Genomic DNA, 461,373 nt, shown 5'->3' with positions numbered 1-461,373 from the left:
ACCAATCAATCGTCCATATGCGGTATATATTCCATCCAAGTCCTTTTAATACACCAGGAATTAATAATTCTCTATCATTGGTTGTTTTTGCGTTGTAGTAATTTAATCCATCTACTAGGATTCCCATTACATACTCATTCGGATTATTCTTATCAACGACACCTATATCTAATCGATAACTAGAAGTACCAATATTCGTTTTAACATCAAATCCATTCTCTTTAAGATAAGTAGCAATGGATTGAATCAATTTATCACTTTGTTTAACAGATTCACTCTCAGCAATATTTACATATCCTTTTTCTGCAAAGTCTAAGAAATTCTTCAATCCCTTCACTCCTTCTGCATTAGTACGTCTAAGATCTATCTGATCCCCTCTAAGCGAAGAGAATATCTTCATCTCATACCTCGCTCTAGTCACAGCTACATTAAGACGTCTCCATCCTCCATCTCTATTTAACGGTCCGAAATTCATTGATACCTTACCTTCTTCATCAGGCCCATACCCTATAGAAAACAATATAATATCACGCTCATCTCCTTGTACATTCTCTAAGTTTTTGATAAAAAGCGATTCTGAAGCTCCTAGCATTTTCTCCTCTACAGCAGGGTTCTTGATCAGCATATCTGACAACATATCTTCTATCAAAGTCTGTTGAGTTTGACTAAAAGTCACTACACCTAGAGACTTAGGTTTTATTTGACTATAGTGCTGTTTTATATATTCTACGATAGCTATAGCTTCTTTTTTATTTGTACGAGACTTTCCTTTCTCATACATACCGCCTTCTATAAATTCAAAAGTTACTTTCTTATCCAAGTCATCCTTAGACGGGAAAGTCAATAACTTATTGTCATAGAAATTAGCATTACTAAATGATATCAAACTCTCGTGCTTACTTCTATAGTGTCTTAACAAATACTTAGACGGCAATGACAGAGCCAAACAATCATCTAGAATACTTTCTAAATCTTCTAATTCTAAATTATCTTCATCTACCTTATTAGAAGCAAAGAAACTAGTCGGAGGCATCTGCTTAGGATCTCCTACGATAATAGCCTGCTTAGCTCTAGCTAAGGCACTAATAGCCTCGGCTGTAGGTAACTGAGAAGCCTCATCAAAAATAACCAAGTCGAAATGCTCTGTACTAACATCAAAGTACTGTGCTACCGAAATAGGACTCATCAGCATACACGGCTTTAAGCGAGAAAGTAAATTAGGCATCTGATCGAATAGTTTTCTCAAACTCAACCCTCGTCCTCTACTGCGAATAGCACGTTTTAGCATTCCTAATTCTGAACTCTGAATAGAGTCAAAGAATGATCTCGGAATACGACTACTTAATTTTAATACTAATTGACTCTTATTTAATTCGGTATACTCATTGTGAATATCGTGATACTGTTTGATTAGAGTCTCATATATCTTAGCGTCAAATCCACTAAGTGCAAAAGAGTTACTTACTGTTTTAATAAATAAATTGATGTGCAATATTCGCTCTAGCTCTACTTCTAGATTGTCCTTTTCTATTCTACCTTGTTCTAATAAGTCAATAAACCAATCTAGTCCAAGTTTAGTACCTTCTTCTTTATATACATTATAGTTAATCCAGTCACTTAACTTATCAAGATTCGCTAAGATACCATCTACTTCATCGCTTAAAGGTGCTGTAGAAGAGAATGCCTGAACATCGTGATATTTCACCATAAATGTTTTTAAGAATGTTGTAATCTCTGAGATTCCTCTTCTTACATTTTGGTTTCTATAAAAATCTAATAACCATTTATCTATACCATAATAACCATGCTGTTGAGCCAATTTAGAAAGTCCACTTAGATTCTCTATTTCTGTATAAATAGCTTCAAAATCTAATCTATCATTAGTATAGTAGATTTTAGACAGTCTATTAATATCCCTGTAATTAGAGTCCTCACTACTTAACTTTAATCTCTTGAAATCTTCTAATTGATTAAACAGAAGATTAACATCATGCTCCGATTTAATCTTTGCTTTAGAATATCCATTCAAGAAAGACTTTACTTTTCTCTGCTTAAACCATTTAGGCAAGAACCAAAGATGTTTAGATTTATTCCACTCTTGTTCTTGAAGTGATAGATCTACTTCAAGTATTTTCTTATTAAATTGTTGAGTAATTGAATCCTCTATGCGTATGCATTTCTGATGTAACTCCATCCACTTGTGTAACAGAGAGAACTGATTAGCATCAAAGTATAAGTCAATTAATTCATAAGATAAATTGCTTTTCGCTAACAATTCAAACATCGTCTGTAAACTATTAGCATTTATCCTTTTATCAGATAAAAGTTTAAAGTTAAACTCTGCACTGATTTGCTCATATTCACGAGCTGTATATTTATAATCAGACAGTACAGTCTTAACCGTACTTTGGATATCGTATTTATGTTCTTTTATCGTCAAAGAACGCAAAGGATGTGACAAAGGGCTCTCTATGCGCTGACATATAGAGGCAAACTGTACTATCCAATCCTTCCAACTTGTATAAGTAGACTGTGTAATCTCATTAAAATCAATATCTACAAGTAAATCGCTATTAACAGCCACATGGTTAAGCTCTAAATAGGCTATGGTATCATATAAACTCCATCCAATACTAAAACGTTGATGTAGCTGAGTTATATACTTTCTCAACTCTGCTTTGCGTTGATCTATCCTATTGGAAGCTTCCTTGAAGTCATAGTTACCCTTATATTTTGGCACTTCTAATGTAGCTTCGAACTGCGCTAATACATCAGATTTACGTGTTTTATTAGAATGCAATTCCAAACAGAATGGTCCTAGTCCTATCTTTTCTAATCGATGGTGTACTACATCTAGTGCAGCTTTTTTAGCAGCTACAAATAAGACCTTTTTACCATTTGCTAATGCATCTGCAATGATATTAGTGATCGTCTGAGACTTACCAGTACCTGGAGGCCCGTGTAAAACAAAACTTTTATTAGCATGTGCATTTCTAACTGCTTCTAATTGAGAATTATCAGTAGAGATAGGTAATGTCAATTCTGATGATGTCAATTGTTCTAACTCATCATCATTACTATCGAGTACTTCTATTGATTCTGACAAGCTACCATTCAATAAACTATTAACAATAGAGCTCTTTTGAATCTCATCTGCATACTTAGAAATATCTTGCCATAAAATCAATTTATTAAACGAAAAAGTCCCTAAGATAATCTGATCTAATACATCCCAACCTTTTAAATCTATTATCGTCTTTCTAACTAAGGCAAGAACCTTAGGTACATCGACACCTAAATCATCCATCGGCAAATCTTCTAGGGCAGTCATATCAAGTTTAAACTCTTGACGTAAATACTCTAACAACGTGATATTAATCATCGTCTCCTCGTCTCTCCCTCTTAGTACAAACTTAGAGTTAATAGACCTCCTATTAAGCTCCACAGGCACTAATAATATAGGGGCATATCTTACTGTTTTCTCAGATTTGGGTTCATACCACTTAAGCAATCCTATCCCTAGATATAGGGTACTCTTACCATTTTCTTCTTCAGCTAATTTAGAATTTCGGTATAGATTAACTAAGATATTATCTAAGTCATGTTCATTGTAGTAACTATATAGTCTATTATTCTTAAACTCTGAATTTACTACTTCGAATAGCTCTTCTGATGAATGTAATGGTGGATAATATAGATTGTACTTATTTAATATCTCTTGCTGGCTACTTCCTTGTATAGTATACGCTTTACCTTCCGCTAAAGAATCTTCTAAATCACTTACATTTACATCGATTAACTGTAGAATACTCTTAGTAAATCGAGTATTTAAAAGATTGTTTCTAAGGGATAAATCTAATAGCTTCCTCTCCCAAATACGTTGTTTAGATAAAACAGTTCCTTCTCCTAGTTCTAAATCACTAAAAGCATTAGACTGAGCAAATCGCTTATCTATACTATCTTTTTTTCTACTAATTTCAAAATCGTGGTTCTCAATAAACTCTCCACTACTCTTTCTATATACTGGTAAAGGTAATACATTATTGATGCGAGAAGTCTTAACGTCAATAGACAAGATAAAATCAGAAGCTTGTAACAGCTGAGTTTCTGCAGATGCCATTGCATCTTTAAGTGTAAAAGTAGCCCCCTTACAGACCATGGTAGATTCTATAACGATAAGTTCGCTGATACTCGTTGCTGCACGTTTAGTAATCGCTGTCTGGTCATAATTAACCATAGAATCAAATCTATCATCTACTAACCAAACACCGACAAATATATGCCCTCGTGTCAGAATAAGAATAGGATTTAAGTCTATCGCTTCTAAACATGCTGCAAAGAGCAATGTTATATCCATACAGTTACCAAACTTGGTCTCTATCACTTGATCTAATAATCGAATACGCTGACCTGTTCGCTCATAACTTGGTGGCAAAGCACTATATACTAAATCCATACTTTGTATAGATCGATAAATAGCAGATACCATCTGTAATACGCGTTCACGACTACCTGACTGATATCCTTCGAAGGAAGGAACTAGTTTATTCTTCTCTAATATTCTAACAACATTAGACTTAATAGGGTAAATAGCATCATGATTAGGTAAGATATACGACGCTAGTAATTGTGGAAAAAGCTCCACTCCCCCAAAGTAGTCTATAGGTAATACCTCTATTTGGAAGAAAGTCTCTGCTAATACTTCGTCATCTAACTTTAAAGCTATCTGAACCGTATCAATATCTTTCTCTACTACATTACGTATAAAATGTAGATTATATTTAAAATCAAACTTCGTTATGGTATAAGCCGTATTAGACTCTAAGCGTTCAATAGGCACAACATTATCCTCAAAAAAACCTAGCTGCGATGAGATGTGAACTTTAACCCCTTCATAACTTTCTTCTAGATTATCTATTAGGATACGTTGTATAAAGTGATATTTCTGAATACAAAAAGTATAATTGAAGTAACTATACTTCTGTACTGATAATTTTATTGATGTATTTTGTTCCATAGTGTCACAATTATGTCTTCCAAAATAGAGCATTCCTACTCTACTTTTTCACAACAACTGTCAATTTCGTAATTCTTAAGAATTTTCTAAAGTAATATATTTTTACATACTAATTAACAAAATAAATAAAATATACTTTAATCACGAAAAATACAATAAACACCATCCTCAAATAGCGGTAATACTATACATAATACCATAAAACTCTTTATATATACCAACAAAAAGACGACTTAGCTAAGAAGCATAAGTCGTCTTTTTTTCAATTTATCACTATTTTTAGTTCGTAAATAACAATTCTCTGTACTTCGTTAATGTCCAAAGCTCATTATCTACCATTAATTCTAATTTATCACTGTGGTAACGGATAATATCAAAATAAGGTTTTACAACATCACAGTATGCATGAGCTTGTTGTTCAACATCCTCTATTAGATTCGCTTTTTTACGCTCATTTGTCATCTCAGTAACCTTAGCATTAATTTGCTCTATATGATGAGATATCTTTTTAATCATTTGTAATTGCTCTGCTGCAATCGTTCCGAAATCTTCAGCACCGAATATCTCTTTAAGACCTTTCACATTATCAATTACTAAGTTTTGATACTTGATAGCCGTTGGTATTACATGATTTCTTGCGATATCTCCTAACACACGTCCTTCTATCTGAAGACGTTTTACATATTCTTCTAGCTCAATCTCGTATCTAGCGTGCATCTCTATACTAGTCATCACTCCCATCTCTTCAAAGATTGAAATCACTTTAGGGTCTTTCTTAATTCTTAAAGCAGAAGGAGTTGTCTTATTATTACTCAATCCTCTTTTGATAGCTTCTTTTTCCCACTCATCACCGTATCCATCACCTTCAAAAAGAATTCTTTCACTATCTTTAATATACTCTCTTAATACATTGAAGATTGCCTCGTCTCTTTTTAATCCGTCTTTTTCTACTAGTGCATCCACTTCATTTTTAAAGTCTCTAAGCTGTTTAGCTACTATTGTATTTAATACAGTCATCGGTCCAGCACAGTTAGCTGTAGATCCTACTGCTCTAAATTCCCATTTATTACCTGTAAAAGCGAATGGAGAAGTTCTATTTCTATCTGTATTATCTAATAATACATCTGGAATTTTTCCAACTACATTTAATTTAAGATCTGTTTTTTCTTCTGGAGAAAGTTTACCATCCGTCACCTCTTTCAATTCATTAAGAACCTTAGTCAATTGTTGTCCAATAAATACAGACATAATTGCTGGTGGTGCTTCATTCGCTCCAAGACGGTGATCATTACTTGCAGAAGCAATAGCTGATCTTAAAAGCTCTTCATTATCGTTTACAGCTTTAATCGTATTGATAAAGAAGGTTAAGAACTGTAAGTTGCTCTTAGGTGTTTTACTAGGACTCAACAAGTTCACACCAGTATCAGTAGCCAATGACCAGTTATTGTGTTTACCAGAACCATTAACTCCTTTAAATGGTTTCTCATGGAATAATACTTTAAAGTGATGCTTCTCAGCTACCTTTTTCATTACATCCATTAATAAAGAGTTGTGATCCACTGCTAAATTAGCTTCCTCAAATATAGGTGCTAATTCAAACTGATTAGGAGCTACTTCATTATGTCTAGTCTTAACAGGAATACCTAATAAGATACAGTGATTCTCTAAATCATGCATATAATTCAGTACTCTAGTTGGAATAGAACCGAAATAGTGGTCATCTAATTGTTGTCCTTTAGCAGCTGTATGCCCTAATAATGTTCTTCCTGTAGTAAGAATATCAGGTCTAGAAGCAGCTAAAGCACTATCTACTAAAAAGTACTCTTGCTCCCACCCTAAAGTAGTCGTTACTTTCTTTACATTTTTATCAAAGAATTTAGCTACTTCAGTTGCAGCATCATCTATTGCATTAAGCGCTTTTAATAAAGGAGTTTTATTATCTAAAGCCTCACCAGTATAAGAGATAAATACAGTAGGAATACATAATGTAGAACCAAAGATAAAGGCAGGAGATGTAGGATCCCAAGCTGTGTACCCTCTTGCTTCAAATGTATTTCTAATTCCTCCGTTAGGAAAACTAGATGCATCTGACTCTTGTTGTACTAATTGACTACCATTAAATTTTTCAACAGGATCACCATCAAAAGACGTCTCAAAGAAAGCATCATGCTTCTCTGCTGTCGTTCCTGTCAGTGGTTGAAACCAGTGCGTATAGTGACTTACTCCTTTCGATAGAGCCCACTCTTTCATTCCCAATGCAATGTACTCAGCTAATCGACGGTCTATTTTAATTCCTAGTTGTGCATTCTTAACTGCCTGATAAGCTTCTGGAGTTAAAAATTGTCGCATTGACTTGTCATTAAATACGTGATCACCAAAGATCAATGATTTTCTACCCAGTTCTTCTACCTTTACAGCTTCTCTAGATGCTGCTTTTTCAATTGCTCGAAAACGAAATGTTGACATAATTAATAGTTTTTGAAGGGACACCCCCTGTTTTATGAGTACAAATTTAAATAAAAGTCATTAAAAACAACACACCCCCCCCTATATTTTTGTAATATTTTTTTAAAAAAGTATACTCAAGAGCACTCCCTCCCCCTTATATTTTTACCTATAGAAACAAAAAAAGGTAGAAACTTAGCGCCTCTACCTTTTAAATATTATTTTCTAGTACTTCTTAACTACTTTTACATCTTCTAAATTATACTTGCGTACAGCTTCTTCGTATGATAAGGTAGTAGCACCTTTAGTTGATACATTTAAGCTATTATTTCTTATTTTTGGGTCAGCCCCTGGAATATACATAATTCTAAATACTTGATTTCTCAAAACACTAGGAGTAGTATTATTTCCATTAAAATTAATTAATGGTGCATTAGCTTCTGCTATAATATCCACTTGGTCTGGGCTAAAAGCATAACTGTATTCTAAATCTTTCTCTACCCCATCTACTTTAGTATAGAATTTTTTAGGTAGTGCATACCATCTTGGTTCTTTACTACTAGAATCTACATCCTTAATGAATACTAAAATAACATCTCCTTTAAACAATTCCACAGGATGTTTAACAGGGAGTGTTAAATAACTATCATTTAAATTTTTATCAAAACTTAGGGTTGTCTCCATTACATAAGGAAATTCCCCAACTCCTGGAGGTCCTGGAGGTCCTTGTGGTCCAGTAGACCCTTCACACCCAACTAATAGTGATGTAGCTACAAAGGCAAATAGCATTGCAATTTTTTTCATAATCTCTTTTATTTATTACTTGCAAAATATGGATTTTTTACAACACCCAATAAACTTTATCAAATAATTATACTTATTTATCGTGTAATCTCTTGCGAACTTCTTCTTGAATCCTTTCATATTGCTCTAATAGCTCTTGATCAACCTTTCCTGAATATTTTTTTATCCTTCTCAAGAAGAAACCAAACAATAAACTGTAAACCCCTAATAATATAAATGAGAATGCTGTCCAATATACAATGGTAAATGCACCAAATTCAAGGTTCCACAACATACAGAATGAAAACACTAACCCAAGTAAGGCAAAAACAAATAAGCTTGTCCATGATTTTACACCGTAGTTTTTAAGGTCAAAGGCTGTTCCCATTCCTCTAATAGATCTAAACATTAATCCAAAACCAACATAAATAGGAAGAACTACTGCCGATAACGTAGGCGTTCCAATCAAAATAACACCTAATACCACATCTATAATTCCTGAAAAAAGCAACCATCCCCAACCATCAAGTTGATCATGATTAGAAAAAGCAAATATAATCTCAGATATACCAGCAATTAAAAACATACAACTAAAGATAATAGTTAGTGAAGCATATGCTGTAATAGGAGTACTAAACATATATATTCCTCCTATTATAAAAAGTATACCAATGATTACAGGTATATACCAGTTCTTAATTCGATCTTTTACAGTTTTTACAAATGAATTAGCCATATCTCTTTTTTTAAAGTTTACATCTAATTTATACATTTTTAACGGCATTCAAAAATTTAAAAGTGTAACTTTGATTTGAATCGTGTAAATATTTAACTAAATAACACTAGTAAAGTCCTTTTCTATGATAAAAAGAATTTATCTCCTTTTACTTTGTTCTACTTCTATCAGTTTTGCACAAAACTTAAAGCCTATAGCTGATAAACAAGAAATATACAATAGCTTACAACTAGCTACTGATATACACAAAGCTTTCCCCACAGATTCACTTTATAATCTTACTGGTTATAAGAATACGTATAGATCACCAGAAATGGGGTTAACCAATATGTGGGCATTATACCACAATGATAAAACAAATACTGTAGAAATAGTTATTAGAGGATCTGTAAACAAGGGAGCTAGTTGGTTAGCTAATTACTATGCAGCTATGATTCCTTCATCAGGAGAAATACAATTAGATAATACTAAAAAAGTTAGTTACAAACTATCTCAAGATGAACGAGCAACTGTTCATGCAGGATGGACTATAGCATCTCTATATTTAATGGAAGATATTAAACCTAAGTTAGATAGTCTAGTCCAGAAAAATCATAAAGATTTTATTATCTCTGGACATAGTCAAGGTGCTGCTATAGCTTATCTAATAACAGCTAATCTAATGAATCAACAACTAGAAGGAAAATTATCTAAAGATTTACAGTTTAAGACTTATGCAATTGCTCCTCCTAAACCTGGAAATCTTTACTTTAGTTATCAATATGAGAAACTAGCTAAAAGTTGGAGTTACTCTGTTATTAATACCCAAGACTGGGTTCCTGAACTTCCACCAACAACACAGACTTTTAGAGACTTTAACGAAATTAGCCCTTTAGCAGATCACGAGGTAAAAAAAGCATTAAAAAAAGTAACTTGGCCTAAGAGAATGGTTGCTACTAGTATTTTTAATGGTATAAAAAAGCCTACCGAAAAAAGTGTCAAGAAATATAACAAATATCTAGGTTCCTTTGTCTTTAACCTAATTCAAAAACAATTACCAGAATTAGTAGAGCCTAAATATGTTCTAAATAGTAACTATGCGAGATGTAGTAACCCAATTATATTAGATGGACTCAAGGATACAGAATATCAAATCAAGTTTCATAAACCTGAAAATATAATGTCACACCACTTACCTCCTGCTTACTTATACTTATTAGATAAAGAATAAAAAAAGAGACTCTTAATTAAGAGTCTCTTTTTGAAATAAAACAATTTTTCAATTGCTATAGTTATAGTTTGGTTAGGGTTCTAAATCAATACTTACTAGTAAAAAGACATAACTATTACTTATTTTGTAAGTGCATTACAATATACATAAGATTTTTATTAGCACAAATACTCCTATCATTAAAATGGATTATTTTTTTATTCTGTTAATTTCCATTATTAAACACAAGCTAATAAATTATTCATTAAGAACATACTTAATTTTTAACCTTCAATTAAGTATAAATTATGATATCAAACCTAAATATACTAAACAGAAGATCTCTTATAAAAGCGATATTCTAAAAAATCAGATGACTAGTCCAAAATATGAAAAATATAACAAAAGGACTTTAATCAAAAAAGCCTACACATAGTAATGTGTAGGCCTTTTTTATTTTCTTTTTAGAAATAAGAATTATCCTAAAACTTCTTTTACTTTTTTACCGATCTCAGCAGGAGAATCAACAACATGGATTCCACACTCGCTCATGATACGTTTTTTAGCAGCAGCTGTATCATCAGCTCCACCTACGATAGCACCAGCGTGTCCCATTGTTCTTCCTTTAGGAGCAGTTTCTCCAGCGATGAATCCGATAACTGGTTTTTTATTACCATTTTCTTTAATCCAACGAGCAGCATCAGCTTCTAATTGACCACCAATCTCACCAATCATAATGATTGCTTCAGTTTCTGGATCAGCCATTAATAATTGTACAGCTTCTTTAGTAGTTGTTCCAATGATTGGGTCTCCACCAATTCCGATAGCTGTTGTAATACCTAAACCTTGCTTTACAACTTGATCAGCAGCTTCATAAGTTAAAGTTCCTGATTTAGAAACGATTCCAACTGTTCCTTTTTTGAAAACGAAACCTGGCATAATACCAACTTTAGCTTCACCTGGAGTGATTACTCCTGGACAGTTAGGTCCAACTAATCTACAATCTCTACCTTTGATGTAGTCGTAAGCTTTGATCATTTCAGCTACTGGAATACCTTCTGTAATACAAATAATAACTTTGATACCTGCATCAGCAGCTTCCATTATAGCGTCAGCAGCAAATGCTGGTGGTACGAAAATAATAGATGTATCAGCACCTGCTTTTTCTACAGCTTCTGAAACTGTGTTGAATACTGGACGATCTAAGTGAGTAGTTCCCCCTTTTCCTGGAGTTACACCACCTACTACGTTTGTTCCGTACTCAATCATTTGTGAAGCGTGGAATGTACCTTCACTTCCAGTAAACCCCTGAACGATTATTTTTGAATCTTTATTTACTAAAACACTCATGATCTTGTTTTTATTTATTTAAACTTACTTACACAAAAATAAACAATTCTAATTACTATTAAAACTTTTTACCCCCTTATAAGTAAGATTAATTGATTAATTAATAACATTCTTTGTTTTCAATCTCAAGAAACCTGATTTATGTCAGACACTAATGTCAAATACTATAAATGCTTAGTTTTCTCTACTAATTCTGGTATTCTCTTAATACTAGCTAATTGCTTTAATTTATCTCTTGATTCCTCTGCAGGATACCCAAAATAAACTTTACCTCCAACTAACGATTTAGATACTCCAGATTGAGCTAAAACAACAGCTTTAGTTCCAATAGTAATACCACTTGTAGTACCTACTTGTCCCCATAGCGTTACTTCATCTTCTATGACCACACAACCAGCTATACCACATTGAGCCGCAATTAAAGAACGTACACCTACCACAGTATCATGTCCGATATGAACTTGATTATCTATTTTAGCTCCCTCTTTAATAGTAGTATCTCCTGTCACACCTCTATCTATAGTACATGCAGCACCGATACCTACGTTATCTTCGATAACTACTCTACCACAAGATACTAATGGATCAAATCCTTCTGGTCTCTTTTTATAGTAGAACGCATCAGCACCTAGTATAGCTCCAGCATGAATAACTACATTATCCCCTATAATAGTTCCATCATATAAAACTACATTAGGGTGAATAACACAATTTTTACCAATCACTACATTATGACCAATGAATACATTAGGTTGAATGATTGTTCCTTCCCCGATAATAGCATCTTTAGCTTGTACCTCAGTTGCTGGTTTAAACGGGTTAAAGAACTTAGATAATTTATTAAAATCTCTAAACGGATCATCAGATATTAATAAAGCCTTACCCTCTGGGCACTCTACATCTTTATTAATTAAAATGATTGTCGCATTAGAGTTTAACGCTTTATCATAATATTTAGGATGATCCACAAAAACGATTTCACCTTCTTGTACAACGTGAATTTCGTTCATTCCATAAACTGGAAAATTAGCATCACCTACAAACTTACATCCAATAATCTCTGCTATAGTCTGTAAATCTTGAACTTTTGCAAAACGCATCTCTCTTCTTCTAAAAAGTGATTACTCCTTGATACGCTCCATATAAGCGCTGTTTGATGTATCAATCTTGATTTTATCACCTTCGTTGATGAATAAAGGTACATTGACAATAGCACCTGTTTCAACAGTAGCAGGTTTTGTAGCATTTGTAGCTGTATTTCCTTTTACTCCTGGCTCAGTATAAGTTACTTCTAGAATTACAGAAGCAGGCATATCTACTGCTAACGGTAATTCAGTCTCTGAATTAATTTGAACCATTACAGTTTCTCCTTCTTTTAATAAGCCTGGAGCATCTAATACGTCTTTTAAAAGCGTAATTTGCTCATAAGTCTCAACATTCATAAAGTGGAACTGATCTCCCTCTGGGTATAAATATTGGAATTTATGTGTTTCTACTCTTACAGTATCGATTTTGTGACCAGCAGAAAAAGTATTCTCTAATACTCTTCCATTAGTAACGCTTCTCATTTTAGTTCTAACAAATGCAGGCCCTTTTCCAGGTTTAACGTGTAAAAACTCAACAATTTTATAAATATCATTGTTGTATTGGATACATAAACCATTTCTAATATCAGCTGTTGTTGCCATTCTTTTATTTTATTTAGTATTACTAATATATTCCTGAATATCCTCTCATAATTCCTCTTGATGAATTACGGATAAACATTAAAACTTCATCTCTTTCTGGAGTTGCTTCCATATCTGCCTCTATAATTTCAAGTGCTTGACTTGTATTATAGTTCTTTTGATATAAAATACGATAGATCTCTTGAATCTCTCTGATTTTTTCTGGAGAATATCCTCTTCTTCTCAATCCTACTGAGTTAATACCAGCATAAGAAATAGGTTCACGTGCTGCCTTAATATAAGGAGGAACGTCTTTACGTACTAATGTACCTCCAGTCACAAATGAATGTGATCCGATAGTACAGAATTGATGTACAGCAACTAATCCTGCTAATACAACATAATCTCCTATAGTAACGTGTCCAGCTAAAGTACTAGAGTTAGAAAAAATACAGTTATTACCAACGATACAATCGTGTGCAATATGACTATACGCCTGAATTAAACAGTTATCACCGATAACAGTTTTATATCTATCTTTTGTTCCTCTATTGATTGTTACACATTCTCTAATAGTTGTATTATCCCCTATCTCTACTGTTGTAACTTCTCCTTCGAATTTTAAATCTTGTGGTTCTGCTGAAATAACTGCTCCAGGAAAAATCTTACAATTCTTTCCGATGCGAGCTCCTTCCATGATAGTAACATTTGATCCTATCCATGTTCCTTCCCCTATTTCAACATTATTATGAATGGTTGTAAAAGGTTCTATAACAACATTTCTAGCTATTTTAGCTCCAGGATGTACATATGCTAAAGGCTGATTCATATTCTTAGTTATTTGTTATTTTTGAAATCTGAGCCATTAATTCAGCCTCAGCTACTAATTTTCCATTGGCATACGCATACCCTTGCATATGGCATATCCCTCTTCTTATCGGTGTAATAAGCTCTAATTTAAACACTAAAGTATCACCAGGGTGTACTTTGTTTTTAAACTTCACATTATCCATTTTCATAAAATAAGTAAGATAGTTCTCTGGATCTGGTACAGTACTCAGAATCAAGATACCTCCTGACTGAGCCATTGCTTCACAGATAAGAACTCCAGGCATAACTGGTGCTCCAGGGAAATGCCCTACGAAGAACGGTTCATTCATCGTTACATTCTTAAGTCCTACTACATGCTTATCAGACATTTCCAGAATCTTATCAACTAATAAAAACGGAGGTCTGTGAGGTAATAAAGCCATAATTTTATTTACATCCATTAATGGTTCTGCATGTAAATCATAAGATGGAACTTGGTTACGCTTTTCATTGCGAATAATCTTAGACATTTTTTTAGCAAAATTAGTATTCACTGAATGTCCTGGTTTATTTGCAATAACTTTACCTCTTATTCTTGTTCCTATTAAAGCTAAATCTCCGATCACATCAAGTAATTTGTGACGTGCAGCTTCATTAGGATAATGTAATGTTAAGTTATCTAAAACCCCATTTGGCTTAACAGCAATCTCTTCTTTGCCAAATGCTTTTTTAAGGTGTTCCATTGTTTCTGGAGATATATCCTTATCTACATAAACAATAGCATTATTTAAATCTCCTCCTTTAATCAATCCGTTAGCAAGTAATGCTTCTAGCTCGTGTAAGAAACTAAAAGTACGTGCTTCAGAAATCTCTTCTTTAAAGTCAGACATTGATTTCAATGTAGCATTCTGTGTACCCAATACTTTAGTACCAAAATCAACCATTGCAGTCACTTGGTAACTATCAGAAGGCATAACGATTATCTCACTTCCCGTTTGTTCATCTACAAAAGAAATAACTTCTTTTACGATGTACTCCTCACGTTCAGCATCTTGTTCTACAATACCTGCTTTTTCAACTGCTTCAACAAAGTATTTAGAAGACCCATCCATAATAGGAGGCTCAGATGCGTTTAACTCAATGATAACATTATCTAAATCACATCCTACAAAAGCTGCTAATACATGCTCTGTTGTTTGTATTTTTACTCCCTTTTTTTCAAGGTTTGTACCACGTTGTGTATTTACAACATAATTAGCATCCGCTTCTATAATTGGATGTCCCTCTAAATCCATACGTACAAAAGTAAAACCATTATTGATTGGAGCAGGTTTTAAAGTCATTGTCACCAATTGACCTGTATGTAAACCTACACCACTAAGTGTTACTTCGCTTTGGATGGTTTTTTGTTTAACCATAATTAAATCTCTTTAAATATTTTGAAAGGCTCTTATTTTATATTCTTTTTAATTGACTCTATGTCACTAACAATCTTAGAAAAGTTTTTAAAGTAACTATATGACTTTAAAAAATCACTATGAGGTAATGCTGGACTACCTTGTACTGCCGCACCATTCTCTAAATTCTTAGTTACTCCTGACTGAGCCTGAATACGAACATTATCACCTATTGTCAAATGTCCTACTATACCTACTTGCCCTCCTATCATACAGTTTTTTCCAATCTTTGTAGATCCCGCCACTCCTGTTTGAGAAGCGATTACTGTATTCTCTCCTATCTCCACATTGTGAGCTATCTGAATTTGATTATCTAACTTTACTCCTTTGCGAATAATTGTAGATCCTAAGGTAGCTCTATCTATAGTAGACGCTGCACCTATTTCTACATTATCCTCAATGATAACATTACCTATCTGAGGAACTTTATTAAATGTCCCATCAGGATTAGGTGCAAAACCAAATCCATCAGATCCAATAATTACTCCTGCATGAAAAGTACAATTAGCTCCTATTACAGATTCTGAGTAAATACGAACTCCTGCAAATAAAACTGTATTATCCCCAATACGTACATTGTCTCCTACGAATGTATTAGGGTATATTTTTACGTTATTTCCTATTTTAACATTTTTACCAATATAGGCAAAACTACCTAAATATAAATCATCTCCGTACTCTACTCCTTCTGATATAACTGAAGGCTGTTCGATTCCAGATTTCATTAATTTCACTTGATTGTAATACTCTAATAATTTAGAGAATGCTTTATACGCATCATCTACTTTAATTAAAGTTGCTGTTATTGGATGCTCTGGTTCGAAAGTTTTATTTACGATAACCACAGAGGCATTTGTTGTATATATATGGTGTACGTATTTAGGATTCGCTAAAAAAGAAATCGAACCTGCTGTTCCTTCCTCTATCTTAGCCAATGTACTTACTTCTATCATAGGATTCCCTACAATTTCTCCTTCTAATACTGACGCTATTTGTTCTGCTGCTATTTTCATCGAGGCAAAAATATAAAATATAATTGAAATTTAACTTTCAAAAACGTTTTTTGGATAACAAACAAAATACTTTGTCACCACTTTCGTCAATGATTTAAGGTTTAGTTCATCTGATACCGATAACACATCTTTTGTTGTCCCATCTTTTTTAAGTATCATAATAGGCTCTTTATCTTTACTATACGCTTGATTCTCCATTTTACCTTTAAATACAAAGTATTTTGAAGCCTCATTAGAAATAGAATATTTCTTAGATACTTTATCAAGCATATTATTTAACTTTAACTTAGTTTCCTCTTTATCTGAGACAAATTCAATGCGTAATAGCTCGCGATTAATAATCATTTTACTCAATTCTGACAAAATAAAATCATTATGGAATTGCCATGATTTAAGAGCTCCTAGAATATCTGAATCGTCTAATAAAGCGAATTTCTCTAACCCTACTTGATCGAAATCTCCTTCTTCTATCTGATTCTTTAGAAAGAATTGTAAAGACTCACTACACCATAACTCTACTCCTTTATGAGTTAATTCTTTTGCTCGTTTTAATACACGCACTAAAATTAATTCTGCACATACACTTGTCTTGTGTAGATATGCTTGCCAATACATTAATCTACGTGCGATCAAAAACATCTCTACAGAGTAAATTCCCTTCTTTTCCACGACTAACTCATCATTCACTACATTCAACATCTGAATTAATCGCTCTGAGTTAATATTACCTTCTGCTACTCCACTATAGAAACTATCTCTCTTTAGATAATCCATACGATCCATGTCTAACTGACCTGAGATCAATTGTAACATAAACTTACGGTGATATTCACCTTTAAATATCTTGATTGCTAAGTCTAACTTCCCTTCAAACTCTTTATTTAAACGATTCATAAACAAGATTGAAATCTCTTCGTGATGAACTCCCTCTACGATACTTTCTTCCATCGCATGAGAGAAAGGTCCATGCCCTATATCATGAAGTAAAATAGCTACATACAAAGCATTTTCTTCTTCTTCAGAAATCTCTACATTCTTAAAGCGCAAAACTTGTACCGCTTTTTGCATTAAATGCATACAGCCTAAAGCATGATGAAAACGAGTGTGATGAGCACCAGGGTATACTAGATAAGACACTCCCATTTGAGAGATTCTTCTCAATCGTTGAAAATAAGGGTGTTCAATTAAGTCATATACCAAAGAATTTGGTATAGAAATGAATCCATAAATAGGATCATTTAGGATTTTAAGTTTATTAATGTTGGCCAATGAGAATCATTTTTATAAACGTATACAAATATAGCATATATATTAAAAAAACCGCACCCCTTTTAGAAAGAAAGATGCGGTTAATCCTAATATTTCTATAATTTTATAAGTCTTAAGCTTCTAAATCTATTTGAAATGAATTTAAGAATGCTATTGACTTTTCTATATCATAATGTAAAATGCGATCAACATCTACAAAAGAAACCTCTTCTCTATAAATTTTCAAGAAAGATTCAATGAACTCACTTGATTTCGCAGGTCTTCTGAACTCTAATGCTTGTGCTGCATTCATCAATTCTATAGCTAGAATGCGCTCTAAATTATCTACTATGCGTAGCGTCTTCGTAGCCCCATTAGCCCCCATACTTACGTGGTCTTCTTGTCCATTACTTGACACGATACTATCCACACTCGCAGGAGTTGCTAATTGTTTGTTCTGACTTACAATACTCGCAGCTGTATATTGAGGAATCATAAACCCTGAGTTTAAACCTGGATTAGAAACCAAGAATGCTGGTAGACCTCTAAGTCCTGATATCAATTGATAAGTTCTACGTTCTGATATACTTCCCAATTCAGCTAAAGCAATTCCTAAGAAATCTAACGCTAATGCCAATGGTTGTCCATGGAAATTACCTCCAGAAACGATAATATCGTCTTTATAAAACACATTTGGGTTATCTGTTACAGAGTTAATCTCTGTTTTAAACACGCGATTCACATAATCGATAGCGTCTTTTGATGCTCCATGTACCTGTGGAATACATCTGAATGAGTATGGATCTTGAACGTGCTCTTTTGGACGACTAATCAATTCAGACCCTTCTAAAACTTCATTAAAGAACTGTGCTGTCTCTATCTGCCCTTTATGAGGTCTTACATAATGAATTAATTCATTAAACGGTTCAATTCTACCATCAAAACCTTCTAAAGAAATAGCCCCTATAACATCAGCTAAATAAGATAATTTCTTTGATTTCAAAAGAATATAGCACCCATAAGCACTCATAAACTGAGTTCCATTCAACAAGGCTAATCCTTCTTTTGATTTTAATTTTATAGGCTGCCAATTGTGATTAGCTAGCACTTTATTGGCCGGTTGTCTAAATCCATCACAGAACACTTCTCCTTCACCGATTAATGGCAATGTCAAGTGTGCTAGTGGAGATAAATCCCCTGAAGCCCCTAAAGACCCTTGGTTATAAACTACAGGAAGAATATCATTATTAAAGAAATCAATTAATCTCTCTACTGTTTCTAACTGAACCCCTGAGTTACCGTAACTAAGAGACTTCACTTTTAACAACAACATAATCTTAACGATCTCTTCAGGAACAATCTCTCCTGTTCCACAAGCGTGAGACATCATTAAGTTTTCTTGCAATTGAGATAAGTTATCACTGTCTATTTTGACGTTACACAATGAACCAAACCCTGTATTAATCCCATAAATAGGATCTGCTTGTTTAGCCATTTTATCGTCTAAATACATACGACAATTCACAATATTCGCTCTTGCCTCTTCAGAAAGCTGTATTTTTTGACCTTGAGTTAAAATCTCATTTAACTTCTCGATTGTAAATACATCTGAAGTAATATAATGTACTAATTCCATATTTGTATATTGGTGGTATATAAAATTTTATCTTGTAAACACTAAATTATTCCCCTTAGAATCAGCTTCACTCCATGCATACCCATCTACATTAAACTTTTTTAAACCCTCTATATCATTGACATTATTATCTATGATATAACGCACCATCATTCCTCTTGCTTTTTTAGCATAGAAACTGATTGTCTTCAGTTTTCCCTCTCTCAATTCTTTAAAATCTGGAGTAACAAGAGTTCCTTTAATCGCTTTTTTATCAATAGCACTAAAATACTCATTACTAGCTAAGTTAATTAGTAACTCACCTTGTTTCATTTCTTTATTTAAAGCTTCTGCTAAAATTGGTTTCCAAAACTCATATAAGTTTGCATTTGCTCCTACAGCCATTTTAGTTCCCATTTCTAAGCGATACGGTTCTATTTCATCTAAAGGTTTTAACAAGCCATAAAGACCTGATAATATTCTTAATTTATCTTGTAATATCTCTATTTTCTCTGCTGTTAGACTATAAGGGTCTAAACCAGCGTATACGTCTCCATTAAAAGCAAAAACTGCTTGTCTAAAGTCCTTTTCCTTTCCTGCTTTCTTTACAAAAGCTCTCTCTTGATTTCTCTTCCAGTTTAGTTCTGCTAGATTGTTAGATATCTTCATTAGAGCCTCTAAGTCCATCGGAGTTTTAGATTGTAAAACTTCATTGATTACTTTTGATTCTTTGATGAATGAAGCTTTTGTAGCTTTTTCTACAGGTACCGCTGTTGTATAATCTAAACTCTTAGCAGGTGATATTAAAATTTTCATGATTTCTTTTTTTAGCATCCCAAATATAGGATAACTATTTAGATTTTCATATTTGCTACCCTTGTGTTTTTAGGTTTTATCCTTGTTTTAACACTTTTTCTGACTGCTTTACCAACTACATAAATCTCAATATCCGGACTAACTATTCTCATTACTAAATAGATAATAACTAAAATGTTTTAAATAAAAATTAAAACTATCACCTAAATCATATTATATTCACTAGCCATTATTAATCGCTCTTGTATATACTTCTAAACCCATCCAATATTTATCTCTATAAATAGTATAGTCAATATCAAAGCGATCTGTAAATAAGCCGATTGTTTTGAATACATCTCTAGATGCGCTTCTATAATCTTTTGTTGCAAAGAATAAAGTGCGTTCTCCAGAACCTGTCTCTCTGGCCACACTATGCAAGATTCCTGATTCGAGAATTAGATCTTCTATCTCATCCATTGTCGTGACATCTTGTTTATTTGGTAGCCCATCCTCACGTCCTTTATACTTTATAGATACCTTCACTACCCATGGGTAAGACATCTTCTGGTCCCAGTTTAAAAAACTAGTATTCACTACCACTATTAAGGGCTCATGATCAGTATTACTTTCTAATATAGAATAAGTATCCTCCTCACTATTGCGAATCACACTATCATACTTCTCCACAAACTCCGTTTCCCTATAACTTAAATAATCGCTTAACTTAGACACCGGAATCAACTCTCCTTCAACACCTTCTTCTCCTTTTACCTCTAAGTAATCTATCATGGTCATTGTCTTAATCTCACCTAGGTAATTATCTAAAAACATATAAAGAGCATTCCCTATTTCTTCTTCATTCTCAGGAGTACATTCTTTAATTATAAAACGTAAATGGATATAATCAGGGTACTCATCATCATGAATAGGTACAAATGAAACTGTCTCTTCATCTAGTAAAAAACCATTCATATTTAACCCTATCCCTTTTACACTCGGTTTACAACTGATAAAACGCCATCTTTCATGCTCTGGAGCTGCTTCAATAAAATCATCTACAAAAGGCAATGACTTTAGTCTACCATCAGGAGAAATAATTAGTTCTCCTATCCCATCTTTTCCCATCCCTGTTAGCATATTAAAGTCTGGATTAATATCCTTTAACTTAGGACTGACAATGTCAATAAAATCCTCCACTACACGTTCATGATTTTCTATTGTCTTATAGAATTTTGACTCATTAGCAATAAACCAATCCCAAAATTGTTGATATTGTGTCTCTAATTCAACAGTATTTGCCTCCTTAACGCCTTTTCCAAATAATTTATCAAAAAAACCCATAACATTTCTTTTAAACTTGAGTGCTAAAAGTACTCTTTTTTCAATAAATCACAAGAAACTCTTCTACTCTACTTCTATAACTAAAAAAGCTCACAATGTATTGTTCTACACCATGAGCTTTAAAACGAATTTAACTTTTATTATTGGTCACTTAATGCCTTCATAAATAATACTATATCAGAAATTTCACTCTCTGTTAACTGTAAAGGGTCTTCTGGTAAGGTTTGGCTTTCTACTTCTAGTCCCATACCTAATCCTCCTCCTTTATTGTAAAAATCCATTACTTCTTCTAAGGTCTCATACACACCATTATGCATATAAGGACCGCTTTCTCCTATATTCCTAACAGTAGGTGTCTTAAACGAATGTTTTAATTGTGGTAGATCTGTATTAAATACATATCTCCCTAAATCACCATCTAAGACCTTACCTTGTTTATCTGCTGGTACTCCTAATACTTCTTGTTCCGAATTCACAAAAAACGGAGGAACTGTCCCATTAAACACCGGCATAAAATGACAAGTTGCACATTGTGCTTTACCTACAAATAAATTGAACCCTTTCTTTTCACGAGAAGTTAAAGCTTGTTTATTACCTCTCATATACTGATCAAAACGAGAGTTAAAAACAGAAAGAGAACGAATATAAGAAGCTAACACATTTTCTAATTGCCATACTTCTATTTCCTTTTCCGTTTGGTATACTGTTTTAAACTGTTTTTTGTATTTTTCTTCTTCGTTAAGATGAGCTACTATTTGTTTTAAATCTCCATGCATCTCATCTTTATTTGTGATTACATCAGAAGACTGACTCTCTAAAGTAACACTTCGCATATCCCAAAACTGCCCGTGATAATATGCTGAGTAATTCAGAGAAGGCGTATTGCGCAGAAGTGGTTGACCTTTTAGGTCTAATGCTGTTTTAAAAGGCTCACTAAACGCTTTATCTGGATGATGACAATCAGCACAACTTCTAAAACTATCTTTAGAAAGCTTTTTATCAAAAAACAATTCTTTACCTAGAGCAACCTTTGCTGGCGTTAAATAGTAAGTAGAATCTGGTAAAAAAGCATTTAAATTAATCAAATCCTTATCAAAAAGTGAGTTCACACTACCTTTTACCACTTGATTACCATCCTTAAAAGGAATCTCTAAGTCCCTTTGTATCCCTACAATTCCTTTTGCTATGGGATCTAAATACGAAGTAATAAAATCTAGATAATCAAAACTGTCCTTGTTAGGATTTTTTTGACAGATAGTTATAGCTTTATCTAATAATAATTTCACTTCTGGATAAGAAGCTGTATTCTGCCAATTCTTCGATAACTCCAATACTTGTTTAACTCCTGATAGACTAACGGCAGCTTCCACAAATAACAATTTACTTGCTGGAGTATCAAAACCTGTAATCCCTAAAGCTGTAATCTGAAACAACTCCATCTTTAATGCCTCTAAAACTACATCTTCCGAAATGGTAATTACTTCAAAATTCTTGCGTATACTCAGTACAAAGTTTTTTAACCTCTTTGTATCAATAAGTAGTTCGCCATAATTTTCTAGATCATAGACAGGATATAGATATTCTTCTACAACCTGATACCCTTCTGCAGGTACATATTTATTCTCATCTAAATCTAGTTGATCTAGTGCAGGTCCATTAATTGATTTACTTGTATGAGGTAAAAAATAGGCAACTGCCCACTCTATTTTTTTATAAGCCTTTCTACTCTCTACGAACGCATTTCTAACAACAGTACTATCTCTACCTTGTTCTACTGCATCTACTAAATTATTTATTGTCGTTTCTAAACTATCTACTTGAGTCAATAAATAGTTATTATAAGTAATATTTTCATATATTTTGGTTTTGTTAGAACAACTAAATAAACAACAAACCAAAACAATCAAAAAAGTGTATTTAATTGTTTTCATAAAATCTAAAAAAAGACCTCTAGTAGTAAATAAGATACTACTAGAGGTTACAAAACATTAGAACTTAAACTATTTTTCTACGTTGCGAATAATCACTACCTGACCTCCTTCTTTATTCTTGTTCACACCCGCTTTATCTGCATCAACAAATTCATTTTTTTGCCAAGTATGCGAGTGAATATTAACAGAAAAAGTATTTGGAACACCTATCAACTCAGAGATATCTTCCATTGCTCCAAACTCCCAAGAACCAAATTTCTGAAGATTTCCAGATTGATTATAATTCTTTTGCCACTCCGCATCTTCTCTATTGTGCTTCATATTCAACCATGGTTTATAAGAACCATCAGCTATTTTATATTGCCAGATATAAGAATCATGTTTTGCATCGGCATAATAAGAATCTCCATCTTCTTGGATATATACATAATTTTCAGTCACACATAGGTTATCAGGATTGATTAGGTTCTTACCAGGATCACTATCTCCTTCTGCAGCAACAGATAATTTACCTGTCATCATACCGTTTTTATCTAATACTAGTTTATATACTCTTCCCCACATCGTAAAACCATTTACAGGATTACCTCCGCTTGCTTGCCCTGTTGCAGTAAAGTAAATTTCATTTCCTTTTCCTGTACCTTTTCTATAATCAACATCTTCTACTCGAGAAAAGCGAATAACTCCTAGCTCCATATTCTTTTGATTAATCTGAGCTCCAGTCATATCTTTAGCGCCTGGTATCTCTACAAACTCTACATCATACTCCATTCCTTTTTTCATATCCATCTCAGTATATCCTCCTGACTTACGTTTTAATGCATATAATTTTCCTCCTTGAAGATCACCTTTATTTCCAACATACATGATTAATTGCCCTGCACTTTGATGATTAGAAGAATACCCTTGATCTTCCCCAATTAAAACAATCGTTTTCCCATTAGAAACATCCAAAGGAAGCGGAACTGCATTCTCCATACTTGCTTTACCCAACGCTGGCAATACTCTATCTCGATTAGATTTAAGATCAGTAGATCCCATAGGATCAATAGCGTGTACCATACTTTCTTCTCCCGACTCTCCAGCTGTCAAGAATACAGGTCCAAAACCATGTATCTCTGGTTTTGCTAAAGTAGCAGAACAAAGCCTTGTAATCCCTCCTATTCCATCTACAATATACTCTCCTTTAACAGGTTTAAATGTTTTATCTAAATAAACACGAGAAACAGATTTCATAATCTCATGATTTGTAATCATCAAATATCCATCTCCTTTAGGATCTTTCATAAAACCAGCCCCATCAGGTTGTCCTCCAAACACGAAATCAGGAGATTCACTTAATTTATCTTCACTCGAAATAAGAGAAAAAATCTCTAATTTTTCAAAACCAGGCATCGCGTAAACAAAAGCTGGTGTTTTTGAATGATTCTTTAAAACAATTTTGTCGCCATTGTTTTCCCCTTCGCCACTACCTGAATTATCATCATCATGGCACCCTACTACAGACGCAGTCATAACTAGACCTAAAATCCAAGTTGGTAATTTGTAGTTAATTTTCATTAGTTTATCATTTTTTGTTGAGGCAAAGCTACCTTCACTAGTTAACCTTAACATTACGCATCAATTACTAAAATGTTAATAATTAATTAAAAAATCAAACAAAAAATAAGCTATGACTAACAATCTGTTTTGTTTATTAACTTTTCACAATGATAGAACCTAATCCTTTTGGATAAATATAGATTAACAACAAAAAACCCTTCAAGGTATATACCTTGAAGGGTGTGTATTAATTTACATAATTCAACTCCTCTACAAACAAAAAGCACTATCTGCTCCACCAATATGCTCTACCTTATGGTCATAAGTCATGAATCCTAATGCATGTTCTCTATCCCATGAACAATCAAAGAGATATCCTATATGAGGAGGTTCTGTCCATGATTCTGGTATAATATAGATAGTCATCGGTGTAATCAACATTCCGAACTGATTCTTATCTACAATATCAGGCATAAAAGTTTCTTTATCCTCTCCTTCATATCCATACTGCACTTGCCACTTCTCGTATTTAGAAACTAGCTTACTCAATAACTCTTCTAGAATAGTCTGTTCATTCTCTTGAACGTCCTTTACTATTCGATTCATTAATTCTGTTGCTTCCTTCTCATCTACCTCATCTTCTATATAATCTAGTAGTACTTCACATCGGATAGCTTCTTCCATCTTAAAAAAGGCTTTCCACAAAGGCAATTCTAGCTCCATTTCTATTTCTACCTCATCCCCTTCTATAGGCTCTGACAACTGTACAGGATTTTCTAAATGTTGATTAAAAAACTCATAGCAGAAAGGAGCTCTTGTGAAGATATACTCTGGCTCTACAGCATAACACAAATTTAAATAATGCAGAGCAGCTTCTTCATTTCCACACTCTAAACAACACTCTCCTTTATAATAATTGCGTACATACTCAGGATTTCTATCTTTATTACTATGCTTATCACCTTCATCAAGCCAAAACATCATCTTCTCAAACTCTCTTAATCTTATATATTCAGTAGTCATACGTCCTATAATGATAGAGGCATCATATATACAATACTTACTTTCATCAGCTAAGCTCCATTGCGCCTCTATAAAAGCAATCAAATCCTCTACAGTATCTGTATTCGTTTTTAAACCATACCTGTCTAGATAACTATATATACGATCTATTACCACTTGTGCCTCTTCCATACTATTTTTATTTTTCAAGGCTAAAATTAGGAAATTTATATTTTATTGAGTCTATAAAACATGTTGTTGAACACAAGTAATTGACCTCTCTTAAAAATTATTTGATTTATATAACAATAACCTAACGCATTATACTCAATCAAAACACAAATAGTACTTTTTACCGTTCTCATAATGCACCTACACTTATTCTCAAAATGTTAGTTCTGAAGTTATCGAACTACGCCCAATCCCAATAACACCAAGGGTTTCATAGCTAAAAAAAGTACTTTGTTCGGGAGTGGTTTGGAAGTTGTTCGGAAAAGTATTGCAAAATGGGGGCCTTTTCCGAAGAAGCACCGACGAACACCGCATAAACACTCGAAAAAAGGGACAAGTGTTTTTTAGTAATTTTAAACCGATAGTACTAAATGAGAGTTTTTAGCCTTAAAAAATATAGTACTTTTTAAAGCTAAACGAAGAAGTATTTTTGCTTTGATTTATATACTTTCAAGTTAAAAAGTATTCAGACAAGGTTCTGATTTAAAGCAAAATACTCTGCAAATATACAAAAAAAACTTTAACTCCTTTTGAGATTACATATCAAATCCCTTCTAGCTAATAAGGAAATGACTTAAAGAGCTTATTTTATTCATAGTGAACCAAGGAAAGATGCGTGGAGACAACTAATGATAATCTATTTAGTGCACAGTAAGTCTAAAGTTTTAGCTAAATTAGCTCCCTATAAACGAAACTCCCTACAACTAAAGGGACTGTACAGACTTTTAAAATAAAAATATGAATACTTCTAATCAGCCTATCAAAATAGGTATTGTAGGTTATGGTAACTTAGGAAAAGGTGTAGAACTTGCTATTCGTCAAAATACTGATTTAGAATTAGTAGCTGTCTTCACTAGAAGAGATCCTCAAAGCATTCCTACTGAAGCCAAAGCGATACATATCGATCAAATCACAGAATATAGAGATATCATCGATGTAATGATTATCTGTGGTGGGTCTTCTACTGACCTACCTGAACAAGTGCCTTATATCGCACAGTGGTTTAATACAGTTGATAGCTTTGACACCCATGCTAAGATTCCTGAATTCTTTAATACGGTAAACAAAGCAGCTAAAGATCACAATAAGTTGAGCCTTATCTCTACAGGATGGGATCCAGGACTGTTCTCTATGCTTAGATTATTAGGAGAAAGTATCTTACCTCAAGGAGAAACATATACATTCTGGGGGAAAGGATTAAGCCAAGGACACTCTGATGCGATTAGACGTATCTCTGGGGTTAAAGGTGGAGTACAATATACTATCCCTATAGAAAGTGCTTTAGATAGAGTTCGCCAAGGAGAGAACCCTGTTTTAACTACAGCTGAGAAGCATGAGCGCATCTGTTATGTAGTAGCAGAAGATGGAGCTGATACTTCTGTCATAGAGCACACAATCAAAACAATGCCTAACTACTTCGCTGATTATAATACAACTGTTCACTTTATCTCTGAGGAAGAACTTAAAGCAAATCACTCTGCTATGCCTCACGGTGGTAAAGTGTTTAGATCTGGTATCACAGGTACAGACACTAAACAAAATATAGAATTTGGACTAACACTTGAGAGTAACCCTGAGTTCACTGCTAGTGTATTAGTAGCCTTCTCGCGTGCTGTATATAAATTAGCTCAAAAGGGAGAAACTGGTGCTGTGACTGTATATGATATTCCTCTAGGTGCACTATCTCCTAAGTCTGCAGAAGATCTGAGAAGAGAAATACTATAATTTAATTAGGAATTTAGAATTGTTGTCTTTCAGGCATTAGGGGATAATTATGTGATAAGTCTTTGCTAAGAACACAACGATGTATGTATGTATGTATGTATGTATGTATGTATGTATGTATGTATGTATGTATGTATGTATGTATGTATGTATGTATGTATTGTGTGACACGCATAATAATGCGTCTCTACATTGATCCTCTGTGTGTACATATTGTCGCAGGGCAGGTAATTCCTAATTAAAATAGGGCGTATAGTAATCGCTTGTATTGTTGCGGATGCGACTTGTGGCTACTGTGTGGAGACGCAAAATATTGACGTCCCTACATTGACATTATATATAAGGTAGAGGCGCAATATCTTGCGTGTCACCCAATATTTTATACCCTGCATGTTGGAAAACATCATTTGATGTTTTATGTGGATGTATGTGATACTCTCTACGATTGTGGTATGTATGTACTGTGTGACACGCATAATAATGCGTCTCTACATTGATACTCTGTGTGCACCTATTGCCCGCAGGTATGTATATATAGTATGTATTGTGTGACACGCATAATAATGCGTCTCTACATTGATACTCTGTATGCACCTATTACCCACAGGGCGGATAATTCCTAATTCTTAACTCCTAATTAAAAAAAGAGGCTCTCGCCTCTTTTTTGTTACATTTTTATAATGATAAATTCACTTCTTCTGTTTAGCTGATGATCCGCTTCACTACATGGTACTCCATTAGAACATCTGTTCTGTAGTTGACTTTCTCCATATCCTCTACCTGTTAGACGACTTGGTTCTATACCTTGCGAAATCATCCATTTAATAGTTGCTTTCACACGTCTATCTGATAAGGCTAAATTATAATTGTCATTTCCTCTACTATCTGTATGTGAACGTACATCTATGATCATAGCTGGGTACTCTCTCATTACCTCAACAACTTTCATCAACTCTATCGATGCATCTCTACGGATAAATGATTGATCAAAGTCAAAATAGATAGGTTGTAATTTTAGCTTCTTAAATAAATCATCGTTTATACCTACTGTCTCATATGCCTTATCTAAACCGATATTCACTTCTTTATCACCTGCCACATCAGCTGCAGCAAATACTAACTCTACTGTACTATACTCTGGTGCTTCTGCCTTAATACGATACTTCTCACTACAATCTAATGTCTCAGAACTATACTTACCTTGCTCATCTGTCTGAATGGTTTTAGACTTTTCATATAATCCATCTGATATCACAACAGTTGCATTAGGAATACCTTTCTTTGTTTTAATATCATATACAGTACCTATTATATGCTGTAGACATGCTTTCTGAATAAAAGAATAGATATCATCTCCTCCTAACCCTTCTGGTCGGTTTGAACTCACATATCCTGCATTTGTGTCTCTATTGATATAAATAGAAAAATCATCAAACGGACTATTAATAGGCGCTCCTAAATTAACTACTTCTCCTATCACTCCATTTTTCTCTAACTTAGCCGAAAAGATATCTAATCCTCCTAAACCTGGATGACCATCAGAGGCAAAGAATAAATAATTATCAGAAGAAATAAATGGGAATGTCTCACGCCCTGCTGTATTTACTTTCTTCCCGATATTCTCTACACCTCCATACACATCATTAGGATATAAAGCTACTCTAAAAATATCTGACTGCCCTTCGCTTCCCTCTCTATCAGAAGAGAAATATAACCATTCATTATCTGGTGTCAACGCTGGGTGCGCAGTATTAAAGTTATCTGAGTTGATTGGTAATTCTTTTATATCTCCCCAAGTACCATTAGCTTGTTTAGTAGCACTAAATATCTTTAATAGAGACGAGTTTTTCTTATTGTTTTTACGCTTTCCTTTTAAATTAGAATTATTACGAGTAAAGAACATGGTCTTTCCATCCTTCGTAAATACAGCAGTAGCATCATTAACCTTAGAACTCAACTCAGGAGCGTAAACAACAGGCTCTCCTAACTTACCATCTGCTAAGATCGTACTACTGTATAGTGTAGTAAAACTCTCATTCGTCCACTCGTGTAATTTCTTACTTGATAATTCACTAGAAGGACGTGCAGAAGTAAAAATAAGTTGATCTCCTATCACTGCTGCTCCATAATCAGAATAAGGAGTATTAATAGATGTATGTGTCAATTCATAACGAGCTGTACCTTCCTCTATTGTTTTTAAATAGTCCTTATTCGCTAGGTATAATTTTGCCCTAGAGTCTTCCTTTTCTAATACAACGAACTGCTCCATTACCTTCTTAGAAGCATCATATTGTTCAGCAGCTTTTAAGGTTTGTGCATAGCGATAGTAGTACTCTGAAGGAATCTTCACTGTATCCTTATCATCATACTCTCCATTAAACAGCTCTGTATACCATTTATTAGCATCAAGTAGCTTCCCATTAAAATAATATGAATCAGCTAATTTCATTAATATATCTCCATTAATATACCCTTTTTTAGCCATGCGTTCATAGATTTTTATAGCATCTATATAAGCTAGTTTTTCATACTCTTTGTCGGCTTTCTTCTCAGCTACACGCTGAGCTTGTACACTAGTACTTAGCGCAAATAAAGCAATACTTAATAAACCTGTTTTTAGTAATTGTTTTCTCATACGTTAGATTGGGAATGTGGGGTTAATCACCTAATACAAAACTACATTAAGTATTGTCAAAAACACAACAAAACAGAGGTTACGCCTACAATAATACCACATAACAACTACTTTACAACTATTTATATATTAAAATTATTTTAAAAACAACAAAAATAAACAAACCATAACTATTTAGTATATTTTAATAAAATATAAGCAACCATATACCCCATACTTTCTAATTTCGCCTTATTTACTTGGACTAGGAAGCTTTTGATTATTCTGGACTATCCCCTTCATTATCTAGGCATTTACCTTTGTTGCTAATCAAACAATAGATATAATGCATATACATTTTGTAATTCACGAGGAGTATGAAGGGCCTGGTGCCTTTTTAGATTGGGTAAAAGATCATAATTATAGTGTAAGTATGACTAAACTATATGAAAACAATATTTTGCCTACCTCAGCAGAACACATTGATTTACTAATCGTATTAGGAGGACCTCAAGATCCTATTACGACAACAGATGAATGCCCTTATTTTGATGCACAAAAAGAAAAAGAATTGATACTAAAGTGTATACTTGCTCATAAAGCGGTTATTGGTGTTTGTCTAGGGGCACAACTTATAGGAGAAGCTCTGTGTAACGCTTATAGTCACAGCCCAGAAAAAGAGTTTGGTGTATGGCCTATTCACCTTACTGATGAAGGAAAGACCCATCCAAAGTTTAAACATATAGAAAATGAACTTCCAGTAGGCCACTGGCACAATGATATGCCAGGACTTACACCAGATGCTATAGTACTAGCTACTAGCGAAGGATGTCCTAGACAAATAATAGAATATTCTAATCTAGTGTATGGATTGCAGTGTCATATGGAATTTACACCAGAAGTAATAGAATTAATTATTGCTAATGACCAAGAAAGCTTAGTGAGATATGCTAATCATCGCTTTGTACAGTCTGCTCAACAACTAATGAAATACGACTATACTACAATGAATCAAGCCTTATATACATTCTTAGATAAGTTAGTAGAAGAATATAAACAACTATCTGACGTTAGACCACTTCATCATCTATAAACAAGAAGCCTGTATTTATTAGAACACACTTCTAACTCATACAGGCTTCATATACATAGAAAGAGTCAAGATATTCTATTATCCATCTATACTCATTTCAATACATTCTTTATTAGAAATTTCTATATCTATAATATGATCAGCTATAAGCTCATCCCCTATTGCAATAGACGCTGTAATATGTGCTAAATTATGTAAACAGATTGTAACACTATATACATCTAAGGTATCATACCAATCATCATCTGCTTTTCCGTCTAAGAAAGGAAGGAAAGCGTTATTCTCACTATTATAGAATCCTATTAGCTCTTCACGCAAGTCTGTAAGCCAATATAGATAATCTACCACCTTAGACTGTGCTCTGCTATCAAAAGGAATATAGCTAATAATCAAAAACCGATCAAGTGGACAGTACTTATTAAAAATAACTACTCTCTTCTCTTTTATACCATATTGATTATTAGTCCCCTCTACAAGGGTGATATCTTCTGGAAACAGAAGGTCTATTGTCTTTCTTTCTCTTAATTTTCGAAGATCTTTTACACCAAAAATATCTTTATGAGTCTTTGCTTTCTCTGAAAAAACAAAAAGCTTATCTTGGATTTTATGAGTTTTACTACTTTCTACTTCAAGTAACAATCTATATGCAGTCTCCCAATACTCTAATAATGCATAAATATGACTCTGCAACAATAAATTCTCACTCGTTTGTTCATCTGCTTGCAATGCATACAATAAATCAAATAAATCAGACGCTAAGTCCTTAATGCTATAACTCTCTCTAAACATTTTAGAAAGTTCATTGTACTTTTTTTTATATAAACTTATACTCATCACCTTTTTAATTACGTCTATCCTCTTTTATATATTATATACTTTTATATATGCTCCACAAGAACATTCTCTTAGGACACCTCTTTCACGATTAAGTCACTAAAGTTCTCTATTTGTACTACTTGATAAAACTTAGATACTAAAACTATTCTTATTCATCGTAGAGAATTAAAAACACTATAAACAAGTAATATAGTAGATACTATATACAGTAAATATCTAACTAATAAAGTTAATTATTTTAGTACTCACTAGCTAAAGATAAAGAAAAGAATAATGACTTATATTTGCATTTCACTCTTTTCAATTTATTTAGATGTAAATTAAAGAGATATCTCTATATATTACTATGACACAGACGCTAGATCAAAAGTTTACCAAATACGAGAAATTCGTTATTTTCATATTAGCCATCACACAATTCACTGTTATCTTAGACTTTATGGTTATGGCTCCACTAGGAGATCTCTTACTAAAAAGCTTGTCTATGTCTACACAGGATTTTGGCATAGCTGTATCTGCTTATGCATTTAGCGCAGGAGCTGCAGGATTACTCACAGCAGGCTTTGCGGATAAGTTTGATAGAAAGAAACTATTATTGTTCTTCTACATCGGTTTTATTGTTGGTACCTTATTCTGTGGTTTAGCAAACTCTTATGAGACACTCGTATTTGCTCGCATCTTTACAGGACTATTTGGAGGAGTAATAGGCTCTATCTCTATGGCTATTATCACAGATATCTTTTCACTAAAACAACGAGGAAGAGTAATGGGGTTTATACAAATGGGATTTGGAGCAAGCCAGGTACTTGGTATTCCTATAGGGTTATATATTGCTAACAAATGGTTTTGGGAAGCTCCTTTCTTTATGATTGTAGGGTTGTCAATACTTATTGCTATCGCTATTGGGTTCTATTTAAAACCTGTCAGGGATCACTTAAGTCTACAACCTCAAAAAAAGGTACTTACGCATCTGTGGAATACTGTGAAAAACAAGGATTATAGAATAGGATTTATGTCTATCACCATGCTATCTGTAGGAGGATTTATGATGATGCCATTCGGAACTATATTTGCTGTGAATAACTTAGGTGTTCATCCAGATCAGTTACCTATCCTATTTATGATATCTGGAGTTACCTCATTAACATTAATGCCTTTTATAGGTCGTTTAAGTGATAGAGTGAGTAAATACAAATTATTTACCATTGCATCTATTTGGTTAATGATAGTTAGTGTGGTCTATACTAATTTTTCTCAAATCCCTTTTGCTCTAGTAGTTGGAACAAATATCTTAATGATGATCGGTATCATGAGTCGTATGGTTCCTTCAGCAGCCTTAAACAGTGCTGTGCCTGATACAGCTGACAGAGGAGCTTATATGAGTATTACTTCTTCACTTCAACAGATATCAGGAGGTATTGCAGCTGCTATCGCGGGACTAATTGTCTACCAAGAGCATGATAACAGCCCACTTGTTAATTACAATATCGTAGCTTATGTACTTGTTGTTGTATCTACTATTAGTATTATCTTAATGAGTAGAGTTAATAAGTTAGTACGCAAACGAACTTTATAAAACTAAACAAGGGAAGTAAGTTACTTCCCTTGTTTAGTTTTATACTTCCATACTGCGAGTACGCTCTTCTTGTAACAAGCTTTCTTCTTCCTCTTCATCGGCATCTATTTCAGTAACCAATGTCCATAGCTCAGGTGTTACTTTTAAATACTGTGATAGTAGATTCTCTCTTTCTATCCTTACCATTACTCTTCTCAAACTAGTCAAAAAGCCATTAGTAAAATCATCGAACTTATACTGATCTTCTAAATCCTTTACAATGCTGTGATATGCATCTTCTATAGGCTCATAAAGAAGAGTGCCAAGATCTCTAAGCTCTAAAACATAATCTTCTACAACTTCATAAGTCCAATCTGGCGGATAATACTTTCTCTCTCTATTCAGCATATCAGTATCTAAACTCAGTAACACATATCCATTATATGCACTACAGTTAAAAGCAAAAGAACAAAACACTTCTTCTTTTAAAGTAGATTGGCTGATTAGTTCAAGTGATTTTCTTACATAATTATATACAGACTCTTCGAAGTTATACTGTTTTTCGAAAGTTTTCCAATTAGCTATTTCTATCATTCCAATTGTTTTATTTTAATATCTCCATTTACGAACTAGGTCTTCTCCTATCAGCTCATCAACTATTTGTTCTATCCATTGATCAACTTGATCCTGGCCTACCTCTCCAAACAAATCTGCTTGTGCAAAAACCAAACACCCTTTTAAATAATCATCAAAATGACTAAACATCTTCGTCAAATAAGGCTGACTATCATGATCAAAATAATAGATTTCTTTAGTCTCTTTATGAAAACAGAACATATTACCATTACCTAGATAATCACTAAAAGTAATTAAGTAAGGTAACACTGATAAGTCCTCTTGTGTGAAGCTAGGACCGTATTCTGGGTGAGGTTCCCATATTTTACCAATATAGTCTATTTCGTCAAAGCTGAGTAACTGTTCGCCTATATCTGCTAACCCAAATACCTTATAGAATTCCTTTAAAGAATTTGGTAAACTTGTTTCTATTCTTGCTTCTAATAGTCGTATTTCCTCTTCTGATTTAGGATCAACTAAATCATTTGACCAATTATCAGCTAAAGACTCTATAATAAGTCTAGTATTCTCCTCCCATAAAGGATCACCTATTCTAATAAAAGGAATGATGATATCTTCCTTCTTCTCTATACATAATGTTGTCATTCGTTCTAAAAAAAAGTGTTGTCAAATAGAGTAATATCCCTTCTTCATCTCTAAACTGTGTAATCCAGCGTACCCAAGTCTCTTGTCCTATCTCTAATTTATTACCAAAACTATCTGTATACTTCCATTTATCAAAGATATCTTTCTTTAAACTAGCGCTTTCTCTACCAGACTTATAGTTATAGTCACCCATTAAATCTTTTCCAATAGAATACTTAATCCCTCTTTTCTTGTCTTCAAAAATTTTATTCCCAAACAAATCTGTACCATACTCAATCCAGTTTCCTTGGTTATCTTTTATCGTCACTTTTCCAAACATATCCACCTCATAAGTTGCTGTATAACGATTAGTATACTTATACTTCTTAACTAAATCCATTAAGAACAACTGCTGTAACTCGTCATCCTCCAGAATTCCGCTATATTCTAAGTTTAGGTACTCTTTTGAAAATTCTAATTTATTTCTATTATTATCTGAGAAATCTAAACCTCCAAAAAAGGACTTTTCTAACTGAGCATCATATCTATTATGTGAGTAAGTCCAATCTTCTCTATAATTTTTCTCTATTTTTTGAGCTTGTGCTTCTGTAGCTACAAATAACAAACCTGCTATCAACAAACTCCTAAACAATGTCTTTCCTTTCATATTTACCTTTTAGTATTTAAGCCCAGGTTATGCATTAACCAAATACTACAAAATAATTCTACTTCATAACTCTTTCATTAGCTCTAAAACCACACAATAATATGCTTAGCTCACTAATTCATATCTATTTTTATAACTACTTGATTTATTTGCCTATTACATAACTTGGGTTAAAAAAAGAAGTATAAAACATATATGCTTTATACTTCTTTTATTTTATTCTTCTACGTCAGAACGTACATCACATATTTCTTCTACCAATTCTGGGTAAGTCTTTTGTAATGCTGTTCCTCCTTTTACCTCTCTATTCATCTTCACATCTACATCATCATAGTTCACTACGTCTGGAAAAGATTCATAAATAGCATCTCTTATTTCTTCTGACTCTTCTACCCCCGTCATCTCTTCATTAGCTAAGTCTGCTACATAAAGTAACTCTTCTGCATCACACTCTCCAATGTCAAAACTATATTCTCCATTTACAAAGTTCTGAATATCACTACTAATTTCTTCTACGAAATCTTTACCTTTAAGTAATAACCAACATCTAAAATAGATAAATGCATCATCTGAAATCGTATCATCAAAGTCTATTACATCATCTTCTACCTCAAAATCATTATTCAATACGATGTACAGCTCTGCTATTTCGGCAGTGTACAATCTATGTAATTGTTGTTGCATTACTTTTTCAAAAACGATTAAATGATCTTTGTCTGTTTTACTTAATAAATCAATCATTTGATCGATGTGTTGATCTTGATCATATTCCTCCCAATCAAAATCTTTTACATCATTAGATTCATCTATAATCTTCCAAAAGAAGTTATCTTGTTCTTGTTGTGTTGCTTTTAGAATACTCATTTCTGTATATTTTTAAGGTTCTTGTTCTCTTTATAAATTTAGATAATATTATCTATTGGATTTTATTTTACTCAATATTTATTTGCCTTCCAGTTTTTATCAAATTTTCTTTTCTCAAAAAAGATATTTCCTATACTTAGTTTTATTTTATCTCTTATGAAATGCCTTCTATATTCTGCTGGTTCAAAATGATAATCATCATACGCTAGACAAAAAGCAATAAGTAATTCTTGATTAACATCATTATTGGCAATCATAAAATAATTATCAGCATAACTAATACTTATTCTTTCCTTATCCCACCAAGCGATTTGTTTCCTGTTTTCAAAAATAGAGCACTTTAGTCCACGATGAGCATAAATATCATATACCTTATAGTTATAATGACATTGATAGTGAGTTTTCCAATAAGAGAGCATTTCTAACCTCGCTGTATTCCCATGCTGATCTGTTAGAATATATTTTGCAGGCTTAAATAGACCTGTACCTTCTCCTCTTCTAATATTAAAAACAGGAATATCACTACTCGTCAAAAACAAATTAATATCTACAAAATCGCTATCTGCATTCTGTTCTGCATAAAACCTTTTCTCTTTATTGATAAACCCTTTGTACTTAATCAAATGGTAATCTATCAATTGATCTACTTCTATAACCATTATTCATCTATGTGTTTGACTCTATAAATCTAAAGATAAAAAGGCTCTCCACACTAGTGTTAGAGAGCCTTTTTATCCTAAAATGCTTTATTTATTTTTATTGTTAGGTTGCCACTGTTTATCAAAACTTCTGTTTTGAAAGACCAAGTTTCCTAAATCATAATTAAATATCCCTTTATCTTGAGACTTATAGGTATAATTATCATAAGCTAAACAACAAGCAATCAGCACTTCTGCATTCACATCATCATCCGCTATAATTTGATAATTATCTCCATCAAACCAAGACACTGCCTGCTTATCCCACCATGCTACTTGCTTTCCATTTATAAAAACAGAACACTTGCGCCCTCGATGTGCATAGATATCATATACTTTATGTTGGTAAGTACATTGATAATGAGTCTTCCAATAGGACTTCATCTCTAATATAGCTTCTCTTCCTTGACTATCAGTTAGTACATAGGTAGGGTACAACAGAAAGAACTTCTTTTTGACCTTAAAGGCTTGTTCATTGGTTGTTTCTGCAAACAAATTCACTTCTGCAAACAACTTAAAAAGCTTTTGCTTTCCATAATACTTCTTTTCTCCATCAATAAATATGTCATAGTGACTCCCAATAGAGATTTTATGTTGATTAATATCAATAATCATTCAGTAAACAATTTCTAATTCTATTGTAAAAGTAAAAAGAAAAGACGCTCCAAATACTATTGAAACGTCTTTCTTTATATTAAATTAAATAACTATTGCTCTTTGATTGCTAAAATTATTCCATTGCTGTTCTTGACCAATTACTTCTAATACTTCGATTAACTTATAGACTTCCTGATAAGAATTATACAATGCTATAGGAGCAAGACGAATAACATTAGGCTCTCTATAATCAGGAATAATATTATGATGTTTTAAGGCTAAACAAATTCTATAAGCTTCCTCATGGACTAATGCTATATGTCCTCCACGCTTATAATCCTCTGTTTCATTGTTATACGAATATCCATACAGTCTTAGTCGGGTATCGATGAGATACATCATATAAGCTGTCAAATTTAATGACTTTGCTCTAATATGCTCCATTCCCGCTTCTTCATATATATTTAATACTCCTTCCAGAGGAGCCATCGAGAAGATATTCGGTGTACCTGTCTGAAAGGCTGTTATATCAGAAGCTTGTTCGAACTCATGCTTTAGTTGGAATTGTGTTTCGTCTTTATTTCCAAACCAACCTGCAAGTCCCACTGATTTATTAAAATGTTTTTTATTGATATAAAGACCTGCTGTAGAACCAGGACCTGCTGATAGATACTTATAATTGCACCAGATAGCAAAATCTGGATTAATTAAGTCAAAATCATGTGCTACTGCTCCAATAGAGTGACATAAGTCAAAACCAATGTATATACCGCGTTTATGCGCTTCATTCGTTAGGCGTTGCATATCTAGGAGTTGAGCACTTCTGTACAATACAGAAGGCAATAAAATCACTGCTACATCTGGGGTCATCGCCTCTATCACCGCGTCCTCATCAATGAACACTCCATCTCTACTCTCTACTACTTTTAAAACTTCTTCCACCTTCATCCCCTTTAATGCTATCTGACTATCTACAGCATATCTATCTGTCGGGAAGTTTAAATCATCTACGAGTATCTTATAACGTTCTTTAGTAGGTTTCCAGAATGTCGCTATAACCTGGTGTATATTAAGCGTTGTATTAGCTGTAATCATTACCTCATTCTCCTGTGCATTAATCAAACGACCTACTCTATTTCCTAGATTCTTACCATAGTTAAAATAATGTCCATTCTCAACGTTCCAAATTAGAATACCTTCGTTCTTCCAGACCTCCATCACTTGTAACAAAGCTTGCTCTGCATCCTTAGACGCTAACCCTAGAGAATTACCATCCATATAGATCTTATTATCTGCTAAAGGGAAGAATCTTTCTCTAAATCTATATAATACATCTGCCTTATCAAGTGCTTTCGCTTGCTCTATGCCTGGTTTAAAATCTTTATTTGCCATTGATCCATCATTTTTATTAGCTGCAAATAACAACTATAAAAGAAAAAGAGCTTTTCAATCTGTGTCTAATAGCGAAACAAAGAATAACATCTATGTCTATTCCCACAAAAAAAGAGCAATTACTTGCTCTTTATATTTTTTAAAACCTCTCTCTGCTTGTTTAGATAAGCTACTTTCTCGGGTTCTCCTGACAAACTAATCAAAGTAGAAGTCCGTTTTATCATGTTAATGCGATGTTCTTGTGCGTTATTAAATGCAGGATCAAATGATAAAATACTATTTGGACTACTTAGATGTACTACACTTGCTTCTAATCCATCAGATTTTAAATAGTTATGAGAAATATCTAAGCCTAAATAAGACAGATAAAGCTCTATATCTTTATTTTTATACTTCCCTGTGCTTCCTATCAAGCTAAGTAGATCTATTACATCATTAAGCTCACTTTGTATTAGCGTTTTATCCTCTTCTGTTAATGTATTGATCTTATAAAAATACAAGATATCGTATACCAACGTATTTAATATATCAGGGCCTAAGTACACAGTGAGTTTAAAGTCCTGTAAAGCTTGCCAATATCGTTGTTGAATTCTTTTGATAGCTGAGGTTATCTCAATTTTTTTAAACGCTGTCGGTATTAAAACCCCTTGGTTTAATTCTATTTTCATTAAACGCAACTTCATCAGGTTATCTGAAGCTAAATACAAAAGCTCTGGAAGCTCTTTACACACCATGTGAAGTGTATGTCTACTTTTTTGTTCAAACCCCTCTAAAACGTTTAATTCAGCCTCTATCATCCTGATGTAAACTTGTTCTAAAGAATCTTCCTTTAATACTCTTAAGTTACAAGTAATCTTATCTCCTCCTTCTCTAATAATTAAAGAAGTAAGATTAATGTTCATTGCTTTTGCTATCGTAACTACCTCTGTCAAGGTAAACTCCACTTCTCCTCTGATTCTTCTATAACAAGCTTCCTTACCTAAATGAATTAGCTCAGAGATAAAATCAACTAGCTTTACTCCCTCCGGCAGTTGTTCTGAAATAATATGAATAAAATGTTTTTGATAAGCTGACATAGGTAAAAGAATAATAAGTTTTTATCATTTAGCTATACTCCTTGGAGTCTAAACCATAGCTTTTTCAATAATTTAAAACCATCTTTTCTCTCTTTTTTCACTTCTTCTACTTGTAGCTCTCCTTTATCATCTAAGTAGAATCTATAACTAAAAGCAAACTGCACTTCTTCTCCTTCATTTTTCAACAGACCAAAGCGCAAATCATTGAAATAGACTTCATCTTTCTTTTCAGAGAAAGTATAATATCCTTCACTAATCTTTACTAAGCGTACAATTAGTGGGTGACTCTCTAAAGACTTTATAAGAGTGTGGTTTTTAGGAAACTCCTGAAAGGTAATAGGAGACTTATCAAAGAAAGAGTACTCTCCTATTAAAAAAGAATCTTTTGTTTCTACAATAGCATTCCAAAGGATAGTATTCATCACTGTAGGTTTTACAGACATTTCTGTGTACTTAATTCCTTGGCGATCTAATGCGTCGGTAAAACTGTAAAAAGCGAATGCCTTAAGCATTAATGTAATAAATAGATAGAATGAACTTACATAGAACCCCATTCTATTATAAAACATTCTTTTGTCTAAATTTGACTTCTCTCGCATTGAACGCACCAAAAAGTATGCAAACGGTAAAGTGTATAAAGGATCTATCACAAAGATAGACTTGAATGCAAAAGAGTAATCAAGAGGCCAAAACAGCCTAGTGCCCCATGTGGTAAACATATCTAAGAGAGCATGTGTAAAGAACCCCCAAAAGAAAAGCCAAAACCCCTCTTCGTAAGTTACTTTATTCTTTTTCTCTATAAAATAGAGTAAATAACCGAACAAAATAGCTCCCAAAAAAGCAAATAGAATAGAATGTGTGAACCCACGATGTACTTCTACAGCTGTGATAGGATCAGTAAAAAAAACAGACAAAATATCTAAATCAGGTATAGTACCTGCTATTGCTCCATAAAGAATTGCCCTATTGCCTATCTTACGACCTACAATAGCATTTCCAACCGCACCACCTAGTATGATTTGTGTTAATGAGTCCATGGTTTTTTTTCAAAAATACAAATAAAAAGAAAAGATACCCTATAAACCTAATCACAGCTTGACATTTTTATACTCTCTATCCCATATAAATACAAAAAAAGAGAGTATCTAGTAGATACTCTCTTTTATATGTGATATACATTCTAATCTTAAAGTTCTTTAAAGATTGTATGCATTAAACGTTTTTTATCATTGATGCTTTCTTCTAGAGAAATCATTGATTCAGTTCTGTAAACTCCTTCGATATCATCAATCATGTAAATAACTTCTTTTGCATGACGTGTGTTTTTCGCTCTAATTTTGCAGAACACGTTAAACTTACCTGTAGTTACGTGCGCTACAGTTACGAAAGGAATTTCATTAATACGCTCTAATACAAACTTAGTTTGTGACGTGTTATGTAAGAAGATTCCAATATACGCGATGAAAGCATATCCTAATTTTTCATAATCTAATGTTAAAGAAGAACCTTGGATAATTCCTGCATCTTCCATTTTCTTAACACGAACGTGAACAGTACCTGCAGAGATTAATAGTTTTTTTGCTATATCTGTAAAAGGAACTCTCGTATTGTCAATCAACATATCTAGGATTTGGTGATCGATTTCATCTAAACGAAATTTACTCATAAATCAATTATTTATCTTATTATAATCTATAATTCTGTACAATAATACTAAATAAAATTTGGATTTTCTGAAAAAAAAATAAATTTTATTATTTTTTTAATAAATAATTAACCTCTTCAGCCTTTAAATCAATAACCTCAGTTAATCTTTTATCTAGTACTTCATCAATATTTTCAATACTTTCTTTAAAAAAGAGATTTTCTTTTATACGATGATGGACAAATTTACTCTCTTTTTTAATAATATCAACAATTATAGGATAAAGTTTAACATTATCTTCTTCTAATTGCTCTAAATATTGGATTTTCACAATATAATCCTCGTCAGTTTCTTTAAGTTTGACAAATTCAATAGCTATATCATTGAAGTTTTTACTGTTTTCTGGAATACTAAAATAGGAATCTACTGTATTATTCTCATAATTTGAAGAAAATATCTCAGAAACTACCACTAGTAAGCTTCTAAATATAATCTTTCTGCTTTCTTCTCTTATATAATCCTCAGGATAATGTCCTGCTTCAAATAATATGGTTGGTATACCTAGTGATTGACAATAATCTCCAATACAATTTATATTAAACCCATCATCAAACCTTCCTACTTGTCCTGGAATTACCTTTTGAAGTTCTTTGTTCATTGACACGATTAATTTAATTGCTTTTAAGCGATTATCGTTAATCTCTCTTTCCATATTATAAGAAGGAGCTAAAAAAGAAACTGTAGCAGGTTTCCCAGTCTCTCCTACCCCAAATATTGTTCGCTGATCATGTAGGTTAAATGCATAGTCTGGTTTATACTCTTCTAATAAAGTTCTAAGCAATTTACTTTCTGGTTGACTAAGGTCAATAGAGTCTCTATTAAGGTCTACCTGATTTGCATTTACTCGAGTATAATAATGTGCTCCATCAGGGTTCAGAATAGGCACTATATAAAAGGTAAATTTAGCATACCATTCTTTAATGAAACTCTCTTTTTCTTGATGGAGTAAAAGAAGAAAATCTAATACTGCTTTTGTTGTTGTAGATTCATTTCCGTGCATCTGAGACCACATAAAAATACGCGTGCTACCAACACCCCATGTTATCGTTTTTATCGATCTTCCTTCTACTGATTTTCCTTTCTCCTCAACCTTGAAGTTTAGGTTTAAGTCATTTAAAAAATCAACAATCATGTCAGCTGTCACATATCTACCTGACACACATTTATTGGTATAGTTATCTACTAAAAAGTTATAGTTCATCCCTCTATTATTATATGATGTTACAAATGTAAATAACTTATCTTTTACATCTGTAAACAATTTAAAGTAACTCTTTGTTTACAAAAGTAACATACTTAAACCATAACTACCATCAGCAACACTTTAGAAGTTTACAAAATTAAACAACGATACCCAACCTTCTTTTTATCAGCTCATTAGGCACTATCACTTAAACACAAACTTTAGTATTGTTTACAATTCTAAATATGTATACATTTGTAATATCATAAACGATATTACATTTGTAAACACTATAACTATTTACTTCTATAAACAAAATGCTATGGATAACTTTGTAAACAGACTTGAATTTATACTTCACAACTATGACTACTCTGCCTCTTCTTTTGCAGACAAAGTTGGTGTTCAAAGGTCAAGTTTATCTCACCTTTTGTCAGGTAGAAATAAACCTAGTTTAGACTTTATTTTAAAAATAAATGAAGCTTTTCCTGAGCTAAGTTTGGAATGGTTAATCAAAGGAACGGGTAACTATTTAGAGAAAGACAATACCACTACTATCACTAAAATTATCCAAACTCCTCCTTCTACTCCAATGACCACTCCTTACTCAACTGATCTTTTTTCGGCTGAAAAAGAAGAAGAATTAGCTCCAAGTTTTGTAGAGAAAAAAGAAGAAATAACAACGGAAAAAACCACCTCTATTCACGACCAAAAAGAAGAAAATAGTACTGAAAATATTCTCCCTCATTTTGCTTTAGGATCTAATAAAGGAGAGATTGAACAGGTGATTATTTTTTATAAAGATGGAACATTTAGTCAATTTAAACCGCGATAATTCTAATCCATATCACCTAGTAAAAATTGCCGTTTTAGGTATCTAATATTTGATTTATCTTTGAAGGAAAGTTGAGCTAGAAAAAAAATGATAAAGAGAATCTTAAGTTATTTTACCCCAGTTATAGAAAAGAGAATTCCCTCAAAAGTTAGTCAGCAATTAGAAGTGACTTGGATAGACGGACACTTAGTAGTAGACACCAAACACACCAACTACTCTTACGGCAATCTAGAAAAGGTACTAAAGAATGGGCTTAGTTTTATAGGTTTTGAGAAAATCAAAAAAATGAACAAGGTGCTTATCCTTGGTCTTGGAGCAGGTGGAGTTCTAAAGACATTAAGAGATGAAGTAAAATACCAGAGTGCTATTGATAGTGTTGAGCTAGATGAAGCTATTCTATTTATTGGTAAAAAGTACTTTGATATCGAAAAGTACAACACTAACCACGTTATTCACAACATAGATGCTTTTGAATTTGTCTTGCGTTCTAAAGAACAGTATGATCTAATCATCATAGATATCTTCCAAGATGCGAGAATGCCCGACTTCTTATTTGAACGTTATTTTGTTGAGAGGCTACAAGAATTATTAACCCCAAAAGGTTTCATATTATTCAATACCATAGTACTGACAAAAGAAGATGAGACTCGTAATGAACATTTTTACACTTTATTTCCTAAAGAAAACTATTCTATTCGGTCTTATCCTAAACAACAAAAGTATAACGAACTCCTTACTATCAAGAAACTACTATAACAACTGTACTTTTAATTAGACAAACCTTGTTTTTCTAATATTACAAATAAGTATCTTTGTAATCCTGAGTTTAAAAAACGAAACAAAATGATTGAAATTAGAGAAGCTAAAACGAATCAAGAAATTAAAGAATTCGTTAAGTTCCCTTTTAAACTATATAAAGACAATAAGTACTGGGTTCCTTCTATGATTAAAGAAGAGATCAAAAGTTTTGATAGAAACAACGATATCTTCAAAACTGTAGATGTTCACTTTTACCTAGCTTATAAAAACAATGAAATTGTAGGACGAGTTGCTTGCTGTATCAATTGGACAGAAGTAAAAGATTTACACAAGCCTAAAGTGCGCTTCGGATGGTTAGAAATGATTGATGATATTGAAGTGACAAAAGCTTTAATAGACACTGTTATCGCATTCGGTAAAAGCCAAAATATGGAATATATAGAAGGCCCTATGGGATTCTCTAATATGGATAAGGCAGGAATGCTTACTAAAGGGTTTGATTATATAGCAACCATGATAGGACTATACAACTTCGAGTATTATCCACAACATATGCAACAACTTGGTTTTAAACCTGAGGCTGAATGGATTGAATACAAACTCGATATCTCTAAATTTGATAAACCGAAAATAGACAAAATGTCTTCTCTTATAAAAACGAGATACAATGTAAAAGTACTAGAGTTCAAAACGATTAAAGAACTAATGCCTTATGTTGATGAGATGTTTGCTCTATTAAACAAGACTTATGCAGACTTACAAAGCTTTGTACCTATAGAGCCTTTTCAAGTAGAGCACTATAAAAAGAAATACCTACAGTTTATTCATCCAGACTACATCTCTTGTATTATGGATGAAAATAATAAAATGATTGCTTTTGCCATTACAATGCCCTCATTCTCAAGAGCATTCCAAAAGGCTAATGGAAAACTCTTCCCTTTTGGTTTTTGGCATTTACTACAAGCAATTAAGAAAAACAGTCATGCAGAGTTCTATTTAATTGGTGTAGATCCTGAATATAGAAATAAAGGAGTAACTGCAATAATTTTTGAAGAGATATACAAGTGTTTTTCAAAACACAATATCACATTTGTCGAGACTAATCCTCTATTGGTTGAAAACAATAAAATTCAACAACTCTGGAAACAACTAGATCCAGAGATTCACAAAGAACGCAAAACATATCGACTAGATATTCAATAAATATACAAGGTTAATAGAACTCACTATTAGCCTTTTTTTAATCCGTATTTTGGGTTAAACCCGGATTAAAAGGCTTTACACTTTATTTTGAGATGATCCTTATTTGGTAAATCAAAAATAGAAGTATGAGTACACAATGCTGTAATTTCGGTATTAATGAATAAGATAATAGCGTTTTGCTTGCACTTCTTAGGGGATTCCTAGGAGTTTTCTTGGGCTTTCCTTGCCCAGAAGGTGCTTTTCTCGAAGAAAGGTGCAAGAAACCCTCAAGCAATCCTCTAATAAGTCAGAACAAAACCACCTTTAGTTTATCACTAAATACGAATAAAAAATAGAATTTTTAAATCCGATATTTGAATATTTTATCATACCATTATTTATATTGTTGTTTATTTTACTTCTTAGGTAATTGTAGTAAAATTACTTATTAATCACATTTTGGTTAATAGTAAGTATACTTTGGTTTTGTCTTTTTATCTCTCTTATCACATCATTACTAAACCCTTTATAATAAAGGTATTGCCCCTACTTTTACTTATAAAAACAAAGTGCAATTACAATCAAAAAAAATTACTTTTTCTCAATAAATATCATTTAAACTTGTCAAAATATCATATTTTTTGTATTTTTACAAAAATCAAATTTATTTAATCAAGCTTATTTAGCTATTTTATTAAAAGAGATATTCCATAGAAACACAATATTCGTTTCTATTTTTTTACTTTCAAATCAAAGGTTTTTACCTTTTCTATTTTGTCTTCATCTTTTCTGTAAAGCCTAAATAAGCATATAAACATTTTTTTATGCTTTCAATTCATAAAATAGACAAACACACCTCTACAAACGAATCACAAATCAAAGAATATGTTGATTTTCTATACCTTCATTTAGAACAATATGGAGACGAGAAACAAGATATAGAAAAAGCAATTCACTACGCTCTTTCTTATGACAACAAACCAGGTGGATTTGTATTAGTTGCCAAAAATCCAAAACAAGAGATTGTTGGTATTACAGTCTTACTAGACACCTTAATGGGAGGATTTATCCCTGAACATATTCTTGTTTATATCGCGATAGACTCTAGTGTACGTGGTCAAGGTCTAGGAGGACAATTAATAGATAGATTAAAACAAGAGGCCCACGGTTCTATTGCACTACATGTAGATAAAGATAATCCTGCTCAAAACTTATATGAACGAAAAGGCTTTGAGAAAAAATACATAGAAATGAGATTAACAAAATAGGAAGATGGCTTATATAACATTAAATCAAAGTAAATTAAAACATAATTACAACAAGCTAGATGCTCTATTTCAGGAGAAAGGAATACACTGGGCTGTTGTAGGAAAATTACTTTGTGGTGATGAGACCTTCCTCAGAGAGGTTTTAGCATTAAACCCTCAACAAATATGTGATTCTAGAGTTTCTAACTTAAGAATGATCAAACAAATTGATCCTACAGTTGAAACCATTTATATTAAACCTGCCCCTAATGGTAGTATTGAAGAAATTATTGAGTACGCAGATATCAGTTTTAATACAGAACTAGAGACGATCAAACTTCTTTCTGAAGAAGCTAAACGTCAGAATACTGTACATAAAATTGTTATTATGGTAGAACTTGGCGAACTAAGAGAAGGTGTTCTAAGAGAAGAACTGATAGACTTCTACAGCCAAGTCTTTGAACTACCTAACATTGATATTATTGGACTAGGCACTAATCTTACCTGCATGTATGGCGTATTACCTAATAATGATAAACTAATACAGCTAACGCTATTTAGAGACCTACTGGAACTCAAATTTAAAAAGACAATCCCCTATCTATCTGGTGGTGCATCTGTAACGCTTCCTTTAATATTAAATGACACTATCCCTACAGCTATTAATCACTTTAGAATTGGAGAAACCTTATTTATGGGAACCAATGCCTATGACAATGTAGCTTATCCTGATTTTGAACAGAATATCTTTATGCTTCATGCAGAAATTATTGAGCTATATGAAAAGCCGATGATGCCTGAGGGAGAAATCGGATTGAAAATGACAGGAGAGAAAGTAGAGTTAGCACCAGAATGGGAAAATAGTGTGAATTATAGAGCGATTATAGACTTAGGGTTATTAGATATAGAAGAAGACCACATTACCCCTATCAATGCTAAGCAGCAATTCGTAGGATCTAGTTCTGATATGATGGTTATGGATCTAGGAGATAACCCAGAAAACTTAAAAGTGGGTGACACGATCTCATTTCATATGAGCTATATGGGGATTCTTAGAATTATGAATTCTAATTATGTTGATAAAAGAGTAATTGGTAGAGAGTAATTCCTTTATTCGCAAATTAAAATCATGTTAAAAAAAATTGATTAAGATTTCTCTTAATTACATTTGTTTTCCTCAATCAAAACATCTTTACAATATGGTTTCAACAATTATCCCATTAGGCGGAGTAGCTCCTTCTGAATTAATAGTTGTTGTTGCAATAGCTTTATTACTTTTTGGTGGAAAGAAAATTCCAGAATTAATGAAGGGACTTGGAACAGGAATTAAAGAATTCAAACAAGCTACAAGAGAAACAAATACAACTAATGCTATTGCAAATGAAAATATTCAAGAGCAAAAAAGCAATGTTGAATCGACAAATGAACCTATTAAATAAAGGTTTTAAGCAGAAAGAGGGATATTATAATAATATCCCTCTTTTATTTTCTCTTATTTTAAAAACTCTTTTTCTAAATCTAATGGAGCAATGTAGACATTGTCCTTATACACTCTCATATTACCACCAGAAATCTCGTCTATTAAGATAATATCATTAGTAGCTTTATCTCTTCCAAACTCTAATTTGATATCATATAACTCTAAATTCTTAGTAGCTAACTCATCCTTTATAATTTGACAAATCTCTTTAGTACGAGATTTTAAAATTGCATATTCTTCTTTTGATAATATACCTAACATTTCTAATGCATCGTCAGAAATAGTTGGATCAGCTCTTTCGTCATCTTTAATGGTTACCTCTACGAAGCTATCTAGCTGTTGTCCTTCTGTACAATAAGCGCCATATCTTCTAAAGAAACTTCCTACTGCTCTGTAACGACAGATTACTTCTAATCCTTTACCAAATGGTATCGCTTCTTTTACAATCATCGATACATCTTCTATATCAGCCGAAACATAATGTGTAGGAACGCTCTTTTGTGCTAAAACTTCGAAGAAGTGTTTTGTCATTTTCAATCCACTCTTACCTGCTCCATCGATAGTTAATCCCACTGTATTTGCACCTGGATCGAATACACCATCTTCTCCTGTTACATCGTCTTTAAACTTTAAAAGAACTTGATTGTTTGATAGACTATATACATCTTTAGTCTTTCCTTGATACTTTAATGTCATTGTGTGTTAGTGTTGTTATTAAAGCTCAAAAATAAGACAAATGTCCCAACTCCAACGATTTTTCAGAAACTTTATTTATAGTAGCTATGTCTAAAACTAAACAACATAAAAAAAGCTGGAAGTAATGAATACTTCCAGCTTTTATATTTATACTTATCCCTTAAATAAGGTCGAAATCACATCTTCTACTTTCTGATCCTCCACTTCTATAACTACCTTCTTTAGGAGGCACATTCTGATACACAGTTTCAACTAATTTTAATAATCTAGACGGAGAAATTCCTTTCATGACCATATAATTAATAACTCTATCTGCTCGTCTATCAGCTAACCACTCATCATATTTAGCATTACCTCTCGTATCAAAATAAACGTGAACTCTCACTCTAGCTTCTGGATTATTATACATATAAGCTACTATCTCATCCACTGATGCTTTATTATCTGTATTTAAATAAGAACTATTAAAATCGTAATAAAAAGATGGCAATGTAGAGCTATCATAGTTTACATTAGAAGTTCTAGTTGTATTATAATCGCCACTTGCTATTGTATTACCTCTATTTTGAGATTCACTTACTACACTTGTTAATCCAAAATTAGCAACTACACCATTATCCATTTGATTCAAAAGAACCTCTGCTTTACTATAATTCTTTGCAGCTGTAGATACCTTATGAATATCTGTCATCCTTTTAGGTTCGAAAACATAAGCTCCATCTGCAGAAGTATATACTGTAGCTATTCTATCTCCTGATGAATTAAAGAATGTTACTTCTCCTTCTCCTATCGGATTATTTGTTTTTTTATCAAATACCTTACCCTCTATTTTCTGAGCAGATACAGAAATAAAACTAAATAAAGAAAGTCCTAAAGTTATTAATTGTAATTTTTTCATATCATTCTAGTATAGACTAATAAACATTATTATTCTCCTTACACAAAACTACACTTTATTTTATAATTTTTAACATTATAGTTGTTTTATTTAGAGCAATATGTTTTGTTTTTGCTTTTTACCTAACAATAAATAAATATACAAAATACAATTTCATTATTTATTCTAATTTAGATTAAAAAACTCAAATATTACACCATAGTTGTCACTTATTGTTAATTTACAAAGTCATTGTTATCGATTTCGCTTTCAAAAAAGAAACATTATTAGTAGTTATACTTCTAAATAATGAATTCAATAAAAAATCCCTTACAATCAATGAAAATAATATAAAAAAAACACCTTTTGCGAATTATTTTAATCATTTGTATAATTTTACAGCGATACAATATATTTAATTAAGAATCTAATGACAGCGGAAGAACTAAATATTATTGCAGAAAATGCTCTTAATGATCAATACAAAAAAATAATAAATCAACTAAAAGAATCTGCTATAAAAGGAAAGAACTCATGTATTATAAAGAATTTACCGACTTCTATATCGAAAAAACTAAAAGAAAAAGGCTTTGTCATCATTCCTATATATAAATATAGGTACAATTACTTCCTCTTTAAAAAGAGGAGAATAAAATATTTTTTAATCCAGTTTTAACTTGTTTTATAGATAACAGATTTTCACACCTTACTAACCTTTTACACATACCTTATCTTAAAACTGGAATAGTGTTTGTGCATTCATTATTAAACACATACAATTTTTAATAATGAGACTTTTACTTATTTTTTTTCTATATTCTTTTTACTGTTTGGGTCAGAATAAAAAGACTACAATCACTGCCTATCAAAAGAAAACTCTACAAGAAAAAAATATTGTTAGAATTATTAAAGATTCTTTAGGTAATGAATCTTATCAATTCCTAATCAAACCTAAAGCTCTTAAAGCTGAAATAGAAGAGTACTTTACTCCTCATTTTTCAAAGATTACTTCTCCTATACTAACTATCTTGAAGCATAATAATCTATACTATTTTATTTCTAATAGTAAGGATTATACTCTTATTTCTCTTGCTCATTTAGTTTCTATACCACGTGTAGAAGGCGATTACCTTATCTATGGAAGTAACCATTGTATTACACCTAAAGACAATACTAACTGCTACCCTTCCTCAGACGGATCTTCTTGTCTAGAAAAACAACCCTCATGTATAAAATTAATAAACAAGAAAAATTAAAAGCTTAGATTAAAGGACTACATTCTCTTTTATAAATAAAGAAACAAAATTCTCTTTTTCATTGTACCTTTGATTTGATTTTATATCTAATCTCTATTTTGTATTAAATAGCCTTAGATTGATTTAAATTCATTTACTTATTTCATACACTTTATTAATATGCTTAGACCTTGGCCCTTACAAATTCAAATTATTAATACTGAAAAAAAAGCTATCTATCTCCAAATAGCTGACGCTATTATAGAAGCTATAAAAACAGGTCAACTAAAAGAGGAAGAAGCCCTACCAGGAAGTAGAAAGTTAGCAGAAATCTTAGGAGTAAATAGAAATACAGTTATAGAAGCCTATGATGTCTTATTAAGTGAAGGTTGGATTATGTCCAAATCGCGTAGTGGAACTTACGTCTCTAAACTTGCTGACATAAATATAACTCCTCTCAATAAAATTCCTATAAAAAAAGAAAGTAAATCAACTATTCAATACAATATCACCGTTGATGATGGAAACCCTGATACTTCTATTGCTCCTGTTGAAGAATTAGCAAGAGCTTATCGCCAAATATTTAAGCGAAAAGGAAAGTGGCAGATGATGGGATACTCATCTCCTCTAGGATTATTTGAGTTTAGAGAACATATTAGTAAAATGCTAAATCATTGGCGAGGTATGCAAGTAACTGCCGAAGAAATATGTATTTCTAGAGGAAGTCAAATGGCAATGTACCTTATCGCTCAAGTACTACTAAAGAAAGATGACTATATTATAGTAGAACATCCTGGATATAGAAAAGCATGGCACACATTTGAGCATGCTGGAGCAAAATTGTTATATGCTAATGTAGATGAACAAGGAATTGATATCAATCAAGTCGAAAGTCTTTTAAAAGAAAACAAAAGAATTAAAGCTATTTATATTACTCCTCACCACCAATATCCAACTACAGCAACCCTTAGTTTACAGAGAAGATATAAGCTGATAGAGCTCTCTAACTTGTATAACTTTACTATTATAGAAGATGATTACGACTATGAATTTCATTACGGACATAGACCCGTTATGCCGATTAGTAGTCTTCCGAATGTACTAAACTACGTATATATAGGAACATTAAGTAAAGTCGTAGCTCCTTCTCTACGTATCGGTTATATAGCGACTAACAATGATCTGATTCAAAAAATAGGTGAACTAAGAAGTATCATCGATGTACAAGGTGATAATATCATGGAACAAGCTATCTTACAATTAATGGATGACGGGACCATAAGAAAACATTTAAAAAAAGCACATAACTACTATAAAAGCAAGAGAGATATAACTGCCGATTTACTAGATAAAAACCTTAAAGAACAAGTAAATTATACAATCGCTGATGGAGGGTTAGCAATATGGTTAGTTCCTAAAAAAGAAACAGATTGGGACAAACTCAAAAAGAAACTAGACCTAGATAAAATTGCTTTTATGGGACCTGAAAGGTTCTCCTATAGTGATAAATTACAAGGGATACGGTTTAGTTTTGGATCATTGTCAGAACGACAAATAGAAGAAGCTATACTATGCTTAAAAAGACATTTATAACAAAAATAAATTCCTTTAGTAAAGACTTTACTAAAGGAATTTATTTTTGTTATAATCATTGGTATTATTTACGCAATGCTTTTTTAACTGCAGGAGCAATTTTAGTACCTAATAGCTCTATATTTTTCATCTGTGTTAAGTGATCAGGCGCTCCTAAATCACTGTGCATTAACCAACGTGTTAACCCAAACATCTCTTGATGATATAAAATCTTATCTACTACTTGATCCACATCTCCTATGAATAAAGCACCGTCTCTACTTCTTCCTCCTTCATACTGCTCATAAGTGTAAGGTTGCCATCCACGTGATGCCCCAATTCTATCCATCTGTTCTTTATATACAGGGAAATAATCTTTAGCTAAAGCATTTCCGTCTACTCCTACTAATCCATGTGAGTGCGTAGCGATCTGCATTTTACTAATATCATGACCTGCATTAATATACTCTTGTTTATAGTAGTCAAAGAATGGTTTATACTGTTCTGGCATTCCACCAATAATAGCGAACACAAGAGGCAATCCTAATTTAGCCGCTCTTAATACAGACTCTGGTGTTCCTCCTGCTGCAATCCATACATCCATTGGCTGTTCACTTCTTGGGAAAACCTGCTGTTCTTTTAGAGAAGCTCTGTGTTTTCCTGTCCAGGTCAATGGACCATCTATTGCATTGATATTCAACAATAAATTAAGTTTTTCTGTAAACAACTCATTGTAATCATTAAGATCATATCCAAACAAAGGGAATGACTCTATAAAACTTCCACGTCCTACTGTAATCTCTGCTCTACCATTAGACATAGCGTTTATAGTAGAGAACGATTGATATACACGTACAGGATCATTAGAGCTCAATACAGTAACAGCACTCGTCAACTTGATATTCTTAGTTACTGTAGCTGCACCAGCTAATATAATATCTGGAGTAGAGACTGCGTAATCTTTACGGTGATGTTCTCCTATACCGAAAACATCCAATCCTACTTCATCCATTAACTTAACTTCTTCTATAATCTCATTTATACGTTGTGTACTTGACTGATAACTATTGTTTTGTTTGTCGAATTTTAAATCCCCAAACATGCTAATTCCTATTTCCATCTTTATCATTTTTTATTATACTATAAAATTACTCCTATTAATATGGATTATACTTAATCTATATTAAGATATGCACAGCCAGATATTGTCAATAATGCTCTAGCCCTGTATAAAAGCTTAATATTATTCAAAGAAAATGACCAAAAAGGCATTTTAAGTTAAAAAAACAGCTTATTCAAACATAAAAGTATTACAGTTTTCTACATTTAATTAAAGAACTTAATCTCTTTTAGTATAATTTGAAGTTGTAAGAGATATAGATTAACAATCAAAAAGTTTTATTCGCAAAAAGGACACTTTTAGTAAGTTTTAGCGTCAAATTAGGAAATTATACTGTGCTTTTTTTATACTTTTGTCCTACAAGATTGATAATAATAAGTTTTAGAAGTATAAATACTAGATTCTTTAATACTCCTTACTTATTACAAGTAAATCTTACGTCTTATCTGATTAAGACACTATCATTCAGTATTTTATTATTTTTCAATAAAGCTGAATGCTAAATAAGAACTATCATAGAACATAACGTTCTATTTAAGTTATAATGTTGTTTCCTATTATGAAAGCTCTATTGTTGTTGATAGAGCTTTTTTTTATTGTATCCTATAGTAATTTTTAAACGTTACTAAAACAGCAAAATTACTTTGATTATCAATAAGTAATATATCCTTAAAGATCATTAAAAATTAGAAAACTAAGTGCATGTTCTTCGGGAGTTTATTGGGCAGTCTTTGGATGCTCTTCGGAAAACTGCCCCTCAGTCCGAACAAATACTGAACTCTTCCGAAGAGCTTCCGAATAAATGGGTGTATCAAAAACTCATAAATACTGGTAATGAGGTATTTATGATTTAATAAATGGAAATAAATAGACTTTTTTGGAAATATTGAGAAATATTTGGAAAAGAATGGAAGAAAATGGAAAAAAGTGGAAGTAAGCACTTTTTCTTCGAAAGAAATAGCTAAACAACTATTTCTTTCTTCAACTCTTAAAATATTGAAAGCTCTACCAAATACTCTATCAAGATTAGTTTAATATTTCTTTGCTATCCATCATAAAACAAAGATATTGTTTTAAACCCAGATTAAGCGATAAACATAGAAACGAAAAGTAATTATACAAAATAGCTCTGAATTTAAGAAAAAAGCATACTGTAGTATGGTTTTAGAAGAAATGAAAGAGATATGAAGTAGAATTGCTTTGCAGTCTTTGGCTAATGCTTAATCTGGGTTAAACTTTCCTTCTCGACTTTTACAGTCAATCTAATATAACAAGAAGTTTATTAGAACCATTTTCTCCATTTAAAATAACTTATCATGAGAACAACCAAGCCTAACATTACCCATAAAGTATAGAAATAACCATTCTCTGTTTTTAATTCTGGCATATTCTCAAAGTTCATTCCATACACCCCAACAATAAATGTTAGCGGAATAAAGACTACAGATACAATAGTCAATACCTTCATGATTTCATTCATTCGATTGCTCTGAGAAGAGAAATAATAGTTGGTAGCACTATCTAGTTTGTTTAGATTATAATCTATCTGATCGAGCATTTCATAGCTTTTATACTGTAATCGGTCAAAGAAAACAATACTATTTCTACTGATTTGACTCTCTACATTCTTTTTATCATGCTGTGTTTTTAGGTTGTATAGCACTTCTCTTAACGGTATAATAGCTCGTTTTACCTCTTGTAGTTGTTGAGTATATTCTTCTATACTTACCAGAATTTGCTTGTGATATTTAGTTCTAGCCTCTAAAAGAATCTGTTCTACATTATCTTCTATCAAGTCTAAGGTTACAAAATAACTCTCCATTAAAGAATCTAGTAATCCATATAATAGATATCCTGAATCTTTTCTTCTTATTTGTCCTGTTTTGGTTCTAATACGCTCTCTGATCAAATTAAAGAAGGCTCCTCTTTTCTCTTGAAATGACAACAGTACATTCTCTTGGAGGATAAAGCTTATCTGTTCTATCCCTACTAGAATATCTTCATTAGAAGACGGCAAAATGGCCTTAACGCTAAAGAACAGTGTATTATCTAACTCCTCTACTCTTGTTCTTCTAGAGAAATTTAGAATCTCTGCCATGATATAAGATTCTATATGAAAAAAACTTCCAACTTCTTTTAATAAATCTATATCATGTAGTCCATGTAGATTAAACCACTTTATAGCATTAGGAGATGCTGCTAATAATATCTCTTCTATTTCCTTCAAACTTAAATCATTGTACTCCTCGAATGTATTCTCATCGTAGATAAACAATTGCATAGAAATAGGTACCTCTGGAAAAGAACCTGCATATTCTAGAGAATTTGGTTGAAGTTTTCTAGTTTTCTTATATTTAACTCGTCTCACATTTTGTAAATTTGCTTAAAGATAAAAGTTTTTAGACTTTTATCTCATTTATAAGCCTAAAAAAACAACTCAAACAAATATGAAAACACTAATTAAGAATATAAAAGAAATACTACAAGTTAGAAATGAAGCTATAGAGAAAGTATCTGGTGCAGATATGGCAACTTTACCTAAGCTAGACAATGCATATCTAATTATAGAACACGACTTGATAGCGGATTATGGTACGATGGATACTTGTCCTAATGAAAGTGAAATGGATCAAGTAATAGATGCTACTGGGAAAACCATCTTACCTACATGGGTAGATAGTCACACACACTTAGTCTATGCTGGTAATAGAGAATTAGAGTTCGTAGACCGCATCAATGGGCTTAGTTATGAAGAAATCTTCAACAGAGGAGGTGGAATCTTAAACTCTGCAAAAAAACTACAAGAAACTTCAGAAGAAGATTTATATGAACAATCGCGCAAACGTTTAGAAGAAGTAATCAGTCAAGGTACTGGAGCTGTTGAAATAAAATCAGGATACGGATTAACAGTAGAAGCTGAGCTTAAGATGCTACGCGTGATTAAAAAACTAAAAGAAAACTACCCTATAGCCATTAAAGCTACTTTCTTAGGTGCTCACGCCTTCCCTACTGAATATAAAGATAACCACCAGGGATATATCGACCTTATAGTCAATGAAATGATTCCAGCTATTGCTAAAGAAAACTTAGCTGAGTATGTAGACGCTTTCTTAGAGACAGGTTATTTCTCTTGTGAAGAGACAGAGCGTATCATTAAAGCAGGACAAGAACACGGGCTTATTGCTAAAGTACATGTTAACCAGTTTACTGCTATTGGAGGAATCGAAACTTGTGTAAAAAACGGTGCTCTATCAGTAGATCATCTAGAAATAGTAACAGACGAAGATATCGAAATTCTAAAAGGAAGCAAAACAATGCCTGTAGCCTTACCTACATGTTCTTTCTTTATTTCTATTCCTTATACTCCTGCTAGAAAGATGTTAGAAGCAGGTCTACCACTAGCTTTAGCTTCTGATTCTAATCCTGGTACTACACCGTCTGGAAATATGAACTTTGTCGTAGCTACAGCATGTATCAAAATGAAAATGACTCCTGAAGAAGCGATTAATGCAGCTACAATAAATGGAGCTTATGCAATGGGACTACAACAAGAGTACGGTAGTATAACAAAAGGTAAAAAAGCTAGTTTAATTATCACAAAACCACTAAATTCATTTTATGAATTACCTTATGCTTTTGGTTCTAACCTTATAGATCAGGTAATTCTAAATGGACAAATACAAAAATAAAAGATACCCTAGTATCAATTGCATCACAACAACATCGCTATGAACAAACAAAAACTAGTGTTATTTAAGAAAACTGATTTGGTTGCCTTGACCAAATTCAGAAGTGGGGAAATCAAATTTGGTGAAAGAGTTCACACTTTAGAATCAGAAGAGAATTGGCATAATGAATTAACCGCTACAGACGCTAAATATGCTATTATTGGTATTCCTGAAGATATAGGTGTAAAAGCTAATCTAGGCCGTACAGGTACTTCTTCTGCTTGGCAAAATTTCTTAAACAGCCTTTTAAATATTCAACACAACAGATTCTGTAAAGGAAGTTGGACTACGTTAATTGGCCATTTAGATTTCAGTGAAGAACAAAAAGAAGCAGAACAACTAGACCCCAATAATAGAGAAGATCGCAAAAGACTCTTCGAATTAGTGTCTCGTATAGATAAAGAAGTATCACATACCATCGCTAAAATTGTAAAGGCAGGCAAAATACCTATTGTTATAGGTGGTGGACATAATAATGCTTATGGTAATATTAAAGGACTTGCCTTAGCCAAGGGCAAAGCCATTAATGTAATCAACTTTGATGCGCATACAGATTTTAGACCACTAGAAGGAAGACATAGTGGTAACGGGTTTTCTTATGCATTCGAAGAAGGTTTTTTAAAGAACTATTTTATCTTCGGTCTTCATGAGAACTATACTTCTAAGACTGTTTTTGGGGATATAAAACTTCATGCAGACCGCGTTAAGTATAATACTTATGAGCAAATACGCATTCGCAAAGAGAAATCTTTTGACACCGAATTACTAACTGCTCAACGACATATCGAAAACAATACTTATGGTATCGAAATAGATTTAGATGCTGTACCACTAGTAGCTAGTAGTGCTATCACGCCTACAGGGTTCTCTGCTGAGAGGTTGAGACAGTTCATACACTACTTTGCTAAATCTAAGAATGTTGGATATCTTCACATCTGTGAAGGGGCTCCTTCTTTAGATTTCGAGCAGAACAGTCATCTTGTAGGGAAGTTAATCACTTATTTAGTAACAGATTTTATCAAATCAAATACAGAAAAAATTTAGTCTTGAATATATTACTTGTAGAAGACGATTCTCGCATCAGTGACTTTATCGTCAAAGGTTTAAAGGAAAATGGTATGCAAGTACAACTTGCTGCTTCTGGAGAAGAAGCTAGAGATCTTATTCTCAGTGCTGATTGGGATCTTATCTTAATGGATATAATGCTTCCAGGTATAGATGGTATTCAGTTAACCAAAATGATTCGTTTTAAAAAGAACTATACCCCTATACTGATGTTAAGCGCTCTAAGCGAAACCACTGATAAGATATCTGCTCTAGACAGTGGTGCTGATGACTACTTAACAAAGCCTTTTCACTTTAGCGAATTACTATCGAGAATTAATGCCTTAACAAGACGAACTAAATTTAATTACGAAAAAAAAGACCATATCTATATCTGTGGTGATTTAAAACTAGACCCTGAAAAACATCTAGTCACACAAGGAGATAAAACAATAGATCTGTCACCTAGAGAATACAAATTATTACTTTTCTTATTAGAAAATAAAGATCGCGTAGTCTCTAGGATGCAGATTCTAGAACGAGTATGGGGAATACAATTTGATACCAATACCAATGTAGTAGATGTCTATATTTCTTATCTAAGAAGTAAAATAGATGATTCTAAAGGAAAAATAATACACACCATAAAAGGAACTGGCTATATGCTACAAGAATGATATGAATTTACGCACTCGTCTTACCACCTACAGTACTATAGTATTTGGCATAGTATTTTTTATTGCATCACTTATTATATTCTTAGCTTACTTCTCTAAGACACAAGAGTCTGTGTTTAGTAATCTGAAGAATACTACCCTCCTATCTGCAATATATTACTTAGAACAAGACGAACTATCTCATACAGAACATTCTGTTGTAAAAGAGGAGTTTAGAGCTACCATTCAATCTAAAAATGTAGCTGTATATAACTTTAGTAATCAGTTATCCTATGGAGCTCTAGTTAATGATCCTGTACTGACAAACGCTATTTTAAGCAAAACTAGAACAGATAAATCACATCGATTTAAAGCAAATGATTTTTTTTATTACGGAATATATTACCCTGATAACCAAGGGGATTTCGTAGTATATACGAGAGAGTCTACAGCTGACTTTCTGAATCAGATGAAAAGTCTTATTTTTATTCTATGCATTGTACTTGTGGGAGGTTTACTAGCTATTTATTTTTTAAGTAAATACATCTCTAATATCGCCTATAAACCCCTTAAGAATATTGTGCAACAGGTAAATGAGGTAAACTACTCTAATCTAGAAAACGGTATAGAAGTACCGAAAACAAATGATGAATTAGAAGAATTAATCTCTACTTATAACAACCTACTAATCAGACTATCTGAAACATTCTTGATTCAAAAGAACTTTATTAACTATGTCTCTCATGAGTTTAAAACTCCCCTTACTGCTATCAGTGGTAACCTAGAAGTTTTTGCTCAGAAAGAACGTTCTCCTGAAGAATATAATCAAGTAGTCAAGGAGGCTTTAAAAAATGTGTACAAGATAGAGAATATCTTAAGTAATCTTCTTTTATTATCAGGTCTAAAGAATACGGATAAAGACGCTAGTCTATTCAGAATAGATGAGATAATCTGGAATATATATGAAGCATTACAGGATAAGCTAACAGAACTACAGACTACCTTAGAGATAAATATCAATGTAGATGATTTCACTAAACTAGAGTATAAAGGTAACGAAACTCTAATCCATCTAGCATTATACAATATTGTCGAAAATGCTGTAAAATACTCTAATAGCAAACCTGTTTCAGTAGAGCTGTCTCTACATAACAATAGGCTACAACTAGAGGTAAAAGACCATGGAAAAGGTATCTCAGAAGAAGAACTTACTTTTATAAAACAAACATTCTACAGAGGTAAAAATGTCGGAGATATTAAAGGAAGTGGTATAGGACTGTCCCTTGCTACTATCATCTTTGAACAACATCACATTAAATTCGACATTATTTCTCAGTTAGAACAAGGGACAATTATTACTTTAACATTTTAAAGTTTATTTTCTTTTGAAACCAAACTGTTCGATATAAAAATCTAGAAGCGTGATTGCGGTCATAGCTTCCACAATAGGCACTGCACGTGGTAATACACAAGCATCGTGTCTACCTTTCCCTTGTACAGTCACCACCTCATGTGCGGTATTGATAGACTGCTGGTCTTTCATTAAGGTAGCAGTTGGTTTAAAAGCAACTTTAAAGTAAATATCCATTCCATTACTTATACCGCCTACTATTCCTCCTGCATTATTGGTTGTTGTAGAGCCATCAGGAAGGATAGAATCATTATGCTGACTACCTCTCATCTTTGTCCCTTCAAAACCACGACCAAACTCTACTCCTTTAACAGCATTGATCCCAAGCATAGCTTTAGCCAAATCAGCATCAAGTCGATCAAATACAGGTTCTCCTAATCCTACAGGCACGTTCTGTACTACGCATATAATAGTTCCTCCTATAGAATCCCCATCTTTTTTTACTTCCTTAATTAAAGTCTCCATTTCTACTGCTTTAATAGGATCAGCACAACGAACAGGATTGTTCTCTATCTCGTTAAAATCTAATTCACTGTATTTTTTCTCAACAGCAATATCTCCTACTGAAGATACATAAGCTGTTATTTTTATTTCTTTTAATACTTGTTTTGCTATTGCTCCCGCTACTACTCTACTGGCAGTCTCACGAGCAGAACTACGCCCACCTCCTCTGTGGTCACGATGTCCATATTTTTCATCATATACATAATCTGCATGGCTTGGACGATAAATATCTTTGATATGATCATAATCCTTTGATTTTGAATTTGTATTTTCAATTACAAAACCAATAGGAGTACCTGTTGTCTTCCCTTCAAATATTCCTGAAAGAAACTTTACTTCATCCGCTTCTTTTCGCTGTGTAACTATCTTAGATTGACCTGGTTTACGTCTGTCTAATTCCAACTGAATTTGTTCTAAATCTAACTCTATCCCTGCTGGACAACCGTCTATAATACCACCGATCGCTACTCCATGAGATTCACCGAAAGTAGTTACTCTAAATCTATTGCCATAAGTATTACCTGCCATATTAATGTATTTTATACAAGTTTACCACTTTTCTAAGTTTTGCACCTTGTTATTCTAGATATTTTTTGACAAAGTTACTTTCTAGACCTTACCTTATTTACTCCCAAAGTCCTTCTATATTCCCTAACCACTTCCTTTTTTAAGCAGATATCGATATATTTGTAATTCAAAATAAAACAAATGATTATACTAAAACCATTTACCAAAACGGATGCCCAAATAATTATAGATTGGAATTTTACGGAAGAAGAACTACTTCAATTTGGAGGAACTGCATTTACTTACCCTCTAACAGAGGATCAAGTCGAACAATTCTTAAAAGTCGAGAATTCTTTATTCTTTAAAGCAATTGATAGTGATAATGAGACTACAATTGGAGTAGGTGAAATTATTTTAATGGAGGATAATGCTACTAAACTAGCTCGTATAGTAGTAGGTGATCGAAACAATAGAGGAAAAGGATATGGACAAAAGATGATGCAAGCCTTTGTAGATTATTGTCTAAATGACATTCAAAGTGATTCTGTTATCCTTAATGTATTTGATTGGAATATTGGAGCTATTAAATGTTATGAAAAAATAGGCTTTACCTTTGCTGATGTTCCTATGAGAAGTTTTGATCTACCAAATGGAGAACAATGGTTTAGTAAACAAATGGACTATACTAAAAAGTAACCACTTACTATAGCTATTATACATATTTCTATTTTCTAGTGACAAAGTTGCTAGTCGATCTAAATTTTCAACAGATTATTTCCTTAGTGACTCCGTTATAATGTTTGTTTTAACGGACTCACTAAGGATTCGAATGTCTAGCCCTTCTATAGCTATACAACTATAGTTCACAATCCTACTTAGTACTGTACAGTCTTATAATATTGCTTCTATTCTTTTACAATTACTCTCCTATAAGTAATCATACCTACAGTCAGAATTGAGTTTATAGATAACATAGATCAGCTCGATTCTAATTTTCATCTTTACTACTGCAGACAAAGGTTATTTTCTGTACAAAAATCACATTTTATTAAACCTAAAGGACATCTTTAAGCAAGATGAATACATTCATAGTAGTACAAAACACTGTTTTTATAAAAAATTATAGTTTTCAAAGGGAGAAAAAACAGTTCTTTTTAGGTCATTCAAGTATTTAAAGTCAATTTATAAAGATTCCTCATAACCTGTTTTTCTTACTTTATATTTCCATACTAAAATCTTCTAAACACCACGGTTATACAGACATTAAGCGATATCACACTATTAACTATAATGCAATAGTATACCATAAACATTTAGCTATTTATAATTTTAACACAAGAATAAACGCTTAAATTAAAATATTCTTGTTTGTTTTTATAGAAAAATTATATAAATTGTCCTTAACAAAACCTAACTAATCAAACAACTTATTATGACACTTGAATTATTTGAAGAACTCTCAGATGTTCTGGGGGTATTCGTAGAGAAATTTACTAACCTCAACATTAAAGCAAACAAGCATTCTCTAGCTTGGCAACGATTCCACTACAACTATTTTGATTCAATGACAACTACGCTGTATAAGTCATTAGTTCACTTAAACTATGCGACTATACAACAAGAGAAAGACAATGTTCAATATGCAGAAGCTTTCTCATTAGTATTGGATAAAAATTTTAAACCACTAAGAGATATTAACTTTGACAAGTTTGAACCTAAAGTTCAACAGCAGATTTTAAAAGTAGTACTAGGTGATCTTCCTTTTTTAAATAAAGGGTTAAGCGAAGACACTTATCACTACATTAGATTTAACTGTCTAAATAGAGAAAATAGATTATGTGGCTTAGGAGGAACTTTATTTAAAGATTCTAAGACAGGAGAATTTATACTAAACTTATTCTACTTAAACATTCGTAATGAACGTATTGATTCTTTATTAGAAGTAGATTTCTATATGAAAGACAAGGCTAAATATATAAAGCTGTATAGAGAATTAGCATTAAGTAAAGTAACCACACCACAGGCTCTAAAAGAAGTACTAGATAAAAAGAATATCTCTAGTGTAGACTTTAATAATGATTTTATCTATTTCTTTGGAGAAGGGTACCTTACCTTTTATGATAAGAGAAAGTACCTACAGAGTTTAGAACTTGTATTCTTTACAAAGAATTCATTCGAAGAGATTGCTGATGTATGTGGCTTTAACTCTACTGAGTCATTGATCACAAAGTACAAAAAATTTGAAAGTAACGGATATAATCCTATTATTCGCTACTCAAACATATTACAAGCGTAATAAAAGTAAAAAAGGTTGATTCAAATGAATCAACCTTTTTATATGTAACTTAAATTGCTTTTGTCTTTTCTTTTAACCAAGCAGCTTCTTCTGCTGATAATTTTGATTCTAAAGATTCATACACCCATTGATTATAGTTATTTAACCAATCAATATGTACTTGATCTAATAGTGACTTCTCTACTAAATCTGTTGCGATATAACAGATGGTGATTGTTTCGAAATCCATAAAATCACCGAATTGATTAGAAGCTAAATCCTTAGATACTACTAAGTTTTCGATACGAATACCGTGCTTACCTTCTCTGTATAATCCTGGTTCTATAGAACTGATCATTCCTGGCTCTATCGCAATATCTACTGCAGCACCATTAAAAGTATGAGGCCCCTCGTGTACGTTCAAGAAGAATCCTACTCCATGACCTGTACCATGTCCATAGTTACGCATAGTAGCCCAGATAGGACGACGTGTTATAGCATCGATTTGATATCCTCTAGTACCTTTAGTGAAGATAGCCATAGATCCTTCTATCGTTCCTTTTAAAACAATAGTGTAATCTTCTTTTTCTTCTTGAGTCAACTGTCCTAAAGATACCACACGTGTAATATCTGTAGTTCCTGTCTCGTATTGTCCACCAGAATCTACTAATAGCAATCCTTTAGCCTCTAATTTATAGTTGCTATCCAATTCTGCCTTATAGTGTGGTAAAGCTCCGTGATCTTTATATCCAGCAATAGTGTCAAAACTAATATCTTTAAAACCTGGCTGTTCTGCGCGTAATCCTCTTAAATGATCTGCAATACTCATCTCAGATAATTCGCCTGAAGCTACATTTTCTTCTATCCATTTAAAGAATTTGGTCAGTGCTACACCATCATTAATCATGGCATGTCGCTCATGATTTAACTCTACTTCATTCTTCACTGCTTTTAGCATAGTAGACGGATTCATATCCTCTAAGATAGTTACCCCCTCAGGAACAGAATCATAAGTAGCAAAACAAGTACGCTTAGGATCTAATAAGATAGTTTCGCTTGTTCCTAGTGATTTTAAGTAATTTCTTACTTCCTCATAAGGTTTGATTAAGATACCATATCCTTGTAACTCCTCAGCTGTACCTTTATCTAATTTCTTAGAATCAATGAATAAGATAGATTTATCCTGGCTGATAAATACAAAACCAAGTGTAACAGGATTACATTTTACATCTGTACCTCTTATATTCAATATCCAAGCTAAATCATCTAAAGATGAAATTAGGTGACATGTCGCTCTTTTTTGTTTTAAAACTTTGCGTACAGCTGCTATCTTATCTGGAGTAGATTGCCCTGTAATAGAAATAGGTAATGTATAAGCTGGCTCTGTAGGTAAAGCTGGTCTATCATTCCATATTACATCTAATAAGTCTACATGACCATCTACCTTAATGTTTAAAGGACCTAATATAGTATTTACAGCATTCGCTACTGCTAATGAAGCTAAATTACCATCAAAGGCAACTGTATTACCTGCTTGTAATTTATCTCCTAACCATGACACATACTCAGGTGCATGTTGAACTTTTAATTTTACTAACTCAAAACCAGATCCTTTTAACTGTGCTGGTCCTTGTACAAAATAACGAGAGTCAGTCCATAATCCAGCAAAATCTTGTGTAATCACTAATGTTCCTGCTGAACCACTAAAACCAGATGTCCAAACTATACACTTATAATAATCTGGTAAATATTCACTGATATGTGGATCTGAAGAAGGGATAATGTATCCATCAATTCCTCTCTCCTTCATCAGTGAACGTATCTTCGATAATTTTTCTAAATATGTCATTACGATAATAAATTTTTCAAGCTAAAGGTACAAAATGACGAGTACTACAAAAAGATAAATCTGTTAAATTAGAATAGTTTTTACTTCTGTAGATAGTAGCTTAATTTTTAAACTATTAAACACAAAAAAAGCCAACATTTAGTTGGCTTCTTTTATGTTATTTCTGTTCGTCTAAAATGTGAGTCGGCTTAATAGAAGAATCTAATCTTAGAATTTGTTTGCTTAATACATCTTCAAAAGAAAAGTCTTTTAATTGAACATCCCTTCTAAACAACTCTGGGTTATTAGCGACTGCAATTACGAAATCTGAAAACACTTTATTAACTATAACTGTTTTATCTAATATCACACGAGCGCGTACAAGCTTCTTATCAGATCTTCTATAATAATCAAAAACATACTGATTAGGCTTTTTCCAATCGCGTTTACCAAAGTTTTCAAAGTAAACATCTGAGATAGATTCCTTATTATTAGTCCTAGCAGTTACCCTTTTTTTGTCAAAACCAACGTTTATCATTGAGGCAACATTTAGATACACCTCTTCTCCTTCTACTATAGGACAAGCTTGTTCATAGATTAGAATCATATTTCCCTCCCTTTGTAAAAATATATAATGTAAGACCTCCTGTTCATCCTTTATTTTCCATAACATGCGCTCTTTTTTATTGTCTAATGAAGTAAATAAGGTAACAGGTGTAGATAAGCCATTTATCACTACTTCTTGCTGTTCTAAGTCTTTCTGCCATGTTGTTACCCATTGTCCATCTACATACTCTTGCTTTAAAGGTAATAGGCTCCCTTCATGTAAGTCATAGAACTGCCCACGTATAGAATCATTCTTATCTAACTCACTAGATAATAGTGTATAGTAATGATAATCATGATCTGTAGTATAACGATATCTCGGAATAGCATCTTCATAATAAACGATATCAAGATCATTAGATACATTCTCTTCTACTAATAGTCCTTTATATATCTCCCCTTCTTGATATATAGCCTTTACCTGTATTGTATCTTGTTTATTCTCTACCTCTATATATGCCTTAGCTTGCTGATCATAAAGTGAAATAAACTTTAATCGATCCGTTAACATAGATAATGTATTAGGATATGATGCTGTCTTCTCTACAACTTTCAAACTATCATTAACAGTAGAAGTCTCTACTAGATAACTAATATCCTTCAACTTAAGAGTATCTCTATGTATAGAATCTGTCACTGTAGTATGATCTTGCGCATATAGTACTCCTCCTATACTTAGTGCCAATAATACAATACCCTTTTTCATATTTTTCTTTTTAAATAACATAGTATGCATAATCCTAAACTCCTTGTCTAAAACCATGAATATCAAATTTACAAATTTCAAATGACAAAAAAATAAAATTACGTTTCCAAAAACAATTAAATAGATAGTTATAAACCACTATATAGATATAGACACCATTATATATCAACACCTTACAAAAGGAAACAAGTAAATCACATCATTATAATGATAGCAAAAAAATTAGTACCCTACTAATATTCAAACGTTTACAAGACATTTATTATATTTTTCGATACGTTTTAAAAAGTTTGTCCCATAATAAAGTGTAAAAACCATAATTACAGTTCGGATCTTGATGATGAATATTGTGAAACAAGGTAAGACACAGTATATCTCGTGTCCAACGTTCAAAGTAAGTATTCTTAAACACATCCTTGTCTATATGACCTATAGTTCCCCAAATAAGATTAATAAATAAATAAAGTCCTATCGAAAAAGTGTCAAAAGGATATATACACAACAACAAGATAAACAGTAGCCCAAAACCAATAGCCTCTAGTGGATGTAATACAAATAAACTTATCGCATTAACACTGTTGTGCTCATGATGTCTTAGATGCGCTAATGGATAAAAAATCGGGATATGAGCTAATCTGTGAAATACATACATCAGAAAGTCCATACCGATCACTAGTCCTAATGTTTGTAGAGCTATAACAGTGATAGAGCTCCCTTCTAATACATGAATATATCCATAATTATACAACCCTACTCCTAATACAAAAACGCCTGCATTACACAGTAAAACAACAAATGATAATATTAAATCTCTTCTAGTAATCTCTTGTTTTATTTCTTGGATATACTCTCCCTTCTTACATCTGTTTAGAGTCAAATACAAACCAATAGATACACCATAGAACAGTATATTCAATACTATACTAAAAAGGACTAGTTGTGTAATAGACATTCCGATCACTAGATCTAACATGGTTCTCCATTTATATTATTAATAATCAAACTTACAAAAAACATATAATAAAAAGGATGACTGCTTGAGTCATCCTTCTACATCTTATATCTATATTTATTTAGAGTATTCTTAATTACTGTTCTTCATTTTGAGCTTGTCTCTTTAGTAGATCTAAAGCAAATGTAAGTTCAGGGTCTTCTTCGTTTAAGATACTTCTATAAAAACCTTTTTCATCTACAGTATAGTCTGGTAGTACTCCTCTACACCCCTTATCTGTACTAATTGAATTATTAAAAAACACTTCTGATCGAGGCAAATCTACCACTGTCTGCGTATTAGGCAGTTTATAATTAATAAACCAAGATGCAGTAGTGAAGTTACTACAGGTGCGTGTCTCTTGTCCTATGATAATCCCTCTTTTATTCTCTTTAAATAAAGAAGCAAAATACGCTGCTGCTGATACTGTGTTATTATCTATTAATAACATCGTATTCCCTTCAAAGAAATATCGATCACGAGGATAGTTCTCTACATAAGACTCGTCTAATCGATTATTACCATAATAGTACTCATCTCCTTCTACCTCACTCTTATCATATCTCTGGAACATAAAGTTATTCATATTCTTAATATCCATATCAGAATACTGTCTACCACTAGCATCTATAAGATTCTCACGTACATTGATGTCTATTACCTTAGTTGCATATCGATAATTATTCTTAAACACTTTTTCTTGTGATATAAAAGAGTAAAACAAAGGAATATTACTTAGATACCCTCCTCCATTACCTCTGATATCAATAATTAAATTCTTCACTCCTTCTTCATTAATCTTCTCAAAGAAAGAACTTAACTTCTGGTAGGCGAACTCTTCTGAAAAAGCAAAAGTCTTAATCGTTAGGCAGTATGTATCGTCATTGACCTTCTGTCCATAAATTCCATAAGAATAACTAATGATATCTACTGGCAATATAGCTTTCTGTACATTGTAATAGTTTCGTGCATAGTTAACTGCCTTTAATGTAGCTTCTTTACTCTCTACAGCATTTAGACTATCAAGATAAGTGATTTTATACTCTTGCTCAGGACTCATTAAAGACACATAGAACGAAAAGTCTTTAGCATCATCAGCCTCTATACTTCCATCCGTTGTTACATTAATACGCTTTAAGTAATCTTCTGATTTTACATCATTTACTTTTGTAATAATACTTCCTACAGGTATAGTAGGGTTGTGTTGATTCACAAACACCTTTCCATCATAAACAATGGTATTAATTGGGAAAAAAGAAGTTTCCTTTGTAAAATCCTCAAAAACGGTACTATCTGTACTCAAAGAGGAATGAGCATCGTGAATTAGAGGAATCGGATTAGATAACAAGAAATTAGCATAAGAAGGATTCTCTTCTAGTTTTTTTCTTATTTCTGCAACTTTTGCATCCAAGTCCTTTTCACTAATAGTTCGAAATGGATTAGGGTGTTGCTTTTTTATAATATTAATAAGTATATCAAAATCATTTAAATAATCTTCTTTCGTCAACTCCGAATATTTCTTCTGTCCTAATACAAAAGAACTACTCAATAATAAGGCAATTAATAATAAACCTTTTTTTATCATTCCTGTTCTCAATTAAATTATCTAAAATAAAGAATTTATAGCATTTTAAAACATTATTCCAAAAGCAATTTATGCAAATCTCTTTATTTCCTAAGCATACAAAGATAAAGTTAAGCATATACCTACGCAACTTTTACTAGTATGTATATTATAACAGCTAATTCTCATTTTTATTATTTTATAAAAGTTAAAAAAACAATCTTTTTTAAAATAACCTACTTTGTGCTTTTAAATAGAGTTCAAAAAAGAAAGGTGACCTCGCCAGGCCACCTTCCAATACAAACACTACTAATCTAAAAAGTTGAAACAACAACTTCTTACAACAAAACTATTTTGGGGTCCACAAGACACGGTTCTCCACATGATTAAGACCGTATCTAGGATCAATAGCTTTTACTTTAATTAACTGAGGGCCTTCTTTTAATCCCTTAGGTATTGGCATACGCCATAAATGTTTACTCTTCCTTTTAGCGTCTACTAAAGGAGAGGTTTTCATATTTTTATATCGCCCTTGATTCTGTAGCTCTATTAAACGGGTATAATGAGGGTCTACTCCTTCATAGTACTCCATCTTTTGCCAACTTACACCATCGAAGCTTATTTCAACATCTGTATTTAGATCTGCCGCAAATACATTTGCATAAACATATCCATCGTTTAAGTGTTCTAAACTCTTATCCCACTCTTGTACTTCTGGAGTCCAAATCTGAATCTGTTTATCCTCAGCTCTACCAGATACTTTATAGGATAAGTTATAATCTCCTTTTTGTGTTTCTAGTGTCCAGTATCCCTTCCAAGTACCATCATACATCATAGCAAAAGGAATACCTTCGATATCATGAGGCCCTTGCCACCACGCACCACAAACAGCTCCAGCTACTAATTGATGTACAGGTTTTTTATTATCTCTTTCAAAGTACTGATGATACTGTGTATGTGTATGTCCTACAGCTACAAAGACTTCTTTATAGTCCTTAAACAAGTCTAGAAACTCCTGCTTATCTTCCATAAACTCAATAGGAATATGCATCATCACTTTTACTTTATCATACTTTAGAGCATAACGAGCTAGTACATTTTGTATAAAAGCTTTTTGTACCTCATCTATTGTTCCTATATATTCTTTGTCATTTACAGGAAGTACATTATTAAGTACTAAAATAAGCTCCTCTCCATATTCTAATGCATAATAAGATGGGCCAAAAGCTTTCTTATAACTACTATCTCTATCTTGAAGTGTTAGACCAGGTCCAAAGTTTAAATCATGATTTCCAACTACATAATATATAGGACTACCGATTACACCTAATGCCTGTGATAAAGGTTCAAATACTTCTAAACGATCAAAAGCTAAATCTCCAAGCGGAAAGATTAAATCTGGAGGTGTGGTAGCTAATTCGCTTACCACGAGTTTTTCTACGTGATGAATATCATCCATTACATCCGACTGCAAATCTCCCAATAAAACAGCCTTTAGAGGTTTATCTTCCTCTTGCTTATACACAGGAAAATCATAACCCTTATGTTCTTCTCCAAAGGGAATATAAAACTCAACTTTATTTGACTTTGACAAAGGAGACTGATATCCTGAAGGCTTGATTAAAAAGATTTGACCTTGCTCTAAACTGTTGATCTTATATTCACCTTTAGCATTAGTCACAACTAAATCCTTGCCATTACTGATCAAAACATCTTTCAACAGAGGTTCTCCTTTATCGTATTGCCTATTTTGATTGGTATCTTCAAATACTCTACCTGTTACTTGTGCCCCTTGAGCCCAAGCTCCACTCGTTATAATAAGACTTATACCTACTAATAAGCGCTTCATTAGTTATCTAGATTTAAGAGTTTTATAATCTTATGGTATACTTCATTATTCTCATAAGTTCCTCTAAACTCACCCGATTTAGGTCCGTAAGCAAAAATAGGTACCATAGCTCCTGTATGATCATGAGAAATGAAATCTCCTTCAATAATACCTTGTTTTACGTCTCCTTGTGGAATTGCAAAACCACCTGTCTCGTGATCTGCTGTTATAATAACTAACGTTTGCCCGTCTTTATCTGCAAATTTTAAAGCTTCTGTTATCGCTTTATCGAAGTCAATTCCCTCTGTTACAATCCCCCCTGTATTATTAAAATGACCATAAGAATCTATTTTAGCTCCTTCTACCATTAAAAAGAAAGGTTGATTTCCTTTTGACAAAAAGTCTAAACTGTGTTTAGTAGATTGGGCTAAAACGTCTGTTCTTCCTTCTATCACACCTTTTAATCCTCCTTCTCCTAAGAAATAACCAACACGAGCATCCTTACTGGTGCTAAGCTGTTCTACTTGCTCTAGTAAAGTAAACTCTTGCTTTAGATTCACATTGTTAAAAGACTTCTTTCCTCCACCTACAAAGAGAGAAAGTTGACTTTTTAATAAATCTTGAGCTATTAGTGAGCTATCATCTCTATCTTTTTGATGTGCATAAAAAGCAGAAGGCGTAGCTCCTGTTAACTCATCTGTGGTAATTACTCCTGTTTTATAATTAAACGGCGCTAAGTACTCTGTCATATTCTTTAAAGGCATTCTATCCATTCCCATCCCAATAGAGCGGTTATAGGTTTTCTGACCTGTTGCTAAAGCAGTTCCTGCTGCAGCAGAGTCCGTTGTAAAATCATCTCCTGCTTGCGTTTTGATCAAGCCTACACTCTTCAGCTGAAGTAAACTTAAGTCACCTCCATTTGCTAAAGCTGCAGAAGATATCTGCGTCAGCCCATTTCCATCCCCTATAAGAAGAATAACATTCTTAATTGGTAAATCCTTATCATCATTTGCAAATGTTGGCTTATAGACCTCAGATACTGTTTTATTATGATATACAGCACGATCTAAGTTTTTTAAGTATGTCTGTGCTAGATAAGGATTATCAGTATTGATAACATCAATGCCCATATCATAAAACGCCTTAAATGCTGTTTTCCCATCAGGAGTTCCCCAAAAGCGGACTTGTTTACCTTGCTTGTGAACTAAGTCTATTACTTCTTGAAGTTTTTGTCTTTCTTCTTCTACCATGCGCCCCTTACCATTCCAGACAGAGTAGTCTTTAAAATTAAGACTTACCATGGCTACTCGTTCCCATAGCATTGCATTTTTTAAAGGAGTTAAACTCTGGTGATCTAATTTTACATAGGTTGGATATTGTTCAAAAACTTTTGTATCTGGCTTATTTCCAGAAATAACAAAAGTGATATCTTGTTCTTTAATTAATCGTTCATACTTCTTCAGTACTGGTAATAATAGCTCCATAGACTGATTTGCATTTGATTTTAAATCAATTAAAAAACTAAGTCCCTTTGCCTTACCGATACCTAATTGAATAGCTTTTTCTAATGATTCCAAATACAAGCTTTCTATCGTTCTATTCACTTGTACAGAACTTACTTCGTGTGCTACATATAACTTGCCTTGTTCTATGACTAAATCAATCTCTATGGACTCTGCTCCATTAGAGTAAGCCGTCCAGAAAGGAGTAGATTGATGATAATCATTATGAGAGTGTATTTTATAATTTTTTGATTGAGCATTAGCCATTAAAACACTCGAAATAAAGGCTATAGATAAAAAAAGTCGTTTCATTGTGTTGCATAAAAAAGAGGGCTAGCCCCAAAAAGGTAGCCCTCAATTGGTTTTGAAATTAAATTACCATCCTACGTTTTGTTGTATTCCTGATGATTGTACAGCCCTATTTGGTATTGGCCATACGTGCATATAACTTGAATCAAAGTTTCTAGCTTTCCATACCTCTGATACCTTATAAGGAGAATCAGGGTTAGAACGATCTTCGTGAATTCTTCCATAAAGAGGTTTTCCATAAGCCTCTTTTGCATCTCCCCATCTTACTAAGTCAAAATGTCTATTTGCAAATTCTCCAGCTAACTCTACTCTTCTCTCATGTTTTAAGTCAGTCATTGTCGCCCCATTCTTAGGTGCTAATCCAGCGCGCTTACGTACCTGATTTAATGCCTGATCACCATTCTGCCCTAACATAATTTGAGCTTCTGCCTTCATTAGTAAAATCTCAGCATAGCGCATTAGAGGAACATTGTAATTCGTTGTAGGTTTATCTCCATTCATATTGATAAACTTCCCTAAAGCATCTTCTGTACTATACTCATACATATACTTGTTAAACTGAAGTCCAGACATCGAGTTCTCTGAAGAGTATCTTTTGGTCTGTCCAAAGTAGCTGAAATCATCTCCAAAGACTAATAGCGTTACTGCTCTACGTGCATCCCCTTTTTCGAACTCTTGGTATAACCCCTCAGTAGGTGTAAAATACCCCCATCCGTTATAAGCTCCCCATCCTTTGTTCTCTAACATACAGCCCGGAAGAATACTTCCTCCTTCTATTCCAGAGTTTACAGACCAGATATACTCACTCTTCCAGTTGTTTAAAGCACTGTGTAATTCTCTGTAATCTTTAGAAGGATTACCTGTATTGACAAGTGCTCTTCCTGATCCAGAATTTGTAACTGCGTCTGCATACTTAATTACTTCATTAAACTTAGAAGAGTCATATTGTGCCCAATATAAATAAGTCTTTGCGATATAGGCTAAAGCAGCATCTTTATGTGCTCTACCATAATTATCAGCTGAATAAGAAGTAAAAAGAGGTAATAACTCTGATGCTTTTGTCAAATCCTGAACGATATGGTCATAGTTCTCAATCACGCTTTTTGGCCTTGTATAGCTTCCTGCTGGCTGAGACATATTAGCCTCTGTAATAATAGGCACACCACCGTTATTTCCATTATCTCCATACGTATGCGCTAGCCAGAAATAAAAGAAACCACGCATAAAATAAGCCTCACCTAGTACTCTCTTCTTTAATGATTCGCTAATTTTCATTCCAGGAACATTAACAATGATATCATTAGCTCTTCGGATTACTTTATAAGCATTTTGATAAATACCATTGATATAGCCCTCATCCCCGTTTAGGTTAAAGTTTTTAATGTTATCTGCTGTTGCATTAAGACGTCCTGTTACCATATCGTCAGAAGCATTAATATACCAAAAGAACCCTCTCCCGAACATTTCATCTTCCATCATCATCTGATACAAGCTATTAGCCGCCTCTGTAGCATCCTGTTCTGTTTTCCAGAAGTTTTCATAAGATGTATTCCCTTTTGGATCTAACTCTGTAAAATCAGAACTACAAGCTCCTAGTGATAAGATTGCTGATAAACCTAATACTAAGCTATATTTAGATAAACTATATTTTTTCATAATTATAAGTGATTAAAAAGTAAATAAGAAACCTCCTGATATTGTTCTTGACACAGGATATCTTGCTACGTCCATTCCTACACCTCCTACTTCTGGATCTATACCATCATATCCAGTAATCGTAAATAAATTATCTCCAGACATGAATATTCTTAAACTAGATTTAGGAGATAGACTATTCATTACACTCTTAGGCATAGTGTATCCGATTGTTAAGTTCTTTAATCGTAAATAAGAAGCATCTTCTAAGTACCAACTAGAAGTCGTTCCATAGTTCTGATTATCATCTTTAGTAGATAATCTAGGAAGACTAGCATTCGGATTATCAGGAGTCCATGCTCCCATCACACGACTATCTAAATTATATCCTTGTAAAGAAGCATTGTAAGCTGTGAACTTATATCCGTTGAATACTTTCACATCACCTACTCCTTGGAAGAACATACTTAGATCAAAGTTTTTATATTCTAAGTTTAAACCAAAACTATAAGTAATCTTAGGTAAGTAAGCGTTCATAAACTGCTTATCATTATTATCTATCTTACCATCTCCATTGCTATCTTCAAACTTAAAGTCACCAGGTTTAGCATTAGGTTGTATTAATTTACCCTCATTAGAACGGTGCGCATCAATCTCTGATTGCGACTGGAAGATTCCTAAATAAGGAACTAAATAAGTAGAGTAAAGCGGTCTACCTACTACAGATCTATATGGAGAAAGTACCCCACGAACATTATCTCCATGAGCGATATAATCTATTCCGCTTTGGTTATATCCATTTAAGTTTACTAATTCATTTTCTAAGAAACTTGCATTCCCAAAGATCTTATAGTTTAAGTCTCCTATATGATCATTATAACTCAATGACAATTCGATACCTTTATTCAGTACTTCACCACCATTTACATCTGCTGCCGCTGTACCATGATGAGCATCTTCTAATCCTGGAATGATCATCCCTTTAGTACGCTTACTAAAGTAATCAGCCACTACGTTTAAACGTCCATTAAAGAAAGCAGCATCTAATCCAATATCAAAAGATTCTGATGTTTCCCATTTTAAATTAGGGTTAGACTGACGGTTTACATAAGTTCCTTTACCTGTAAGCATACCATCTTCTCCCATAATAATATCACTATTGCTAAGTGGTACATCAAAAGAATAATAGCCTACAGAATTAATATTTCCGATTTGTCCCCAAGAAGCTCTTAATTTTAATTCACTTATTGCATTTACATTAAAGAAGTTCTCTTGTGATATTCTCCATCCCACAGACGCAGAAGGGAATACTTCTGATTGGTTATTCTTAGCTAGACGTGAAGTAGTGTCCTTACGCAAACTTCCCGATACGAAATATCGATCATCGAAGTTATACATCACACGTCCTATCAAAGAAGTTAAGGCATCTTCATACACCTCTGTAACTGGCTTTCTGATGATAGAAGCATTACCCATATATTGGTTAAATGATTCTTCACTTCCAAAACCTTCTCCTTGTACAGAAATATAGTCGTAATTTGTTTTTTGCGCTGAATGAATAGCTGTTAAATTAACATCATGCTTACCAAATGTCTTGTGATAAGTCAACTGGTTATCCCATATCCAATGGGTTTTTTCGTAGTTATTTTCTAATAGGTAGTTATTTAAGTTTGTTCTTCCTAACTCTGGTGCCTTAGGCGTAAATTTCTTATACTTATTACTTGTATAATCATAACTATAAGAAGTCTTGAAGGATAACCCATCAACGATATCATAGTTTAAATACACATTGGCATTTAAGAAATTCGTTGGATTAGATGTTGTAGGTCTTAGCAGTAATGCTACTGGGTTATATACATCTCCATACGCTCCAGCAAACTGTGCTAAATCATGAGGGACTACTCCTCCAAATTTACCATCAGCATCGTATACAGGCGCTGCAGAAGGCATATATAAAGCACTGATAACACTTCCTGAATAAGAACTTGTAGTATTAGTACCAATAGCATTTGTATTTGAGTAGTATACATTCTCTCCAATAGTAACTTTATCAGTCAGCTTAGTATCTGCCTTTAATCTAAAGTTATAACGTTCAGAAAATGTTCCTATTAAAGTTCCTTCTTTTTTATTATACCCAAGAGAAGCAAAATAATTCGTATGGTCAGAAGCTCCAGAGATACTAGCATCTACATTGTGCATAGCTGCTGTTCTAAAGATTTCATCCATCCAATTTGTTCTATTCACTTGTCCCCACGGATTAAGTAGAGCATCATGCGCAGACTGTCTAGGAACTCCTGCATTATCTGCTGCCATATTATATACAGAAGCTTGCCCTTGTGCATCTAATGGTGTTGGTAGATTTGTAGATTTTGAAAAACCTGTATACACATTTAAAGAAACACTAGGATCTCCCTTTACTCCTTTTTTAGTTGTAATTACAATTACTCCTGAAGCAGCTTGAGCTCCGTAGATTGCAGCTGCAGCCGCATCTTTTAAGATAGATACAGATTCAATATCATTTGGGCTAATTGCTGGTCCGTAATAAGGCACACCGTCTACTACAGTAAGTGGAGCCTCATTAGCTAATGAACCTGAACCACGAATAACCATCTTACTGCTCTCAGAAGGATCTCCTCCTTGCTGCGTTACAGTTACCCCAGCAACTTGTCCTTGTAAGAAATCACTTAAATTAGACACTGGTCTAGAAGCAACTTGTTTAATATTGTCCACTGTTGCAATCGAAGTGGTAATATCTTTTTTCTTTGAAGCTCCATATCCAATTAGAACAACCTCATCTAAGATATTGCTGTCTTGTTCTAAAAGGATACTTACTAATTGAGCGCCTTGATAGTTGATCGTTTTCGTTTTGTATCCTAAATACTCCACAGAAAGAGTACCCGCTTCTTTGGCTAATTCTAGCGTAAAATTCCCATCGGCATCCGTAGTTACCCAAGTAGAATTATCCTTATTAGCGATTACTGTAGCAAAAGAAACAGGTAGGCCATCACTTTTGCCTGCTACCTTTCCTTTTACTATCACTTGTGCATGTAAGAAAGTACTACCTCCTATACATAACAGCCATACTAAGAAATGTCTTTTCATAAGATTGATTACATTGATATTTCACTTTCGAAAGTACTTCTGCTTTGTATAATACAGGGGTAATTTTCTTTCAGTCAAGTGTAATAATCTTTCAGTAAAAGGCTAATTCTATATCAGAGTAGTGTACTATTTGGACAATAACCTTTAGTTAACACTAGGATAATCTATTCTACACGTTCTTCTAGTCATTTTTAAAGTGTGAAGGACTGTGTTCAAAGCGTTTTTTAAAAGATTTACTGAAGTACTTTGGATCGTTAAAACCACATTCAAAACAGACTTCTGAAATCGTTAGGTCACCTTTCTCGATCAATACTTTTGCTTTTTGTAAGCGCATTTCAATTAATATTTCTAAAGGAGATTGCTCTACAAACTCTTTAAATAAACGATAGCACTTCATCTTAGAAATACCTAATTCTACTGTCAATTGATCTACACCAAAAGAGGCATCACTAAATCTTGCATTCATCATTTCCATTCCCTTTCTAAACAAGCGCTCATTAGGTGAGAGATTCACTATAACATCCTCTGTTAGATTCGTCTTCCAAAGGAGTGTATTGCTTTCCTTGTTTTCTTTATCATAGCGAATACGCTTAAAAACCATATTATCTAATGTAGTTTTACCAACTGGTAAGTGAATAAAATCACTAACCCCCAATTGACTCAATTGCTCTTGTACAAAATAATCTACTGTCTCTGCGATATAAAAGATAAGTAACCTTTGTTTCTGAGCCAGTTTTTTAATCTGTGCAAATAGAGATAAGGTGCGATCAGACATCTCAATATTATAAAGTACTAAAGCATCATACTTATAATGCTCTATATTCCCTACCACTCTACTCACACTGTGATTATAGACCAAATTAGTATCTTCTTGTCCTGCTAATAACTGTTTGACAATTGCTTTATCCTCTTCTTTAGCATACACTAGAATATTGGTTTTATCCTTTGGGAGCACTTGTAGCTCTTCTAAGAATTCATCCCAATTCCCCTTCTCTACTCTCCTATTTTCTTCTAATGGGACTAGAGGAATAGATATGCCAAGAGAGAACACTGACTCACTATTAATGATCAGTATACCATTTAGATTCTGTAATAAAGTCTCAAAAGCTCTGTAGTAAGGACTAAAATTTCTGTTGTCATTCCAAAACGCAAATAAAGTATGACTCTCTGAGTCTAAATCAATATGTAAAACATTGTTCTTCATATAGAAGCGAACCGTTATCTGCTGATTATCTTCTAAGTATTTATAACATTCGTATAGCAGATAACGCAAACACAGTTTAAAACGCAATAAATCTACTTCTACCCACTGAGCATCTACTTCATTACACACTACTATCTCTACGCCATACTTCTCTTTTATCGCTCCCCACTCCTCTTTTAGGTGCTCTATAAAAGAAGTCATCTCTACACTTACTAATTCTATAGTGTCAAAATCCTTAACTTGCTCTATATAGTTCCACTCCCGAACCATATCATAAACTTTAATTAGTTCCTCTTTTTGTGCTGCTTCAACATTTAATTCTTCTAGTATTCCCAATGTATTAACAATAGGTTTCTTAATTCGAGATAACAAGAAGATTCTGAAATTCTCCATCTCTATATCGTCATTCTTTAATTTGCTATGTAGATTCAGTAATTCTCCTTTCTGTTGTTCTATTTCTTGATTTAAAATACTAAGTTGTTCATTTTTATTAGCGAGATGTCTCTTTTGTGCTTCCACTTCCTTTGTTCGATCTCTTACCTGTTTTTTAAGCTCGATCTCTCTCTTTCTCATCTTTCTTTGCTTGATACGTACACGCCATAAAACAATTACCCCTCCAGCGATGACAAATAAAATAACAAAGTAAGGCTGTAAGAAAAAAGGCTTTTCGATTTCAAAAGCAATCATATATACTATACGCTTGTCTTTTTGTACTGTATCACGTATCTCTATCTGATAGCGTTTATGGTCTAAATCATCTAAATTAACTTCTTTTTGAGGAAGAACCCTCCAGTCATCAAAAAGACCTACTATTCTATATTCAAATTGATTAATCGGATATTGATTAAAACCTATAGGATATAAAGTAAGACGCAATTTATTCTCATCTGGTTCAAAAAAACTAACCTTTCCCTCTTCTGCTATACGTTCATTGAGTAAGACTCTAAATTCTGGGGCTTTTTGATCATTTCTGAGATGTCCTGGATCTATGATATTTAAGCCTTTATTTCCTCCATAAAGCAAAAAGCCTTTTTTACTCTGACTATATGCTCCTTCAGAAAATTCTAGTCCTTGCCAACCAATATAATTACTAAAGTTTAAGACGTTATAAGTATGTTTATCTATTGAAGCTATTCCTTTAGTAGTACTAATCCAAACATCATCCTGAGAAGGAGTAAGACTATACACCAAATGACTAGGAAGACCATCTTCTTCTCTAATTTGCTTCTTAAGTTCATAGTCAGTATCAAATACTGATATCCCTCCTAAAGTAGCCACCCATAGATCACCTGTAAAAGCATCTGCATAAGTAGAGAATACACTATTGCCTAGCAATCCTTTTTCTTGATTAATGATATTAATCTCCCCAGATCGACAATCGTAGAATACCACCCCATGTTCTTCAGTAGCTAAAATCAATAAATTATCTTGAATAGAAATATGACGAATATGGTATTGCTTTAATTTATCTTGATTGATAAAAGGTTCAAACTTTTTAGTCAGTGCATTATACTTGCTCACACCTCCCCAGCTACCCATCCATAGATAATGATTGATATCTTCTGCAAAGGCATACGTTCTATTACTGATAAAATGCTTGGTAATTCCCTCTTGAAAAAACTCTTGTTTACCCTCTTCTATCTTTACTACTCCTGCATAGGTTCCTATCCAGATATTACCATGAGAGTCCGAGTATAAACTGCGTATTCTGTTCCAATCCTTATTCTCTTTGTATTTTTCTATAACAACTGGTACAAAAGGTTCATTACGCTTCTTTTGATAAAAAACCCCTTGTGTATAATATCCTATCCATCTACCTCCTAGCTTATCTACCGCAATAGCGCGAATGGTCTCATGTGGTAGATGAGGTTGTCTCTCTGAATGAGAAAACACATAATCAAGACTTGCCTTATTCGTCGGTAGAATAGAGACTCCACCATCTTTAGTCCCTACCCATATATTGTCAAACTTATCTATATGCAGTACCATCACCTCATTACTGAGTAAGCTATAAGGATGCTGTGGATCTACTTTATGGTTTTCGATAATCTTATATTCCCCCTCTATTGCTCTTAATAGAAAAACACCTTGGCTTTTAGTACCGATCCATGTATTCCCATTAGTCTCTGTTGCAATAGCATTGATAATGAACTCCGGAAATTGCTCTCGTATATTCTCTAGTAAACTAGCTTGCACATAATACTGAGGAGACTTCTTTCTAGCATCCTCTACTAAGTGGTCTGCCATATCACCAATATAACGAGCATCTACAGATACAAACTGACCTCCTCTAAAAGTGAACCACTTTTTTGATTCTAGCTGTACGAGAATATTGCCTTGTTCATCTAAACTCAGTACACGAGGTTCACTAGAAAAACTATAATTCTGAAAAACATCATCCTTTATCCATAAACTTATCTGTTTCCCATCAGATAAGATCCACAAGCGATCTTCTCTATCCCTTAGTAATGCATAAATATCATTACCTCCAATAGAATTAGGATTCTTAGGGTCGTGTTTATAGACCTTTACTTGTTTGCCATCGAATAGGTTTAGCCCATCCCATGTTCCTATCCAGACTGCCCCATCAGGGTGATTTGCTATACAATTAATAGAATTATTAGAAAGTCCTTCTTTTGTAGTGATTGTTTTAAAGTGGACACTTTGCCCCCAAGAAAGGCAAGAAAACAGAAAAAATATAAAAAACCAACGCATCGGCACTATTATAGCTTATAAAATGCGTAAAAATAAAGGTATTGAAATATTTAGTCTATAAGCCCAAGTTAAATTATAGTTACCTATATGTTAGAAAAAATGTTTTAATACTATACAGATAACACATCTCTTGACAATATATCCTTACTGGGATTACCAAACAACTGTATCTTATTCATTCTTTTATAATTTCATTTCTTCTTATATCATCACATAGATTAAAAATCTCTTTCCATATATCACTTTCTCTTATACCTTTAATACTCCATAAGTCCGTCCCCTCGATACTCAAATATAGATTTCTAACTCTCTCTGCTTTTTCATACATTTCTATTGATATTCTTTTATTAGTAAGTAACTTTATAAGCGTATCACAATAAAAAAATGTACGAACATTAATATCGAATACTTCAAAAATCAAATACTCTATTTCATCATCATTACGATTTAGAAGAAAAGTACCACAACAATTAAGGGTTTCTAAAAAATAGCTATACGATTGCTCTTCACTAATCTCTTTCATCTTATTTCTCACTATTAATCTTCCTTTTATCACAAATATTCTCCGTTATTCCCCATACATCTTGTCTCATAAAAATAACATCTATTAAGTATTGCTTTCCTCAAGCATTATTTAAACCATAACTAATAAGCCTTTTAGCAATATCTAGATCGCTTACATTCTTATAGGTCTCTTGATTTGATTCTTCGATCATGTCAAGAAACACATAGAAATCAAATAAACTTGACAACACTATATTATTAGCTTCAAACTCTAACACTCCTTCTGTCTGTTCTATTTCAAAAAAAGAGAGCTCGTTATCTATTTGAAAAGGTTTTTCCATATATATTTCGATAACCTCTGAATCAACATTTAGGAAGTACAACTTACAAAAGTCCTGATAAGTCCCTCCTTTTCTGAAATATTTCACTAAGTCCACTAACTTCATTGTATCATCTAATTATAACATCTACATTACTGCTATACAACTACAGTATCATTCTAGATAAAGCAGTGTTTTTTAATTTAAGGTAAATCATTTGCTATTATTAGAGTATTAATACATGAATAGCATTTCCTCACACTTTGAATAAAATTAATCAAAATAACAAAACCAAAATACAACAATTCAAATAGCTATATAAAACAATTCCCATTGCTTAATTCTCTTAGACACACCACCTATTTCTCCCCTTACCTCCTACACCCTCTTTTCTCCTATCTATTTTTTTACTACCTTTGCCTGCAGTAAAGGCTTTGACTCAATGGTTATTATTGAGAATATTCTTCTATTCAAAGTCTGGTACATCTTACCAAAAAGAAAGCACAAACCACAGCTTTCAAAATCTCAATTTCAAAATTTTAACAAGTTTTTTAACATCGTAAATTCACTGCGAACCGAGTATTCATGCGGTCTCCGTTGTGGTTTGTTCGGAAAGTGTTCGGAAAACACCCCCTTTTTCCGAACACTTTGCAAAGAACTTCCGAACAACGCTCAAACAATCTTCCCGAAAGCCTTGATATCACTGACTTTGTCGCGTGCTGTAAATTCCTGAAAAACGCCTATATGTTAATTTTTTTAACAGCTGTGATTTGTCCTGTTTTTAGATTTTAGATTGGTTAAAATATTCTCATATTTAGAATTTTAATAGGCTTTAGTATCTATTGAACAGTCTAATAATCAATTAATAATACCATAGAAAAACTTTGATTACACCATTCTTTCATTTCATTCCTAAGAAAAGGAACGTTGCTTTTAGTCCTTTATTCTAAGACAAAAAAAAGAGCCCGAAGGCTCTTTTTTCACTAATTACCACGATTATTTTAACTATAATATTCTTCTTCACTCTATTATTTTTCCTGTGTCTAGGTTAAATTATAATTCTCTAAATATTAAAAAATAGATTCTTAAAATAGGAGCTAAAAAAAGATAAACATAATCCACCACCCACATATACTCATCGTTTACTCAATTATATCACTAATCTTATATAAATGGTATAAACCAATATAACAATCAAATTCTACTAAGTAATTATTTATAAAACAATAGTAAGCAATAGTATCTATTGTTTTAGGATCTACATCCTGCTTTAAAATATATTGATCAGATAAAGATTTTGAAAAATACAAATCAATAAATTCATCAAAACTCAATCTCTCATATTCTCCTGTTACACTATTTACTAAATCAAAACAAGAAGTTTCTTTTGAATTATCCAATACTCTCTGTTGATTTAGTGTTTTTTCAATAAACTCATAGAATGTAACCGATTTACTAGACTGATCATAAAGCCTCATTAAACTAGTCAAACGAATTACAGTAACTTGTTTTTCAGAGCATCTAGCGTATAGATTTATAAAATTATAATTTGATGGTAGAGTATCTCTATCATCAGTTACTTGTAGCGGATAATCAAATGCTAATTTTTCCAAAAAATGCTTGTCTAAATTAATACCGCTTTTATCTGTACATCCATACAAAACAAGCAGAACAAACAATAGTATTAATCTTTTCATCACTTAAATCTAAACTTTATTTAGATCTAAATTAATGTAATAATTTAAATATCTACATTTGTAAACATAAAAAAAGAGGTTCTAAAACTAGTCATGGTCGGAAGATTAATCTTCCGACCATGACTACCCGAAGGCTCTTTCTAATTTATTGTTTCAATACCCATGAGAAAATCAATGGGGCTACAATAGTAGCATCTGATTCGATTACATAACTTGGTGTATCTACGTCTAGTTTACCCCAAGTAATCTTCTCGTTTGGAATACATCCTGAGTAAGATCCAAAAGAAGTGGTAGAATCTGTAATCTGACAGTAGTATCTCCATCTCAATACTGAATCATCCTCTAAATCCTGTGCCCACATAGGAGCTACACACATAGCGAAATCTCCAGCAATACCTCCTCCTATCTGGAAGAAACCAACTCCCTGATCTACAGCATTCTTTTTATACCAATCTGCTAACCACACCATATAGTCTATTCCACTGTTCACTGTTCTAGACTTCAATTCCCCCTTGATTACATAAGAAGCGAAGATATTCCCCATCGTAGAGTCTTCCCATCCTGGTACTACGATTGGTAAGTTTTTTTCTGCAGCAGCTAGCATCCATGAGTTTTTAGGATCTATCTCATAATGCTCTTCTAACACACCGCTTAATAGTAACTTATACATATACTCATGTGGAAAATAACTCTCACCTGCTGCTTCGCTATCTTTCCATATTTTCTCGATATGCCCTTGTATTCTTCTAAATGCTTCTTCTTCAGGGATACACGTATCCGTAACACGGTTATATTTATTCTCTAACAGCGCTAACTCATCCTCAGGAGTTAAGTCTCTATAGTTAGGAATTCTTTTATAATGAGAATGCGCTACTAAGTTCATAATATCCTCCTCTAAGTTAGCCCCTGTACATGAAATAATAGCTACTTTGTCCTGTCTAATCATCTCTGCTAATGAGATTCCTAGCTCAGCAGTACTCATCGCACCTGCAAGAGAAATAAGCATCTTCCCTCCTTCATCTAAAAACTTTTCATACCCTTGAGCAGCATCTACTACAGTTGCTGAGTTAAAGTGGCGATAATTATGCGCCATAAATTGAGAAATAGGTCCTCTATTTTCCATTTTACTTGTATTGATTAAATTATTATTTAATAATGATATAGCCTTATCACGCTATTTTTGGGATACAAAGATTAGGATATAGAAAAAGGTTTTTTTTATCAAATGATAAAAAATTTTTTACATTTTTAGCAGTTATAATCCATACTCTAATCAGGTTAAATTTTTGTACTTCAATAAAAATAACTTTATTTGTAATAGAGGGATTCCTCTATCGAATAACAACCAAAACAAATATTATGACACAAGCAATCCAAGATCTATATCCTGAGAGCTTAGCGCACTGCTATGGCTGTGGAAAAAACAATCCTAATGGACATCAACTAAAAACATATCTTGACGGAGAAGAAACAATCGCTCGTTTTACTCCAGATACTAAATACACTGCTATACCAGGAAGCGTATATGGTGGTTTAATCGCTTCTCTACTAGACTGTCATGGTACAGGATCAGCAGCGGCATTTTTGTGTAAGCACAATAATATCCCACTAGAAGACACTATACCTGTGAGATGTGTAACAGCTTCTCTTAAAGTTGATTTTAAAGCCTCTACTCCTATGGGAGAAGAACTAGTGCTAAAGGGTAAACTAAGAAGCATAGAGGGCAGAAAGGTATGGGTAGATCTAACCCTAGAGGCTAATGGAATAATCTGTGCTACGGGTGAAATCTTAGCTATCCAATTAAAAGAGTAAGGGTTTGTATTTTTGTGATGTCGTTTTTTTATAAAATCGCGATGGTGTGAAATCGATTGGTCTATGCTGTCCATGTATAGTATATCACACCCTCTAAGTACATTATAGAGGTGCATACACACCACGAATTAAATATCTGCGACAGCACAAGTAGTAAAGCCTTATTAGCAATACAGCTAAAAGAGTAATCATATATGTTAAAAAAGGGAACCTCAATATAAGGTTCCCTTTTTTTAACTTACACTATATCAACAACTAGTAAAATCATTTAGTCTATAATATTAGAGTAAACTGTATTAAGCCCGTAGGGCAAGACTGTAAACTAATTACTGTGAACCGTTAACCTCCTAAGGACTATGTGTCAAGCCATTGCTTTATCGCTCGTGTTCTTTCTCTACTTAGATCTACCTCTACATCACCCTGTAATACTACACTTACCTTACTGTTTAGATTATTCTGAATAGCAGTGATGCTCTCGTAGCTTATTAGATATTGTCTAGATATTCTAAAGAATCGATTAGGATCTAATTCTGATTCTAGTTCTTCCATAGTGAATGGTAATACGTGAACAGATTTATCAAACATAACTGCTTTAGACAAACGAAATTCCGTATAGATATAGGCAATATCACTTGTCTGTACAACTTTATACCTATCGTTATTACTCAGTAAAAAACGTGTTCTATAACTCTGTTTCTTTCCGTGTATAACTTCGGTTAGATTACTTAAGATTTCTTTATCTAAGACCTGTAATTGATGCAGTTTTTTATACTTCGCTATGCTTTGTTCTAAGGCAGATTTTTTGATTGGTTTTAATAAATAATCTATACTGTTAACCTGAAATACTTGTAAGGCATACTGATCATAAGCTGTCGTAAAAACAATCGGTACATTTACTTCTATAGCATCAAATATTTCGAAGCATACTCCATCTCCTAATCTTATATCCATAAAGATTAGGTCAATATCATCATGCTGTTCTAGCCATTCTATACAGTCCTCTACACCTTCTATAACCTGTACGACCTGAATATCTTCTTTTATATCCTGAAGTAAGGTAGTCAGATGCTGTGCATTATACTGTTCGTCTTCTACTATCAATACTTTTATCATAGCTTATAACAATGGGATTTTAACTCTAAAAACGGATACGGTCTGTTCTATCACGACCTCTCTGTCTTCGATCAGTAAGTATCTCTTCTTTATATTCGTCAGTCCTAACTTAGAAGAATGAGGAAGAGTGTTCAATAATTGGAGGTTATTCTCAATAATTAAATATTCTTCTTCCCCATAAATATTCACAAAGAGGGGACTTTTTTTGGTTGCTTTATTGTGTTTTATTGCGTTTTCTAATAACAATTGTAAAGTCATGGGTGGAATCTTCATTCCTAACAGCTCTGGTCTGACATTGATCTCTACTTGTATACTTTCGCCAAAGCGAATCTTAATCAAGTATAAATAATCAATCAAGAACTGTATCTCCTTGGCTAGACTGACTAAGTCATGCTCTAGGTTTACCAATAGATAGCGTTGCACATCAGACAATCGCTCTAAGAATTCACTTGCTTTCTCTTTATCTTCTTGGATTAGGCTTCTTAGTACACTGTAATTATTAAACATAAAGTGTGGGTCTAATTGAGCTTTTAAAGATGCTAGTTGGCTCTGTAATACTATTTCTTTCATCTGTGCATTTTCATAAACAGACTCTTTCCACATCTTTACTAGCTTTCTTCCATTGTGTACAACAATAACAAAGACAGTAAGGCATAAGCCTATAAAAAACATCTGTCTAGCGCCTAACCAGTCTTCTCGTGCTGTATGATCTTGATCTATTAAATAGTAATCTGTCACAATAACTAAAAATAAGAAGACTACAACACAAATAATCACATGCAATACTCCAAACCGAATTACTTCTTTTATAGAATACGTCTTTATCGGCAATCGGTCTGACAGATAAATACCTAGGGTAGTCACAATCCAACTGATAGCTATAAACCAAATCACATCTGCCGTAAAGGTATATCCACTCTCAAAAGAAACTATCTGATACTGATCTGCAGTACTAATAATGTACAACGAAAAAATAAAAAACAACGCTACTAAGAGCGTTAAAGCTACTCTATACCTCCATTCTTTCTTACTCCTCTTTTGCTTTTGTGTTTTCATTACAGATTAAAATTATGCTATTCTTTCCTGATTTTTTCGATTATATACCTAAAGTAACAAAAAACAAAGCTCGTTTTACATTTTTTATAACTGAACTTGTCTTCCTTAGTCTTAAGTTAAGAAATAGCTCTCAATTACAATACCAGAATAGCATTTAACCTATTACTTTCATCATATAATAATACCCTGAAAAGCCAAGTTTATCACTTGTTCGTTCGTCTAATTCGTTGTATTTCACTTCTACAAAACCTATTTGCTCATATAGTTTTTTTGCACGAGGGTTCTCTTTAATTACATCTAAACTTACATATCTTGCATGATGTTCTAAAGCTAACTTTTCTACTTCTTCTAATAGCATTTTTCCGACTCCTAATCCTCTAAAATTCTCATCTACCGCAATAGCATCTACATAGACCACATCCTTATCTCTCTTAGAAGGAAAGTACATAATGAGCTGCATCATCTTATAAAGTCCTCTTATCAGCCCATATACCTTAATCATAATACTCAGAGAAATATTCAAAGTACATTGACCATTGTGTTGATAAGCTGCTACACCTATTAATTCTCCTTCACTAGAACGTGCCACGATAATATGCTTAGCATCTAGAGATGCTAAAATAACTTGATGTATTTCTTCCTCTGTCCCTAGTATTCCTTTTAGTTTTTCATTAAAAGCCTGTTGCAAAACATGAGCCGCAGTACTGCGATATCCCCTGCCCAAATATCTATTTATTCTCATCTTCTCTTATTATTCTTACACAAAAATACAGGAGTATTCAGCTCTTATAGGGTATAGATACATCAATTGACATTTTTTGCTCTTGAATAACCTATTCACTTCTATTTAACCCAGATTATGCAATAGACATATAAACGAAAAGTAATTATACAAAATAGGTCTGAATTAGTGATTAAAGCATACTATAGTATGGTTTTAGAGCTAATGAAAGAACTATGAAGTAGAATTGCTTTGTAGTATTTGGCTAATGCGTAATGTGGGTTTAAGCTTAATTGCACTATAATCATCGTTTCGGTGGCTTTAGTATAGAAATGAGTTAGTTAATGTAAAAGTTCCAATAAGCCATAAAACATCCTAATACATTTGCCTCAGAAATAAATGCTAATGCTATTTTAATTATGAAGCAACTATTATTAATTCTATTAGGGGTAATGACTTTACCTTCTTGGGCTCAATCTCAATTACAAGGGGTGATAAAAGACACACAAGCCAATCCTATCGGATGGGCAACTGTAATCTTGCAAGCAACGGACAATCCTAAAGAGGAATACTTTATCACAAGTGAGGAAGATGGAACTTTTGTTTTCACAGATATAAAATCAAAAGGAAGTTTTAAACTAACTGCTAGCTTTATAGGGTATAAAGATACAGTCTCTACTATCACTATAAATGATCATACAACACCGATCAATCTAATCATACAAAGTGACGAAAACATCTTAGATGAGGTAATGATCACCAGCCATAGAAAGGCTCTTAAAGTAACTCCTGGCAAAGCTACATTAAATATAGAGCAGAGTAACTTAGCACAAACACAGTCTGCCTATGATGTACTAAAAACACTCCCTGGGGTTACTATTAGTCAAAATGGAGAGTTAAAAATAAAAGGCAAATCAGGTGTCACGGTATTAATGGACGGGCAGCCTACTCAGCTATCTGCAGAACAATTAAAGACCATACTTAAAGGGACTCCTGGCTCTACTTTAGAGTCTATAGAAATTATGAATATACCACCTGCTAATATAGATGCTTCTGGTACAGGTGGAGTAATTAATATTATCTCTAAGAAAAAGCTAGTTCAGGGCTTTTATGGAACAGTTAATTCAACAGTCGGTATTAGTAATAAAGTAAGCACAGATCACTCCTTAAACTTAGGGTATGGCAATGACAACTGGAACTATAACTTCTTGTATTCATTTAGCTATTCTCCTGATAGATTAAGAGAGAGATATGATAAAAAAGATCTGGCTTCATTAGATCATACATGGTCAAATCAGTATCAGTTCTCGGTTCTTAATAGTAAATCTCACTTAGTCAAACTAGATATAGATAGAACATTCCAGAATGGTCATGTACTAAGCTTAAAAACGTCTATGGATTATAACGATACTCCTAGTACAGTACATACCAACACAGCGTTAGGAAACAATAACGATCTCTATCACAGTGTACAGAAGAATGAAAGCAAGAGTAAATTGACTAGTTTTAAAGCTGATGTAATCTATAAAATGAAAATAGCAGAAAAGGAAAGTTGGACTACTTCCATTGGTACCATGTATGTCAAATCAGATATCAATGATGTAATCTATGGTAATAATGGACAACTATTACTACCACACGCCTTACTGACCAAACAGCAGAATAAATATCCTACAGATAGAAAAGAGTTCAATTTTAAATCTGATTATCAGAAACAACTGTGGGATGAAGAAAATACAACTGCAAAAGTAGAGTTTGGCGTAAAGAGTAATTATTCTATTCTGAAAACAGATGAACGTTTATATACATTCATCTCCAATGGAAACGACATTAATGCTTTGCACAAAAGTCAATTTGAATATAAAACAGGTGTACATGCTTTCTATGGATCAGTAGATATGACATTCGATAAATGGGCTATAACAGCAGGTTTAAGAGGAGAATACACACATATCAATGGAGATACCTTAGCTCATAAAAAGTTAATAAAACAAGATTACTTCTCGCTATTCCCTACTGTACAACTAACGTATACAGCTAGTGATTACTATTCTGTAATGGCTTCTTACTCTAGAAGAATAGAAAGACCTGAGTTCGATAAATTAAACCCTGCTATTCGTTATCTAAATAGTACAACAACATCAATGGGTAATCCTAATCTACAGCCTGAATATTCTAATAATATAGAATTAGATCAGCAGTTCTTAGGTTTCATAGATTTATCTATCGGATATAGTCGCATTACAGACCCTATGCTATACAGCTATTTCAACGAAGGAATAAACAAGTCATATTTCACAAGTATTAATGGCAAAAGTAGAAGTGAATGGTATGCTTCGTTATCTGCTCCTATACCAGGTATCAACTGGTGGGAAAACTACCATGGGGTTTACTTTTTTAATACTCGATTTGACAATAACTTAATCAATGAGAATAAAAATAGTGTTGGGGTATTTACCTATAACAACTTTAAGTTGCCTTATAATATGAATATCGAGCTTACTGCTTGGTACCAAAACGGAGGAATAGAGTCTAACTTTAGATATCGTTCATTAGGAGAAGTAAACTTGGGAGTCAGTAAGAAATTCTTAAATGAGAAATTTACAACTACACTTGCAGTAAGTGATCTGTTCAAAACAGGAGGTATTAGAACAACAATTTTAGAACATCCTGATCAACTGACCAACTTCACTGTAAAGAATGATATGAGAGTATTCAAACTAGGAATAACTTATAATTTCGGTGGAAAGAACAAAAAAGGAGATGTTCCACAAGAGGAAACAACGATAAACAAAGGACATTCTCCTGTCAAAATTATTAAATAGACCATCAAATAATTATGTTTCAATAGGTCAATGAAGTATGTATTATTTTCAACTTCTTCACTATTCTTATATAATGCATATCGTAGTTGACCTCGGAGAGGCTGTCTTATTAGGCAGCCTCTTATCGTTTATACACTTCCTATTATTCTAACTTTAATGCCAAATACTCTTTCACGATAGGAATATCAGCTTCAGCCCAATCGTAGTTTAATAAATCCTGATAATCAACCCATAAGACTTGAGCGTGTTCTTTTAATTCAAACTCTTGTGAAGTTGTACTACAAATAAAAGGAAATAATTCTAGAGAAAATGTATCATAGTGATGACTTACAGGTGTTAGCCTTGATTGTACTACAATATTTAGATTGAGTTCTTCTTTTACCTCCCTTACAATACATACTTCATCTTTCTCCCCTCTTTCAACCTTACCCCCAGGGAACTCCCATTTATAAGGTAATAGCATATTCTGATTTCGCTGAGCTATCAAAACCTTCTGATTAAACTCAATGATGGCACAAGTAACCCTTAACATAATAATAAATTTTAACATTTATAAAAAACACAATCCAATATACGATTTACACAACAATAAGCTTATATCATCTCTTTAAAACAACTATCTAATTAAATACAAGACACTTATATCCTCTAAAATGCAATATTACATCTTTATTATTGTTAGTATCCTGACTTTCACTAGTATACTAAAGGTATACTTTATGTTAATACCACTCCTGTTGGATTGCATATATTATGAGATACACATACATTTGCACTGCTTTTAACGATAAAAAAGCTTTATTTTCTTTGTTCGAAACACAAGTTGGTAATAAAGATCTATCCTAAATTGAATATATATTGCCCCACAATTGAAAATAAATTAAATTGCTATGAGAAAAAAGCCTCAAAAGACAAATGTCTAATGAGGCTTTTTTTTATTTTATCTCTTTAATTCTAGTTCCTTTACCTCTCCTGTCAACATATCTAAGGTATGATAAGTATATAATAGTACTTCATTACCAAAGAGCGCATCTTGTATTCTACCTCTATATTGATATCCTTCTATGGTATTTACCAGTACTCCTGTTTTTACATTCAAGACAAACTCTGCTCCCCAATTATTGGTCTCAGTAGAGGATGCTTCTAACATTAGATATTGATTATCTTCTGACAGTAACATACTTGACGAATTAATACGTACAGGTGATTCTAGTAACGTATTAAAATCAACAGACCAAATCACCTTATATGATAAATCAAGGCAATAAACAATACTACTTTCTGTCAACGCAATTAAATGTTGACTATCATTAGTATACTCTACCTTACCTATCTTTTCTTTTAGGCTAGTTTTTATCTTCTCTGTTTCGCCTGAGACAAAGTCAAATAAATAAAGTGTATCCTTAAAAGTCTCTGAAGGAGCAATGAATTGATTCTTCTCTTTATTAAAACTTCCTTGATAAGTACGGATATTTTTAGGCATTTCTGCTATAATCTCTTTGGTCGCTAAGTCTAAACAAAAAGGTTTTTTATTATGAGCAACGATTAGTACTTTATCAGAGTCTAAACTGAACTCTGCATCATATATAAAATAAGTATTCGTAAAAAACACTTGTTCTTGTGTATCTACACGTAGGATAGCAAAATCTGTTTTAAACGCTCTAGTCGTCTCTGATATTTTATTTATAGCGATATACTTTCCGTCTGGAGAAATGGCATTAATACGCCATTCTTTATAATCTGCAAAGCGAATAACTCGCTCTTCTAGAAAGTCATATAACATTAACCCTTCTTCGTTGCGGTCTTTTTGATATTCAAATAATCCTCTTTTTGCTATTCTATTTATTTTCATCTATGCTTATCTTGTTACTTTGATTCCCTCAAAGCCTTATTGAGCCTGCAAGATAGAAAATCGAGTAAGAAAATCAGCAATTAGTACAGAAGATATTCACAGTGGTATTACCAAGGCATTTTATCTGTTTTTACCTCGTTAGACAGGTCAAAAGAAGCACTGAAATAGCCTGTACTATCTACTCTCTTTAGATTATAAGTATATGTATTATCCTTAATCGTCACCCACCATACATTCCCTGCTATTGTACTCATCATATCTACTGTCTCTTGATCTGATGGGAAAAATTGCATATCAGCAAATCCTGTATTGGTAGCAGTACCTCCATACATCGTGATATCATCTGGTGTTCCGTCCTGGTGTCTATGATCGTGCTTTAGCTTTACTAGTCCATTCTCTAGTGTAAATACCCAAGTACGAGATAAATCTTCACCTACAAAGAATGAGATCTTCACCTCCTCCTCTTTACAAGAGATTACCTTCATCAATAACTCTTTATCTTTAAAATCAGCAGGTACATTAGGAGACACGATTTGACCTGCATATGCTTTTCCACAGTGAGCAGCGAGAGACGCTAAGAATTTCTTAGGATTATCTATGGTCTTCTGTGCAAAAGAAGTAATAGTCATTAAGCAAATCACAAGGGTAAATAAAACACGCTTCATAAATATAAATTAATTAGTTTGCTCCAAACATAGACATTTTAAATTCAATTAACTATCAAGCATATAAAAAAACAAGGCTACTTAGTATACTAAATAGCCTTGTTCTTGTTTGGATCTGACACGCTTTATATTACGGTAATAAAATAAATAGCAATAGTGTCTAGATCTAAGCGATTATATATTCTTGAAAAATCTTCTTTGCTTTCTTTACTCCTACTTCTTTTTTGTACTTGTCATGAGAGGAGATATACACTACAGGAGCGCTCTTACACATTCCTTGACATTTCATCTTACACAAAGAGTAATCGTTAGAAAGCCCACTCTCTTCTAATAAAGCTTTAAAACAACTTTTAGTCTCTTCATTATATCTACAGCATTTTTTTCCATCACAAACGAAGATAGTTCTCTCACCTTTCTTAACTTTACTCATAGTTTTAGAATTTGATACAAATATATTTATTTTTATCTATTCTAAATTAACTAAATAAAATTTAGCACACTTTTATGAAATTAAGATATTGGTTGATATTATTTGTTTGTTCTATTCTTACTTTTAATATTATTACACGTTTTCCTGATGCTATTGAAGCCTTTTATACAAATGGTTTTTATTTCTATTTATGTAATGTTTTCAATACGATTACCAGTCTATTCCCTTTTTCTGTAGGAGATATACTATATACCATTATAGGGTTATTTCTTATCCATAAGTTTTATCAAGTTTTTAAAAAATACAAAGGATGGAAGAAAATCACAATGGCTTGTGCGGCATTAACTTTTAAATGTATTGTTATATTCTATATTCTATTTAATATAGGTTGGGGATTAAACAACTTTAGGCCAACTCTAGAAAGCCAATTAGGAATAGAACGTGGCTATGATCAGGAGAAGTTATTAAATCTAACAACCAAATTAATACAAAGAGCTAATCTATTACAACTAGCTATTACAAATGACAGTACGATAGCTGTAAAGCTAAAACAAGATATCAATACAATATTAGCTGATTCAAAAAAAGGTATTGAACAAATAACCTTCTTGCATCAAATTGATAATACCAACTCATTAGCAATCAAAGAGTCTTTATTTAGCCTTCCTTTAACTTATATGGGGTTCTCTGGATATATCAATCCTTTTACATTAGAAGCGCAGGTAAACAATAAAATACCTACCCTTACCATGATTGTCACAGCATCTCATGAGATGTCTCATCAGTTAGGGTTTGCAAAAGAAAGTGACGCTAACTTTATAGGCTTTATGGCGGCATATAATCAAAAAGATACTGCTTATCAATATGCAGCTATTATCTATGCCCTTAGATACTGTGTGTCCAATATCAATGATAGAGATTCAGTAGAAGTTAAAGCTTTATTTGAAACAATACACCAAGGAGTGAAAGATAACCTAAACGAGAATATTATATTCTGGAGTGAATATAAGAATATCACGGATTCTTTCTTTAAGGTATTTTACAATGGCTTCTTAAAACTTAATAATCAAAAAGAAGGCCTACAATCTTATAATAAGTTTGTAGACCTTCTGATAAATTATGATTTAAAAAATCCTATTCTATAAGACTTTATTCTCTTTCATCCACTTTGTTTTTAAATGGTCGAATGATTAAACGAGCTTGTCTGTCAAACATCATATAGTTATACATCCAGTTCCAGAATACAACTAATTTGTTTCTAAATCCAATTAAAGACATCAAATGAACAAACATCCATACAAACCAAGCAAAGAAACCGCTAAATTGGAACTTAGGTAAGTCCACCACAGCTTTATTACGTCCAATGGTTGCCATAGATCCTTTATCATTATATACAAATGATTTTAAAGGTTGACCATCTCTTAATCTAATCAAGTTATTCGCTAATAATTCTCCTTGCTGTATAGCAGGCTGAGCCATCATAGGGTGTCCCATAGGAGTCTTATCTGTCATCATAGTAGCGACATCACCGATAGCAAAGATATCTGTAAAGCCTTCCACTTGATTGTATTCATTTACTTTTATTCTATTTCCTCTTTGAATAACAGTGGCATCAAAACCATCTACAGTAGCTCCCATTACTCCTGCTGTCCAAATCACCGTTTCTGCTGTGAACTCTTTACCTGATTTTGTATATACTTTCTTACCTTTATAATCTGTTACTATTTCACCTAAGTATACTTTCACACCTAGGTTCTCTAAGAATTCCTGTGCTTTTCTAGATGATTTCTCACTCATTGCATCAAGTACTTTATTAGCACCTTGAATCACGTTGATTTCCATCTTATTAAAGTCTAAGTCCGGGTAATCCTTAGGCAATACATGCTTCTTCATTTCTGCTAAAGCACCTGCAAGTTCAACCCCAGTAGGTCCTGCTCCAACGATCACAAAATTCATTAATGCTTTCTGCTCTTGATCATCTGTAGTCTGTAAAGCCTCTTCAAAGTTCTCTAATACTAAACTACGGATATCTAATGATTCAGGGATAGTCTTCATTGCCATACTATTCTTAGTAATGTTTTCATTACCAAAGAAATTTGTCTTAGATCCTGTAGCAATTACAACATAGTCATAAAAAATCGTACCAATATCAGCAACTACCTTCTTATTTTCAGTATCTATACGTTGAACATTAGCTAATCTAAAGTAAATCTCTTCATAATTTTGTACAACTTTACGAATAGGATATGCAATAGATCCTGACTCCAATCCTCCTGTTGCTACTTGATACAACAGTGGTTGAAACGTATGATAATTATGCTTATCTAAAAGCACAACTTGAAAATTTTTGTTCTTTAGTTTTTTAGCAAGTGCTAAACCCCCAAAACCTCCACCAATAATAACAACACGTGGGCGCTTTGAAGTAGGAATATTCATCATAATCACTCGATTTTTACAATGCAAATTTACAATAATTAATTCGCATTGATAAAAATTTCAGTTTTCTAAATTTCGCTTAATCTATGTTCTAATTTAAGACAAAAGAAGATTTAAAGCCCTATTTTTATTGATTTGATAATTTGAGTTACGCTAATTATAGAACTTTTACTTCTAATGCTAAAAAACTAACAATTACATTATTTTAATAATTTTCATACGTTTTTGACAAATACCTGAACTTTATAATTTTACTTAGTATACGATTATGAAAAAAGGCAAGCTGTTATTCACAACTTGCCTTTTCTCTATGTAATAATCAATGATTATTTAAAATTATTTCTAATATTTCGTATTAAGGGTTCTAATCCATTTAATTTTAACTCATAGATTAGACCTAATTGTTCTCCTAGTTTACCCTTTGGGAAGCCTTTATTATGATACCAAACGATATAATGTTCTGGTAAATCAATCAAATACCTTCCTTCATATTTGCCATAAGGCATTTTAGTATGAGCGAGTTCTACTAAGTACTTTTCATTATCTATCATTAGTTAAGCACCTTTACATTTAAGTCTGTATCATACTGTAGTAAGTATACTCCACTATTTCTAAGTGTTCCTTCTGGATTTCTACTATAACTAAATCTATTCTCTATTTCTTGAGATTTTTTACCAATAGTTGGTATAAACCCTTCTTTCTGGAACATTCTGAAAATCACATCTAATGTCACATCAAATCCTCTTGTAGCAAAACGATTAGGATACACATTATATCTGTTTTTATACTCTTGTCCAAATAAAGATTCAGATCTAGACTCTCTTGAATCTCTCGTTACTGAAGGGAAAGTATATTTTAAATCAACTAAAGTCTCTATTCTAATCTCACTGTAATCAAAGACATCTGACTTGTCAAAAGAGGCAATCTGAATATCATAATCCTTTGTTTTATTCTTTAACTTATCTGTGAATAATAATGCCGATGCTATACTATTAGAATCTAGTACAAAGACATTTTTCTTATCTTTTACTAGCGTTTTATCTATCTCTCCTATTTGACTAGTACTAATCATTTTTATCTCAGGAAAGTACTGATTCATAAACTGCTTTGTCGATTGTTTTTTATCATCAACAATTACGGTAATCTTAGCGCCTGTCTTCTTAAAGTACTCTAGTAACTGATTTTTAAGCACATTACTATAAGGCATAGTCTGTACAAGTCTATTAGACGCAGTAGCTTTCTCATTTGACAATGGAGACACTAGTATTACTTTGTCATTAGGCAAAGCCTTTACAGCAGCATCTACATTACTCTGATAAAATGGCCCAATAATCACATCTGTATTACTAAAGTCTTTAGAGTTAAATAAGCTCTTCACACCACTACTATTCTTGCTTTCACTAGAATCATAGACATTTACGGTTAAAGGTAGATTAAGACTCTCTGCATACTCTACAGCCATCTTAGCTCCTGAGTAGAAGTCTAAAGTCATATTCAAGAACCCATCAGAACTCAATTTCGCATCTATATTATCTCCTAACTTATCGATATTAAAAGGCAACAATAACGCTAACTCCTTATGATCTAATCGACTAATAGAATTACTCAAATCAACATAACCTCCTGTTGTATCAACTGTCAAATAACCTTCATTCTCCTCTTTAGGCATATTTTCTTCTACAGCAATATCTAGACCTTCTTTATAAGGCAATATTAACTCCATACCGCTCTTTAATCCTTGTTGAAGATCTGGGTTAAGCTTAATAATCTCCTTAATAGGCACATCATACTTACGACTTATACTATATAGCGTTTGTTGTGGTTCTACTATTAAGCGAATAAACTTATTCTCTTTAGGAGTCTCTGGAGTTACCTCCACTACCTTAGCCTTTGCCTGAAAACCATAAGCAGGCACTTTTATCGTTTGCCCACTTTTAAGACCATCTTTTAGCTCTGGATTCAGCTCTAGTAATCTCTGTACAGAAGTATTGTACGTTACAGCTAGACTATAAAGCGTTGCCTTAGGTTCTACATCTATATTTCTGTAATAGATATTATTAATATCCTTAATTGTATCTGCTGTAGACGATGGTAATGTAGCTGGTATCTTCTTTGGCTTATCCTGTTCATACTGAGTCACATCCATTGAAGATGATTTCTTAGTATTAGGAGCAACAATAATCTCACTATCTGCTAATAACCCCGTTTCTTTTAAAGAAGGATTCCATGTATGTAGATCATTGATAGATACATTGTATTTTTTACTAATACTATACATTGTCTCCTTAGGTTGCACAGTATGCGTTCCTTTAGAAGTAGAAGTATTTTTTGTCTTCTCATCATTTTTCAATAAAGGATTAGCCCCTTTATTCTTTTCTTTCTCTACAAAGTCCTTCGTAGGAATTAATAAAAAACTATTCTCATTGATTCCATTCTTTGCATCAGGATTATACTTCAGTATTTCACTCACAGGTATATCATAATCTCTAGAGATCTTACTTACAGTATCTCCTTTATTCACTCTATACTGAATAAACGAACCCGACTGAGCTAGAACAGACGATGTAAAAACAAATGCCGTTAAGGCTATAAATATCTTCTTTTTCATTAGCAATACAATTTATAAAAAACGATAAGTCGCTATAACAAAGTTACAGCGACTTATTGAATTATTTAAATTATTCCCACTCAATTGTTGCAGGCGGTTTAGAACTAATATCGTAAACCACTCTGTTTACACCTTTTACGCGGTTAATTATTTTATTTGAAATCTCCATTAAGAACTCATAAGGTAAGTGTACCCAGTCTGCAGTCATACCATCTGTAGAAGCAACTGCTCTTAGTGCTACTACTTTTTCGTAAGTACGCTCATCCCCCATTACACCTACACTATTTACAGGTAGAAGGATTGCTCCTGCTTGCCATACAGAGTTATAAAGACCATGTTCTCTAAGTCCTTCTATAAAGATAGCATCTACTTCTTGTAATAATCTTACTTTCTCTTGAGTGATATCTCCTAAGATTCTAATTGCAAGACCTGGTCCTGGGAAAGGATGTCTTCCTAATAACTCAGGGTCTATACCTAAAGAAGCTCCTACTCTACGTACCTCATCTTTAAACAACATACGCAAAGGCTCTACTACTTTTAATTTCATAAAGTCAGGTAAACCTCCTACGTTATGGTGAGATTTAATAGTAGCTGATGGCCCTTTTACAGAGATAGACTCGATTACGTCAGGATATATAGTACCTTGACCTAAGAAAGTAGCATCTTCGATTAATTTAGATTCATCATCAAATACATCGATAAAAGACTTACCAATAGCTTTACGTTTTTGCTCTGGATCTTCTAGACCTGCTAGAGCTTCCATAAAACGATCAGTAGCATCTACTCCTTTTACGTTTAACCCCATTCCATTGTATTGATTTAATACATTTTGGAACTCGTTTTTACGTAATAATCCATTATTTACAAAGATACAGTGTAAATTCTCTCCAATTGCTTTGTGTAATAACACAGCAGCTACTGTAGAATCTACCCCTCCAGATAAAGCCAAAACAACTTTCTCTGATCCAATTTTATTTCTTAAATCTGTTATTGTCTCTTCAACAAAAGCATTTGGAGTAAAATCTTGACTAACACCAGCGATATCTACTAAGAAGTTTTTCAACAGCTGTGCTCCATCTGTAGAATGGTAAACCTCTGGGTGAAACTGGATAGCATAAGTTTGTTCTCCTTCTACTTTATAAGCAGCGTTTTTCACATCTTTAGTACTAGCTAACAACACCCCATTAGTAGGTAATTGTTTAATAGTATCACTGTGACTCATCCATACTTGACTATTATGAGGAATATCTTTAAAGAAAGCATCCTCTGCTATAAAGTCTAAATTCGCTCTACCATACTCACGTGTATCAGATGGTGCTACTTCTCCTCCGAAGAAATGAGCTAAGTACTGAGCACCGTAGCATACTGCTAATAGAGGCATTTTTCCTTTGATATTCGACAAATCTGGGTGTAACGCTTCTTCTGAGCGAACTGAATAAGGACTACCTGATAAAATAACAGCTTTATATTCTGTCAAATCCTTAGGCATATCATTATAAGGTAAGATTTCGCAGAATATATTTAACTCGCGAACCCTTCTCGCAATCAACTGTGTGTATTGCGATCCAAAATCTAAAATAAGTACATTGTGTTGCATGCGCAAAAATAGTTATATTCTACGTATCTCAAAAAAGTTTTTAGAATTTCTTTCTATTTCTTATTTACCTCTACACCCAAGCCTAGTAACCAGTACAAAACAAACTAGTTAACAATTAAAAACATCATTTAAACAAGAATAAAAAGAAGTTTTTTAGGTTACTCCACCCTAGTTTATTTATATTTGCGAACGAAGGTCTGCCTTTAGACCATTATTTTTTCACCTTTAATAGAACAAACTTATATGGATTTTGGAATTTATGAAACGTTAATGCTTGCCTGCTTTGTGTTATTATTAGGACACTTCGTAGTTCAAAAAGTAAACTTTTTTCAAAAATTTAATATCCCCGAACCTGTTGTAGGTGGTTTTATTGTTGCTATGTTTTCTTGGATTGCCTATTCCGTTACTGGCAAAGAATTTACTATTGACGAAAATATCCAACAAGGAATGATGTTTATCTTCTTTTCCTCTATCGGTCTTAATGCTGATTTTAGATCACTTATTAAAGGAGGAAAAGGATTAATCATATTCCTAGTTATAGCAACAGTATTTATTATCTGTCAGAACTTCTTAGGAGTGACTTTAGCTTACTTATTAGAACTAGACCCTAGATTTGGACTAATCGCAGGATCTATCTCACTAACGGGTGGGCATGGAACAGCAGGTGGGTGGGCAGATACCTTTATGGCTAGTGCAACCCCACTTATAGGAGCTAAAGATATCGGTATGGCATGTGCTACTTTTGGACTAATCTTAGGAGGTACAATCGGTGGACCATTAGCATACAAATTATTGCGCAAAAACAACTTTAAAGAACTATCTCCTGAACAAATACAACAGAACGATGAGACTCATGAAATCTCTGTTCCTTCTGTAGTAACAGATAAGAAAGTAAACTATAAAAGCATTATGCTTACAATTACTTTTCTTTCAATCTGTTTAGTTGTAGGACAATATCTAGCTGAGTGGAATACCCAATACGCTTTTAAACTACCTACATTTGTATGGTGTTTATTCATCGGAGTCGTAATTAGAAATGTATTACCTCACCTTTTTAAAGTAAAAATGCATGACGAATCAATAGAAATTTTAGGAAATGCCGGACTATCTATTTTCTTAGCTTGTGCCTTAATGTCTTTAAAAATATGGACTGTAACAGACTTAGCATTACCTATCCTACTAATTCTATTAATACAAGTTACGATGATGTTATTCTTTGCTTACTTTATTACCTACAGAGCTATGGGCAAAGAGTACGATGCTATCGTATTAAGTGCAGGGCACTGTGGATTTGGATTAGGAGCAACAGCAACAGCTGTAGCAAATATCCAAGCTGTAACAAGCCGTTTTGGCCCATCACCTAAAGCATTCCTTATTATTCCTATGGTAGGAGCATTCTTCATAGACATCCTGAATGCATTAATCTTAAATGTATTTGTTACATTTTTATAGAAAACGAGACACAAAATTACATATAAAAAAAGGCTACTTAAACTAGATTTAAGTAGCCTTTTCTGTTGATATTATTTGGTAATCAAACCTTTCACACGAATTTGTAATCGTGGGCATATGGTAATACGTCCCTAAAGTTGTCGCGGATTTATAAACTGTAAACTAACAATACCTCTTGATTAATCGATCTAATTTTTCCTCTATCCCCTCTTCAACCACACCACCGTGATAGCAAATTACACGATTAGGTTTTAGGTTCTTAATCTTCTCAACAGAAGCTAAAGCAGCCTCCATATCCAGAGTAAACTGAGGATTAGCGATATTAAACTCACCCTCCTCTACCACTATCGCATCTGCCGCAATTAATGTCTTACTCTCTGTATCAAAGAATGAAATATGTCCTTTCGTATGCCCTGGCGTAGCTATAACCTGTAATGTATCTTTAAAGAACTGTCCATCCTCTAAAGTTTGAGTAACCTCAAAACGTTTGATACCCTCAAGCTGTTTAATGAAGTCATTTACCCCTCCTTTCATCTCCTCAGGGATATGAGTAAGACTCTCTTTAACTTGTATAAGACGTTCAGACTCTACTCGACCAGAAACAGAGTCAGACTCTATAGCACTACTGATAACCTCTAAAGAAACATATTCCTCTTTAAATTTATGCAATCCTTCTAAATGATCAATATCATCATGAGAAATAATAATTCCTTTCAAGTCAGCTACCATTAGTCCTAGATGCATTAACTCTTGTTTAAACTCTTGAAAATTATAAGTAAAACCACAATCTATTAAATAAGAGGTTCCGTCTGCAAATCCAACTACTACAGGATTAAAAACAGTTGGCTGTCCCTCTGCAGATTGAGCATTTATATGTAATATCTCTATATTCATTGTTTTTATTTTTTGTTTTTTTGTGAAATCGTCTTTTGTGAAACCGTGAAACTGTTTTTTTTGTAAAATCGTGAAAACATGATGTCTCACCTGTTCCCTAGCGCAGCGCCTCCGTAGTAAGCGAAGTGAAACGGAGCGCACGACTCCCTAGCGTAGCGACCCTACGGTTGGCGCGGATTTGCAATCCGTGACATGTAACCTCGCTGCGCAAAGTCTCCCGACTTTGAGTAACCCTGTTCCCTATTTCCTAGCGCAGCGCCTCCCTAGTAAACGAAGTGAAGCGGAGTGCACGCCTCCCTAGCGCAGCGCCTCCGTAGTAAGCGAAGTGAAACGGAGCGCACGACATCACAAAAAAAGCCTAACTAGAAAACTAATTAGGCCTTTACTATTTTAATTAGCGAACTAATTTTTTATATTTCAAACGAGTTGGAGCTACATCCCCTAAACGTTTCTTACGATTCTCTTCATAGTCTGAGAAAGAACCCTCAAAGAAATAAACTTGAGAATCACCTTCAAAAGCCAAGATATGCGTACAGATACGGTCTAGGAACCAACGGTCATGGGAAATAACCACTGCACATCCAGCAAAGTTCTCAAGACCTTCCTCTAATGCACGTAGTGTATTTACATCCAAGTCATTCGTAGGCTCATCCAGTAGCAATACGTTTCCTTCTTCTCTTAATGTCATTGCTAGGTGAAGACGGTTACGCTCACCTCCAGAAAGCGTTGATACCTTTTTATTTTGTTCAGAACCACCGAAGTTAAATCTACTCAAATAAGCACGAGAATTCACTTGACGACCACCCATCATGATCAACTCTTGACCATCACAGAAGTTTTCCCAAATTGATTTCTCTGGGTCTATATTAGAGTGTGCTTGATCCACATAAGCAATCTTAACCGTATCTCCGATAGCAAATGTACCCGCATCAGGCTGTTGTTCTCCCATGATCATGCGGAAGATAGTAGACTTACCAGCACCATTAGGCCCGATAATACCTACAATACCAGCTTGTGGCAAAGTAAAGTTTAAATCATCATATAACAATTTATCTCCGAAAGCCTTCGCTACACCTTTTGCTTCAATCACATTTGTTCCAAGACGTGGTCCATTAGGGATATAAATCTCTAATTTTTCTTCTAGAACTTTTTGATCCTCGTTTAATAATTTATCGTAGTTCTGTAACCTTGCTTTTTGTTTTGTTTGACGACCTTTAGCACCTTGACGTACCCAATCTAACTCACGCTCTAAGTTCTTACGACGTTTAGAAGCTACCTTCTCCTCTTGAGCTAATCTTGTAGACTTTTGATCTAACCAAGAAGAATAGTTCCCTTTCCATGGAATACCTTCTCCTCTGTCTAGCTCTAAGATCCATCCTGCTACGTTATCTAAGAAATAACGGTCGTGCGTTACAGCAATTACTGTTCCTGAATATTGTTGTAAGTGTTGCTCTAACCAGTGTACAGATTCTGCATCTAAGTGGTTAGTAGGCTCATCTAATAATAATACATCTGGATTTTGTAATAATAGACGACATAAAGCAACTCTACGACGCTCTCCTCCAGAAAGAATATTGATAGGAGTATCAGGCTCTGGCGTACGCAAAGCATCCATAGCGATAGCTAGTTTTGTATCTAGCTCCCATCCTCCTACAGCATCTATTTTATCTTGTAGCTCAGCTTGTCTATCCATCAGTTTCTGCATTTTATCTGCATCTTCATACACTTCTGGCAAACCAAACATATCATTTATCTGATTGAATTCATCTAAGATTGCTACCGTTTCAGCAGCTCCTTCTTTAACGATTTCGATAACAGTCTTTGTTTCATCTAATTGAGGTTCTTGTTCTAAATACCCTACAGTGTATCCTGGTGCAAACACCACATCACCTTGATAGTTTTTATCAACCCCAGCAATAATCTTTAATAAAGAAGATTTACCAGAACCATTTAGACCTAAAATACCAATTTTAGCCCCGTAAAAAAAGCTTAAATAAATATCTTTTAATACAGTCTTATTTGTCGATGAGTAAGTTTTACTCACTTTTGACATCGAAAAAATTACCTTTTTATCGTCTGACATAAAGTAAAATATATTGAATTTATTGATTACTAAGCTATAAGCGTTCTATAGCATATTAGCCAAAAATAGTATTAATTAAGGAGATTAGGAAATGTGTTCTACATTTTTTTGATTTTGTCTTGATAGGCTATTTGATCTTATATCATTATGGTCTCTACCTGAATTTCTATTTACCTCATAAGACCTTTTTAGACTACTGAATCTTATAGAAAAATATTTCTATAAAACCTCTTATCTCTAAAAAATTCATCATTTCACATCGATTAAACCTAAACTGCACACAAAAATACAATGTTTAGAAAATATTAACAATAAAAACAAACATTTAAGCCTATAATTATTTGTTTTCTATACTTTTAAATACTATCTTAGAGACAACTTTAAAAAACTCACATATATGACAGAAAATTTACTTTTTGCAAAAAGTGAAACTTGTGAAAACAATCACGAAAATCACTATTACGACCCATCAATAGATGCTTACGTTTGCTCAACATGCAACGCAATTTCACCAGCAAATTCTATTTATGATTTCGAAGAGAAAGCAGACGATGAATACGAATTGCATATTGGAATCTAAGGTCGACAGAATCTTGTAATTAACTCTAATGTGAGAGATTTAATTACAAGATTTTTTTATTCCCTTACTTTGGAGGGGTGTCCGAAGGACGAGATGCTTTATCTCTACTTTAAAGTGATTGCTATATTTAAAACCACATAGCCTACTTCTTCCTTCTTAAGATATGGTAAACTTTATAGTCCTTAGTCACTACTTTCTTACTCCAGTCCACTATCTGTTTTCCTTCCTCTAATACCCTCATCATTTTAACTACTAAATAGTCATAAACGGTAGTAAATAGAATAACTACTACACCAATGTATAAGGTACGCAAATGAAGGTACTCAAAGCAAAATGCTGCGGTAATCCCTCCTACCCCAAACGAAAAGACAATGGCAAGTTTAAGTCCTATATGAGAAAGCAAAAGATTGCGAAGGTTGACTCTTGTTAGATTAAACAATAACCTCGCTGTCTCTATCCCTAGATCGGTAACTATCCCCGTAATATGCGTAGTTCTCACTACCGCCTTAGAAATAAAAGTAACAAGAGAATTCTGTAATCCCATCGCAAATAACAGTACGTAGGCTATCTTCATCGGATATTGAAACAATATATCTCCTTCGAGATAAGCCACTCCTCCTAATAAGATAGCCTCTAGTATCAAGGGCACTGTAAAATACACCTTATTCCAAATCAACTTCTGCAACTGTAAGATCACGTGAGAAGTAAAAGATCCTAAAAAGAACGAAACCAATAACAACACTGACTTCAAAATAGCTTGTTTATTAAAGGTAAGTACCTCCTGAGCAAAATTAGATAAATACCCAGTCACATTGGTTGTCATCAGCTTTAAAGCCAAAAAACCACTTACATTCACCACGCCTCCTACAAATGATAACAACACTGCTAAACGCAGGTTCTGCATAAAACTTCTCTCCTTACCTCTGTGTGATAACATAAACTTATAAATTACTCCTCCTCAAACTATAATATAACAAATTTAAAGAGAATTACAAATATATGGGTGTGTGGTAAGAGGATTTATTGAGTTGTCTCGGATTTCTGAATCTGTGATTGCAAACAGCTACGCAATAGTCTCCCGACTTTGCGTTTTATAGTTGTTGAGGGTTTCCGAATCCGTAATTGTAAATCGGAATTTAACACCTTAAAGAAGATAGATAATTAAAAGTGCATGATAATAAGTTTCCTACTTTATTCATCATTATCCTTCTTCTTATTTAACATCTTAGTTTGTTGTTTCTCTATTTTCTTCACACTCTCTACAGTAGGCAAATCTTCTGGCATCATACCTCCTAATTCTTCAATTGTCTTTCTCACCTTGGCTCCTACCTCATAATGTGTTTCATTCGCTTTTGCTTTACCTTGAATATCCTCTCTGCGCAGTTTATCCTCAGTCTGTGTTGCACGGAACAAATTAGCCGCTAACTCCGTACTGCCCATATGATCTAATATCTGTTGACTCTTACTTAATCCTTTTTTTTTATGGATAGCTTTAGCATCTAAACCTCCGTATAAACCTTTATATCCGTGGTTTTGAAAAATAGCATAATCTATTGGCTTAATCACTCCTGCATCTTTTGCTGCAGCAGCAAGTTGGGTATTGTGTTTTGCTAACTCATTTCTCAAGAACAAACGTCGTTCATCCTCAGTGGACAAATTAGCATATTCATCCATCTGGCGTATTTCTTGTATACGCGTCTGAACTGCAAAATACGTCTGTCCTTGTGCAACAATTTCTTTGGAAGGATCTGCATTTTGAACCACAAGATAACAAGCGTAACGAGATAACTTATAACTTGGCATTTCTCTTACTGCTCCTGATCCTATAGAAACCATCTCGTTGAAGTCAACGATATGGTCTGCTACAGCGTATCCACTATTCTCACAAGCTTGTTTTGCTTTATTTAATACACGTTCAAAGTTTCTGAAATCAACATATTCAATAACTTTAGCAAACTGCCGTGCACTCCAATATTCATTGCCAGCTTCGTCAATCTGCCTAATTTGCTCAAACAAGCTCTCGTTTATATTTTGCATATCACTCCCCATAATTGTATTTTTATTTTTAGTGGATTAACCTTAATTCTCTGTTATAACACACTAGTTAGACAGTCCTTAAATAAAGAGCATCACTCTCAATTAATCATCTATTAATCTGCAATATAACAACCGTAAGTTACATTTTTTTTAATATAATGCGGATACTTTTTATACAATTATTTAAGCTCGTTATCACAGAATTCTGTTATCGTGGATTTCCGAATCCGTGATCATAAATAGCTACGCACTAGTCTCCTGACTTTGCCTTATTTTATTATTAATTAAGAATTTCAAACATACACACCTATAAAAGTGTATTAATTCATTATCTTAGAAGACAAACTAATACTTCAATTTAATATGTTTATTATACTTTTTATCAAGTTCATAAAGCACTCGATCTGAATCTTCAAAAACAATAGACAACTCATTACACACCTCTTTTAATTTAACTAAATAATCAAGATATACCTTTACTTGATCTTTCTCTCTTCTTAATTCTTCTTGTAGGCTAATTCCATAAATAAAACGAAATACACGCTGATCTAGAATCTGATATACATGTGGATTTTTAAAACGTAAAATAGTGGATGCCATAGCTAACTGAATACCTGTACAAGCTAATAAAGATTCTAAAACCTCTCTTGTCAAATCCACATCTAGTTCCAAACTATTTTTATCAATCTGATTAAGCACCTTCATCCTAGAATCATCAACCTCAGCATATCGATTTACTTTCCAAAGTACAATTTGGTCTATTGTATTTTGATTAAAATCTCCTTCTAACTGATCTAAAATAGGAGTTAATTTACCTTGATAATTATATGCTTTATCAGCTTCTTTAATTATTTCAAAAGAGATTTCTTCGGTTTTATACGTTTTCAAGTTATTATCATTCATATTCTATAGTATATAGGCTAATATTATTAAAAGAAGTGGTGCATAGATTAAACAATAGTCTTTTAATCTAATAATGAATAAGCAAATCAGATCTCTTCTTTTTCTCAAGTTCAATCTTCATAAGATAACCCCTATAGTCAGAATAATTTAATACAAACATTCTTATCTTGACCTACTCAAAAAAGCAGTCAACTGATTACTTTCCTTCATATCTTTTTCTATTTAACTCGCTCTAAAAAGCAGAATGTATATCTCGTTTTATAAGGTTTACGAACCTCTACTACTATCATATCGTGCATCTGCCCATTCTCAACACACTCAAACTGTTCCTCTAAAGATTTAAACTTTGCCTTACTCTTTAAGAATATTTGCTTTTCACGTGCGTTTGCTCCTAATTGATACCTTAACAGATTGGTATCTATTCCCCATGTTTGATCATAAGCCACTTTTGCCTCTACATCTAAGAACTCCTGAACAATAATCATCAACAAATCACATTCTTTTTTTATGAAGTTTTTTTCTACAGAACTATCACGACCATTCTTAATATCTTTAGTAAAGAAGAACTTGAGTTCTATCTTATATGCACCATCTAATTCCCCAGCTTTATTAAAAGACAAGTCCACTCGGCCTATCTTCTTTTTAGCTTTAGTCTCATAGCTTAACTCCCACCTACGGGGATGCTCTGAGAAAGCTCTATAACTAGGAGTATTCTGTTGATTATACATAGATAAGATCACATCTCTTATCAAATGTTCTTGCTTCAGATTAGGAAAGTTATCATTTACTTGTTCTAATCTATCTCTAAACTCATTAGAGGTAAGTATCGATTCTAGTTGTTTAAAATATGTATTCATAGCTAAGATATTTCAAAGTGATTACTATATATTATTTCCATCTTACAATTTGTGTTTTTTTCAATATAATACTCTCCATCAAAGAGAAAAACAAAAGACTTTTCTACTTTTCGATCATCATATTCTTTTTGTTTTAGATCACTTGTTATTCTCTCTATTTCTTGTTGAGTTAACTTAGCTATATCAAAGGAATAGTCTCTTGGGGTATAAAATATAAAATACAAGTCTTGAGTTAACTTCTCTTCTTTGATATCAAACTGCCACTTCATATTTGTAAACTTAGCATAGGAGCAGTTTTTACTATTAATAGCTAAATGTCTCACTGCCTCTAATATTGCATTCTTAACCAACTGTGTCTTATGTTCACTAATATCTTTATTCAATAACAAAGGTGTTATACTATCATTTTCAGCTATCTCCACCACCTCATAATCACCACCAAAGCTTTTTCCCTTATAAGGTAAATCGTAGGCAACATGATGCTGACGACACAGCATAATCAAATTACTATCAAGCTCACCCATTCTGTGTTCATCCTCAAAAACAGACACAAACTTATCTAAGTCTATTTCATATAAATCATCATCTATCTTAAAATTAGAGTCTAATAGAACCTTAATAATACTTTTTCGATCTCTTCCCTTACTAGAGAAATGAGCCGCATCTAACCTTTTCCATACTCCACAGTACTCTCCTCCTAACTGATGATTTTGACAACTCTTTTGTGTCTTTTTAAGTTCCTTTCCTAATCTTGTGATAATCTTATTAGTAGTAGGACCTACATATTTTTCAAACTCTATAAAACTCCCTTTAAATATAGCCATTTTCTTTGCTTTTTACTTCTTTACCTTCTTTCTATAAGCTGCTATTTTCTCCCTTTCTTTCGAGATCTGATAATCTAATGTCTTAATTCTTTCTCTCGCATGATCGTGATAATGCTTTTGTTTCTTATTTTTCACATTAGCTCTTACTGTCCTTTTAATAGACTCAAAATTCTCTATTCTTTTTTTACACTCTTCTATTTCCTTCTTTGGATCTGTACTAAACAAAAAGGATAAAACTGACAATATCCCCATACTATACAAACAATTTTAAAATCAACAATATATAATTCCCATTAGGGATAATCAACAGAATAGGTTCTGCGGTCTCGACCATATCTTTAAACGTAACTGATTTTAGTAGAGAGGATAAGTCATGACTTAACTCTTCATTAACTTCTACGAACCCCATCTCTTTTTTCATTCCTTCTTTAGAACGCTCTAACAAGATTAACAAGCCAATTACAGCAGATAACGCTATAAATTCCTTACTCCCTTTGCGTTGTTTTTCAACTAGTAACTGTAAGCTACTTATAACTAATACTAAGTCCATCGTATTAATCAACGAATAGAACTTTGGGCTTATCTCTATCTCATCATATCTACGCCCTACCTCTTTTGTGAAGTGCACTAATGAGTCAGCTGTAGAAGAAGAGAACTCTATTGTCGCTTGCTTAGCTACACCTAACTTTTCTGTAGTAAAGTCCCACGATTCAGATGCTGTATTAACTACCGTAGAGACTGCAATACTTACCGTATCACGCACTGCGCCCACAGTTACACTTGCAGTATCAGAGAGCTTGTCTAAAAGTCCTTTCTCTTCTAAATTCTCTACTGTACCAGTACTTTTTAATTCGATCAGTTTTCCCTCAGTATTTATTGATCTTTCGGTAATGATAATTTCCATATCAGAAGCTACTACCTCAAAAGCTTCAATGTCTATTATCTCTTCTTTTTTCTCACCAAAAAATATATTTTTAATACCTTCGAAAATTCCTTCTTTATCTACTTTTGCTTCAAATACTTCTTCTTTTTTTTCTTTATTCCCAAAGAAACCACTGACTTTACTAAATACTGATTCATCTTTATCTCTTGACATTCTCTTCTAATTTAATTTTCTAAATTAATCATTCTCTCACAATACTCTTTATGGAATTCCGTAAATAATCCAATTAATTGAGTAAACTACAGTATCTCATAAATATCTACACACCAATGGAATGAAATCCCTCCTATCGTCAGCATGATATGTATTGTGGATTCAGTGGACGGCTTTAAACACAGAACACAGCATATTATACATTGTATGGCAAGTTTAAGCATTAACTCCTTGAATAAGGACTTTCTATCCATTGGGGTCTAGCTGTGTGTTAGACGGAAGTATTCCGTCTCTACTGATGTGACGAACGTGGTATACATGACGCATTGATCTATACATTCTAATATCAACTCTATTGACTCTTCACATAACAATATAAATGAACTCTGTATAATATTGAAGGGTGTATATCTAAACTCATTTCTAATTTATTAGTCTTAATTGGGTTATTTATTAACTGTTGTAGCATCAGCACTTTATCCTTAATTACAAAGGCATCTTTTACAACTCTTATGATATGTTCTTTTGGGAACAACAATTCATCAGAAGCTCCCTCCCTATATCCTTATTTTGATAGCTATATTCACCACCACCCCACCTTCACACTACATACAAGAAGAATACCCAGAGTACAAAAGGAGCATCCTTCGACAAAAGCCTCATTTAGCCCACTAAAGTCCTAGTATTGTCCTACAACTGTCCAAGGATCTCAGAAGAAGCCCCGATTTTACTAGGGTTAAGAGCTATATACTACTGAGTACAACAACACCTCATTTCAAAACAAGCATCTAATTATCAATTAGTTAAGTAAAAACAGGTTTAAAAAAAAGTATACACTTTTTTGCTTTTCAAGCCTTAATTCACTGAAATTGGAAGAAAATGCGGTAAAAAGAAGGGGATTTTAGGGGATAAATAAGATTTTTTGATGATAAATAGATGCTTTTTTGAAAAAAAGAAAGTGTTTTTTTTGATAAGAGTTGATAGATTTTTTAATTGGAGTTAAATGGATATACTGAACGGTGATATATCACGGATTAAAAATCCGCGAGAACGAGAACGTAGTGATTGCCTGATATACGTACCTAAAGCCTGAAAGGCTAAGATTCGTAATTATTAATTTGAAATTCGTAATTCCCTAAGGAGGATGGGATCTTTCGTTGCACTCAAGAAGACATACTGAACATATATATCACGAATTAAAAATCCACGATAACGCGAACGTAGTGATTGCGTGATATACGTACCTAAAGTCCGAAGGACTAAAATTCGTAATTATTAATTTGAAATTCGTAATTCACTAAGGGAGATGGGATCTTTCGTTACACTCAAGAAGACATATTAAATCGTTATATCTCACGGATTAAAACTTTAAATCCGCGATAACACGAACGTAGCGATTGCATGATATGTATACCGATAGGACGTATATACATACCTCATGGCGAAGCCAAACATTCTTAATTTTTAATTCCTAATTCTTAATTGTTTAAAAAAGAAGAGGAGAGCAATGCTCTCCTCTTCTTTTTTAAACTTATACTCTTCCTTTTAAAGCGTTAAAAACCCATGCTATTGCAAAGAAACCGATTCCTACAGCTGTGAATCCCCACCCTGCGATTTCGGAATATTTAAATGCTCCTAGACAGATTAATAAGATACCCATCATAATCATAATCAACGTAGCATATCCTAGAATCTTATTCTTGTTTAAATTGTTCGGCATTATTTATTTATTTTAATTAAATATTTTGATTAACATCTCCTTAAGCAGTTCTCCTTGTGGCATCGCCTGAGCTCCTACTCCCTTACTTTTAAGGTCTACATCCTTTAGATGTGCAATGATACTACTAACTTGCTTCATCTTATAAATTCTAAAACCCGTTTCGTAGTCTTTTATTGCGTATTGACTCACTTTTAATTGTTTCATCACGTTAGATGGTGATTTATCTTTCAACCCGTGGTATAACAAAAGTTTAGAAAAATAAGAATAAACAAGCCCCATTGTCAATACGATTGGGTTATTCTTTGGATTCTGTGCAAAGTAATTTGCAATTTTATACGCTTTGAGCTGATTGCGGTCTACAATAGCTTTAATCAATTCAAAATTATTAAAATCTTTACTTATTCCGATGTTCTTTTCTACTACTTCTGCTGTGATTTGTACTCCTTTTGGTACAATTAAAGCCAATTTATCTATCTCATTTGCTATTTTAGACAAATCTGTTCCTAAGAACTCTACTAACATTGCAGAAGCTTTAGGATCTATACTATACCCTTTTGCAGTAAGTAATTTCTTAAGCCAAGCTTCTATCTGATACTCTTTTAACTTCTTACTTTCAAATATGATACCAGACTTCTCTATCGCCTTGTAAATCTTCTTTCTTTTGTCTAATGTTTTGTACTTATAGCAGAATACTAATACGGTAGAAGGTTGTACTTGTGCAGCATAAGATTCTAATTGGTCTATAGAACGTGCTAACTCTTGAGCTTCTTTAACTATGACAACTTGCTTTTCTGCCATTAAAGGGAATCGCTTTGCATTAGAAACAATGTCTTGAACAGTGACATCTCGCCCATATAATACCATTTGATTAAATCCCTTCTCTTCTTCTGTCAATAGATTATCTTCAATATACTCAGAGATTTTATCAATATAATACGGTTCTTCCCCCATCAAAAAATATATAGGAGCAGCATTCCCTGCCTTTATATTCTTTATTATGTCCTTTACTTGATCCAAAATATTAGTTTTAAATATTGCTCAATACCAGTAGAAAAAAAATATCTTTGCTTTATGCAAAGACTGAATTTCCCACCGTTTGATTTTCGTTTCAAAAATAGTGAAAATAAGCTATCTATTTTTGATGTTATCCGTAAAAAGTTTATTCAGCTTACTCCTGAGGAATGGGTAAGACAGCATGTAGTACATGATTTGATCTATACTAAAGGTTATCCTCTTTCCCTCATCAGTGTAGAGAAAGTAGTGAGAATTAATGGAATGACCAAACGATATGATGTGGTAATTTTTAGACCTAATGGTGAAATCTTTATGCTCATAGAGTGTAAAGCGCCTGAGATAAAAATTACTCAAACAACATTTGATCAGATTGCTCGTTATAATTTTCAATTAAGATCAACCTATCTGTATGTCACCAATGGGCTAAATCATTACTACTGTCAAATGGATTATGAGAATAGTAAATATGTGTTCTTAAGAGAATTGCCGAATTATAATGAGGAATTAGGAATGAAGGATTAGTTAATAGAACAGTGTTGCAAAACTATAACGGCTCAAAGTCGGGAGACTTTGCGCAGCGAGAGGAATTAGGAAGGAAGAATTAGTTAACAGTGAACGGTTGACAGTTTACAGTCTTACAAAACTATAATAGCTCAAAGTCGGGAGACTTTGCGCAGCGAGGCACAGATTAATCAAATCCGCGCTAACAGATAACATATACTAAACGACATCACAAAAAAACGATTTCACACAAAAGAAAAACAAAACAAAATGAATAAAAAGTTTGCCGTAGCTATTTTAAATTGGAATGGAGAACAGCTGTTAAGACAGTTTCTTCCTTCTGTACTGAAGTATTCGGACAAAGCTAATATATACGTTATCGATAATGCTTCTACTGATCAGTCTATAACTGTTCTAGAACAAGAGTTCCCTTCTGTTCATATTATACAGAATAAGCAAAACTATGGTTTTGCTCAAGGATATAATGAAGGGTTAAAAGATATAAAAGAGCCTTACTTAGTACTGTTGAATTCAGATATCGAAGTAACCGAAAATTGGTTAGACTCGGTAGAAGAAATATTTGATAAACAACCTCGAGTGGCTATTGTACAGCCTAAAATTCTTGACTATAAACGAAAAACGCACTTTGAGTATGCAGGTGCTGCAGGTGGCTTTATAGATTCGTACGGATTCCCATTCTGTAGAGGGCGCATCTTCGATACCATAGAAGAAGATAAAGGACAATACAACGATATTATAGATATATTCTGGGCATCAGGTGCTTGCTTTTTTATTCGTAATGAAGTTTACCAAAAACTAGGTGGGCTCGATGAAGACTACTTTGCTCATCAAGAAGAAATAGACTTATGCTGGCGAGCACATCATCTAGGACATAAGATTAAATACACGGGGTATTCTACTGTGTATCACGTTGGTGGAGCAACTTTAAAGTATCAGAGTCCAAAGAAGACTTATCTTAACTTTAGGAACTCTCTACTTACTTTGTATAAAAATCTACCTTCTAAAGGCAAGTTTTCTACTATCTTTTTGAGATTGTGCTTAGATGGCATCGCAGGGGTAAGGTATATGCTTATGTTACAACCTAAACATTGTTTTGCAATTGTTCGTTCTCACTTTGCATTTTACAAACGTATTCCTATCTTCAAAAAAAAGGTATCAAAATCTCCTGTAAAAGAGTATTATCGAACTAAATCAATTGTTAAATTATATTATATTCAAAAACGTAAGACTTATATTAGAATATTCTAATTAAAATAGTTTAGGCTTTTCTTTCTATATTGCCATCTATTTGCTATATTTGACAAAACAATTCAATCATTTTTTAATTATGAAAAAAGTAGTTTTAGGATTATCTGTTTTAGCCTTGACATTAGGTTCTTGTGGTACAAAACAGAAAATTGCAGACTTAGAAGCTAAAAACAAAGAAGTACAAGATTTATTAAATACATGTACTATAAAACTAAACTCTGCTTTAGCTGAGAGAAATGCTTTCTCTAACGAGATCGAGCATTTGAAAAAGAACAACTCTGACTTATTAAGCAATATGGGTAACATGACTATGTTAACTTCTAAAGGTGCTGAAAACTTAGAGAAAACTTTGGAGAGCATGAAAGAGAAAGATCTTAAGATCACTCGTCTTCAAGATGCAATCACGAAGAAAGACTCTGTTACTTTAGCTTTAGTAAGAAGTGTGAAGAAAGAAGTTGGTTTCGATGATCCAGATATCCAAGTTAACGTAGAAAAAGGTGTAGTATACATCTCTATCGCTGACAAATTATTATTCAAAACAGCTGGTTATGAAGTAAGTTCTGAGGCTAAACGTGTATTAGCTAAAGTAGCTGCTATCGCTAAGAGCAAACCAGACTTTGAAGTAATGGTAGAAGGACATACAGATAACGTATCTATCAAAAACGCAATGATGAGAGACAACTGGGATCTAAGTGTTAAACGTGCGGTATCTATCGTTCAAGTTTTACAAAATGACTTCCAATTAAACCCTTCTCAATTAGTTGCTTCAGGACGTGGAGAGTATGTGCCATTAGTAGAAAACGATACTCCTGAGAACAAAGCTAGAAACAGAAGAACTAGAATCGTTTTACTTCCTAAGATTGATCAATTCTACGATATGATCGAGAAAGAAATGAAAAATATGACTAAATAATTTTAGCTATTAAAATAAAGAAAAAGGGCTGTCTTTTAAATAAGACAGCCCTTTTTTAATTACGAATTTAAATTGGTTTTCGGTTTACAGTAATCAGTTTACGACATTGCCCTGCGGGCATAATGTACTTAGATGATATGATACACTATGTATTGATATAATCATCTAAAACGATTTCACACTTTCACAAAAAACAAAAAACCTATTTAAGATAGTCTCTCAATACATATTGTAGAATACCATCATTTTTATAATACTCTATTTCAATTAAAGAATCAAAACGAGCTTTGGCCTGGAAAGAAAGAGTTTCTCCATTCTCTTTTACAGCCTTTACCTCTAGTATTTTGTGTGGTACTAAATCTTGTTCGATTCCTGTGATAGTGAATGTCTCTTTTCCAGTTAAACCTAAAGATTCAGCTGTTTGGCCTTCTAAGAATTGTAATGGAGCTATTCCCATACCAATTAAGTTACTTCTATGAATACGCTCAAAGCTTTCTGCAATAACAGCTTTTACTCCTAATAGATAAGTTCCTTTTGCTGCCCAGTCACGAGAAGATCCACTTCCGTATTCTTTACCAGCTAAGATTATTAAAGGAGTCTTGTCTTCTTGATACTTCATCGCTGTATCAAATACAGAAAGAGATTCATTCGTAGGTAAATAAGTACTATATCCTCCTTCGCGTTGTGCTACTTTATTCTTAATACGCACATTGGCAAAGGTACCTCTCATCATCACTTCATGGTTACCACGTCTAGATCCATATGAGTTAAAATCTTTTGGCTCTACTCCTTGTGACAGTAAATATTTACCTGCTGCAGAACTCTCATTAAAAGCTCCTGCAGGCGAAATATGGTCTGTAGTCACTGAATCTCCTAAATACAACAATACCCTAGCATTGTGTACATCTACAATTGGCTTAGGTTGAGCTGGTAAGTTCTCGAAGAATGGCGCTTGTCTGATATAAGTAGAGGGTTGATCCCACTCAAACTTCTGACCTGTTGGCGCTTGTAAGTTCTTCCAATCTTGCTCACCTTCAAAAATCACACTGTATACTTGTTCAAAATCTTCTTGTTTCAATGATTCATTAATTACTGCTCTAATCTCTTCATGCGTAGGCCATATATCTTTTAGATACACTGGCTGTCCATTAGGATCATAGTCTAAAGGATCATTAATTAAATCAATATCTACTCTACCTACAAGTGCATAAGCAACAACTAACATCGGAGACATTAGGAAGTTCATTTTTACTTGTGGGTGTACCCTAGCCTCGAAGTTTCTATTCCCTGATAATACAGATGCTACAACTAAATCGCCTTTAGTCACTGCCTCTGCTACAGGTAATGGAAGAGGTCCACTGTTACCAATACATGAAGTACATCCGTATCCTACTGTATGGAAGCGAAGTGCCTCTAGGTCTTCTAATAAACCTGAACGCTGTAAATACTGAGTCACAACCTTAGACCCTGGTGCTAAACTTGTTTTAACCCATGACTTCGTTCTCAGACCTTTCTCGATAGCTTTACGAGCTACTAGTCCTGCTCCAATCATCACTTCTGGATTAGACGTATTCGTACAACTCGTAATAGCAGCGATAACGATACTTCCGTCTCCTATTACATACTCTTTGTTCTTCTGTTTAATACGAACTGTACGCAGACTATCTTTAACAACTTCTGTAGTAGGATTAGTGACTTTATTCTCTTCGTAAGCAAACTCAGTACCAGAACCACCTTCTGATAGCCAAGCGTGCTCTCTACGCTCTTTAGTCTCTGTATAAGTACGATTATACTCTTGCTCTAATAAAGTAGAGAATGATGTCGCTAAATCTTTTACTAATATTTTGTCTTGTGGACGTTTAGGTCCAGATACTGTAGGTTCTAATGTATTTAGATCTAACTCAATCACAGTAGTATACTCAATGCTCTCTTTCCCTGTTCTCCATAGCATATTGTTTTTACAATAGTCTTCTACCAGCTTGATCTGCTCTTCGCTTCTATTCGTAGCACGCATATAATCTAAAGTACGGTTATCAATAGGGAAATAAGTAACTGTACATCCAAACTCTGGTGACATATTAGATATAGTCGCTCTATCAGTCACAGATAGATTATCTAAGCCATCGCCAAATACTTCTACGAATTTACCTACTACTCCTACTTGACGCAATATCTTCGTAATAGATAATACCATATCAGTAGCGGTAGCACCTTGTGGTATTTTACCCGTTAATTTTAATCCGATGACCTCTGGACAGGTAAAGTAAATTGGTTGTCCAAGCATAGCTGCTTCAGCTTCAATACCTCCTACTCCCCAAGCAATAACTCCAATCCCGTTTACCATCGGTGTATGTGAATCTGTACCTACTAGAGTATCTGGGAAAGCCCAACCATCTCTTTCGATAACACCTTTAGCTAAGTACTCTAAATTTACCTGGTGACAAATACCCATTCCTGGAGGAACTACTGTGAAGTTATTTAGCTCCTGCTGAGCCCATTTTAACAACTCATAGCGTTCAGAATTACGCTCATACTCTTTTTCTACATTTCCCTTATAAGAGTAGTCTGTTCCGTAATAATCTACCTGAACAGAGTGGTCAATAACCAAATCTACAGGAATTGCTGGGTTAATCTTATTTCCGTCCTTTCCCTGTCTGATGAACTCATCCCTCAAAGACGCAATATCTACAACAGCTGGCACTCCTGTGAAATCTTGCATTAAAACACGTGCTGGTTTAAAGGGGATATCTTTATCGGTACCCTTTGGATCCCAGTTAACTAGAGTGTCTAAATGTTCGTCAGTCACTACATAACCATCGTGGTTACGCAAAACATTCTCCAATAAAATTCGTATCGAAAACGGCAATCTTTCGATATTGTTACCCTTGTCTTGTAACTCTTTTAATGATGCAATTCTATACTTTGTCATAATTGTTAGTTTATAAAGGTTAAGTTACTGAAAACAAACTAGATTAGCTATTAAAAATTTATTAAAAATCCGCTAACATTATAACATATCCAACTTATAAACAGCAAAATAGGACTTCTTTAAAAATTATTATATTGGCAATTTGACTCTTATTTTTTTAGAAAACATAGACTTTTTTAATAGACTCCTATTACCTACAAATGAACAATACTATGTTTTTAATCAACAAGGTATCGCTATATCCTAATAACAGTTAATATTTCCCAAAAAAACTCCAGTAAACTGCTACAATTCATTCATTCAGTATTTTGCTAAATATCAAAACTAACTCCTAAAACATTACTCTATTCTCATCATCATGCTCTTTTCATTTTTATTTCATATAATACTTTTATCATAAACTAATTTTATTGTATATATCCTATATTCTCATTTTAATTTTATTTTTTTGATAATTTATTCGCAAATTATCGTACATTTAATAACACCAACAACTTGTATAATGAAAGCAATTGACAAAAATTTTGTAGACTTTGATATAATAGGAGATATTCATGGACATAGTAATGATTTAAAGCATTTATTATCTGCTTTAGGTTATTCTAACAAGAAAGGTTATTACCAACATCCTGAACGAAAAGTACTATTCGTAGGAGATTATATAGACAGAGGAATTAATATTATAGAAGTATTAGATATCGTAAAAAAGATGGTGGACAATGGAGAAGCTATTGCGTTGATGGGAAATCATGAGTATAACGCAATCTGCTATAACACACTTTCTACTAACGGAGAATACCTTAGAGAGCATACACCTAAAAACTTTAATCAACATGCTGTGACCATGGCTGCGTTTATGCAAGTGCCTAATATGTACAAAATGTATATAGAGTGGTTTAAATCTCTGCCTTTATTTTATGAGAATGATTCGTTTAGAGCTGTTCACGCATGTTGGGATGATCAACATATCAATTATTTAAGAAACAGATTAGTCAACGACTGTATTACGAATGATCTGTTAGAAGAAGCGAATACAGAAGGAACAGAATTATATAATGCTGTAGAAACTACATTAAAAGGAAAAGAAGCTAAGATGCCTTCAGGCATAACTTTCATTGATAAAGATCGTATACTGCGCACTGAGTTTAGAACTAAATGGTGGGAAGACCCTAAAGAAATGACTTATAACTCTATCAGTGTACATCCTATACAAGAGCTTCCTAATACTCCATTCGAATTTGAAAGTGAAAACTTTTATCAAATTATAGAGAAACCAGTGTTCTTTGGTCATTACTGGATGAAGCACAAAGTAGGCACTAGACCTAGTATCATAAAAGACAATGTATGTTGTGTTGATTTTAGCGTTGCTAAGGGGGATGGAATACTTGTATGCTACAGATATAGTGGGGAAGACAAGTTGGACTCTAAGCAACTCGTCTTTGTAAAATAACGTCAAACTCTCTCTCCAAATCTATGATTAACTATTTAAAACTTTTTCTAAAAAGAAAAAACAACAAAGAAATAGACAATACGTCATTAGATTTTTTGACTTTACAAAATTGTGATAACGCTGTTTTTATACTTGATAATCACTTAATAAGCAAAAACAAAATATCTTATTACAATTGTAACCAGAATATCGATGACATACAGGTATTATATTTTACTTGCATCAACAATAAACCTTTGCTGTTTATAGCAGGAAAGCACAATAGTCATATCCCTACATCATCAGTAAACTTTCTTCCTACTTTTCTACATCTTGCAGAAAAACTAGGTTTTAACCCTGTTCTACTAACAATATTTGAGGAAACTTTTAGCTGTGACAGAAATATGTTTGTATGGGCAAGAAAGAACCCTAGTAACTGTAAAGTACTAGAACAAGGTAAATATGCTGATACAATACTACAAGGATATGAATTACAGAATCAAGCAAAAACCTTTGTGTCATGGGAAACTCCTTATGAAGATGTAATTGCTTTAGACGAAGTTTTAGTCACGCAACCTTCTAATGAAGATGATTTAATTAAATATATATTCAAGGTTCCTGTAAGAATAGGTAATCTTGTTTTAAATGATTTTAGCTTCTATGATTGTCATCGAAAAAATATTCCAGTAAGTAACTACTTTTCTTACTGTGAATACAAACAGGTTATTAATAAGCCTTATGCTTTCTTAAAAAATGCTTTATTAGAAAACAAGAGTCTAACTAATGCTTCTATTGATACAGAAGAAGATAAAACTGTAATATTTAGCACAAAAGTAAAAACAGAGCAACTAGAGTTTTATTTCTCTAATGCTTATCCTGTGGAGCTAGATGCCGCTAATAACAAAGTGTTTTTCTTAATTACTAATTTAAAAGAATACTTAAATACTGTAATTTATCCAGAGTATATCCTTAAACTATCTATAGTCAATTGTACAACACTATCAGGCGATATAACACTGGATATACAAACCTATAAAGAAACAGCACACATCTATAGAGTACCAACTTTTATACAAGAAATCTCTCAAAATAAACCCTTTATTTGGATAGATGATAATAATGATGAAATAGGCTTCTCTGATGATCGCTATGCTCATATAATACCTCTAGCAGAGGTCAAATATATGTGTATAGAAACCATAGAGCATAGTGATGGTTCTATAGATTCTAAACTTAGTATTCGCCCTAATGGAAGTAATATGGAAATTATAAACATCTTTACTTCTAAAAGTGTAGATTTGAGCAAATTTAAAGAACAAATAAAAAGAGATATCCCTGTACCTATACAGTGTCCTCTAGATGATTATTTATAATAAAGAATTATGTGGAAATACTATGCTTTACTATCTGCTGTATTTGCAGCTTTAACTGCAATATTGTCTAAAGTAGGGGTAAAAGGAATTAATGGCAATCTAGCGACAGCTATACGCACCAGTGTAGTCTTAGTATTAGCTTGGGGAATAGTGATTGCAAATAGCGATTTTAAAGGAATGAAAGAATTGAGCAAATCTAATCTTATCTTCTTAATCGCTTCAGGAATTGCAACTGGACTATCATGGATATTTTATTTCAAAGCTCTAGAGTCGGGTCCTGTATCTAAAGTAGCTCCGATAGATAAGCTGAGTATTGTATTTGTGATGATTATCTCTTTTATCTTCTTAAAAGAGCCTATGGATCTAAAAACTATTATTGGTGGATGTCTTATTGTAGGAGGTACACTAGTCTTAATCTTATAAAGACTTTCTTTGGGTTCTAAAATTAACTCAAAGAAAGTTCTTCTATAGCTTCAATACCTGTTCGTTTACACACAATTCTAAATCGCTTATAATCTACTATATTTTCATACTTTATTTGTGCTATGAAGTTAAGATAATAGATCTTATCTGCTAATATTCTTTCTGGCTCCCCTATTAAATCATTTTGATCTAAAGTATACACTGTCACATAAGGGTTATTCATTCTTTGGGTAAGTCGAGTTAGATTAAAATGAATGATGTCGTTAATTCCGTCAAAAGCATATGTACTTTCTTTAATCACTTTTTTATTATCTAAGTGTACTTTCTTTCTGTACAACATAATCTTCTCGTTGTGAATCTTATTCTCTATTTCTAATAAGGCTGAACGATCACGCAAATTAAGCACTTCTTCAGGCACTTTTTCTTCTGCTATAAAGTCTACAGATTCCTTTATCCATCCTATCTTCTGATCCTTTACACTAATATTCGTTTTATTATCAAAATACTTCCCTCCTAACTTTCCAATAAAGTAATAACGCATTAGCTCCTTAATTCTATCTTTCAACATATAACTAATAACTAATGCTACAAATAAAGGCATCGTAAAGTTGCCATATTTCTGTTGAAAAGAGAAAGCAATAATAGTAGCAAAAATCATAGATAAACCTGCTGCTAAACTATAATAAATCTGTTGTGCAATCACGCCATCTTCGTCTTTTCGTTTATTCGAAATTAGAGCTAAATCAGATTCTATATACTTATCTAACATCGTATGTCTATACACCACCTTCTGGTTATTCTCTCTATCCCCTTTCTTAATATCTAGATAGTTGTGTATTTTCATATACTCTTTTTCTCGTGTTATCAATCCGATTAGATGTTGACGCACTTTCTCTGACAAATTGTACTGTTCTCCCTCTAATAGCTCTAAAAAACCGAAAACTTGATGTACTATAGCATAAGATAAATATTCATCTGCAAAATCATAATAGTTTCTTGTCTCACTTCCTTCTTCTACTCCTACCAACAATTCTCTCAAACCTCTAAATTGAATAGAGATATTCTCTACTGCAGAAGCAAACTCAAGGCATCTTACTTCTAAATCATCAGTTTGATAGCATTTTTTAATCTCTGTCAAATGATTTCGGATGGCACTTCTAAAGATAGCCATAAACATCTTCAACTGAAACTCATACTCCATTAATAACTCAGATGAATCTTCTTCTGATTGCAACACATCATTTAAGGCTGAACGCAAATTATTCAATGGAACTGCTCCGTTATCAACAATCTCTTTTAGAAGGTAAATAGGGGTAATAAATCTAACTTTAGACTTAACATCTGAATAAAACTGATCTTTAGTATATGTAGATGCATTAATGTCTAGGCTATTAGGAATAAAAAACCAGGTATTAATATCAAACTCAGCTGTCTGACCTATCTTTTTTGTTTTAAAACCAACCTTTACCTCTATCGAGTAAGCATCATGAATACTTGTTTCTATGTCTATCATACCTTAAACCTGGAATATCTATGTGAAGATATTAAATAATTCTGAGGTTAATCACATATTTCAAAGCAAACAACAATACAATGCTATCCGATAATCTCTATATTCTAAACAAAAAACTGCTCCCTGGACAGAGAGCAGTACCACAAATTAATATAAAACACACAACAATTACTACAGTTGAATTAACAACATAGATGGTGCACTGTTTAGCCATGTTTTTCGTTCTTCCACTAATGTTTTCCAGCTTTCTAAACTAATCAACATTAGATTAAAATCTTTGACAAACTCATTATTAACTTCTTTTGCGTTTACAATGCGGATATGGTTAGGTTTAAATTGTTCAATCAATCTAATCTGTTCTTTAAACTCGGGATAACTTTCTAATTGCCCTGTTGCGTCTAACACCGTAATCTGTGCTTCACTATTGCGAATCCACTTCTGTGCATAACTTAACAACTTCAAATCTTGTTTAGAGAACACAGGTAAAAAGATTTGTTCTACCTTATCGAAGTCTTTATTGATAAAAATTCCCACAGGTACTTTAGATCTATTAAGTATTTGTTGAGTTCTAGCATTAAACCACGAGTTTTCAAAGAATTTTTCTTTTCCTGTTACCTTGTTTAATAGCACATCTGGATTGATAATACGAGTGGTAAAGCCTAAAATATTCCCTAATAAAGACCCTCTATAGATAGAATATCCTACCTCAATTAACAATAAATCACTGATTTGCTCATTAACTACATTGACCACATCACTTTCGATATCATTGGATACCTTATAATAGGTCTGTACCTCTTGATCTAAGGCTGTTGCCTCTTCTTGTACTGCTTCAAATATTTCATTCTCATACTCTGTAGAGGTAAAAGCATTTACTTCAATACTATCTACTAAGTGCATCGCTGTAATCCCTGTATCTGCATTATTTTTACCTACAAAGCTACTAGCCAGTCTCATCAGAGGAGCCAAGCTTGTTTTGTCTTCAAAGAAAAGAGATACTTGATATTTTCCTAAATTCGGAGTTACTGTTTTTACTTCATCATCTCCTAATGGGCCGAATATTTTTGCAATTAAATCTAATACTGGGCCTGTCATAAAGGTCGTTGCTAAGGCCATAATCACCATCATAGCAAACACTTCTCCTGTCAATACACCTAGATCAAAACCAATATTCAATACAATCAGTTCCATTAGCCCTCTAGTGTTCATCAGTGCTCCTATCGTTAAGCTATCTTTCCAAGATATACCAACTATCTTGGCCGTTAAAGCACTACCGACAAACTTTCCTATCGTTGCTACTAAGATAATTACTCCTGTCACCTTCCATAGATAAGGTTCATTTAAAAGACCTATTTCTGTACGTAACCCTGTATAAACAAAGAATAGAGGTAAGAATAAAACTACTGCTACATCTTCCACCTTCTCAATAAAGATATTTCTGATCTTCATATTATCAGGCATTACAGCTCCTGTCATAAAAGCTCCAAATAAAGCATGGATACCAATTACCTCTGTACAATAAGAAGAAATAATTAATGTCAATAAAAATATAGCTACTGTTCCTTTAGAGAACATATTACTCGTTGGCTGATACTTAGCAATACGCGCCAAGAATGGCTTGACTAATTTTAGCATCACGATTACATAAATAATAGCTAGAGCCATGATGTAAAGTGAACTAGCAAAACTTCCTGCTTGTACAATCGCAATTACAGCTGCTAATAGACACCAAGCCGTGATATCATCTGCCGCTGCACAGGTAATCACAATGGTTCCTAAACGTGTCTTTTGTAAACCTCTCTCCTGAACAATACGTGCCAATACAGGAAAGGCTGTAATACTCATGGAAATCCCTAAGAATAGCCCAAAAGATAAGAACTCGACTCCCTCAGGTGCAAAAGATGTAAATATATAATAAGCAAGTGTCATCCCTAAAGCAAAGGGAATGATAATACTAGCGTGGCTAATCAGAACAGCATCATGTGCTTTATTCTTCAACACTTTTAAATCTAGTTCCATTCCGATGACAAACATGAATAGGATTAATCCTATCTGACTTAAGAAGCTTAAGTTTCCTAATGAATGTACAGGAAATAACGCTTCTGAGAATTCTGGAAAATAAGCTCCTACAAAAGAAGGACCTAAGGCAATACCTGCAATGATTTCTCCAATTACAGAAGGCTGTCCTATCTTCTTACAAATCCATCCGAATACTCTAGCCACTAAAACAATAGTAACAATCTGAGCTAATAATAAAGCCAATGGGAAATTTAGGTTATCTTGTATAGTATCTAAGAAGTTTTCAAAAATACTTTTATCAGACACTACTTTAACGACATTCGATTCTAATTTAACTCCTTTAGAAACTACCCAATACATTAAGGCGGAACACCCTCCTATAATAAAGAAATATAAAAGAGAATTTTTAAACTTTGACATACTACTTACTTTTTAACGATACAAACATCTCTATAATAATATTTGTAAATAGCAAGAATGAATCCAAAGACCACCAAGTTGTAATGAAAGTATGTTTTTCTGTAATGAATTTTATATCTTTTCTAAGAAGTCAGTTTTATAAGTCATCCCAAGTGTTAATTCTAGGGGTTTCCCGTCTACTCCTTTAAGTGTAGTCGTTATCTCATCATGACTAAAAAAACGAACTATTCTCAGAGCAATTAATTCCCCTTTATTGATACGACAAAACTTAGAACTAGGCAAAGCTGAAACGAACTTATCTAAAGACATATTCTTAGCTATCACTACTTGGTTGTTTTCTAAATATACATCTTTATCTCTACTGTCCATTTCATTAGTTGTGATATAAAGAATATCAGAGAAGTATAGCAGTGCTTTTCCTTTGTTAGAATTAATAGTAATAAAAGTAGCTTCATCGACTGGTTTATACTGTCGCATTGCTTTTAGTACTGCTTTGTGAAGTCTTTCTTTTTTAATTGGTTTGGCAATATAGTCTATCGCTTCTATTTCAAAAGCCTCTAAAGCATATTCTTTATAAGCTGTCACAAAGATAACGCCTTTATTAGGGAGCAGTTGCGCTACACTTAGACCATCTAATCCAGGCATATTGATATCTAATATGACCACATCAAAGTCTTGATGTGGTGCTTCTTCTAAAAAGACTGCTGGATCGTTATATGCTTTTACGATTTCTATTTCCTCTATTTGCTCACATAGCATCTTTAAATACTTTAACCCTAAAAGTTCATCATCTAGTAGTATGCATTTTAGTTTTGAAATCATGTAAATTAATTTTTAAGTGCGTAGAGTAAATATGATCATCCTCGTTCTTTTCTAATTTATAAGCATTCCCATATATCAGTTCGAGTCGCTTATTCAAAGCTGTAAGGCCATAACCTCCTTTTTCTTTATGTAGGGTCTTCATACGGGATTTTTTATTAGAAACTAACAAATCGAAATGCCCATTTTTCAGTTTAAACAAAATAGAGATAAAAGCATCTGTACTTGCCAGGTCTGCATGCTTAAAAGCATTTTCAATCAATTCTACGCATATAAGAGGAGCGATTAACTCTTCTGTATAAAACACCTCCCCTTCACCTATATTAGATCGTATATCAAGCCTAAAAAGAGGATTAAGCTTAATCTTATTGATATCGATAAGTCGCAAAGCAAATTCGTGTTCTTCTTTTAGAGAGACCATTTTTCTCTGGCTATCATATAAAATATAATCTAACACACCTGCCATCTTATCTAATGCATAGTAGGTCTGATAAGCATGAGACTGAATAGAATTTAGAATATTCTTAAACAAGTGAGGATCTAATCTTGACTCAAGGTTTTCTAATTGTAAATAACGCATCTTAGAATCAAAGAGATATTTTTCCTTTTCTAATTCTAAACGCTTTTTATTATTCTGTACAATTAAGTACACTAAACATACAATAGCTACTATCAATAAAAAAATTACTATGACTAAAAAAGCTTTCATCTACCTTTATTTTAAAACAAAACTAAAGAAATAAATCGATTTCATAATATCATAATTTATAGATACAATTTAGCTATTTCAATACTAATACAGATAAATAAACATTTTTTTAATACTTAAGAAACACTAAAACAGCGTACTGACTAAAAGTTGCAATATATAATTATTACATAAAACTAAACTTTTATTTAAAAAACACAAAAAACACGCATATCAAACTATTATTAATCAATTTAAACGCATTATACTATTGAATTCTAAAAACAAACGAAATATATAAAAATAAACCATTATTTTAACAATAATAATTATCTTAGCATATATAATAAATCAAATAAAAACACCATAAATATGATAGTATTCAAATCTGATTTACAAAATCACTTGTCAAATCTAAATGCTAAAAAGGAAAGTAAAAACACCACCAATTACATACTTTCTTATTTGACACAAAACACCATTACGCCAATTGGTTTTTATGGCATGCTGGAGAATAACCAAATAGAAAATATCTTAAGCATTAAAAAGGCTTTAATCAATTTATTCATAGATATTAAACTAGAAATACTAGATGCTATAGGATACCTAACAGAAGACCATTTACAGGATCTAAACAAACTAAAAATCCTATTCCAAATCAACGAACAAGAGCTTCTAAGCTATAAAACGTATGAAATTCAAGACATTATAACACAACAGATTTCTACTCTAGAAAACAAATGTAAAAACAACGGATTAGATATCATGAAGAACCTAAATAGCCTAAAGAGATTATTAGGAATACCTACTCCAGAGCTAAATATGACTTTAGATACTAATCTATATACTAACTCAATGACGGAAGTAGTAATCTAGCAGTAATAGCCAAACTCACAAACAACAACAAAAACAACAAATACTTTTTACTATATTCAGATTATTTAATATACTATTCAAAGTATACAACATTATAATGTTTCTATTGAAACATTTACTTGATCTTGGTATAGTCTTAGCGGTCTTCTAGATAAACATCTATTATTATGAAACCGTCAATTTTTATCATTCAGATAATCACTCTATCTGTCTCCATCTACTTTAATAGTCTAGCAATAGATTACTTGATTCAATATATACATACAGATCTAGATCACATCTTTGGTATAGCACTTGGTATCACTGTAATTTCTTCTATTATTACATTACTGACATTCACTTACTTTATTTGGGGTATAGTACAGCATATCACTAAACGAATTACCTAGTGCATTTTCAAGCAATTTTAAACTTATCGTATTGATATTTATTCAAATACACTTATCAGATATCTTTGACTAATAGAAACAAAAAAACCTCCCTTCTAATTGAAAAGAGGCTTATATATTATATAGTTTATTTCTTAACTATTAAGCATTACAGGCATTACTAACATCGTAACTGTTTCACCATCTTCTAACCCATCTACAGGTGTTAAGATTCCAGCTCTATTAGGTAATGACATCTCTAATAAAATATCATCAGACTGTAAGTTATTTAACATCTCTAATAAGAATCTAGAGTTAAATCCGATTTGCATATCATCTCCTTGATAATCACAAGTAAGACGCTCATCTGCTTTATTAGAATAATCAATATCTTCAGCAGATATATTTAATTCTGTACCAGCAACTTTTAATCTTATCTGATGTGTTGTTTTATTAGCATAAATAGAAACACGTCTTACAGAACTCAAAAACTGTGTTCTATTGATTAAAAGCTTATTAGGATTCTCTTTAGGAATAACTGCCTCATAATTTGGATATTTTCCATCAATCAAACGACAAGTCAAAGTATAGTTCTCAAAAGAGAATTGTGCATTAGATTCATTAAACTCAATAACAACATCTGCTCCTAAAGCCATTAAAATACTCTTAAGAATATTAAGTGGTTTTTTAGGCATAATAAAACTAGCCTCGTTCGAAGAAACGATATCTGTACGAGAATACTTTACTAACTTATGTGCGTCTGTTGCCACAAAGATTAATCCTGAAGGAGAGAATTGGAAGAATACTCCTGACATCACAGGACGTAAGTCATCATTTCCAGCAGCAAATATAGTTTTGCTAATAGCTGTTGCTAGAACTCCTGCAGGAACTTCTGTTCTAGAAGGATCCTCTAATGATTCTGCTTTAGGAAACTCATCTCCTTGCGCATATGCTAAAACGTATTTACCTACGTCTGAACTAATTTCAATTGTATTGTTTTCCTTAACTGAAAAAGTCAATGGCTGCTCAGGAAATGTCTTTAATGTCTCCAACAATAACTTTGCAGGAACAGCTATACTTCCTTGACTTGTAGATTCAATTTCTAAAGTAGCAGACATTGTAGTTTCTAAATCTGAAGCAGATACCTTTAATACATTATTATCTAACTCAAATAAGAAGTTATCTAAGATATGTAAGGTATTACTACTGTTTATTACACTACCTAGAACTTGTAATTGCTTTAACAAGTAGGAACTCGATACTATAAACTTCATACTATAATTGTTTTATATGTAAAAATACTTTTACAGTTACAAATATATCCGATTATTACCAATAATAAAAGGATTATTGCGTTACTTTTTATTGAATTTGCGTTTTCTTATAAGAATAAATATAGTTCCGAAAACTACAACTAGCGCTATAGGTATCACTAATACTTTCATTTGGATAGAAGTATATTCACGTTCTACACTAACTTTATCTAGCATCGGAATCTTAACCTCTTTGGTTCTCAAATTAATAAGTCCCGTATCGTCTAAAAGATAATTTACAGAATTTACTAATAACTCCTTATTTCCATAAAGCATATTAGTCCATTTATCATAACCTAACTCTAAAGGCATTCCTTTATCGTCTAGCTGATTTCTAATAATATCTCCATCAGAAATTACAATCATTTGTGTTTGTTTACTTTCTGAAAGTGGTTTATCTATTGTAAAAGGCAATACTCTATTCTTAAAAACAGAAGGAAATTCCCCCTCTAATAGAACGCCTAAAATATAACTTCCTTTACCTTCATAAAACTCAGGAGTAACTTCTTCCTTTAAAACATTAAAACTAATTTCACCTGGAACTCCTACTAAACTAGAGTACTTTGAGGATTTAGCTAAAATAGTCTTTTTAACTCCATTTTTTAGAGTGTCGATAGGAGAAGCAAAATCATACTTCACTCCTTCTATATTCTTTACAATAGGATGGTCTATATCTGGATAAACAAATGGTGCAAACTTCCACAAGAAGTCTGTATACACAGTTTCACTCCCTTGTCTACCTGATGCTAATTTTATTTTTGTACTGATTTCATCCTTTACAAGCACAGGATTGATGCGTATACCATATCTAAAAAGCAATTCTCCTAAGCTTTGGTCTTTATTATACGCTAACATAGTCCCATTCGAGCGCAAGCTATCAAAATCTGCTTGAACTTGATCTAACAACCACATCGTTTTACCTCCATTCATTACAAACTGATCCAACACTCCTACCTGCTCTTCAGAAAAAGCTTTTGTTGGTTTTGCAATAATCGCTAAGTCAAATTCTTTTAACTGATCTAAGGTTTTTTGAGGCTCATTAGACACACTTTCTAATGTAAATGGTGCTAAGTGATAAGTCTCACGTAAAGTCATCAGAAAATCTGCTATATAAGCATCATCTAACTCTCCATTTCCTTTAAGAATAGCTATTTTTTTACTTTTCTCTATTGTTACTTTACTGATAGCCTCAGCTAATGCATATTCTAAATGCTGTACAGACGAAATCACTTTTTCTTCTGTATTCGCCCCCATCATATTCTTCAGTAATTGTACTCTAGCAACCTTCTCTCCTTGACTTACTAATGCCCAAGGAAAAACTAGCTGTTGACTTTGAGCCCCTTTATCCGTTACTGTAATGGTTACAGGTTTTAATCCATACTCGTATAATTGTTCTAAAGTTTCTGCCTTATTAGCTCCTTCTTCATTTGGGTCTATAAATCTAAACTTAATATTTTCATTTCTAGATTGTATTTCCTCTAGTAATTGCTTTGTCTCGTTCTGTAACCTTCTAAACTCTAATGGGAAGCTCCCTTTTAAAAACACATCTACGATTAACAGATCCTGAACATTATCTACTATCCCAACTGTGCTTTTAGACAAAGTATATCTCTGATCTTGCGTAAAGTCAATACGTGTATAAGTTAGAGCACTGATAACGTTAATAATAACCAAAACAACTAATAATCGAACCAGTAGTTTTACATCTCTTTTTTGAAACTTTTTCATTATTTGCGCAGTGTTTTAATTTTAAAGACAGTTACCCCTAGACATAAAACAGTCATAGATCCGAAATAAATCAAATCTCTAGTGTCTAACACTCCTTTCGAAATACTTCTAAAGTGATATAGAATCCCTATTTTTTCAAACCACTCTCCAAATAGCCCTGCTAACATATCGATTCCCAATGAAAAAAACAGGCACAAAACAACACCTACTATAAAGGCTACGATCTGGCTCTCTGTCAATGAAGAAGCTAATACCCCCATCGAAACATAACAGCTCACTAAAAATAACAATCCTATAAATGAACCTATTATACTGCTATAATCAATTACCTGTCCTTCTAATACAATATTATTCAGCACAAAAACGTAAACTACAGTAGGCACAATAGCCATAAATATCAATGTGAATACTCCTAGATATTTTCCTAGTACAATCTGCCAAACAGATAAAGGCTTAGTCAACAGCAACTCTATCGTTCCATTTTTAATCTCTTCTGAAAAGCTCTTCATACTAACAGCGGGAATCAAAAATATCAACACCCAAGGCGCTAAATAAAAGAATGGAGATAAATCAGCAAAACCACTTTGCAACACATTATATTCTCCATCTATAAACCATAGCAGAGCTCCATTTATCACTAAAAATAGGACGATAACAAGATAACCTGTCAATGAGCTAAAGAAAGCTCTAATTTCTCTAAGACTAATTGCCTTCATAAAAACATCTATTTAAGAGTAACGACTTTATCCACACTCCACGCCTCTGCTTTCTCTTTGAATAAAGTCTTTGTGTAAGGCCATATCTCCCCGAAAAGTTCTGATTTTTTATATGCTTCTAGATTACTTTCATCTTCCCAATAACTATAAGTAAAGAAAATATTAGATTGATCCTTATCACGATATACTTCTAAGAATTGACAACCAGGATAATGTCTTACCTTATCCTTAATCGTATCAAAATGCTCTAAAAAATCATGTACCTTATTTTCAAGCAAGGTTAGCTTTACAATTCTTATAAACATACTTTTTATTTTAATATTGTGTTTCAGAATCAAATTCAATGACAATAGTATCATTTAACTGAAGATTCATTAATTTTCGCGGAGTTCCTCCTGGTGTGTCAGGTTTAGAATAGAACAATGCAATAGTCAACAAATCTATATCATTAAATATAGCAACTAGTTCGCCTGCCCTTTCTTTTAAGGTAGCTCTATCATTAAGCTTGAAGTCTGCAAAATAGTCATTTATTCGATTGATTCTATAATTCTTAACTCTGATAGCGAATTCTCTCCCCTCTGAGACTACTTCGTAGTCACTTCTATGGATATTAGTCACAAGGTTACCATAAGAATCCTCATAGATCACCTTACCTGTTATTTTATTTCTATTTAAAACGACATTTGTAGCCAGTCTACTAGGACTATAGATAGATTCTAACATCACTCCTATTTCTTCTAATTGACGACCTTCATTTAGTTGATATGCACAATAGACAAATATATCATTTGATTTCATCATACCATCATGATTAATCTCTATTGCTTTATCGAAATCCTCATCTCCTAAAATAATACTAACTATTCCATTATCTGCTGTAATAAAATAATGCCCATCAAATTCTACACAAATTGCCTTTGTATAGTCGGTCACAGAAGCATCAACTGCTATAATGTGAATAGTACCTTTCGGAAATTGGCTATATGCTGCCCCGATAACGAATCCAGCGTCTTCGGTATTATATTTACTTATTTCGTGTGAGATATCAACTAAATTACAGCCAATGATATTCGAATAGATCTTCCCTTTCAAAGCTCCTACATAGTGGTCCCGATATCCAAAATCTGTTGTTAGTGTAATTATTCTCTGCATTATTATTTTTCAATATATTTTTAAGAAAAATGATTTTTTTATAGTAGATTTGAATATACAAAATTAGATTATTTTTTTTAATTAACTCTACAGGTATTGAACGAAAGGATAATAGAATTAACAGATTTTAGCCCTAAAGATTTTTGGGGCCCACAAGACACTCATTTAGATATACTTAAAAAATTATATCCAAAAGTTAAAATTGTGACAAGAGGATCAGTCCTAAAGATTTATGGAGATCCAGAAATTTTAGATGAATTTGAGAAGAGTTTTGACCGACTAGTCAAATATTTTATCAGATATAATCGCATCGATGAAAACATTATCGAAAGATTAGTCCTTGATAGTGCACCTCCTTCTCTTCCTACAGACGACATTCTCGTACATGGAGTATCTGGAAAACTTATCAAAGCAATCACCCCTAATCAACAAAAACTAGTCAAGTTCGTTGAAAAGAACGATATGGTTTTTGCAATAGGACCTGCTGGTACTGGTAAAACTTATACAGGGGTAGCACTAGCTGTAAGAGCTTTAAAGAACAAGGAGGTAAAGAGAATCATACTTACTAGACCTGCTGTTGAAGCTGGAGAGAACCTTGGCTTCCTTCCTGGAGATATGAAGGAGAAGCTAGATCCTTATATGCAACCATTATATGATGCACTTAGAGATATGCTCCCTCCACAGACATTAGATGACTATATCCTTAAAGGGGTTATACAGATAGCGCCATTAGCTTTTATGCGTGGACGTACATTAGATAATGCCTTTGTTATCCTAGATGAAGCTCAGAATACGACCCATTCTCAAATGAAGATGTTTCTGACACGTATGGGTAAAAATGCTAAATTCATCATCACAGGAGACCCTGGTCAGATAGACTTACCTCGTAAAGTATCTTCTGGATTAAAAGAAGCTCTTTATATCCTAAGAGACGTAGATGGAATAGGAATGCTATATTTAGATGATAAAGATATCGTACGACACAGATTAGTAAAGAAAATCGTAGATGCTTATAAGACTATTGAAGAAAGACCTGATAAGATGTCTATAGAAGAACTAAAAAAAATGGAAGGTTAACTAGTTAACCTTCCATTTTTTATTATTTATTTCAATACAATTATTCTACATATTGTATGTATCTCTTAAGAACATAAGCTTTTGCTTTCCTTCTTCATACAGATACAAGTAATCATCTTTAAGCTCAAAGCGATCACAACTATCTAATACTGCTAGTAGCTCCTTCTCTTTCTGATACATCTCAGTCACATATTCTGGAGAAAGTACTACTTTAAAGAAGATGGAATCCCCTTCACATCTAACATCTCCATAAATCATGTGATTCCCTCCACTTCCAGAGAAACTACGTGTATTAATATCAATACAAATCATAGGAATCTGATTAATACCTAATTCTTCTACTCTCTTATCTTCATAAGACTGAAAAATCCAGTTACCAGATAATTTATCTGTATATAAATAGTGTCCAAAACAAGCAAAATCAATTACATCATCTTCCACACCATCGTGTTTCTTAATTAAACGCACTGCAACAGAGTGATCAAATCTACCATCTGCAAAGTCCTTCGCAGTCTCATCTTCATAAATCACGATCTCTATCTCCTCATGCTTCGTATAAGACTTATATATTCTAGATTCTCCATCCACTAATGGTTCTACAAATGGAAAAATTATCTTCTGATTAGGTTTTGTACTTGAATAAACAATTCCTTTTTTCCCAATTGATACAACCTGTGGTAAATCTTGAGCTACTGCTTTAAAAAAAGTACCATCTAAATCATTCTTGCTCAATAGGTCAATTTGTTTATTACTAGCTTCTTTAAAGCTTTTTTCTTTAGATTGATCTACCCCACAAGAAGGAAACAACGAAACAGTTAACGCCAATATCATATTTTCAATTTTACAGTATGCAAAGATAAATCCTACTATCTTCTAAAAAGAATTATTCACTCTCTTTTAGTATTAATTTAACTCTGAATGACTACATTCTTTAAACTTTCATCTTATTTGTCCTTGCAAAGATACAACAACAATAATTAAACTGCATTTCCTTTTGACACCTATTGTCATAATTATAACAAAACATTAATAAATACATGCATATTAAATCATTTGTTTTGTACTAATCACGCAATTTATACACACATTTCATTTTAGGATTACTCTTTTTTAACAATATCACCGAACTTACCATTCACAATATTCGCTAAATCCCCAGGACTAATACCAATGCTCAGTCCTTTACGTCCACCACTTACATAGATAGTCTCTAAATCTTTTACTTCTATATCTATAAATGTAGGATATAACTTCTTCATCCCTATAGGAGAACATCCTCCTCTAATATATCCTGTTATTCCTAACAAATCCTTTACAGCTAACATTTCTATCTTTTTTTCTCCACAGATATTAGCTGCCTTTTTTAAATCTAACTCACTATTAATAGAAACCACAAAAACATATATCGCATTCCCCTTACCATGAGCCACCAAAGTCTTTAACGACTCTAGTTCAGATATTCCTAACTTTTCACAGACAGATTTACCATCTATTAGTTCGTCAGAAATATCATACTCATACATCTCATAACTTGTCTTCTTACTATCTAATATACGTAAAGCATTAGTCTTTGCTACCTTTTTACTCATTCTACTATCTTAATTTTATCAGGAGCAAAATTACTATTTTTTACAATAAAGTCGTCTTATACCCTGTTTGTCTTAGACAAAACATAAAATCGTCTTGATTATTACATACGCAATATATATTCATATTCGACCCTACTACTTTCTTAAAAATTGGCTTAAAGCTCTTTGGTAATGTATTATAAAACTCATCAGCGTTAGACACCTTGTATTTAGGATCAATGTCCACCGCTACTAATACAACAAATTCATTCGATTTTAATTCAATAGGTAATTTCATAGTTTTTTTATTTTAATGGTTATTACGGCAATTTATAAAAAAATTCATTAATTTTTTACATTCATTAAAAAAATCACAATCCTATAAACATACTATTCTTTCGAAATTCTCAACACACACAATCACATATCTTGAATAATTCAGACCTAAAAAAAATATAAATTGTAGTTATCAACACTATTTTGTGGAAAAATAATATACATTTGTGTCAAATAACTCAAGTAAGCATATATAACAACTTAGAAAATGCAAAACATTCCTAGTGTTGACTTACGTGATTTCCTATCGGATGACCCGGTACGTAAACAAAAGTTTGTAAATGAAATCGGCCAAGCCTACGAAGAAATTGGATTCGTAGCATTAAAAGGACACTTTTTAGATGATCAATTAGTTGATAATCTATATAAAGAAGTTCGTAATTTCTTTAATCTTCCATTAGAGACTAAAAATTCTTATGAAGTACCAGGTATTGGTGGTCAGAGAGGATATGTTTCTTTTGGTAAAGAGCATGCTAAAGGAAGAACAGAAGGTGATCTAAAAGAGTTCTGGCATTTTGGACAGTACGTTGAAAATGATCCTGCTTTAGAAGCATCTTATCCTGCTAACGTAGAAGTAAAAGAATTACCTCAATTTAACGCTGTTGGAAAAGAAACTTACCAAATGTTAGAAAAAACAGGTGTATACGTATTGCGTGCGCTTGCTTTATTCTTAGGTTTAGACGAGTTCTACTTTGACAAATTCGTTAAAAACGGAAACAGTATCTTACGTCCTATCCACTACCCTCCTATCCAGAACGAACCTAAAAATGCTGTGAGAGCAGCTGCACATGGTGACATTAACTTAATCACTCTGTTAATGGGAGCTCAAGGTAAAGGACTACAAGTACAAAACCACGACGGACAGTGGATCGATGCTATCGCAGCTGATGATGAATTAGTAATCAATGTTGGTGACATGTTATCTCGTCACTCTAACAATAGATTAAAATCAACTATCCACCAAGTAGTTAACCCTCCTCGTGAACTATGGGGAACTTCTAGATACTCTATTCCATTCTTCATGCACCCAGTGAGCACAATGCCACTAAACTGTTTAGAGAATTGTATCGATGAGAATAATCCTAAATTATATGAAGATATTACTTCAGGAGAGTTCTTACACCAAAGACTAGTTGAATTAGGCTTGATTAAATAATCTATCCTAATAAAAACATATTCTTAAAAGAGGGAGCCCATTACTCCCTCTTTTTTATTTCATGCGATATACTTCGTAAAAGGTCATTTTTTTTACCCTATTTATATTGATTGATTTTAACATATTTCGTATCTTTACTTATATACATAGCATTCTAATCATTCTCTTGTAGAAAGACTAGAATACGCTTTTAGATTAATCATTTTTATAAGCACCATATTACATAACTAAATGAGTAAAAAGTTAAATAGCTTAGATGCCTTAGGAGGCTTTGTTTTTTCTACTAATAAAGATTTTGAATTCGAACAAGAAGAATCCACAGAAACTCTTGCCCCTAATCTTCAAAGATTAGAAGCACATATAGACAAAAAGAATAGAGGTGGTAAAGTAGCTACCCTTATTAAAGGTTTTGAAGGAAATGAAGACGACCTTAAAGATTTAGCTAAAAAACTAAAAACACTATGTGGTGTTGGCGGAAGTACAAAAGATGGCGAAATAATTATACAAGGTAATTTTCGCGATAAAATAATGGATTATTTAATAAAAGAGGGCTACAAAGTAAAACGTGTAGGCGGCTAATTAAAAATTTAATATTATGAAGATTAAATCATCTGAATTAATTCTAAACCCTGATGGTAGTGTATACCATCTAAACTTAAGACCTGAACATGTTGCTAAAGACATCATATTCGTAGGTGACCAAAACCGTGTAGACAGAATCACTAAGCACTTCGATGCTATTGAATTTTCAACACAAAAAAGAGAGTTTAAAACAACTACAGGTACGTATAAAGGAAAACGTCTAACTGTAATCTCTACAGGTATCGGACCTGATAATATCGATATCGCTGTTAATGAAATCGATGCTCTATTTAATATTGATTTAGAAACTAGAGAAATTAAAAAAGATCTTACTTCTGTAAATATTGTAAGAATAGGGACATCAGGTTCTTTACAAGCAGATATCCCTGTGAATAGCTTTGTACTATCTCAGTATGGATTAGGACTTGATAATTTAATGCGTTCTTACCTTATTGACGGAGTTACAGATGTTGCTTTAGAAGACGCTTTTATTGAACATACAAATTGGGATCTTAAAAAAGGACGCCCATACTTCATTAAAAACAGTGCAGAGTTAGAAGCTAAATTAGAAAGCGACTTAACATTCAAAGGAATTACAGGTACAGCAGGTGGATTCTACGGTCCACAAGGACGTGTACTTCGTCTACAAATCCAAGATCCAGAACTAAACCATAAAATCGACAACTTTAAATTCGGTGAATACCGTATTACAAACTTCGAAATGGAAACGTCTGCAATCTATGGTTTATGTAGCTTATTAGGTCACCATGCAGTATCTCTTAATACAATTATTGCAAATAGAGCTAACGGAACATTCTCAGAAGATCCTTATGCAGCTGTTGACAAACTAATTGTATATACATTAGACAAACTTAGCGCAATATAATAAGATTACTTTTTCTAAAAAGCTACCTTATAGAGGTAGCTTTTTTTATATCTACTCCTCACTGCTCACTACCTCTTATATTACTAAAGAAGCACACTAAAAGTGATTATATTACAGTTGATTTAACTTTAAGTACAATACACCAGTGTTATGACACCGTTATTTTACCCAAAATAACGGACTCACTACGGACTCATTCAAAACAAAATACATCTCGACCTGCAATCGCTGTGCAACTATTCCTCTCTTCGTTATATTGAATATTTATTGTCCTATCCCTTCCTCTAGAAAAACAAATCTCGATAGTTCAAAAAAAACTCTTCTAAAGAACTTCTCCTAATTCAAAATACAAGATCAATAAATCACAAAAACTAAAGAAGTATTACTACTAAAAAACCCTCTTTCATTGTCTTTCTCAAGATTAATTCAATAAACTAAGTTACAAAAAGCCTTATTACCAAGTTTAGTACTTATAAAATAATAGCAAAAAATTAACAAAAAAGCCCTCACATAACAGTATCATTTTTATATCTTAAATTTTTAAACATTATCGTATTTTTTTAATAAATAAATTATATTAATCAATATAATTAATATATACGTTTATTTTATTTGACTCTTTCAAATAAATGCACTTAATTTAAGGTGCTTAAAATTTTTATTTGAAATGACGAAAGAAGACTCGAAACTAGAGAGGATAAAATACGCACCGTATAGAGAGCGTATTGTATCAGCAGAAGATGCTGCTCTCTTAATACATGACCAGGCAGTAGTAGGAGCTAGTGGCTTCACTAAAGCTGGAGATAGTAAATCTGTATTACCTGCATTTGCACTACGTGCAGCACAAGAAAATGTTGCAATTACCTTAATAACTGGTGCCTCATTAGGACAAACTACTGACGCTGACTTAGCAACTAACAATGCCTTAATCCGAAGAATGCCTTTCCAAGCAGATTCAGTATTAAGAAAGTCTATAAACAGTGGGCAAGTAAAATATATCGATCAACACTTAAGTGAAACAATCGAACAACTTCAAGAGAAACATATTCCTCAAGTAGATATCGCTATCATTGAGGCTACTTATATTAACGAAGAAGGATTTATCATTCCTACCACATCTATTGGTAACTCTGCTTACTTCGCTAGTGTAGCTAGAAAAATAATCATTGAAGTAAATACAGCTATTCCTTTAGAAATAGAAGGAGTACACGATAATAGTGTACCTATCAAACAACCACGTAGAGAAATCATCCCTATTCATACAGTAAAAGATAGAATAGGAGAAAACTTTATTCGTCTAAATCCAGATGACGTGATTGCAGTTGTTTACTCTAGTATAGAAGACACTCCTGCTCAATTACCAGAACCAGACGTTAAAACTTCTGCTATCTCTGGTCACTTACTTAAATTCTTCGAAGAAGAAGTTAGAAAAGGCAAATTAACTCACTCTCTTTTACCATTACAAGCAGGAATCGGAAAAGTAGCTAACGCTGTATTAACTGGTTTTATTGATGGCCCATTCCACGACTTAACGATGTATTCTGAAGTATTACAAGACAGTACTTTTGATTTAATTGACTCTGGAAAAATGACTTTTGCATCAGGATCTTCTATTACTGTTACTGAAGAGTGCTATGGAAAAATCATTAACAACTTCGGACAATATAAAGATAAACTAGTACTACGCCCGCAGAACATTAGTAATGCTCCTGAGGTTATTCGTAGATTAGGTATTATCGCTATCAATACTGCTATCGAATTTGACATCTACGGAAACGTTAACTCTACTCATATCGGAGGTAGTAAAATGATGAATGGTATCGGTGGATCTGGAGACTTCGCTAGAAATGCTTATTTAAGTATTTTCGTTACACAGGCAGCATCTAAAGAAAACAATATTTCTCACGTACTTCCTATGGTATCTCACGTAGACCATACTGAGCATGATGTAGACATCCTAGTTACAGACCAAGGTCTAGCAGACTTAAGAGGTCTATCCCCTAGAGAGCGTGCAGAAGTCATCATAGAGAACTGTGTACATCCAGAATATAAAGCAGAATTAAGAGATTACTTTGAAAGAGCGAAAGAAAGAGGAGGACACACTCCACATGTATTAGAAGAAGCTTTCAAATTCCACATTCGCTTCCAAGAAAAAGGTTCAATGAAACCTTAATAATAAATAAAAACTCTACTCTCTTTTTAGTAGAGTTTTTTTTGTTTTACTCTTAAAATATTATCTAAAAAATGCCCTATTTTACTATCTTAGCATAAAAATGTAGTACGATTTAAAATGGCAAATGTAAATATTATCGGAGTGCCTGAGCACTTCAACCTACCGTGGCAATTATGTATAGAAAATGGTGAATTCGAAGAACTTGGCATAAATTTAAAATGGACAGACATACCTGAAGGTACAGGTAAAATGTGTCAGATGCTAAGAGATAAAGAAACAGATCTCGCTGTTATACTTACTGAAGGAATTATAAAAGATATATCTGAAGGAAATCCAACAACTATCATACAAGAATATGTAGCCTCTCCTCTACAATGGGGAATACATGTAGCACATAATTCTCCATATCAAAAAATAGAAGACTTAGAAGGCAAACGAATTGCTATCAGTAGATATGGATCTGGTTCACACCTTATGGCAATTGTTCATGCAAAAAAGATGAGTTGGGATATTGATAATCTTGAGTTCGTTATCGTCAACACTTTAGATAATGCAGTAGAAGCGCTAACTAAGGGTGAAGCAGACTATTTTATGTGGGAGCATTTTATGACTAAACCAATAGTTGACCAAGGAATATTCAGAAGACTAGGTGACTGTCCTACTCCTTGGCCTTCGTTCGTATTAGTTGCGAATAATGAATTCCTAAATAAAAACAAAGGATTAATTGACAATCTACTGGAATGTATTAATGCTACTACAGAAGAGTTCAAAATGATTCCTTCTATTGACCGTACATTATCTAGTAAATATAATATCAATATAGATGATGTTAAAGAATGGCTAAGTATGACTAAATGGTCTCAAAGACAACTGTCAGAAAAACACTTTAATAAAACACAAGAACAATTAGTAGATTTAAATATAATCACTAATACTATTAAATACAGCGAAACCGTTTTATAATATAGTTTTGACCTTAGACTACGATGAGTAATAATACAGAATTACCGGATAAAGTTTCTGAAAAAAGTTGGCTTAAGTACTTGAGAGTCCCAAAACCTTGGGACAATATCATCATACTTATACTTAACGTACTGATCACTATTCCTATTTTTATTATTATTCATCAAAATATAGATGACCCGAACTGGCCATACCAACTAGATCGTATCATTCTATTTTTATCTATTGTAGGTATACTGCAGTTCTTACTTCAAAAGATGAAATTAGTCTTGAATATGCTGATTATCATTTATTTGATTGTTCTTATTGTAAATTCTTTCTTTGGAGGTTATGGTTATAATGCTGTTTTTGAAGACTATAAAGTTATGATCTATGCGATGGCAGAAGATCCTAAACCGCAAGATCTTATCATTTCTAAGCTACTCCCTTTTCCTAATAAAAGTAAAATAATCCCAGCGATAGAATATGATAAACCTATAGTAAGGAATTATGCTTTAGCAACTACACGTAAACACTTTAGCAATATTCCAAATACTCAACATTACAGACAAATAGTACAATCTTTAGCTATTTTTAAAGAGGTACGTACGAAGTGGAATTATGTAAATGACCCTAAGGGTAGAGAATATATCGCTACGGCATCAGAATCATTACAGCATTTCTCAGGAGATTGTGATGACTATTCTGTATTAATGGCAGGACTTCTCAGAGCTATAGGCGCAACCCCAAGATTGATACATACTAAAGAACATATGTATCCTGAACTACTAATCCCAAATAAAGGAGATCTAGAACAGGTAATCTACCTTATTAAAGAAGTTCTTTTTAAAGAAGAAAGTAAAGGTAAAGAGATACATTATCACATAGACGAACGTGGTCAAATATGGTTAAACATGGATTACACCGCTAGATACCCTGGCGGACCGTTTATGTCAGAAGAAATATTAGGACAACTCACTTTTAATTAAATAAATATATGGAATTAGTTAATACAACACCCCTCATAGCAGGCTCAATATATGGCGCACTAGCTATTATATTTGGTGCCTTTGGAGCACACGCTCTAAAAAAACATATGACTGCCGAGCGCTTAGAGAGCTTTGAAGTAGGCGTAAAATATCAAATGTACCACGCTATCCTATTACTAATCTTAGGATTAATGCCTGCACATATTCATATCACAAGAGCAGTTAATATCATCATCATTGGTGTATTCTTATTCTCTTTCAGTATTTATGGATTAACCTTAAGTGCTACATTTAAGAAGAAAATAAAAATACTTGGCCCTATAACTCCTTTAGGAGGAGTGTGTTTAGTAATTGGTTGGATAATGCTGTTAATTCAATTCATAAAACTTTTATAGACTTTTTTAGGCTGATTTTAGCTTAATCTAGTTTTTTAAGTATATTTGTTCATATAATGCAATTATAACTTGTATTTCTAATACTAAAAAACAAAATCGATGAAAAAAATTTTAACAGTACTTGGAGCTGTAGCTGTACTAGCTTCATGTAACAAAGAAGCTACTGGTTATACAATCAATGGTGAAACTAAAGGTCTAACAGATGGAACTAAAGTATATATTGAGAAAATTGATATTGCAACTGGTAGTACAGTAGCTATTGACTCTACTGAAATTAAAGACAATGCATTCACCTTCAAAGGAGCTGCTGAAAGTCTAGACCAAAACTTCTTTTCATTTGGTAAAGAACCAGGAAAATTACCTTTCGTTTTAGAAAATGGTAAAATCGTTGTTCAATACGATAATGAAAAAGCAGAAAACAGTAGCGTAACAGGTACTAAAAACAATGATGAATATACAGCATTCACTAAAAAAGTTGACGAATTAGAGCGAGCTTTAGTCCAATACCAAGGTGATAACCAAGAGGCTTTTAAACAAGCTAACGAAGCTCAAGACCAAGCTAAAAAAGATGCTATTATCAATGGTTATATGGCATTAGCAGAAAAGTATGATGAGTATGTAGAAGATTACATTGATAATAACGCTAATTCATTAACTACTTTAGTCTATTTATCAAAAACAGTTGGTTCAGGACAATACATCAAAGAAGAATTAGTTGAAAAATTCAATAAATTTGATGAAACATTAAAGAACACTACTGTAGCAAAAGCTTTTAAAACAGCATTAGACGCTATTCCTGATGCTAAAGTAAAAATTGGTGACAAAGCTCCTGATTTCAGTGCTCCATCTCCAGAAGGAAAAGAAATTTCTTTAAAAGAAAGTTTAGGTAAATTAACTATTATTGATTTCTGGGCATCATGGTGTGGTCCTTGTAGAACAGAGAATCCTAATGTAGTAGCTCTATATGAAGAATACCACCCTAAAGGATTAAACATCATTGGTGTTTCTTTAGATAAGGATAAAGCAAAATGGATCGAAGCAATTGCTAAAGATAAATTAACTTGGAATCAAATCTCTAACTTAAAGTTCTGGGAAGAGCCAATCGCTCAAAATTATGAGGTACGTGCTATTCCAGCGACATACCTTTTAGATGAAAATGGTGTAGTAATCGCTAAAAACTTAAGAGGTAAAAAACTTAGAGCTAAAGTTCAAGAAATCTTAGACAAATAAATATCTACTTAAGATATAGAAAATAAAAGGGTTATAGAAGTTTCTATAACCCTTTTTTAATACTCTAATATCTCCGTTATAATCAGTAATATTTTATTATATTTAATCTTTACAAATTATATTAAAAATACATCCAATGAGAACACTACCTTTAGTAATTATAGCCTTTCTATTAATGAGTTTTACTATAAAAGATAAAGGTTTTCTAATAAAGGGAATAACAAAAAACATTTCTGAGGGAGAAATGATCTATTTAAAAGTTTTAAATCCTGAAACTAATAATTTTGACGCAATAGATTCTGTTCGTTTAAAAAACAACTCATTCGAATTTAAAGGTAACACAACTTACCCTACTTATGCACTATTAGAGTTATCTGAAAACGTTACGGAATTAGTAGTTTTAGAAAATGGTATTATTAATTTTCAATATGACTATAATGATGATCTAAGCACCTCTGCTATTGGTACAAAAAACAATAATGAATTAAATGCTTTTCACAATAATATAAAAAGAGTACAGAAAGAAGCTAATGCGTATAGAGATACGAATCAAGATATCTTAACACAAGCTATAAAAGATAATAACAGAGAAGTTCTTGAAAGGTTATCAAATGAATTTAAAGTCTATGTAAAAGACATTAATGACATTATCACAAATCAACTAACTCAACATAGCAATTCATTCACGTCTTCTGTAATTTTATTTCAGCGAATAGACAATAAAAATATAGATACTAATGAGGCTAAATTATATTATAATCAACTAGCTGATAATATTAAGCAATCTAATATAGGTATAGCTATTAAAAACCTATTAGACAATTCTGCTGCCAATACTTTAGTAAAAATTGGAGATAAAGCGTTAGACATCTCAGGTAAAGATCCTAATGGAGAAGTGATTTCACTATACGATAATCTTGGTAAAGTGACCATTATTCACTTCTGGGCTCCGTGGTGTCCTGCATGTCACGAAACACTGCCTACCATAAAATCTATTTATGAAAAGTATCACGATAAAGGCTTGAACATCTTTAGTATTGCCTTAGATGATAATAAAGAGGAATGGATAGAAAGTATACAAAAGGAAGGTCTTAATTGGCTTCATATCTATAATCTTTATGAAATTCAACTACAATATGGAGTTAAAAATATTCCAACAGTATTTGTTTTAGACGAGAATGGAACTGTAATAGATATTAACCACTTAGAAGTAGACTTTGACCAATTACTTACTAAATATTTAGGAAAATAATATCTTCGCTCATGTTCTAATAATTATCCTAAACTGATTACTCTATAACTAAAAATATATTTTTTAAAAATATTGTAACAAATCGTAACATTAGACTACTTATAGGCATGAACAAACATTTGGAACAAGAATTCGTTGCTCTTTTGGATAAGAATCAAAACCTTATCCACAAAGTCTGTCGACTATATACAGTCGATGAAGCAGCTCATAAAGACTTGTTCCAAGAAATCTCTATTCAACTATGGCACGCTTACCCAAAGTTTAGAGGAGATTCTAAGTTCTCTACATGGGCTTATAGAGTAGCATTAAATACAGCCATCTCGTTATATCGTAAAAAAACAAGAGAACTAAGCACCATACCTTACGATAGTACATTTTGCAAATTTGAATATTCCGAATACAATTATCAAGAAGAAGAGCAATTAAAACTAATGTATAAAGCTCTTCAACAGCTAAACGATATTGAAAAAGCATTAGTATTCATGTATTTAGAAGATAAGAATTATGAAGAAATAGCAGAGACATTAGGTATTAGTGAAGTCAATGCTAGGGTAAAAATGAATAGAATAAAAAGCAAACTTAAAAAGATATTAAATCCCTAGAGGCAATAGAATATGAAGGAGTTAGATTTATTAAAAAAACACTGGAATAGCGACCAAAAATTCCCTAAGATCTCTACTGAAGAGATACAAAAGATGATACATAAGAAATCGTCTTCTATCGTCATGTGGATATTTATCATTAGTATAATCGAATTTATTGTATTAAATGGTTTTAGTTATTTATTCGGATCAGACGTAAATAGAAATGATATTGGCCCTATCTATGCTTTTATGATCAATAACTTAGATTGGTTATCATTAGGAATATCAGTGATATTTATTACTATTTTCTATTTAAATTATAAAAAAATATCTGTAGCTGATTCCACTAAATTATTAATGGAATCTATTCTAAAGACAAAAAAGACAGTTAACTATTATATCTATACTAACCTAATTATCTTCTTTATAGCTTTCATTATTATATTGATTGATATTCTGACACATGATGATAAGTTGACCTTACCTACGGCTTTAATTAGCGCAGTGATTGTTATTATTATATGTGGTGTATTTTTAGGATTACTATGGTTATACTACCGTCTAATCTATGGTTTATTAATCAAACGATTAATGAAAAACTATACGGAACTAGAGAAAATAGATTATGAATAAAAACATTTTCCTTTATTTTGCATAACTTAGACAAAATATTGGTTTTAAAGAATGACGATAACACAATTAATATATGTATTAGCAGTAGCAGAACATAAAAATTTCACGCTTGCTGCAGAAAAAACTTTTGTTACACAGCCTACATTAAGTATGCAAATCCAAAAGTTAGAGGAAGAACTCGAGGTACAAATATTTGACCGAAGCACAAAACCTATTCAGCCTACGGCTATCGGTCAAGTTATTATTCAACAGGCAAAGAAAATTGTCAATGAATCAGATCGAATTAAAGATCTTATTGATCTAGAAAAAGGATTTATTGGGGGAGAGTTTAAACTAGGAATGATACCTACTATAGCCCCTACTCTACTTCCTATGTTCCTAAAAACATTTCTAAATAAGTACAATAAGGTCAACCTAATTATAGAAGAATATACAACTGAAGAGATTATTCAGAAACTTCGCAATGGATATCTGGATGCTGCTATAGTTGCTACTCCCTTAGAAGAGTCTGACATTAAAGAAAGAGTTCTATTCTACGAACCATTTGTAGGATATGTTCCTGCAAATTTTAGACAAGAAATGGGAGCAGAACTTCATCAAGGAGACCTAGATCTAAGAAAGTTACTTTTACTACAAGATGGACATTGTTTTAGAGATGGTATAATCAATATCTGTAACAGCAAATCTACTGCAGAAAGCAAAAACTTTAAATTACAAAGCGGAAGTTTTGAAACTTTAATAAATCTATCTAAAGAAGGTCTAGGTTACACACTATTACCATACCTACACACACTTTCATTAAATCAAGATGACAAAAATAACTTAATACAGTTTGCTGATCCAAAGCCTGCTAGAGAGATTAGTTTAATCTATACAGACAACGAATTAAAGCTTCAAATTATTAATGCTTTATATGAGGTTATTTTAAGTATTATAAGAGGAGCAATAGCATTTCAAGACGTTAAAATTATTAGTCCGAAAAAGAATCAATAACTTTGACTTATATAAAATAAAAAAGGGAAGCAAATGCTTCCCTTTTTTGTGGCTTAATTAATTATTTTCTTCTTTTTCTTTCACTACAAGTCTAAATCCTTCTCCGTGAATGTTTAAGATTTCTACTGTTTCGTCTAATTTAAGATACTTTCTTAATTTAGCGATGTATACGTCCATACTACGAGAAGTGAAATAGTTGTCATCTCTCCAAATCTTAGTTAACGCTACTTCACGTGGCATTAAATCATTTTCATAAATTGCTAACATCTTTAACAATTCATTCTCTTTTGGAGATAATTTAATTGGCTCATCATTTTCAAAAGTTAAGAATCTCAACTTAGAATTTAAATGGAATTTACCAATTTGGAATTCGAACTTCGTATTATCTGTTTTAACTTCAGACGATTTTCTATGAATAATCGCTTTGATTTTCATTAATAATACTTCAGAATCGAATGGCTTGTTTAGGTAGTCATCAGCTCCTACTTTATAACCTTTCAATACATCTTCTTTCATTGACTTCGCTGTAAGGAAAATGATAGGCACCTCTTTATTTTTATCACGGATCTCCTTGGCTAGAGTAAATCCATCTTTATAAGGCATCATAACATCTAGGATACATAAATCAAAAGTATCTCTTTTGAATTTTTCGAATCCTTCCATTCCATTCTTAGCTAAAGTAACTTCGAAATCATTGATGGCTAAATAATCTTTTAAGATTGCACCGAAATTCGGATCATCTTCTACTAATAAAATCTTTTTGTTGTTTGTTGTTTCCATGTTATATTTAATTTATTAATGGCATTTTTATAATAAAGGTACTTCCTTTTCCTTTTTCACTCTCAACATAAACTTGAGAATTGTGTACCTCTACAATTTGTTGAACATATGCTAGTCCTAGACCATGACCTTTTACGTTGTGTAAATCACCTGTGTGCTCTCTGTAAAACTTGTCGAAGATTCTCTTCTGAGCCTGTTTACTCATTCCTACACCGTGATCCTGAATTTTGATTAAGATAAAATCTTTTACATTTTCAGTATACACATCTATAATTGGCACATCCTTAGAGTACTTGATAGCATTATCTAAAATATTTACTATCACACTAGTAAAGTGAAAATCATTTCCTAACACATCACTTCTACGAGCATCTAAGTTCAAGTTTATTTCTCCTCCTCTATCTTGAATAATTAATCCTACGTGATCTACAGCATTTTCTATCACTTCATGGACATCCATTGCTTCTTTGTCTACATTAAACTCACGTCGTTCTAATTTTGAGATTTGAAGAACATTTTCAACTTGCGCATGCATTCTTTTATTCTCGTCTCGAATCATTTTCAAATAACGATCAACTTTTTCTGGATCATTTATAACCTTTGGGTTTTTAATTGCATCTAAAGCTAAATTAATTGTTGCTATAGGCGTTTTAAACTCGTGAGTCATATTGTTGATGAAATCTGTCTTAATCTCAGATATTTGCTTTTGTTTAATCAATTGATTAATCGCATTCAAATATGCTGCGATAATAACCATCGTAAACAAAATTGACAATAGTGTTATCCCTATTAACGAAGAGAATAAATACTTACTCTTTTCTGGGAAAGTAATATACAGTTGGTATTTACTTCTATTCTCATTATCTGTGAAGATTGGCACTCCATAAGTAGAACCTTCCTCATAAATAAAATCTTCTGACTTAATCTTGGTTGATAATCCTTTGTTATAAATACCAAATTCAAACTTAGCATTAACACCATATTGTTTAAGCTCTTTCTCTAAGATCTCTCTCAATTTAGCTTTAGAAATCCTTTCATCTATACTTCTTAGAGCTACAATATCCTTAAAATAAATATCAAATTGTGCTTTATCTAAAATATCTAGATTACCAGATTGCTCTATAACCTCGTCAGGATAATTTTGCTTAAGACTACTTCTATCTAAATCATCTCCTTTATAAATCTCTGTTTTTCGTTTTGAAACGAAATTCTTGACTTTTAAACTATCTGCTTTCTTATCAAAGAACGAACTCTTTATATTATAATCTTCTAAAACTAAAATATTCGAGTATACTATTTGTTCATTAGTAGTAGGATTTCGTTCTACTATGTAATATTGTTTCAACTCACTTTGTTTAGGTGGCGTTCCTATACTATCTTTAAGTTGATTATACATTCTATAAAACTCCGTAGCTTCATTTTGTTGTAGTCCACTACCTACATTTCCTAATACTTGTTGTACATGATACTTAAACTGCTCTTCATTATTTCTATAAGAGCTAACTATCCAATACATTTGAACAATGATTATTCCTATAAGAGAAAAACTCATTATCCCTACTAAAAGTCGAAATTTGACCTTACTCATTATTTTTTCAAAATTAACATTAAAAAAAATACTCTACACGGCGATTAACATAAAATTAACAATGGTAATTGTTTAAATTTTGATTATTATATCATTAATTATCATTTCCACCTCTTTTTTTACCAAATCTTTATTAATATTAGTAATAACATAATCACTAAACGGTATTTTGTCAGAATCTTTCAATTGGTTCCTCATAATACTTTCTACGTTATCTAAAGATACTCCATCCCTTGCCATTACACGGGCTAAGCGTACTTCCTCAGGAGCTGTAACTAAGATAACTAAATCACATTGTTTATTCAAATTATTTTCAAAAAGAACTGCACTCTCCTTAATTACAAACGGAAAAGCGTCATTTTCCTCCTTCCAACGCTCAAAATCCTTCTTAACCTCTGGGTGTACAATTCGATTTAATTGATTTAGTAATTCTTTATTATCAAAAACAATTTCTCTTATTTTTTTGCGATCTAACACTTCTCCTATCTTAACGTTTTCTTTAAAGATAGATTGTACTGCTTCCACTACATCAGCCCGATCCATAATCTGTTTAGCTCTTTCATCTGCTATATAAATAGGAATCCCCTCTTCTGCAAACATATTAGCTACAGTGGTCTTTCCACTGCCTATTCCTCCAGTTAGTCCAACTATAAGTGCCATACCTTATATATTATTTAAAAAACATTTCTGGCATTCCGACTTCTGCTTCTTGTCTTTTTACAAATAAAATATAACTAGATTTCACAAAGCCTATACCGTAGCCGTAAAATTGTATAAAAATTGCCACAAGTGCTAATAAACTTATCTTAAAATTCTTCTCTTTTATTAAACAACCTAAAAAAACAAGCAAAAAATAAAAGATATAACATAAAATAAAAACAAATGTATAATATGTCATTATAATACTTAACAATAAGCCTGCCATAAATAAAGCTGGAAACCAATATGTTATCTTTGACGTTTCAGGATAACGTTGGTTTAATATCGGACGTGCCTTTCCAAACTTATTGACCTGAATAAAAAATTTATTCCAATCAATTCTCCTTTTGTGATAAACATAGGCCTTACTAAACAACTGAGTATCGAATCCTAACTTCCATAACCTAATTGTCAAATCAGGGTCTTCTCCAGGGTGTATTTTACCAAAACCACCACTAGCTAAAAAAGCTTTTTTTGAAATTCCCATATTAAAACTTCTCGGCTGAAACTTTCCTATACGTTCACTAGCTCCTCTTATTCCACCTGTAGTTAGAACAGAGGTCATAGAATAATTTATTGCTTTCTGTACATCGCTAAAACTCGCTAATGCCGCATCGGATCCTCCAAAACAGTCCACATACTCTTCCTTGAGATACTGATCCACTGTAGTTAAATACTCTTGTGGAATAATACAATCGGAGTCTAATACAATAAAGTACTCTCCCTTTGCTCGTTCCATGCCATAATTGCGCGAAGCCCCTGGCCCAGAATTCGCTTTATAATAATAAGATATCTCTAGTCTATCCTCATACTTACTAACAACAGCACGCGAATCTTCTTTAGACCCATCCTCTACAATTACCACTTCAAAAGCCTCCTTATATGTTTGCTTTGTCAAACTCTCCAATAACTCATCCACCTCGTCTGGTCGATTGTAAACAGGAATAATGAACGAAAAATACATTTATAATTTTTTATAATACAATCACAAAAATATCGTTAACTATTGTAATACGGAAATTCATTCCTATATTTATCAATACTATTTTAATCTAAAATCTCTTTTTATTATAATTAATAATATTCTTAGAGGTACTAAAACAACTACAATGAACAAAATTCATATATTATGGGTGGATGATGAAGTGGATTTATTAAAACCTCATATCCTATTTTTAGAAAAAAAAGACTATATCGTAACTACTTGTACTAATGGACAAGATGCTATAGATTTATTTAAAGAGAACCAATACGACATTGTTTTCTTAGATGAGAATATGCCTGGACTTTCTGGTCTTGAGACTTTAAATGAAATTAAAACCATCAAAAGCAATACTCCGATTATCATGATTACTAAAAGTGAAGAAGAGTATATCATGGAAGAAGCAATTGGTGCTAAAATATCTGATTACTTAATCAAACCTGTTAATCCTAACCAAATCCTACTTTCACTAAAGAAAAACCTAGATGACTCTCGTCTAATCTCCGAGAAATCTTCTCTTAGTTACCAAAAAGAATTTAGAAACATCTCAATGGATCTAATGCAAGCTAGAGATTATGAAGATTGGATCTCTATTTATAGAAAATTGCTTTATTGGGAACAGAAGTTAGAAAACATTGAAGATCAAAACCTATTCAATATACTAGACTCTCAGAAAACTGAAGCTAATAGTTTGTTTGGCAAATTCGTAGAAAAAAATTATGAGAGCTGGATTAATGATCCTGAAGACAGTCCTGTTTTCTCTCATCAAATATTCAGAAAATGGGTTGCTCCTGAATTAAAGAAAGAAGATTCTAAATTACTTTTTATTGTTATTGACAACTTAAGGTATGATCAATGGAGAGCATTCGAAGCAATCGTAACAAATCACTATAAAGTAGAGAGCGAGAACAGCTTCTTCTCTATTTTACCTACTGCTACACAGTATGCTAGAAATGCTATATTTTCAGGAATGACACCTCTAGAAATGTCTGAACAACTTCCACAATATTGGAAGAATGATACGGATGAAGGAGGAAAGAATTTGTTTGAGAATGAATTCCTACAACATCAATTACAAAGATTGAGATTAAATATTAAGAATGAATACCACAAAATCACCAATCTAAAAGAAGGAAGAAAATTAGCTGATAATTTCAAGGCTTTAAAAGACAATAAACTAATCACAATAGTATACAATTTTGTGGACATGCTATCTCATGCTAAAACTGAAATGGAAGTAATTAAAGAATTAGCTTCTAACGATAAAGCATACCGTTCACTTACTGTTAGTTGGTTCAGAAACTCTCCTTTGTTTGAAATAATTCAACAAGCACAGGCACTTGGATATAAGTTAATCATTACAACAGATCATGGTACAATTAACTGTAAAAATCCTTCTAAAGTTATTGGAGACAAAAACACTAGTTTAAACCTTAGATATAAAACAGGTAAGAGCTTGACCTTTGAGGCTAAAGATGTCTATCATGTTAAAGATCCAAAAAAAGTTCAATTACCTAACATTAATGTAAGTAGTTCATTTATTTTTGCAAAGAATGATTTCTTCTTAGCATATCAGAATAATTTCAATTATTATGCAGCTTATTTTAGAAACACTTACCAGCATGGAGGTATTTCTTTAGAAGAAATGATCGTTCCATTTATAGTATTAAATCCAAAAGTATAACAATGACTGAGATAGTTTTTTCTTTAAATCAAATTCAAGAAGTAGCTACTGATATATTAAGTAAGTTAAAACATCGCATCGTATTATTTGATGCACAAATGGGGGCAGGAAAAACCACACTTATTAAAGAAATAAGCAAACAGCTAGGTGTAGAAGACATGACGAGTAGTCCTACTTTTTCTATTGTGAATGAGTATCATTCTACAACTTCTAAAGACAGAGTATATCACTTTGACTTATATCGTTTAAACTCAGAAGAAGAAGCTTATGATATGGGAATGGACGAATATTTAGATTCTAATCATTGGTGCTTTATCGAATGGCCCGAAAAGACTCCTCATATTATTCCTGACGAACATGCTACAATAGAAATTTCTATTTTAGAAAATGGTGATAGAAAACTGATTTTGAATAATAATTAATAAACAGAAACAGAATGGCAACCTTAACTCCTTTTTCAATGAAAGACTTAATTCCGCAAGAGGAATGTCTGATGGTAGAGCGCAAGAAAAGTGAACTTTTTATAGGAGTTCCTAAAGAAAATACCCTGATAGAGAAAAGAATCTGTATCACTCCAGAAGCAGTACAGACTTTAAGCACCTATGGGCATCGTGTGCTTATTGAAAAAGGAGCAGGAGAAGCCGCTAACTATTCTGATTTAGATTATAGCAAAGCAGGAGCCGAACTTACTAGTGATACAAAGAAAATTTTTAGTTGTCCTGTCATTGTTAAAGTTGCTCCACCTACTCTAGAAGAAGTAAAACTAATGGCACCATACACAGTTGTATGGTCTACTATCCAATTAAAAACACTAACTAGACAATATTTCGAAACGATATCTAAGAAAAAAATATCTGCTATTGGTTTTGATTTTATTCATGACGAGAACGGCACCTACCCTGCTGTTAGTGCATTAAGTGAAATCGCAGGGACTGCGTCTATCCTAATTGCATCAGAACTAATGACCACAACCAATAATGGTAAAGGATTATTATTTGGGAATATTGCAGGAGTTGTTCCTACAGAAGTAGTCATATTAGGAGCTGGTCTAGTAGCCGAAAACGCAGCGAGAACCGCTTTAGGTATGGGAGCTAACGTAAAAGTCTTTGACAACTCTATTCAAAAGTTGCGCAGACTTCAAAATAATTTATCACAGCGTATCTCTACTTCTACGATCCAAGAAAAAATATTACACAAAGCTCTAATGAGATGTGATGTTGCTATCGGTGCAATACGAGGTAAGAATCGAGCACCTATAGTAGTAAGTGAGTCTATGGTAGATAATATGAAAAATGGTGCTGTAATTATAGATGTATCTATTGATACAGGAGGGTGTTTCGAAACATCCGAATTAACTACCCATGATCACCCTACCATCATAAAAGGCGGTGTGATACACTATGGAGTACCAAATATCACTTCTAGATATAGTAGAACAGCATCCATGGCCCTTAGCAATATTATCACACCTTTATTATTAGAATACACAGATTGTGGTGATTTAGACGGTACTGTTAACTGTGAAAGCGTCATTAAATCTGGCATATATAGTTATAAAGGATTAGTTACCAATCGAAATGTTGCGGAATGGTTTAACCTTGATTATAAAGACATTCACCTTTTCGCCTTTTAAATATTTTATAAATCTTTAGTTTTACTGTATTGAATTGCTACTTTTGTGTAAATTTTTTAAGAAATGAAGTTTACACAGCGTTTAGCATACTATTTATTTGGGTTACTTATAGGAGGAATGTTCTTATTTTATTTCTTCGGTGAGAAGAAAACAGAATTTTGTTATTTACCTAATTGTAGGGTTTTAAAAGATTTGAGAAGTAAACCAGTTACTTATTCAAAGACAGTAGAAGCTAAGTTTAAAGAAGGTTGGGTATCTAACGATGACATCCGTAAATCTCTACAATATGGAGATGTGAACTTTTCAGAAAGTAATATTGACTTTGAGAAAGGTAAACTTTATGTCATTATAGGCAGAAATGAACAAAATGAAAATATATTAATCAAAGTCATAAACTATACAGATAAGATTGTACTTTACGATATTGAAAAAATGTAAAATATTTCACATTAGGCATTGCATTATTTAAAAACATCTTTATATTTGCAATCCTATTTCGGGCGATTAGCTCAGTTGGTTCAGAGCACCTCGTTTACACCGAGGGGGTCGGGGGTTCGAATCCCTCATCGCCCACTTTATAAGCTTCACTTTTAGTGAGGCTTTTTTTATACCATCTCCTACTCTTTATATTACATTCCAAGATTCATCTTTCTAAACTAAGTACGCAGAAAATCTATTTCTCCACAGCGTCTATTCATAAACCAAGAGTCGTTTTGTTCTGACCTTCTAGGGGATTGCTTGAGGGTTTCTTGCACCTTTCTTCGACAAAAAGGCTCTCTAGGCAAGAAAACCTCAAGGAATCTCCAAGGAATCCGCAAGGAACTGCAAGCTAAGCGCTCTTCTTTTATTCATAAGTGGCAAAAGCAAAACTCATACATTCATTTAAAAATTTTAACTCCTGTTGCTACTTTAATCTACTCGCACATATTTATATTGCTCTAATACAGTTCCATCACACAATAATGTTTAGAATCTTTTAATCGAACTATCGTTAAAACTTAATTATTCTGAGTACTTTACTTCAAAAAAAATATTTTTTGTACATTTGATATAAATAAAAAGCATTTATCATGAAAAAGATTTTATTATTAGCTGCTGTTGTAGGTTTATCATTTACCTCTTGCAAAAAAGATGGAGAATCAGGAACTACAGCTCCTGCAGTAGAGCCAACAGAACAAACTACAACTCCTACTGAGTCTACCGAAGCAACACCTAAAGAAGAATTAGGTAACGTAACTTATACGATCGCTTCTAAACTAGTAGATTGTACAGGTGTAGCACCAATGAAATGTATGCAGTACAAAGAAGAAGGTTCTGACGAATGGTTAAATATGTATGGAGGAATCGAAGGATTTAACTATGAAGAAGGATATGAATATGTAATCGAAGTAAAACGTGAAAAAATAGAAAACCCACCAGCTGATGCATCTTCTATCAAATACATTCTAGTAAAAGAAATTTCTAAAAATAAAAAATAATATCTAGCGAGCTTAGGCTCGCTTTTTTATTCTTTTAACCTAAGTACAATCTTAGCTTCCGCTAAAATCTATAGCAATTCCCCTTAAATATTTACTCTTAATTGTCCGAAGGGCTTCTAATTCGTATCTTAGCCGTGTATTTATTTGAATAATATGTCTAAGAATCTACTTGATACACCTATAGAATACCTTAAAGGAGTTGGTCCACAGCGCGCTGACTTATTTAAACGCGAACTAGGTATATTCACCTATAGAGATTTACTACACCTATACCCAAACAGATATATCGACAGAACACAGTATTATAAAATAAATGAACTTTATAATAACAATAGTGAAGTTCAGATAGTCGGTAAAATTATCCATATCAAAACTGTAGAACAAAAACGAGGAAAACGCCTTGTCGCAACCTTTACAGATGGTACAGGACAAATAGAATTAGTTTGGTTTCAAGGATACAAATGGATACAAGAAAATTTAAAACTAAATACTCCTTATGTGGCATTTGGAAAGCTTAATAGCTTTAACAATACCTTCTCTATGCCGCACCCTGAACTAGATTTATTAGAAGAACATCAGAAAAACATTGCTAACGCAATGCAAGCTGTCTATCCTTCTACTGAAAAATTCGGAGCAAGAATATCTAATAAGTCTATCATCAAGATGATGATGCAACTTGTCAAAGAGACACATCCTCTCTTTATGGATACCTTATCTGATGAATTCAAGAGAAAACTCAACTTGATTTCGATGCAAGAAGCCTTAATTAATATTCACTTTCCTAAGAATATGGATATGTTGAATAAGGCTCAGTTTAGATTAAAGTTTGAAGAATTATTCTATGTTCAATTACAGTTATTGATTAAAAACATAGCACGAAAAGACAAAATTAAAGGATACCCTTTTGAGAAAGTAGGCGATTACTTTAATACTTTTTATAGCGAACACCTCCCCTTCCCTCTTACTGGAGCTCAAAAACGAGTTTTGAAAGAAATCAGGAATGATTTAGGTGCTCCAGCACAAATGAATCGTCTCTTACAAGGAGATGTGGGATCTGGAAAAACAATAGTTGCTTTTATGAGTTGTCTTCTAGCATTAGACAACGGATTCCAAGCGTGTATCGTAGCTCCTACAGAAATTTTAGCAACCCAACATTATGTCGGGATTAAAGAACTAGGAGAACCTTTAGGGCTAAAGATAAAATTACTTACAGGATCTACTAAAACGGCTGAGAGACGTGTATTGCACGAAGAATTAGCTTCTGGAGAGCTACATATACTTATCGGTACACACGCCTTATTTGAAGATAAAGTTATCTTTAAAAATCTAGGTTTAGCTATCATTGATGAACAACACCGATTCGGAGTAGAACAGCGATCTAAACTATGGCATAAAAATGAATTACCTCCCCACGTGTTGGTCATGACTGCTACACCGATACCTCGTACATTAGCTATGAGTTTATATGGAGACTTAGATATTTCTGTTATTGATGAACTTCCACCAGGGCGTAAACCAATACAAACTAATCATTACTTCGAAGGTAAACGCTTAGCTGTATGGCACTTCTTAAAAACAGAAATTGCCAAAGGAAGGCAAGTTTATATCGTCTATCCCTTAATAGATGAAAGCGAAACATTAGACTATAAAAACCTAATGGAAGGATATGAAGCCATATCACGAGACTTCCCTTTACCAGAATACAGTGTCAGCATTGTTCATGGACAGATGACTCCTGCAGAAAAGGATAGAGAGATGGACAGATTCATTAAAGGAGAGACAAATATTATGGTAGCCACTACTGTGATTGAGGTTGGAGTGAATGTGCCTAATGCATCCGTTATGATTATCGAAAGTGCAGAGCGCTTTGGATTATCACAACTACATCAGCTTAGAGGACGTGTAGGTCGTGGAGCAGAACAGAGTTATTGTATCCTAATGACAGGAGATAAGCTAAGTAATGACTCTAAGATCAGAATGGAAACGATGTGTCGTACTAATGATGGTTTCGAAATCTCAGAAGTAGATTTAAAATTGCGTGGCCCAGGTGATATTATGGGAACTCAACAGAGTGGTACCCTTCCTTTAAAAATAGCTGATATTGTCAAGGATCAAGAGATTATGCTTTATGCAAGACATCATGCTGTACAGCTGTTAAAAGAAGACCCTACACTAGAAGAACCTGAAAACCAAAGAATCAAAAATAAATTAAACATTCTAAATAGTAAAACCACTATCTGGAACTATATAAGCTAAAACACACAACACTTATGAAATTAGTTTTCGCATCAAACAACAAAAACAAGATTAAAGAAATTAGAAATCAATTACCTGATACAATTGAAATCTTAAGTTTAGAAGATATTGGATGTAATATCGACATTCCTGAGACAGCTGATACTATAGAAGGCAACGCTAAACTAAAAGCTGATTTTGTCAAAAGACATTATGGATATGACTGTTTTGCTGATGATTCAGGATTAGAAGTAGATGCTTTAAACGGTGCACCAGGAGTATACTCAGCTCGTTATGCAGGAGAACAAAAAAATGACAATGACAATATAGATAAATTGCTTGAGGTACTTCAAAAAGAAGATAACAGAAAAGCTAACTTTAAAACAGTAATTTGCCTAAACCTACATACAGAAACGTATTACTTTACTGGTATTATAGATGGTCAGCTATTAAGAGAGAGACAAGGTACAGAAGGATTCGGTTATGATCCAATCTTCGTAGCAGATGGAATGAACCAATCTTTTGCTGAAATCGATATCAATGCAAAAAACGGTATTAGCCATAGAGGAAAAGCAGTTCGTCAGTTAGTTGACTTTTTATTAAAAAAATCATAGCAGCAGGAGAATAAAATTTATCTAAATATGCTCTTTATGGTTTATACACCATTTCAGAGCATATTTTTAGTTACTCCCCTATCCTTCATTAGAATCTTTGATATTTCTCTTATTTCTCAAAACATAAATACTTACTTTTCTTATCTACTACTCCCCACTTTTTTGCATATCTTGAACTTTTCGGCATACTTTTCGCTATGTCTGAATGACTTATTAAGAATAAAGTGAATTAAATACCATAAAACTAGACTGAGGCTGTCTCGGTATATGTTAAATAAAAGAAAGATATATAAAGTGTATAAAAAGTACTTATCATTACACAACACACATGATATAGACACTTTTAAGCAAAATAAAAATTATATAAAGGAAGATATATCATTACATTATCTTTAAAAAAAACGCTCAAAACAAGCGTTTAAATTATTTTCGAATAATAAACCTGCAATAACTACAATTATAATTTGAATAGTAGTATATTTGCGGCTATTTTAATATTTATATGAACAATTTCGAACAATTAGGATTAAATGAATCTCTTTTATCTGCGATCAAGGATATGGGATTTGAAAATCCATCAGAGATCCAGCAAAAGGCGATTCCATTACTATTAGAGAAAGATACCGACATTGTTGCGTTAGCCCAAACGGGGACTGGGAAAACCGCAGCTTTTGGTTTTCCTTTGATTCAGAAGATAGACGTTTCTAATAAGAATACACAAGGTCTTATCTTATCGCCGACTAGAGAGTTATGTTTGCAAATCGCAAACGAAATCAAACAGTACTCGAAGTATGTAAAAGGACTTCATTCAGTAGCTGTTTATGGAGGGGCTAGCATTACAGAACAGGCTAAAGACGTAAAACGTGGAGCACAAATTATCGTCGCTACTCCTGGTAGAATGCAAGACATGATTAACCGTGGTATGGTTAACATTAAAAACATTAATTACTGTATCCTAGATGAAGCAGATGAAATGCTTAACATGGGATTCTATGAGGATATCACGTCTATTTTAGCGGATACTCCAAAAGAAAAAAACACATGGTTATTCTCTGCTACTATGCCGCAAGAGGTTGCGCGCATCGCAAGAGAATTCATGAAAACTCCAGAAGAAATTACTGTAGGTCATAAAAACCAAGGTAACACTAATGTAAGTCATGAATTTTATTTAGTATCTGCTAGAGATCGCTACCCAGCGCTTAAACGTTTAGCAGATGCCAATCCAGATATTTTCTCTGTAGTGTTCTGTAGAACGAAGAGAGATACGCAATCTATTGCTGAAAAACTTATCGAGGATGGATACAACGCTGCTGCATTACACGGAGACTTATCTCAAGCTCAACGTGACGCAGTAATGAAATCATTCCGTGGTAAACAGATACAAATGCTTGTAGCTACTGACGTTGCTGCTCGTGGTATCGACGTAGATGACATTACTCACGTAGTAAACTACCAATTACCTGACGAAATCGAAACGTATACTCACCGTAGTGGACGTACAGGACGTGCTGGTAAATCTGGTACTTCTATGGTTATCGTAACGAAAAGTGAATTAAGAAAAATTCAACAAATCGAAAGAATCATCAAAACTAAATTTGAAGAGAAACCAGTTCCATCTGGAATTGAGATTTGTGAAATTCAATTATTCCACTTAGCCAATAGAATTAAAGAAGTAGAAGTTAACACAGAGATTGAATCTTATTTACCTGCAATTACTGAGTTATTAAAAGACTTCGACAAAGAAGAAATCATTAAAAAAGTAGTTTCTGTTGAGTTTAATAGATTCTTAGAATACTACCAAAAAGCTTCTAACAGCTTATCTAGTGTATCTGCTGGAAGAAACAATTCTAAAGAAGTTCCTACAGATGGAGCAGTACGTTTCTTCGTTAACTTAGGTGCTAAAGATAACCTAGACTGGATGACGTTAAAAGATTTCTTACGTGATACTTTAGAGTTAGGTCGTGATGACTTATTCAAAGTTGATGTAAAAGATGGTTTCTCATTCTTCAATACTGAAGCTGAACACGCTGAAAAAGTAATGGAAACATTAAACGGTCTTGAATACCAAGGACGCCGTGTGAATGTTGAAATCTCTAACAATGATGGTGGTAGAAACGGTGGACGCCGTGACCATAACAACCGTAAAGGAGGATTCAGAGGTGGAGAAAGAAGATCTGAAGGTGGATTTAGAGGTGGTGAAAGAAGATCATCTAATAGATCATCTGAAGGAGGATTCAGAGGCGGAGAGAGAAGATCGGATAGATCATCATCTGAAGGACGTGGAGAAAGAAGATCAGACAGATCATCAGAAAGAGCTCCTCGTAACGAACGCGGATCTAGAAGAAGTAGCGAAGGAGATTCATCTAGAAGAACTAGAAGAAACTAATTTGTTAATTTTTTTAAAATAGCATACAAAACTGTAAAATATCTTTTACTTTTAGGCAATCTTAAAAAGTATGAGAAATTTTACAGTTTTTTTATTTATAATACTTTCTGTTTTAACTGTAGCGGCTCAAGATCGCACTAGTGTTAAAGGAACTATTTTAAATGACAAATCATTTTTGCCAGTAGATGATGTGAATGTCATCAATATTAGCCAAGTCAAAGGTACAATCAGTAAGAGAGATGGTTCTTTCACAGTAGAAGCCAATCTTAATGATTCTATACACCTATCCTACCCTGGCTATATCCCTATTAAACTTAAAGTAACCAACGATTGGTTAAACAACGAGAATCTAAAGATTTACTTTACAGAAAACACAATAGAACTAGACGAAATTCTTATTAAGAAATTTGACTTAACTGGGTACTTAGAAGTGGATACCAAACTAATTGAATTAAACGAAAAAATGCAGTTTGACTTCTATAGACAAAATAAAACTCCTTATTATGGTACGGCTATGGGTACTTTCTTTAGCCCTGTTGATGCTGTGTACAACCTATTTAAAGGAAAAGATAAAAAACTTAAGAAAATCGAAGCTATTAAAGAAGATCAGAACATGATTGCTTTAATGCAGACCAGATATGACAGAGAGATTGTTTGTGGCTTATTAGAAATCACAAGAGAGGATATCGTAAAGTCTCTTCAAAACTGTAATTACACTGATAAATTTATCTATACCGCTACAGACTTCCAGATTTATCAAGCATTAAATGATTGCTATGATAATTCTAAGCTATTAGCTTCAAAAAAGAAAAATGCATCCAATTAAGGGATGTATTTTTTTTGCTCTTTTTTCACGAATTGTAAATATGATAAAATAGAAATAAAACCTATTTTTGTACAAATAACAACACATCACTAATTAAAAAATACTTCACAGAAAATGAATATCATTTTAAAAGCTGCAAAAGTAATCGATCCTACTAGCCCATTTCACAACCAGACAGTTGACATTCAAGTCGAGAATGGCCTTATTACTAAAATCGCTAATCAAATAGAAAATGACCAATTCGAACAAATCAAGTATGATAACCTACACGTTTCTCAAGGTTGGTTTGACAGTTCTGTTTGTTTAGGAGAGCCAGGATTTGAAGAAAGAGAGAATATCGCTCACGGTTTAGAAGTAGCTGCTAAAAGTGGATTTACACAGATCGCAGTTGAACCTAACACATACCCTATCACTGATTCACAAAGTATAGTAAGTTTTATTAAACAAAAAGCTTTTGGACAGACCACAGAGGTATTTCCTATTGGAGCACTTACTGTAAAATCAGAAGGAACAGACCTGGCAGAGTTATTTGACATGAAAAATGCAGGAGCTATTGCTTTTGGTGATTACAAAAAACCTATTCAAAACGCCAATATACTAAAAATTGCTCTGCAATATGTGCAAGACTTTGACGGGCTAATTATCGCCTTTTCACAAGATAATAGCATCAAAGGTAAAGGAGTAGCTAATGAAGGCGTAGAAAGCACTAAACTAGGCTTAAAAGGAATCCCTACACTGGCAGAAGAGTTACAAATAGCACGTAATCTATTTTTATTAGAATATACTGGAGGAAAAGTACACTTCCCAACAATATCAACTGCAAAATCTGTAGAGTTAATCAAAGAAGCAAAACAAAAAGGATTAAACGTTACCTGTAGTACTGCTGTTCATTTATTAACGATGACAGATGAAAAACTAGCAGACTTCGATACTCGTTTTAAAGTATATCCTCCACTAAGAGACGAAGCTACTAGACAAGCTTTAATCAATGGAGTACTAGACGGAACTATCGACTGTATCACTTCAGAGCACAACCCGCTAGACATTGAACACAAAAAACTAGAATTCAACAGTGCTTCTAATGGAACTATTGGTTTAGAATCAGCATTTGCTGCACTGAATACAGTACTACCTTTAGAAGTTATAGTAGATAAATTGACTAGTGCTAGAACTATCTTTAAAATAGACACACCATCTATCAAAGAAGGTAATAAAGTAAATATCACTTTATTTAATCCTACAAAAGAATACAGTTTTACAAAAGAAAACATCTTGTCAAAATCTAAAAACTCTGCTTTCTTAAACCATCCAATGAATGGTGAAGTATACGGAGTAGTACACGGAGACAAAAAGACTCTAAAATAAATTAATCAATATACATAATGCTGAAGACTTTTAACGAAAAGGAGATCAAAACAGGTAAGACCATGGCCATCGTGTCACATATAACTATTATAGGTTGTCTTATTGCTATTTTTATGAACCTAGAACCTAAGAATAGATTTGCTGGTTTTTATATCAAACAATCTTTTGGAATTTGGTTATTCTTTTATGCACTTGCTTATACAGCAGGTCGTTTTGATTCTTGGATGATTTCAGGGCCTTTTTACTTCTGTTTCTTCCTACTTTGGGTTTATAGTTTTGCAGGAGCAATAAACAGTGAAATTAAGCCATTACCAAAAATTGGCGTATATTTCCAAAAATGGTTTGACAAATTATCAGCTTAATTATGGATACATCACTTTCAATTTCATACTTAATTCAAGAGCCTAAAGTAATAAAGGACAAAAACCCAGTAATTATCTTATTACATGGATATGGTAGCAATGAAGAAGACTTATTCTCTTTCGCTCCTGAATTACCAGATGACTACTATGTAATATCTGCACGCGCACCATACACAGTACCTCCTTACGGATATGCTTGGTACGCTATTACCTTTGATGCAGATGCTAACAAATTCTCAGATGACAACCAAGCGATTGAATCAAGAGATTTAATTGTGCGTTTTATTGACGAGCTTGTAGCAAAATACCCTATCGATGCAAACAATGTTAACTTAGTCGGGTTTAGCCAAGGAGCTATACTTAGCTATGCTATCGCTTTATCTTATCCTGAAAAGGTAAATAAAGTAGTTGCTTTAAGTGGTTACTTCAATGAAAATATCATTGCAAAAAACTATAAAGAAAACAACTTAAGTAAATTGAGGTTATTTGCCTCTCATGGAACAGTTGACCAGGTTATACCTATTGATTGGGCAAGAAGAACACCTACGATTCTTACAAGTTTAGCTGTCAAGCACACTTATAAAGAATACCCTGTAGGACATGGAGTACATCCACTAAACTTCAGAGATTTCAAAGAATTCCTTTTAGAAGAGTAATAAAAAAAGTAAGGCTAGTGTTATACACTAGCCTTACTTTTTTATACATAACTTGATTATGTTTTATTCTTCATGAACATCTTCCTCTACTGGTTGGTCAGAGTTAATGATTTTTAATTCTATAGTCTTTGCCGCTGTAAAGGCAGTCTCTCCTTTGTGCTTTAAAACCATCCCTTCATTAGATAATTCCCAACCATCGTTGATATAAGCACTCTTATCTTTAGTAAGTTCTAGAACAATCCCCTTTTTATGATTTGGTAAGAATATTTCTGCTTTCTTCTTATCCTTAGCATAAGTAACAAAACAGCTAACGCTATTATCCTCTAAAGCATTATCCTCTGTTGTATCCTCTTCTAACCCTATTGGATTAAGTCTAAACCCTATCTCGAATATACGAATACAGTTATTCTCTAACTCACTCCAACGATATCCAGCAGAATAAGCACACCCCAATACTTCATCATCTTCATCCAGCGTTACGATCTCAGTACTTCCGTCTGTTATGACCATTCCTTTTTCATTATCATCTTTATTATCTTTCAAGATGAAATCACAGGACGTCATGGTAAGCAACAATATAACAAACAAACTTATTGACTTTTTCATACTACTCTATTTTTATATTAGACGACACTACTTAGTAGCATACATAACAGTATCTATGGTCTTAAACTCAGTAGGTTTACCCTCTGTGTAAAAATACTTAATTAAAACTTCTCCATGAACAGCTCCTGCATAAAAATCTGCAATTATCCATCTATGATTTAGAACTTTAACTTTATTAATCACACATTTCTCTCCATTAATCACTCCATAAGGAACTAATGGATTACCATTATCTTGATGGTTTAAAGCTAATACCTCTTCTTTTATAGAAGTTAGAGATTGATCTATTGTTTTGTAATTAAAATACTCCTGTGCATCTTCATTGTATTCGATAGAAAAATAATTTGCCTCATTAAAATCCTTAGTAACTTCTTTTAATGAATCTCGAACAATATCAATGCGTTTATGAGCTATTTCTATCTTCTTCCCCTCCATCTTATACATATTCTTATTATTGGCATATAGAAGAACAAGAATTACAAGTGAAAAAAGGAATAGGTAAAAGAAAGCTTTATGTTTCATAATGTGATAATAAATTATATAGTGATTTTTAAATTGTCGTACGCCAAATATACATCTTTTGGAAGTATATTTTCTACATCTTTATGAAAACCTAAGTCTTGTGCTATATGAGTTAAATAAGCTTTCTCTGGTTTTATTCTATCAATAAAAGCAAGCGACTCCTCTAAACTAAAATGAGTAGGGTGATCCTTAATACGCAAAGCATTTACAATTAAAACCTTACATCCTTTTATCTTTTCGACCTCTTCGTCTGTGATGTACTTAGCATCTGTGATATAGACTAAATCTCCCAATCTATACCCCAATATAGGCAAAGGTCCATGCATCACATCAATAGGAATAATAGTCTTCTCCCCTATCGTAATGGTATCTTGTGAAGTAATGCTATGCTCTTCTACACTAGGAGCCCCAGGATATCTATCTTCTTTGGTAAAAATATAATCATATCTTCTCTCCAAGGCTTTTATTACTCTATCTTGAGCATAGATTGGCAACGGGCCATGCAAAAAGGTTAATGGTCTTATTTCGTCTAATCCTGCGATGTGATCAGCATGTTCGTGAGTAAAGAATATTGCATCTAATTTACTACACCCAGCAGTCAACATTTGTTGTCTAAAATCAGGTCCACAGTCAATCAAAATAGTGTGTTCATCCCACTTAACTAATACAGATGTTCTCAACCTTTTATCCCTTGAATCTATACTGTGAGCTACTGGATGATCTATACCTATTATCGGAATACCCTGTGAAGTACCCGTACCTAAAAAATATACTTCCAAAATGACATAAATTTTCCACAAAAGTACGGTTTATCTTTTTTTGTTGTACGATATTTGTTAGGTTTGTTTAAAATAGCTAATTCATGAAAAACTTTGCTGAAGATTTAGTACTAAATGGGGATAGAGTAATAGAACATCACCCTGCCATTTCAGATAAAGCACTAAAAATCAACCTTAACAACGACATTTACGGAACATTTGCAGAAATCGGTGCAGGACAAGAGACAGTCCGTCACTTCTTTAGAGCTGGTGGTTCTTCTAGAACAGTAGCCAAAGCGATGTCCGCTTATGATAAAGTATTTAGTGACGCTATCTATTCTGTAGAAGAAGATGGACGTTATGTTACAGAAAGTCGCCTAATCAAAATGCTTGATTATGAGACAAGAAAAATTGAAGAAAGATTAATACGCGAAGAGAATCCTAACAAGACTTTCTTTAGTTATGCCAATACAGTAGCAACAATTGACTACGCTAAGAAAAACAAAGGGCATGGATGGGTAGGTATTATGTTTCAGACAGCTTCTAACCAAGCGTATAACAAGATAGTACTACACATACAGTTCAAAGAGACAGATTCTAAACTACAACAAGAGACTTTAGGTATCTTAGGTGTGAATCTGATTTATGGTGCATTCTACCAACACCATGACGCTAAAAAGCTAATTCACAGTCTTTATGATCACTTAGATAAAGACCAAATCGAAATCGATAGTATTAACTTCTCTGGTCCTATCTTTGAGACAGTAGACAATCGATTAATGAGCTTACAGTTAGTTAAAAACGGAATGACTGACGCTGTAATGTTCAGCCCTAGTGGACGTAGTGAACTAGCAGCTAACATTTTGTACAAACAAAACATATTAGCACTTAGAGGTAGCTTTAGACCTGTTACTATCGTTAATATGGATATGTATCAGAAGTCTTTAGATAAATTCATGACACAAAACAACTTAGATAAAGAAAACACTAAAGTTGTTTTTGAAATTACCTTGTCTAACCTTTTAGCAGAAGGTTCATTAGACGAAATAGACTTCTTAGATAGAGCAGACTTATTATGTTCTCTTGGACAAACTGTAATGATCTCTAATTTCCAAGAATATTATAAACTTACAGAATACTTCTCTAAATATACTGATCAGAAGATTGCATTAGCAATGGGAGTTAGTAGCTTATTAAATATTTTTGAAGAGAAATACTACACTCATCTAACAGGAGGTATATTAGAAGGTTTAGGAAAGCTATTTAGAAACACAATGAAGATCTACCTATACCCTATGATAGGTAACGAAGAACAAATAGTAGACTCTACTAATCTAAAAGTAGACTTACATATTAAAGAGTTGTATAAATTCTTCAAAAAGAACAACCAAATCATCGATATTGAAGATTATGAAAAAGATCATTTATCTATCTTCTCAAGAGATGTTCTGAAGTTGCTACAACAAAATCAAAATGGATGGGAAGAAAAATTACCAGAAGGTATTTCTAAAATCATCCAAGAAAAAGAATTATTCGGATATAAAAGAAAATAAATATAAAAAAGCCATTACACTCGTAATGGCTTTTTCATTCCTATTTATTCTCACAAATCAAATAATTGTTAACTATAGGAAATACCCTTAATAGCGATAACGCTCTAGGTCAGAAAACCAATTATGACGCTGGTTTTCTTTTGTAATCAATTATAAAAACTATTTGATACTGTCGTGATAAATTTTGAGAATTTCTTCTCTAAAATCAGGGTGAGCAATCTCCACCATTGCATCTACACGTTGTTTCAACGTTTTACCATATAAGTCTGCTACTCCATATTCTGTAACGATATACTGGGCATGGGCACGAGTAGTCACCACTCCTGCTCCTTGTTTTAAGAAAGGTACGATACGATTATGCCCTTTATTACTAGTAGATGACAAGGCTATAATTGCCTTTCCACCTTTACTCAAAGAAGCTCCTCTCACAAAATCCATCTGTCCTCCTACTCCAGAATACATATGTACCCCTAGAGAATCAGCACAAATCTGCCCTGTCACATCTACTTCTAATGCAGAGTTAATCGCTACTACTTTTGGGTTCTGACGAATAATAGCCGTATCGTTTACATAACTAGACTCCTTCATTACGATAAACGGGTTGTTATCCACAAATTTATATAAACGTTCTGATCCTATTAAGAAAGTAGCTAGAGCTCTTCCTTTCGCTATTGTTTTCTTAGAACAGTCAATTACACCACTCTCTATTAAATCAATTACACCATCAGAAAACATCTCTGTGTGCAGTCCTAAATTCTTGTGATTAGTAAGTCTAGATAGTACTGCATTAGGAATAGAACCTATCCCCATCTGTAATGTACTCTCATCTTCTATCAGAGCAGCTACATGATCTCCTATTAGCGCTTCTGTATCTGTAATAACGGCTTGTTTCTGTGCATAGATAGCAGTATGATGCTCTACCGCCATATCTATCTTAGATATATGTAATACACTATCTCCGAAAGTACGTGGCATATATTTATTCACCTGAGCGATTACCACCTTTGCGCACTCCATAGCAGCAACAGTAGCTTCTACTGATGTACCCAATGAACAAAAACCGTGTTCGTCTGGTGGTGATACCTGTATAAGAACTACATCTACTTTTAAAGCTCCTTTGCGAAACAGATTAGGCACTTCGCTAAGAAAAACAGGAGTATAAGAACCATTACCAGCGGCAATAGTATGACGAACGTTCTTACCAATAAAGAAAGAGTTCACATGAAAACTCTCTGACAAGGCAGGATCAGCATAAGGAGCTGCTCCTTCTGTATGAATATGACAGAACTCTACATTGCGCAGTTCTTCCGCTCTATCACTAATTGCTTTGGTTAATATATTAGGAGTTGCAGCAGCGGCATGTACATAAATTCGGTCTCCTGATTTTACGACTTTAGCGGCTTCTGAAGCTGATACATATTTCATATTAAAAATGCTTGAAAATAATTAAACATCTAAGGTGTTTCTTCTATTTAGAAAACATTTCCAAAATACGTATTTTTAAATCAGAAATCAACTGATTTATATCAGTTAACACTTGTATTCACTGATTTTTAGGACATATATAAAAATATATTACTAAGTGACAAATAAAAACAAAGAGGAATGAAGATCGTCGTATCTTTTTTAGCAAATACACTGTTTTTCACTTTTTTAAATACCCCTACATAATTAAAATCTCCTATTGCTCTCAATCCAAATAGAATTCCCATAACCAAATAAACCCATTTATAGGCTGATACATCACCTAGACTAATCCCTGCAAATACAGCTAAACCACTCGCTACTACTAAAGTACCTATAGGTGAAGGATTTAATTTTCTCTCTCCATCTTTTGTAGGAAGTACTCCTACTACACCCCATGTACCACCAAGTGCCCAATAAATATGTACGGCTGATAGGAATGAGAAAATAAGGGTATTCACTATCTTAATCATTACTTCTAAACTCATTGTCATCTATTAAATATTATGACCACAAAGTTCATCCTTCCTTTTCTCGAAAACATTCACTTAAGTTAATATCCTTTTTCGTTTAATCTTTTTCGGATGCGAGACAGAGACTGAGGCCTCACCCCTATATAGCTTGCGATATACTTTTGTGGAATACATTTAAACACCTCAGGAGTACTCTCTATCAACTGTAAATAGCGTTGTTCTGGGTTTAAGAACAAGAGAAAGTCTATTCTTTTCTTTGCTTCTAAGAAAATCAACTCTGCCATTCTTCTACCTAGTAATTGTGCCTCTATAGATGTTTCATAATACGCAAAGAGATCTGACTTACGGATTAGCTCTACTTCTGTCTCCTCTGTAGCTACAATGGTTAACTGAGATGGAGCATTAGTCAGCACACCTTCATAGTTAGTAAATATATGATTAGACAGATAAAATGCAAAAGATACATCATCCCCTTCTGCATCTATATAATACATCCTCAAGCTTCCTTTGCGAACAATTCCAACATAATCACAAACTTCTCCCAATTGAAGAATTTCTTCCCCTTTTGTTAGCGTTCTATAAATTACGCTATCCTGTAAATCCTCTAATAATCTATCGACAAAATGATTACTTTGCATTTTCTTCTACGTGTATTAATGACTTATCAAATGTAAAATTTCCTTCTATAAATCAAAACAAGAATATACCCTGTTTTAATCTGCTAAAAACAACAATATTATTCTTTTCCCTAAAATGATAAATAGCTTTACTCCTCAAGTCCTTTAGCTACCACTTCACTTCTAATGAATACTTCATAAATGAATAGTACTTTCGTAGCAACTCCGTTAATTCGCCTCAAATAACGGACTCATAACGGACACAGTACGGACTCATTGCAAAGCAGTTTATATCAAATTACAATTCTAACTGCTCTAAAATAGCCTACAGAATTATAATTTATTTTAGCGCCTATTACTACACCATTCGTATAAAATTGTGTCTGTAATGAATTAAAAATCTTTAATTCACTCAAATAATGTTATTTTTGTACATATTCTCATTTTAATAAAATGACATCAATAAACAAAAAAACATTACAAGATTTAGAATTCAATACGGTATTAGAAACAGTATCAGCCCTTTGTACTACAGAGGCTGGTAAAGAAGCTGCTATGGAGATATGCCCGCTTAAAACAGAAGCAGGAACGATGAGAGCATTAAAGCAGACTTCAGAATACGTTTCTTCATTTACCAATAATAACATTATCCCGAATCACTACTTTGACAGTATAGACTACGAATTAAAATTTTTAGGCATTGAAAATAGTTTCTTAGAAGTAAGTAGCTTTAAAAAGATACAAACCCTAACAGACACTACAATTACCCTAATCTCTTATTTAAAAAAATTCGAGGAGTACTACCCTAATTTATACCATGAGGCAGAACAAACGCCTTTAGAGAAATCTATTCTTAAAGAGATAGATAATGTCTTGGATAAATATGGTGAAATCAAAGACAATGCTTCGTTAGATTTATTGAATATCCGCAAAAACATCAATATAGTTCGTGGTAAAATAAACCAAAGTTTTGGCGCAGCACTTACACAATACAACAGTTCTGGGTATCTAGACGATATCAGAGAAACGGTGGTAGAAAACAGACGTGTACTAGCAGTAATCGCTATGCATAGACGTAAAGTAAAAGGAAGTGTATTAGGAACGTCTAAAACGGGAAGTATTGTCTATATCGAACCTGAAGCTACTTTGAGATTCTCTAGAGAGTTAAACAACCTAGAGTATGAAGAACGCGAAGAAATCGTACGTATTCTAAAAAACCTAACAGATGCTATTCGCCCTTTTAGAGATCTACTTTTAGAGTATCAAAGCTTCTTAACCTATATCGACGTTACTGCTGGAAAAGCAAAGTATGCTAATAAAATCAACGGTTTACTTCCTGAGATTAGCAAAGAAAGAGAAATGTACTTTAGAGAGGCTTATCACCCTATTTTATTGTTAAACAATAGAGCGAAGAATAAGCCTACCTATCCTCAAACAATTAATCTAGAACAAAGCAGTAGAATAATCGTTATCTCTGGACCAAATGCTGGTGGTAAGAGTATCACACTAAAAACAGTAGGATTATTACAGCTAATGTTACAGTCTGGATTACTTATTCCGGTACACGAAAGAAGTAAAACATTCTTATTCGATAGAATACTGACAGATATTGGAGATAATCAGTCTATAGAGAATCACTTAAGTACTTACAGTTATAGACTTAAGAATATGAATTATTTCTTAAAGAAATGTAACGATAATACGCTATTCTTAATTGATGAGTTTGGTACAGGATCTGATCCAGAACTAGGAGGTGCACTAGCAGAAGTATTCTTAGAGGAGTTCTATGATAGAGAGGCATATGGTATTATTACCACTCACTATACCAATCTAAAAATACTAGCAGATGAATTACCGAATGCTACGAATGCCAATATGCTATTTGATGAGAAATCATTAGAACCAATGTATAAACTAAACGTTGGACAAGCAGGTAGCTCGTTTACCTTCGAAGTTGCACAGAAAAATGGTATTCCGTTTAGCTTAATTAATAGAGCCAAGAAAAAAGTAGAAGGAGATAAAGTTAGATTTGACAAGACTATCGCTAATCTACAGAAAGAAAGACATAAACTAGAACGTACTTCTCAGAACTTAAAAGAGGAAGAGACTAAGGCAAGAGATGAGAGTAAGAAAATGGAGACCATCAATGCTAAAATTCAAGAGAAACTAGAGCGTTACCAGGAATTATTTGATTCTAATCAACGTTTAGTAGCTCTAGGTCAACGCTTAGATGATTTGTCTGAAAAATACTTTAATAATAAAAGTAAGAAAACTCTTTTTGGAGAAGTTCTAAAAGTAGTAGAGATTGAAAATTCTAAACGCAAGAAGGTTACCATAAAAGAGAAGAAAGAAAAAGAAGCTCAACAAAAAGAGCTAATTAAAGAAGTGGAGCAAAAAGTAGAAGTGATTCGCAAAGAGAAGAAAGAAGAAAAGGCGAAAAAGCAACTACAAGATGCACAGAAGAAAACCAACTTCCCTCTTAAAGTGGGAGATCGCGTTCGTATGATAGATGGTCGTTCAGTGGGAACAATCGATGTAATCGAAAAAAATAAAGCAACAGTTAATTATGGTATCTTTACATCTAAAGTAAGCCTTGATCAACTAGAAATGGTAGAACGCAAAAAATAATGTTAGATATACCTCGCAATAAAAAAATTATCTTATTTGACGGTGTTTGCAATTTATGCGACAGCACCGTCAATAAGGTTATTAAAGCAGATCACCAAGATCAGTTTAGATTCGTAGCCTTAGATTCAGAAAAAGGGAAAGAGATTCTAAACTATATCGGTATCGACCGCACTAAGATAGACAGCATCGTTCTATATGAACCAGGTGTAGCCTATTTTATCAAATCAAAAGCTGCCTTTGAGATTGCTTCTGCTCTAGGAGGCAAGTACTCCCTGATCGGCATATTCTCATTCTTACCAACAGGTATCACAGATGCTCTATACGAATATATCGCTAAAAATAGATACAAATGGTATGGAAAAAAAGAAAGCTGTATGATACCAAGTGAGGATATTAAACAGAAATTTCTATAATTTCTTCACTTAACGCTAATTTGTGATTTTTTCATCACAAATAATTTTACTTAAACTTTGGCAATGCGTATATTTGCGTACTTATAAAAAAATATTCTCGAATGCATATTTCATACAATTGGTTAAAACAATTCATTAAATTAGACATAACACCAGAAGAAACTTCAGAAATCTTAACAGACTTAGGTCTTGAGGTAGAAGGAATCACTACATATGAGAGTCTTAAAGGTGGTCTAAGAGGAGTTGTTGTTGGACACGTATTATCTTGTACAAAACATCCAAATGCAGACAAATTAAACGTAACAAAAGTTGATTTAGGAACAGGTGAGCCAGTACAAATCGTATGTGGTGCGCCGAACGTTGCTGCAGGGCAAAAAGTACCGGTTGCTACTATTGGTACAGAATTGTTCGATGCAGAAGGAAATGCATTCCAAATCAAAAAAGGCAAGATTCGTGGAGAAGAAAGCTTTGGTATGATTTGCTCTGAAGTAGAACTTGGTTTAGGTACAGATGGAAGCGGTATTTTAGTTTTAGAAGATAAATGGGAGCCTGGAACACCAGCTGCTACTTTATTTAATATCGCTACAGACGAAGTTTTTGAAATCGGTCTTACTCCTAACCGCTCTGATGCTATGAGCCACTGGGGAGTAGCACGTGACTTAAGAGCTGGTCTACTACAAAATTCTAAAGAAGAAACTCAACACAAAGAATTAATCACTCCTTCTGTTAGCAAATTTAAAGTTGAAAGAAGAACACTTAAGATTGATGTTAGTGTTGAAGACTATAAAAAAGCACCTCGTTACTGTGGTGTAACAATCTCTGGTATAGAAGTAAAACCTTCTCCAGACTGGTTACAAAATAGATTAAAAGCAATCGGTATTACTCCTAAAAACAATATTGTAGACGTTACCAATTACGTTTTACACGATTTAGGACAACCATTACATGCTTTTGATGCCGCTAAAATAAAAGGTGGTAAAGTAATCGTAAAAACTGTTGCTGCAGGTACTAAGTTCGTAACTCTAGACGGAGTAGAAAGAACTCTTCACGAAGATGACTTAATGATCTGTGATGAGAATGGACCAATGTGTATGGCAGGTGTATTCGGAGGTAGCAAATCTGCTGTTTCTGAAAGCACATCAAATATTTTCTTAGAAAGTGCTTATTTTAATCCAGTTACGGTAAGAAAAGCAGCAAAAAGACATGGCCTTAATACAGACTCATCTTTCCGTTTTGAGAGAGGTGTTGACCCTGCTATTACTGAATATGCTCTTAAACATGCCGCTTTATTAATCCAACAAGTAGCTGGTGGAGAAATCACTTCTGATATTATCGACTTATACCCTAAGAAAGTAGAAGAACATTCTGTATTCTTAAACTTCAATAATATCAATAGATTATTAGGAGAAGAAATTTCTAAAGAAACAATCAAGAAAATCTTAGTATCATTAGATATTAAAGTTCACAGTATGTCTGATGTAGGTATAGGTATTACTGTTCCTGCTTATCGTGCTGATGTAACTAGAGAGATTGACGTTATAGAAGAAATCTTGAGAGTATATGGTTTTAACAACATTACTTTCTCTTCTAAATTAAATGCAACTATCGCTAATAGTTCTAGAACAGAAGATCATAGAGTAACAAATATTGTAGCTCAGCAGTTGGTAGCACAAGGGTTTAATGAGATTATGAATAACTCATTAACAACTCCTGACTACACAGAATTAAGCGAAAATATTAAATCTAATTACCAAGTAGATATCCTTAACCCACTAAGTCATGACTTATCAGTAATGAGACAGTCATTATTATTCGGAGGATTAGAGTCTATCTCTTACAACGTAAATAGAAAACGTGGTGATTTAAAATTCTTCGAGTTTGGTAAAACATACCACAAGATGCTTAACAACTTCGAAGAGTACAAACGTTTTTCTGTATTTGCTACAGGTAATATCACGAAAGCAAGCTGGAACTCTGAGCAAAAACCAATTAGCTTCTTTGACTTCAAAGGGTATATCAATGGTATTATCACTCGTTTAGGCTTAGCTAAGATAAGTACCCAACCTGTAGAATCAGATTTATTCTCAGAAGGTATTGCTTACTATATAGGAAAAGAATTAATCGTAGAGTTCGGTATTCTGAAGAAATCAGTAACCAAACACTTTGATATCAAACAAGAAGTTTGTTACGCTGAATTTAACTGGGATAATGTATTAAAAGTAGTTTCTGCTAAAATCAAAATTGCTGAAATCAATAAATTCCCTTCAGTTAAACGTGATTATGCATTATTAATCAACGAAGCAGTAACTTTCGAAGAGATCTATAACCTAGTAAAACAAGTAGATAAAGCAGTCATCAAAGACGTAACTCTATTTGACGTTTACCAAGGAGAGAAAATCGAAGATGGTAAGAAATCATACGCTATCTCTATTATCATGGAAGATGTTACAAAAACACTTACTGATAGTCAAGTAGACAAAATCATGGGTAAAGTAAAATACCAATTAGAAAATGTTTTACAAGCTCAATTGAGATAATACTAATCGTTTATAGTATATATTTAAAAACGCCCTGCTAGATCTTTAGCAGGGCGTTTTTTTGTGCATTCTAGATTCTGCATAGTTTGCAACATATACCCACATCATATATCTACAATCTACATAAAGTAGAGACGGAATATCTTCCGTATCACATAATATATGTCGTATCACTCCATTAACACTAGGTCAAAATACAATCTACATAAGGTAGAGACGGAATATCTTCCGTGTCACATAATATATGTCGTATCACTCCATTAGCACTAGGTCAAAATACAATTTACATAAGGTAGAGACGGAATATCTTCCGTGTCACATAATACAGCTTTTAGATTTGTTCTTAACTTGTGTGACACGCAAAGTACTGCGTCTATACTAGTCACCGAAAACCAAAAAAAAGCCTGTGAACATTCAGTCCACAGGCTTTATATAAATAAGCGAGAAATTAATCTTACATATTACGTCTGTACTGTCCTCCTACTTCAAATAATGCTGAAGTAATCTGACCTAACGAACAGACTTTAGAAGCATCCATTAGCGCTTCGAATATATTGCCATTTTGAATAGCTACTTCTTGAATACGCTCTAATTCTTCTTTTACTAAAGCTTCATTAGCCTTATTCAAATTCTCTTTTGTTTTGATTTGGAACAGTTTCTCCTCCTCTGTTGCACGGATAACTTCAGCAGGAACTACTGTTGGAGATCCTTTAGAACTCAAGAAAGTATTTACTCCAATAATAGGGAACGTACCATTGTGTTTTAATGTTTCATAGTACAATGACTCTTCTTGAATCTTAGAACGTTGGTACATGGTCTCCATTGCTCCTAACACTCCTCCTCTTTCTGTAATTCTATCAAATTCTGCTAATACAGCAGCCTCTACTAAATCCGTTAATTCTTCAATAATAAATGACCCTTGTATTGGATTCTCATTTTTAGCCAATCCTAGCTCTTTATTTATGATTAACTGTATTGCCATAGCTCTACGTACAGATTCTTCCGTAGGAGTCGTAATAGCCTCGTCATACGCGTTAGTGTGAAGTGAATTACAGTTGTCATAGATAGCATACAATGCTTGAAGTGTAGTACGAATATCATTAAAGTCAATCTCTTGTGCGTGTAATGAACGCCCTGAAGTCTGAATATGATATTTAAGCATCTGTGCACGTTCATTAGCACCATACTTATTTTTCAGTGCTTTTGCCCAAATACGACGCGCTACACGACCAATTACTGCATACTCAGGATCAATACCATTCGAGAAGAAGAACGATAAGTTTGGCCCGAAGTCATTAATATCCATTCCTCTACTTAAATAATATTCTACATAAGTAAATCCATTCGCTAATGTAAATGCCAACTGTGTAATAGGGTTTGCCCCTGCTTCCGCAATGTGGTATCCTGAGATAGACACAGAATAGAAGTTACGCACATTCTTCTCAATGAAGTACTCTTGTACATCTCCCATTAAACGAAGTGCAAACTCTGTAGAGAAGATACAAGTATTCTGAGCTTGATCTTCTTTTAAGATATCCGCTTGTACCGTACCACGAACTTGTGATAACGTATTCTTTTTAATCTCAGCGTACACCTCTTTTGGCAACACTTGATCCCCTGTTACTCCTAAAAGCATCAATCCTAGACCGTCGTTCCCCTCTGGTAATTCACCATTATAACGAGGTCTCTCCACACCTTTTGCTTTATAAATAGCTTCAATCTTTGCTTCAACTTCAGCTACTAAGTCATTGTCTTTGATATAGATTTCACACTGTTGATCAATAGCAGCATTCATAAAGAATCCTAATAGCATAGGCGCTGGCCCGTTAATAGTCATCGATACTGATGTCAAAGCATGTGCTAGGTTAAACCCTGAATACAACTTCTTCGCATCATCCAAACAACAGATAGAAACCCCAGCATTACCAATCTTACCATAAATATCAGGGCGATGTCCTGGATCATTACCATATAAAGTCACAGAGTCAAACGCAGTAGATAGACGCTTAGCTGGCATACCTAATGACACATAGTGAAAACGTCTATTGGTACGCTCTGGTCCTCCTTCTCCCGCAAACATACGTGTAGGATCTTCTCCTTCACGCTTAAACGGATAAAGTCCTGAAGTAAACGGAAATTCTCCTGGTACATTCTCTTGTAATGACCAACGCAAGATATCTCCCCAAGCTTCATACTTAGGTAGTGCAATCTTAGGAATCTGTAAATGTGATAAACTTTCTGAATGCGTAGCTATCTTGATTTCCTTATCACGTACTTTGAATGAGTACACTGGGTTTTTATACTTGTTCACCTTCTGATCCCATGTTAGAATCACTTCCCAATTATAAGGGTCTAAGTTCATCTTCACCTTGTCAAACTCCTTTAATAGAAGGTTGATGAACAATTGTGTATCAGCATCTTTAGAAGCTATTGTTTCTTCTACGATTCCTGACTTATCTATTTCTGGCAATTTACCAGCTACTGTTTCTATTGTTTTGAAAATACCGTATAGCTTCTGAGCTACCTCTTTTTGAGTTAATACCGTCTCATCATATTTACGGTTGTTCTCCGCTATCTCAGATAAGTAACGTGTACGGTTAGGAGGTATCACGAATACTTTCTCACTCATCTCCTTAGTGATTTCGAAACTAGACGTTAAGTCTGCTCCTGTCTTCTCTACCACTTTATCCATAATCGCTTTATACAAAGCATTGGTACCAGGATCGTTAAACTGAGAAGCAATCGTACCAAATACAGGCATTTCGTCTGGGTTTACATCCCATAAGTTATGGTTGCGTTGGTATTGTTTCTTTACATCTCTAATTGCATCTAATGCTCCACGCTTATCAAATTTATTGATTGCAACGATATCAGCGAAATCAAGCATATCAATCTTTTCTAACTGAGTAGCCGCTCCGAACTCTGGAGTCATAATGTATAAAGAAGCATCTGAGTGGTCTAAAATCTCCGTGTCTGACTGACCAATTCCCGATGTTTCAAGAATAATTAAATCATAATTGGCAACCTGAAGTACTTGAAGTGTTTCTTCAACATAACGAGATAACGCTAAGTTAGACTGACGAGTAGCCAGAGAACGCATAAACACACGAGGATTATTAATCGAGTTCATACGAATACGATCTCCTAATAAAGCTCCTCCTGTCTTACGCTTAGAAGGGTCAACAGAGACTAGTGCTACTGTTTTTTCAGGGAAGTCAATCAAGAAACGGCGAACTAACTCATCTACCATAGATGACTTACCTGCTCCTCCCGTTCCTGTAATACCTAATATAGGTGTATTCTTATGTTTCTTTTCGTCGTATTGGAATACATTAAGGAAATCTTCTTCTCTATTTTCAGCTAACGAAATTAAACGAGCAATCGTAGTAACATCTTTATCTGCCAAAGATTGATATACATCTTTTCCCTCTGGTAATTGTAAGTCCATTGTAGGATAGTCAGCCTTCCCTACCATATCGTTAATCATCCCTTGTAATCCCATCGCTCGTCCATCATCTGGAGAATATAAGCGTGTGATACCATAATCCATTAACTCCTTTATCTCACTAGGAAGAATTACTCCTCCTCCTCCTCCAACGATTCGGATATGTCCTGCTCCTTTTTCTTGTAGCAGGTCGTACATATATTTAAAATACTCGTTATGACCTCCTTGATATGAAGTCATTGCAATCGCATTAGCATCTTCTTGGATAGCTGTATTCACTACCTCTTCAACGCTCTTATCATGTCCTAAGTGAATAACCTCACATCCCGTCGATTGAATGATACGACGCATAATATTAATCGCCGCATCATGGCCATCAAATAAAGCCGCCGCAGTAACTATACGCACCTTGTTAGTAGGCGTATAGGGTGTATTTTGTTGCATAATTTTTTAGTTTTTGTAGAATGCCAATATAATAAATATTCGCTAATTTCACTACTCCACTCAAAAGATTTGAGTTACTTATGCTTAAATCAACAACACATAATTCTCCCCTATACCCCGTTATACAATCCTGCAGAGTTAATCTAATTCATATCTCATCCATACATTAGGTTCTATATATTCACCTTTATCCATTTCTAAATCTATCTGAATAGGATTAAGCAATACAGGTAAGATGTATTCACCAGAGCTTCTGAACTTCATATTAGCCCATTGCTCCCACTCGGCAATACTTCCTTCAACAACCATAGAACGCTGACAAATCTTCACGATATGAGCTCCTCCTTTTATATGTGTACGTATCCATGCATCATAAGGCAAACCTTCTTCATTCTCCCACTGAATATAATCATCCATTGAAATCAAAGGAAAATTTGTCTTTAAGTTAGGTCTAATGGGCAATATAAAAGCATTCATCTCTGTAGACAAAGCAATGCTTTTCATATATTGAATTAGCTTATGACTAATGCCTTTACCTTGATAATTCTTATTGAGCCCAATCTGCAATGCGCAAAGTGTATTTGGGATTAATCCTTTCTCATGATCTTTAACAGCCTTTTCCAAAGCCCAATCCCATCCTCCTTCAGGTAAGTCAGCTAATTCTTCTGCAGTAAGATGAAGTGGAATACAATTTCCATTACCAACAACTACATTTCCTTCTAAAAGATAAAACTGATAATCAGCGAACAACTCATATATACTATCCCAATATGTTAGATTCACTGTATCTGCTAATACATAAGCAGGCCAAACATTAAACTGATCTACTTGATGATTATAGTCTATGTTCTGCTCTGCTGTCAAAGCTTTAGCTGTGGAGAAAGTATAGGAAGTAATCTGTGTCATAATTCATTATTTAATTGACTGCAAGTAACAAATTTACGCTTTATGATTCTTTCATTTAAACGTAAACTGACATAAAATACAGCTCAAACGCCTACCTAGATACAGAACAACTTCTAAAAAGCATCAATATCACTGCTTTTAGAAACATTAGTACAGTAATAGTATATGGATTACAATTTTATCGCATAGCGGTCGCATAAAAAACCATCAAAAATATGCGAGCAGTATGCCATCACTATGCGATAACTATGCGAACACTGCCTATTTTTTCAAAATTAGATTTATCTTCATTGCTTTGATTTTTTGAGTTAAAGCTATTTATTACACCTAATCTACTTATCAAAACAAGCAAATTTACATAGTATTTAAATAATTTTTGAACTAGCTATAAGTACTCGTTTAAGATTATAATGGAGCGTATTAGTATAGATTTATAACCATTAAAATAAATATTCACTTTTTTGTTGCACATATCATTATTTTATTAACTTTGTATTTCAAAGTACTTTTACTATGACAAATAAAGCTATTGAAGATTTAAATCAAATCAAGTCGATAATGGAGCGCTCTACTAAGTTTTTAAGCCTTAGTGGTTGGAGCGGTATATGGGTAGGTTTATGTGGGCTTATTGCTGCAAGTGTTTTATACTATTGGCAGACAAGCTCTACGTACTCTTATGAAAATCTAACACTAGAAGATCCGTACCAAACTGCTTATACTGCAGAAATGCTATTAGTGCTAGCTATCGCTACCTTTGTCATTGCTGTGGTAGGTGGATTTTTCTTTACAATACGCAAAACACGCAAACAAGGGAAATCGTTTTTAAATCAAGTCACTAAGCGCTTATTAGTACGCTTCTCTATTCCGCTAATAATAGCCGGAATTCTTTGCTTAATATTACATAAGTATCATTTGCTACAATTTGCTTTACCTACTACACTATTATTCTATGGGTTAGCACTATTTAGCGTCCAAGAAGACACTGTCAAAGAAGTAAAAGCAATCGCTGCACTAGAGATAGTCCTAGGTTTACTAGCGTTCTATTTCTTAGATTACACACTTTTACTATGGGCAATAGGGTTCGGTTTAGTACATTTGCTTTACGGGATTATTTTATGGAATAAGTACGATAAATAAATTATAACACAAATATGAAATTCGATTTAGAAAAATTAAACAAAGTCTTTGACAATCGTATCCGCGTAGGTATTATGAGTGGATTAATGGTCAATGACTCCCTATCGTTTAAAGATCTAAAAGAATATCTAGACCTAACAGATGGAAACCTTGCCTCTCATTTAAAGAACCTAGAAGAAAGTAATTATATAACGGTTACAAAAGGATTTGTTGGAAGAAAAACAAATACTACTTATACAGTGACTGAAGAAGGTAAGCTTGCCTTTAAACAACACCTAGCCTATTTAGAAAATTTAATTAAAAAGCTTAAATAATTTTTTTACCCATCAACTTTGAAAAACAAAGTACTTTTAACTCTAATAAAATGAAAAAAGAAAATTACAAACCAATGATCAAAGGAGTTATAATCAGTGTATTATCTCTTATGTTACTTATCACACTACCTTTTATCAGTAGTCTAATCTCCGAACGTGAAAGCTTTCAGAGTGAAGTAACGACTGAAGTAACCTCTAAATGGGGACAAAAACAAACCATATACGGTCCTTTTGTCCTTGTAGAATACTATACTAATCATCTTACTGAGGATGGAAAAGTAATGAAACAATTAAACAGTTATTTACAAACTCCTATCAAACAAGATTTTACAGGTGATATAAAAACACAAATTAAAAAAAGAAGCTTATATGAAGTAGCACTTTATAACACTAACTTAAATGTAAAAGCTAGCTTCCCTACGCTAGATGAATTAGCCTCTACGTTAAATCTAGCAGATAAGGAAGCATTTACAAATGCGAAGATTGTCTTCTCTGTATCAGATAGTAAAGGTTTCACTCAAGAGATTCTTATCAATAAAAACCCTCAACAATACTTTGAGCAGGATAGATCTCTAAGGATCAATTCTAGTATTGCTTTCTTAAGTTACGATATCAATAAAGAGGATATAGATTTGAGTAATATTAATTTTCCTATTCAGTTAAAGGGTTCTACAGAGATTAACTTTCTAGCAACTGCTAAACAGACTAATGTCAATGTCACTTCTGACTATAAGGATATCAAATATATTGGAAACTATCTACCTGATAACGATGAAAAACAAAGCGTAAACGAGCATTCAAAATGGACAATTTTTCAATCTATACCAATCAGCTCTGATCTAAATACAATTACCCAGTTGACAGATTATAGTTTTGGAATGAAATTTCTACAAATGAATGACTTTTATAGCAAAGTAAACCGAGCTACTAAGTATGCTTTACTATTTATAGGCTTAACCTTCGCTACCTTCTTTTTTATGGAGAATATAAAAAACCTAAGCATCAATATATTACACTACACATTAGTGGGGTTAGCTTTATGTATCAATTTCGTCTTACTCCTATCCTTTGCAGAATATATAGGCTTTAGTTATGCTTATATTATTTCAGCATCAGCGACTATAATTTTGATTACATCATTTATCTTTGGATTGAGCAAAAACAAGCGTATTGCAGCAACTATATTTGGATTATTATTTGTGTTATATGCATTTCTATTCTTCCTATTACAATTAAAAGAAGCTGCACTTATTGTCGGTAGTATTGGATTATTCACCATCATCGCCATACTAATGTACTTTTCTAAAAGAATAAACTTCACTAGTGAAGAATAATAAATGAGAGAGGTCGCTATTAAGCGACCTCTCTCATTTATCTAATACCTAGATTCTAGCACTCTACTGACTCGTTTAAATCAATAGTAAAAGAAATACTAGTTCCTTTACCTTCTGTACTTGAAATATTAATCTTACTATTCATCAATTGGGTTCTTGCTTTTATATTAGTAAATCCAAGCCCTCTCTTTACTATATCTGTATCAAAACCTACTCCATTATCTTTAATAATTACCTCAAATCTCGTTTCTTCTCTTAACAGTATAGATACTTGACATTCTGTTGCCTTAGCATGTTTCTGTACATTCTGTAAACACTCTTGTATAATTCTATAAATATGAACTTTAAACTTAATACTTAACCTACTAAAGCAAATATCATTAGACATAAATAATATAAACTTAGTTACTTGATTTCTATTCTGAATCCCTACTAGATCCCTAATTAGTTCATTGAACTCTTTATTTTTAAAATCCTCTTCATGTCCTAATACATGAGAAACATCTCTTATATATTGTTCTACCTCTTTTACTTCATTAATAAGGGAATCTTTATGTGTCTCTACAGACTCTTTACTTACCTGCATTAATAAAAAACGAGTGACAAATAGCTTATTTAAAACACCGTCATGTAGTTCTTTTGCTATTTCTTTACGCTCTATATTACGGGCTTCGGCTAATTCATTTTGTACATTGATAATCGAGTCATAGTACTTCTCTGTGTCTTTCTGAAACAACTTGACTAAAGAAACCTCTTTTGCTTTTTGCCTAAACAAAATAACAAAGAAAATAGTTATAGCAATTACAAGTAAAGCACTAGAAACCATCGTAATAACATTCTTCTGATTTTGTAATTGCTCATTTGCTCTTTCTAGAGAATCCGCTTCAAAACTAAGTCTTGCAAAAGTATTCTTGATCACATTATTCTCATCGAGTATAAGTTTATTCAACTCCTCGTATCTCACAAAATTGGTATTATATTGCTCTTTTTTGTATTTTAATAAAACAGTAAGAGTTTCTTTTTCTAATCCTAGATTATTATTTTGATGAGCATATTCTAATACCTCGTTTACAAGTTGATTTCCTTGTTCTTCTTTTTTAATTAGATAGAAATACTCTGCTAAAAGAATTTTATACGAATTATAATCCTGAAGATTCTTGTTTTTCAATTGTATATCGATTGCTCTAACAAGATTCTTTTCTACATCATCATAGTGTTTACTCTTAATATCGGCTTGAGTTAAGTTATATAACAAATGTGCCAACATCATCTCATCATATATAGTACTTTCATTGATATATTTATCAATAACATTATGTATTAAATTTTGGGCTTTTTTATACTCGCCTTGCTTAATATAAACCTCTGCTATATTATAGTAAATCGTAATTTTGTTCAACCTAATTGCATCAGGTAAAAAAAACTTTACAATTTCAGGGTTATCTAAAAGTTTTAAAGATAATTCTAATTGCTTTAAAGCTTCTGGCAATTGTTCTAAACCTACTAAAGCATTAGCCATTATAATAGATTCTGAATATTTAATACGAGCATCTTTATGCTCTTTATTAACATTCATCGCTTTAAGAATCTGTGATTGTCCTTCAGTAAAGATTTTATTATTTAAAAGAATAATAGCTTTATGAGAATACACTTCTTGCAAGTTTACAGAATCCTGAATAGACTTAAACAAAAACTCAGCTTTAGTGTAATTATAATAAGTACTATCTATTTGAAAACTCTGAGCATAACGTTTACCACGTAAGAAATAAGCTTGCGCTTCATTTTTCTTGTCATCTGCTTTTCTAGACCTTTTAAAGAGTTCTTCTATATACTGCTTATCTGCATTAGTTAGTAATATATATTTTCGCAAAGCATTTCTGCTCTGCTCAGTATTCCTTAGGTTTAATATAACATTACCTAAAGAGTCTGCAGCAGCCTTATCTTTATCAGTAGGATTAAATCTGTTATAACTCTTTATAAATGCGTTTATTTCTTCTAACTTTAAGTCTTCTTTATTGGTTTCAGTCTGTGTACAATGAATCATCGACATAGAAATACACAAGACTGCAAAATATAAGACTCTTAGTTTAAACATTTTAAATACAAGACACTATAACTTATTAAAAAAAGCATACAAAGATAGAGAACTATTAATATGTAATCTAGTAAAAGTAAAAAGTATATAATTAACTATTAATTACCGAATACATAATACTATTTACAACGAAATACACATACTTTATTTAATTTCTCTGTATTTCTAGAAATAAATTATGAAGAGAATTTTCGTTCCACTACCTTTCTTACTAATCACAAATAATTTCCCCTCTATAATCTCTATTCGTTCCTTAACATTCGGTAGTCCATATCCACCTTTTATAGACCTAGTATCAAAACCAGTCCCATTATCCGTAATCGCTATTTCAAAACTTACAGGAGTTTTAAGCTTAATATCAACGACACACTTACTCGCATTAGAATGTAAAGCTACATTTAACAAAACCTCTTGTATCGAACGATAAATATTTATTCTTTTTCTATGATCTAGACATTCTAGATCTAATTTAGCATCTATTAGTATACTAAAATCAATATTTGACTGTCTTTTCTGTACTAAGACAAGTTCTTGTAATAACTGTTGAAATCCCTGTACCTTCCCTCCTTCTTCATTAACAAGACTATGAGATATATTCCTTATATAATCCTCTACTTCAACAACTTCATTTACCAAAACATCCTTATGATTATCAATTTCTTCTTTCTTTAATTGCATTAATGTAAATCGAGTTGCAAATAACCTATTAACTACCCCATCGTTTAATTCTTTCGCAATTATTTTACGTTCTCTATCTTTTGCTACAGCCAAATACTTCTGAACATTTATAATTGAATTATAATACTGTTCAGTATCTTGTTGAAACATCTTGATTAACCCTATTTTTTTTATCTTTAAATGATATATATAAGCTAATAAAATAATAGTAACAATCACAAATAAGCTAATAGTAATTGTACTTAATAATCTATTTCGCTCTAGTAATGTTTTATTCAATTCATTCAAAGAGTCTGCCTCTTGTTTTATTCTTATAAAGCTATTTTGAATTAAATTTCCTTCTCCTTTAAATCTCTTACTTATTTCAACATATTCAATAAAAAACTGGTCTGATCTATCAGAATCATAGGATATTAATAATTCTAATGCCTTCAATTGATTTTCAAAATCTCCCACACTACGGACTTCTTCTAATATTCTTTCAACTAAAGGGAAGCCTAAATTCAGTTGCCCTGTTACAAAATAATATTCTGCCAAAACTAATTCAGCTTTATGGATAATTATTCGGTTCTTATTCCTTTTTCCTATTTCTATTATCTCGTTTAATAAAGCATGTATCCCTTTGTAATCATTTGTTTTTAATTTAGCAGAAGCTAAACTAATAGCTAAATATGCGTAGTATCTTTCACTAGTTACATCATTAAAATTTATATACTTAGCTATACCTTCTAATAGTAGTTCTTTAGCCTTGAGGTACTTTTCTTGTTTTATATACACCTTTGCTACATTATCAACTAAATAAGTTTTGCTAAGATTAATATACGCTTCTGATTCCTCTGATAATATTGTTTTATCTGAAAGTAATTCGAACGCTTGGTTATAATAGTGTAAAGCATCCTCATACATACCTAATCCACTAAAAACATCTCCAATTGTAAAATACTGTTGATGACGTCTTCGAATAGATATTTCTTTGGTATTATAGCGAATAGATTTTAGAATTTGTTTTTCTGCCTCTGAATAGACACCATTTTTATTAAGTACATAGGCCTTTATATAATAAGTGTAACTAATATTTAAGGAATCCTTTTTTATGAGATATAGTTTTTCAGCTTGATTATAATAATAGTAAGCACTATCAAATACAAGATTACTCAAATAATACTGACCTGTCAATAAATAAGCATTTGCTATATCTATACTATCACGATCTTCAACTGCATAGTCATATAACCGATCACAATACTTTTTATGAGCTTTAGTTTTGTTTATATAATCCTTTATTATCTCTCTATTACCACGGGAATTAGGCAATAACAAAACAAGTTTTCCTATAGAATCAGCTTGTTTTAGCATTAAGTCATTTACCGCATCAGTATTATAGTTTTTTAGAAACTCCTTTATAGAATGATTTATAATATCATTCCTTTTTGAATTATCACAACCATATATAGCAAATACTAATACCCAGAAAGGAAGAATTAGGTAAAGAGATTTAGAAGTCATTTTTAAGCATCTGCATATTAAACATTTATTCAGATAATAATAATTATATAACTAAAAGGACAAAGTATGTAAATATAATAGTTATATACATTCTTTGCCTTTATAACTAAAATATTATTTCTCTAAACAAATAATACTAACATATAATTAATAAAAAAGCACTCTATATAGAGTGCTTTTTTATTAATTATATGGATATATTTTCAAAGTCTTACTTGTATTATCCCTAGTACTTGCTACTAGTTCAGGATGTTCATTTAGCTTTAATCCAAAAGTAGGAATCATTTCCTTAAATTTAGCTTGCCATTCAGCAGACTTAAACTCTTCTTTAAAACATTGTGATAAAAGCTTTAACATAATTGGAGTTGCGGTAGATGCTCCTGGCGAAGCTCCTAATAAAGCTGCTATTGATCCATCAGCAGCACTTACTACTTCAGTACCAAACTGCAAGATTCCCTTTCCATCTTTATCTTTTTTGATAACTTGTACACGTTGTCCTGCTTTTTCTAATTTCCAATCTTCCTCTTTAGCATCTGGATAATATTCTCTTAATGCTGCATAACGAGATTTTGAAGACTGTAATACTTGTTCTATCAAATATTTGGTCAAATCCATATTGCGAAGACCTGCTCCTAACATTGGACCAATATTATTAAATTCAAGTGATTTAATTAAGTTCCAATATGATCCTCTTTTTAAGAATTTAGTAGAGAAACCAGCGTAAGGTCCAAAAAGTAATGAATGTTTTCCATCAATAAACCTAGTATCTAAGTGAGGTACAGACATCGGTGGCGCTCCTACAGATGCTTTACCATATACCTTAGCCATGTGTTTTTTCACAACTTCAGGATTACGACATACTAACCATTCTCCTCCTACAGGGAATCCTCCATAACCTTTGCTTTCTGCAATATCTGCTTTTTGCAATAGTAGAATCGCTCCACCTCCTGCTCCAACAAATACAAATTTAGATTTGATTACCTTTTTTTGTCCTTTACTATCTGTTGCAGATACAGTCCATTCAGAACCAGTCTTTGTGATATCTTTAACCTCACAATTAAAAGTCATATTAACTCCATCTTCACTCTTTAGATGGTCAAATAACTGACGAGTAAGATCACCAAAGTTAACATCTGTTCCAAGATTCATATGTGTAGCAGCACATACTTCATTTTCTTTTCTGTTCTCTATAATTAATGGAGCCCATTCTTTTATTTTCTCTTTATTATCAGAGAATTCCATTCCTTGGAATAATGGATATTTTTGAAGTTCATTATAACGTTTTCTTAAATAGTTTACGTTATCTTCTCCCCACACAAAGCTCATATGAGGTACAGTATGGATAAAATTACTTGGATTTTTAAGGACCCCCTTATTTACCAAATAAGACCAAAATTGACGAGAAACTTCGAATTGCTCTACAATATTGATTGCCTTAGAAGCATCTATTGTACCGTCTGCTTTTTCAGGCGTATAATTTAATTCACAAAACGCAGAGTGTCCAGTTCCGGCATTATTCATTGCATCAGAACTTTCGGCAGCCGCACTGTCGAGACGCTCAATAACCTCAATTTTTAAGTTTGGTTTCAGCTCTTTCAGTAGGACCCCAAGAGTAGCACTCATAATACCTGCCCCTACCAAAACAACATCAGCCTCTGATTTTTGTATACTTGACATTATATCGGATTTATTTATATGCAAAACTAATCTTTATTTAAGAGAAATTATCTACAACTAATCTTAAATAATCATAAAATTAAAAAACATTTATCTTCTCATGTAGTCTTGTAGAATTATAGTCGCTGCTATCTCATCGATCAACGCTTTATTCTGTCTTTGTTTCTTTTTAAGACCACTATCTATCATTGTTTGAAAAGCCATCTTAGAAGTAAATCTCTCGTCTATTCTCTCAACTGGCATATCAGGAAAAGACGTCTTAAACTTTTCAATAAAACTATTCAACAAAGGTACTACTTCAGAAGGTTCATTATTTAGGCGTTTTGGTTCTCCAATAATCACCTTCTCCACTTTCTCTTTAGAAAAATAATCTTTTAGAAACGGCAATAGTTGCTCTGTATCAACTGTAGTTAATCCAGAGGCTATAATTTGAAGTTCATCACTTACAGCTATACCTGTACGTTTTTTACCGAAATCGATAGAAAGCAATCTTGCCATTTTATATTGTATGTTTTTTTTAGTATTTAAATGTTCCGTATTCAGAAGTGATTGTTAGTTTCTTCTCTTCTGAAGCTTCCACTCTACCAACTATCTGAGCTTTTACATTAAAAGATTCTGAGATAGCAATAATATCAGCTGCCACTTCTGGTCTTACGTATAATTCCATACGATGACCTGAGTTAAACACTTGATACATCTCTCTCCAATCTGTGTTAGATTGCTCTTGAATTAGCTTAAATAATGGTGGAACAGGAAACATATTATCTTTGATGATATGTAATTTATCCACGAAGTGAAGAATCTTTGTCTGTGCTCCTCCACTACAGTGAATCATCCCATGAATATCATCTGATTTATATTTATTTAATATTGACTTAATAATAGGTGCATAAGTACGAGTAGGTGACAATACTAATTTACCAGCGTCTATAGGAGATCCCTCTACTACATCAGTAAGATGTACTTTTCCTGAATAGACTAATTCTTCAGGCACAGATGAATCATAACTCTCTGGATATTTTGCTGCTAAAGAATGATCAAAAACATCATGTCTAGCTGATGTTAATCCATTACTTCCCATACCTCCATTATACCCTTTTTCATAGGTAGCTTGTCCAAATGATTCTAAACCTACGATAACATCACCTGCTTGAATATTAGCATTATCAATAACATCACTTCTCTTCATACGTGCAGTCACAGTAGAATCTACAATAATCGTACGAACTAAATCTCCTACATCTGCAGTCTCTCCTCCTGTAGAGTGAATTGTTACTCCAAAAGATTTCAATTCATTAATCAATTCCTCTGTTCCATTGATAATAGCAGAAATAACTTCTCCCGGAACTAGATTTTTATTACGCCCTATAGTGCTAGAAAGCATAATATTATCTGTCGCTCCTACGCACAATAAATCATCAATATTCATGATTAATGCATCTTGAGCAATTCCTTTCCATACAGAAATATCTCCAGTTTCTTTCCAATACATATAAGCTAAAGAAGACTTCGTACCCGCTCCATCAGCATGCATAATTAAACAGTAATCCTCATCCCCAGTTAAATGATCTGGGATAATCTTACAAAATGCCTTTGGAAATAATCCTTTATCAATGTTCTTAATTGCATTATGAACGTCTTCTTTCTCAGCAGAAACTCCGCGTAGTGCGTATCTATTATTTGAACTCATAAATGTTGTGTTGTTTCTGCAAATTTAGCGCTAATGTTAATGTAAAGCAATCTTATTTTTGGTGAACTTTTCTCTTTTTTTAGTTAAGATTACTGCCTGTGAGTTTTTAAAACAAAAAATCCACTCTCTGAGAGTGGATTTAAATTCTATTTGAACAACAATCTGATTAGATTGTTTTTAATACTTCAATTAAAACATCAATATCTTCTTTTGTGTTTTCATGACCAAAAGAAAGTCTTAAACTTGGTTTCTTTAAGTCTTCTGAACATAAGAATTGTGACAATACATGAGAAGGTTTTTGACTTCCTGATTGACATGCACTTCCTCTAGACACTGCAATTCCTTTCATGTCTAACTGGAACAACATCATAGCTGCTTTCTCCTCAGATAGAGGTAATAATACATTTAAGATATTGTAAAACCCTACATTATTTCCATTAAAACATACTTCTGGAAATACCTCTACTAATCTTTCTTTACAATATTCTTTGATACTAGTGATATGAGCTCTTTCTTCTTCTAATAAATCATAAGCCATTTCCAAAGCTTTAGCCATACCTACTACTTGATGTACTCCTTCAGTACCTGCTCTTAACCCTTTCTCTTGTTCTCCACCAAACATCACAGGTTTTAGCACATTTTTCTTACGGATAAAAGCAAATCCAATCCCCTTTGGTCCGTGAAATTTATGAGCACTAGCTACAATAAAGTCTATCGGTGTCTCTGCCAAATCAATTTTAGTTTTACCTATAGACTGCACAGTATCACAGTGAAATAATGCATGATGAGCTTCGCATAACGTAGCTACTCTTTTTAAATCTAATTCTGTCCCTACTTCATTATTAACGTGCATTAAACTTACCAATGTAAGTTTAGATTCATCTTTTAATAATTCTTCTAATTGATTATAATCAATTTCACTAGAAGGTTGGATATCTAAGAAAACTAATTCTGTACCGAACTCAGCACTTAATTGTTTTACAGTATTTAATACAGCGTGGTGCTCTAATTTAGAAGTGATAATTCTTTTAACTCCTAAATCACGAATTGCAGAACGCAAAATCCAGTTATTACCTTCAGTTCCACAAGATGTAAAGATAATCTCAGAAGAAGTTGCATTAAATTGCTTTGCAATTACTTTTCTAGCATTCTCCACTAAAGCTTTAGCGTGTCTACCGATAGCATATGTTGAAGATGGATTACCATAATCATTTCTAAGTACATTAACCATCTCTTCGATTACTTCTGGACGTACGGATGTAGTCGCAGCATTATCAAGATAAACGTGTTTCATTTTCTTTTTGTTGGTAAGTTATTGTTATGCTCTTTCTAAAAAAGAGTTGTTTTGTCTTGTCTTTTATTGTCACGTAATCGCAAATGTAGTAAAAACTGATATTATTACTACAATAGAATTAACATCTTTTCACGCTATATGTGAAAAGTATTAGTAATTACAACTCTTACTAAAGTCAATCTAATTAATATCATCTATCTGTATATTTTGCTTAGAAAGCACCTTTTTTGCCACTATACCAAAAGCTAACAAATATGCAAAACACAATAAACTAACTATGTATGATTGGTGAATACCTAGTATATCAGCAACTTTTCCTTGAATTGGAGGAATAATACCTCCACCCAATATCATCATGATTAACAGAGAAGACCCTTGAGCTGTATATTTACCTAAGCCAATAATAGCAATATTAAAGATAGCTGGCCATAATACACTACAAGCCAAACCTCCAGCTAAAAAAGCATAAATAGCAATCATACCAGTACTGAACAACCCGACTAACATTGCTAATAATCCAAAAAGACTAAACAGCATTAATGTTCTCGCTGATTTATTCTTTGCCCAATACGTTAATACAATTTGTAAAACCACACAAACAGAATAGTAATACAAAGGTGTTACATCATTACCTGCCAAATAATTAGCCCCAAGAACAGCAAAATAAGCTAAAAATGGAACAACAATCATTGCTAATAATTGCTTCCCTTTAGACAAATTAAATACACTCACAGCACCAGCCCATCTCCCAATCATCAAACTTCCCCAATACATCGATATATAAGGAGTTATCTGAGAAGATTGGAGATTACCAAACTCTTCTAGCTTAAGTAACTCTCCTAAATTACTTCCGATACTTACTTCTACCCCAACATATGCAAAAATACCAAACATCCCTAAAAGCAACTGTGGATATTGCATCGCTCCCCAACCTTGTTGATTTCTCCTACTGCTTCGATAAGCAAAGCCAATACTTCCTCCTATCACCACTAAAGCTGCCGAAAGTAACATAATTCGTTTATTATCTAACCCTTCTTTAATTTCAACAATTTGAGTATTTAAAAAAGTGATTGCTTTCTCTTTTTCAACTAACTGAGAAGCCTCTACTTCTTTATTGCTCAAAACTTCCTTTTCTTTAACCAATAATTCTACTGGTTCATTAGCTGATTGACTATAGGTATTAAATACAGGAATATATATCATTATTAATAGTAGTGTCATCGTAATTAAAGTTCCTATTGCTTTCTTTGCTGGTTCCATAGGCTCAATACGCACTCCATCAGGTATTTTTTTTGAGAATCTAAACAACATTGCCGCAATTACAAAAAGAGCTCCTACTCCCGCATATAACATTGTCATACTCGACAGACTCAGATGTTGTATTTGATCATCAGTTAGTGCGACTGTACTTCCAAATAAAGCAAACGCCATTAACAATGGCCCTATAGTTCCTCCCAGTGAATTAACCGCTCCCCCTAAGCTCACTCTACTCGTCCCTGTCTTAGGATCTCCTACAGAAATCACTAGAGGATTAGCCGCTATCTGTTGTAACGAAAAACCGAGAGCTACTACAAATAACCCAATCAACAAAGCAGTGTAAATATTTACATTCACTGCCCAAATCATTAATCCTGCCCCTATTGCTGAAAACAGCAGACCAAATACAATTGATTTCTTATAACCATAACTTGTTACGAGATCCTTCCCCTTAATAGTACTTAAAATAAACAAAATCAAAGCTCCTGAATAATATGCTGTATAAAAAGCAAAATCAATTAATTGAGATTGAAATTGATCTAAGTGGAAATAAGCTTTACAAAATGGAATAAAAATACTATTACCTGCTCCAAAAAATCCCCAAAAGAAGAATACCGTAACTAAAGTATATAGTGCAGGATAATTAGTTTTTACTGTCGAATTATTCATGTGATAACAAGAGTTTATTACGATTACATTAACATTTTCAAATATAGACAAATACTATTTGTGCATAAAAAAGACAGTCATTTTTTTTATTGACTCCTTTTATATCCCTAATAAGCATTGAATACACCATCTAAAATGTAAAAAAAGACCCAGAAATAATAATAAAAAATTATAATATACCCATGCAAACTATTTTATAGCAATAAAAAAACTATTTTTGCTGTATACAATAATATATTCACGACTGATGAAAAAGTTTTTTACCCTTACAGGTATATCTTTTATGTTTTTACTTACCTCTTGTGATGATGGTAATCTAGTTTATAAAGACATTGATTTTAACAACGTAACTGCTGTACAGAGATGTACTACACCAGGAGCTGATAAGATTTTCTACAAACTTCAGAATGATGAAGCACTAATACTTGTTATTGATGCTGATAACATCATGAGAGATGAAACTGTCAACAGAGCTAGAGTAGAGATTAGTGGAACAGATACTAGCTTAGATTATAGAAAGTATACTGATAAAGTAGAAGGCACATCTATATGTAACCTTCCTCCTCCAGCTACTCCTTCTGTCATTCAGAGTATACCTGCATCTCCAGGTGGAACAGTCATCATAGATAGAACAGTACAGGTTAATAATAATACAACAGCAACTGATAATAGCGTCAACCTAATTTATCAGTACACGTTTTCTTTATTAAATATACATTTTAATCAAGGAGACACTAGTATTAAATATGATCAGATGACTTTTGGATCTACAACTTATGCAAATAGAACTTTAGCTTTTAAGTTTGATAATAACAATGGTAATGGTCTAAACAATTTTAATTGTAACAACTCATTATATAACTTAAAAGACAAAGAAGCTCTTATCTTGAATATCACTGAAGATGATCTTCCAACAGAAGCTACGGCTGAAAGTATTATAGAACTAAACGATAAAAGACTACTTAGTATAAAACAATATAGTCGTACAGGTATTAATCTAAATCAAGTATGTGAGTATGAAGGAGACATACCTGGATCTAACACTAACAACCCAAATAAATTAGAAGAATATTGGGTTGCACCTAAAGGGCAAATAGTGATAAAATCTAGATGGACTGAACCTGTAGACGGATCTGAACCAAAATTACTACATGAGATCTCACTAAGAAACCTAACATTCATAAAAGCAAGTAACACGGATAGAACATTCGTAAAACCGACATTACCTTTCGGAACTATTGTTACAGATAAAAAATAATTCTATCCGATATTAGGACACTTAAAGTCGCTGTTAAAAACAGCGACTTTTTTATTATTAGTAATAATACTAAACCTTTCTTATAAATATTACAAAAATAAATATTCATCAAAGTTCTAAAAAATGGTACTAAATAGCTCTATAGCATTGCTAAAATTAAAACCATTTAAAAGTCTAAATAGGAACAAATACAATGATTCTAAAGCTTCTTTAAAAAGAAAGAAGATTAACTTTTATTTTTGTACTACATAATTATATGGCACTTTTTAACTTTTATTCCCTCTAAAATTCAAAAATTGCTACTACAATAAAATTTAAATATTTTAAATATCTTCAATTTTATTCAATATAACACAACTTTTATACAAATAAGCATATTGATATCTAACATTAGAAGTATTTACATTCAATTTTATTAGAATTTTAAAACAATTTTAGATAATACTAAACATTTTATATATTGCACATGTAAACAAAACCAAAAAGGTCTTAAATAAAATAATAGTTCTTTATTCTTTCTATAATTTTTAAAAGTATTCAAAGAGTAAAAAGTTATTGTACTATTCACTTTTTTAGTTTTGATATTTTCTACAATGAAGATTTTACAAGAAAGGGCTAAATAAATTATATTAACAAGTGTCACTCTGAAGATACGAGAATAAAAAATATAGATGAGAAATAAATTCACATTTACTGTTGCTTTAATTGCAATTAGTTTGGCGAGCTTTGCACAAGAAAGAACAAATACAATAGATAATCAATTTAATACTTTACTAAACGAATCAACAAACTGGCAAAAGTCTAAAATTGTCGAGGTAGAAAAATTGCACCAATTACAAAAAAATGTAAATGACTCTCTTACTAAGTTACATCTAACTATTGCTAATAATAAAGATGCTTCTTTAGAACATAAAGAATCTGTTGAAAGCTTAACATCGCAGTTACAAATAACTAGAGATTCTCTTTCAACTTCATTAACTACTACAAAGAATATTGAAGTTTTAGGAATATCTTCAGAGAAATCAACTTTCTTGACGATTATATGGGCTATTATAGGTATACTAATTATTGTTTTAGGAATAATATACTATCGCTTTAAAAGAAGCTTTTCTGAAATCAGAGAAGTAAACAGAAAATTATCTGAGACAGAAGAAGAACTTGAAGAATTAAGAAAATCTTCTCTTGAACGCGAACAAAGAATACGCCGTCAACTTCAAGATGAAATCAACAAGAACAAACCAGTTGAGAAAAAAGAATAAATATAAAAGGGAATCTACCGTGTAGATTCCCTTTTATATTTAAATCAAATTAGGATTAATTCTTTAATCCTAATCCTTTTATAACTTGCTTTATAATTGACGACTTCTTTTGCCTTTTAACTTTAGTGATTTCTTCATTCATATTGACCACTTTGTTTTCATCACAAGAATATTCTTCATCCCCTAGATCTTCGAATTCAAAAGTAGGTATAGAAGAGCTCGTAACAAATATTTCGTCTTCTACCTTATCTTCTTTTAACCCAAAACGCATACATCTTTCCTGAGGTTCTATATCCCACAAATATTCACCTATTATATCCTCTATTAGATGATATATTAGTTCTATTTTACTTTCTTCTACCTCTTCATATTCCAATGGTTCACCTAGACTTTCTACAACCTCTCCTTCTACTTCTAGCACTGTTCTAATCAAAAAACCATTCTCTGTATAATGAAGGTTAAACGACATCATCTCCTCATCTATAACGAAAGACATCACCTTCTGCTTAGAAGCTTTATACACTAGCGAAGCCATACCTATCGATACCAAAACTAAAGTAGCATCCTCTAAAAAACAAATATCTAATATATCTGATTCCTTATCACTAACAGTAGCCTTCTTAAAAGTAACTTCTTCTTCATGTACTAACTTACTTTTTAGTATTACTTCTAACCCTTCCAAATCAGATTGATAATTTTTATCTATTACTATACCTCCTATCTGTAGTCCCATATATTGTTTAACTCTCTATTTACAGCTTGAAAGATACTATTTTCTTATCTAAATACACTTGCCTAATTGTGAAACAGCTGTTAATTATAATAAGTTCCATTTTATTTAAAAACTATTTATTCTTTCATTTACTTATAATAGTATTTAAAGAATTAAAATCATATAATTGTCCTTCATAAATAATTTTTTGGAGATCAAAATCAACAGTCAAGGTGTAGGACACATTTCCTTCTGGATATATCCTAAAAATCAAAATCAACTGATTGTTTTCTTCTCTATAGTTTTCTAAATCCCAAGTATTTGATCCAGTATCTAATACAGCTTCATGAGTTATTGCATCTCTAATAACAAAAGTATTTACCCAATGTGACATTCTCATTTCTACTAAAGCAGTCCAAATTTGATACCGACCATGACAGACAGTCTGTACATCAATCAATCTATCCATTTATTATAAATTATCAAATCTTAAATTTACTACTAAAGTATGCCATACTACAAAATCCCCAAAGATATACGTCAATATTCTACCTTAATAGCTATGTATTTTATTATAAGTGATTCTAACAAATTTAGCATTTGAGTAGAATGGCTCTTTGTCATATTCATTTATACTTCTTTCCAATACTAATATTTCATCTGTCAACACACGAATATCATAATCCTGATAATCATCTGTATTCACCTCTTTTCCTACTCCTAAATACAATTTATCCTCTATCATAAACCACTGAAAAGGAGAGCGCTCATCACATATGATATCAGTGTCTTCACTTTCTTTGTAAAAATCAGTTTGAATCATAATTTCATGTCTATGAAACTCTAGTGTCTGTGGAGGACAACAAGTACTATCTACTTCTCCTGCAATGGCGCCTCCCCATCTATCATAATATTTTTTACTTTCTAATTTCCACTTACCTATTAATAGTGCTTTATTTTTACCTTGATGGCTAATCTGCACATCATCACTAGAACAAGAAATAAAATTAAAACACAATGTGATTGAAATAAATAATAAAAGTAATTTTTGTTGCATAATCGTTTGCTTTGTAAATTTTGGCAAATTTATAAGGTCAACACATTCAAAAAGCAAGACAAAAGTCCCTACAATAAATCGAATATATAATTAACAATGAATTGTAACAATTTATTAAGAAGAATAAAAAATAATAAACCAAAAAAAGTAAACCTTGAGAAGGTTTAGCCTCCTTTAGGCTAAAAAAATAACATAGATTTACGCAAAAAACCAAATATTTTACTAAATAAAGAAAAAATAAAAATAGTTATTACAAATTTCTATTTTAAAAAACACAGTATTTATTTACTTCTTAAATTAAGATAAAACAACATATTTAGTTTAGATATATCACATCTATCAACAGTAATAAATAAAATAGACATATACCTTTAAAGTATATATACAGTATTTAAAAATCACTTATTCTATAGCCTCAAAACGTTCTTTTTTTCTTTCTTCTTCTTGTATAACCTAAAAAACAAAAAAAAACAGCTATCTCCACTCTCGTTTTGACAACTGTTTTTTAAAGTTATATTACTTATTATTTACAGAATCTTTTTACTACCCACATTATAATAATTACGGTAAGGTGCTAATGCTTAAGAGTAATAAAAGACTAGTTTACTTTTTTATAGATAATTTTAATACTGCTTACATTAGAAGTATAACGATTACCATCTTTTACATCTATCTTTCGTTCAATAATTAATCGATCCTGACTTAATACTCGAATATCATAAATCTGTTCAGCATTTTGCTCTAATGATTTACTGATACCTAAGTACAATTTGTTTCCGCTTAACATCCATTGTCTAGGAGACCTTTCATTGTAATAATTCCCTTGACTATCTTTTTGATTTGAATAATCTGTTTGAATAGTAATGCCTCCTTTATAATAATCTACTGTCTGAGCAGGTACATTTAAATCACTTGCCAAAGTCTCCTTTACTATTCTACCATCTACATCTAACTCTGCTTTTTCTACAAGTTCCCATTTACCAAACATTTTAGAATTATTTTGTGCTTCTTCAGTAATTTGTATATCATCACTAGAAGAACAAGCAGTAAGGCTAACTGCAGACATTCCTAAAAATAGGAGACTAAATAGAGTTTGTTTTTTCATTTCGACTATTAATACATTTATATTTTTGACAAATATATATCGACATCTGTGAATTATCCAAAATAAAAACTCAAAATAAATTCACAATACGTGAATAAACAGGTTTTATAACTAACATTTAACAATTTCAATTTCGTGTATTTGTTAAAAAATCACACATTGTAATTTTTACACCAAATAAACTTACTTTAATATCGAATTATTAGAATATAAAAACAGTCAATCTACAATTCGTATAATAAAACAGACAATATAGAAATAAACACAACTTACCTCAACGCAAACAAAGTACTAGTAAGACATAAAAAAAGACTCTAGTACATACTAAAGTCTTTTATAATCGAATAGTAAGCTATCCACTTACCATTTTCTATTCATTCCTTTTTTCCAATCATAAGGCATAAGAGAACCTAAAGTTACATAGTGATCATCTTCTACTTCTACGATCGCGTTTTCATTTTCTTGTGCTAATTGAGTCATAAACTCTCTACATCTTCCGCAAGGAGGCACAGCTTCTCCCTTCTCAGTTATAGCTACTACCCGTCTTATTCTATTTTCTCCATGCTTTAGCATATCTGCTATAGCCCCATGCTCTGCACAGAACCCCATAGAACAAGCAGTATCAATACTAATACCTGTATATACATTTCCGTCTATAGTCTCAATAGCAGCGGCAACACTTCCATACGCAACAAAATCATTTAATTCAACTGATTTTGCATATTTATGGGCTATTTGCTTTAATTCCTTTGCTTCCATTTAATTCATTTTGTTAGGCATATCCATACCATATTATTTCCTCACTATACTCATTATATCTATTCAATTCCCAATCACCAAATACTTCTGCTATTCCTAGTCCAGCATCAGCTACTAATAGTCCTATCTCATTAAAACTAGGAAAAGCAATAGTAGATTGTGAACTAAAATTCTCTTGTGTATTATCAATACTATAATAAGTCGTATAAGTCAATGCTCTTGCATCTCCTTCATACGTATTCCATGCGGTGACTTGCCCATGCAAAGGATGTTTAAATTGACGTATAGACTCCTCTTTTGTCCACGTTAACCAATCTTTCACTAACGGATTCCGACTATCAAAGATATACCTACCTCCTTCATTTAAGTGTACTTTGATTGTTTCTAGAACGGCCAAACGATCCTCTTTCGTCAAGAAAACCTGAAAGACATGTCCTGATAAAATAATCAAATCAAACTTTTGTTCTAAACGAATAGTTCTTGCATCTCCTTGTACCCATTTTACTTCTGAACTTCTTTTCTTTGCCCTTTCTAGCATCGCTTGAGCATACTCCACTCCTACTACATCTTTTCCTTTTTCAGCTAAAGCACTAGCTAACCGCCCTGTTCCACATCCTAAATCTAAAACTGACTTTACTTTTTCTGCTAGTTGTACATATCTCTCTTCATTCTCCCATAAGTTATCATAGTCGTAAAACTGAACCAAATCTACATTTTGATATAATTGATCTTCCATAATTATAGTTTAATCGTTAGTAAATCTCTATTTAAAAAAGGAACTAACTTATTAATTATATCTGTTGTATACAATTTCAAATAATGAGTAGTAGTTCCATCACTACAACCATAAAAAGGCTGATCCAAAACATCTTGATCAAATACTAATTGAATATCACTAGCTGATTCTCTTAATAATCCAAATATAGATGCTGCTCCTACCTTGGTCTCCATCTTTTCGTATAGCATCTCTGCTGGTGCAAACGAAACCCTAGAGATGCTTAAAGCTTCACTAAACTCTTTACTACTAAAAGGTTTGTCTCCTAATGTAACGAATAGGTAAAACACTGTTCTCTGTCTATTGCACAAAAAAAGTGTTTTGACCATATTCATATCTAGCCTCTCATTAATCAACAAACAATCTTCCATTGTAATTGCCTCCTCTGTTTCAACTCTTTGCCAATCCATAGAAAGCTTAGACAATATATCATAAGTCTGTTCTTGTAATTTAGAAAGATATCGCGATGGCCGTTCTAATGATACTTCACTGATATAAAACATATTTTATCTATCTATTACCGCACTCTCTAGAATAGAGAAACGCTTATTAATACTATCTATCTCTGCTACACATCCATATGGCAAAGTGAACGTTGGGCACGTATGACCAAAGTCCATCTGTGTTATCACAGGGAGAGTACTTAGACCTTCTTCATCAAGTATTTTAAGCAATATTTGCTCATATTCTTCAGCGTACATATTGTCATAAGGTCTTCCTAATATAATTCCATTTACTACATCTAAAATACCCATTGCTGCATACCCTCTTAACCAACGCTCTATATAAAGAGGAGCTGTCTTTTCTTCAGAAGTTTCTAAAAACAATATACTTCCCTTCCACACATCTAATTCTGGCCAAAGCTCCGTTCCTTTTATTATTTCTAATACTTCCATGCATCCTCCAATTAAAGTACCCTGTACGCTTTTTTCTCCTCTCACATAGCGCCACCCTTCACATGGATTCAGCTTGCGTTTAGTGTTTTGTATGCTCACATCAAACCAATCTAAATACTCTGTAGTCCAACCTTCTGTATTTGGAGACACTGGTTCTACTGGTTCTATCTCAAACAATGTTCGTTTGATATCTTGTATCTGATAATCATGCATTTCCCCATTCTCTGCAAATCCCACTAATAACGAAGTACCATAGAAAGAGCTCAACCCTGCTTTTAGGCACATAAAATGCGTTACTGTACTATCTGAAAATCCTAGAAATATCTTTGGATTATTTCTAATTACATCATAGTCAATATACTTTAATAATCGAATACTCTCGTCTCCCCCTATATTGGTAATAATAGCTTTTACTTCCGGGTTCTTAAATGCATCCATTAGATCCTTAGCTCTTGCCTCTGGATGATTATAAATCCACTCTGCTGATTCTAAAGCATGTGACGTCTCTATAACTTTAAGTCCAAATATGTTTTCCAGTCGAGCTTTTCCTACTTGATAACGATGTGGTAACTCACCTGCCCCACCCCATGACAAAGAAATTGTCGCAACTGTATCTCCTTTTTTTAATCTCTTTGGCTTTATTAATCTTGTCCTCATATACTTATAATATTAACACCTATAGTTTCATGATCATCTCATGTTGAGTAATATAGTGCTCTAAGCCTATTCTCTTTAAAAACGAGATGAAATCCACTCCTTTATCATCCACATTAGTAATCAGAATAGGGGTTTCCAAAATATTAACCACATCATTCACGAGAATTTTTGCTATTCCTTTATTTCGGTAAGCTTTATCTACCGCTAGTTGATATATTTTACCACTGCTTTTATGATAGGCTACATATCCTACGATAATACCTCTCACTTTAGCTACTTTATACCGAATGTCTTCCTTAGCTTTTTCTAATACAGCTATTGAATTTTGCCAACTTGGTTGGATATCCCAAAAAGGAAGAACTGTTTTCCAACATACTTGCTCTACATCTTCTATTACAACATTAGCTGTCTTATAGTGCACCTCACGTGGTTGTCCTTTGAAGCACAATAAATCTCTACTTATATTATATCCTTGAGCTTTATAAGCACGAATAGCTTTATCGTTTCCTTTTATTACCTCAAGGGATAGATTTACACTACTACCCGTTTCTTTCCAAATAGGAATAGCATAACTATACATCTGAGCGACTAAACGCTGTCCCCTATATGCAGGTCTCACTCCTGTACCAGCATTATAATAATAGACTTGCTCAGCTTCTTTCTTCACTCCTGTTAGCATAAAAGCAACTAACTCCCCCTTATCAAATGCTCCGATAGAATAATCTAAGTCAACCAATTCACTATTTAGTTTAAATGCCAAGCTATCTTCTGTCAAATGAAAGGGAAGTATATAATCTGAAAATGAATCATTAAATACTTCTGTGAGCTCGCGTAAACTTACTTCTCTAAGGCTTCTAATTTTCATATCTTCTTTTTAGTTTAATTTATTATATTCACCTCGTAACAAACTAAAAACAACAGAGTCTTCTATCTGTTCTCCTTTTACATAATGACTTCTCAATTGTCCTTCTCTAGTAAATCCAAACTTCTTCACTGTATTTAAGGAAGCCATATTATCTGGGCTAATGAAGGCCTCTACTCGTCTCAATTGCATAGTTTCAAATCCATAATGTAAGACCGTATTTAAGACTTCACTCATCACACCTCTTCCTTTCGAGTTATCATGATACAGTCCATATCCTACCTCAGCTCTATCGTGTTCTAAATACCAAGTATGATATCCACAGTACCCTAATATATCCTCTGTTTCTTTATCAATGATTAAAAACATCAAATATGATTTATTATAAGTACGGAAGCCATAGGCTGCTTTTACTTTTTCTTTTTCTACTTCCTCTTCAGGAATACCTATATAATGCAAAAGTTCTTCTGCAGTAGCTAATCTTAAAAAGTTTTGATAAGCTTCAGCTTCTAGTATTCGTAATTTAAAACGGGAAGTTTCAATATGGTCAAATATAAATTCTCTCATTCTGTGTCATTCTAAGTGAACTAAATATAATATTGAGTATATTTAGGTTCCTGCAAATTAAAAAAAGTCAGCATATAAGATAAACAAACAAGTGTGAATCAACATTTTTATATACTGAAAAGACAAAAGAAGGGCTATCCTTTACTTTCATTCTGAGTAAATTTACCATCTTTCTCTATTATCTCTATTATGATAGTATAATGACTCCGTTATTTTCTATCAAATAACGGAGTAAGTACGGACTCATAACGGACTCACTACGGACTCATTCAAAGCTAAAGCTATCTCAAACTACTATAAGTGTACACTTATCATAAACAGTCAACCTTATTTAGCTAGATTACACAAATTAGTAAATATTTGAATTTATAAATAATTATCAAATAAAAATAAATACCTTTGTAGAAGAGTACACAATTAATTATCAACACCTTAACACATACGCTATGATAAACTATCACGTCATAATACCAAATGATAAAAAAGCAGTATTTCAAGAGTTTCTTGAGATAATTGGTGCTGATTATAGTGAACAGATTAATGACCTTAACCTAACTCTAGAACAACAAGGCATCTTAGAACAAAGACTTGCAGAACCCAGTGAGAGTTATATTTCTCTTGATAAGGCACTTAATGAACTATACAAAAAATATGACTTATAATATAGTTATACTTCCAAGTGCTATACATGACTTAGATGCTATATTTGAGTATTATTTTTTGATATCTAAACGTATTCTAAATTCCTTTAAAAAAGAATTTGATAAAACATTGAAAGTATTAAAAAGCAATCCTTTCTTTCAAATAAGATACAATGACATACGAGCTATTTCTATTAAGAAATTTCCGTATGTCATTTTTTTTAGAGTAGATCCTTATAAACAAATGATACATATTGTAGCTGTTTTTAATACTTCTCAGAACAGTGATAAGTATCCTGTATAAAAAAAGGGTATCACGAATGACACCCCTTTCTCCTTTAATCAATAATAATCTTAGCAGATTAATTCAACCTTTCCGCTTACTACATCATAATAAGCTCCTACTACACCTATTTTTTCTTCAGCAATCAATTTAGTCAACGAAGGACTCACCTCTTGCAACTGTGCTACTATCGTTCTTACATTCTCCATCGTCACTAACTCTACTAATTCTGATGCTGACAAATCTTCATTACTGTGTTTTTGGCGAACTTTATCTACTACTGGATGGATGCGTTCTAATATAGTGTCTAGTTTACCTAAAGTTGTATGATTACATGCTCCTGTCACAGCACCACATCTACTGTGTCCTAATACCATGATTAATTTACTACCAACCACATTACAGGCATATTCCATACTTCCGATTACTTCATCTGTCAATACATTACCTGCTATTCTTAAACTAAAGATATCTCCTATCCCTTGATCTAATACATGCTCTAGTGGAGCACGACTATCCATACAACTCAAAATAACGGCATGTGGATGTTGACCATCCTTAGTCTCTTGTAGTTGGTGTAAGAAGTTTCGGTTAAACTTCAAGTTATTTACAAAGCGATTATTTCCTTCTAATAATAATTCTAAACTTTGTGCTGGCGTTGTATTTGCTAATATTTCTTTTGTAAATGAATTCATAATTAAATGGTTTTTCTGTGTGATAAAATAATGTTTTGTTGGTCTCCTGATACTTTCACTTCTTTGTGAAAACCTGTTGTAGTAATCAGTATGTTTTTTTCTTTTGCCTTTTCATTTATAAAAGTCTCTATAAGCTCTAAGACATCCACATGGATATACCCCATACGCTTTGCGTCTATAGCCAAGTGACAATTATCTGGCAATTGATAAAGCCTGTTTTTAATCGCTGTCTTGTTCAAGAACGATACTTCCTCTGCTAAAGTCAAGGTATATACTACTTGCTCTTGCTTTATCTGACGATGCATAGAGAATGCTTTTCTTACATTTCCGATTAGTAAGAATAATACACTCACTCCCATACCTACAAGGACGCCAACAAGTAAATCTGTTACTACTACCATAATAAATGTGATGATAAAAGGAATAAACTGTGTGTAACCTTTATGCCAAAAGTGCATAAGAATAGCTGGACGAGCTAGGTTATACCCTACTAAGATTAATACTGCTGCTAGAGATGCTAAAGGAATCATGTTTAACACTAAAGGCAGGGAGATAACAGCTATTAATAAGAAAATACCATGAATGACTGCTGATGCTTTATACAATCCTCCTGCATTCACATTAGCAGAAGAACGTACTACTACAGAAGTCATCGGAAGTCCTCCTATCAAAGAGCTTAGAATGTTCCCTATCCCTTGTACTTTTAATTCTCTATTAGTATCTGTATGTCTCTTTAATGGATCTAAGCGATCTGTCGCCTCAATACACAATAAAGTTTCAATAGAAGCTACAATAGCAATAGTCCCTCCAATCATCCATACAGCAGGATTAGCAAATCCTGTCCAATCTGGAAATACAAATATGGAACTGATATCTGATAAACTATCAAACATAGGGATCGACACTAATCTCGATGGTTCGATAGCTAAAGAGCTACCTGTAGCAATCCAAAACTGGTTAATCAAAATACCGACTACCACTACAATTAAAGCTGCTGGTAAAAAAGAGACTTTCTTAGTCCACTTCATCTTATTCCACAGTAATAATATGGCTAATGAAATAACAGTAATAATCACCGTACCCAACTGGACAGATGCAAAAGAGGTGATATCACCTAAAGCATCTACTCCAAAAACCAATGGCAATTGCTTAATTAAAATCACTAATCCAATACCTGCTAACATTCCCTCTATTACACTTGATGGAAAGTAGTTGGCAATAGTACCTGATCTTAACAATCCTAATATCACTTGCAAAACTCCTGCAATAATACCTGCTGTAAGTAATAATTCAAATGATCCTAGCTCCGTTATAGCTCCTAATATAATAGCCGCTAAACCTGCTGCTGGACCACTTACACTAATATTTGAATTACTCAGTAATCCAACTATTACTCCTCCTACCACACCTGAAATAATACCTGCAATAGGGGGTGCACCAGAAGCTAACGCAATTCCTAAACACAGTGGAAGTGCGACTAAAAAGACCACAAGGCCTGGAGCAACACTCTTCTTAAGTGCTGCCATACTCATATTTTTTGTCATTGTTATTTTACGTTTAGTTTTTCTTTTTTAGCCACAGATAAAGGCAATAGAAGATCTGTCGATTCATTGTTGTCCAAAAAATCAAGAAGGTAAATATTGACTTATTCAATACTTAAAAGCTAAAAAAGAAATGATTAACTAACTAAAGGCTTCTTCATTGCTGACAATTAACCATTTTGCAAAAGAAGACTTTCGTTACAACAAAAGACACCATAGGTAACTAAAGGAAATATAGCACATACTCTACAGTACAAAAATCAAGAAACAGTATTAGCTAAATACTACAAAAAGATTCTAAGCCATAACTCTTTCTATAGCGCTATCATTATACTATCGTATGATTATAGTACTAATTCCGATTTGCATTGCGTAATTACTGTTCATTGATCTATCTATTGCTAGTTCTAGAATGAACTCTATAACCATCCATATCTATAAAAATAGATAGACAAATAACCTATAAAATGTCTTTTGCTAAATCCTCTACTAGTGTTTACTAATAGAAGTAATATTAAACTAAACGTTCAGGAGGGGGTAATAAGATATCGAACTCTTGTGATTCATACACAAGTTTCAAATGAGAGAAGTTTAATTCCAATCCTTCTCCTGCATCTACTAGATTAAGATGATTAGAAGCAGATAAATCCCACAAATGTCCTTTGTGCTCTTCTTCTGCATTAGTGATTGGCTTTTTATTTTCTTCAGAAATGGTCACAGAAGGTATCTCTAATTCAATGCCAGCTAGCACCGCAATAGTCGGCGTAGCGATAAAGTTTACAAAGAATAATAATACAATTAGTGATACATATTTCATATCACAAAAATATTTTTTTTCTGAAATATGACAATATTAGACTTGTTAATTTTACTATAAAAAGTAGTTTTTCTAGTAAACAACATCACATTTCAACAAGGTTTTAATGTAAAAACCACACTTAATGTAGCTTATTTCCTTCTATACTTTCTTTTGCTTTTCTTCCTATTCATCTGATATGCAAATACTAAACCCACTAACGCTCCTACTAAATGCCCTTGCCAAGAAACACCTTCTGCGACATAGCTAGGTAGTACTCCATAAACTAACCCTCCATATAGTATCCCAATGATAATAGATACTAAGATTAAAACTAACTTGCGAATAAATATTCCACTAAAGAATAGAAAGAAAAAGAGCATATAAATTAATCCACTTGCTCCTATATGACAACTCATCATACTTGTCTGAAAGTAACCAAAATCAGGTAATAGCCACAAGGCTAAACCTGAGGTAATCCACCCCATAATAAGTACTGTATATGCTTGCTTTTTATAAAACAAAAACAATACTACACTAAGTATAAATAAAGGTAAAGTATTACTAATGATATGGTCTATCCCACCATGAAACAGAGGACTTAAGAAAATTCCTTTAATGCCTTCTATACGCCAAGGAATCACTCCATAACAATCGTGGAATATACCCAATTGTTGTAGACCAAATATAAACCACATCACTCCTACCAACAATAATGGTGGATAGAAATCTTCTTTCTTTAATCTAAGTTCCTCGTTTCTCACTGTACTCTATTTTATGTTAAAAGTACGATTATAATCAACATATCATCCATAATCAAACAACTTTCATAAAATCTCACACAACTAAATAATATTCATAACAAACAACATTAATATATACCTAACTAAAAAAAATGGCTACTCCATTACAGAGTAGCCACTTCCTAATTATAATAGATGAGCTTTGATTTTATAATTGTACTTTACTCACAGTATCACCATTCGTATCTACTGCAGCCTCTTGCCCTTCTACTTTAGGCATTCTCTTTGTTTTATTTGTAACATAAGCTACTCCTGTATTTTTATTTACTGCTACAGTATTAGGGTGACTTCCCGTCTCTAATTCTGTAACTACCTCATAGGTTTTACCATCAACAATAACAGTTTTACCACTTTCTCTATTTGCTAAAACAATTTTATCTTGTTTTGGTAAATAGTTTACTCCTAATGATCCTCCTTTAAACTTTACTACTTTTAGTAACTCTCCACTGTCAGCATTTAATACTGTTAACCCTGTAGAAGAATTTGTCACAAACAATCTTCTTCCTGATTCATCAATAGAAACATTAATTGGGCTTTCTCCACCTGAAGCAAACTTCTTAATCACTTTTTTAGTCGTTGGATCAATAATAGCTACTTCATTTGTACCCATATTAGCAGCGTATAACTTCTTCGTTTTAGTATCAAAAGTAAGTCCTGCTGTAAAAATACCAGTATTGTCTATATATCCTTTTAATACATCTTTATCTCCATCAATGATCCACACTTTCCCATCTTGTTGTGTGTCTGATGCATAAATAGTATTTGTTTTCTCATCAATAGCAATCTCTCTATTGTGACCGCTTTCATTCGTTCCTGGAATTACTTTAGTAGCTCCTGTTTTTAGATCGATTACAGTCACTGCATTAGTAGTTGTATTCGTTCCATAGATCTTTTGAGTCTTTTCATTTACTGCAATACCAAAGACAGGATTCCCATTTACACTGTACTCTTTTTCTACAGATAAGTCATTGCCATTTAATTTATAAACAACTCCCTCTTTAGTTTTAAAATCGATTACAGAAGCAACATATACTCCATTGTCTACACTATTGTAAGCAACTTCATATAACCCTTTTCCTACTTGTTTATTTTGATCTATTGATTGTGCTGTAGCAGTTGTTCCCATTGCTGCTAATACTGTAGCACTCAAAAACGTTAATGATTTAATGTATTTCATATTGTTATTATTAAAAATTAGTACTTTCTACTTTAGATAAGCTACCTATCATCCAATTAAAAGCTTGTTGCCAATACCAAGCACCATGCTTTCCTTTTGGATTAATATTCAACTCATAATTAAGGTTTAATACCTTGTTATTTGTTTCTAAAAAACGGAGAATATCTTCATCCATTCTTACCACGTTACCATCTCCTTTCTTTCGATTCTCACGCCCTCCTCCATAGATAAAATAGGTTTGTTTTCTTATTTTATCTATTTGACTAGTAGATAAGACATTGACATAAGTATCTAGATTGTGATCGTCTTGCCAAATAGAAGGAGAAAACACGCCTATATTTCCAAATGTATCTGGATAAGTCAACCCTGCATATAAAGAAATCAATCCTCCTAAAGAACCTCCAGCGATACCAGTATGATGAACATCTGACAGGGTTCTATAAGTCGAGTCTATATAAGGCTTTAATGTTTTAACTATAAAAGAAATATAAGCTTGTCCTTCTACGACAGGGTTCTTCTGTGTAGGAAAAAAAGAATATTCTTTTTCTCTTAGATTCTTTTGATAATCATGATCTATCCCTACGATAATATATTGATCTCCATATTTGGCTATAGTCTCATCTACTTCCCATTCTACTGGGCCTAGTCTACCTTCTGAAGTAGCCTCGTCAAACAAATCTTGTCCATCGTGCATATACCACACAGGATACGATTCTTGACTATGGTCATAATCTTTAGGTAAATAAATTCTAATATCTCTTACTCTATTTAACTCAGGGATATAGAAGTTCTTCAGTATCACTAGATGATCTGGAGCTGTAGACGTTTCAAACTGGTCTCTCCATGCAGAAATAGTATTCTTTAATACCATATCTTCTTTAACTTCTACATCGTGTAAATTAATCAATCTACCTTTCTTAGATGACTCTAAACTCTGCCAAGTACCTCGTGTGAATTTATATTCTAAAACTCCTGATGGAATATTTTCAACTTCTACTAAATATTGATTAGATGTCCCTGAGATATTACGCATTAGATAACGCTCATCCTTAGGATTCCATTGATTAAAATTACCTGTCAAATAAATAGGCTCTTCTGTGTGAGCAAAGTCTTCCACTGTGACTTCTACTCTAACTTTAAAACTGTTCTGTGCTTGCAAATTCATAACTACCATTAAAACAATAAACACATACTTTTTCATTAATTACTTTTATAACTTGTTTACTTTAAACAATCCTTGAGGCTTTCCTCCTTTTTGAATCTCAATAGAAAGCGTTGCTTTTAGCATATCTTCTGATAATTCATAGTATCCTAATTTTGTATCATTTACCACACGAATAAATTTCTTATTATCTATTTTAGATACTCCTAATGAAGCGGCTGGTGTTTCGACTAATGTTACTCCCTCTATCTGAATAGGTGTTACTGCCTTACTCTTAATATCAATCACTACATACTTCCAAATAGGAGTCAAATTAATTATTTGTGGATTTGCTAATGGTACATCATTTACCAACGTTACTATTTTTCCTTTCTCTACATAGATTGTTGAGAATTTACCAGGTGTTACACTGTTAAACATCGTATTGAAATCTAATTCCCATGATTGATCTACTTCATTTGCCCCATTCTTAATACGTGCTATTTTAGATTGATCTCCTAAACCTCCTGTTTTAATACCTTGACACACGAAATACAAATCTTTATTCTCGTCAAAATAATACAACGGGTTCTCATCAACGAAAGCAATATTACCTGTATTCTTTACCTGAGTATCTCCTATCCATTTTCCATTAGTCAAATCAATAACAGCAAGGTGTACATCAGTTGATACACCATCAAACATACCTCCCTGTGCCCCTTGGTTCTTTCCAAAAGTGATATCAGCATATAGTTTATTACCATTAATTGCTAATAAATGTTGACCTATTGCTTTAAAGTTTACTCCTTGTAGATTTAACTTTTTCTCTAACGCATTGATCTGTTCTGCATAATCACCTAACATTCCTTTTTTTGCCATTCCTATAGGATCAAAAATCTGTATTTGTGTAGGTTGAGCTCCTTCAAAATAATATCCTGTTGTATGATCATTCGTTAATGTAAAGTTTCCTGAACCTGCTATTTTTGGTTCTACAGCAATACTTTTAGTAGTGTAAAAGCCTTTATCATCAAAAATGAATTGACCTAATGCACGAGAATTATTGTCATCAAACATTCTATACACTCTATTACCATATTGACGATACCCTCCCATTCCTCCTGTGGTTGTTGTATTACCTGTAGCATTGTCTATCATTCCTTTTGGTAAAGAAGAATAGGCTTTTAAGAAACCGTTTTTAACAGGTCCTTTTCCTTCTGATAAAGTCATCAGAAAATATTGGCTCTGTTTTACTTCTGGGTCTACTGGTGTTACAGGATTATTGTCATCTGAAGAAGAGCATGATGTTAGTGTTAATGCAAAAGCAAATGACATTGATAATAATGGTTTTATAAGTCTCATGTTAATTAAGTTTGTAGTTAAGTTTTAAGTAGATACTTCTACCTGCTTTTTGTATTTTAAAATAATCGTATAAATCTTGATTTAATAAATTGCGTACCTCAACTCCGATAGATACTCCTTTATCATTTAGTTCATATAAAGTACCTAGAGTAAGAGAAGTTTGATCTGGAACAATGTTTTTCACATCTCCTTTACTCTTTCCAAACAATCCTAAAAATCCATTTGGCTCCATTGACTTATCAATAGGTTGGATGTAAAACTCACGAACGAAATTAAGATTAGCATAAGCTGTTAATCGATCTTGCTTCTTGAAAACATCAGTAAACTTAGCTTCTGTTCCAATGTTGGCAAAAAAGAATGGAATATTTGGTACTCTATTACCTTTTAACCATTTATCTGCGGCTTGTTTAAACTCTCCATAACGGATACTTTGCCAAGTAAAGTTTCCATAAAACTTATAGTTCTTTTTTACTTTCAGACTTAAATCTCCTTCAAAACCATATCCATTAGCCTTTTCTTTATTGACAAAAACAGAGAGAGGTGGATTACCTGACACAAGTACAATGATATCTTTGGTGTGTCTGTAAAAACTATTAAAACTATATTGGAAGTTACCCACCTCCTTCTCTATTCCTAAGTTTAAATTGATACTCTGTTCTGGCTTTAAATTAAAATTTGATGCTATAAAAATATAGTCACCAAATAACTCTGTATATCCTGGTAATCTTCTTGCATCTTCTACAGAAAAGCGAAGATTTGTTTGTTCTGTTAACCTATATTTAGCTCCTATAGCCCAACCAAATGCATTATCTGATACCTCATGAATATCTCTAGCTGATAAATCGACATTACTAGCGGTATTAAGCCCTCTACTTGAATAATTATACAACTTCACAATTGCATTTGTCTCCAATTTTTTATCCCACCACTGACTAGTCAATCCTATAGCTAACACATTCTTTTTATAACGAGTAGGAAGCTCTATCACCGTCTGGTTCAAATCCTGAATTACTCTTCCATAAGGATCTTTACCTTCTCTTTTAGTATAATTGTAAGTATTGTTTAACCAGATTTGTTGTGAAGGATTAATAGCATAGCCTATCAATGTTCTTGAAGTAAAGAATGTCATATCTATATCAGCATCCATAGGCATATCTCCTTCCCCTCTATACCCACGTGGAGTAAATTCTCCTAGCCAATTATACCTTCCTTTTAAGGTATCAATAGCTTGTGACTTCACTACATTGTAAGATAGAAATTGATCTATAGATAATTTATCATTGAATACGGCTTTTTTATACCTTAATGTTGGAATAACACTGTGTTGCTTATCTTCAATTCCTCCATAAGGTACAACCATTGAAGTAGGACTATTTTGAAGTTGTTTATCGATATTATAATAGCTTATACCTAGTTCAATTTTATCTGCCCAAGAAAGATTATGAGCTCCTAAATAAGCATTAGCAAAGAAGTGCTTATATCGATTGTGAAACAACTTTACCTTAGAATGAGTTTGAGCTAATTCAAGATCAGGAGTATTAATCTTATAATCATTATCAGAGTAATTATAAAACACCTCTCCTCCTGCATATAAATTATCATTTAAGTTATAATGCCCTCTTACAGCTGAGCGAATTGTATTAAATGAACCGTATTCTACAGAAGCTCTTAATTGATTACTTTGTATAGAAGAAGAAACTAAATTAACAGCTCCTCCTAAAGCATCACTTGCTAAGTGCACAGGGATAATTCCTTTATATACCTCCACTTTATCCAACACATCTAATGGCACATTAGAAATATTATACCCTTGCCCCAAATAGTTTAAAGGAATACCATCCTTAAAAAAACGTATTGCATTACCTTGAAAACCATTCAAATTAATATTAGCCTCTGAACCTAAGCCTCCTCCTTGTCGAATACGCACTCCAGTAGTCTTGTTCATTAAATCATTTAAAGAGGTAGGACGAAGAATCTCACTTTTAGTATCTATAGTGACTGCTCTAATAATATCTCGATTACTATTTTGCTGTTCATCTTTAGTTTGAACAATAATATCTGATAAGATGGTGTGGTCTTCTTCTAAAACAAATGAATTGCGAATCAAATCCACAGTATCGAATGTTTGATTCACACTTTGATAGCGTTCAGCAAATACTTGAATAACATAAGATGATGCAGGTTTTAGGTCAAACTGAACCTTACCCTCCCCATCTGTTATCAGTTGTTGATTATTTACTATTACGACAGCATTCTTTACCAACTGATTATTGTTATTGGTAATAACGATACTCTTCTTTATTTGCCCCAAAGCTAATGAGGTACTGGCTAGAGCCATCAATAAGGTTACTTTACTAAGCCTGCTCACTTGTTATTTATAATTATTTTAAATAATGACAAATGTAGACTTATTTATCTCACTAACAAGAATAATTCTAAATAACCATTTAAAATAAGCTTAAACTAAATATAAAAAACGCATAATAAAGAACAATTAAAAATAAAAACTATAGATTTATAAATTATATAATTCAAAACATCCTTTGATATACTAAATAAAAAATAGAATAGTTAAAGTTATAATGCTCACTTTAGGTTGCATAAAAAAACCTTCTAATCTTATTTTAGATCAGAAGGTTTTTATTATAATTTATTCCTCTTTATTCCATTTGACAAACCACTTAGCTATTCTACCAAAATTGGTTATCATTAAGAATCCCAAAACTAAATTAGCAAAAGCTTTAAAAGCCCCATATTCATCAAAGGTAGGCATATTTTCATTTCTGATAGCTGCAGTAAATCGTTGTATAATCCATGTAATCATATAAGGGAGATTATTCACAATGAGTATTCCTCCAATAATAAATATCCCTACCTTAACAATATCAACAGCAGTCAGATTATCGACTACTATTTTATCAGTTTCATAACCATTACTTAAGCGGAAAAGGCTAACTATCTTATCTCCATATAACATTAACAGAGTAAATACTACCAACAAAAAGATATGTTGACTTATATCTAACAGTAAATCACCAAAGGTATTTTCCTTTACAGTAATCAAATAGTACAAACTACTTAATAGAGACAAAAAATAGGTAAGAAATAAGTAAAACCCTAATAACTTCACTAATGCCGTAAACAAATCTCTTTTACTCATAGACACTCATATTAAAGATTGATAGTATCTAATATACAACTAATTAACGTATCTTTTTTTAGTTTACTCACAAGTATACACCGCTCGTTCCATATCGTGATAGAACAACACTGTCCAATGCTCTGCCTCAGCCTGTACCTTCCATTCTGTACGCCACTTCATCGCTAACTTGCCATCATAGTCACTCTTAAAAGCCATATTAAATTCTAAATAACTATGCTTTGGTAGATTATCTGCACCATAAAATATGATTTGCTCTTCATCTTTAATCCAAAATACCTGCATATATGGCGTATGCCCTCCTACCACCTGATAAGTAATCTGATCATCAATACTTCCCTGATCATCATTCATCCATATGATATTAGGCAGAGCTAATGCCTCTTCTAGTATATCATAATCAAATGAAATATCATCCATAGACAACTCTGCAAAAGCAACTTCTCTACGTTGAATGTATATTTGAGCATTAGGATAGCGTCCTATATATCCTTCTTCTGTTTCTTCAACCAAACCGTTGATATGATCTTTGTGCAAGTGTGACATCAACACTCTATCAATATCCAAAGGAGTTAATCCTTCTTTGGCCAATAATTCGTCTATTTTGTAAACACCATTTTCTTGATATCCTAAACCTACATCCAATAATGTTTTATGATTATCTGTTATGATCAAAAAAGGTTGTACTGCTAATTGTATTTCTGTGGTCAATACCTTATCTCCTATAGGTAAAAAGTTCTTTACCTCATCTTCATAAAAATCACCTTCTTTTAAGGGTACTACTTTAATCATTGTTTTGTGAGTTTTGAATTACAAAGATAAATAGAAATAAAGAAAAAGGATTGTTCTAATCACAATCAGAACAATCCTTCCTATTATTTTAAAAGTTCTTCTTTCAACTCCTTATAAGAAGTGAGAACAGTACTTTTCTTTTCTCCTTTCATAATCTCTTCCAATCTATCAGGTATAGGAATCTCTATTTCTAATAATTGCTCTATACACTCTGGAAACTTAACAGGATGTGCTGTTCCTAAAAATACACCTGTAAAGTTTTGATGCTCTTTAGCGTATTCTTTGATTCCTAGATAACCAACCGCTCCATGAGGATCCAGTAGATACCCATTCTTAGCATATTGTTCTTTTATTAGGGCTAATGTAACCTTATCTGTAAAAGAATAGGCTGACAGATCTTTACTCAACTCCTTCGCATCTTTAGCAAACAATTCTAATATACGCACGAAGTTGCTCGGATCACTTACATCCATCGCATTAGAGATTGTCTCTACTGTTTGTTTTGGCGTATAGGTTTTAGAAGAAAAGAATCTTGGTATTGTATCATTTGCATTAGTAGCTGCAATAAAATGAGCAATAGGCAATCCCATCTTTTGAGCTAGCATCCCTGCACATATATTACCAAAGTTTCCACTAGGTACAGACACAACCAATGGTTTGTTTAAATGTTGTAATTCTTTATACATCAAGAAATAATAGAACATCTGAGGTAACCAACGAGCTACATTAATTGAATTCGCTGATGTCAAACGACAAGATTTCAACTCTTCATCTAAAAATGCTCTCTTCACCATCGCCTGACAATCATCAAAGCTTCCTTCTACTTCTATTGCTCTAATATTCTTACCTAGCGCAGTTAATTGCTTCTCCTGGATGCTACTCACTTTCCCTTTTGGATATAAGATGACAACCTCAATCCCCTCTACATCATAGAATCCGTGAGCTACAGCACCTCCTGTATCTCCTGAAGTAGCTACTAGAATAGTAATTTTCTCTTTCTCTCCTTTGACAAAACTTCTCAAACATCTAGACATAAATCCTGCTCCTACATCTTTAAAGGCTAAAGTAGGTCCATGAAATAACTCTAATGTATAAACATCTTGATCAATCGACACTACAGGAAAATCAAATGCTAACGTTTCTCTTACAATCGTTCTTAGCTCTTCTTCTCCTATCTCTTTTCCTACAAAAGGAGCGATAACCTGGTATGCAATCTCTTCCTTACTCATCGCTTGAATACCTTCAAAAAACGAAAGAGCTAACTGAGGTATTTCTTGTGGAAAATACAATCCTTTATCCTCGGCAATACCTTGTATTGCAGCTTCTTTAAATGAGGCTACTCGCTGAGGGTTATTTAAACTATAATACTTCATTACAATACTTTTATACCTTGTGAATTAATAGGCGATACATGAATATCAAACTCATACCCTGCATCCTTTACTACTTGACGCATTGCTTCTGCTACACGCTCTGCATTCTCCTTGCCTTTGCTCAATGCAAACACAGAAGGCCCTGCTCCTGATATTCCTCCTCCTAATGCTCCATGCTCACAAGCTGCTTGTTTTAACTCTGCATAGTTTGGTATCAATAGTGAACGTTTAGGCTCTACAAATTCATCGTGTAATGAATTACCAATCAAATCGTAATCTGAAGTATAAAGTCCACAGATTAAACCACCTAGATTACCACATTGTTTAATCGCTTGTTTTAAAGTAACTGTTTGTTTTAAAACCGAACGAGCATCCTTTGTTTTCAATTCTATCTGAGGGTGAATCACAGTAGCGTATAGCTCTTTTGGAGAATCTATATGAACTATATTAAGCGGCTCATAACTATGAATAAATGCAAACCCTCCTAATAACGCTGGAGCTACATTATCCGCATGAGGTGCCCCACTCGCTAAAGCTTCTCCTTGCATAGCATAATAGATTAACTCTTTATTAGATAATGGATAGCCACATAACGCATTGACACCATAAACAGCACCTGCCGAACTTGCAGCACTACTCCCTATACCACTACCTGCCTTGATATTCTTGTGAATCACAATCTCAAAACCAAAGTCAGGTTGTAGTTTTTCTATTAAAGCTAAAGCGGCAACGCCTGCCACATTCTTCTCTACTTCGAGTGGTAGATCAGCTCCAATAATCTCTTTGATACGTACTCCTTTTTCTGCTGTTTTAGTGATAATCATTTCATCACCTACATTATCTAAACACACCCCTAAAACATCAAAACCACATGATAGATTAGCGATTGTAGCTGGGCAAAATATCTTTATTTCTTTCATTTTATAACAATTTACTTCCTATTCTTATTACATCTGCAAATATTCCTGATGCTGTCACTTCTGCTCCTGCACCCGCTCCTTTTATCAATAACGGTTGTTCTTGATAGCGATTTGTATAGAACATTACGATATTATCTTTCCCTTCTAAGTGATAGAATGGGTGATTAGACATTATCTCTTGCAGACCTACACTAGCCTTACCGTCTTTAAGCGTTGCCACTACTTTTAGACAAGCTCCTTTAGCTTTTGCTCCTTCATATAGAGCTTTAAAATGAGCTTCTTCTTTGGCTAAAACAGCTATAAAAGTATCGGCATCCTTTGCCTCCATACAAGACATCGGTAAGAAACTATCCACCTGTACATCTTCCTCTTCTACCCAATAATTACACTCTCTCATCAGAATCATCAGTTTTCTCTTCACATCTACACCGCTCAAATCTATCAAGGGATGAGGCTCTGTATACCCTTCTTTCTTAGCTAAAGCTACTATCTCTGCAAAAGGTTTATCTCCGTTATACTGATTAAAAATAAAGTTCAAACTACCACTTAATACTGCTTGTATCTCTTTTACTTGATCTCCTGAGGCAACAAGATTCTTAATTGTATCAATAATAGGCAGACCTGCACCTACGTTTGTTTCGTATAAGAAAGGAGCATTGTATTTCTTAGATAGACCTTTTAACTCTTTATAATATTCCATTGTAGAAGAACAAGCTATCTTATTACAAGTCACTACAGCAATACTATTCTTTAAATATGATGCATAAGTCATCGCTACATCAGCAGTAGCTGTATTGTCTACGAAAATACTATTGCGCAAATTCAGTTCTTTGATCTTATCTAAGAACCCTTTTTGAGTCATAGATACTCCACAATTAGACAAATCTTTTACCTCAGCCAAATCAAAGCCTTCTACATTAAAGCACATCAATTTAGAATTAGCTATCCCTACCACTCTAACATTTACTTTGAGATGCTCTCTTAAATAATTGTGTTGTTGTACGATTTGCTCTAAGAACTTCCCTCCTACATTTCCTATTCCCATAACAAATAAGTTCAACTGAACCACCACCTCTTCAAAGAAAGCTTCATGTAGTACATTCAATGCTTTCTTAACATCTTTCTCTAGAATAACAGCAGAGATATTACGCTCTGATGCACCCTGAGCGATAGCACAGATATTAATATTGTTACGACCTAACGCACTAAACATTTTACCACTGACTCCTTGATGCCCTTTGATATAATCTCCTACTGCTGCAATAATAGACATCCCTAATTCTACGCGAACTGGTTTTACTTTTTTGTTTTGTATTTCAAACTCAAAAGCGTTATTAATCACTTGCTCTGCTCTTTCTGCATCTGGAGCAATAATTGCGAAACAGATAGAGTGCTCTGAAGAAGCTTGAGTAATGAATATCACATTGATATCCTCTAAAGACAATACTTCAAACAGTCGTTTAGAAATACCTGCTACACCTACCATCCCAGGACCTTCTAATGTCAGTAGTGCTAGATTGTCAATATTTGTAATTCCTCTTACAGGATTAGGGTCTGTACTTCCTACAGCACTGACTAAACTTCCCTCTGCATCTGGTTCAAAAGTATTTTTGACAATCAATGAGATTCCTTTAGGTAAAATCGGCGCCAAAGCAGATGGATACAATACTTTCGCTCCGAAGTGAGAAAGCTCCATCGCTTCTTGGAAGTTGATGTGTTTTACTATTTTTGCCTGTTTTACCACTCTTGGGTTAGCCGTATATATACCACTTACATCAGTCCAGATCTCTAGTTCTTTTAAGTTAAGAGCAGCTGCGATAATAGCCGCAGTATAGTCAGATCCTCCGCGTCCTAATGTTGTCACTTCATTTGCTTCTGACTCTGCTATAAATCCTGGTACGATAGTTACTGCACATTTATGTTTCTCAAAGTAATCAACAATCAACTGATCAGTTACTTCAAAGTTTACAGCAGCTTTACCAAACTTGTCATTTGTCTTGATAAAATCACCACTATATCCATGACGGCAATCTTGCCCCTGAGTCTTCATCACCTCAGCGATAACATAAGAAGAAAGGCGTTCACCATAAGACATAATCAAATCCTTTATACGAGGAGAAAGCTCTCTTAATAAGAAACACCCTTGTAACAATACTTCCAATTCATTCAGTTCTCTAATCACACTGCTCAATATCCCTGCTTGATCATTCACAGGTATTAATGCTCTGACAACTTCTAAATGACGATGACTAATATCTTTAAATTGATCTATATATTCTTCATTATGTGCTGCCGCTTGTACTGCCGCAAGCTGCAGTAGATCAGTCACTCCACTCAGCGCAGATACCACTACGATAACAGGCTCTTCTATCTTATTGATGATATCTATACATCTCTTTATATTCACGGCATTAGCCACTGATGACCCGCCAAACTTTATTACTTTCATAAAATTTCATTGATTTGGTTTTCTCCCAAAGCAAGTAACTAATTGATATTAATCGCTTTGGATAATATAAAATACAGCCGTTAATAAATAAACGACCACAGACGATGGTTATATGTAATAAATTCCCCCTTTACAGGGTTGAGATAGATGACGATGACGAAGATGTCAACGTAATAATAGTTACTGTAGAAGTAGTAACGTTAGAAACACGAGAAGTTGCACCACTTAAGATAGTAGTGTTTAAAACAGGATTATATGTTCTAAAATTCGCGTTCATTGATATGGCTAAGATACCAAAACCATTTTAAAACAAACCAATAAAAAGTTAAAGAAATTCAAATGTTTATTTCAAACGCCTTCATTAAAGCACTCTTAACCCCAACAAATACAAGAGATAGGCAATATTAAAAACATTTTAAAAAACACTCCTGTTTACGCAAAAAACAAAGAACTCCATCGCTAAAAGCGATGGAGTTCTTTGTTTTTTAAACTTTGTAAACTTATTTTATGACATCTTCATCAGTCAAATAAGCATATTTCTTTTGTCTATTTTGCCATCTTTCTTCTGCATATTGTCTCAAGTCCACGATCTTATCTTTCTCATCAATAATCTCAAAACCAAGTAGGGTCTCGATAATATCTTCCATAGTGACTAAACCATCTACTTCACCATACTCATTCACTACAATAGCGATATGCTCATGCTTCTCCTTCATCTTATTCCAAGTCGTAATCACATTCAGTTTTTCAGACACAAATAGAATATCTCTCTTTATATCCTTTAATTGAATATCAAATCTATCTTCTGCTAAATACTCGAACGCAACTTCTCTTAGCACATAACCTGTAATATTGTCTTTCGTATCACTATACACAGGGATTCTAGAGAAATGTAGAAATTCTTTATTCTTCAGAAACTCTCTTAAAGTCATTTCTTCATCTGCACTAACCAGCATAATACGCGGTGTGTGAATTTCGTCTATACGTACTTCATTTAACTTGAATACGTTTTGAATAATCTTGTTCTCTTTTACTCCTAAAACACCTTCTTGCTCTCCAATACTTGCTAAAGTAGCAATCTCTTCTCTACTGGTAGAAGACTCTGCATTCTTCTTGCTCAACCTCTTTGTCAAGAAAGATGACATAATAACTAATGGATAACTTACAACAACCATAGTAGAAATAACACTTGCCATAGATCCATAGATATCCTTAGCATAATTCGCTCCTAAAGTCTTCGGTATAATCTCCGTTAAAACTAAGATTAACAAAGTCAACACAGCTGATACCACTCCGAAATATGCCTCACCAAAAACCACCGTTGCTTGTGCTCCTACTCCTGCAGCTCCTACTGTATGCGCAACTGTATTTAAGGATAAAATAGCCGATAACGGCCTGTCAATATCCTCTTTTAGGTTTATCATTTTTAAGGCTTTCTTATCTCCTGCTTCTGCTTTTGACTTTAAAAAAGAAGGGGATAAAGAAAGTAAGCTTGCTTCTGCGATAGAACAGATAAAAGATACAGCTAAAGCCAGAAACAAATAAACTAATAATAATGTCATGTATTTTTAAATATTTACACAAGATTACCTATAAAAAAGACACAAGAAGGATAATAGTTAATCAAAACATACAAATTCGCTTCTGAAACGTCAATATGAGTTACTGATATTTAGGTATGTTGCATAATGTATCCGCTGACCTTAGTCTTATCACACCAGAAGATATAACACAATCCACCACTACCGTAATACACTTCTCCTTCCTGTACATCTGGGACTTCTGAGTCTAACTGCATAATAAACTGCATCTTCTCTCCGCTAATAGGACACGTCAAAACCTCTCCACTCTGTACCCAAGAAGGTTCTCCTCCTATTCTAAATAAATTCTCTCTACTATTAGCGCTTGCCCATGACTGAAATGCCCAACGAGAATCCGTAGGTACTATACTTACTTCTGTAGGAACCATCGCATGCTCTTCTACCCATTCTATTGTCATGGGCTCTCCTATCTTATGAGGAATTCCTTGTTCATCGTGTTGATAAAAGACAACACCATTTTCATTTAATTCACGTAAATGACATCCCAACACTAGTTGAGATAAACGTATTGGCAATCCTTCAGGAATAGGATTTAATGTAATGATATGCATAAAAGGGTTATTCTCGTCTTCTGCTAGATACCCACCTACTTTATACTTATTTGTTAATGGTACACCATTCCACGTTGGATGATCTGTACGGTTTAGATGTACTGCACTTGGCTTGTTTAAGTACTTTGGTTCAAATAAAATATGATACGTTTGATCTGAACAATATCTTTTTACCTTTCCATGTTCTCTACACAATCCCACACCTTCTAAATACCCATCAATATAATCTGCTGAACTCACATAGCTACTCAATTCTAATTCTAACGCATGTGGAATAAGACTTTCTATGGTAACGATATCTCTAGATTCGACTAAACAATTAAACAACTTAATCTTAGTTTCTAAATCGGTATTCAATGCTAAGAATTGAGCTAAATAAGGCTGTAATTGAGCAGAAGTACAATTTCTCCAATGATAGTCTGCAAAATAGCTATCCCCATTAGGATTTAAGACTAATAAATCATCGAGATAAGGATGTAATATATGTGGTAACTGAATACCTGCATACTCTATAACACTCTCTGCTACGGCACTCTCTTTTTCTTTTAAAATATCAATTGCTATTTTAACTAATTGGCCAAAGTCTTTCTCATTAACATAACTTAGTGCGCTGTGAAAAAGCGTTGAATCCTTCTCGATATTTATCAGAAACTCTAAGCAGAAAGCATATATTTCTGCTTCGTCCCTCATTAATCCTCTTAATTGATTATAAACATCAGGTGTCTTCCATTCTGTCTGTTTATAATCTATTGCTAGTTGTTGTCCTTTACTACTCATTCTTTTCTATCTCTATCCTGTTTATTCTAGTTTGCCTTATTGAGAGGTACTTTATACCTTTTGTACAAAGTCTAATCGCTGTATTCCTTGCACTTTGGCTCACATTGCTTGCACTTTCCTAGGACTTTCCTTGCCCAGAGCACCTTTTTGTCGAAGAATAGTGCAAGAATACCTCAAGGAATCTGCTAGCATCACACAGCAAAACTAATCTTAAATTATGGCATACTTAAATCTCATCTCTATTTTACTAAAGCCTCGATTCTCTTCAAAACTTCCTCTGTCGAAATTCCATCATAAAAGTCCTTTATAAATACTGAATCTCCTTTTTTATGAGGTAAAATAGTTGGAATCCCTTTACTATTATCTACCTCAACATTGGTAGGTAAAGCAAAAGAAGTATTAGGAGGATAATTAGGTAAATTAGTCACTAACCAACCAAAGTAAGTAGTCTTGTACTCTTTATCCTCATAGTGCTCATAATAGTCTTTCATACTCGCCTCACTAAGACTAACCCAAACCCCGTAATCCAAGTATTGGCAGGCATCATAGACATACTGAGTCAACACCCCTCTCAGATACCAATGTGTCTCATCTCCTTCATCTATACTACATATTTCGCTCGTTAAGTCTGCGTGTTCTCTTTCTTCCTCAGACAGTGCTAAGTAAGGATCAGGAGCTTTAAATACTAATGCAGGCCAATCCTCGTGTTCTTGCCCACAATCTGCACATATATATTTCATTAGAATGTTCCGTTATCTATTATAAATTGCTGATGTTCTGTTATTGCTCCTTCTAAAGATTCTATTTCTCTATAAATCAACTCCTCTAGGCAGAAAGCAATTACTGTTCTACTCCAAGACTCATTTTGTAATTCTATAATTTGTCCATACATCCCTGTGTCACTTGGATCAGTATCTATCAGTAGGTAATCTCCATTCTTCCCTTCTGCAAAAGGAATCCACTTAGGGTTAGCATATCCTGTACACTTAAGTCGGGTATCATAATCTGCCAATGTATCTTCATCTTCATCTACCTCCTCATCATCAAACAACTCATTGATATCTTCCCACTCATCTGCTATCTTCTCAAAAGGCAATAAGTCATAATTCCATCCGTTGGCATGCAAACTTATAGCTGAAGTTACAGCATTCCACTTCACATTCGCTATCTTATAAAAATTAACCAAAATAGCAGGCAATTCTACTTCGTCTAATTGCTCTACAACAGTGTCTAATTGTTCTTGGGTGATACCATGAGTAGGGTTATAGTATTTATTATCTGCACCAACTCTATTTTCTATTGTTTTTTTCCACTCATACCATACTGCCTCTAAATATTCGAAGTTTTCATCAATAGGTAGTAATGATACCTCTTCTTCTTCAACCTCTTCATAAGCTTGTAAAGAAAGTGAGTACAGCTCTGACTGCCTGATATTATACCACACCGTCACATCATTAAATCTAAAAGCACCAGTATCATCTGTATCCCAAAGTTTTATACGCTCTTGCTTATGTTCGTTATAATACTTCATTACATCTGATTCCCCATTTAGTTTTAATTGACCTATAAATGCAGATTTCACAGCTGTAGCGTAATCTTCTACTCTATAGGTTACTTCTATGGTATTAATATTTATCCTATCCTTAGCGAAAGCTCGTAATCCTACTGTATGCCAAATATAAACATCATTGTGCTCTCCTGAGAATACCTCTGGCTCTCCAAATAGCGTAAACAGCTCTTCTTTTGCTACCGGAAAGCTATACAGTTGCCCATTTATCTCAAATCCTTTTGATGTAAAATCAAAGTCTATCATCTTTTTTATTTTGGGCTAAAATACTATTAATTTCAAACAATAAATTCACTGAATACATGGAAGTATTTACTATTTTTATAAAAACAACTCTTATGAAAACAATAGAATTAACCACAGAACGCCTTCTTCTAAATCAACCTAATCTACAAGATATTCCTCGCCTATTAGAGATTATGAAAAACCCAGTATACAGTCAGAATACGACCAATATCCCTTATCCTTATACAGAGACAAGTGCTACTTTTTGGGTAAACTTAGCCTTAGAAGGCTTGGAAATTGGAGATAAATACATCTTTGCTATTCGATTAAAAGGTAGCTCTACGATCATCGGAGGAGTCGGCTTAGGAATAGACAAGGCTAATAATAAAGCTGAAATGGGCTATTGGTTAGATGAACAGTATTGGAATAAAGGATATATTACTGAAGCAGCACAAGCTCTAGTTCATTATGGCTTTGAGACATTGCATCTAAAAAGAATATTTGCTTCTCACTTTACGCATAATGAAGCATCAGGAAAAATCATGCAAAAGATAGGAATGGAACAAGAAGGGGTATTGAAAGCCTATACATTAAAGGATGGTGAATACCTTGACCATGTGTTGTATGCGATAGTAAATAAATAAGGGTTAAAAGCTTAAGCTTTTAACCCTTATTTATTTATTGAATTAGTTCTGATTACTTTTTCTTCACTTTTACATTTTGAGAAGTTGTATTAACCATCGTAATATTAACTCCTTCATCTGATTCTATATTAACCGTAACATCTAACTTACCATCTATAGATTCAAAGTATTTCTTCTCCATATCATAAATAACTTCTTTAGTACCTCCTCCTTTCATCTCTGCAAACTTAGTAGAAGTACTCTTAGAGGTGATCGTTGTCTCAATAACTAAATAGGCTTTATTATTAGCTATTTTGGCTATTTTATTTACTTCTTTGGTTGTTACCTCCACTTCACTTTCATCAGATAATCTCATCTTTTGAGTATTAGTAGACTCAAATTCTTGATTCACTTTTATAGGATCACTACTAAGTCCATTTCCATTAAACAAGTCATCTAACATTACAATCAAATCTCCTTCTAAAGTCTTGTGTTTTTCACCTAATGATTTAGACAATTTCAACCCTTTTTTAGTGTCTACACTACCTCTAGTATATCCTTTTATAGGCCCTTCAGTCTCAGTGTTTACTACTTTATTCCCTTCAAAAACTCTAGCAACTCTCTTCTCTAAGTCCAAATCAAAGTTCAGAGAATTCTTCTTTTTAGTTGTCCAATGTAGTGTATAACTTGCATTAGATTCTTCGGTCTCATAAGTAGGATAAGAATTCTGCCCCTCTTTATTAATCATCTCAATGATTTCTTTATTTCCTACAAGGTTAGTAATCGTGCTAAACTTATCATTCGAAGTTATCTCATAAGAGCTACCTGGTTGTAAGTCAAGTGATAAAACAACAGACTCTTGTGCTTGTACCTGAGCAGAAAGTGCTACACAAGAAATAAAAAACAGTATCTTTTTCATCTTTTTTAATTAAAATCACCACAAGGTAATTACTTTTTAACAATTAAACTATTCAAATATTAAAAGCTTTTAACTGTTAGATTTCTTATTTCAATAAACTCACATTGTAAATTAAGCTTCTAAGATCTTGTTGGATTGTTTTTACTGTTGCTTGAAGCTCATTATTCATATCTGCCATTAAATGAATTCCCTCTGATTTAAAAAATCCACCTTTGCCAAAATAGAGTTCCTCATCCTTTTTACTAATCTCCTCATTAAAAGCAAAAAACAGCCATCTATTCTTTAATGTCTGTATTAGAGATAATTTACCTTCATTACTAAAAGATTTATCATTCATCACTCTCCATACTGCAGGAGGAAATGCAAGATTATCATTCTGTTCAAACCAAATATTACTAAGTAAACTTCGATTCGTTTTTAGTTCTACTTTTTTGCCTTTCGGATTTAATAACAAAAATCCTAGTCCTGTACCTACTAGCCCACCAGCAATATTTAAACCTTTATTCGTATTATCATTTGTAATCAAGGCTGTAGATAATGTAACTGCTGCACCGATCGCGATAGAAGCAACTGTTAGTTGAGTATTGGTAGTTCCGTTTTTAGCATCCAATACCCTTGCTAGTTGATCATATCGCTCCCCATTACAATCTAGTTCTGCTGCCAAAGCATCTATCTCTGTCTGAAACAATTGAACTCTAATAATAATCTGTTGCTTCGCTTCTAATCTCTCTATAGGATCTGCACTATTTATAAACTTAGCCAACTGAGACACTAATCCTAGATGAGACGCTAGTCTATAATCATGAGGAGACAACTTCTGTTTAACACCTAAATCTTCAAACGCCCTTTGCTCTTCAGTGGTATCATCTGTATACACAATGGTAGGCGCACAATAGTTCTCTTGCAAAACAGTCACTCTTGAACTTTTAATAACTGATGAACAAGATGCTAAGAAAGTACAACCTATAAGAGCTGTCATTAGTTTAATCCATTTCATTTTACTTATTTTTAATTCAAAAATAGTTAATAAGAGTTAAAATAATTATCTTTAATCAATATTTTTACATTAAAAACAAAAGAGGCAAGCATTATACTTACCTCTTATTCTTTTACTTAAATAATCTTCTCAACCAATTCTCCTTCCTTTTTGTATAAGGAGGATATTTCATATTAGACTCAAACCAGAATGGCTTGTGTAGTATACTTTTAAAATGAGTAAACGCTTCGAAACCATATCGTCCATGATAACTCCCCATTCCGCTAGCACCCACACCTCCAAAAGGCAAGGTACTTGTAGTCAAATGCATTAAACTATCATTGACTGCACCTCCCCCAAAAGAGACTTCTCTTAAAATCTTCTTTATAAGGCTCTGATCCTTGGAATAAATATAACATGAAAGAGGTTTAGGTTTTTCTTTTACTTTCTCAATTACCTCATCTAATGACTCAAAAGCTATAATAGGCAATATAGGGCCAAATATCTCTTCTTGCATAACACTATCTCCCCAATCGACATTATCAAGGATTGTAGGGCTTATAAATCGTTTTTCTCTATCTATATAGCCACCAAAACATACCTTCTCAAGATTAATTAAACTAACCAATCGATCAAAGTGGTGTGTATTAATAATCTGTAAATAGTGAGAAGGTAATTCTTTACTATCCAATGGGTAATTACTCATTTCTTTCTGAAGTTGTTTAATCAACTTCTCTTTGATTTCTCTTTCTACTAATAGATAATCAGGAGCTACACAAGTCTGTCCCGCATTCAATAACTTCGCCCAAACAAGACGTTTAGCCGTTATCTCTAAGTCACAATCTTTTAAAATAAACACAGGACTCTTTCCTCCCAATTCTAGTGTAACAGGAACTAAATTCTTCGCTGCTGCCTGATATACTATCTTTCCAACAACAGTACTTCCTGTGAAAAATATCTTGTCAAACTGTAGGCTTAATAACTGTGTAGTTTCTTCTACTCCCCCCTCTACCACATATAAAAGCTCTTTAGGAAAAATACTATTGAGCAACTCTGCTAATACATTGGATGTATTCATTGGTAATTCACTAGGCTTAATCATTACTGTATTTCCTGCTGCTATAGCTGTCAAAGCAGGCAAAAGAGATAATTGATAAGGATAATTCCACGCACCAATGACTAAACACAATCCTAATGGTTCTGGCATTATATACCCCCTCCCAGGAAAATTGATAACACCTGTAGAAACTCGTTTAGGCTTACTAAGTTTCTTAATATTCTTGATAAAGTAATCAATCTCTAGATAAACAATAGACAACTCTGTCATATAGGTCTCAAAAGAAGACTTCCCAAAATCTAGATATATCGCTTCAGCCAATCTGTCTTCATTGGCTTTAAGCAATTGTTTTAGTTTCTTTAATTGTGTAATACGAAAGCTAATATCCTTCGTTTGATTGCTATTAAAGAAGTCCTTTTGAGCATTGAATATTGAGAGTATAGTGTCCATAGCGTAATAGTTATCCTATCAAAGATATTCATTTTACAGATATGATAAAGTAATACAAAAAGCGAGACTATAAGTCTCGTTGGTTATTACGGTATTTTATGAATAACTCCATAGTTATAATAAGTCAAAGTTCCTTTCTCTGTTAGGTAAATCACTTTATTCTTCGCTAATACTTTTAGACGTATTACCATCTCATTTTCTTGTTTAGAAGATTTAGGTAATAGTACTTGCCAATTCTCTATTTTACTAAGATCAACACTTAATTGTCCTTTTAAGAGATTTTTACCAGCGAAAAGATAGATAACCTCCTCTGCACCACAATAATCTCCTGCACCTAATAATTCAATATCATCTCCATTGTCCTCGAAAACAGACTTACTATATACTTCTAAGATTTCTTTTGCAGTATAATCTTTAAACTGAATAAGGCTTCCACTGTACATCAGATGCTCTAGTCCTGAAGTGAAATATACCTGTTCTCTATCTTCAAAGAAATTCACTACTGGTAATAGCTCCACTTTAACCTCATTCATATTTAAATCAATAAAACTCTTATTTTCTGTATCAAAAGCAATAATATCTCCACCCCATTCTCCATAATTAAAACCTCCTCAAATAACATTACTCCTATCTATAAAATAAGTTGAAGGAACAGACATTCCTTCTTTAATTCTTATTTGAGTATTCATAGTTTTTTGTTGATTGTATATCTTAGATGTAGACACATCTTCTATTCCTTTATCAGTGAATAAATAGCCATCACCTTTACTAGTATACTGTACTCCATTCACCTTATTAAGACTACTGTAGATAATCTTCCACTCCTTATTTTGGTAAAAGAGAAGATTCTTATTATTAGCAACTACAATTAACTCATCCCCTTTCAGACTAATATTATTTAATTGTGTATCTCCTTCTGTCTGAATTTCCTCTACTAATTTTAAAGTAACTTTATTATACACTGATATTTTATTCTGTCCCTTTAAAACATAGACAAGTGAATCAGAAACAACAAAGTCTCTGATTTTCTGACCAAAAACAGTACTCATAAAAACAAGATTTACTAAACTTAAAATGATAAACTTTTTCATATTCTTTCTCTCAAAGACTTTAAAACGACTCTTTATAACCTTCTCTATCAATAAGGCTCTTAGGAATGACAAGAACGCTTACTAATATACATTATCTCCTCTTAGTACAACTATTTATTAAACAAAAAAAGGGACTCATCTCTGAGCCCCTTCCTTATTAAAATCTTATATTTTAGTCGATTACCAAACGAACATTGGTCTTTCTTCCATCATTTCATTTACTTCGTCTGCTACTTCTTCTAGAACAGCCTCATCAGTATGATTCATCAATACTCTATCAATAAGTTCTACGATAGTTTCCATATCAGCTTCTACTAAACCTCTTGTAGTAATAGCTGGAGTACCAATACGGATACCTGAAGTTACAAATGGAGATTTGTCATCAAATGGAACCATATTTTTGTTCACAGTGATTTCAGCTTTCACTAATGCTTGTTCAGCTTCTTTACCAGAGATATTCTTATTTCTAAGATCGATAAGCATCATGTGGTTATCAGTTCCTCCAGAGATAATGTTATAACCTCTCTTCACGAAAGCAGCAGCCATAGCTTTAGCATTCTTCTGCACTTGCATCATATATTGGAAGTACTCATCAGTTAATGCTTCACCAAAAGCAACAGCTTTAGCAGCGATAATGTGCATTAAAGGTCCTCCTTGGTTTCCAGGGAATACAGCACTGTCTAATAAAGCAGACATCATACGTACTTCACCTTTAGGAGTAGTTAATCCGAATGGATTAGGGAAGTCTTTACCCATCATAATCATACCTCCACGTGGTCCTCTCAATGTCTTGTGAGTAGTCGTAGTGATAATATGACAATGAGGTACAGGGTCATTCATTAATCCTTTAGCGATTAAACCTGCAGGGTGTGAAATATCAGCCATTAAAATAGCCCCAACGCTATCTGCAATCTCTCTGAAACGTTTAAAGTCCATATCACGAGAATAAGCAGATGCTCCAGCGATGATTAATTTAGGTTGCTCTTTAGTAGCTACCTCTTGTATTTTATCATAATTTAATAATCCTGTCTCTTGATCTACTCCGTAGAATACAGGATTGTATAACTTTCCTGAGAAGTTAACTGGTGATCCATGAGTTAAGTGTCCTCCATGAGATAAGTCAAAACCTAAGATTTTGTCACCTGGTTTAAGACATGCAAAGAATACAGCTGTATTAGCTTGTGATCCAGAGTGAGGCTGTACGTTAACATACTCAGCACCGAATAAAGCTTTAGCACGGTCTATCGCGATTTGCTCTACTACGTCTACTACTTCACATCCGCCGTAGTAACGTTTATTAGGGTATCCCTCAGCATACTTGTTAGTCAAACAAGAACCTGCTGCTTCCATAGTTTCTTCACTTACAAAGTTTTCAGAAGCAATTAATTCAATACCATGAATTTGTCTATCTTGCTCTTCTACGATCAGGTCGAAAATTTCTGAATCTCTTCTCATTTAGTTTGTGTGTTTCGTTAATTTGATTCCAAATGTACAAAAAACGTTTGTTATATTCAGTCTTAATTATATATTTGAATATACTATTAACTTAAACAAAAAAACAATTATGATGATTAGTGCAAATGATCCGATGAGGAAAACATGGTTACCAGTAGAGAGTGATTCTGACTTTCCAATTCAGAATATTCCTTTCGGTGTTTTTATCACCAAAGATGATATTATAACTATAGGAACTCGTATCGGAGATTATGCCATTGATTTGAGTGCCTTACAAATGCTTGGATATTTTAAAGGTATAGAGCTGACAGATGATGTTTTTTTACAAGACACACTTAATGACTTTATCTCTAACGGCAAAAAAACATGGCGAGCGGTAAGAAATAGAATCGCTGAGATATTTGACCAAAACAACGATGAATTAAAAAACAATACTAAACATAGAGATGTTGTCATCTTCAAAATAGAAGATGTAGAAATGCAATTACCTGTGTATATAGGAGACTATACTGACTTCTACTCAAGTAAAGAGCACGCTACCAATGTTGGAACCATGTTTAGAGATCCTGATAATGCTTTATTCCCTAACTGGCTTCATATCCCGATAGGGTACCATGGTAGAAGTTCTACTATTGTTCCTTCAGGAGTAAATGTAAAACGTCCTGTAGGACAGACTCTTCCAAAAGGAGCTACCACGCCTATCTTCGGAGCGTCACAACGTGTAGACTTTGAGCTAGAAACTGCTTTTATTACTACAGATGCTAACCTAATGGGAGATAGTGTACCTGTAGATGATGCTGAAGAGTACATCTTCGGTATGGTGCTTCTAAATGACTGGAGTGCACGAGACGTTCAGACTTGGGAATATGTACCACTAGGGCCATTCTTAGCTAAGAACTTTGCTTCTTCTATTTCTCCTTGGATCATCACTTTAGATGCTCTTGAGCCTTTTAGAGTAGCAAGCCCAAAACAAGACCCTACTCCTCTTCCTTATCTACAACAAACTGGAGATAAAGCTTTTGACATCAAGCTAGAAGTTTACATACAACCAGAGAATAGTGAAGATAAACTAGTAGCTGAATCTAACTTTAAATATATGTACTGGACAATGAGTCAGCAATTAGCTCATCACACTGTAAATGGATGTAAAGTAAACTCAGGAGACTTAATGGGCTCTGGTACTATATCTGGTCCTACACCTGACAGTTATGGTTCTATGTTAGAGTTAACTTGGGCTGGTAGTAAACCTATCACCATGCCTGATGGTAGTACTAGAACATTCTTACACGACTATGATACTGTAACCATGAAAGGATACTGTAAAAATGATGAAGTAAGAATTGGTTTTGGAGAAGTAAGAAGTACTTTACTTCCTGCTACAATCAAGTTTTAAAACACTATACTGATCAAGTATAAATGACATACAAAAGCGTGAAGTAACTCTGTTATTTCACGCTTTCTTTTTGAGTAAACCTATACTCTTTTCTAATTATTAAGTACATTTGAGCCTTCAATACTATGACTATGTACACAGAACAAATCAAACGCATCAAAGAAAAAATAAGTCAACTTGACAAATTAGACCAAGACTTGGAAGTATTCGGTGCTGATACACATGAATATATATTAAACCCTGTATTAGGCGAGAAAGAAGTAACACAATTTGAAAAAGAGCATCAAATCAGTTTACCAAAAGACTACGTAGCTTTTATTACACAAGTAGGAAATGGTGGTGTAGGTCCATTTTATGGATTACAAACACTAGCGGAAGCTAGTGTAAACGAAGAAGTAATGATGATCACAGGAGAAGACACTTCTTCTCTTTTACAAAAAGCTTTCCCGCATACTCAACCTTGGAACCCTATTGAGGCACTGGGTGAAATAGATAATAAGATAGAAAAAGCTGCTGAAGAAGGAAACGAAGAATTAGAAGAAGAACTATACGAAGAGAGATTAGAAATAATCGGTGGCGAAGAGCACGATTATGGAAGACTTAACTTATGTGACTATGGATGTGGTATCACATTATTCTTAGTAATTACGGGAGAACAAAAAGGAATTATGTGGACTGATGATAGAGTTAATGACGGCGGATTATACCCAAGTATTGAGCTAGAGAACGAAGCTAGTCTGTCTTTTTTAGACTGGTATGAGCTTTGGTTAGATAATACTATTGCTGAATTTGAATAAAACTCAGTATAGATAATTGAAATAAAGAAGCGTGAAACGCCCCGTGCGTATCACGCTTTTTTAATAGGCTAATAGTCTTTTTAGCCATAGTCTGTACATGGTAAGTTAACGTCTTATTCCTTTTTCTTTTTCAACGATTTGATTAAAGTGTACAGCATACTTCTAATCTCTGTAATAGTAGAATCGTATTGAGCTATATTCTCTAAATAATTCAGATCATGTGCTATCACTAATTGAGTTTCTAACTCTGCTAAATTTCCTAGAGCTATGTATAGAAACTGTTTATACTCCTTATTCCCTTTTCTAGCACTCCCCTCAGCTATATTAGAAGGAATAGCTACAGCACTCTGTCTTAGTTGACTGCTCAGTCCATATATTTCCTCTTTTGGGAAGTCTTTTGTAATATCATAAACAGTAGAAACAAACTCTACACTGTACTTCCAAACCTCTAAATCGCGATGTGTATTCATAATTAAATTTTAGTCGAAACTACTTATAATAATGTTGGTATAGGCTATCATAAATATTACGAAATAATTAAGTTATCGTAAAGTAGAGATTATACACTCCTCTATCTTTCCTTTCCTAACCTGAGTTCGATTACTATTAGTTTTTTACAATTACATAAAACGTAAAAACAAAACAACACTATAAATAACTGGTCAACAACGCATTTTATCTTCATACTTAAAGATAAGTGCGTGAAATCTATTTTATATAATAAGTTTTATACTTTTTTATTTCATACTAAGCCTAAAAAGGCTGTCAAAACAAAGAGACTTATTTTATCTTTTAATCTTGTTTAGGGTTTTCTAAGAAATGCAATAGCTTAATGTAGTTAAAGCCCACAAAGACTATCAAAACTCTTGCGTATACTGCAAAACTACCTGTACAAAAGAAACTGATTAGCACTACTCAAACTATACATTAAACAAGGTTTTCTTCGGGCGTTGATTAGAGAGTCTTTTGGAGTTCTTCGGAAAACTAGTCTTCCTTCCGAAGAAACACTGAATTATTCCGAAGAGGTTCCGAAGAAACGCATAGCGACAACATTTCTTATTACTGTAAATCAACCAATTACAATACCAAAATAGGAATAAAGTGGAACTTTTGGGAAATAAAGAGAAGTTTTTGGAAGAGAATGGAAGAAAGTGGAAGCTATTCTAAAAACTTGTTTTTTCGATTGTAGTTTTGCCATGTAATCAGGAAGAGAAATATAATCTAATTGGTATCCTATGATTTTCCGTGATAAACCTGCAAGCTAACTTCTTTTTAAATATTTTTATCGAACAACCATGATTTTATCTCAGTCTTTATTTACAAGTTAAGGATAGTTTTATTTTGACCTACTAGGAGATTGCTTGAGGTTTTCTTGCACCTTTCTTGCACCTTTCTTCGACGAAAACTACCTTCTAGGCTAGAAAACCCCTAGAAATCTCCTAGCAATCCCCTAAGAAGTGCAAGCCAAGTGTTCTTGTTCTAATCCTAAATATGAGTGTCATTCTATATTAATACAATGATACACTAATGGATAAAACCTCTTTAGCCCAACTGAGGTTCCTAAATAAAAAGCCCCTTAGTATAATCACTAAGAGGCTTTAAAAAAAAGTACATTATTTACTCTAAAAGTAAATCGTAATTAACATCCTATACTTTCGTGCGCCGCTACGGGCTGTATAGAAACATTATTATTGGTTATATCTGACAGATACAATGTCGGTCTAGAGATATTGTACTCCGTAGAAGTATTAATCAATATATCTATTATATTATCACCATTAAGATCTCCACTAAAAATCACTTTAGGCACCTGTCCTTCTTCAAAGTATTTCTTAGATAATAGCATCATTTCGCTGACTTGTTCTCCATCTTTTATCTCCATACGCAAAGTATAATTCTTCACATAATACTTAGGCATTTCATAACCTTGCTCTACAGAGTTTAAGAAGTCTTCTTCGCTTACTCCATTAAGTTTTCTTGTACCTGTAGCATATAAAGTATACTCCCTACCTTTAAATGAGATTTGTACTTTCTCACCAGGATAGATATATGAAGGAATATTTGCCGTCTCTACAACAGCCTCTTTCAGACTACTATTTTTATTCTCTATAAACATTAGACAAGCTTGTTTTCCACTATTAGAAATAGCTACTCCACTCACTTCGTCTTCCTCTTCACTAGTATCTGCAAGGATCTTAGATACCAGAGGCGCCATAGCCACTAACTTATAAGTATTAGTACTATCAGATATTAATCCTAACCATTCTTTTGACTCTATTCTTTCAGGAACTTCATCTGCATGAAATGCCCCAGGTGTAAGAAGCGTATTGTCAAATGAAAAATGTTTTGGATAATCCTTAATATTTTCGGTTCCAGACACTATACTATAGTGTTCAAAACCATCGTCATCTGTTCCTATGTTGCTGATGACTATTTCTTCAGGTTTTAGGTTAGCGTAACCAATATTCCGCTCACCCTCAGTAGATACTTCTTCTACTTCTTTTTTTTTACAACTGTTCATAGCTAGCCCAATTGTCAAAACTATCACTGCAATTAGTGATTTTCTTTTCATCGTTATTTCGTATTTTTAAGGTGGTGCAAAAGTATATGTTCTTCTGATATCCCAACTATAAAAACCACATTTTAACACTACTCGTAATAAACTAATAAACAGATAATTGCATCATTAAAAAACAATACCGTACTGCTACTTAATGTCAAAACTCTTAAAAAGCTTCCCAACAAGTTTACTATACCTCTTCTTTTTGTAAATTGCTGATTCTTAAAAACAAGATGAACAGTAAAAATAATCTTCATCTTTTACACCACATAAATGCAATACATCATGAATGCAAAAACATACTTAATATTTGGAGTAAGCAAAGGCTTAGGAAAAGCCATCACGCAATATATTCCTAATGAACAAGATATCGTTTATGGGATCTCTCGTACTAAACCTGATTATTTAGATAAACACGATCAGAACAAGCATTGGATAGCAGGAGATTTATCTCATCCAAGTCAAGCTACTAATGACTTAAAACAAGCAATAGGTAACCAAAAAATAGATTATTTAATCTATAATGTAGGGATATGGGAACACAATGCTTTCTCAGATACTTATAGCTTCCATGATAATACGCAAGAAGAAATCATCAATATGATTAACACCAACATCTCTTCTTGTATTCTAATGATTCAAGCCTTTATAGAAAACCTAAAGTTATCAGAGAATGCTAAGATTATCTTAATAGGATCTACTTGGGGATTAGATAATCACAATGGAAAAGAAGTTGCCTTCTCAGCAACCAAGTTTGCATTAAGAGGAGTTATTCACTCTTTAAGAGAAAACCTAAGAGAAGATAATATAGGAGTATCTATTCTTAACTTAGGATATCTAGCTACAGAATATGGATGTGAAGAAACTGTAAAGTCTATTATCGAGAAATCTAATGGGGAACTTATCCCATTACAAGATGTATTACAAGCCATCCGTTTTATCATCTCAACATCTAATGCAACGTGTGTAAAAGAAATCAATATGCCTGCGATGAAGGATTTAAATATGTAGTAAAAACAAATATCAACAAAGCCATAACACACTGAATATCTTAAAAATATAAAATAAAAAAATCTAAAACCTGTATTTTATTTATACCTTTGTAAAAGATATTAAAATCACAATACTTATGAAAACTCAACACAAAGAAAATCAAAACAAAAACGGATCTTGTGTTACTCTCTGCAATAACAATATTAGCACAGAAATCATAAGTAATACTATATCACAAGAACATAAAAATTTTATAGATTCTAGATTAGAACACTATCATAACAATCCAGATGACTTAATGGACTTTGAAGAATTAGTAAATAAATTTGAAAAAGAGCTATAGTGTATATATTGGTAAACAATTCTTTAGTTGAACAAGATATTAGATTTGCCTTTGATTACTACAAAAGTATATCACACAAACTTGCAAAAGAATTTATACAACAATTACAAAAAGCAAAAGAGAACATCATATTATACCCTTTCAGTAATGATATAGTCTATAATAATGTACGTTTACATAAGTTAAAACAATTCCCTTATCACATACATTATATTGTAGAGGAAGATAAAATGAAAATTATCATCCTCGCTATTGTACATACTAAAAGAGAATATTCTAAATACAAATAAGAGAATATTCTAAATACAAATAAGAGAGGCTGTCCATGGACAGCCTCTCTTATTTGTATTGGTTGTTTACTAACATCCTAAATTCACTAAAGCCGCAACAGGTTTTACTGTTACTGCTCCTGATTTACCTTCTGATAGATACAACGTATATCTACTCATATTATAGTTATAAGTAGTATTAATTAGAAAATCAATATTTCCATCTCCATTTAAATCTCCTACAAAGTCGATTGTTGGAGTAGCTTCTTCTAAACTTGATAAATCTAATAAAGTGATTACCTTATCTTGCCCCTTAACTTTTAAGAATAAACTGTATTTTTTAATCTCATACCCTTGTACCTCTTCTCCTTCTTCATTTTGGTAAGTATAGGCTGCTCCTTTTTCTCCTTTAGCAAAGAGAGTATAGGTTTTTCCCTTAAATATAAAATCTTTGCTCTCGCCTGGATAAATAGTCTTAGGCAAATTGACTGTTTCTAGGTTACTACCTTGAGTTAATACCCCTTCATTCGTCATGAACACCACTTCACCCACACTCTTAGCAGAGACTTTTACCCCTGTCATTTCTCCTGCCTCATCTAATACTACATCATGTATTAATTTGGTAGTAGGATTTACTTTATGTACGCTATATGTACCATCTGTTTCCTTTACTAATCCTACCCAAGACTTACTACTTACGTTATCTACTATTTCTCCTTCATGATACTCACCTGTCATAATTAAATCATGTTTAAACTTAAAAGAAGCTGGGTAAACTGTAGGGTCATAATAATCTTCCTCTCCTTCTACTACAGCCTCATCTACTATAGCTGCAGGTTCCTCTTCTCCTTCATTAACAGAAGTTGTTGTTTCCTCTATAGGAGTTTCTGTTGTAGAAGATTCTTCTTGTTTGTCTTTACAAGCTGTAGTTAAACTAACTATAGCCGTAAATACGAATATAGACATCAGTCTTTTCTTCATAATTTGCGAGTTTTAAAACCTTGCTAAAATAAAAATATTCTTGCTTCCTACAACTCCTAACTCACAGACAATAAATAATTACAAATCAAAAAGTTATATCTAAAATCACATTTATCTCCAAGTACAAGAGTCATTTTTACATCCAAAATTAAAGAAAGCTTGTAAAAACAAATACAAAACTGGAATCATCAAAATCCACAATTCTGCATCTAAAGCTTGAAATAAAAGTAATACTCCTAGACCTAGACGAATCCACCTCATCACTGTCCATTTCTTAAAATATGCAATAATCATCTTATATCATTTAGTACTTCAAAGATAGGTAACGATAATCTTACCTATTGTTACATAAGTTACAGACTCTCTATTTTAAGATGACGACACTAACTTCTTCAGGAATTTGTGTCCAATATATGGGGAGCTCTTACTGGAAAGCCTCATTAATATGAATACTACATGAATTGACAAAGAAGAAAGAATAACTTTTTCATTATTTAATCGTTGTGTAACAATTGTTACTTCATCTGTCTACACTATCTGCTACTTTCGCTGATATATAAACCATAATATAGTAAACAATGAGAAAATTAGTTTTAGCCATCGCTTTATGTTCTATCGTAAGTGCTCAAGCAGTAGCCTACAATACAGTAAACAATGAAACATCTATTGTTGCTTATGAACAAGATACTAAAGGAGATAAATATGCTATTCTAGTACAATCTATAAAAAACCTACGCTCTTCTATAATGACAGGAAGTGAAATCAAACAAGCTAATCCTAAAGCTGATTTCCAAATCGTAATCATGGGGCAAATGGTACAAGAGTTAAACAATAAAGAACTACGTGCTGAGTTAGATGCTGCAAATAAAGCAGGTATTAAATTAGTAGTATGTGAATTTGCATTAAACGTTTACGGTGTAACATTGAAAGACTTGCCTTTGTACTTTATCGGAACACCTAATGCGCATAAATACATGTTTCAGTTAAATGAAAACAACTACAATACACTTTCTATTTAATTAAGAAAGTCCCCCCTGTATTTATGACAAAAGAGGCCGAAAGCCTCTTTTTTATTTTACCTCATCTGTATTCCATTGATCCCAATATTCAGGTCCATATATAATATCTATATACTCTCCATCTTTACTGTCCATATCTCCCAAATACATCTGCATATGTTCAGGGATACGTTCATAAGCTATTTTTAATGCTTCTTTTAATTCATCTGTAGGATTCTCTTGATAAGCTTCTAAAGCCTCTCTACACAACTGAAGTAAAGATTTCTCTCCATTTAACTGTCTATAGTCATCTTCTAATTCTACGAATATCTCTTCAATCTCATTACTATAAAACTCCTCTACTATTGTAAATTCTCCAAGGTTTTCTATTATCACTTTAGCCCCATTAGGAATGGTACTACAGACAATACCTTCATCTATCAAAGCCCTTAAACGTTCAAAGTCTAAAACTTTTTCTTCTCCACAACCGTGAATTAAGATCGTTTTATCTTTAAAAAGTAATAATTGCACTAAATAATACTTCCCTTCTGAAACATAAAATAGACTGCGATTCTCTCCTTTTATTTTAGTTGGAAAGAAGTGATCCACATTTACCGTATCTATTTTATACAATGTCCCTGTTCCTGACTCCCCTACTGTGACGCCATTGACTTTTCGCTCTTGATAAGTATATATATTCGTCCAATTAGGATTAAGTTCTAATACCAAACTTTTTATAAACTCAAGATACGTCTCAGGTGTATAATACCAATGTCCTTTATCTATTTTCCAAGATCCTAGATTAAAACAGGAGATTTCCTCTCCGTCAGGTATATTAGTGACAACCCATCCTTTCTGTACATCTTTAATAAAATGTTCGAAATCTTCAAAGTTCCAATCCGCTATCCTTCCATCTTCATAAACATCAAAATGTGTAAAGTGGTATCCTCCATTCTGGATAATACCTGGTGTCTTTACCCCTTGTAGAGTAGCAGTTCTATAAACTAATGTTCTACTCATCCTATAGTCTCAGCAGTAATTTCTCTGTATCAACACCATCTATACTCTCATGTGAAGTATTAAAGACCGCTTTTCCCTTAGAAACAATGATTAATTGTGGTGACTCGTGATGCACATCTAGTTCTTCTTTTACCTCCATAGACTGAAGTCTATTATTAACTACATCTACTAGATAACAATCTGCATCTGTAGGATTAGTAAAGCTTGCTTCAAAATTTCTTAATGCAAATTTACTAATATGGCATCGAGGGCTGTGTTTAAATATAATTACTGCTTTATCATTTGAATTAGCAATCAGGTCTTTTACTTGACTACTTTCTGTTATATTGATCCATTTCATAAGACAAAATGTTAGTGTGATTTACATTACTTAAGCGAATTTATGACTTTTTGACATCTTTTACTAATACGAATAATTCAAATATTGCCAAAAAGTCTTAATTTTAATATTGGAACACCTTTTGCCTATTACGATATATCCAAACAAATAAACGATTTATTATATGAACTTAAATAATTTTACAATAAAATCTCAAGAAGCCTTACAACAAGCACAGGTAATCGTGCAAGGCTTAGGGCAACAACAAATAGAAAATGAGCACATCTTTAAAGCTATTATGGAAGTAGATGAAAATGTGACACCATTTATCTTAAAGAAACTAAACATCAATGTAGATACTTTTAAATCTGTATTAGATGCTACGATAGCTAACTTTCCGAAAGTAGCTGGAGGACAATTAGGCTTATCTAGAGAGGCAGGTACTGCTATCACTGAAGCTCAGGCTATCGCTACGAAAATGAAAGATGAGTACGTATCTATTGAACACTTAATCTTAGCAATCTTTAAATCAAAAAGCAAAGTAGCTCAGATCTTAAAAGATCAAGGTGTTACAGAAAAACAACTTGAAGCTGCAATTAACGAAATCAGAAATGGAGCAAGAGTAACTTCTGCCTCTGCAGAAGAAACTTACAACTCTTTAAATAAATATGCGAATAACTTAACGCAATTAGCTAACGAAGGTAAGCTGGATCCTGTAATTGGTCGTGACGAAGAAATCAGACGTGTGTTACAAATCTTGAGCCGTCGTACTAAAAACAACCCAATGCTTATCGGTGAGCCAGGAGTTGGTAAAACAGCTATTGCAGAGGGATTAGCACACCGTATCGTACAACAAGACGTACCTGAAAACTTAAAAGACAAACAAATCTTCTCTTTAGATATGGGAGCTTTGATTGCAGGTGCGAAGTACAAAGGAGAATTTGAAGAGCGTTTAAAATCAGTAGTAAAAGAAGTAACTTCTGCTGAAGGAAATATCATTCTATTCATTGATGAGATTCACACCCTTGTAGGTGCTGGAGGTGGTGATGGTGCGATGGATGCAGCAAATATCTTAAAACCTGCATTAGCACGTGGAGAACTACGTTCTATCGGAGCAACTACATTAGATGAGTATCAAAAATACTTTGAGAAAGACAAAGCTTTAGAGCGTCGTTTCCAAAAAGTAATGGTAGATGAGCCAGATACAGAAAGTGCGATCTCTATCCTACGTGGTATAAAAGAGAAATATGAAGCTCACCACAAAGTACGTATAAAAGATGAGGCGATTATAGCTGCTGTTAATTTATCAGAGCGTTATATCACCAACCGTTTCTTACCAGACAAGGCAATTGACCTTATGGATGAAGCTGCGGCTAAACTAAGAATGGAGATCAACTCTAAACCAGAAGAACTAGACGTATTAGATCGTAAGATTATGCAGTTAGAAATTGAAATTGAGGCGATTAAACGTGAGAACGATGAGGATAAACTTAAATCTCTTGGATTAGAAGTAGCTAACTTAAAAGAAGAAAGAAACGATATCTATAGCAAATGGCAATCTGAAAAAGAGGTTGTAGATAAGGTACAAGCTATCAAACAAGAAATAGAAACTTATAAGCTGGAAGCAGAAAAAGCAGAACGCGATGGTGACTATGGAAAAGTAGCTGAGCTTAGATATGGTAAGATAAAAGATGCTCAAGAAGAACTTGAGAAAGCACAAAAACAATTAGACGAAAACCAAAATGGTCAATCGCTAATTAAAGAAGAAGTTACAAGTGATGATATCGCTGAAGTAGTAGCGAAATGGACTGGTGTACCTGTTACTAAAATGCTTCAAAGTGAAAGAGAAAAACTACTTCACTTAGAAGAGGAGTTACACAAACGTGTAGTAGGTCAAGAAGAAGCAATTGAAGCGATTAGTGATGCAGTACGCAGAAGTCGCGCTGGATTACAAGACCCTAAAAAACCAATAGGTTCATTCCTATTCTTAGGTACTACTGGGGTTGGTAAAACAGAGTTGGCAAAAGCATTAGCAGAGTACTTATTTGATGATGAAAATGCGATGACTCGTATTGATATGAGTGAATATGGTGAAAGACACAGTGTAAGTAGATTAGTAGGAGCGCCTCCAGGATACGTAGGATATGATGAAGGTGGTCAATTAACAGAAGCTGTACGTAGAAAACCTTACTCAGTAGTGTTATTAGATGAGATTGAGAAAGCACACCCTGATACATTTAATATCTTACTTCAAGTTTTAGATGAAGGACGTCTAACAGACAATAAAGGACGTTTAGCTGACTTTAAAAACACAATCATCATCATGACTTCTAATATGGGTAGTCATATCATCCAAGAGAAGTTTGAGAATGCTACGAATATGGAGCAGGCTTCTGAAGATGCTAAAGTGGAAGTACTAAACGAATTGAAACAACAAGTGCGTCCTGAATTCTTAAACCGTATAGATGAAGTAGTGATGTTTACTCCATTGAGCAAAAAAAACATCTTACAGATTGTAGATATACAACTACAAAGTGTATTCAAAATGCTTGCTCAACAAAACATACATATGGAAGCTACTGCGGAAGCTAAAGAGTTCTTAGCTACTAAAGGCTTTGATCCTGAGTTCGGTGCACGCCCTGTAAAACGTGTAGTACAAAAAGAAGTGTTGAACCGCTTGTCTAAAGAAATCTTATCTGGTAATGTAAAAGCAGATAGTATGATCTTGTTAGACTCGTTTAACAACGAGTTGGTCTTCAGAAACCAACAATAACATTTCGGATTAGTTAGTGAATAGTTATAAAATGAAAACACCCTAAGTCTAGATGACTTAGGGTGTTTTTTATTGCGTATACTTTTAATTAGTATTCCCAAAGCATTAATCCTGCTTCATAACCAGCACCTAGTGTCCAAAACAAAATCTGCTCTCCTTGTTTAATCTTCCTTACTCTTCGCTGATATTGATCTAATGCTAAAAAAGGACTTGACGAACCAGTATATCCTAATTCATGAGAATAAAAAGGCACTTTATCATCACCTAAATTAAAATACTCTTTGATTAATTGTACATTTTTATAAGAAAACTGAGAAAACATAAACAAATCTATATCTTCTACACTCATTTTATTTCTCTCTAAAAATAATAATAGTTCTTTCTTTATGAAGTCCACACTTCCCATTCCGTCAAAGGAGCGATCCCATACTAATACATCTTCATTCTTAAACTGAGAAAAGCCAGCTGGCGGATAAGACACTGTATCAGCAATATCACTATCTGTATGATACATTACATCCTTAAGTCCTATACTTTCTCCATCCTTATCAAGAATAAAAGCAAAAGCAGAATCAGAAAAACAAAATGCTGTAATTGGATTATTATTATCTACTATACGACATAGATTCTCTGCACATACAATTAATGCTCTCTGCATATTAGGAGTACATTGCAAATATTTAGTCAACTGATCTAACGCTATAAATGCTCCAATGCAATTGGCATTTAAATCAAAACACATAGTTTTCTTCTTTGCATTCAACATTTGATGCAACTTGATAGAAGCTGATGGTACTAAAAGCTCTGGTGTAGCAGAAACTAAAGCAATAACATCAATATCTTCAATATGCAAACCACATTCTTTTAATGCTCCTTTTGCAGCTTTGGTAGCCATAGTAAGTGTTGTTTCTGTAGAATTTCGATCTAGAATAAATCTTTTTTTCCTTCCAAGACTCTGTTGAATTCTTTGCATTGGAATATTTCTTTGTTCAAAAGAAGCTATTACACACTCATTTGTTTCATAACTAGTTGGGTGATAAAAATAGGTCTGTTTTATTGTCATAATTATAAATTTTGATTGTAATTTAATTACATAAATTTATAAACCTTACTAGTTAAAAAACTAAAACCGTTGAATTTTAACACGAAAAACAATACTTTATAACATCTACTAATACCAACAAAAACAACAACTTATATAAAAAAACATTCTAAACACCTTTATTGAGTACCTTTTGTTTAAAAATAAAAGGTAGTAAATAGGGTTTTAAGTACCAATTAAAAACTTGTACTATCTATAACCTTTCCATTTTTAAATCTAATCTTACTCTTACCGTAATACCATGTCTCGATATCACCTTGTTCTTTTATATCTGTAGGATCTCCTTGTACAGCCCATACATCATTCTTACTCGCTCCTATTTTAAACGCTTTCTTTGTTTGAAACTCATCATTCAGATTATCTGTTTTAGAACTTGGTTTAGTAAGCTTTTCTTCTTTACTTACTTTAGTTGCCTCTACCTTCTTTTCTACAGAGATTTCCTTTTTTACTTCTTTTGCCTTATCAGTTACAGGTATTTCTTTCACACTTTCTGTATGTTGATGCTCCTTTTCTTTTTTTTCGGCAGTACAAACCTCTCTTCTTACCTCTACAGGCTTCACTTCTACTTTCTTTATAGTCGCTTTAGGTTTTGGCAATTCTTGCTCAACAATCACTGTTTCTTTAATCTCTGTATCTTCACTCTCATTAAATGTATAGTAAACTAAATACCCTCCTAAAACAACGATAATACCAATAACCACAAATAAGAAAATATAGGCATTATTACTTCCTGTATCTACCATCTTTTCTTTCTTTTTAGAGATTTCTTGTTTATCCTCAGGTCTAGAATAGACAGGTACCTCATAGCCATTCGCTATATTATACTTTTCTCTCTTTTCTCTATCTCCTAATGTAGCATAAGCTTCATTCAGTTGTTCGAACATCGTCTTATAGAATAAACTACTCGGATTCTTATCTGGACTATAACGCTCATATAAAGACTGAAAAGCACGCTTAAGCTCTTCCTCTGATACGGTAGGATTAACTCCTAACACTCTATAATAATTAACCTTATTCATTTAAACAAATCAATTTATTAACAAAATTAACAATAACAAGTCGATATAAGTTTAAATAAACAAATACTTTTATTACAAAGTCAAGTGATTATAAAAAATTTTACTTCTTTATAAATTGTGGATTTTTAGGTTGAAAGATATTTTGTAACTTTCTAGATAGACGCTTTAAAGTATTAGAGTGTTTAAGGTAGTAAGGTATTTGATCCAGAGGAATACTTCTAACATTAGCGATCACTTCATCTACTGTATAATTATGCATAAACGCTTTTTTTAACCAATCAGATATAAAATCATCCCATTGTTCTTTATTTCCCCAATAATGACCAATAATATGATCTGCAGGTGTCATATCTCCAGTAGAATTAAAAGCTAAAGAAAAAGCAAGTTGCTCTTTTGTAAATGCTTTAATACCTGCTTGACACATCTGATCTGTTATATCTAAAGCTAGTGAAATACTTGAAAAGTTACTTTTTGACACTCCTAGAACACCAGCATTCCACATACAGGTATCTTCTGTAATAAGAATTCCTCCATAAGTATTACCTTTCAATTCTTTCCAAAATCTCTTTCCTGTTTTCGTAGTAAATTTATTGAGCTGCCCTTCATCTATATGCATAATACTTGTTCCTTGTTCTAGTTTATCTCTTAGAGGTGTTAATGAATTATAAACAAAAGTATCTACATCTAGGTACAATAAATCTTTCTCTGGATACTGCTGAGCGATATACTCTAATGCCTTTATTTTTACTCTAAACATATATTGGTACTTCCCTAACCAATCTTTAACAAGATCCTTATCTAAAGATTCTACCGTTATTCTTCCCTTTAATTGATTAAACAGAGAAGGTTCTTCAGTCAATACAATAATATTATCACTTGCTCCTTTATAAGCCAATACGGTATATATAGAGAAAAAAACTTGTTGATAATAACTCATCTTATTACCAAAAACCAAATAAACAATATTCATACTCTATTTTAAATTTGAAATAAAATTACAATTATATTTCGAAGTTATTATTGTTGTATAAATGAAAAAAGATCTTCATCCTGATAGGATAAGATCTTTTCTACTTCATCTATTCTATTATTTATACAGCCAGTTCCTTTACTATCTGATGCCACATAATAGGTAGGTCTGTAATACTACTCCATTTTTCGAAACCTATATTCTTCACAATCATCACAGCATCTGAAATCTGTTTTTTGGAAGTACTCTTGTTGACAATTGATTGCGCTATACTACTCAATTGACTAAATGCCTTTGTCTCCTCTATTTTCATAATCATTCAGTTTAATGAAACCTCTTCTCTTTTACTTATAATTTATCATTTATAAGATATTTTTTGTTTTATAATTCTTTTATTAAGATACTCCTTTTTAGAGTAATAAAAAAACTTATAGGCTAATTCATTTTGATTTTAACTTATCTTTTTTACTCTCTTAATTAAAAAAGTCATAATTTAGAAAAGAACAAATACAGAAGGTTATGAGTCACAAAAAATTATTTGCTGGCAGTGAGATTATCGTTCTCGCAGTAAGAAATCTCTTAGATGAAAATAATATTCCCTACATAATTAGAGATGATATACAATCAGCTATCGGAATTGGAGCAGGAACACTTGACAGAGCAGTACATATCTTAGTCGATGAAGAAGACTTAGATAAGGCTAAAGAATTATTAATCGAAAACGACTTTACAGAGTAAAATAAAAAAGGTTCACAGATTTAACTGTGAACCTTTACTCTTTAGAGAAAACACCTCTATATATCAGATAACTTTCTATTGATAATATGATCAAAATAATCTTGGACGAAAGCCTTACACTTCATTTCTGCCTCTTCCATTTCTTTATTCTTCTCCTTAATCAAGTTTTTAGTAAGCCCTTTATCTTTTATATCATAAAAGCCCGTTACTTTAATTCCATTAAATCGGACAATATAATTACCTGTTTGATAAGTTATTTCGTTAGCTCCATAACTTACTGTAAAACGATCGCTTGTAGTATCGTTAAGTAAACTACTCCCCCAACTTCTAAAAGGTTGATCATAACCGATTAAGTCTAAAATAGTAGGATATATATCCATTTGTTGTGCCAATCGATTATCTACCCCTTTTAACCTCTCATCAGGCGTATAAATCATAATAGGAATAGCAGTTCTATTTACTAATTCCTTATACTTATCATAATAAATCTGATTAGTATGGTCCGCTGTGATAATAAAAATAGTATTCTTAAACCATGGTTCTTTACTACTCTCTTCAAAAAAACGCTTAAACGCATAATCAGTATAACCTATAGGTCCATGTATCTCAAGATTACCTTTGGGAAATTTCCCTATATGCTGTTCTGGTATTCTAAAAGGCTCATGTGAAGATACTGAAAACAATGTTGCGAAAAAAGGTTCTTTCTTCTCGTTTAATGTTTTACTCATAAACTGAAAGAAAGGTTCGTCCCAGATCCCCCATGTACCATCAAAATCATCATCATTATCATACTCAGTCATTCCGTAGTAATGATCATACCCTAATATATTTCCAAATCCTAAAAATCCCATTGAACCATTCACCGCACCATGAAAGAAAGAAGTATCATACCCCTGACTATTCAATATAGACACTACAGATTCTATCTTCTGGTTAGGGAATGGAGAAGAAGTAAAAGCATCCTTAAAAGAAGGAATACCTGCTAGAATAGAAGGAATAGCATGAATCGATTTATACCCATTAGCAAAGGCATTAGGATATATCAAACTATGCTTAGCCAAAGAATCTATAAAAGGAGTGTAGCTCTTATAGTTTGGAATATCTGTCCCTTCATTAAAGGCTCCAATATACTCACGTCCAAAACTCTCCGTTATGAATAATACGATATTAGGAGTACTTGGTTCATTGACATTATATTGTTTTACATCATTAATGTATTTTTCTAATGTCTTTTTATCCATATAGTTCACTTCCTTATAACTACTCTTCCCTATCGTTCTTAAGATTGTGAACGGAGTATTTAAGACTACATCCCCATGCTCTGGCTTAGTAGTATGTCGATTGGCATCTACTATATTTATTGGTCTAGTTTTCTTAGTCACACCTCCTCTTATACCAGAGACTACACCAACTACTGAAATTACTACTATAAAAGCAGTAGATATATAATAGCGACTAGTAGATTCTTCTCTTTTGACAGGTTTTATTTTAACTCTAGTATATAAATAAATCCACAAAGCAGAACATATAAGAAACAAAACTAAAGCATGCCAATAACTAAATAGAAAGTTAAACAATAACGTTGCTTTATTAGACTCATGTTCTAAACTATCCATCACAGCTACGGTGGTTCTAGACTGGATAAATCTATAGTAAATAAGGTCTACAAAGTTAGTAGCATAAGCTAGTAAATTAGGAATGAAATAAGCAAAGAAAACAACTTTCTGATAATTAGGTTTGGTATTTATAAAAACAGGAGCTATTGATAATAAGATGAACAAAATACTCATATAGAATATAGATGCACTATCAAATGATAAGGCGTAAAAAGATAGTGATAAAAATTGTCCAACGGAATCAATGCTTAATAAATCTGCGTTATAAAAATAAAATAACAATCGAGCAATAAAGTAAAAAACAAAAGCAAGAAATAATCTATACAACATCACTTTTACTTCATAGGCTCTAAATTTATTAGAAGTCATAGAATTGTAAGGTTTATATTTAAAAAAAGTTGGGCAAATTTAACCAAAACTCAGCGCTAAAAAGTTAATCTAAAGCAAGTTTAAGATTTACATTTTTTTTTAATACAATTTTCACATAAACACACAATACCAATAACTTACACTTTTAATTTAAATTAATAAATTTATTCATCATCCTGTACAAAAACACCTAATTAAACACTATCATTTCACCCAAATAAACACATATAGACTAACAGCATTATTTTTTAATAATACTAGCTACAATAACGTTTTGTATTAAACTCAACATTAATATTACTAACACAAGATTAATACTTCTTTTAATTTCAAAATTTTTAGATAAAACAATCAAATAACTTCATAAACAAAGAATTACTCCTAAAAACTTTTAATAAAAAAAGTTTCTTAAAAAGAAAATAGCACCTTGATTAAGGTGCTATTTATAATACTTATCTATCTAATCGCTTATCTATAATACGTTCGAAATAGTCTTGAATAAAGGCTTTACACTTTATTTCGAGTCTTTCCATTTCCTTATTCTTTTGACCGATTAAATTTTTCTTTAATCCCTTATCTTTAATATCAAAGAACCCTGTCACCTCTTTCCCATTAAACCTTACGATATAATTTCCTTCTTGGTAAGTGTATTCATTACCTCCATAATTAATCGTATATGGAGTCGTTATTGTATCATTAACTAGACTTCTTCCCCAGCTTCTAAAAGGTTTATCATACCCTATTAGATCTAGTACAGTAGGATAAATATCTATCTGCTGAGCTAATCTCTTATCTACTCCTTTTAATCTCTCATCTGGTGTATAGATAAGTATAGGCACTGCAGTACGATTAACAAGCTCTTTATATTCATCATAGGCGATCTGATTAGTATGATCCGCAGTGATGATAAAAATTGTATTCTTAAACCATGGTTCTTTACTGCTCTCTTCAAAGAATTTCTTAAAAGCATAATCCGTATATCCCACTGTCTTATGGATAGGCACATCTCCTATAGGGAATTTCCCTTCATACTGAGCAGGAATATTAAATGGCTCATGAGAAGACACGGTAAAAATAGTAGCAAAGAAAGGTCCTTTCTTTTCATTTAATGTAGTGCGCATATATTGGAAGAAAGGTTCGTCCCAAATCCCCCAAGTACCATCGAAGTCATCATCATTATTATACTCTGTCTTTCCATAGTAGTGATCATACCCTAAGATATTACCGAATCCTAAGAACCCCATAGATCCATTAGGAGCACCATGGAAGAAAGATGTATCATATCCTTTAGACTTCAGTGTAGACACTAGTGATTCGATCTTCTGCTTCGGATAAGGCGATGATGTAAATGCATCTTTAAACGAAGGAATACCCGCGATGACAGATGACACACCGTGAATAGACTTATAGCCATTAGCGAATGCATTAGGGAATATTAAACTATGCTGAGAAAGCGAATCTATAAAAGGAGTATAACTCTTATAGTTTTTAATATTCATATCTTTATTAAAAGCTCCTATATACTCACGTCCATAACTTTCTGTGATAAACAATACTATATTAGGAGTGCTAGGTTCATTAGTATGATACTGCTTCACCCCACTTATATTTTGGTTAAGTGTAGCTTCATCCATATATTCTACTTTCTTAAAACTAGTCTTACCGATTGTTCTCAAGATAGCGAATGGAGTATTTAATACAATATCTGCATGTTCTGGTTTCTCTACATGTCGATTTGCATCTATAATATTCAATGGTCTAGTTGCTTTCTTCAGATCCCCTCTTACTCCTGCCACAAAGCCCACTCCTGTCACAATAATAATCAAGACAGTAGATAACCAATAAGACTTCTTATCCTCAACTTTCAAAAATCGAGTAAACTTCACCTTGGTATACAAGTACACCCATAGCACACATAGTACAATACAAATAAGAAAAACATGCCAATAATTAACCAAGAAGTTAAAAAACAATTGTCCCTTATTTGACTCGTGTTCTAAACTGTCGAAAACAGCTATAGTAGTACGAGCATAAATAAATCTATAGTAAATAAAATCAATAAAATTAGTAGAATACGCTATCAAGTTAGGAATGATATAGGCGTAAAACACGACCTTCTGATACCCTTTTTTTGTATTGATAAATAAAGGCAGAATAGATAATAATATAAATAATATATTTACATAAAAAATAGCCATCCTATCAAACGTGATACCGTGATACGCTAATTCTAAAAACTGACCAAAAGAGTCTACATTTAATAAATCACTATTATAAAAGTAAAATAGTGTACGAGCAATAAAGTAAAAGAAGAAAGCTAAGAATAACCTATACCCCAGTACTAATACTTCATTCAATCGATATCGATTAGAAATCATATTGTTATTTTTTTAAAAACACAAACTTAATCATTTCTATTCGGACTTCTATTAGCATTTAGAAGCATTTTATATCCAAACTAAAGAAAATTTAAGAAAAATTATACCTTTCGTACTAACAACAATCCTCTATAATCTTTATCTAAAGATAGAACATTCTTTTACAAAACATTCTGTCTTCCTACATACATCTCCCTACTAACAACGCGATTAGTAAGATATCACTCCGATATATCTCAATAAATAACGGACTCACTACGGACTCATAACGGACTCACTACGGACTTACCTACTATAATTATATAGTGATAATAGGGCGATACAGCATACCCAATCTCTTAAGGACACTAATATTCAATAATAGTTTTCAGTGATTATATCAAAATATAATGAAGTGTCTACTTATTTTTTTACTATATTTATAAAAGTTGATTTACAATGACTTAAGCTCTAAGTACAATCATCATCAAGCACAATATAGAAAATGAATAATGTAGTTTAGTAGAAAATCAACTACGAGAATTGCAAATAAACCAGATAAAAATTGCTAAGTACATACTAAATACGAGAAATCTTATATTTTTTTTGTACTTTGCGTTAGCTAATTAATGATAATATGGTAAATCCTACAAGACTTTTTGATATTCCTTATTTGCAGAATGAACACTTTCCTCTGGCTGCAGCTTTAGTTACTAAGGTGAACGGAGTATGGGAAAAAACATCCTCACAGGAGTATATAGATAAGGCTAATATGGTTTCGCGTGCCTTACTACGTCTAGGCATAGAAGCAAATGATAAAATAGCTGTCATCTCTACTAATAACCAAACTAAATGGAATCTTTTAGATATTGGTATTTTACAAATTGGCGCTCAGAATGTGCCTATCTATCCTACCATTGCAGCTGAAGACTATCAGTACATTCTTAGTCATGCAGAAGCAAAATACTGTGTAGTATCAGATCAAGAAATTTATAACAAATTAATAAGTGTTAAAGATCAACTACCACTTCTACAAGGTATTTGTTCTTTTGAACATATAGAAGGATGCAAAACTTTTGATGAGATTCTTGAATTAGGAAGAGATACTTCTAATCAAGAAGAAGTGGATCGCATTAAAGATTCTATCACACCAGATCACTTAGCTACGCTAATCTACACCTCTGGTACTACGGGTAGACCTAAAGGTGTGATGCTGTCTCATAATAACATCTTATCTAATGTAATAGGTAGCTGGGATAGAGTTCCTTTTGGACGTGAAGATCACTATAAAGCTCTTAGTTTCTTACCACTGTGCCACGTATTTGAAAGAATGCTGATTTATCTTTACCAATTCTCAGGTACTTCTATTTACTATGCGGAATCTATTGATAAAATGGGAGATAACTTAAAAGAAGTTAGTCCTAATGTCATGACAGTAGTACCGCGTTTATTAGAAAAAGTATATGATAAAATCTTTGCTAAAGGATCTTCTCTTACTGGTATTAAAAAACGTATTTTCTTCTGGGCTCTTGAACTAGGATTCCAATATAAACCATATAATAGAAGCGCCTTCTATAACTTCCAACTAAAAATAGCTAGAAAACTAGTATTTAGTAAATGGCAAGAAGGACTAGGAGGTCAAATGAAAATCATTGTTTCTGGTAGTGCTCCACTTCAGGCTCGCCTATCTAAAGTATTCAATGCTGCTGGTATTCCTGTAATGGAAGGATATGGTCTTACTGAGACTTCTCCTGTTATATCAGTAAACGATGCTCGTAATGGAGGATTGAGATTTGGTACAGTAGGTCGCCCTTTAAGTAATGTGGAGGTAAAAATAGCAGAAGACGGAGAGATCTTATGTAAAGCTCCTAACGTGATGATGGGATACTTTAAAGACGAAGAGAAAACAAATAGCGTTATTAAAGATGGGTATTTCCATACAGAGGACATTGGTAGAATAGACGAAGATGGTTTCTTACACATCACTGACCGTAAAAAAGAAATGTTCAAAACATCTGGAGGTAAATATGTAGCTCCTCAGATGATTGAAAATATGATGAAACAGTCTCGCTTTATCGAACAAATCATGGTTATCGGTGAAGGAGAAAAGATGCCTGCTGCTTTTATTCAGATAGATTTTGACTTCGTTAAAGAATGGGCACGTCGAAAAAGATATGATATCGGTACTACTAACGAAGAAATAGCAACGAATCAAAAAGTTATCGACCGCGTTGCAGAAGAAGTAGAAGCTGTAAATAAAAAATTCGGTAAATGGGAACAAGTGAAGAAGTTCGAACTTACTCCTGATGTGTGGAGCATTGACAGTGAGCACTTAACCCCTACTCTAAAACTTCGTAGACGTATTATTCTTGAGAAACATAAAGACTTATACGACAAGATTTACAGAAGTTAATGACACAAAAAATCACTTAATCAAGAAATATTTTAAAAATAGTATGCGTGCATACTATTTTTTTTTATATTTGAATTATTCTAAATGGTATGAAGAACACAACAATCGATTATATACTTAGAGCAACATGGCAAGCTGTAGCAAGAATGTACAATGAAGAAGCGGCTAAATATGATGCCACCATGTCACTTGCTTTTGCACTACTAAGTATAGATAAAGAAGGTACTCCTTCTACTCTACTAGGACCAAATATGGGTATGGAAGCTACGAGTCTTACTCGTACTCTAAAAAAATTAGAAGAAAACAAATTAATCACACGTGAAAAGAACCCTAATGATGGCCGTGGTGTGATTATAAAATTAACTCCTCTAGGCTTAGAGAAAAGAGAATTATCTAAAGCAAAAGTGAAACGCTTTAACGAAAAAATTCGAACTCAAATATCAGAGGAGAAAATTCAGCACTTTATGGAAGTAACTGAAGTTATCAATCAGTTAATCAACGACAAAAGTATATTTGAGGACAAATAATTTTTGTACCTTAAGAGAGTTAAATAATAGTATTAAAAACCAAAGAACAATAAATATGAAAAGAATAATTAAAAAGGTAGCCGTAGTAGGATCTGGTGTAATGGGATCAGCTATTGCTTGTCATTTTGCAAATATCGGATTAGAAGTATTGCTTCTTGACATTGTACCTAGAGAATTAACTCCTGAAGAGGAAAAGAAAGGTCTTACCCTAGAAAGTAAGATTGTTAGAAATAAAATAGCAAGTACTCACTTAGCTAATGCACTAAAATCTAAACCTGCTCCTATTTATTCTCAAGCTTTTGCTTCACGCATCGCTACAGGAAATATAGAAGATGATTTAGTAAAAATAAAAGATTGCGACTGGGTAATCGAAGTGGTAATCGAAAGATTAGACATTAAGAAATCTGTATTCGAGCAAATCGAGAAATACAGAAAACCAGGTTCATTAATTACATCTAATACATCTGGTATTCCAATGAAATTAATGGTAGAAGGTCGTTCAGAAGATTTCCAAAAACACTTCTGTGGAACACACTTCTTTAACCCACCTAGATATTTACAATTATTCGAAATTATTCCTGGTCCAAATACAGCTCCAGAAGTTATCGAATTCTTCCAAAAATATAGTAGCTTATACTTAGGTAAAACTCCTGTATTATGTAAAGATACTCCTGGCTTTATCGGTAACCGTATCGGTGTATACTCTATGGCGATGGTAATGCAGTTGGCACAAGAGATTGGGTTGACTATTGAAGAAGCCGATACATTAACAGGTTCTATCTTAGGTCGTCCTAAGACTGGTACATTTAAACTAGGTGATTTAGTAGGTCTTGATACTGCTATTAACGTAACAAATGGCTTAAAACAAAACTGTCCTCATGACGCTATGATCCAAGAGGTAAAAGACAGTAAGCCTTTAAACTTCCTATTAGAAAACAAATTCTTAGGTGATAAATCTAGAAAAGGATTCTATTATAAAGAAGTAGACAAAGAGGGAAAAACAAATCGATTCGCTCTTGACTTAGAAAAATTAGAATACCGTCCATTAGAACGTGCTAAGATTGCTGTACTAGAAACAGCAAAACAAGCTGGTGGTACTAAAGCTAAATTAGCTTTATTATTAGCAGACCAAACAAAAGCAGGTGAATTAATCAGAAAACACTTTGCTTCATTATTCGCTTACGTTTCTCAACGTGTTCCAGAAATTACAGATACCCTATTCCCTATTGATGACGCTATGCGTACAGGATATGCATGGAAATATGGTCCATTCCAAACTTGGGATTTAGTAGGACTTGAAAAAGGTATTGCTATCGTCGAAAAAGAAGGATATGTAGTAGCTGATTGGGTTAAAGAATTAGCTGCATCTGGAGCAAAGAGTTTCTATAAAGTGGAGAATGGTAAAAAGTTATTCTACAATCAAAACACTAAAACATTTGAACCAATCCCTGGACAAGATGCATTCATTATCTTAGATAATATTAGAACAACTAATAAGGTTTGGGGTAATAGTGAAGCATCACTTATTGACTTAGGTGATGGTATTGTGAACTTAGAGTTTCACTCAAAAATGAATACCATCGGTGGTGGTGTTTTAGCCGGATTAAACAAAGCTGTTGAAATTGCAGAAAAAGACTTCCAAGGACTAGTAGTAGGAAACCAAGGTAGTAACTTCTCAGTAGGTGCTAACTTAATGATGATTTTCATGATGGCTGCAGAGCAAGATTGGGATGAATTAAATATCGCTATCAAAACGTTCCAAGATACGATGATGAAAATGCGTTACTCTGGTATTCCAGTGGTTGCTGCTCCTCATGGTATGACATTCGGTGGTGGATGTGAGTTAAGCTTACACGCTGATAAGGTAGTCGCTGCTGCTGAAACCTATATCGGACTGGTTGAATTCGGTGTAGGACTTATTCCTGGTGGAGGTGGTTCTAAAGAGATGACAGTAAGAGCGTCTGATCTATACCGCAAAAACGATGTGGAATTAAATACACTACAAGAGCACTTCTTAACAATCGGTATGGCGAAAGTAGCTACCTCTGCTCAAGAAGCTTTTGATTTAAATATATTACAAAAAGGTAAAGATGTAGTAGTTGTAAATAAAGACTTACAATTAGCACAAGCGAAACGTGAGGCTTTAGTATTAGCTCAAGCTGGGTACACTCAGCCTGCTAAACGCAAAGATATTAAAGTACTAGGTCGTCAGGCTTTAGGTATGTTCTTAGTAGGAACTGACAGTATGATGGCTGGTAAATACATCTCTGAACACGATCGTAAAATAGCTAACAAATTAGCATATGTTATGGCTGGAGGAGATTTATCAGAAGCTACTTTAGTGACTGAACAATACTTACTAGATCTAGAAAGAGAAGCATTCTTATCGCTATGTGGAGAGCGCAAAACTCTTGAAAGAATCCAGTATATGTTGAAAAATGGTAAACCATTAAGAAACTAATCTTTAACCAATTAAAAACGACAAAGAATATGAAAACTGCATATATAGTACAAGGATATAGAACAGCTGTAGGTAAAGCTCCTAAAGGAGTATTCAGATTTAAAAGACCTGATGAACTTGCTGCTGAAACTATTGAATATTTAATGAGTAAACTACCTGAATTTGACAAATCACGTATTGATGATGTTATGGTAGGTAACGCTATGCCTGAGGCTGAACAAGGATTAAACATAGGACGTTTAATCTCTCTTATGGGATTAAAAATAGATGATGTACCTGGAGTTACAGTAAATAGATACTGTGCATCTGGTATAGAAACTATTGGAATGGCTGTTGCTAAAATCCAAGCGGGTATGGCTGATTGTATTATCGCTGGTGGAGCAGAAAGTATGAGTTATATCCCTATGGGAGGATACAAACCAACTCCTGATTATGGTGTAGCAAAAGAAGGACACGAAGATTACTACTGGGGAATGGGATTAACAGCTGAAGCGGTAGCCCATCAATTTAAAGTTTCTCGTGAAGATCAAGATGAGTTTGCTTTTAACTCTCATATGAAAGCTTTAAAAGCACAAGCAGATGGAAAATTTGATGATCAAATTGTTCCAATCAACATTAATGAAGTATTCATTAACGAAAAAGGTAAAAAAGATAGCAAATCATATACAATCACTAAAGATGAAGGCCCTAGAGCAGGAACTTCTATTGAGGCTTTAGCAAAACTAAGACCTGTATTTGCTGCTGATGGATCTGTAACAGCAGGTAACTCTTCTCAAATGAGTGATGGTGCTGCATTCGTTATGGTGATGTCAGAAGAAATGGTTAAAGAATTAAACATTGAGCCTATCGCTCGTATGGTTAATTATGCTGCAGCTGGTGTAGAACCACGTATCATGGGTATTGGTCCAGTAAAAGCTATTCCAAAAGCTTTAAAACAAGCTGGGTTACAACTAAAAGATATAGACCTATTCGAATTAAATGAAGCTTTTGCCTCTCAGTCATTAGCTGTAATTAGAGAACTAGGTATCAACCCTGATATCGTCAATGTAAACGGTGGTGCTATTGCGTTAGGACACCCTCTAGGATGTACAGGTGCTAAACTATCAGTACAACTATTTGATGAAATGAAACGTCGTGGATCTAAATACGGAATGGTAACGATGTGTGTCGGTACAGGACAAGGTGCTGCAGGAATCTATGAACTATTATAAAAGCTATTAACCCAATAAACGAAATATATTATGAGTAAAGATATCACAAGAGGAGGACAATTTTTAATTAAAGAAACTAAATACCAAGACGTATTTACTCCTGAAGACTTCACAGAAGAACAAATCATGATGCGTGATTCTGTAAAAGAATTCATTGATAAAGAAATATGGCCAAACAAAGAAAAGTTTGAGAAAAAAGATTACGCTTTCACAGAAGCTTCTATGCGTAAAGCTGGAGAATTAGGATTATTAGGTGTTGCTGTACCAGAAGCTTATGGAGGATTAGAAATGGGGTTCATTTCTACAATGCTGGTATGTGATTATATTTCAGGAGCAACAGGTTCTTTCTCAACTGCCTTTGGTGCTCATACAGGAATTGGCACAATGCCAATTACATTATATGGTAACGAAGAACAAAAGAAAAAATACGTTCCAAAATTAGCTTCAGGAGAATGGTTTGGTGCTTACTGTTTAACAGAACCAGATGCTGGATCTGATGCTAACTCAGGTAAAACAAAAGCTGTCTTATCAGCTGATGGGAAACACTACTCTATCACAGGACAAAAAATGTGGATCTCTAATGCTGGTTTCTGTAATGTATTTATCGTATTTGCACGTATAGAAGATGATAAAAATATCACAGGATTTATCGTAGAAAACGATCCTAGCAATGGAATTACTTTAGGAGAAGAAGAACACAAATTAGGTATTAGAGCATCTTCTACTCGTCAGGTATTCTTCAGTGAAACAAAAGTTCCTGTGGAGAATATGCTTTCAGAAAGAGGAAATGGTTTCAAGATTGCAATGAATGCATTAAACGTAGGACGTATTAAATTAGCTGCTGCTTGTTTAGATTCTCAACGCCGTTTAATCACGCAATCAGTAAAATATGCTAATGAGCGTATCCAATTTAAAACACCAATTTCTACTTTTGGTGCTATTCGCACTAAACTAGCAGAGATGGCTACAAATGCTTATGTAGGTGAAGCTGCTTCATATAGAGCTGCTGCTTCTATTGAAGAAAGAATTAACCAACGTGTTGCTGAAGGAAATTCACATCAAGAGGCTGAATTAAAAGGAGTAGAAGAATTCGCTATTGAGTGTTCTATCCTTAAAGTAGCAGTGTCAGAAGATGTTCAATCATGTGCTGATGAAGGAATCCAAATCTTCGGAGGAATGGGATTCTCAGAAGACACACCTATGGAAAGTGCATGGAGAGATGCTCGTATATCTCGTATCTATGAAGGAACAAACGAGATTAACCGTATGCTAGCAGTTGGAATGTTAATCAAAAAAGCAATGAAAGGACATGTAGATTTATTAGGTCCTGCTATGAAAGTAGCTGATGAATTAATGAGTATACCAAGCTTTGATGTACCTGATTATTCTGAATTATTTGCAGAAGAGAAAGAAATGATCAGCAAACTGAAACAAGCTTTCTTAATGGTAGCTGGTAGTGCTGTTCAAAAATATGGTCCAGACCTAGATAAACACCAAGCATTATTAATGGCTGCTTCTGATATGATGATTGAAATTTATATGGCAGAAAGTGCTATCCTTAGAACTGAGAAATTAGCGAAGTTAAAAGGAGAAGAGAATATCAAAGAACAAATCGCTATGGCTCAATTATACTTATACCACGCTGTAGATATCATCGGAGCAAAAGGAAAAGAAGGTATCGCTTCTTTTGCTGAAGGTGATGAACAACGTGTAATGCTAATGGGACTACGCAGATTTACAAAATATGTAAACTTACCAAATGTAAATGCACTTAGAGAAACTATTGCAACGAAATTGGTAGAGTCAAACGAATATGTATTCTAGTACGAATACAAACGATTTGGTTTAGTTTGTTTGAAAAAAACCGCTACTTTTCTTATGAAAAGGGCGGTTTTTTATTTTATAACACAAATAAGAAACCTTTCTATCATCTTAAAAAAGAAACAATTCATAAATAAAAAACGAAAAATCAGCACTTTGCAAAAATTTGTTCAAAATATTTCATCTTTTGTTTCACTATAATCATCTAAAAAGTTTACTTTTGCACCATAATTTTTTTATACTTAAAAGATATTTACTGTGGAAAACGCAAATGCTTTAAAATTGATTAAAAAGATTCAATCAGATTTAATTTCTGATGGTCTTGTTGTAGAAAACATTGTAGCAGATTTACAAAAACTTAGAGAGTTTGCTCTACTTGAAGAAAAACCAGTGTTAGTTAAATCTATTCGTTTAGCTTATGAGCACATTCAAAACAACAAAGCTTTTTTAATTGCAATACCATCTGATGAGCCGATCGAAGAAGAAGGAGAAGAAGGGGCAACTGCAGTTGAGAAAGAATCTAAGAATGACTTAGAAAGTTTACAGTACTTATTATCTTTATACAAAGACATTAATAACAAACATAACTTAGAAGACTTAAAAGATTACAACAATCGTTTATTAGATTTCTAATTAAAATGTTAATCTAAATATAAAAGCCTATCAGAACTCCTGTTAGGCTTTTTTTGTTTCTATTTTAAAACTATATTAGCATACTTAAAACTTCTAATTTAATTAAGATGCTAAAGACATTTAAAATTGTTGCGCTGCTTGAAGGTTTATCTCTACTAGCACTTTTGTTTATCGCTATGCCCTTAAAATACTTTCTACACAAACCAGAAATGGTAAGTAAAGTCGGAATGGCACATGGAGTATTGTTTATACTATATATAGTAATGGCTACAGTACTTAAAAGTGATGAAAAATGGAGTATGAAAAAGTATGGCCTTATCTGTCTAGCTTCAATTGTTCCATTTGGTACTTTTATCATGGAAAAAAAACTTCTTGAAAGTAAAGCATAAAAAAATAAGTCTGTACAGACTTATTTTTTTATATATATATCTACCGCATCAGTTATAATATCTAAATGATCAAAAGCTAACTGTGGTAAATCATCTATATTAAACCATTTCAATTCTTTAGCGTCATCAGCAGCTTCACCAATAACCCCCTCTCCTACTTCTGCCCAAAAAGCTACAGTCACCATGTGCGATCTTGGATCTCTAAAAGGTTTCCCATATGCTTTAATTTGAGTAAGTTGATTCAGGTCGATTGACGTTTCTTCACGTAATTCACGCTTTGCTGCAATCTCTAAATCTTCATTTTCGTCTACAAAACCACCAGGTAAAGCCCAATAATCACGAAACGGTTCATTTTTGCGCTTTATTAATAATATCTGTGAAATATTTAAATATTTTTTAAACAATACTACATCTACAGTAACGAATATCTTCGAAACATATCCCATATTATACAATTTTTATGAAACAAAAGTACTAAAACTATCCTTTTTTACAAAAAAACAACATTTTATCTTTCTATTACAAATCTTTGCCTTATATTTGCTCCATAAGCGATTAGTAAAAAAACTGATTATTTTAATCATGTTTAATGGAAATTAAAAAGACAACTATGAAAAAATTAACATTACCGTTATTGGCTTCTGTATTAGCTTTTGGTGCTGTTCATGCTCAAAGTCCTTACAACAAATGGTCTATTGACTTAAATGGAGGATTTGCTAAACCAGCTAGAGCAGGTCAATCTGCTGAAACATTCAAAAACTTACACTTAGATGGAGGTGTACGTTATAGCTTAAACAACAAATTTGGTATTAAAGCTTCTTTTGGCTATGATAAATTAGACAACTGGACTAATGATGCTGATTTAAACACTAACCATTACAGAACAAGCTTAGAAGGGGTTGTTAACGTTGGAAGACTTTTAAACTTCGAAACTTGGACTAAAGTATTAAACGTACAAGCTCACGCTGGGGGAGGTTACTCTTGGATGAACGGAGATGCATTCTCTGGAACAGACAATATGGGACACTTAATGGCTGGATTAACTGGTCAAATTAAAGTTCACCCACGTGTTGCATTAAACGCAGACTTTACAGTTATTCAAAACTTAGAGCAAAACAAAAACTGGAATGGTGTAGGTACAACTAACCGTTCTATCGCTCAAGGAACTATGTTTAACGCTTCTGTTGGAGTTTCTATCTATTTAGGTAAAAATGCTCAACACGCTGATTGGTATACTGAAGCAGAACAAGAAAATGCTTTATTAGCTGAATTAGACGGAAGAGTATCTAAAGTAGAAAGCATGTTAGTTGACTCTGATGGAGACGGTGTGCCAGATTACTTAGATCTAGAGCCTAATACACCAGCTGGTGCTTTAGTTGATTCTAGAGGTAGAAATATCGATAAAAACAACAACGGTATCGCTGATAACATCGAAGCTTTCATCGCTGAGAAATATGGTAACCAACCAGAGCAAGCTGTTGCAGGTAACGATTCTAACATGATTAAAGAATTAATCAACAAAGGATATGTTGCTGCTTATTTTGACTTTGATAAAACTCAACCAACAAACGTTGACGGAATCAATTTCATCGTTAACTACTTAAAAGCTAATCCAAATGCTTCTGTTGAAGTTATGGGTTATGCTGATGCAGTAGGAAACAAATCTTACAACAATAAGTTATCTGAAAGACGTGCTAACGCAGTTAAAGATATCTTAGTTAAATCTGGAGTTAGTGCTTCTAAAGTTTCTGCTAAAGGAAACGGAATCGATGACGCAGTGTCTAAAGATTCAGCTGCAGCTCGTAGAATTGCAAGAAAAGTTGTATTCAAAATTAACTAAATTTAGAATTCAATCTAATCATATTAAAGCGCAAGATTATTCTTGCGCTTTTTTTATTTTTAATAAGTAACTTTGTATACTTATTAAATCAACTATGAAATTCAAATTAAATTCAGAGTATAAACCAACAGGAGATCAACCTGAAGCAATAAAAAAACTTGCTCAGGGAATCAATGCAGATGAAAAATACCAAACATTAGTTGGAGTTACTGGTTCTGGAAAAACATTTACTGTTGCAAATGTTATTAACGAAGTAAACAGACCTACACTAATACTTGCTCACAACAAAACATTAGCAGCACAACTATACACAGAATTCAAAAGTTTTTTCCCTAATAACTCAGTAGAGTATTTTGTCTCATACTATGACTACTACCAACCTGAAGCATTCTTACCTGTTACAGGTACCTATATAGAAAAAGATCTATCTATCAATGAAGAACTAGAAAAAATGCGATTAAGCACTACTTCTGCCCTACTTTCAGGAAGAAGAGATATTATTGTAGTAGCATCTGTTTCTTGTTTATACGGTATAGGTAACCCTATTGAGTTCCAAAAAAACGTAATCACTCTTGAATTAGATCAACAAATAAGCAGAACAAAACTGTTACATAGATTAGTACAAAGTTTATATGCTAGAACTGAAGCCGAATTCACCCCAGGAACTTTTAGAATAAAAGGAGATACAGTAGAAGTATTCCCTAGTTATGCAGACAATCCATTTAGAATACATTTTTTTGGAGATGAAATTGAAGATATTGAAGTATTCAATCCCTCAACTTCTGCTGTAATAGAGAAATACACCAACCTTAATATTTATCCAGCTAATATGTTTGTAACATCGCCAGATGTACTACAAAAAGCTATATGGGAAATACAACAAGACCTTGTTAAACAAGTTGATTACTTCAAAGAAATAGGAAAACACTTAGAAGCCAAACGTCTAGAAGAACGTACAAACTTTGATTTAGAAATGATCAGAGAGCTCGGCTATTGTTCTGGTATTGAAAACTATTCAAGATACCTAGATGGCAGAGAACAAGGAACACGCCCATTCTGTTTACTAGATTATTTCCCAGATGATTATCTAATGGTTATCGATGAGAGTCACGTTACTGTATCACAAGTACATGCCATGTATGGAGGTGATAGATCTCGTAAAGAAAATCTAGTAGAATATGGATTCAGATTACCTGCTGCACTAGACAACAGACCTCTTAAATTCGAGGAATTTGAAGCAATGCAAAATCAAGTAGTATATGTTTCTGCAACCCCAGCTGATTATGAATTACAAAAATCAGAAGGTATTTATGTAGAGCAATTAATCCGTCCTACTGGATTACTTGACCCCATAATCGAAATTAGACCGACAGAAAATCAAATAGATAATTTAATCGAAGAAATCCATTCAAGAGTTGAAAAAGATGAAAGAGTATTAGTCACTACTCTAACCAAAAGAATGGCTGAAGAACTAGCAAAATATTTCACTCGTGTAGGAATAAGATGTAGATATATTCATTCAGATGTTGACACGTTAGAGCGTGTTGAAATTATGCAAGATTTACGAAAAGGATTATTTGATGTATTAATTGGAGTAAACTTATTAAGAGAAGGACTAGACTTACCCGAAGTTTCTCTAGTAGCTATTTTAGACGCTGATAAAGAAGGTTTTCTTAGAAGTCATAGATCACTTACACAAACTGTTGGAAGAGCCGCTAGAAACGTAAATGGAAAAGCAATTATGTATGCAGATAAAATTACAGATAGCATGCAAAAAACTATAGATGAAACAAACTATAGACGAGAAAAGCAGATGAATTTCAACAAGAAGCACAACATCACTCCTACTGCTATTAACAAAAAAATATCTAGTGAATTAGTCAAAGCTTCTTATGAAGACATCCAAAAAGAAACTATTCTTCAAGCAGCAGAAGAAACTCTTAAATACAAATCCAAAGCTGATATAGAAAAAATAATAAGAGAGAAGAGAAAAGAAATGGAAAAAGCTGCTAAAGACTTAGATTTTATCAATGCAGCTCGTTTAAGAGACGAAATAAAAGCTTTAAAAGATAAACTGTAGATAATTTAATTACCTTTGCAAAAATAGATAGAATGAATAATAACGACATATTAAAGAAACTGAGAGTTGCTTTACAATTACGCGACGATCAAATAGTAGAAATTTTAGAATTAGTTGATTTTAGAATTTCAAAAGGTGAAATTGGTAACTTTTTTAGAAATGCTGACCATCCTAAATACATAGAATGTGGAGATCAAATTCTAAGAAACTTTCTAAATGGTTTAGTAATTCACTTAAGAGGAACAAAAGAAGCCCCTAAGAATCCATTAGAAGTATTAGCTTCCAATAAGTCTGAAATAAAACCATTTAAACAACAGACAACGGACAAGAAAACTAAACCAGCGCCTAAAAAAGAAGGAAACTCAGGTAAAAACGTAGATTTCAAAAAGAAGACTACTTCTAATAAAAAGACTACTCCTAAATCACCATTAGCAGGAATCAAATTCAAAAATGGAAAAAAATAAAAATAAAGCTATTCTTTAAAAGAATAGCTTTATTTTTTTATCTCTCCTATAAAAACACATAATAAAAAAGGCCAGCTCAAATGAGCTAGCCTTTTTTATATTCTTTTATCTAAATTATGATAAAGCCACTTTTACTTGGTCTGCAGCTTCCTGGAAAGCAATAGCAGATAAAATAGGCATACCTGATTGATCGATAATTTCTTTTGCTAATTCAGCATTAGTTCCTTGTAAACGAACGATGATTGGCACTTTAATATCGTCACCCATGTTCTTGTATGCATCAACAACACCTTGAGCAACACGGTCACAACGAACGATACCTCCAAAGATGTTAATTAAAATAGCTTTTACGTTAGGATCTTTTAAGATAATACGGAAAGCGATTTCAACACGTTTAGCATCAGCAGTTCCTCCTACGTCTAAGAAGTTAGCAGGTTCGAAACCAGCATACTTAATTAAGTCCATAGTAGCCATTGCTAATCCAGCACCGTTAACCATACATCCTACAGTACCATCTAAATCCACATAGTTTAATCCTGCTTCTTTAGCTTCTACTTCGATAGGTCTTTCTTCAGTAACGTCTCTGTACTCAGCATAAGTTTTTTGTCTGTATAATGCATTATCATCTAAAGTCACTTTAGCATCAACAGCTAAAATTTTATCATCAGAAGTTTTTAATACAGGGTTAATCTCGAACATTGAAGAATCACTTCCAATGTATGCTCTATATAAAGCATCTACGAACTTAACCATTTCTTTGAAAGCATTTCCAGATAATCCTAAGTTAAAAGCAATTCTTCTAGCTTGGAATCCTTGTAATCCAACTGCTGGATCGATTTCTTCTTTGAAGATTAAGTGTGGAGTTTTCTCAGCAACTTCTTCGATATCCATACCTCCTTCAGTAGAATACATAATCATGTTACGTCCTTTAGCTCTATCAAGTAATACAGACATGTAAAACTCATTAGTTTCGCTTTCTCCAGGATAGTAAACATCCTCTGCTACTAAAACACGGTTAACTCTTTTTCCTTCTGGTGGAGTTTGTGGAGTAATTAAATCCATACCGATAATCTTACCAGCGATTTCTTTTACTTCGTCTAAGTTTTTAGCCAACTTAACTCCTCCTCCTTTACCTCTTCCTCCTGCATGGATCTGAGCTTTAATTACATACCAACTTGTACCAGTTTCTTCTGTAAGTTGTTTTGCTTTTTCAACTGCTTCTTCTGCGTTGTTAGCTACTAATCCACGTTGTACTCTTACACCGTAGCTAGCTAATATTTCTTTACCTTGAAATTCATGTAAATTCATAGTGTGATACGTTTAGCTTTTAATATAAACAGTTACAAAAATAACAATTCAGTTTGAAAAACCCTAATTTAATTAAGCTTATATAGCTTGTAACTGTAAATTAACCTTGTTTATTAATTCGTTTTTATACTTATTTGATTCTTTTAGAAGATATCAGTATCTCCCTTACCTGCTCTTATAATTTCAGGTTCTTCTCCTGACAAGTCAATTACTGTTGATGCTTCATTATTTCCATACCCTCCATCAATAACAATATCAACTATATTTTGCCATTTTTCAAATATCAATTCTGGATCAGTAGTATACTCTAATATCTCATCTTCATCATAAATAGAAGTAGATACTATTGGGTTACCAAGTTTTCTAACAATTTCTCTTGCAATATTATTATCAGGCACACGAATCCCTACTGTTTTTTTCTTCTTAAACTCTTTAGGAAGTTCATTATTTCCAGGAAGAATAAAAGTATAAGGACCAGGTAATGCTTTCTTTAATATTTTAAATGTAGAAGTATCTATCTGCTTCACATAGTTAGAAATATTACTTAGATCATAACAAACAAAAGAAAAGTTAGCCTTATCTAGTTTTATTCCTTTAATCTTAGCAATTCTTTCTAATGCCTTAGAATTTGATATATCACATCCTAACCCATACACAGTATCAGTAGGGTAGATAACTAGACCTCCCTCTCTTAATACCTTAACCACTTTATCAATTTCCTTTTCATTAGGATTCTCTGGATAAATCTTTATAAACTGTGACATACTTATATTTTTTATACTCTATACAATTTACTATAAAACTTGAAGCTTAGCAAATCTTAACAGCAGTTTTTTTATTCCTCCAACATCAAATCGAATCTCTGCTTTCTTATCTGCACCAACACCTTCAAGATTAATAATAACCCCTTTACCAAAACGTTCATGCATAACTACCTGTCCTACTTCTAACAGTTGATTACCATTTGTAAGACTAGTAGTCTTAGTTGGTGAAGCATCTACAGGCTTTAATTTCCTTATATTCCTATTCTCTTTTGGTTCTTCATTATCGGTTACATAAGCAGGAGGAGTACCCGCAACAGGTTTTTTCAATCTCAACTTACTCTTATCTACATCACCAAAAATATCAGCATTAATTGTTGGCTTATATCTATAGTTCGTTTCTATTGGAGTCAAATACTCTAAATAATCATCCTTAATCTCCTCTATAAATCGAGAAGGATCACTATCTACTAATTTACCCCATCTATATCTTGATTGAGCATAAGTTAAATAAGCCTGATGCTCTGCACGTGTTAAAGCAACATAGAACAATCTTCTTTCCTCCTCTAATTCACTTCTAGTATTCATACTCATTGCACTTGGGAACAGATCTTCTTCCATTCCTACACAGAATACAGTCGGGAATTCCAGTCCTTTCGCTAAGTGGATTGTCATCAAGGCCACCCTGTCATCATCACCCGTATCTTTATCTAAATCTGTAGCTAAAGCCACATCTTCCATAAACTCACTTAAAGCTCCTCTAGCACCATCTACCTCACGTTGACCTTCAATAAAGTCTTTAATACCATTCAGTAGTTCCTCAATATTCTCCATACGTGTAATACCCTCTGGAGTAGTATCCTTACGCATCTCTTGAACAAGCCCAGTTTTCTTAACAATATGTTCCGTCAATTGATAAGCATCCATTGTTTCTTCCAACGCTTGAAAAGCCTTAATCATATTGCTAAAATCACTCAATTTATTTCGTGTACCAGCAGTAATCTTTAAGTCAATTTTATCAATATGTTCAACTACTTCAAATATAGAACGCTTATAGTGATTAGCAGCGATTGTTAATTTGTCCAAAGTAGTATTTCCTATACCTCTTGCTGGATAGTTAATTACACGTACTAATGCTTCCTCATCTTTAGGGTTAATTACCAATCTTAGATAACTCAATACATCCTTAATCTCTTTCCTTTGATAAAACGATAGACCACCATAAATACGATAAGGTATATCCTTTTTACGCAAAGCATCCTCCATAGCACGAGACTGTGCATTCGTTCGATATAAAATAGCAAAATCACTGTTGTTCTTTTGATTTTGCATCTTTTCTTCAAAAATAGTAGAAGCTACAAAACGTCCCTCCTCTCCATCTGTTAATGATCTATGTACTTTTATCTTTGGTCCAAAGTCATTCGCGGTCCATACTACCTTTTCTAGCTTAACTTTATTATTATCAATAACTGAGTTAGCTGCTTCTACAATATTTCTTGACGAACGATAATTCTGCTCTAATCGATAAGTTTCTACCCCTTCATAATCTTTTTGGAAATTCAAAATATTATTAATATTCGCTCCTCTAAAGGCGTATATACTCTGAGCATCATCCCCAACTACACAAATATTCTGAAAACGATCTGATAATGCACGAACTATCAAATATTGTGAATGGTTAGTATCCTGATACTCATCCACTAATATATATTTGAATCTATTTTGATATTTAGAAAGTACATCAGGAAAACGAGTTAATAACTCATTTGTCTTTAACAATAAATCATCAAAATCCATTGCTCCTGACTTAAAACATCGTTCTACGTAATTATTATAAATCTCTCCTATACGAGGCCTTTTACTCATCGCATCAGCCTCTTGTAGTTCAGGATTATTAAAATATGCTTTTACAGTTACTAAACTATTTTTATAAGATGAAATTCTACTTAGTATTTCTTTTGGCTTATAAATATCTTTATCTAATTGCATCTCTTTTATAATCTGTCCTATAAGGCGTTGACTATCTTGAGAATCATAAATAGTAAAGTTACTAGGATACCCCAACTTATCTGCCTCTGCTCTAAGTATCTTAGCGAATACAGAGTGGAATGTTCCCATCCATAGATTCTTAGCCTCTGAATTCCCAACGATTTGAGCAATCCTTACTTTCATTTCACGAGCTGCCTTATTGGTAAACGTCAACGCTAGAATATTAAAAGCATCAACTCCTTGATGCATTAAATAAGCAATACGTAAAGTCAACACTCTCGTCTTCCCTGACCCTGCTCCAGCGATTACTATCATTGGTCCATCTTTCTGGAGTACAGGTGCTCTTTGAGCCTCATTTAACTGATCTATATAATTTTGCATATCTAATTTACTCGAAAAGGTCAAAATTACAATTACTATACCTTTATAACAAGTTTTTTGCGACCATAAAAATTATCACAGCAAACATAATATTCCCTATTTTTGCTTAAAAAGATCGCAATGAGCACAGAATTTGTTTTACAGCTATTAGCCTATACTCTACCTGCCTTAATTTCAGCAGCTTTAGCATATACATTCTTTAACCGTATTTTGAGAAATCAAACAAAAAAAGATTTAGTCCTATTAGAAAAACTCAAAACCCAAAATACAATAGACTTACAAGCTTTAAAACTACAAGCTTTTGAACGTTTTATTATACTAATTGAGCGTATAGATCTAAAAAAATTAGTTTTAAGAATTACACCTACTACAGAAGATAAAGTGCTATATCAAATCAATTTAATAAATCATATAGAACAAGAGTTTGACTATAACGTAGCTCAGCAAATCTATATTAGCGAAGAGCTTTGGCAAATTATAGTTCAATCAAAAAACAGTATTATAGAATTAATACACCAAATAGGCAATAATCCTAACATCATCGATGCTAGTCAACTTAGACAGACTTTAATTGCAAAGAATATCTTAATAGAGGAAAAGTTAGAAATTGCTAGAAAAGCAATAAAACTAGAAGTAAATACAATAATAAATAAAACACTATGAAAAAGACAATGATTGCTGCTGTACTAACCATGAGTACACTAGCCTATTCCCCAATCATCAATGCACAAACCTCCAAAAAAAACAATCTTATCAATTCTCTTACACAAGATAAAGTTGCCAAAGGATTAAAAGAAGCTCTTGATAAAGGAATTGCTGATCAAGTAAGTAAACTATCACAACCTGATGGTTTCTTAAAAAATGAATTGGTTAAAATTGTAATGCCTGAAGAATTTCAAAAAGTAGATAGAGCTTTAAGAAGAATAGGTATGGACAAATTAGCGGATCAAGGATTAACACTAATAAACAGAGCTGCAGAAAGTGCTGTGAAAGAAGCTACACCAATCTTTGTAGAAGCAGTTAAGAATATGACATTCACAGACGCTAAAGATATTCTTGTTGGAGGCAAATCAGCGGCAACTGATTACTTAAAAAAAAGCACATCTAAAAGTTTATATACTAAATTCAGTCCAGTGATTAATTCTTCCATAGCATCAGTAGGAGCTGATGTAATCTGGGAAAAAATGACTACTACTTACAATGCACTTCCTCTAGTATCTCCTGTTACAACAGACTTAACAGATTATATTACCAACCAAACAATGGATGGTGTATTCAAAATGATCGCAGTTGAAGAAGGGAATATTAGAGAAAATATCACAGGATCTAGAGATTCTAAACTATTAAAAGAAGTATTCGCAATTCAAGATAATCTAACAAACTCAACTAAAAAAAACACATCAAGTAATTCTATCGAGAAACTTTTTAAAAATAAAAAGTAACTAGTCAATTATATTGAATTATATTTATATTTTTAAACAAAAAAATAAATATAACATTATTATAACATTCGATTAACTGACCTTTCTAAATATTTTTTTGATATTTGTATAATCAATAATGATTGATTTCATAATAGTTAGGGTTAGTTAAAAAAGCCGAGTAAGAAATTACTCGGCTTTTTCTTTTTATACTCTTACCTTAATCCTCTAGACTACTTATTATCTAAAAATCAAAGCATTATTCAATTCGTTTATGAATTTGCTTAAAGTATTCAAAAGCATTAAACAAATGTGTTCCATGCCAAGAGAACATTTCCCCATCTACAAAAACAGTTTTCCCGTGATGTGTATGTCTTCCTAATTCAAATGCATGTTCTTCCTTAAATGGATAAGGCTCCGACGATAAGAATACCAACTCTGGATCTCCTTGAATTCTAATCTTTCTTATCTCTACTTCAGGGTAACGCTCTTCGCGATTAGCATACACATTTGTAAATTTATTCAAAGTCAAAAGGGTATTGATAAACGTATTATTACCTGCTGCCATATAAGGTTCTCTCCAGATAAAATAAGCTGCTTTTTGTACTTCTCTAGTACTTACAAAAGACATAAAATCCTTGATAGCAAAATCAATCTTATCGTTCCATTTCTTTGCCTCTGTACGTTTGTTAAACAATACACCAAAATCTTCTATCATTTGCTTATTATCTTCTAATGTAATGACATCAGTAACCCAAACAGGACAAATATCTTTCAGACTTTCTACAATCTCTAGAGTATTCTCTTCCTTATTAGCAATAATAATATCAGGATTAAGCGCTTTAATCTTTTCTACGTGTACCTTTTTAGTTCCACCTACTTTTATTTTGACAACACCTAAATGATAAGGATGTACACAGAATTTAGTTATTCCTTTAATCTCGTCTTCAAGTCCCAAATCACATAACGTTTCTGTTTGTGAAGGCACTAATGAAATAATTCTCTTTGGTGCTTGTTCAAAGCGATGCTCTTGCCCTATTTGATCTTTTAATACAATCATACCATTTTATTTAATATCTCCTCCATTTCTTGTTGAATGGCTTTAGCTTCTAATCCCGCTTTCTCTGCGAAATCTTCTTCCTTAGATGCAAAGATAATACCTCTTGACGAATTGATTAGCAATCCTACATTTTTACTTAATCCATATTTACATACATCCTGTAAATTACCACCTTGAGCTCCTACTCCTGGAACTAATAAAAAACTTTCTGGAACTATTTTTCTAATCTCTTCAAAATACTCTGCCTTAGTAGCTCCCACTACATACATTAAATTCGCTGCATTTTTATACGTTTGAGAAGTTTCTAATACTTCTTGATACAATGGCTTTCCATTCACTTCTTTTGTTTGAAAATCAAATGCTCCTTGATTTGAAGTCAATGCTAAAAGAATAGTATGTTTATTTTCAAAAGCTAAAAAAGGTTCTACAGAATCTTTACCCATATAAGGCGCAACAGTAACACTATCAAATGACATATCTTCAAAGAAAGCTTTAGCATACATAGATGCTGTATTACCTATATCTCCACGTTTAGCATCTGCTATGGTATATACCTCAGGGTAATTAGTATTTAAGTATTCTATTGTCTTCTTCAGAGACATCCATCCTTTTATGCCATAAGCCTCATAAAAGGCAATATTCGGTTTATAAGCTACTGCATATTGGTGAGTTGCATCAATAATTGCTTTATTAAAACTAAAAATAGGATCTTCTTCTTTTAATAAAAAAGTTGGAATCTTATCTAAATCAACATCTAAGCCAACACATAGAAATGATTTCTTTTGCTTGATTTGTTCGATTAATTGTTGTGTAGTCATGTTTCGTAGTTATAGTTTAAAAAAAACCACACTATACAAAAGCAAGTGTGGTTTATTATATTTATAAAAGACGATTAAAAAACGTCTCCTTCTTTTAATTTCTCAGTATTACTTACCAATTGTAACTCATCAATAATCTTCTGAATATTACCATTCATAACACCATCCAAATCATAAAGAGTAAGTCCAATACGGTGATCAGTAACACGTCCTTGTGGATAGTTATAAGTTCTAATCTTTGCAGATCTATCTCCACTACTTACTTGAGATGAACGTTTAGTAGCATCTTCTGCCTGTTTCTTCGCTAACTCCATTTCATACAAACGAGAACGTAATACAGATAAAGCTTTATCCTTATTCTTGTGTTGAGATTTCTCGTCCTGACATTGAGCCACAAGGCCTGTAGGAATGTGAGTCATACGTACGGCTGATTTAGTTGTATTTACAGACTGCCCTCCAGGTCCTGACGAACAGAATAAGTCAATACGTACATCATTCATATCGATATGTACATCAAACTCTTCTGCTTCTGGTAATACCATTACAGTAGCAGCTGATGTATGTACACGTCCTTGAGTTTCCGTTTGAGGAACACGTTGTACACGGTGTACTCCAGCTTCAAATTTCAATGTACCATATACATCTTCTCCTGTTACTTCAAAGATTACCTCTTTATATCCTCCAGAAGTTCCTTCATTCACATCTACTACAGATGTTCTCCATCCTTTAGATTCACAGTATTTAGTGTACATTCTAAATAAATCCCCAGCAAAGATACTCGCCTCATCACCTCCTGTACCAGCACGTACCTCTACCATTACGTTCTTAGCATCCTCCGGATCCTTAGGTATTAATAAGAATTTGATTTCTTCCTCTAATTCTGGTAAACGACCTTTTGCCTCATCTAATTGCATCTTAGCCATTTCTACCATTTCAGCATCACTTCCATCAGCTAATATTTCATTAGCTTCTTCCATATTACCTTTAAGATTTATATACTCAGCTCGTTTTTCAACTAACTGTTTTAAATCTTTATACTCTTTATTTAATTGTACGTAACGTTTTTGATCAGCGATTACATCTGGCTGAATAATTAAGTCAGAAACTTCGTCAAAACGTTGCTTAATAATTTGTAGTCTATCTAACATATCCTAAAATAGATAATTTATTTGGTTTGCAAAGGTACAAAAAAAGAGGAATATTTTAGCATACTCCTCTTCAATTACGTTACAAAAGTAACTAATTATTTTTTAATCTCAGCAGAAATCTCTACGTCAGACCAAGTTTTCCCTTCGTGTAAATCTTTACAAGCTGCATGTAAGCTATCAAATGCAGACTGAGCCGTAAAATCAGCGATGATATCTATTGAACCATTTAGTTTAAGAGCATCCCCTTCTACTGTATAAGTAAACTCTTTCTCTTTAGAAATTCCATTCATTGTTAAGTTTACGATTACTTTACCATCTTTAAACTCTCCAAAGAATCCATTGATATTCCCTACCATTTTAGCAAAGAACTCACCTTTTAATTTCTCATCTCTACCAGCATCATTTGTGCTTACAGAAGAAGTTACTACTACGAAGTTAGCACCTTTTAATGCTTCTTCTAATGTAGCAGCATCTGCTTTTACTTCATTTAATTTAATATCAGAAAATGTTCCTTTTACTCCTACTTTCTCAGGCGTTTTAAAAGCAGTCCACTCCATAGAATAAGATAATTCCTTCTGCGCTGGTGCCTCTACTTGTTCAGTTGTTGTCTCAGTAGTTTCTTCTACTGCATTTGTATCTTTTTTCTCTCCACAAGAGATTGCTAGTGCTCCAATTAAAGCTAAAGCTAAAACGGATTTTTTCATAAATATTGAGTTTTAATTATATTGAAACCAAATTACTAATTTTAGTACACTTTATTCTTAAATAAACATTAATATTTTTTAGATACTCTAGTCTTTATACATAACTGTTTATTTAAGAAATAATAATTAAATTATGAACCTTAAAGCGCTTTGTAATACCGAACGTTTTCTTATTAAAAAGAAAGGCAGAATAGATTTCTATAATAACCTTACTAAATTAATTTCTACAGTCTTAATATCTCCTGCCTTATTCATATATTCTATGATGACTTTTTTATTTTCTTCTTTCAGTATCCTTTCATATTTATCTATATCATTAGTACTAATACCATTGATAGATATAATCCTTTGCCCCTTTTCTAATCCTTTAACCGCAGCTTCTGTATTATGAATTACACTTGAGATTAAAATCTGATCTCTTTTATCATTATACATTAGAGACAAAGGTTTTACAAAAGGATGAAATACCTTTTCAAACAAATCATTAGGTTTAATATATACAAACTGATCTCTGTAATCTAATATCAAGTCAAAACGATGTATAATCTCACTTCCTAAAATTCCCATCAGTCCTTTTACAGCACTTACACCTTCTGTATCTGAAGAAAACGAAACTGATAATTCACTACTCTGAATCTCATAACTACCTAACCTCAAACTCTTAATTAATCCTTTTTCATAACTTGTACTGTTACTTAAATTATCGCTAGAATAAGATATCTTTTTATCTGTTTTACTTAACAAATCATGCTTTTCTTTATAAGGTGTATTTATTATCAAAGTAGTACTAGCACCACTATCAAACAAGATATCTCCTGAGAATTGCTCATTATTATTCAATGTCATCGTAATAGGAAATTGAATTAAAGCACCATTATAGAATTTAAAAGGAATCTTCTCATAACCACTATAATCTACCTTTGTTCCAAAATTATATAGACTCATCATTTGCGTATTAAAGTCTAGCTTTGTTATATAGTTTTTTAAAATAGTAGCTCCTATAATACCGTCAAACTTCTTTTCAGTCATAGCATACAACCTAGACATATCTTCTAACACTACTGAAGTACTATCTACATAATTATTTTTATCTAAATAAACCTTGTAATTCCTGATTGACTCATAGGTTTTTTTACCTCCTGCACCAGTTATATCTCTTTTGTAATCTGCTTTTAGACCAAATTCTTTTGCCTTCTGTGTATCTAAAAGTAGAGCTCCTGCTCCTGTATCAAAGAAGAAGAGCAAACTATCTTTTTGATTCTCCATTGGCAACCTCAAAAAAATAGTACTGTGATCTTTTGACAATTCAAATGGCAATTTGACTTTTTGTGCAAAAAAACAATTTACACTTAACAATAATAACAACAACCCTTTTCTAAACATAATTAAGTTAATTTAAAGGCAAAAATAAAACATTTTAACGCTAAAATAAAAACATATCAGAAAACAAAATTTATTATCAAAAAAATTATAGTAACAAAAAAAGGGCATCCTAATATAGGACACCCTTTTCATTATTTTAATCTATTGGATTACTTTTTCTCAGGAATCTGAGTTAAGATCTCTAATAAGAATTTCCAGAATTTTTGTACAGAAGCAATATTAGCGCGCTCTACAGGAGAGTGAGCTCCGCGAATAGTTGGGCCAAAAGAAATCATATCCATATCAGGATAGTTTGTTCCTAAGATACCACACTCTAATCCTGCGTGACATGCTACTACATTTGGCTTCTCACCTACTTGTTTTTCATAGATATCTACTAATACGTCTAATATTTCAGACTCTGAATTAGGTGTCCATCCCGGGTAAGATCCAGAGAATTCTACTTCACATCCCATTAATTCAAATGCAGAACGAAGACTATTTGCTACATCAAATTTAGATGATTCTACAGAAGAACGAGTTAAACACTTAACTACTAATTTACCTTCTCCTAAATCTACTTTAGCGATATTATTAGAAGCTTCTACTAAGTCATCGAAATCTGGACTCATACGGAATACACCATTATGAGCAGTATACATAGATCTTACGAAGAAATACTGCGCCATAGAAGGCATTACTTTCTTAGGAGTATCAGCGGCTTCTAATTTCTCAAATACTACTTCAAAGTTAGGATCTACAGTATGTAATTCTGCTTTAATTTCATCTACAATAGAAGTCATATCAAATACGAATGCCTCATCAAAAGTGTTTGCGATAATTACCTCTGCCACACTTTCTCTAGGAATAGCATTTCTTAAACTTCCTCCTTTGATTTTAGATATCTGTAATCCAAAGTTATCAAAAGCATCAAATAACAATCTATTCATGATTTTATTTGCGTTTCCTAATCCTTTGTGGATATCCATACCAGAGTGTCCTCCGTTTAATCCTTTTACAGTAATTCTGTATCCGATAGATCCTTCAGGTGTATCTTCTTCATCATACTCAGCAGATGCAGTTACATCTACACCACCAGCACATCCGATATCGATTTCGTCATCCTCTTCTGTATCTAAGTTTAAAAGAATCTCTCCTTCTAACATTCCTCCCTGAAGACCTTTAGCACCAGTCATTCCAGTTTCTTCGTCTATTGTAAATAAAGCCTCAATAGCAGGGTGTGGAATTTCATTGCTTTCTAAGATAGCCATAATAGCTGCTACTCCTAAACCATTATCAGCCCCTAAAGTAGTACCTCTTGCTCTTACCCATCCATCCTCTACATACATATCGATTCCTTGAGTATCGAAGTCAAATACAGTATCGTTATTCTTTTGGTGAACCATATCTAAGTGAGATTGCATTACAACCACTTTTCTGTTCTCCAATCCTTTAGTAGCAGGTTTTTTAATAATAACATTACCTACCTCATCTTTTATAGTTTCTAGCCCCAAAGACTTACCAAAGTTCATCATGAACTCAATCACACGCTCTTCCTTCTTAGACGGACGAGGCACTGCATTTAGATCTGCGAACTTGTTCCATAAGTTCTTAGGTTCTAAACCTCTAACTTCTTGACTCATATCTTAATCTCTTTAATTATTCAAAATATTGCTTCAAATTTAGGACATTCTAAATAAATAAACAGTTATTCCCTAATAAAATTCGGTTAAACCCGAATTATGCAATAGACATATAAACGAAAAGTAATTATACAAAATAGGTCTGAATTAGTGATTAAAGCATACTATAGTATGGTTTGAGAGCTAATGAAAGAACTATGAAGTAGAATTGCTTTGTAGTATTTGGCTAATGCGTAATTTGGGTTAAACCCAATTTATCCTCTTCCTTAATCGATATCCCCTAAACACTTAGTTTCCCTTTTTGTAGCTTGCTAAGTATAACAATTTCAATTCTTCATCAAATAAGAACAACATCATGTTCATTATTTTCAAAAATCAAGATTAACTTATTCCTGTTTTAAACTAGAGTCGATCCTTAAAAGCAATGTTTAAAGACCATAAAAAAACGGGCTTTCACAAATGCAAAAACCCGCTTTTATAACTAAATATAAAAATTATGAAAGATTCTTAATATTTCCTAGAAATGCCCCTCTTACACAAAATACTTCTCTAATATCTTGAGGTCTTACTACTATATTCTCATATGTTTCATTATCACATATAAATGCTAACTCACCATTTTCAGTATATCTTTTAAATCGATAACACAGTACACCTTTTCCTTCTATAACCACCACATAAATACCCCATGGTTTTATTTCTTCTACATCTATTTTCTTAGTTAAGACATAAGACGATACTTTTACAGTAGGATACATATTATCTGCTGAAATCTGAAATGCTGTATCTACCTCTTCTTCTGTAGGAAATACAAAACTAGGTGAAGTAGCCCATGTTCTTTCTGGGTTTAAAAAATACTCGAAATGATGATCTACCGATATCATTTTCACTTTTCTTTTTTGTAAATCTGTATTAAAAACTTTATGTGTATTTGAAAAGAATAACTCATTCAAATCAATTTTGTGTTCTTTACACAAATTCATGATTTTTTCATACTGCAAAGTCTCTCTCGACTTCCATGATGATACTGTATTAGGTTTTACTTCTAAAATATTTGCTAATTCTAGATCGGTTTTTATTCCTAACAACTGTTTCAACTTTTTAATTACGCTTTCACTACTTTTCATACTTTTCACAATTTATTATTTCACTTTACTAACTACTGCTTTATTCGCATATATCGACAATAAAACAATTATCTTGCCAATATTTAAAAACAGAAAAAAAATTGTTTAAAAAAAGAATACCAAACCAACAAAAACAAAATTAAAACACTTATAAACAACACATTATATAAAAATAAAAAATATTAAATAATTCTATATTAATGTAAATATTCAAACATTCACTATTCAAAGTATTTAAAATCAAGTGATCTAAACCTATTTATTAAATCACAAAAAAAGAATAAATAACGTATAGTTCAAATGAATATTTCGCTGTAACTATTTTCTAGAAAACAATTAGTTAAAACAACTTTTCCAGTTTATTAAGTCAATTAGATTGACGACTACTCCATTGATACAAAAGAAACAACACACTTGTTTTTCATATTATCAATGGTAAGTTATACATATCTAAATCGTAATTTCAACTTCTGTAGGATGGTTATTTTTTTATTTAAACAACTCAACACAAACATATAATATTCAACAATACATCAAACACACATATTATTATTCACTAAAATCAATAAATAAAAGAATTATAACTACTTTTATATCAATATTTAACTAATATTCAACATATAAAAACAAAAAACACTTATCGCATAAAACACATATAAACAAGTTACACTTCTTATTTCATCACATATAGTGATTATCATAATATTAGATTTTTCTCCTACAAGACTCTGTCACATTTAGTGATTAAATCACATATTGCTAATTTCTTATTCTTTTTTCAACATCATAAAACTAATACATTGAAAGATTCATGTCTAAAACAGTCAAATAGTAAATAAAGTCACTTTAATCATTATAAAATATCACAAAAAAAGAGGAGCATCTCCCGACGTCCTCTTTTACAAGTACAAATAAAAAATACTATGCACTCTCACCTGCATAGCGCATCAAACTAAGTAATTATCTTATCAATATAATTTCTATTAAATTTCTGTTCTTTCTTATATTGGGATGGAGACACTCCCACCACACTTTTAAACTGTTTACTCAAATGACTTAAATCATTATAATACATTTTACTAGCTATTTCTAATAGTGTCATTTCACCATACGAAATATACTCCTTCACACGTTCAATGCGCTGATGGATATAAAACTTCTCTATTGTAACTGATTCTCGCTCTGAAAACAACTTACTTGCATAACTATAGTCTATTGCTAAATTATCTGATATCAAATATGATAGGTTAGTAGATAAACGGCTATCTGTTTGTACTAAGTCTATTATTAGCTGTTTAATACTTTCTATCAATATATCTTGCTTTTCTACTAATAATTCGAAACCAAGTATATATAATCTCTCCTTAAACACCTTAAAAGTATGTTCACTTAAATTATATAAAAGTGATACTTTGCCCAATTCAACTTTAGCTTCTAATACACCTATTTTTTTTAATTCTTGTTCTATCATTAAAACACAACGGTGACAAACCATATTCTTAATATGTAAAACTACCGAATACTCCATATCTCATTTTTTTTATCCTAATAAACAATAGACTGATTATATCTCGTTTTAAACTTTCATCATATAGTATAGTAACTCAATACAATCTTTGTTTTTAAAAAGGAGTACTGACTACATCAGTACTCCTGATTTTTTTTTATTAACTCTGTTTGTGTTCTGCAACAAATTTTTGGTAATTCTCTTCATTCTCAAAATAAGCTACCTCACCATTATTCCCTACTATCACGATATATGCTTCTGCTTTATCTACTGATTTTAAAGAATACGGATCTATAGCAGCACGCACAGTTGCATCTTGAGGGATTCTTGTTTTACACATTTCACAACATCCATAGTACATTTTTCCTTCATGCTCTACTTCTAACTGTTTATTCCCCATATAAGCATCATTTACCATACATACTAGGTCACTCGGTACAGCATCTCCTCTTTTGTACTGTCCTCTAGCTGCTACTGGCTCACTTTCTTTATGCATAGAATGCATATCGTGATTAGCATGGTTTTCATGTGTTGGAGCTGTTGCTACTGGCTCTTTTTTCGTTTCTCCACAAGCGATAGTAAGTAAACTAACTCCTACTACTGCTAAACTTCTAATTGCAAATGTTCTCATAATCATCATTTTTATTACATTAATTTTTGTTCATTCATTATTTCTTCTGTACCCATTTTTAAGATCTTCATACCTGGTCTTAACTCACCAAAAACCTCAACCATCATAGGCATAGCACGTCCTTTAGCTACCTTAATATGATACGCTGTACCATTTCTAACTTCAATCACATATAACCCAAGATTACTCTCTACTAAAGCTGACTTAGGTATAAAGAATGTTGGCTCTGTACTTTTTAAGCTTACAGTAGCATCTGCTATCATATTAGGCTTTAACAACTGTTCTTTATTATTAATATCTGCTTGAATCTGCTCTGAACGCAACTTTAAATCTAGGCTACCCGCCTTTCTAGTGACTACACCTGTAAATTCTTTTTGGGGAAGTGTACGCACTTTAAACTTCACTGTATCTCCCTCTTGTACATAAGGCGTATTTGCTTCTGAGATAGATAGGTTTAAACGTAGTGTAGAAGTGTCCTCTACGATTAGTAAAGGCATTTTACTCATCGGCCCTACATAAGCCCCTTTATCTACCTGTCTATCTGTAATCACTCCATCAAAAGGCGCTCTAATCACTAGGTACTGATCTATATTCTTCATTTCTTCATATGAAGACTTTGAAGAAGCTAATTGTGCTTTATCTGCTAACATTTTAGCAGTCACTTGCTCCAAATAATCAGGTGCAATAGCTCCCTCAGTCTCATTCGCTTTTATCGTTCTATCATAAGTAGCTTTAGTTGAGATATAGATTGCCTCTTGTGCTTTCCATTTAGCCTGCGCACTTGATACTTGCGCCTGAATCTCAGGCGCATCTAATATCATTAGCACTTGTCCTTTCTTTACGTGATCACCTATATCTACACGTAAATCAGTTACATAACTATTCACTTTAGCAAACAATTCTGTACGTTGATCAGCTCTTAACTCTCCTGGTAATTGTAATGGAACAATAGGATTGGTTGGCTCTATGCCGATAGTCTCCATCTTATTCATTGCCATATTCATCCCTCCTTTTTCATCTTTCACTTCTTTTACTTCAGGAGTTTTTTTATCTGCACATGCAGTTAATACTACTAGACTAACTAATGCTATATATATTCTTTTCATCTTTCTTATTTATTATCTATAGGTAAATAGTGGATACTTTCTTCGTCTTCTGGGTCTAATGATGGAGAATCTCTCGTTACTTTATTCATTACCCAAGCAAATACCATTGGTAAAATAATCAATACAGACACTGTCGATGCTAATAGCCCTCCAATTACTGCTCTTCCTAAAGGAGCTACTTGCTCACTTCCTTCTCCATGCCCTATCGCCATTGGTAACATCCCCGCAATCATCGCTATCGTAGTCATCGCAATCGGTCTGATACGTAACTTCGTTGCTTCTATAGCAGCTGCAGTAGATGTCCAGCCTGTTTTTCTCAACGTCTCCGCATTATTAATTAATAATACTGCATTGGCTATGGATACTCCGACTGACATAATGATTCCCATATAAGACTGTAAGTTAACTGTAGAGCCTGTTGCTTTTAATAATAACAGTGATCCAAGCATTACGAACGGTACTGTAGTCAGGATCACAAACGAAACTTTAAACGACTGGAAGTTGGCTGTTAGCATTAAGAATATAACCACAATAGCAATCAATAAACCGTTAGCTAAACTCTGCATGGTATCATCTAATACAGGAGCCATTCCTTTTAACTCCACATTTACTCCTTTTGGTAATTCTCCTAATTCTGCGATAGCTTGTTGTACATCTTCTTTTGCTTTATTCAAATCTGTTTTGTGTACATTAGCTACTACAGATACATATCCCATCGTCCCTTCATTATAACTCTCAGCTAATGCCTTTGACTCTGTTACAGTAGCTACATCGCTTAGCACTGGTCTGTCTGAATTTTTACTCAGTGGGATATTCTCTAATTCTTCCTTACTTCCCAGTTGATTTTGTGGCATCTGTACTTGTACGTCATAAGCAATTCCCATCATACCTCCTACCCACATATTTCTATTGGTATAACGAGAAGAAGCTGTTGTCGCCACTAATGATTTTGCAATATCCATTGCATCTAATCCTAATTGAGCAGCGCGTACACGATCTATATTAATTTCATAAGATGGATAATTCATCGAGATAGGCATTTTCTGATCACGCATATAGTCGATTTCTTTCAACTTTGCCAACAATTTATTAGCAGTCATCATATTCATCTTACGCATCATACCTGATACGCGAATCTCAATAGGTGTATTAGTTCCTTGACTTAAGATCTTTTCAGTCAATTCGATTGGCTCAAAAGTCAATTTTAACTCTGGTAGCTTCTCTGCAATACGTCCTCGTATCTGGTCTTTTAATTCATCTGTATTACCATCAAAATCTTTAAAAGCTACTTGCATAGACGCTTCATGTGGCCCTGCATTATATAAATAGATCGGACTTACTGCAAAAGATGAAGGGTGTTGTCCCACAAACGCTGATGAAATCGCAATCTTCTCTTTACCAAATAAATCTTCTAATTCACCCAGTACCTTCTTCACTTTCATTTCAGTATGCTCTATACGTGTCCCTTCAGGAGCAGTAATACGCATTTGCACTTGACTTGAATTTACAGTTGGCAATACATCCTTACCTATATTTTGGTACATCACTGCTACAGCTAAGAAAGCAGCTAGAATAGAACCTATAACGATTATCTTCTTCATAGGCATCACTTTCTCAATCCCTGCCACTACTCTATTCTTAAACTTATCGAAGCCTTTAGCTTCTTCTGGAATAGTGTGTTTCTCAGGATTGTATTTCATCAGCCAGTTAGCCATAATTGGTACAAACGTTTGAGACAGTAAGAATGAAACCGTCATCGCAAAACCAATTGCCATCGCTAGAGGCATAAATAGTGCTCCAGGGATACCTGTCATCATAAAGGCTGGTGCGAATACTGCCAAGATGCTAAACAAAATTAATAACTTAGGGAAAGCTATCTCCTTACACGCATCCCAGATAGCTTGTACCTTATTCTTACCGAGGGCAAAGTGCTGGTGTATATTCTCTATCGTCACCGTACTCTCATCTACCAAAATACCTATCGCTAAGGCTAATCCTGATAGTGTCATAATATTGATCGTTTGACCAAACATCTTTAAGAACAATACTGCTGAAATAATCGCAATCGGAATAGTCATAATTACAATCAAAGCTCCTCTAGGATCTCTTAAGAATAACATCACCATAAGTCCTGTCAATAAGGCTCCTAATACTCCCTCTACGATTAAACTCTTTACCGCATTAATAACATTCACAGATTGGTCAAACTCGTACGAAATCTTTACATCATCAGGTAAGTTATTCTGTATATGAGGAATAGATTTTTTCAATTGTTCTACCACATCATAAGTAGAAGCCTTACCAGATTTAGCAATATTGATATACACAGAACGTTTACCGTCTACTAATGCATAACCAGTCGTAATATCAGCACCATCTTTTACAGTAGCCACATCGCGTAAGTACACATTATCTACCTGCCCTTTAAACAAAGGAATATCTCCAAACTCCTCTACCGTTTTTAAAGTGTTATTAGTCGGTGTCAGATAGTTCTTATCTCCTACATATACGTTCCCTGAAGGCATTGTTACGTTTTGTCTACTAATTGCCTCTACCACTTGCTCTGGGCTCATATGATGCGTACGAAGTTTATTTGGATCTATATTGATCTCTATCGTACGTGGTGACCCTCCAAATGGTGGAGCTGTAGTCAATCCAGGAATCTTAATTAAGAAAGGACGCGCAGCAAAGTTGGCGATATCTTGAAGCTCATTATTTGTCTTCGTCTCTGAGCGGAACACTAATTGTCCTACTGGTTGAGAAGAAGCATCAAAGCGAATAATGAATGGTGGTGGAGCTCCTGGCGGTAAGAAAATTACCGAACGATTAGACAGTGCTGAAATAGACGCGATCGCCTCTCCCATATCTGTCCCTTCATAAAACTCTATTTTCATCAAGGTCAACCCTTGTGTATTTTTAGTATCAATACTTTTTATCCCATTGGCAAAAAGCATCATATTTACATACATCTTCGTGAAGTAACCTTCCATTTGTTGTGGAGTATACCCATTAAAAGAATGGGCGATATAAACCACTGGTAAGTTCATCTCTGGAAGAATATCTACTGGAATCTCTTTAGATGACTTTACTCCAAAGAATAATAGTCCTATTACCAATACCATAATAGATATTGGCTTGCGCAAGGCAAATCGAATTAAATTCATACTATCTTATTTTAGGGGAATAGCGTTTAACAAATATTGAATATCACCGAATGCAGAAGCCTGTAGCAATAAAGATTGCCATACATTGTTTTGAGCTATTTCATAATCAATCTCTGCACGTTGTAAAGTATACAGCGCTTGAGTGAAATCAACTAAGTTGCTCAATCCATTATCGTATAAAGCTTTTTGCTGTTTAAAGGCTACATCAGCCGCCTCTAACTGTATTTTTGACTGTGTCCACACAGCCTGAGCATTGACATACTTCTCTTTGGTCAAAGTAACTTGGTTAGCCAAATCTTTGTCCATTTGAGCGAATTCATGTTCATAGCTCTTTGTGATATACTCTTGTTGTTTACGCTTATAAGTCGTTCTAAAAAAGTTAGATATATTCCATGTCAATTGAAGCCCTACTAAATAATTACTTCTATCAATACCCACTCCATCACCATAAGATGAAGAGTAAGCACTATTGTCTTGTACATAATTCCAGTTAAAACCTGATCCTCTACCTTGCAACACCCCAAAAGCATTTAAACTAGGCAGACTACCTTTGGTTACTAGGCGTTCCATAGATTCGCTTTGTGCTATTTTGCTCTCTTGCCATAATAGTATAGGATGCTGATCTCTATTGACTAAAGTCTCGTCTAATACTTCTGGTTTAGCATTTACAAATACCTCATCTAATGCATACGCTTTAGTCTCTTCATCTAATAACACAGCTAAGTGCTTATTAAACTCTATTTCCTTGTCATACGCTTTAATATGTAATGCCTCTGCATTTGCGACCTCAGCCATAGCTAATCGCTCATCTACTTGAGGTAACAAGCCACTCTTTGCCTTTGCAGCTGTAACTTCATGAAATACTCTCGCGCGTTCTAAATTCTTTTGTTGCACATATTTTATACGCTGAGAAGCCAAAAGATTTAAGTAGGTAGCACTTACTTTTATTTGTTGTTGGAAAATCTCTTGTTCTAAGTCCTTAAGAGTTACTTCTTGTTGAGTTTTTGCCATACCGATTCCTTCCTTTGTTTTTCCAAAAGAAAAGATATTCCAATTGACATTAGCAAAATACAATGAACCAAAGGCAGCATTCCAATTTTGCTCTGCTAAAGGCATAGAGGTAGCTGCAGACCCTAGTCCTCCATAAGCATATAGAGGTCCGTTCTGTGCATTTATCGTCCCATAACTTTGTTGGGCACCGAATGTTAAATCTGGGAAGTAATTCCCTTTTTGATTAATTGTGTTTTCTTGAGAAGCAGCAAGTTTTGCTTCTTTAACCTTGATAAGGTCATATCGTTCTATAGCCTGTTTTAACGCAGCATCTAATGTAAGTTTTTGTCCATAAGACGTAGATGCCACACCCAATAGGACAAACAGTGCTATCCTATTAATTTTCATGTAAAAGTATGCGTTTAATTATACAATATTGTTGATGTATCTATTCCTACTACAAGAATAGATAAGCTCAATGATATCGTATGAATCAAAGTCTATAGACGCAATTCTTAATGTACAGAGGTACTTCTTTGACTCTGTATAAATAATAAGTATAAGTAGTGAAATTATCTCTTACTGTATGAACATACTCGTATACTGCTCCGAAATAACGGTGCAATATCGCATCTGTAAAGAAAGAAATTTTTAAAACTTTAAATGAACTATTCTGAACCTCTGATTTTACTTTAACTACCTCTACTTTATCTTGGCAGCAGTTCTTCTTTGGTTCTTCTACGGTTCTCCCTGTTAAAGCACAGAAACCACAGTTCTTTTCATTTGCTTGAGATTTAGGTATACTCGCCTCTTGCACTAATCCTTGGCAGATGTGCTGATATGTACTAAAGCCTGAAGCCAAGCCAGTGTACAAAAATGCGAATAATATGACGAATAGTTTTTTCATAATCTCTACGCCAAAAGTACTACACTAGAGATTCTCATTTGTTATACCATTCCGAGTACTTGTTGTATAATTTTTGGATTTTATACTTTTCGAAAACATTCTTAAACTATAGTAGTTAATTATTATTACATTCTATCTATCTTAATTTCCTAATTAGGAATCTGTATTGTCAATATCTTATATTAGATGCCATTTATCATTATTCCATTCAAACAAGTCATTATTAAAATCATGTAGTAAAAGTACCTTATCAAAATCATATTTAATAGTTAAGTTAGGAGGTAAATCATCGAATAAATCATAATAGTATTCTTTTTTATTTGCCACTAACAACAACCAACATTCATTGCCTTTTAAATTTTCTTTGTATTGGTCTATTTTACAATTCTTTTTATAAACAAAACTATTAAGAATATCTTCTGTTAACTCGAGGGACATATAACCTCCGGGATTAAAACATAAATTCATTATACTATTTCTACCTCCATTAACAATCTTTTTAATATAATTGTTCTCTTTTAAAATACTATATTCAAGATAATGTTTAATTACTTGCTTACACTCTTCAAACATATTTTTTTTAACTATTTTAATGTCGTCAAAGAAATAAACGCTCAATACATATTTTTGTAAATAATCATTAGAAATATCTCTACATATCAAATTAAGTACATTTTGAATAAACCCACTCCTTTTTGCTTTTTGTGGATCAACCAAAGTAACTATCTCTATCCCAAAATTCTTATCATTTTGTCTTAAAATAAAATCAGGTTCCTCTATTGATTTCACTATACCTACATTATCCAATTTTGTGATTGCCTTAACCAAGTGAAAATACTCAAATTTCTTTCCTTTTGAATTAACAAATTCATTCTCTCTATAAATTAAATCTAGGTACTTATCATTCATAATTTTGTATTAATAAATAACATTAAATCGTGATTATTTTTAATAATTTTCTCCTCTAATATCTTATTTTCTTGTTCTATATGAAGTATTCTTCTTTTTAACTCATCTATCTCTTTAGAATCCTTATTTACAAAAGAATAAGTAAATGTAATTATTGCAATAAACAATGAAGCTCCTGAAAGCCATTGTGATCTTCTATTATTTCTTTTTGACTCAAATAAGGTCTCTTCTTGTATTTTATTTCCTTGCTTTCGTTCTTGAATAATATCTTCCTTTTCTTTAGTTAAAATATCAAAATATAGTTCTATACTTCCTACATTAACTAATCTATCCCACTCTACTGTTAGTACACTTCTATTATTTACATCTGTCTCTATAAAACCATATCTTACTAAATAACCCCATACTAATCTCCAACTAATCTCAACTTGATCTGAATTTTCATTTGTTCGGTTTCTTACTATATTTCTTAATTTCTCTTTCAATTGAAAAATATTTACTCGTTCAGATATTAATTGATTTATTACATCAAAAAGAACCTTTTCATCCATTTTTTATTTCAAATATACAAACAATAAAATATCTACAGGACTACTAAACTATTTTAAAACTGGTCTATAATCTCCTTCCTTTTTTACGAGACATTTGCCTCGAAATTTTAAACCAATAAGTATTTATGACTACAACGAACACTGGGGTAACAAGACAACAAGTAACTCTAAAAAACACAACTGCGACTTTAGTAAAAGCGACTTTAGAACACCTAGAAGATGCCTCTATGCTATTCGATATGTATAGAGTATTCTACAGACAAGAATCAAATTATGAAAAAGGAAAACAGTTCTTACTTGATCGGCTGTCTAATGACCAGTCTCATATCTTCTTAGCGTATGTAGATGGGCAAGCAGTTGGATTCGTTCAACTTTATGAATTATTCCATTACATCAAATTAGAAAAACAGTGGTTATTAAGTGACTTATTCGTACATCCAGACTACAGAGGGATAGGATTATCTGTAGCAATCATCGACCGTTCAAAACAATGGTGTGAAGAAACCAATGCATGTGGACTAATGCTAGAAACAGAAAAGACAAATGACATAGGGAATGTATTATACCCTAGATGCGGGTTCGTATACGATGGAGGACACAACTACTACCATTGGTGGAAATAATGATCATATAATACTTAGCTTATAAACTGAATAGGGAGATGTCTTTTTTGAATCTCCCTATATTATTACATATATCCATTGTTTCTAAACAATTCCTTTGCCTTCTCATAAAACTCCTCTTTACCAGCTCCTTGATTAGCTAATAAAAATCTTCTCACTTTTCTGTTGCCCTTACTATCTTTAAAACGGATATCAAAACCTGTAGCAGAGAGATAGGATCTTTTGACCAAATTAACTTCTATAACATCCTGCTTATCTATAACATGAACAGTAGTCATATCCCAACTACTATAAATAACATACAACAAATAAGCTGTAATAATACTTGGAATCAGCGCATAATAAAAGCCCACATAATAATAAGTCAATAGACTAAGTATAAACATGATAATCACTACAAACTGCATCCATGAAAAAAAGCCATTCTCCTTGCCTAAAATAGTAGTCTGATGAGAACTTATTTTTCCATCTATAGTAAACACAATCTTAGGTTTGGGTTCTAAGATGAGATGACAGTATTCTGTTTTGCCTTTAATCACAGCCTGTCTTATGGTCGATTTACCCTCTTGTGATGTCATATCCTATCTTTATAAGTATTGATACAATGCTTTATCTATCTGTACGATTACTTATTAAATTTACGCTCTTTTTAGATACAAAATACAAGGAGTATAAAATAAATATTCAGTCTATTTCCCCTCATTAAAGACCGTTTGGCGGTACTTCTGTCCCCAAATCATAATCTCCTCGATCACTCTTTCTAGTGTTTTTCCATACTCTGTCAATTCATATTCTACAGAAATAGGCTTGGTATTTAACACTGTTCTTTTTATCAAATGATTTGCTTCTAAATCATGTAATTCTTTTGACAACATTTTTGTGCCTATCCCTTCTACTTCTCGCATTAGATCCATAAACCTCATTTTACCTCCATGTAATAATGTTCCGATAATATATACCTTCCATTTACCAGATAATAAGCTCATCGTATCTTTAATAGCTACTATCCTTACCTGACATTGTTCTGTATTATTCAACACTGGTTTTTTCTTCATCTGCTCTATTTTTAATTCACCCTAAAATTACTTTATTATACAGTAGTGTGCAAAAGGAAACCACTTCCCAAAAGGAAACTAATAGAGAAGACCACCTTAAAGTCAGTTATGTTTGCACCCACAAAAGAACCTATCTATTTAGATAGGCCATAAAAACACTTAAAAATGAAGAATTCTAAAATTACATTCTGGGTATCTACAAGTCTATTCTCTTTATTTATGTTATTTAGTGCCTATAACTATGTAGCAACAGAAGAGATGAAAGAGGCCTTTGTTTACCTAGGTTTTCCTGATTATTTCAGAGTAGAACTCGCTATAGCTAAGGCTTTAGGAGCTATAGTGATATTACTCCCTTTCTTATCTTCTACGATAAGAGGTTTTGCTTACGCAGGGTTTACCATTAATATTATCTCTGCCGCTATCGCACACTTAGGGATGGGAGAGCCTATCACATCACTAGGTTTTATATTCATAGCAGGTGTGCTATTAGCCCTGTCATACTGGAGTTCATTAACCCTAAATCAACGTTAATCAAACCTAACCCTAATACATTGAGGCGAGCTTACACAGTTTCGCCTCAATACATTTATATACATATCGCTTAGAACCTCTATGATTATTCCTCTCCCTCACTATCCTATATGCGCATTTTAACCCAAACTATCCGATAAGAATATAAACGAAAAGGTATTATACAAAATAGGTCTGAATTAAAGATATAAGCCTACGTTAGTATGGTTTTAGAACTAATGAAGGAACCATAAGATAGAATTGCATTGCAGTATTTGACTACCACAAATTCTAGATTTATCCTTCAAGTCACATCCTAAAAGAATACTAGATCAATAAAAGGACTATCCTTGGACAAAAGCCCGCTATACCCAAGTATTGTCCTACTATACTCCTATAATTGTCCAAGGATCTGCTATGAAGCCCCTTATTTACTGGGATTACAAGCAATCCAGAATAACTTCAATTCTTATCAAAACCCAAACAAACAACTATGTATCAACACATTACATCATTTTTAAATTAAAAAAAATGATTCTAAAAATTCACTTAGTAGGAGTAAAAGGCTAAAAAAGAGGGCAAATAGCTAAAAAAAGAGAGTAAAAAGAGGTCTATTTTGATTTTTTTAGAGAAAAACAAGAGACAAAATCAAAAAAACAATCTACTTTTTTGGGGTTATTTTTCAAAAAATAAATTATTCTATCAGTTTTAACCCAGATTAAGCGATTGACATATAAACGAAAAGTAATTATACAAAATAGCTCTGAATTTAAGAAAGGGCTGAGTATAAAATAGTCCTGTGGACTATTTTATACGAAGAGCCAGCTGTAGTAAGGCATGTAGTATGGTTTTAGAAGAAATGAAAGAGATATGAAGTAAAATTGCTTTGCAGTATTTGGCTAATGCTTAATCTGGGTTTAATATGGAACTACCATTAAGCAAAAAGAGCATCCACAGTGGATACTCTTCTATACAATATATTTTTTACTGCTAATGTATTTTATTCATGTGTTTTACTTAATTCCCAACCCACAATTAGCTGTTTCTTCTCTGCTCCCCACATATATCCCCCTAACAAACCTGTCTGCTGTATCACGCGGTGACAAGGTATTAATACTGCTACAGGATTCCGACCAATAGCGGTGCCTACAGCTCTACTTGCACCTGCATTATTTAATCTGTCTGCTAGACCCCCATAAGTTGTTAATTGTCCTTCAGGAATTTGTAATAAGGCTTCCCATACCTTAAGCTGAAAAGGAGTTCCTTTAAGGTGTAATTTGACTTGTGTCAGATCTCCTTCTCTGTTTAATATATCGATCACAGCCTGATGTATACCCTTCCTTTCTTCTACTAATACAGCATTAGAAAAATCTGCATGAATACGCTCTAATCCATCACTATGCTCAGAAGTAAAAGCGATATGACAAATCCCTTTAGGTGTAGAAGCAACTACCACCTGTCCAAACAGGGTATCCCAATAACTATAGGTAATCTCTAAAGACGCCCCTTTATTAGCATACTCATTAGGAGTCATGCCTTCTATAGAAACAAACATATCATGTAAACGACTACTACTGCTCAACCCTACCTCATCTGCAACGTCAAACAAGGTCTGTTCTAAACGTTCTTTTATAACATACTTAGCATAGTTTAAGGTTATATATCTCAAAAACTGCTTAGGACTACTTCCTACCCATTCTGTAAATAATCTTTGAAAATGATATTCGCTTAACCCAACTGCTGTTGCTATCTCTGATAAATTAGGTTGTGCGTAATGGTTAGCTACGATATACGCTATAGCTTGTCTTGCCTTTTCATATTGTTTACTTACTTCCATGACTAACTTCTTTAATACAAGTATACAAAGAAATAGATTCTGCTTTTTTCTCACAATCCATTTCTTGCTATTCTTTTAAAAATAGGAATGTGCCCTTATGGGAATTATTAATTAGGAATTTTCAATTAGGAATTAGGAATGTGTGCCTTTTCAGGCATGAAGTGATGTGTATTATGGATATAGATTACACAGCGATTGCGTGATGTGCATACCGAATGCCGTAGGCAATGATTCTTAATTTCTAATTCTTAATTAGAAATTATACCTTAAACTTCTAATTTACAGTAAATCAAAAAGTTATAAAATGAATTAAAACTAATCAATTACTTAAATAATTACATTAAAATTATTTTAACACAAAATAATTAAGAAAAATGTAATTACCAATTAAACGTTTGTTTAATTTTACATTCTGAAAAAATACAACTCATGGCATTAAGTGATAAACAGAAAGAAATATTAATCGTAGCAGAGGAGCTATTCTCTCAAAAAGGTATAGATGGAACGAGTATACGAGATATTTCTAAAGCTGCTGGTATTAATGTTGCTATGATCAACTATTACTTTGGTTCTAAGCAAGCAATGGTTATTGCATTATTCGAAATACGATTAACTCGAACAAGAGAAAAACTAGCTCTTCTTACCACAGATACTCACTTAGACCCTATGCAGAAATTATTAGCTTTCGTAGAGCATATGATGACTGTACAGTTACAAAACGCTGATTTCCACATTATCTTAATGGGGCAACTGTCTAAAAAAGAGGACATCCCTGAGATATCAGATGGTATAACCATCCTACAGCGCGAAATATTAAATATTATCAATAGTTTTATAGAAGAGGGGTATGAAAAAGGTCTTTTTAAAGCGAAACCAGACCCTGTTACATTCGTTATCTTTTCATTGGGAATATTAAGTTACCTAATACACCACGAACGCACTTTATCTAGCTATTGGAATATACCCGATCACGAAGAATATAGTTTGCACATCAAACAGCATATATATCCTTATTTAATACAATCCTTTCAATCAATTTTAATCTACAATGAACAAAAGTAATTACGTCTTACTTGCTTCATTATTTATTTGCCAAGCGTTTGCTCAAACTTCAACTCAAACACCTATTACCCTAGAGCAAGCCATTACATTAAGTTTAAAAAATGGCAAAGAGATAAAAAAAGTAAAAGCAAGTACAGAGGCTACTAAACTTCAGATTCATAGCGCCCAAAATATGCGCTACCCCGATCTAGAAGTTTCAGGATCCTATAATCGCCTCTTTAATGGTACTGATGTTAATCTAAAAGTACCTTTACCTCCATCGTCTGGAGAAAACCAAATGCCACAGGTGACACCTCAGCATTTAATGATGGCACAAGCCAAAGCTAATGTTCCTCTATTTAGCGGTTTTAAAATTAGTAACGCTGTAAACCAAAGTAAACAATACTACGCATTAGCTGAACTAACAGAGCAATCTACTACTGAGAATGTAGTTTACCAAACCATCAATTTATACTTTGCACTATATAAGACGCAGCAGTCTATAGCGCTGCTAACTGAAAATCTAAAGCGTGCACACCAACGCACAATTGACTTTGAACAATTCTTAAACAATGGTCTAATCGCTAGAAATGACTATTTAAGAACACAATTGCAAGAAGCGAATGTAGAGTTATCTTTAGAAGAAACGAAAAACACCTTGAAGAATATTAGTACAAGATTAAGTACTCTTCTAGATTTTCCGTCTAATGAAACAATCGTTGCAGAGAAAGCTAATCCTGTAGATATCTTACCTACTAAAACAGATGACCTCTCTACACGTAAAGATGTTCAGAGTGTGATAAAAATGGACGAAATAGCTCAAACGACTATCAAAATAGCTAGAGGTAATTACTTCCCTTCTATCGGATTAACAGCTGGATACTCAGCTATTCAATTAGATAAAGTAATTGATATCACTAATGCTACTATGGTAGGAGTCGGTCTAAAATTTGACTTAGCTTCTATCTTTAAAAACAGAACAGAAGTCAATAAAGCTAAAGCAAAGAAAACAGAAGCTGAATATCAAGTCTTGTTAGTAGAAGATATGGCTAAAGTAGAAATAGAAGAAGCATATAATGCTTATGAGTTAGCTTTAAAAAAGAACACTGTTTTAGCAAAAGCTCTTGTTCAGGCTAATGAGAATTACCGCATTGTAAAAGATAAGTATGACAATGGTCTGACAGACACTGATCATCTATTAGAAGCTGATGTACAACAGTTACAAGCTCAAATAGACAATATGCTAGGAGAAGCTGATCAAACATTGACATTGTATCAATATGCATACAAAACAGGAAAATTATTAGACAACTTACAATCGGGAAACTAAAATGGAAACAAATAATAATGAATATAAAAAACCTCTAAATAAGAAATTTATTATTGCGTTAGGAGCTATAATACTATTTGGAGGAGGATATGGTGTGTATAAATACATCCATTCTATGGCTCATGAGACTACTGATGATGCTCAAGTAGAAACAAAGATCTCTCCTATCGTATCTAAAATACCAGGGTACATCAAAAGTATCCATGTACAAGATAACCAAATGGTCAAAAAAGGGGATGTATTAATCACACTAGATGATACAGAATATGTAATCAAAGTAGATCAAGCTAAAGCAAACTATCAAGCGGCATTAAGCCAATTAAAAGTAGCTGAAGCTGGGCATAATACTAGTGAATCTACAGTAATATCTTCTCAGGCTGGAGCTTCTACTGCTGTGGCTAATGTAGCGACTGCCAAGGCAAATATAGATGCTGCAAAAACTCAGCTATGGAGAGCAAATAATGACTATGAGAGATACAACAAACTTTATGAAAGTCAATCTATTACTAAACAACAATATGAGCAAGCGCTAGCTGCTAAAGAGACTGCTGAAAAACAAGTAGTCGTACTACAAGAACAATTAAAAGCAGTAGAAAAACAAGCAAATGCTGTAGCTCAACAAGTAAATATTAGTAGATCTCAAGCTGTAGCTTCTACTTCTCAGATAGATGCTGCTAAAGCAATGGTAGATCAAGCTAAAGCTAACTTAGACAATGCGGAGTTATACTTGTCTTACACCGTGATCACAGCTAAAGAAGATGGTCAAGTATCTAAAATTAACCTACAAGTAGGGCAATTAATACAACCTGGACAAGGACTATTCAATACTGTACAAAAAGGCAATATCTGGGTAGTGGCAAACTTTAAAGAGACACAAATGCAATATATGCGTGAAGGACAACCTGTCAAAATAAAAGTAGACGCATTCCCTAAGCATGAGTTCGAAGGAGTGATTAACTCTATGTCTCCAGCTACTGGGGCTAAGTTCGCTCTACTACCTCCTGATAATGCATCTGGTAACTTCGTAAAAACAGTACAACGTATCCCTGTGAAGATTACTTTCACTAATCCGAAGGATGAAATGTTAGTCTATGTAAAGGCAGGTATGAATGTAGATATCGATGTAAACATTAAAAGTGGACGATAAGCGATGAGTGAAGAAAGCTTAGTAGAACACGGTTATCGCAGAATAATCATTACCATCACAGCCATTCTATGTGCACTGTTAGAGATAGTTGATACGACTATTGTCAATGTAGCCATGAATGATATGAAAGGGAGTATCGGTGTTTCTCTTACTGATATCGCCTGGGTGGTAACGGCTTATGCTATTGCCAATGTAATAGTAGTGCCGATGACTAGCTGGCTCTCACAACAGTTTGGAAGACGTAATTACTTTGCTGCTTCCATTATCATCTTTACTGTAGCTTCTTTTTTATGTGGGTATTCTACTACCCTATGGGAGATTATACTATTCCGTTTTATACAAGGTCTAGGAGGAGGTGCTTTATTAGTAACTTCACAGACCATTATCACAGAGAGTTATCCCGTAGAAAAAAGAGGTGTTGCACAAGCAATATACGGTATGGGTGTTATTGTAGGGCCTACACTTGGACCTCCATTAGGAGGGTACATTATAGACAATTACTCTTGGCCATTTATCTTTTATATCAATGTGCCTTTAGGGATTATAGCCACCACATTGGCCATATTATATGTTAGAAGTCCTAAATACGCTGAAAAGAGCAAACTGAATGAGATAGACTTCTTAGGGATTATACTACTTGCTATCGCAGTAGGTTCCTTACAGTACGTATTAGAACACGGTCAACAAGATGACTGGTTTGAGAACAGTACTATTCTGACTCTATCTATATCATCTGTATTGGGGTTCTTCTTCTTCGTATGGAGAGAGCTTACATGTGACAAGCCTATTGTTAATTTAAGAGTACTGAAAGATTCTAATTTAGCCATTGGTACTGTACTATCCTTTATCTTAGGGTTTGGGTTATACGGGTCTACTTTTATCATTCCCATCTATACTCAGTCGATTTTAGGATGGACTGCGACAGATGCAGGGATGTTATTAGTACCGAGTTCACTAATGACTGCTTTAATGATGCCATTTATCGCTAGAATGCTACAAAGAGGAGTTCCTCCTAAGTATCTAGTATCTGCAGGATTCTTAGTATTCTTCTTATACAGTTTCTGGGCTCGTAATATACTTACTCCAGATACAGGTAGTGAACATTTCTTCTGGCCATTAGTTATACGTGGAGTGGGGTTAGGATTACTATTCGTACCGATTACAACACTATCACTCTCTAACTTAAGAAATAGAGAGATAGGTGAAGGAGCAGCCTTTACTGGGATGATGCGTCAATTAGGAGGTTCGTTTGGTATCGCACTAATCACAACCTTTATCTCTAGATGGTCTGTAAACCACAGACTAGGATTAGTAAGTCATTTAGATACTGCTTCTCTAGAAGTGCAGAATCGTGTAACTGCCTTACAACAAAGCTTTATAGCGAAAGGATTCCCTACAGATGAAGCACTTCAGAAGGCATACACCCTACTAGACCTAGGAGTGACTAAACAAGCAACAGTATTAACCTATATGGATGTATTTATGTTCTTAGGGGTACTATTTCTTATTTGTATTCCTTTTATACTCTTATTGATAAAAAAAGGAGCTGGTAAGATCATTGCTGGTGCTGGACATTAATAAGAATCAATTATGTATAAAAATAGAGACCTTAGGGTCTCTATTTTGGTTTTATATAGGTAAGTTTTTAATGCTGTTTGTGCTGCTTTCTATATTGAAGAGGAGTTAAATCAGTTTTCTTTTTAAAGAAACGACCAAAATAAGATTCCTCTGTAAAATTTAAATCTATAGCTATCTGAGCAACTGTATCATTCGTCTGTATCAGTCTTGATTTAGCTTCTTCTATAAGATACTTATGAATAAAATAACTAGCAGGCTGATTGGTGATTTCTTTAACTATATCATTAAGGTAATGAGGATGTACATGTAACAACTCTGCATACTGATTTACTTGCTTTAACTCAATAGCATTTTGGGTCACCAATAGTTGGTACTTTGCTACTAACTGCTCTTTTCTAGATAATACAAAAGGAGTTGATGTAGTCTGTTGATTGTATATTCGCTCTGCCTCTATTAAGATAATATTCAAGAACATACGCACTAATAAATCATCATTAAAAGTTTCTTTTTGACATTGCTCTTGATTTAACTTCCAAAACAGATGACTCATCATCTCTACCTCACGTTCTGTAAGCTCAACATAAGGAGCTTTGTCCAATTGAAAAAAAGGAAAGCTATTCAATTTGATTTGATGCTTGATACAAAGTAAAAAATAATCTGAATCAAATAGACACATAAAACCTTCTAGGTCATTCGTCCATTCTTTTATTTGGTGTAATTGGTTATCAGAAATAAAGTACATCATCTGCTCACCTAATCGGTATTCTTTATGTCCTATGACTTCGGTAACTGCACCTTTAGTGACTAACACCATACTATAAAATCGCTTGCGCGTACGACTGCCTAAAAACAAATCATTGTGCTGCCTCAAATCAGCTAAAGACAAGACCTCCATATAACCTGCCCCTTCTTTATAACGCAGTTTATTGCACTCACCACAAGTGCCTCCTTCAGAAACCAAAAAATGATTCTTAAAATCTTTTATTGATTCTATTTCCTTTATATCTTTATTACTTTGACTCATTTATATCCTTACTTTTTATCTAATAATTAGAGATAATACCCATCCTGCTACATATAACCCTATCCCGTAAATAGTGTGCGCTTGAAGACTGCGTAGCCTTACTATATTTGGTTTAGGTGTTTTGGAAGCTGCTATTCCAAACCCAAAGGCTGGTTGCATCATAAAGAATGGAAACACTGTCGTAGCCACTCCTATCACTAATGCAGGTAAAAATGTAGGTACTAAAAGCCACTCTACACCACAAATTAACAATAGTACAAAAGCAAAACTTATACCAATGAGGTAATGTGCTATCCATCCTAATGCTCTCTCATTCTTCACTGGCGTAGCCTGCATAATATTAGGGTGACTAAACACTCCTTTCGTAAAAGATCCTATCCATCTACCCACCATCGCATAGTCCAATGATGGAATATTAAACAGTTTCTTAATAACTACCGCATAAAGATCCATAAATATAGTAGCTCCTATGCCTAATAATAAAGCATACTCAATTAATAATACAACGTTACTCATTATTTCAATTCTTTAAATTATTCTTTATCCACTTGCCACACGTGCTTCATAATCTCTTGTGGAGCAACAACACCTGTCTGACGCCAATAGATATCTCCCTGCTTATTTAATAAAATCATCGTGGGTACAGAGCGAACAAAGAACTCTTCTTTTAAGTCCTTACACTGATCTATATTTGCTCTTATCAAATCTACTTTGGCTTCTATATCCTCCTCTATATGATCTATTATACCTGATAGTGTTCTACATGGAGTACACCAGTCAGCATAAAATTGAACTAAAACAGGACGTTTTAAATTGTCAAAGTCTATAAACTCTTCCATTTTTGTTGTCTTTTTTAAAATTGAATAATAACGTTGATATTTATATAGAATAAAAAAACGCTATTATTTTGACATTACAAAACTAATAGCGTTCTTATTCTTTATTCTTACCCTTATAGGAGATTTAATAGGACAAAGTACAGATTTATCTCTTCTCATCTTTATAGTTCTTATACTATCTATAAAAACAAAAATCAAAATTACTCTTACTTCAATTGTTTCCCTAGCTGCTCTGCCTTGGCAATCCACTTCACTCTCTGCTCTTCTTTAGAGTTTCTAACAATCCCAATATAAGTCACTTTTACGGGAGATACACCACAGAACTGCAGTGTTGACTTCTTTAATTGATTAACACTAGGTCTTCCATACATCAAGCGATAATACCATCCTGGCTGATCTAAGGTAGTGATAATATGAGCTGTTTTACCTTTCAATAATTTGTCCCATAACATACTATTCTCTCTGTACTGATACATAATACCTGGTAGAAATATTCTATCGATAAATCCTTTTACTAAAGCGGGAAGTCCACCCCACCATACAGGATGTACCCACACAAGATGATCAGCCCATTTAATATCATCTATCGCCTTTACTAAATCTGGTTCTAGTTCCATGCGTTTCTGATAACCATACTGTAAGTTCGCATTAAAGTTTATCTTCGCTACTGTGATTTCTCTCACTTCTGCTCCACTGTTCTTTGCCCCTTTTACATAAGCTTCTACTATCCCAAAATTTAAAGAATCCTTATTAGGATGTCCATTTATAACTATTATTCTCTTCATTATATCTCTTTTACTGTTATAGAGTCATATTGTTGTAGGCCTGTGAAAAGTGCTTTTTCTTCGTGAAGTTGATGTGCAAAATACTGTCCAGGTAGAACTTCATTACTAAATAATACCTCTGTATGTAATACGGCTGATAAAGCAGTCAATTCTGCCTGTCCTCTATCACTCTTTAATAAAATCCTCCTTACTTGCTGAGAGCCTTTAATAATGATTTCGAATACTGAGATATCTCCTGCTCCACTACCTCCAAATGTCTTTCTCCTTGCCTTTAAAGACATTCTTTTAAATACACCGAACTGTTGCATCCATCCTAATACACGAGTTACAAACTTAAAGTTGTAAGTCATCTTCACACTTACGGTAGGTACAGCCTCTACTTGATTCAAAATATACAGATCAGGAGTATCAAAGTTGTAAACTTGCCTATTTCTCAACCCAAAAGAGAAACAATAGGATTCACTATCTAAGAAGTGTAAAACTTCCTTAGGTTGATTCTTTTGATACAGAACAAAAGGGGTTGCTACATGTTCTGCCATAAAATGAGCAGAGCTTTCGCCTGCTTTATCTTTTATAGAGTAATACACCATCAGCTGTACACTCTCTATTTTTTCTGTAGCAGGTACAGCAGATTTGACTAATCCAGGAACAATCCCTCCCATCCAACCTGAGCCAAATACAATACGGCTATTAAACTTAGTATAGTCTGTAGTAATCTGTAATGCCTTATGTAAAGCTGGTGTTGGTTTAGTGATATCCAAATAATCTATTCCATGCTCTATCGCAAAACGAAGTACATGATCCTTCTGGTCATTAACAGATAAAATAATTAAATTGATACTTCTAGATAGAATAACTTCTAATGAAGATGGGCTATTGACATCTATCTGTACTTCTTTTTGTAGATCTTTAGGAGCTCTAGTTCCTAAGATTATATTGTATTGAGGGTTTCGCTCTTTTAAGATACGAGCTATAGTACCCCCTACTAACCCCTTACCTCCTATGATTAAAACATTGTTCTGCATAATTAATTTGATTTACAGACAAAACTAATAACCTATAGAGGTCTAAATACTGGACAAATGTCTAAAAAGTAATCTCTTTTCTAATACGACTCAAATGTCTTTGGGTAATTCCTAAATAAGAAGCCAAATACTGTAACGGAATATACTGTACAAAATTAGGGTGATGTATCAATAGATTCTTATAGCGTTCAGAGGCAGTCTCTCGCTGAAACTGTATCACTCTGCGTTCTAATTCTAAATACTGTTGCTCAGCAATGATCTTTAAAAAAGTAGTCCACTGAGGTAATCTATCTGCTAAGGCATCGAGATCTTTCTTCTGAATAGACCAAACTACTGTATTAACAATCGCCTGAATACTCTCTATACTCTTACCTCCAGTGATAAATGCAGAATAAGCTCCTATTAAATCATCTGGAAAACGAAAGCAGTAAGTAAGTTCATCTCCTTTTTCGTTTGCATAAAAGGAGCGAAATACGCCTGATTCAATAAAGGCTATTTCTTCACAATAGTCATTTTCCTTTACGAGATAGTCATTCTTAGCGATATTGCGTTGTACAAATAAAGCAACAATATCACCTATCTCTTCTTCTGAGAATAGATTAAAACGTTGAAAAAATATATTGAGCATAACAGATACCATATTCATGGTAAATGTAATCCTATATATGCAATATCTTATTAATTTTTATTACATTTCGCAGAATTTCATTTAGAAACAACAATACATAAACCTAACAAATATGAAAAAATTAGTTTTATCATCTCTAGTACTAGCTACAGTACTAACATTAGTAAGCTGTAAACAAGAGGTTAAAACAGAACAAGTAGCAACAGAAATAGAAGCAACTACCTCTGATAATACACCTACTACTGTAATAGATACAGCTGCTGCTAAACAGGCTATTGCCAAAGAAAAAGAGGCATTAGCAAAACCATATAATGAGGAAGAAGATGGTGATGCTAAAATAACAGAACTAATCGCAAAGGCTAAAGCTGAAGGCAAAAACGTTTTTGTACAAGCTGGTGGTAACTGGTGTATCTGGTGTCTTCGTTTTAATGATTTTGTACAAAAAAATCAAGATATAAAAACTGTAGTTGATGCGAACTATGTTTATTATCATTTAAATTATACAGCTAAACACAAAAATGCTAAAGCATTTGAAAAATATGCTCCTGAAGGACAAAAATTAGGTTATCCATTCTTCATCGTAATCAATGGAGAAGGAAAAACAACTAATGTAATTTCCTCTGGTGAATTAGAAGCAGATAAAAGCTATGACGTAGCTAAAGTAAAGCAGATGTTCGTAGACAATGCTCCGAAGAAATAAAAGCAAAAGGCTGTCCAATGGACAGCCTTTATCATTTAATCTGTATAGTCTTTAGATTCGCAGATATAGGTATGGCTTTTACTTCTTGATTTACATATAAAAACAACATATCACTGGTCTTCCCTATAAGGATTCCTTCTATCACATCTCCTCCTATATACTCTATTTTAGTCGTTTCTTGTTGTAGTGTTTCAACATAAGTTCGCTTGCCATAATACTGTGCCATCAGTATAAGATACCAGATAAAAATAAAGATAAACACACCTCCTTTTATCTTTCTATACCAAGAATATTGTTCAAGATTAAATATTGATTTACTATAATTAGCAGGAAATTTCTCTTTCCAATATGCATCACCTTTAAACAATAGATAAGTAATAATCATTGTCACAATAGCAAAAGCTACTATTCTAAAGTCTGCAAAAGGAGCTATCAAAAAATCAAAAATAGAAGAGTAATCAAAAATATTAATACCAAAAGCATTGTACTTCTGATTATTAAACAACATCCCTATCCCTATAGCCAATAAATAAGCAAAAGTCAGTATAAGCTGTGCTGACTTCATTAATTTATTAACAAGCGTTTTTACTATATTTTCATCCATAAAAAGAGTTATAAGAATAACACAAAACAACTTCTCTGTTCCTATCAAATATATACTTTTTTGGCCTAGAATAAATGATAAAAAAACTTCTATTTAAATTCTTATTTATATCAAAATAATAGAAGTAATATATAGATGATATAGAAGCTAACTATAAAAGCTTACCTTTGGATAAATAGTTCATTCTATGCAAAGGTTTTAGTGTTTATAACCTATTGTTTCACTACATTTTCTATCCATGTTTGTTATTCGATCTCTTTTTATCTCTTTTCTAATGATCTTACTCTTGAATGGCTGTACAGACAAGTTAAGCAATCAAGATTACACTGATTCTTCTATCCGATGGAAAGCCTATTTTACTATAAAAGGAATCAATGTTCCTGTTATTTTCACACTAGATAGCATTCCACTTAATATTCATGGTTACCGCACTGTCTTTACAGATGGTCCAATTACAAATCAAAAAGAATATACCAAAATAGCTCGTGATAGTTTTATCAACCCTTTAGATTACAGCGGTCATATCCATCTAAAAGGAATTATACAAAGCGATACGATTAAAGGAATATTTGAAGATAAGAAAGGTGAAAATACTTTAGTTACCATCCCTTTTATAGCCTATAAGACAGAAGAACCTCGCTTCTCTATTCCAACAACATATACAACTATTAATGTAACTGGTCAGTGGGAGTTTACCTTCTCAGAACAAGATTCTCCAATTAAATTTACAGAATACTATAAAATAGAGAACTTCCATTTATTCCAAAATGGTGGTACTATAATCGCACGTACAACAAGAAATGAAGGTTTTGAAGGTGTAATGACTCAAAATGGCTTTATCTGTTCTTCTATGTCTAAAGATAGACCTACTCTTCTTCAAACTTCCCTAATCGATACTAATTACTTAGAAGGAACTATCCTTACACCCAATGAATCATTCACCTTCACTGCTAAGCGAAAAAGTAAACTCGAAAGCACCAAAGAAAACAGTACGACTCTGTTCAAGATGCTCCGAAACTTATTCAAAACTTATGAAGAATATCCTAAATAAAAAAGCCACTCCCAAGGAAGTGGCTTCAAACCTAACCAAACTAATAGAAAGATAATCCTTCCTATAAAAAATCAAACTTATTATTCTAATTTATTAGTCATAGAATTTATCGAAACGTGCAAATCCTGATATCTTATCAGGAAGTGTCATTCCCTTAGTAACCTTGTCTGTTTTTAGATCATAAATCCAAACATAGTTTCCTTCTTCTGCACTATTAATCGCTAAGTATACTTTCTTATCTTGAACAAAGAAACCTAGTTCATACGGTTCATCTAAAGGTAATTCTGTCAACTGTCTTACAACTGATCTAGTCTCCAAATCTATAATAGCGTATCTTCCATTATAACTTCCTCCTTTAGCAGGGTCTCTATACCCAACAATCATTTTATTGTCTCCGATATAATTCATCGCTGTTTCAGGCTTTAATCCACCTAATACTTGCGTCAAATTAATTTCGTAAGATCTATCTAATACTCCCTCTGCTGTCTTAATTCTAAATAGATAAATATCTTTAGCCTCTGAATTAGTACGTGTAAAACAACTATAGTAGAAGCTGTCATTATCCTTTACAAAAGAAGTTTTAAAATAAGGAGAACCATTACTAGCTCCACTACTACGAGTGTCTGCTTCTGATTTGATTACTTTAAAATCTGGATATGAAATAGAAGCTATATTATAGAAATTAGGTGTCAACCATTTTGCATTTCTAAAACCGTACTGTAAATACAGCACTCCATCTATATAAGCTGCAGAACCTATTGAATAATGGTCATATCCTTGAGGGAAAGGCTCTAGACCAGACACTTCTCCTTGTTTTACTATTTTAAGATTTGTTGTATTAAAAACTGTATATCGGATGCGCTCTATATCACTTGTATCTCCAAAAAGAATCAAGGTATTATCATCAGCCCATGTATAAGCACTCACGTCATTAATATAAGAGAAAGGTACTTCTATCTCTGTAACTAGCTTATCATTTGTATATTTAAACTTTTTAAATACTCCTTGATCTGTTTTATAGTTATAGATATAACCATTCTTAACGATATAGGAATACGTTCCTTTAGAGTTAATTTCATCACCTTCTCTATTCAGATCCATAACTCCTTGTGTCACATCATTGGTAGCTGTAATATAATGAACCGTATTAGGCCAACTTCCCAATGCTGATAATAAGAAATACTTATAATCTTTTTCTCCTTCAAAACCACCACTCTGAGATGGTTCTTTACTACATCCTATCACTGTAAAAAGCAATAAGATCATAGATAAGATTGTATATGATTTATTTTTCATCTGTAATGTCTATTTTAAAGAATATCTGAATTTGAAATAAAATGCTCTACCTTGTTTTTGAAGCTTAAAGTTGTCATAAGCAAGAGCATTTCCAATATTAGTACAATTCAAAGCAAAGTTATACTTCCCTTTTGCTATCGAATAATTGATTCCTACATCGTGTAATGTCTGGCGAGGAATCGTTGGAATATTCTTTTTATTTCCATAAGACTGCCAGTTTTTATAGAACCATTCTGTCATAGATACCCCATAAGTTAACTCAATACGAGAATCTTTTTGGAACCAATCATCTTGCCCTATACTCACATCTATATTACCATATAACCAAGGCTGATTTGGTACTTCTTTTTTATAGGTAGCAGACTCTACATTATCACTATTATTAGCGTATTTCGTATTGTCATAAGCATAGTTATAAGTAATATTCGCCATAATATTAAGGATATTCTTATACTGATAGTTAAATTCTCCTTCAACTCCTCTAGTGAAGATATTAGATAAGTTCTCGTATTTAAAAGTACTATTGAATAAATTAGGAACTGTATAAATATAATCCTTCGTATCTCTAATATAGCCAGCTGCATCAAAACGTACGAAGTGATCGTCAAAACGTTGGCTATAATACACCCCTAAGTTAAAGTTATTACTACTCTCAGGGCGTAGAGCTAAGTTACTAGTAATAGACACACCATCACCAAATATTTCTTCTGGTTCTAATAAACGGAATGACTTTTCAAAAGAAGCTTTTAAACCTAGTTCATTGGTAATTTTAAAAGTACTCGCTACACCATATCCCCAATCTCCTGATTGATTTTTAACAGGTACATCCTTACGTGTAGAAGAGTCAAAGACAGTCTTATCTAAATCAACTAAGTAATACTTTCCAAAAAACACATTAGTCCATCTCTTATCAAACCAATCTTGTTGATAGTTAATAGAGAAAATCTGTTTTGTCATTTTCGTAGGATAAGCATCTTCTCTCTTATCGTATAATAAATTATAAGATTGATTCTTCACATAATCTAACATATAATTAAAGTTAAACTTGTGAGAATCACTTAATCTATACTCTGTAGTTAATTGAGAGAATACACGATCTCTGTGTTGTCTACTTAAAGAAGGGTTAGAAAGTTCACTTCCTGCAGCAGGAACATAACTTCCGTCCCAACTGTATTTTCTCATTAAAGTATCCGTTCCTTTTTCTAGACTCTTAGAATACCCTAAATAATAATTGATATCAAAGCGATCGTTCAATAGATCTTTCTTCTTATATTTTAAAAAGTAATTATTCGCATCTCCTTCTCTCTTCACTCCTCCATACACAATCTCTTGATTAGATCCTGTCTGAATTTGTTTATCAAATAAAGAATGTGACACTCCTACGAATAACATATCTGCCCATGACTTATCCTCTATTCCCAACTCTGCCATTACAAATAAAGATTTGTAGCGATCATTGAAACGTTTTACATCTCTATACTCATACTTCTCAGCTTGGGGATTATAGATCTTCATATCACGCATCTTATAATCATTATCTGAGTAATTATAAGCACTATTCAGTCTCATGATAATTCCAGTACCCTTATCTTTTAATTGTCCATTTAAATTAACTTTATGGGTATTAAAAGATCCTGTCATATAACTTGCATCTAAATAATCTTTAGAACTACCATTCGTAATAATATCCACTGCACCTCCCATGGCATCAGTACTCAAATGAACAGGAACAACTCCTTTATATATCTCTACACGTTGAGCCATATTAATAGGAAGTGTATTCATATCCACTCCTTTACCTAACATCTCTAACGGAACTCCATCTACAAAAAACTTAACTGCTTTTCCGGACATCCCGTTTACAGAAAAATTATAATCAGACCCTACACCACCTTGTTGTCTAACTTTGATACCGCTACTTTTATTCAGTATTTGATTTAAATCATAAGTACTATTAGCTATCTTTTGCATATCCACAGCACTTACTGTAAAAGCTTGTTCTTTTAAAGCATCTACTTTACCTTTTACACTAACCACAACATCATCTAATACAGAAGGCTCATCTTGCATAGTAATACTCAATGATTTTGGGCTTGTATTAAATTGAACAGTTCTGCTCTCTTCAACCATACCTACGTAATTAAACAGTATTGTATGTTGTCCTGTTGTGTGCTGTAATTCAAACTTCCCATCTAGATCTGTCTGAACACCAATTGTACTTCCTTTAATAGAAACAGATACTCCTATAATGGGAGTTTTCTGTGAATCATAAACGATTCCTTTTACTTTACCTACAGTTCCTTGAGCATTTACTAAACAAGGTAACAGAAGTAGTAAAAAACAAAAAAATACTTCCTTAAACGGTCTCATTATTTAAATTAATTTTAAATAACAAAAGTATTGGTCATGTTAATAAAAACCAAAGAAATACAACTTTATTTTTAACGAGTCTAATTAGATTATTTGTATTAAATCATAATAATCATAATATCAACAAATTACCAAATAAAGACACCATCATTTCTATCTTAAGAACATAATGACATAATTATTCAACTTTCTCATAACAAACTAGATAACAACTAAGCACTAAATACAGTTCATAAAAAAAGCGTAGCCATCGCTACGCTTTTACGTCATATCTAAGTTTATTTTACTATCGACTCATAAATTACCTTCTGAATATCTTCTCTAATATTAGCCTTAGATAGATTATTCACATTACTATCAGGATAAGTTCTATTTGATAAAAATACAAATACTAAATCTTTATCAGGATCAGCCCAAGCCATTGTTCCAGTAAACCCTGTATGTCCAAAACTAGACATTGAAGCACATCCACATGTTGGACCAGGAGAACCTGGCTTTTGCGGTTTATCGAATCCTATTCCCCTTCTACTACCTTTACTACAATAAGCACACTCATTAAATGTATTAAAAGTATCTTCCGAGAAGAAACGATCTCCTCCGTATTCCCCTTTATTCAGATATAACTGCATCATTTTAGCTACATCTAACGCTGATCCAAACAACCCTGCATGTCCAGCAACTCCACCTTGCATAGCTGCTCCCATATCATGCACATATCCTTGTACAGTAGTGTAACGGTAATAATTATCTATTTCAGTAGGAGGAATTACATTCAAGTCAAATTTACGCAATGGTAAATAAGTTAAACGCCAAGCTCCCATCTTATTATAATACTCACTTTCCACTACTTGATCAAGTGTCTTGTGATATTTACTCTCCACAAATTCCTTCATCATAATAAACCCTAAATCACTATATTTATACTCCTTTTTAGATAATTTAGAATCTGCTATTTGTTGTAGGATTTCATTTGTATACCCTTTTTTAATATATAAATTCTCTGACACTTGAGTAGGATACTCTGGAGTGTAAAAGAAATTATATAAACTCGGATCAGGTCTATTATTCTCTGCTAGTGTACGTTTATAAAAAGGAATCCAAGCTGGTAAACCTGACTGATGTGTCAACAACTCTTTAAAAGTAATATCTTCTTTATCCGTATGTTTAAACATCGGCAACATCTGTCCAAGTTTAGTCTCCATTCTTACCTTATGATCATCATACATCTTTACCAATACTGGTAAGGTTCCTAATATCTTGGTTAAAGATGCTAAATCATATAAGTCTGTATTTAAGACCTTTGTACTACCATCATAATTATGATGTCCGAAAGCTTTTTGGTATACTACTTTGCCATGACGAGCCACTACTACCTGAATACCTGGTGTATATTGTTTATCTATTGCTCCTTGAGCAATGACATCAATTCCATTTAACACATCAGGATCCATCCCTTCATTTGCTGCAGTAGAAAAACCTAAGCGATCAATAGCTTTCGTTTTAAGTCCTGTACCAACAGTGAAAGAACCACTGATAGAAACTGGTAACTTTCCTTTAGCTCCTATAGCCCCAAATAATACTTGAGCGGCAGCTTGCTGAGCAAATTTATTATTCTGATACCCTACTAACACAGTATTTACTTTATCTAAAGGCATTGACTCAAGCGCATACGGTTTAGCAAAAGATACTAACACAGTATTCTTTCTAGCGGCTAAATTACGTAAAGTAGCCTTCTCTGTGTCTGACATATCGTGCTTACGCCATGGATTATCAACCTTGTGATATCCTACAATAATAGTTGTAAACGCAGAAAGATCTTCTAAGCTATCTCCTGTAATTTCTGTTACATCATCATAATTTTGTAACATACTTAAGAAGTGACTACCATCATCATCTCCTAACTTTACATAAGCTATCTTTTGTTTTTCTAAATGTTTAAAAGGAACTAACCTATCTTCATTCTTCGTTAAAGTCATTGCTTCTTCGTACAACTTCTGATTTAAATCATCGTAAACTGGAGCATTCAAATCCTTAACTAAGCTACCTGTTTCAATAGCAGAGAACTTCGTCATACCTGACTTGTACTTATATGCCAAAACCTTCTTTACTGAATGAGAAAGGCGTTCTTCTGATATTTCTCCTGCATTATAAGCAGCTAATATATTCGTTAACGCAGTAGGTACATCTTCAGAGAAAAGTAATAAGTCATTTCCTGCTTTAAAAGCGGCTAAATCTACTTCTCCGGGTTTTAAAAAACTTGTTGCAGCTTTCATATTTAAAGCATCAGTAAAGATCAGTCCTTCAAAACCTAACTCCTCTTTCAACAACTTCGTTACAATATTATGAGATAACGAAGTAGGAATATCATTAGGTTCATAAGCGGGTAAATTTAAGTGACCTATCATCACACTAGACAGCCCTTCTTCAAATAACTTTTTATACGGATAAAATTCAACTCTATTTAAGCGCCCTTTATCAAAGTCTATTACAGGCAATTTGTGATGTGAATCTGTAGAAGTATCACCGTGTCCAGGAAAGTGTTTTCCTGTTGCGAAAATATCTTGACTCTGATATCCTTGCATAAATGCACTAGCGCGATCTGTTACTATCTCTCTCGTCTCCCCAAAAGAACGCACTCCGATAATAGGATTCTTTGGATTAATATTAATATCTAATACAGGCCCAAAGTTAAACTGCATACCTAAGCGTTTGGTTTGTTTAGCCATCGCTTCTCCCACTTGATAAATCAAGTCCATATCTTGAACAGCACCTAATGTCATATTATAAGGGAAACGATAAGTATCTTCTAAACGCATACTCAGTCCCCACTCTCCATCTATACCCACTAACATAGGTACCCTACTTAAAGTCTGTAAACGATTAGTCATTTCTGCTTGACGAACAGGTCCACCTTGAAAAAAAATTAATCCTCCAATATGCTGTTCTTGCACAAGTTTCTCTAAACTCTGTACATGAGCCTCATTTTTATTAGAGTAAGCTGCAACCATAAACAGCTGTCCTATTCGCTCCTCTAAATTCAACGTATTATATACACTATCTACCCATTGTTTCTGTCTAGCTTGATTAAACTTAACCTGTCCAAACGCACTAGAAGCCACAAGAAGTAGTACAACAGTCAATCTTTTCATTAGTTTTTATTTTAGGTCAAAAAAAAATCACCATCAAAAGTCTATTTGATGGTGATTTTGATATCGTAAATATAAATATTAGAATCTATTTAAAAAAACGTGAATGCCAACTTTCAGATGCTGGAACTTCCCAAAATTCTCTAAACTCTCCTAAATCATTCACTAAATTATTGAATACAATCGTATTAGCTGATACAGACTTAGACTTTACTAAATCTTTAAATTCTAATAAAGTTTTAAAAGCAATGAATTCTCCTGTTTTATAAGTAACATTCATCTTATCTAGTAAGTCCACATTATACTTTTGTTCAATATCTTGAATCACACGAACTGAAGCATCTATTGAACATCCTGAAGCAGGGTGTATATCTTGATCCACTGCTAGCACTATAAATCTATTGTAAAAAATCTTATAAGAAGATGCTAATGGTGTAGCATGGGCAGCCCATTCTTCTGTAAAAGCTGCTAACTCCTTATCTATATCTTGAACCTCTTCATCTGAGAACTTACGATTAGATTGGTAAATCCAAACTCTCGAATGATCAGGCATTTCTTCAAATGGTTTAAACATATTTTATAAATCTTCTGCGTTTGCAATTAACTCAGCTACATCTAACACTTTTACTGAGCTTTCTTTTTCTTTAAACTTAACCCCATCTGTAAGCATTGTGTTACAGAAAGGACATCCAGCAGCGATAATCTCTGCATTAGTTCCTATAGCCTCCTCTGTACGCTCTACGTGTACTTCTTTATCACCGTGTTCTGGTTCTTTAAAAAGTTGAGCACCTCCAGCACCACAGCAGAAACCATTTTGTCTAGAACGCTTCATTTCTACTAACTCTGCATCTAATTTTTCAATCAATTGACGCGGAGCTTCATAAACTTGATTAGCACGTCCTAAATAACATGGATCGTGGAAAGTAATTCTCTTTCCTTTAAATTGCCCACCTTCTATAGTCAATCTTCCATCGTCTAAAAGTGATTTCAAAAATTGAGTATGGTGTACAACTTCATATTTACCACCCAAATCAGGGTACTCATTCTTAAGTGTATTAAAGCAGTGAGGACAAGCAGTTACGATTTTTTTAATTTCATATCCATCTAATACTTGGATATTCATCATTGCTTGCATTTGGAATGCAAATTCATTCCCCGCTCTCTTTGCTGGATCCCCAGTACAACCTTCTTCTGTACCAAGTACAGCAAATGATACGTTTGCTTTATTTAATATCTTTACGAATGCTTTTGTAATCTTTTTTGCTCTATCGTCAAAACTTCCTGAACAACCTACCCAGAATAACACTTCTGGTTGTTCTCCTTTTGCCATCATTTCCGCCATGGTAGGCACTACTAAATTTGCTGACATAATCTTGTGTTTATTGAGATAATCCTAAAAAAGGATTATGATAGTTAATGTTTAGTTTTCGTCTTTCCAGTTTAATCTGTCCATTTGGCTATATTGCCATGGAGCAGCATTATTCTCAACATTTTGCATCATGTTGTTTAACTCTACAGGAGCGGCACTCTGTTCCATCACTAAGAAACGACGCATATCCATAATAATAGAAAGTGGACTAATGTCTATAGGACATTCTTCAACACATGCATTACATGTATTACAAGCCCACAATTCTTCTGGTGTAATATAGTCATTTAATAATGTCTTACCATCATCAACAAACTGACCATTATTCGCATCTAATATCTTACTTACATCCTCTAAACGATCACGAGTAGACATCATTATCTTACGCGGAGATAGTTTTTTACCTGTTATATTCTGAGGACAAGAAGAAGTACAACGACCACACTCAGTACAAGAATAAGCATTTAATAACTGTACCCAATTTAAATCCATTACATCTTGAGCACCAAATTTCTCTGGTTCTCCTACAGGTTCTGCTGGTGCAGCGTATGGGTCTGCATTAGGATCCATCATTAAAGAAACTTCTTTCTTAACAGACTCTAAGTTATTAAACTCTCCTTGAGGTTGTAAATTAGCATAATATGTATTTGGGAATGCTAAGAAGATGTGTAAGTGTTTTGAATAATATAAATAATTCATGAACAACATCACCCCTACTATGTGTCCCCACCAACAAAAACGCTCAATGAATGCAACTGTTGCAGGATTAACTCCGTCAAATATAGGGCTGATAAAACTAGAAATAGGAAATGATCCTACTGCTGTATAATGTGTATAACCAATACTCTGAAGATAATAATCTGCAGCATTCATGATTAAAAAGAAACACATCAACACGGTCTCAATGTAGATAATATTATTCGCATCGCGCTTAGCCCAACCTTCCATTTCTGGTTGATTAAAACGTCTAAGTTTAATTATATTTCTACGAATCCAGAATACAACAACTCCAAAGATAACTAAGAAAGCTAGTACTTCAAAAATTCCAATTAATGCATCATAGCCTACACCTAAGAAGCTAAACACTCGATGTGTACCAAACAAACCATCAACGATGATTTCTAACATCTCAATATTAATAATCACAAAACCTACATATACAAAAATATGTAAGATAGCTGGGATAGGTCTTTTCACCATCTTAGACTGTCCTAAAGCTACGCGGATCATGTTTTTCCAACGAGCTGAAGGATTATCTGTTCGATCGATATCTCTTCCTATTTTGATGTTGCGGATTAGCTTCTTTATATTTTTGATAAAGAATCCAAACCCCACAACTAAAAGAAGTAAAAATAATACTTGGCCTAAATACTCCATAGTCGTAATAATTGTTTTCAGTAATTGTTAGTTTTTCTTGTTAGTTGGTTTAGCTGTTTAGTTTATTATTCCTTAACCTCTGCAGTTTTCTCTTCTTCTGTTGCTTGATAAGGTGTCGCTTTCTTACCAAATAAAGAGAAATGTACATAACGTTTTGGATGTTCTTTTAAGTCGCGTAGTAAAGCTTCTAATTCTTTACTTGCTCCTTCTAAGTTACTATATAATTGTTCGTCTTTCAATAATTTACCAACTGATCCCTTACCGCCTTGGATATCTCCCATGATTTTATCCATACTTGCAGTAGCGTTATCTAAGTTAGTAAAAGTAGATTTGATATCCAAAGCCTTTAAATCTGTAGAAATAGAAGCAAAGTTGCTACTCATCGTGTTTAAGTTAGTCAACGTACCGTCTAACTTAGGCTGAGTCGCTGCAACCATCTGATTAGTAGCTGCCATTAACTTATTAGCACCTGCTAAAGTACCATCTAATTGAGTCATTGCGCTTTTTAAACTCTGCTGTGTATTCTCATCCATTATATTATTAACAGAAGCTAACATTGTATTTAAATTGGCTAAAGCCTCTTCTACTTTTAACTGTAAAGGTTCAATTTGTTTTGTCAATTTCTCAGTCATATCTAAAACTACCTCTCCTTTAAGCGTTTGTCCAGACTCAGCGAAATTTGTATCTCCAAATAAAGGATCTATCATAATTCCTTTACCTCCTAATAATCCAGGAGAGTAAATCTTAGCTACACTATTCTTAGATATATTTATTTTTTGAGTCATCAATAACTCAACTTTTAATTTTCCTGAAGTATTATCTAAATCGATCTTAGATACTTTCCCTACGACTAAACCATTAATGGTAACCGTTGAAGAAGTAGTCAATCCTTCTACATTATCGTATTCTACATAAAATCTAGTACTGTTATCAAATATGTTTCTCCCTTTTAAAAATGAGTAACCCCAAATGAACAAAGCAATAGCTCCTAATACTAAAATCGCTGTTTTAATTTCTCTTGATATTTTCAAAACTTTTCATTTTTTATAACACGCAAAAATAAACTTTTATTTCTAAAGCGCTTGATATTATTTTAATGCTTCCTCTACTGTAATCACTTTACCATCCTTGAATGCTACAATAAATGCAGAACTGTGTCCTTTATCCTTTGCTACTTTCTGATTTTGTTTCGCTGTCTCATAGTCACTTGTCTCCCCGTAATAATATTTACTAAGATTTCCTACGCGCATTGTCGTCACTCCTCTTAGTCCTTTAAAATTCTCAGGTTTTAAAGCTAACACTTTTGATCCTGCTGCAATTTGCACTTTAAAAACAACTTTTTTAGTGTTTGAACTACTTTCTTTTCGAGAATTAGTAGTTGTCTCGTTAGTTGTAGTCTTTCTACTATTATCAACTTTAGCCGTTGCTTTATCATTAGAATCTGCTAATACTAGAGTTTTACTACCTCCATAATAAGCTGCTTTATAATCAATAATCCCTTGTGCTATAGAACGAGCTAATTCTTTCTGTCCTTTACTTGAAGTCAAATAATTCCCTTCTGCTGTATTAGAAACAAACCCTAACTCTATCAATATACTAGGCATAAAAGCCCCGTGTAATACCCAGAACGGACCTTGTTTTACTCCTCTATTCTTTCTCTTCAGATCATTTGTAAAACCATCCTGTACTCTACTTGCTAAGTCAATACTCTGATGAATATAATCTTCTTGTAATAGCGTTAATCCTATAATAGATTCAGGTGATGACGGGTCAAAGCCTGCATACTTAGTCTTATAGTCGTCCTCCATCATAATCACGGAGTTCTCCGTCTTAGCTACATCTAGGTTAGATTTATTCTTACTAAGCCCCATTACATAAGTCTCAGTACCAGAAGCAGATTCACTATTAACACCATTACAGTGAATAGATACAAATACGTTTCCATTGTTATCATTAGCTAATACAGATCTCTCCTTTACTGGAACGAACACATCTGTCTTACGAGTATAGAACACTTCTATATCAGATTGTTTTTCTAATATCTTACCTACCTCTAAAGCTACTGCTAATACAATATCCTTTTCTACATTCTTCTTATGGTTAGTACCAGTATCTTTTCCTCCATGTCCAGGATCTAATACAACTTTAAATTTTTTCCCATTCTGTGCTTGTATAGAGAAACTCAGGAAAAGAATAGCTAGTAAGGCAAACAGTTTAGAACGACTGTAATTCATATAAATGATATTTATAACGTTTTATAATTTAAATAAAAATACATTTTCAAAAAAAATATATGTAAGTTTGACACGTTAAAAACAACGCGCTTAATTTTACAAAAATAGCATATATATAGGTTTGCGAACAAATATTTTTAATATCGTTTTCATTTTATTGGTTTTTGGAGCAACTTTAACACAAAAAGGGATTGCACAAGACAACAATAAGAAATTTACAGCTGTAAATACTACACTAAAAAGAGATTCTATAGTTACCACCTCTGACACTATAGACAAACTTGCTGTACCCTCTATCCAGGATACACTTAAAAAACAAAAAGACACCATAGTTCCTGCTAACAAACCTCTTCTCGAAGAGATGGTTTATAGAAAAGCAAAAGACTACGAAGCTCTAAACTTAGCAAAAAAAGAAATTACGTTATATAATGAAGCTGAAATACGCTATCAAGATTATGAACTAACTGCAGGTAAAATCATTTTCAATTATGAAAAAAACGAAATCTATGCAGGAGGTATTAAAGATAGTGTTGGTAATATGTCGCAATATCCTGTTTTTAAACAAGGGTCACAGATCGTAGAGCCAGATTCTATCCGCTTCAATACAAAAACTAAAAAAGCATTAGTCTTTAAATCTCGTACTTCACAAGGTGAATTTAGAATTAAAGCAGAAGTGAGTAAAAAGGAGAATGACTCTGTTTACTTCATGAAAGATGTAATCTTTACTACTGCTAAAGATTTAGATGATCCAGAATACTACTTCCGTACCAATAAGGTTAAGTTAGTTCCTGGCAAAAAAGTAGTTACAGGAGTTACCAATATGGTGATTGCTGATGTACCTACACCTCTAGGATTGCCTTTCGCTTTTTTCCCTATGTCAGAGAAAGCCGAATCAGGATTTATCATCCCAAGCTTTGGTGATACCAATCAACAAGGATACTATATTCAGAATGGTGGTTATTACTTTGCGATAAGTGATAAAATGGATTTAAACGTATTAGGGGATTACTATACCAATGGAAGCTGGGGATTGAGACTTAACAGTTCTTATGCGCAACGTTACAAGTATAACGGACGTGTTTTAATCCGTTATGAAAACAATATCTTCTCTGAAAAAGGACTTCCAGATTACGCATCTAGCAAGTTATACAATATTCAGTGGAATCACAGTCAAGATGGTAAAGCTAATCCTAACTCGCGATTCTCTGCGTCTGTAAACTTAGGTAGTAGCCAGTACTTCAGACAATCAAACAATACCTATAACGTAGGTGCTTCTATGAACAACACCATGAGCTCATCTGTTAGTTACCAACGTACTTTCGAAAGTGTACCACAAGTGAATATGTCACTTACTGCTACTCACTCTCAATCAACAAATACGAAGGAGATTAACATGACTCTTCCTACATTACAAGTAAACGTAGATCGTGTATTCCCTTTTGCTCCAAAATATGGTTCTAAAAAAGGTATTATTAAGAACTTAAACTTCTCGTATTCTGTACGTGGAGAAAACCGTGTAAAAACACACGAAGATTACTTCTTTAAAAGAGAAATGTTCGACAGTTTAAACACAGGATTCCAACACAGTATCCCGATTGCAACCAACTTCAAAATATTCAAACACTTCTCTGTGACGGCAGGTGCTTCTTATAATGAAGTTTGGTACTTCAATACCATAGAGAAAAAATACAACGCACAGACTAATAAAGTTGATGACATTAGAGTAAATGGATTCGACAGCTTTAGAACATATAATGCTAATGCTAGTATAGGGACAACTATTTATGGTACATTTAACTTTGGAGAAGACAAAAGAATCCAAGCTATACGTCACGTAATGCGTCCAAGCGTAGGGTATTCTTACACACCAAGTTTTGAACAGTACTATGACACTTATGCCATAGATGCTACAGGACAGACCTTCCAAGATTATACTCGCTTCCAAAACGGTATTTTTGGAGCCCCTGGTAGATATAACTCCAATATGATGAACTTTAACTTAAGTAACACTTTTGAAGCTAAAGTTAGAGATGATGATAATGAGAAAGGTGAACCGAGAAAAGTAATGCTTCTAAATAGCTTAAACTTCTCTACGAGTTATAATATGTCTGCTGATTCACTTAAGTGGTCTCCTGTACGTGTAAGTGCTGGTACAGCTCTATTTAAAGATAAAATGCAAATTAACTTTGGAGCAACACTTGACCCTTATGCTTTAGACAATAACAATAGACGTATAGATACTTACAACATTAACAACGGAGGAAGTTTATTCCGTCTGACAAGTGCTAATATGACTGTAAACTGGTCTCTATCTAGTAAAGATGCCATGTTCGGTAATGCTGAAGACAAAAAGAATCAAAACTCTTTAGACAATGGTGGACGTGCTGATGATTTATTTGGTAGAGCTGTAGAGTTAGGTAATCAAAAAAGAAGTACACTGAGTGACGATGATGAAGACAAACCTTTTGGTGGTTTCTTTAATGCTAAACTACCTTGGGATTTAACCTTTGCCTACTCCATGACTTATAACAACTCATCGAGACAGAACGAGATAGTCAATAACTCCGTCATGGTATCTGGAAATGTAGATGTCACACCTAATTGGAAAGTAGGTTTCTCTACAGGTTATGACTTTGTTCAGAAAGGAGTTACCTTTACTCAATTAAGATTTGAACGTGATTTGAAGAGTTGGAGAATGGACTTCTCTTGGGTACCTATCGGAACCTATACAAGTTGGGGATTCTTTATTGGTATACGCTCATCAATGTTAAGCGATATCAAATGGGAAAAACGTAAAGCTCCAGACAAAATATACAGATAAAAATAATTCAGAAAGAGGAGGCGTATTTTTACTCCTCCTCTTTTTTTAAAACTATACTTTATGAAGAAAATTATCAATTCAGACAAGGCACCTGCCCCTATCGGACCATACAATCACTCAGTAATGACTGGTGATCTATTATTCATCTCAGGTCAAATTCCTTTTAATCAAGCAACAGAAACGCTTGTAACAACAGGTATTGAAGACGAAGCAAAACAAGTAATGGCTAATCTACAAGCGATACTAGAAGCAGCAAATATGACATTCGAAAACGTTGTTAAAGCAACTATTTTCTTAACAGACATGAATGACTTCGCTAAAGTAAATGAAATATACGGAAGCTTCTTTACAGCTGCTACAGCGCCTGCCAGAGAATGTATGCAGGTAGTAAAATTACCTAGAAATGTAAATGTAGAAATATCTATGATAGCTTCTAAATAAGTAGAAAGCACAGTATTAAAAAGGGGTGATTATTAATTAATAATCACCCCTTTTTAATACTCTTATTTTTTACTTCTAGATTCCCATAAATTGAAAAGCTTTTGCTTTCTCTAATTTATTATTAACTAAACCTGCATATTGTTGTTTTTTAGAAACATCTAACTTTCTAACGCCTGACTTATCACTAAAGTCAATTGATTTTAAATCTAGCCACATTGGAGTTAACGCAATTGGATCCTCATAATAGTATACTAAGTTCTTTTGATCAGACACTGTTCTCCACTTAGTAGAAGACAAGTTTGGTTCTCCATCTATATGCACTCCATATGGAACAGAAACATTTCTAATAATACTAAAAGCTGCTCCTATAGATACTTTTTCATCATCACTTTGTTCTACTGCTTTTGCATAATATGAAGCACGTGCAAAACGATCTTCAGATCTACCTGTACCAGGTAACACTTTATTACCAGGCAAATAGTTCCAATAATCTCTAATAGCTAACTGCTTATCATATGTAGGTGAATTCGCTACCACAGTATAAGAAGGATCGTGATAAATTTTTAACTTTCCATCAATAAACTCAAAAATAGCATTATCTCCTTTTGCATCAGATATTGTTAAATGTACAGTTGCCAATGAAGTACGTCCTGGTGTATTAGCCGTAACTACAATCAAAGGGTTCTTCTGTAAGTCAGTTACAGCTTCATTTACATCTGCATAATTATCTAACACATACTGAGCCCATGCTGCCAAGCTAATTCCTTTGTCCTTCCCATCAGGGTTGTACTCTGGATATTGAGATTCTACTAACCAAAGAATATTAGCCACCAACCCTTTTTCATTCATTCCATCGGTAGTTGCAATATCAAATGCAGAAGTTATAACACTTCCGTACTTAGACTTCCATTTTATTGAAGCCTGCCCTACTTCTCCATTGCGCTCCATCCCTCTTGGAAACACCCATATATTAGGCATAATCTCTTCTTTCCAGTCCATCGAACGCGCTGTGATAACAGTATTATTTGGCCCTTTATAAACAACTCTTGTACATGCATCAGCTTCAGTCAATCCAAAGATAAATGCTCCCAAAACAAAAGCTCCTGTAAACACTCTTTTTATTCTTTTCATAATAAACATAGTTAAGTTCCTACTAAATTAGCTATTTAATTAATCACTCAAAAGCAATTAAACAAAATATAACATCTTTTATCTTCCTTCTTAAATAAATTACTATTTTTAAAATAAACGATTTTTACTTTAAAAATATACTAGGTTGTTCCAAACACCATGCCTATTTATTTTTAGGTATTCTTTTTAATCTAATACAGACGAGAGTATTCTAATCTTATTGAAATCAATCTTTAGCGAATCTTAGATTCAACCAACAAACGTAACAGTAATTAATATTTTTAAATTAAAACATAAATTACAACTACGATATTTATGAATAATCAGAACGTTCAGCTTGCACTTTCTAGGGGATTACTATGGGTTTTCTAGGGCTTTCCTTGCCCAGAAGGTATCTTTCTCGAAGAAATGTGCAAGAAACCCGCAAGCAAACCCCTAGCAAGTCAATACAAAACCATCTTTAGCATCTCAATTAATGCTGAGAAGAAATAGAGTTCTTGCTAGCAATTCCGTAAATGAACTATTTAAATATTTTTATACATCTGTAATTGCGAAAAAGTAATTGTCACAGGTACCCAAGTTTTTACCTACAAAAAAAGGCACATAATACTTATGCGCCTATTCCCTTTATATTTGTCTAGTTTTTTTCTAGAATTTCCTTACTTAATTGTACTGATAGCATTTAACAACAACTGAGCTGAAGCTTCATTTGTTGCCAAAGGTACATTGTGTACATCACATACTCGTAATAACATATTAATGTCTGGCTCATGAGGGTGTTTTCCTAGAGGATCTTTAAAGAATAGCACCATGGCAGTCTTTCCTTCCGCTACTCTTGCAGCAATCTGAGCATCTCCCCCTAATGGTCCAGAAAGCATACGCTTTACCTTAAAGCCTGCATCCTCTGCCATACTTCCTGTAGTTCCTGTACCAATCAATGATATTCCTTCACTTGATAGAATTTCTCTGTTTTTTTTGATAAACTCTAACATTTCTTTCTTCTTAGCATCATGTGCTACAATTGCTATTTCCATACTTGTTATTATTTATGATATTCAATTAATCCATCTAGTGGCTTTTGAATTATTTTTCCAACCTGAATATTATGTTCAGCCATCACTTCTCTAAACTCATCTTGTAAAAAATATGCCACAGAACCCACAAAGTGTACAGATACACTAGTATACTCTGGGTTATTCTTTATATAGTGATTTACAAAAAAAGATATTTGCTCTCTAATCATTTCTTGAAAAAAAGCTTTATCCTTATGCTCAATCAAAAAAGGCAAAAAAGAAGCCATATAAGCATTAGGGTTTTCTTTCTTATAAAAATTGTACTTCACTACATCAGCATCTACATCGTATTTACTTTTAAATAAATCTGCTAATTCTTTAGGCATCATTTTTAAAAAGAAACTCTTGATCATTAATCTACCGAGTGCACTTCCACTACAATCATCCATAGCCATAAAACCTAAGGACTCTATTCTCTGATATACTTTATTTCCATCAAAGTAAGAGACATTAGATCCTGTACCATTAATACAGACTATTCCTTTTTCTCCTTTTCCTACAGTCGCGTAAATAGCCGCATAAGTATCTTCGTGAACATTAATGTTTTTACAATTCGCAAAGTAATCTTCAGCAAATCTTTTAACGATATTTTTTGTACGATCAGACCCACACCCTGAACCATAAAAATAAAGTTCTTTAACCTCGTCTTTATTCTTACAGATATCAGGCACTGTATTAACGCGGGTAAAGAACTCATCTAAAGTAATAACTTCGGGATTTAGTCCTAAACTAGTCACCGAAGTTATAACATTATTATTCTGGTCAAAGAAAATCCAATCAGCCTTAGTGGAACCACTATCGACGATTATTTTCATTTAAACTATTTAATTATTTTAAATTATTCATTAAGATAGCCATATCAACCATCTTAGCAGAATAACCATACTCGTTATCATACCAAGCTACAATCTTAAAGAAAGTACTGTTTAATCCGATACCTGCTTTAGCATCTACAATACAAGTATGCGTATCAGATACGAAATCTTGAGACACAACATCCTCTTCTGTATAAGCCATCACCCCTTTTAGTTCGTTCTCACTTGCTTTCTTCAATACAGCTAATACTTCTTCATAAGATGTTTCTTTAGCTACTTTAACTGTTAAATCTACAGCAGATACGTCAGCAGTAGGAACACGCATAGACATCCCTGTAAGTTTTCCTTTTAATTCTGGAATAACTTTACCTACAGCTTTAGCAGCACCTGTAGAAGCAGGAATAATATTATTCATAGCAGAACGTCCACCTCTAAAATCTTTCTTAGAAGGACCATCTACTGTAAACTGTGTAGCTGTTACAGCGTGTACTGTAGTCATTAAAGCCTCTACAATACCAAAATTATCATTAATAACTTTAGCTAATGGCGCTAAACAGTTAGTAGTACAAGAAGCATTAGAAACGATTGTATCTGTAGCTTTCATATCTTTCTCATTCACTCCCATAACATACATTGGAGCAGTTCCTGATGGAGCAGAGATTAATACTTTCTTAGCTCCTGCATCGATATGTTTTTGCGCGCTATCTAATTCTTTAAAGATACCTGTACAGTCAGCTACTACATCTACTTTTACTTCACCCCATTTTAATAAAGAAGGATCTTTCTCAGCTGTTACACGGATTGTTTGTCCATTCACTACTAAATGACCATCTTTTACTTCTACAGTTCCATCAAAACGACCGTGAACAGAGTCAAACTTAATTAGATAAGCCAAATGCTCTACTGCCATTAAATCATTAACTGCTACTATCTCAACATTAGGATTCTTTACAGCTTCTCTTAACATTAAACGTCCAATACGTCCAAAACCGTTAATACCAATTCTTGTTTTCATAATTCTATTTCGTTTTATTATTTCTTTTAAATTGTGATGATATCAGATACTCTAAGTAGTTCCTGATCTATTGGAGAATGACCTTTTACTGCTTGTTCTAATGGTGTAAGCGCTACTTGATCATTGATCAAACCAACCATATAGTTGCGTTCTCCTGCTAATAACGTTTCAACCGCTTTCACACTCAATCTACTTGCTAATACACGGTCGAAGCAAGATGGTGCTCCTCCTCTTTGCATATGCCCTAATACAGACACACGTACCTCGTATTCTGGCAAATTAGTTTCTACGTATTCTCCTATTTCAAATACATTTTTACCTAATTTTTCACCTTCTGCTACGATAACTATACTAGATGATTTTCCTGATTTTTTACTTTTCTTTAGAGATTCTAGTAGACGCTCCATTCCCATATTCTCTTCTGGAATAAGAATCTCTTCTGCTCCAGCTCCAATACCTGCATTCAGTGCGATATGACCTGCATCTCTCCCCATAACTTCTACAAAGAATAAACGTTTATGTGAGCTGGCAGTATCTCTAATTTTATCTACAGCATCTACTACTGTATTTAAGGCAGTGTCAAACCCAATAGTATGACTTGTACCGTGTATATCATTATCAATAGTACCTGGAATTCCCATTACTGGAATATCGTACTCTTTACTCAATATCATAGCTCCTGTAAAACTTCCGTCTCCACCAATAACAATCAATGCATCAATACCCGCATTCTTTAAGTTCTCATAAGCTGTTTTACGACCTTCCTCAGAACGGAAAGCTACGCTTCGAGCTGTTTTAAGGATAGTACCTCCTTTGTTAATAATGTAATTTACATCACGAGGCCCCAATACTTCAAAATCACCTTCAACTAATCCTTGAAATCCTCTAAATATTCCTACACACATTACATCGTGAAAAGAACAAGTACGAACAATTGCCCTAATTGCTGCGTTCATCCCTGGAGCATCTCCTCCAGAAGTTAAGACACCGATCTTTTTAATCGCCTTACTCATATTTTATCGTTTTGAGTAAATTTACGAATAATAGACCATTTTAACAAAAATAGAAGCTCCTTATTCCACCTCTATTTTGTTAAATTATAAGTATCTGACGGAGCTGTAGATGACTTCCTTCTATTCTCATAAAACTTGATAAAATCCCTATTAAAATCAGAGTCTGGCAACTCTTCTGATCGATTAGTATCTTGTTTTTTATTCTTACTTTGGTCTTTTTCTCTTGTTTTAGCTCTATTTAAGATTTTTGAGATCAATTCTTTAAAAGTATCAAAATCTACTTCATAAGATAATCCTACACCTTGCGTATATCCAATCCCTTCACCGATATAGTTAATATCATTTTCGCGATTAAATACTCTTGCACTTAAAGACCCTTCTTCATTAAGGCGTAACATCACCTCTACATCTCCCACAATCACAGATTGCTCTACTCCTCCTACAGGTACACCCAGTTTACCATTGACAGAAATACGATCATTAACTTTAGTCGAGAAGGTCACCCCTACACGTCCTTCCGTTTGTGTATAAGGATTTCGCTCTCCTTGTGCATAGTTTAATCCTACTTTAAACTTATCATCCTCATCAGAGAAGATCTCATCAAAAATACTACTAGCACGCTCAAATAAACTTCCTGCTAATGTAGACGAAGAGTTATCAGAAGAGAAGAATGCTCCTGTAGCTAACAGAGCCATCGCTTGACGCTCACGCATATCACGTTCACTCAGCCTATAATCTAATTCTGACTTCACTACAGAACTCACTGTTGGAAAGTTGATTTCAAAGTCTACCTCAGGATTACTTAAACTACCATTTAAGACAATAGCAACATCTGTAGGTACTTTTCTATTGATAATAGAGTTATCTATGATTACACTTGGATTTGCATCTGTATGATAAATTGCTTGTAAGTCTAACATTGCATTCATAGGGTCTCCATCCCAACGAATCGTACCATATTTCTTCACAACAAATTTCTTATCAATCAACCCACCATATCGGAAGTTATACTCTCCTTCATACGCTTGGAAATCCCCCCACATGTTAAACTTACCTAAGGTATTTATCTCCATAGTGATAAAACCTGCTCCTCTACCTCGCATAGCATGTCCAGACTCACGATCTAATATAATTTCAATCTCTGCATCAGGAGTTAATACAAACTCAAAGTCAAGCTCTATACCACTGTTTCGATATCTATACATATCGTACTCTTTTCCTTTTAGGCGCAATGCCTTTTCTTGAGGTGATAAGAAGTGTATAAAGTTATTCTCACCAGTACCTTGCGCTTCTTTCAACGGAATCTTAATAGCGGTTCCTTTATTAGATGTCGCATTAATATTAATAGCTAACATCTCTACAGGTCCACTTAACTTAGCCATTCCATTAATAAAAGCTTTACCGTAATAGATACTTCCCTCTTCGAATTTAGTATCTAAGGCTAATAAATTAGGAGATGACAACACCAAATTCAATGCCCAATCATTAAATGCTTTATGAGAGATATCTCCGTCTATAATTCCTTCAGTCTTATACTTACTATCTATAATACGCACTTTGCGCAATATAAACTGACGCTCTGTTAGATCTAATGCAGCATCTTCTTCGAAGTTATAATCTACTCCAGTGAACTTAGACTTCATACCTGCCTTATTTAGGTGTAATCGTCCGTTCACCTCAGGTTTCTTCGCTGTACCCTGAATATTAATTTTTCCTGATGTAGTTCCTCTTACATCAGAAACAATTGTTTTCAGTAAAGGTTCTATCGGTTTAACAGAAAAATCTTTAAATCCTGATTCTAGATTTAATTGCATCTGTTTATTGACAATAGCTAAATCTCCATTTAAATAGAACTTTTCTTTCTCATTATCCACAATACTAGACTGAACTTTAAAGTTCTTTAAACGCTCATCTCCGTCAACATGGAAAGCTAAATCTCCTAGCCTAACCTTATTGACAGCTAGTTCATCTATATTGATATTTACCTTAGGTTGGAACACATCTTTAACCTGAGAGAAATGTAAATCACCATCTATATTACCAGCGAACTCTAGATTAGAAATATCAGGGGCAAACTTAGCTAAGTCTACTTGCTTAAACTCTAAATCAAAGTGTTTGTAAGTTGAATCTCTTACTGCGCCTGTCAGATTGACCTCTTGTCCATTATGTGATAATGATAAATCATCAATAGTAAAGTCCTCTAACTTCTTATTAAAAATAACTTTATTCTTCTTATTATCACTTTCATTAATACTCCACAAGAAGTCTTTTAGGAAGATATCTGACTTCTTAAACCCTACTACAGATAGGTTTTCCTCATTAATAGTGTGGTATAAGTTCAGATTAAACTTATCCTTACCATGCGTCCCTCCTTTAAACTCAGAACGAACAAATAGTGTATCATTATGAGTCAAGTTTAATAAATTAAAATCTGTGATACGATAAAACTTAGATTTCATACTATCTAATGAAACATAAGTATTATATAAAGGGTTAGAGTTATTTACATCTAACAATACATTGTAAAAATTGAAATCTTCAATACCAATACTTGGTGAAGAGAAGTTCAGTTTAAAAATATTATCATCGTTATCTATATTTCCCTCAACATGTGTTGATGCACTTAAAGTCAATTGTGGCAAAAACACTTCAATTAACCTATTGTGTACTGTAATGTCAAAATCTAGATATTGTTCTTCTTTAATCTTATAAGGTGAGTAGTTAGTATATAAACTTCCTAGTGCATTAGTAAACAATGCTCTTAAATCCTTAAACAAGAACTTTCCTTTAATATATCCCTCTATTGCCTCCTGTGACACAAAAGAAATAAGACGTTCATTCTCTGGATTAAATTCCGAATTTAATGTAAAATGACCGAATACATACTCATCTTTACTATTGACATAAGTAGTATTTCGCATTGTAAATTCTCCTGCTAAATCATCAAGAGTATTACCCGAAGCCTTAAACTCAAACTGCCCTTTAAATTTAGAAAGTGTATCATTTACTAAATGTAATGCATATAAATCTGCGTAGTCAACATCTGCAATGAAATCATAGTTCTTAACTTCTGAACTCAAATCTATCATCCCATTAAAGTCTAACTGCAAATTAGGATCTTGACTGTGTACTAAACCGCGGTAATAAGGCATCTTTAACAATCCATCTACTGCGATATTTGTATACTTATACTTAGCAAAGTCAAAAGAGAACACATCTCCCTTAATACTTGTATTCAGTGACTTTTGATTAAATCCAACTCCATCAACCTCTAAGTCAACAGAAGTTAATCCAAAGTTTTTATTTTTAATAAATTCTCCTAAGTCAAACTTCTCTAAAACAATATCCCCTTTATAAGCAGCTAGATTAGGATTATCAAGATTTTCAATGTCTATAACTGCTTTTCCTTTTCCGATAGAAGTTAACAACTCTATATCCGTCTTTAACGTACGCTTAGTCATTTCGATATCTCCTTTAATATCTACTTGTCCAAGATTAGTTAATTCTGTAGGTAATAGTTCATGCAATAACTCAGGCATTAACCCTACAATGTGATCACGAGTAATAAATAATCGATCCACATTAGCCTTCATCCAGAACGGCTTTACTTTATCGAATACATTTCTAAAACTAAATAACCCTCTCACATTAGACATATTGTCATCTACTAAATTTACATTTTTCATTGTAAAATCGTTCATCACACCATTAATATGCCCTGTAACATATACCATCTTGTTTTCTGCGAAAATACCTGTAAAGGCATTTAAATCTGAGGAATTCAATACTGCTTTTCTAATCTCAAAATCCCAATTCACCTTATCTACGAAGTACTTCATATCTCCTAAAGCATAAGTGAACTTAAGATCTCCTTCTATAGCCGACTTTTTCGTTTGTAAATCTAGCTTCTCCATAGAGATACTAGTTTTAGTATGAGTAAAATCACCTGATAAATTTGTCACACCCATACCCCAGTTATCCTCAAAACTAGATTTCAAAACATTAGCATAAATATCAGGTCCTTTAATAAAGAAATTCTCTACTTCTCCATTAATATTTTTAAAATCTATTGCTACTGGTGTTTCTGCTTCATCGTCAGAAATGATCAAATGAGTATTTTTAATTGTTAGATGAGAAGATTTTAGTCTAAACTTACCTTCCCCCTCTTTTCCATCATCAAATGCATTAATCAACTGATCTAAAGTTGTAAACTCTTCTCCTTTGTATTTATGTATTCTTAAATACAGCCCATCTACCTTAGTTTTACCAAAATATAATCTCCCTTGAATAAGTTCATTAAAATCTGAAATACTCGTTGTAAAGGCTTTTATTTCTATAAAATTAGTATCGTGATTATCCTTTGCAGTAACCTCTTTCAATGTAACTCGACCAAATATACTGACTGCTAGTCTTTCTATCTCTAACTTAGTACCAAACTGGCTATTAATCTTCTCCATAGCTTGCTGAGCCAGAAAGGTTTGAACCACAGGCAAAGACAGTGCCCCTGCAATGATCACAACCAAGCTAAAGACAGCCAATAATAGGCGAAAAAGTATTTTATTAAATTTTTTGATAACTATTAATGTTTTAAATTTGCCCCAATCTACTCGTGGTTTCTTATAAAAACCAAACAATAAGCAAATTTATATAATTTTCCATAGGGTTGGGTAGATTTTACCTTAATAAATTATACAATTATAGAATATTAAAATGTCTTTAAAACCTACCTATATTTTAGCCATAGAGAGCTCATGTGATGATACTTCTGCCGCAATCATGGCTGACAACAAAGTATTGTCAAACATAGTCGCAAGACAGGAAATACACGAAGAGTATGGAGGTGTTGTTCCTGAACTAGCATCTCGTGCTCATCAACAAAACATCGTTCCTGTGGTTGACATTGCTCTTAAAAAAGCAGGAATAACGAAGGATGACTTAGATGGTATTGCCTTTACACAAGGCCCTGGACTAATGGGGTCACTATTAGTAGGCGGATCATTTGCCAAGAGTTTATCTCTAGCTCTTGATATTCCATTAGTGGCTGTAAATCATATGCACGCCCATATCTTATGTCATTTTATAGATGAAGAAGGATATGACAAACCTGAGTTTCCTTTCTTAGCAATGACCATCTCAGGTGGACATACGCAAATCGTGAAGGTAAATAGTTTCTTTGACTTAGAAATACTAGGAGAAACCACAGATGACGCTGTAGGAGAAGCTTTTGACAAATCTGCTAAAGTTTTGGGATTCCCTTACCCTGGAGGTCCTTTAATTGATAAATATGCTAAAGAAGGTAACCCTAAAGCATTTGCTTTCACTAAACCTAAAGTAGACGGTCTGAACTTCAGTTTCAGTGGTTTAAAAACACAGTTTCTTTATTTTATTCAAAAAAATGTAGCCATTAACCCTAATTTTGTTGAAGAAAACAAAGCTGATATATGTGCCTCTATTCAGTATACCATTATCCAAATCTTACTAGACAAACTTAAACTTGCAGTTAAAGAAACAGGGATTAAGCAAATCGTCATTGGTGGTGGTGTATCTGCTAACTCTGGTATTAGACAAGCACTTAAAGAAGGAGAGAAAAAATATAAGTGGAAAGCATTCATCCCTAAATTTGAATATACAACAGATAATGCTGCTATGATTGGAATAGTAGGGTACTATAAATACAAAGAATCTATTTTTGCTGATTCTTCAGTAGTTTCTAAAGCACGTATTGAATTCTAAAACTTAAGTATGCAATTATTTTATTCACCAGAAATCGAAAAAGGACAAACATCTTTCACTTTTGATAAAGATGAAAGTAAACATATCATCAAAGTACTAAGACGTAAAATGGGAGATCTCTTATATGTCACTAATGGAAAAGGTACTTTATTTACAACCAAAATCACTTTAGACTCAGACAAAAAATGTGTTACTGAGATTATCGATTCTGAAGATCAAGCACCTACTCCATTTCGCCTACATTTAGCCGTTGCTCCAACAAAAATGAATGAACGTTACGAATGGTTTTTAGAGAAAGCAACAGAGATAGGAATACACGAGATAACGCCAATTATTTGTGACCATTCTGAGAGAAAAATAGTAAAGACAGAGCGATTTGAAAAAATTATTCAATCCGCAATGAAACAATCTTTACAATATCATTTACCTATTCTAAACGAACCAATAAGCTTAAAAGACTTTTTAAATCAAGATCATCAAGCAGAAAAATATATTGCTCATTGTGAAGAAACCGAAAAAGTCTTACTAAAAGATAGCATAGATATTCACAAAAATTATTTACTTTTAGTAGGTCCAGAGGGAGACTTCTCTACCAATGAAATTAACTTAGCATTAGCAAAAGGATATCGACCAGTATCACTAGGACATACAAGATTAAGAACAGAAACAGCCGCTTTAGTAGCCGTGCATAGTTTCGTATTTACAAATGAATAAAAATCATTATTATGGTGGATGCTAAGACGATTTCTAAAGGAATAATACGTGCAGTTATAATTCTGTTTTCCCTTGCTGTATTAGGTCAAATGCTTTTGCAAATTAGTTCAATATTTATATATACTGGATTTGCCTTTGTATTGGCTTTAATTGGCAAGCCTATTGTAGAATTTTTAAGAAGAAAACTTCGTCTATCTAAAGTATTTGCTGTTACTTTGACAGTTATCCTTTTCTTAGCCTTCTTCCTAAGCTTCATATTCATGTTTATCCCTTTATTCACTACACAAGCTCAAAACTTGTCTGTATTGAATACATCACACCTACAAGAAGATTTCAATGGCCTTATACGCAAGATAGACTTCTATTTAGACACAAAAGGATTCAGCTTAGATAAAATAATAGAAGGAGCTAATTTCCGATCTCATTTAAAGTTAGACTTTGTACCTAACCTATTTAATACCATACTAGGTTTGCTAAGTGAATTTGGAATGGGAGTTTTTGCTATTCTATTTATCACCTTCTTCTTTTTAAAAGATCAAGTTTTACTTGAATATCAATTCAAAAAGCTATTCCCTAGCAAGCACGAGATTAAAGTTTTGAAATCAATCGATAAGATAAACAACCTTCTATCACGTTACTTTTTAGGGCTAGTTGCACAGATGTCTATAATATTTGTACTCGCTTTTATCCTATTAGCTGTAGTAGGTGTAAAAGGAAGTCTAATGATCGCCTTCTTAGTCGCTATATTGAATATCATTCCATACATTGGACCTCTTATTGGTAATATATTATCTGTCCTGTTTACGATGTTGAGTTTTATAGGGGATAACTTTAGTGAAGTTACCTTACCTAAGGCAATTACCGTAATGCTTGGCTTCTTATTTATACAACTAATAGATAATATTATTAACCAACCTTTAATCTTCTCTAATAGCGTTAAATCACATCCATTAGAAATATTTATTGTTATTCTTGCAAGCGGCATGTTTGGAGGAATATTTGGTATGATAGCAGCAGTACCTATTTACACTTGTATCAAAGTAATTGCTAAAGAATTCTTGCCAAACAATAAATTTGTACAATTACTCACAAAGAAATTATAATTGAAAACAGAACTATTCTTATCACAAGAAGTACAACAATATATACAAGATCATTTAAATAGTGATCTAACTAAAATAGCATTTAAAAAGAGCCCTTTTGAAGATATCTCTATGAGTGACTTATTAACTCAAATAGAATCAAAAAAGAAAACTAAAGACAAACTACCAACTTGGTTTGAAACAGAAAATATCCTATTCCCAAAAAAGCTTTCTATAGAACAAACCTCATCCGAACCTTGTGCATCTTATAAAGCTTCACTAATATCTGGTGACACTTTGATAGATCTAACAGGTGGTTTTGGTATAGACTGTTATTATTTTAGTAAAAACATAAAGCAAGTATTGCATTGTGAGATGCAAGAAGACCTTAGCGAAATAGTTCGTCTTAATAATCAGGCATTAGGAGTTGATAATATTAAGTGCCATACTGGTGATAGTTTAGACTACTTGGCTCAACATAATCAACCATGGGATTATATCTATGTAGATCCACATAGAAGAAATGACTCTAAAGAAAAAGTGTTTTTCTTAAGTGATTGCGCCCCTAATGTACCTGAGCATCTAGATTTATTATTTTCTAGAAGTACTAATATCTTGATTAAGACTTCTCCTCTACTAGACATACAGGCTGGTCTAAACGAATTAAAACATGTAAAAAGCATTCATATCGTAGCTCTTCATAATGAAGTTAAAGAACTATTATGGATATTAGAAAAAGACTATACAGGATCTGTTGAACTTAATGCTGTTAATCTTACAAAAGACGATACACAACTATTTATTTCTTCATTAGACGATAATAGTACATCACTATTCAGTGAACCTAAACAATATCTATATGAGCCCAATGCAGCTATATTAAAGACAGGTAGATTTGACGCAATAAGTAAACAGTTTAATTTACACAAACTACACCCACATAGTCATCTCTATACTAGTGATGCATTAATTGATTTTCCTGGAAGAAGATTTACAATAGACCAAATCATTCCATATAATAAACAAGAAGCAAAAAAACACTTGCTAAATACAAAAGCAAATGTCACGACTAGAAATTTCCCTATAAAAGTTGAGGAAATTAGAAAGAAATGGAAAATAAAAGACGGAGGAGATACGTACATCTTTTTCACTACAAATATCAAAAGTGAACGAATCTTTATTATTTGCTCACGAACATAACTCCTCTAAAGGTCATATAGTATTTAATATGGCCTTTTTTTATATCATAAGGACACTTAAATTATTTAAGCAATAGGGATATTTAAACCCGAATTATGCAATAGACATATAAACGAAAAGTAATTATACAAAATAGGTCTGAATTAGTGATTAAAGCATACTATAGTATGGTTTGAGAGCTAATGAAAGAACTATGAAGTAGAATTGCTTTGTAGTATTTGGCTAATGCGTAATTTGGGTTTAAACAACACATACGTTTATCACACTATTTACAATAATACTATTGCCTTATTAAAAAAATAATGATAATTTGTCACCAAACTAATAACAAATGAAAAAACTAGCACTCTTACTGATCTTTACTCTTGGCATCACCACTTCGATACATGCACAAGAGAGAAATTGTTCTATTGACTATGAAGAAGTTAACGATACAATTAATTACAGAAAAACAAACAATGTACTTGTTTATGAATTTGACAGAGTATCCACCACTAGCTCATTGTTCTTTTCTTTAGTAAATAACAATGGACACCCCTTTCTAAACTTGCAATATCTACAAAAAAGTCCTGACTTTATTCCTATCACTTGTGTAGCTAAAAAAAGTATGGTTTCAATAAAGTTAGTTAATGGAACAACCATTACAGCACATTACCTAGGAGATGATGTTTGCGGAACTTATACCTATGATCAAGAAAAGAAGAATAATATCAGAATACTAGATGCTGATTTCTATATAAAGAAAGAGCACTTAGCACTATTAAAAGCTTCCCCTATATCAATGGTTCAAATACGCTTTCCAGGTACTTCAGAGCTTTTTATTATTAGGAATGAGTTAAAATCAACTATTGTAGATCTTCAAACAAAACCAACACAATTCTTCATTGATAACATTCCATGCATAGAATAAATGTATTTTGCGATTTAAAATCAAAATAAACACACAAAACATCATATTTTAAAAGGTTTTTAGTAAAACTAAAAGCCTTTTTTTATACCTTTATACGTCAGCTTTTGACATTATAATATATTAAGCGATAAGTGATTATACATCCACTATCCCTTCATTTAACCTTAGTGTGATATTTTTACTAAAATTTATCAGAAAATAATTTGTTTTTATTAATATTTTACCATATTTTTAATTAAAATTACGAGTTTAGACCACCACACTTTACTCAGCTAAATCTAACAAACTATGAAGAAATTTATCGCTTTTTCCGTTGCCTTATTATCGATATTGACGATTACAATACTTCAAGGCTGTTCATCTTCTGATGATAATAACACACTAAATGAACCACAAACTCTAACAGCTACTCATAGTAATATAGAGAGAAAGTGGTTGACTACGTACTATACTTTTACAGCAGATATTAATAAAGCTGTGAAAACAGCATATCAAGTATCCTCTGTAGAAATTACTTTAAAAAATGGTGAATACACCTTATTTGATAGATATAGTGAGAAGAGCGACAAAGGCACTTATACACTAAATGGCAGTTCATTAGCTCTAAAATCATCAGTTGTAAATGAGAATATCAATTTCAAAATAAACAAATTAACTCAAAATGAAATTGACTTAACTGTAATTAATCATAAACACTTAACTTCAGTTGAATTAATTGTAATTAAGTAACAACATATAATTATATAAAAGACTTGTATTCAAAATATGAGTCTTTTTTTTGGCCTAATTCTTGTTTTTAAATATATGTATTGAAGAGGTATTTATTAAAAGCAACTACCTAAGAATACACAATATGAACTATTTTAGTCTTTTTAATATGACAAAACTAAAATACTCACATATTTTTAATATATTAGATCATGTAATAAAAAAAGAAAAGTACTATGAAACAGAAACTAAAAATCACTAGTAGCTTTATCATTATTGCTTCCTTACTCATTTTAGGCCACCAACTTTATATGTATAACATACATATAGAAACCTTACAACAATTAGAAGCTTTTAAAGTACATGAATACGATAAAGAAATATTCTTTAGTGTTCTAACTTTCCTTATTGGTATAACCATGTATATCAGGTCTAGAAGAATAAAAGAATAAGAAGATATTAAGAAGATAGATTGCTAAGCAATCTACTAAGTATTTAAAATAATGGTATAAAAAAACCTTTCTTACGAAAGGTTTTTCTTTTTTATCTTATGTTACTATTTTTTAGCTAAAACATATTTATCAGCTAGAGGTCCAGTAACTTCTTTACCTTCTTGGTCTAACATTAAAAGGCTTCCTTCTTGCACTTTATATTGTGTAGATTCACCCTCAGCAACTAAAGTAACGATTGTTCCTTCAGCGTTCCAAGTAAAAGTACCTTTTTCTTCAAACTTCTCTTCTGCTTTGTCTACATAGATTGTAGTCTTAGCGTAAGTTTTATCTTGATTTAAAACTACAGTAGTTTTAATATCACTATTAGCACCTGGTAAAGTTCCTTCGTAAGTACCTGCCCAGTCTAATGAGTTTTCTGAAGTGTGCTCATCCTTAACAGCAGTTTCTGTTTCAGTTGTTGTAGCTGTTTGCTCTGTCTCTGTTGTTTCTGTTGCTTTAGTATCTTTACAACCAACAAATGCAATACCTGTAAGTAATACAGCTAATGCTAACATTTTTTTTCCTTTCATAACTTTGTTTTTATTATTTGAGAGAATAAAATTACAACAAATAATAGAACGAACAAGAACCAATTCTTTTTTTATATAAAAAAGAAAGATATGATAGGTAATTAATATACAATACAAATATTTGCCTCTCAAACCTTATTATTTTTAACATTCTAAACAGCTTGGACTATAAATGTCAATAAGCTAAATCTATAAACTCCCCTTACCTTCTTTTCTATATAGTCAGTAGTAACTAAATAAGCTTTCACTATTTACACAATCACAGCCACCCCCTCCATAAAAGAGAACTTCTACATTATACCTGATATTATTATATTTTTCATTTTCTTGTATCAAAACGAGATGTCATTAGATGTCACTTTTCTTATTTTTAATGTCTTTTTAAAACTTATTTAACATTTATATAATCACTTTATTATTCAAAAACAAGCTATTAGCCCTAACTACTTTAAGATTCTTTTATCACCCTATTATAAAAAAGCTTATATTTGAATTGATTATAATAGTTATTTGTTGTTGCATACATTATACAAACAGTAATTCAAATAAGTTATTTATAACAACTAACGGTAAATAATTTTAATAACGATAAAGAGTATTTTAATTTTCTTACTAGCGCTTTTTAATCCGAGTACACTAATACTCGGATTTTTTTATTTACAAAAATTGGAATAATAATTGTTTAAAAAACGAGGGAGTTTTTTCATTCATCAAAGCTTATCCACCCTTAGTCAAATAAATGAGTATAATCACATAATAAAACTGTATTTCGCATAGTATTAATAATAGACCTTCTAAAATTGATTGTAATTTAACTATGATAAATAAATTTCTTTCTAAGCCGAAACGACTATTCTTTGTCGTTTTTTGGACTACCCTTACTTTCTCAGTTTACCCACAGATACTATCGCCACACGATCACAATATTTGGTTACTACCTACTTTGATTGTTATGACATTCACAATAAGTATTTCCCATTTTGTAAGTGATTTTTTACTACCTAAAGCCCTCAAAAAAGGTTCTATAAAGAGCTTTTTACTATTCGCTTTATTCTTTATTATTTTGTTATCTATATTATTAGCTACTTGCTTTACACTATTTCCTTATTTTTTGAGTAGTAGTAATTTATTTGTACAAGATGCACTTCTCAACCCAAGAGATTTATTCTTTAACCAGTTATATAAAACCATTCCATCCGCTATGGCCATTATTACAACTACCTGCGGAATACGCTTCTATGAAGAACACCATCGTATAGAGAAAATAAATACGAAGTTGAAACAAGAACACTTAGAAGCACAGATCAAACTGTTACAAGATCAAATCAATCCTCACTTGATGTTCAATGTATTGAATCATATCTATACCTTAATGCAAAACGATGTAGAACTTGCCTCTACAGTCCTACTTAAGTTCTCAGATATCTTAAGATATCAGTTATATGAATGCAATCATAAGATGGTTCTATTATACAGAGAAATTCAATATCTAAAAGATCTAGTCGCTATAGAACAAATTAGATGGGGAGATGAACTAGATGTGAACTGCAAATGGAATATGACCAATCAAAAGTTAGTAATTGCTCCCTTGCTATTAGTACCTCTTATCGAGAACGCATTTAAACATGTTTCGAGATTACCTCACACAAAAGGATATATAATAATCAACTGTACTGAATCAAATAATACACTACATTTATATATCGAAAACTCTAATAGTATAAAGTATAAACTGCCTAAAAAAGAAGGAGGTATTTGAGAAAACAACATAAAAGAACGCTTACTTATGCAATACCCTGATATGCATACCCTACAGATAGAGCATACAGATGACAAACATATTGTAGAACTAACCATTCAACTAAAAGAAGAAGTATGTCCATAGATAAAAAGAATTCCCCGTTAAAATGCTTAGTAGTTGATGACGAACCCTTAGCTAGAAAAGCAATTATTGACTATATCGCTAAGATTGATTTCTTAACAGTAGAAGACTCATGCGCATCTGCTATTGAAGCACTAGAGCTAATACAAGATACCTCTTATGATTTACTCTTTTTAGACATTAATATGCCTTACCTCACTGGTATTGAGTTCCTAGAATCTATAAAACAGCCTCCTCTTGTTATTTTTACAACGGCTTATTCAGAACATGCTTTAGACGGTTTTAGACTACAAGTAGTTGATTATCTACTTAAGCCTATCTCGTTTAAACGATTCTATCAAGCAACCTTAAAAGCAAAAGAATTATTCGACTTAAGAAATGCAGATCAGAATGAAATGACTAATAGTATTGACTCTACAGTATATGTCAAGCATGAAGATAGTTTCGTAAAAATAGATTGGAAAGATATTATGTACATTGAAGCAATGCAGAACTACCTAAAACTTCATCTAAACCACCGTTGTTTAATCATTCATCAGACCATGATTGCCATAGAAGAATTATTACCTAAAGAACACTTCTACAGAATTCACAAATCCTTCTTGATCAATATCAATCATATCGAATCCATATCTGGTGGTCGAGTATTTATTAAAGAAACAGAACTACCTATCTCTAGAATGAGAAAAGAAGCCTTACTTAATGAAGTAGTATATAAAAACCTACTAAGTAAATAACTCAAAAAAGAACATCAAATATTCCTTGACATACATCCTTCTGTAACCTACACTATGCTAAGAAAAAATCCACATTTGACAGATATCACTTAAATAAATTTGGCGAAATACCAAATTATGGTATTTTTTATACTGATAATTAAATCAATAAGTTATAGCAAAAAATACTTCGATTTTATTGAACGATTATTTCGACAATTTTATTAATTTACAAATTAAAAGTGGAAAATATTCTTCTGCAAGTGAAGTTATAAGAACCGCTCTAAGAATGTTTGAGTATGAAGAAGCTAAAAAAAACTAAATTAATAGAAGAAATCAAAAAAGGAGAGAAATCAGGGTTCTCTTCAGATTTTAACCGTGATACTTTCAAGGAAGACTTACATCAAAAATATGCAACCAAAGAATGAAGTACAAAATCAGTAAACAAACTGAAATTAACTTGGAAAACATTTCACTAAACTCTTTCTTTCCATATCCCTTTAAACAAAAAACGTTTTAAAAGAAGGTCAACGATACCCTTCTTTTAAAACGTTTTTTGTTACTCATCTATAAGCTCCACTTCAGAGACATTCCACCATAGAATGTAGTAGAGAATTTAGGATCAGCTACTTTTTTCTCCTTAAAGATACTCTTGATTTTTCTCTCATTATAAGAGAATGACCTTACTAAAGTACTACCTGCCGTAAACGATAAAGTCATATTATCAGAAAACTTAATCACAGGACGCAGACCAGCTACGATCTGCTGAAATCCTAAAATCTTGGTTTCATTATCCTGTTTGACGATAGCGGTCATTCCTTGAAGGTCAACAGCTGCACTTAATGAAAAGTGATCTGTAAACTTGTATCCCAGCTCAGCGCCTTTAGGGAAAGTCACCTTAACAAAGAAATCACCACTCGTCTCCCAATTCAGATAAATACCTGGTAACACCATAGGTACCCCAAAGCTATTCGTCAATACAGGCCCACCTCCTAGTGAAAAATTAGGTCTAAAATGCTTGATAAAAAATACTGCTCCCTGCCCAAGGATAGCCTCTTTATTTATATTCTCCATATCTGTATACACCCCCACAGACCCCATCAACAATAATGACCACGAATCACTTATCGATCGAAAGTGCTTTACACCTACAGAAGCATTTAATAATTCTGACGGGAACAGCTGTTCTTCATAATCTTTATGATTCATCCTAGCATACCCTCCATAAGCCATCACAGACCATATCCTTGGCTTATCTCGATGGTCCATTTTCATAGAAAGAGGGATTTCTAAAGCAAGTTCTACCTTTTTAAAATCACTTTTTGAATCCGTCTTTAGACTATCTATCGGCCTAATATAATTAGACATAGGGACATAATCTACCTTAAATTCCCCTTGTATCTTACTTTGAGCTTGTACAGTATAAATACTCATAAATACCAAACCTAAAGTCAACAAATGTGTTACTATTCTCATCTATTCTATTTTGGCACAAAAAAACAATACCTCTATTACATGGTAAAAACTATTTGACGACTGACTCGTTACAGGTGATATACATAATGCATGCGACTACTTCTGTAATCCTATGTCAGTGCTTTTTAGACCAATATCATTTCTATACCTTCCCCTCTTTATATCTAAGCACTCTGAACTTTGTCTTAGACAAATACACATTATCAAGTACAAAAAAATCGTGTTTTCTTATGATAAGACCTCTAAAAACTAATAATAAATTACTTTTTAAGCTATTATAGAGCTCTTTTATGTCTATTTACATGTTAATAAAGAGTCTCCTAAAGAGTTAAGCCATAAAATCTTATTATTTTTTTTAGTTACATTAAATTACAATACACTGATAAGCAATACATTAAATTCAAACCACTCAATATAACGTAACATAACCAACACCTTACGACCTCAGTATATATAGCCTATACACGGTATTCCTTGGACAATTCTAGGAGGATACTAGGACTATAACTGGCTAAAAGCCTCTTTTGCCCAAGAATACTCCTTCTATTCTCTTTTTACTATACTTAGATGTCATAATAATGTTGGTAAAAAATGATTATTTAAACAGCGTTATTTAACCAAATATGCCGTTTTCTACTCTTTACACATACATAAATATATTCTCATATAGCCATGGTCGTATACAGCTACTACCTCCAAGAGCTATTTATTTTCGCACAATACTTAAACATTTGTATTCCTGTATTTTATATCTTGTATAAAGAAATAAATCATCCTAAAAACAGCGTTGTTATGGCAGAGATTAAACAAGGAATATTAAGTGAAGTAATAGGAAAAGTAGGGACCATAGTAGGCGTTAGATGGAGAGGTAGAAATATCATCCGTGCTAAGCCTCATAAATCACGTAAAAAAGCAACAGAAGCACAGTTGAGACAATGGGATAAGATGAGCTTAGTCTCTACGTTTACTGCTAAATTCAAGGACTTTGTGAATATGTACTGCCCTACTATTTTTAAAGAAGGCAAATGGATGACAGGTAAAGAACAGATGATTTCCAGATTAATGAAACAAGGAATCGAACTCTACAATGGTGTACAATATATCAATATAGAACAGGTATTACTCTCTATAGGTACACTAGCCCCTGCTGTAATAAAAAAGATCAATCGCCTCAAAACTGGGAAGATTAAGGTACAATGGGATAATACACTAGTCAATGCCCTTACTCTCCATACTGATACCCTTACGATGATGGCGTATAATGAAGAGCTAGATGTATTCATCGATATCCCAAATATAGGTACACGAGCAGACAGGTATGCACACTTCTGCCTACCTGCCTATTGGGATAAAGGTAGGATATACCTATGGAGCATGTGGAAATCAGCAGACAATAGTATCAACAGTACTAGTTGTTTTCACGGAGTTTTAGAACTTGCTGAGCAAGAGGATACAATAGTGGAGAATAACCAACCTATAGCACAACAACCTAGATCTGTTCATACAGACACTCCTAGCACAAAAGAAGATAAACCAATCACCTCATCTTCTACTGTACAAGAAAAGTCTATATCACAAGCAAAACAAGAGATAGAACCAGCTATGCCTATTCATCCTAAAAACGATGTTATACCTCCTATGGAGGAATATCCTCTCGATAAACAAGTAGAACTAGACAATAGCCAAGTCTGTCCTCCTGGCTATATAAGAAAAGTCAGCAAGGAACTGATCAGAAGAATAAGTGATCCCGATAAGTTACTCATTCCAGATACAATGAATGAAGCTTACTCTATTCTAAAGCTATTACTTCCTGATGACGAACAACGAGAATGAACTAATAAATAAGCAATCTGCTTTATAAAACTCCATAAATAATTAAATTTTATGTACATTATACCTGTTTATAATCTATTGGTATACTATTATAATTTACAGTCCTACCCTATACAGACTCTATTTTATTCTGTGTAGTATGACTATCTTTGTGATATACCTACCGTTTGATTATTATTCATAACTTTAAACAATCAAAACAGGTCAACTATGAGTATAGTACTAACAGACATAAAAGAGAACTTAGGAATTATCACCATTAATTCAGAAAAATCACTTAATGCGCTATCACTTGAAATCGTGAGCGAATTAAAAAGGATTTTAGAACAATGGAGAGATGATAGCAATATAAAATGTATTTTTCTACAAGGAGCTGGTGAGAAAGCATTCTGTGCTGGTGGGGACATCCGCCAGGTAAGGAAAGCAATAGAAGACTATAAAACTATAGACCCTACTCAGGTTCCTCCTATCTGTGAAGAATACTTTATTACAGAGTACAGTGTAGATTACTTAATCCATACGTATCCTAAGCCGATAGTTGTCTGGGGAGATGGTATAGTGATGGGAGGAGGTTTAGGATTATTAGCAGGAGCCTCACACCGCATTGTCACAGAGCGCAGTCTACTAGCTATGCCTGAGATTAGTATCGGATTATATCCAGATGTTGGAGCTTCTTATTTTTTAAATAAGATGCCTTCTGCTTATGGATTATACTTAGGGTTAACGGGGACTCGCTTTGATGGAGCCGATGCCTTATTTCTAGGTATTGCAGACTACTTTATACCTTCTACTGTGAAAGATAATGTTCTGAATGAGTTAGTACAGATTAGTAGTAGTGATCAGCTATCAGATAAGCTTAATACCCTATTAGCACAGCGCAGTACTCCTAGTACAGACTTGCCTATATCACAGGCGATGTTACACAAGTCTCTTATAGCAGCATTAGAACCGATACGCTCTGTAGCCGAATTTATCGCTATCGTAGAGCCAGTAGCTAAATCTGATGCATGGGTGGCAGCAGGGTACTCATTCTTTACTAAAGGTTCTCCTACCTCTGTCCACGTTATCTTTAGACAGCTTACAGAGAGTAAACACTACAGCTTAGAAGAAGTCTTTAGATCAGAGCTTAATCTAACGTGTCAGTTTACAGTACATCCAGACTTCTCTGAGGGAGTAAGAGCCCTATTAATAGATAAAGACCAATCCCCTAAATGGACACCTAGTACATTAGAGCAAGTGAGTAACGAATGGATAGAAAGCCACTTCACTCCTCTGTGGTCTACAGAAGAGCATCCTTTTAAAAATATAAAACAAGCATAATCATGACGGAAGAACAAAAATTCATTGCTGAGTCTATTAGTTATCTCATTAAATCTGGTTTTTGGGACAGTGAAGATGTAGAAGAGTTTATTACTGAAGAAATCAATGAGAATGATTTACAAGGTAAAATCAACGAAAAGTGGGTGAAAGAAACTATTCTAAAAGAGGAAAGAGCACTGCTTAAAGCAAGTAAAAATTGGCATGTACCAACCACAACACAAAAGTTAGTAAAAGCTTTTGACCAACTAGTAGATCAACACATCATTGCACTTCATTATGCTGGATATACTATAGATGATGGATACTATGAGGTAGATCAAATAGAAGAACAACTACAGGCAAAAGGAAAAAAGTCTAAAGGTATCTGTTTTTATAACGAACAAGACCTTCAACGTGCTTTTAGAGAAAAAGAACCATATTTGACTCTTGCTTTCCAAGATATGCACTCTGAAAAAGAGGAAGACTCCATCGCAGTAGGTAAAAAAATTGTTCAAACCTTACAAGAAAATGGGTTTAAAACAGAATGGGATGGTACTGCTACACAAAAGATCACTATCTTAAACTTTGCGTGGCAACAAGCTTATAAACCAGAAAATGCCCTATTATTAGATTACGATTCAGTAGCTGAGAAACTTCTTAAAACGATATAACTTTAAAAATGAGTAGTACGATACGTACTACTCATCTTTTTTACATCTTATCCGTAATAGTCAATTCTTACTCCATTAGCTATAGTAGTACACAGTATGAATATAAGTAAATAATGAGAATGTTTTTTAAAAAACATGTTATTTATCATGTTTTCAACCTATTAAACCACTTAAATTTGTTATAAGAAATAAAACAATAAACAAATAGAATAATTATTACACTAGTAATATAGGTATATTCAGAATAGGTTTGACTATGCTATCTCATAAATAATTGATGACAAAATATGAATCAATATTCTCACTAAGAGAAAAAAGTATATCAATAAATTATCTTTAAAATTACCTTTGTGATAGAAGCAAAGCACCCATATAATCACAAAAAAACTGTTTATTTAGACCGACAGGTAACCTTATAACAATTACCTGTACTTAATCCGACAGATCATAGTATGACAGAACTGTATGATAGCGCACAATTATACAACTTCTCTTTCATTCAAATCTAAATAAGAGTTACAGTTCAATTTTTTCACTCTCTATAACTCCCTTATAGAGAGTTTTTTATTTTCCTTAAGCTGTATCCTTAGCCTTTAGTTTACTGATAAAAACTGACGGAGAATCTCCAGTCACTTTTTTGAAAGTGACAGTGAATCTGCTGTGAGAAGCAAAACCACATTGTTCTGCTAAATAACTGATCTTATACTTTAAAAATTTAGGATCTTGTTTTAAGCAAGAGACGATATATCCTATTCTCAGTTCATTGACATAAGTAGCGAAGTCGCATTCTTTATTCTTATTGATTACATAAGATAAGTATCGATGATTAACTCCTATATTCCCTGCGAGTACATTAAGAGAGATGTCTTTATCTAAATATCCCTGCTCTTTCTCGAAGTAGGTTATCTTATGTAGTATATCCTGCTCTTTCTCTTCTGTGATATATCTCTTTTCTTCTGCATTATCTTCTTCATTACCTTGTTCTTCTAGGTCTTCAGCAGACTCCATAAATTGCTTTACTGTTCTTCTTAATCCCCGAACATACTTTAGATAAAAAACACCTGCAGAGGCCACTAAAAAAAGCGCTATGGCATTAAATAGATAAAAGATATTATACAGTTTGTCTTCTGATCTCTCTTCTGATCTAGTATATACCTCATCATTATTTTCTAATAAAACATCTAAATCCTCTATCTGCCCTAAGACTCTAACCTTAGCTCTGTAAATGTTATTATTTAATTCACTTACGACTTGTTCTTTATTTACTGCTAAAGCTACATTTCCCCCACAAAACATAGCTAAAAATAAAGCTAATATGACATTCATTTTTTTACTCTTAATTTAAATACTGTTTATTAAAACAAAACATTCTAACAAATACAGAAGTATTCATATATAAGCATACCAAATGCTATAGGTGATATATAACCTATTCTTAAAAGGGGGAGAAATCAAATACGACTAAACTTATGGGGGGACTTTAATCTACTTGATATTAAAACACTTCGTATTCTTTATGCTTAATTACTATTTACTTTACTTATATTTTTTCAAACTTTTATCTATAGTTGTATGGAAACTAAAATACAAAGTCCTCTTTAAAAACAGTTAAATATTTATATTATTCTCTTTTACACAATCCTGCAAAAATAACTTTTTTCACCTCTAAAACAAAATCTCAGTTCCTTATAATACGTGAAACAAGCCTATTCATTGCCAAAAAACTTCAATTTGTTTTGCGTATAAATACAGATACACCGCCAAATTATTACATTACAAATTCTGCTGCCAATTCCATGCTGTTCTTAACGATTCTTCAATTGTAGTCCTTGCTTGCCACTGGAGTTCCTGTTCTGCTTTAGAGGCATCTGCATAAGCGATTTCGATATCTCCTGCTCTTCTATCACAGATTTTAAAAGGTACTTTTATATTATTTATTTTTTCGAAACTCTTTACAATTTCTAAAACAGAAGTTCCTTTCCCCGTCCCTAAGTTGAATATATCTAAGACTGTGTTTTCACTGCTTAACAACAGCTTTTTAAGTGCAGCGACATGGGCTTTAGCTAAGTCTATTACGTAGATATAATCGCGAATAGCTGTTCCATCTTCTGTCTTGTAATCATCTCCGAATATATTCAAACATTCTCTGACACCTGCTGCTGTCTGTACTACATAAGGAATTAAGTTATTAGGAATTCCCTTTGGCATTTCTCCTAGTAATCCTGATGGATGAGCGCCTATAGGATTAAAATACCTCAACAAAGTTGCTCTCTTCTGCTCTGCCTCAACATAATCACGTATAATCTCTTCTCCCATTTGCTTAGTCCTTCCATAGCACGATTCTGGCATCTTTAGAGGAGTACTTTCACTGATAGGCATGATATCAGCCTGTCCATATACTGTACAAGAAGAACTAAAGATAAAATTAGAGAGATTCTGTCTCTTCATTTCTTTTAGAATGTTCAGTAGTGAACCTATATTATTACCATAATACTCTAAAGGAAATACTTGGCTCTCTCCTACTGATTTATATGCTGCAAAATGAATAATACCATCAAATCTGTGCTTATCAAATAGCTGAGCTACTTGATGACTATCTTTTAAATCTATACAATAATACTCAGGTTCTACCCCTGTAAGCTTCTTAATATTCTGTAAGACATCTTCTTCAGAATTAGATAAGTCATCCACTATCACTACCTCATAATTATTCTCTAATAACTCCACTACCGTATGAGACCCTATATATCCTAGTCCTCCAGTCACTAATATCTTTTTCATGTTCTATTTTATTGTTTTACATCTAAATAATAATCACGATCTATAGTACCATCTACTAGGTCTTCTGCTGTACTTCCCTTATGTAAGCTATACAACTCTTCATAATCTTTAGTATAATGTGCATCTGGCACTACATTTAAGTCAAAAGTGACTTCTATATTCTCTACGGTATCAAAGTTTCCATATAGTGTGACATAATGCTTTACATAGCCTATGTTTTTAGTCGTATCAAACTTTAATACAAGTTTTCCTTCTCCTCCTGCTGGAATATGTTTTAACGAAGCTGTATGGGCAACTATGCAACCACAAGACACTATAATATCTTTTAGAACAAATGGGTTATCTCCTTTATTCACTAAAGGAAATACCATTGTCTTCTCTTCTCCTTGAATAACTGGATAATAATGTCTGTCGTTATCAACAATTTCTAAACTGGTTGTCTCTCCTTCTCCTCCTTTACATCCCACTAATAGTGTAAAGAACAATAGAATGAAGAGTGTATATTTTATTCTACTCATTATATTTTAATTAGTTATTTGTATTTCATCAAGAGCTATAGTCACTCTACTTCCTTCCTTCTTTGTAAAGACAATCTCCATTTTCTCACTTTGATTAAAATCAATATAAGTCGAGAACTCTGCTATACTATCTGTCAGGTGGTAAGAAGCTGAATCAATAGTCTTGACTAACTTACCATCTAGTCGTAACTCTATGAGAGCAGGTGACTCAAACTGATGCTTTTTATGTAATAAAAAGCGTAAACCAAGTGTCTTCACACCTTCTATATGAGCTGTATTAAACTCTACAGACCACTTATTCTCTGGAGATATATACCATCCTAAGTGATAATCTGTTCTAAAGCCTAGCAATCCATTACTTAATAGCGTACTCGAGGTTATCACTTTGCCTGTGCTGTTTTTAACTATTATAGGTTTTAGGAGAAGAAAGCTTTCTTGTCCTTCTTTAGCTACGATTTCTCTCCAACTAGTTAGATAATTGTCTACATTACCTTCTGCTTCTTTATACTTCAGTATTCCTCGTTCTTTAGCTAGATTTAATACCTCTAAACCATTTTTGAGTTCTTGTTTAAAGGTGATTGAATTTCCTTTTACATCAATAGCTCCTAGATGATCAGAGGCACGATAATAAGCTAATTGTAAGCGAGTAAAAGTAAGTGCAGTATATAGTTTATCTAACTTCTTTCTCTCTTCTCCATTTGTAAGTAAAACTTGTTTGGCTAAAGACTGATAGAAAGCAATAAACTCTTGTGGATCTAAGTAGTTATTAAAGTTATCTTCTGGAGAACCATACATATTATATGGTTTATTGGCTTGATTGTAACGCTTCTCTAGGCGGATATAATAAGTGCTGAGCAAATCTCTACTCTTAGGATATACCTTCTTAAAGTAGCTTCTAATTAACTCTTCTACATCTGCATGAATGTCCTTCATCAAAGTGGTAGCTACATAAGTTTGCACATCCGAAAAAGAGGAATAATCATATCCACTAGCATTTAAAAAGATCCCTTGTACACCAAGATTTTTAAAAAACTTTAATTGGTGTTGTAATCCGTAAAGAACTGGTATTGGACTTAGATAGTCGTCAAAATTAGAGCTATAATCCCATAAGAGAACCCTATTGGTCTTCGTACGCCATGTCTTGATATCAGATATAAAACCTTGTACATCCTTCTGAGCTAGGTACTTCTCTTTTAGAGCTACTCCTTTAGGGATATCTATCGTACTTATCATCACTCCTACATTAGGTTCTAAAGTCACCTTAGGCACTGTCTTAGTTGATAAATAAGCTAACATATAGAACTCATACTTCGGAAATCGTCTAGCTAGTTTATTAATCAGATGAGCGACAGACTCTGAAGCCTGAGCAGTAGACTTATTCAAATCAAGACATCCTGCACAGCTACACACAATGGCGTTGTCATTAGGTGCAATCACAAAACGATAATGCTCTGAGCCCTCCACCCCATAACCATAGTTATCAATAATGTATTCTGATAGATAAGCATATAAATCCCCTGAAGTGAAACAGAACTGATCTCTGTTTACTTGTTCATTTACTCTCGCATAGATTATAGATTTAGGCTCAGAAGGAATCGCTTTAGCAATGTTATGCCCCCAAATACCCCAATCTTCTTCCACATTATTATTTCCCAATACACCAGACTGATCTAATAACAAATTCTCTAGGTAATGAGGTTCTCTATAAGTAAAGTCATTTGTACTACACCCTGTGACAAAATCTAATATAGCTGGTGGCAAATCTGCTGTTAGAAAACGAGAATCCTCTTCTGATATCGCTTCTATTAGCTGATATATTACCCATTTTATAGTCTGTCCATCTCTAGCCTTAATACGCAAGCCTTGATGATCATGCTGAATGCAATAATCATGCTCTAGAGTCTCATCCATTGTTATATAAATATGTTTGGCACTATCTTGTTCTTCATTCCCTGTAGCCATTTCTACAATGGGATGAGTAGAAGTACGTCTCATCAGATGCTTGTATAAATAATCTGCCCACAACTTGCTCTCAAACACATCATCTGCATGAATAACGTAATATTCACTGCTCAATTTTTCTGAAGTATTCGCCTTACAGCCATAGATACAGCATAAGACAGATAACAACGAGTATTTAATTATATTAGAAAACCACATTTATTGCAAAATATAGATTGTAAAAATTCTTATACTTCAACTGATTATCCTTGTAGTTATACCAACTTCCCATAATACTACCTGTAACATTCTTGAACAATACTGTTCCGTATCCTGCTTCTACATTGGTATTCAACACATCAAATGTATCATACAGCTGATAATCGATTAACTCAACATCAGGAGATGATCCCACGCCTGCATTAGCCGCTATAAAATGCTTAGGAGACGATAAGAAATACCTTGCATTTACAGATAGATTATACATCCACTTATGATTACTAAAAAAATTGTTTAGCTTCACATTTAGACTGTATTGATCTGTCTGCTTAGTAGCTCCTAGAACTATATTAAACATATTATCACTAGTATTCGATACCTCTTTATCCTTTTGGAATATTCGATACCCTGCTCCTAGTTCTAATTCTACACCGCCTAAAAAGTTAAAGTCTCTGAACACAGATCCATTAATAGAGAACTTAGGGAAGTAAGCATCTGCAAAAGCTATATTAGCATTACTGCTCCACTTATCACTCCAGGTTCTAGCCCAATCAAAATGACCTTGAATACCACGACCTGCTTCTCTAGCGGTATAATTCGTTCCGATAGTATAACTATTCTTTAGCGCATGATAAGTGTAATGAACTGAAGCTATAGAGTGCTTCTTACTAGACTTATCATCAAAGTGACTGCGCAAATACTCTATACCTATCTCATTTCTCAATGATTTATAAGCTAAGAACTGTAAGTGCTTTTTATACTCTTCTAACTCTATAGGTGATGGGTCATAGAAAAGCTGATAAGCATAAGCCTCTGCATATTTCTTTTGCTTTTCTAATACTAATCCTTTAGTATATTTTATAACTCTACTATTAGGTAAGTATGCTAAGGTTTCGTCTAATACGCTTAGAGCCTGATCAGTCTGATTCTCTTTGATCAACTGTAAAGCATACTTTTCACTGATCCCTTCATAAGTGGTAAGTGCTAGCTCATGATAAGGTTGTTGTATTACTTGCGATAATATAGCATTGTAAATAGGACCATAGTCTGTTGCTACGTTTCCTTGATACTCTGCTAACTTCACCTGAAAGAAGACTTCTTCTGGATACACCTCTACTCCTCTTTGTAAATAGGCTTCCATTTCTTCTTCTCTCTTTAACTGATGAGATAAGTTAACTGCATACACAAGTGCTGTTTTATTAGTAGGGTCATGAGCTAGCCAACGTTTAACGTAATATAAGCTTTCGCTATACAAAAAATGTTCATTCTGGTCTTTGACAATAGCTGTACACAACTCCTGATAACCTGGCAAATAAGTTCTTCGTTGATCTAAATCTAAAGCAACAAGCTCTTCTTCATAGGCTGCTAAAGCTTCGTTATACTTATGTAGTTTAAAATATAAATCTGCTTTTTTAAAGCCTAGATGAATAGACTCATTCGCGTTTAGTTCATATTGATTCAATGTATGTAGTGCACTAGTATAGTCTCCCTTCGCTACATAAGCTCTATACAGTCCCATATAACCTAATGAGGTAATCTCCTTATCTGATGACCTTAATAGAATATGCCACCTATCAATAGCATATTCATACTGCTCTTCTAGCATAAAACCTTTAGCTTCTTCTAGTGTAATCTGATAATAAGAATCTTGTACTTCCATATCGCCAGGATAACTAGTATATAGTTGTTTGACTAAAGCTTTTGCTTTTGCTGTATTCCCCATACGAGTATAGACTTGTAGTTCTTTTAGTGCTAACTCTTTAGTAGCTCCTGATGCCTTTTTATACTTATTTAGCTGATACAATGCCTCCTCATATTGCTGCTGAGCAATAAGTTGGTTAAATACATAATTAAAAGCTTCTTCATTACGAGGGGTGCTATTCAATACATTACTATACAAGTCAAAAGGAGCTGTTACCTTAGCGTGTCTAGCTGCCTCTAAGGTGTAGTAATTATATTGTTGTGTCAATTTAGACTGTTGTAAAAATGGCAATAATAGGTCATATCTCTTCTGATCTGATAATACACCTATCTTCTTATTCTGTAGGGTTGTATTATTTGGAAACAAAGTAAGTGCTCTCTCTATTTGAATAAGAGCATTATTCCAATCTGCTGTTTTGATATAAGCATTAATCAGTACTAAATGATACTCTACATTTTTTGGGTCATTCTTAATCAATTCTTTATTTAAAGAAATCGCTTTATCAAAATCTCCTAATGTTTGATTCTTTGCTAACTCTAGTTCTATACTATAAGCATATTCATTCTTTAGATTTTGATCAGACGGATATATCTGATACAATCTCTTTCTCAGTCGATCTGCTTCCACATGATTGCCTTGTAGTTCAAATAAGTGTATTTTTCTCTTCCATAGACTTTTTAAATATGGCTGTACTTCCAATATCTCATTGACATAACATATCGCACTAGAATAGCGCTTCGTCTCTGTTTCTACATTGACTAAAATATGTCTAGCATCTATTTGTCCTGGATCTAATTCGATAGCCTTAACTAACTCATACCTCGCTTTATCATATTGTTTAATATGGTGGTAATACTTTCCTAATAACATGCGCAGATCTGCATCTTTAGGGTCTTCTAGCATCCCTTTATCTACAATCTTCTTACCTGATTCCCATTTATTCTCGTTAAACTCACGATTAGCAAGTAATACATAATCTTCACTCCCTTCTTTAGTTGTCTGTACTTGTGCATAATTATAAGTAGAAACTAACAATACGCTTAACTGTATCAGGTGTCTTTTTATTCTATTCATTTCGTTTACAAATTAAGATAGAGTAGTCTCTATTGGTTCTGCTTTAGTTTCTTGAGAAAAGCCTTGACGTGTCATTTCTCCCCATTTAAAATTCTTTTTAGTCATAAACTGCCAGTATCCTCTAAGGCTAAAAAACACAATGAAAGGATGATAAAAAATAGCTTCAAAAGCAGATAAGAAAATAAGTTTTAGGTAATCTATATAGGAGTCGTACTGTTTCTTGACAATAACATCAAAAGAAATAGATACTAGAGACATCGTCGCCCCTACCATGTAAACAAACAATAACATTAGCCAGAAAGTCTCTAGGTTTACCTGATCTGTAAAAAATAGAAAGATTAGAAACGCTATTCCTATCAGCTCTACGATAGGTGCCATAAATTCAAATAATAAGGCATACGGCATAACTAATAACCCAAGTCTTCCATATTTAGGATTAAGCATTAATCTTCTGTGTACTATAAAAATCTGCAACAATCCTCGTCCCCATCTAGTACGCTGTCTACCGAGTACTTTAAGATTAGGTGGGCCTTCTGTCCAACAGCATGTATCAGCAATCTGTTCGATACGGTATTCTTTCTTCTGGTCACACATATAAGCGATCATTCTAAAAGTCATATCCATATCTTCTGCATGAGAAGAAGAGTCATACCCCCCTGCTTCTACTACAATATTTCTATCAAAAAGTCCAAAACCACCAGATACATTAGGAATCAAGTTAAAACTAGACCATCCCATTTTTGCCAATAAATACGAACGAAGATATTCTGTCTCCTGAAATAAGGGGATTAAACGATTAGGTGCTTTTACTTTAACAATCTGACCATCTTTTACCTCACACCCATTAGCCATTCTCATGGTAGCCCCTACTGCTATAACAGGAACTTTAGAATCTAGTACAGGTAATATGATTTTGGTTAGGGTGTCCTTACTTAAAATACAATCGACATCTGTATTGATAAAATAATCATATTGAGCAACATTAATACCAGCATTCATAGCGTCTGCTTTAGTACCTCCATTCTCTTTATCTACTACTGTTAGTCGCTTATAGTCTGGGTTAGTAGATTTAAAAATACGTTTGACAGGCTTACTTCTAACCTTCTGAATATAAGGGTAAGGAACTTCATGTAGATCAAAATTGTCAACAAGTAATTCTAAAGTTTGATCTTTACTTCCGTCATTCACAATGATTACCTCAAAATTAGGGTAATCTAGATTTAAAAGAGATTGAACATTAGCAATAATAATTACCTCTTCATTATAAGCAGGTGCTACTACTGAAATAGCAGGTGCTATCTCTGGATGTGTTCTTAAAGTATGTTCTTCTCTAGCCGTATATTTTACTTTATTTTTAATAATCTTAAAGTATCCAAATACTGCTAAAAAGAAGTAAATTAACGTAATTAAACAAGCGTAAAAATAAACTAGGTATTGATAAAAATAGAATAATTCTTCCATATTAATTTTAGTAAGGTTGTGGGGATTAAGCCAATATTCTGCACTCTCTAAAAGCTAAAAAGAAGACAGTCATTCAAATCATCTTCTTCTAGTCTATTGTACAAATAAAATCACAAAGGCGATTAATAAAAAAGTACTTAACCAGTTAGAGGTATATTAACAAGTATATTGCTTCCTAGCGCAACTCAACATACCCAATGATCTGTCTTTCAAAATCAGTAATTGCTTGTTCTTTAATTTTATTATAGGTCACTTTACTCTTATCTAAAAGATAAAGTGTAGAAAGAATATTTACTAACAACTCTTTATTCTCAGTTTCATAATACAACTTTTCTAAAAATGACAAAGCGTCTATACCTCCAATTTTACCAAAGGCAATAACAATTTCATTTTGAATAAGTTGTTCTACATAACTAAACTCCTCTATAAACACAGATATAGCATCTCGATAAGCAAAGTCACCCAATGCTTCTACAATTGCTTTCTTTACCACTGTTGAATTAGTCTGTTTATACAACCTCAACAAATCAGCTGCACTCTCTACTTGTTTAAAGAAAGCTATTTCATAGATCAAGAAGGCTTGATACTTATCATTCTTCGCTACATTCACCCATCTCATTAACAATGGCAAAGGTCTAGTAGATGCTCTTTTCACTAAAGAAGTATGAATACGAACTTCATCAAAAGCATTAAAATCACGATCAAAGTCATTCTCTAAAAACTTAAAAGAATCATGAGACGAAAACTTCATAAAAATGCTCTTTGCATGCTTTCTAATATGTGTATTCTCTGAGTACAATTTCTGAGCAATAGCAGTACCTGATACATTGTCTCCCAAATGCTCTAGCATTCTAAGAGAATGTACGCTCTTCTTATTTACCTTACTCTTTAAACGGTTCTCCCAATAGTTAGGTAAATCTAGAGCTTTAAGAATCTCGTTATAATTATTAGTGTTGTACTCCATTTCCTTTTTTGATTAGATTCACTAATAAGTCTGTTATACAAGCTTTCTCCCAATTCTTAAGCTCATTATTTTCTAAGCCTAAACTCTGTAGTACTTGATTAGATGAAATGTTTTCTTTAGTTTGTAATAAAGCATAAAGAGGTTCTTCATATTTTTCTTTAACTTTAGAGTATCGCTGCTTCTCTACTTTATTTCTATAAGCAACAGCGCCAATTCTCAATAAAGAATAAATATAAACTCCCCCAAGTAGCATAGTTAAAAAAACAGTTAGCCTTACTACTGGGGAAAAGCTCTCAAAATGTGAGCTTAAATAGTAAAAGTAATACAAGAGTGTATCCATAGCTATAATATTTTTATTTCTACAAAGTTTTACCTTTATATTGAATTACAACTACCCAATACTTTTATGTTTGACGCAATAAACTACTCAAAAACTAACTCTTTTACGTAAAACATAAACACCATAAACACCTAAAAACAAACTAGTTAAGCAATTATAAAGCTATATACTGATAAATATCAATTTAAATAATAACTAGTCTTTCGTATATTGCTTTATGAAACATCTAAACTGTACGTTTAAAAAATGAAACGCCCTACTCAAAAGGCTAAATCAGTTTTCTAATACTTAATGATAACTACAATTAAAACGGGCCCTAATTTTATAGTTTAGACACTTATATACAATAGATACACTGCATTCCAATACAGTAGAAGTCCTTCTCCATATTTTATAAAAAAGAATGTTTCATTTTCTCATACTCTTGTAAACATTATTCATTCTACTATAATTATTATGTTTTCTTTATCTATGTCTCCTACCCGTTATGGTGAGTAGTAATCTTCCTTTAAGATTGACTTAAAAAGACAAAAACTAGACTTTAATAGTCTTCTATAATTAAACATTCTGCATAAGTTACTAACTAACAAATACTAACAGAGATGTTTTATTTTATCCGTTAGTAATCGTTAAAACTATCATTAACCATACTCTATGTGTTTTTAACTATTTTAATTGGTTTTTAGGAGTTAGTTTTAATAAGAACTACACTTATACATGTTTTAGCCTAAAACATCCCGTACGAACTTACTATAAGGTAAAAAAGCTAACTACCTTTTATGAGGCCATTTAACTATTAAATGATGATCACTCTTGAAATCAAAAAACACGTTATACAGCACTAGATTAACTACAACAAAAAAAGGTGCCCTAAAAGGACACCTCTATATACTTAATAAGGAAAAATTCTTATTCTTCGTGGAAAGCTAACACAGGAACATAGTTGTGGTAACTTAATTTCTTAGTCATACTACTTGTAAATAGTTTTTCGAAGAAACCTCTATTTCTTTTTACTGAAACTAAAAGGTCAATATTCTCTTCGTCTAAGAAATCAAATACTGCTTTTTCTACATCACTGCTTTCTACAATATAGAATTTCACATTGTCATTTTTAAAGTTCTCTTTCCAACTATTAATTACAGCAGGATCTGCTTTATCTTTTGCAGTTGCAACGTGAATACATTTTACAGTTGCATTAAACCCTTTAGCCATTTGAACAATAGTCTCTAAAGTAGTTTTATCTTGTGAACTGAACAAAGTTGTAAATGCAATAGAATTAATTCCATCAAAAATAGCATCATGAGGAATGCTCAACACAGGAATTCCTAAAGAACCAATTGCATTAGCTGTATTAGAACCTAAGATTTTTTTATCTAATCCTGAGTTACCATTTGTTCCCATCACTACTAAATCAATCTCTTCTTCTTTAACTCTTTTCTTTAAGATAGTATTCAAGAAACCTTCTTCTAAAATGAAGTGCATTGGAACATGGTCTAAGTTATGCTGTTTTGCTATATCTCTAATTTGAGGTACTTGATCTTTGAAATTTTCAAAATTGCTCAACTCAATAGATTTATATACATCCTGTACCATTACAGGATTAGCTGTTGCAGAAATCACAGGCATCTCATAAGCATGTAGTACAAAAAGAGTTGCATTTTGGTTTTCTGCCATTCTTAACGCATATACTAGAGCATTGTTAGCTGTTTCTGAAAAATCTGTAGGGAATAGTATTTTTTTCATGGTATCCAATTGTTTTATTTGTATAAAGATATGAATAATCTTTATGTTTTTATAGTATTTTAAAGGCTAAAAGTTGTAAAATATGCGATATAGAGCTTAAATAGCATGTAAACACATACTTTTATACCTATTAGGTATAAATAGACAAATTAGGGCACTACTCTACCTTTAATTAGCCTTATAGTGATAAACATTTCGACTTAGATTATACAAGACTAACCACGCTAGTAGTAGCTATACAAAGAACTTCTTAACCCAATAGTAGACATCATTAGATTAAATGAATTAATAGTATCTTTGCCTCATATTTAGAAAAGATATGATATTACAAGATACTATTGTCGCTTTAGCTACTCCTTCAGGAGCAGGTGCTGTAGCTATAATAAGAGTTTCGGGTAAAGATGCAATTACACTAGTCAATGGCATTTTTAAATCGATCAAGAATAAAGATTTAACGACACAAAAAACACATACTTTACACTTAGGTCATATTGTAGATGGAGAGCGTGTATTGGATCAGGTATTAGTGTCTGTTTTTAAAGGACCTAATTCATACACAGGAGAGAATACAATTGAAATTTCTTGTCATGGTTCAACCTTTATTCAACAACAGATCATCCAATTATGTCTGCGCAAAGGTGCTAAAATGGCTCAAGCAGGAGAATTTACCATGCGTTCCTTCTTAAATGGAAAGCTAGACCTATCTCAAGCAGAAGCGGTAGCTGACTTAATTGCCTCTGACAATGAAGCAAGTCATCAAATCGCTATGCAACAAATGCGTGGAGGTTTCTCAAGTGAGATCGCTAAGCTTCGTGAACAATTATTGAACTTTGCTTCTCTTATTGAATTAGAGTTAGACTTCTCAGAAGAGGATGTTGAGTTTGCTGATCGTACACAGTTTAGAGAACTAATCGACCGTATAGAATTTGTTCTTAAACGTCTTATCGACTCTTTTGCTGTTGGTAATGTAATTAAGAATGGTATTCCTGTAGCTATCGTTGGAGAACCTAACGTAGGAAAATCTACTCTACTGAATGCTTTATTAAATGAAGAACGTGCTATTGTATCAGACATCGCTGGTACAACACGTGATACAATCGAAGATGAATTAGTAATAGATGGTATTGGATTTAGATTCATAGATACTGCTGGTATCCGCGAAACAAAAGATGTAGTAGAAAGTATCGGTATCCAAAAGACATTCGAAAAAATCGAAGCGGCTCAAGTTGTTATCTACCTAATAGATGGAGCTAAGCTAAATAGTAGTTCTCTTGATCAGGTTAAAGTTGAGTTAGAGAAACTAAAAAACAAATACCCTCTAAAACCACTTCTTGTAGTATGTAACAAGAGAGATTTGTTATCAGAGGAACAGATTGGTTTATACCAAGCAAATATCGACAACCTTATGCTGATGTCTGCAAAAGAAAATATGGGCGTAGAAGAACTAAAAGAGGCTCTATTAGGCTTCGTTAATACTGGTGCTCTACGCAATAATGAGACAATCGTAACGAATACTCGTCACTACGACTCCCTATTAAAAGCTCTAGAAGAAATCGAAAAGGTTAAGTGGGGACTTCAGACTAACTTATCTGCTGACTTAATGGCCATAGATATCCGCCAAGCATTATACTTCTTCGGTGAAATAACTGGACAAGTTACGAATGATGAATTATTAGGGAATATTTTTGCGAACTTTTGTATCGGTAAATAGAATCCCTTATAAACAAAGACTTTAAAGAGCGTTGTAGTACTTCACTACAACGCTTTTTCTATATAGAACAACTAATAAGTACACCTTCTAATTCATAATTAATGTATCCTACAGGACATAAATCTCTAGCATAAATAGGAGACGTTAAAAATAAATAAACTTTACACACATCTATATTACTGAGTTTATACCATTCACCTAAAACCTTACACTCTTTATAGTTTTGATGTAAAAATCTTTCGAGATAAATTATTTCTTTTCCATAATAATCACTTAAATCTGCCTCAACGGCAAATATATAATGTAATTCTAATGGACAACCAGTCTGTAATTCTCTTTTTCGCTTTTCTAAATCGTTAGTAATACCAATCTTATAAAATGAAGAATCTTTCGCTTTTAATAAATATAAAAAGCGTGGAACAATACCATATAATATATTTTTCTCTAAAGTTAAAGTAGCATCACTCTCGTTCACTACAGAATCTAAAAGATTCGCGATTTCTTGGTGATTCTGCTCTGTAAAATTAATCCTCATCTTAATTTTCTAAAAAGTAATAAGCTAATAATCATTATAACATACACAAATATAGGGAATAAACTATCATGTCTTTCTTTTCACTAGTAACGTATGTTTTACTTAGCTAAAAAAAGTGTATTTTAAGTACTTTTGATATCTAAGCTAATCTCTTATTCAAATGAAAACATATCTCATTAGATCAAATTATTGAAGAACAAATAGGCTCTATAGGTACGCAAAAGCGTGATTTATTTGAATCCAAGATTCAATTTGAATTAATTGGTTCAAAAATTAAAGCTTCCTTCAGATTCCAACTCACGATGGACACCCTTGCTGTCGGTTAACATTTCCTGCTGTAATGGCGTGTTCGGGACTTACACCCTAGAGTTATCGCCCATGCTGGGCACACATATAAAAAAGGGAAACTTTATAAGTCTCCCTTTTTACATTATCTTAATTGTTTTTAAGTGATGCCATATCAATTACAAAACGATACTTTACGTCTCCTTTTAATAAACGGTCATAAGCCTTATTGATATCCTGTATTTGAATTAATTCAATATCAGATGTAATATTGTGCTTACCACAGAAATCAAGCATTTCTTGTGTTTCTTTAATACCTCCAATTAGTGATCCTGAGAAACTAATTCTATTTAAAATCAAACTAAAAGCAGATACAGGAAGTGGATGCTCAGGAGCTCCCACAAGAGTTAAAGCACCATCTCTCTTAATTAGTGATAAATATGCATTTATATCATGTTGAGCAGAAACACAATCTAAAATAAAGTCTAAGGTTCTAGCATTGTTTTTCATTTGATTCTGATCTGTAGATAAAACAACATCATCAGCACCTAAGCGCTTTGCATCTTCTACTTTTGATTGAGAAGTTGTAATAACAACTACATAAGCTCCCATTGCCTTAGCTATCTTAACAGCCATATGTCCTAATCCTCCGATGCCAACAATCCCTACTTTTTTACCAGGACCTACATTGGCGTGTCTTAAAGGTGAAAAAGTTGTAATACCTGCACATAATAATGGTGCTGTTGCTGCTAAATCTAAATTATTAGGAACACTTAATACAAAGTCTTCATCCACTACAACACGCTCTGAATATCCTCCAAAAGTTTGCATATTTAAGTGCTTGTCATGACTATTATAGGTTTGAATATTATCATGTTCACAGTACTGTTCAAGGCCTTCTTTACAGCTATCACACTCGCGACAACTATCTACCATACATCCCACTCCAACTAAATCTCCTACTTTATATTTAGTAACTTCACTACCTACTTTTACTACCTTTCCTACAATCTCATGCCCAGGTACATTCGGATATTGTGTACCTCCCCACTCATTTCTAGCTGTGTGAAGATCCGAGTGACATACACCACAATATAAAATATCAATCTCCACATCTTTTGGTGTCACTTCTCTACGACTTATATTCATTTGTTTTAAATCCGCCTCAGGGGCTTGTGTACCAAATGCTTTTACATTTTTTGTATTCATTTTTTTCAAAATTTTTTAATTAATATAGCTTTAAAAGGTTTTTATAATTTTTGCAGGTATTCCCCCTACAATAGTATTGTCTGCAACATCTTTAGAAACTACTGCTCCTGCAGCTACAATAGCATTCTCGCCAATTGTTACCCCTGGTAATATCGTTGCATTTGCTCCAATCCATGCTCCTTTTTTAATATGAATTGGCGATGGTACTAGTGAACTTCTATCCTTAGGATTAACTGGATGCCCCTCAGATAACAAACTAACCTTAGGCGCAATAAGAACATTATCCTCTATTGTTATTCCTCCCAAATCAAGGAAAACACAATCAAAGTTGATAAAAACATTCTTTCCTAATTTTGTGTTCTTTCCATAATTAATATAAAAGGGAGTAAATATCTCTACTGTATCTTCTATTGGGAGATTTGTAATCTCACTTAGCAGTTTTCTTTTTTCAATGGGATCAAGACAGTTATTCAACTTGAGTACTAAATCTTTAGTGATATAACATTCCTCTGTTATTTTATTCCATTGAAGATCATCTGACTTGATAGTTTCTCCACTACGTAATCTTTTAAAAACATCATTATTATTCTCTAACATATACTTGATTTATTTTTGGTAAAATTAAAGCTGATAAAGAATAAAGGTTTTACTACAAAGCTCATTTTACATTACTCTCAAGCTCATTTTTTAATTTATACTTCAGTTGGAGAAACTCCATATTGCTTTTTAAAAGCTGTAGAAAAATGAGACGAGTTTTTAAAACCTACTTCTAAATAAATATCCTGAACTTTACCTCTTTCTTCTTTTAATTTTAAATAAGCTGTTTCTAATCGTTTTTGAATAATCCATTTTTGAGGTGTAAGATTACTTATCTTTTTAAAGTCTCTTTTAAAAGTAGCTAAACTTCGACCTGTATAAGAAGCAATCTCTTCTATACTTAATTCATCCATATAGTGGTCTTTTAGAAACTCTAAAATATCAATTTTCCAAGGCTGAGTAAAATCAAATAACAAAGGATAAAATAGCTCTGAGTTATTCAGTAAAGCATAAATCCCCTCTAGTAACTTTAAGTGCACCACATGTTCAGAAGGCTTTACTTTCTCATTGAAATAAGGGGTTAGTGATTCAAACAAACTTGTTATATCTACTTTTTGTTCAATAAGAAATACGTTCTTGTCTGATATAGTAATATCTTTAGGAAGATCACTCTTTTTTAATTTACTATAAAACTCCCTAAGTACATTTCGGTTAAAGGTTAGCGAAATCCCTTTATAGTTCTCTTTTCCTTTACTATTTTTATACATCGTTAACTGATGATTGCGTCTTATAAAAACACACTCTCCCGCATAAACTCTTATTTTCTTATTTCTATCTTCTATAATTTGCTCTCCTGAATATACATAAACAAGTATATGCTCTGGTGTGGCATGAATACACTTCTCATTGTTATCTGTATAACAAGAAAGAAATATACCTGAATAACTAATGGTTTGTAAAGCGTTACTTACTTTCATTTTTCTTTATTTTACTATTTATAAAGATACACAACATCCAATGAACTATTTTGTTGTAAAGCTCATTTATACTTTCTCAAAAGCTCATTTAATAATAAAAGCCACCTATTTGTTGAGGTAGCTTCTATTATTTTAATCCTATTTATTCTTATTAGTACTAAATTCAAACCCTGTTGTATAGTCTTCTTTTAAAATAAGGTAAGCATCATACTTCTTATCTGCTTTACTAATTAGTCCTTTTTGCAGTTTGGTTTCCCCTTGTTCAAGTAAATCAGCAATATCCTCAACTAAGAGTTTAACTCCACACACCTCTTTAAACAAGATCCAATTACAATCCGTATTTAAACATTTGACCACCTTCTCTCTTAGTTGAAGTGTATGTTGTTTACACTTTAGACAAGATAAATGATCTATTTCATTGCTTGATTTAATCGATAGAAGCTCATTTGTTATCTCTGAAGTATAATCTTCTATCTGCCTATGAAAATCTTCCATATCAGTTTTGTTCTCTTCAATGTCTTTAAAGGCTGATTCCCATTTAGCCGTTAATAAAACGTCCGAAATAAGTTTGTCTTTGACTATTTACAATTGTATCGGCAAGTAAAAAAACTAAAAGCGTTATACATCCTATAACGCTTTTATACCTCTTGCAATTCAAACATCATGCTGATCTGTTTATCTTTTAAGAAAGAAGGAGCAAATCGAAAAGCCATATTTCGAACAGAAGTAATTAATGGATTACTAAACTGGGATACTTGTCCCATACGCCAACTATCACGAACAATCTGAGATACTTTCTCACGGCGAATAGAAGTAAATTTATGAAAGGCTTCAACTAAAGAATGTTTCTCTAATAGTTTGCTGATAATATATACATCCTCTATGGCTTGACAAGCACCTTGTCCAAGATTTGGTGTAGTAGCATGAGCAGCATCTCCTATAATGCACACTTTATCCTTAGACCACTCCTGGATAAGAGGCAAATCATATATCTTATTTAAAAAGATATCAGCCTCAGCAGTCTGCATAATCATATCCTTAACTAACGGACTACAATCTTTAATAAGAACAGAAAGGTCTTGATTTTTAAGATATTTATCCTCGTTGACTAGAAAATACCAATACACCTGCTTTCCTTCAAGTTTGACAAAACCAAAGCGTTCTCCCCTTCCCCATCCTTCTAATGCAATATGGTCATAATCTGTAGATAAATCTATATTTAATACACCACGCCAACATACCTGCTTAGCATCTCTCAAAGGATAATCACCAAATATCTTTTGTCTCACTTGAGAGCGAATACCGTCAGCACCTACTACATATTCATGAGTTACAGTACTTCCATCTGTAAAACAAAGTGTATAAAGTCCTTCTGTATCCAAACTAACATCCTCTAAGCGCTTATTTAATACAATATGCTCCATTCCTACCTCTTCTAACAAAACATGGTGCAAATCGCTTCTATGTATTGCAATATTAACCAACTGATATTTCTGTTCAAAAGCAATCAAATCTGATTGTGTCAGTATATTCAAATTCATATCCGTTAATCTCACTTTAGAGATACGTGTACCTCTTTGAGTTAATTGATCAGATACGCCTAAGTGTCGATAAACCTGCATGGCATTATTAGCGATAGCAATCCCCGCTCCTACAGGTTTAATTTTCTCTGTAGACTCATAGATAACAAAAGGAATATTAGCCTTTTTTAAAGCTATTCCCATAGTCAGCCCAGCTATACCTGCTCCTATTATTGCTACTTTCATATCTTCCATAGTTGCTTATACTTTATCTAACGAATATACAAAAACACTACCTAATCCCCTCTAAACACACTTATAAAAAACAAAAGCACCGAAATAATTATCTCAGTGCTCTTATCTATCATTTACTTTTAATTCTTTGTTTCTGGTTGTTCCTTCACATACTTTGGTGGAACTGTAGAGTCTTCTCCATCTACCACTCTATTTACACTATAATGTGGAGCGACCATCTCAATATTATTTTCTGCAAAAACATCTTGTGCATGTTGACGCAAATCAGAATATACCTTTGCTGATAACTTCGCCTCTTTGATATATACATTCAATTGATAGTCAACATAAAAATCCCTAAACTGATCTTGTAAGATAAATGGTTTTTGACGTTTTAATACATGTTCTGTTCTATTTGCCACCTCGTATAGCATTTCATGAACCTTTTGCCATGGTACGTGATAACCAGCCCCTATTGTCAAATAAAGAATCAACCCATGCTCTTTAGCTGACTGCGTATAATTAACCGTTTGAGCGGACATAATATTAGAGTTCGGAATTGTGATTACCTCATTTTTAGGTGTCTTAATTCTCGTCACTAACGCTGTCTTTTCTAGCACATCTCCTGTAAATTCACCTAACTTAATTCTATCTCCTAATTTAAAAGGTCTCATATAGGTAATTACTAAACCTGCTACCAAGTTTCCTATAACAGAAGTAGACCCTAGAGATAACATAATACCTGCAAATACAGATACCCCTTGGAATATCTGAGAGTCAGAATTCGGCAGATAAGGAAATATCAGAATAAACATAAAAATAAACAACAGTCCACTAATCAGATTATAAGTCGGAAAAGCCCAATCAGGATAGAACCCTTTAATCGTAATTTTATTAGTAGCTATCTTTTCTGCTAAAGATCTAACAAACTTCTGTACATACTTAAATATTGCAACAATAACGATAATAGTAAACAGCTTGGGCATATAAGCCTTAATACTTTTTCCTACTGATTTTAAAGGAGTCAATACATATTCTAACAATTGATCAGAAATATGTTTTGTATAAGGAAATAATTTAAATATAGCTAACAACCCAATATATAAGAATATCAACACCACAATTAGCTTAATAACTTTCGCTATTGATATAGTTGTCAGCATAGCTCTTTGATCATCTATGATACCAAATATCCCTTTTATTTTCTTTCCTCTCTGTCTCCAGATAGCCACTTTACAGCGTCTATAAACATATCGTATCCCTTTGAGGATAAAATACTCTACAATGATAATAGCTATTGTCCCTGCTACTTGTATTAAGATTTGCTGCCAACTCGTATTGTGTTGTTGTAATTCTACAGCAGAGATTATCTGTTTTTTATAGTACTGTGCAGCTTCTAATTTACTTTTGCTTTCTTGTGCAGCTTGTATACTATCCACACTCATCAGTATCTCATTTTGATACATCAGATTAAGATAGTTTCCAGTATCCGCTAATTTGATAGAATCTCCTTCGAATAAATAATCCTCAGCTAACATAGCGATCTTCCCTTCTATTGATTTAGCACGTTGCTTAGAAGTAAAAGAACCTATATTACCATAAACATTAAATAAAGTATCATTAAAGTTAATCACTGGTGTTTTCTCCATCACTACGACAACAGTGCGAACAGTCTCAACTGGTTCAGGAATTTTAGAAGAGGGCTTCTTATTTTTAGCCCAAGTAGACCCACCCATAATAAGGGCTGTCAATAGTATAAACAAACGAATGTTCATCATATAAAATCGCATAAAAACAATCTATAAAAGTTGAAGTAAATTTAACTTTTAAAATAACAAAAACTATACCGTACCTAAAATATTGTTTTCTTTATTTTAATAGCGGAAAGAGTACTCCTAACAAAAAAGTTAACTGAACAAAAAAAGGATGCTCTGCGGCATCCTTACTAGTATGTCTATATACACTTATTTATTCTTTTTTCTCTTTAGAAATTAATTTGACTAACACATATTCAAAATTACTATCCATTAACTCTTTATTGTGAGTTCTTGTAATATCTAATACGTACGTATATCCTTCTTCATATTTAAATCCTTCTATAGATGGTGTATAATCTAAGATCTCACCAGACATGGTATATAATATTAAATGTTCCACATCTTGTCCTTTAAAAGGCTCTATGGGTTTCATCAGGGTATAAGACTCTACTTTTACACGCTTATTTTCTCTTGTGATAGACGAATTATCATCACTACTACAAGCTACTAAAAAGCTCATCAATAAAGTTCAAATCGCAAAATACTGTACTATTTTCTTTAATTTCATTTTTTAATAATTAGTTGATTGGGTTTCGGCTAAAATAAACAATTTAATAAAGAATAGGATTCTTTATTTTTACACAGCATAATTCAGAATAACAATGAAGTTCGAACAACAGTATAGTCTAGACAAACATATAAAAGAGTACCAAAGTGGAAAGAAATCAAAGTACATCTTCTTTTGGGGGCATCAAAAAAGCAAAAGTGGAGAGATTACAGCAGCGTGCTTTAGCCAATGGTGGCCTAGTCGATTTGAGGTCAATGGACAGTCTTATGCTTCTACAGAACATTGGATGATGGCACAAAAAGCTTTGTTATTCAATGATCAAGAAATCTATAAACGCATTATGAATGCCAAAAGTCCTATGGAGATGAAAGCCCTAGGAAGAGAAGTACGCGGATTTAGAGAAGATATATGGATAGCTAATCGTTATCGTATCGTGGTAGAAGGTAACTATCATAAGTTTACTCAAAACAAAGAACTTCAAACCTTTCTAATCAATACTAAAAAAAGAGTACTAGTAGAAGCTAGTCCAGTAGATACGATATGGGGAGTAGGATTAGCAGCAGATAATGAAAAAATAAATATTCCTGTCAAATGGAATGGATTGAACTTACTCGGTTTTGCCTTAATGGAAGTAAGAGAGATGATAATGAATAAATAAAATAACAAAGGATGCTGATACAGCATCCTTTGTTATTAATACCTCCACGCCAAAATGCGGCTTATCTTATTCCCTTGTTCCATATTTATAATACGAACCTCTTTAGTTTCACTTCGTTTTAATAGTGATTGCAGAGGTTTAAGGTTATCTTTATTAGACACTAAAGTGGTGAACCATACTGCCTGTCTTTTAAAATGCTTACTCTCATAAATGTAATTAGTGATAAAGGCAAGTTCTCCACCATCACACCACAACTCATTGTTCTGCCCACTGAAGTTCTGTACTGGTTTACCCACCACTTCTTTACCTAGGTTTCTCAACTTCTGTGTTGTCTTCGCCAACACCTCAGCTCTTGACTTAAAGAAAGGAGGGTTACAAATCACCACATCGAAATACTCTTTCTCTCCTATTATATTCTTTAATATATTTCGCTTAGTAGGTTGCTGACGGATACTGATATGACTCTTTAGATGAGGGTTGTGCTCTACGATATGACTAGCTGTCTTTACAGACACTACATCTACTTCAGACCCCACAAATTCCCATCCATACTCAGCCACACCTATAATAGGATATATCACATTAGCTCCTATTCCAAGATCTAATATCTTTACTCCCTTTCCTGTAGGTACTTTTCCATTGTTCCCCTCTGCCAGTAGATCTGCTATATAGTGGATATAATCAGCTCTCCCAGGGATAGGTGGACATAGATTCGTCTTAGGCATTTCCCAATACGTCATCTTATAGTCCTTCATCAGTATGGCTTTATTCAATAAAACCACTGCTTCAGGTTTTGCAAAGTCAATTGTATCTACCCCTGACGGGTTCTTGATAATAAAAGTTGCCAACTCAGGCACCACTTGTTTTAACTTATCAAAGTCATATAAATCCTGATGTTTATTACGTGGGTGTAGTTTCTTCTGCGTTTTCTTTGCTTCTTTCATTATCTTTATATTTCATGCAAAATTAGGGTATTTAAGTGGGTTCTACTACATAAAATCTCAATACTCTAAACTTTATTAAACTCATCTAGCATAGCAGGTCTCTTAGGATACTTCTTCTTCATCTCATCTACTATAGAATCAATAATTCCTACAGCTTGCGGAAACTCTTTTTTAAGAGAAATTAATAGATTACCAATATTCTTATAATCTGAACGATTATTAGCTCTATCTGCTTCTAAAACAATGAGAGGTCTTAAAACATCAAATATTACATCAACAGTATACTCTTTTTTAATGTATTTTAGATAAGGCAATACTAAATCTAATCTACTTACTTTTTTTAACAAGTCAAATAACCTATCTACATACCCCTCTAAAGAATATAGAACACCTACTGAATTAACTAAACCATCATATGGATTACTATTAAACATACTGTGTTGTTTCACTTTACTCTTAGCTTCACTGATTAAACTGTCTATTTTTTCTTCGATGATTACTGTCCATTCTTCTTTTGTAAATGTTGCTTTTAACTTACTATAATAGGTTTTATTGATTTGCCAACCAAAAAAGACTTGTTTATTGTAGAAATAACGCATACGTTCAACATCTTTTTCTGATTCTGCAATCTCTAATAAGATAAGTTCCCATTGGTTAACAGTTCCGGGATGTTTTAATTCTTCTGCTATTTTTATTCCTTCAATAAGTAATATTTTTGCTTTCTCATACTCTCCATGCATCATCTCTCGTTGAACTAAGTTTCTTCTAACTTCTGGAATAGATATATTATCCAACATCTCTTGATTCAACTGTTCTTCTCTTCCTATTTTTCCTAAAAAGGATAATCTAACGTTAGTAAAATGTCTTATTCTATATTCCTCAGAATTACTTTCTTTTATCTTTTTATCTAAAAATGTGAGGTAAAATTCTTCCTTAAATATCTTCAAACACAATAATTCGAAAGAACCTAATAACTCATAACCAAAATCTCCGTAATCAAAATAAACCTCTTTTGCTAATTCTTCTTCAAAGAATGAAATTAAAGACTCTTTAAACTCAATAGTTATATCTGCTTCTATGATACTATCCAATATTTCAATAGCTTTAAAGATTAAATCACTAAAATATCCATTACTATCATCAGAAAAGGTAATCACATCAATAGCTTCTTCTATAAATATTTGTATTATACTACACGCATCTCTATAATTTCTTTCAGCTATAAGTTCATTTACTCTACCTAAGTATATTTCTAATTCTTTACTTAATTTTTTTGTTTCTGTATAACTGACAAAACCTCGTGAAGTATGCTGTTTAATTATTTTTCTAAAAACCTCTTTATACTTCTCTTTTATATCGACTGTATCATCCCTATCTACAAAATAAGCTTCTAAAGACACTTTTAGTCTTGCGTCTTTTTTTGCACTTATAAAAATAAACTCTCTTAAATCTTCTATGCTTAATTGTTCGACTAAATCTTTAAAACTCATCCTTTTTACCTTCTTTGTTTTCTTTGGTACAACCTCTATTGTCATATCATCTCTCAATTGATACAATACAGCAACAACATGTTTACAGACAGCTCCATCATAAGGACAGTCACAATTATAATCTTTGATACTCTGTGATTTATCTAATTCTATAACAACAGTATAATCATCATTCCCCTCTACTTCACCCTCGTAGATATAATCACCTAGTTTAGTAATATCCCTCACCATCCCTTGCTCATAATACTCAAATCCGCGCTTCAAGATAATATTGCTAACATTTGTTTCAAAATTGAATAAATTGTTCATCTCTTCTAAATTAACTATATCGTAAAAATACTATAATCTTTTATAAACATAAAAACTATGTATTAATAACATTAAACCAATAACATAGCATTATTACATAAATTTTATTCAATTTAGTTAGTTATTTCTAACAAATGACTTTAATTTTACCCTTCATTTAAATTAGTAAAGATTATGAAAGTCGGAATAGATAGTATTGCATACTTTATCCCTAAAATTCACTTACCTATAGAAACATTAGCTATCGAGCGAAATATCGAACCTCTAAAATTAACTAAGGGACTTGGATTACAAAAGATGGCGTTATTAGATACTTACCAAGATGTAATCACAATGGCTGCTAATGCTGCGTATAGCTTACTCCAAGACAATACTACTATTGCTCCTCAAGACATTGCTAAAATATACGTAGGTACAGAGAGCGGATTAGACAACTCTAAACCTATTGCTTCTTATACCTTAGGATTATTAGAGCAAATCTATGGACAAGGTATTTTTAGAAATTGTGATGCTGTAGATCATACTTTCGCTTGTATAGGGGCAGTAGATGCTATGCAGAATGCTATTGACTTCATAAAAGCTAACCCTACCAAGAAAGCTATTGTTATCGCAACAGACTACGCTAAGTATGACCTAGCTTCTACAGGAGAATACACACAAGGTGCAGGTGCTATTGCTTTATTAATTAGTGCTAATCCTCGTATGTTAGCTTTCACAGGACAGACTGGAGTAGCTACAGAAAGTGTATTTGACTTCTTTAAACCTCATCGTTCGATAGAGAAAAAAAGCATCACAGGAAACTCTATTAATGAGGCATGGCATGGTATAGAAGAAGCAGAAATCTCTATACACAAAGACCAACCTGTATTCGAAGGACAATACTCTAACGAATGTTATATCAATAGAATCACAGAAGCATACACTCACTTCAAAGAGTTAAACAATAAAAAAGACTTGAAAGTATACCAAGATTGGAAGGCTGTCTTGATGCATTTACCTTATTGCTTCCAAGGACGTAGAACTTTCCATGAAATAGTATTACAAGAGAACCCTGAACTAGTAGACAGAACAGCTGCTGATGCAAAAGACCAGATCAAAGCATTTGCTAAGTCAGAAGCGTATATGGAATTGGTTAATACTAAGATTGCCCCATCAGAGATAGCTTCTGGTGAAGTAGGTAATATCTATACAGGGTCTATATTCTTAGGTTTGCTATCTACTCTATCTCATTTTAACAATACAAAAGAAAGTTTAGTAGATACTACACTAGGATTTATTGCTTATGGTTCAGGATCTAAATCTAAAGTATTCGAAGCCGAAGTACAAAGTACATGGCAAGAAGGTATGCCTAAAGTATCTATCTTCGAAACTTTAAAACAGTCAACAGCAATAGACTTCAGTACTTATATCGCCCTTCATAAGAAAGAGCAAAAAACACCAATACAGCCTGCTAATAATGAATTTGTAATAGACTATATCGAGTCGGCAATACCTCATCTAATAGGAGCACGCTACTATAAGTTTGTAAAATAAGAATAAAAGAAATTCACTATACTCACCTCTTTCTAACCAATAGAAAGAGGTTTTTTTCATTATACTTGTATTACCTAAGTAAACACAAAATGAGTATTCCAATCAACAATAAAATAGAAGAACAAAAATTAATCAAAATAGCCATATTTAAAAAAGAAATCAGAACGACAAAACCGCATAAACACCAAGGTTATTTTGAACTCATATATCTAAAGAATACAACAGGATACCACTGTATAGATGAACAACAATACCAGCTTAGTACACACAACCTATTTATCATAAAAAAGGAGCAAGTTCACTATTGGAACATAACTTCAGAACCTTTTGGATATGTAATTTTAATTAAACGAGACTTCTTTTTACAGAATATAGACAGCACTTTAAAACAATTCTTTTTTGACATTACCCAACTGACTCAAATAGACTTACCTGAAGATACTAATATTGATCTCCTCTTTGCGTTACTACTTACAGAAGAAGATCAAACTGCTCAAGAGGCTTTACTCAAGGCTTTATTTATCAAAATACGCAATTCTACGATAACAGAACAACTCCCTCTTAAATCAGGTATATACAGTGCTTATCTACACTTATTAAACATAGATCACACACCGATCAACAAAGTAAATCACTATGCTAAACTCCTCCATACCACCCCTCAAAATCTAAATGCCAGTTGCCAAAAAAACATTGGACTATCAGCTGCTGCAGTACTAGCACAACACATCATTGCAGAAGCAAAGAGACTATTGATCTACACAGATTTCTCTATCAATGAAATTAGTTTACAACTCAATTTTACAGATGCATCACACTTTACTAAATATTTTAAAAAACATACTACTTATACACCAAATAACTTTAGGAAACTTTAATCTCATACCATTCTATTTTCAAATATACCAGATAAACTCCTATTAAATTATCCACCTTTGCTCTTATAGCGTGTACATTATGGAAAACAATACTATTGGATTAAAGGAATTGGCAAAAGTATTTTTTAAACTGGGTTGTTTAGGCTTTGGTGGACCCGCTGTACATATTGCAATGATGCAACGAGAAATAGTTGAAAAGAGAAAATGGCTAAATCTACAAGAGTTTCTAGAATTAATTAGTATCACTCATCTAATCCCTGGACCTAATAGTACAGAGCTTGCCATCCATATTGGTTACACCACCAGAGGCTGGAAAGGACTGTTTATCACTGGTATATGCTTCATATTTCCTGCAGTAGTACTGACTTGCATACTAGCCTATTTTTATAAACAATATGGACAACTTCCTGAAGTAGAAACCTATTTATATGGATTAAAGCCCTCCATCACTATTATCATCCTTCTACTTGTATTTAAATTAACGACTCAATTTATCACTAAACCCAAATCGATAATACTCACTTGTGGAGTGTTTGTACTTTCTTTAGCTGGGTATAGCGAAATGACCTTACTATTACTTACTTTAGCCTTATCTCTATTATACTATACATACTGCCGAGTAAGTAGAAACCACCTTCCTTCTTTTATCCCCTTATTAGCAATCCCTTACACGGGATATCACGCTGATGTGAATATAAAACTCTTTTGGATCTTTTTAAAGATAGGTAGTGTATTATACGGAAGTGGTTACGTCTTATTTTCGTTTATTGAAACAGAACTAGTTCATAAAGGTTTATTGACAAGAACTCAACTCATAGATGCTATTACAGCAGGTCAGATAACACCTGGCCCTGTCTTTTCTTCAGTAACCTTCGTTGGTTATCAAATAGGAGGTTGGTCAGGTGCTGTTTTTTCTACTATTGCAGTATTTATCCCTTCATTCCTCTTGATTTTGTTAATTACTCCTATCGTGCATTACCTAAAGAGATCTAATCTTTTTCAGCTAATACTAAAAGCAGTGAACATCACCTCTATTGCTCTTATTGCTTCTGTCTGTATTAGTCTAACTTCAGAGAGTATTAGGGATAAAAACGACTTTATAATCGCTCTCACTATATTATCTATCAGTCTTTTTTTCAAAAAGATAAACACTGGCATACTTTTACTCATAGGATTAATTCTAGGAAAGCTACTCCTATTCCTTGCTCCCTACTTCTAGCACGACTCCCACTCTGCTATAGTTGTAATACCACTCTGAGCGATATCTCCTAACTTTACTTTAATCTTAGCATCTAAAGGTAATAGTAGATCAACTCTAGAACCGAACTTAATAAATCCCATTTCCTCACTTTGTTTAGCAATCTTACCTATCGTAAGATAATTGACAATACGATTGGCTAAGGCACCTGCTATCTGTTTAGCCAAGACCTCTCTTCCACTTTTATGCTTATACACCACAGTATGACGTTCATTAGCTGTTGAAGACTTCGGATGCCAAGCCACTAGGTGTTTTCCCTTGTGATACATACTATATAACACCTCCCCTTCTATTGGATTTCTATTGACATGAACATTCAAGACACTCATAAAAATAGAAACTTGAATACGCTTATCTTTAAAATACTCATCTGCTTCTACTTCTTCTATTACAACCACTTTTCCATCACAAGGAGCTAAGACCAAGTTGTCGTCTTGTATCAACACTCTTGACGGGATTCTAAAGAAAGAAATAACCAATGCTATAAGAATCAATGTGACTATAAAAATAGCTAATTGTAACAACCAAAAACGAGGACTAATCAATTCATAAGACAATATATTAACCATGATAAAAGTACATACTCCTATCAGGATAGATCCTTTTCCTTCTTTGTGTATTCTCATAAGTATATTGATTTTTAAAATTGATATTATTGTTTTTAATAGATAAAGTACTATATATATTTATCTAAAAAGAGTACTTGACTACCCAACAGTGTAGTCAAGTACATAACTTCACTTGCGATTAGTAATAATAAAGTTGTAAAGAAAAAATCATCTTGATTATGCTAGTAAACTGTTTTTAAGTAAATACATCTTCATTCCACAAGTAAAATTCAATAATTAGAGAACTAGTATTGTACTAGTAACAACATAACTAATTCACTAATTGACAAAACAAGTTCTATTACTGAGTTGAGGTTCTGACTGGATTCGAACCAATCTAATGACCATTGCGTAGTCATGCCTATCCTCTCGGCCACAGAACCTTTTGTTTACCCTCTTATATTGAGGTTCCGACTGGATTCGAACCAATCTAATGACTATTGCGTAGTCATGCCTATCCTCTCGGCCACAGAACCTTTTGTTTACCCTCTTATATTGAGGTTCTGACTGGATTCGAACCAATCTAATGACTATTGCGTAGTCATGCCTATCCTCTCGGCCACAGAACCTTTTGTTTACCCTCTTATATTGAGGTTCTGACTGGATTCGAACCAATCTAATGACCATTGCGTAGTCATGCCTATCCTCTCGGCCACAGAACCTTTTGTTTACCCTCTTATATTGAGGTTCCGACTGGATTCGAACCAATCTAATGACTATTGCGTAGTCATGCCTATCCTCTCGGCCACAGAACCTTTTGTTTACCCTCTTATATTGAGGTTCTGACTGGATTCGAACCAATCTAATGACCATTGCGTAGTCATGCCTATCCTCTCGGCCACAGAACCTTTAATACTATCAATATATCTTATCTTTTCTTCAGTTTTTCAATTACACTTAATACTCCTTCTGTTATGAAAATCAATTCTTCCTCAGTCAACTCCGTATGTATAGGTAATGACAATACCCTAGAAGTCAAATACATTGTATTAGGTAAATTATATTCTCTATCTTTTAATGTTTTAAACATCTCTTGTTCATGACAAGGCACAGGATAATATATCATACTAGGAATGCCTAACTTTGCTAGTTCTTCATGTACCTCATCTCTATTCACCCCTTCTAGAATCATCGTATATTGATGAAAAACATGGTGACTATAATCTGGTACATAAGGAGTAATGATATTAGAACTAGCCTTAAAAGTTTGGTTATAATAAGCAGCTGCTTCTCTCCTTTTATTGCAGTAGTCATCCAAATATTTTAATTTCACATTTAAAACTGCTGCTTGAATAGAGTCTAAACGACTATTCACTCCTACTATTTCATGATAATAACGTCTCTCCGAACCATGATTACAAATCTTACGCATAGTATGAGCTAATGAATCATCATTAGTCATAATCACTCCACCATCGCCATAAGCACCTAAGTTCTTAGAAGGAAAAAAAGAAATACAACTGATTGTTCCCATTGTTCCTGTTTTATAAGAAGTACTTCCTTGTTTATAACTTCCTCCTATACTCTGAGCGTTATCCTCTATCACTGCAAGATTATACTTATCTGCTATTGGCATAATCTCTCCCATATTAGAACATTGACCATACAGATGAACAGGTATAATAGCTTTCGTTCTCTCAGTTATCGCTGCCTCCAGGCTCTCTTTATTAATAGTAAATGTATCTTTATCTACATCTACGAATACTGGTGTTAATCCTAATAGAGCAACTACTTCTACCGTTGCAACAAAAGTAAAGGATGGAGTTATCACTTCATCACCTGGCTTCAAGCCTAATGCCATCAAGGCGATCTGTAATGCATCTGTACCATTAGCACACGGGATCACATGCTTCACACCTGTATAGGTTGCTAGATTATCTGTAAACTCCTTCACAGCTGGTCCATTGATAAAGGTACTCGTTCTAATCACTTGCTCAATTCCCTTATCTATTTCTTCCTTTATTTTTTCATATTGACGTTGTAAGTCAACCATTTGTATAGCACTCATTGTTTATCCTCTTGCAGCTCCAATCCAATTAAAATTCTATCATTTCAATTGCTATTCTAAGCCTTATTCTGTGATACAAATGTATATTGATAATAACACACCTACCTAGTCCAGTTTTTACAAATACTCCCTATAATCTATCTCTTGGTTTCTATAGATTTTTGAACTAGATTGATTTGGGGTGAGTCCGTACTGTGTCCGTTATGAGTCCGTAGTGAGTCCGTTATTCTAAACAAAACAACGGACTAAATACTGATTCATCTCTTTACCCATTCACTCTTATACAAAACAATACTTGTGTGAAATATTAACTACACAGAATCATCTAACAACTACTATTTACTTCATCTACCTAGCCTAAAGATCAATATTTAGACATTATAACACTTTACCTTACCTACTTCCTTACATAAAAACCTGATTTGATTACAATTCTTCAAAGTTTAATTACACTCCACCTTCTTCTAAAGGGATAAAAACAAATCTTTGTCTTGTTAATTCTAAATCTATAGTGATGACTACTACAAATAATATAAGTTCTATTTGGGTGAATAATCGGCGCAAAAGAAGCCTACTGGATTTCCTTATGTTCTGGAAAAAAAGACCTTGTCCACATGTCAAACTCCCTACTCCCCTACACCTTATAGAGTCGTGTAAAGGATTAGTATTAAACAACCTGAAAGTCAAGTCTATTCTATTTTCAACAGATATTGCCTTAATAGAAAATAACGATGCAGATGCTATTCTTGCAGTGTACCCATTTGCTCCCTCACAGAATATTATTAAAACCTTAATTGAGTTTTCTAAGAAACCTGTTATTTGTGGAATAGGTGGAGGTATTACCCAAGGGGACTTTGCCATTACCATGGCTAAAAAAGCAGAAGCTTTAGGCGCCGCTGCAGTCATAGTCAATCAACCGTTTAAAAATGAAGATATCGCTGAAGTAAAGAAGCATATCAATATTCCTATTATATCTAGCGTATCAACCCTTAATTTTGATTTTAAATCACGTATAGAAGCAGGGGTAAGCTGTTTTAATGTGACAGGTGGAGCAGATACTCTAAAAATAGTAGATTATATTAAAACAAACTACCCTAATATAGCTGTAATCTCTACTGGAGGTAAAACAAATGAATCACTTCAAAATATAGCACAAAAAAAGGTAAATGCTATCATTCTTACTCCTCCATCTAATGGAGAACTATTTCGCTCTATTATGAATGGTTATAGAGAACAGTGATTATTGTGATAAATGAAGTACATAGACCTGTTCGCCGTCTTTTACAACCCCCGTATTGACAAAGCCACAAGAGGTATACAGTTGGATCGCTCTCACATTACTCTCATCTAATCCGAGATAAAGCTCTTGGACAAGTTCTCTAAGTCGTATTTGTTCTAAAAAAACTTCAAATGCTTTCTTCCCATATCCCTTACCTTGATGTTGGTAATCAATCATAAATCGCATAATCCAATAATTGTCTTGGTCACGATCATAAGGTCCTGACATAATAAAACCGATTAATTCTTCATCGCTATAAATAGCCTGTGGCTCTAAATTAGGATAAAACTTAGACTCTGCTATAGATACTGCATTGCCACAGATATACTCCTCATCAAAAGTAGGTTTACCATCTTGATTAGTCGTTAGCAGACCTACTTCATAGTAGTTATCTGCTGTTACTTCTCTTAATGTAATTCGCATATATATAGTCTTCTATATTGTAATTATTCCTTCACTAAAGATAACAGCACAACTCTTAATAATCACTTTATCTTCTGTCAACTCTACTTCCATACTACCAGTTCTTTCAGAACACTGAAATGCTTTCAGTACCTTTTTGTCTAATCTGATGTACCAATACGGTGCTAAAAAACTCTGAACAGCCCCAGTCACTGGATCTTCATCTGTACCTGACCAAGGCCAAAAATATCTATACTCATAATCATATCCCTCTATACAAGAGCTCGCAGTGACTACCACTCCATTAATCCCAGTATCAATATTTCTTAATCTATTAAAATCAGGAGACAAGGCTGCTAGTTCTACACCATCTTGTATCTCTACCATGACGATATTATGTTCTTTATTATATCCACAGCTCAACACCTCTTTTATACCTAGTGCATCCACTATCTCTTTTGATAAAGTCGTGTTCTCTACCTCTAGAAGCGGAAATGACATTTCTATATTCACTCCTTGCTTGTACACTTCTACTGTATAGCCTGAGTGTGTATTAAATATAATCTTATGTAACTGCTCTTCTCCACTAAAAAGTGCTTTGGCAGAAGCCATAGTAGCGTGTCCACACAGTGGAATCTCCATCTTAGGAGAGAAGTAACGAATGCTATACTTATTATCTGTAAGAGGCATCACAAATGCCGTCTCTGAAAAACCAAATTCTTTAGCGATAAGGATCATTTTTTCCTCAGAAATAGGTTGTTCTAATAAACATACTCCAGCTTGGTTTCCTTTAAAAAGTTCTGTTGTAAATGCGTCTACTATAAATGATTTTATTTTCATGAATATTGTACTTTCGATAATTAACTAAGAATGAGCCAATAGAGATATAGTCCTCTCTAAGCCTCCTTTCTCCAATAACGCTCATTATGCAACGAAAGTATAAAGTTTCTATTATTCTATATACTAAAAGCTACTGAGTCAACTAAAAAGCTGATTCAATAAGCTTATTGAGTACCTCAAAAAGTCAAAAGTCAAGCATAGATAACAGGAATAGTCTTGTTATAGAAACAAAGTTCGTTAACCTCAACTCTTTCTATACTCATTAGGTATCTGTCCAATATAGCGCGTAAAATACCTACAGAACAAGGATGCATCTGCAAACTCTAGCTGATCACGTGTTTAACAGACAGAAAAGTGGTGTTTAAATACTCTTTAGCTTTGTTTATAACTGCAAAACCTATCCATGACTTAACTGACTCACCCGTTCTCTTCTTGATTAGTGAACTTAGATGCTGTAGTGTTAAGTGTAGATGTGTGGCATAAAAAGAAACATTGCGTTCTACCACTCCATATTCATCGAGAAGTTCAAAGAAACAATCCATAATATCATTAACTCTATTCTTCTGTAAGTTTTCTTTTAAAGTCATAGAATAATACGACTTTGACACTACTGTAATCAAGGAGTAAATAAGGTACTGTAGCATCTGTTCTAACAAATAAGTCTTAGGTAGACTATACTGTTTTCTGATAAGTAGAGACAACTCTTCGATCAGTTCATTATCTTGTTTATTAGGATAAATAACAGGTGTATCTAAGACCTCTGTATTGTTCTTGATTAAATTACGACTTTACTATTGATAATTTGTACTTTGCTATCACTCTCTAATCTTTTTAAAGTACGAATAACTGTTTCTACTCTTAACCCAGTCAAATCTGCAATTTGTTGTCTAGTCAGATCAATGGTCAGTGGACGAGAAGTTTCTTCCACAGCTTGTTGATGAGACTTTAGATAGTTTAGCAGGGTCATAATACGATTATCAGGGTCTTGTGAAGCGATATCAGGTGCCATAATAGACTTATAGTATAAGCGTCTAGACAGGCTCTTATTCATAGCTAAAGACACCTCATTATTTTGTCTCATCATTTCATAAAAATCACCTTTGGGCAATTGAATAATCTTCGCATTGCTCACGGCTATTGCATTGGCAGGATAACGCTCTTCTATAAATAGAGGTGGCTCTCCGAAGCTCTGTCCAGATGTAAAAATATTCTGTATAAACTCTCTCCCATCAGCACTAAAGTTATTCATCTTTACCTTGCCTGACACAACTTGATAATAATGACTAGGGTAATTCCCTTCTTGAAAGATAATTTCATTCTTCTTCACTTCTCTTATTTCAGCTCCATATTGCGTTAACAATTCTATCGTAATCATATTGCCTTTTAAATATCTACCTTATATACTTATATTGATATCCAAAGCTACTAATAAACTATAGATGCAAACGCTAAAAAAAAGCGAAAATACACTTAGTATTTTCGCTTAAAAAAATATAGACTTACATCCAATATTGTCAATTAACTATTTCGAGTTAAACAGATGCTGGTGTAAACTCTTCATAGAAGATCTGATCTGCACTGATATTTAGAGCTTTTAAATCACGAAGTTGCTTCTCTAAGAAAGGATGTGGTCCACATAAATAGTAATCTGCTTCATTCGTAAACTCATATCCCTTAATCGTAGATAAATCAACAACTCCTTGATAAGTTTCTATATCTTCAGCCACCTGATCTAGACTGTCATAAAAGAAGATTGGCTTCACCTGAGAACAGTTATTCGTAATATAGCTTAGTTTATTTCTAAATGCCTGTACCTCTTGATTTCTACACCCGTGAATCCACACAATATTGTGATTTACCACTCCACTTAATTCTAATGCCTCTAGCATTGATAATAAAGGCGTCTGCCCTATTCCTCCACTGATAAACACTTTATCTCTCTGGTTCTCCTTTAGCACAAAGTTTCCTGACGGAGAACTAATTTCTACAGTATCTCCTTCATTAATATGGTCATGCAGATGATTACTAATCATACCATTCATATCGATCTCTTTTCCTAGTTCGCGTTTGATAGATATTCTATAGTACTCGTTATTAGGAGCACATGATATAGAATATTGTCTGATCTGCTCTAGGCCTATTCGTTCTAAAAAGACTTTAATACTGATATATTGTCCTGGTTGATGCTGTACAACAGCACTCCCATCTGCTGGTACCAAATAAAAGGAAGTAATCTCTCCAGACTCTACTACCTTACTCTTCACAGTGAATGCTTTCCACCCTATCCAGTTATTCGCTTCATTCTCCTTAGCTTGATAAATCTTATGTTCGTGTCCTATCATGATATCTGCTAATTGTTGATAAGCCACTGCCCAGGCTTGTACGATATCTTCTGTCGCTGCTTCACCTAGTACCTCTTTTATAGACGCTAGTAGATGAGTTCCTACTATTTCATACTGTTCTGGCTGTATTGATAAGCTGGCGTGCTTATGCCCTATTAGATCAACTACAGGCATTAATCGCTCTGGCTGTGAAATATTTTCTGCATAGCCAAGTACTGCCATCGCTAAAGCCATCTGTTGTTTGCCAGCACGTTGATTCCCCATATTAAATACATTCTTTAATTCTGGGTGATATTCGAACATTCTCAAGTAAAAATGTTTTGTTAGTTCTAATCCCTTCTCTCTTAGCAAAGGTACTGTTGCCAAGATTAATTGTTTTTGCTCACCTGTTAACATGTCTTCGTTGTTTTATAATGTTACAGCCAAATATAGAAGCTTACCTACTACGCATTTTATGACTGCAGTCATAAGAAATAGAGTTTATTCTTTTTCTGTTTATAAAATCAGCAATTTTTAAGGAGTATAACCATATATATTTATTCCGTTATCTAAAATCTCAATAAATCAATATCCCTACGACAGCTGTAACAAAAAGAATAAGGATAGGATGTATCTTAAACCTGATAGAACAGATAAGAGCCAGAATAAACAAGCCTATACTGTAATAATCAGAGAAGCTCTCTCGATCTATTAGTGATACAGCTGCTAGGGCAATCAAAGCTATACTCAATGGCTTAATCCCCATTAAGGCATATGAAAAATACTTATTAGATCGAAACTTTAAATAGAAATATGAAATCAAACAAATCATCATAAAAGAAGGTAGACAAAGGGCAATAGTAGCAATGACAGACCCGAGTATAGCTACCATAGGAGAATATCCCGCACCATGTAATGCACTATAACCAACATAAGTAGCCGAATTAATCCCTATAGGACCAGGTGTCATCTGAGAAACTGCTATAAGGTCTGTAAACTCTCCTCTACTGATCCACTGATTCTTCTCTACAACTTCTTCTTGAATAAGAGACAGCATAGCATATCCTCCACCAAACCCAAAAGTACCGATTTTTATGAATACCCAAAACAATTTTAAAAATATCATATCTTATGCTTTACTTTTTTCTCTTATACTATGATATACAATTCCTCCTACACATCCCCCTATTACAATCCAAATTGGAGACACACCTAATCCCCACATCATGCCTAGAGCTACTAAGGGAAATATCAACGTCTTTGCTGTCATATTATTAGCCTTAATAGCAGTATAACACGGTGCCGCGATGAGAGCTACTACTACAGGTCTGAGGGCTTTAAACGCCTTTATCACATAAACATTTTCTTGAAATCGACTAAAAAAAACTGCTATGAGAAGTATAATAGTAAAGGGAGCTAATATAGTGCCTAGTGCTGCGACTACTCCCCCTTTTACCCCGTTAATCTTAAACCCCACTAAGGCGGCTATATTGGTAGCAAACACACCAGGAAGAGACTCAGTTATAGCTAGAAGTTCATAAAACTCGTCCTGAGTTAACCAATCGCGAGAAACTATTTCTTTTTCGATTAATGGAATCACAGCATACCCCCCACCAATGGTAAAAAGTCCTATTTTAGTAAAGAGATAAAATAATTTGAAAAGCATGATTAAGAAGTTTTTTAATACAAAACAAAGCTTACAATATACAAAACCTCTCTTTTTTCACCTAATAAAACAGTTCTAAATCCCTTCCAAAAACCACTTCATTTAAGCAACAATTCCTTTTTATTACCTTAAAAATCGAATAACAACATCCCTTCTAATCCTGTGTATAAAGTGTAAAAAACACAACATAAAAGCCGTTCATCAAAATAATATTACAGTTTACAGCATTTTTAAGAATATTGCTAAAATTTGACATTTCTTATTTTGAAATTTTTTGTAATTTGCCGACAAACAAAAGAACACATGAAAAGACAATTCCATTATATACTATTTCTTATTCTACTAAGTGTTGGCACCTATGCCCAAAAGCTTGAGTTATATACCAATGATGGTAAAGAAGAATATCTAGGTTGCCTAAGCTGTGATGCCAAAGAGGCTAACTCTATATGGAATACCTATGGAACGTATGGGAACTTATACAGCCAAAAGTCAATCTGGAATAAATATGGTATCTATGGAGACCAGACCAGTAGCTACTCTCCCTGGAATATACATGCAGATAAACCTCCTATCGTAAAGAAAGACGGGATTACATATGGATACTTCAGTACCAATAAACACTTCGTAGGTAAGCGCGTAGAAGTAGAACTAACTAAGATGCTCTATGAATACTACCTAGACTTAAAAGAAGATCCTTCCAAATGGACAAAGGCTAAAGAAGTAGTGAAAGCTAAAGAAGTACAAACACAAAATGAAATTACCAAGAAATAAAAAAAAGCGATGGAGATCTCCATCGCTTTTTTGCTTTAAATCACCTCTTATATCTTATAATTCTCTTTCACGTAAAAACTAAATATTAATAGAAACAAACAAAGTACCTTCTAATACAATTAATCAAACAAATATTTACCTCCTGATAACCTTGACGTAACAACAACTTAATATATTAACTTTTAAACATGTAGGCACTGACTGTATATTTATATATATCCATCTGATATACTATATTTTATATAATAATTTAAGTTAATACATGTTTACTATGGTTAAAAAATTATTCCCCTTGTTGTGTGCTCTATTATGTGTTTTTTCACAACGTTCTTATAGTAATATCTATTCGAAATCTGATAATTCCTCCTCCCATATCTCCCAAACAAATAACTCTAACTACAAATATTATAACTTCGTTTTTAAAGAAAAAACTGTAACCTATACAGGAGAGACATTTTATCATGAACCAACTAATGTTCCTCATAATGTAACGGTGAAGTATGATAAAAATGGCTTCGTTAATGCTGGTTCATATATTGTAAAAGCTTACTTTTACAATGAAAACAATATTTTAATTTCAACAAAATCCGCTAGGCTTAATATTGACAAAGCTAGAATTACAGGTGTTACTTTACGAAAAAAAGAAGTTGTATATGATGGTTCTAAACATTCTCTTGAAATAAGTGGAGAATTACCTGAAGGAGTCACTGCTACTTATCAAAATAACTCTCATACCAATGCAGGAGTGTATAAAATGAGCGTTCGACTAGCAGGAAAAAATCACATTACTAGTACTCGTTCTAACACCCTTACTATACTCCCAATAGATATATCGAGTAAATATACCTTAACTAGTCAGATGTTTGTTTATGATGGACAATCAAAGTCTATTTTCCTAAATCAAAAACTACCTTCTGGTCTTTATATATCTTATAAAGGTAATAATCAATCAGAAATAGGCTCCCACTTAGTGACTGCTACAATAACAGGTAGTAAAAATTACACACCAATTCCTCTAGAACTAAAAGCTACTATAACAATTACTAAAGAGGAAGTATCAGAAGAGCTTCCTGGTATAGAAAATATTACTTTTGAAAACCTTACCACTCCATACACTGGATCAACTATATCTATATTAGCTAATAATCTACCTGATAATGTTATTGTAAAATACAGTAAAAATGACTATCGAGAAGTTGGTCATTATCAAATAAAGGCTTCTTTCTATTTTAAAAACATTCTCCTTGGTACCAAAACAGCTTTTCTTACAATCGAAAAGGCTAGAATTACAGGAGTTACCTTTAATAAAACATCTGTTTTATATAATGGAGAACCTCATACTCTATTACTAAAAGGAGATTTACCTAATGGAGTGACTGCTATTTACTCTAATAACAAACACACTAATGCTGGTACTTACAAAGCAACAGTAAAACTTACAGGAGAAAATTATATTACAAGTACTAGAACAAACACTTTAACAATAACGCCAATTGACTTAACTCAAATTATTGAATTTAAAAGTCAAACTTTTAAATATGATGGGATTGTTAGGTTCTTAAAAATTACCTCTCCTTTACCTAAAGAACTAAAAGTATCCTATAAAAATAATGGACAGAATGCTATAGGAAACCATCAAATAGAAGCTACTATTACTGGTAGTGATAACTACACACCAATGCCATATAGAGTATCTGCAACTTTATCAATTACTAAAGCACAAGAAGAATTACCATCTCTTGATAGTGTAATCTTTGAACATAAAACAGAAACATATACAGGAGAGGTCATCTCGATTGACGCAACGAACCTTCCAAACTTAGTTACTGTAAAATATAACCAAAATGAGTACATCAATACTGGTGTTTATCAAGTAGTCGCTTCATTCTACTATAAAGACATCTTATTAGGAACTAAATCTGCAACACTAACTATCGAGAAAGCACGTATCATTGGAGTCAAGTTTAGTAAAAAAGAAGTAACCTACGATGGCAAAGAGCACGAACTATTACTAGAAGGGGAATTGCCTTTAGGCGTAACAGTTACTTATAAAAACAATATTCATAAGAATGCAGGTACTTATAAAGCTTCCGTTACCTTAACAGGAGACAACTATATCTCAAGTACGAGATCAAACGAGCTAATCATATTACCTGCTGATATCACTCAACTAGTAGAGCTAAAAAGTGAGTCGTTTATATATGACGGTAAACCGAAGTCACTAGCTATTACAGGTGAAATACCTCAAGAACTAACACTTACTTATACTAATAACACACATACAGCAATAGGTAATCACACAGTAACAGCAACATTAGATGATAGTGATAACTATACACCGATGCCTTATACCCTGTCTGCTACTTTGTCCATTACTAAGAAGCAAGAAGAATTACCTTCCCTTAATAATGTAATATTTGAACACAAAACAGAAACGTACACTGGAGAGGCTATTTCAATCGAAGCAACGAACCTTCCTAATAACGTAAGAGTCTCTTATGATAAGAACCAGTATACTGACGCTGGTATTTATCACGTAATAGCTTCTTTCTATTTTAAAGATATCTTACTAGGTACAAAGTCTGCTACACTAACTATCGAAAAAGCACGTATTACGGGAGTGAAGTTTAGTAAAAAAGAACTAACCTATGATGGCAAAGAACACGAATTATTACTAGAAGGTGAACTACCTCTAGGGGTAACTGCTACTTATAAGAACAATACTGGAACTAACACAGGTATCTATAAAGCTTCAGTAAAATTAGAAGGAGACAACTATATCACAAGTACGAGATCAAACGAGCTAATCATATTCCCTGCTGATATCACTCAATTAGTCGAGCTAAAAAGCCAGTCGTTTATATATGATGGCAAGCCGAAGTCACTAACCGTTACAGGAGAAGTCCCTCAAGAACTAACACTTAGTTATCAAAACAACAAACATACAGAAATAGGGAACCACACAGTAACAGCGACATTAGATGGTAGTTCTAACTACACTCCGATGCCTTATACCCTATCCGCAACTTTATCAATTACAAAGAAAGAGGAAGAATTACCTTCTTTAGACAAAGTGATTTTTGAGCATAAAACAGAGACGTATACAGGAGAAACAATCTCAATAGAAGCTACTAACCTTCCTAATAACGTAAGAGTCTCTTATGATAAGAACCAGTATACTGACGCTGGTATTTATCACGTAATAGCTTCTTTCTATTTTAAAGATATCTTACTAGGTACAAAGTCTGCTACACTAACTATCGAAAAAGCACGTATTACGGGAGTGAAGTTTAGCAAGAAAGAAGTAACCTACGATGGTAAAGAGCACGAGCTATTATTAGAGGGTGAACTACCTCTAGGGGTAACAGTTACTTATAAAAACAATATTCATAAGGATGCAGGTACATATAAAGCTTCCGTTACCTTAACAGGAGACAATTATATCACAAGTACCAGATCAAACGAGCTCATCATACTACCTGCTGATATAACTCAATTAGTGGAACTAAAAAGTGAGTCGTTTATATATGACGGTAAACCGAAGTCACTTGCTTTTACAGGTGAAATACCTCAAGAACTAACGCTTACTTATCAAAACAACAAACATACAGAAATAGGCAATTACACTGTCACAGCAACATTAAGTGGTAGCTCTAACTATACGCCGATGCCTTATACCCTATCTGCTACACTATCAATTACTAAAAAACAAGTAGAACTACCATCCCTTGATAATGTATTCTTTGAACACAAAACAGAAACGTATACTGGTGAAGTAATTGCTATAGAAGCGACTAACCTTCCTAATAACGTAAGAGTTTCTTATGATAAGAACCAATATATTGACGCTGGTACATATCAAGTAGTAGCTTCATTCTACTTTAAAAATATCTTACTAGGAACTAAGTCAGCTACACTGACTATCGAGAAAGCACGTATCACGGGAGTCAAGTTTAGTAAAAAAGAAGTAACCTACGATGGTAAAGAACACGAACTGCTATTAGAAGGAGAACTACCTAAAGGAGTAATTGTTACCTATAAAAACAACAGAGCGACTAATGCAGGTACATATAAAGCTTCTGTAAAATTAGAAGGGGACAACTACATCACAAGCACCAGATCAAACGAGCTCATCATACTTCCTGCTGATATCACTCAACTAGTGGAGCTAAAAAGTGAGTCGTTTATATATGACGGTAAGTCTAAGTCACTTGCTATATCAGGTGAAGTACCTAAAGAACTAACACTTACTTATCAAAACAACAAACATACAGAAATAGGGAACCACACAGTAACAGCAACATTAAATGGTAGTGATAACTACGCACCGATGCCTTATACCCTATCTGCTACGTTATCGATTACCGAAGAACAGGAAGAGCTACCATCTCTTGATAGTGTAATATTTGGACACAAAACAGAAACATATACAGGAGAGGTTATTTCAATCGAAGCGACTAACCTACCTAATCTAGTTACTGTAAAATACAGCCTAAATGAGTACATCAACACGGGTGTTTATCAAGTAATCGCTTCCTTCTATTTCAAGGACATCTTACTAGGAACTAAATCTGCTACACTGACTATCGAGAAAGCACGTATTACAGGAGTGAAGTTTAGCAAGAAAGAAGTAACCTACGATGGTAAGGAACATGAGTTACTATTAGAAGGAGAATTACCTCTAGGAGTAACCGCTACTTATAAAAACAATATTCATAAAGATGCAGATACTTATAAAGCTTCAGTAAAATTAGAGGGAGATAACTATATCACAAGTACGAGGTCAAACGAGCTCATCATACTACCTGCTGATATAACTCAATTAGTGGAATTTAAAAGCCAATCATTTATCTATGACGGTAAGCCAAAGTCACTAGTTGTTACAGGTGAAGTACCTCAAGAACTGACACTTACTTATGCTAATAATACACACACAGAGGTAGGCAATCACATAGTAACAGCAACATTTAGTGGTAGCTCTAACTACACTCCGATGCCTTATACGCTGTCTACTACGTTATCGATTACTAAGAAGCAAGAAGAATTACCTTCTTTAGACAAAGTGATCTTTGAACACAAAACAGAAACGTACACTGGAGAGGCTATTTCAATCGAAGCAACTAACCTTCCTAATAACGTAAGAGTCTCTTATGATAAGAACCAATATATTGACTCAGGTACATATCAAGTAGTAGCGTCATTCTATTTCAAGGACATCTTACTAGGAACTAAGTCAGCTACACTAACTATCGAGAAAGCACGTATCACAGGAGTAACGCTTAGTAAAAAAGAAGTAACCTATGATGGTAATGAACACGAACTTCTACTAGAAGGAGAACTGCCTTTAGGCGTAACTGCTACTTATAAGAACAATACTGGAACTAACGCAGGTACATATAAAGCTTCGGTAAAATTAGAAGGAGACAACTATATCACAAGTACAAGATCAAACGAGCTAATCATATTACCTGCTGATATCACTCAACTAGTAGAGCTAAAAAGTGAGTCATTTATATACGATGGTAAGTCGAAGTCACTAATAATTACAGGTGAAGTACCTCAAGAACTAACACTTACTTATACTAATAATACACATATAGAAATAGGCAATTACACTGTCACAGCAACACTAAGTGGTAGTGATAACTACGCACCTATCCCTTATACATTATCTGCTACATTATCGATTACACAAAAAGAGGAAGAGCTACCATCCCTTAATAATGTAATCTTTGAACACAAAACAGAGACATATACAGGAGAAGTAATCTCGATTGAAGCGACTAACCTTCCTAATCTAGTTACTGTAAAATACAACCTAAATGAGTACATCAACACAGGTACATATCAAGTAATAGCTTCTTTCTATTTCAAGGATATCTTACTAGGAACTAAGTCAGCTACACTAACTATCGAGAAAGCACGTATTACAGGAGTCAAGTTTAGTAAAAAAGAAGTAACCTACGATGGCAAAGAGCACGAACTTCTATTAGAAGGAGAACTACCTCTAGGCGTAACAGTTACTTATAAAAACAATATTCATAAGAATGCAGGTACTTATAAAGCTTCTGTAAAATTAGAAGGAGATAATTACATCACAAGTACCAGATCAAACGAGCTAATCATACTACCTGCTGATATCACTCAACTAGTAGAGCTAAAAAGTGAGTCATTTATATACGATGGTAAGTCGAAGTCACTAATAATTACAGGTGAAGTACCTCAAGAACTAACACTTACTTATACTAATAATACACATATAGAAATAGGCAATTACACTGTCACAGCAACACTAAGTGGTAGTGATAACTACGCACCTATCCCTTATACATTATCTGCTACATTATCGATTACTAAAAAACAAGTAGAATTACCTTCTTTAGAGGGGATAATCTTTGAACACAAAACAGAAACGTACACTGGAGAGGCTATTTCAATCGAAGCAACGAACCTTCCTAACTTAGTTACTGTAAAGTACAATCAAAATGAATACATCAATACTGGTGTTTATCAAGTAGTCGCTTCCTTCTACTTCAAAGACATCTTACTAGGAACAAAATTAGCAACTCTTACGATCGAAAAAGCACGTATCACTGGAGTAACATTTAGTAAAAAAGAAGTAACTTATAATGGCAAAGAACACGAACTTCTATTAGAAGGTGAGTTACCTCTAGGCGTAACTGCTACTTATAAAAACAATATTCATAAGAATGTAGGTACTTATAAAGCGTCTGTAAAATTAGAAGGGGACAACTACATCACAAGCACTAGATCAAACGAGCTCATCATACTTCCTGCTGATATCACTCAATTAGTGGAACTAAAAAGCGAGTCGTTTATATATGACGGTAAGCCAAAGTCACTTATGATATCAGGCGAAGTACCTAAAGAACTAACACTTACTTATCAAAACAACAAGCATACAGAAATAGGCAATCATAAAGTAACAGTAACATTAAGTGGTAGTTCTAACTACACTCCGATGCCTTATACCTTATCTGCTACGCTATCAATTACTAAAAAACAAGTAGAATTACCTTCTTTAGAGGGTGTAATCTTTGAACATAAAACAGAAACATATACAGGAGAGATCATCTCGATTGACGCAACGAACCTTCCTAATAACATAAGAGTAACTTATGATAAGAACCAGTATACTGATGCTGGTATTTACCAAGTAATAGCTTCCTTCTATTTCAAGGACATCTTACTAGGAACTAAGTCTGCTACACTGACTATCGAAAAAGCACGTATCACTAGAGTGAAATTTAGTAAGAAAGAAGTAACCTATAATGGTCAAGAACATGAACTTCTATTAGAAGGTGAATTGCCTCTAGGCGTAACCGCTACTTATAAAAATAATAAGGCTACTAATGCAGGTATCTATAAAGCTTCGGTAAAATTAGAAGGAGACAATTACATCACAAGTACGAGATCAAACGAGCTCATCATACTTCCTGCTGATATCACTCAACTTGTCGAGCTAAAAAGCCAGTCGTTTATATATGATGATAAACCGAAGTCACTAGCTGTTACAGGCGAAGTCCCTCAAGAACTAACACTTACTTATGCTAATAATACACATACAGCAATAGGCAATCACATAGTAACAGCAACATTAAGTGGTAGCTCTAACTACACTCCGATGCCTTATACGCTGTCTGCGACTTTATCCATTACACAAAAAGAGGAAGAGTTACCTTCTTTAGAGGGTGTAATCTTTGAACACAAAACAGAAACCTATACAGGAGAGACAATCTCAATTGAAGCTACTAACCTTCCTAATAACGTAAGAGTCTCTTATGATAAGAACCAGTATACTAACATTGGTGTTTATCAAGTAATAGCTTCATTCTACTTCAAGGGCATTTTATTAGGAACTAAGTCTACTACACTGACTATCGAGAAAGCACGTATTACGGGAGTCAAATTTAGTAAGAAAGAAGTAATCTACGATGGTCAAGAACACGAATTATTACTAGAAGGTGAACTACCTCTAGGCGTAACTGCTACTTATAAAAATAACAGAGCGACTAACGCAGGTACGTATAAAGCTTCTGTAAAATTAGAAGGAGACAATTATATCACAAGCACTAGATCAAATGAGCTCATCATACTACCTGCTGATATCACTCAATTAGTCGAGCTAAAAAGCCAGTCGTTTGTATATGACGGTAAGCCAAAATCACTAGCTGTTACAGGTGAAGTTCCACAAGAACTAACACTTACTTATACTAACAATACACACACAGAAGTAGGTAACCATACTGTCACAGCCACACTAAGTGGTAGTAGTAATTATACACCAATGCCATATAGAGTATCTGCGACTTTATCAATTACTAAAGTACAAGAAGAATTACCTTCTTTAGACAAAGTGATTTTTGAACACAAAACAGAAACGTACACTGGAGAAGTAATCTCGATTGAAGCAACTAATCTTCCTGACTTAGTAACTGTAAAATACAACCTAAATAAGTACATCAACACGGGTACATATCAAGTAGTAGCGTCATTCTATTTCAAGGATATCTTACTAGGAACTAAGTCAGCTACACTGACTATCGAGAAAGCACGTATTACAGGAGTGAAGTTTAGTAAGAAAGAAGTAACCTACGATGGCAAAGAACACGAGCTTCTACTAGAAGGAGAACTACCTCTAGGTATAACAGCAACTTATAAAAACAATATTCATAAGAATGCAGGTACTTATAAAGCTTCGGTAAAATTAGAAGGAGACAATTATATCACAAGTACCAGATCAAATGAGCTCATCATACTACCTGCTGATATCACTCAACTTGTCGAGCTAAAAAGTAAATCCTTTATATATGATGGTAAGCCAAAGTCACTTATAATATCAGGTGAAGTTCCACAAGAACTAACACTTACTTATACTAACAATACACACACAGAAGTAGGTAACCATACTGTCACAGCCACACTAAGTGGTAGTAGTAATTATACACCAATGCCATATAGAGTATCTGCGACTTTATCAATTACTAAAGTACAAGAAGAATTACCTTCTTTAGACAAAGTGATTTTTGAACACAAAACAGAAACGTACACTGGAGAAGTAATCTCGATTGAAGCAACTAATCTTCCTGACTTAGTAACTGTAAAATACAACCTAAATAAGTACATCAACACGGGTACATATCAAGTAGTAGCGTCATTCTATTTCAAGGATATCTTACTAGGAACTAAGTCTGCTACACTTACTATTGAGAAAGCGCGTATCACAGGAGTAAAGTTTAGTAAAAAAAAAGTAACCTATGATGGTAAAGAACACGAACTACTACTAGAAGGAGAACTACCTCTAGGCGTAACAGTTACTTATAAAAACAATATTCATAAGAATGCAGGTACTTATAAAGCTTCTGTAAAATTAGAAGGAGATAATTACATCACAAGTACCAGATCAAACGAGCTAATCATATTACCTGCTGATATTACTCAACTTGTCGAGCTAAAAAGTGAGTCGTTTACATATGATGGTAAGCCAAAGTCACTAGCTGTTACAGGTGAAGTACCTCAAGAACTAACACTTACTTATACTAATAATACACATACAGCAATAGGGAATCACACAGTAACAGCAACATTAGATGGTAGTAGCAACTATACGCCAATGCCTTACTCTCTGTCTGCTACATTATCGATTACACAAAAAGAGGAAGAATTACCTTCTTTAGACAATGTAATCTTTGAACACAAAACAGAAACATATACAGGTGAGATTATTTCAATTGAAGCTACTAATCTTCCTGACTTAGTAACTGTAAAATACAACCAAAATGAGTACATCAATACTGGTGTTTACCAAGTAGTAGCTACCTTCTACTTTAAAGATATTCTACTAGGAACTAAGTCTGCTACACTAACTATCGGAAAAGCACGTATTACGGGAGTGAAGTTTAGTAAAAAAGAAGTAACCTACGATGGTAAAGAACACGAACTACTATTAGAAGGAGAACTACCTCTAGGCGTAACTGCTACTTATAAAAACAATATTCATAAGAATGCAGGTACGTATAAAGCTTCTGTAAAATTAGAAGGAGACAATTATATCACAAGTACTAGATCAAACGAGCTAGTCATATTACCTGCTGATATCACTCAATTAGTCAAGCTAAAAAGCAAATCATTTATTTATGACGGTAAACCAAAGTCATTAGTCATTACAGGTGAAGTACCACAAGAATTGACGCTTACTTATCAAAACAACAAGCATACAGAAATAGGCAATCATATGGTAACAGCTATACTTAGTGGTAGTGATAACTATACACCAATACCTTATACTCTGTCTGCTACATTATCGATTACTGAAGAGCAGGAAGAACTCCCTACATTAGATAATATAATTTTTAAAGATATAGTTGCTATTTACAGTGGTCAACCCTACAAGATTATTGCTACAAACCTTCCTCAGGATGTAACTGTAAAATACAGTGATAACTCCTTTACTAATTCAGGTGTTTATATCATCACTGCAGACTTCTATTATCAAGATATTTTATTAGGACATAAAAGAGCAACGCTTACTATAGAGAAAGCTCCCATCACTAGTGTAAAGTTCAGTAAAAAAGAAGTTAATTATACAGGTACAGCACATCAGCTCCTACTAGAAGGAGAGTTACCTCAAGGAGTAAAAGCAACCTATCAAAACAATAAACACATTGATGCAGGAGAATATAAAGCTTCCGTAAAACTAGAAGGAGACAATTATATCACAAGTACTCGTACAAATCTATTGATCATTCGACCAGCAGATCTGACTAGATTAGTGAGCTTAAAGAATCAATCGTTCAAGTATGATGGACAGCCAAAATCTTTAAATATAGAAGGGCATATACCTCAAGGGCTACGTATTACTTATCAAAACAATACGCATACAGACATTGGACACTATACAGTTACAGCCACATTAGAAGGAAGTAGTAACTACACTCCTATGCCTTATACAATGACGGCAATATTAGCCATAAGCCACGAAGGCGAAACTCTACCAATGCTGGACAACGTTATATTTGAGAACAAATCAGTTACTTACAATGGTAACTCTCATAAACTAGAAGCATACAATATTCCTAATGAAGTCAATGTAGAATATGACAGAAACTACTATGACAACGCAGGAGAATATAGTATAAAAGCTTCTTTCTATTATAAATCAATACTTATTGGTACTAAAACAGCCAAATTAACAATAGAGAAAGCTAAACTAACTAATATCACATTTAGCAAACTTATAGTGGATTATACAGGTAAACCTCAGAAGATCTTAATCAAAGGAAAACTGCCTAAAGGAGTGACTGCCACTTACGAAAATAATATTCACACAGACGCAGGCATTTACAAAGCTAGTGTTACACTAGAAGGCGATAATTATATTACTAGCAAACGCACAGCTAATCTTACAATCAAGCCACTTGATATACACAAATTCATTTCATTTCCTAACCAAGCTTTTGTATATGACGGTCAACCTAAAACACTTACCTTGACAGGAAACTTACCCCATCCTCTAAAAGTGACTTATGAAAACAATACACATACAGAAATAGGGAAATATCAAGTAAAAGCGACCATTGAAGGAAGTAGTAATTATGCTCCAATGCCTTATGTAATAACAGCAACTTTGGTCATCAGAAGTGATGATGAAGCAGCTGATATAGTTGAATTATCTATTAATGAACAAGTGTTTAAAAACCCAACCAATAAGATAACATACATCTTGCCTTGTGGAGAAAAATATGCTCGAATAGAGTTTAATGAATTAAGTGCAGGAGCTTTTATCACTAACAACATAAAAGAGGAATACTTATTACATTATGCAGGTACGTTTACAATTCCTGTAACAGTTAAATCTGAATCACAGACACTCACTAGAGAATACACAATAGAACTAATCAGACCCGTACCTTTCGAAAAAGTAGCGATAATGAAGCCAGATAATTCTTTTGTCATAAATATGAACTCAGCCACAAACGGAGGTTTTAACTTCACCTCATTTAATTGGTATAGAGATGATATGCTAGTGAGTACAAATAACTATTATGTAGCAGGAGCGTACAGTGATATCAATAACAATAATCAAGTTCAACATCACTTAATACTGACAACGGATAAAGGAGAAAAAGTCTATACCTGTAAACAAATTATAGAGATCAATAATACAAACAAGGTCAAACTGTTCCCAAATCCAGTAAATCAAAACAAAATAATCAATATTGTTTTTGATATGGATAGAACCACTTTTAGTCCTGCTAGGCTAGAAATATATTCTATACTAGGAAACAAGGTATTAGAGGCAGAACTTCCCAACCGAGAGAACAGTGTTCACCTCCCACCACATTTACAAAGTGGTAAATACATCGCAGTTATTCTAATCAATAACGAAAAGAAAATTATCAACTTCATCATCAAATAATTTTTTACTTTCTGTTTATACTTCCGAAAGGTTGAATCTCATCACTGAGTTCAACCTTTCTTTTTTTAATAATCTCAGTAAACCCTACTACACCTCTTTTGTCATTCTGAGCTTGCGAAGAATCCCATCCTACATGATTGTAGAGTTACGTGTGAGACCCTTCCTATCGTAAGTGTGACATAGATAACGGATTAGTAGTTCCGTGTTATATGATTAACAATTAATATTTCCAGTTGTAATCATTCTGAGCTTGCGAAGAATCCCATCCTACATGATTGTAGAGTTACGTGTGAGACCCTTCCTATCGTCAGGGTGACATAAATAACGGATTAGTAATTCCGTGTTATATGATTAATATTTCCAGTTGTAATCATTCTGAGTCTACGAAGAATACCATCCTATACATCCACTCCTAATGTCCATTCTGAGCCTGCGAAGAATCTCATCCTATAGAGAAATACTAGTGAGATAATTACATACACTACCCTCACAGAATTACCCCAAAACTTAAAAACACTTTTTCTTCTTTTCGTTCTGATTACAGTCAAAAAATAAGAATACCCTCTCTAATTTCTCTTCTTTCCTTCACTTGTCTCCTCTTGAAGAAAACCAATCCTGCTAAAAGGTTCCTTTTTTCTAATTTTTTTTAATTGCACAAAAACATTATAAGTTGTATATCAGTTATTTATTAGAAATCCTAATTATACCAACTACTTGACAAGGTCAGTAAAAATACACTACAAGAGTCTTTCCTTGGACAATAGTTGGAGAATACTAGGACAATAACGGGGTTAAAGCAACTTTTGCCCAATAATACTCCTTTTATACTTCTTCTACTCTTCTTTTATGAAAACTTAATATGATCATACAGCATTAAAAATAAGCTCTATAGAAGGCGAAATCATTCGCTTTGATATTCTTCATTTCATGTCCTCATTTTTATAAAGTGTGATGTACATTAGGACAACTTCTTTTATCGATTGTTTGAACAGTTAAATAATCATATATCAGTATTTTATATCTTGTAATAACCAAAAAACGAGATAATCATGGCAGAAATCAAAGAAGGAATATTAGGTGCTGTAGTAGGAAAAGTAGGAACCGTAGTGGGCGTACTGTGGAGAGGAAGAAATATACTCCGCGCTAAGCCCTTAAAATCAAGTAAAAAAGCGACTGAAGCACAATTGAAACAATGGGATAAGATGAGTCTCGTATCTACCTTCGCTAGTAAATTCAAGGATTTTGTCAATGCGCATTGCCCTGCGGTCTACAACGGAGAGAAATGGATGACAGGAAAAGAACAAATGATTTCTAGACTGATGAAACAAGGCATCGCAATACATGAAGGAGAGCAATATGTACAAATAGACAAGGTGCTGCTCTCTATCGGAACTCTTGCTCCTGCTGTGATTAAGAAAATAAGTAGACTCAAAACAGGTAAGCTAAAAGTACAATGGGATAATCATCTGATCAATCCCCTGACGCTAGATACAGACGTACTAACGATTATGGCGTATCACGAAGAATTAGATAAATTCACGACCATCTCTAATATCGGGCAACGCAAAGATAGATATACTCACTTCTCTTTACCTAAGGAATGGCAAGAGGGGAAAGTCTATCTGTGGAGTATGTGGAAAGCACAAGACAGTAATGTACATAGTACAAGTTGCTTTCATGGAACATTAGAAATGGATATTGAGGGGGCTGGATATGAGGGAACAGGGAACCGAGAAACAGATAACAGGGAAACAGATAACAGGGAAACTGAGAATAAGGAAACTGGGAACAGAGAAACAGATAACATGGAGACTGGAAACGAGGGAACACTTGTTCCTATAACGGATAATGTAAGTGAATCCTCTCTTCCTATCCCACTTATGGAAGAAGAGTCCATAACTAAAAAAGAACTACCGCCTGGACTCATTCGTCAAGTCAGAAAGAAAATCATAAAAGAAATAAAGTCAAGAGAGTTTTCTAGTAGAGATAATACGCATGAAGAGATTATTTATGGAGCGCGGTCTGTCTTAGAAGCATTGAAGGCTGAAAAGGAACAGAGAGAGTGAAATAGCAAAGGTTAATTCACAGCACGTTATTCTTTAAATCTAATGGGATATAATTAGTTTTAACCCAGATTATGCAATAGACATATAAACGAAAAGTAATTATACAAAATAGGTTTGAATTAGTGATAAAAGCATACTATAGTATGGTTTTAGAGCTAATGAAAGAACTATGAAGTAGAATTGCTTTATAGTATTTGGCTAATGCGTAATGTGGGGTAAAAGCACTTACACATTGTCTAAATAGCGAATATCTTCTAAATCAACAGATGCTATTTAAACCATACTTACATATATAAAGTCACTTATAAGCGATGATTTTTAAAGTTACATCATATTGAATTACTATAAATTAGATTTTGTATTGATTCGATTTCTTGTTCTAATTTAGAACTCTTTATTAATAGAGGTTTTACAATCTCTCTCCTCACCTACTCCTTAAAAATCAGAAGTGACAAACTTTAACTAATTCCAGCACTTAGAGGTAGATTATTTATAAATAAGTGTCAGAGTTTATCTATAATTATTATTTATATTTGTAGCGAGTTATAACAATATGTATTAAAAAGAAATAGAATGAATACAGACGAAAAGTTTCACGACGAAATGGGAGACAACCACATCGCATCTAGTGATGCAACTCCACTTAGAAGTGATGCATTTGACCGCACAGATGACGAAAAAATAGAATTGATAAAAAAAGATGTAGAAAACATTCTTAACACTTTAGGATTAGACTTAACAGATGACAGTCTTAAGGGTACACCTAACCGTGTAGCTAAAATGTTTGTGAAAGAGATGTTTGGAGGATTAAATCCTGCTAAAAAGCCAAGTGCTTCTACATTTGACAATAAATATAAATACAACGAGATGTTGGTAGAAAAGAACATTGTAGTTTATTCTACTTGTGAACATCACTTACTACCTATCGTTGGGCGTGCTCACGTAGCGTATATATCTAATGGTACTGTAGTAGGTCTTTCTAAGATGAACCGTATCGTTGATTTTTATGCAAAGAGACCTCAGGTACAAGAGCGTTTAACTATTCAGATTGTAAATGAATTAAAACGTGTATTAAACACAGAAGATGTGGCATGTATCATCGATGCAAAACACTTATGTGTAAACTCAAGAGGAATCCGCGATATCGAAAGTAGTACTGTAACTGCTGAGTTCGGAGGAAAATTCCAAGATGAGAACGTTCGTAAAGAGTTCTTAAACTATATCCAATTAGAGACTAAGTTCTAAACATTACAAATTATATTATGCCTTTATATCAAGAACAGCAATTAAAAATGTACAACTCCATCACTGGAGAGAAAGAAGTTTTCAAACCTATCCATGAGGGTAAAGTGGGTATGTATGTATGTGGACCAACAGTCTACAACTATGTACACCTTGGGAACTGTCGTACTTTTATATCTTTTGACTTGGTATATCGTTATTTAAAACACTTAGGATATGCTGTGCGTTACGTTCGTAATATTACTGACGTAGGACATATGGTAGACGATGTAGATGAAGGAGAAGATAAAATCGCTAAAAGAGCGCGTATTGAGCAGATAGAACCAATGGAGATTGTTCAGAAATATACTTTGAACTTTCACAATATTCTAAAACAGTTCAATAACCTACCTCCTAGCATTGAACCAACGGCTACTGGGCATATCATCGAGCAAATAGAAATCATACAAGCGATCATCAACAATGGTTTTGCTTATGAGGTGAATGGATCTGTGTACTTCGATGTAGAGAAATACAATCAGTCTCATAACTATGGAATATTAAGTGGTCGTAAGATAGAAGATATGTTATCTAATACAAGAGATTTAGATGGACAATCTGACAAACGCAATCCACTTGACTTTGCACTTTGGAAAAATGCAGAGCCTCAGCATATCATGAGATGGCCTTCACCATGGGGAGATGGATTCCCTGGATGGCATCTAGAGTGTACTGCTATGAGTACAAAATACTTAGGTAAGCACTTCGATATACACGGAGGTGGAATGGATTTAAAATTCCCTCACCATGAGTGTGAGATTGCACAGAATGAAGCTTCTACAGGTAACTCACCTGTAAACTACTGGATGCATGCTAATATGCTTACTCTAAACGGTAAGAAAATGGCTAAATCTACAGGGAATAACATTCTTCCTGATGAATTATTCTCTGGCGAGAACAATATCCTTAGCAAAGGGTTTGCTCCTGCTGTAGCAAGGTTCTTTATCTTACAAGCGCACTATAGAAGTATCTTAGACTTCTCTGATGATGCTATCTTAGCGTCTGAAAGAGGATATCAAAGATTAATGGAAGCTATCAAATCTCTAAAAGATTTGAAAACTTCTAGCAACTCTTCTGTTGATATCACAAAATGGAGACAATCGTGCTATGATGCAATGAATGACGACTTTAACAGTCCGATTTTAATTGCAAACTTATTTGAAGCAGTTAAATTCATTAACCTAATTAAGGATAATAAAGAGACTATTTCGGCTACAGATTTAGATACTTTAATTAATAGTATGAGCGCATTTGTATTTGATGTATTAGGTTTAGAAAACACTGAAACAGCAAGTGCTAATAACGAAAAACTAGAAGGTGTAGTCAATATGCTTATCGGAATGCGCAACGAGGCTAGAGCAAACAAAGATTTCGCAATGTCAGACCACATTCGAGATGAACTAGCTAAAATCGGTATTCAACTAAAAGATGGTAAAGAAGGTACTTCTTTCTCTCTATAAATACACAAAAGAGGTTATTCTATGAATAGCCTCTTTTTTTATACATACCTCACCTACAATAGTTAAGTTTATTTTTTGTGATTATAAAATAGTCTTGCTAAAACTAATTCCTTCTACTCATTTCTAACCTAGAATTTCTTACTTTTAGCACTATAATTAAACTCATCGTACATTTGTACACTTTCATATTTCTGTTACTATGCTAAAGAAAATATTAATATTCCCATTTGTAATATTAGTCCGTTTTTATCAGCTGGCTATTTCACCATTCTTCCCTCCTGCTTGTCGATACAGTCCTACTTGCTCACAATACACCTTAGAAGCACTAAAAAAACATGGACTTTTTAAAGGTGGTTGGTTAGCTATAAAGCGAATCGCTAGTTGTGGACCATGGGGAGGTAAAGGATATGATCCAGTGCCTTAATTATTATTTAAGTAAACTAGGAACTGAGGAACACAAAACAGGGAGCTAGTAACTGAAATAGAAAACAAAAAACAATGAAGTACTCTTGGGTGTAAACCACAATTACTCTTTTGAGAATAAAGATTATTTCATACATTTATCATCTAACAGTATAAAAAACTATGATACATTCATTACATATGATTTGGAACCCATCAGAAGGGTTGGATTTAGGATTTATTAAACTGAGATATTACAGTCTTATGTTTGTAATCGCATTTGGTTTAGGGTGGTTCTTAATGAAAAAGATATATGATCGCGAAGTACTAAGTGTTGAGAAACTAGACAAATTATTTATCTATACTGTATTAGCAACTTTAATAGGAGCTCGTCTAGGGCATGTATTCTTTTACGATTGGGATTATTATAAAGATCACTTATTTGAGATTATATCACCAGTGCGTTTCACACCTAAGTTTGAAATCGTTGGTTTTAGTGGATTAGCAAGTCATGGTGCAGCTATTGCTATTATCACTGTTATGTATTTTTACAGTAAAAAGATTATTCAAAAACCTGTACTTTGGATACTAGATAGAGTAATCATCCCTGTAGCAATAGGGGGAGTTTTTGTTCGTTTAGGGAACTTCTTTAACTCAGAAATTATAGGACACGAAACTACAAATGCTTTAGGTATTCGATTTTTAAGAGATAAATTCTCTCCTAGAGAAGCAATGGAGATTACAGGAATTCCTGATTATAACCAAGCTTATGACGCGATAGCTCATAATCCACAGTTTGCAGAAGCTTTAAACCTAGTATTAGCTAAACACCCTACTCAACTTTATGAGGCATTTGGATATATACTTGTGTTCATTATTGTTTACTATATGTATTGGAAGACAGATGCACGCAAAAAGTTAGGTTATATCTTTGGAGTGTTCTTAGTACTACTGTGGATGGTAAGATTTATAGTAGAATATATGAAAGAAAGTCAAGGAGGTTTTGAAGATCAACTAGGCAATATTTTATCAACAGGACAATGGTTAAGTATTCCATTTATCATCGTAGGGATTTACTTATGGGTTACTGCCAAGAATAGAGTATACGAATCATAAATATACAGAGAGCTAATCAATCTAGATTAGCTCTCTTTTTTTATATTTCTCTCTTGAGTGTATAATAGATCCTTTGTGTTGTACTCCCCATAATACAAGGAGCTGTAGACACTAGCTCCCATCCTTGACTTCCTAGATCATTTAGTGTATCATCGGTCTCCTTCATTTCCATTTTTGCAAAGAATCCACTAGTCACTACTTCAATTGTTTTATATTCAAATCGTTTCATAATATTGTAATTAGTTCATTCTAAGATAATCAATTAAACCCAGATTATGCAATAAACATATAAACGAAAAGTAATTATACAAAATAGCTCTGAATTAGTGATAAAAACATACTATAGTATAGTTTTAGAGCTAATGAAAGAACTATGAAGTAGAATTGCTTTGTAGTATTTGGCTAATACATAATGTGGGTTTAACATCACACTTCGAAATAATTCTATATTGTTTTGGCTGATTCTAACGTCCCCTATTTTTAACTAAGGATAAAAATGTTTTAGTTAGTAACATCAATATTATTGGATATTCTTTTCTTTTTAACGAACAATTTCACAGATAAAATCACTACTTTTCTGAATGTAAACAAGGCATTCAATGGACAAGAACTATACGACTCAGGATAGAGGAAATAAAAAAGACTACCAGCAATATTTAGAAGCAATGGACACGATAGCTATCGAGAAGGTGGCTTCTGCAAGTGTGTTCTTTGAGGCCAAAGAGGGAAATGTATTAGTAGATGTAGGAATGGCCTCAGGGACGAGTACAGCTATATTAGCTCAACTATTTCCTAAACTTCAAATAATAGGTATTGATATCAATCCTAAAATGGTTCAAATCGCTGAAGAAACGTATAACCTTCCGAATCTCTCATTCCAAGAAGATGATGGCGAAAAACTATTGACTTTTGAAAAGAATACAATTAGTGGATTCTTTAATTGTTCTGCCATTCACCATATTACTTCATATAACGACTATGACAATAACAGAGCATATAATACACTTCGCAGACAAGTAGAGTTATTGAAAGATAAAGGAGTGCTTGTCATCCGCGATTTTGTCAAAGTAGAACAACAAGAAGTTATACTAGAACTATCTACTCTAACTAAAGAAGGTAATCCTAGTGATGCAGAATTGTTCATTCAATTTTCTCAAACGGCCAGATCATTAGCTAAAGAAAAAGGTTTTCCCATTGAAGAATTAGAGCCTCTAAAACCTAATACAAGGCGATTTCATGCATTTTATACTGATGTAGTAGAGTTTATTCGTCGCAAAGATTATTATGCGAATTGGGACATTGAATTGCAAGAAGAGTATGGATATTATACACAAAAAGAATTTGAAACAATCTTTAAGGAACTGGGATTGCGAATCATTATATCTACTCCTATCTACAATCAATGGATCATTAATAACCGCTATAAAGACCACTTTACAATCTATAATTTAGCTGGAGAAGAAATAGGCTTTCCTCCTACGAATTACTTAATTGTTGGAGAAAAAGTCCCTGGTGGAAAACAATTACAATTAACTAGACATTTACCTAAAAAGGACACTCCATTCTTAACCTTATCTACCTTTAAAAATATAAACACAAATAGGTTATATGATATTGTAAAACGACCAAATAAAGTAATTGACATTATCCCTTATAGAAATAGTGATAGTGGCTTAAAGGTAATCGCTAAACATGGTTACCCTCGTCCATTAGCAAATGTCAAAGCAGATAGTCCTATCTTAGATGGTAAACAATACAGTGGATATATACCTGAAGGACTTGCAATAGCTGAAACAGACAATATAAAAACAGAAATAGAGAACAGATTTAATATTAAACCTGAGGAATATGAAACGATTCGTACTTCCCTAAATTACTACACCTCTCCTGGTGGTATCAATGAAAAGGTAACTTCTATATTCATAGAACTACACTCACCTATTTCATTAAATACTCCATTAAACGAAGGGTATTCAGGCTTTAAAGATTCTGGTTATTTACATGAATACGATGCTGTACAACTCCTTAATACTGCCCAAACAGGTGCATTAGTAGAAGCTAGATTAGAAGTGAATATCTATAATCTATTTTTAAAGTTAGCTATACCATTACCTAAATGGTTAGGACAAAAAACAGCTATACAAAATGTAGAGAAGATTCATGCAACTGATTTAGAAAAACTATTACAGTTAAATACAAAAGAATACATCCATAATGACAGTCAAGCTGGTTTCTTAAAGACACACAGAGCTTCTTTTGAAGCAACAGGTATTGATAAAGACTCTGCGATACTAGAATATGTATCCCCTACTCATTATAGTACTAATACGGTAATAACTCTCCCTGTATTTAAAAACAATGGAGCCTTTTATATAGGTTTAGAAACTAGAAGTCTTCCTGTACCCCAAATATTCACTAACAATAGTACGATTATAACGGTACCAGCATTTCGTCTATCTAAAGAGGTAAGAAACTACTATGACCTAGAACAATATCTAAATACCCTGAAATTTGGAAATAGCAATGTAATTGGATACTCTAAATTAGGAGAAAAGTACTTTCCTAGTATAGGAATTACGCCCGAACAAGTATATCCGTATATTATCCATCTAGATCAGCCTACTGATACACTACATTGGATAAAAATAAATGACCTGATGAATAATCTAGACAAAATAGTTGATACTCATCTTTTAATAGCATTATGTCGATTATATCATAGTCAACAATAAAACTATTAGATTACTAGCCTAAGTAACACTAGTCATTGACTAGTCCTAAAATAAAAAAGCCACTCCTTGCGGAGTGGCTTTTTTTATAAATACAAGTTCTAAGATAGAATTAGTTTTTCTCAACTAACATTTCCTCTTGAGCTTCTCTATGTCTTCTTTCGATTTCTTCTTTATCTTTTCTTGGCATAGTATCCACTAATACTGGAGTAGCTAAGAATAATGAAGAATAAGTACCTACAATAATACCGATTAACATCGCAAAGATAAATCCTCTGATTGAATCACCTCCGAATACGAACATGATTAATAATACTAGGATTAAAGTAAGCGAAGTATTAATAGTTCTAGATAATGTAGTATTTACTGAATCATTAACGATCTTATTGAAATCACCTTTTGTTTTACCAGCGATGTACTCACGTACACGGTCAAATACAATTACAGTATCATTCATAGAATAACCAATAACAGTTAAGATCGCAGCGATGAAGTGCTGGTCAATCTCCATATGCCAAGGCATAAACTTATATGTTAATGAGTAAATACCTAATACAAAGATAACGTCGTGCGCAACAGAAACAATAGCTCCTAATGAATACTGCCATTTTCTAAAAGAAATAACTAAGTAAATAAAGATAGCAGCCATAGACCCTAATACAGCCCAATATGCATTCTGTTTAACGTCTTTTGCCATACTTGGTCCAACTTTAGAAGCTTGGATAACTCCTAATGTTTTTCCTTCTGTAGCATTAACGAACTCTTCATAAGTCATAGGAGATGAATAGTACCCTTTTAACCCTTCGTATAACTTCTCGTTTACTTCTTGGTCTACTGCAGCACCTTCTTCTTCTACTTTATATTTAGTAGTAAGTTTTAACTGTTGTTTATTTCCGAATACTTTCGCTTCAACATTTACACCAAATACTTCTCCTAGCTTATCACTTACTTCGTTAGCTGTAACTTCTTTATCAAACTTAACTTGGAATGTTCTACCTCCTACAAAGTCAGTTCCTTGGTCAAATCCGTTGATTGCAAATGAAGCAAAAGAAACCACTACAATGATTAATGATAAACCATAAGTAGCTTTCTTCATTTTTAAGAAATCAAAGTTGAAGTTTGTAAACCAATTTTTAGTAATACTTGTACTGAATGCTAAAGTTCTACCAGCTTTAACGTCTCTATCCATAAAGATACGAGCGATAAAGATTGAAGTAAATAATGAAGTAGCAATACCGATTAACAATGTCGTAGCAAATCCTTTAATAGGTCCTGATCCAAAAGCGAATAAGATAACCCCTGTTAAGATATGTGTAACGTTAGCATCAACAATTGGACGCATAGCACCATGCCAGCTATAAGATTCTTTAATCGTATCTGCAAGACTCATTCCCTTACGCAAACATTCTTTTGCTCGTTCAGAAATAATAATATTCGCATCCACTGCAGTACCCATCGTTAATACGATACCTGCAATACCTGGTAATGTCAATACAGCACCTAAACTAGCAAGGATACCAAATAAGAATAATAAGTTAGCTAATAAAGCAATATTTGCATACCATCCAGCTCTACCGTAGTAGAATGCCATCCAAGCAGCAACAATAATTAAACCAGCCACAGCAGATAACATACCAGCATCGATAGCTTGTTGTCCTAATGATGGTCCTACGATTTCAGATTGAACGATATCTGCACCTGCAGGTAATTTACCAGCACGTAAGATATTCGCTAAGTCTTTTGCATCAGCAACAGTAAAGTCCCCTGAGATAGATGATCTACCACCAGAGATAGGTCCACTAGTAACACCTGGAGCTGAATAAACGATATTATCTAATACAATAGCAATATTAGAGTGCTCTGTATAAGCTTTTCCTGTTAACTCTTCCCATACTTTAGCTCCCTTAGGACTCATTGTCATCCCTACTACAGGACGGCTAAATTGATCATACTCATCTTGAGCACCAGTAATAACGCTTCCACTTAAAGGAGGAATACCTTCTCTATTTGTTTTTAAAGCATATAACTCAACTAAATCAGGAGCTTTTTTACTTGGTTTACCCCATGCAAAACGAGCATATTTTTGATCTGCTGGTAATAAGTTACGTACATCAGCTCTGTTTAAATAAGCATTTACTTTAACTGTATCTTTCGTTTGGAAATATCCTAAGATTGGGCTTCCTTGTTGTCCACCCATTGCGAATAAGTCTAATAAAGGATTGAATTCTTTATTAGCTGCATTCCCCATAGAGTCTTTTGCTACAGTACCTAATAATGCTTCAACATCTGAGTTAGTTGTTGTATTATCAGTAGCAGTCTCTTTTTGATTCGCTTGCTTTTCAGTTGTTTTTAAGTACTCATTAGCAGCCATGATATAGTTTCCTATTTCATCTACTTTATAAGTTTCCCAAAACTCTAACTGAGCAGTACTTTGTAATAAATTTTTAATACGATCTACGTCTTTTGCTCCAGGAAGCTCAACTAAGATACGCCCTGTATCCCCTAACATTTGAATATTTGGCTGAGAAACACCGAACTTGTCGATACGCTCTCTGAATACACGGTAAGCACTCTCTATAGATTCTTTTACTTTTTTATCTAAGATAGACTTTACTTGGCTATCAGACATTCCAACAGTAATCTCACTTAAGTTTCTGTTTGCAAAAATATCTGCAGATGCTAATTTTACATTCCCTTTTGATTCTTTATCAAAAGCAGTGTAAAAAGCATCTAAGTAACTTTGATTACCTTGTCTTTGTGATTCAGCTTCTGCTAACGCTTTATTAAACGTAGCGTTCTTTGAATTATTAGCTAAACCTTTTAAAATGTCTTTGATTGATATTTGCAACGTAACATTAATACCTCCTTCTAAGTCTAATCCTTTATTGATTTGCTTAGCTCTCACTTCATTGAATGTTTGTCCTAAAAATACCGTTTGGTTACCAATTGAATCAAGGTATTGTAATTCTTTTGTCGAATCTCCACCAGCAAAAGCTTTCGCTTTATCCTCATAATGGTTGGTAACAAAGGTAAATGACAGTTGGTAAATACTTACCAATGCAAAGATAATTGCAAAAAATTTAACGAGTCCTTTGTTTTGCATTATTACTAAAAATTAATTATTTACTTTTTTTAAAACGAGCAAATATATGATATAGACAATGATTAAGCAATTCTTTGACTAAGAATATCAGCAAAAAGAGCTTTTTTCTATTACATATATTTTAACAATTAAACAATCTTTTACTATTCAATTGTTAATTCCTTATTTGTATCCCTAACAGCATTTGCACTATCTACAAATTTCTGAGATTCTTGCTCATTTAATTTTAATTCTACTATCTCTTCTATTCCTCCTTTTCCTATAACACAAGGAACTCCTATACACAATCCTTCTTGCCCGTATTCACCTTGTAAATATACAGAACAAGGGATTAACTTCTTAAAGTCATTTAAGATACTATCCACAACGTTAGCTACAGCTGCTCCAGGTGCATACCATGCAGAAGTTCCTAATAACTTCGTTAGAGTAGCTCCACCAACCATTGTTGATTTACACACTTCTTCTTGTTCTGCTGCTGTCAACATCTCACTTACAGGAATACCTTTATAAGTAGCCAATCTAATTAATGGGATCATTGTAGTATCCCCATGTCCTCCAATAACCATTCCTTCAATATCTCCAACAGGTTTATTTAGTTTTTGAGATAAGAAATATTTAAAACGTGAAGAGTCTAAAGCCCCTCCCATACCTATTACTTTCTTACGATCTAATCCTGATATTTTTAAAGCTGCTAGAGTCATTGTATCAAGAGGGTTAGTCACTATCACAAAAATAGCATTAGGAGAGTATTTTAAAGCGCTTTCCATCACCGACTTTACTACAGATGCATTAGTACCTATTAATTCCTCACGAGTCATTCCTGGTTTTCTTGGAATTCCTGAAGTAACTACTACTACCTCACTATTAGCTGTTAAACTATAATCATTAGTACTTCCCTTAACAATAGTATCAAATTTAGAGTTAGATGCACATTGCATGATATCCATTGCTTTACCTTCTGCATACCCTTCTGCAATATCCACTAAAACTACTTCACTAGCGATTCTTCTATTAGCAATAACATCAGCACATGTAGCCCCAACATTTCCTGCTCCAATAATTGTAACTTTCATAACTTTATATCTTTTTATTAAAAAAAGGTCAAGGCATATAATATGCTTGACCTTTATAATTTTACATATTTAAATACTAAGCATCAATTTTAGCATAAGTAGCATTTTTCTCAATAAAATCTCTACGTGGTGGAACTTCGTCTCCCATCAACATAGAGAATACTCTATCTGCTTCTTGTAAACTATCTATTGTTACTTGTCTAAGAATTCTATGTTCTGGATTCATTGTAGTATCCCATAATTGCTCAGCATTCATCTCTCCAAGACCTTTATAACGCTGAACACTTGATCCACTTCCCATTTTCTCCATTAACTCAAGGCGTTCTTCATCTGTCCATGCATATTCTTTACGTTGCCCTTTTTTAACCATATATAATGGAGGTGTAGCAATATAAACATATCCATTCTCTATTAACCCTCTCATATAACGGAAGAAGAAAGTTAAAATCAACGTTGCGATGTGGCTACCGTCCACATCGGCATCACACATGATTACTACTTTATGATAACGTAATTTCTCAAGGTTTAATGCTTTACTATCCTCTTCTGTTCCCATCGTAACACCTAAAGCAGTAAAGATATTCTTAATCTCTTCGTTTTCGAATACTTTGTGCCCCATTGCTTTTTCTACGTTAAGAATCTTACCTCTTAATGGTAGAATTGCTTGGAAGTTACGATCACGTCCTTGTTTTGCTGTACCACCCGCAGAATCTCCCTCCACTAAGAATACTTCACATTTAGAAGCGTCTTGTTCAGAACAATCAGACAACTTTCCAGGTAGTCCACCACCGACCATAACAGTCTTACGTTGAACCATCTCACGTGCTTTCTTAGCAGCATGTCTAGCCTGAGCAGCTAAAATAACCTTTTGAACAATAATCTTAGCATCATTTGGATGTTCCTCTAAGTAGTTCTCTAGCATTTCTGCTACAGCCTGACTCACAGGGGATACAACCTCTCTATTTCCTAGTTTTGTCTTTGTTTGTCCTTCGAATTGAGGCTCCATTACCTTCACAGAGACAATTGCAGTCAACCCTTCTCTAAAGTCATCACCTGTAATTTCGAACTTAAGCTTATCTAACATTCCTGAAGCATCTGCATATTTCTTCAATGTTCTAGTAAGCCCCATACGGAATCCTTGTAGGTGTGTTCCTCCCTCATGCGTATTAATATTATTCACATAAGAATAAATATTCTCTGCATAAGTATCATTATAAACTAATGCAACTTCAACAGGGATTTCTCCTTTATCAAGTTCCATTGAGATTACATCTTCAATAATTGGCACACGGCTACCATCTAAGAATTTAATAAACTCTTTTAATCCTTCTTTAGAAAAGAATACTTCATGTTTAGGCTCACCATTTTCTTCAATTACTCTTTTATCAGTAAGTGTTATCTTTAATCCTTTATTCAAGAAAGACAACTCTCTTAAACGCCCAGCTAAAGTATCATAAGAAAACTCTAGAGTCTGTGTAAAGATAGTATGGTCGGGTTTAAATGTAACCGATGTTCCTCGTTTATCTGTTTCACCAATAACTTTTACTGGAAATAAAGCTTTACCACGCGAATATTCTTGTTCGTAAATTTTACCTTCACGATAAACAGTTGCTCTTAACAAATCAGATAGTGCGTTCACACACGATACCCCTACTCCGTGAAGACCTCCAGATACCTTATAAGAATCCTTGTCAAACTTCCCTCCAGCACCAATCTTTGTCATTACTACTTCTAATGCAGACACTCCTTCTTTTTTGTGGATGTCCACTGGGATACCACGTCCATTATCTTCTACAGTAATAGAGTTATCCTCGTTTATAGTAACGCTTATTGTATCACAATAACCAGCTAAAGCCTCATCAATTGAGTTATCAACCACTTCATATACTAAATGGTGTAATCCTCTTACTCCTACATCACCAATATACATCGAAGGACGCATCCTTACGTGTTCCATTCCCTCAAGAGCTTGAATGCTATCCGCTGAATAATTATTCTTATTTGTTTCTTGGCTCATAATAATAATCTAAAATATCTAACGTACAAATATAACAATTTTCAAAGACTTTATCAACTCTAAACAAGCCTAAAATACATATATCTCACAAATAAAAACAAAAAAACGCAGATGTTTTCACACCTGCGTTTCATACTTTTTTATAAAGGACTTTTACATTAATTCATGAATTGTAAATTCACAATTGTTAAATGTAAATCTCTCATGTACTTTTCTTCCTAATAACTCCTTGGCGATTGGAGCATCCATAGAAACGGCTAATACAGAACGGTCGTCTAAAACAATTTTTGGCAAAGCTGCTGAGAAAAATAAATACACTGAATTTACTTGTACTAAACTTCCAAATTCTACTACAGAACTCACTTTTTCATCATCTATTTTAGCAACTATATCTCGCATAGCTATATTTTCTAAAATCTTCTTACTCAAGTTTTCTTGTTCTAAATGCATCATTGACAAGCCTGTCTCGTGTTTGTCTCCAGCAGAACTTTTGGCGTCGTTCTGCGCGTCGATTGTCAAATCTTCTACAATTCCTTGCAACGCTTCCACCTTGTCATTTAACCGTTCTAAACAAATTGTTTTTAACTTCTTTTTTAATGTCATCATTACGTCTTTAAAATTTCTTTCTTTGCGAAATCGAAAGAAAATACATGTTTTGTTGTTTGTAACGACAAAAGTAAGTTATTAATCAATGAAAAAAAACAGTATTGTGCACCTTTTAGCGAATTTTAGTCATAAATTATCAGTTTTTAGCTTTTTTTCTGATTACAAAATCTCAAAAATCGAATTTATACATTGCTCCTCCCATTATTTGCACACCTTGCACCTTAAAGTTATCCCATTGATTATATTTCTGATTAAATAAGTTATTGGCTTTTAAGAATAGAGTCCAATTTTTAGTTGGCCTATACCCTACTTTCATATTTAAATCAACATAATCTTTCAATTCTACAACTGATGGATCTTCCCAAGTATTATAGTCTCCTATAAGCCCAGTAGAATCAATTACAAAAACATCTTTACGCTTACCTACATAAAACACATCTACACCTGCAAACCATTGTTCTGTAAAATCAAATTTAAAATCAGCTCCTGCTTTTACTTTTGGTAAATTCCAAGCTTCTAAAGAATTTGTATTATAGTTATTATACTCTCCATGAACTCCTATAGAAACATTCTCTTCGAAGTCAAAACGCAATTCACCAAATAAATTCAATGTTTTAACATCTCCATATTGCACTCCAAATGAGTTTCCAAACATATATGGTATTCTACTTCTATTCAAAGTATATTCATTGTGCAAAAACATCGCTTTGTCTTTCTCTCTTTTGTAAGACCCCTTGATGTTATAAGAGATATTATTATCTAATTTTCCTTTTAATCCAAGATAAATATCATACTTCTTATCAGTAGGCGTAATTAGAATATCTGGGGAAATGAAAGGGTTTTCTTCTGAAAACTGTTGAAAAGAGTTTTGTTGCACCCCTCCCTCTATTCCTGCATAAGTCACTAATAATCCAGGAACTAAATCATAAGATGCTTTAACTTGTGGATAGATATAAAAGTTATTCTCTGATTTACCAGCTAATTCTCCATTGTTAAAGAAAACACCAACTCCTACTTGTACAGAATAGTTGTCATCTCTAAATGTAAGACTAGGTTGAGCTCCAAGGTTTAAATGATTATACTTCGTTGTTTCCCCTATAAATGAGTTTTTATATGATGTTCCTACATAATCAACAACAACCCCAACATTCAATTCTCCAAAGTCCAAAGCTGTTTTTACATTTGGTCTAATCTTAAAACGATTTTCTACTGTTCCAAAATCATCCCAAAAATAATCATATCTAAAATCCAATCCAGTAAAAGGGCTATTTCTAAACTCTAAAGCTCCATTTACAAAAACATTCTTATAGTGTTGAGATTCGTCTATTCCAGAAATATCACCTTGATTGAAGTCGATTTGTTTCGTTGGCAATCCATAATAATTACTCAATTGGTATCTAGCACCTGCTTCTACTGTCCAACCAAAATTCTTTAATTGTCCACCATAAACCAAACCTCCTTTTGTATTAGAGAAACTATCATCTAGAAGTAAATTCTTAATCCCTCCTTGAGAAGAAAAGTGACTAGCATATCCTGCTAAAAAACTATTCTTATTTAAGTGTTGACTTAAGAACACCTCTCCGTTCAGGTTAGTATAATTACCTGCAGAAAAAAGAGCATAATTATTAAAACTTTTCAACCTACTTGTTCTTTCTACCTCTGCTGCTTTTCCTTTCTCAGGTACAAAAGTAGATGCTACAGGAAAAGAACTAATCGTATAAATTACATCTTTCTTGTTACCTGTAGTTTCATCGTCATTATTAGCTGTAGTACGAACTTTAAAAGCATCCGAAATTGTTGCATCATAAGCTCTTACTACATTAACAACCTCTGTACCTAATTTACTTGCTTCCGTATTTTTATCTTGAGCATAACCTGCTATTCCCCCTAGAGTTAAAACAGATAATATCGTATATATATTCTTATTGTTCATTATAATATCTTCTATATTAAAATTATTGAGCAATCGAAGAGTTTCGTTTAGCCTCTTGCGCTGTTATTTTTTGAAGTTCCTCTTTAGCTTCTTTCACCACATCTGGGTAGTCAGTAAAGTTCTTAGTAACGCTTTCTAAAATATAAGTAGCTTGATAACTATCTTTTAATTGATAGAAGTTCTTTGCCATTAATACTAATCCTTTAGCACCATAATACTTATAACCCGAATAGTCTTTTGCTAATTTCTGCACACTCTCATTAGACGCTTCATACTTAGCCTCTTTATTCTTAAAGTAAGCATCATAATACATCGCCTCTGCAGCTAACTCTCCTTTTGCTATCTTCAATACCTCTTGATAACCTTTCTTAGCTTTAGCTTCATCATTAGTAGCCATAGCCGTTCTAGCAATAACTATTTGTGCATCACCTTTTACTTTATTATCTGTTTTAGCCATTTTTAATACAGCTTCAGCATATTGAAGAGCTTCACTATAGCTATTTTGCTCATAGCTCAACTTCATTAGATTAGACTTAGCGAACACTACATTCTGTTCTTGTGCAGCCTCTGCATCTAAACGTTTTAAAGTAGTTATAGCCTTAGCAGTATTTTTATTTTTCAAATAAATCTCAGCCAAACGAGCAAGAGAAATCTCTGAGAACTCATTCTTATCCTTAGAAATTACAACTTCATAATGAGCAGTAGCCTTATCTAGGTTATTCTCTGCAAAATACATTTGCCCTAAATAGAAATGAGCTTGTAACGCCTTTTGTCCCGTTGGGAAACTTTTTAGGTATTTCTCATATCCATCTATAGCCGATTGTGTATTATTTTGAATATACTGTTTTTCAGCCGACTCATAAGTATCTTTATCTAGTTCAGCATCGGTTACTTGAATAAAAGAAAGACCTTTAACCCATGCAGCATATTCATCTACCTTTCCATTTTCCACATAGATTAGTCGTGCATTTTGAACCGCTTCGATAGCCTCAGAAGATTCCGGAGACTCTTTTACCACTTGTTTAAATTTAGCTAACGCTTGATCAGGTTTATTGTCGTTATAGTTAATCAAACCTTGTCTCAAGATAGCTCTAGCCTTATAGCTTGATGTAGGATAATCTTTCAACATCTTATCAAAAGCACTTAACGCCTTTTGACTTTGATTCATAACGTCATAAGTCACCCCTATCTCATATTGAGCATCATCAGCCAAATTAGAAGTTGGGTAATCTTTCACAAACTTCGTTAAGTCTTCTATTTTACGAGGATTACGATCTACGAATCCATAGCTAATTGCCTTTTGAAAACGTGCATATTCTACATCAGCTTTATTTGCCTCAATAACTTTATTATAAGCCTCCATCGCAGGCCAATACTTCCCAGTAACAAAATTACAATCTCCTTGTCTTAGATAGGCATCTAGACGACGCGCCTCATCTTTAGGATTTTCATCTGTGTATTTTTTAAAATAATCCGCTGCTGTAGCATAGTCTTTCAATTTGAAGTATGAATACGCTAGATTATAATACAAATTATTACGTTCAGACAATCCCTTAGACGCTGTATTTTGATCAAATGCTTTGAACTGAGTGATAGACTCGTTAAAGTCATTTAAGTAAAACAATGTCTCTCCCTTCCAATATTGAGCCTTTGCAGTATATTTTAAATTTTGCTTCTCTGCTAGAGATTTATCAAAAAGACTTAATGCTTCCTTATAATTCCCTTCATTGAACAATTCTTGACCACGCAAGAATGTCACTTGTTGATACACCTCTTTATTTCCTACAGAACGATTCTTTTCTAATAGAACTAAAGCCTCTTTATAGTTTTTAGAAGAAACATACGAGTCGATTAAAAGCCCTTCTATCTCTCCGCGATAAGACGAATTAGGATATTTACTAATATAAGCATTTAATACAGCAGGTGTACTCTCATAAGCATTCCCAATATCATAACTAAGTTTTGCATAGTTTAAGAAAGCGTCTTCTTGGATACCTGCGTCAAAACGCATTTCAGAAGCATTCTTAAATGCATTTAGAGCTTGCGTTTTTTTATGTGTTTGCAGATAACTTTCTCCTAAATGGTAATATGCATTCTGCGCAATACCATTATCTCCACTGATAATTTTATTAAACTGCTCAATAGCCTTAGGATAATCTTTTGATTTATAATAAGTGTACCCTAATTGGTAAAAGTCAGTATTACTCCACTTTCCTCCTTTACCTTGATAAGCTAATAAATGAGGTAGCGCTTTATCATATTGCTTTAAGTTAAAATAACTCTCCCCAACTATTTTAGACAACTCTGATTTCTCTTCAGGAGTCGCTTTTGTCATTTGAGAAGTTCCTTGTTCTATAGCCGTTTGAAAGTTTCCTGTCTTAAAGCTCATGTCTGCTTGATAGTACCCCATCTTCTCTTGGTAAGAAGACTTAGTTTCTACTTTGTCAAACAATTTTTTTGCATCGTCAAAATTATCTGAGTCATAAGCAATATATCCTAAATAATATGTTGCTTGCTCCCCCCATTCTCCACGAGTATTTACTTTCTTTAAATAGCGTTCTGCTTCTTTTTTATTCTTTGTATAGAAGTAACTATATCCCTTCTGAAAGTTAAAACGATCTAACTTCTTCTCATTAGTAATTGCGTTTTCTTTCACTTTTACAGCGTACTGCAGGGCTTTAGGAAAATCTCCTTTGCTGAAATAATAATCTGTAACCTCTACATAAGCCTGATTTTGTTTAGAACTAGTAGGATATTTCTTCACAAACTCATCTATCTTATCTTCGGCTCCTTCTTGATTCAATTTAATGGCGCAATACGCGATATAATAAGCACAATCAGCCTCCACCTCAGTATTCTCACCTACATGAGCCTGTTTTACTTTTGTGAATAATAATTGCGCTGCTAAATATTGCTCTTCATTATACAATGCTACAGCATGATTATAATCAGCCAATCTCTCTACATAAGCAGCTGATTGTTGAGCACTTGCAGTTATACTCCCCAGTGCAAGAGTTAATAAAGTTAACCTATTATTTTTGTGCATTTCCATTCAGATTTATATAACGTCAAATATATCATTTTATACTCTTTTAAACTTATTTTTCAGCAATATATTGCCCTAATTGTTATCAAAAATATATTTAAATTGAAATTACACCTCTTCCACAGCAATAAAAAAACATGATAATTTATATCTTTTTGAGATTTAATAAATCGCATTTCACAAGAAAACAGCAAAAAACACAATAAAGAAACACTCCTTGATACAAAAAATCCCAATTCAAAAGAATTGGGATCATATAAAAAAAGTCTTTATCACAAATAAGAGGATAACAATCCTAAGATAATAGGAGCTAATACAGCAGTAAAAATTCCATTAAAAATCATCCCCACACTAGCGAAGGCTCCATACTTATTACTCACCTCCATTGCCTTCATCGTACCCATTGCATGAGAAGAAGTCCCCATAGCTATTCCTTGTGACATTGGATTACTTATACGGGTAAGGTTAAGCACCTTAAATCCCACCATACTACCAAATATCCCCGCTATCATAACAGCAGCGGCAGTTACAGACGGAATACCATTAACTGACTTAGATATCTCTAAGGCTATAGGTGTACTAACTGACTTAGGAGCTAGTGATAAAATAATCTCTTGATCTGCGCCTGTCATCTTAGCTAGTATCACTACTGACACTACCCCTACAACACATCCTATTAATTGACTAATTAAAATAGGAAACAACTGTTTTTTAATTTTTTCCCACTGTACATATAAAGGAACTGCTAACGCTACAATAGAGGGCTTTAAAAAGAAATCAATATACTTACCTGCCTCTTCATAATTTTGATAAGGGATTTTTAAAAAATATAAATACCCCATCAAGACAACCATAGACAAGATAATAGGATTAAATATAATCCATTTTTTCTTTTCACTCAAAGCTATTCCTAAAGCATATAAAGCTAAAGTTAGGAATAATAAAAATGTTGGATTGGCTAAAAAATTCATTTCTTTCTTCTTAATAATTGATGAGTAAATCCAGTTACAAAAATCACTATCACTGTACTTACCAGTGTAGCCACAACAATAGGTACAATCGACTGACTAAGAATTCCGAAATAGTTCAACATAGCCACACAAGGTGGAACAAAGAATATCCCCATGTTTTTAATTAAGAAGTTAGTAATACCACCTATTGATTCTACTTTTACCCACCTCAGTTTTAACATTGTCCATAATGTGATTAAACCGATGATACTTGATGGTAATTTTAATCCTGTGAGATACACCACTAACTCTCCAAAGGCTAGACAACCTATCACGATTGCTACCTGCTTAATTAAATTCATTTTGTTTAAATATTTATCACAAAATTACTAAATACAATCCCCACCAAAGAAACAAAACAGATAAATATAAATTATTTAACAACTACACACCTAACCTACAGACATCACTTCAACAATAAACAAGAAGCAATCACTTAGCTTTTTGGTAACTTTTACTTAATCTTATATTCAAAAAATTAGAGCAACTTTGTCATGTAAACAAAAAGAAAAATATGTAAATAAAATATAGATTAAATTGGTTAGTTAGAACAAAAGGAGAGATCTACAGCAGATCTCTCCTTTTGATTTAACTACTTACTACATCAGTTTATTTTACATTATTTACACTCCACAATAAGACCTCAATCTATTTTTTTCTTAAAAACAACATCCGATATAGATATTTTCAGCTCAACTATACTTTATTATTGTTTATCTTAGTATTTTTACCACAAAATACACGATTATTATGTCTAAAACAGTTTTATCCCTACAAGGAGTTGATATCTACCAGAACAAGCATAAAGTACTTTCTAATGTTAACTTAGAAGTAAATAAGGGAGAATTTTTATATATAATCGGAAAGACAGGTGCAGGTAAAAGTAGCTTTATGAAAACGCTGTATGCAGACCTTCCTTTAGAAGTAGGCGAAGGTTCTATCGTAGACTACGACTTGAAGACCTTAAAAGAAAAAGATATTCCATACCTGAGAAGATCATTAGGTATCGTATTCCAAGACTTTAAACTACTTCCTGACAGAACAGTCTATGGAAACCTACACTTTGCTTTAAAAGCAACTGGTTGGTCAGAAAAAGAAGCGATGGATAGAAAAATACACGAAGTATTAGACAATGTAAATATGCTAGCACATATCGAAAAAATGCCTCACCAACTATCAGGAGGGGAACAACAGCGTATCGCTATAGCTAGAGCATTGCTAAATGATCCTGATCTAATCCTAGCTGATGAACCAACAGGTAACTTAGACCCTCAGACTAGTGCTGAAGTAATGGAACTTCTACTTAAAATTAATAAGAATGGTAGAACCATTATCATGGTAACACATGATTATGCATTGCTATTAAAATTCCCTGCTAAAACATTAAAATGTGACGATGGTACCCTATTCGAAGTAGTACACAGAACATCACAAAATTAATATACAAAAAAGACTATCAGCATTGATAGTCTTTTTTGTTTTATCTTAACTCAATCTACTCCATTTAAATCAAAAGTAAAAGACAAATCACTACTATTCTTTATTTAACTGAAGAATAAGATCACTATACGATACCGCAACTAAATCTTCTTTAGTCAACTCCATTAGATTAAAAAAACAATCACATTGTTGCTTTAAATCAACTCCCTCTTCTACTCCGATATTACAAGCTTCTACTTCCACAAAGCACCCCAATCCGTCTACCTGATCTAAGTGAATACTAACATTCTTATACTTTAAAACCTTACGTACTTTAGACACCTTTACTTTTATACCAAACTGCAATTCTAATATTGCACCTAACGCAACATCTTTCTCATGTTTATAATAAATAACATCCGAACTCTTCGCTTCCTCCCCATTTACACGATTATAATAAATCAAAGAACTATACTCGTCATATTCACGAAGTTTCACCCTTCCAATAGGGACATTATAATAAGTATCCACTTGCTTATATACCCCATCTAGAATGAGCTCTACTCCTTTTAATTTATCTTCTATGCTATCTAAGTCAGCTACACGTGCTTTAAATTCCACATTCTGTAATTCCATCTATCTCTTTTTAGGTTCTAGCAAATATAACCGATTAAAATAAAAAAGCCTCACTGCATACAGTAAGGCTTTTAAATATATTAAGTAAGATAAATCAGATTTGACAAACGTTTATTATTTTACTTTATTAACGATAGCTGCGAAAGCTTCTGGGTGATTCATAGCTAAATCTGCAAGAACTTTACGGTTCAATTCGATATTGTTAGCTTTTAATTTACCCATGAATTGAGAATAGCTCATTCCGTGTAATCTAGCACCAGCGTTGATACGCATGATCCATAATGAACGGAAGTTTCTTTTCTTTTGTTTTCTATCACGGTAAGCATATACCATTGCTTTTTCTACCGCGTTTTTAGCTACTGTCCAAACGTTTTTACGTCTTCCAAAGAATCCTTTGGCTTGCTTCAAAATTCTTTTTCTTCTTGCTCTTGAAGCTACTGAGTTTACTGATCTTGCCATTTCTTAAAAATGTGTTTTTTGTAGTGGGCGGTTATGTTTCAAACACTTCTAAACTTTCATTTGCTCCACTCCAGGGTTATTAAATAATTTTAACCGGAATTAAGATTAGATTAATCTTAATTGATCTTTGATACTGTTTGTATCTGCTTTAGACACTAATCCAGAGTGTGTTAAAGCTAATTTACGCTTTTTAGATTTTTTAGTCAAAATGTGACTTTTGAAAGCGTGTTTTCTTTTGATTTTTCCAGAACCAGTCAACTTGAAACGTTTCTTAGCACTAGATTTAGTTTTCATTTTAGGCATTATTTCCTAGGTATTAATGATTATCTTACTTAACTATCTTAATATACTTAAATACTATTTTTTCTTTTTAGGTGCGATAAACATAGTCATACGTTTACCCTCTAAAACTGGCATAGTTTCCACTTTCCCGAATTCCTCAAGATCTTGAGCTAATCTTAATAATAAGATTTGTCCTTGATCTTTATAAATAATCGAACGTCCTTTAAAGAATACGAATGCTTTTAATTTAGAACCCTCTTTCAAGAATTTCATTGCATTCTTCTTTTTGAACTCATAATCGTGCTCATCTGTTTGAGGACCGAAACGAATCTCTTTTACAGTGATTTGAGTCGATTTAGCCTTTAGCATTTTTTCACGCTTCTTCTGTTCGTAAAGGAATTTGTTGTAATCAGTAATTTTACAAACAGGAGGTTCAGCATTTGGTGAAATCTCAACTAAATCCAATTCTAACTCCTCTGCTAAACGCATTGCGTCAGCAAGTTTATATACACCTGTTTCGACGTTGTCTCCTACAAGACGAACTTCAGGAACGCGGATGGCATTATTAATTCTATGCGCATCTTTCTTTTCTTCGCGAGGATTTCTTCCTCTGTTTTGTCTTATTGCTATGGCTATAAAATTTTATGTGCTTGTTCACCAAGCGTTATACTATTTTTACTCTCCAAATTGTTTAATAGAACTATTTACCTCTTCTTGTACTTGAGCGATAAAATCTTCTATCTTCATTGTCTGATTAGATTTACCAGAATCACCGTGTCTTCTTACAGAAATCGTACCGTTTTTCTCTTCATCTTCTCCTACAATTAACATGTAAGGGAATTTTTGTACTTCAGCTTCTCTAATCTTTTTACCGATAGTCTCATTACGGTTATCTACCAGCGCGCGAATTTCGCTATTTTCTAGCAAATTTAAAACTTTTTCGGCATATTTTTCATATTTCTCACTCAAAGACAGGATTATAGCCTGCTCCGGCATTAACCATAGTGGGAAATTACCTCCTGTATGCTCTAAAAGTATCGCTATAAAACGCTCCATAGAACCAAATGGTGCTCTGTGGATCATCACTGGACGATGCAACTCATTATCTGATCCTTTATAACTTAACTCAAATCGCTCTGGTAAGTTATAGTCTACCTGAATGGTACCTAACTGCCAGCTTCTACCTAATGCATCTTTTACCATAAAGTCTAATTTAGGACCATAGAAAGCAGCTTCTCCACTCTCGATCACATAATTAAGTCCTTTATCTTTAGCTGCATTGATAATAGCATTCTCAGCTTTTTCCCAATTCTCTACACTACCGATATACTTATCAGGGTTACTTAAATCACGTACTGATACTTGTGCTGTAAAGTTCTCGAATCCTAACGAACCGAATACATATAACACTAAATCAATTACTTTTTTAAACTCTTCATCTAATTGTTCTGGTGTACAGAAAATATGTGCATCATCTTGAGTAAACCCTCTTACACGAGTTAATCCGTGTAATTCTCCCGATTGCTCATAACGATACACTGTTCCAAACTCAGCAAAACGCTTAGGTAAATCTTTATAAGACCATGGTTTTGCATTATAAATCTCACAGTGGTGAGGACAGTTCATCGGTTTTAATAAGAACTCTTCTCCCTCTACTGGAGTATGAATTGGTTGGAAACTATCTGCTCCATATTTTGCATAGTGCCCAGAAGTAACATATAATTCTTTTTGTCCAATATGAGGAGTAACTACTTGCTCATATCCAGCTTTCTTCTGTGCTTTACGCAAGAACTGCTCTAATCTATCTCTTAACGCAGCACCTTTTGGCAACCATAATGGTAACCCTTGTCCTACTTTTTGAGAGAATGTAAACAATTCTAATTCTTTACCTAATTTACGGTGATCACGTTTTTTAGCTTCTTCTAATAAAGCTAAATACTCAGTTAAATCCTTTTGTTTAGGGAATGAAATACCATAAACACGAGTTAACTGTTTATTCTTCTCATCTCCTCTCCAGTATGCACCAGCAATAGATAATACCTTAAATGCTTTAATAATTCCTGTATTAGGAATATGACCTCCACGACATAAGTCTGTAAAAGTGTCATGATCACAGAAAGTAATCGTACCATCAGCTAGGTTCTCTATTAACTCAACTTTATAAGGGTTTTCTTCTTTTTTATAAAACTCTAAAGCTTCAGCCTTAGTAGCAGAACGCATTGTAAAATCATGCTTTCCACGCGCTATCTCTAAAACCTTATCCTCTATTTTCTTAAAGTCAGCATCTGTCACTTTATAATCCATGAAATCTACATCATAATAGAATCCATTAGCGATAGCTGGACCTATTGTTAACTTGATTCCAGGGTATAGATCTTGTAAAGCTTGCGCCATTACGTGTGAAGTAGAGTGCCAAAAAGCTTTTTTCCCTTCATCATCATTCCATGAATATAAAACTAGACTACCATCCGTGGTCATAGGTGTCGTGGTTTCGATGGTGGTACCATTGAAGTTTGCAGAAATAATATTTCTAGCTAAACCTTCGCTTATACTTTTTGCAACATCGAAAGGAGTTACGCCCGAAGCAAACTCTTTCACTGAACCGTCTGGTAATGTAATTTTTATCATAATAATTTTAAAAAATAAAATGCAAATATACAGGTTTTACCATAGAATCGCAACATTTAGCACTGCTTAACTCATTTTTTTTAACAGTAAAATAATAAAGTGCATCCAATACTTACCTCACTAAAAAAAGAATACTTTATCAATCTCTTTATTTCAGCCCTACTCTTAATACCTTTAAGCAAAAACAATCACTCATCTTAGCTATCTATAAAGCAGACTAAAGTTCCTTCTTCCCTATCTAAAACATTTGTTTAGATTGACATCAATCCTACTAACACCAATCCTGACACACATCTTCCCTCTCTTATTTAAAAATTGACCATCAAGATTTATATCTATCTCAAATAATATACACTTTTTTTCATTCATTACCAACTCAAAATAAATTAGTTACAAAAACACACTTCAAAAAACTTATTTTTTTCATTCAAAACGCTTGCAAACATCAGACTTTGCAGTATATTTGCACTCGCTATACGGAAGTAATGTAGACCTCTGGAGAAATGGCAGAGTGGTCGAATGCGGCGGTCTTGAAAACCGTTGACTGTAACAGGTCCGGGGGTTCGAATCCCTCTTTCTCCGCTGAAAAGCCCGATAACACTCGTTATCGGGCTTTTTTTATGCACTTGTGCACCTTTTTTGCACCTATCATAAGGTTTACTTCAAAAATAACAACTAGTTATACTTTGAGGTGTTCAAATAAAACTTACAAAAACGATTTGCTTTTGCAGAGGGCTGAAAAACTACTCCGAAGTCGATAGTTTTGCGTTGAAAAATAGATAGACTCAAAATATTGAGGAGTTTACGAATTTCCGTATCTCATATTGAGAATTGTTTTATATGTTTGAAAAGAAAAATATTGTTGCCTTTTTTACAATATTGTATATTTTATTAAGTATTTAATTAATTGTTTTAGTAAAAGAAATATAGAGATAATATTACAAAACATCACCCATTTTTTAATAAAACACTATATTCTATACAATATTAGTAAACACGACTAATTACTAAAAACCAATTATGACAAAATACAATACATTATTAAACATCCTTGATGTTATTAGAAAAGAAGCTCCAGAGAATCATAAGTTTTATCATCCTCTAGAATCTAATCAAATAGATTTAGATAAAGCTCGATCAAGAGCCTTTATACATCTTTTTTTAAAAGTTAAATTTGGTTTACTGACATTTGACGAAAGAAAAGATTTTGTCACTGATGGTACAGACGATGGGGGAATAGATGGATATTTTATTGATATTGACAATAAGAAAATTTATTTTATACAATCAAAATTCAGAAGTAATCAAGGAAATTTTGAAAGTAAAGAGATTAAATATGAGGAATTACTAAATATGGATATTGATAGAATTACAGAAGGTAAAAATACTCATGAAAATGGTAAAGTTTATAATAGTAAAGTTTTAAAGTTAATTTCAAAAATAACTGAAATACCTGATATCGCAAGATTCAAATATGAAATTATTATTCTAGCAAACACAAAAGATGTAGGTAATAACAAACTAAAAAAATTAACAGATGGAAACCCTGTTCAAGAATACAATTTTGAAAAGGTATATAACGAATTAGTTTTTCCTGTTATTACTGGAACTTACTTTGATCAAAAAGAATTAACAATTGAAATTAATTTAAATAACAAAACTTCTGAAGAAATAAGTTATTCTGTTGAAACAGAATTTAGTGACTGTCAAATTACTGCTTTATTTGTACCAACGATTGAAATTGCCAAAACTTTACATAAATATAAAAATGCAATACTAAAATTTAATCCTAGAAGCTATTTAGAAATGAGTTCAGGTTCAGTGAATTCAGAAATTGCCAAAACTATTTTAAATAAATCAACAAACGAATTTGCATTATTTAATAATGGAATTACAATGTTATCTGACGATACTGATTTGAACAAAAAAATTGCCAAAGTCGGTGTAGGTCAATTAATTGTTACTAATCCTCAAATTATTAATGGTGGACAGACTGCATATACTTTGAGTAGAATTTACGAAGATACATTGACCAATAAAGTAAGCCCAGATGTTTTTAATAACAAAGAGGTGCTACTAAAAGTAATAACTTTTAATGTTAATGATTTAGATATAGATGGAAATAAATTGAAGCTTATAGAGGCTATTTCAAAAGCAACTAATCAACAAACGGAAGTTTCTGAGGCTGATAGAAGATCAAATGATAAAATTCAAATTGATCTTCAAAATTTAATTTTTAATAAGTTCGGTTTATTCTACCAACGGAAGGCTGGTGAATTTGGAGAAGGTTTAAAAAATAAATATATCGATAGAAAATTAATAATAGATAGGGAAACACTTTTAAGAATAGGCTTATCATGTGAAGGAAAACCAACTGAGGCCAGAAGAACTGGTGGAAAAACTCTTTTTAAAAAATCAAACTTCGATAAAGTTTTAAATGATTCAAAAAAATATATAGAATATGTATATGGTTATCTTTTATTAGGAGAACTTAATAGAATTCAAGGTACATTCAGTCAAGATAAAAATAATAAAGATGGAATAATTAATTATGGCTATGCATTGCGTTATGGTAAATTTGCTGTTATTGCTTCAATTATGAAGAATAAATCTGCTTTAAATGAGAATAATTTATTAGAGCATGTTGAAAGACATCTGGAATTATGGTTGGAATTTGAAGATCAAATAATTAAAGATCCTAGTAATAGTTCTTATTTTAGAGAACTTGAAGATCTTGAAACAGGAAAAATCAGGCAAGTTTTGAATTTTGACGGATATTATAAAGGTAATTCTCTAAATAAGCAAATAGCTGCTTATACCTTTAAATAACAGTATATAATCTATGCTTAACTTCATTTTTATCTCAGCCGAAACGAAGAAAAAATTGAGACCAATTGTTAGCTGTTATATACAAACTTAATAGAGTTGTAAACAAAACTATAATTACAATCAAAAAAAGTGAACAACTCTATTTATAAAGCATACAGAATAAAAGCCTGATAACGAGTGTTATCAGGCTTTTTTTATGCCCTAGTGTACCTTTTTTGCACTGGTGGTTTCCCTATTAAAAAACCTACCCTATTTTTTAAAAAAAGACTTCATTTTATCCTATCTAAACCACCCCTATTTTACTATTTGGTTCTACTATTTTTAGAAAACAACTCCATATTCAGCCTATTTAGATACGTGGAACTAAAAAACGCCTGTACTTTTTTAATAACCAAAAAAAACACAACTCACTGATTTATAAAATATTATCGTTTCAAACTCATTTTAATCCGTTTTCTATAGTCTTTACAACCCCAGTAATAGCGCACGTTTATCTTAAATTGCTCGACAATTGGTGGAGAATACCCCGTAAATGGTGGAGCTGAAGATACGTTAGTCGATGAATGCTTCTTCTATTGATCAGGGACTGTCCTCCTATTTAAAGTTTAGATTAACTGAGGCTATCCACACCCTATCTAGCACTATAATTATGCTACTAATAAAAGAGAATCTAAGATGAAATACTAACAAAGGTAAATAGGCAAAAGGTGAGCTTTTTTTAAGTAATCACAATATTTTCAATGCTTTACTTATTGTTATGTGGTCTTTTTTCTCTATTATTACATTATTATGATACAAACCAATTCTAAACTTTATAAATACGGTGTAGAAGAATAAATAAACGCTATTTATATTGGTCTGATCAAGAAACATCCTTAATTACACCATAAACAACATCATCAAAATGCAATGAACACTTTAAAACATATTCTATTAGCTAGTTGCATACTTCCTTTAGGTACGGTATTCTCACAAGAATTGAAAGACAAGGATCCTAACATACTTATATCTGAACTATTCCAGAAAGAACAAGACATCCGTAAACGTTGCGAAACACTTAGCTCTAATCCTAATAGTGATCAAAAAGAACTTTCTAACTGCTATATAGCAATGTCTAAAATTGATATCGAAAATCAACAATTAGCCTTACCTCTTCTAGATTCATATCTAAATAAACAAATCAGCCTAAACAATGAATCTCTGTCTAACCTATACTATATCATACAACACGCTGGTGGGGAAATACAGGAGAAATACAAAAACTTTATATCAGATCTCTTTACCAAGCAAATTATTACAAACCAAGAATACGCATGGTTTACAGACAGATTAAATGTCCGAAACAATAAAGCTCAAACCTATGGTTTTCAAATAAAGTATTGGTCAGATACACAAGATACTCTTCCTTATCCTATCGATATTGATGCTGAAAAGAATACCATTCAGCTGGGATTAGAATCTAGTAAACAATATATGTTAGATAACTACACTAATGAGTATAGCCCACAGTATATGACAGAAGAAGAATTTGTTTTATTTGGGCATATCAAAAACTCTTTTGATACTAAGACTACTCATATTCTCATTAATAATAAAGAGAAGGTAGCTATTAATGATAAAGGTTTTTATATCATTAAACTGCATAGTCGACCTCAAACTATCTCTGTAAAGCTGATTAAAAATAATGAAGTAGTAGATTCTCAAGATATTCTAACTAACCAAAAAGATTGGATAGAAGTTGACTTTTACTAATATCGACTTAAGATAGTTACTGTAAATAGTAGGAACACTATCTATACATTCTACTATTTACATTGCTATCATTCACAATAATTTCTGACTACCTGTTCTATCCAGTCTTCAGTAGATGATAAATAGAAATCAGGTGTCACTCCTTTTCCCTCATAGCGTAAATACTCGCGCCAATGCGTATTTAGATCCGTAAAATGTATTCTAAAAAGAGCAGAAGGACTTACCTTATCTACAGCATGATTTCTACCATAAGTAAGCATTCCTCTAGTATTATCACCTAATACCATCACATTATTTAATTCCTTCAATTTTAGTGTGAATTGCTCTGCATTACTAATGGTATTAAAATTTACAAGTACATATATTTCCTTTAAACTTCTTAAACAGGTTATACAACTGTGCAGAGCTCTTGTCTCCCTCCTCCACTATTATTTCTTAAACCAAGAATAAGGTTCTTACTCAGAAAGTTGTCTCTAATGGGATAATAAAAAAGAAAAAACATACTTCATAAACACTTAATTCACTCGGTTATAAATTGGGAATAAACACCACAGTTATCACTTCTTATCCCCTTCTTTCTCCATCAGCTCTATACGCTGTTCTAGCGTATTTTCTGTCTGAATAATATCAAATACGACCATCTTAAAAGTCTGTTTGATACTCTTATCCGTCTTATCCATATTAGAATACAAAAGATTCATTAGGAAAGCACTCTTATTACTTAACATTTGCTTTAAGTCTTCAATATTAGTCATAGCAGCTACCTTATCATAATCGATTAGATCAATCTTAGTCGCAGCAATAGAGCGCCAGGCAGTTGTTTTAATCTGAGGAATAAAGATTCCCTTAGACTCCATGACTATCTGTTGTAGGCTTTTCTCTTCGTTATCAGCGTGCTTTTCTAAGGCTTTGACCAAATCTTTCTGTATAGGGAGAATAAACTCTATTTCTTCTCTAGATTCTTTTAACTCACTGTGAACAGTCGAAAACACTTGATTGATATAGGCCTGGTCTTTTCTATGAGCGTTCCAATTATCAATAAAAAGAGCAATAAGAATACCCGCCACGATAGGAATAATCTCTTTAATAAAGTGAATACTATAATTTTTAATCTTTTGTTTCATCTAATGATTATTTGTTAAAGTTAGAGATGATTTATTCCTAAAAAATCAAAGCTAATTTAAATAAATAATTGAAAGATGGGAATAGTACTACAAAAAAATGTATTGTATAAATGATAATATATCTTAATCCACTGATTAGATAGCCGCCCCTCTTTTATCCAAGATCTAAAAGCAACAACTCTACATCACTTTCATAATCAATCATGTCCTTTGATTGTAAAATTAAATTCGTATTATTCTCTAATGCTATGGTCAAACGACAACTACTTTTGATAGGTTGGCAATAGATACCTTTTATCCTCACTCCTATGACCGCTAATTCTTGGGATTTATCTAAGTACATATAACTATCATCCTCTTCTATTTCTTTTATCTTTTCCATCACTGCAATACCTGCGTCAATAAAAAAGTCAAACCAACCTAAAGCTTCTACTTTTAAGTAAAGTACAATCACATTATCACGTTCATCACTCATACACGTTATTACGCGCTCTATTCTCAAGCCATTTAACTCTACACAAACAAATTCATCATCCTGATACATTCTCTCCATCGTTTCTACCTATTAAATCCAAAAAAGCTAGTATCTCTACTAGCTCTATTATCTTATTTTACTGTGATATCAATCTTATTAATCCAAATCGTCTTTCTATCTCTAGTCTTGTCAAAATTATCTAATATAAATGCAGTATCGTAATCTACTTTCTCATCATAGTACAACTTACCATTGACATATACTTTAACCTTGTTCTTCAGGTTTACCATTTCAGGAGAAATAGCAATAGATAAGGATTTAACACGAGATGTTTCTATTCTAAATTCATTGTCTTTATAACGGGCTATAGCCTTACCTGATAAGCGTGGTATATCGAACGCCTTCTTATCTACCTCTATCGTTTGTAGATTTTCAGCTTTATCATACTCTAGCCATTTGGTAATTTTAAAGTTTCGTTCTTTATGCCAATCTGCTTTCTGACCTAGTGTATCTAATTTGATATTAGTCAACCAATCCACACCTCCATAAGCATTGTCATCAAACTCCCATGTCAGCTCTTTATTAAAGCTCTTGCGTTGTCTCTCCTTAAGATCTTTAAACAATATCTCATAAGCTGGTTCTGACTCATCAAACTCAGGGAACCAATGTGGAAAACCGTTATATCGATACTCTTTATAGTCAGCCTTTAACTCATTCATCATCGATGTAAAAGAATCATTTGCGTTAGGTGGATAATAATAGTCCTCATCTGTAGAGAAGTTGATAAAAGAACGATTCTTTATATTCTCTATAAAAGTTCCTCCTGTGAATACCTTAGGTTGAGTATTAAACCCATAGAATCCTGCAAAAGGAGAAGAGTCTTTCATCAAATAAGAGAATGAACCCGTCGCTCCATTAGAATGCCCTGTGATAAACACCTTATTATCATCTATATTAATAGCCTTCTTAACTTCTCTCAGCATAGCAGGTATCATAAAGAAGCCATCATTAGATGTCATCCAATTATATTTCTTACCTCCACTTGGGAAGATCAATATCACCTCATCTAGATCTCCATATTTCGTATAGTATCTATTCCATCCTCCTAAACTAAGTTCTTTAGTCTGAAACTCTTGAAGATTATTGTATCTAACTGCTCCATGCAAAAAGAATAACACTGGATATTCCTTCTCTGGAGAATAGTTCTTAGGCAAATGAATAAAGAAAGAAGTCTTCACTGTATCATTTATAGCAAAGCTGATAGAATAGTCTTGTTTTGCCTTAGGTAGATAAGGATTGTACGCTTTGATTTCTTCATATAATTTCTTTCCATTAGTAGAGGCTAACTCTTTAGTAGATTTCACCTTATAGAATTCTTTCTCTGCCTTTTTTAGATTTACATCAAACTTAGCTTTTAACGCATGTGCTTCACTCATCATAGAAGCCCATCTAGGATCATCTAATAAGTTCTTGTATTCCTCTAAAGCTCTTTTATTCGTTACATTTTGCCAACCAGGGAAGCCGTATTGTGCACGTTCTATCTTTATCAACCGATCTAGATAAGCAAAGGCTTTATCTGCTTCTTTTAACTCTGAGGCAATGATTGATATTTCTGATAAATCAGCTGCTGTTATACTGTCTGGAAATGACTTAAACGCCTTTTCATAAAGAGAAAAAGCTTGTCTTTTACTTTGCTCATCCTCGTGCTCTTCTAACAAATCATCTGCTTGATTGATCAACTTAGAGTAAGTATTCTGTCCAAAAGACACTATACTAAACATAAATGCTAGTAATACATGATATCCCTTCATAATTCTAATTATTAATAAAGCGAAAGTAAACAACACTACAATACTAAAATTGTACAAATGGAACATCTATTTCTCTAGATGCCAAAAAGTATCTTTGCTTCCTAGTTTAGTTCCTTTCTCAAAGAAGTTTTTAGGAGAATTATTAGTCATTGCCTTATAAGTCTTTATTAGATGTGACTGATCATTAAAATTAAAGCGATAAGCAATATCAGTCAATTTCTCTTCAGGAGAGGTATAGAGTTTCTGGTTCACCGTTCTTCTAAACAAATAGATATCATAAAACCTCTTTAAAGATACTCCCATATTGGCCTTAAAAACTCTATTTAGATGTTGTCTACTCACTCCTAGTCTATCTGCTAATTCTTGTACAGAGAAGTTATCCTCTTCACTAAAGATATAATCTATTGTTTGGTCTAGAAGACTATTTGAGAATGGCTTATATCTCTTCTCTAGTGCTGTATCAAGCAATGCGGTAATGACATCTGCATCAGTAGTAGCAAAGACTTCTGCTAATTCGCCTATTTCCATAAACTTATAATCAGTAATCAGATTGACAAAGTTTAAATGACGATAAAACTGCTGTATCCCTAATGGGTGAAAGACAATAACGACTCTATGTACTCTCCCCACCTGGCTCACATGAAGTATATCTTCTCTAATAGGAGTGAATATCTGATAATCATCTGCTCCTTCATTAAACGCCATCGATCCATCACTAGCTAGTTGATGAGAAGCATAAATAGAAATCGTATTATTATAATGAGGAAAGCACTGGTACTCTCTCACCTCATTATTGGGTTTTATATCTAAGTAGTAATAGTCCACATACTTCTTTACTAAAGTATTCTTAGGACTAAAGGTTTCAAAAATCTCTTTCATTACCGCTTAATTTTTTTAGTTATACATTACTTACCTCTACTCTATCCCTATTATTAAGTCCACTCGTTTAATAGTATCCCACATCTGTTCTATATCACTATCTGGCAAATTCTTATTTTAATAAATAGCCCATTCTTTTGGGTATTTACAGCGTTGCCTATAGGACTCTGATAGTCGCTTTTAGCATAATTAAACGGTACTAATTCTATTGCGTTTATAAATCTCATCTCTATAAGTTTAACTCCTTTATACGAAGGTATTATAAAACCTCTTTAGTAAACTTGATAAAGCACAATCTTTCTAAAATATTTTTAATAAGATTTGTATAGCTAAACACAATAATCGTTTTAAAGAATAAGTCCTTTTATACTACATCGTACACGCCTTATAACTAGATAAATATATCAAAAAAAAAGCTGCTACATTACAGGTAAAAACCAATATTGTCAGTAAATTGCATAAAAACAATTCATTGACAATGGAAAAGAAATTAGTAGTAATCACAGGCGCTAGCTCAGGATTCGGTATGGAACTAGCGAAAGAGTTTGCTCAAAGTGGACATCCACTTTTACTGTTAGCAAGAAGATTAGAAAAGATGGAGGCTCTAAATCTACCTAATACACTATGCAAAAGTGTAGATGTAGCTGATAAAGATGCTTTCGAAAAGGCAATTCGTGAAGCTGAGGCAATATATGGCAAGACTGACTTATTAATTAATAACGCAGGTGTAATGCTATTAGGTGATTTAGCTACTCAGGATCCTCAAGAATGGAAACAAATGCTTGATATCAATGTATTAGGTGTCATGAACGGTATGCAAGCTGTAATGGGAGATATGAAGGATAGACAAACAGGGACTATTATCAATGTATCCTCAATAGCTGGTGTATTACCCTTTCATAATCACGCTGCCTACTGTGCTAGTAAATATGCTGTAAGAGGAGTAACACAAACTGCTCGTCTAGAACTTAGTCCTTATAATGTGCGTATTATTTCTGTTGAGCCTGGAGCAGTAGCAACAGAGCTCTTAAGCCACACAACTAGTGAAGATATTAAAGAGGGCTATAAAGAGTGGATGAAATCATCTGGAGCAAACCGTATTCAAGCTATTGATGTAGCGCGTACTATCAAATTTGCTTACGACTTACCTCAGAGTGTATTATTACGAGAACTGATCATCTCAGATACAAAACAAAATGCTTAAAATAACAGAACGCTTATAGCTATAAACTATAAGCGTTTATTTTTTACTTTATATTGTGCATTGAAATCTGGAAATCACTTGGTCTGACATTAAACAATTGCTGAAAAGTATTGCTAAAAGCAGCAATACTAGAATAGCCAACATCGAAGGCTACTTCACTCACATTCTTATCTGTACTCATCAGAAGCTCCATAGCCTTAATCATTCTTACCATCTTTAAATATTGCAAAAACGAAATATCTAAATGAGTTTTAAATAACCTTGTCAACGTCCTCACACTATAGCCAAATAACTCAGCTATTCCATTTAGCGTTAATGCTTCACCTAAATTCTTTTGCATATACTCTGTGATCAACAACATTTTAGGTTCTTCTGTTGTAGGCAATTGAATAGAAAATGACTTACCTGGATGCTGCATAATGTAGTGCTTCATCGTAGATAGAAACTCATAAGCCCAAGTATCAGGTAGGATAATTCCCTTCCACTGCCTAGCATAAATCAACATCTCATACATCAAATTACTCACTGGGTAAATACCTAAACGTTCCATAAAGCGATGCTCTACATCAGTATCTTCTTCATAGAAATAGATATTTAGAATCACGACATCCGTAGTATTAGACTTGACATTGTGTATCATACCTTTAGGTATCCATACATAATGCTGAGCTGGTATATAATACTCTCTTTCTTTTGTCTTTAAATAAGCGATCCCACCAGATACCAGAAGTATCTGACTCTTGTTGTGCTTATGAGGAGGAAACCTATGTTCTAATTGCTCTCGCATGATATAGATACTATCCTTGTATTGATCTATTTCCTTTTCTGTTTGTAATAACATTTCCATAATGGCTAAAATAAGTAAAATATTGGCTAGTTATATAAAACACTTAGAATCATTCTAATCTAGTTTTGCAGTAAATAAATAGAATACATGAAACAGAACAACTTTTTATACCTAATAGTCTTTTTGCTCATAATAGGTCAAAAAGCACTACCCCAATCTATTACGGATGATAAAAACACTTTTGATTTAGACAGAATATGGGAACTTACGCAAGAGAATCATAAAAAAATAAAAGCAATACAACTAAATGAAAAAGCGCAACAAGAAAATATTAAAAATACAAAAGCAAGCCAACTTCCTACTATAAACTTACAAGGTAGTTATAGTAGACTATCAGATATGCCCCTATATGAATATGGTTTTCTAAACAAGCCTACAACAGTTAGGATCAACTCAACCAACTATAGTTCGATGTTAGCGACAGATGTAATACTGTACAATGGACTGAGCAAAAACAGAGAGATTAAAATACAAGAAGTAGCTCTAGCCTCTATTCATTCACTACTCCAACTCTCGTTAGCTGAAGTCAAACTAGAAAGTACAAAACTCTTTTATACACTAATACGCCATACACATTATAAAGATCTTGTCGAAAAAGAGATAAAACAAGACAACAAACAACTTGCTGAGATTAACAGTCTATACAAGAATGGTACTATTCTTAAAAGTGATGTGTTGCGTTCTGAGGTGACCTTATCTAATCATCAAATGCTATTGACAGAAATAGAAAACAACATTCTGATTATCCAACAGCAACTTAATTTGCTAATGGGTCGTGATGAACTAGCCCCTCTAACACCATTGTATAAGGATTTAAAGGAAGAAATTAACTTAGAATCATCTTATGAATCTTATTTAGAAAAAGCATTACAAAACGCTTATGAACTGCAAATAGCAGATAATGACATTCAACGAAGTGAATTGGATTTAAAACAACTCCAAGCAAAAATACTTCCTAAGGTAAGTTTATTCGCTGATTACAGTTTTAACTATCCACAGAGTAAAGCATATCCTTATGCTGATGCCTTATACGGTATGGGACAGATAGGTCTTAAACTCAATATTCCTATCTCTAACTTATATCACACCAAGCATCAGAAAATAAGCCAGCAGTCCTTTATCTCAAAGCAAAAAGTAGAAAGAGAACAAAAAGTAGATCAGTTAAAAAATGAGCTTAGAGCTTCTTATATAAAATATACAGAAACGTTACAAAGAATCTCTGTTGCTGAAAAGAACATCAAGCAAACTAAAGAAACATTGCGCATTATTAGAAATAGCTACTTTAATCAACAGTCTTTATTGACAGACTTATTAGATGCAGAAACACAACTGTTACAAGCTCAATTCGATCTCACTACAGCAGAGATAAATGCTAAAATAGAATATTATCAAATACAAAAGGTAATCGGTAATTTATAAGTAAAAACAACTATGAGTACAAATAATAAAATAACAAAAACAGACCGTATCATTCTTAAAATAACTCAAATAATAGCGCTAGTGGCTATCGCAGGGTTAGCAGTCTATGGGATGATTTTGGGAATAGAATTTTTAAGATATGAATCAACTAATGATGCTCAAGTAGAACAATATGTAAACCCTATAAATAGCAAAGTAGGTGGTTATATCAAAACAATACACTTTGAAGAAAATCAATTAGTGAAAGCTGGAGATACACTAATCACAATTGACAACAGAGACTATAAAGCTATTCAACAAGAAGCAAAAGCCTCTCTACAAAGTGCGCAATCTCAAATCGACATATTGGATGCAAACATCAATACACTACATACTAATGCACAAGTAGCAAAAGTTCAGATAGAAGTAGCTAAAGCAAAGCTCACTAGACAGCAACAAGAGTTTAAACGATTTAAAAATCTACTTGAAGAAGAATCAACTACTCAACAGCAATTTGACAATATCAAAACAGCTCTAGATATAGCAGTATCAGAATACCAAGCTGCTCAACAAGCTTATCAAGCTGCATTGTCTAAAATAGAAGATGTAAAAGCTCAGAAACTTGCAGCTATATCTAATATAAAGTTGAGTGAAGCTACTTTAGATAAAAGCAACCTCAACTTAGGGTATACTATTATCACAGCACCTTATACTGGTCGAATAGGTAAGAAGATTATACAAGAAGGACAATTAATACAATCTGGTCAAACGATCTCTTATATCGTCAATGAAGAAAGAGGTAAATGGATCATAGCAAACTTTAAAGAAACACAAATTGGCAAGTTTAAAATAGGGCAATCTGCTAAAATAACAATAGATGCTTTTCCTGATATGGAATTTATAGGAGAGATAGAATCTATCTCACCAGCTACTGGATCTAGATATTCTTTACTACCTCCTGATAACGCTACGGGGAACTTTGTCAAAATAATTCAACGTATCCCTGTAAGAATCAAACTAAAAGATAATGTAGCTAAGATTAGCAACTTATCAGCTGGGATGAATGCCAATGTATATATAGATAAACCATGAGAAACATAAAACTACCAACTTTTAAAGAGTGGGTACCAGATTACCTTATTCGTATCACTATTTTCTTAATACTCTTTCCTGCTTTAGCAGTATTTGCTTTTTATTATAGCAATACGTTAGAGACGATGAGTTATTATGGTATCGAAGCTTCTGACGTCCAGTATTCTGTAATATTAATGTATGGTGCTTTAGTTTGTTTCTTACCACTTGATGATCGATTAGTCAAGTATTTTTCCTTAAGACAATACCTCTTACTAGGTATTGTCTTTAATACGATTACTTATATCATCTGTGCTATGACTAGAGACTTGACTATATTCTTTATCTGTCGTTTTATACAAGGAGCTGTATGTGCTTTATTCTGTAGCATCTGTCTTAATCTTATCTTTCCAAGACTTAATTCTGCTAGAGCCCGAGTGATAGGATACACTATATTCTATGGTACCTTATTAGTTTCTGTTCCGATATGTGGAATAGTATGTAGCTACATACTTCAGTACTATTCATTTAATATTATGTTTTACTTACTGATTATCTTGCAGATACCGGGAGCTGTTCTATTACTCACTATTACTAATAATGTACACATTAGAGAAAAACTCCCTCTATATCAAGTAGATTGGATTAGTTATATTTACTTTACGATTATTATCTGTTCTATCGGCTATATATTCGTGTATGGACAACAATTAAACTATTTGGAACACAGTAGAATTAGACTTTTAACTAGTACAACAGTTGTAGGGTTAATCTTATTCATCTTGAGACAACTCAGTCTTAAAAGACCTTTTATTAATCTAGCTGTTTTTAGATATAAAGATTTCTGTTTAGGGATTCTCTTGATTATGATCTATTACTTTTTTAAAGGAACGACAGGTTTTGCTTACTCCTATTTACAGACATTAGGTGTATCTTCTATTCATCTGACTAGTATTTATATCAGTAATACCTTAGGAACTATAGCAGGGTTACTAATTGTGTCCAGATTATTATTAAATGATGTTGCGATTAAATACATTGTATTACTTGGTTTTGGAACTTTGTTAATATATCACATCCAAGTCTATTTCTTATTCTCAAACACAGGTACTAAAGAAAGCTTTATCGTGCCCTTTTTTATTCAAGGATTTGCTATTGCAGCTTTACACATTCCCTTAATAATTTATGCAGCTGCCTCTATACCACCAGCTATATCTAATGCTGTTTCATTCTTAGGAATTAGCTTTAGGTTTTTAAGCTTTTCTGTAACTATAGGAATTACCAATTACTTTCAATTATTTAATAAAAGTATACACTATAATAGAGCATCTGAATATATAGCATCCACTAATCCATTAAACAATGAAACACTTAAAAACATACAACAGCATGTCACATTAGATGGAAAAGATTATACCACAGGAGCTCAACTAGCCACTAAAATTTATAATAATCATATCAATACACAGATTATAACTAGAGCTTCACAAGACTACTATACTTGGGTTATTTGGGGACTAATATTTATCATCCTAATCGTCATGTTATCTTCCCCTACGAAGAAGATTCTTAGTAAGCTAAGTAAGGACTTTATACCTTATTAATACTTTTCCTTTTTCTAAGCTTTTTATACCGCGAGCCAAGTTCTCTCTAGAGAAAACTTGGCTCTTTTTATTAACTAAAAAGGATACCTTTTATAGAAAAGCCTTTATAATCGCCTTAATTTTAAACATCTTAGCTTTCAAAAAAAGAAATAAAAATGGCCATAAACAAATTGTTCACAGCCATAATCAAAATTAACTTATAAAATATACTCTTTATCAAAAGAACTTATTCACTAGGTTTCCATCTTATCATGATATAAGAAGGCTTATTAAAAGGTTCTATCACAGACTCTTGATTAACCTCAAAGCCCCACTCTTTTAAGAAGGGAACTAAAGGGTTATTCTGTAACACCTCTATCCATATAGCATCATAATTACGAGTTAAGGATAAACTCTTTTGCCATAAAGACTCTCTTACTTCTTCCTCATTATACTCAGAATTGATATAAAAAGGTTCAAGATTAATAACTTTTTTATCCTTTAATACTTCTGGTTGCATTACTTGTTTAATCATTACAAACCCTACAGGTACTTCTTTCTTAAACACTGTTAGCATTTGTGTACTTAGATTATTCAATTCTAATACAGCTTCTTTATGATTTAATTGTTGAGTTATATATTGATTTAATTGCTCTATTTCCACTGTATCCGCATACATTTCTCTTATTTGAGCTTCTCTTAATTGAAAAAGAATACCAAGCCCCTCTTCAGTTCCTATTGTGAATTTTGATATTACATCCATATTATTTCATGTTTATTTACAAACATACCCTTTTCTATCCCATTTGTTTCGATACAGTATTCTAAAAAAGCATCGGTACATCGCTATAATATAGACTCTCCGACTCTTCTTATGGCTTCTAGATTGTGTAAAGTAAGTTGTTTAGAGAATACTGCTCTAAAACAATTATCATATACATCTGTAAAGGAGAAAGTCTCTCCTGGTGTAAACTGCACTCCTTCTTCTGTACATCGCTTATAGAAAAAGTTCATATCTATATGCGCAGGTAATTGAACCCATGTACAATACCCTCCTTGTGGAAGTTGAACATGAATAGAATCAGAAAAACTATGAATTAATTGCTTCACCAACTGTAATGCTTGACGTTCTAATTGCTGACGAAAAACTCTAAGGTGCTTATCATAAGCTGAAGATTGAAGAAGCTTTATCATTACCTCTTGATTTATAGGAGATACCGAACGCCCTAGAGCGAACTTCAAGCGCTCTGCTTCAGAAAAAAACTGTCCTGCTGCTAACCATCCTAACCTAATACCTGGTGCTAACGATTTAGAAAAAGACGAATATGTCATTACCAATCCTGCTTCATCATAGTTACGAATATTACTTGGTCTACTTCCCTTAAAATAAAGACAGCCAAAAACATCATTTTCTATAATGGGTACATTGTGATATAGAGCAGTTTCATAAACCGCTTTTTTGCTCTCCTCCGTCATTAATATTCCTGTAGGGTTATGAAAGTTAGGAGTTAGTACAATCGCTTTTATATTATTAGTCGCACATACTTTTCTTAAATAATCTGTATCAAAACCATCATATGCACGAACAGGTATTTCTATTGTCTTTAGCTTCAGACTAGCAATAACTTCTAAAATAGAGAAGATACATGGGCTCTCCACTGCTATAATATCACTAGGTGAAGTAATAGAGCTTAAAGCAATATATAGTGCTTGTAATGCTCCATCAGTCACCAAAAGTTCATCTGATGATATGGAAGCTCCATGAAGTCCAGCTCTCTTCACTAACAAGTCTCTTAGCTCTTCTGCCCCATTATTAGGATAGTAACGAAGTAAAGAAGCTCCTTTTTCTCTTATTACCTCTTGCATTGTTTTGAGAACTAATTTTTGAGGAATAAAGAGGTCAGATGGACTCGCTTCATTCAGTATTGTCTGACTAGTATCACTTATTGGATTCGTTATAAGATGTATTTTCTTTCTAAAAACTGCATCGCGAGGGATAATAGGTAATTCTACTTCTAAATTTTGTTCCGCAAGACGATCAGATACAATATACCCAGAGCGAGGCACACTAGTGACCAACCCCTTAAATACAAGGTAATCATAACCACTCTGAACAGAACTTATACTTAAGTTGTATTCTTTTTTTATAGCACGAACAGAAGGTAATTTATCTCCAGGCTTTAATAATCCTTTATTTATTCCCTCTTCTATTTTATCCGTAAAAATACTATACTTATATTCCTTCATTCTCATATAATCAGTACGTAGAGATTCTTCATGACTTCACGCAATATTGTAAGTAGAATTAAAACTACTCTCTATCAAAGATACAATTATTCATTATTCTCTGATGCTATATCACGCCTATCTGTAGGTATATTTATAATCTCAATAACAGTAGCTACTTGATCTAACTTAATACCAGTTAACCCATAACCATAATAAGCTCCTGTATCTATATTATATGAGTGGCTATCTAAAGTATACTGAGGATGGTTTTGTTTTAAAGGAGTATGTCCGTGAACCTGTAGTTTATGAAGATTGACAAGTGGCTTACGAGTCCATAACACCCCATCCCAATTAGACTCATCATAAGGATTAATCGTCTCACATACTCCTGCATGTGTGACAATAAACGAAGAAGTCTCAAACTTAAGTGGTAATTTTTCTAAGTGTGGTAAAAGGTTTTGCAAATCTACATGATGCCTTTGAAAGTCTTCTAAGGTGGCTAAACCACACTGAGATGTCCATATTTCATGACGTCCATCCTTGATATACTGAATAAGTTCAGCTTCATGGTTTCCCTTAAGAACAGTTACTGATAATGTTGTATCACTTAATAAGGCTAAACACTTCTCTACGACTAACCAACTATAATTGCCCCTATCTATTAAATCTCCTACTAATATTAAATGCTCATTAGAAGAATCCCACTGCTCTAGAAGAGAACAAAACGTGTGATAACAACCGTGTATATCACCAATGATAAAATAGTTCATGCTCTTTTTATAAAACACAAACTTAAAGAATAAAAAAACTCCTACTTAGTAAAGTAGGAGTTTTTATTATTATTGTTTTGAAGCATCTAGAGAAGCTTTTCTAAACTCTTTTAAAAGTTTTTCAATAGATAAAGAAGCTTTACGTGCTCTTGTACCTGCAGCTTTATTTCCGTTTTCTAATTGTAAAGCTGAATCTTGTTGGAACGCTTCAAACTCAGCGTTGATTTTTTCGATTAATTCTTTCATGGTAATTTTTACATTTTAAATATGTATTACAAAAATAGAATATAATCTCACATATACACAGTATTTACTGACTTTTTTACCACTTTACCTCTCTCTTTTAGCACTTGATATTATTACATTATTGTATTTCAAACGGTAAATATTACCTAATCCACTCACTTTCAACACACCAAAGCTAAACGCATCGAATGTACCGTCATTACTACATTTCGCTAAAAAAGTGAACAGATATTACTCAAAACAGATCAGTTCCTATAGATTTAGTCCTTAAAACATCCTGTTTCTATACAAAAAACCGTCATTTTCCATTACTCGTAGGAATAATTACAAGCTTAAATGTAAGATAGGATAAGGCTTTCCTTGTCCGTCTGTCTCAGACCTGTTTACTGATTTGAACCCCATGTGTAAATAAAATCCAACTGCTTGTTGATTTTGTTCATTTACATCTACTTTAGTAATATGAAGTCTATCTTTAGCATAATTTAATAACAATTTACCTATTCCTTGTCCACGAAAATCATTGTGTATGAACAACATTTCTAAGTTTCCATCAGCAACACCGATAAAGCCAGTCATTCTTCCCTCTTGGTTAAGATGAACATACAACTCTACAAATTCAAAATAACTAGGTATGGTCTTTTTAAAATACTCGAAGTCTTCTCTTGCTAAAAAATCATGAGTATGTATTACTGCACTTTCCCATATCTCTACTAACACTGGATATTCTTGACTCTTTACTTTTCTAATCATAATTTTAAATTTAATAGAGCAAATTTCTAAGCTTTGAGAGACAATCTACTGAACCTGGGTTAAAAAATTCGCTTGCGAATTCTACTCAGCCCTTGTGGAGTAATTCCCAAATAAGAAGCTATATCTTTTAAGGGGATATAATTAAATGTCAATCCATATTCTTCTTGCATTCTCAAATAGTATTCTTCTGAAGAATACTTGATTAGATCTATATTACGCTGTAGGAGACGATTTAAAAGCCTTGCTGTTAATTTTCCAAACATTACCTCTAATCCAGAAATAGAAGCGTATAAATCGCTTATTTGCTCTTTATTAATTCTATATACTACTGCGTCCATAACAGCTTGTACAGAAAAGTCCGCTCGCTCTTGAAGTGAAAAAGAAATATTCGACATAGAAAAAGTTCCTTCTTTACAAAACCAAAATGTTTGTTCTACACCTTTAGGATCAATAGTCCAACATCTAAATACTCCTTCATAAATAAAATAACTATACTGTTCTACCTCTCCTTCTTTTATTAGGTACTCATTCTTAGAAATAGAAATTCGTTCGAAGTATTCATCAAACAAAGCATATTGTGAAGAAGTAAATACAGACAATTCGACTTCAAACTCTTTTAATAACTTTTCTAAAAGCATATTTTACTGGTGGATTCAAGTATTAAATGCAACAGTAACCATTAGGTTTAATTTTTCTGTAAAAATTTCGTTAGGCGATTTAAAACCAAATCTCTTTCTTGGTCTGTTGTTTAAAATATTTACAGCCTTGTCAATTGCTGCTTGTGTAATTAAATCGAAATTAGTCATTTTAGGGAAATATTGTCTTACTAATCCATTTAAATTTTCATTAGCTCCTCTTTCCCAACTGTGATAAGGCTTTGCGAAGTAGTAATCAAGCTCTAGAGTGTTAGCTATATTTTGATGGTTTGCAAACTCTTTTCCGTTATCAGAAGTCATAGTATGAAGTAACGGTTTGAAGTCTTTTAAGAGTTCTATAATTTTAGCTTCTACAACGTGAGCTTCCTTTGATTCTATCTTTCCCATCCATAAAACCCCTGTAGCTCTATCGTTTATAGTAAGCAGTGCTCCACGATGATTTTTCCCTATTACTAAATCTATTTCAAGATCACCTATTCTATATTTATCATCAACTATACTAGGTCTTTTTTCAATATCTACTCTATTACTTATCAAGCCTCTACTGTCTTTGCATGCACCTCTTTTTCTATATTTTTTACCTTTAGTTCTAAGATGCTTATAAAGCTTTCCTCCTTGTTTTTTGTTCTGCCAAATGAATTGATAAATACATTCAACAGAGACCATTTCTTTTGCTTCAAGTTTACTTCTACCTACTATTTGTTCTGGACTATAATCTTGATTAAGATAGTCTATAATAGTTGTTTTTACGTTTTCAGTTAAGCGTATTCTCTTGCGTTTTTATTTGTGTCGTTGAGCTGTCTTTCTTTGTCCAAGATTAGCTTTATAAACACCATTTCTTTCGTCTGAATTGCGCTTAAGCTCTCTGCTAACAACAGACTTGTCTTTGCCTATATAACAAGCAATTTCAGTAAGTGATTTACCTGCCTTTTTATATGCTTCTATTTTATATCTTTGTTCTAACGTTAAATGTGACATCTTTTTGGGTGTGTAGGAACCTCAAAAGTAGATGTTTTTTTTCGCCAACGGCGGAGAACATTTGCTCCATGGAGCAAATGTTCTCCGCCGTTTTTTAAATGCTGTTGCATTTATTAGTTGAATCTAAGACTTATTAACTTGATAAATATATAAAAACACTTAGAAAAGTCAAGGAGGTAGAAATAAAAAAGCCTATTCATACAGGTTTGTACAAAAAAATCAGCTTTTTAAATAATTATTACCAACTCATTTTAAACAAGTTATAAAAACAATATAAAAAAGATGTTCTTTTTTATTCAAAATCTCTTGCAAACATAAGACTTTGCAGTATATTTGCACTCGCAATACGGAAGTAATGTAGACCTCTGGAGAAATGGCAGAGTGGTCGAATGCGGCGGTCTTGAAAACCGTTGACTGTAACAGGTCCGGGGGTTCGAATCCCTCTTTCTCCGCTGATTTATAAAAGACAACTTTTTAAAAGTTATCAAAAAAGCACAAAACCTATGATTCACAACGAGTTATAGGTTTTTTCTTTTTTAAGGGTATTCCATTTTTTAAAAAAGTGCGCCCAAAAATACACTTGATTCGGTGCACAGAAAAATATTTTAGTGATGCGCACCTTCAAACTTAGTGACCCCTTACGCCAAATGGCGCCAGAGAGTTTTAAACTGTGATTTTGGAACGTTTTAATTCGACATTTATTAATATTTAAAAACAGTTGAATTATGTTAGAAAAACAGTTATCAATTAATTTCTTTCTTAAACCCAATAGAGAGAAAAGTGATTTAAGAGGTGTTTATCTTAGAATCACAGTAGATGGTATTCGCAAAGAGACTTCTTTAAGTCATAAATGGGATATCAATAGATGGAACCAAAAAGCAGGTCGTGCCAATGGCGCTAAAGAAGATGCTAAAACGCTAAACTACCTCTTAGATACAATCGTATCAAAGATTACTAAGTACAAGTTAGAACTTTTAAGTAATGAAGAACCTATTACTGCTTCTGTGCTTATGGATTATATCCAAGGTAAAGGAGCTAGTAAGGTTAAAGTTTTAGAAGAGTTTCAAAAGCACAATGATGAAGTCTTTAAACTTGTACCTAAAGAGTACGCCATTGGAACCCATGAAAGATACGTAACAGCTAGATCACACGTAGCTGAATATATCCGTTATGTATATGGTAAAGAAGATATAGAGTTTAGAGAACTCAACTATGAGTTTGTAATTGGCTATGAGCACTATTTAAAGACCGTTAGAGCATGTTCTAATAACACAGCTATTAAGTATATCTCAAACTTTAAGAAGATTGTTCTAAGAGCTGTTGCTAAAGGAATAATCTCTTCTAATCCATTTGTACAATACAAACCTAAAAAGACTAAGCTCAATAAGAAACCACTAAGCAAACAAGAGCTATCTATTTTAGAAAACAAAGAGTTTATTAACGAGCGATTAGCAACTGTAAGAGATGTATTTGTTTTTCAATGTTATACTGGTCTTGCCTATATCGATGTGTTTAAGCTTAAGAAAAGCGATATTACAAAAGATGAAGAAGGTAATTTTTGGATAAGAACTAACAGACAAAAGACAGATGCGAATATTACCATCCCCTTACTTCCTAAAGCTATACAGATAATGGAAAAGTATAAAGATCATCCTGATTGTACTTATAAAGATTTAGTACTTCCTGTTCGCTCTAATCAAAAGATGAATGAGTATTTAAAAGAGATTGCCTCACTGTGTGAGATAAGCGAACTAAATACACATAAGGCAAGAAGAACTTTTGGTAGTACTGTAACTCTTGGCAATGGCGTACCTATTCACGTAGTCAAAGAAATGTTAGGTCATCACTCTGTTAAACAAACAGAGGAATACGCTCTAACAGAAGAAGAGTCTATCAAAACTGAAATGCAGATATTAAAAGATAAGCTTCAGGGAAAAGCAAATAAACAAACTGATAATTACACCGATTTATTAGAGAGTTTAAAAAAGCTAAACCCTGATAAATTAACCCAACTAACTAATTTTATTAATCAGTTAAATGGATAATAAAAACTCCCTTAAATTCTCTACACTTTCTAACAATTCAACTGTTGTATCTGCAAGTAAGGAATTTAAGGGAGTCAATTTTCAACCTATTTAATAAGTAGAAGTTAACTTCTACTTATTAAATAGGTTCTCTATCTCTTTTCTGTTGTAGTAATACGAGCCTAGTATTTTTCGATACTGCAATTTACCACTGATTCGAAGAGTTTGTAGTGAAGCTGGCGAGATACTTAGTAGTTGCCTTGCCACTTTAGCCTTTACCCATTCGGGTGAACACTCTTTACTCTGTTTAGCTAATAGTTCTTTTAGCTCTCCAATGATTGTTTGAGCAAACAGTCTTAAATCTTCTTTTGTGATTTGATTTTCCATGATAATTATCTTTAAGGTTAAACATCTAAACTAAGATCAAAACAGATGTAACTTGATTTTTGGCAGTTTTAGAGTCTATTTGGCTTTATCTTGCCTAGTTTAAGATCTTGTAAGAATTAATTTTTTCGATAAAATACATTCTATAATTCTTTACAATTCAATCCCTCTTTTATTTTACTCTTGCAAAAATTAGTAGCTAATAAGGTTATAACATCTAAAATTTTAAGCAAGGTAGTTTCAGTATTCAAATCGGAATCAGTTGTTTCTATAGCTTGTTTATCAACAATATATTGGATTAGTCGATCTTCTACCTCGTATATAAATTCCCTAATATCAATATTGTGATAGAGTATAGAAAGAGTTAGATTTAGGTTTTCACTTTCTGCTGCACTTAGATATATAGGTTTCCAAATACGTAGTTCCTCTATGGAAAATGGACAGTTAATGTAGTTTAGAATATCAGGATTAAGCCAGTTGGCTGGATAATAATCAGTTTGTAGTAGTACCCATCCTGTTTGTAGAAACCACTTTAAGGTAAATCGAAAATTAGTAATGTTTTGTATAAGGAAAGTATCTTCTTTTTTTGAGTTAGAATACATCACTTTAATAGTTTCTTGAATTTCATAATATCCCATTGTATTGAAGATAAGAATGATATTCTCAAAAGGATTACTGGCTTGGTAACCTTCACATGGACTGCCTAAATAGTGTTGCCATAGATGATTATTGGGAGGTAAATAACTGTAATCAGCCCAACTTATTGCTAAGTAGCTAGCTTCAAATAATTTCAATATAGCATCATATACTTTATAAGGAGGAGGTCCCATAACATCGGTAATGTCCTGATCTCTCTCCAAAGCTTCTTTCCAATGATCTAGCATTTTTATCCAAAGTGATAAGTCCATTGGTTTGAAAAAACGTTTAAATGTTTTTTGAAAGTTCTGCACTTCTTTGATGCTAAGTAAAGTATAAGAATCCTCAAAATGAGCAAGATGATGATTAATTTTCATATCCTCTCTAGAGCGATATTCAAGCACACAGCGATATGGATTTTTAACCCATGGAGTATCGATCCAATCATCCCAATATTTGAGCTGTTTTTTCTGGTGAATAAAAAAATGACATCCCATAATCATCATTTTAATATCTAGTACAAAAGGGATTTGTCGTTCACAAATTTGCTTTCGCTTTTTTTTGCTAGTGACTGACTCATCAAAGCGTTCTAATTCTTTTAATAGTTCTCGAAAAGATTCTAAAGTGTAGGAACTCAAGGCTTCGAGTATACCTCCACTGAGTAAAAACTCAGGAATTTCTAATTTGTCGTCAGGTGGGCACATGTAAATATCTTTCATAATTTTTGTTTTTTAGTTCAAATTATATATTTAAGTCTCCTTAGTTTAAAAAGTGATAGACCATCTCTCTTTGTAGACAATTTGAGAGTATGTTCTTTAATAGAGCTTTATTGTAATTGTGTTCAAATTTGTTCAAATCCTAAGGAATAAAAAATTCTGTAAAAGGATATTATATCCTTTGCATTTGCACTCTATTTTAGATAATTTAGAATTCTATTTATTTTTAATAACTTTACAATTCAATCTTTTTAAATCATTGGCTTTATCTTTGAGCCCTTATTAAACTCAGCTACTAATTATGGAACATAAAATACATCAAGGAAGAAATGTAAAGCGTTTTAGAGAAATGCTTGGAATCAAACAAGAGGTTCTTGCTTTTGATTTAGGAGATGATTGGAATCAAAAGAAGATATCTTTACTTGAACAGAAAGAAGTAATTGATAATTCACTGCTACAGCAAATATCAAAGGTGCTTAAAATACCAGTTGAAGCAATTGAAAATTTTGATGAAGAGCAAGCGATTAATATTATTTCTAATACATTTAATGAAGAAGCATATATTGGTAATTCGGGAGCAATTTTCAACATAAATCCAATGGAAGAGATTGTAAAGCTTCATGAAGAAAAGATTGCCTTGTATAAGCGTATGCTTAAGGAGAAAGATGAAATGATGGCTCGTTTAGAGAAATTGATTCAAAGTAAATAGACTAAAATCTAAAAATATACTATACAAAGCTTAACCTATGGTTAGTCTTTTTTGTATCTATACAGAAAAGCTAGAGTACAATATCTTATGTATTCTAGCTTTTTTGCTTCTTGTATTCTGGTAATTAATACTCTTTTCTCTTTACCCATTTTGCGACCTTCGGGAGAAAAACGAGTGGTCTTTGATACTGGAAAATTTTCAATTTGTAAGGACAAAGACACATCTCGATGATTCAAACGTCATTTCGTTGTGGATAATAACTCCTTAGAATCTCTAAGATAACCTCGTTTATGAATTAACCAACAAGCATCAAGTAGTTTATTTATATTTATAAAAGTTGTACTCACGCTTTTTGGCGGTAGATTATCTGAAAAACTACCTATTGCATACTGTATAATCTGATATAGATCGCTCTCTAATTTCTTATAAGATTGCTTTTCAAATACATTTTTAAATGTCAGATAAGGGTCTAAGTATTCATTGTATAGTAAATTGCCTATAAAAAGATGGAAACTAGTCTTATCTAAAGGTGTTAGAGGTAATTGTACATGATACTTTTTGGGCTTACAATACATTTTATAACTCACCCGAATAATCGAACGAAGAAAACTATATACTTCTAAAGATTTTGCAGGGGTTCTACTCATACATATAGTTAAGCTATTTACATAACACATTAACTCATTAAAGTCTGTTCTTAACTCAGATGGATTAGTATAGGAAAAAATAGCCTTAAGTAGGTTATATGGAACTTTAAGGTCTTGTACATACCATAGATGTACTTCTAAAGAGATAGTTGTTTTTTTCATAGGTATAACTTTAAAAGAATTAAACATTCACTTATGCTATTAGAGCTCAATTAAAAGCGAACTATCTTTTACCTCTTCTTTTGTAAGTGAGTATATCATATCACAAAATGAGTTCAATTCCTTAATATCCTCTAATGTACAATCAGCTATAAAATCATTTGGTTTAGGGTAATATTTTACAAAACAGTCCTTATTAAATAGAATTTTTTTTACTACAGGTAAATCATTTATGTTTTTATAAACAGAGGGATAACACCATTGAATTAAATCATATAGATAGTTTACATCAATAATACTCGGAATAAATTCAAGCTTTCTATAAATAAGTAATACAAGTGATTGTTGTATAACAAAATGATAAAGCATTGCTTGTGCTTCACAGAATATTGCGTTATTATTTTCTTTAATATTCAAATAAGCTTGATTAAGTGATTCTAAGCATTCTTGAATAAATTTGTTTTTATTATCAGTTATAATATCTTCGTCCTTATCATGGCTTATATAAATTGAATTGCCATAAAATAAGTTTTGGTTAGTAAAATATTTTTTATAAAACTCAAAGAACATAGGAATATTTCTTGTCCAATCACTTGCTTTTTGAAGTATAGCCGTAACTTTAACTTGCCCACTAGTTTGCTTAGTAATTGCCTTACAAAACTGCCTAATGTCCTGATAAGTTCTTTTTTGAGTTAATACGACTATAAATAAGTGGATTCCTCTTTCATAGTTTAATTCAGTTAGCGGAATATTAAAGTGTCTCTTTGAAAGAAGAAATACAGACTTAGGTGTATAAAAAGTTTTAAGAGTTGCTTTTACCTGATTCTCTAACGTTTCTTCCCATGATTCTACACTAGCTTTAGCCTCTTCTCTTATATTGTGAATTTTTAATTGTTTAGTTCTCTTTTTATACTCTTCTGTATATTGATATAGAAGAGTGGTTGAAAATAAACTTATAAATACTCGCATAATATCAATTAATAGAGTGATTTCATATTTATTGTTTTCTTCTTGTTTGTCGAAATTAAAAATATACAAAAGATGCTGTATGGGAGGGTTAGATTTCTGCAACCTATATTCCCTTACAGTATCTATCTGAGACCAATTGCACTTAGATACTGATTTAGAATGTTTTAATATAAAATTCAATACTTCCTCTTCAGAAGGTATTTGCATTAAAAAAGGAGGAAAAAATATAGTTGTAAAATCTATGAGGACTTCTTTTAATAATTGTTTAAGCGCATTGACTATTGTAACATAGTTACTATCTCTATCTTCTATTCTAACAATATACTCATCAAGTTTATTAAGATGATTTTTACTTCTGTTTTCAAGCCATTTCCTTGTTTTTTTTAGATAGGCTTTTCCAGTTTTTTTCATAAAATGCAGTCCTAAATATCCACCATAATCCTCTTCAGCTTGGAAAACCAATTGATCGAGTTGACAATTTAGATAACTATACATTTTTTGAGAATTCAGTTGGTACTCAATGAGAGCATCTATCTCAAAAAGATTGATAATAACATTATATAAGTCAATACTTTGAGTTACCCAATCTTGATTTGTTAATTCTTTAAATACATCACCTCTCCCTGCAATTGTTATTGTTGGTAATGCAAGTAAGTTTGATTCGGAGTAGAAAATAAAGTAAAAAGCATAATTTTCATCAATAGTTATTTTCTGTAAATTTTCTATTAAGGCACTAGGAATGCTTAAACTTGAAATGTGATTTTTAATACTAGTCATAATGTGATTTTTTTAAGTTATTCACTTGCAAGTTGTTCGGATTTTATTGGATAATATATTCTTACAAAGGATTAATTATTCCTCATTATTTTTAATGACTCTATTTGGCTAATTATGTCTTACAATATTCTCAGTCACATTGATTTACTTTGCTTAAAGAGATATTAAAAGAGTAGTATATCACTACTCTTTTCTTTTACGGAAATCTATGGTTTTGAAAAAAGCAAGCGGGACTTGGGCAGAGCCCTAGTCACTTGCCTTTTTACTGGCGTTGCAAAGGGTTTGAGTATACTTAAGGTATACTCTTGGGCTTTCAGCCCTTATAAAGATGTGATTTGGGTATACTTAAGGGTATACTCTTTTTTAAGATTAATAAACTAAAAAAGATAAGTATGAAACAGCTAGATACAAGTAGTATTCGCTTTTCAAAACCAGTTAATGAAAAGCTTGAAAAACTCGCTTTAGGATTTAAGCGAAGCAAGAAAGAGTTATTTACTCAGATGGTGGATTACTTCTATAGAAGTAAAAAAGACCCATCAGACTTTGGAGATGAAGTTTTAAAAAAGGAATTATCCTTAGGAATCAGCCGGATAATCTCTTTTATAAAACAACAAGAGAAAGATTTTCTATTGCCAAGTTATACTGATGTAGGATTTTTAAAGGTTGCTATGGCTCAAAGTAATGATAAGCTTAGTAATATTGATACTCATTTAGCTAGAGAAAGCGAGGTAAGTATTGCCCTATTAAAGTACACAAAAAGTATAATAGGTGGAATAAGAGTACTAGTAAATCATCAAAAGCAAAAAGATGAGCTCAAAGAGCAGTTTAGAGAGCTTTTAGAGTATTACATCCATTCACGTGAAGAAATGGGTTGGACAACAGCTAATGCAAAGAAAGAACAGCTAATAGAACATGTAAGACAATCTTTAAATAATATGTAGCTATGTTTATAAATATTACTAATTCAGAAACAGGAAATAACAAAGGGAGCTCTGCAAGACTTGTTGAATACTTAGAGAAAGAAAACAAACTAAAGAATGATAACGCAGAGAAAGAGCTTTGGTTTACAAATGACAGATACGATGTACCACATCAAGAAGTAAGAGTTAAACTTGATAACAACGTAGCTAAGCTTAGTAAAACAGATGATAAGTTCTTTTTAGTAAATATTAGTCCAAGTGAGAAGGAAATTCTCTTTTTAAAAGAAAAGTATGGAAAGGAATTATTACAACAGAAACTAAAAGAATATGCCACTGCTGTTATGGATGCTTATGCACTTAACTTTAAAAAAGATAGTATTACAAGTAGTAAAGATCTACTTTGGTTTGGAAAGTTTGAACACTTTAGGTATTATTCTAATACGGATAAAAAAGTAAAAAAAGGAGAGGTGAATATTGGTGATATTAAAGAAGGTGAACAAATGCACTTACAGATTATAGTTAGTCGAAAAGATATTACCAATAAGATAAAGCTAAGTCCTAAGAATAATTCAAAGGGTAAAAACATAACACATTCTGCTAAATTTGGTCAGTTTGAAAATCTTGCTTTTAAAGAAAATAGCGAAAAACTTTTTGATCAGATGTTTGATTATCAAAGAGGACTTAAAGAGAAGCTTGTGTATTCTGTAACTATGGATAAAGGAAGTGTTGAAGAAAAAAAGGTATTGAACATCTTGGAGCAGATTGAAGATAAACTAAACAAACCTACTGAAGAAGAATACTTTAAGCTTATAGAAAATATTTCATTGGATTTTTCATTAGATTTAGACAACATTATTGAAATATTTGATTCCAAAGGTACTGGATTACTTACAAGTTTGTTAACTACTGAAAATAATGAGTACAATGAGAATATACAATTTTCTAAAAAGAAGAAATTGAGAAAAAACAGAGGTTTAAATATTAACTAAATGTGTATAAAATAAATAAATCCAATGAAGAATTTACTCTATTCAAACTGTAGTATGAACAAAATATAATGGAGAGTCCTACACCTGCGAAGAATTCTAAACTACTCTCAGAAGGTGATTTTTATGTTTAAATAGTAGATAGACTAAAAATATTGAGGGGTTTACGGATTTCCGTAATAGGATTAAAAAAGTTTAAATATTTTTGTTTAAATGTATGCACCCGAGCAAGTACATCTTGTGAGATCTAATTATTCTTCTACATTATCCAGGATAATTTTCTTGTAATTATGAGGATATAAGTCAGCGATATTCTTGTGGTTGATGGATTGAATATTTTCAAGAACATACTTTAGCCATTTATATGGATTAATGTCATGCTTTTTGCAGTTAGCAAAAAACGTATAGGCCATAGCTGCTCTTTGTGCTGCATCATGAGAACCGGCAAAGAGATAGTTTTTACGACCAATTGCTACAGGTCTGATTACATTTTCAACAAGATTATTGTCTATCTGCAAGTTTCCATTGTGTAAGTAATCACTTAGATTACTCCATCTTTTTTGAGAGTACACAAAAGCTTTACCTATTCTACTTTGAGGTAAGGTAAGATTCATCTGAGCAATCATATATTTACCAAGCTTGTTGATGATTGGTAAACTTTCATCTAGACGAAGTTCTTTGATTTGGTCAGGAGCTAAGTCTTGTTCTTTAGCTTTTCTCTCTATAGCATATAACTTCTGTATTTCTACTAGTACATGCTGGGCCCTTTTTCTATCGTTATCTAAAGCTTTTTCAAATTCACGTCGAGCATGTGCCCAACAAGCAAGATGTGTAACATCTGACTTATTTCCATAGGCTTGGTAGCCGCTAAATCCATCAGTTTGCAGATATCCTTTGAAGTTTTTTAATATAGGCAGTGCAGCACTACCGCTACGAGTAGGACTGTAATTAAACATTACAAGCTTGGATATAGGTGCGTGATACACCCAATAGTAGCCAAGATGAGTTTTGTCTTTCTTTTTCTCATCTAAGACTTTGATGGTGGTTTCATCAACTTGGAGATAACCTTCGTTTTTGATGTCCATCACCAGCTTTTGGTATAGTGGCTTTAAAGCATCCATGCTTTGAGCCGCCCAACCATCTATTGTAGAAGAAGCTATATCGATGTTTTCTCTGGAAAAGCGTTGCTTTTGTCTATAAAGAGGAAGGTGGTCAACATATTTATCTACAAGTATTGTGGATAATAATCCCTCTGAAGGGATTCCTTTATCTATAATTCGCTCAGGAAGCTCACCAATACTAATTTGAGTGTTGTCTTTACCTTTAGTAGCGTATTTATATCGGATGTAACGCTTGATTTTAAAGTAACCTGGAACATAATCTAACACATCTGTAGTTTCTTTACCAATGCAAATCATATCAGATAAATCTCCCTCAGGATGTATTTCTATTTCTTCTACGGGTAAATGATCTGGTAGTTTAGCTCGTCCTGGATGTTTCTTTTTCTCACGAGAGTAGGTAATCTCTTGTTTGATTACTTCTTCTTGTTCCTCTAAGACTGCTTGTTCAACATCTAAAGGTAATTGAGTTTGATTGGGATCCTCAAAACGTTCTCGGCTTTGACCGAACTTCATGCGCTCAAGTAGCTTTACACGATATTCCAGTTCTGTATTTTTTTCTTCTAGTTTAGAGGTCTTTTCTTCTAAGCTAGTAGTTTTCTTCTCTAACTTAGTATTTACTTTTTCTTGTTTGGAAATAGTCTTTTGGGCTTTGGTTAAAAGTGCCAAAAGTTCTTGTTTCGATAAGTTTTCTAAGTCTATTTCCATGAAGTAAATATACGTCAAAAGCCTTATTTATACAAGGATTAAGGCTGTTTTATCTCATGGAAAACCGCCTTTTTTGACTACTTTTTATCACTTGTATTCCTTCAATCATAAGTACCAAATCACTCCAACTGATTTGAGTCCGATTATGAATAGGAAAAGCAAAAGTACCTTGTTCTAATCGCTTGTGATATAACACAAAACCACCTGTTTCCCAGTGTAAGAGTTTCATCTGATTACATCGACGATTGATAAAGACGTAGACACTTCCATTATGAGCGACTTGATTAAGCTCGTTTTGAACAAGACCACATAGACTATCGAAACTCTTGCGCATATCACAAGCTGATTTATACAAGTAGAATTGATGGCTACTACTCAGACTAAACATTACACAAGGTTTACTAATGAATAGAGTTCACCCAAGTCTTTCGTTTCTAAACGTAACTTCACTCCATTAGGATACACGATTTCGTATTCTTTACTGTCGGTTTTAGATGTTTCACCTATTGCTATAAAGTTACTTGAGCCTTCTTGCTCTGTTTCACTCTTAAACTTTACTACCCAATAACTAAATGTCGCCAGCTTAATTCCAACACTTTCACAATACTTTGATTGTGTTAATCCACTTGCTTGCCAATCCTCTACATGAGAGTACATAATTTCTTGTTTGCTCATCTCTTTATTATTTAAAGCAAACTTACTTCCTTACATTATATTATGAAACATGCACTTGCTCGGGCGGATACGTTTAAATAGTATAAAAAGGCTTTAATTCAAAAATTAAAGCCTTTTTATACAAGTAATTTTATTAATTCTATTTTGATAATGACAGACAAATTTTCATACAGATTGACACAATCTCAAAAAAAATGAAATAGCACTTAATCTTATCCAAATTTTAGAGGGGAATGCAAAAATTAGAGATGAAACTAGAATTTTTATTTCTAATTGGATTCTAACAGATGGTAGTGAAAAACGAAAAGCCTTTTTTGATGTTTGGGAAATTGTTTTAAAAAATTATTTACCAACTACAAGACCAATCCTATTTCGGTCTTGTCAAAGTGTTGGCAAAGATGGTAAAATAGCAAGTTTTACTAGCCGAATAGAATGTGCTAGAAGATTTAGTCAATGTAAAGGAACTTTAATAATTTGTGACACCAAGGAAACACTTATGTTCGAAAATAAATACTATAAAGTTGGTGGATATAAACGTTCATTTTATCCTTTAGTAGATGTTTTAATAAAAGCAAAGAATGAAGGTGGATGGGGATTTTCAGAGCGAATTTTAAATGATTATATTGGTGAACAAGAATATATTATGAGAATTAATCATGATTGGATGAATTTTTTAAAATGGAGATAATGTTTAAATAGTAATTTATATGAAAATAAAAATTAATAATATTTCTATACTTATATTATTAGGTATGATTTTGTTTTCTTTCTTGGCAGTATTTTTATTTACACAACCAGTTATGATAAAATCCTTTACACTATCAAGTGATGAAACTAGTAATATTGGTAGTACAATTGGTGGAATAACAGCCCCAATAATTGGAATAATTTCGTCTGTTTTACTATTTGTAACACTTTATAAGCAAGTAGAGTCTAATGCTAACCAACGTGTAAAAAATGAAAGTGATTTAATCTTGTTATTAATGAATCAATTAGATAGTGAAATATCTACATTTTATTTTAGTTATACAGAAACTAAAGGTACAGTAAAAAGTGA

General features: G+C 33.1%; 394 protein-coding genes, 9 tRNA genes and 1 pseudogene (2 of these 404 cut by a window edge). 142 read left to right on the top strand and 262 right to left on the bottom strand.

Annotated features, from left to right (window positions below):
* The 4 genes from BK054_RS13630 to BK054_RS13615 all read right to left on the bottom strand — a co-directional run.
* Positions 1 to 5,017, bottom strand: the 5' portion of a protein-coding gene (locus BK054_RS13630; RefSeq protein ID WP_232234274.1) for a DUF3320 domain-containing protein. The gene continues 704 nt to the left of window position 1, outside the view; the window shows 5,017 of its 5,721 coding nt (coding positions 1-5,017); the start codon lies at positions 5,015 to 5,017; its stop codon lies off the left edge, out of view.
* A 279-nt stretch (positions 5,018 to 5,296) separates the two neighbouring features.
* A complete protein-coding gene (locus tag BK054_RS13625) occupies positions 5,297 to 7,483 on the bottom strand; it encodes a glutamine synthetase III (RefSeq protein ID WP_006265246.1) in 2,187 nt (728 codons plus the stop codon).
* A 204-nt stretch (positions 7,484 to 7,687) separates the two neighbouring features.
* Positions 7,688 to 8,266, bottom strand: a complete 579-nt coding sequence (locus BK054_RS13620) for a hypothetical protein (protein WP_006261162.1) — start codon at positions 8,264 to 8,266, stop codon at positions 7,688 to 7,690.
* Positions 8,267 to 8,339: 73 nt separating this feature from the next.
* Positions 8,340 to 8,981, bottom strand: a complete 642-nt coding sequence (locus BK054_RS13615) for an HdeD family acid-resistance protein (RefSeq protein WP_225581548.1) — start codon at positions 8,979 to 8,981, stop codon at positions 8,340 to 8,342.
* Between the two features lie 124 nt (positions 8,982 to 9,105).
* On the opposite strand from BK054_RS13615, the gene BK054_RS13610 reads away from it, so the two are divergent.
* Entirely contained in the window at positions 9,106 to 10,191 is a 1,086-nt protein-coding gene (locus BK054_RS13610; protein ID WP_006265245.1) for a lipase family protein, read from the top strand.
* Between the two features lie 456 nt (positions 10,192 to 10,647).
* Here BK054_RS13610 and sucD read toward each other — a convergent pair whose 3' ends face one another.
* From sucD to BK054_RS13540, 13 genes are all read right to left on the bottom strand, one after another.
* Positions 10,648 to 11,520: a succinate--CoA ligase subunit alpha gene (sucD, locus tag BK054_RS13600; RefSeq protein WP_006258918.1), complete on the bottom strand. Its 873-nt coding sequence runs from the start codon at positions 11,518 to 11,520 to the stop codon at positions 10,648 to 10,650.
* Between the two features lie 164 nt (positions 11,521 to 11,684).
* Positions 11,685 to 12,620 carry a UDP-3-O-(3-hydroxymyristoyl)glucosamine N-acyltransferase gene (locus tag BK054_RS13595; RefSeq protein WP_006258919.1) on the bottom strand — a complete coding sequence of 312 codons (936 nt, stop codon included), beginning with the start codon at positions 12,618 to 12,620 and terminating at the stop codon, positions 11,685 to 11,687.
* A gap of 21 nt (positions 12,621 to 12,641) precedes the next feature.
* On the bottom strand, positions 12,642 to 13,208 hold the full coding sequence (efp, locus tag BK054_RS13590; protein WP_006258920.1) for an elongation factor P: 567 nt from the start codon (positions 13,206 to 13,208) through the stop codon (positions 12,642 to 12,644).
* A 22-nt stretch (positions 13,209 to 13,230) separates the two neighbouring features.
* On the bottom strand, positions 13,231 to 14,016 hold the full coding sequence (gene lpxA, locus BK054_RS13585) for an acyl-ACP--UDP-N-acetylglucosamine O-acyltransferase (protein ID WP_006258921.1): 786 nt from the start codon (positions 14,014 to 14,016) through the stop codon (positions 13,231 to 13,233).
* A 4-nt stretch (positions 14,017 to 14,020) separates the two neighbouring features.
* Complete coding sequence (locus tag BK054_RS13580; RefSeq protein WP_006258922.1) at positions 14,021 to 15,415, bottom strand: bifunctional UDP-3-O-[3-hydroxymyristoyl] N-acetylglucosamine deacetylase/3-hydroxyacyl-ACP dehydratase; 1,395 nt, start codon at positions 15,413 to 15,415, stop codon at positions 14,021 to 14,023.
* A gap of 32 nt (positions 15,416 to 15,447) precedes the next feature.
* Complete coding sequence (gene lpxD / locus BK054_RS13575; protein WP_006258923.1) at positions 15,448 to 16,467, bottom strand: UDP-3-O-(3-hydroxymyristoyl)glucosamine N-acyltransferase; 1,020 nt, start codon at positions 16,465 to 16,467, stop codon at positions 15,448 to 15,450.
* 30 nt (positions 16,468 to 16,497) lie between these two features.
* Positions 16,498 to 17,736 (bottom strand): HD domain-containing protein, encoded by a 1,239-nt coding sequence (locus BK054_RS13570; protein ID WP_006258924.1) that lies wholly within the window; start codon positions 17,734 to 17,736, stop codon positions 16,498 to 16,500.
* 112 nt (positions 17,737 to 17,848) lie between these two features.
* Entirely contained in the window at positions 17,849 to 19,351 is a 1,503-nt protein-coding gene (gene hutH, locus BK054_RS13565) for a histidine ammonia-lyase (protein WP_006258925.1), read from the bottom strand.
* Between the two features lie 27 nt (positions 19,352 to 19,378).
* Complete coding sequence (gene yaaA, locus BK054_RS13560; RefSeq protein WP_006263534.1) at positions 19,379 to 20,146, bottom strand: peroxide stress protein YaaA; 768 nt, start codon at positions 20,144 to 20,146, stop codon at positions 19,379 to 19,381.
* A 222-nt stretch (positions 20,147 to 20,368) separates the two neighbouring features.
* Complete coding sequence (locus BK054_RS13555) at positions 20,369 to 21,469, bottom strand: DUF695 domain-containing protein (protein WP_058699572.1); 1,101 nt, start codon at positions 21,467 to 21,469, stop codon at positions 20,369 to 20,371.
* 140 nt (positions 21,470 to 21,609) lie between these two features.
* On the bottom strand, positions 21,610 to 23,400 hold the full coding sequence (locus BK054_RS13550) for a cytochrome c peroxidase (protein WP_006265243.1): 1,791 nt from the start codon (positions 23,398 to 23,400) through the stop codon (positions 21,610 to 21,612).
* 69 nt (positions 23,401 to 23,469) lie between these two features.
* Positions 23,470 to 25,014 carry a hypothetical protein gene (locus tag BK054_RS13545; protein ID WP_006265242.1) on the bottom strand — a complete coding sequence of 515 codons (1,545 nt, stop codon included), beginning with the start codon at positions 25,012 to 25,014 and terminating at the stop codon, positions 23,470 to 23,472.
* 198 nt (positions 25,015 to 25,212) lie between these two features.
* Positions 25,213 to 26,136, bottom strand: coding sequence for a DUF6985 domain-containing protein (locus BK054_RS13540; protein ID WP_006265241.1), 924 nt, complete (start codon positions 26,134 to 26,136; stop codon positions 25,213 to 25,215).
* Positions 26,137 to 26,913: 777 nt separating this feature from the next.
* Here BK054_RS13540 and BK054_RS13535 point away from each other — a divergent pair.
* On the top strand, positions 26,914 to 27,900 hold the full coding sequence (locus BK054_RS13535) for a diaminopimelate dehydrogenase (protein WP_006265240.1): 987 nt from the start codon (positions 26,914 to 26,916) through the stop codon (positions 27,898 to 27,900).
* A 667-nt stretch (positions 27,901 to 28,567) separates the two neighbouring features.
* Here the strand turns inward: BK054_RS13535 and BK054_RS13530 are convergent.
* Positions 28,568 to 30,535: an OmpA family protein gene (locus BK054_RS13530; RefSeq protein WP_006265239.1), complete on the bottom strand. Its 1,968-nt coding sequence runs from the start codon at positions 30,533 to 30,535 to the stop codon at positions 28,568 to 28,570.
* Between the two features lie 325 nt (positions 30,536 to 30,860).
* On the opposite strand from BK054_RS13530, the gene BK054_RS13525 reads away from it, so the two are divergent.
* The gene (locus tag BK054_RS13525; RefSeq protein WP_006263530.1) at positions 30,861 to 31,607 is read left to right on the top strand and encodes a glutamine amidotransferase-related protein; all 747 of its coding nucleotides are present in this window, start codon (positions 30,861 to 30,863) and stop codon (positions 31,605 to 31,607) included.
* A 78-nt stretch (positions 31,608 to 31,685) separates the two neighbouring features.
* Here BK054_RS13525 and BK054_RS13520 read toward each other — a convergent pair whose 3' ends face one another.
* Positions 31,686 to 32,441: a hypothetical protein gene (locus BK054_RS13520; protein WP_006265238.1), complete on the bottom strand. Its 756-nt coding sequence runs from the start codon at positions 32,439 to 32,441 to the stop codon at positions 31,686 to 31,688.
* Between the two features lie 349 nt (positions 32,442 to 32,790).
* Here BK054_RS13520 and BK054_RS13515 point away from each other — a divergent pair, with 349 nt between their 5' ends.
* Complete coding sequence (locus BK054_RS13515) at positions 32,791 to 34,020, top strand: MFS transporter (protein ID WP_006265237.1); 1,230 nt, start codon at positions 32,791 to 32,793, stop codon at positions 34,018 to 34,020.
* A 39-nt stretch (positions 34,021 to 34,059) separates the two neighbouring features.
* Here the strand turns inward: BK054_RS13515 and BK054_RS13510 are convergent, their stop codons facing one another.
* The 11 genes from BK054_RS13510 to BK054_RS13460 form a co-directional block, all read right to left on the bottom strand.
* Positions 34,060 to 34,593 (bottom strand): DUF4303 domain-containing protein, encoded by a 534-nt coding sequence (locus BK054_RS13510; protein ID WP_006265236.1) that lies wholly within the window; start codon positions 34,591 to 34,593, stop codon positions 34,060 to 34,062.
* 15 nt (positions 34,594 to 34,608) lie between these two features.
* Positions 34,609 to 35,220: an SMI1/KNR4 family protein gene (locus BK054_RS13505; RefSeq protein WP_006265235.1), complete on the bottom strand. Its 612-nt coding sequence runs from the start codon at positions 35,218 to 35,220 to the stop codon at positions 34,609 to 34,611.
* Positions 35,168 to 35,866 (bottom strand): hypothetical protein, encoded by a 699-nt coding sequence (locus BK054_RS13500; protein WP_006265234.1) that lies wholly within the window; start codon positions 35,864 to 35,866, stop codon positions 35,168 to 35,170. Before BK054_RS13500 ends, BK054_RS13505 begins: the two co-directional genes overlap by 53 nt.
* Before the next feature lie 216 nt (positions 35,867 to 36,082).
* Positions 36,083 to 36,730 carry a DUF4240 domain-containing protein gene (locus BK054_RS13495; protein WP_006263525.1) on the bottom strand — a complete coding sequence of 216 codons (648 nt, stop codon included), beginning with the start codon at positions 36,728 to 36,730 and terminating at the stop codon, positions 36,083 to 36,085.
* Positions 36,731 to 36,801: 71 nt separating this feature from the next.
* On the bottom strand, positions 36,802 to 37,389 hold the full coding sequence (locus BK054_RS13490) for a hypothetical protein (protein WP_006265233.1): 588 nt from the start codon (positions 37,387 to 37,389) through the stop codon (positions 36,802 to 36,804).
* Positions 37,390 to 37,476: 87 nt separating this feature from the next.
* Positions 37,477 to 38,043 carry a hypothetical protein gene (locus BK054_RS13485; RefSeq protein WP_058699571.1) on the bottom strand — a complete coding sequence of 189 codons (567 nt, stop codon included), beginning with the start codon at positions 38,041 to 38,043 and terminating at the stop codon, positions 37,477 to 37,479.
* An 84-nt stretch (positions 38,044 to 38,127) separates the two neighbouring features.
* Positions 38,128 to 39,417 carry a kynureninase gene (gene kynU / locus BK054_RS13480; protein ID WP_006265229.1) on the bottom strand — a complete coding sequence of 430 codons (1,290 nt, stop codon included), beginning with the start codon at positions 39,415 to 39,417 and terminating at the stop codon, positions 38,128 to 38,130.
* A gap of 119 nt (positions 39,418 to 39,536) precedes the next feature.
* Positions 39,537 to 40,493, bottom strand: coding sequence for a hypothetical protein (locus BK054_RS13475; protein ID WP_006265228.1), 957 nt, complete (start codon positions 40,491 to 40,493; stop codon positions 39,537 to 39,539).
* A gap of 32 nt (positions 40,494 to 40,525) precedes the next feature.
* On the bottom strand, positions 40,526 to 41,530 hold the full coding sequence (locus BK054_RS13470) for a metal-dependent hydrolase (RefSeq protein ID WP_006258947.1): 1,005 nt from the start codon (positions 41,528 to 41,530) through the stop codon (positions 40,526 to 40,528).
* Between the two features lie 149 nt (positions 41,531 to 41,679).
* Entirely contained in the window at positions 41,680 to 42,159 is a 480-nt protein-coding gene (locus tag BK054_RS13465) for an Lrp/AsnC family transcriptional regulator (RefSeq protein ID WP_006258948.1), read from the bottom strand.
* An 88-nt stretch (positions 42,160 to 42,247) separates the two neighbouring features.
* The gene (locus tag BK054_RS13460) at positions 42,248 to 43,399 is read right to left on the bottom strand and encodes a M14 metallopeptidase family protein (protein ID WP_071307647.1); all 1,152 of its coding nucleotides are present in this window, start codon (positions 43,397 to 43,399) and stop codon (positions 42,248 to 42,250) included.
* Positions 43,400 to 43,703: 304 nt separating this feature from the next.
* Between BK054_RS13460 and BK054_RS13455 the strand changes: the two genes are divergently transcribed.
* From BK054_RS13455 to BK054_RS13430, 6 genes are all read left to right on the top strand, one after another.
* Positions 43,704 to 44,216, top strand: a complete 513-nt coding sequence (locus BK054_RS13455) for a helix-turn-helix domain-containing protein (protein WP_006265227.1) — start codon at positions 43,704 to 43,706, stop codon at positions 44,214 to 44,216.
* Between the two features lie 87 nt (positions 44,217 to 44,303).
* Positions 44,304 to 44,972, top strand: coding sequence for a spermidine synthase (locus BK054_RS13450; RefSeq protein ID WP_006265226.1), 669 nt, complete (start codon positions 44,304 to 44,306; stop codon positions 44,970 to 44,972).
* 87 nt (positions 44,973 to 45,059) lie between these two features.
* The gene (locus BK054_RS13445) at positions 45,060 to 46,178 is read left to right on the top strand and encodes a GNAT family N-acetyltransferase (protein ID WP_006258953.1); all 1,119 of its coding nucleotides are present in this window, start codon (positions 45,060 to 45,062) and stop codon (positions 46,176 to 46,178) included.
* Between the two features lie 803 nt (positions 46,179 to 46,981).
* Complete coding sequence (locus BK054_RS13440; RefSeq protein WP_006263519.1) at positions 46,982 to 47,425, top strand: GNAT family N-acetyltransferase; 444 nt, start codon at positions 46,982 to 46,984, stop codon at positions 47,423 to 47,425.
* 4 nt (positions 47,426 to 47,429) lie between these two features.
* A complete protein-coding gene (locus tag BK054_RS13435) occupies positions 47,430 to 48,509 on the top strand; it encodes an alanine racemase (protein ID WP_006263518.1) in 1,080 nt (359 codons plus the stop codon).
* Between the two features lie 94 nt (positions 48,510 to 48,603).
* Entirely contained in the window at positions 48,604 to 48,843 is a 240-nt protein-coding gene (locus BK054_RS13430) for a twin-arginine translocase TatA/TatE family subunit (RefSeq protein WP_006261141.1), read from the top strand.
* A 53-nt stretch (positions 48,844 to 48,896) separates the two neighbouring features.
* Here the strand turns inward: BK054_RS13430 and BK054_RS13425 are convergent, their stop codons facing one another.
* Together BK054_RS13425 and BK054_RS13420 are read right to left on the bottom strand one after the other, a co-directional pair.
* Positions 48,897 to 49,580 (bottom strand): phosphoribosylaminoimidazolesuccinocarboxamide synthase, encoded by a 684-nt coding sequence (locus BK054_RS13425; RefSeq protein ID WP_006261140.1) that lies wholly within the window; start codon positions 49,578 to 49,580, stop codon positions 48,897 to 48,899.
* Between the two features lie 160 nt (positions 49,581 to 49,740).
* Positions 49,741 to 50,478, bottom strand: a complete 738-nt coding sequence (locus BK054_RS13420; protein ID WP_006265225.1) for an OmpA family protein — start codon at positions 50,476 to 50,478, stop codon at positions 49,741 to 49,743.
* A gap of 409 nt (positions 50,479 to 50,887) precedes the next feature.
* Here BK054_RS13420 and BK054_RS13415 point away from each other — a divergent pair, with 409 nt between their 5' ends.
* The 3 genes from BK054_RS13415 (at position 50,888) to BK054_RS13405 (ending at position 53,285) form a co-directional block, all read left to right on the top strand.
* The gene (locus BK054_RS13415) at positions 50,888 to 51,133 is read left to right on the top strand and encodes a hypothetical protein (protein ID WP_006258960.1); all 246 of its coding nucleotides are present in this window, start codon (positions 50,888 to 50,890) and stop codon (positions 51,131 to 51,133) included.
* 154 nt (positions 51,134 to 51,287) lie between these two features.
* Positions 51,288 to 51,713, top strand: a complete 426-nt coding sequence (locus BK054_RS13410) for a hypothetical protein (RefSeq protein WP_225581547.1) — start codon at positions 51,288 to 51,290, stop codon at positions 51,711 to 51,713.
* A gap of 159 nt (positions 51,714 to 51,872) precedes the next feature.
* Positions 51,873 to 53,285 (top strand): PLP-dependent aminotransferase family protein, encoded by a 1,413-nt coding sequence (locus BK054_RS13405; protein ID WP_006263515.1) that lies wholly within the window; start codon positions 51,873 to 51,875, stop codon positions 53,283 to 53,285.
* Between the two features lie 64 nt (positions 53,286 to 53,349).
* Here the strand turns inward: BK054_RS13405 and BK054_RS13400 are convergent, their stop codons facing one another.
* Positions 53,350 to 54,384 (bottom strand): LLM class flavin-dependent oxidoreductase, encoded by a 1,035-nt coding sequence (locus BK054_RS13400; RefSeq protein WP_006263514.1) that lies wholly within the window; start codon positions 54,382 to 54,384, stop codon positions 53,350 to 53,352.
* A 1,282-nt stretch (positions 54,385 to 55,666) separates the two neighbouring features.
* Positions 55,667 to 56,752: a magnesium/cobalt transporter CorA gene (gene corA, locus BK054_RS13395; protein WP_006263513.1), complete on the bottom strand. Its 1,086-nt coding sequence runs from the start codon at positions 56,750 to 56,752 to the stop codon at positions 55,667 to 55,669.
* Positions 56,753 to 56,831: 79 nt separating this feature from the next.
* Between corA and hutI the strand changes: the two genes are divergently transcribed.
* The 4 genes from hutI to BK054_RS13375 are packed head-to-tail and all read left to right on the top strand — an operon-like array spanning position 56,832 to position 61,184.
* A complete protein-coding gene (gene hutI / locus BK054_RS13390; RefSeq protein ID WP_006263512.1) occupies positions 56,832 to 58,073 on the top strand; it encodes an imidazolonepropionase in 1,242 nt (413 codons plus the stop codon).
* 39 nt (positions 58,074 to 58,112) lie between these two features.
* Positions 58,113 to 59,156: a formimidoylglutamase gene (locus tag BK054_RS13385; RefSeq protein WP_006263511.1), complete on the top strand. Its 1,044-nt coding sequence runs from the start codon at positions 58,113 to 58,115 to the stop codon at positions 59,154 to 59,156.
* Positions 59,157 to 59,158: 2 nt separating this feature from the next.
* On the top strand, positions 59,159 to 59,833 hold the full coding sequence (locus BK054_RS13380) for a response regulator transcription factor (protein ID WP_006265222.1): 675 nt from the start codon (positions 59,159 to 59,161) through the stop codon (positions 59,831 to 59,833).
* 1 nt (position 59,834) lies between these two features.
* Positions 59,835 to 61,184 (top strand): sensor histidine kinase, encoded by a 1,350-nt coding sequence (locus tag BK054_RS13375; RefSeq protein ID WP_006265221.1) that lies wholly within the window; start codon positions 59,835 to 59,837, stop codon positions 61,182 to 61,184.
* Positions 61,185 to 61,187: 3 nt separating this feature from the next.
* Here the strand turns inward: BK054_RS13375 and aroC are convergent, their stop codons facing one another.
* The gene (gene aroC, locus BK054_RS13370; protein ID WP_006258970.1) at positions 61,188 to 62,255 is read right to left on the bottom strand and encodes a chorismate synthase; all 1,068 of its coding nucleotides are present in this window, start codon (positions 62,253 to 62,255) and stop codon (positions 61,188 to 61,190) included.
* A gap of 180 nt (positions 62,256 to 62,435) precedes the next feature.
* Between aroC and BK054_RS13365 the strand changes: the two genes are divergently transcribed.
* Positions 62,436 to 62,930 carry a GNAT family N-acetyltransferase gene (locus BK054_RS13365; RefSeq protein WP_006265219.1) on the top strand — a complete coding sequence of 165 codons (495 nt, stop codon included), beginning with the start codon at positions 62,436 to 62,438 and terminating at the stop codon, positions 62,928 to 62,930.
* A 736-nt stretch (positions 62,931 to 63,666) separates the two neighbouring features.
* Positions 63,667 to 64,530, top strand: a complete 864-nt coding sequence (locus BK054_RS13360; RefSeq protein WP_006258972.1) for a hypothetical protein — start codon at positions 63,667 to 63,669, stop codon at positions 64,528 to 64,530.
* 49 nt (positions 64,531 to 64,579) lie between these two features.
* Here the strand turns inward: BK054_RS13360 and BK054_RS13355 are convergent, their stop codons facing one another.
* The 13 genes from BK054_RS13355 to BK054_RS13295 form a co-directional block, all read right to left on the bottom strand.
* A complete protein-coding gene (locus tag BK054_RS13355; RefSeq protein WP_006265216.1) occupies positions 64,580 to 66,358 on the bottom strand; it encodes an aminopeptidase P family protein in 1,779 nt (592 codons plus the stop codon).
* Positions 66,359 to 66,515: 157 nt separating this feature from the next.
* Positions 66,516 to 67,649, bottom strand: a complete 1,134-nt coding sequence (locus BK054_RS13350; RefSeq protein WP_225581545.1) for a hypothetical protein — start codon at positions 67,647 to 67,649, stop codon at positions 66,516 to 66,518.
* A gap of 262 nt (positions 67,650 to 67,911) precedes the next feature.
* A complete protein-coding gene (locus BK054_RS13345; protein WP_006265213.1) occupies positions 67,912 to 68,622 on the bottom strand; it encodes a sterol desaturase family protein in 711 nt (236 codons plus the stop codon).
* A gap of 115 nt (positions 68,623 to 68,737) precedes the next feature.
* Positions 68,738 to 70,225, bottom strand: a complete 1,488-nt coding sequence (locus BK054_RS13340; protein WP_006265212.1) for a S41 family peptidase — start codon at positions 70,223 to 70,225, stop codon at positions 68,738 to 68,740.
* 328 nt (positions 70,226 to 70,553) lie between these two features.
* Positions 70,554 to 72,053 carry a calcineurin-like phosphoesterase C-terminal domain-containing protein gene (locus BK054_RS13335; RefSeq protein ID WP_006263505.1) on the bottom strand — a complete coding sequence of 500 codons (1,500 nt, stop codon included), beginning with the start codon at positions 72,051 to 72,053 and terminating at the stop codon, positions 70,554 to 70,556.
* Positions 72,053 to 73,846 (bottom strand): alkaline phosphatase, encoded by a 1,794-nt coding sequence (locus tag BK054_RS13330; RefSeq protein ID WP_225581544.1) that lies wholly within the window; start codon positions 73,844 to 73,846, stop codon positions 72,053 to 72,055. The genes BK054_RS13335 and BK054_RS13330 overlap by 1 nt, the downstream gene beginning before the upstream one ends.
* Before the next feature lie 63 nt (positions 73,847 to 73,909).
* Positions 73,910 to 75,499, bottom strand: coding sequence for a RagB/SusD family nutrient uptake outer membrane protein (locus BK054_RS13325; protein ID WP_006265209.1), 1,590 nt, complete (start codon positions 75,497 to 75,499; stop codon positions 73,910 to 73,912).
* A 12-nt stretch (positions 75,500 to 75,511) separates the two neighbouring features.
* Positions 75,512 to 78,580, bottom strand: a complete 3,069-nt coding sequence (locus BK054_RS13320; protein WP_006265208.1) for a SusC/RagA family TonB-linked outer membrane protein — start codon at positions 78,578 to 78,580, stop codon at positions 75,512 to 75,514.
* Between the two features lie 181 nt (positions 78,581 to 78,761).
* The gene (locus BK054_RS13315; RefSeq protein ID WP_006258982.1) at positions 78,762 to 82,499 is read right to left on the bottom strand and encodes an AraC family transcriptional regulator; all 3,738 of its coding nucleotides are present in this window, start codon (positions 82,497 to 82,499) and stop codon (positions 78,762 to 78,764) included.
* Positions 82,500 to 82,674: 175 nt separating this feature from the next.
* The gene (locus tag BK054_RS13310; protein ID WP_006265207.1) at positions 82,675 to 83,022 is read right to left on the bottom strand and encodes a hypothetical protein; all 348 of its coding nucleotides are present in this window, start codon (positions 83,020 to 83,022) and stop codon (positions 82,675 to 82,677) included.
* A 100-nt stretch (positions 83,023 to 83,122) separates the two neighbouring features.
* Positions 83,123 to 83,449, bottom strand: coding sequence for a hypothetical protein (locus BK054_RS13305; RefSeq protein WP_006265206.1), 327 nt, complete (start codon positions 83,447 to 83,449; stop codon positions 83,123 to 83,125).
* Between the two features lie 1,016 nt (positions 83,450 to 84,465).
* Positions 84,466 to 85,020 carry a hypothetical protein gene (locus BK054_RS13300; protein WP_071307357.1) on the bottom strand — a complete coding sequence of 185 codons (555 nt, stop codon included), beginning with the start codon at positions 85,018 to 85,020 and terminating at the stop codon, positions 84,466 to 84,468.
* A gap of 145 nt (positions 85,021 to 85,165) precedes the next feature.
* Positions 85,166 to 86,143, bottom strand: a complete 978-nt coding sequence (locus BK054_RS13295) for a deoxyhypusine synthase family protein (protein ID WP_006258986.1) — start codon at positions 86,141 to 86,143, stop codon at positions 85,166 to 85,168.
* 236 nt (positions 86,144 to 86,379) lie between these two features.
* Here BK054_RS13295 and BK054_RS13290 point away from each other — a divergent pair, with 236 nt between their 5' ends.
* Positions 86,380 to 86,832, top strand: coding sequence for a PaaI family thioesterase (locus tag BK054_RS13290; protein WP_006258987.1), 453 nt, complete (start codon positions 86,380 to 86,382; stop codon positions 86,830 to 86,832).
* Positions 86,833 to 87,186: 354 nt separating this feature from the next.
* On the opposite strand, the gene BK054_RS13285 is transcribed toward BK054_RS13290, so the two are convergent.
* From BK054_RS13285 to BK054_RS13275, 3 genes are all read right to left on the bottom strand, one after another.
* Positions 87,187 to 87,945: a LytR/AlgR family response regulator transcription factor gene (locus BK054_RS13285; RefSeq protein WP_006258988.1), complete on the bottom strand. Its 759-nt coding sequence runs from the start codon at positions 87,943 to 87,945 to the stop codon at positions 87,187 to 87,189.
* Positions 87,946 to 87,948: 3 nt separating this feature from the next.
* Positions 87,949 to 89,001: a sensor histidine kinase gene (locus BK054_RS13280; RefSeq protein WP_006258989.1), complete on the bottom strand. Its 1,053-nt coding sequence runs from the start codon at positions 88,999 to 89,001 to the stop codon at positions 87,949 to 87,951.
* A gap of 154 nt (positions 89,002 to 89,155) precedes the next feature.
* Entirely contained in the window at positions 89,156 to 89,743 is a 588-nt protein-coding gene (locus BK054_RS13275) for a GNAT family N-acetyltransferase (protein WP_225581542.1), read from the bottom strand.
* A 398-nt stretch (positions 89,744 to 90,141) separates the two neighbouring features.
* Here BK054_RS13275 and BK054_RS13270 point away from each other — a divergent pair, with 398 nt between their 5' ends.
* The gene (locus BK054_RS13270) at positions 90,142 to 92,547 is read left to right on the top strand and encodes a TonB-dependent receptor domain-containing protein (protein ID WP_006265204.1); all 2,406 of its coding nucleotides are present in this window, start codon (positions 90,142 to 90,144) and stop codon (positions 92,545 to 92,547) included.
* A gap of 142 nt (positions 92,548 to 92,689) precedes the next feature.
* On the opposite strand, the gene BK054_RS13265 is transcribed toward BK054_RS13270, so the two are convergent.
* From BK054_RS13265 to BK054_RS13250, 4 genes are all read right to left on the bottom strand, one after another.
* A complete protein-coding gene (locus tag BK054_RS13265; protein WP_006265203.1) occupies positions 92,690 to 93,079 on the bottom strand; it encodes a (deoxy)nucleoside triphosphate pyrophosphohydrolase in 390 nt (129 codons plus the stop codon).
* 408 nt (positions 93,080 to 93,487) lie between these two features.
* On the bottom strand, positions 93,488 to 94,399 hold the full coding sequence (locus BK054_RS13260; RefSeq protein ID WP_006265202.1) for a hypothetical protein: 912 nt from the start codon (positions 94,397 to 94,399) through the stop codon (positions 93,488 to 93,490).
* Between the two features lie 107 nt (positions 94,400 to 94,506).
* Positions 94,507 to 95,064, bottom strand: coding sequence for a hypothetical protein (locus BK054_RS13255; RefSeq protein ID WP_006258996.1), 558 nt, complete (start codon positions 95,062 to 95,064; stop codon positions 94,507 to 94,509).
* A gap of 166 nt (positions 95,065 to 95,230) precedes the next feature.
* The gene (locus tag BK054_RS13250) at positions 95,231 to 95,494 is read right to left on the bottom strand and encodes a (2Fe-2S) ferredoxin domain-containing protein (RefSeq protein WP_006258997.1); all 264 of its coding nucleotides are present in this window, start codon (positions 95,492 to 95,494) and stop codon (positions 95,231 to 95,233) included.
* A 74-nt stretch (positions 95,495 to 95,568) separates the two neighbouring features.
* Between BK054_RS13250 and BK054_RS13245 the strand changes: the two genes are divergently transcribed.
* A complete protein-coding gene (locus BK054_RS13245) occupies positions 95,569 to 96,639 on the top strand; it encodes a DUF3810 domain-containing protein (protein ID WP_006265201.1) in 1,071 nt (356 codons plus the stop codon).
* 4 nt (positions 96,640 to 96,643) lie between these two features.
* On the opposite strand, the gene BK054_RS13240 is transcribed toward BK054_RS13245, so the two are convergent.
* From BK054_RS13240 to guaA, 4 genes are all read right to left on the bottom strand, one after another.
* Positions 96,644 to 97,933, bottom strand: coding sequence for an NAD(P)/FAD-dependent oxidoreductase (locus tag BK054_RS13240; protein WP_006258999.1), 1,290 nt, complete (start codon positions 97,931 to 97,933; stop codon positions 96,644 to 96,646).
* 323 nt (positions 97,934 to 98,256) lie between these two features.
* Positions 98,257 to 98,481: a DUF3820 family protein gene (locus BK054_RS13235; protein ID WP_006259000.1), complete on the bottom strand. Its 225-nt coding sequence runs from the start codon at positions 98,479 to 98,481 to the stop codon at positions 98,257 to 98,259.
* On the bottom strand, positions 98,481 to 100,538 hold the full coding sequence (locus BK054_RS13230) for a LysM peptidoglycan-binding domain-containing protein (protein ID WP_006265200.1): 2,058 nt from the start codon (positions 100,536 to 100,538) through the stop codon (positions 98,481 to 98,483). Before BK054_RS13230 ends, BK054_RS13235 begins: the two co-directional genes overlap by 1 nt.
* 70 nt (positions 100,539 to 100,608) lie before the next feature.
* On the bottom strand, positions 100,609 to 102,135 hold the full coding sequence (gene guaA / locus BK054_RS13225; protein ID WP_006261108.1) for a glutamine-hydrolyzing GMP synthase: 1,527 nt from the start codon (positions 102,133 to 102,135) through the stop codon (positions 100,609 to 100,611).
* A gap of 243 nt (positions 102,136 to 102,378) precedes the next feature.
* Here guaA and gltS point away from each other — a divergent pair, with 243 nt between their 5' ends.
* Complete coding sequence (gltS, locus tag BK054_RS13220; RefSeq protein ID WP_058699569.1) at positions 102,379 to 103,587, top strand: sodium/glutamate symporter; 1,209 nt, start codon at positions 102,379 to 102,381, stop codon at positions 103,585 to 103,587.
* Positions 103,588 to 103,749: 162 nt separating this feature from the next.
* Here gltS and BK054_RS13215 read toward each other — a convergent pair whose 3' ends face one another.
* Positions 103,750 to 104,481 carry an MBL fold metallo-hydrolase gene (locus BK054_RS13215; protein WP_006265198.1) on the bottom strand — a complete coding sequence of 244 codons (732 nt, stop codon included), beginning with the start codon at positions 104,479 to 104,481 and terminating at the stop codon, positions 103,750 to 103,752.
* 394 nt (positions 104,482 to 104,875) lie between these two features.
* Positions 104,876 to 106,564: an energy-dependent translational throttle protein EttA gene (gene ettA / locus BK054_RS13210; protein ID WP_006261105.1), complete on the bottom strand. Its 1,689-nt coding sequence runs from the start codon at positions 106,562 to 106,564 to the stop codon at positions 104,876 to 104,878.
* Between the two features lie 397 nt (positions 106,565 to 106,961).
* Between ettA and BK054_RS18150 the strand changes: the two genes are divergently transcribed.
* Positions 106,962 to 107,144 (top strand): hypothetical protein, encoded by a 183-nt coding sequence (locus tag BK054_RS18150; protein ID WP_006261104.1) that lies wholly within the window; start codon positions 106,962 to 106,964, stop codon positions 107,142 to 107,144.
* 142 nt (positions 107,145 to 107,286) lie between these two features.
* Here the strand turns inward: BK054_RS18150 and BK054_RS13205 are convergent, their stop codons facing one another.
* From BK054_RS13205 to holA, 9 genes are all read right to left on the bottom strand, one after another.
* Positions 107,287 to 108,081, bottom strand: a complete 795-nt coding sequence (locus BK054_RS13205; RefSeq protein WP_006259007.1) for a YoaK family protein — start codon at positions 108,079 to 108,081, stop codon at positions 107,287 to 107,289.
* 254 nt (positions 108,082 to 108,335) lie between these two features.
* Positions 108,336 to 109,181: a DNA damage-inducible protein D gene (gene dinD, locus BK054_RS13200; RefSeq protein WP_232234273.1), complete on the bottom strand. Its 846-nt coding sequence runs from the start codon at positions 109,179 to 109,181 to the stop codon at positions 108,336 to 108,338.
* A gap of 345 nt (positions 109,182 to 109,526) precedes the next feature.
* Positions 109,527 to 110,084 (bottom strand): hypothetical protein, encoded by a 558-nt coding sequence (locus tag BK054_RS13195; protein ID WP_006265196.1) that lies wholly within the window; start codon positions 110,082 to 110,084, stop codon positions 109,527 to 109,529.
* Between the two features lie 218 nt (positions 110,085 to 110,302).
* Complete coding sequence (locus tag BK054_RS13190; RefSeq protein WP_006265195.1) at positions 110,303 to 110,941, bottom strand: hypothetical protein; 639 nt, start codon at positions 110,939 to 110,941, stop codon at positions 110,303 to 110,305.
* A 2-nt stretch (positions 110,942 to 110,943) separates the two neighbouring features.
* Positions 110,944 to 111,765 (bottom strand): hypothetical protein, encoded by an 822-nt coding sequence (locus BK054_RS13185; RefSeq protein ID WP_006265194.1) that lies wholly within the window; start codon positions 111,763 to 111,765, stop codon positions 110,944 to 110,946.
* Between the two features lie 12 nt (positions 111,766 to 111,777).
* The gene (locus BK054_RS13180; RefSeq protein WP_006265193.1) at positions 111,778 to 112,017 is read right to left on the bottom strand and encodes a hypothetical protein; all 240 of its coding nucleotides are present in this window, start codon (positions 112,015 to 112,017) and stop codon (positions 111,778 to 111,780) included.
* A 1-nt stretch (position 112,018) separates the two neighbouring features.
* Entirely contained in the window at positions 112,019 to 112,861 is an 843-nt protein-coding gene (locus BK054_RS13175) for a hypothetical protein (protein ID WP_006265192.1), read from the bottom strand.
* 1,531 nt (positions 112,862 to 114,392) lie between these two features.
* Positions 114,393 to 114,581 carry a CAL67264 family membrane protein gene (locus BK054_RS13170; RefSeq protein ID WP_006259008.1) on the bottom strand — a complete coding sequence of 63 codons (189 nt, stop codon included), beginning with the start codon at positions 114,579 to 114,581 and terminating at the stop codon, positions 114,393 to 114,395.
* A gap of 12 nt (positions 114,582 to 114,593) precedes the next feature.
* Positions 114,594 to 115,598: a DNA polymerase III subunit delta gene (holA, locus tag BK054_RS13165; RefSeq protein ID WP_006261083.1), complete on the bottom strand. Its 1,005-nt coding sequence runs from the start codon at positions 115,596 to 115,598 to the stop codon at positions 114,594 to 114,596.
* 54 nt (positions 115,599 to 115,652) lie between these two features.
* On the opposite strand from holA, the gene BK054_RS13160 reads away from it, so the two are divergent.
* The 3 genes from BK054_RS13160 to BK054_RS13150 all read left to right on the top strand — a co-directional run bounded on the left by BK054_RS13160 (position 115,653) and on the right by BK054_RS13150 (position 118,278).
* On the top strand, positions 115,653 to 116,117 hold the full coding sequence (locus BK054_RS13160) for a type I restriction enzyme HsdR N-terminal domain-containing protein (protein ID WP_006263474.1): 465 nt from the start codon (positions 115,653 to 115,655) through the stop codon (positions 116,115 to 116,117).
* A gap of 249 nt (positions 116,118 to 116,366) precedes the next feature.
* Complete coding sequence (locus BK054_RS13155) at positions 116,367 to 117,365, top strand: glycosyltransferase family 2 protein (RefSeq protein WP_006261081.1); 999 nt, start codon at positions 116,367 to 116,369, stop codon at positions 117,363 to 117,365.
* A gap of 79 nt (positions 117,366 to 117,444) precedes the next feature.
* Positions 117,445 to 118,278: a flagellar motor protein MotB gene (locus BK054_RS13150; RefSeq protein WP_006259013.1), complete on the top strand. Its 834-nt coding sequence runs from the start codon at positions 117,445 to 117,447 to the stop codon at positions 118,276 to 118,278.
* A 202-nt stretch (positions 118,279 to 118,480) separates the two neighbouring features.
* On the opposite strand, the gene acnA is transcribed toward BK054_RS13150, so the two are convergent.
* The gene (acnA, locus tag BK054_RS13145) at positions 118,481 to 121,207 is read right to left on the bottom strand and encodes an aconitate hydratase AcnA (protein WP_006265191.1); all 2,727 of its coding nucleotides are present in this window, start codon (positions 121,205 to 121,207) and stop codon (positions 118,481 to 118,483) included.
* A gap of 502 nt (positions 121,208 to 121,709) precedes the next feature.
* Between acnA and BK054_RS13140 the strand changes: the two genes are divergently transcribed.
* Genes BK054_RS13140 through BK054_RS13130 form a run of 3 tightly spaced genes read left to right on the top strand, consistent with a single transcriptional unit; the run spans position 121,710 to position 124,432 of the window.
* The gene (locus BK054_RS13140; RefSeq protein ID WP_058699567.1) at positions 121,710 to 122,657 is read left to right on the top strand and encodes a metallophosphoesterase; all 948 of its coding nucleotides are present in this window, start codon (positions 121,710 to 121,712) and stop codon (positions 122,655 to 122,657) included.
* 23 nt (positions 122,658 to 122,680) lie between these two features.
* Positions 122,681 to 124,009, top strand: a complete 1,329-nt coding sequence (locus BK054_RS13135; RefSeq protein WP_071307356.1) for a hypothetical protein — start codon at positions 122,681 to 122,683, stop codon at positions 124,007 to 124,009.
* A gap of 9 nt (positions 124,010 to 124,018) precedes the next feature.
* Positions 124,019 to 124,432, top strand: a complete 414-nt coding sequence (locus tag BK054_RS13130) for an EamA family transporter (RefSeq protein WP_006259017.1) — start codon at positions 124,019 to 124,021, stop codon at positions 124,430 to 124,432.
* A 22-nt stretch (positions 124,433 to 124,454) separates the two neighbouring features.
* Here BK054_RS13130 and BK054_RS13125 read toward each other — a convergent pair whose 3' ends face one another.
* The 4 genes from BK054_RS13125 to BK054_RS13110 all read right to left on the bottom strand — a co-directional run bounded on the left by BK054_RS13125 (position 124,455) and on the right by BK054_RS13110 (position 129,912).
* Positions 124,455 to 125,945 (bottom strand): hypothetical protein, encoded by a 1,491-nt coding sequence (locus BK054_RS13125; RefSeq protein WP_058699565.1) that lies wholly within the window; start codon positions 125,943 to 125,945, stop codon positions 124,455 to 124,457.
* A gap of 171 nt (positions 125,946 to 126,116) precedes the next feature.
* Positions 126,117 to 128,384 (bottom strand): cation:proton antiporter, encoded by a 2,268-nt coding sequence (locus tag BK054_RS13120; RefSeq protein ID WP_006265187.1) that lies wholly within the window; start codon positions 128,382 to 128,384, stop codon positions 126,117 to 126,119.
* A 111-nt stretch (positions 128,385 to 128,495) separates the two neighbouring features.
* Positions 128,496 to 129,206, bottom strand: a complete 711-nt coding sequence (locus tag BK054_RS13115) for a LytR/AlgR family response regulator transcription factor (protein ID WP_006259020.1) — start codon at positions 129,204 to 129,206, stop codon at positions 128,496 to 128,498.
* Complete coding sequence (locus BK054_RS13110) at positions 129,172 to 129,912, bottom strand: sensor histidine kinase (RefSeq protein WP_006261074.1); 741 nt, start codon at positions 129,910 to 129,912, stop codon at positions 129,172 to 129,174. Before BK054_RS13110 ends, BK054_RS13115 begins: the two co-directional genes overlap by 35 nt.
* Positions 129,913 to 130,263: 351 nt before the next feature.
* On the opposite strand from BK054_RS13110, the gene BK054_RS13105 reads away from it, so the two are divergent.
* Together BK054_RS13105 and BK054_RS18145 are read left to right on the top strand one after the other, a co-directional pair.
* Positions 130,264 to 130,767, top strand: coding sequence for a hypothetical protein (locus BK054_RS13105; RefSeq protein ID WP_006261073.1), 504 nt, complete (start codon positions 130,264 to 130,266; stop codon positions 130,765 to 130,767).
* 167 nt (positions 130,768 to 130,934) lie between these two features.
* Complete coding sequence (locus BK054_RS18145; protein ID WP_006259024.1) at positions 130,935 to 131,156, top strand: hypothetical protein; 222 nt, start codon at positions 130,935 to 130,937, stop codon at positions 131,154 to 131,156.
* 134 nt (positions 131,157 to 131,290) lie between these two features.
* On the opposite strand, the gene dnaN is transcribed toward BK054_RS18145, so the two are convergent.
* From dnaN to BK054_RS13080, 5 genes are all read right to left on the bottom strand, one after another.
* Positions 131,291 to 132,409, bottom strand: a complete 1,119-nt coding sequence (gene dnaN / locus BK054_RS13100; RefSeq protein WP_006259025.1) for a DNA polymerase III subunit beta — start codon at positions 132,407 to 132,409, stop codon at positions 131,291 to 131,293.
* A gap of 81 nt (positions 132,410 to 132,490) precedes the next feature.
* Positions 132,491 to 134,176 (bottom strand): gliding motility-associated ABC transporter substrate-binding protein GldG, encoded by a 1,686-nt coding sequence (gene gldG, locus BK054_RS13095; protein WP_006265186.1) that lies wholly within the window; start codon positions 134,174 to 134,176, stop codon positions 132,491 to 132,493.
* On the bottom strand, positions 134,176 to 134,892 hold the full coding sequence (locus BK054_RS13090) for an ABC transporter permease subunit (protein WP_006261071.1): 717 nt from the start codon (positions 134,890 to 134,892) through the stop codon (positions 134,176 to 134,178). Before BK054_RS13090 ends, gldG begins: the two co-directional genes overlap by 1 nt.
* Before the next feature lie 8 nt (positions 134,893 to 134,900).
* On the bottom strand, positions 134,901 to 135,197 hold the full coding sequence (locus BK054_RS13085) for a putative quinol monooxygenase (protein WP_006259028.1): 297 nt from the start codon (positions 135,195 to 135,197) through the stop codon (positions 134,901 to 134,903).
* A 10-nt stretch (positions 135,198 to 135,207) separates the two neighbouring features.
* Positions 135,208 to 136,044 carry an S-adenosyl-l-methionine hydroxide adenosyltransferase family protein gene (locus tag BK054_RS13080; RefSeq protein WP_006259029.1) on the bottom strand — a complete coding sequence of 279 codons (837 nt, stop codon included), beginning with the start codon at positions 136,042 to 136,044 and terminating at the stop codon, positions 135,208 to 135,210.
* Positions 136,045 to 136,140: 96 nt separating this feature from the next.
* Here BK054_RS13080 and BK054_RS13075 point away from each other — a divergent pair, with 96 nt between their 5' ends.
* Positions 136,141 to 137,121: a PhoH family protein gene (locus BK054_RS13075; RefSeq protein ID WP_006259030.1), complete on the top strand. Its 981-nt coding sequence runs from the start codon at positions 136,141 to 136,143 to the stop codon at positions 137,119 to 137,121.
* A gap of 45 nt (positions 137,122 to 137,166) precedes the next feature.
* Here the strand turns inward: BK054_RS13075 and BK054_RS13070 are convergent, their stop codons facing one another.
* The 3 genes from BK054_RS13070 to BK054_RS13060 all read right to left on the bottom strand — a co-directional run bounded on the left by BK054_RS13070 (position 137,167) and on the right by BK054_RS13060 (position 138,987).
* Positions 137,167 to 137,952, bottom strand: coding sequence for a hypothetical protein (locus BK054_RS13070; RefSeq protein ID WP_006259031.1), 786 nt, complete (start codon positions 137,950 to 137,952; stop codon positions 137,167 to 137,169).
* 269 nt (positions 137,953 to 138,221) lie between these two features.
* A complete protein-coding gene (ybaK, locus tag BK054_RS13065) occupies positions 138,222 to 138,710 on the bottom strand; it encodes a Cys-tRNA(Pro) deacylase (RefSeq protein WP_006261069.1) in 489 nt (162 codons plus the stop codon).
* Between the two features lie 40 nt (positions 138,711 to 138,750).
* Complete coding sequence (locus tag BK054_RS13060) at positions 138,751 to 138,987, bottom strand: hypothetical protein (protein ID WP_006259033.1); 237 nt, start codon at positions 138,985 to 138,987, stop codon at positions 138,751 to 138,753.
* A 246-nt stretch (positions 138,988 to 139,233) separates the two neighbouring features.
* Here BK054_RS13060 and BK054_RS13055 point away from each other — a divergent pair, with 246 nt between their 5' ends.
* The 12 genes from BK054_RS13055 (at position 139,234) to BK054_RS13000 (ending at position 150,840) form a co-directional block, all read left to right on the top strand.
* Complete coding sequence (locus BK054_RS13055; protein WP_006261068.1) at positions 139,234 to 140,181, top strand: isopenicillin N synthase family dioxygenase; 948 nt, start codon at positions 139,234 to 139,236, stop codon at positions 140,179 to 140,181.
* A 231-nt stretch (positions 140,182 to 140,412) separates the two neighbouring features.
* Positions 140,413 to 140,760 carry a translation initiation factor gene (locus BK054_RS13050; RefSeq protein ID WP_006259036.1) on the top strand — a complete coding sequence of 116 codons (348 nt, stop codon included), beginning with the start codon at positions 140,413 to 140,415 and terminating at the stop codon, positions 140,758 to 140,760.
* A gap of 16 nt (positions 140,761 to 140,776) precedes the next feature.
* Positions 140,777 to 141,649, top strand: coding sequence for a nucleoside phosphorylase (locus tag BK054_RS13045; RefSeq protein WP_006261067.1), 873 nt, complete (start codon positions 140,777 to 140,779; stop codon positions 141,647 to 141,649).
* 667 nt (positions 141,650 to 142,316) lie between these two features.
* Positions 142,317 to 143,822 carry a succinate CoA transferase gene (locus BK054_RS13040; RefSeq protein ID WP_006263460.1) on the top strand — a complete coding sequence of 502 codons (1,506 nt, stop codon included), beginning with the start codon at positions 142,317 to 142,319 and terminating at the stop codon, positions 143,820 to 143,822.
* A 117-nt stretch (positions 143,823 to 143,939) separates the two neighbouring features.
* Positions 143,940 to 144,785: a substrate-binding domain-containing protein gene (locus BK054_RS13035; protein ID WP_006261066.1), complete on the top strand. Its 846-nt coding sequence runs from the start codon at positions 143,940 to 143,942 to the stop codon at positions 144,783 to 144,785.
* Between the two features lie 23 nt (positions 144,786 to 144,808).
* Positions 144,809 to 145,753: a transglutaminase-like domain-containing protein gene (locus BK054_RS13030; RefSeq protein WP_006259040.1), complete on the top strand. Its 945-nt coding sequence runs from the start codon at positions 144,809 to 144,811 to the stop codon at positions 145,751 to 145,753.
* An 8-nt stretch (positions 145,754 to 145,761) separates the two neighbouring features.
* Positions 145,762 to 146,148, top strand: a complete 387-nt coding sequence (locus tag BK054_RS13025) for a DUF423 domain-containing protein (RefSeq protein ID WP_006259041.1) — start codon at positions 145,762 to 145,764, stop codon at positions 146,146 to 146,148.
* A gap of 99 nt (positions 146,149 to 146,247) precedes the next feature.
* Entirely contained in the window at positions 146,248 to 147,378 is a 1,131-nt protein-coding gene (locus BK054_RS13020) for a redoxin domain-containing protein (protein ID WP_006261065.1), read from the top strand.
* Positions 147,379 to 147,514: 136 nt separating this feature from the next.
* Positions 147,515 to 148,630: a TlpA disulfide reductase family protein gene (locus BK054_RS13015; RefSeq protein WP_006265185.1), complete on the top strand. Its 1,116-nt coding sequence runs from the start codon at positions 147,515 to 147,517 to the stop codon at positions 148,628 to 148,630.
* Between the two features lie 107 nt (positions 148,631 to 148,737).
* On the top strand, positions 148,738 to 149,232 hold the full coding sequence (locus BK054_RS13010) for an RNA polymerase sigma factor (RefSeq protein ID WP_006259044.1): 495 nt from the start codon (positions 148,738 to 148,740) through the stop codon (positions 149,230 to 149,232).
* 12 nt (positions 149,233 to 149,244) lie between these two features.
* On the top strand, positions 149,245 to 149,847 hold the full coding sequence (locus BK054_RS13005; RefSeq protein ID WP_006259045.1) for a hypothetical protein: 603 nt from the start codon (positions 149,245 to 149,247) through the stop codon (positions 149,845 to 149,847).
* 51 nt (positions 149,848 to 149,898) lie between these two features.
* Positions 149,899 to 150,840, top strand: coding sequence for a LysR family transcriptional regulator (locus BK054_RS13000; RefSeq protein WP_006259046.1), 942 nt, complete (start codon positions 149,899 to 149,901; stop codon positions 150,838 to 150,840).
* 57 nt (positions 150,841 to 150,897) lie between these two features.
* Here BK054_RS13000 and BK054_RS12995 read toward each other — a convergent pair whose 3' ends face one another.
* From BK054_RS12995 to BK054_RS12980, 4 genes are all read right to left on the bottom strand, one after another.
* On the bottom strand, positions 150,898 to 151,620 hold the full coding sequence (locus BK054_RS12995) for a response regulator transcription factor (RefSeq protein ID WP_006259047.1): 723 nt from the start codon (positions 151,618 to 151,620) through the stop codon (positions 150,898 to 150,900).
* A gap of 7 nt (positions 151,621 to 151,627) precedes the next feature.
* The gene (locus tag BK054_RS12990; protein WP_006265184.1) at positions 151,628 to 153,136 is read right to left on the bottom strand and encodes a sensor histidine kinase; all 1,509 of its coding nucleotides are present in this window, start codon (positions 153,134 to 153,136) and stop codon (positions 151,628 to 151,630) included.
* A gap of 144 nt (positions 153,137 to 153,280) precedes the next feature.
* Complete coding sequence (gene coaE, locus BK054_RS12985; RefSeq protein WP_006265183.1) at positions 153,281 to 153,868, bottom strand: dephospho-CoA kinase; 588 nt, start codon at positions 153,866 to 153,868, stop codon at positions 153,281 to 153,283.
* Positions 153,869 to 153,878: 10 nt separating this feature from the next.
* Positions 153,879 to 154,871: a glycosyltransferase gene (locus BK054_RS12980; RefSeq protein WP_071307355.1), complete on the bottom strand. Its 993-nt coding sequence runs from the start codon at positions 154,869 to 154,871 to the stop codon at positions 153,879 to 153,881.
* 145 nt (positions 154,872 to 155,016) lie between these two features.
* Here BK054_RS12980 and BK054_RS12975 point away from each other — a divergent pair, with 145 nt between their 5' ends.
* The 13 genes from BK054_RS12975 (at position 155,017) to BK054_RS12915 (ending at position 168,128) form a co-directional block, all read left to right on the top strand.
* Complete coding sequence (locus tag BK054_RS12975; RefSeq protein WP_006259051.1) at positions 155,017 to 156,573, top strand: PglZ domain-containing protein; 1,557 nt, start codon at positions 155,017 to 155,019, stop codon at positions 156,571 to 156,573.
* Positions 156,574 to 156,575: 2 nt separating this feature from the next.
* The gene (tsaE, locus tag BK054_RS12970; protein ID WP_006259052.1) at positions 156,576 to 156,995 is read left to right on the top strand and encodes a tRNA (adenosine(37)-N6)-threonylcarbamoyltransferase complex ATPase subunit type 1 TsaE; all 420 of its coding nucleotides are present in this window, start codon (positions 156,576 to 156,578) and stop codon (positions 156,993 to 156,995) included.
* 14 nt (positions 156,996 to 157,009) lie between these two features.
* The gene (locus BK054_RS12965) at positions 157,010 to 158,206 is read left to right on the top strand and encodes an alanine dehydrogenase (protein ID WP_006265181.1); all 1,197 of its coding nucleotides are present in this window, start codon (positions 157,010 to 157,012) and stop codon (positions 158,204 to 158,206) included.
* Positions 158,207 to 158,269: 63 nt separating this feature from the next.
* Entirely contained in the window at positions 158,270 to 158,644 is a 375-nt protein-coding gene (locus tag BK054_RS12960; protein ID WP_006259055.1) for a DUF4258 domain-containing protein, read from the top strand.
* Positions 158,645 to 158,704: 60 nt separating this feature from the next.
* Positions 158,705 to 158,779 (top strand) — tRNA-Val (locus tag BK054_RS12955).
* A gap of 497 nt (positions 158,780 to 159,276) precedes the next feature.
* A complete protein-coding gene (locus BK054_RS12950; protein WP_071307354.1) occupies positions 159,277 to 159,684 on the top strand; it encodes a DUF4377 domain-containing protein in 408 nt (135 codons plus the stop codon).
* Between the two features lie 153 nt (positions 159,685 to 159,837).
* The gene (gene recG / locus BK054_RS12945) at positions 159,838 to 161,940 is read left to right on the top strand and encodes an ATP-dependent DNA helicase RecG (RefSeq protein WP_071307353.1); all 2,103 of its coding nucleotides are present in this window, start codon (positions 159,838 to 159,840) and stop codon (positions 161,938 to 161,940) included.
* 14 nt (positions 161,941 to 161,954) lie between these two features.
* The gene (locus BK054_RS12940; protein ID WP_006259058.1) at positions 161,955 to 162,533 is read left to right on the top strand and encodes a non-canonical purine NTP diphosphatase; all 579 of its coding nucleotides are present in this window, start codon (positions 161,955 to 161,957) and stop codon (positions 162,531 to 162,533) included.
* Between the two features lie 502 nt (positions 162,534 to 163,035).
* Positions 163,036 to 164,919: a DEAD/DEAH box helicase gene (locus BK054_RS12935; protein ID WP_071307352.1), complete on the top strand. Its 1,884-nt coding sequence runs from the start codon at positions 163,036 to 163,038 to the stop codon at positions 164,917 to 164,919.
* Positions 164,920 to 164,989: 70 nt separating this feature from the next.
* Positions 164,990 to 165,745 (top strand): carboxypeptidase-like regulatory domain-containing protein, encoded by a 756-nt coding sequence (locus tag BK054_RS12930; protein WP_006259061.1) that lies wholly within the window; start codon positions 164,990 to 164,992, stop codon positions 165,743 to 165,745.
* 114 nt (positions 165,746 to 165,859) lie between these two features.
* Positions 165,860 to 167,110: a dihydroorotase gene (locus BK054_RS12925; protein ID WP_006265178.1), complete on the top strand. Its 1,251-nt coding sequence runs from the start codon at positions 165,860 to 165,862 to the stop codon at positions 167,108 to 167,110.
* A 17-nt stretch (positions 167,111 to 167,127) separates the two neighbouring features.
* Complete coding sequence (locus tag BK054_RS12920; protein WP_006265177.1) at positions 167,128 to 167,472, top strand: hypothetical protein; 345 nt, start codon at positions 167,128 to 167,130, stop codon at positions 167,470 to 167,472.
* Between the two features lie 2 nt (positions 167,473 to 167,474).
* Positions 167,475 to 168,128, top strand: a complete 654-nt coding sequence (locus tag BK054_RS12915) for an alpha/beta hydrolase (protein WP_006259064.1) — start codon at positions 167,475 to 167,477, stop codon at positions 168,126 to 168,128.
* Between the two features lie 63 nt (positions 168,129 to 168,191).
* On the opposite strand, the gene BK054_RS12910 is transcribed toward BK054_RS12915, so the two are convergent.
* From BK054_RS12910 to BK054_RS12900, 3 genes are read right to left on the bottom strand one after another with little or no spacing between them, the layout of a single operon-like run.
* Positions 168,192 to 168,734: a hypothetical protein gene (locus BK054_RS12910; protein ID WP_006259065.1), complete on the bottom strand. Its 543-nt coding sequence runs from the start codon at positions 168,732 to 168,734 to the stop codon at positions 168,192 to 168,194.
* 27 nt (positions 168,735 to 168,761) lie between these two features.
* Positions 168,762 to 169,256: a hypothetical protein gene (locus tag BK054_RS12905; RefSeq protein WP_006261055.1), complete on the bottom strand. Its 495-nt coding sequence runs from the start codon at positions 169,254 to 169,256 to the stop codon at positions 168,762 to 168,764.
* A gap of 14 nt (positions 169,257 to 169,270) precedes the next feature.
* Positions 169,271 to 170,056: an MBL fold metallo-hydrolase gene (locus BK054_RS12900; protein WP_006265176.1), complete on the bottom strand. Its 786-nt coding sequence runs from the start codon at positions 170,054 to 170,056 to the stop codon at positions 169,271 to 169,273.
* Positions 170,057 to 170,118: 62 nt separating this feature from the next.
* On the opposite strand from BK054_RS12900, the gene BK054_RS12895 reads away from it, so the two are divergent.
* Positions 170,119 to 171,567 carry a hypothetical protein gene (locus BK054_RS12895; protein ID WP_006261053.1) on the top strand — a complete coding sequence of 483 codons (1,449 nt, stop codon included), beginning with the start codon at positions 170,119 to 170,121 and terminating at the stop codon, positions 171,565 to 171,567.
* Positions 171,568 to 171,726: 159 nt separating this feature from the next.
* On the opposite strand, the gene BK054_RS12890 is transcribed toward BK054_RS12895, so the two are convergent.
* The 3 genes from BK054_RS12890 to BK054_RS12880 all read right to left on the bottom strand — a co-directional run bounded on the left by BK054_RS12890 (position 171,727) and on the right by BK054_RS12880 (position 174,142).
* A complete protein-coding gene (locus BK054_RS12890; protein ID WP_006265175.1) occupies positions 171,727 to 172,992 on the bottom strand; it encodes an acetyl-CoA hydrolase/transferase family protein in 1,266 nt (421 codons plus the stop codon).
* 128 nt (positions 172,993 to 173,120) lie between these two features.
* Positions 173,121 to 173,519: a DUF3995 domain-containing protein gene (locus BK054_RS12885; protein ID WP_036497081.1), complete on the bottom strand. Its 399-nt coding sequence runs from the start codon at positions 173,517 to 173,519 to the stop codon at positions 173,121 to 173,123.
* A gap of 65 nt (positions 173,520 to 173,584) precedes the next feature.
* The gene (locus tag BK054_RS12880; protein WP_006265173.1) at positions 173,585 to 174,142 is read right to left on the bottom strand and encodes a Crp/Fnr family transcriptional regulator; all 558 of its coding nucleotides are present in this window, start codon (positions 174,140 to 174,142) and stop codon (positions 173,585 to 173,587) included.
* Between the two features lie 432 nt (positions 174,143 to 174,574).
* Between BK054_RS12880 and BK054_RS12875 the strand changes: the two genes are divergently transcribed.
* The 3 genes from BK054_RS12875 (at position 174,575) to pheT (ending at position 179,699) form a co-directional block, all read left to right on the top strand.
* Positions 174,575 to 176,749, top strand: coding sequence for an endonuclease MutS2 (locus BK054_RS12875; RefSeq protein ID WP_006259072.1), 2,175 nt, complete (start codon positions 174,575 to 174,577; stop codon positions 176,747 to 176,749).
* Positions 176,749 to 177,162 carry a thiol-disulfide oxidoreductase DCC family protein gene (locus BK054_RS12870; RefSeq protein WP_006259073.1) on the top strand — a complete coding sequence of 138 codons (414 nt, stop codon included), beginning with the start codon at positions 176,749 to 176,751 and terminating at the stop codon, positions 177,160 to 177,162. The genes BK054_RS12875 and BK054_RS12870 overlap by 1 nt, the downstream gene beginning before the upstream one ends.
* 101 nt (positions 177,163 to 177,263) lie before the next feature.
* Positions 177,264 to 179,699 carry a phenylalanine--tRNA ligase subunit beta gene (gene pheT, locus BK054_RS12865; protein ID WP_006261047.1) on the top strand — a complete coding sequence of 812 codons (2,436 nt, stop codon included), beginning with the start codon at positions 177,264 to 177,266 and terminating at the stop codon, positions 179,697 to 179,699.
* Between the two features lie 454 nt (positions 179,700 to 180,153).
* On the opposite strand, the gene BK054_RS12860 is transcribed toward pheT, so the two are convergent.
* Positions 180,154 to 183,588, bottom strand: a complete 3,435-nt coding sequence (locus BK054_RS12860) for a methylmalonyl-CoA mutase family protein (protein WP_071307351.1) — start codon at positions 183,586 to 183,588, stop codon at positions 180,154 to 180,156.
* Between the two features lie 138 nt (positions 183,589 to 183,726).
* The gene (locus BK054_RS12855; RefSeq protein WP_006265171.1) at positions 183,727 to 184,494 is read right to left on the bottom strand and encodes a hypothetical protein; all 768 of its coding nucleotides are present in this window, start codon (positions 184,492 to 184,494) and stop codon (positions 183,727 to 183,729) included.
* 513 nt (positions 184,495 to 185,007) lie between these two features.
* Between BK054_RS12855 and BK054_RS12850 the strand changes: the two genes are divergently transcribed.
* Genes BK054_RS12850 through creD form a run of 3 tightly spaced genes read left to right on the top strand, consistent with a single transcriptional unit; the run spans position 185,008 to position 187,279 of the window.
* On the top strand, positions 185,008 to 185,631 hold the full coding sequence (locus BK054_RS12850) for a hypothetical protein (RefSeq protein WP_006259077.1): 624 nt from the start codon (positions 185,008 to 185,010) through the stop codon (positions 185,629 to 185,631).
* A gap of 14 nt (positions 185,632 to 185,645) precedes the next feature.
* The gene (locus BK054_RS12845; protein WP_006259078.1) at positions 185,646 to 185,945 is read left to right on the top strand and encodes a winged helix-turn-helix domain-containing protein; all 300 of its coding nucleotides are present in this window, start codon (positions 185,646 to 185,648) and stop codon (positions 185,943 to 185,945) included.
* A 50-nt stretch (positions 185,946 to 185,995) separates the two neighbouring features.
* Positions 185,996 to 187,279, top strand: a complete 1,284-nt coding sequence (gene creD / locus BK054_RS12840) for a cell envelope integrity protein CreD (RefSeq protein WP_006259079.1) — start codon at positions 185,996 to 185,998, stop codon at positions 187,277 to 187,279.
* A 55-nt stretch (positions 187,280 to 187,334) separates the two neighbouring features.
* Here the strand turns inward: creD and BK054_RS12835 are convergent, their stop codons facing one another.
* The 7 genes from BK054_RS12835 to BK054_RS12805 form a co-directional block, all read right to left on the bottom strand.
* Positions 187,335 to 189,374: an ATP-binding protein gene (locus BK054_RS12835; protein WP_006265170.1), complete on the bottom strand. Its 2,040-nt coding sequence runs from the start codon at positions 189,372 to 189,374 to the stop codon at positions 187,335 to 187,337.
* 165 nt (positions 189,375 to 189,539) lie between these two features.
* Positions 189,540 to 191,558: an ATP-binding protein gene (locus BK054_RS12830; RefSeq protein ID WP_006265169.1), complete on the bottom strand. Its 2,019-nt coding sequence runs from the start codon at positions 191,556 to 191,558 to the stop codon at positions 189,540 to 189,542.
* A gap of 183 nt (positions 191,559 to 191,741) precedes the next feature.
* Positions 191,742 to 193,238 carry a malate:quinone oxidoreductase gene (locus BK054_RS12825; RefSeq protein WP_255404280.1) on the bottom strand — a complete coding sequence of 499 codons (1,497 nt, stop codon included), beginning with the start codon at positions 193,236 to 193,238 and terminating at the stop codon, positions 191,742 to 191,744.
* A gap of 87 nt (positions 193,239 to 193,325) precedes the next feature.
* Positions 193,326 to 193,733: a Holliday junction resolvase RuvX gene (ruvX, locus tag BK054_RS12820; protein WP_006259083.1), complete on the bottom strand. Its 408-nt coding sequence runs from the start codon at positions 193,731 to 193,733 to the stop codon at positions 193,326 to 193,328.
* A 19-nt stretch (positions 193,734 to 193,752) separates the two neighbouring features.
* Positions 193,753 to 194,925, bottom strand: coding sequence for an AIR synthase related protein (locus tag BK054_RS12815; RefSeq protein WP_006259084.1), 1,173 nt, complete (start codon positions 194,923 to 194,925; stop codon positions 193,753 to 193,755).
* Between the two features lie 166 nt (positions 194,926 to 195,091).
* Complete coding sequence (locus tag BK054_RS12810) at positions 195,092 to 196,219, bottom strand: cysteine desulfurase family protein (RefSeq protein WP_006259085.1); 1,128 nt, start codon at positions 196,217 to 196,219, stop codon at positions 195,092 to 195,094.
* A gap of 180 nt (positions 196,220 to 196,399) precedes the next feature.
* On the bottom strand, positions 196,400 to 198,145 hold the full coding sequence (locus BK054_RS12805) for an MFS transporter (RefSeq protein WP_006263440.1): 1,746 nt from the start codon (positions 198,143 to 198,145) through the stop codon (positions 196,400 to 196,402).
* Positions 198,146 to 198,392: 247 nt separating this feature from the next.
* On the opposite strand from BK054_RS12805, the gene BK054_RS12800 reads away from it, so the two are divergent.
* Both BK054_RS12800 and BK054_RS12795 read left to right on the top strand, forming a co-directional pair.
* Positions 198,393 to 199,403, top strand: coding sequence for a hypothetical protein (locus tag BK054_RS12800; RefSeq protein ID WP_071307349.1), 1,011 nt, complete (start codon positions 198,393 to 198,395; stop codon positions 199,401 to 199,403).
* A 671-nt stretch (positions 199,404 to 200,074) separates the two neighbouring features.
* Complete coding sequence (locus BK054_RS12795; RefSeq protein WP_006259091.1) at positions 200,075 to 200,662, top strand: hypothetical protein; 588 nt, start codon at positions 200,075 to 200,077, stop codon at positions 200,660 to 200,662.
* A gap of 55 nt (positions 200,663 to 200,717) precedes the next feature.
* On the opposite strand, the gene BK054_RS12790 is transcribed toward BK054_RS12795, so the two are convergent.
* The 10 genes from BK054_RS12790 to BK054_RS12745 form a co-directional block, all read right to left on the bottom strand.
* On the bottom strand, positions 200,718 to 201,395 hold the full coding sequence (locus BK054_RS12790; protein WP_006265167.1) for a hypothetical protein: 678 nt from the start codon (positions 201,393 to 201,395) through the stop codon (positions 200,718 to 200,720).
* Between the two features lie 124 nt (positions 201,396 to 201,519).
* Positions 201,520 to 201,843 carry a hypothetical protein gene (locus tag BK054_RS12785; protein WP_006261041.1) on the bottom strand — a complete coding sequence of 108 codons (324 nt, stop codon included), beginning with the start codon at positions 201,841 to 201,843 and terminating at the stop codon, positions 201,520 to 201,522.
* 84 nt (positions 201,844 to 201,927) lie between these two features.
* Positions 201,928 to 202,431 (bottom strand): hypothetical protein, encoded by a 504-nt coding sequence (locus BK054_RS12780; RefSeq protein ID WP_006261040.1) that lies wholly within the window; start codon positions 202,429 to 202,431, stop codon positions 201,928 to 201,930.
* Positions 202,432 to 203,029: 598 nt separating this feature from the next.
* A complete protein-coding gene (locus BK054_RS12775) occupies positions 203,030 to 203,536 on the bottom strand; it encodes a hypothetical protein (protein WP_006261039.1) in 507 nt (168 codons plus the stop codon).
* Between the two features lie 360 nt (positions 203,537 to 203,896).
* Positions 203,897 to 204,295, bottom strand: coding sequence for a cytidine deaminase family protein (locus BK054_RS12770; protein WP_006259096.1), 399 nt, complete (start codon positions 204,293 to 204,295; stop codon positions 203,897 to 203,899).
* A gap of 13 nt (positions 204,296 to 204,308) precedes the next feature.
* Positions 204,309 to 205,031 (bottom strand): class I SAM-dependent methyltransferase, encoded by a 723-nt coding sequence (locus BK054_RS12765; RefSeq protein WP_006263437.1) that lies wholly within the window; start codon positions 205,029 to 205,031, stop codon positions 204,309 to 204,311.
* A 2-nt stretch (positions 205,032 to 205,033) separates the two neighbouring features.
* Positions 205,034 to 205,573, bottom strand: coding sequence for a YbaK/EbsC family protein (locus BK054_RS12760; RefSeq protein WP_006259098.1), 540 nt, complete (start codon positions 205,571 to 205,573; stop codon positions 205,034 to 205,036).
* A gap of 3 nt (positions 205,574 to 205,576) precedes the next feature.
* Positions 205,577 to 206,623 carry a S66 peptidase family protein gene (locus BK054_RS12755; RefSeq protein ID WP_071307348.1) on the bottom strand — a complete coding sequence of 349 codons (1,047 nt, stop codon included), beginning with the start codon at positions 206,621 to 206,623 and terminating at the stop codon, positions 205,577 to 205,579.
* 19 nt (positions 206,624 to 206,642) lie between these two features.
* Positions 206,643 to 207,488: a GNAT family N-acetyltransferase gene (locus BK054_RS12750; protein ID WP_006261034.1), complete on the bottom strand. Its 846-nt coding sequence runs from the start codon at positions 207,486 to 207,488 to the stop codon at positions 206,643 to 206,645.
* Between the two features lie 9 nt (positions 207,489 to 207,497).
* The gene (locus BK054_RS12745; protein WP_006259101.1) at positions 207,498 to 208,052 is read right to left on the bottom strand and encodes a GNAT family N-acetyltransferase; all 555 of its coding nucleotides are present in this window, start codon (positions 208,050 to 208,052) and stop codon (positions 207,498 to 207,500) included.
* A 446-nt stretch (positions 208,053 to 208,498) separates the two neighbouring features.
* Here BK054_RS12745 and BK054_RS12740 point away from each other — a divergent pair, with 446 nt between their 5' ends.
* Together BK054_RS12740 and BK054_RS12735 are read left to right on the top strand one after the other, a co-directional pair.
* Positions 208,499 to 208,714 (top strand): hypothetical protein, encoded by a 216-nt coding sequence (locus BK054_RS12740; RefSeq protein ID WP_006259102.1) that lies wholly within the window; start codon positions 208,499 to 208,501, stop codon positions 208,712 to 208,714.
* Positions 208,704 to 208,997: a type II toxin-antitoxin system RelE/ParE family toxin gene (locus tag BK054_RS12735; RefSeq protein ID WP_230456722.1), complete on the top strand. Its 294-nt coding sequence runs from the start codon at positions 208,704 to 208,706 to the stop codon at positions 208,995 to 208,997. Before BK054_RS12740 ends, BK054_RS12735 begins: the two co-directional genes overlap by 11 nt.
* A gap of 50 nt (positions 208,998 to 209,047) precedes the next feature.
* Here BK054_RS12735 and BK054_RS12730 read toward each other — a convergent pair whose 3' ends face one another.
* From BK054_RS12730 to BK054_RS12645, 18 genes are all read right to left on the bottom strand, one after another.
* Complete coding sequence (locus BK054_RS12730; protein WP_006259105.1) at positions 209,048 to 209,671, bottom strand: carbonic anhydrase; 624 nt, start codon at positions 209,669 to 209,671, stop codon at positions 209,048 to 209,050.
* Between the two features lie 2 nt (positions 209,672 to 209,673).
* A complete protein-coding gene (locus BK054_RS12725) occupies positions 209,674 to 211,215 on the bottom strand; it encodes a SulP family inorganic anion transporter (RefSeq protein WP_006265162.1) in 1,542 nt (513 codons plus the stop codon).
* Positions 211,216 to 211,726: 511 nt separating this feature from the next.
* On the bottom strand, positions 211,727 to 212,029 hold the full coding sequence (locus BK054_RS12720; RefSeq protein WP_006259107.1) for a hypothetical protein: 303 nt from the start codon (positions 212,027 to 212,029) through the stop codon (positions 211,727 to 211,729).
* Positions 212,030 to 212,160: 131 nt separating this feature from the next.
* Positions 212,161 to 212,772, bottom strand: a complete 612-nt coding sequence (locus tag BK054_RS12715; protein WP_006259108.1) for a rhomboid family intramembrane serine protease — start codon at positions 212,770 to 212,772, stop codon at positions 212,161 to 212,163.
* A gap of 187 nt (positions 212,773 to 212,959) precedes the next feature.
* Positions 212,960 to 213,988, bottom strand: coding sequence for a YncE family protein (locus tag BK054_RS12710; protein WP_006259109.1), 1,029 nt, complete (start codon positions 213,986 to 213,988; stop codon positions 212,960 to 212,962).
* Between the two features lie 10 nt (positions 213,989 to 213,998).
* Positions 213,999 to 215,189: an alpha/beta hydrolase gene (locus BK054_RS12705; protein WP_071307347.1), complete on the bottom strand. Its 1,191-nt coding sequence runs from the start codon at positions 215,187 to 215,189 to the stop codon at positions 213,999 to 214,001.
* Between the two features lie 9 nt (positions 215,190 to 215,198).
* Complete coding sequence (locus BK054_RS12700; RefSeq protein WP_071307346.1) at positions 215,199 to 216,488, bottom strand: hypothetical protein; 1,290 nt, start codon at positions 216,486 to 216,488, stop codon at positions 215,199 to 215,201.
* A gap of 1 nt (position 216,489) precedes the next feature.
* Positions 216,490 to 218,826, bottom strand: coding sequence for a TonB-dependent receptor domain-containing protein (locus BK054_RS12695; RefSeq protein WP_071307345.1), 2,337 nt, complete (start codon positions 218,824 to 218,826; stop codon positions 216,490 to 216,492).
* Positions 218,827 to 219,138: 312 nt separating this feature from the next.
* Positions 219,139 to 219,648, bottom strand: a complete 510-nt coding sequence (locus tag BK054_RS12690) for a hypothetical protein (protein ID WP_006259113.1) — start codon at positions 219,646 to 219,648, stop codon at positions 219,139 to 219,141.
* 63 nt (positions 219,649 to 219,711) lie between these two features.
* Positions 219,712 to 220,440 carry an MBL fold metallo-hydrolase gene (locus BK054_RS12685; protein WP_006259114.1) on the bottom strand — a complete coding sequence of 243 codons (729 nt, stop codon included), beginning with the start codon at positions 220,438 to 220,440 and terminating at the stop codon, positions 219,712 to 219,714.
* 83 nt (positions 220,441 to 220,523) lie between these two features.
* Positions 220,524 to 221,813, bottom strand: coding sequence for a threonine synthase (gene thrC / locus BK054_RS12680; RefSeq protein ID WP_071307344.1), 1,290 nt, complete (start codon positions 221,811 to 221,813; stop codon positions 220,524 to 220,526).
* A complete protein-coding gene (locus BK054_RS12675; protein WP_058699551.1) occupies positions 221,813 to 222,733 on the bottom strand; it encodes a homoserine kinase in 921 nt (306 codons plus the stop codon). The genes thrC and BK054_RS12675 overlap by 1 nt, the downstream gene beginning before the upstream one ends.
* Position 222,734: 1 nt before the next feature.
* Positions 222,735 to 225,182 (bottom strand): bifunctional aspartate kinase/homoserine dehydrogenase I, encoded by a 2,448-nt coding sequence (gene thrA / locus BK054_RS12670; protein ID WP_058699550.1) that lies wholly within the window; start codon positions 225,180 to 225,182, stop codon positions 222,735 to 222,737.
* Positions 225,183 to 225,312: 130 nt separating this feature from the next.
* Positions 225,313 to 225,459: a hypothetical protein gene (locus BK054_RS18465; RefSeq protein ID WP_198032304.1), complete on the bottom strand. Its 147-nt coding sequence runs from the start codon at positions 225,457 to 225,459 to the stop codon at positions 225,313 to 225,315.
* A gap of 223 nt (positions 225,460 to 225,682) precedes the next feature.
* Positions 225,683 to 226,744, bottom strand: a complete 1,062-nt coding sequence (locus tag BK054_RS12660; protein ID WP_058699549.1) for a CNNM domain-containing protein — start codon at positions 226,742 to 226,744, stop codon at positions 225,683 to 225,685.
* A 110-nt stretch (positions 226,745 to 226,854) separates the two neighbouring features.
* Positions 226,855 to 228,111, bottom strand: a complete 1,257-nt coding sequence (locus BK054_RS12655) for a hypothetical protein (protein ID WP_071307343.1) — start codon at positions 228,109 to 228,111, stop codon at positions 226,855 to 226,857.
* Positions 228,112 to 228,350: 239 nt separating this feature from the next.
* Entirely contained in the window at positions 228,351 to 228,851 is a 501-nt protein-coding gene (locus tag BK054_RS12650) for a DUF2199 domain-containing protein (RefSeq protein WP_071307342.1), read from the bottom strand.
* Positions 228,851 to 229,924, bottom strand: coding sequence for an SMI1/KNR4 family protein (locus BK054_RS12645; RefSeq protein ID WP_071307341.1), 1,074 nt, complete (start codon positions 229,922 to 229,924; stop codon positions 228,851 to 228,853). Before BK054_RS12645 ends, BK054_RS12650 begins: the two co-directional genes overlap by 1 nt.
* Before the next feature lie 56 nt (positions 229,925 to 229,980).
* Here BK054_RS12645 and BK054_RS12640 point away from each other — a divergent pair, with 56 nt between their 5' ends.
* Entirely contained in the window at positions 229,981 to 230,547 is a 567-nt protein-coding gene (locus BK054_RS12640) for a GNAT family N-acetyltransferase (protein ID WP_071307340.1), read from the top strand.
* A 52-nt stretch (positions 230,548 to 230,599) separates the two neighbouring features.
* Here the strand turns inward: BK054_RS12640 and BK054_RS12635 are convergent, their stop codons facing one another.
* From BK054_RS12635 to glyA, 6 genes are all read right to left on the bottom strand, one after another.
* Positions 230,600 to 231,445 (bottom strand): hypothetical protein, encoded by an 846-nt coding sequence (locus tag BK054_RS12635; RefSeq protein WP_006265147.1) that lies wholly within the window; start codon positions 231,443 to 231,445, stop codon positions 230,600 to 230,602.
* 85 nt (positions 231,446 to 231,530) lie between these two features.
* A complete protein-coding gene (locus BK054_RS12630) occupies positions 231,531 to 232,442 on the bottom strand; it encodes a hypothetical protein (RefSeq protein WP_071307339.1) in 912 nt (303 codons plus the stop codon).
* 112 nt (positions 232,443 to 232,554) lie between these two features.
* Positions 232,555 to 233,928, bottom strand: coding sequence for an aldehyde dehydrogenase (locus tag BK054_RS12625; protein ID WP_006259127.1), 1,374 nt, complete (start codon positions 233,926 to 233,928; stop codon positions 232,555 to 232,557).
* Between the two features lie 86 nt (positions 233,929 to 234,014).
* A complete protein-coding gene (locus BK054_RS18645; RefSeq protein ID WP_232234272.1) occupies positions 234,015 to 234,461 on the bottom strand; it encodes a hypothetical protein in 447 nt (148 codons plus the stop codon).
* 78 nt (positions 234,462 to 234,539) lie between these two features.
* Entirely contained in the window at positions 234,540 to 234,977 is a 438-nt protein-coding gene (locus BK054_RS18640) for a hypothetical protein (protein ID WP_232234271.1), read from the bottom strand.
* Between the two features lie 222 nt (positions 234,978 to 235,199).
* A complete protein-coding gene (gene glyA / locus BK054_RS12615; protein ID WP_006261020.1) occupies positions 235,200 to 236,474 on the bottom strand; it encodes a serine hydroxymethyltransferase in 1,275 nt (424 codons plus the stop codon).
* Positions 236,475 to 236,583: 109 nt separating this feature from the next.
* Here glyA and fahA point away from each other — a divergent pair, with 109 nt between their 5' ends.
* Together fahA and BK054_RS12605 are read left to right on the top strand one after the other, a co-directional pair.
* Positions 236,584 to 237,867, top strand: a complete 1,284-nt coding sequence (fahA, locus tag BK054_RS12610) for a fumarylacetoacetase (protein WP_071307338.1) — start codon at positions 236,584 to 236,586, stop codon at positions 237,865 to 237,867.
* A 125-nt stretch (positions 237,868 to 237,992) separates the two neighbouring features.
* On the top strand, positions 237,993 to 238,664 hold the full coding sequence (locus tag BK054_RS12605; RefSeq protein ID WP_071307337.1) for an SMI1/KNR4 family protein: 672 nt from the start codon (positions 237,993 to 237,995) through the stop codon (positions 238,662 to 238,664).
* Between the two features lie 113 nt (positions 238,665 to 238,777).
* On the opposite strand, the gene BK054_RS12600 is transcribed toward BK054_RS12605, so the two are convergent.
* Together BK054_RS12600 and BK054_RS12595 are read right to left on the bottom strand one after the other, a co-directional pair.
* The gene (locus tag BK054_RS12600; RefSeq protein WP_006259132.1) at positions 238,778 to 239,134 is read right to left on the bottom strand and encodes a four helix bundle protein; all 357 of its coding nucleotides are present in this window, start codon (positions 239,132 to 239,134) and stop codon (positions 238,778 to 238,780) included.
* Between the two features lie 1,169 nt (positions 239,135 to 240,303).
* Positions 240,304 to 241,236: a hypothetical protein gene (locus BK054_RS12595; protein ID WP_071307336.1), complete on the bottom strand. Its 933-nt coding sequence runs from the start codon at positions 241,234 to 241,236 to the stop codon at positions 240,304 to 240,306.
* A 273-nt stretch (positions 241,237 to 241,509) separates the two neighbouring features.
* On the opposite strand from BK054_RS12595, the gene BK054_RS12590 reads away from it, so the two are divergent.
* The 3 genes from BK054_RS12590 to BK054_RS12580 all read left to right on the top strand — a co-directional run bounded on the left by BK054_RS12590 (position 241,510) and on the right by BK054_RS12580 (position 242,850).
* Positions 241,510 to 242,235 carry an SDR family NAD(P)-dependent oxidoreductase gene (locus tag BK054_RS12590; protein ID WP_006265141.1) on the top strand — a complete coding sequence of 242 codons (726 nt, stop codon included), beginning with the start codon at positions 241,510 to 241,512 and terminating at the stop codon, positions 242,233 to 242,235.
* Between the two features lie 118 nt (positions 242,236 to 242,353).
* Complete coding sequence (locus tag BK054_RS12585) at positions 242,354 to 242,560, top strand: hypothetical protein (protein ID WP_071307335.1); 207 nt, start codon at positions 242,354 to 242,356, stop codon at positions 242,558 to 242,560.
* Entirely contained in the window at positions 242,560 to 242,850 is a 291-nt protein-coding gene (locus BK054_RS12580) for a type II toxin-antitoxin system RelE/ParE family toxin (RefSeq protein WP_006261015.1), read from the top strand. The genes BK054_RS12585 and BK054_RS12580 overlap by 1 nt, the downstream gene beginning before the upstream one ends.
* Before the next feature lie 69 nt (positions 242,851 to 242,919).
* On the opposite strand, the gene BK054_RS12575 is transcribed toward BK054_RS12580, so the two are convergent.
* Positions 242,920 to 243,810 (bottom strand): hypothetical protein, encoded by an 891-nt coding sequence (locus BK054_RS12575; protein WP_006259137.1) that lies wholly within the window; start codon positions 243,808 to 243,810, stop codon positions 242,920 to 242,922.
* 111 nt (positions 243,811 to 243,921) lie between these two features.
* Positions 243,922 to 244,104 (bottom strand): hypothetical protein, encoded by a 183-nt coding sequence (locus BK054_RS12570; RefSeq protein WP_006259138.1) that lies wholly within the window; start codon positions 244,102 to 244,104, stop codon positions 243,922 to 243,924.
* 284 nt (positions 244,105 to 244,388) lie between these two features.
* Here BK054_RS12570 and BK054_RS12565 point away from each other — a divergent pair, with 284 nt between their 5' ends.
* Positions 244,389 to 244,829, top strand: coding sequence for a hypothetical protein (locus BK054_RS12565; RefSeq protein ID WP_006259139.1), 441 nt, complete (start codon positions 244,389 to 244,391; stop codon positions 244,827 to 244,829).
* 51 nt (positions 244,830 to 244,880) lie between these two features.
* Here BK054_RS12565 and BK054_RS12560 read toward each other — a convergent pair whose 3' ends face one another.
* Positions 244,881 to 245,828, bottom strand: coding sequence for a hypothetical protein (locus BK054_RS12560; RefSeq protein ID WP_006259140.1), 948 nt, complete (start codon positions 245,826 to 245,828; stop codon positions 244,881 to 244,883).
* Position 245,829: 1 nt separating this feature from the next.
* Positions 245,830 to 246,168 carry a bacillithiol system redox-active protein YtxJ gene (ytxJ, locus tag BK054_RS12555; protein ID WP_025125527.1) on the bottom strand — a complete coding sequence of 113 codons (339 nt, stop codon included), beginning with the start codon at positions 246,166 to 246,168 and terminating at the stop codon, positions 245,830 to 245,832.
* Positions 246,169 to 246,331: 163 nt separating this feature from the next.
* Here ytxJ and clpB point away from each other — a divergent pair, with 163 nt between their 5' ends.
* Entirely contained in the window at positions 246,332 to 248,920 is a 2,589-nt protein-coding gene (gene clpB / locus BK054_RS12550; RefSeq protein ID WP_071307334.1) for an ATP-dependent chaperone ClpB, read from the top strand.
* Positions 248,921 to 249,008: 88 nt separating this feature from the next.
* Here the strand turns inward: clpB and BK054_RS12545 are convergent, their stop codons facing one another.
* The 4 genes from BK054_RS12545 to BK054_RS12530 all read right to left on the bottom strand — a co-directional run bounded on the left by BK054_RS12545 (position 249,009) and on the right by BK054_RS12530 (position 252,324).
* Entirely contained in the window at positions 249,009 to 249,983 is a 975-nt protein-coding gene (locus BK054_RS12545; RefSeq protein WP_006259143.1) for a 3-oxoacyl-ACP synthase III family protein, read from the bottom strand.
* Positions 249,984 to 250,198: 215 nt separating this feature from the next.
* Positions 250,199 to 251,041: a J domain-containing protein gene (locus BK054_RS12540; protein ID WP_006259144.1), complete on the bottom strand. Its 843-nt coding sequence runs from the start codon at positions 251,039 to 251,041 to the stop codon at positions 250,199 to 250,201.
* Positions 251,042 to 251,141: 100 nt separating this feature from the next.
* The gene (locus tag BK054_RS12535; protein ID WP_006259145.1) at positions 251,142 to 252,011 is read right to left on the bottom strand and encodes a hypothetical protein; all 870 of its coding nucleotides are present in this window, start codon (positions 252,009 to 252,011) and stop codon (positions 251,142 to 251,144) included.
* Between the two features lie 121 nt (positions 252,012 to 252,132).
* A complete protein-coding gene (locus BK054_RS12530) occupies positions 252,133 to 252,324 on the bottom strand; it encodes a hypothetical protein (protein WP_006259146.1) in 192 nt (63 codons plus the stop codon).
* A 206-nt stretch (positions 252,325 to 252,530) separates the two neighbouring features.
* On the opposite strand from BK054_RS12530, the gene BK054_RS12525 reads away from it, so the two are divergent.
* Positions 252,531 to 252,749: a DUF2007 domain-containing protein gene (locus BK054_RS12525; protein ID WP_006259147.1), complete on the top strand. Its 219-nt coding sequence runs from the start codon at positions 252,531 to 252,533 to the stop codon at positions 252,747 to 252,749.
* 56 nt (positions 252,750 to 252,805) lie between these two features.
* Here the strand turns inward: BK054_RS12525 and BK054_RS12520 are convergent, their stop codons facing one another.
* Both BK054_RS12520 and BK054_RS12515 read right to left on the bottom strand, forming a co-directional pair.
* A complete protein-coding gene (locus BK054_RS12520; RefSeq protein ID WP_006261009.1) occupies positions 252,806 to 254,734 on the bottom strand; it encodes an LTA synthase family protein in 1,929 nt (642 codons plus the stop codon).
* Positions 254,735 to 255,186: 452 nt separating this feature from the next.
* On the bottom strand, positions 255,187 to 257,112 hold the full coding sequence (locus BK054_RS12515; RefSeq protein WP_006259149.1) for an LTA synthase family protein: 1,926 nt from the start codon (positions 257,110 to 257,112) through the stop codon (positions 255,187 to 255,189).
* Positions 257,113 to 257,728: 616 nt separating this feature from the next.
* On the opposite strand from BK054_RS12515, the gene BK054_RS12510 reads away from it, so the two are divergent.
* The 7 genes from BK054_RS12510 to BK054_RS12480 all read left to right on the top strand — a co-directional run bounded on the left by BK054_RS12510 (position 257,729) and on the right by BK054_RS12480 (position 266,546).
* Positions 257,729 to 259,504, top strand: a complete 1,776-nt coding sequence (locus BK054_RS12510; protein ID WP_006259150.1) for an AMP-dependent synthetase/ligase — start codon at positions 257,729 to 257,731, stop codon at positions 259,502 to 259,504.
* Between the two features lie 89 nt (positions 259,505 to 259,593).
* On the top strand, positions 259,594 to 260,031 hold the full coding sequence (locus BK054_RS12505) for a MarR family winged helix-turn-helix transcriptional regulator (RefSeq protein WP_006259151.1): 438 nt from the start codon (positions 259,594 to 259,596) through the stop codon (positions 260,029 to 260,031).
* A 55-nt stretch (positions 260,032 to 260,086) separates the two neighbouring features.
* On the top strand, positions 260,087 to 262,492 hold the full coding sequence (locus BK054_RS12500) for a 3-hydroxyacyl-CoA dehydrogenase/enoyl-CoA hydratase family protein (RefSeq protein WP_006259152.1): 2,406 nt from the start codon (positions 260,087 to 260,089) through the stop codon (positions 262,490 to 262,492).
* Between the two features lie 29 nt (positions 262,493 to 262,521).
* A complete protein-coding gene (locus tag BK054_RS12495) occupies positions 262,522 to 263,703 on the top strand; it encodes an acetyl-CoA C-acyltransferase (RefSeq protein WP_006263411.1) in 1,182 nt (393 codons plus the stop codon).
* A 30-nt stretch (positions 263,704 to 263,733) separates the two neighbouring features.
* Positions 263,734 to 265,527, top strand: coding sequence for an acyl-CoA dehydrogenase family protein (locus BK054_RS12490; RefSeq protein ID WP_006259154.1), 1,794 nt, complete (start codon positions 263,734 to 263,736; stop codon positions 265,525 to 265,527).
* A 255-nt stretch (positions 265,528 to 265,782) separates the two neighbouring features.
* The gene (locus tag BK054_RS12485; protein WP_006259155.1) at positions 265,783 to 266,157 is read left to right on the top strand and encodes a hypothetical protein; all 375 of its coding nucleotides are present in this window, start codon (positions 265,783 to 265,785) and stop codon (positions 266,155 to 266,157) included.
* Positions 266,158 to 266,264: 107 nt separating this feature from the next.
* Positions 266,265 to 266,546, top strand: coding sequence for a DUF3817 domain-containing protein (locus BK054_RS12480; RefSeq protein WP_006259156.1), 282 nt, complete (start codon positions 266,265 to 266,267; stop codon positions 266,544 to 266,546).
* 20 nt (positions 266,547 to 266,566) lie between these two features.
* On the opposite strand, the gene BK054_RS12475 is transcribed toward BK054_RS12480, so the two are convergent.
* Positions 266,567 to 266,992, bottom strand: coding sequence for an NUDIX domain-containing protein (locus BK054_RS12475; RefSeq protein ID WP_071307333.1), 426 nt, complete (start codon positions 266,990 to 266,992; stop codon positions 266,567 to 266,569).
* A gap of 164 nt (positions 266,993 to 267,156) precedes the next feature.
* Here BK054_RS12475 and BK054_RS12470 point away from each other — a divergent pair, with 164 nt between their 5' ends.
* From BK054_RS12470 to BK054_RS12460, 3 genes are all read left to right on the top strand, one after another.
* A complete protein-coding gene (locus BK054_RS12470; protein WP_006259158.1) occupies positions 267,157 to 268,386 on the top strand; it encodes an OmpA family protein in 1,230 nt (409 codons plus the stop codon).
* 94 nt (positions 268,387 to 268,480) lie between these two features.
* Positions 268,481 to 270,466, top strand: a complete 1,986-nt coding sequence (gene uvrB / locus BK054_RS12465) for an excinuclease ABC subunit UvrB (RefSeq protein WP_006259159.1) — start codon at positions 268,481 to 268,483, stop codon at positions 270,464 to 270,466.
* 32 nt (positions 270,467 to 270,498) lie between these two features.
* Positions 270,499 to 270,930, top strand: coding sequence for a DUF1456 family protein (locus BK054_RS12460; protein ID WP_006259160.1), 432 nt, complete (start codon positions 270,499 to 270,501; stop codon positions 270,928 to 270,930).
* A gap of 114 nt (positions 270,931 to 271,044) precedes the next feature.
* Here the strand turns inward: BK054_RS12460 and sucC are convergent, their stop codons facing one another.
* From sucC to BK054_RS12445, 3 genes are all read right to left on the bottom strand, one after another.
* On the bottom strand, positions 271,045 to 272,238 hold the full coding sequence (gene sucC / locus BK054_RS12455) for an ADP-forming succinate--CoA ligase subunit beta (RefSeq protein ID WP_006259161.1): 1,194 nt from the start codon (positions 272,236 to 272,238) through the stop codon (positions 271,045 to 271,047).
* A 143-nt stretch (positions 272,239 to 272,381) separates the two neighbouring features.
* Positions 272,382 to 273,002 carry an L-threonylcarbamoyladenylate synthase gene (locus BK054_RS12450; protein WP_006263406.1) on the bottom strand — a complete coding sequence of 207 codons (621 nt, stop codon included), beginning with the start codon at positions 273,000 to 273,002 and terminating at the stop codon, positions 272,382 to 272,384.
* 30 nt (positions 273,003 to 273,032) lie between these two features.
* The gene (locus tag BK054_RS12445) at positions 273,033 to 275,369 is read right to left on the bottom strand and encodes an ATP-dependent helicase (protein WP_006265131.1); all 2,337 of its coding nucleotides are present in this window, start codon (positions 275,367 to 275,369) and stop codon (positions 273,033 to 273,035) included.
* A 120-nt stretch (positions 275,370 to 275,489) separates the two neighbouring features.
* Between BK054_RS12445 and BK054_RS12440 the strand changes: the two genes are divergently transcribed.
* Together BK054_RS12440 and BK054_RS12435 are read left to right on the top strand one after the other, a co-directional pair.
* Positions 275,490 to 276,032 carry a hypothetical protein gene (locus tag BK054_RS12440; RefSeq protein WP_071307332.1) on the top strand — a complete coding sequence of 181 codons (543 nt, stop codon included), beginning with the start codon at positions 275,490 to 275,492 and terminating at the stop codon, positions 276,030 to 276,032.
* Positions 276,029 to 276,811: a DUF4197 domain-containing protein gene (locus tag BK054_RS12435; protein WP_071307331.1), complete on the top strand. Its 783-nt coding sequence runs from the start codon at positions 276,029 to 276,031 to the stop codon at positions 276,809 to 276,811. The genes BK054_RS12440 and BK054_RS12435 overlap by 4 nt, the downstream gene beginning before the upstream one ends.
* A 238-nt stretch (positions 276,812 to 277,049) precedes the next feature.
* On the opposite strand, the gene BK054_RS12430 is transcribed toward BK054_RS12435, so the two are convergent.
* The 15 genes from BK054_RS12430 to BK054_RS12360 all read right to left on the bottom strand — a co-directional run bounded on the left by BK054_RS12430 (position 277,050) and on the right by BK054_RS12360 (position 294,417).
* Positions 277,050 to 277,850: an ABC transporter substrate-binding protein gene (locus BK054_RS12430; protein ID WP_071307330.1), complete on the bottom strand. Its 801-nt coding sequence runs from the start codon at positions 277,848 to 277,850 to the stop codon at positions 277,050 to 277,052.
* Positions 277,847 to 278,668 carry an orotidine-5'-phosphate decarboxylase gene (gene pyrF, locus BK054_RS12425; protein WP_006261005.1) on the bottom strand — a complete coding sequence of 274 codons (822 nt, stop codon included), beginning with the start codon at positions 278,666 to 278,668 and terminating at the stop codon, positions 277,847 to 277,849. Before pyrF ends, BK054_RS12430 begins: the two co-directional genes overlap by 4 nt.
* A 74-nt stretch (positions 278,669 to 278,742) precedes the next feature.
* Positions 278,743 to 279,816, bottom strand: coding sequence for a peptide chain release factor 1 (gene prfA / locus BK054_RS12420; protein ID WP_006259168.1), 1,074 nt, complete (start codon positions 279,814 to 279,816; stop codon positions 278,743 to 278,745).
* A 95-nt stretch (positions 279,817 to 279,911) separates the two neighbouring features.
* Positions 279,912 to 280,520 carry a YceI family protein gene (locus BK054_RS12415; protein ID WP_006259169.1) on the bottom strand — a complete coding sequence of 203 codons (609 nt, stop codon included), beginning with the start codon at positions 280,518 to 280,520 and terminating at the stop codon, positions 279,912 to 279,914.
* Positions 280,521 to 280,718: 198 nt separating this feature from the next.
* Positions 280,719 to 281,903, bottom strand: a complete 1,185-nt coding sequence (locus tag BK054_RS12410) for an aspartyl protease family protein (protein WP_071307329.1) — start codon at positions 281,901 to 281,903, stop codon at positions 280,719 to 280,721.
* Positions 281,904 to 282,052: 149 nt separating this feature from the next.
* Positions 282,053 to 283,525, bottom strand: a complete 1,473-nt coding sequence (locus BK054_RS12405; RefSeq protein WP_006259171.1) for an aminoacyl-histidine dipeptidase — start codon at positions 283,523 to 283,525, stop codon at positions 282,053 to 282,055.
* Positions 283,526 to 284,019: 494 nt separating this feature from the next.
* Positions 284,020 to 284,652 (bottom strand): helix-turn-helix domain-containing protein, encoded by a 633-nt coding sequence (locus BK054_RS12400; RefSeq protein ID WP_006259172.1) that lies wholly within the window; start codon positions 284,650 to 284,652, stop codon positions 284,020 to 284,022.
* Positions 284,653 to 285,604: 952 nt separating this feature from the next.
* Positions 285,605 to 286,180 (bottom strand): AraC family transcriptional regulator, encoded by a 576-nt coding sequence (locus tag BK054_RS12395; protein WP_006259173.1) that lies wholly within the window; start codon positions 286,178 to 286,180, stop codon positions 285,605 to 285,607.
* Between the two features lie 139 nt (positions 286,181 to 286,319).
* Entirely contained in the window at positions 286,320 to 286,790 is a 471-nt protein-coding gene (locus BK054_RS12390) for a hypothetical protein (RefSeq protein WP_006261003.1), read from the bottom strand.
* A gap of 14 nt (positions 286,791 to 286,804) precedes the next feature.
* Positions 286,805 to 287,896, bottom strand: coding sequence for an efflux RND transporter periplasmic adaptor subunit (locus BK054_RS12385; protein WP_071307328.1), 1,092 nt, complete (start codon positions 287,894 to 287,896; stop codon positions 286,805 to 286,807).
* 5 nt (positions 287,897 to 287,901) lie between these two features.
* The gene (locus BK054_RS12380; RefSeq protein ID WP_071307327.1) at positions 287,902 to 291,060 is read right to left on the bottom strand and encodes an efflux RND transporter permease subunit; all 3,159 of its coding nucleotides are present in this window, start codon (positions 291,058 to 291,060) and stop codon (positions 287,902 to 287,904) included.
* A gap of 6 nt (positions 291,061 to 291,066) precedes the next feature.
* A complete protein-coding gene (locus BK054_RS12375; protein WP_071307326.1) occupies positions 291,067 to 292,458 on the bottom strand; it encodes a TolC family protein in 1,392 nt (463 codons plus the stop codon).
* Positions 292,459 to 292,543: 85 nt separating this feature from the next.
* Positions 292,544 to 292,957: an HYC_CC_PP family protein gene (locus BK054_RS12370; RefSeq protein WP_006259178.1), complete on the bottom strand. Its 414-nt coding sequence runs from the start codon at positions 292,955 to 292,957 to the stop codon at positions 292,544 to 292,546.
* Between the two features lie 177 nt (positions 292,958 to 293,134).
* A complete protein-coding gene (locus BK054_RS12365; RefSeq protein WP_071307325.1) occupies positions 293,135 to 293,866 on the bottom strand; it encodes a hypothetical protein in 732 nt (243 codons plus the stop codon).
* Positions 293,863 to 294,417: a hypothetical protein gene (locus tag BK054_RS12360; RefSeq protein WP_071307324.1), complete on the bottom strand. Its 555-nt coding sequence runs from the start codon at positions 294,415 to 294,417 to the stop codon at positions 293,863 to 293,865. Before BK054_RS12360 ends, BK054_RS12365 begins: the two co-directional genes overlap by 4 nt.
* 125 nt (positions 294,418 to 294,542) lie before the next feature.
* Here BK054_RS12360 and BK054_RS12355 point away from each other — a divergent pair, with 125 nt between their 5' ends.
* A complete protein-coding gene (locus BK054_RS12355) occupies positions 294,543 to 295,040 on the top strand; it encodes a GNAT family N-acetyltransferase (RefSeq protein ID WP_006259180.1) in 498 nt (165 codons plus the stop codon).
* Positions 295,041 to 295,105: 65 nt separating this feature from the next.
* Here the strand turns inward: BK054_RS12355 and BK054_RS12350 are convergent, their stop codons facing one another.
* Positions 295,106 to 295,618: a hypothetical protein gene (locus tag BK054_RS12350; protein ID WP_071307323.1), complete on the bottom strand. Its 513-nt coding sequence runs from the start codon at positions 295,616 to 295,618 to the stop codon at positions 295,106 to 295,108.
* A 111-nt stretch (positions 295,619 to 295,729) separates the two neighbouring features.
* Positions 295,730 to 296,095: a winged helix-turn-helix transcriptional regulator gene (locus tag BK054_RS12345; RefSeq protein WP_006259182.1), complete on the bottom strand. Its 366-nt coding sequence runs from the start codon at positions 296,093 to 296,095 to the stop codon at positions 295,730 to 295,732.
* Positions 296,096 to 296,260: 165 nt separating this feature from the next.
* On the opposite strand from BK054_RS12345, the gene BK054_RS12340 reads away from it, so the two are divergent.
* Positions 296,261 to 296,626 carry a DoxX family protein gene (locus BK054_RS12340; protein ID WP_006259183.1) on the top strand — a complete coding sequence of 122 codons (366 nt, stop codon included), beginning with the start codon at positions 296,261 to 296,263 and terminating at the stop codon, positions 296,624 to 296,626.
* Between the two features lie 979 nt (positions 296,627 to 297,605).
* On the opposite strand, the gene BK054_RS12335 is transcribed toward BK054_RS12340, so the two are convergent.
* On the bottom strand, positions 297,606 to 298,442 hold the full coding sequence (locus tag BK054_RS12335; protein WP_071307322.1) for a methylated-DNA--[protein]-cysteine S-methyltransferase: 837 nt from the start codon (positions 298,440 to 298,442) through the stop codon (positions 297,606 to 297,608).
* Between the two features lie 429 nt (positions 298,443 to 298,871).
* Between BK054_RS12335 and BK054_RS12330 the strand changes: the two genes are divergently transcribed.
* From BK054_RS12330 to BK054_RS12315, 4 genes are read left to right on the top strand one after another with little or no spacing between them, the layout of a single operon-like run.
* Positions 298,872 to 299,504 carry a TetR/AcrR family transcriptional regulator gene (locus BK054_RS12330; protein ID WP_006260994.1) on the top strand — a complete coding sequence of 211 codons (633 nt, stop codon included), beginning with the start codon at positions 298,872 to 298,874 and terminating at the stop codon, positions 299,502 to 299,504.
* Entirely contained in the window at positions 299,491 to 300,813 is a 1,323-nt protein-coding gene (locus tag BK054_RS12325; RefSeq protein ID WP_071307321.1) for a TolC family protein, read from the top strand. The genes BK054_RS12330 and BK054_RS12325 overlap by 14 nt, the downstream gene beginning before the upstream one ends.
* Before the next feature lies 1 nt (position 300,814).
* Positions 300,815 to 301,960, top strand: coding sequence for an HlyD family secretion protein (locus BK054_RS12320; RefSeq protein WP_025125603.1), 1,146 nt, complete (start codon positions 300,815 to 300,817; stop codon positions 301,958 to 301,960).
* Positions 301,961 to 301,963: 3 nt separating this feature from the next.
* Positions 301,964 to 303,538: a DHA2 family efflux MFS transporter permease subunit gene (locus BK054_RS12315; protein ID WP_025125604.1), complete on the top strand. Its 1,575-nt coding sequence runs from the start codon at positions 301,964 to 301,966 to the stop codon at positions 303,536 to 303,538.
* Positions 303,539 to 303,605: 67 nt separating this feature from the next.
* Here the strand turns inward: BK054_RS12315 and BK054_RS12310 are convergent, their stop codons facing one another.
* The 6 genes from BK054_RS12310 to BK054_RS12285 all read right to left on the bottom strand — a co-directional run bounded on the left by BK054_RS12310 (position 303,606) and on the right by BK054_RS12285 (position 307,857).
* Positions 303,606 to 304,562: an AraC family transcriptional regulator gene (locus tag BK054_RS12310; protein WP_071307320.1), complete on the bottom strand. Its 957-nt coding sequence runs from the start codon at positions 304,560 to 304,562 to the stop codon at positions 303,606 to 303,608.
* 15 nt (positions 304,563 to 304,577) lie between these two features.
* Complete coding sequence (locus BK054_RS12305; RefSeq protein WP_006259187.1) at positions 304,578 to 305,078, bottom strand: DUF2938 domain-containing protein; 501 nt, start codon at positions 305,076 to 305,078, stop codon at positions 304,578 to 304,580.
* 17 nt (positions 305,079 to 305,095) lie between these two features.
* A complete protein-coding gene (locus tag BK054_RS12300; RefSeq protein WP_058699528.1) occupies positions 305,096 to 305,401 on the bottom strand; it encodes a thioredoxin family protein in 306 nt (101 codons plus the stop codon).
* Between the two features lie 206 nt (positions 305,402 to 305,607).
* Positions 305,608 to 306,186 carry an NAD(P)H-dependent oxidoreductase gene (locus BK054_RS12295; RefSeq protein WP_071307319.1) on the bottom strand — a complete coding sequence of 193 codons (579 nt, stop codon included), beginning with the start codon at positions 306,184 to 306,186 and terminating at the stop codon, positions 305,608 to 305,610.
* Positions 306,186 to 307,211, bottom strand: coding sequence for a saccharopine dehydrogenase NADP-binding domain-containing protein (locus BK054_RS12290; RefSeq protein WP_071307318.1), 1,026 nt, complete (start codon positions 307,209 to 307,211; stop codon positions 306,186 to 306,188). Before BK054_RS12290 ends, BK054_RS12295 begins: the two co-directional genes overlap by 1 nt.
* A gap of 61 nt (positions 307,212 to 307,272) precedes the next feature.
* Entirely contained in the window at positions 307,273 to 307,857 is a 585-nt protein-coding gene (locus BK054_RS12285; RefSeq protein ID WP_083387848.1) for a Crp/Fnr family transcriptional regulator, read from the bottom strand.
* Positions 307,858 to 307,951: 94 nt separating this feature from the next.
* Here BK054_RS12285 and BK054_RS12280 point away from each other — a divergent pair, with 94 nt between their 5' ends.
* On the top strand, positions 307,952 to 308,539 hold the full coding sequence (locus BK054_RS12280; RefSeq protein ID WP_016649562.1) for a thioredoxin family protein: 588 nt from the start codon (positions 307,952 to 307,954) through the stop codon (positions 308,537 to 308,539).
* 31 nt (positions 308,540 to 308,570) lie between these two features.
* Here BK054_RS12280 and BK054_RS12275 read toward each other — a convergent pair whose 3' ends face one another.
* Positions 308,571 to 309,191 carry a hypothetical protein gene (locus tag BK054_RS12275; RefSeq protein WP_006259193.1) on the bottom strand — a complete coding sequence of 207 codons (621 nt, stop codon included), beginning with the start codon at positions 309,189 to 309,191 and terminating at the stop codon, positions 308,571 to 308,573.
* Between the two features lie 226 nt (positions 309,192 to 309,417).
* Between BK054_RS12275 and BK054_RS12270 the strand changes: the two genes are divergently transcribed.
* Positions 309,418 to 310,194: a hypothetical protein gene (locus BK054_RS12270; RefSeq protein WP_071307317.1), complete on the top strand. Its 777-nt coding sequence runs from the start codon at positions 309,418 to 309,420 to the stop codon at positions 310,192 to 310,194.
* A 93-nt stretch (positions 310,195 to 310,287) separates the two neighbouring features.
* Here BK054_RS12270 and BK054_RS12265 read toward each other — a convergent pair whose 3' ends face one another.
* The 8 genes from BK054_RS12265 to BK054_RS12230 all read right to left on the bottom strand — a co-directional run bounded on the left by BK054_RS12265 (position 310,288) and on the right by BK054_RS12230 (position 321,986).
* On the bottom strand, positions 310,288 to 311,490 hold the full coding sequence (locus BK054_RS12265) for a hypothetical protein (protein WP_006260983.1): 1,203 nt from the start codon (positions 311,488 to 311,490) through the stop codon (positions 310,288 to 310,290).
* 9 nt (positions 311,491 to 311,499) lie between these two features.
* Positions 311,500 to 313,860 carry a TonB-dependent receptor gene (locus BK054_RS12260; protein ID WP_006265115.1) on the bottom strand — a complete coding sequence of 787 codons (2,361 nt, stop codon included), beginning with the start codon at positions 313,858 to 313,860 and terminating at the stop codon, positions 311,500 to 311,502.
* Positions 313,861 to 314,138: 278 nt separating this feature from the next.
* A complete protein-coding gene (locus BK054_RS12255; RefSeq protein WP_071307316.1) occupies positions 314,139 to 317,009 on the bottom strand; it encodes a glycoside hydrolase family 3 N-terminal domain-containing protein in 2,871 nt (956 codons plus the stop codon).
* Positions 317,010 to 317,094: 85 nt separating this feature from the next.
* Positions 317,095 to 317,580 (bottom strand): hypothetical protein, encoded by a 486-nt coding sequence (locus BK054_RS12250; RefSeq protein WP_006260980.1) that lies wholly within the window; start codon positions 317,578 to 317,580, stop codon positions 317,095 to 317,097.
* A 3-nt stretch (positions 317,581 to 317,583) separates the two neighbouring features.
* Positions 317,584 to 318,375 carry a (Fe-S)-binding protein gene (locus BK054_RS12245; protein WP_006259199.1) on the bottom strand — a complete coding sequence of 264 codons (792 nt, stop codon included), beginning with the start codon at positions 318,373 to 318,375 and terminating at the stop codon, positions 317,584 to 317,586.
* Between the two features lie 51 nt (positions 318,376 to 318,426).
* On the bottom strand, positions 318,427 to 319,752 hold the full coding sequence (locus BK054_RS12240; protein WP_006259200.1) for a (Fe-S)-binding protein: 1,326 nt from the start codon (positions 319,750 to 319,752) through the stop codon (positions 318,427 to 318,429).
* A gap of 65 nt (positions 319,753 to 319,817) precedes the next feature.
* Positions 319,818 to 320,783, bottom strand: coding sequence for an MlaD family protein (locus BK054_RS12235; protein WP_006259201.1), 966 nt, complete (start codon positions 320,781 to 320,783; stop codon positions 319,818 to 319,820).
* Positions 320,784 to 320,840: 57 nt separating this feature from the next.
* Positions 320,841 to 321,986: an N-acetylmuramoyl-L-alanine amidase gene (locus tag BK054_RS12230; protein WP_006259202.1), complete on the bottom strand. Its 1,146-nt coding sequence runs from the start codon at positions 321,984 to 321,986 to the stop codon at positions 320,841 to 320,843.
* 121 nt (positions 321,987 to 322,107) lie between these two features.
* Here BK054_RS12230 and BK054_RS12225 point away from each other — a divergent pair, with 121 nt between their 5' ends.
* Both BK054_RS12225 and BK054_RS12220 read left to right on the top strand, forming a co-directional pair.
* A complete protein-coding gene (locus BK054_RS12225; RefSeq protein ID WP_016649568.1) occupies positions 322,108 to 324,807 on the top strand; it encodes a putative LPS assembly protein LptD in 2,700 nt (899 codons plus the stop codon).
* Positions 324,808 to 324,867: 60 nt separating this feature from the next.
* A complete protein-coding gene (locus BK054_RS12220) occupies positions 324,868 to 325,248 on the top strand; it encodes a RidA family protein (RefSeq protein WP_006259204.1) in 381 nt (126 codons plus the stop codon).
* A gap of 75 nt (positions 325,249 to 325,323) precedes the next feature.
* On the opposite strand, the gene BK054_RS12215 is transcribed toward BK054_RS12220, so the two are convergent.
* The 6 genes from BK054_RS12215 to BK054_RS12190 form a co-directional block, all read right to left on the bottom strand.
* Positions 325,324 to 326,379: a linear amide C-N hydrolase gene (locus BK054_RS12215; protein WP_006260977.1), complete on the bottom strand. Its 1,056-nt coding sequence runs from the start codon at positions 326,377 to 326,379 to the stop codon at positions 325,324 to 325,326.
* Between the two features lie 659 nt (positions 326,380 to 327,038).
* Positions 327,039 to 327,413, bottom strand: coding sequence for a methylglyoxal synthase (locus BK054_RS12210; protein WP_006259206.1), 375 nt, complete (start codon positions 327,411 to 327,413; stop codon positions 327,039 to 327,041).
* Between the two features lie 8 nt (positions 327,414 to 327,421).
* Positions 327,422 to 328,267: a BadF/BadG/BcrA/BcrD ATPase family protein gene (locus tag BK054_RS12205; RefSeq protein ID WP_071307315.1), complete on the bottom strand. Its 846-nt coding sequence runs from the start codon at positions 328,265 to 328,267 to the stop codon at positions 327,422 to 327,424.
* Positions 328,268 to 328,280: 13 nt separating this feature from the next.
* Entirely contained in the window at positions 328,281 to 329,282 is a 1,002-nt protein-coding gene (gene gap, locus BK054_RS12200) for a type I glyceraldehyde-3-phosphate dehydrogenase (protein ID WP_006259208.1), read from the bottom strand.
* Between the two features lie 26 nt (positions 329,283 to 329,308).
* A complete protein-coding gene (gene pfkA / locus BK054_RS12195) occupies positions 329,309 to 330,295 on the bottom strand; it encodes a 6-phosphofructokinase (RefSeq protein WP_006259209.1) in 987 nt (328 codons plus the stop codon).
* A gap of 71 nt (positions 330,296 to 330,366) precedes the next feature.
* Complete coding sequence (locus tag BK054_RS12190) at positions 330,367 to 334,812, bottom strand: translocation/assembly module TamB domain-containing protein (RefSeq protein WP_225581681.1); 4,446 nt, start codon at positions 334,810 to 334,812, stop codon at positions 330,367 to 330,369.
* Positions 334,813 to 335,005: 193 nt separating this feature from the next.
* Here BK054_RS12190 and tsaD point away from each other — a divergent pair, with 193 nt between their 5' ends.
* From tsaD to BK054_RS12160, 6 genes are all read left to right on the top strand, one after another.
* Positions 335,006 to 336,028, top strand: a complete 1,023-nt coding sequence (gene tsaD, locus BK054_RS12185) for a tRNA (adenosine(37)-N6)-threonylcarbamoyltransferase complex transferase subunit TsaD (protein ID WP_006263365.1) — start codon at positions 335,006 to 335,008, stop codon at positions 336,026 to 336,028.
* 9 nt (positions 336,029 to 336,037) lie between these two features.
* Positions 336,038 to 336,742 carry a 16S rRNA (uracil(1498)-N(3))-methyltransferase gene (locus tag BK054_RS12180; protein WP_006263364.1) on the top strand — a complete coding sequence of 235 codons (705 nt, stop codon included), beginning with the start codon at positions 336,038 to 336,040 and terminating at the stop codon, positions 336,740 to 336,742.
* An 11-nt stretch (positions 336,743 to 336,753) separates the two neighbouring features.
* Positions 336,754 to 337,845, top strand: a complete 1,092-nt coding sequence (locus tag BK054_RS12175) for an AI-2E family transporter (RefSeq protein WP_006259213.1) — start codon at positions 336,754 to 336,756, stop codon at positions 337,843 to 337,845.
* Positions 337,846 to 339,024, top strand: a complete 1,179-nt coding sequence (locus BK054_RS12170) for a class I SAM-dependent methyltransferase (protein ID WP_071307313.1) — start codon at positions 337,846 to 337,848, stop codon at positions 339,022 to 339,024.
* Between the two features lie 331 nt (positions 339,025 to 339,355).
* Complete coding sequence (locus BK054_RS12165) at positions 339,356 to 339,934, top strand: hypothetical protein (protein ID WP_006259215.1); 579 nt, start codon at positions 339,356 to 339,358, stop codon at positions 339,932 to 339,934.
* 288 nt (positions 339,935 to 340,222) lie between these two features.
* Entirely contained in the window at positions 340,223 to 340,663 is a 441-nt protein-coding gene (locus tag BK054_RS12160) for a hypothetical protein (RefSeq protein ID WP_006259216.1), read from the top strand.
* A gap of 535 nt (positions 340,664 to 341,198) precedes the next feature.
* Here the strand turns inward: BK054_RS12160 and BK054_RS12150 are convergent.
* Positions 341,199 to 341,663, bottom strand: coding sequence for a copper resistance protein NlpE (locus BK054_RS12150; RefSeq protein WP_006259219.1), 465 nt, complete (start codon positions 341,661 to 341,663; stop codon positions 341,199 to 341,201).
* An 817-nt stretch (positions 341,664 to 342,480) separates the two neighbouring features.
* On the opposite strand from BK054_RS12150, the gene BK054_RS12145 reads away from it, so the two are divergent.
* The 4 genes from BK054_RS12145 to BK054_RS18750 all read left to right on the top strand — a co-directional run bounded on the left by BK054_RS12145 (position 342,481) and on the right by BK054_RS18750 (position 344,689).
* Positions 342,481 to 343,422 (top strand): sensor histidine kinase, encoded by a 942-nt coding sequence (locus BK054_RS12145; protein ID WP_232234270.1) that lies wholly within the window; start codon positions 342,481 to 342,483, stop codon positions 343,420 to 343,422.
* 116 nt (positions 343,423 to 343,538) lie between these two features.
* Positions 343,539 to 344,282 (top strand): LytR/AlgR family response regulator transcription factor, encoded by a 744-nt coding sequence (locus BK054_RS12140; RefSeq protein WP_006259221.1) that lies wholly within the window; start codon positions 343,539 to 343,541, stop codon positions 344,280 to 344,282.
* Between the two features lie 178 nt (positions 344,283 to 344,460).
* Complete coding sequence (locus BK054_RS18635; RefSeq protein WP_230456718.1) at positions 344,461 to 344,583, top strand: type II toxin-antitoxin system ParD family antitoxin; 123 nt, start codon at positions 344,461 to 344,463, stop codon at positions 344,581 to 344,583.
* Complete coding sequence (locus tag BK054_RS18750; RefSeq protein WP_006259222.1) at positions 344,561 to 344,689, top strand: hypothetical protein; 129 nt, start codon at positions 344,561 to 344,563, stop codon at positions 344,687 to 344,689. The genes BK054_RS18635 and BK054_RS18750 overlap by 23 nt, the downstream gene beginning before the upstream one ends.
* Before the next feature lie 139 nt (positions 344,690 to 344,828).
* On the opposite strand, the gene BK054_RS12135 is transcribed toward BK054_RS18750, so the two are convergent.
* Complete coding sequence (locus BK054_RS12135; protein WP_006259223.1) at positions 344,829 to 345,737, bottom strand: DUF6268 family outer membrane beta-barrel protein; 909 nt, start codon at positions 345,735 to 345,737, stop codon at positions 344,829 to 344,831.
* Positions 345,738 to 346,529: 792 nt separating this feature from the next.
* On the opposite strand from BK054_RS12135, the gene BK054_RS12130 reads away from it, so the two are divergent.
* The 3 genes from BK054_RS12130 to BK054_RS12120 all read left to right on the top strand — a co-directional run bounded on the left by BK054_RS12130 (position 346,530) and on the right by BK054_RS12120 (position 349,540).
* Positions 346,530 to 347,570, top strand: a complete 1,041-nt coding sequence (locus BK054_RS12130; RefSeq protein ID WP_071307645.1) for a DUF6266 family protein — start codon at positions 346,530 to 346,532, stop codon at positions 347,568 to 347,570.
* A 210-nt stretch (positions 347,571 to 347,780) separates the two neighbouring features.
* Positions 347,781 to 348,890: an enoyl-CoA hydratase/isomerase family protein gene (locus tag BK054_RS12125; RefSeq protein ID WP_039329243.1), complete on the top strand. Its 1,110-nt coding sequence runs from the start codon at positions 347,781 to 347,783 to the stop codon at positions 348,888 to 348,890.
* Between the two features lie 2 nt (positions 348,891 to 348,892).
* A complete protein-coding gene (locus tag BK054_RS12120; protein WP_039329241.1) occupies positions 348,893 to 349,540 on the top strand; it encodes a DUF6891 domain-containing protein in 648 nt (215 codons plus the stop codon).
* A gap of 573 nt (positions 349,541 to 350,113) precedes the next feature.
* On the opposite strand, the gene BK054_RS12115 is transcribed toward BK054_RS12120, so the two are convergent.
* From BK054_RS12115 to BK054_RS12075, 9 genes are all read right to left on the bottom strand, one after another.
* Positions 350,114 to 350,866, bottom strand: coding sequence for a helix-turn-helix domain-containing protein (locus BK054_RS12115; RefSeq protein WP_039329239.1), 753 nt, complete (start codon positions 350,864 to 350,866; stop codon positions 350,114 to 350,116).
* Between the two features lie 447 nt (positions 350,867 to 351,313).
* Entirely contained in the window at positions 351,314 to 352,321 is a 1,008-nt protein-coding gene (gene galE / locus BK054_RS12110) for a UDP-glucose 4-epimerase GalE (RefSeq protein WP_039329237.1), read from the bottom strand.
* A gap of 8 nt (positions 352,322 to 352,329) precedes the next feature.
* The gene (locus tag BK054_RS12105) at positions 352,330 to 352,839 is read right to left on the bottom strand and encodes a DUF1573 domain-containing protein (RefSeq protein ID WP_006259229.1); all 510 of its coding nucleotides are present in this window, start codon (positions 352,837 to 352,839) and stop codon (positions 352,330 to 352,332) included.
* A 6-nt stretch (positions 352,840 to 352,845) separates the two neighbouring features.
* Positions 352,846 to 354,999, bottom strand: a complete 2,154-nt coding sequence (locus tag BK054_RS12100; RefSeq protein WP_071307312.1) for a DUF4838 domain-containing protein — start codon at positions 354,997 to 354,999, stop codon at positions 352,846 to 352,848.
* Positions 354,986 to 357,775, bottom strand: a complete 2,790-nt coding sequence (locus BK054_RS12095; protein ID WP_071307311.1) for a YaiO family outer membrane beta-barrel protein — start codon at positions 357,773 to 357,775, stop codon at positions 354,986 to 354,988. The genes BK054_RS12100 and BK054_RS12095 overlap by 14 nt, the downstream gene beginning before the upstream one ends.
* A 12-nt stretch (positions 357,776 to 357,787) precedes the next feature.
* Positions 357,788 to 359,236, bottom strand: a complete 1,449-nt coding sequence (locus BK054_RS12090; protein WP_006263355.1) for a glycosyltransferase family 2 protein — start codon at positions 359,234 to 359,236, stop codon at positions 357,788 to 357,790.
* 175 nt (positions 359,237 to 359,411) lie between these two features.
* Entirely contained in the window at positions 359,412 to 360,200 is a 789-nt protein-coding gene (locus BK054_RS12085) for a HEAT repeat domain-containing protein (protein WP_071307310.1), read from the bottom strand.
* Positions 360,184 to 360,453, bottom strand: a complete 270-nt coding sequence (locus BK054_RS12080; protein WP_225581900.1) for a hypothetical protein — start codon at positions 360,451 to 360,453, stop codon at positions 360,184 to 360,186. Before BK054_RS12080 ends, BK054_RS12085 begins: the two co-directional genes overlap by 17 nt.
* A 996-nt stretch (positions 360,454 to 361,449) precedes the next feature.
* Complete coding sequence (locus BK054_RS12075) at positions 361,450 to 362,283, bottom strand: universal stress protein (protein ID WP_006259235.1); 834 nt, start codon at positions 362,281 to 362,283, stop codon at positions 361,450 to 361,452.
* Positions 362,284 to 362,602: 319 nt separating this feature from the next.
* On the opposite strand from BK054_RS12075, the gene mnmE reads away from it, so the two are divergent.
* Complete coding sequence (mnmE, locus tag BK054_RS12070) at positions 362,603 to 363,994, top strand: tRNA uridine-5-carboxymethylaminomethyl(34) synthesis GTPase MnmE (RefSeq protein ID WP_071307309.1); 1,392 nt, start codon at positions 362,603 to 362,605, stop codon at positions 363,992 to 363,994.
* 58 nt (positions 363,995 to 364,052) lie between these two features.
* On the opposite strand, the gene BK054_RS12065 is transcribed toward mnmE, so the two are convergent.
* The 8 genes from BK054_RS12065 to BK054_RS12030 all read right to left on the bottom strand — a co-directional run bounded on the left by BK054_RS12065 (position 364,053) and on the right by BK054_RS12030 (position 371,568).
* A complete protein-coding gene (locus tag BK054_RS12065; RefSeq protein WP_071307308.1) occupies positions 364,053 to 364,529 on the bottom strand; it encodes a GIY-YIG nuclease family protein in 477 nt (158 codons plus the stop codon).
* Positions 364,530 to 364,964: 435 nt separating this feature from the next.
* Positions 364,965 to 366,023 (bottom strand): NAD(P)-dependent alcohol dehydrogenase, encoded by a 1,059-nt coding sequence (locus BK054_RS12060; protein WP_071307307.1) that lies wholly within the window; start codon positions 366,021 to 366,023, stop codon positions 364,965 to 364,967.
* 30 nt (positions 366,024 to 366,053) lie between these two features.
* On the bottom strand, positions 366,054 to 366,620 hold the full coding sequence (locus BK054_RS12055; protein WP_006259239.1) for a sugar O-acetyltransferase: 567 nt from the start codon (positions 366,618 to 366,620) through the stop codon (positions 366,054 to 366,056).
* A 95-nt stretch (positions 366,621 to 366,715) separates the two neighbouring features.
* The gene (locus tag BK054_RS12050; RefSeq protein ID WP_071307306.1) at positions 366,716 to 367,537 is read right to left on the bottom strand and encodes a helix-turn-helix domain-containing protein; all 822 of its coding nucleotides are present in this window, start codon (positions 367,535 to 367,537) and stop codon (positions 366,716 to 366,718) included.
* Positions 367,538 to 367,675: 138 nt separating this feature from the next.
* Positions 367,676 to 368,032 (bottom strand): topoisomerase C-terminal repeat-containing protein, encoded by a 357-nt coding sequence (locus tag BK054_RS12045; protein WP_071307305.1) that lies wholly within the window; start codon positions 368,030 to 368,032, stop codon positions 367,676 to 367,678.
* 143 nt (positions 368,033 to 368,175) lie between these two features.
* Complete coding sequence (locus tag BK054_RS12040; protein ID WP_232234269.1) at positions 368,176 to 369,303, bottom strand: FAD-dependent monooxygenase; 1,128 nt, start codon at positions 369,301 to 369,303, stop codon at positions 368,176 to 368,178.
* 128 nt (positions 369,304 to 369,431) lie between these two features.
* On the bottom strand, positions 369,432 to 371,081 hold the full coding sequence (locus BK054_RS12035; protein ID WP_039329196.1) for a mechanosensitive ion channel family protein: 1,650 nt from the start codon (positions 371,079 to 371,081) through the stop codon (positions 369,432 to 369,434).
* A gap of 178 nt (positions 371,082 to 371,259) precedes the next feature.
* The gene (locus tag BK054_RS12030) at positions 371,260 to 371,568 is read right to left on the bottom strand and encodes a DUF4377 domain-containing protein (RefSeq protein ID WP_006259244.1); all 309 of its coding nucleotides are present in this window, start codon (positions 371,566 to 371,568) and stop codon (positions 371,260 to 371,262) included.
* Between the two features lie 142 nt (positions 371,569 to 371,710).
* On the opposite strand from BK054_RS12030, the gene BK054_RS12025 reads away from it, so the two are divergent.
* Positions 371,711 to 372,274, top strand: a complete 564-nt coding sequence (locus BK054_RS12025; RefSeq protein WP_006259245.1) for an NADAR family protein — start codon at positions 371,711 to 371,713, stop codon at positions 372,272 to 372,274.
* 35 nt (positions 372,275 to 372,309) lie between these two features.
* Here BK054_RS12025 and rlmF read toward each other — a convergent pair whose 3' ends face one another.
* Both rlmF and BK054_RS12015 read right to left on the bottom strand, forming a co-directional pair.
* The gene (rlmF, locus tag BK054_RS12020) at positions 372,310 to 373,218 is read right to left on the bottom strand and encodes a 23S rRNA (adenine(1618)-N(6))-methyltransferase RlmF (protein ID WP_006259246.1); all 909 of its coding nucleotides are present in this window, start codon (positions 373,216 to 373,218) and stop codon (positions 372,310 to 372,312) included.
* 65 nt (positions 373,219 to 373,283) lie between these two features.
* Positions 373,284 to 375,017, bottom strand: coding sequence for an SWIM zinc finger domain-containing protein (locus BK054_RS12015; protein ID WP_006259247.1), 1,734 nt, complete (start codon positions 375,015 to 375,017; stop codon positions 373,284 to 373,286).
* Positions 375,018 to 375,191: 174 nt separating this feature from the next.
* Here BK054_RS12015 and BK054_RS12010 point away from each other — a divergent pair, with 174 nt between their 5' ends.
* The 3 genes from BK054_RS12010 to chrA all read left to right on the top strand — a co-directional run bounded on the left by BK054_RS12010 (position 375,192) and on the right by chrA (position 378,647).
* Positions 375,192 to 376,550 carry a hydroxymethylglutaryl-CoA synthase family protein gene (locus BK054_RS12010; RefSeq protein ID WP_006259248.1) on the top strand — a complete coding sequence of 453 codons (1,359 nt, stop codon included), beginning with the start codon at positions 375,192 to 375,194 and terminating at the stop codon, positions 376,548 to 376,550.
* Between the two features lie 89 nt (positions 376,551 to 376,639).
* Positions 376,640 to 377,428 carry an AraC family transcriptional regulator gene (locus BK054_RS12005; protein ID WP_006259249.1) on the top strand — a complete coding sequence of 263 codons (789 nt, stop codon included), beginning with the start codon at positions 376,640 to 376,642 and terminating at the stop codon, positions 377,426 to 377,428.
* Between the two features lie 79 nt (positions 377,429 to 377,507).
* Positions 377,508 to 378,647 (top strand): chromate efflux transporter, encoded by a 1,140-nt coding sequence (chrA, locus tag BK054_RS12000; protein ID WP_006265081.1) that lies wholly within the window; start codon positions 377,508 to 377,510, stop codon positions 378,645 to 378,647.
* Here the strand turns inward: chrA and BK054_RS11995 are convergent.
* The 8 genes from BK054_RS11995 to BK054_RS11990 all read right to left on the bottom strand — a co-directional run bounded on the left by BK054_RS11995 (position 378,644) and on the right by BK054_RS11990 (position 381,287).
* Complete coding sequence (locus BK054_RS11995) at positions 378,644 to 379,312, bottom strand: phosphatidylserine decarboxylase family protein (RefSeq protein WP_006259251.1); 669 nt, start codon at positions 379,310 to 379,312, stop codon at positions 378,644 to 378,646. The two genes, chrA and BK054_RS11995, sit on opposite strands and share 4 nt — an antisense overlap.
* Before the next feature lie 294 nt (positions 379,313 to 379,606).
* Positions 379,607 to 379,677, bottom strand: a tRNA-Cys gene (locus tag BK054_RS18350).
* A 22-nt stretch (positions 379,678 to 379,699) separates the two neighbouring features.
* Positions 379,700 to 379,770, bottom strand: a tRNA-Cys gene (locus tag BK054_RS18345).
* A 22-nt stretch (positions 379,771 to 379,792) separates the two neighbouring features.
* Positions 379,793 to 379,863: transfer RNA gene (locus BK054_RS18340), tRNA-Cys, on the bottom strand.
* A gap of 22 nt (positions 379,864 to 379,885) precedes the next feature.
* Positions 379,886 to 379,956: transfer RNA gene (locus BK054_RS18335), tRNA-Cys, on the bottom strand.
* A gap of 22 nt (positions 379,957 to 379,978) precedes the next feature.
* Positions 379,979 to 380,049 (bottom strand) — tRNA-Cys (locus BK054_RS18330).
* A gap of 22 nt (positions 380,050 to 380,071) precedes the next feature.
* Positions 380,072 to 380,142: transfer RNA gene (locus tag BK054_RS18325), tRNA-Cys, on the bottom strand.
* A gap of 20 nt (positions 380,143 to 380,162) precedes the next feature.
* Complete coding sequence (locus BK054_RS11990) at positions 380,163 to 381,287, bottom strand: DegT/DnrJ/EryC1/StrS family aminotransferase (RefSeq protein ID WP_006259252.1); 1,125 nt, start codon at positions 381,285 to 381,287, stop codon at positions 380,163 to 380,165.
* 601 nt (positions 381,288 to 381,888) lie between these two features.
* On the opposite strand from BK054_RS11990, the gene BK054_RS11985 reads away from it, so the two are divergent.
* Complete coding sequence (locus tag BK054_RS11985; protein ID WP_232234267.1) at positions 381,889 to 382,542, top strand: hypothetical protein; 654 nt, start codon at positions 381,889 to 381,891, stop codon at positions 382,540 to 382,542.
* Here BK054_RS11985 and BK054_RS11980 read toward each other — a convergent pair whose 3' ends face one another.
* The 7 genes from BK054_RS11980 to BK054_RS11950 all read right to left on the bottom strand — a co-directional run bounded on the left by BK054_RS11980 (position 382,543) and on the right by BK054_RS11950 (position 387,810).
* Positions 382,543 to 383,004 (bottom strand): GNAT family N-acetyltransferase, encoded by a 462-nt coding sequence (locus BK054_RS11980; RefSeq protein ID WP_071307302.1) that lies wholly within the window; start codon positions 383,002 to 383,004, stop codon positions 382,543 to 382,545.
* 12 nt (positions 383,005 to 383,016) lie between these two features.
* On the bottom strand, positions 383,017 to 383,823 hold the full coding sequence (locus tag BK054_RS11975) for a PhzF family phenazine biosynthesis protein (RefSeq protein WP_006265079.1): 807 nt from the start codon (positions 383,821 to 383,823) through the stop codon (positions 383,017 to 383,019).
* 323 nt (positions 383,824 to 384,146) lie between these two features.
* The gene (locus BK054_RS11970; protein ID WP_006259256.1) at positions 384,147 to 384,410 is read right to left on the bottom strand and encodes a helix-turn-helix domain-containing protein; all 264 of its coding nucleotides are present in this window, start codon (positions 384,408 to 384,410) and stop codon (positions 384,147 to 384,149) included.
* A gap of 188 nt (positions 384,411 to 384,598) precedes the next feature.
* Positions 384,599 to 385,198, bottom strand: a complete 600-nt coding sequence (locus tag BK054_RS11965) for a Crp/Fnr family transcriptional regulator (protein WP_006259257.1) — start codon at positions 385,196 to 385,198, stop codon at positions 384,599 to 384,601.
* Positions 385,199 to 385,355: 157 nt separating this feature from the next.
* Complete coding sequence (gene hmpA / locus BK054_RS11960; RefSeq protein WP_006259258.1) at positions 385,356 to 386,561, bottom strand: NO-inducible flavohemoprotein; 1,206 nt, start codon at positions 386,559 to 386,561, stop codon at positions 385,356 to 385,358.
* A gap of 160 nt (positions 386,562 to 386,721) precedes the next feature.
* The gene (locus tag BK054_RS11955) at positions 386,722 to 387,270 is read right to left on the bottom strand and encodes a chromate transporter (protein ID WP_006259263.1); all 549 of its coding nucleotides are present in this window, start codon (positions 387,268 to 387,270) and stop codon (positions 386,722 to 386,724) included.
* Between the two features lie 3 nt (positions 387,271 to 387,273).
* Positions 387,274 to 387,810 (bottom strand): chromate transporter, encoded by a 537-nt coding sequence (locus BK054_RS11950; protein ID WP_006263287.1) that lies wholly within the window; start codon positions 387,808 to 387,810, stop codon positions 387,274 to 387,276.
* A gap of 303 nt (positions 387,811 to 388,113) precedes the next feature.
* Between BK054_RS11950 and BK054_RS11945 the strand changes: the two genes are divergently transcribed.
* The 7 genes from BK054_RS11945 to lgt all read left to right on the top strand — a co-directional run bounded on the left by BK054_RS11945 (position 388,114) and on the right by lgt (position 407,345).
* Positions 388,114 to 388,581, top strand: coding sequence for a hypothetical protein (locus tag BK054_RS11945; RefSeq protein WP_071307301.1), 468 nt, complete (start codon positions 388,114 to 388,116; stop codon positions 388,579 to 388,581).
* A gap of 271 nt (positions 388,582 to 388,852) precedes the next feature.
* On the top strand, positions 388,853 to 401,020 hold the full coding sequence (locus BK054_RS11940) for a T9SS type A sorting domain-containing protein (RefSeq protein WP_156860096.1): 12,168 nt from the start codon (positions 388,853 to 388,855) through the stop codon (positions 401,018 to 401,020).
* 1,049 nt (positions 401,021 to 402,069) lie between these two features.
* Entirely contained in the window at positions 402,070 to 403,086 is a 1,017-nt protein-coding gene (locus BK054_RS11935) for a DUF6266 family protein (RefSeq protein ID WP_071307299.1), read from the top strand.
* Positions 403,087 to 403,659: 573 nt separating this feature from the next.
* Positions 403,660 to 404,331, top strand: a complete 672-nt coding sequence (gene folE / locus BK054_RS11930; RefSeq protein WP_006259271.1) for a GTP cyclohydrolase I FolE — start codon at positions 403,660 to 403,662, stop codon at positions 404,329 to 404,331.
* Between the two features lie 17 nt (positions 404,332 to 404,348).
* Positions 404,349 to 405,827 carry a cysteine--tRNA ligase gene (gene cysS, locus BK054_RS11925; protein WP_006263282.1) on the top strand — a complete coding sequence of 493 codons (1,479 nt, stop codon included), beginning with the start codon at positions 404,349 to 404,351 and terminating at the stop codon, positions 405,825 to 405,827.
* 199 nt (positions 405,828 to 406,026) lie between these two features.
* Positions 406,027 to 406,251, top strand: coding sequence for a membrane protein insertion efficiency factor YidD (yidD, locus tag BK054_RS11920; RefSeq protein WP_006259273.1), 225 nt, complete (start codon positions 406,027 to 406,029; stop codon positions 406,249 to 406,251).
* Between the two features lie 161 nt (positions 406,252 to 406,412).
* On the top strand, positions 406,413 to 407,345 hold the full coding sequence (lgt, locus tag BK054_RS11915) for a prolipoprotein diacylglyceryl transferase (protein WP_071307298.1): 933 nt from the start codon (positions 406,413 to 406,415) through the stop codon (positions 407,343 to 407,345).
* 40 nt (positions 407,346 to 407,385) lie between these two features.
* Here lgt and BK054_RS11910 read toward each other — a convergent pair whose 3' ends face one another.
* Entirely contained in the window at positions 407,386 to 407,574 is a 189-nt protein-coding gene (locus tag BK054_RS11910) for a DUF4177 domain-containing protein (protein WP_016649600.1), read from the bottom strand.
* A gap of 370 nt (positions 407,575 to 407,944) precedes the next feature.
* Here BK054_RS11910 and BK054_RS11905 point away from each other — a divergent pair, with 370 nt between their 5' ends.
* On the top strand, positions 407,945 to 410,077 hold the full coding sequence (locus tag BK054_RS11905; protein ID WP_071307297.1) for a class I SAM-dependent methyltransferase: 2,133 nt from the start codon (positions 407,945 to 407,947) through the stop codon (positions 410,075 to 410,077).
* Between the two features lie 109 nt (positions 410,078 to 410,186).
* Here the strand turns inward: BK054_RS11905 and secDF are convergent, their stop codons facing one another.
* The 8 genes from secDF to BK054_RS11865 form a co-directional block, all read right to left on the bottom strand.
* Entirely contained in the window at positions 410,187 to 413,177 is a 2,991-nt protein-coding gene (gene secDF, locus BK054_RS11900; RefSeq protein ID WP_058699507.1) for a protein translocase subunit SecDF, read from the bottom strand.
* Positions 413,178 to 413,320: 143 nt separating this feature from the next.
* A complete protein-coding gene (locus BK054_RS11895) occupies positions 413,321 to 414,250 on the bottom strand; it encodes a malate dehydrogenase (RefSeq protein ID WP_006263279.1) in 930 nt (309 codons plus the stop codon).
* Between the two features lie 76 nt (positions 414,251 to 414,326).
* Complete coding sequence (gene gyrB / locus BK054_RS11890) at positions 414,327 to 416,267, bottom strand: DNA topoisomerase (ATP-hydrolyzing) subunit B (RefSeq protein WP_006259279.1); 1,941 nt, start codon at positions 416,265 to 416,267, stop codon at positions 414,327 to 414,329.
* 153 nt (positions 416,268 to 416,420) lie between these two features.
* Positions 416,421 to 416,873, bottom strand: coding sequence for a hypothetical protein (locus tag BK054_RS11885; RefSeq protein WP_006259280.1), 453 nt, complete (start codon positions 416,871 to 416,873; stop codon positions 416,421 to 416,423).
* Between the two features lie 169 nt (positions 416,874 to 417,042).
* Positions 417,043 to 418,806: a TonB-dependent receptor gene (locus tag BK054_RS11880; protein WP_006263278.1), complete on the bottom strand. Its 1,764-nt coding sequence runs from the start codon at positions 418,804 to 418,806 to the stop codon at positions 417,043 to 417,045.
* A gap of 22 nt (positions 418,807 to 418,828) precedes the next feature.
* Positions 418,829 to 421,852: a tetratricopeptide repeat protein gene (locus tag BK054_RS11875; RefSeq protein ID WP_071307644.1), complete on the bottom strand. Its 3,024-nt coding sequence runs from the start codon at positions 421,850 to 421,852 to the stop codon at positions 418,829 to 418,831.
* A 272-nt stretch (positions 421,853 to 422,124) separates the two neighbouring features.
* Positions 422,125 to 422,823 carry an LrgB family protein gene (locus BK054_RS11870; RefSeq protein ID WP_071307296.1) on the bottom strand — a complete coding sequence of 233 codons (699 nt, stop codon included), beginning with the start codon at positions 422,821 to 422,823 and terminating at the stop codon, positions 422,125 to 422,127.
* Complete coding sequence (locus BK054_RS11865) at positions 422,820 to 423,164, bottom strand: CidA/LrgA family protein (protein ID WP_006263275.1); 345 nt, start codon at positions 423,162 to 423,164, stop codon at positions 422,820 to 422,822. Before BK054_RS11865 ends, BK054_RS11870 begins: the two co-directional genes overlap by 4 nt.
* A 448-nt stretch (positions 423,165 to 423,612) precedes the next feature.
* Here BK054_RS11865 and BK054_RS11860 point away from each other — a divergent pair, with 448 nt between their 5' ends.
* Entirely contained in the window at positions 423,613 to 424,302 is a 690-nt protein-coding gene (locus BK054_RS11860) for a cell division ATP-binding protein FtsE (protein WP_006259285.1), read from the top strand.
* Positions 424,303 to 424,395: 93 nt separating this feature from the next.
* On the opposite strand, the gene BK054_RS11855 is transcribed toward BK054_RS11860, so the two are convergent.
* From BK054_RS11855 to thrS, 5 genes are all read right to left on the bottom strand, one after another.
* The gene (locus BK054_RS11855) at positions 424,396 to 424,917 is read right to left on the bottom strand and encodes a class IV adenylate cyclase (protein WP_071307295.1); all 522 of its coding nucleotides are present in this window, start codon (positions 424,915 to 424,917) and stop codon (positions 424,396 to 424,398) included.
* Positions 424,918 to 425,031: 114 nt separating this feature from the next.
* Positions 425,032 to 425,376, bottom strand: a complete 345-nt coding sequence (gene rplT, locus BK054_RS11850; protein ID WP_006259287.1) for a 50S ribosomal protein L20 — start codon at positions 425,374 to 425,376, stop codon at positions 425,032 to 425,034.
* Positions 425,377 to 425,481: 105 nt separating this feature from the next.
* A complete protein-coding gene (gene rpmI, locus BK054_RS11845; protein ID WP_016361612.1) occupies positions 425,482 to 425,679 on the bottom strand; it encodes a 50S ribosomal protein L35 in 198 nt (65 codons plus the stop codon).
* A gap of 54 nt (positions 425,680 to 425,733) precedes the next feature.
* Entirely contained in the window at positions 425,734 to 426,288 is a 555-nt protein-coding gene (gene infC, locus BK054_RS11840; RefSeq protein WP_198032310.1) for a translation initiation factor IF-3, read from the bottom strand.
* Between the two features lie 45 nt (positions 426,289 to 426,333).
* Complete coding sequence (gene thrS, locus BK054_RS11835; protein ID WP_025125185.1) at positions 426,334 to 428,286, bottom strand: threonine--tRNA ligase; 1,953 nt, start codon at positions 428,284 to 428,286, stop codon at positions 426,334 to 426,336.
* 497 nt (positions 428,287 to 428,783) lie between these two features.
* On the opposite strand from thrS, the gene BK054_RS11830 reads away from it, so the two are divergent.
* The 3 genes from BK054_RS11830 (at position 428,784) to BK054_RS11820 (ending at position 432,867) form a co-directional block, all read left to right on the top strand.
* Positions 428,784 to 428,868: transfer RNA gene (locus BK054_RS11830), tRNA-Ser, on the top strand.
* A 438-nt stretch (positions 428,869 to 429,306) separates the two neighbouring features.
* Complete coding sequence (locus BK054_RS11825) at positions 429,307 to 431,115, top strand: AIPR family protein (protein WP_071307294.1); 1,809 nt, start codon at positions 429,307 to 429,309, stop codon at positions 431,113 to 431,115.
* A 909-nt stretch (positions 431,116 to 432,024) separates the two neighbouring features.
* Positions 432,025 to 432,867 (top strand): hypothetical protein, encoded by an 843-nt coding sequence (locus BK054_RS11820; protein ID WP_071307293.1) that lies wholly within the window; start codon positions 432,025 to 432,027, stop codon positions 432,865 to 432,867.
* 68 nt (positions 432,868 to 432,935) lie between these two features.
* Here the strand turns inward: BK054_RS11820 and BK054_RS11815 are convergent, their stop codons facing one another.
* The 6 genes from BK054_RS11815 to BK054_RS18320 all read right to left on the bottom strand — a co-directional run bounded on the left by BK054_RS11815 (position 432,936) and on the right by BK054_RS18320 (position 437,383).
* Entirely contained in the window at positions 432,936 to 433,232 is a 297-nt protein-coding gene (locus BK054_RS11815) for a S41 family peptidase (RefSeq protein ID WP_083387847.1), read from the bottom strand.
* Between the two features lie 192 nt (positions 433,233 to 433,424).
* Complete coding sequence (locus tag BK054_RS11810; protein ID WP_071307292.1) at positions 433,425 to 433,991, bottom strand: hypothetical protein; 567 nt, start codon at positions 433,989 to 433,991, stop codon at positions 433,425 to 433,427.
* Between the two features lie 154 nt (positions 433,992 to 434,145).
* The gene (locus BK054_RS11805) at positions 434,146 to 434,544 is read right to left on the bottom strand and encodes a hypothetical protein (RefSeq protein ID WP_071307291.1); all 399 of its coding nucleotides are present in this window, start codon (positions 434,542 to 434,544) and stop codon (positions 434,146 to 434,148) included.
* Between the two features lie 53 nt (positions 434,545 to 434,597).
* Positions 434,598 to 436,277 (bottom strand): alpha/beta hydrolase-fold protein, encoded by a 1,680-nt coding sequence (locus BK054_RS11800; RefSeq protein WP_071307642.1) that lies wholly within the window; start codon positions 436,275 to 436,277, stop codon positions 434,598 to 434,600.
* Between the two features lie 66 nt (positions 436,278 to 436,343).
* On the bottom strand, positions 436,344 to 437,156 hold the full coding sequence (locus BK054_RS11795) for a helix-turn-helix domain-containing protein (RefSeq protein WP_071307290.1): 813 nt from the start codon (positions 437,154 to 437,156) through the stop codon (positions 436,344 to 436,346).
* An 89-nt stretch (positions 437,157 to 437,245) separates the two neighbouring features.
* On the bottom strand, positions 437,246 to 437,383 hold the full coding sequence (locus BK054_RS18320; protein ID WP_156860095.1) for a hypothetical protein: 138 nt from the start codon (positions 437,381 to 437,383) through the stop codon (positions 437,246 to 437,248).
* Positions 437,384 to 437,634: 251 nt separating this feature from the next.
* On the opposite strand from BK054_RS18320, the gene BK054_RS11790 reads away from it, so the two are divergent.
* Positions 437,635 to 438,360 carry an SDR family oxidoreductase gene (locus BK054_RS11790; RefSeq protein ID WP_006259324.1) on the top strand — a complete coding sequence of 242 codons (726 nt, stop codon included), beginning with the start codon at positions 437,635 to 437,637 and terminating at the stop codon, positions 438,358 to 438,360.
* Positions 438,361 to 438,403: 43 nt separating this feature from the next.
* Here BK054_RS11790 and BK054_RS11785 read toward each other — a convergent pair whose 3' ends face one another.
* A complete protein-coding gene (locus BK054_RS11785; protein WP_006259325.1) occupies positions 438,404 to 439,207 on the bottom strand; it encodes a helix-turn-helix transcriptional regulator in 804 nt (267 codons plus the stop codon).
* A gap of 87 nt (positions 439,208 to 439,294) precedes the next feature.
* Between BK054_RS11785 and BK054_RS11780 the strand changes: the two genes are divergently transcribed.
* Genes BK054_RS11780 through BK054_RS11770 form a run of 3 tightly spaced genes read left to right on the top strand, consistent with a single transcriptional unit; the run spans position 439,295 to position 443,280 of the window.
* A complete protein-coding gene (locus BK054_RS11780; RefSeq protein ID WP_071307289.1) occupies positions 439,295 to 440,626 on the top strand; it encodes a TolC family protein in 1,332 nt (443 codons plus the stop codon).
* A gap of 12 nt (positions 440,627 to 440,638) precedes the next feature.
* Entirely contained in the window at positions 440,639 to 441,697 is a 1,059-nt protein-coding gene (locus BK054_RS11775) for an HlyD family secretion protein (RefSeq protein ID WP_071307288.1), read from the top strand.
* Positions 441,694 to 443,280 (top strand): MFS transporter, encoded by a 1,587-nt coding sequence (locus BK054_RS11770; RefSeq protein ID WP_071307287.1) that lies wholly within the window; start codon positions 441,694 to 441,696, stop codon positions 443,278 to 443,280. The genes BK054_RS11775 and BK054_RS11770 overlap by 4 nt, the downstream gene beginning before the upstream one ends.
* 226 nt (positions 443,281 to 443,506) lie before the next feature.
* Here the strand turns inward: BK054_RS11770 and BK054_RS11765 are convergent, their stop codons facing one another.
* From BK054_RS11765 to BK054_RS11735, 7 genes and pseudogenes are all read right to left on the bottom strand, one after another.
* Positions 443,507 to 444,022 carry a hypothetical protein gene (locus BK054_RS11765; RefSeq protein ID WP_006259329.1) on the bottom strand — a complete coding sequence of 172 codons (516 nt, stop codon included), beginning with the start codon at positions 444,020 to 444,022 and terminating at the stop codon, positions 443,507 to 443,509.
* An 83-nt stretch (positions 444,023 to 444,105) separates the two neighbouring features.
* Positions 444,106 to 445,512, bottom strand: a complete 1,407-nt coding sequence (locus tag BK054_RS11760; RefSeq protein ID WP_071307286.1) for a PLP-dependent aminotransferase family protein — start codon at positions 445,510 to 445,512, stop codon at positions 444,106 to 444,108.
* Between the two features lie 80 nt (positions 445,513 to 445,592).
* A complete protein-coding gene (locus tag BK054_RS11755; RefSeq protein ID WP_071307285.1) occupies positions 445,593 to 446,258 on the bottom strand; it encodes a metallophosphoesterase family protein in 666 nt (221 codons plus the stop codon).
* A gap of 69 nt (positions 446,259 to 446,327) precedes the next feature.
* The gene (locus tag BK054_RS11750) at positions 446,328 to 446,504 is read right to left on the bottom strand and encodes a histone H1 (protein ID WP_006259332.1); all 177 of its coding nucleotides are present in this window, start codon (positions 446,502 to 446,504) and stop codon (positions 446,328 to 446,330) included.
* Between the two features lie 324 nt (positions 446,505 to 446,828).
* Positions 446,829 to 447,254, bottom strand: a complete 426-nt coding sequence (locus tag BK054_RS11745) for an acetyltransferase (protein WP_006259333.1) — start codon at positions 447,252 to 447,254, stop codon at positions 446,829 to 446,831.
* Between the two features lie 59 nt (positions 447,255 to 447,313).
* Positions 447,314 to 447,892: a Crp/Fnr family transcriptional regulator gene (locus BK054_RS11740; protein WP_071307284.1), complete on the bottom strand. Its 579-nt coding sequence runs from the start codon at positions 447,890 to 447,892 to the stop codon at positions 447,314 to 447,316.
* A 15-nt stretch (positions 447,893 to 447,907) separates the two neighbouring features.
* A pseudogene (locus BK054_RS11735) lies at positions 447,908 to 448,888 on the bottom strand (IS30 family transposase).
* 367 nt (positions 448,889 to 449,255) lie between these two features.
* On the opposite strand from BK054_RS11735, the gene BK054_RS11730 reads away from it, so the two are divergent.
* Together BK054_RS11730 and BK054_RS11725 are read left to right on the top strand one after the other, a co-directional pair.
* Positions 449,256 to 449,340: transfer RNA gene (locus BK054_RS11730), tRNA-Ser, on the top strand.
* A 273-nt stretch (positions 449,341 to 449,613) separates the two neighbouring features.
* Positions 449,614 to 450,933 (top strand): site-specific integrase, encoded by a 1,320-nt coding sequence (locus BK054_RS11725; protein WP_071307283.1) that lies wholly within the window; start codon positions 449,614 to 449,616, stop codon positions 450,931 to 450,933.
* A 111-nt stretch (positions 450,934 to 451,044) separates the two neighbouring features.
* Here BK054_RS11725 and BK054_RS11720 read toward each other — a convergent pair whose 3' ends face one another.
* Both BK054_RS11720 and BK054_RS11715 read right to left on the bottom strand, forming a co-directional pair.
* Positions 451,045 to 451,299 (bottom strand): DNA-binding protein, encoded by a 255-nt coding sequence (locus BK054_RS11720; RefSeq protein WP_063175430.1) that lies wholly within the window; start codon positions 451,297 to 451,299, stop codon positions 451,045 to 451,047.
* A 140-nt stretch (positions 451,300 to 451,439) separates the two neighbouring features.
* Positions 451,440 to 452,651, bottom strand: coding sequence for a hypothetical protein (locus BK054_RS11715; RefSeq protein WP_232234266.1), 1,212 nt, complete (start codon positions 452,649 to 452,651; stop codon positions 451,440 to 451,442).
* A 298-nt stretch (positions 452,652 to 452,949) separates the two neighbouring features.
* Between BK054_RS11715 and BK054_RS11710 the strand changes: the two genes are divergently transcribed.
* On the top strand, positions 452,950 to 453,357 hold the full coding sequence (locus BK054_RS11710) for a helix-turn-helix domain-containing protein (protein ID WP_071307282.1): 408 nt from the start codon (positions 452,950 to 452,952) through the stop codon (positions 453,355 to 453,357).
* A gap of 239 nt (positions 453,358 to 453,596) precedes the next feature.
* On the opposite strand, the gene BK054_RS11705 is transcribed toward BK054_RS11710, so the two are convergent.
* Together BK054_RS11705 and BK054_RS11700 are read right to left on the bottom strand one after the other, a co-directional pair.
* A complete protein-coding gene (locus BK054_RS11705) occupies positions 453,597 to 454,166 on the bottom strand; it encodes a hypothetical protein (protein ID WP_156860094.1) in 570 nt (189 codons plus the stop codon).
* 39 nt (positions 454,167 to 454,205) lie between these two features.
* A complete protein-coding gene (locus BK054_RS11700) occupies positions 454,206 to 455,909 on the bottom strand; it encodes a hypothetical protein (protein WP_071307280.1) in 1,704 nt (567 codons plus the stop codon).
* Between the two features lie 392 nt (positions 455,910 to 456,301).
* Between BK054_RS11700 and BK054_RS11695 the strand changes: the two genes are divergently transcribed.
* Positions 456,302 to 456,850 carry a BfmA/BtgA family mobilization protein gene (locus BK054_RS11695; RefSeq protein WP_071307279.1) on the top strand — a complete coding sequence of 183 codons (549 nt, stop codon included), beginning with the start codon at positions 456,302 to 456,304 and terminating at the stop codon, positions 456,848 to 456,850.
* A 2-nt stretch (positions 456,851 to 456,852) separates the two neighbouring features.
* Entirely contained in the window at positions 456,853 to 457,818 is a 966-nt protein-coding gene (locus BK054_RS11690) for a DUF5712 family protein (RefSeq protein ID WP_071307278.1), read from the top strand.
* 248 nt (positions 457,819 to 458,066) lie between these two features.
* On the opposite strand, the gene tnpC is transcribed toward BK054_RS11690, so the two are convergent.
* Genes tnpC through tnpA form a run of 3 tightly spaced genes read right to left on the bottom strand, consistent with a single transcriptional unit; the run spans position 458,067 to position 460,316 of the window.
* The gene (gene tnpC, locus BK054_RS11685; protein ID WP_071307250.1) at positions 458,067 to 459,641 is read right to left on the bottom strand and encodes an IS66 family transposase; all 1,575 of its coding nucleotides are present in this window, start codon (positions 459,639 to 459,641) and stop codon (positions 458,067 to 458,069) included.
* Between the two features lie 49 nt (positions 459,642 to 459,690).
* Positions 459,691 to 460,029: an IS66 family insertion sequence element accessory protein TnpB gene (gene tnpB, locus BK054_RS11680; RefSeq protein ID WP_071307249.1), complete on the bottom strand. Its 339-nt coding sequence runs from the start codon at positions 460,027 to 460,029 to the stop codon at positions 459,691 to 459,693.
* Entirely contained in the window at positions 460,029 to 460,316 is a 288-nt protein-coding gene (tnpA, locus tag BK054_RS11675) for an IS66 family insertion sequence element accessory protein TnpA (protein ID WP_006258245.1), read from the bottom strand. The genes tnpB and tnpA overlap by 1 nt, the downstream gene beginning before the upstream one ends.
* A gap of 496 nt (positions 460,317 to 460,812) precedes the next feature.
* Here tnpA and BK054_RS18460 point away from each other — a divergent pair, with 496 nt between their 5' ends.
* The gene (locus tag BK054_RS18460; RefSeq protein WP_198032303.1) at positions 460,813 to 461,004 is read left to right on the top strand and encodes a hypothetical protein; all 192 of its coding nucleotides are present in this window, start codon (positions 460,813 to 460,815) and stop codon (positions 461,002 to 461,004) included.
* Positions 461,005 to 461,023: 19 nt separating this feature from the next.
* A protein-coding gene (locus tag BK054_RS11665; protein WP_071307276.1) for a hypothetical protein crosses the window boundary here: on the top strand, positions 461,024 to 461,373 show its 5' portion. It continues 349 nt past the right edge of the window; 350 of the gene's 699 nt are visible here — the first part of the coding sequence; the start codon lies at positions 461,024 to 461,026; its stop codon lies off the right edge, out of view.

Origin of the sequence: Myroides sp. ZB35, from assembly GCF_001865835.1 — a bacterium.
Classification (GTDB): Bacteria; Bacteroidota; Bacteroidia; order Flavobacteriales; family Flavobacteriaceae; genus Flavobacterium; species Flavobacterium odoratimimum.
This window is presented reverse-complemented; position numbering and strand designations above follow the sequence as displayed.

Excerpts from the sequence above, each read along its gene's own strand:
- BK054_RS13205 (WP_006259007.1), bottom strand. The coding sequence starts at position 108,081 with ATGTTATCACACAGAGGTAAGGAGAGAAGTTTTATGCAGAACCTGCGT.
- BK054_RS13415 (WP_006258960.1), top strand. The coding sequence starts at position 50,888 with ATGACAGCGGAAGAACTAAATATTATTGCAGAAAATGCTCTTAATGAT.
- BK054_RS13475 (WP_006265228.1), bottom strand. The coding sequence starts at position 40,493 with ATGTCAGCTTATCAAAAACATTTTATTCATATTATTTCAGAACAACTG.
- hutH (WP_006258925.1), bottom strand. The coding sequence starts at position 19,351 with ATGGAATTAGTACATTATATTACTTCAGATGTATTTACAATCGAGAAG.
- cysS (WP_006263282.1), top strand. The coding sequence starts at position 404,349 with ATGCCTTTATATCAAGAACAGCAATTAAAAATGTACAACTCCATCACT.
- BK054_RS12240 (WP_006259200.1), bottom strand. The coding sequence starts at position 319,752 with ATGGAGTATTTAGGCCAAGTATTATTTTTACTTCTTTTAGTTGTGGGG.
- BK054_RS12285 (WP_083387848.1), bottom strand. The coding sequence starts at position 307,857 with ATGAATATGGTATCTGTTATGCTCAATATATTTTTTCAACGTTTTAAT.
- yaaA (WP_006263534.1), bottom strand. The coding sequence starts at position 20,146 with ATGAAAATTTTAATATCACCTGCTAAGAGTTTAGATTATACAACAGCG.
- BK054_RS13320 (WP_006265208.1), bottom strand. The coding sequence starts at position 78,580 with ATGAAAAGACATTTCTTAGTATGGCTGTTATGTATAGGAGGTAGTACT.
- BK054_RS12810 (WP_006259085.1), bottom strand. The coding sequence starts at position 196,219 with ATGAAACACGTTTATCTTGATAATGCTGCGACTACATCCGTACGTCCA.
- BK054_RS13540 (WP_006265241.1), bottom strand. The coding sequence starts at position 26,136 with ATGGAAGAGGCACAAGTGGTAATAGATCGTATATATAGTTATCTAGAC.
- BK054_RS12770 (WP_006259096.1), bottom strand. The coding sequence starts at position 204,295 with ATGGAAGCAAAGGAATTAAAGCAAATAGCCCATAAATATGCAAAATCA.
- BK054_RS13000 (WP_006259046.1), top strand. The coding sequence starts at position 149,899 with ATGACGATAACACAATTAATATATGTATTAGCAGTAGCAGAACATAAA.
- BK054_RS13160 (WP_006263474.1), top strand. The coding sequence starts at position 115,653 with ATGCAAAGACTGAATTTCCCACCGTTTGATTTTCGTTTCAAAAATAGT.
- galE (WP_039329237.1), bottom strand. The coding sequence starts at position 352,321 with ATGAAAAAGATATTAGTGACTGGAGGACTAGGATATATAGGGTCTCAT.
- BK054_RS13240 (WP_006258999.1), bottom strand. The coding sequence starts at position 97,933 with ATGATGAATATTCCTACTTCAAAGCGCCCACGTGTTGTTATTATTGGT.
- BK054_RS18640 (WP_232234271.1), bottom strand. The coding sequence starts at position 234,977 with ATGAGTACTGTTTTTGGTCAGAAAATCAGAGACTTTGTTGTTTCTGAT.
- BK054_RS12130 (WP_071307645.1), top strand. The coding sequence starts at position 346,530 with ATGGCAGAGATTAAACAAGGAATATTAAGTGAAGTAATAGGAAAAGTA.
- BK054_RS12710 (WP_006259109.1), bottom strand. The coding sequence starts at position 213,988 with ATGAAATACATTAAATCATTAACGTTTTTGAGTGCTACAGTATTAGCA.
- BK054_RS12875 (WP_006259072.1), top strand. The coding sequence starts at position 174,575 with ATGACATCAATAAACAAAAAAACATTACAAGATTTAGAATTCAATACG.
- secDF (WP_058699507.1), bottom strand. The coding sequence starts at position 413,177 with ATGCAAAACAAAGGACTCGTTAAATTTTTTGCAATTATCTTTGCATTG.
- BK054_RS13185 (WP_006265194.1), bottom strand. The coding sequence starts at position 111,765 with ATGGCTATATTTAAAGGGAGTTTTATAGAGTTTGAAAAATATGTAGGT.
- BK054_RS11995 (WP_006259251.1), bottom strand. The coding sequence starts at position 379,312 with ATGAGAATACACAAAGAAGGAAAAGGATCTATCCTGATAGGAGTATGT.
- BK054_RS12905 (WP_006261055.1), bottom strand. The coding sequence starts at position 169,256 with ATGAAACATAAAGCTTTCTTTTACCTATTCCTTTTTTCACTTGTAATT.
- gldG (WP_006265186.1), bottom strand. The coding sequence starts at position 134,176 with ATGAAAAAGTTTCAAAAAAGAGATGTAAAACTACTGGTTCGATTATTA.
- BK054_RS11990 (WP_006259252.1), bottom strand. The coding sequence starts at position 381,287 with ATGGTTGACTTACAACGTCAATATGAAAAAATAAAGGAAGAAATAGAT.
- BK054_RS12510 (WP_006259150.1), top strand. The coding sequence starts at position 257,729 with ATGGTAAATCCTACAAGACTTTTTGATATTCCTTATTTGCAGAATGAA.
- tnpA (WP_006258245.1), bottom strand. The coding sequence starts at position 460,316 with ATGAGCAAACAAGAAATTATGTACTCTCATGTAGAGGATTGGCAAGCA.
- BK054_RS12050 (WP_071307306.1), bottom strand. The coding sequence starts at position 367,537 with ATGAAAGTAAGTAACGCTTTACAAACCATTAGTTATTCAGGTATATTT.
- BK054_RS13595 (WP_006258919.1), bottom strand. The coding sequence starts at position 12,620 with ATGCGTTTTGCAAAAGTTCAAGATTTACAGACTATAGCAGAGATTATT.
- BK054_RS13080 (WP_006259029.1), bottom strand. The coding sequence starts at position 136,044 with ATGCAGAGAATAATTACACTAACAACAGATTTTGGATATCGGGACCAC.
- BK054_RS12860 (WP_071307351.1), bottom strand. The coding sequence starts at position 183,588 with ATGCAACAAAATACACCCTATACGCCTACTAACAAGGTGCGTATAGTT.
- BK054_RS12500 (WP_006259152.1), top strand. The coding sequence starts at position 260,087 with ATGAAAAGAATAATTAAAAAGGTAGCCGTAGTAGGATCTGGTGTAATG.
- BK054_RS13085 (WP_006259028.1), bottom strand. The coding sequence starts at position 135,197 with ATGTTTATAAGAATTGTAAAGCTAACCTTGCTTGAAAATAAGGTACAT.
- BK054_RS13135 (WP_071307356.1), top strand. The coding sequence starts at position 122,681 with ATGATTAACTATTTAAAACTTTTTCTAAAAAGAAAAAACAACAAAGAA.
- BK054_RS12475 (WP_071307333.1), bottom strand. The coding sequence starts at position 266,992 with ATGGGATATGTTTCGAAGATATTCGTTACTGTAGATGTAGTATTGTTT.
- BK054_RS13010 (WP_006259044.1), top strand. The coding sequence starts at position 148,738 with ATGAACAAACATTTGGAACAAGAATTCGTTGCTCTTTTGGATAAGAAT.
- tnpB (WP_071307249.1), bottom strand. The coding sequence starts at position 460,029 with ATGTTTAGTCTGAGTAGTAGCCATCAATTCTACTTGTATAAATCAGCT.
- BK054_RS13265 (WP_006265203.1), bottom strand. The coding sequence starts at position 93,079 with ATGTTAAGGGTTACTTGTGCCATCATTGAGTTTAATCAGAAGGTTTTG.
- gltS (WP_058699569.1), top strand. The coding sequence starts at position 102,379 with ATGGATTTTGGAATTTATGAAACGTTAATGCTTGCCTGCTTTGTGTTA.
- BK054_RS12015 (WP_006259247.1), bottom strand. The coding sequence starts at position 375,017 with ATGAACAATTTATTCAATTTTGAAACAAATGTTAGCAATATTATCTTG.
- BK054_RS12720 (WP_006259107.1), bottom strand. The coding sequence starts at position 212,029 with ATGAAATATGTATCACTAATTGTATTATTATTCTTTGTAAACTTTATC.
- BK054_RS13545 (WP_006265242.1), bottom strand. The coding sequence starts at position 25,014 with ATGTTAAGGTTAACTAGTGAAGGTAGCTTTGCCTCAACAAAAAATGAT.
- BK054_RS13440 (WP_006263519.1), top strand. The coding sequence starts at position 46,982 with ATGCTTTCAATTCATAAAATAGACAAACACACCTCTACAAACGAATCA.
- efp (WP_006258920.1), bottom strand. The coding sequence starts at position 13,208 with ATGGCAACAACAGCTGATATTAGAAATGGTTTATGTATCCAATACAAC.
- BK054_RS13030 (WP_006259040.1), top strand. The coding sequence starts at position 144,809 with ATGAGTAATAATACAGAATTACCGGATAAAGTTTCTGAAAAAAGTTGG.
- BK054_RS12260 (WP_006265115.1), bottom strand. The coding sequence starts at position 313,860 with ATGAGACCGTTTAAGGAAGTATTTTTTTGTTTTTTACTACTTCTGTTA.
- BK054_RS12705 (WP_071307347.1), bottom strand. The coding sequence starts at position 215,189 with ATGAAAAAGTATGTGTTTATTGTTTTAATGGTAGTTATGAATTTGCAA.
- BK054_RS12570 (WP_006259138.1), bottom strand. The coding sequence starts at position 244,104 with ATGATTATTGCATATTTTAAGAAATGGACAGTGATGAGGTGGATTCGT.
- BK054_RS13610 (WP_006265245.1), top strand. The coding sequence starts at position 9,106 with ATGATAAAAAGAATTTATCTCCTTTTACTTTGTTCTACTTCTATCAGT.
- BK054_RS11870 (WP_071307296.1), bottom strand. The coding sequence starts at position 422,823 with ATGAATTTTTTAGCCAATCCAACATTTTTATTATTCCTAACTTTAGCT.
- BK054_RS12815 (WP_006259084.1), bottom strand. The coding sequence starts at position 194,925 with ATGAGTTCAAATAATAGATACGCACTACGCGGAGTTTCTGCTGAGAAA.
- BK054_RS13020 (WP_006261065.1), top strand. The coding sequence starts at position 146,248 with ATGAAAAAAATTTTAACAGTACTTGGAGCTGTAGCTGTACTAGCTTCA.
- BK054_RS12445 (WP_006265131.1), bottom strand. The coding sequence starts at position 275,369 with ATGCAAAATTATATAGATCAGTTAAATGAGGCTCAAAGAGCACCTGTA.
- BK054_RS12390 (WP_006261003.1), bottom strand. The coding sequence starts at position 286,790 with ATGAGAACATTTGCAATTAGAAGTTTAGCAGTAGTAGGAGTTAGTTTA.
- BK054_RS12460 (WP_006259160.1), top strand. The coding sequence starts at position 270,499 with ATGAATAATAACGACATATTAAAGAAACTGAGAGTTGCTTTACAATTA.
- BK054_RS12180 (WP_006263364.1), top strand. The coding sequence starts at position 336,038 with ATGCAATTATTTTATTCACCAGAAATCGAAAAAGGACAAACATCTTTC.
- BK054_RS12125 (WP_039329243.1), top strand. The coding sequence starts at position 347,781 with ATGAGTATAGTACTAACAGACATAAAAGAGAACTTAGGAATTATCACC.
- BK054_RS12095 (WP_071307311.1), bottom strand. The coding sequence starts at position 357,775 with ATGAATAGAATAAAAAGACACCTGATACAGTTAAGCGTATTGTTAGTT.
- BK054_RS12755 (WP_071307348.1), bottom strand. The coding sequence starts at position 206,623 with ATGAGGACAAGATTAATAAAGCCAAAGAGATTAAAAAAAGGAGATACA.
- BK054_RS12385 (WP_071307328.1), bottom strand. The coding sequence starts at position 287,896 with ATGAAAAGAATATATATAGCATTAGTTAGTCTAGTAGTATTAACTGCA.
- BK054_RS12695 (WP_071307345.1), bottom strand. The coding sequence starts at position 218,826 with ATGGCTCTAGCCAGTACCTCATTAGCTTTGGGGCAAATAAAGAAGAGT.
- BK054_RS12535 (WP_006259145.1), bottom strand. The coding sequence starts at position 252,011 with ATGAATATTGTTTATTTGGTTTTTGGTAATAAGATGAGTTATTATCAA.
- BK054_RS12925 (WP_006265178.1), top strand. The coding sequence starts at position 165,860 with ATGAATATCATTTTAAAAGCTGCAAAAGTAATCGATCCTACTAGCCCA.
- BK054_RS12750 (WP_006261034.1), bottom strand. The coding sequence starts at position 207,488 with ATGAAAATTAGAAGCCTTAGAGAAGTAAGTTTACGCGAGCTCACAGAA.
- BK054_RS12005 (WP_006259249.1), top strand. The coding sequence starts at position 376,640 with ATGAGTATTCCAATCAACAATAAAATAGAAGAACAAAAATTAATCAAA.
- BK054_RS12735 (WP_230456722.1), top strand. The coding sequence starts at position 208,704 with ATGACTTATAATATAGTTATACTTCCAAGTGCTATACATGACTTAGAT.
- BK054_RS12250 (WP_006260980.1), bottom strand. The coding sequence starts at position 317,580 with ATGTTTAAACCATTTGAAGAAATGCCTGATCATTCGAGAGTTTGGATT.
- rpmI (WP_016361612.1), bottom strand. The coding sequence starts at position 425,679 with ATGCCTAAAATGAAAACTAAATCTAGTGCTAAGAAACGTTTCAAGTTG.
- BK054_RS12785 (WP_006261041.1), bottom strand. The coding sequence starts at position 201,843 with ATGGATAGATTGATTGATGTACAGACTGTCTGTCATGGTCGGTATCAA.
- BK054_RS13005 (WP_006259045.1), top strand. The coding sequence starts at position 149,245 with ATGAAGGAGTTAGATTTATTAAAAAAACACTGGAATAGCGACCAAAAA.
- BK054_RS13325 (WP_006265209.1), bottom strand. The coding sequence starts at position 75,499 with ATGAAAAAATATAGTTTATCTAAATATAGCTTAGTATTAGGTTTATCA.
- BK054_RS12990 (WP_006265184.1), bottom strand. The coding sequence starts at position 153,136 with ATGTATTGGATAGTTAGCTCTTATAGAAATAATGAAGAGCAGTTTAAG.
- BK054_RS13140 (WP_058699567.1), top strand. The coding sequence starts at position 121,710 with ATGAAAGCAATTGACAAAAATTTTGTAGACTTTGATATAATAGGAGAT.
- BK054_RS13365 (WP_006265219.1), top strand. The coding sequence starts at position 62,436 with ATGATTATACTAAAACCATTTACCAAAACGGATGCCCAAATAATTATA.
- BK054_RS12360 (WP_071307324.1), bottom strand. The coding sequence starts at position 294,417 with ATGGATGAAAAGGTTCTTTTTGATGTAATAAATCAATTAATATCTGAA.
- BK054_RS12035 (WP_039329196.1), bottom strand. The coding sequence starts at position 371,081 with ATGCGATTTTATATGATGAACATTCGTTTGTTTATACTATTGACAGCC.
- BK054_RS12590 (WP_006265141.1), top strand. The coding sequence starts at position 241,510 with ATGAATGCAAAAACATACTTAATATTTGGAGTAAGCAAAGGCTTAGGA.
- pyrF (WP_006261005.1), bottom strand. The coding sequence starts at position 278,668 with ATGACTACACAACAATTAATCGAACAAATCAAGCAAAAGAAATCATTT.
- gyrB (WP_006259279.1), bottom strand. The coding sequence starts at position 416,267 with ATGAGCCAAGAAACAAATAAGAATAATTATTCAGCGGATAGCATTCAA.
- lgt (WP_071307298.1), top strand. The coding sequence starts at position 406,413 with ATGATACATTCATTACATATGATTTGGAACCCATCAGAAGGGTTGGAT.
- BK054_RS12340 (WP_006259183.1), top strand. The coding sequence starts at position 296,261 with ATGAAGAATTCTAAAATTACATTCTGGGTATCTACAAGTCTATTCTCT.
- hmpA (WP_006259258.1), bottom strand. The coding sequence starts at position 386,561 with ATGTTAACAGGTGAGCAAAAACAATTAATCTTGGCAACAGTACCTTTG.
- BK054_RS12800 (WP_071307349.1), top strand. The coding sequence starts at position 198,393 with ATGAAAAAGTTTTTTACCCTTACAGGTATATCTTTTATGTTTTTACTT.
- BK054_RS12605 (WP_071307337.1), top strand. The coding sequence starts at position 237,993 with ATGACTATGTACACAGAACAAATCAAACGCATCAAAGAAAAAATAAGT.
- BK054_RS18320 (WP_156860095.1), bottom strand. The coding sequence starts at position 437,383 with ATGAGATTTATAAACGCAATAGAATTAGTACCGTTTAATTATGCTAAA.
- BK054_RS12685 (WP_006259114.1), bottom strand. The coding sequence starts at position 220,440 with ATGATTAAAGTAGTACCCTTAAAAGAAGGTGATTTTTATGAAGATGAG.
- tsaE (WP_006259052.1), top strand. The coding sequence starts at position 156,576 with ATGACTGAGATAGTTTTTTCTTTAAATCAAATTCAAGAAGTAGCTACT.
- dinD (WP_232234273.1), bottom strand. The coding sequence starts at position 109,181 with ATGCAAAATATAAACGAGAGCTTGTTTGAGCAAATTAGGCAGATTGAC.
- BK054_RS12835 (WP_006265170.1), bottom strand. The coding sequence starts at position 189,374 with ATGTTTAAACTAAGAGTCTTATATTTTGCAGTCTTGTGTATTTCTATG.
- BK054_RS12315 (WP_025125604.1), top strand. The coding sequence starts at position 301,964 with ATGAGTGAAGAAAGCTTAGTAGAACACGGTTATCGCAGAATAATCATT.
- BK054_RS13535 (WP_006265240.1), top strand. The coding sequence starts at position 26,914 with ATGAATACTTCTAATCAGCCTATCAAAATAGGTATTGTAGGTTATGGT.
- BK054_RS12795 (WP_006259091.1), top strand. The coding sequence starts at position 200,075 with ATGAGAAATAAATTCACATTTACTGTTGCTTTAATTGCAATTAGTTTG.
- BK054_RS18645 (WP_232234272.1), bottom strand. The coding sequence starts at position 234,461 with ATGAATGAGGTTAAAGTGGAGCTATTACCAGTAGTGAATTTCTTTGAA.
- BK054_RS13530 (WP_006265239.1), bottom strand. The coding sequence starts at position 30,535 with ATGAGAAAACAATTACTAAAAACAGGTTTATTAAGTATTGCTTTATTT.
- BK054_RS12790 (WP_006265167.1), bottom strand. The coding sequence starts at position 201,395 with ATGGGACTACAGATAGGAGGTATAGTAATAGATAAAAATTATCAATCT.
- BK054_RS12355 (WP_006259180.1), top strand. The coding sequence starts at position 294,543 with ATGACTACAACGAACACTGGGGTAACAAGACAACAAGTAACTCTAAAA.
- BK054_RS13465 (WP_006258948.1), bottom strand. The coding sequence starts at position 42,159 with ATGAGTAAATTTCGTTTAGATGAAATCGATCACCAAATCCTAGATATG.
- BK054_RS13495 (WP_006263525.1), bottom strand. The coding sequence starts at position 36,730 with ATGAGTATTCTAAAAGCAACACAACAAGAACAAGATAACTTCTTTTGG.
- BK054_RS12440 (WP_071307332.1), top strand. The coding sequence starts at position 275,490 with ATGAGCACAGAATTTGTTTTACAGCTATTAGCCTATACTCTACCTGCC.
- BK054_RS12105 (WP_006259229.1), bottom strand. The coding sequence starts at position 352,839 with ATGAGTAGAATAAAATATACACTCTTCATTCTATTGTTCTTTACACTA.
- BK054_RS12635 (WP_006265147.1), bottom strand. The coding sequence starts at position 231,445 with ATGAAAAAGATACTGTTTTTTATTTCTTGTGTAGCACTTTCTGCTCAG.
- BK054_RS11740 (WP_071307284.1), bottom strand. The coding sequence starts at position 447,892 with ATGCTTTTAGAAAAGTTATTAAAAGAGTTTGAAGTCGAATTGTCTGTA.
- BK054_RS12585 (WP_071307335.1), top strand. The coding sequence starts at position 242,354 with ATGAAAACTCAACACAAAGAAAATCAAAACAAAAACGGATCTTGTGTT.
- BK054_RS12040 (WP_232234269.1), bottom strand. The coding sequence starts at position 369,303 with ATGAAAGTAGCAATAATAGGAGCAGGTATAGCTGGGCTGACTATGGGA.
- BK054_RS13525 (WP_006263530.1), top strand. The coding sequence starts at position 30,861 with ATGCATATACATTTTGTAATTCACGAGGAGTATGAAGGGCCTGGTGCC.
- BK054_RS13385 (WP_006263511.1), top strand. The coding sequence starts at position 58,113 with ATGAACAAACAAAAACTAGTGTTATTTAAGAAAACTGATTTGGTTGCC.
- BK054_RS12150 (WP_006259219.1), bottom strand. The coding sequence starts at position 341,663 with ATGAAAGGAAAAAAAATGTTAGCATTAGCTGTATTACTTACAGGTATT.
- BK054_RS11775 (WP_071307288.1), top strand. The coding sequence starts at position 440,639 with ATGAGTACAAATAATAAAATAACAAAAACAGACCGTATCATTCTTAAA.
- BK054_RS13255 (WP_006258996.1), bottom strand. The coding sequence starts at position 95,064 with ATGAAGCGTGTTTTATTTACCCTTGTGATTTGCTTAATGACTATTACT.
- thrS (WP_025125185.1), bottom strand. The coding sequence starts at position 428,286 with ATGATAAAAATTACATTACCAGACGGTTCAGTGAAAGAGTTTGCTTCG.
- BK054_RS13290 (WP_006258987.1), top strand. The coding sequence starts at position 86,380 with ATGACACAAGCAATCCAAGATCTATATCCTGAGAGCTTAGCGCACTGC.
- BK054_RS12560 (WP_006259140.1), bottom strand. The coding sequence starts at position 245,828 with ATGAGTAGAACATTAGTTTATAGAACTGCTACTCTACAAGGGGTAAAG.
- BK054_RS12290 (WP_071307318.1), bottom strand. The coding sequence starts at position 307,211 with ATGCAGAACAATGTTTTAATCATAGGAGGTAAGGGGTTAGTAGGGGGT.
- BK054_RS13625 (WP_006265246.1), bottom strand. The coding sequence starts at position 7,483 with ATGTCAACATTTCGTTTTCGAGCAATTGAAAAAGCAGCATCTAGAGAA.
- BK054_RS12305 (WP_006259187.1), bottom strand. The coding sequence starts at position 305,078 with ATGAGTAACGTTGTATTATTAATTGAGTATGCTTTATTATTAGGCATA.
- BK054_RS12335 (WP_071307322.1), bottom strand. The coding sequence starts at position 298,442 with ATGGAAGTAAGTAAACAATATGAAAAGGCAAGACAAGCTATAGCGTAT.
- BK054_RS12350 (WP_071307323.1), bottom strand. The coding sequence starts at position 295,618 with ATGACATCACAAGAGGGTAAATCGACCATAAGACAGGCTGTGATTAAA.
- yidD (WP_006259273.1), top strand. The coding sequence starts at position 406,027 with ATGCTAAAGAAAATATTAATATTCCCATTTGTAATATTAGTCCGTTTT.
- BK054_RS11935 (WP_071307299.1), top strand. The coding sequence starts at position 402,070 with ATGGCAGAAATCAAAGAAGGAATATTAGGTGCTGTAGTAGGAAAAGTA.
- BK054_RS11865 (WP_006263275.1), bottom strand. The coding sequence starts at position 423,164 with ATGAATTTAATTAAGCAGGTAGCAATCGTGATAGGTTGTCTAGCCTTT.
- BK054_RS13420 (WP_006265225.1), bottom strand. The coding sequence starts at position 50,478 with ATGAAAAAATTACAATTAATAACTTTAGGACTTTCTTTATTTAGTTTT.
- BK054_RS12230 (WP_006259202.1), bottom strand. The coding sequence starts at position 321,986 with ATGAATTACAGTCGTTCTAAACTGTTTGCCTTACTAGCTATTCTTTTC.
- BK054_RS12380 (WP_071307327.1), bottom strand. The coding sequence starts at position 291,060 with ATGAATTTAATTCGATTTGCCTTGCGCAAGCCAATATCTATTATGGTA.
- BK054_RS12480 (WP_006259156.1), top strand. The coding sequence starts at position 266,265 with ATGCTAAAGACATTTAAAATTGTTGCGCTGCTTGAAGGTTTATCTCTA.
- BK054_RS12310 (WP_071307320.1), bottom strand. The coding sequence starts at position 304,562 with ATGAGTCAAAGTAATAAAGATATAAAGGAAATAGAATCAATAAAAGAT.
- BK054_RS13455 (WP_006265227.1), top strand. The coding sequence starts at position 43,704 with ATGGATAACTTTGTAAACAGACTTGAATTTATACTTCACAACTATGAC.
- ruvX (WP_006259083.1), bottom strand. The coding sequence starts at position 193,733 with ATGGCAAGATTGCTTTCTATCGATTTCGGTAAAAAACGTACAGGTATA.
- BK054_RS12690 (WP_006259113.1), bottom strand. The coding sequence starts at position 219,648 with ATGAGTAAAAGAGATTTGTTTACGGCATTAGTGAAGTTATTAGGGTTT.
- BK054_RS12520 (WP_006261009.1), bottom strand. The coding sequence starts at position 254,734 with ATGACTTCTAATAAATTTAGAGCCTATGAAGTAAAAGTGATGTTGTAT.
- BK054_RS12145 (WP_232234270.1), top strand. The coding sequence starts at position 342,481 with ATGATAAATAAATTTCTTTCTAAGCCGAAACGACTATTCTTTGTCGTT.
- BK054_RS12965 (WP_006265181.1), top strand. The coding sequence starts at position 157,010 with ATGGCAACCTTAACTCCTTTTTCAATGAAAGACTTAATTCCGCAAGAG.
- BK054_RS13190 (WP_006265195.1), bottom strand. The coding sequence starts at position 110,941 with ATGAATACATATTTTAAACAACTAGAATCGATACTTACCTCTAATGAG.
- BK054_RS12960 (WP_006259055.1), top strand. The coding sequence starts at position 158,270 with ATGAAGTTTACACAGCGTTTAGCATACTATTTATTTGGGTTACTTATA.
- kynU (WP_006265229.1), bottom strand. The coding sequence starts at position 39,417 with ATGGCAAATAAAGATTTTAAACCAGGCATAGAGCAAGCGAAAGCACTT.
- BK054_RS12060 (WP_071307307.1), bottom strand. The coding sequence starts at position 366,023 with ATGAATACAAAAAATGTAAAAGCATTTGGTACACAAGCCCCTGAGGCG.
- BK054_RS12470 (WP_006259158.1), top strand. The coding sequence starts at position 267,157 with ATGAAAAAATTAACATTACCGTTATTGGCTTCTGTATTAGCTTTTGGT.
- BK054_RS13485 (WP_058699571.1), bottom strand. The coding sequence starts at position 38,043 with ATGATTATTGATATTAATCAACATAAAATCTCTATTGGGAGTCACTAT.
- BK054_RS12655 (WP_071307343.1), bottom strand. The coding sequence starts at position 228,111 with ATGAGTAGTAAAGGACAACAACTAGCAATAGATTATAAACAGACAGAA.
- BK054_RS12870 (WP_006259073.1), top strand. The coding sequence starts at position 176,749 with ATGTTAGATATACCTCGCAATAAAAAAATTATCTTATTTGACGGTGTT.
- BK054_RS12895 (WP_006261053.1), top strand. The coding sequence starts at position 170,119 with ATGAAAAACTTTGCTGAAGATTTAGTACTAAATGGGGATAGAGTAATA.
- clpB (WP_071307334.1), top strand. The coding sequence starts at position 246,332 with ATGAACTTAAATAATTTTACAATAAAATCTCAAGAAGCCTTACAACAA.
- BK054_RS12320 (WP_025125603.1), top strand. The coding sequence starts at position 300,815 with ATGGAAACAAATAATAATGAATATAAAAAACCTCTAAATAAGAAATTT.
- BK054_RS12490 (WP_006259154.1), top strand. The coding sequence starts at position 263,734 with ATGAGTAAAGATATCACAAGAGGAGGACAATTTTTAATTAAAGAAACT.
- BK054_RS12855 (WP_006265171.1), bottom strand. The coding sequence starts at position 184,494 with ATGACACAGATTACTTCCTATACTTTCTCCACAGCTAAAGCTTTGACA.
- BK054_RS13430 (WP_006261141.1), top strand. The coding sequence starts at position 48,604 with ATGGTTTCAACAATTATCCCATTAGGCGGAGTAGCTCCTTCTGAATTA.
- BK054_RS12255 (WP_071307316.1), bottom strand. The coding sequence starts at position 317,009 with ATGAAAAGATTGACTGTTGTACTACTTCTTGTGGCTTCTAGTGCGTTT.
- BK054_RS12650 (WP_071307342.1), bottom strand. The coding sequence starts at position 228,851 with ATGAAATATATATGTGCAGATTGTGGGCAAGAACACGAGGATTGGCCT.
- BK054_RS12175 (WP_006259213.1), top strand. The coding sequence starts at position 336,754 with ATGGTGGATGCTAAGACGATTTCTAAAGGAATAATACGTGCAGTTATA.
- BK054_RS13175 (WP_006265192.1), bottom strand. The coding sequence starts at position 112,861 with ATGTCAAGAGATAAAGATGAATCAGTATTTAGTAAAGTCAGTGGTTTC.
- BK054_RS11910 (WP_016649600.1), bottom strand. The coding sequence starts at position 407,574 with ATGAAACGATTTGAATATAAAACAATTGAAGTAGTGACTAGTGGATTC.
- BK054_RS12805 (WP_006263440.1), bottom strand. The coding sequence starts at position 198,145 with ATGAATAATTCGACAGTAAAAACTAATTATCCTGCACTATATACTTTA.
- BK054_RS12995 (WP_006259047.1), bottom strand. The coding sequence starts at position 151,620 with ATGGAAACAACAAACAACAAAAAGATTTTATTAGTAGAAGATGATCCG.
- BK054_RS13335 (WP_006263505.1), bottom strand. The coding sequence starts at position 72,053 with ATGAAGCGCTTATTAGTAGGTATAAGTCTTATTATAACGAGTGGAGCT.
- BK054_RS13555 (WP_058699572.1), bottom strand. The coding sequence starts at position 21,469 with ATGGGTTTTTTTGATAAATTATTTGGAAAAGGCGTTAAGGAGGCAAAT.
- BK054_RS13110 (WP_006261074.1), bottom strand. The coding sequence starts at position 129,912 with ATGAAAGCTTTTTTAGTCATAGTAATTTTTTTATTGATAGTAGCTATT.
- BK054_RS12880 (WP_006265173.1), bottom strand. The coding sequence starts at position 174,142 with ATGCAAAGTAATCATTTTGTCGATAGATTATTAGAGGATTTACAGGAT.
- BK054_RS12205 (WP_071307315.1), bottom strand. The coding sequence starts at position 328,267 with ATGAAAATAATCGTCGATAGTGGTTCCACTAAGGCTGATTGGATTTTC.
- BK054_RS12160 (WP_006259216.1), top strand. The coding sequence starts at position 340,223 with ATGAAGAAATTTATCGCTTTTTCCGTTGCCTTATTATCGATATTGACG.
- pfkA (WP_006259209.1), bottom strand. The coding sequence starts at position 330,295 with ATGAGTAAGGCGATTAAAAAGATCGGTGTCTTAACTTCTGGAGGAGAT.
- rlmF (WP_006259246.1), bottom strand. The coding sequence starts at position 373,218 with ATGAAAGAAGCAAAGAAAACGCAGAAGAAACTACACCCACGTAATAAA.
- BK054_RS12930 (WP_006259061.1), top strand. The coding sequence starts at position 164,990 with ATGAGAAATTTTACAGTTTTTTTATTTATAATACTTTCTGTTTTAACT.
- BK054_RS11780 (WP_071307289.1), top strand. The coding sequence starts at position 439,295 with ATGAAACAGAACAACTTTTTATACCTAATAGTCTTTTTGCTCATAATA.
- guaA (WP_006261108.1), bottom strand. The coding sequence starts at position 102,135 with ATGCAACACAATGTACTTATTTTAGATTTTGGATCGCAATACACACAG.
- BK054_RS13050 (WP_006259036.1), top strand. The coding sequence starts at position 140,413 with ATGAGTAAAAAGTTAAATAGCTTAGATGCCTTAGGAGGCTTTGTTTTT.
- dnaN (WP_006259025.1), bottom strand. The coding sequence starts at position 132,409 with ATGAAGTTTATAGTATCGAGTTCCTACTTGTTAAAGCAATTACAAGTT.
- BK054_RS12625 (WP_006259127.1), bottom strand. The coding sequence starts at position 233,928 with ATGGACACTATACTCTCAATATTCAATGCTCAAAAGGACTTCTTTAAT.
- BK054_RS13305 (WP_006265206.1), bottom strand. The coding sequence starts at position 83,449 with ATGAAGTTAGTGGACTTAGTGAAATATTTCAGAAAAGGAGGGACTTAT.
- BK054_RS12220 (WP_006259204.1), top strand. The coding sequence starts at position 324,868 with ATGAAGAAAATTATCAATTCAGACAAGGCACCTGCCCCTATCGGACCA.
- BK054_RS12270 (WP_071307317.1), top strand. The coding sequence starts at position 309,418 with ATGATCTTACTCTTGAATGGCTGTACAGACAAGTTAAGCAATCAAGAT.
- BK054_RS13280 (WP_006258989.1), bottom strand. The coding sequence starts at position 89,001 with ATGAAAACACAAAAGCAAAAGAGGAGTAAGAAAGAATGGAGGTATAGA.
- BK054_RS12370 (WP_006259178.1), bottom strand. The coding sequence starts at position 292,957 with ATGAAAAAACTATTCGTCATATTATTCGCATTTTTGTACACTGGCTTG.
- BK054_RS11805 (WP_071307291.1), bottom strand. The coding sequence starts at position 434,544 with ATGGAGAGAATGTATCAGGATGATGAATTTGTTTGTGTAGAGTTAAAT.
- BK054_RS11795 (WP_071307290.1), bottom strand. The coding sequence starts at position 437,156 with ATGAAAGAGATTTTTGAAACCTTTAGTCCTAAGAATACTTTAGTAAAG.
- BK054_RS12135 (WP_006259223.1), bottom strand. The coding sequence starts at position 345,737 with ATGAGAATAGTAACACATTTGTTGACTTTAGGTTTGGTATTTATGAGT.
- fahA (WP_071307338.1), top strand. The coding sequence starts at position 236,584 with ATGATGATTAGTGCAAATGATCCGATGAGGAAAACATGGTTACCAGTA.
- BK054_RS11725 (WP_071307283.1), top strand. The coding sequence starts at position 449,614 with ATGTTAGAAAAACAGTTATCAATTAATTTCTTTCTTAAACCCAATAGA.
- BK054_RS18750 (WP_006259222.1), top strand. The coding sequence starts at position 344,561 with ATGAAGAAGCTAAAAAAAACTAAATTAATAGAAGAAATCAAAAAAGGA.
- BK054_RS12065 (WP_071307308.1), bottom strand. The coding sequence starts at position 364,529 with ATGAGGATTAATTTTACAGAGCAGAATCACCAAGAAATCGCGAATCTT.
- BK054_RS11875 (WP_071307644.1), bottom strand. The coding sequence starts at position 421,852 with ATGCACAAAAATAATAGGTTAACTTTATTAACTCTTGCACTGGGGAGT.
- tsaD (WP_006263365.1), top strand. The coding sequence starts at position 335,006 with ATGTCTTTAAAACCTACCTATATTTTAGCCATAGAGAGCTCATGTGAT.
- BK054_RS12730 (WP_006259105.1), bottom strand. The coding sequence starts at position 209,671 with ATGAATTCATTTACAAAAGAAATATTAGCAAATACAACGCCAGCACAA.
- prfA (WP_006259168.1), bottom strand. The coding sequence starts at position 279,816 with ATGTTAGATAGACTACAAATTATTAAGCAACGTTTTGACGAAGTTTCT.
- BK054_RS13515 (WP_006265237.1), top strand. The coding sequence starts at position 32,791 with ATGACACAGACGCTAGATCAAAAGTTTACCAAATACGAGAAATTCGTT.
- BK054_RS13150 (WP_006259013.1), top strand. The coding sequence starts at position 117,445 with ATGAAAAAAGTAGTTTTAGGATTATCTGTTTTAGCCTTGACATTAGGT.
- BK054_RS12295 (WP_071307319.1), bottom strand. The coding sequence starts at position 306,186 with ATGAAGAGAATAATAGTTATAAATGGACATCCTAATAAGGATTCTTTA.
- BK054_RS13115 (WP_006259020.1), bottom strand. The coding sequence starts at position 129,206 with ATGATTTCAAAACTAAAATGCATACTACTAGATGATGAACTTTTAGGG.
- BK054_RS11710 (WP_071307282.1), top strand. The coding sequence starts at position 452,950 with ATGGAACATAAAATACATCAAGGAAGAAATGTAAAGCGTTTTAGAGAA.
- BK054_RS13195 (WP_006265196.1), bottom strand. The coding sequence starts at position 110,084 with ATGAATGATAATAACTTGAAAACGTATAAAACCGAAGAAATCTCTTTT.
- BK054_RS13270 (WP_006265204.1), top strand. The coding sequence starts at position 90,142 with ATGAAGCAACTATTATTAATTCTATTAGGGGTAATGACTTTACCTTCT.
- folE (WP_006259271.1), top strand. The coding sequence starts at position 403,660 with ATGAATACAGACGAAAAGTTTCACGACGAAATGGGAGACAACCACATC.
- BK054_RS18150 (WP_006261104.1), top strand. The coding sequence starts at position 106,962 with ATGACAGAAAATTTACTTTTTGCAAAAAGTGAAACTTGTGAAAACAAT.
- BK054_RS11950 (WP_006263287.1), bottom strand. The coding sequence starts at position 387,810 with ATGCTTTTCAAATTATTTTATCTCTTTACTAAAATAGGACTTTTTACC.
- BK054_RS13025 (WP_006259041.1), top strand. The coding sequence starts at position 145,762 with ATGGAATTAGTTAATACAACACCCCTCATAGCAGGCTCAATATATGGC.
- BK054_RS13350 (WP_225581545.1), bottom strand. The coding sequence starts at position 67,649 with ATGAAAAAGGGTATTGTATTATTGGCACTAAGTATAGGAGGAGTACTA.
- BK054_RS12365 (WP_071307325.1), bottom strand. The coding sequence starts at position 293,866 with ATGAATGATAAGTACCTAGATTTAATTTATAGAGAGAATGAATTTGTT.
- BK054_RS13060 (WP_006259033.1), bottom strand. The coding sequence starts at position 138,987 with ATGAAATTACCTATTGAATTAAAATCGAATGAATTTGTTGTATTAGTA.
- BK054_RS12950 (WP_071307354.1), top strand. The coding sequence starts at position 159,277 with ATGAAAAAGATTTTATTATTAGCTGCTGTTGTAGGTTTATCATTTACC.
- BK054_RS12725 (WP_006265162.1), bottom strand. The coding sequence starts at position 211,215 with ATGACAAAAAATATGAGTATGGCAGCACTTAAGAAGAGTGTTGCTCCA.
- BK054_RS13295 (WP_006258986.1), bottom strand. The coding sequence starts at position 86,143 with ATGGAAAATAGAGGACCTATTTCTCAATTTATGGCGCATAATTATCGC.
- BK054_RS12395 (WP_006259173.1), bottom strand. The coding sequence starts at position 286,180 with ATGGAGTATTCGGTAGTTTTACATATTAAGAATATGGTTTGTCACCGT.
- BK054_RS12210 (WP_006259206.1), bottom strand. The coding sequence starts at position 327,413 with ATGGAAATAGCAATTGTAGCACATGATGCTAAGAAGAAAGAAATGTTA.
- BK054_RS11810 (WP_071307292.1), bottom strand. The coding sequence starts at position 433,991 with ATGAAACAAAAGATTAAAAATTATAGTATTCACTTTATTAAAGAGATT.
- tnpC (WP_071307250.1), bottom strand. The coding sequence starts at position 459,641 with ATGGAAATAGACTTAGAAAACTTATCGAAACAAGAACTTTTGGCACTT.
- BK054_RS12165 (WP_006259215.1), top strand. The coding sequence starts at position 339,356 with ATGAAAAAACTAGCACTCTTACTGATCTTTACTCTTGGCATCACCACT.
- BK054_RS13470 (WP_006258947.1), bottom strand. The coding sequence starts at position 41,530 with ATGGACTCATTAACACAAATCATACTAGGTGGTGCGGTTGGAAATGCT.
- BK054_RS11755 (WP_071307285.1), bottom strand. The coding sequence starts at position 446,258 with ATGAACTATTTTATCATTGGTGATATACACGGTTGTTATCACACGTTT.
- BK054_RS12400 (WP_006259172.1), bottom strand. The coding sequence starts at position 284,652 with ATGAAAAGTAGTGAAAGCGTAATTAAAAAGTTGAAACAGTTGTTAGGA.
- hutI (WP_006263512.1), top strand. The coding sequence starts at position 56,832 with ATGAAAACACTAATTAAGAATATAAAAGAAATACTACAAGTTAGAAAT.
- BK054_RS13120 (WP_006265187.1), bottom strand. The coding sequence starts at position 128,384 with ATGTCAAAGTTTAAAAATTCTCTTTTATATTTCTTTATTATAGGAGGG.
- BK054_RS11745 (WP_006259333.1), bottom strand. The coding sequence starts at position 447,254 with ATGATTAGAAAAGTAAAGAGTCAAGAATATCCAGTGTTAGTAGAGATA.
- BK054_RS11980 (WP_071307302.1), bottom strand. The coding sequence starts at position 383,004 with ATGCGAATTACATTAAGAGAAGTAACAGCAGATAACTACTATGAAGTA.
- BK054_RS13055 (WP_006261068.1), top strand. The coding sequence starts at position 139,234 with ATGCAAAACATTCCTAGTGTTGACTTACGTGATTTCCTATCGGATGAC.
- BK054_RS12215 (WP_006260977.1), bottom strand. The coding sequence starts at position 326,379 with ATGAAAAGAATAAAAAGAGTGTTTACAGGAGCTTTTGTTTTGGGAGCA.
- BK054_RS12540 (WP_006259144.1), bottom strand. The coding sequence starts at position 251,041 with ATGAATAAGGTTAATTATTATAGAGTGTTAGGAGTTAATCCTACCGTA.
- BK054_RS12975 (WP_006259051.1), top strand. The coding sequence starts at position 155,017 with ATGAACAAAATTCATATATTATGGGTGGATGATGAAGTGGATTTATTA.
- BK054_RS12280 (WP_016649562.1), top strand. The coding sequence starts at position 307,952 with ATGAAAAAATTAGTTTTATCATCTCTAGTACTAGCTACAGTACTAACA.
- BK054_RS12830 (WP_006265169.1), bottom strand. The coding sequence starts at position 191,558 with ATGACTTCTAAATCTCTTTACCTAATTCTTCCTTTCTGGGTATTAGTA.
- BK054_RS12410 (WP_071307329.1), bottom strand. The coding sequence starts at position 281,903 with ATGTTTAGAAAAGGGTTGTTGTTATTATTGTTAAGTGTAAATTGTTTT.
- BK054_RS12100 (WP_071307312.1), bottom strand. The coding sequence starts at position 354,999 with ATGTGGTTTTCTAATATAATTAAATACTCGTTGTTATCTGTCTTATGC.
- BK054_RS11700 (WP_071307280.1), bottom strand. The coding sequence starts at position 455,909 with ATGACTAGTATTAAAAATCACATTTCAAGTTTAAGCATTCCTAGTGCC.
- BK054_RS12660 (WP_058699549.1), bottom strand. The coding sequence starts at position 226,744 with ATGACATTATTATTAGTTTATTTGTTTCTGGCTTTAGCTGTATCTTTT.
- BK054_RS12525 (WP_006259147.1), top strand. The coding sequence starts at position 252,531 with ATGAGTCACAAAAAATTATTTGCTGGCAGTGAGATTATCGTTCTCGCA.
- BK054_RS12630 (WP_071307339.1), bottom strand. The coding sequence starts at position 232,442 with ATGAAATGGATTAAACTAATGACAGCTCTTATAGGTTGTACTTTCTTA.
- lpxA (WP_006258921.1), bottom strand. The coding sequence starts at position 14,016 with ATGAATCAGCCTTTAGCATATGTACATCCTGGAGCTAAAATAGCTAGA.
- gap (WP_006259208.1), bottom strand. The coding sequence starts at position 329,282 with ATGAAAACAAGAATTGGTATTAACGGTTTTGGACGTATTGGACGTTTA.
- BK054_RS11765 (WP_006259329.1), bottom strand. The coding sequence starts at position 444,022 with ATGGATGTAATATCAAAATTCACAATAGGAACTGAAGAGGGGCTTGGT.
- BK054_RS13510 (WP_006265236.1), bottom strand. The coding sequence starts at position 34,593 with ATGATAGAAATAGCTAATTGGAAAACTTTCGAAAAACAGTATAACTTC.
- BK054_RS12850 (WP_006259077.1), top strand. The coding sequence starts at position 185,008 with ATGACAAATAAAGCTATTGAAGATTTAAATCAAATCAAGTCGATAATG.
- BK054_RS13445 (WP_006258953.1), top strand. The coding sequence starts at position 45,060 with ATGATTGAAATTAGAGAAGCTAAAACGAATCAAGAAATTAAAGAATTC.
- BK054_RS13215 (WP_006265198.1), bottom strand. The coding sequence starts at position 104,481 with ATGAATATAGAGATATTACATATAAATGCTCAATCTGCAGAGGGACAG.
- BK054_RS12025 (WP_006259245.1), top strand. The coding sequence starts at position 371,711 with ATGAAGTTCGAACAACAGTATAGTCTAGACAAACATATAAAAGAGTAC.
- BK054_RS12545 (WP_006259143.1), bottom strand. The coding sequence starts at position 249,983 with ATGACAATAAAACAGACCTATTTTTATCACCCAACTAGTTATGAAACA.
- BK054_RS12405 (WP_006259171.1), bottom strand. The coding sequence starts at position 283,525 with ATGAGTCAAGAAGTTAGAGGTTTAGAACCTAAGAACTTATGGAACAAG.
- BK054_RS11770 (WP_071307287.1), top strand. The coding sequence starts at position 441,694 with ATGAGAAACATAAAACTACCAACTTTTAAAGAGTGGGTACCAGATTAC.
- BK054_RS13355 (WP_006265216.1), bottom strand. The coding sequence starts at position 66,358 with ATGACATATTTAGAAAAATTATCGAAGATACGTTCACTGATGAAGGAG.
- sucC (WP_006259161.1), bottom strand. The coding sequence starts at position 272,238 with ATGAATTTACATGAATTTCAAGGTAAAGAAATATTAGCTAGCTACGGT.
- coaE (WP_006265183.1), bottom strand. The coding sequence starts at position 153,868 with ATGGCACTTATAGTTGGACTAACTGGAGGAATAGGCAGTGGAAAGACC.
- BK054_RS13310 (WP_006265207.1), bottom strand. The coding sequence starts at position 83,022 with ATGAAAGAGATTAGTGAAGAGCAATCGTATAGCTATTTTTTAGAAACC.
- thrA (WP_058699550.1), bottom strand. The coding sequence starts at position 225,182 with ATGAAAGTAATAAAGTTTGGCGGGTCATCAGTGGCTAATGCCGTGAAT.
- uvrB (WP_006259159.1), top strand. The coding sequence starts at position 268,481 with ATGAAATTCAAATTAAATTCAGAGTATAAACCAACAGGAGATCAACCT.
- BK054_RS12375 (WP_071307326.1), bottom strand. The coding sequence starts at position 292,458 with ATGAAAATTAATAGGATAGCACTGTTTGTCCTATTGGGTGTGGCATCT.
- BK054_RS13450 (WP_006265226.1), top strand. The coding sequence starts at position 44,304 with ATGATAAAGAGAATCTTAAGTTATTTTACCCCAGTTATAGAAAAGAGA.
- BK054_RS11975 (WP_006265079.1), bottom strand. The coding sequence starts at position 383,823 with ATGAAAATAAAATCATTTATAGTAGACGCATTTACAACAGAACTTTTT.
- BK054_RS11985 (WP_232234267.1), top strand. The coding sequence starts at position 381,889 with ATGTTCTGGAAAAAAAGACCTTGTCCACATGTCAAACTCCCTACTCCC.
- BK054_RS11715 (WP_232234266.1), bottom strand. The coding sequence starts at position 452,651 with ATGAAAGATATTTACATGTGCCCACCTGACGACAAATTAGAAATTCCT.
- BK054_RS12915 (WP_006259064.1), top strand. The coding sequence starts at position 167,475 with ATGGATACATCACTTTCAATTTCATACTTAATTCAAGAGCCTAAAGTA.
- BK054_RS13285 (WP_006258988.1), bottom strand. The coding sequence starts at position 87,945 with ATGATAAAAGTATTGATAGTAGAAGACGAACAGTATAATGCACAGCAT.
- BK054_RS12495 (WP_006263411.1), top strand. The coding sequence starts at position 262,522 with ATGAAAACTGCATATATAGTACAAGGATATAGAACAGCTGTAGGTAAA.
- BK054_RS13040 (WP_006263460.1), top strand. The coding sequence starts at position 142,317 with ATGACGAAAGAAGACTCGAAACTAGAGAGGATAAAATACGCACCGTAT.
- BK054_RS13405 (WP_006263515.1), top strand. The coding sequence starts at position 51,873 with ATGCTTAGACCTTGGCCCTTACAAATTCAAATTATTAATACTGAAAAA.
- BK054_RS11690 (WP_071307278.1), top strand. The coding sequence starts at position 456,853 with ATGTTTATAAATATTACTAATTCAGAAACAGGAAATAACAAAGGGAGC.
- BK054_RS11785 (WP_006259325.1), bottom strand. The coding sequence starts at position 439,207 with ATGGAAATGTTATTACAAACAGAAAAGGAAATAGATCAATACAAGGAT.
- BK054_RS12935 (WP_071307352.1), top strand. The coding sequence starts at position 163,036 with ATGAACAATTTCGAACAATTAGGATTAAATGAATCTCTTTTATCTGCG.
- BK054_RS13300 (WP_071307357.1), bottom strand. The coding sequence starts at position 85,020 with ATGAAAAGATTAATACTATTGTTTGTTCTGCTTGTTTTGTATGGATGT.
- BK054_RS13235 (WP_006259000.1), bottom strand. The coding sequence starts at position 98,481 with ATGATAGATAATGAAAAGTACTTAGTAGAACTCGCTCATACTAAAATG.
- BK054_RS12415 (WP_006259169.1), bottom strand. The coding sequence starts at position 280,520 with ATGAAAAAATCCGTTTTAGCTTTAGCTTTAATTGGAGCACTAGCAATC.
- BK054_RS11800 (WP_071307642.1), bottom strand. The coding sequence starts at position 436,277 with ATGAAGGGATATCATGTATTACTAGCATTTATGTTTAGTATAGTGTCT.
- BK054_RS13620 (WP_006261162.1), bottom strand. The coding sequence starts at position 8,266 with ATGAAAAAAATTGCAATGCTATTTGCCTTTGTAGCTACATCACTATTA.
- BK054_RS12740 (WP_006259102.1), top strand. The coding sequence starts at position 208,499 with ATGATAAACTATCACGTCATAATACCAAATGATAAAAAAGCAGTATTT.
- BK054_RS12055 (WP_006259239.1), bottom strand. The coding sequence starts at position 366,620 with ATGTTAGAGAATAATAATGATGTTTTTAAAAGATTACGTAGTGGAGAA.
- BK054_RS12940 (WP_006259058.1), top strand. The coding sequence starts at position 161,955 with ATGAAATTAGTTTTCGCATCAAACAACAAAAACAAGATTAAAGAAATT.
- BK054_RS13170 (WP_006259008.1), bottom strand. The coding sequence starts at position 114,581 with ATGCCGAACAATTTAAACAAGAATAAGATTCTAGGATATGCTACGTTG.
- BK054_RS12120 (WP_039329241.1), top strand. The coding sequence starts at position 348,893 with ATGACGGAAGAACAAAAATTCATTGCTGAGTCTATTAGTTATCTCATT.
- BK054_RS12890 (WP_006265175.1), bottom strand. The coding sequence starts at position 172,992 with ATGAAATATGTATCAGCTTCAGAAGCCGCTAAAGTCGTAAAATCAGGA.
- BK054_RS11750 (WP_006259332.1), bottom strand. The coding sequence starts at position 446,504 with ATGAAAGAATTAATCGAAAAAATCAACGCTGAGTTTGAAGCGTTCCAA.
- BK054_RS13375 (WP_006265221.1), top strand. The coding sequence starts at position 59,835 with ATGAATTTACGCACTCGTCTTACCACCTACAGTACTATAGTATTTGGC.
- BK054_RS11820 (WP_071307293.1), top strand. The coding sequence starts at position 432,025 with ATGAACACTTTAAAACATATTCTATTAGCTAGTTGCATACTTCCTTTA.
- BK054_RS13505 (WP_006265235.1), bottom strand. The coding sequence starts at position 35,220 with ATGACAACATTATGTATAGAGAAGAAGGAAGATATCATCATTCCTTTT.
- BK054_RS13180 (WP_006265193.1), bottom strand. The coding sequence starts at position 112,017 with ATGGGGATATTGTCAGTTTTATCCTTTTTGTTTAGTACAGATCCAAAG.
- BK054_RS11705 (WP_156860094.1), bottom strand. The coding sequence starts at position 454,166 with ATGAAAAAAACAACTATCTCTTTAGAAGTACATCTATGGTATGTACAA.
- BK054_RS13250 (WP_006258997.1), bottom strand. The coding sequence starts at position 95,494 with ATGAGTAAAGTTAAGAAAGGTGAGAGAACTATCTTCGTTTGTGATGGA.
- BK054_RS12780 (WP_006261040.1), bottom strand. The coding sequence starts at position 202,431 with ATGCAACAAAAATTACTTTTATTATTTATTTCAATCACATTGTGTTTT.
- BK054_RS12515 (WP_006259149.1), bottom strand. The coding sequence starts at position 257,112 with ATGATTTCTAATCGATATCGATTGAATGAAGTATTAGTACTGGGGTAT.
- BK054_RS12010 (WP_006259248.1), top strand. The coding sequence starts at position 375,192 with ATGAAAGTCGGAATAGATAGTATTGCATACTTTATCCCTAAAATTCAC.
- BK054_RS13520 (WP_006265238.1), bottom strand. The coding sequence starts at position 32,441 with ATGAGTATAAGTTTATATAAAAAAAAGTACAATGAACTTTCTAAAATG.
- ytxJ (WP_025125527.1), bottom strand. The coding sequence starts at position 246,168 with ATGAAATGGATCAATATAACAGAAAGTAGTCAAGTAAAAGACCTGATT.
- BK054_RS12265 (WP_006260983.1), bottom strand. The coding sequence starts at position 311,490 with ATGAAAAATAAATCATATACAATCTTATCTATGATCTTATTGCTTTTT.
- BK054_RS13490 (WP_006265233.1), bottom strand. The coding sequence starts at position 37,389 with ATGGTTATAGAAGTAGATCAATTGATAGATTACCATTTGATTAAGTAC.
- BK054_RS12565 (WP_006259139.1), top strand. The coding sequence starts at position 244,389 with ATGAGAAAATTAGTTTTAGCCATCGCTTTATGTTCTATCGTAAGTGCT.
- BK054_RS13435 (WP_006263518.1), top strand. The coding sequence starts at position 47,430 with ATGGCTTATATAACATTAAATCAAAGTAAATTAAAACATAATTACAAC.
- BK054_RS11965 (WP_006259257.1), bottom strand. The coding sequence starts at position 385,198 with ATGATTACGATAGAATTGTTAACGCAATATGGAGCTGAAATAAGAGAA.
- BK054_RS18465 (WP_198032304.1), bottom strand. The coding sequence starts at position 225,459 with ATGAACGCGAATTTTAGAACATATAATCCTGTTTTAAACACTACTATC.
- BK054_RS13035 (WP_006261066.1), top strand. The coding sequence starts at position 143,940 with ATGGCAAATGTAAATATTATCGGAGTGCCTGAGCACTTCAACCTACCG.
- BK054_RS12920 (WP_006265177.1), top strand. The coding sequence starts at position 167,128 with ATGCTGAAGACTTTTAACGAAAAGGAGATCAAAACAGGTAAGACCATG.
- BK054_RS13360 (WP_006258972.1), top strand. The coding sequence starts at position 63,667 with ATGACACTTGAATTATTTGAAGAACTCTCAGATGTTCTGGGGGTATTC.
- sucD (WP_006258918.1), bottom strand. The coding sequence starts at position 11,520 with ATGAGTGTTTTAGTAAATAAAGATTCAAAAATAATCGTTCAGGGGTTT.
- recG (WP_071307353.1), top strand. The coding sequence starts at position 159,838 with ATGTCTAAGAATCTACTTGATACACCTATAGAATACCTTAAAGGAGTT.
- BK054_RS13245 (WP_006265201.1), top strand. The coding sequence starts at position 95,569 with ATGAAATTAAGATATTGGTTGATATTATTTGTTTGTTCTATTCTTACT.
- BK054_RS12430 (WP_071307330.1), bottom strand. The coding sequence starts at position 277,850 with ATGATTGTATTAAAAGATCAAATAGGGCAAGAGCATCGCTTTGAACAA.
- BK054_RS12075 (WP_006259235.1), bottom strand. The coding sequence starts at position 362,283 with ATGAAAAAAATACTATTCCCTACAGATTTTTCAGAAACAGCTAACAAT.
- BK054_RS13550 (WP_006265243.1), bottom strand. The coding sequence starts at position 23,400 with ATGAAAACAATTAAATACACTTTTTTGATTGTTTTGGTTTGTTGTTTA.
- chrA (WP_006265081.1), top strand. The coding sequence starts at position 377,508 with ATGGAAAACAATACTATTGGATTAAAGGAATTGGCAAAAGTATTTTTT.
- BK054_RS13015 (WP_006265185.1), top strand. The coding sequence starts at position 147,515 with ATGAGAACACTACCTTTAGTAATTATAGCCTTTCTATTAATGAGTTTT.
- BK054_RS12085 (WP_071307310.1), bottom strand. The coding sequence starts at position 360,200 with ATGGAGTACAACACTAATAATTATAACGAGATTCTTAAAGCTCTAGAT.
- acnA (WP_006265191.1), bottom strand. The coding sequence starts at position 121,207 with ATGACAAAGTATAGAATTGCATCATTAAAAGAGTTACAAGACAAGGGT.
- BK054_RS11895 (WP_006263279.1), bottom strand. The coding sequence starts at position 414,250 with ATGAAAGTTACAATTATTGGAGCAGGAAATGTTGGGGCTACATGTGCT.
- BK054_RS13105 (WP_006261073.1), top strand. The coding sequence starts at position 130,264 with ATGATAGTATTCAAATCTGATTTACAAAATCACTTGTCAAATCTAAAT.
- BK054_RS13580 (WP_006258922.1), bottom strand. The coding sequence starts at position 15,415 with ATGGTTAAACAAAAAACCATCCAAAGCGAAGTAACACTTAGTGGTGTA.
- BK054_RS12140 (WP_006259221.1), top strand. The coding sequence starts at position 343,539 with ATGTCCATAGATAAAAAGAATTCCCCGTTAAAATGCTTAGTAGTTGAT.
- BK054_RS11790 (WP_006259324.1), top strand. The coding sequence starts at position 437,635 with ATGGAAAAGAAATTAGTAGTAATCACAGGCGCTAGCTCAGGATTCGGT.
- BK054_RS12595 (WP_071307336.1), bottom strand. The coding sequence starts at position 241,236 with ATGAAAAGAAAATCACTAATTGCAGTGATAGTTTTGACAATTGGGCTA.
- BK054_RS11970 (WP_006259256.1), bottom strand. The coding sequence starts at position 384,410 with ATGACTTTAAAAGAAAACTTACAGAAGAATAGAGTTAATGATATTATG.
- BK054_RS11940 (WP_156860096.1), top strand. The coding sequence starts at position 388,853 with ATGGTTAAAAAATTATTCCCCTTGTTGTGTGCTCTATTATGTGTTTTT.
- BK054_RS11955 (WP_006259263.1), bottom strand. The coding sequence starts at position 387,270 with ATGATATTTTTAAAATTGTTTTGGGTATTCATAAAAATCGGTACTTTT.
- thrC (WP_071307344.1), bottom strand. The coding sequence starts at position 221,813 with ATGAAGTATTATAGTTTAAATAACCCTCAGCGAGTAGCCTCATTTAAA.
- BK054_RS12450 (WP_006263406.1), bottom strand. The coding sequence starts at position 273,002 with ATGTCACAGTTTATAAAGATTTATCCAGAGAATCCTAATGAAAAGGAA.
- BK054_RS13230 (WP_006265200.1), bottom strand. The coding sequence starts at position 100,538 with ATGAAAAAGAAGATATTTATAGCCTTAACGGCATTTGTTTTTACATCG.
- creD (WP_006259079.1), top strand. The coding sequence starts at position 185,996 with ATGAAAAAAGAAAATTACAAACCAATGATCAAAGGAGTTATAATCAGT.
- BK054_RS12775 (WP_006261039.1), bottom strand. The coding sequence starts at position 203,536 with ATGAAAAAACAAACTCTATTTAGTCTCCTATTTTTAGGAATGTCTGCA.
- BK054_RS12600 (WP_006259132.1), bottom strand. The coding sequence starts at position 239,134 with ATGAATACACATCGCGATTTAGAGGTTTGGAAGTACAGTGTAGAGTTT.
- BK054_RS12330 (WP_006260994.1), top strand. The coding sequence starts at position 298,872 with ATGGCATTAAGTGATAAACAGAAAGAAATATTAATCGTAGCAGAGGAG.
- BK054_RS12675 (WP_058699551.1), bottom strand. The coding sequence starts at position 222,733 with ATGAAAGAAATAAAGATATTTTGCCCAGCTACAATCGCTAATCTATCA.
- BK054_RS13425 (WP_006261140.1), bottom strand. The coding sequence starts at position 49,580 with ATGACATTAAAGTATCAAGGAAAGACTAAAGATGTATATAGTCTATCA.
- BK054_RS12700 (WP_071307346.1), bottom strand. The coding sequence starts at position 216,488 with ATGAGACTTATAAAACCATTATTATCAATGTCATTTGCTTTTGCATTA.
- BK054_RS11855 (WP_071307295.1), bottom strand. The coding sequence starts at position 424,917 with ATGGAATTACAGAATGTGGAATTTAAAGCACGTGTAGCTGACTTAGAT.
- BK054_RS13275 (WP_225581542.1), bottom strand. The coding sequence starts at position 89,743 with ATGAGAATAAATAGATATTTGGGCAGGGGATATCGCAGTACTGCGGCT.
- BK054_RS12640 (WP_071307340.1), top strand. The coding sequence starts at position 229,981 with ATGGAAGTATTTACTATTTTTATAAAAACAACTCTTATGAAAACAATA.
- lpxD (WP_006258923.1), bottom strand. The coding sequence starts at position 16,467 with ATGAAAATAGCAGCAGAACAAATAGCGTCAGTATTAGAAGGAGAAATT.
- BK054_RS18460 (WP_198032303.1), top strand. The coding sequence starts at position 460,813 with ATGTTCGAAAATAAATACTATAAAGTTGGTGGATATAAACGTTCATTT.
- BK054_RS18145 (WP_006259024.1), top strand. The coding sequence starts at position 130,935 with ATGAAACCGTCAATTTTTATCATTCAGATAATCACTCTATCTGTCTCC.
- BK054_RS12435 (WP_071307331.1), top strand. The coding sequence starts at position 276,029 with ATGAAAAAGACAATGATTGCTGCTGTACTAACCATGAGTACACTAGCC.
- BK054_RS12030 (WP_006259244.1), bottom strand. The coding sequence starts at position 371,568 with ATGAGCTTTTTAGTAGCTTGTAGTAGTGATGATAATTCGTCTATCACA.
- BK054_RS11885 (WP_006259280.1), bottom strand. The coding sequence starts at position 416,873 with ATGATGACATTAAAAAAGAAGTTAAAAACAATTTGTTTAGAACGGTTA.
- BK054_RS12530 (WP_006259146.1), bottom strand. The coding sequence starts at position 252,324 with ATGAAAATAGAGGAGACAAAGGCATTTAGTCAATTGAGTAGTATAGCG.
- ybaK (WP_006261069.1), bottom strand. The coding sequence starts at position 138,710 with ATGAGTAAAAAGGTAGCAAAGACTAATGCTTTACGTATATTAGATAGT.
- BK054_RS12760 (WP_006259098.1), bottom strand. The coding sequence starts at position 205,573 with ATGTTTTATATCAGTGAAGTATCATTAGAACGGCCATCGCGATATCTT.
- BK054_RS13345 (WP_006265213.1), bottom strand. The coding sequence starts at position 68,622 with ATGTTAGATCTAGTGATCGGAATGTCTATTACACAACTAGTCCTTTTT.
- BK054_RS12115 (WP_039329239.1), bottom strand. The coding sequence starts at position 350,866 with ATGAATGTCATATTAGCTTTATTTTTAGCTATGTTTTGTGGGGGAAAT.
- BK054_RS12080 (WP_225581900.1), bottom strand. The coding sequence starts at position 360,453 with ATGCTACTTGGGGGAGTTTATATTTATTCTTTATTGAGAATTGGCGCT.
- BK054_RS12505 (WP_006259151.1), top strand. The coding sequence starts at position 259,594 with ATGAAGAACACAACAATCGATTATATACTTAGAGCAACATGGCAAGCT.
- BK054_RS11880 (WP_006263278.1), bottom strand. The coding sequence starts at position 418,806 with ATGAACAATAAGAATATATATACGATATTATCTGTTTTAACTCTAGGG.
- BK054_RS12845 (WP_006259078.1), top strand. The coding sequence starts at position 185,646 with ATGAAATTCGATTTAGAAAAATTAAACAAAGTCTTTGACAATCGTATC.
- BK054_RS13070 (WP_006259031.1), bottom strand. The coding sequence starts at position 137,952 with ATGATATTGGCGTTAACTGTTTCGTTGTTTCCTTCTTGTGGGGTAGAT.
- BK054_RS12345 (WP_006259182.1), bottom strand. The coding sequence starts at position 296,095 with ATGAAGAAAAAACCAGTGTTGAATAATACAGAACAATGTCAGGTAAGG.
- BK054_RS13400 (WP_006263514.1), bottom strand. The coding sequence starts at position 54,384 with ATGGAAATAGGAATTAGCATGTTTGGGGATTTAAAATTCGACAAACAA.
- BK054_RS12325 (WP_071307321.1), top strand. The coding sequence starts at position 299,491 with ATGAACAAAAGTAATTACGTCTTACTTGCTTCATTATTTATTTGCCAA.
- BK054_RS11945 (WP_071307301.1), top strand. The coding sequence starts at position 388,114 with ATGAAAAGACAATTCCATTATATACTATTTCTTATTCTACTAAGTGTT.
- BK054_RS11720 (WP_063175430.1), bottom strand. The coding sequence starts at position 451,299 with ATGGAAAATCAAATCACAAAAGAAGATTTAAGACTGTTTGCTCAAACA.
- BK054_RS13125 (WP_058699565.1), bottom strand. The coding sequence starts at position 125,945 with ATGATAGACATAGAAACAAGTATTCATGATGCTTACTCGATAGAGGTA.
- BK054_RS12090 (WP_006263355.1), bottom strand. The coding sequence starts at position 359,236 with ATGGAAGAATTATTCTATTTTTATCAATACCTAGTTTATTTTTACGCT.
- glyA (WP_006261020.1), bottom strand. The coding sequence starts at position 236,474 with ATGAGAAGAGATTCAGAAATTTTCGACCTGATCGTAGAAGAGCAAGAT.
- BK054_RS11860 (WP_006259285.1), top strand. The coding sequence starts at position 423,613 with ATGTCTAAAACAGTTTTATCCCTACAAGGAGTTGATATCTACCAGAAC.
- rplT (WP_006259287.1), bottom strand. The coding sequence starts at position 425,376 with ATGGCAAGATCAGTAAACTCAGTAGCTTCAAGAGCAAGAAGAAAAAGA.
- BK054_RS11695 (WP_071307279.1), top strand. The coding sequence starts at position 456,302 with ATGAAACAGCTAGATACAAGTAGTATTCGCTTTTCAAAACCAGTTAAT.
- BK054_RS12300 (WP_058699528.1), bottom strand. The coding sequence starts at position 305,401 with ATGGAAGAGTTTATAGACTTTGACAATTTAAAACGTCCTGTTTTAGTT.
- BK054_RS11760 (WP_071307286.1), bottom strand. The coding sequence starts at position 445,512 with ATGAGAATGAAGGAATATAAGTATAGTATTTTTACGGATAAAATAGAA.
- BK054_RS13315 (WP_006258982.1), bottom strand. The coding sequence starts at position 82,499 with ATGCGTTGGTTTTTTATATTTTTTCTGTTTTCTTGCCTTTCTTGGGGG.
- BK054_RS12765 (WP_006263437.1), bottom strand. The coding sequence starts at position 205,031 with ATGGAAGATCAATTATATCAAAATGTAGATTTGGTTCAGTTTTACGAC.
- BK054_RS12910 (WP_006259065.1), bottom strand. The coding sequence starts at position 168,734 with ATGAAAAAGTCAATAAGTTTGTTTGTTATATTGTTGCTTACCATGACG.
- mnmE (WP_071307309.1), top strand. The coding sequence starts at position 362,603 with ATGATATTACAAGATACTATTGTCGCTTTAGCTACTCCTTCAGGAGCA.
- BK054_RS12980 (WP_071307355.1), bottom strand. The coding sequence starts at position 154,871 with ATGTATTTTTCGTTCATTATTCCTGTTTACAATCGACCAGACGAGGTG.
- BK054_RS12885 (WP_036497081.1), bottom strand. The coding sequence starts at position 173,519 with ATGAGTTTAGAAGTAATGATTAAGATAGTGAATACCCTTATTTTCTCA.
- BK054_RS11825 (WP_071307294.1), top strand. The coding sequence starts at position 429,307 with ATGACAAAATACAATACATTATTAAACATCCTTGATGTTATTAGAAAA.
- pheT (WP_006261047.1), top strand. The coding sequence starts at position 177,264 with ATGCATATTTCATACAATTGGTTAAAACAATTCATTAAATTAGACATA.
- BK054_RS13045 (WP_006261067.1), top strand. The coding sequence starts at position 140,777 with ATGAAGATTAAATCATCTGAATTAATTCTAAACCCTGATGGTAGTGTA.
- BK054_RS12745 (WP_006259101.1), bottom strand. The coding sequence starts at position 208,052 with ATGAGAGAATTTATATTTGACCATATTGAAACTTCCCGTTTTAAATTA.
- ettA (WP_006261105.1), bottom strand. The coding sequence starts at position 106,564 with ATGTCAGACGATAAAAAGGTAATTTTTTCGATGTCAAAAGTGAGTAAA.
- BK054_RS13330 (WP_225581544.1), bottom strand. The coding sequence starts at position 73,846 with ATGAAACGACTTTTTTTATCTATAGCCTTTATTTCGAGTGTTTTAATG.
- BK054_RS13500 (WP_006265234.1), bottom strand. The coding sequence starts at position 35,866 with ATGAAAGGAAAGACATTGTTTAGGAGTTTGTTGATAGCAGGTTTGTTA.
- BK054_RS13130 (WP_006259017.1), top strand. The coding sequence starts at position 124,019 with ATGTGGAAATACTATGCTTTACTATCTGCTGTATTTGCAGCTTTAACT.
- BK054_RS12045 (WP_071307305.1), bottom strand. The coding sequence starts at position 368,032 with ATGGAAGATTTTCATAGGCAGATAGAAGATTATACTTCAGAGATAACA.
- BK054_RS13615 (WP_225581548.1), bottom strand. The coding sequence starts at position 8,981 with ATGGCTAATTCATTTGTAAAAACTGTAAAAGATCGAATTAAGAACTGG.
- BK054_RS13260 (WP_006265202.1), bottom strand. The coding sequence starts at position 94,399 with ATGAAAATAAATAGAATAGCAAAAAGAGGATTATTTGAATATCAAAAA.
- aroC (WP_006258970.1), bottom strand. The coding sequence starts at position 62,255 with ATGGCAGGTAATACTTATGGCAATAGATTTAGAGTAACTACTTTCGGT.
- BK054_RS11905 (WP_071307297.1), top strand. The coding sequence starts at position 407,945 with ATGGACAAGAACTATACGACTCAGGATAGAGGAAATAAAAAAGACTAC.
- BK054_RS12245 (WP_006259199.1), bottom strand. The coding sequence starts at position 318,375 with ATGTCAGCAAATTTAGTAGTGCCTACCATGGCGGAAATGATGGCAAAA.
- BK054_RS13340 (WP_006265212.1), bottom strand. The coding sequence starts at position 70,225 with ATGATAAAAAAAGGTTTATTATTAATTGCCTTATTATTGAGTAGTTCT.
- BK054_RS13155 (WP_006261081.1), top strand. The coding sequence starts at position 116,367 with ATGAATAAAAAGTTTGCCGTAGCTATTTTAAATTGGAATGGAGAACAG.
- BK054_RS12575 (WP_006259137.1), bottom strand. The coding sequence starts at position 243,810 with ATGAAGAAAAGACTGATGTCTATATTCGTATTTACGGCTATAGTTAGT.
- BK054_RS13460 (WP_071307647.1), bottom strand. The coding sequence starts at position 43,399 with ATGAACTATAACTTTTTAGTAGATAACTATACCAATAAATGTGTGTCA.
- BK054_RS12645 (WP_071307341.1), bottom strand. The coding sequence starts at position 229,924 with ATGATAGACTTTGATTTTACATCAAAAGGATTTGAGATAAATGGGCAA.
- BK054_RS13090 (WP_006261071.1), bottom strand. The coding sequence starts at position 134,892 with ATGAAGGCAATTAGTCTTAGAGAAATTAGAGCTTTCTTTAGCTCATTG.